Origin of the sequence: Sorangium sp. So ce693, assembly GCF_051521375.1 — a bacterium.
Taxonomy (GTDB): domain Bacteria; phylum Myxococcota_A; class Polyangia; order Polyangiales; family Polyangiaceae; genus Sorangium; species Sorangium atrum.
Genome location: NZ_CP150347.1, coordinates 2,130,866 through 2,592,238, shown reverse-complemented (window position 1 = coordinate 2,592,238; position 461,373 = coordinate 2,130,866). Strand labels below are relative to the sequence as shown.

Annotated in this window: 365 protein-coding genes and 3 pseudogenes (2 of these 368 only partly in view); 144 read left to right on the top strand and 224 right to left on the bottom strand. The window is 71.0% G+C overall.

Features of this window, described 5'->3' with window-relative positions; translation table 11 throughout:
* Both WMF14_RS09940 and WMF14_RS09935 read left to right on the top strand, forming a co-directional pair.
* Nucleotides 1–328, top strand: partial view of an AgmX/PglI C-terminal domain-containing protein gene (locus WMF14_RS09940; protein ID WP_437800357.1) — the final stretch only. It extends 344 nt beyond the left edge of the window; 328 of the gene's 672 nt are visible here — the last part of the coding sequence; the start codon falls outside the window, past its left edge; its stop codon occupies nucleotides 326–328.
* Nucleotides 329–356: 28 nt separating this feature from the next.
* Nucleotides 357–1,967, top strand: coding sequence for a hypothetical protein (locus WMF14_RS09935; RefSeq protein ID WP_272101388.1), 1,611 nt, complete (start codon nucleotides 357–359; stop codon nucleotides 1,965–1,967).
* A gap of 367 nt (nucleotides 1,968–2,334) precedes the next feature.
* On the opposite strand, the gene WMF14_RS09930 is transcribed toward WMF14_RS09935, so the two are convergent.
* Nucleotides 2,335–2,712: a hypothetical protein gene (locus tag WMF14_RS09930; RefSeq protein WP_012234342.1), complete on the bottom strand. Its 378-nt coding sequence runs from the start codon at nucleotides 2,710–2,712 to the stop codon at nucleotides 2,335–2,337.
* Between the two features lie 491 nt (nucleotides 2,713–3,203).
* Here WMF14_RS09930 and WMF14_RS09925 point away from each other — a divergent pair, with 491 nt between their 5' ends.
* From WMF14_RS09925 to WMF14_RS09915, 3 genes are all read left to right on the top strand, one after another.
* Nucleotides 3,204–4,028: an OmpA family protein gene (locus WMF14_RS09925; RefSeq protein WP_437800355.1), complete on the top strand. Its 825-nt coding sequence runs from the start codon at nucleotides 3,204–3,206 to the stop codon at nucleotides 4,026–4,028.
* A 10-nt stretch (nucleotides 4,029–4,038) separates the two neighbouring features.
* Nucleotides 4,039–4,974 carry a Ppx/GppA phosphatase family protein gene (locus WMF14_RS09920; RefSeq protein ID WP_437800353.1) on the top strand — a complete coding sequence of 312 codons (936 nt, stop codon included), beginning with the start codon at nucleotides 4,039–4,041 and terminating at the stop codon, nucleotides 4,972–4,974.
* A gap of 631 nt (nucleotides 4,975–5,605) precedes the next feature.
* On the top strand, nucleotides 5,606–6,112 hold the full coding sequence (locus WMF14_RS09915; protein WP_012234339.1) for a CarD family transcriptional regulator: 507 nt from the start codon (nucleotides 5,606–5,608) through the stop codon (nucleotides 6,110–6,112).
* Nucleotides 6,113–6,223: 111 nt separating this feature from the next.
* On the opposite strand, the gene WMF14_RS09910 is transcribed toward WMF14_RS09915, so the two are convergent.
* Complete coding sequence (locus WMF14_RS09910; protein ID WP_437800351.1) at nucleotides 6,224–6,739, bottom strand: hypothetical protein; 516 nt, start codon at nucleotides 6,737–6,739, stop codon at nucleotides 6,224–6,226.
* 107 nt (nucleotides 6,740–6,846) lie between these two features.
* The gene (locus tag WMF14_RS09905) at nucleotides 6,847–7,365 is read right to left on the bottom strand and encodes a tRNA (cytidine(34)-2'-O)-methyltransferase (protein WP_437800349.1); all 519 of its coding nucleotides are present in this window, start codon (nucleotides 7,363–7,365) and stop codon (nucleotides 6,847–6,849) included.
* 279 nt (nucleotides 7,366–7,644) lie between these two features.
* On the opposite strand from WMF14_RS09905, the gene WMF14_RS09900 reads away from it, so the two are divergent.
* Entirely contained in the window at nucleotides 7,645–8,706 is a 1,062-nt protein-coding gene (locus tag WMF14_RS09900; protein WP_437800348.1) for a hypothetical protein, read from the top strand.
* An 86-nt stretch (nucleotides 8,707–8,792) separates the two neighbouring features.
* Here WMF14_RS09900 and WMF14_RS09895 read toward each other — a convergent pair whose 3' ends face one another.
* The 3 genes from WMF14_RS09895 to WMF14_RS09885 are packed head-to-tail and all read right to left on the bottom strand — an operon-like array spanning nucleotide 8,793 to nucleotide 10,356.
* Complete coding sequence (locus WMF14_RS09895) at nucleotides 8,793–9,197, bottom strand: hypothetical protein (RefSeq protein ID WP_437800346.1); 405 nt, start codon at nucleotides 9,195–9,197, stop codon at nucleotides 8,793–8,795.
* Between the two features lie 11 nt (nucleotides 9,198–9,208).
* Nucleotides 9,209–10,036, bottom strand: coding sequence for a ribonuclease III (gene rnc / locus WMF14_RS09890; protein WP_272101381.1), 828 nt, complete (start codon nucleotides 10,034–10,036; stop codon nucleotides 9,209–9,211).
* A 26-nt stretch (nucleotides 10,037–10,062) separates the two neighbouring features.
* Nucleotides 10,063–10,356 (bottom strand): 4a-hydroxytetrahydrobiopterin dehydratase, encoded by a 294-nt coding sequence (locus tag WMF14_RS09885; protein ID WP_272101380.1) that lies wholly within the window; start codon nucleotides 10,354–10,356, stop codon nucleotides 10,063–10,065.
* A gap of 111 nt (nucleotides 10,357–10,467) precedes the next feature.
* Here WMF14_RS09885 and WMF14_RS09880 point away from each other — a divergent pair, with 111 nt between their 5' ends.
* Nucleotides 10,468–11,097: a hypothetical protein gene (locus tag WMF14_RS09880; RefSeq protein ID WP_437800343.1), complete on the top strand. Its 630-nt coding sequence runs from the start codon at nucleotides 10,468–10,470 to the stop codon at nucleotides 11,095–11,097.
* Nucleotides 11,098–11,192: 95 nt separating this feature from the next.
* Nucleotides 11,193–11,999, top strand: a complete 807-nt coding sequence (locus WMF14_RS09875; protein ID WP_272101378.1) for a hypothetical protein — start codon at nucleotides 11,193–11,195, stop codon at nucleotides 11,997–11,999.
* Between the two features lie 129 nt (nucleotides 12,000–12,128).
* On the opposite strand, the gene WMF14_RS09870 is transcribed toward WMF14_RS09875, so the two are convergent.
* From WMF14_RS09870 to WMF14_RS09855, 4 genes are read right to left on the bottom strand one after another with little or no spacing between them, the layout of a single operon-like run.
* The gene (locus tag WMF14_RS09870; protein ID WP_437800341.1) at nucleotides 12,129–13,157 is read right to left on the bottom strand and encodes a peptidyl-prolyl cis-trans isomerase; all 1,029 of its coding nucleotides are present in this window, start codon (nucleotides 13,155–13,157) and stop codon (nucleotides 12,129–12,131) included.
* Entirely contained in the window at nucleotides 13,069–13,845 is a 777-nt protein-coding gene (locus tag WMF14_RS09865) for a hypothetical protein (protein WP_437800339.1), read from the bottom strand. Before WMF14_RS09865 ends, WMF14_RS09870 begins: the two co-directional genes overlap by 89 nt.
* 24 nt (nucleotides 13,846–13,869) lie before the next feature.
* The gene (locus tag WMF14_RS09860) at nucleotides 13,870–15,264 is read right to left on the bottom strand and encodes a metallopeptidase family protein (protein ID WP_437800337.1); all 1,395 of its coding nucleotides are present in this window, start codon (nucleotides 15,262–15,264) and stop codon (nucleotides 13,870–13,872) included.
* Between the two features lie 30 nt (nucleotides 15,265–15,294).
* Complete coding sequence (locus WMF14_RS09855; protein ID WP_437800335.1) at nucleotides 15,295–16,434, bottom strand: hypothetical protein; 1,140 nt, start codon at nucleotides 16,432–16,434, stop codon at nucleotides 15,295–15,297.
* Nucleotides 16,435–16,743: 309 nt separating this feature from the next.
* On the opposite strand from WMF14_RS09855, the gene WMF14_RS09850 reads away from it, so the two are divergent.
* Nucleotides 16,744–18,126 (top strand): sigma-54-dependent transcriptional regulator, encoded by a 1,383-nt coding sequence (locus WMF14_RS09850; RefSeq protein WP_272101373.1) that lies wholly within the window; start codon nucleotides 16,744–16,746, stop codon nucleotides 18,124–18,126.
* A 461-nt stretch (nucleotides 18,127–18,587) separates the two neighbouring features.
* Here WMF14_RS09850 and WMF14_RS09845 read toward each other — a convergent pair whose 3' ends face one another.
* Nucleotides 18,588–21,401 (bottom strand): tetratricopeptide repeat protein, encoded by a 2,814-nt coding sequence (locus tag WMF14_RS09845; RefSeq protein ID WP_437800333.1) that lies wholly within the window; start codon nucleotides 21,399–21,401, stop codon nucleotides 18,588–18,590.
* 258 nt (nucleotides 21,402–21,659) lie between these two features.
* Between WMF14_RS09845 and WMF14_RS09840 the strand changes: the two genes are divergently transcribed.
* Nucleotides 21,660–22,475, top strand: a complete 816-nt coding sequence (locus WMF14_RS09840; RefSeq protein ID WP_437800331.1) for an SDR family oxidoreductase — start codon at nucleotides 21,660–21,662, stop codon at nucleotides 22,473–22,475.
* Between the two features lie 14 nt (nucleotides 22,476–22,489).
* Here the strand turns inward: WMF14_RS09840 and hemH are convergent, their stop codons facing one another.
* Together hemH and WMF14_RS09830 are read right to left on the bottom strand one after the other, a co-directional pair.
* Nucleotides 22,490–23,392 (bottom strand): ferrochelatase, encoded by a 903-nt coding sequence (gene hemH, locus WMF14_RS09835; RefSeq protein WP_437800329.1) that lies wholly within the window; start codon nucleotides 23,390–23,392, stop codon nucleotides 22,490–22,492.
* Nucleotides 23,393–23,524: 132 nt separating this feature from the next.
* Nucleotides 23,525–23,944 (bottom strand): hypothetical protein, encoded by a 420-nt coding sequence (locus WMF14_RS09830; RefSeq protein ID WP_272101367.1) that lies wholly within the window; start codon nucleotides 23,942–23,944, stop codon nucleotides 23,525–23,527.
* A 214-nt stretch (nucleotides 23,945–24,158) separates the two neighbouring features.
* Between WMF14_RS09830 and WMF14_RS09825 the strand changes: the two genes are divergently transcribed.
* On the top strand, nucleotides 24,159–25,331 hold the full coding sequence (locus WMF14_RS09825) for a hypothetical protein (RefSeq protein ID WP_437800327.1): 1,173 nt from the start codon (nucleotides 24,159–24,161) through the stop codon (nucleotides 25,329–25,331).
* Nucleotides 25,332–25,478: 147 nt separating this feature from the next.
* Here the strand turns inward: WMF14_RS09825 and recO are convergent, their stop codons facing one another.
* The 5 genes from recO to tsaB form a co-directional block, all read right to left on the bottom strand.
* Nucleotides 25,479–26,198, bottom strand: coding sequence for a DNA repair protein RecO (gene recO, locus WMF14_RS09820; RefSeq protein ID WP_272101365.1), 720 nt, complete (start codon nucleotides 26,196–26,198; stop codon nucleotides 25,479–25,481).
* A 60-nt stretch (nucleotides 26,199–26,258) separates the two neighbouring features.
* Entirely contained in the window at nucleotides 26,259–26,693 is a 435-nt protein-coding gene (locus WMF14_RS09815; RefSeq protein WP_437328456.1) for a helix-turn-helix domain-containing protein, read from the bottom strand.
* A 108-nt stretch (nucleotides 26,694–26,801) separates the two neighbouring features.
* Nucleotides 26,802–27,677, bottom strand: coding sequence for a tetratricopeptide repeat protein (locus WMF14_RS09810; RefSeq protein WP_437800324.1), 876 nt, complete (start codon nucleotides 27,675–27,677; stop codon nucleotides 26,802–26,804).
* Nucleotides 27,678–27,893: 216 nt separating this feature from the next.
* Complete coding sequence (locus tag WMF14_RS09805) at nucleotides 27,894–28,730, bottom strand: Crp/Fnr family transcriptional regulator (protein ID WP_437800322.1); 837 nt, start codon at nucleotides 28,728–28,730, stop codon at nucleotides 27,894–27,896.
* A complete protein-coding gene (tsaB, locus tag WMF14_RS09800; RefSeq protein ID WP_437800321.1) occupies nucleotides 28,727–29,539 on the bottom strand; it encodes a tRNA (adenosine(37)-N6)-threonylcarbamoyltransferase complex dimerization subunit type 1 TsaB in 813 nt (270 codons plus the stop codon). The genes WMF14_RS09805 and tsaB overlap by 4 nt, the downstream gene beginning before the upstream one ends.
* 125 nt (nucleotides 29,540–29,664) lie before the next feature.
* On the opposite strand from tsaB, the gene WMF14_RS09795 reads away from it, so the two are divergent.
* From WMF14_RS09795 to WMF14_RS09775, 5 genes are all read left to right on the top strand, one after another.
* On the top strand, nucleotides 29,665–30,663 hold the full coding sequence (locus WMF14_RS09795) for a hypothetical protein (protein WP_437800319.1): 999 nt from the start codon (nucleotides 29,665–29,667) through the stop codon (nucleotides 30,661–30,663).
* Nucleotides 30,664–30,789: 126 nt separating this feature from the next.
* Entirely contained in the window at nucleotides 30,790–32,214 is a 1,425-nt protein-coding gene (locus WMF14_RS09790) for a trypsin-like peptidase domain-containing protein (RefSeq protein ID WP_437800317.1), read from the top strand.
* Nucleotides 32,215–32,362: 148 nt separating this feature from the next.
* Entirely contained in the window at nucleotides 32,363–32,602 is a 240-nt protein-coding gene (locus WMF14_RS09785; RefSeq protein WP_272101358.1) for a DNA gyrase inhibitor YacG, read from the top strand.
* The gene (locus WMF14_RS09780; protein ID WP_437800315.1) at nucleotides 32,599–33,471 is read left to right on the top strand and encodes a hypothetical protein; all 873 of its coding nucleotides are present in this window, start codon (nucleotides 32,599–32,601) and stop codon (nucleotides 33,469–33,471) included. The genes WMF14_RS09785 and WMF14_RS09780 overlap by 4 nt, the downstream gene beginning before the upstream one ends.
* A gap of 40 nt (nucleotides 33,472–33,511) precedes the next feature.
* On the top strand, nucleotides 33,512–34,678 hold the full coding sequence (locus WMF14_RS09775) for a PrsW family intramembrane metalloprotease (protein WP_437800313.1): 1,167 nt from the start codon (nucleotides 33,512–33,514) through the stop codon (nucleotides 34,676–34,678).
* 144 nt (nucleotides 34,679–34,822) lie between these two features.
* On the opposite strand, the gene dnaJ is transcribed toward WMF14_RS09775, so the two are convergent.
* From dnaJ to bfr, 22 genes are all read right to left on the bottom strand, one after another.
* Entirely contained in the window at nucleotides 34,823–35,908 is a 1,086-nt protein-coding gene (gene dnaJ, locus WMF14_RS09770; RefSeq protein WP_437800311.1) for a molecular chaperone DnaJ, read from the bottom strand.
* 151 nt (nucleotides 35,909–36,059) lie between these two features.
* Complete coding sequence (gene ftsZ / locus WMF14_RS09765) at nucleotides 36,060–37,328, bottom strand: cell division protein FtsZ (RefSeq protein WP_437800309.1); 1,269 nt, start codon at nucleotides 37,326–37,328, stop codon at nucleotides 36,060–36,062.
* A 245-nt stretch (nucleotides 37,329–37,573) separates the two neighbouring features.
* Nucleotides 37,574–38,896 carry a cell division protein FtsA gene (ftsA, locus tag WMF14_RS09760; RefSeq protein ID WP_437800307.1) on the bottom strand — a complete coding sequence of 441 codons (1,323 nt, stop codon included), beginning with the start codon at nucleotides 38,894–38,896 and terminating at the stop codon, nucleotides 37,574–37,576.
* Between the two features lie 129 nt (nucleotides 38,897–39,025).
* Entirely contained in the window at nucleotides 39,026–40,045 is a 1,020-nt protein-coding gene (locus WMF14_RS09755; RefSeq protein ID WP_437800305.1) for an FtsQ-type POTRA domain-containing protein, read from the bottom strand.
* Nucleotides 40,042–41,451, bottom strand: a complete 1,410-nt coding sequence (gene murC / locus WMF14_RS09750) for a UDP-N-acetylmuramate--L-alanine ligase (RefSeq protein WP_272101351.1) — start codon at nucleotides 41,449–41,451, stop codon at nucleotides 40,042–40,044. The genes WMF14_RS09755 and murC overlap by 4 nt, the downstream gene beginning before the upstream one ends.
* Nucleotides 41,451–42,662 carry an undecaprenyldiphospho-muramoylpentapeptide beta-N-acetylglucosaminyltransferase gene (gene murG, locus WMF14_RS09745; protein ID WP_437800303.1) on the bottom strand — a complete coding sequence of 404 codons (1,212 nt, stop codon included), beginning with the start codon at nucleotides 42,660–42,662 and terminating at the stop codon, nucleotides 41,451–41,453. The genes murC and murG overlap by 1 nt, the downstream gene beginning before the upstream one ends.
* Nucleotides 42,656–43,978, bottom strand: a complete 1,323-nt coding sequence (gene ftsW / locus WMF14_RS09740; RefSeq protein ID WP_437804172.1) for a putative lipid II flippase FtsW — start codon at nucleotides 43,976–43,978, stop codon at nucleotides 42,656–42,658. The genes murG and ftsW overlap by 7 nt, the downstream gene beginning before the upstream one ends.
* Nucleotides 43,978–45,348, bottom strand: coding sequence for a UDP-N-acetylmuramoyl-L-alanine--D-glutamate ligase (gene murD, locus WMF14_RS09735; RefSeq protein WP_437800301.1), 1,371 nt, complete (start codon nucleotides 45,346–45,348; stop codon nucleotides 43,978–43,980). Before murD ends, ftsW begins: the two co-directional genes overlap by 1 nt.
* Nucleotides 45,349–45,352: 4 nt before the next feature.
* Entirely contained in the window at nucleotides 45,353–46,483 is a 1,131-nt protein-coding gene (gene mraY / locus WMF14_RS09730; protein ID WP_012234296.1) for a phospho-N-acetylmuramoyl-pentapeptide-transferase, read from the bottom strand.
* The gene (locus tag WMF14_RS09725; RefSeq protein WP_437800299.1) at nucleotides 46,480–48,084 is read right to left on the bottom strand and encodes a UDP-N-acetylmuramoyl-L-alanyl-D-glutamate--2,6-diaminopimelate ligase; all 1,605 of its coding nucleotides are present in this window, start codon (nucleotides 48,082–48,084) and stop codon (nucleotides 46,480–46,482) included. The genes mraY and WMF14_RS09725 overlap by 4 nt, the downstream gene beginning before the upstream one ends.
* Entirely contained in the window at nucleotides 48,081–50,168 is a 2,088-nt protein-coding gene (locus WMF14_RS09720) for a penicillin-binding protein (RefSeq protein ID WP_437800297.1), read from the bottom strand. The genes WMF14_RS09725 and WMF14_RS09720 overlap by 4 nt, the downstream gene beginning before the upstream one ends.
* The gene (locus WMF14_RS09715) at nucleotides 50,165–50,518 is read right to left on the bottom strand and encodes a hypothetical protein (protein ID WP_437800295.1); all 354 of its coding nucleotides are present in this window, start codon (nucleotides 50,516–50,518) and stop codon (nucleotides 50,165–50,167) included. The genes WMF14_RS09720 and WMF14_RS09715 overlap by 4 nt, the downstream gene beginning before the upstream one ends.
* Nucleotides 50,515–51,438, bottom strand: coding sequence for a 16S rRNA (cytosine(1402)-N(4))-methyltransferase RsmH (gene rsmH / locus WMF14_RS09710; RefSeq protein WP_437804170.1), 924 nt, complete (start codon nucleotides 51,436–51,438; stop codon nucleotides 50,515–50,517). The genes WMF14_RS09715 and rsmH overlap by 4 nt, the downstream gene beginning before the upstream one ends.
* Before the next feature lie 20 nt (nucleotides 51,439–51,458).
* Nucleotides 51,459–51,917 (bottom strand): division/cell wall cluster transcriptional repressor MraZ, encoded by a 459-nt coding sequence (gene mraZ / locus WMF14_RS09705; RefSeq protein ID WP_012234291.1) that lies wholly within the window; start codon nucleotides 51,915–51,917, stop codon nucleotides 51,459–51,461.
* Nucleotides 51,918–52,458: 541 nt separating this feature from the next.
* On the bottom strand, nucleotides 52,459–52,863 hold the full coding sequence (locus tag WMF14_RS09700; RefSeq protein ID WP_272101345.1) for a cobalamin B12-binding domain-containing protein: 405 nt from the start codon (nucleotides 52,861–52,863) through the stop codon (nucleotides 52,459–52,461).
* Between the two features lie 97 nt (nucleotides 52,864–52,960).
* Nucleotides 52,961–55,105, bottom strand: a complete 2,145-nt coding sequence (locus tag WMF14_RS09695; RefSeq protein WP_437800292.1) for a GYF domain-containing protein — start codon at nucleotides 55,103–55,105, stop codon at nucleotides 52,961–52,963.
* 71 nt (nucleotides 55,106–55,176) lie between these two features.
* Nucleotides 55,177–56,877, bottom strand: a complete 1,701-nt coding sequence (locus WMF14_RS09690; RefSeq protein WP_437800290.1) for a response regulator — start codon at nucleotides 56,875–56,877, stop codon at nucleotides 55,177–55,179.
* A gap of 325 nt (nucleotides 56,878–57,202) precedes the next feature.
* Nucleotides 57,203–58,369 carry a tRNA guanosine(34) transglycosylase Tgt gene (gene tgt, locus WMF14_RS09685; protein ID WP_272101342.1) on the bottom strand — a complete coding sequence of 389 codons (1,167 nt, stop codon included), beginning with the start codon at nucleotides 58,367–58,369 and terminating at the stop codon, nucleotides 57,203–57,205.
* A complete protein-coding gene (gene queA, locus WMF14_RS09680; RefSeq protein ID WP_437800288.1) occupies nucleotides 58,366–59,490 on the bottom strand; it encodes a tRNA preQ1(34) S-adenosylmethionine ribosyltransferase-isomerase QueA in 1,125 nt (374 codons plus the stop codon). The genes tgt and queA overlap by 4 nt, the downstream gene beginning before the upstream one ends.
* Nucleotides 59,491–59,499: 9 nt before the next feature.
* Complete coding sequence (locus tag WMF14_RS09675; RefSeq protein WP_272101340.1) at nucleotides 59,500–59,907, bottom strand: response regulator; 408 nt, start codon at nucleotides 59,905–59,907, stop codon at nucleotides 59,500–59,502.
* Nucleotides 59,908–60,303: 396 nt separating this feature from the next.
* Nucleotides 60,304–61,659 (bottom strand): sigma-54-dependent transcriptional regulator, encoded by a 1,356-nt coding sequence (locus WMF14_RS09670; RefSeq protein ID WP_272101339.1) that lies wholly within the window; start codon nucleotides 61,657–61,659, stop codon nucleotides 60,304–60,306.
* 211 nt (nucleotides 61,660–61,870) lie between these two features.
* The gene (bfr, locus tag WMF14_RS09665; RefSeq protein ID WP_272101338.1) at nucleotides 61,871–62,341 is read right to left on the bottom strand and encodes a bacterioferritin; all 471 of its coding nucleotides are present in this window, start codon (nucleotides 62,339–62,341) and stop codon (nucleotides 61,871–61,873) included.
* Nucleotides 62,342–62,481: 140 nt separating this feature from the next.
* Here bfr and WMF14_RS09660 point away from each other — a divergent pair, with 140 nt between their 5' ends.
* Nucleotides 62,482–62,859 carry a hypothetical protein gene (locus WMF14_RS09660; protein ID WP_437800286.1) on the top strand — a complete coding sequence of 126 codons (378 nt, stop codon included), beginning with the start codon at nucleotides 62,482–62,484 and terminating at the stop codon, nucleotides 62,857–62,859.
* Between the two features lie 252 nt (nucleotides 62,860–63,111).
* Here the strand turns inward: WMF14_RS09660 and WMF14_RS09655 are convergent, their stop codons facing one another.
* On the bottom strand, nucleotides 63,112–63,876 hold the full coding sequence (locus tag WMF14_RS09655) for an SDR family oxidoreductase (RefSeq protein ID WP_272101337.1): 765 nt from the start codon (nucleotides 63,874–63,876) through the stop codon (nucleotides 63,112–63,114).
* A gap of 199 nt (nucleotides 63,877–64,075) precedes the next feature.
* Between WMF14_RS09655 and WMF14_RS09650 the strand changes: the two genes are divergently transcribed.
* Nucleotides 64,076–64,495 (top strand): hypothetical protein, encoded by a 420-nt coding sequence (locus tag WMF14_RS09650; protein ID WP_272101336.1) that lies wholly within the window; start codon nucleotides 64,076–64,078, stop codon nucleotides 64,493–64,495.
* 28 nt (nucleotides 64,496–64,523) lie between these two features.
* Here WMF14_RS09650 and WMF14_RS09645 read toward each other — a convergent pair whose 3' ends face one another.
* The 3 genes from WMF14_RS09645 to WMF14_RS09635 form a co-directional block, all read right to left on the bottom strand.
* The gene (locus WMF14_RS09645) at nucleotides 64,524–65,192 is read right to left on the bottom strand and encodes a sigma-70 family RNA polymerase sigma factor (protein ID WP_437328427.1); all 669 of its coding nucleotides are present in this window, start codon (nucleotides 65,190–65,192) and stop codon (nucleotides 64,524–64,526) included.
* A 2-nt stretch (nucleotides 65,193–65,194) separates the two neighbouring features.
* A complete protein-coding gene (locus tag WMF14_RS09640) occupies nucleotides 65,195–65,437 on the bottom strand; it encodes a hypothetical protein (protein ID WP_272101334.1) in 243 nt (80 codons plus the stop codon).
* A 65-nt stretch (nucleotides 65,438–65,502) separates the two neighbouring features.
* Entirely contained in the window at nucleotides 65,503–66,021 is a 519-nt protein-coding gene (locus WMF14_RS09635; protein ID WP_437800283.1) for a hypothetical protein, read from the bottom strand.
* A 202-nt stretch (nucleotides 66,022–66,223) separates the two neighbouring features.
* Here WMF14_RS09635 and ftsH point away from each other — a divergent pair, with 202 nt between their 5' ends.
* Nucleotides 66,224–68,047, top strand: coding sequence for an ATP-dependent zinc metalloprotease FtsH (gene ftsH, locus WMF14_RS09630; protein ID WP_437800281.1), 1,824 nt, complete (start codon nucleotides 66,224–66,226; stop codon nucleotides 68,045–68,047).
* A gap of 9 nt (nucleotides 68,048–68,056) precedes the next feature.
* Here ftsH and lepB read toward each other — a convergent pair whose 3' ends face one another.
* The gene (lepB, locus tag WMF14_RS09625) at nucleotides 68,057–68,713 is read right to left on the bottom strand and encodes a signal peptidase I (protein ID WP_437800280.1); all 657 of its coding nucleotides are present in this window, start codon (nucleotides 68,711–68,713) and stop codon (nucleotides 68,057–68,059) included.
* Nucleotides 68,714–68,940: 227 nt separating this feature from the next.
* Here lepB and WMF14_RS09620 point away from each other — a divergent pair, with 227 nt between their 5' ends.
* From WMF14_RS09620 to WMF14_RS09610, 3 genes are all read left to right on the top strand, one after another.
* Nucleotides 68,941–69,684, top strand: coding sequence for a shikimate dehydrogenase (locus tag WMF14_RS09620; protein ID WP_437800278.1), 744 nt, complete (start codon nucleotides 68,941–68,943; stop codon nucleotides 69,682–69,684).
* Nucleotides 69,685–69,862: 178 nt separating this feature from the next.
* Nucleotides 69,863–70,906 carry an arginine N-succinyltransferase gene (locus WMF14_RS09615; RefSeq protein ID WP_272101328.1) on the top strand — a complete coding sequence of 348 codons (1,044 nt, stop codon included), beginning with the start codon at nucleotides 69,863–69,865 and terminating at the stop codon, nucleotides 70,904–70,906.
* Nucleotides 70,907–71,146: 240 nt separating this feature from the next.
* Entirely contained in the window at nucleotides 71,147–73,228 is a 2,082-nt protein-coding gene (locus WMF14_RS09610; RefSeq protein WP_437800275.1) for an FAD-dependent oxidoreductase, read from the top strand.
* Here WMF14_RS09610 and WMF14_RS09605 read toward each other — a convergent pair.
* The 7 genes from WMF14_RS09605 to WMF14_RS09575 all read right to left on the bottom strand — a co-directional run bounded on the left by WMF14_RS09605 (nucleotide 73,217) and on the right by WMF14_RS09575 (nucleotide 82,356).
* Nucleotides 73,217–73,951 carry an ABC transporter ATP-binding protein gene (locus WMF14_RS09605; RefSeq protein ID WP_272101325.1) on the bottom strand — a complete coding sequence of 245 codons (735 nt, stop codon included), beginning with the start codon at nucleotides 73,949–73,951 and terminating at the stop codon, nucleotides 73,217–73,219. The two genes, WMF14_RS09610 and WMF14_RS09605, sit on opposite strands and share 12 nt — an antisense overlap.
* Before the next feature lie 7 nt (nucleotides 73,952–73,958).
* The gene (locus WMF14_RS09600; RefSeq protein ID WP_437800273.1) at nucleotides 73,959–76,121 is read right to left on the bottom strand and encodes an FtsX-like permease family protein; all 2,163 of its coding nucleotides are present in this window, start codon (nucleotides 76,119–76,121) and stop codon (nucleotides 73,959–73,961) included.
* On the bottom strand, nucleotides 76,118–77,839 hold the full coding sequence (lysS, locus tag WMF14_RS09595; protein WP_437800272.1) for a lysine--tRNA ligase: 1,722 nt from the start codon (nucleotides 77,837–77,839) through the stop codon (nucleotides 76,118–76,120). Before lysS ends, WMF14_RS09600 begins: the two co-directional genes overlap by 4 nt.
* Nucleotides 77,836–78,979, bottom strand: a protein-coding gene (gene prfB, locus WMF14_RS09590) for a peptide chain release factor 2 (protein WP_272101322.1) whose coding sequence is annotated in 2 segments (ribosomal slippage) — nucleotides 77,836–78,909 and nucleotides 78,911–78,979 — 1,143 coding nt in all. Because the reading frame shifts where the segments join, the coding sequence is not laid out codon by codon here. The genes lysS and prfB overlap by 4 nt, the downstream gene beginning before the upstream one ends.
* Nucleotides 78,980–79,253: 274 nt before the next feature.
* Nucleotides 79,254–79,727 carry a hypothetical protein gene (locus WMF14_RS09585; protein ID WP_437800270.1) on the bottom strand — a complete coding sequence of 158 codons (474 nt, stop codon included), beginning with the start codon at nucleotides 79,725–79,727 and terminating at the stop codon, nucleotides 79,254–79,256.
* 269 nt (nucleotides 79,728–79,996) lie between these two features.
* A complete protein-coding gene (locus WMF14_RS09580; RefSeq protein ID WP_272101320.1) occupies nucleotides 79,997–80,524 on the bottom strand; it encodes a hypothetical protein in 528 nt (175 codons plus the stop codon).
* Between the two features lie 77 nt (nucleotides 80,525–80,601).
* Nucleotides 80,602–82,356 carry a DUF885 domain-containing protein gene (locus tag WMF14_RS09575; protein ID WP_437800268.1) on the bottom strand — a complete coding sequence of 585 codons (1,755 nt, stop codon included), beginning with the start codon at nucleotides 82,354–82,356 and terminating at the stop codon, nucleotides 80,602–80,604.
* A 94-nt stretch (nucleotides 82,357–82,450) separates the two neighbouring features.
* Here WMF14_RS09575 and WMF14_RS09570 point away from each other — a divergent pair, with 94 nt between their 5' ends.
* Nucleotides 82,451–83,605 carry a S1C family serine protease gene (locus WMF14_RS09570; protein ID WP_437800266.1) on the top strand — a complete coding sequence of 385 codons (1,155 nt, stop codon included), beginning with the start codon at nucleotides 82,451–82,453 and terminating at the stop codon, nucleotides 83,603–83,605.
* Between the two features lie 73 nt (nucleotides 83,606–83,678).
* Here the strand turns inward: WMF14_RS09570 and WMF14_RS09565 are convergent, their stop codons facing one another.
* The 13 genes from WMF14_RS09565 to WMF14_RS09505 form a co-directional block, all read right to left on the bottom strand.
* Nucleotides 83,679–86,903, bottom strand: a complete 3,225-nt coding sequence (locus tag WMF14_RS09565; protein WP_437800264.1) for an efflux RND transporter permease subunit — start codon at nucleotides 86,901–86,903, stop codon at nucleotides 83,679–83,681.
* A gap of 43 nt (nucleotides 86,904–86,946) precedes the next feature.
* Nucleotides 86,947–88,128 (bottom strand): efflux RND transporter periplasmic adaptor subunit, encoded by a 1,182-nt coding sequence (locus WMF14_RS09560; RefSeq protein WP_437800262.1) that lies wholly within the window; start codon nucleotides 88,126–88,128, stop codon nucleotides 86,947–86,949.
* A 556-nt stretch (nucleotides 88,129–88,684) separates the two neighbouring features.
* Nucleotides 88,685–90,286, bottom strand: a complete 1,602-nt coding sequence (locus WMF14_RS09555) for a glycoside hydrolase family 57 protein (RefSeq protein ID WP_437800260.1) — start codon at nucleotides 90,284–90,286, stop codon at nucleotides 88,685–88,687.
* 263 nt (nucleotides 90,287–90,549) lie between these two features.
* Entirely contained in the window at nucleotides 90,550–91,455 is a 906-nt protein-coding gene (gene hemC, locus WMF14_RS09550) for a hydroxymethylbilane synthase (RefSeq protein ID WP_437800258.1), read from the bottom strand.
* On the bottom strand, nucleotides 91,452–93,047 hold the full coding sequence (gene hemA, locus WMF14_RS09545; RefSeq protein WP_437800256.1) for a glutamyl-tRNA reductase: 1,596 nt from the start codon (nucleotides 93,045–93,047) through the stop codon (nucleotides 91,452–91,454). The genes hemC and hemA overlap by 4 nt, the downstream gene beginning before the upstream one ends.
* Before the next feature lie 5 nt (nucleotides 93,048–93,052).
* A complete protein-coding gene (locus tag WMF14_RS09540; RefSeq protein WP_437800254.1) occupies nucleotides 93,053–93,964 on the bottom strand; it encodes a cytochrome C assembly family protein in 912 nt (303 codons plus the stop codon).
* Between the two features lie 153 nt (nucleotides 93,965–94,117).
* Entirely contained in the window at nucleotides 94,118–94,519 is a 402-nt protein-coding gene (locus WMF14_RS09535) for a hypothetical protein (protein ID WP_272101311.1), read from the bottom strand.
* Between the two features lie 145 nt (nucleotides 94,520–94,664).
* Nucleotides 94,665–95,483 (bottom strand): CDP-diacylglycerol--serine O-phosphatidyltransferase, encoded by an 819-nt coding sequence (gene pssA, locus WMF14_RS09530; protein ID WP_437328406.1) that lies wholly within the window; start codon nucleotides 95,481–95,483, stop codon nucleotides 94,665–94,667.
* A gap of 160 nt (nucleotides 95,484–95,643) precedes the next feature.
* Complete coding sequence (locus tag WMF14_RS09525) at nucleotides 95,644–99,186, bottom strand: hypothetical protein (protein ID WP_437800252.1); 3,543 nt, start codon at nucleotides 99,184–99,186, stop codon at nucleotides 95,644–95,646.
* Nucleotides 99,183–100,355, bottom strand: a complete 1,173-nt coding sequence (locus WMF14_RS09520; protein ID WP_272101308.1) for a hypothetical protein — start codon at nucleotides 100,353–100,355, stop codon at nucleotides 99,183–99,185. The genes WMF14_RS09525 and WMF14_RS09520 overlap by 4 nt, the downstream gene beginning before the upstream one ends.
* A 223-nt stretch (nucleotides 100,356–100,578) precedes the next feature.
* A complete protein-coding gene (locus tag WMF14_RS09515) occupies nucleotides 100,579–101,346 on the bottom strand; it encodes a hypothetical protein (RefSeq protein ID WP_437800250.1) in 768 nt (255 codons plus the stop codon).
* Nucleotides 101,347–101,565: 219 nt separating this feature from the next.
* Nucleotides 101,566–105,561: a protein kinase domain-containing protein gene (locus WMF14_RS09510; protein ID WP_437800248.1), complete on the bottom strand. Its 3,996-nt coding sequence runs from the start codon at nucleotides 105,559–105,561 to the stop codon at nucleotides 101,566–101,568.
* 236 nt (nucleotides 105,562–105,797) lie between these two features.
* Entirely contained in the window at nucleotides 105,798–107,555 is a 1,758-nt protein-coding gene (locus WMF14_RS09505; protein WP_437800246.1) for an AAA family ATPase, read from the bottom strand.
* 239 nt (nucleotides 107,556–107,794) lie between these two features.
* Here WMF14_RS09505 and WMF14_RS09500 point away from each other — a divergent pair, with 239 nt between their 5' ends.
* The 9 genes from WMF14_RS09500 to WMF14_RS09460 all read left to right on the top strand — a co-directional run bounded on the left by WMF14_RS09500 (nucleotide 107,795) and on the right by WMF14_RS09460 (nucleotide 122,550).
* Nucleotides 107,795–112,075 carry a HEAT repeat domain-containing protein gene (locus tag WMF14_RS09500; RefSeq protein ID WP_437800244.1) on the top strand — a complete coding sequence of 1,427 codons (4,281 nt, stop codon included), beginning with the start codon at nucleotides 107,795–107,797 and terminating at the stop codon, nucleotides 112,073–112,075.
* On the top strand, nucleotides 112,072–112,662 hold the full coding sequence (locus tag WMF14_RS09495) for a hypothetical protein (RefSeq protein WP_437800242.1): 591 nt from the start codon (nucleotides 112,072–112,074) through the stop codon (nucleotides 112,660–112,662). The genes WMF14_RS09500 and WMF14_RS09495 overlap by 4 nt, the downstream gene beginning before the upstream one ends.
* Nucleotides 112,650–113,720, top strand: a complete 1,071-nt coding sequence (tsaD, locus tag WMF14_RS09490; RefSeq protein ID WP_437800240.1) for a tRNA (adenosine(37)-N6)-threonylcarbamoyltransferase complex transferase subunit TsaD — start codon at nucleotides 112,650–112,652, stop codon at nucleotides 113,718–113,720. Before WMF14_RS09495 ends, tsaD begins: the two co-directional genes overlap by 13 nt.
* A 286-nt stretch (nucleotides 113,721–114,006) precedes the next feature.
* Nucleotides 114,007–115,026 (top strand): hypothetical protein, encoded by a 1,020-nt coding sequence (locus WMF14_RS09485; RefSeq protein WP_437800238.1) that lies wholly within the window; start codon nucleotides 114,007–114,009, stop codon nucleotides 115,024–115,026.
* On the top strand, nucleotides 115,016–116,779 hold the full coding sequence (locus WMF14_RS09480; RefSeq protein ID WP_437800236.1) for a hypothetical protein: 1,764 nt from the start codon (nucleotides 115,016–115,018) through the stop codon (nucleotides 116,777–116,779). The genes WMF14_RS09485 and WMF14_RS09480 overlap by 11 nt, the downstream gene beginning before the upstream one ends.
* Before the next feature lie 44 nt (nucleotides 116,780–116,823).
* Nucleotides 116,824–117,831: a PEGA domain-containing protein gene (locus tag WMF14_RS09475; protein WP_437800234.1), complete on the top strand. Its 1,008-nt coding sequence runs from the start codon at nucleotides 116,824–116,826 to the stop codon at nucleotides 117,829–117,831.
* Nucleotides 117,832–117,913: 82 nt separating this feature from the next.
* Entirely contained in the window at nucleotides 117,914–119,482 is a 1,569-nt protein-coding gene (locus WMF14_RS09470) for a hypothetical protein (protein ID WP_437800232.1), read from the top strand.
* A 300-nt stretch (nucleotides 119,483–119,782) separates the two neighbouring features.
* A complete protein-coding gene (locus WMF14_RS09465; RefSeq protein ID WP_437800230.1) occupies nucleotides 119,783–120,841 on the top strand; it encodes a PEGA domain-containing protein in 1,059 nt (352 codons plus the stop codon).
* A gap of 413 nt (nucleotides 120,842–121,254) precedes the next feature.
* Nucleotides 121,255–122,550, top strand: coding sequence for a hypothetical protein (locus tag WMF14_RS09460; RefSeq protein WP_437800228.1), 1,296 nt, complete (start codon nucleotides 121,255–121,257; stop codon nucleotides 122,548–122,550).
* A gap of 57 nt (nucleotides 122,551–122,607) precedes the next feature.
* On the opposite strand, the gene WMF14_RS09455 is transcribed toward WMF14_RS09460, so the two are convergent.
* The 3 genes from WMF14_RS09455 to WMF14_RS09445 form a co-directional block, all read right to left on the bottom strand.
* A complete protein-coding gene (locus tag WMF14_RS09455) occupies nucleotides 122,608–124,581 on the bottom strand; it encodes a protein kinase domain-containing protein (RefSeq protein WP_437800226.1) in 1,974 nt (657 codons plus the stop codon).
* Nucleotides 124,582–124,586: 5 nt separating this feature from the next.
* Nucleotides 124,587–126,179, bottom strand: coding sequence for a protein kinase domain-containing protein (locus WMF14_RS09450; protein WP_437800224.1), 1,593 nt, complete (start codon nucleotides 126,177–126,179; stop codon nucleotides 124,587–124,589).
* A 251-nt stretch (nucleotides 126,180–126,430) separates the two neighbouring features.
* Nucleotides 126,431–128,941, bottom strand: coding sequence for a protein kinase domain-containing protein (locus WMF14_RS09445; protein ID WP_437800222.1), 2,511 nt, complete (start codon nucleotides 128,939–128,941; stop codon nucleotides 126,431–126,433).
* 361 nt (nucleotides 128,942–129,302) lie between these two features.
* On the opposite strand from WMF14_RS09445, the gene WMF14_RS09440 reads away from it, so the two are divergent.
* Nucleotides 129,303–129,668 (top strand): cupin domain-containing protein, encoded by a 366-nt coding sequence (locus WMF14_RS09440; protein ID WP_272101290.1) that lies wholly within the window; start codon nucleotides 129,303–129,305, stop codon nucleotides 129,666–129,668.
* Nucleotides 129,669–129,716: 48 nt separating this feature from the next.
* Here WMF14_RS09440 and WMF14_RS09435 read toward each other — a convergent pair whose 3' ends face one another.
* The 8 genes from WMF14_RS09435 to WMF14_RS09400 all read right to left on the bottom strand — a co-directional run bounded on the left by WMF14_RS09435 (nucleotide 129,717) and on the right by WMF14_RS09400 (nucleotide 140,723).
* A complete protein-coding gene (locus WMF14_RS09435) occupies nucleotides 129,717–132,353 on the bottom strand; it encodes a transglycosylase SLT domain-containing protein (protein ID WP_437800220.1) in 2,637 nt (878 codons plus the stop codon).
* A gap of 276 nt (nucleotides 132,354–132,629) precedes the next feature.
* Nucleotides 132,630–133,712 carry a chemotaxis-specific protein-glutamate methyltransferase CheB gene (gene cheB, locus WMF14_RS09430; protein WP_272101288.1) on the bottom strand — a complete coding sequence of 361 codons (1,083 nt, stop codon included), beginning with the start codon at nucleotides 133,710–133,712 and terminating at the stop codon, nucleotides 132,630–132,632.
* Nucleotides 133,713–133,805: 93 nt separating this feature from the next.
* Complete coding sequence (locus WMF14_RS09425; RefSeq protein ID WP_437800217.1) at nucleotides 133,806–134,732, bottom strand: CheR family methyltransferase; 927 nt, start codon at nucleotides 134,730–134,732, stop codon at nucleotides 133,806–133,808.
* Nucleotides 134,729–136,846: a HEAT repeat domain-containing protein gene (locus tag WMF14_RS09420; protein ID WP_437800215.1), complete on the bottom strand. Its 2,118-nt coding sequence runs from the start codon at nucleotides 136,844–136,846 to the stop codon at nucleotides 134,729–134,731. The genes WMF14_RS09425 and WMF14_RS09420 overlap by 4 nt, the downstream gene beginning before the upstream one ends.
* On the bottom strand, nucleotides 136,843–137,334 hold the full coding sequence (locus tag WMF14_RS09415) for a chemotaxis protein CheW (protein ID WP_012234231.1): 492 nt from the start codon (nucleotides 137,332–137,334) through the stop codon (nucleotides 136,843–136,845). Before WMF14_RS09415 ends, WMF14_RS09420 begins: the two co-directional genes overlap by 4 nt.
* A 56-nt stretch (nucleotides 137,335–137,390) precedes the next feature.
* Entirely contained in the window at nucleotides 137,391–137,927 is a 537-nt protein-coding gene (locus WMF14_RS09410; protein ID WP_012234230.1) for a chemotaxis protein CheW, read from the bottom strand.
* Nucleotides 137,920–140,184 carry a chemotaxis protein CheA gene (locus WMF14_RS09405; RefSeq protein ID WP_437800214.1) on the bottom strand — a complete coding sequence of 755 codons (2,265 nt, stop codon included), beginning with the start codon at nucleotides 140,182–140,184 and terminating at the stop codon, nucleotides 137,920–137,922. The genes WMF14_RS09410 and WMF14_RS09405 overlap by 8 nt, the downstream gene beginning before the upstream one ends.
* Complete coding sequence (locus tag WMF14_RS09400; RefSeq protein WP_272101284.1) at nucleotides 140,184–140,723, bottom strand: response regulator; 540 nt, start codon at nucleotides 140,721–140,723, stop codon at nucleotides 140,184–140,186. Before WMF14_RS09400 ends, WMF14_RS09405 begins: the two co-directional genes overlap by 1 nt.
* Nucleotides 140,724–141,083: 360 nt before the next feature.
* Between WMF14_RS09400 and WMF14_RS09395 the strand changes: the two genes are divergently transcribed.
* The gene (locus WMF14_RS09395) at nucleotides 141,084–142,193 is read left to right on the top strand and encodes a VWA domain-containing protein (RefSeq protein WP_437800210.1); all 1,110 of its coding nucleotides are present in this window, start codon (nucleotides 141,084–141,086) and stop codon (nucleotides 142,191–142,193) included.
* Between the two features lie 122 nt (nucleotides 142,194–142,315).
* On the opposite strand, the gene WMF14_RS09390 is transcribed toward WMF14_RS09395, so the two are convergent.
* Nucleotides 142,316–143,182, bottom strand: a complete 867-nt coding sequence (locus WMF14_RS09390) for a DMT family transporter (RefSeq protein WP_437800209.1) — start codon at nucleotides 143,180–143,182, stop codon at nucleotides 142,316–142,318.
* A gap of 70 nt (nucleotides 143,183–143,252) precedes the next feature.
* Between WMF14_RS09390 and WMF14_RS09385 the strand changes: the two genes are divergently transcribed.
* The 3 genes from WMF14_RS09385 (at nucleotide 143,253) to WMF14_RS09375 (ending at nucleotide 147,225) form a co-directional block, all read left to right on the top strand.
* Nucleotides 143,253–146,084: a CHAT domain-containing protein gene (locus WMF14_RS09385; protein ID WP_437800207.1), complete on the top strand. Its 2,832-nt coding sequence runs from the start codon at nucleotides 143,253–143,255 to the stop codon at nucleotides 146,082–146,084.
* A gap of 45 nt (nucleotides 146,085–146,129) precedes the next feature.
* Nucleotides 146,130–146,381 (top strand): hypothetical protein, encoded by a 252-nt coding sequence (locus WMF14_RS09380; RefSeq protein WP_272101280.1) that lies wholly within the window; start codon nucleotides 146,130–146,132, stop codon nucleotides 146,379–146,381.
* A 403-nt stretch (nucleotides 146,382–146,784) separates the two neighbouring features.
* Nucleotides 146,785–147,225, top strand: coding sequence for a hypothetical protein (locus WMF14_RS09375; protein ID WP_437800205.1), 441 nt, complete (start codon nucleotides 146,785–146,787; stop codon nucleotides 147,223–147,225).
* Nucleotides 147,226–147,413: 188 nt separating this feature from the next.
* Here the strand turns inward: WMF14_RS09375 and WMF14_RS09370 are convergent, their stop codons facing one another.
* The 3 genes from WMF14_RS09370 to WMF14_RS09360 all read right to left on the bottom strand — a co-directional run bounded on the left by WMF14_RS09370 (nucleotide 147,414) and on the right by WMF14_RS09360 (nucleotide 150,582).
* Entirely contained in the window at nucleotides 147,414–147,629 is a 216-nt protein-coding gene (locus WMF14_RS09370) for an addiction module protein (protein ID WP_437800203.1), read from the bottom strand.
* A 465-nt stretch (nucleotides 147,630–148,094) separates the two neighbouring features.
* Nucleotides 148,095–148,910 carry a hypothetical protein gene (locus WMF14_RS09365; protein ID WP_437800202.1) on the bottom strand — a complete coding sequence of 272 codons (816 nt, stop codon included), beginning with the start codon at nucleotides 148,908–148,910 and terminating at the stop codon, nucleotides 148,095–148,097.
* Nucleotides 148,903–150,582 carry a hypothetical protein gene (locus WMF14_RS09360; RefSeq protein WP_437800200.1) on the bottom strand — a complete coding sequence of 560 codons (1,680 nt, stop codon included), beginning with the start codon at nucleotides 150,580–150,582 and terminating at the stop codon, nucleotides 148,903–148,905. Before WMF14_RS09360 ends, WMF14_RS09365 begins: the two co-directional genes overlap by 8 nt.
* Nucleotides 150,583–150,957: 375 nt before the next feature.
* On the opposite strand from WMF14_RS09360, the pseudogene WMF14_RS09355 reads away from it, so the two are divergent.
* The 3 genes and pseudogenes from WMF14_RS09355 to WMF14_RS09345 all read left to right on the top strand — a co-directional run.
* A pseudogene (locus WMF14_RS09355) lies at nucleotides 150,958–151,290 on the top strand (site-specific integrase); the annotation flags it as partial.
* Nucleotides 151,250–151,849: a tyrosine-type recombinase/integrase gene (locus WMF14_RS09350; RefSeq protein WP_437804168.1), complete on the top strand. Its 600-nt coding sequence runs from the start codon at nucleotides 151,250–151,252 to the stop codon at nucleotides 151,847–151,849. The pseudogene WMF14_RS09355 and the gene WMF14_RS09350, both read left to right, overlap by 41 nt.
* Before the next feature lie 908 nt (nucleotides 151,850–152,757).
* Complete coding sequence (locus WMF14_RS09345; RefSeq protein WP_437800198.1) at nucleotides 152,758–153,696, top strand: hypothetical protein; 939 nt, start codon at nucleotides 152,758–152,760, stop codon at nucleotides 153,694–153,696.
* A 40-nt stretch (nucleotides 153,697–153,736) separates the two neighbouring features.
* On the opposite strand, the gene WMF14_RS09340 is transcribed toward WMF14_RS09345, so the two are convergent.
* The 8 genes from WMF14_RS09340 to WMF14_RS09305 all read right to left on the bottom strand — a co-directional run bounded on the left by WMF14_RS09340 (nucleotide 153,737) and on the right by WMF14_RS09305 (nucleotide 162,191).
* Complete coding sequence (locus WMF14_RS09340) at nucleotides 153,737–154,318, bottom strand: Uma2 family endonuclease (protein ID WP_437800196.1); 582 nt, start codon at nucleotides 154,316–154,318, stop codon at nucleotides 153,737–153,739.
* 57 nt (nucleotides 154,319–154,375) lie between these two features.
* Entirely contained in the window at nucleotides 154,376–154,618 is a 243-nt protein-coding gene (locus tag WMF14_RS09335) for an RNA polymerase sigma factor (RefSeq protein ID WP_437800195.1), read from the bottom strand.
* Between the two features lie 78 nt (nucleotides 154,619–154,696).
* Nucleotides 154,697–155,287 (bottom strand): Uma2 family endonuclease, encoded by a 591-nt coding sequence (locus WMF14_RS09330; RefSeq protein WP_437800193.1) that lies wholly within the window; start codon nucleotides 155,285–155,287, stop codon nucleotides 154,697–154,699.
* A gap of 58 nt (nucleotides 155,288–155,345) precedes the next feature.
* A complete protein-coding gene (locus WMF14_RS09325; protein ID WP_437800192.1) occupies nucleotides 155,346–155,966 on the bottom strand; it encodes an RNA polymerase sigma factor in 621 nt (206 codons plus the stop codon).
* Nucleotides 155,948–156,580: a hypothetical protein gene (locus tag WMF14_RS09320; protein WP_437800190.1), complete on the bottom strand. Its 633-nt coding sequence runs from the start codon at nucleotides 156,578–156,580 to the stop codon at nucleotides 155,948–155,950. The genes WMF14_RS09325 and WMF14_RS09320 overlap by 19 nt, the downstream gene beginning before the upstream one ends.
* 134 nt (nucleotides 156,581–156,714) lie before the next feature.
* Nucleotides 156,715–156,846: a hypothetical protein gene (locus WMF14_RS09315; RefSeq protein ID WP_437800188.1), complete on the bottom strand. Its 132-nt coding sequence runs from the start codon at nucleotides 156,844–156,846 to the stop codon at nucleotides 156,715–156,717.
* A 529-nt stretch (nucleotides 156,847–157,375) separates the two neighbouring features.
* Entirely contained in the window at nucleotides 157,376–161,077 is a 3,702-nt protein-coding gene (locus WMF14_RS09310) for a serine/threonine-protein kinase (RefSeq protein WP_437800186.1), read from the bottom strand.
* 97 nt (nucleotides 161,078–161,174) lie between these two features.
* Nucleotides 161,175–162,191, bottom strand: coding sequence for a hypothetical protein (locus WMF14_RS09305; RefSeq protein WP_437800184.1), 1,017 nt, complete (start codon nucleotides 162,189–162,191; stop codon nucleotides 161,175–161,177).
* 263 nt (nucleotides 162,192–162,454) lie between these two features.
* On the opposite strand from WMF14_RS09305, the gene WMF14_RS09300 reads away from it, so the two are divergent.
* Both WMF14_RS09300 and WMF14_RS09295 read left to right on the top strand, forming a co-directional pair.
* Nucleotides 162,455–163,372 carry a hypothetical protein gene (locus tag WMF14_RS09300; RefSeq protein ID WP_437800182.1) on the top strand — a complete coding sequence of 306 codons (918 nt, stop codon included), beginning with the start codon at nucleotides 162,455–162,457 and terminating at the stop codon, nucleotides 163,370–163,372.
* Between the two features lie 901 nt (nucleotides 163,373–164,273).
* A complete protein-coding gene (locus WMF14_RS09295; RefSeq protein WP_272101263.1) occupies nucleotides 164,274–164,549 on the top strand; it encodes a hypothetical protein in 276 nt (91 codons plus the stop codon).
* 45 nt (nucleotides 164,550–164,594) lie between these two features.
* Here the strand turns inward: WMF14_RS09295 and WMF14_RS09290 are convergent, their stop codons facing one another.
* Entirely contained in the window at nucleotides 164,595–165,011 is a 417-nt protein-coding gene (locus WMF14_RS09290) for a hypothetical protein (RefSeq protein ID WP_437800180.1), read from the bottom strand.
* 492 nt (nucleotides 165,012–165,503) lie between these two features.
* Nucleotides 165,504–168,968 (bottom strand): nitric oxide synthase oxygenase, encoded by a 3,465-nt coding sequence (locus WMF14_RS09285; protein WP_437800178.1) that lies wholly within the window; start codon nucleotides 168,966–168,968, stop codon nucleotides 165,504–165,506.
* Nucleotides 168,969–169,667: 699 nt separating this feature from the next.
* Here WMF14_RS09285 and WMF14_RS09280 point away from each other — a divergent pair.
* The gene (locus tag WMF14_RS09280) at nucleotides 169,668–170,456 is read left to right on the top strand and encodes a DUF5995 family protein (RefSeq protein ID WP_437800176.1); all 789 of its coding nucleotides are present in this window, start codon (nucleotides 169,668–169,670) and stop codon (nucleotides 170,454–170,456) included.
* On the opposite strand, the gene rlmN is transcribed toward WMF14_RS09280, so the two are convergent.
* Nucleotides 170,434–171,636: a 23S rRNA (adenine(2503)-C(2))-methyltransferase RlmN gene (gene rlmN / locus WMF14_RS09275; protein WP_437800174.1), complete on the bottom strand. Its 1,203-nt coding sequence runs from the start codon at nucleotides 171,634–171,636 to the stop codon at nucleotides 170,434–170,436. The two genes, WMF14_RS09280 and rlmN, sit on opposite strands and share 23 nt — an antisense overlap.
* A 568-nt stretch (nucleotides 171,637–172,204) precedes the next feature.
* On the opposite strand from rlmN, the gene WMF14_RS09270 reads away from it, so the two are divergent.
* Together WMF14_RS09270 and WMF14_RS09265 are read left to right on the top strand one after the other, a co-directional pair.
* Nucleotides 172,205–173,899 carry a hypothetical protein gene (locus WMF14_RS09270; protein WP_437800172.1) on the top strand — a complete coding sequence of 565 codons (1,695 nt, stop codon included), beginning with the start codon at nucleotides 172,205–172,207 and terminating at the stop codon, nucleotides 173,897–173,899.
* Entirely contained in the window at nucleotides 173,900–174,874 is a 975-nt protein-coding gene (locus WMF14_RS09265) for a hypothetical protein (RefSeq protein WP_437800170.1), read from the top strand.
* Between the two features lie 51 nt (nucleotides 174,875–174,925).
* On the opposite strand, the gene WMF14_RS09260 is transcribed toward WMF14_RS09265, so the two are convergent.
* Both WMF14_RS09260 and WMF14_RS09255 read right to left on the bottom strand, forming a co-directional pair.
* The gene (locus WMF14_RS09260) at nucleotides 174,926–175,756 is read right to left on the bottom strand and encodes an alpha/beta hydrolase (RefSeq protein WP_437800168.1); all 831 of its coding nucleotides are present in this window, start codon (nucleotides 175,754–175,756) and stop codon (nucleotides 174,926–174,928) included.
* A gap of 171 nt (nucleotides 175,757–175,927) precedes the next feature.
* The gene (locus WMF14_RS09255; protein WP_437800166.1) at nucleotides 175,928–177,094 is read right to left on the bottom strand and encodes a CAP domain-containing protein; all 1,167 of its coding nucleotides are present in this window, start codon (nucleotides 177,092–177,094) and stop codon (nucleotides 175,928–175,930) included.
* An 842-nt stretch (nucleotides 177,095–177,936) separates the two neighbouring features.
* On the opposite strand from WMF14_RS09255, the gene WMF14_RS09250 reads away from it, so the two are divergent.
* From WMF14_RS09250 to WMF14_RS09215, 8 genes are all read left to right on the top strand, one after another.
* Nucleotides 177,937–178,776: an SDR family oxidoreductase gene (locus WMF14_RS09250; RefSeq protein WP_437800165.1), complete on the top strand. Its 840-nt coding sequence runs from the start codon at nucleotides 177,937–177,939 to the stop codon at nucleotides 178,774–178,776.
* A gap of 10 nt (nucleotides 178,777–178,786) precedes the next feature.
* Nucleotides 178,787–179,119 (top strand): hypothetical protein, encoded by a 333-nt coding sequence (locus WMF14_RS09245; protein WP_272101253.1) that lies wholly within the window; start codon nucleotides 178,787–178,789, stop codon nucleotides 179,117–179,119.
* Nucleotides 179,120–180,265, top strand: a complete 1,146-nt coding sequence (gene mtnA / locus WMF14_RS09240) for an S-methyl-5-thioribose-1-phosphate isomerase (RefSeq protein ID WP_437800163.1) — start codon at nucleotides 179,120–179,122, stop codon at nucleotides 180,263–180,265.
* 81 nt (nucleotides 180,266–180,346) lie between these two features.
* A complete protein-coding gene (lipA, locus tag WMF14_RS09235; protein WP_437800161.1) occupies nucleotides 180,347–181,504 on the top strand; it encodes a lipoyl synthase in 1,158 nt (385 codons plus the stop codon).
* A 224-nt stretch (nucleotides 181,505–181,728) separates the two neighbouring features.
* A complete protein-coding gene (locus tag WMF14_RS09230; protein ID WP_437800159.1) occupies nucleotides 181,729–182,298 on the top strand; it encodes a tellurite resistance TerB family protein in 570 nt (189 codons plus the stop codon).
* Nucleotides 182,299–182,501: 203 nt separating this feature from the next.
* Nucleotides 182,502–183,692, top strand: a complete 1,191-nt coding sequence (locus WMF14_RS09225) for a thiamine pyrophosphate-dependent dehydrogenase E1 component subunit alpha (protein ID WP_437800158.1) — start codon at nucleotides 182,502–182,504, stop codon at nucleotides 183,690–183,692.
* A 156-nt stretch (nucleotides 183,693–183,848) separates the two neighbouring features.
* Nucleotides 183,849–184,823: an alpha-ketoacid dehydrogenase subunit beta gene (locus tag WMF14_RS09220; protein WP_437800156.1), complete on the top strand. Its 975-nt coding sequence runs from the start codon at nucleotides 183,849–183,851 to the stop codon at nucleotides 184,821–184,823.
* A gap of 3 nt (nucleotides 184,824–184,826) precedes the next feature.
* Nucleotides 184,827–186,305 (top strand): dihydrolipoamide acetyltransferase family protein, encoded by a 1,479-nt coding sequence (locus WMF14_RS09215; RefSeq protein ID WP_437800154.1) that lies wholly within the window; start codon nucleotides 184,827–184,829, stop codon nucleotides 186,303–186,305.
* Nucleotides 186,306–186,462: 157 nt separating this feature from the next.
* Here WMF14_RS09215 and WMF14_RS09210 read toward each other — a convergent pair whose 3' ends face one another.
* Entirely contained in the window at nucleotides 186,463–187,260 is a 798-nt protein-coding gene (locus tag WMF14_RS09210; RefSeq protein WP_437800152.1) for a class I SAM-dependent methyltransferase, read from the bottom strand.
* Between the two features lie 213 nt (nucleotides 187,261–187,473).
* Between WMF14_RS09210 and WMF14_RS09205 the strand changes: the two genes are divergently transcribed.
* On the top strand, nucleotides 187,474–189,174 hold the full coding sequence (locus tag WMF14_RS09205; protein ID WP_437800150.1) for an SIR2 family NAD-dependent protein deacylase: 1,701 nt from the start codon (nucleotides 187,474–187,476) through the stop codon (nucleotides 189,172–189,174).
* 283 nt (nucleotides 189,175–189,457) lie between these two features.
* Here WMF14_RS09205 and WMF14_RS09200 read toward each other — a convergent pair whose 3' ends face one another.
* Nucleotides 189,458–189,829, bottom strand: coding sequence for a VOC family protein (locus tag WMF14_RS09200; RefSeq protein WP_437716489.1), 372 nt, complete (start codon nucleotides 189,827–189,829; stop codon nucleotides 189,458–189,460).
* 351 nt (nucleotides 189,830–190,180) lie between these two features.
* Nucleotides 190,181–191,140: a hypothetical protein gene (locus WMF14_RS09195; protein ID WP_437800148.1), complete on the bottom strand. Its 960-nt coding sequence runs from the start codon at nucleotides 191,138–191,140 to the stop codon at nucleotides 190,181–190,183.
* Nucleotides 191,141–192,059: 919 nt separating this feature from the next.
* On the opposite strand from WMF14_RS09195, the gene WMF14_RS09190 reads away from it, so the two are divergent.
* The 4 genes from WMF14_RS09190 to WMF14_RS09175 all read left to right on the top strand — a co-directional run bounded on the left by WMF14_RS09190 (nucleotide 192,060) and on the right by WMF14_RS09175 (nucleotide 195,789).
* A complete protein-coding gene (locus tag WMF14_RS09190) occupies nucleotides 192,060–193,355 on the top strand; it encodes an RNA polymerase sigma factor (protein WP_437800146.1) in 1,296 nt (431 codons plus the stop codon).
* A gap of 104 nt (nucleotides 193,356–193,459) precedes the next feature.
* Nucleotides 193,460–193,957 carry a hypothetical protein gene (locus WMF14_RS09185; RefSeq protein ID WP_437800144.1) on the top strand — a complete coding sequence of 166 codons (498 nt, stop codon included), beginning with the start codon at nucleotides 193,460–193,462 and terminating at the stop codon, nucleotides 193,955–193,957.
* A gap of 11 nt (nucleotides 193,958–193,968) precedes the next feature.
* The gene (locus WMF14_RS09180; RefSeq protein WP_437800142.1) at nucleotides 193,969–194,487 is read left to right on the top strand and encodes a hypothetical protein; all 519 of its coding nucleotides are present in this window, start codon (nucleotides 193,969–193,971) and stop codon (nucleotides 194,485–194,487) included.
* Between the two features lie 147 nt (nucleotides 194,488–194,634).
* Nucleotides 194,635–195,789 carry a hypothetical protein gene (locus WMF14_RS09175; RefSeq protein ID WP_437800141.1) on the top strand — a complete coding sequence of 385 codons (1,155 nt, stop codon included), beginning with the start codon at nucleotides 194,635–194,637 and terminating at the stop codon, nucleotides 195,787–195,789.
* A gap of 87 nt (nucleotides 195,790–195,876) precedes the next feature.
* Here WMF14_RS09175 and WMF14_RS09170 read toward each other — a convergent pair whose 3' ends face one another.
* The 3 genes from WMF14_RS09170 to WMF14_RS09160 all read right to left on the bottom strand — a co-directional run bounded on the left by WMF14_RS09170 (nucleotide 195,877) and on the right by WMF14_RS09160 (nucleotide 199,465).
* Nucleotides 195,877–196,080, bottom strand: a complete 204-nt coding sequence (locus tag WMF14_RS09170; RefSeq protein WP_437800139.1) for a hypothetical protein — start codon at nucleotides 196,078–196,080, stop codon at nucleotides 195,877–195,879.
* A 133-nt stretch (nucleotides 196,081–196,213) separates the two neighbouring features.
* Nucleotides 196,214–198,010, bottom strand: coding sequence for a glycoside hydrolase family 15 protein (locus WMF14_RS09165; RefSeq protein WP_437800137.1), 1,797 nt, complete (start codon nucleotides 198,008–198,010; stop codon nucleotides 196,214–196,216).
* 372 nt (nucleotides 198,011–198,382) lie between these two features.
* Nucleotides 198,383–199,465 carry a TIGR03118 family protein gene (locus tag WMF14_RS09160; protein WP_437800135.1) on the bottom strand — a complete coding sequence of 361 codons (1,083 nt, stop codon included), beginning with the start codon at nucleotides 199,463–199,465 and terminating at the stop codon, nucleotides 198,383–198,385.
* A gap of 496 nt (nucleotides 199,466–199,961) precedes the next feature.
* On the opposite strand from WMF14_RS09160, the gene WMF14_RS09155 reads away from it, so the two are divergent.
* On the top strand, nucleotides 199,962–200,336 hold the full coding sequence (locus tag WMF14_RS09155) for a hypothetical protein (protein ID WP_437800133.1): 375 nt from the start codon (nucleotides 199,962–199,964) through the stop codon (nucleotides 200,334–200,336).
* A 245-nt stretch (nucleotides 200,337–200,581) separates the two neighbouring features.
* A complete protein-coding gene (locus WMF14_RS09150; protein ID WP_437800131.1) occupies nucleotides 200,582–201,994 on the top strand; it encodes a spondin domain-containing protein in 1,413 nt (470 codons plus the stop codon).
* 116 nt (nucleotides 201,995–202,110) lie between these two features.
* Here WMF14_RS09150 and WMF14_RS09145 read toward each other — a convergent pair whose 3' ends face one another.
* The 4 genes from WMF14_RS09145 to WMF14_RS09130 form a co-directional block, all read right to left on the bottom strand.
* Nucleotides 202,111–202,845, bottom strand: coding sequence for a tetratricopeptide repeat protein (locus WMF14_RS09145; RefSeq protein WP_437800129.1), 735 nt, complete (start codon nucleotides 202,843–202,845; stop codon nucleotides 202,111–202,113).
* Nucleotides 202,842–205,115, bottom strand: coding sequence for a 5'-nucleotidase C-terminal domain-containing protein (locus WMF14_RS09140; RefSeq protein ID WP_437800127.1), 2,274 nt, complete (start codon nucleotides 205,113–205,115; stop codon nucleotides 202,842–202,844). Before WMF14_RS09140 ends, WMF14_RS09145 begins: the two co-directional genes overlap by 4 nt.
* A gap of 492 nt (nucleotides 205,116–205,607) precedes the next feature.
* Nucleotides 205,608–206,642 carry a DUF2278 family protein gene (locus WMF14_RS09135; protein WP_437800126.1) on the bottom strand — a complete coding sequence of 345 codons (1,035 nt, stop codon included), beginning with the start codon at nucleotides 206,640–206,642 and terminating at the stop codon, nucleotides 205,608–205,610.
* Between the two features lie 512 nt (nucleotides 206,643–207,154).
* Complete coding sequence (locus WMF14_RS09130) at nucleotides 207,155–208,093, bottom strand: LysR family transcriptional regulator (RefSeq protein ID WP_437800124.1); 939 nt, start codon at nucleotides 208,091–208,093, stop codon at nucleotides 207,155–207,157.
* A gap of 173 nt (nucleotides 208,094–208,266) precedes the next feature.
* Here WMF14_RS09130 and WMF14_RS09125 point away from each other — a divergent pair, with 173 nt between their 5' ends.
* The 3 genes from WMF14_RS09125 (at nucleotide 208,267) to WMF14_RS09115 (ending at nucleotide 212,697) form a co-directional block, all read left to right on the top strand.
* Nucleotides 208,267–209,127, top strand: a complete 861-nt coding sequence (locus tag WMF14_RS09125) for an NAD(P)H-binding protein (RefSeq protein ID WP_437800123.1) — start codon at nucleotides 208,267–208,269, stop codon at nucleotides 209,125–209,127.
* Between the two features lie 298 nt (nucleotides 209,128–209,425).
* On the top strand, nucleotides 209,426–210,826 hold the full coding sequence (locus tag WMF14_RS09120; protein WP_437800121.1) for a hypothetical protein: 1,401 nt from the start codon (nucleotides 209,426–209,428) through the stop codon (nucleotides 210,824–210,826).
* On the top strand, nucleotides 210,823–212,697 hold the full coding sequence (locus WMF14_RS09115) for a prolipoprotein diacylglyceryl transferase (RefSeq protein ID WP_437800119.1): 1,875 nt from the start codon (nucleotides 210,823–210,825) through the stop codon (nucleotides 212,695–212,697). Before WMF14_RS09120 ends, WMF14_RS09115 begins: the two co-directional genes overlap by 4 nt.
* Nucleotides 212,698–212,874: 177 nt before the next feature.
* Here WMF14_RS09115 and WMF14_RS09110 read toward each other — a convergent pair whose 3' ends face one another.
* Together WMF14_RS09110 and WMF14_RS09105 are read right to left on the bottom strand one after the other, a co-directional pair.
* The gene (locus tag WMF14_RS09110; RefSeq protein WP_437800117.1) at nucleotides 212,875–213,459 is read right to left on the bottom strand and encodes an O-methyltransferase; all 585 of its coding nucleotides are present in this window, start codon (nucleotides 213,457–213,459) and stop codon (nucleotides 212,875–212,877) included.
* 281 nt (nucleotides 213,460–213,740) lie between these two features.
* Complete coding sequence (locus WMF14_RS09105) at nucleotides 213,741–215,300, bottom strand: hypothetical protein (RefSeq protein ID WP_437800116.1); 1,560 nt, start codon at nucleotides 215,298–215,300, stop codon at nucleotides 213,741–213,743.
* A 124-nt stretch (nucleotides 215,301–215,424) separates the two neighbouring features.
* On the opposite strand from WMF14_RS09105, the gene WMF14_RS09100 reads away from it, so the two are divergent.
* On the top strand, nucleotides 215,425–217,119 hold the full coding sequence (locus WMF14_RS09100; RefSeq protein WP_437800114.1) for a recombinase family protein: 1,695 nt from the start codon (nucleotides 215,425–215,427) through the stop codon (nucleotides 217,117–217,119).
* 474 nt (nucleotides 217,120–217,593) lie between these two features.
* On the opposite strand, the gene WMF14_RS09095 is transcribed toward WMF14_RS09100, so the two are convergent.
* The 7 genes from WMF14_RS09095 to WMF14_RS09065 form a co-directional block, all read right to left on the bottom strand.
* A complete protein-coding gene (locus tag WMF14_RS09095; protein WP_437800112.1) occupies nucleotides 217,594–219,108 on the bottom strand; it encodes an arylsulfatase in 1,515 nt (504 codons plus the stop codon).
* A gap of 521 nt (nucleotides 219,109–219,629) precedes the next feature.
* Entirely contained in the window at nucleotides 219,630–221,513 is a 1,884-nt protein-coding gene (locus WMF14_RS09090; protein ID WP_437800110.1) for a chloride channel protein, read from the bottom strand.
* A 425-nt stretch (nucleotides 221,514–221,938) separates the two neighbouring features.
* Nucleotides 221,939–224,020 carry a DUF2169 family type VI secretion system accessory protein gene (locus WMF14_RS09085; protein WP_437800108.1) on the bottom strand — a complete coding sequence of 694 codons (2,082 nt, stop codon included), beginning with the start codon at nucleotides 224,018–224,020 and terminating at the stop codon, nucleotides 221,939–221,941.
* 3 nt (nucleotides 224,021–224,023) lie between these two features.
* Complete coding sequence (locus WMF14_RS09080; protein WP_437800106.1) at nucleotides 224,024–224,431, bottom strand: PAAR-like domain-containing protein; 408 nt, start codon at nucleotides 224,429–224,431, stop codon at nucleotides 224,024–224,026.
* A 24-nt stretch (nucleotides 224,432–224,455) separates the two neighbouring features.
* Entirely contained in the window at nucleotides 224,456–225,154 is a 699-nt protein-coding gene (locus tag WMF14_RS09075) for a DUF3540 domain-containing protein (protein WP_437800104.1), read from the bottom strand.
* A gap of 40 nt (nucleotides 225,155–225,194) precedes the next feature.
* Nucleotides 225,195–226,271 carry a pentapeptide repeat-containing protein gene (locus WMF14_RS09070; protein ID WP_437800102.1) on the bottom strand — a complete coding sequence of 359 codons (1,077 nt, stop codon included), beginning with the start codon at nucleotides 226,269–226,271 and terminating at the stop codon, nucleotides 225,195–225,197.
* Nucleotides 226,272–226,355: 84 nt separating this feature from the next.
* Nucleotides 226,356–226,793: a hypothetical protein gene (locus WMF14_RS09065; protein WP_437800100.1), complete on the bottom strand. Its 438-nt coding sequence runs from the start codon at nucleotides 226,791–226,793 to the stop codon at nucleotides 226,356–226,358.
* A 72-nt stretch (nucleotides 226,794–226,865) separates the two neighbouring features.
* Between WMF14_RS09065 and WMF14_RS09060 the strand changes: the two genes are divergently transcribed.
* On the top strand, nucleotides 226,866–228,800 hold the full coding sequence (locus WMF14_RS09060) for a hypothetical protein (protein WP_437800098.1): 1,935 nt from the start codon (nucleotides 226,866–226,868) through the stop codon (nucleotides 228,798–228,800).
* A gap of 66 nt (nucleotides 228,801–228,866) precedes the next feature.
* Here the strand turns inward: WMF14_RS09060 and WMF14_RS09055 are convergent, their stop codons facing one another.
* The 4 genes from WMF14_RS09055 to WMF14_RS09040 form a co-directional block, all read right to left on the bottom strand.
* Nucleotides 228,867–230,312: a type VI secretion system Vgr family protein gene (locus WMF14_RS09055; protein WP_437800096.1), complete on the bottom strand. Its 1,446-nt coding sequence runs from the start codon at nucleotides 230,310–230,312 to the stop codon at nucleotides 228,867–228,869.
* 69 nt (nucleotides 230,313–230,381) lie between these two features.
* Nucleotides 230,382–232,046, bottom strand: a complete 1,665-nt coding sequence (locus WMF14_RS09050) for a DUF2169 domain-containing protein (RefSeq protein ID WP_437800094.1) — start codon at nucleotides 232,044–232,046, stop codon at nucleotides 230,382–230,384.
* Nucleotides 232,043–232,792: a DDE-type integrase/transposase/recombinase gene (locus WMF14_RS09045; protein ID WP_437800092.1), complete on the bottom strand. Its 750-nt coding sequence runs from the start codon at nucleotides 232,790–232,792 to the stop codon at nucleotides 232,043–232,045. Before WMF14_RS09045 ends, WMF14_RS09050 begins: the two co-directional genes overlap by 4 nt.
* Nucleotides 232,793–233,123: 331 nt before the next feature.
* Nucleotides 233,124–234,170, bottom strand: a complete 1,047-nt coding sequence (locus WMF14_RS09040; RefSeq protein ID WP_437800090.1) for a LysR family transcriptional regulator — start codon at nucleotides 234,168–234,170, stop codon at nucleotides 233,124–233,126.
* Nucleotides 234,171–234,183: 13 nt separating this feature from the next.
* On the opposite strand from WMF14_RS09040, the gene WMF14_RS09035 reads away from it, so the two are divergent.
* Nucleotides 234,184–234,381: a hypothetical protein gene (locus WMF14_RS09035; protein ID WP_437800088.1), complete on the top strand. Its 198-nt coding sequence runs from the start codon at nucleotides 234,184–234,186 to the stop codon at nucleotides 234,379–234,381.
* Complete coding sequence (locus tag WMF14_RS09030; RefSeq protein WP_437800086.1) at nucleotides 234,366–235,241, top strand: NAD(P)-dependent oxidoreductase; 876 nt, start codon at nucleotides 234,366–234,368, stop codon at nucleotides 235,239–235,241. The genes WMF14_RS09035 and WMF14_RS09030 overlap by 16 nt, the downstream gene beginning before the upstream one ends.
* Nucleotides 235,242–235,421: 180 nt before the next feature.
* On the opposite strand, the gene WMF14_RS09025 is transcribed toward WMF14_RS09030, so the two are convergent.
* Together WMF14_RS09025 and WMF14_RS09020 are read right to left on the bottom strand one after the other, a co-directional pair.
* Complete coding sequence (locus tag WMF14_RS09025) at nucleotides 235,422–235,655, bottom strand: hypothetical protein (RefSeq protein ID WP_437800084.1); 234 nt, start codon at nucleotides 235,653–235,655, stop codon at nucleotides 235,422–235,424.
* Between the two features lie 59 nt (nucleotides 235,656–235,714).
* Nucleotides 235,715–236,089: a hypothetical protein gene (locus WMF14_RS09020; protein WP_437800082.1), complete on the bottom strand. Its 375-nt coding sequence runs from the start codon at nucleotides 236,087–236,089 to the stop codon at nucleotides 235,715–235,717.
* 459 nt (nucleotides 236,090–236,548) lie between these two features.
* Here WMF14_RS09020 and WMF14_RS09015 point away from each other — a divergent pair, with 459 nt between their 5' ends.
* On the top strand, nucleotides 236,549–238,732 hold the full coding sequence (locus WMF14_RS09015) for a bifunctional alpha,alpha-trehalose-phosphate synthase (UDP-forming)/trehalose-phosphatase (protein ID WP_437800081.1): 2,184 nt from the start codon (nucleotides 236,549–236,551) through the stop codon (nucleotides 238,730–238,732).
* 101 nt (nucleotides 238,733–238,833) lie between these two features.
* Nucleotides 238,834–240,582, top strand: a complete 1,749-nt coding sequence (locus WMF14_RS09010) for a DUF389 domain-containing protein (RefSeq protein WP_437800079.1) — start codon at nucleotides 238,834–238,836, stop codon at nucleotides 240,580–240,582.
* 48 nt (nucleotides 240,583–240,630) lie between these two features.
* Here WMF14_RS09010 and nhaA (WMF14_RS09005) read toward each other — a convergent pair whose 3' ends face one another.
* The 5 genes from nhaA (WMF14_RS09005) to WMF14_RS08985 form a co-directional block, all read right to left on the bottom strand.
* Entirely contained in the window at nucleotides 240,631–242,037 is a 1,407-nt protein-coding gene (nhaA, locus tag WMF14_RS09005; protein ID WP_437800077.1) for a Na+/H+ antiporter NhaA, read from the bottom strand.
* Between the two features lie 505 nt (nucleotides 242,038–242,542).
* A complete protein-coding gene (locus WMF14_RS09000) occupies nucleotides 242,543–242,911 on the bottom strand; it encodes a hypothetical protein (RefSeq protein WP_437800075.1) in 369 nt (122 codons plus the stop codon).
* A 1,729-nt stretch (nucleotides 242,912–244,640) separates the two neighbouring features.
* Nucleotides 244,641–244,853 carry a hypothetical protein gene (locus tag WMF14_RS08995; protein WP_437323573.1) on the bottom strand — a complete coding sequence of 71 codons (213 nt, stop codon included), beginning with the start codon at nucleotides 244,851–244,853 and terminating at the stop codon, nucleotides 244,641–244,643.
* Nucleotides 244,854–244,916: 63 nt separating this feature from the next.
* Nucleotides 244,917–245,804, bottom strand: coding sequence for a helix-turn-helix transcriptional regulator (locus WMF14_RS08990; protein WP_437800073.1), 888 nt, complete (start codon nucleotides 245,802–245,804; stop codon nucleotides 244,917–244,919).
* Between the two features lie 119 nt (nucleotides 245,805–245,923).
* Nucleotides 245,924–247,003 carry an RNA polymerase sigma factor gene (locus WMF14_RS08985; RefSeq protein ID WP_437800072.1) on the bottom strand — a complete coding sequence of 360 codons (1,080 nt, stop codon included), beginning with the start codon at nucleotides 247,001–247,003 and terminating at the stop codon, nucleotides 245,924–245,926.
* Between the two features lie 349 nt (nucleotides 247,004–247,352).
* On the opposite strand from WMF14_RS08985, the gene WMF14_RS08980 reads away from it, so the two are divergent.
* Together WMF14_RS08980 and WMF14_RS08975 are read left to right on the top strand one after the other, a co-directional pair.
* Nucleotides 247,353–248,348 carry a hypothetical protein gene (locus WMF14_RS08980; protein WP_437800070.1) on the top strand — a complete coding sequence of 332 codons (996 nt, stop codon included), beginning with the start codon at nucleotides 247,353–247,355 and terminating at the stop codon, nucleotides 248,346–248,348.
* Nucleotides 248,349–248,368: 20 nt separating this feature from the next.
* Nucleotides 248,369–250,003: a hypothetical protein gene (locus WMF14_RS08975; RefSeq protein ID WP_437804167.1), complete on the top strand. Its 1,635-nt coding sequence runs from the start codon at nucleotides 248,369–248,371 to the stop codon at nucleotides 250,001–250,003.
* A gap of 41 nt (nucleotides 250,004–250,044) precedes the next feature.
* Here the strand turns inward: WMF14_RS08975 and WMF14_RS08970 are convergent, their stop codons facing one another.
* Nucleotides 250,045–250,308 (bottom strand): hypothetical protein, encoded by a 264-nt coding sequence (locus WMF14_RS08970; RefSeq protein ID WP_437800068.1) that lies wholly within the window; start codon nucleotides 250,306–250,308, stop codon nucleotides 250,045–250,047.
* Nucleotides 250,309–250,344: 36 nt separating this feature from the next.
* Between WMF14_RS08970 and WMF14_RS08965 the strand changes: the two genes are divergently transcribed.
* The gene (locus WMF14_RS08965) at nucleotides 250,345–251,586 is read left to right on the top strand and encodes a hypothetical protein (protein ID WP_437800066.1); all 1,242 of its coding nucleotides are present in this window, start codon (nucleotides 250,345–250,347) and stop codon (nucleotides 251,584–251,586) included.
* 176 nt (nucleotides 251,587–251,762) lie between these two features.
* On the opposite strand, the gene WMF14_RS08960 is transcribed toward WMF14_RS08965, so the two are convergent.
* The 8 genes from WMF14_RS08960 to nhaA (WMF14_RS08925) form a co-directional block, all read right to left on the bottom strand.
* Complete coding sequence (locus WMF14_RS08960) at nucleotides 251,763–251,909, bottom strand: hypothetical protein (RefSeq protein WP_437800064.1); 147 nt, start codon at nucleotides 251,907–251,909, stop codon at nucleotides 251,763–251,765.
* Nucleotides 251,910–252,127: 218 nt separating this feature from the next.
* Nucleotides 252,128–252,667 carry a hypothetical protein gene (locus tag WMF14_RS08955; protein ID WP_437800063.1) on the bottom strand — a complete coding sequence of 180 codons (540 nt, stop codon included), beginning with the start codon at nucleotides 252,665–252,667 and terminating at the stop codon, nucleotides 252,128–252,130.
* Entirely contained in the window at nucleotides 252,664–253,431 is a 768-nt protein-coding gene (locus WMF14_RS08950) for a hypothetical protein (protein ID WP_437800061.1), read from the bottom strand. Before WMF14_RS08950 ends, WMF14_RS08955 begins: the two co-directional genes overlap by 4 nt.
* Entirely contained in the window at nucleotides 253,428–253,967 is a 540-nt protein-coding gene (locus tag WMF14_RS08945; protein ID WP_437800059.1) for a hypothetical protein, read from the bottom strand. Before WMF14_RS08945 ends, WMF14_RS08950 begins: the two co-directional genes overlap by 4 nt.
* Before the next feature lie 1,127 nt (nucleotides 253,968–255,094).
* On the bottom strand, nucleotides 255,095–255,901 hold the full coding sequence (locus WMF14_RS08940; RefSeq protein ID WP_437800057.1) for a hypothetical protein: 807 nt from the start codon (nucleotides 255,899–255,901) through the stop codon (nucleotides 255,095–255,097).
* Nucleotides 255,898–256,665, bottom strand: a complete 768-nt coding sequence (locus WMF14_RS08935) for a hypothetical protein (protein WP_437800055.1) — start codon at nucleotides 256,663–256,665, stop codon at nucleotides 255,898–255,900. The genes WMF14_RS08940 and WMF14_RS08935 overlap by 4 nt, the downstream gene beginning before the upstream one ends.
* A complete protein-coding gene (locus WMF14_RS08930; protein WP_437800053.1) occupies nucleotides 256,662–257,399 on the bottom strand; it encodes an ABC transporter ATP-binding protein in 738 nt (245 codons plus the stop codon). Before WMF14_RS08930 ends, WMF14_RS08935 begins: the two co-directional genes overlap by 4 nt.
* A 111-nt stretch (nucleotides 257,400–257,510) precedes the next feature.
* Entirely contained in the window at nucleotides 257,511–258,917 is a 1,407-nt protein-coding gene (gene nhaA, locus WMF14_RS08925; RefSeq protein ID WP_437800051.1) for a Na+/H+ antiporter NhaA, read from the bottom strand.
* 265 nt (nucleotides 258,918–259,182) lie between these two features.
* Between nhaA (WMF14_RS08925) and WMF14_RS08920 the strand changes: the two genes are divergently transcribed.
* Entirely contained in the window at nucleotides 259,183–260,196 is a 1,014-nt protein-coding gene (locus WMF14_RS08920; RefSeq protein ID WP_437800049.1) for a phosphotransferase family protein, read from the top strand.
* Nucleotides 260,197–260,301: 105 nt separating this feature from the next.
* Here WMF14_RS08920 and WMF14_RS08915 read toward each other — a convergent pair whose 3' ends face one another.
* The 6 genes from WMF14_RS08915 to WMF14_RS08890 form a co-directional block, all read right to left on the bottom strand.
* The gene (locus WMF14_RS08915) at nucleotides 260,302–260,445 is read right to left on the bottom strand and encodes a hypothetical protein (protein WP_437800047.1); all 144 of its coding nucleotides are present in this window, start codon (nucleotides 260,443–260,445) and stop codon (nucleotides 260,302–260,304) included.
* Nucleotides 260,446–260,749: 304 nt separating this feature from the next.
* Nucleotides 260,750–263,176, bottom strand: a complete 2,427-nt coding sequence (locus WMF14_RS08910) for a protein kinase domain-containing protein (RefSeq protein ID WP_437800046.1) — start codon at nucleotides 263,174–263,176, stop codon at nucleotides 260,750–260,752.
* Nucleotides 263,177–263,231: 55 nt separating this feature from the next.
* Complete coding sequence (gene mtnC, locus WMF14_RS08905) at nucleotides 263,232–263,930, bottom strand: acireductone synthase (RefSeq protein ID WP_272101225.1); 699 nt, start codon at nucleotides 263,928–263,930, stop codon at nucleotides 263,232–263,234.
* Between the two features lie 2 nt (nucleotides 263,931–263,932).
* A complete protein-coding gene (locus WMF14_RS08900; protein ID WP_437800043.1) occupies nucleotides 263,933–264,475 on the bottom strand; it encodes a 1,2-dihydroxy-3-keto-5-methylthiopentene dioxygenase in 543 nt (180 codons plus the stop codon).
* Entirely contained in the window at nucleotides 264,472–265,110 is a 639-nt protein-coding gene (locus WMF14_RS08895) for a methylthioribulose 1-phosphate dehydratase (RefSeq protein WP_437800041.1), read from the bottom strand. Before WMF14_RS08895 ends, WMF14_RS08900 begins: the two co-directional genes overlap by 4 nt.
* An 88-nt stretch (nucleotides 265,111–265,198) precedes the next feature.
* Nucleotides 265,199–266,275: a glycosyltransferase family 2 protein gene (locus WMF14_RS08890; protein WP_437800039.1), complete on the bottom strand. Its 1,077-nt coding sequence runs from the start codon at nucleotides 266,273–266,275 to the stop codon at nucleotides 265,199–265,201.
* 414 nt (nucleotides 266,276–266,689) lie between these two features.
* Here WMF14_RS08890 and WMF14_RS08885 point away from each other — a divergent pair, with 414 nt between their 5' ends.
* The gene (locus WMF14_RS08885; protein WP_437800037.1) at nucleotides 266,690–268,318 is read left to right on the top strand and encodes an N-acyl-D-amino-acid deacylase family protein; all 1,629 of its coding nucleotides are present in this window, start codon (nucleotides 266,690–266,692) and stop codon (nucleotides 268,316–268,318) included.
* A gap of 318 nt (nucleotides 268,319–268,636) precedes the next feature.
* On the opposite strand, the gene WMF14_RS08880 is transcribed toward WMF14_RS08885, so the two are convergent.
* Nucleotides 268,637–269,926: an RCC1 domain-containing protein gene (locus tag WMF14_RS08880; protein WP_437800035.1), complete on the bottom strand. Its 1,290-nt coding sequence runs from the start codon at nucleotides 269,924–269,926 to the stop codon at nucleotides 268,637–268,639.
* A gap of 286 nt (nucleotides 269,927–270,212) precedes the next feature.
* Between WMF14_RS08880 and WMF14_RS08875 the strand changes: the two genes are divergently transcribed.
* Nucleotides 270,213–271,907 carry a recombinase family protein gene (locus WMF14_RS08875; protein ID WP_437800033.1) on the top strand — a complete coding sequence of 565 codons (1,695 nt, stop codon included), beginning with the start codon at nucleotides 270,213–270,215 and terminating at the stop codon, nucleotides 271,905–271,907.
* 163 nt (nucleotides 271,908–272,070) lie between these two features.
* On the opposite strand, the gene WMF14_RS08870 is transcribed toward WMF14_RS08875, so the two are convergent.
* From WMF14_RS08870 to WMF14_RS08835, 8 genes are all read right to left on the bottom strand, one after another.
* Entirely contained in the window at nucleotides 272,071–272,793 is a 723-nt protein-coding gene (locus WMF14_RS08870; protein WP_437800031.1) for a hypothetical protein, read from the bottom strand.
* Complete coding sequence (locus WMF14_RS08865; protein ID WP_437800029.1) at nucleotides 272,790–273,545, bottom strand: hypothetical protein; 756 nt, start codon at nucleotides 273,543–273,545, stop codon at nucleotides 272,790–272,792. The genes WMF14_RS08870 and WMF14_RS08865 overlap by 4 nt, the downstream gene beginning before the upstream one ends.
* A 69-nt stretch (nucleotides 273,546–273,614) precedes the next feature.
* Nucleotides 273,615–274,124 (bottom strand): hypothetical protein, encoded by a 510-nt coding sequence (locus tag WMF14_RS08860; RefSeq protein ID WP_437800028.1) that lies wholly within the window; start codon nucleotides 274,122–274,124, stop codon nucleotides 273,615–273,617.
* A gap of 1,167 nt (nucleotides 274,125–275,291) precedes the next feature.
* Entirely contained in the window at nucleotides 275,292–275,660 is a 369-nt protein-coding gene (locus WMF14_RS08855) for a hypothetical protein (protein WP_437800026.1), read from the bottom strand.
* 1,693 nt (nucleotides 275,661–277,353) lie between these two features.
* Complete coding sequence (locus tag WMF14_RS08850) at nucleotides 277,354–277,566, bottom strand: hypothetical protein (protein ID WP_437800025.1); 213 nt, start codon at nucleotides 277,564–277,566, stop codon at nucleotides 277,354–277,356.
* On the bottom strand, nucleotides 277,563–278,123 hold the full coding sequence (locus tag WMF14_RS08845) for a sigma-70 family RNA polymerase sigma factor (protein ID WP_437800023.1): 561 nt from the start codon (nucleotides 278,121–278,123) through the stop codon (nucleotides 277,563–277,565). Before WMF14_RS08845 ends, WMF14_RS08850 begins: the two co-directional genes overlap by 4 nt.
* Before the next feature lie 56 nt (nucleotides 278,124–278,179).
* Nucleotides 278,180–279,067 (bottom strand): helix-turn-helix transcriptional regulator, encoded by an 888-nt coding sequence (locus WMF14_RS08840; RefSeq protein WP_437800021.1) that lies wholly within the window; start codon nucleotides 279,065–279,067, stop codon nucleotides 278,180–278,182.
* 119 nt (nucleotides 279,068–279,186) lie between these two features.
* Nucleotides 279,187–280,266, bottom strand: a complete 1,080-nt coding sequence (locus tag WMF14_RS08835; protein WP_437800019.1) for an RNA polymerase sigma factor — start codon at nucleotides 280,264–280,266, stop codon at nucleotides 279,187–279,189.
* Nucleotides 280,267–280,611: 345 nt separating this feature from the next.
* Here WMF14_RS08835 and WMF14_RS08830 point away from each other — a divergent pair, with 345 nt between their 5' ends.
* From WMF14_RS08830 to WMF14_RS08820, 3 genes are read left to right on the top strand one after another with little or no spacing between them, the layout of a single operon-like run.
* Entirely contained in the window at nucleotides 280,612–281,604 is a 993-nt protein-coding gene (locus tag WMF14_RS08830) for a PEGA domain-containing protein (protein WP_437800018.1), read from the top strand.
* A gap of 51 nt (nucleotides 281,605–281,655) precedes the next feature.
* A complete protein-coding gene (locus WMF14_RS08825; protein ID WP_437800016.1) occupies nucleotides 281,656–283,275 on the top strand; it encodes a hypothetical protein in 1,620 nt (539 codons plus the stop codon).
* Between the two features lie 37 nt (nucleotides 283,276–283,312).
* On the top strand, nucleotides 283,313–284,842 hold the full coding sequence (locus tag WMF14_RS08820) for a hypothetical protein (protein ID WP_437800014.1): 1,530 nt from the start codon (nucleotides 283,313–283,315) through the stop codon (nucleotides 284,840–284,842).
* Nucleotides 284,843–285,796: 954 nt separating this feature from the next.
* Here the strand turns inward: WMF14_RS08820 and dnaK are convergent.
* Nucleotides 285,797–287,695 carry a molecular chaperone DnaK gene (gene dnaK / locus WMF14_RS08815; protein WP_437800012.1) on the bottom strand — a complete coding sequence of 633 codons (1,899 nt, stop codon included), beginning with the start codon at nucleotides 287,693–287,695 and terminating at the stop codon, nucleotides 285,797–285,799.
* Nucleotides 287,696–287,701: 6 nt separating this feature from the next.
* Nucleotides 287,702–288,205, bottom strand: coding sequence for an aminoacyl-tRNA deacylase (locus WMF14_RS08810; protein WP_437804474.1), 504 nt, complete (start codon nucleotides 288,203–288,205; stop codon nucleotides 287,702–287,704).
* Between WMF14_RS08810 and WMF14_RS08805 the strand changes: the two genes are divergently transcribed.
* On the top strand, nucleotides 288,139–288,792 hold the full coding sequence (locus WMF14_RS08805; protein ID WP_437800010.1) for an HAD family hydrolase: 654 nt from the start codon (nucleotides 288,139–288,141) through the stop codon (nucleotides 288,790–288,792). The two genes, WMF14_RS08810 and WMF14_RS08805, sit on opposite strands and share 67 nt — an antisense overlap.
* Nucleotides 288,789–289,478, top strand: a complete 690-nt coding sequence (locus WMF14_RS08800) for a TMEM175 family protein (protein WP_437800008.1) — start codon at nucleotides 288,789–288,791, stop codon at nucleotides 289,476–289,478. Before WMF14_RS08805 ends, WMF14_RS08800 begins: the two co-directional genes overlap by 4 nt.
* A gap of 82 nt (nucleotides 289,479–289,560) precedes the next feature.
* Here the strand turns inward: WMF14_RS08800 and WMF14_RS08795 are convergent, their stop codons facing one another.
* The 4 genes from WMF14_RS08795 to WMF14_RS08780 form a co-directional block, all read right to left on the bottom strand.
* On the bottom strand, nucleotides 289,561–289,674 hold the full coding sequence (locus WMF14_RS08795; RefSeq protein ID WP_437276791.1) for a BON domain-containing protein: 114 nt from the start codon (nucleotides 289,672–289,674) through the stop codon (nucleotides 289,561–289,563).
* 323 nt (nucleotides 289,675–289,997) lie between these two features.
* Nucleotides 289,998–290,414: a CBS domain-containing protein gene (locus WMF14_RS08790; RefSeq protein WP_437800005.1), complete on the bottom strand. Its 417-nt coding sequence runs from the start codon at nucleotides 290,412–290,414 to the stop codon at nucleotides 289,998–290,000.
* Nucleotides 290,415–290,535: 121 nt separating this feature from the next.
* Nucleotides 290,536–291,138 (bottom strand): HdeD family acid-resistance protein, encoded by a 603-nt coding sequence (locus tag WMF14_RS08785; protein ID WP_437800003.1) that lies wholly within the window; start codon nucleotides 291,136–291,138, stop codon nucleotides 290,536–290,538.
* A 141-nt stretch (nucleotides 291,139–291,279) separates the two neighbouring features.
* On the bottom strand, nucleotides 291,280–291,876 hold the full coding sequence (locus WMF14_RS08780; RefSeq protein ID WP_437800001.1) for an Hsp20/alpha crystallin family protein: 597 nt from the start codon (nucleotides 291,874–291,876) through the stop codon (nucleotides 291,280–291,282).
* A gap of 631 nt (nucleotides 291,877–292,507) precedes the next feature.
* Here WMF14_RS08780 and WMF14_RS08775 point away from each other — a divergent pair.
* Complete coding sequence (locus tag WMF14_RS08775) at nucleotides 292,508–293,659, top strand: zinc-dependent alcohol dehydrogenase (RefSeq protein ID WP_437799999.1); 1,152 nt, start codon at nucleotides 292,508–292,510, stop codon at nucleotides 293,657–293,659.
* Between the two features lie 26 nt (nucleotides 293,660–293,685).
* Nucleotides 293,686–294,096 carry a hypothetical protein gene (locus WMF14_RS08770; RefSeq protein ID WP_437799997.1) on the top strand — a complete coding sequence of 137 codons (411 nt, stop codon included), beginning with the start codon at nucleotides 293,686–293,688 and terminating at the stop codon, nucleotides 294,094–294,096.
* Nucleotides 294,097–294,571: 475 nt separating this feature from the next.
* Here WMF14_RS08770 and WMF14_RS08765 read toward each other — a convergent pair whose 3' ends face one another.
* Both WMF14_RS08765 and WMF14_RS08760 read right to left on the bottom strand, forming a co-directional pair.
* Nucleotides 294,572–295,234 (bottom strand): HAD family hydrolase, encoded by a 663-nt coding sequence (locus WMF14_RS08765; RefSeq protein ID WP_437799995.1) that lies wholly within the window; start codon nucleotides 295,232–295,234, stop codon nucleotides 294,572–294,574.
* 136 nt (nucleotides 295,235–295,370) lie between these two features.
* Nucleotides 295,371–296,333, bottom strand: coding sequence for a PfkB family carbohydrate kinase (locus tag WMF14_RS08760; protein WP_437799993.1), 963 nt, complete (start codon nucleotides 296,331–296,333; stop codon nucleotides 295,371–295,373).
* A gap of 20 nt (nucleotides 296,334–296,353) precedes the next feature.
* Between WMF14_RS08760 and WMF14_RS08755 the strand changes: the two genes are divergently transcribed.
* The 3 genes from WMF14_RS08755 (at nucleotide 296,354) to WMF14_RS08745 (ending at nucleotide 298,738) form a co-directional block, all read left to right on the top strand.
* Nucleotides 296,354–297,103, top strand: coding sequence for a transketolase-like TK C-terminal-containing protein (locus WMF14_RS08755; RefSeq protein WP_437804165.1), 750 nt, complete (start codon nucleotides 296,354–296,356; stop codon nucleotides 297,101–297,103).
* Nucleotides 297,104–297,473: 370 nt separating this feature from the next.
* Entirely contained in the window at nucleotides 297,474–297,671 is a 198-nt protein-coding gene (locus tag WMF14_RS08750; RefSeq protein ID WP_437799991.1) for a hypothetical protein, read from the top strand.
* An 83-nt stretch (nucleotides 297,672–297,754) separates the two neighbouring features.
* On the top strand, nucleotides 297,755–298,738 hold the full coding sequence (locus WMF14_RS08745) for a YfdX family protein (protein ID WP_437799989.1): 984 nt from the start codon (nucleotides 297,755–297,757) through the stop codon (nucleotides 298,736–298,738).
* A gap of 73 nt (nucleotides 298,739–298,811) precedes the next feature.
* On the opposite strand, the gene WMF14_RS08740 is transcribed toward WMF14_RS08745, so the two are convergent.
* From WMF14_RS08740 to WMF14_RS08725, 4 genes are all read right to left on the bottom strand, one after another.
* A complete protein-coding gene (locus WMF14_RS08740; protein ID WP_437799988.1) occupies nucleotides 298,812–300,698 on the bottom strand; it encodes a potassium transporter Kup in 1,887 nt (628 codons plus the stop codon).
* Nucleotides 300,695–301,231 carry an HdeD family acid-resistance protein gene (locus WMF14_RS08735; protein WP_437799986.1) on the bottom strand — a complete coding sequence of 179 codons (537 nt, stop codon included), beginning with the start codon at nucleotides 301,229–301,231 and terminating at the stop codon, nucleotides 300,695–300,697. Before WMF14_RS08735 ends, WMF14_RS08740 begins: the two co-directional genes overlap by 4 nt.
* Nucleotides 301,232–301,556: 325 nt before the next feature.
* On the bottom strand, nucleotides 301,557–302,204 hold the full coding sequence (locus tag WMF14_RS08730; RefSeq protein WP_437799984.1) for a BON domain-containing protein: 648 nt from the start codon (nucleotides 302,202–302,204) through the stop codon (nucleotides 301,557–301,559).
* A gap of 284 nt (nucleotides 302,205–302,488) precedes the next feature.
* Nucleotides 302,489–303,061 (bottom strand): Hsp20/alpha crystallin family protein, encoded by a 573-nt coding sequence (locus WMF14_RS08725; RefSeq protein ID WP_437799982.1) that lies wholly within the window; start codon nucleotides 303,059–303,061, stop codon nucleotides 302,489–302,491.
* A 530-nt stretch (nucleotides 303,062–303,591) separates the two neighbouring features.
* Here WMF14_RS08725 and WMF14_RS08720 point away from each other — a divergent pair.
* From WMF14_RS08720 to WMF14_RS08695, 6 genes are all read left to right on the top strand, one after another.
* Nucleotides 303,592–304,245 carry a BON domain-containing protein gene (locus WMF14_RS08720; RefSeq protein ID WP_437799980.1) on the top strand — a complete coding sequence of 218 codons (654 nt, stop codon included), beginning with the start codon at nucleotides 303,592–303,594 and terminating at the stop codon, nucleotides 304,243–304,245.
* Between the two features lie 100 nt (nucleotides 304,246–304,345).
* Nucleotides 304,346–304,825: a redoxin domain-containing protein gene (locus WMF14_RS08715; RefSeq protein WP_437799978.1), complete on the top strand. Its 480-nt coding sequence runs from the start codon at nucleotides 304,346–304,348 to the stop codon at nucleotides 304,823–304,825.
* Nucleotides 304,822–305,370, top strand: a complete 549-nt coding sequence (locus tag WMF14_RS08710) for a DsbA family protein (RefSeq protein ID WP_437799976.1) — start codon at nucleotides 304,822–304,824, stop codon at nucleotides 305,368–305,370. Before WMF14_RS08715 ends, WMF14_RS08710 begins: the two co-directional genes overlap by 4 nt.
* Before the next feature lie 7 nt (nucleotides 305,371–305,377).
* On the top strand, nucleotides 305,378–305,998 hold the full coding sequence (locus WMF14_RS08705) for a 2Fe-2S iron-sulfur cluster-binding protein (RefSeq protein ID WP_437799975.1): 621 nt from the start codon (nucleotides 305,378–305,380) through the stop codon (nucleotides 305,996–305,998).
* Nucleotides 305,995–306,984, top strand: coding sequence for an FAD binding domain-containing protein (locus tag WMF14_RS08700; RefSeq protein WP_437799973.1), 990 nt, complete (start codon nucleotides 305,995–305,997; stop codon nucleotides 306,982–306,984). The genes WMF14_RS08705 and WMF14_RS08700 overlap by 4 nt, the downstream gene beginning before the upstream one ends.
* A gap of 9 nt (nucleotides 306,985–306,993) precedes the next feature.
* Nucleotides 306,994–309,306 (top strand): xanthine dehydrogenase family protein molybdopterin-binding subunit, encoded by a 2,313-nt coding sequence (locus WMF14_RS08695; protein WP_437799971.1) that lies wholly within the window; start codon nucleotides 306,994–306,996, stop codon nucleotides 309,304–309,306.
* Nucleotides 309,307–309,947: 641 nt separating this feature from the next.
* On the opposite strand, the gene WMF14_RS08690 is transcribed toward WMF14_RS08695, so the two are convergent.
* Nucleotides 309,948–310,913: an NADP-dependent oxidoreductase gene (locus WMF14_RS08690; RefSeq protein WP_437799969.1), complete on the bottom strand. Its 966-nt coding sequence runs from the start codon at nucleotides 310,911–310,913 to the stop codon at nucleotides 309,948–309,950.
* 166 nt (nucleotides 310,914–311,079) lie between these two features.
* Here WMF14_RS08690 and WMF14_RS08685 point away from each other — a divergent pair, with 166 nt between their 5' ends.
* Nucleotides 311,080–311,523 carry a DUF2267 domain-containing protein gene (locus WMF14_RS08685; protein WP_437799967.1) on the top strand — a complete coding sequence of 148 codons (444 nt, stop codon included), beginning with the start codon at nucleotides 311,080–311,082 and terminating at the stop codon, nucleotides 311,521–311,523.
* A gap of 29 nt (nucleotides 311,524–311,552) precedes the next feature.
* Nucleotides 311,553–312,152, top strand: coding sequence for a hypothetical protein (locus tag WMF14_RS08680; protein ID WP_437799966.1), 600 nt, complete (start codon nucleotides 311,553–311,555; stop codon nucleotides 312,150–312,152).
* 47 nt (nucleotides 312,153–312,199) lie between these two features.
* Here WMF14_RS08680 and WMF14_RS08675 read toward each other — a convergent pair whose 3' ends face one another.
* Complete coding sequence (locus tag WMF14_RS08675) at nucleotides 312,200–312,550, bottom strand: hypothetical protein (protein ID WP_437799964.1); 351 nt, start codon at nucleotides 312,548–312,550, stop codon at nucleotides 312,200–312,202.
* Between the two features lie 206 nt (nucleotides 312,551–312,756).
* On the opposite strand from WMF14_RS08675, the gene WMF14_RS08670 reads away from it, so the two are divergent.
* Nucleotides 312,757–313,002 carry a BON domain-containing protein gene (locus WMF14_RS08670; RefSeq protein WP_437799962.1) on the top strand — a complete coding sequence of 82 codons (246 nt, stop codon included), beginning with the start codon at nucleotides 312,757–312,759 and terminating at the stop codon, nucleotides 313,000–313,002.
* Nucleotides 313,003–313,014: 12 nt separating this feature from the next.
* On the opposite strand, the gene WMF14_RS08665 is transcribed toward WMF14_RS08670, so the two are convergent.
* From WMF14_RS08665 to WMF14_RS08650, 4 genes are read right to left on the bottom strand one after another with little or no spacing between them, the layout of a single operon-like run.
* Entirely contained in the window at nucleotides 313,015–313,887 is an 873-nt protein-coding gene (locus WMF14_RS08665) for an HvfC/BufC N-terminal domain-containing protein (protein ID WP_437326411.1), read from the bottom strand.
* A complete protein-coding gene (gene bufB, locus WMF14_RS08660; RefSeq protein ID WP_437799959.1) occupies nucleotides 313,871–314,779 on the bottom strand; it encodes an MNIO family bufferin maturase in 909 nt (302 codons plus the stop codon). The genes WMF14_RS08665 and bufB overlap by 17 nt, the downstream gene beginning before the upstream one ends.
* Before the next feature lie 2 nt (nucleotides 314,780–314,781).
* Complete coding sequence (locus WMF14_RS08655; protein WP_437799957.1) at nucleotides 314,782–316,788, bottom strand: ferritin-like domain-containing protein; 2,007 nt, start codon at nucleotides 316,786–316,788, stop codon at nucleotides 314,782–314,784.
* A gap of 10 nt (nucleotides 316,789–316,798) precedes the next feature.
* Nucleotides 316,799–317,641 carry a DUF2267 domain-containing protein gene (locus WMF14_RS08650; RefSeq protein ID WP_437799955.1) on the bottom strand — a complete coding sequence of 281 codons (843 nt, stop codon included), beginning with the start codon at nucleotides 317,639–317,641 and terminating at the stop codon, nucleotides 316,799–316,801.
* Nucleotides 317,642–318,576: 935 nt separating this feature from the next.
* Here WMF14_RS08650 and WMF14_RS08645 point away from each other — a divergent pair.
* Complete coding sequence (locus tag WMF14_RS08645) at nucleotides 318,577–318,927, top strand: hypothetical protein (RefSeq protein ID WP_437799953.1); 351 nt, start codon at nucleotides 318,577–318,579, stop codon at nucleotides 318,925–318,927.
* A 12-nt stretch (nucleotides 318,928–318,939) separates the two neighbouring features.
* Nucleotides 318,940–319,788, top strand: a complete 849-nt coding sequence (locus WMF14_RS08640) for an aldo/keto reductase (RefSeq protein ID WP_437799951.1) — start codon at nucleotides 318,940–318,942, stop codon at nucleotides 319,786–319,788.
* Between the two features lie 250 nt (nucleotides 319,789–320,038).
* Here WMF14_RS08640 and WMF14_RS08635 read toward each other — a convergent pair whose 3' ends face one another.
* A complete protein-coding gene (locus WMF14_RS08635) occupies nucleotides 320,039–321,238 on the bottom strand; it encodes an alcohol dehydrogenase catalytic domain-containing protein (protein ID WP_437799949.1) in 1,200 nt (399 codons plus the stop codon).
* Between the two features lie 472 nt (nucleotides 321,239–321,710).
* Here WMF14_RS08635 and WMF14_RS08630 point away from each other — a divergent pair, with 472 nt between their 5' ends.
* Nucleotides 321,711–323,477 (top strand): bifunctional transaldolase/phosoglucose isomerase, encoded by a 1,767-nt coding sequence (locus WMF14_RS08630; RefSeq protein WP_437799947.1) that lies wholly within the window; start codon nucleotides 321,711–321,713, stop codon nucleotides 323,475–323,477.
* Nucleotides 323,478–323,637: 160 nt separating this feature from the next.
* Here WMF14_RS08630 and WMF14_RS08625 read toward each other — a convergent pair whose 3' ends face one another.
* Together WMF14_RS08625 and WMF14_RS08620 are read right to left on the bottom strand one after the other, a co-directional pair.
* On the bottom strand, nucleotides 323,638–329,295 hold the full coding sequence (locus tag WMF14_RS08625) for an AAA family ATPase (protein ID WP_437799945.1): 5,658 nt from the start codon (nucleotides 329,293–329,295) through the stop codon (nucleotides 323,638–323,640).
* Between the two features lie 430 nt (nucleotides 329,296–329,725).
* Nucleotides 329,726–330,328 (bottom strand): transposase, encoded by a 603-nt coding sequence (locus WMF14_RS08620; protein WP_437799944.1) that lies wholly within the window; start codon nucleotides 330,326–330,328, stop codon nucleotides 329,726–329,728.
* Between the two features lie 751 nt (nucleotides 330,329–331,079).
* On the opposite strand from WMF14_RS08620, the gene WMF14_RS08615 reads away from it, so the two are divergent.
* A complete protein-coding gene (locus WMF14_RS08615; protein WP_437789980.1) occupies nucleotides 331,080–332,468 on the top strand; it encodes an IS1380 family transposase in 1,389 nt (462 codons plus the stop codon).
* Between the two features lie 378 nt (nucleotides 332,469–332,846).
* A complete protein-coding gene (locus WMF14_RS08610) occupies nucleotides 332,847–334,436 on the top strand; it encodes an IS1182 family transposase (protein ID WP_437799942.1) in 1,590 nt (529 codons plus the stop codon).
* A 532-nt stretch (nucleotides 334,437–334,968) separates the two neighbouring features.
* Here WMF14_RS08610 and WMF14_RS08605 read toward each other — a convergent pair.
* The 3 genes from WMF14_RS08605 to WMF14_RS08595 form a co-directional block, all read right to left on the bottom strand.
* On the bottom strand, nucleotides 334,969–335,370 hold the full coding sequence (locus tag WMF14_RS08605; RefSeq protein ID WP_437799940.1) for a hypothetical protein: 402 nt from the start codon (nucleotides 335,368–335,370) through the stop codon (nucleotides 334,969–334,971).
* A gap of 63 nt (nucleotides 335,371–335,433) precedes the next feature.
* Complete coding sequence (locus WMF14_RS08600) at nucleotides 335,434–336,099, bottom strand: hypothetical protein (protein WP_437799938.1); 666 nt, start codon at nucleotides 336,097–336,099, stop codon at nucleotides 335,434–335,436.
* A 253-nt stretch (nucleotides 336,100–336,352) separates the two neighbouring features.
* A complete protein-coding gene (locus WMF14_RS08595; protein WP_437799936.1) occupies nucleotides 336,353–337,156 on the bottom strand; it encodes a helix-turn-helix transcriptional regulator in 804 nt (267 codons plus the stop codon).
* A gap of 54 nt (nucleotides 337,157–337,210) precedes the next feature.
* On the opposite strand from WMF14_RS08595, the gene WMF14_RS08590 reads away from it, so the two are divergent.
* Together WMF14_RS08590 and WMF14_RS08585 are read left to right on the top strand one after the other, a co-directional pair.
* Nucleotides 337,211–338,113 carry an SDR family oxidoreductase gene (locus WMF14_RS08590; RefSeq protein ID WP_437799934.1) on the top strand — a complete coding sequence of 301 codons (903 nt, stop codon included), beginning with the start codon at nucleotides 337,211–337,213 and terminating at the stop codon, nucleotides 338,111–338,113.
* Nucleotides 338,114–338,344: 231 nt separating this feature from the next.
* Nucleotides 338,345–339,229, top strand: coding sequence for a LysR family transcriptional regulator (locus tag WMF14_RS08585; protein WP_437799932.1), 885 nt, complete (start codon nucleotides 338,345–338,347; stop codon nucleotides 339,227–339,229).
* Nucleotides 339,230–339,237: 8 nt separating this feature from the next.
* Here WMF14_RS08585 and WMF14_RS08580 read toward each other — a convergent pair whose 3' ends face one another.
* On the bottom strand, nucleotides 339,238–340,083 hold the full coding sequence (locus WMF14_RS08580; protein WP_437799930.1) for a ketopantoate reductase family protein: 846 nt from the start codon (nucleotides 340,081–340,083) through the stop codon (nucleotides 339,238–339,240).
* A 464-nt stretch (nucleotides 340,084–340,547) separates the two neighbouring features.
* Here WMF14_RS08580 and WMF14_RS08575 point away from each other — a divergent pair, with 464 nt between their 5' ends.
* The 4 genes and pseudogenes from WMF14_RS08575 to WMF14_RS08560 form a co-directional block, all read left to right on the top strand.
* Nucleotides 340,548–342,329 carry a hypothetical protein gene (locus WMF14_RS08575; RefSeq protein WP_437799928.1) on the top strand — a complete coding sequence of 594 codons (1,782 nt, stop codon included), beginning with the start codon at nucleotides 340,548–340,550 and terminating at the stop codon, nucleotides 342,327–342,329.
* Between the two features lie 88 nt (nucleotides 342,330–342,417).
* The gene (locus WMF14_RS08570) at nucleotides 342,418–342,567 is read left to right on the top strand and encodes a hypothetical protein (protein ID WP_437799926.1); all 150 of its coding nucleotides are present in this window, start codon (nucleotides 342,418–342,420) and stop codon (nucleotides 342,565–342,567) included.
* 239 nt (nucleotides 342,568–342,806) lie between these two features.
* The gene (locus WMF14_RS08565) at nucleotides 342,807–343,391 is read left to right on the top strand and encodes a hypothetical protein (protein WP_437804472.1); all 585 of its coding nucleotides are present in this window, start codon (nucleotides 342,807–342,809) and stop codon (nucleotides 343,389–343,391) included.
* Nucleotides 343,390–343,628, top strand: a pseudogene (locus WMF14_RS08560) (dihydrofolate reductase family protein); the annotation flags it as partial. The gene WMF14_RS08565 and the pseudogene WMF14_RS08560, both read left to right, overlap by 2 nt.
* A 125-nt stretch (nucleotides 343,629–343,753) precedes the next feature.
* On the opposite strand, the gene WMF14_RS08555 reads toward WMF14_RS08560, so the two are convergent.
* From WMF14_RS08555 to WMF14_RS08540, 4 genes are all read right to left on the bottom strand, one after another.
* Nucleotides 343,754–344,200, bottom strand: coding sequence for a DUF2147 domain-containing protein (locus WMF14_RS08555; protein ID WP_272101211.1), 447 nt, complete (start codon nucleotides 344,198–344,200; stop codon nucleotides 343,754–343,756).
* A 494-nt stretch (nucleotides 344,201–344,694) separates the two neighbouring features.
* The gene (locus tag WMF14_RS08550) at nucleotides 344,695–345,237 is read right to left on the bottom strand and encodes a hypothetical protein (RefSeq protein WP_437799924.1); all 543 of its coding nucleotides are present in this window, start codon (nucleotides 345,235–345,237) and stop codon (nucleotides 344,695–344,697) included.
* A 125-nt stretch (nucleotides 345,238–345,362) separates the two neighbouring features.
* The gene (locus WMF14_RS08545; RefSeq protein WP_437799922.1) at nucleotides 345,363–346,817 is read right to left on the bottom strand and encodes a family 43 glycosylhydrolase; all 1,455 of its coding nucleotides are present in this window, start codon (nucleotides 346,815–346,817) and stop codon (nucleotides 345,363–345,365) included.
* Between the two features lie 143 nt (nucleotides 346,818–346,960).
* The gene (locus WMF14_RS08540; protein ID WP_437799920.1) at nucleotides 346,961–348,487 is read right to left on the bottom strand and encodes an L-fucose/L-arabinose isomerase family protein; all 1,527 of its coding nucleotides are present in this window, start codon (nucleotides 348,485–348,487) and stop codon (nucleotides 346,961–346,963) included.
* A gap of 282 nt (nucleotides 348,488–348,769) precedes the next feature.
* On the opposite strand from WMF14_RS08540, the gene WMF14_RS08535 reads away from it, so the two are divergent.
* From WMF14_RS08535 to WMF14_RS08520, 4 genes are all read left to right on the top strand, one after another.
* The gene (locus WMF14_RS08535; protein WP_437799918.1) at nucleotides 348,770–349,867 is read left to right on the top strand and encodes a LacI family DNA-binding transcriptional regulator; all 1,098 of its coding nucleotides are present in this window, start codon (nucleotides 348,770–348,772) and stop codon (nucleotides 349,865–349,867) included.
* A 199-nt stretch (nucleotides 349,868–350,066) separates the two neighbouring features.
* Complete coding sequence (locus WMF14_RS08530; RefSeq protein WP_437804163.1) at nucleotides 350,067–351,182, top strand: type III polyketide synthase; 1,116 nt, start codon at nucleotides 350,067–350,069, stop codon at nucleotides 351,180–351,182.
* Nucleotides 351,183–351,186: 4 nt separating this feature from the next.
* Nucleotides 351,187–351,912: a methyltransferase domain-containing protein gene (locus WMF14_RS08525; protein ID WP_437799916.1), complete on the top strand. Its 726-nt coding sequence runs from the start codon at nucleotides 351,187–351,189 to the stop codon at nucleotides 351,910–351,912.
* Nucleotides 351,909–353,045 carry an NAD(P)/FAD-dependent oxidoreductase gene (locus WMF14_RS08520; RefSeq protein ID WP_437799914.1) on the top strand — a complete coding sequence of 379 codons (1,137 nt, stop codon included), beginning with the start codon at nucleotides 351,909–351,911 and terminating at the stop codon, nucleotides 353,043–353,045. Before WMF14_RS08525 ends, WMF14_RS08520 begins: the two co-directional genes overlap by 4 nt.
* Before the next feature lie 35 nt (nucleotides 353,046–353,080).
* Here the strand turns inward: WMF14_RS08520 and WMF14_RS08515 are convergent, their stop codons facing one another.
* The gene (locus WMF14_RS08515; protein ID WP_437799913.1) at nucleotides 353,081–354,586 is read right to left on the bottom strand and encodes a trypsin-like peptidase domain-containing protein; all 1,506 of its coding nucleotides are present in this window, start codon (nucleotides 354,584–354,586) and stop codon (nucleotides 353,081–353,083) included.
* 284 nt (nucleotides 354,587–354,870) lie between these two features.
* On the opposite strand from WMF14_RS08515, the gene WMF14_RS08510 reads away from it, so the two are divergent.
* Both WMF14_RS08510 and WMF14_RS08505 read left to right on the top strand, forming a co-directional pair.
* Nucleotides 354,871–355,536: an NADPH-dependent FMN reductase gene (locus WMF14_RS08510; protein WP_437799911.1), complete on the top strand. Its 666-nt coding sequence runs from the start codon at nucleotides 354,871–354,873 to the stop codon at nucleotides 355,534–355,536.
* A gap of 782 nt (nucleotides 355,537–356,318) precedes the next feature.
* The gene (locus WMF14_RS08505; RefSeq protein ID WP_437799909.1) at nucleotides 356,319–357,101 is read left to right on the top strand and encodes a hypothetical protein; all 783 of its coding nucleotides are present in this window, start codon (nucleotides 356,319–356,321) and stop codon (nucleotides 357,099–357,101) included.
* A gap of 225 nt (nucleotides 357,102–357,326) precedes the next feature.
* Here WMF14_RS08505 and WMF14_RS08500 read toward each other — a convergent pair whose 3' ends face one another.
* The 3 genes from WMF14_RS08500 to WMF14_RS08490 all read right to left on the bottom strand — a co-directional run bounded on the left by WMF14_RS08500 (nucleotide 357,327) and on the right by WMF14_RS08490 (nucleotide 360,732).
* A complete protein-coding gene (locus tag WMF14_RS08500) occupies nucleotides 357,327–358,466 on the bottom strand; it encodes a hypothetical protein (protein WP_437799907.1) in 1,140 nt (379 codons plus the stop codon).
* A 12-nt stretch (nucleotides 358,467–358,478) separates the two neighbouring features.
* Nucleotides 358,479–359,057, bottom strand: coding sequence for a hypothetical protein (locus tag WMF14_RS08495; RefSeq protein WP_437799905.1), 579 nt, complete (start codon nucleotides 359,055–359,057; stop codon nucleotides 358,479–358,481).
* Nucleotides 359,058–359,802: 745 nt separating this feature from the next.
* Nucleotides 359,803–360,732 carry a LysR family transcriptional regulator gene (locus WMF14_RS08490; protein WP_437799903.1) on the bottom strand — a complete coding sequence of 310 codons (930 nt, stop codon included), beginning with the start codon at nucleotides 360,730–360,732 and terminating at the stop codon, nucleotides 359,803–359,805.
* A 119-nt stretch (nucleotides 360,733–360,851) separates the two neighbouring features.
* Here WMF14_RS08490 and WMF14_RS08485 point away from each other — a divergent pair, with 119 nt between their 5' ends.
* The gene (locus WMF14_RS08485) at nucleotides 360,852–361,760 is read left to right on the top strand and encodes an NmrA family NAD(P)-binding protein (protein WP_437799901.1); all 909 of its coding nucleotides are present in this window, start codon (nucleotides 360,852–360,854) and stop codon (nucleotides 361,758–361,760) included.
* A 229-nt stretch (nucleotides 361,761–361,989) separates the two neighbouring features.
* Here WMF14_RS08485 and WMF14_RS08480 read toward each other — a convergent pair whose 3' ends face one another.
* Both WMF14_RS08480 and WMF14_RS08475 read right to left on the bottom strand, forming a co-directional pair.
* Nucleotides 361,990–362,574 carry a malonic semialdehyde reductase gene (locus WMF14_RS08480; RefSeq protein ID WP_437328294.1) on the bottom strand — a complete coding sequence of 195 codons (585 nt, stop codon included), beginning with the start codon at nucleotides 362,572–362,574 and terminating at the stop codon, nucleotides 361,990–361,992.
* Between the two features lie 58 nt (nucleotides 362,575–362,632).
* The gene (locus WMF14_RS08475) at nucleotides 362,633–363,061 is read right to left on the bottom strand and encodes a DoxX family protein (RefSeq protein ID WP_437799899.1); all 429 of its coding nucleotides are present in this window, start codon (nucleotides 363,059–363,061) and stop codon (nucleotides 362,633–362,635) included.
* Between the two features lie 77 nt (nucleotides 363,062–363,138).
* Here WMF14_RS08475 and WMF14_RS08470 point away from each other — a divergent pair, with 77 nt between their 5' ends.
* Nucleotides 363,139–364,125 carry a LysR family transcriptional regulator gene (locus tag WMF14_RS08470; protein ID WP_437799897.1) on the top strand — a complete coding sequence of 329 codons (987 nt, stop codon included), beginning with the start codon at nucleotides 363,139–363,141 and terminating at the stop codon, nucleotides 364,123–364,125.
* 29 nt (nucleotides 364,126–364,154) lie between these two features.
* Here the strand turns inward: WMF14_RS08470 and WMF14_RS08465 are convergent.
* The 5 genes and pseudogenes from WMF14_RS08465 to WMF14_RS08445 form a co-directional block, all read right to left on the bottom strand.
* Nucleotides 364,155–364,283: pseudogene (locus tag WMF14_RS08465) on the bottom strand (SDR family NAD(P)-dependent oxidoreductase); the annotation flags it as partial.
* Nucleotides 364,284–364,306: 23 nt separating this feature from the next.
* On the bottom strand, nucleotides 364,307–365,209 hold the full coding sequence (locus WMF14_RS08460; RefSeq protein ID WP_437799895.1) for an SDR family NAD(P)-dependent oxidoreductase: 903 nt from the start codon (nucleotides 365,207–365,209) through the stop codon (nucleotides 364,307–364,309).
* 31 nt (nucleotides 365,210–365,240) lie between these two features.
* Nucleotides 365,241–366,230 (bottom strand): AraC family transcriptional regulator ligand-binding domain-containing protein, encoded by a 990-nt coding sequence (locus WMF14_RS08455; RefSeq protein ID WP_437799893.1) that lies wholly within the window; start codon nucleotides 366,228–366,230, stop codon nucleotides 365,241–365,243.
* A gap of 117 nt (nucleotides 366,231–366,347) precedes the next feature.
* Nucleotides 366,348–367,460, bottom strand: a complete 1,113-nt coding sequence (locus tag WMF14_RS08450) for an ABC transporter substrate-binding protein (protein WP_437799891.1) — start codon at nucleotides 367,458–367,460, stop codon at nucleotides 366,348–366,350.
* A 405-nt stretch (nucleotides 367,461–367,865) separates the two neighbouring features.
* A complete protein-coding gene (locus WMF14_RS08445; protein WP_437799890.1) occupies nucleotides 367,866–369,134 on the bottom strand; it encodes an FG-GAP repeat domain-containing protein in 1,269 nt (422 codons plus the stop codon).
* Between the two features lie 844 nt (nucleotides 369,135–369,978).
* On the opposite strand from WMF14_RS08445, the gene WMF14_RS08440 reads away from it, so the two are divergent.
* The gene (locus WMF14_RS08440; protein ID WP_272101194.1) at nucleotides 369,979–371,262 is read left to right on the top strand and encodes a glucuronyl esterase domain-containing protein; all 1,284 of its coding nucleotides are present in this window, start codon (nucleotides 369,979–369,981) and stop codon (nucleotides 371,260–371,262) included.
* Between the two features lie 19 nt (nucleotides 371,263–371,281).
* Nucleotides 371,282–372,361 (top strand): hypothetical protein, encoded by a 1,080-nt coding sequence (locus WMF14_RS08435; protein ID WP_437799887.1) that lies wholly within the window; start codon nucleotides 371,282–371,284, stop codon nucleotides 372,359–372,361.
* 88 nt (nucleotides 372,362–372,449) lie between these two features.
* Here WMF14_RS08435 and WMF14_RS08430 read toward each other — a convergent pair whose 3' ends face one another.
* Together WMF14_RS08430 and WMF14_RS08425 are read right to left on the bottom strand one after the other, a co-directional pair.
* Complete coding sequence (locus tag WMF14_RS08430) at nucleotides 372,450–373,961, bottom strand: serine/threonine-protein kinase (RefSeq protein WP_272101192.1); 1,512 nt, start codon at nucleotides 373,959–373,961, stop codon at nucleotides 372,450–372,452.
* Nucleotides 373,958–376,351, bottom strand: a complete 2,394-nt coding sequence (locus WMF14_RS08425; RefSeq protein WP_437799885.1) for a FecR domain-containing protein — start codon at nucleotides 376,349–376,351, stop codon at nucleotides 373,958–373,960. The genes WMF14_RS08430 and WMF14_RS08425 overlap by 4 nt, the downstream gene beginning before the upstream one ends.
* A gap of 155 nt (nucleotides 376,352–376,506) precedes the next feature.
* On the opposite strand from WMF14_RS08425, the gene WMF14_RS08420 reads away from it, so the two are divergent.
* The 5 genes from WMF14_RS08420 (at nucleotide 376,507) to WMF14_RS08400 (ending at nucleotide 385,651) form a co-directional block, all read left to right on the top strand.
* The gene (locus WMF14_RS08420; RefSeq protein WP_437799883.1) at nucleotides 376,507–378,312 is read left to right on the top strand and encodes an OmpA family protein; all 1,806 of its coding nucleotides are present in this window, start codon (nucleotides 376,507–376,509) and stop codon (nucleotides 378,310–378,312) included.
* Nucleotides 378,313–378,336: 24 nt separating this feature from the next.
* Complete coding sequence (locus WMF14_RS08415) at nucleotides 378,337–380,148, top strand: adenylate/guanylate cyclase domain-containing protein (RefSeq protein WP_437799882.1); 1,812 nt, start codon at nucleotides 378,337–378,339, stop codon at nucleotides 380,146–380,148.
* Between the two features lie 780 nt (nucleotides 380,149–380,928).
* On the top strand, nucleotides 380,929–382,419 hold the full coding sequence (locus tag WMF14_RS08410) for a DUF1592 domain-containing protein (RefSeq protein WP_437799880.1): 1,491 nt from the start codon (nucleotides 380,929–380,931) through the stop codon (nucleotides 382,417–382,419).
* 29 nt (nucleotides 382,420–382,448) lie between these two features.
* Nucleotides 382,449–383,810: a DUF1552 domain-containing protein gene (locus tag WMF14_RS08405; RefSeq protein ID WP_437799878.1), complete on the top strand. Its 1,362-nt coding sequence runs from the start codon at nucleotides 382,449–382,451 to the stop codon at nucleotides 383,808–383,810.
* A gap of 41 nt (nucleotides 383,811–383,851) precedes the next feature.
* A complete protein-coding gene (locus WMF14_RS08400; protein ID WP_437799876.1) occupies nucleotides 383,852–385,651 on the top strand; it encodes a glycoside hydrolase family 44 protein in 1,800 nt (599 codons plus the stop codon).
* 127 nt (nucleotides 385,652–385,778) lie between these two features.
* Here the strand turns inward: WMF14_RS08400 and WMF14_RS08395 are convergent, their stop codons facing one another.
* On the bottom strand, nucleotides 385,779–387,320 hold the full coding sequence (locus WMF14_RS08395; protein WP_437799874.1) for an amidase: 1,542 nt from the start codon (nucleotides 387,318–387,320) through the stop codon (nucleotides 385,779–385,781).
* Between the two features lie 547 nt (nucleotides 387,321–387,867).
* Between WMF14_RS08395 and WMF14_RS08390 the strand changes: the two genes are divergently transcribed.
* The gene (locus WMF14_RS08390) at nucleotides 387,868–391,341 is read left to right on the top strand and encodes a hypothetical protein (RefSeq protein ID WP_437799872.1); all 3,474 of its coding nucleotides are present in this window, start codon (nucleotides 387,868–387,870) and stop codon (nucleotides 391,339–391,341) included.
* 213 nt (nucleotides 391,342–391,554) lie between these two features.
* Nucleotides 391,555–392,496 (top strand): cation:proton antiporter, encoded by a 942-nt coding sequence (locus WMF14_RS08385; RefSeq protein ID WP_437799870.1) that lies wholly within the window; start codon nucleotides 391,555–391,557, stop codon nucleotides 392,494–392,496.
* A 36-nt stretch (nucleotides 392,497–392,532) separates the two neighbouring features.
* Here the strand turns inward: WMF14_RS08385 and WMF14_RS08380 are convergent, their stop codons facing one another.
* Entirely contained in the window at nucleotides 392,533–393,810 is a 1,278-nt protein-coding gene (locus tag WMF14_RS08380; protein ID WP_437799868.1) for a serine hydrolase domain-containing protein, read from the bottom strand.
* An 828-nt stretch (nucleotides 393,811–394,638) separates the two neighbouring features.
* Here WMF14_RS08380 and WMF14_RS08375 point away from each other — a divergent pair.
* From WMF14_RS08375 to WMF14_RS08350, 6 genes are all read left to right on the top strand, one after another.
* Entirely contained in the window at nucleotides 394,639–400,605 is a 5,967-nt protein-coding gene (locus WMF14_RS08375) for a PAS domain-containing protein (protein ID WP_437799866.1), read from the top strand.
* Between the two features lie 194 nt (nucleotides 400,606–400,799).
* Nucleotides 400,800–402,047 (top strand): hypothetical protein, encoded by a 1,248-nt coding sequence (locus WMF14_RS08370; protein ID WP_437799864.1) that lies wholly within the window; start codon nucleotides 400,800–400,802, stop codon nucleotides 402,045–402,047.
* A 361-nt stretch (nucleotides 402,048–402,408) separates the two neighbouring features.
* Nucleotides 402,409–402,999 carry a GTP-binding protein gene (locus tag WMF14_RS08365; RefSeq protein WP_437328236.1) on the top strand — a complete coding sequence of 197 codons (591 nt, stop codon included), beginning with the start codon at nucleotides 402,409–402,411 and terminating at the stop codon, nucleotides 402,997–402,999.
* A gap of 70 nt (nucleotides 403,000–403,069) precedes the next feature.
* Entirely contained in the window at nucleotides 403,070–403,294 is a 225-nt protein-coding gene (locus tag WMF14_RS08360) for a DUF2188 domain-containing protein (RefSeq protein WP_437328235.1), read from the top strand.
* Nucleotides 403,295–403,634: 340 nt separating this feature from the next.
* Nucleotides 403,635–404,354 (top strand): YciI family protein, encoded by a 720-nt coding sequence (locus tag WMF14_RS08355; protein ID WP_437799862.1) that lies wholly within the window; start codon nucleotides 403,635–403,637, stop codon nucleotides 404,352–404,354.
* 236 nt (nucleotides 404,355–404,590) lie between these two features.
* Nucleotides 404,591–407,065: a cellulose binding domain-containing protein gene (locus tag WMF14_RS08350; protein ID WP_437799860.1), complete on the top strand. Its 2,475-nt coding sequence runs from the start codon at nucleotides 404,591–404,593 to the stop codon at nucleotides 407,063–407,065.
* A gap of 182 nt (nucleotides 407,066–407,247) precedes the next feature.
* Here WMF14_RS08350 and WMF14_RS08345 read toward each other — a convergent pair whose 3' ends face one another.
* From WMF14_RS08345 to WMF14_RS08315, 7 genes are all read right to left on the bottom strand, one after another.
* Complete coding sequence (locus WMF14_RS08345) at nucleotides 407,248–408,243, bottom strand: rhamnogalacturonan acetylesterase (RefSeq protein WP_437799858.1); 996 nt, start codon at nucleotides 408,241–408,243, stop codon at nucleotides 407,248–407,250.
* A 257-nt stretch (nucleotides 408,244–408,500) separates the two neighbouring features.
* Entirely contained in the window at nucleotides 408,501–409,649 is a 1,149-nt protein-coding gene (locus WMF14_RS08340; RefSeq protein ID WP_437799857.1) for a hypothetical protein, read from the bottom strand.
* A complete protein-coding gene (locus tag WMF14_RS08335) occupies nucleotides 409,646–410,713 on the bottom strand; it encodes a tetratricopeptide repeat protein (RefSeq protein WP_437799855.1) in 1,068 nt (355 codons plus the stop codon). The genes WMF14_RS08340 and WMF14_RS08335 overlap by 4 nt, the downstream gene beginning before the upstream one ends.
* Nucleotides 410,710–411,336, bottom strand: coding sequence for an RNA polymerase sigma factor (locus WMF14_RS08330; protein WP_437799853.1), 627 nt, complete (start codon nucleotides 411,334–411,336; stop codon nucleotides 410,710–410,712). Before WMF14_RS08330 ends, WMF14_RS08335 begins: the two co-directional genes overlap by 4 nt.
* A gap of 87 nt (nucleotides 411,337–411,423) precedes the next feature.
* Nucleotides 411,424–412,728: an arabinan endo-1,5-alpha-L-arabinosidase gene (locus WMF14_RS08325; protein ID WP_437799851.1), complete on the bottom strand. Its 1,305-nt coding sequence runs from the start codon at nucleotides 412,726–412,728 to the stop codon at nucleotides 411,424–411,426.
* A 150-nt stretch (nucleotides 412,729–412,878) separates the two neighbouring features.
* Nucleotides 412,879–413,802: a TolB family protein gene (locus tag WMF14_RS08320; RefSeq protein WP_437799849.1), complete on the bottom strand. Its 924-nt coding sequence runs from the start codon at nucleotides 413,800–413,802 to the stop codon at nucleotides 412,879–412,881.
* Nucleotides 413,803–413,871: 69 nt separating this feature from the next.
* Nucleotides 413,872–415,362, bottom strand: a complete 1,491-nt coding sequence (locus WMF14_RS08315; RefSeq protein WP_437799847.1) for an MDR family MFS transporter — start codon at nucleotides 415,360–415,362, stop codon at nucleotides 413,872–413,874.
* A gap of 101 nt (nucleotides 415,363–415,463) precedes the next feature.
* Between WMF14_RS08315 and WMF14_RS08310 the strand changes: the two genes are divergently transcribed.
* From WMF14_RS08310 to WMF14_RS08295, 4 genes are all read left to right on the top strand, one after another.
* Nucleotides 415,464–415,901 (top strand): hypothetical protein, encoded by a 438-nt coding sequence (locus tag WMF14_RS08310; protein ID WP_437799845.1) that lies wholly within the window; start codon nucleotides 415,464–415,466, stop codon nucleotides 415,899–415,901.
* 203 nt (nucleotides 415,902–416,104) lie between these two features.
* Nucleotides 416,105–417,358, top strand: coding sequence for a GAF domain-containing sensor histidine kinase (locus WMF14_RS08305; protein WP_437799843.1), 1,254 nt, complete (start codon nucleotides 416,105–416,107; stop codon nucleotides 417,356–417,358).
* Between the two features lie 90 nt (nucleotides 417,359–417,448).
* The gene (locus WMF14_RS08300) at nucleotides 417,449–418,870 is read left to right on the top strand and encodes a sigma 54-interacting transcriptional regulator (protein WP_437328224.1); all 1,422 of its coding nucleotides are present in this window, start codon (nucleotides 417,449–417,451) and stop codon (nucleotides 418,868–418,870) included.
* A gap of 131 nt (nucleotides 418,871–419,001) precedes the next feature.
* Nucleotides 419,002–419,640 (top strand): hypothetical protein, encoded by a 639-nt coding sequence (locus tag WMF14_RS08295; protein WP_272101147.1) that lies wholly within the window; start codon nucleotides 419,002–419,004, stop codon nucleotides 419,638–419,640.
* An 87-nt stretch (nucleotides 419,641–419,727) separates the two neighbouring features.
* Here WMF14_RS08295 and WMF14_RS08290 read toward each other — a convergent pair whose 3' ends face one another.
* Complete coding sequence (locus WMF14_RS08290) at nucleotides 419,728–421,464, bottom strand: MATE family efflux transporter (RefSeq protein WP_437799841.1); 1,737 nt, start codon at nucleotides 421,462–421,464, stop codon at nucleotides 419,728–419,730.
* A 26-nt stretch (nucleotides 421,465–421,490) separates the two neighbouring features.
* Here WMF14_RS08290 and WMF14_RS08285 point away from each other — a divergent pair, with 26 nt between their 5' ends.
* Entirely contained in the window at nucleotides 421,491–422,981 is a 1,491-nt protein-coding gene (locus WMF14_RS08285; RefSeq protein WP_437799839.1) for a carboxypeptidase-like regulatory domain-containing protein, read from the top strand.
* A 543-nt stretch (nucleotides 422,982–423,524) separates the two neighbouring features.
* On the opposite strand, the gene WMF14_RS08280 is transcribed toward WMF14_RS08285, so the two are convergent.
* Complete coding sequence (locus WMF14_RS08280) at nucleotides 423,525–423,878, bottom strand: hypothetical protein (RefSeq protein ID WP_437799837.1); 354 nt, start codon at nucleotides 423,876–423,878, stop codon at nucleotides 423,525–423,527.
* Between the two features lie 7 nt (nucleotides 423,879–423,885).
* Here WMF14_RS08280 and WMF14_RS08275 point away from each other — a divergent pair, with 7 nt between their 5' ends.
* The gene (locus tag WMF14_RS08275; protein ID WP_437799835.1) at nucleotides 423,886–424,788 is read left to right on the top strand and encodes a glycoside hydrolase family 5 protein; all 903 of its coding nucleotides are present in this window, start codon (nucleotides 423,886–423,888) and stop codon (nucleotides 424,786–424,788) included.
* 60 nt (nucleotides 424,789–424,848) lie between these two features.
* Here the strand turns inward: WMF14_RS08275 and WMF14_RS08270 are convergent, their stop codons facing one another.
* From WMF14_RS08270 to WMF14_RS08220, 11 genes are all read right to left on the bottom strand, one after another.
* The gene (locus tag WMF14_RS08270) at nucleotides 424,849–425,034 is read right to left on the bottom strand and encodes a hypothetical protein (protein WP_437799833.1); all 186 of its coding nucleotides are present in this window, start codon (nucleotides 425,032–425,034) and stop codon (nucleotides 424,849–424,851) included.
* Nucleotides 425,035–425,268: 234 nt separating this feature from the next.
* The gene (locus tag WMF14_RS08265) at nucleotides 425,269–426,753 is read right to left on the bottom strand and encodes an IS4 family transposase (RefSeq protein WP_437792250.1); all 1,485 of its coding nucleotides are present in this window, start codon (nucleotides 426,751–426,753) and stop codon (nucleotides 425,269–425,271) included.
* Between the two features lie 72 nt (nucleotides 426,754–426,825).
* Nucleotides 426,826–426,951, bottom strand: coding sequence for a hypothetical protein (locus tag WMF14_RS08260; RefSeq protein WP_437799831.1), 126 nt, complete (start codon nucleotides 426,949–426,951; stop codon nucleotides 426,826–426,828).
* Between the two features lie 40 nt (nucleotides 426,952–426,991).
* Nucleotides 426,992–428,665, bottom strand: a complete 1,674-nt coding sequence (locus WMF14_RS08255; RefSeq protein ID WP_437799829.1) for an AMP-binding protein — start codon at nucleotides 428,663–428,665, stop codon at nucleotides 426,992–426,994.
* Complete coding sequence (locus WMF14_RS08250) at nucleotides 428,662–429,606, bottom strand: SAM-dependent methyltransferase (protein WP_437799827.1); 945 nt, start codon at nucleotides 429,604–429,606, stop codon at nucleotides 428,662–428,664. Before WMF14_RS08250 ends, WMF14_RS08255 begins: the two co-directional genes overlap by 4 nt.
* On the bottom strand, nucleotides 429,603–429,929 hold the full coding sequence (locus WMF14_RS08245; RefSeq protein WP_272101138.1) for an acyl carrier protein: 327 nt from the start codon (nucleotides 429,927–429,929) through the stop codon (nucleotides 429,603–429,605). Before WMF14_RS08245 ends, WMF14_RS08250 begins: the two co-directional genes overlap by 4 nt.
* 264 nt (nucleotides 429,930–430,193) lie before the next feature.
* Complete coding sequence (locus WMF14_RS08240; protein WP_437799825.1) at nucleotides 430,194–431,225, bottom strand: hypothetical protein; 1,032 nt, start codon at nucleotides 431,223–431,225, stop codon at nucleotides 430,194–430,196.
* Between the two features lie 157 nt (nucleotides 431,226–431,382).
* Complete coding sequence (locus WMF14_RS08235) at nucleotides 431,383–432,438, bottom strand: polysaccharide deacetylase family protein (protein WP_437799823.1); 1,056 nt, start codon at nucleotides 432,436–432,438, stop codon at nucleotides 431,383–431,385.
* Nucleotides 432,431–433,279, bottom strand: coding sequence for a class I SAM-dependent methyltransferase (locus tag WMF14_RS08230; RefSeq protein ID WP_272101135.1), 849 nt, complete (start codon nucleotides 433,277–433,279; stop codon nucleotides 432,431–432,433). The genes WMF14_RS08235 and WMF14_RS08230 overlap by 8 nt, the downstream gene beginning before the upstream one ends.
* 11 nt (nucleotides 433,280–433,290) lie before the next feature.
* The gene (locus WMF14_RS08225) at nucleotides 433,291–434,055 is read right to left on the bottom strand and encodes a class I SAM-dependent methyltransferase (RefSeq protein WP_272101134.1); all 765 of its coding nucleotides are present in this window, start codon (nucleotides 434,053–434,055) and stop codon (nucleotides 433,291–433,293) included.
* 354 nt (nucleotides 434,056–434,409) lie between these two features.
* Complete coding sequence (locus tag WMF14_RS08220; protein ID WP_437799821.1) at nucleotides 434,410–435,399, bottom strand: transaldolase; 990 nt, start codon at nucleotides 435,397–435,399, stop codon at nucleotides 434,410–434,412.
* A gap of 113 nt (nucleotides 435,400–435,512) precedes the next feature.
* Between WMF14_RS08220 and WMF14_RS08215 the strand changes: the two genes are divergently transcribed.
* Both WMF14_RS08215 and blaOXA read left to right on the top strand, forming a co-directional pair.
* Nucleotides 435,513–437,465: a MutS family DNA mismatch repair protein gene (locus tag WMF14_RS08215; RefSeq protein ID WP_437799819.1), complete on the top strand. Its 1,953-nt coding sequence runs from the start codon at nucleotides 435,513–435,515 to the stop codon at nucleotides 437,463–437,465.
* A gap of 29 nt (nucleotides 437,466–437,494) precedes the next feature.
* Nucleotides 437,495–438,472 carry a class D beta-lactamase gene (blaOXA, locus tag WMF14_RS08210; protein WP_437799817.1) on the top strand — a complete coding sequence of 326 codons (978 nt, stop codon included), beginning with the start codon at nucleotides 437,495–437,497 and terminating at the stop codon, nucleotides 438,470–438,472.
* 72 nt (nucleotides 438,473–438,544) lie between these two features.
* Here the strand turns inward: blaOXA and WMF14_RS08205 are convergent, their stop codons facing one another.
* The gene (locus WMF14_RS08205; RefSeq protein WP_437799816.1) at nucleotides 438,545–439,450 is read right to left on the bottom strand and encodes an alpha/beta fold hydrolase; all 906 of its coding nucleotides are present in this window, start codon (nucleotides 439,448–439,450) and stop codon (nucleotides 438,545–438,547) included.
* A 126-nt stretch (nucleotides 439,451–439,576) separates the two neighbouring features.
* Between WMF14_RS08205 and WMF14_RS08200 the strand changes: the two genes are divergently transcribed.
* Nucleotides 439,577–440,095 (top strand): LEA type 2 family protein, encoded by a 519-nt coding sequence (locus WMF14_RS08200; protein ID WP_437799814.1) that lies wholly within the window; start codon nucleotides 439,577–439,579, stop codon nucleotides 440,093–440,095.
* Nucleotides 440,096–440,176: 81 nt separating this feature from the next.
* Here WMF14_RS08200 and WMF14_RS08195 read toward each other — a convergent pair whose 3' ends face one another.
* Nucleotides 440,177–440,881 (bottom strand): Uma2 family endonuclease, encoded by a 705-nt coding sequence (locus tag WMF14_RS08195; RefSeq protein ID WP_437799812.1) that lies wholly within the window; start codon nucleotides 440,879–440,881, stop codon nucleotides 440,177–440,179.
* A gap of 341 nt (nucleotides 440,882–441,222) precedes the next feature.
* Between WMF14_RS08195 and WMF14_RS08190 the strand changes: the two genes are divergently transcribed.
* The 6 genes from WMF14_RS08190 (at nucleotide 441,223) to WMF14_RS08165 (ending at nucleotide 446,129) form a co-directional block, all read left to right on the top strand.
* A complete protein-coding gene (locus WMF14_RS08190; RefSeq protein ID WP_437799810.1) occupies nucleotides 441,223–441,513 on the top strand; it encodes a hypothetical protein in 291 nt (96 codons plus the stop codon).
* 16 nt (nucleotides 441,514–441,529) lie between these two features.
* On the top strand, nucleotides 441,530–442,411 hold the full coding sequence (locus WMF14_RS08185; protein WP_437799808.1) for a galactose mutarotase: 882 nt from the start codon (nucleotides 441,530–441,532) through the stop codon (nucleotides 442,409–442,411).
* Between the two features lie 131 nt (nucleotides 442,412–442,542).
* Nucleotides 442,543–443,700, top strand: coding sequence for a polysaccharide lyase (locus WMF14_RS08180; protein ID WP_437799805.1), 1,158 nt, complete (start codon nucleotides 442,543–442,545; stop codon nucleotides 443,698–443,700).
* 197 nt (nucleotides 443,701–443,897) lie between these two features.
* Nucleotides 443,898–444,263: a DUF2089 domain-containing protein gene (locus WMF14_RS08175; RefSeq protein WP_272101125.1), complete on the top strand. Its 366-nt coding sequence runs from the start codon at nucleotides 443,898–443,900 to the stop codon at nucleotides 444,261–444,263.
* On the top strand, nucleotides 444,260–444,913 hold the full coding sequence (locus tag WMF14_RS08170; RefSeq protein ID WP_437799803.1) for a YIP1 family protein: 654 nt from the start codon (nucleotides 444,260–444,262) through the stop codon (nucleotides 444,911–444,913). Before WMF14_RS08175 ends, WMF14_RS08170 begins: the two co-directional genes overlap by 4 nt.
* A 127-nt stretch (nucleotides 444,914–445,040) precedes the next feature.
* Entirely contained in the window at nucleotides 445,041–446,129 is a 1,089-nt protein-coding gene (locus tag WMF14_RS08165; RefSeq protein WP_437799801.1) for an alpha/beta hydrolase, read from the top strand.
* 19 nt (nucleotides 446,130–446,148) lie between these two features.
* Here WMF14_RS08165 and WMF14_RS08160 read toward each other — a convergent pair whose 3' ends face one another.
* Genes WMF14_RS08160 through WMF14_RS08150 form a run of 3 tightly spaced genes read right to left on the bottom strand, consistent with a single transcriptional unit; the run spans nucleotide 446,149 to nucleotide 448,154 of the window.
* Nucleotides 446,149–446,649: a hypothetical protein gene (locus WMF14_RS08160; RefSeq protein WP_437799799.1), complete on the bottom strand. Its 501-nt coding sequence runs from the start codon at nucleotides 446,647–446,649 to the stop codon at nucleotides 446,149–446,151.
* The gene (locus WMF14_RS08155) at nucleotides 446,624–447,424 is read right to left on the bottom strand and encodes a hypothetical protein (RefSeq protein ID WP_272101121.1); all 801 of its coding nucleotides are present in this window, start codon (nucleotides 447,422–447,424) and stop codon (nucleotides 446,624–446,626) included. The genes WMF14_RS08160 and WMF14_RS08155 overlap by 26 nt, the downstream gene beginning before the upstream one ends.
* A 10-nt stretch (nucleotides 447,425–447,434) precedes the next feature.
* A complete protein-coding gene (locus WMF14_RS08150; RefSeq protein WP_437799797.1) occupies nucleotides 447,435–448,154 on the bottom strand; it encodes a hypothetical protein in 720 nt (239 codons plus the stop codon).
* A gap of 545 nt (nucleotides 448,155–448,699) precedes the next feature.
* On the opposite strand from WMF14_RS08150, the gene WMF14_RS08145 reads away from it, so the two are divergent.
* Nucleotides 448,700–449,227 (top strand): hypothetical protein, encoded by a 528-nt coding sequence (locus tag WMF14_RS08145; RefSeq protein ID WP_272101119.1) that lies wholly within the window; start codon nucleotides 448,700–448,702, stop codon nucleotides 449,225–449,227.
* 3 nt (nucleotides 449,228–449,230) lie between these two features.
* On the opposite strand, the gene WMF14_RS08140 is transcribed toward WMF14_RS08145, so the two are convergent.
* The 8 genes from WMF14_RS08140 to WMF14_RS08105 form a co-directional block, all read right to left on the bottom strand.
* Nucleotides 449,231–450,463, bottom strand: coding sequence for a styrene monooxygenase/indole monooxygenase family protein (locus tag WMF14_RS08140; RefSeq protein ID WP_437799795.1), 1,233 nt, complete (start codon nucleotides 450,461–450,463; stop codon nucleotides 449,231–449,233).
* Nucleotides 450,464–451,033: 570 nt separating this feature from the next.
* Nucleotides 451,034–452,719: a mechanosensitive ion channel family protein gene (locus tag WMF14_RS08135; RefSeq protein WP_437799793.1), complete on the bottom strand. Its 1,686-nt coding sequence runs from the start codon at nucleotides 452,717–452,719 to the stop codon at nucleotides 451,034–451,036.
* Nucleotides 452,720–452,733: 14 nt separating this feature from the next.
* Nucleotides 452,734–454,134: a family 2B encapsulin nanocompartment shell protein gene (locus WMF14_RS08130; protein ID WP_437799791.1), complete on the bottom strand. Its 1,401-nt coding sequence runs from the start codon at nucleotides 454,132–454,134 to the stop codon at nucleotides 452,734–452,736.
* A gap of 96 nt (nucleotides 454,135–454,230) precedes the next feature.
* Nucleotides 454,231–455,637, bottom strand: a complete 1,407-nt coding sequence (locus WMF14_RS08125; RefSeq protein ID WP_437799789.1) for a family 2B encapsulin nanocompartment shell protein — start codon at nucleotides 455,635–455,637, stop codon at nucleotides 454,231–454,233.
* Nucleotides 455,638–455,658: 21 nt separating this feature from the next.
* Nucleotides 455,659–457,974 carry a family 2 encapsulin nanocompartment cargo protein terpene cyclase gene (locus tag WMF14_RS08120; protein WP_437799787.1) on the bottom strand — a complete coding sequence of 772 codons (2,316 nt, stop codon included), beginning with the start codon at nucleotides 457,972–457,974 and terminating at the stop codon, nucleotides 455,659–455,661.
* 534 nt (nucleotides 457,975–458,508) lie between these two features.
* Complete coding sequence (locus WMF14_RS08115; protein WP_437799786.1) at nucleotides 458,509–459,753, bottom strand: MFS transporter; 1,245 nt, start codon at nucleotides 459,751–459,753, stop codon at nucleotides 458,509–458,511.
* A 1-nt stretch (nucleotide 459,754) separates the two neighbouring features.
* The gene (locus tag WMF14_RS08110; RefSeq protein WP_437799784.1) at nucleotides 459,755–460,894 is read right to left on the bottom strand and encodes a hypothetical protein; all 1,140 of its coding nucleotides are present in this window, start codon (nucleotides 460,892–460,894) and stop codon (nucleotides 459,755–459,757) included.
* Nucleotides 460,895–460,902: 8 nt separating this feature from the next.
* Nucleotides 460,903–461,373, bottom strand: the 3' portion of a protein-coding gene (locus WMF14_RS08105) for a phytanoyl-CoA dioxygenase family protein (RefSeq protein ID WP_437799782.1). The gene runs 408 nt beyond the window's last position; only the last 471 of its 879 coding nucleotides appear in the window; its start codon lies off the right edge, out of view; it ends in the stop codon at nucleotides 460,903–460,905.

Sequence of the window (461,373 nt, the reverse complement as noted above, 5' to 3'; positions counted from 1 at the left end):
GACGACCTCCGCGGACGCGGGATCGAGCGATCGCCTGCAACCGCTCGTCGAGGCGATCAAGGCGAGGCGCGACGGCTTCCGCTGCTGCTTCGATCTGTACGCCCGCAAGCACCCGGGCGCGCAGGGCAGGATCACGTGGCAGCTCAAGCTGAAGCCCGACGGGACCTTCGAGGAGGCGAGCATCGTGCGCGACAAGAGCGACGTGACCGCGCCGCAGGTCGAGTCCTGCATGGAGGAGCTCGCGAAGTCGATCACCTGGGCGCGCTCGCCGAGCGGCAAGGAGACCGTGCTGACCTACCCCTTCGACTTCAAGCGGCGCAACTACTAGCAGCGCGCCGCCGGCGAGGAGCACGTCAGTGTCGAGCGACGCTTCGGGGATCCTGCGCGGCTCGGGCCACCCCGGCCGCAACGCCTACGCCGAGCTGCTCCGCGACACGCGCGGCCTGAGGCGCGAGCAGCAGCAAGCGCGCGAGGCGTGGTTCGCGCGCCTCGCGGCCGACAAGAAGGACGAGACGCTCTTCGAGCTCGAGATCCTCCTGAAGGGCGTCGCCTGCTTCGCGAACCCGCGGAACCACCCGGGCGCCGCGCGGCGCCAGACGATCGTCAGCCACGATTTCCGCGAGCACCTCCAGCACGCCCGCGACGGCATGGCGCGCGTGGTCCAGCTGACGCGCACCATGCTCGGCGATCGCGATCGCGCGTTCGTCTTCCAGCGCTACCTGGAGACGGTGCTCCCGGAGGACACGGCGCGCACGCGCCTGCTCCACGCGACGATGGCGCAGGAGTCGCCGGAGTCGAGCCTCTTCGTGCTCCGGCACGGCTTCACGAACCTCATCGAGGTCGCGGGCGGGCTGCTCCGGCTGCCGAGGGTCAACTTCAGGCTCTTCTACGCCCACCTCGCGACGGCGATGCGCGAGATCGCCCAGAGCACGTTCTTCAACCCGCTCCACGCGCTCGAGTTTCGCCCGGAGTTCGATCGCATCCCGTCGACGCAGGTGCTCGAGCTGATCCACCGCGTGCCCGGCGAGCAGGCGCACCGGCTCGTGGCGCTCACGTTCCTCGCGCTGTTCAGGATGCTCAGGTACCTCCGCCTGCTCGACGCCATCGCGCTCGACCACTCGGATCACCGCGTGGCGGGGCGCGGGTACCTCGTGCTCGCGGTCCTGCGCAGCGACGCCCGCGCGCTCTCGAACTACCTCCGGCGCCGGGCGGGCGCGCTGCTCGCGGACAGCTTCGAGCGCGATCTCCTGCGCGTGCCCGCGAGCGACATCGTCGCGCGCCACGACGAGCTCGCCGCCGAGGGGCACCGCCTGCTCTCCACGAAGGCCGCGCTGACCGGGCTCGCCGCGAACCTGCGGCTCGAGATGCGCCGCGCCTTCGAGCACGACCTCCCGCCCGCGGACGCGCTGGTGAGCGAGTCCGAGTACCGGGTCCGCCTCCGCGCCGTCTCGCACGGCCTCCGCCCCGCCCTGCAGAACGCGATCCTGTTCCTCGGCAGGTCGCTCGGCGCGAAGCTGGAGGAGGGCCGCGTCTTCGACGATCAGGCCGCGCGGCGCGCGACGAGCGATCGCCTCCGACGCGACGTGTGGATGTTCGCCCAGATCGCCCGTGCGTTCGCGAGCAAGGCGCGCAACACCGGCCCGGCGCCCGATCGGTGGACCGGCATCGCGAGCTTCGCGTTCGTGCGCGAGTTCCTGTCGTATTTCCGGGCGATGGGCTACCCGCTGCTCCGGGTGGGCGACTATCCCCACGTCGACGCGTTCGTCTCCGCGATGACGGCGCTCGAGGAGAGCGACCTCCTCGATCCGCAGCGGCTCGACGCCGCCATCCGCGAGTGCGAGGCGTTCTTCGAGTTCCTGATGAAGCTGTTCGAGCAGATCTCGAAGCGCGAGGACCTCGCCGGCGTCCCGTTCGATCGCAAGGGCGCCGCGCGCGCTCTCCGGCTCTACCTCGGCGAGCGCACCTGAGCGCCCCTCGCGGGCCGCGCCGCCGCATCCTCGGCGCACCGAGGGCACGAGCGCCGCTCGCAGCTCCTGGAAGCCCCCCGCAGTCCGCCGTCACCGAGCGGGACAACCGCGCATCACCCGCTGCTCCGGCACCCCGGCGAACAGGGGCGGCGCGCCGCACGTCGATGCCGGCCACCGCGGCCGCAGGCGGCGGCGCCGCCGCGAGGATGTCGTCCACCCGCGCGCGCCTCCAGCCTGGACCCGCGTGCCCGGATCTGCGGCGTCCTCACCCCCGAGCGTCTTTTTAGACGGATTATCTCGTCACAACCGGCGGGCCGGCACGCTGCGCCTCGTTCTGTTGGAAGACCCGAGGCGCTCCCGTGTCGCCTTATTCCGACTCGTCGGACGGGCCGGTGCTCGCCGGAGCCGGAGCCGGCGTGCTCTTGCGCGCGCCGCGGGTGCTCGCGCCCTTGGCCGGCGCGCGCTTGGCGGCGGCGCGTCCTCGAGGAGCGGCCGCCTTCTTCGGCGCAGCCGCCCGCTTGCCGGCGGCCTTCGCCTTGCGCTTCGGAGCGGCCTTCTTCGCGGCCGGCTTCTTGGCGGCGGCGCGCTTCGGGGTCTTCTTGGCGGCGGCGCGCTTCGGGGCGGCCTTCTTCGCTGCCTTCCGCGCCGGCTTCTTCGCGACCTTCCCGGCCTTCGCGGCGGCCGGCTTCTTGGCCGACTTCGTCACCTTCTTCGCAGGCTTCTTCGCGGTCTTCTTAGCAGCCATTGGAAATCCTCCTGCATTCGCCCCGGCACGGCACGGCGGACATCGCCGAACGTCCTCTCCGCTACAGTTTCCTTACCGAGGCAACAGATGTTGCACGACGTATATTGCCACGCATGGTGATGGTCAAGGAAAATCTTGCAGGCCCTAAACCGATGTATCCCGTGTGTTCCAGGCAAACTGGTCCGCAAGCGTTGCGAGGGTAAACGTCGGAGCAGGCCTGATGAAAGCAACCAGACCGAACCGTACGACTGATTTTTGTTGACAGTTGACGGGATGTCTGTCTTGGCGCTTTGCGCTCCTCCCCGGCGATCGTGCGCCTGCACGGCGCGGCAAACGGCGCCGGAGCGCTCATGGTCGCACGGAGCACCAGCGTTGCGCAGGCTCTAGAGAGCCTTGTGCGGCGCCATTCGCCTCGCTACGGTCGCGCCGCCTGCGCGGCGCCCCTCATGGCCGAGCGCCGCGCTGCTCTAGGCTGCTCTAGGAGGAAAGGTATGTTGGTTCGTCGCTCGACGTCGTGGTTGTTGCTTGGCGCAACGCTCCTTGCGGGCTCGGGGGCGCTCGGGTGCGGCTACTCGGAGGAGGAGATGCAGGCGAAGGTCCGCGAGATCGAGGGCCTGAAGACCCAGCTGAGCGCCGAGCAGGCGCAGAACAAGAAGGCCAAGAGCGAGCTCGACGAGGCGGCCGCCCGCATCGAGCAGCTCAAGTCCCAGCTCAAGACGGCAGGCGTGGACATCTCCAACCTGAACGCGAACCTCGAGCAGCAGGCGCGCGCGCTCGAGGACTTCCGCCGCCGTGCCCAGCAGCTCGAGGACATCAAAAAGCGCTTCGAGGTCCTGCGGGACAAGCTCCAAGCCCTCACGAAGCTGGGGCTCAGCGTGACCGTCCGCAACAACCGGATGGTCATCCAGTTGCCCGGCGATGTCCTCTTCGACTCGGGACGGGAGACGCTCAAGAAGGAGGGGCAGGAGATCCTGATCAAGGTGGCCGAGGTCATCCGCAACGACTCCGGCCTGTCGTCGCGCTCCTTCCAGGTCGCCGGGCACACGGACAACGCGCCGCTGGCCGGCGGCCGCTTCAAGGACAACTGGGGGCTCAGCGTGATGCGCGCCCGCGAGGTGCTGGCGTTCCTGCTCCAGCCTGAGGACAAGGGCGGCGGCGGCCTCAAGCCCGAGCGGTGGAGCGCCTCCGGCTACGGCGACACCGATCCGGTGAAGCCCAACGACACCCCGGAGAACAAGCAGGCCAACCGGCGCTGCGAGCTCGTGGTGCTGCCGAACGTCGAGGAGATGCTCGACCTGAAGACGCTCACCCAGTAAGGCTCGGGGCATGAGCGTCGCGGCCATCGACATCGGCACGAACTCGGTCCTCCTGCTCATCGCCGAGCGCCGCGGGGGTGAGCTCGTCGCGCTCGTCGAGCGCGCGACCATCACCCGGCTCGGCCAGGGGGTCGACGCGGCGCGCGCGCTCGCGCCCGAGGCCGTGGAGCGCACGCTCGCCTGCCTCGCCCGCTACGGGGAGGAGCTCCGGTCCCGGGGGGTCGAGCGCGTGGACGCCGTCGGGACCAGCGCGATGCGCGACGCCGCCGGCGGCGAGGCGTTCATCGCCCGCGCCCGCGAGCTCATCGGCGTCGCGCCGCGCGTGATCTCGGGGCCGGAGGAGGCGGAGCTCACCTACGCCGGCGCGCTGACGGGGCTCGACCTGCCGGCCCGCGGTCCGACGATCGTGTTTGACGTGGGCGGCGGCAGCACGGAGATCATCGTCGGCAGCGCCGGTGGCGCGGTGGAACAGGCGGTGAGCCTCGACGTGGGGAGCGTCCGCCTGACCGAGCGTCACGTCCGCACGGACCCGCCGGCCGCCGCGGATCTCGAGGCCGTCCGCGCCGACGCTCGTGCGGCGCTGGCGACGGTTCCAGCCGTGCCCCTGCTCGCCGCGCCCACCCTGGTCGGCGTCGCGGGCACGGTGACGACCCTCGCCGCGCTCGTGCGCGGCGTGGCCCCCTACGACGGCGCGCGCGTGCATGGCGCGCGGGTATCCGGGGCAGAGATCGTGGGCGCCACGTCCCGCCTCGCTGCCCTGCCGCTCGCCGCGCGCAGGCAGCTGCCCGCCCTGGATCCAGCGCGCGCGGACGTCATCGTGGCGGGCAGCGTGCTCATCGAGGAGATCCTCGCGTGGGCCTCGGGGCTCGCCGGAGCACCTGTCGATCTCGTCGTTTCGGATCGCGGCGTCCGCTGGGGGCTCGCCGAACGGCTCAGCCCCGTCTGAGTACGCCGGCTCGTTTGAAGGCCGGACGGACGAAATGCGTAAGGTCCGTCGCGTCCGTCACATTTTCGAGTCATCCCACCCAGGTCCGGTCCGCCACCTCTCCCGGAGAGGCCCGCTCTGCCCTAAACTAGGCGGGTGAGCCGGCGCGCACCCACGCCGATGCCTCCATCGGTACACACTGTAACCCCGCCCGACCCCGAGGAAAAACCAGAGTGATCACGCCACGATGGCTCAACCACGGGGAATTTCGTTGACGTATCTCGGCCGGCTCACTAGAGTGCGCGCGCCTGGCGCAAACCGGCCCTTTTCCAAGAGGGCCGTTCCCCCAACTTCAATCCCTTCCGCCCGCAACCGTCCGCTTCAACCGCCGCTTCTCAAGATTCCGCCGTGCACGCCAGAGCACCGAGCTCTCGCGGGTCATGGCGGGTGCTCGCGTTTCTGCTTCTCGCACAGCGGTCTCGAGCAGCGGCTCATGGTTCTTTTCTCGGAATTTTTCTCGGAATGCGTGACGGTGTGTGTCGGTTCTGCGGGTCCAGGTTCAACCGCATGTGCAACGTACGCCCCTCGAAGGGATTTCGGGAGGCAGACGAAAAACTAAAAGGACGGCGGGGTGGAAGGCAAAGGAGACGATATGCAGGCTCGTTCGGAGATCCAGTTCAAGGTGGGCGACAAAGCCGTCTACCCGGCCCAAGGCGTGGCCGAGGTGGTCAACATCGAGGAGAAGGACATCGCTGGCAACCGTCAGCGATTCTATGTTCTCCGCATCTTGGACACGGATCGAAAGATCATGGTTCCAGTCAGCAACGCGAGCGCGGTCGGCCTTCGCCAGGTCATCTCTGAACAGGAAATCCGGGAAATTTTCGACATCCTCCGCGAGCGTACCATCGCGTTCGACAACCAGACCTGGAACCGTCGGTACCGCGGCTTCATGGACAAGATCAAGACGGGTTCTATTTACGACGTCGCCGAGGTGCTCCGCGACCTCTATCGCTTGAAGACGGACAAGCAGCTCTCGTTCGGTGAGCGCCGCATGCTCGACACCGCCCGGACGCTGATCGTGAAGGAGATCGCGATCGCCCGAGGTCAGACGGAAGAGCAGGTGAAGACCGAGATCGAGGCGATCTTTCTCGCCAACTAAGGCGTTACCTGATGGTTAGCGGCCCTGCGGCCGCTGCCGATGGAGGCCGGCACTGCCGGCCTCCGGGCTTTTGTGGACCGGAAATTCCACGCACCATCGGCTCGAGCGCGTTCAGAGATCGCTGCCCGGTCGCTTCTGCACGGGAGGGAGCGGGGGCAGCGCCACATCGACGCGCCACCCCGCGTCCTCGTAGACGCAGGGCACCTGGACGCGCTCTCCCGGGAGCAGGCCGGCGACGTCCACGAGGGCGTGGGCGCCGGCGATCTGGGCGGTGTAGCGCTGCGGCTCGAAGCGCAAGAGGAAGCGGGACGGCGTGATCATCGCCTCGGGCGCGATCGCCTTGCCGGTCGCGGCGCTGTAGCGCTGCGCGCGCGACGCGAGGTTGTCCCGAGCGCGGCGCGACAGGAGCTCGAAGGCGGCCTTAGCGTCAGCCGGATCGCCGTGCAGCTGGCGCAGACGAGCGACCAGCTCCCGGACGGCGCCGTCGGGCGTGCCGCTCGGAGGCCGCCTGCTGCATCCCACGGAGGCGAGCGCCGCGACCGAGAGCGCGACCGCCATGCCGGCCCGGACGAGGCGCGCGGCCGGCCGTCGGGCGTCATGTCGCGCGGGTTGCCGGTGCATGACCATGCCGCCCTCTCCTTAGAACGACGCGTCGCCGACGTCCACGGCGCGTAGCCGCCGGGTCCAGGGTGACGGCGCAGCGGATGGCGCTGTTCCTCGCCGGTGCCGCGGCGTCACCCCGGCGCGGCACCGGCGAGCGCGCCCACCTGGCGGAGCGCTTCGTACAGGACGATGGACACCGCGTTGGCGAGGTTGAGGGAGCGCACGGGACCCAGCGTGGGAATGCCGAAGACATCGTCCGGCATCCGGGCGATGAGCTCGGGGTCGAGGCCGACGCTCTCCTTGCCAAAGACCAGCGCGTCGCCTGGCCGGAAGTCCGCGTCGAGGTAGCTCCGCGAAGCCACCGCGCTGAAGAGGCGCAGCCGAGCGTTCGGGTGATGGTGGCGAAAGTGGGCGATGTCGAGCTGCTGCTCGAGCGTGACCAGGTGCCAGTAGTCAAGCCCCGCGCGGCGGACGCTCCGCTCGTCGATGCGGAACCCCAACCTCCCGAGCAAATGCAAGGGGCTCTGCGTCGCAGCGGCGAGCCGCGCGATGTTGCCTGTGTTCTGGGGGATCTCCGGCTCCACCAGCACGATCCGGAAGGGCGGATCGAGCGGCGCCGCACGGAGCCGGGGGCGACCATCGTTGAGCACGCCCTCTCTTTCCGCGACACGACCGCGCGCCGCAACCCCCGAGCGGGAGCTCGCGCGCGTGGCCTGGCTCGCCAGCGCCGCCTCGACGGATAGCCGGCCCACGCGGTCGCGCGGAAAACGCGAACCGAACGGACGGAGGCCCCTCTGTTCGCTTGACGGCTGTACGAGCGGACACGTAGCCTCCCGCCTCGGAGACACGGAATGCGCGCATCGTGCTGGATCGCTTCGGCTATTGCCCTCGCAGGAGTGGCGTCGTCCTCGCTCGCAGCCGCCGACGCCATGGATCCGGCGCTCGCGCGGCTCGTGCGCGACCCGGAGCCGAGCGTCGGCGGAGCCGTGCCCTGCCGCATCACAGGGCCGAAGAATGGCCTCTACTACAACCCCGCCTCCCGTTATCAGCGCTGCCTGACCGACGACGCTGCGTTCGCCAAGCTCATCGCGCAGTACGGCTTCGCGGTGGCGCCGTCGGCGATGCACTCGGCGCGGACCACGGGCTACGGCGGGTTCGAGATCGGCATCGAGGCCAACTACACGAAGATTGACAGCGACGCCGACTACTGGAAGCAGGGCACGCAGGGACCGCAGGATCCGACGAGCAAGAACTTCTCCATCGAGAACCGGAGCCCGGACTCCTTCCTGCAGCACTACGGCCTCAAGGTCCGCAAGGGTTTTCCGTTCGGGTTCGAGCTCACCGGCGCCGTCGGGTTTCTCGCCAACACCAGCCTCGTCAGCGCGGGCGCCGACGTGCGCTGGTCGCTGTTCGAGGGGTTCCGCCGAGGGCTCCCCGCGATCCTCCCGGAGCTCGCCGTCGGCGGCAGCGTCCGGACCATCACCGGGACCGAGGAGTTCCAGCTGACCGTGGCCGGCGCCGACGCGGAGATCTCGAAGCCCCTGCCGATCGCCGGCACCGTCGTGATCACCCCCTACGTCGGCTACCAGTGGCTCCGGATCTTCGGAGACTCGGGGCTCATCGATCTCACCCCGAACACCGACGCCGTGAACTTCTGCAACTTCCGAGGGGTGAACTCGCCCGCCAACCCCGTGCAGGGGCAGGACGGCAAGCCGCTCCCCCACGACGGCCAGCCGGTGTGCGACGGCGGCTCCCAGGCCGACTTCAACAACACCGTGGTGTTCGACGCCGTGCGCATGAACCGCCACCGGCTGCATTTCGGCGCGCAGCTGCGGTTCCAGATGGTGAAGCTCGGCGCGCACTTCATCACCGACATCGTGAGCCCCGAGGACGCGAACCAGGGCGCGGCGAACGAGATCGACGGCGAGAACAAGTTCGCCGGGCTCGGGTCGCAGTGGACCCTCGGGATCGATCTCGGCGCGATGTTCTGAAGCGCGCTGCGCCGGGGACGCTCGCCACGGGGCCCCGGCGCAGACCTGCTTCGAGCGGACGCGGCCCGCTCGGGGCGCGCGCAGCCTCAGCGCTTCGAGCTCAGATCGGGCAGCGCGTAGCCGAGCTCGGCGAGGAGCGCACGGAATGCGCGGTCCTCGTTCCGCGCCACGGTGAGGTGCTCCATGAACTTCTTGAAGTTGCCCTGAGCCGCCGCGTCGGCGGCGCGCTCGCTGTTCTCGAGCACGAGCAGGAGGTGCGGGTGCGCCTTGGCGACGGAGCCAGGGCACTCCATCTTGCTCGCCACCCGCGCGCGCGCTTCCGCGAGCGCATGCACCACCATGACGAGCTCCTTGTCATGGGTCCGCGGCAGGAGCATGTCGCCCTCCCTGCGCGCCTCGTCGAGCAGCAGGCTCGCCCTGTCCAGGTAGCTCCCGGCCCAGGCCGGCAGCGCGACGAAGAGCGAGCAGAGCGCGAAGGTGAAAGCAAGCATCAGGTGACGGATCATCGGCTGGGTCCTCGGTCGTTCACGGTTTGCTCGGAGGACGCCCCGCCGGACGGCGGGCCCCCCCTTCCCTCGGGCGCACCTTGCAGGGCCTCGGCGGCTGCCCGTCCATCGGATGCGGCGGCCGCGAGCTCCGGCGCGGCGCACGAAAGGAGCGCGGCGCGCGCGGCCGCCTGCTCCGCAAGCTTCTTCGACCGGCCCCGGCCGGTGCCGATGACCTGGCCGTCGACCTCGACGGCGACGAGAAACGCGCGGTCGTGGTCGGGCCCCTCGGTGCCCATCAGGCGGTAGCGCGGCGACGCCGCGCCGCGCGCCTGCACGCGCTCCTGCAGCTCGCTCTTGGCGTCGCGCCCGAGCATGCTGCCGCTCGCGAGCTGCGCGAGCGGGCTCGCGGCGATCTTCCGGCTCAGCGCCCGCGCGCTCTCGAAGCCGCGATCGAGGTACAGGGCCGCGACGAGCGCCTCCGTGGCGTCGGCGAGCACGTTCGTCTGGTCGCGCTCCCCGGCGACCTCCGCGCCGCGGCCGACCCTGAGCGCGGCGCCGAGCTCGATCCCCCGCGCCCACGCCGCCAGCGCGTCCGTGTTGACCAGGGCCGAGCGCATCATCGAGAGCTCCCCCTCCCTGGCCCCCGGAAAGCGCTCCATGAGGAGCTCCGTCACGCACAGGCCAAGCACGGCGTCCCCCAGGAACTCGAGGCGCTGGTTGTCCACGCGCCGGCCGCCTCGCTGCTCGTTCGAGAAGCTCGGATGCGTCAACGCCTCCTCGAGGTGCGGCAGGTCCCCCTCCAACCCCAGATCCAGGCGTTGCAGCAGCTCGCTCGGGAGCATCCCCAGCACCTTGCCCACGCGCAGCGTCAGCCCGCGCTCAAGCGGTCGGTCAGCTCGGCCAGCTCCAGGTCGAGCGCGGTCAGACCGCCAGCGTCATGCGTGGACCACGCGACCCGCACCTTGCCCCACGACAGCGCGATGTCCGGGTGATGATCACGCCGCTCGGCCAGCAGAGCGATCTGCATCACGAAGCCCACGCCGGTCCCGTAGTCCGGAAACGAGTAGCTCCGTTCGATCCGCTCGCCCGCTCGCACCCAGCCCGGGTGAGCAGCGACGAACCCGGCGATCTCATCGTCCGAGAGCCGATCACGCTTGCCCATGGGACGCAACTATGGGCTAAGCCCTGCCCCGGTGGAACCCCGGAATGCGGCCCCCGCCCCGCGCGGCGTCCGCCGCGCGCGCCGCTCGCCGTGCGCTATCCTCCCGCCTCGATGACCGGGCTTCACGCCTGCCCCTTCTGCCGGGAGATGTTCGAGGCGAAAGAGGCGTCCACGTGCCCTGCCTGCGGCCTCCGGCTGGAGGCGCTCGCGAAGCTCCCCCCCTCGTACGACGCGCTCCAAGATGAGCCTGGCGAGCCGCTCCCGCCGCACATGGAACCGCTCCCGTGGACCTACGCCGGGCGCGGCCGGGGCGCCCTGCTCGCGCTCTCGCTCCTCGGGCTCGCGGCGTTCTTCGCGCCGTGGATCCACGAGACGGCCCCCGAGCTCCGCGACCTCAGCGGCTTCGGGCTCGCGCGAAGGCTCGGCTGGATGTGGGCCCCCGCGGTCGCGTTCTTCGTGATGATCCCGCTCGCGCTGACCCGGAGGTCGATCCACAAGATGCGCGGCGCCCGCGTGGCCGTCGCTTTCCTCGCCGCGGTCGCCCTCGTCACCGTCGCGATGCGCCTGCTGTTCACGCCGGGCAGCACGCTGCTCCGTCCCGTCCGCTTCACATGGGGCTACGGGCTCTACGCGACCGGTGCGATCGCGCTGCTCGCGCTGCTCACCGCGGCGTTCTTCGGAGGAAGGATCGACGACCTCCCCACGGGGCAGCGGCGACGGGGCGACGAGGTGCTGCACTGAGCGGCGTGTGGCCGGTGACATCTCGGGTCGACAGGCCCGCTCGTGCGACGTAACCTTGATGGGAGTGGCCTTTGTCCGCTGCTCGAAGGTGCGCAATGGCCAAGAGATCTGCCAGCGTACGCCGTGAGCTCGCGCGGGACGACGAGACGTTCGATGTCCCCGCGGCGGTGCTCTGCGCGTGCTGCGGACAGCCCGACTGCGCCGGGTGCTCCGCGGCGAGCGACGAGGGCTCGGGGGTCGTCGCGATCGTCCCGTGGGAGCGCCCGGTCGGCGGGGTCTGGTCGCGGCTCTGGGCCACCTCGAGGGCGACCACGCTGGGAGCCGAGACGTTCTTCGCGACGATACCCGACGGCGCGCTCCCCGCGGCGATGCGCTTCGCCCTGCTGGCGGAGTCGCTCGCGATCCTGTCGATGATCGCCGCGCTCCTGCCCCTCGTCGCGCTGGCGCTGCCGGGCCTGACGCTGGAGCTGGCTCGCAACCCGGCCGCACGCGCGAGCGCCCTCCAGTGGCTCGCTATCGGCGTTCCGGGGGTCACCGTGTGGATGGTGCTCGCGCACACCTTGCACGGCGCCGCGCTCGACCTCGGGGCACGGCGTCAAGGCGCGCGGCCAGAGCGCCGGCGCGCGCTCCGCTTCGGGCTCTACGCGTGCGGCTGGGATCTCATGGCTGGCCCGCTCGGCGCGCTGGCCATGCTCATCACGGGCGGCACCAAGGGAGCCGAGCAGGTCCTCTCGGCCTCGCTCCGGGTACCGGGCAAGGCCTCCATGGCGCTGCTCCTGGGCGTCTACGCGCTCCACCCCGACGCGGCGGAGCGCGCTCGACGCGCCGGAAGCATCGCCGCGCTCGCGCTCACCATTGCCTCCGGCTTTGCCGCCATCGCGCTCGCCATCGCCTTCAGCTGACACGCCGTTCAGCGCTCTCGGAGGCGGCGCCGCGGAGGGAGTCGCCCCGGAGGCGGCGCCGCGGAGGGAGTCGCCCCGGAGGCGGCGCCGCCGAGGATGTCGAGCGCACGTCCGTGCGCGTCGGCCGCCTCAGCGCATGTCCTGACGCGGCGCGGGCGAGGGCGGAGGCGCGCCCGGACGCCGGCCGCTCGCGAGGGTGCCCGGGCGCTTCTTCGGCTGCAGATCGCCCGTCGACGTGATGTCGATGAGGTCCACGAGCTCGGGGGCGTGACCGGATACGTCCTGCGCTCGCAGGCGATCGAGGAGCTGCTTCACCTGCGCCTCCGCCTTGCCGTGCGCGAGGATCTGACGGATCGACGGCGCCTCCTGCTCGAGCGAGCGGCTCACGGGCTTCTTGCTCTGGCGCCGCCACAGCACGGCAAAGCCATCGCCCTCGGGCACGGGCTCGGGCACGAGCTCCGCGTCCTTCACCCCGGCGGCGGCCGAGAGGAGCCCCGGGTCGACCTTCAGCCCCGGCTCGGCCGTGGTGCCATCGGACGCCACGAAGCCGAGATCGCCGCCGCGCATGTTCGTCGCCTTGTCGAGCGATTTCTCGCGCGCGATCTCCTTGAAACGCTGGGGTGACGGGTCCTTCTTCAGCTCGGCCAGGATCGCCTCGGCCTCCCCGCGCGTCGCGACGAGGATGCGCCAGAGCGCCACCATCGCCGGGGAGCTGAACCTGTCGCGGTTCGCCTCGTAATAGGCACGGACCTCCTCGTCCGTCACCGGAGAGCTCGTCGCCGCCTCCGCCTGGATCCGCTGCAGCAGCGCGGAGCGCAGGACGCCGCGCACGCGATCCTGCACGTCGGCGCGCTCGGTGAGCTTCTGCGCGGCGGCCCCCTGGGCGAGGAGCAGCTCGCGCACGAGGACCTGGCTGACGAAGTTCTTCCGGATCTCGTCCGGGGTACGCCCGAAGGTCTGGAGCTGGAACGGCGGGACCTGCGCGAGCCTGCGCTCGACCTCCGACGCCGTGATCGCCGCGTCGCCGACGCGCGCCACCGGGACGTCCGCCGGGGCCGCTGGCTGGGCCTCAGCGCGGAGCGACAGGCCGGTCGACGCCGCGAACACGACCGCCATGGCGGCCGCGCCGAGGGGGAGCTTCAGCGTTCTCGCGCGCATCGGAGCGGGTTATCCCCGCGCCGGCAGGCAAGGTCAAGCTGCCCCGCGGCGCTCCCTCGGCGGATACGCCGCGCTCGCCTCCGCGCTCCCCGCCCCGCAGAACCCCGGCCTTCCGCAGCGCGTGGGCGTCGAGCCCGACGAACCGGTACACGTCCGCAGAGAAACCGTAGGCGCGGTGGAGGTGCTTCAGGCCTTCGACGAGCTCGGCGGTCACCTCGACCGGGGGCGGTGGCGGGTACGCCTCGCGGATCGAGGCGAGCGGTTCGCCCAGCTCCAGGAGCTCCTCGACGCGCGACAGCACGTCGATCGGCTTGAGCGCACGCTTGCCTCGCCGCGCGACCCCCTCGGCCAGCTCGGCGAGCAGGCGTCGGCGCCGGCGCTCGGTACGGCCGTCTCCGGCGCGGCCGCCGCCGCCCAGGAGCAGCTCGTTGAACCGGCGCGCGGCCCGGCGCTTCTCGACCGCATCCGGACTTCCCCGGCGGTTCTGCGCACCGCCACCCCGCTTGGCTGGACGTGGCGCTTTGGTGGACCCGGCCGTGCCGGCCGGTGAGCTCTTCGTCTTCACGATCCTCGGCAAGAGCACAGCGGCGCTCGAGGAGCCGGTATTCCCCGGCACATCTTCTTGCTGTCCCAGCAGTATAGACAGCTCATCCTCCTGCTTCGAAGAAAGCGGCGGGCGCACGGTCACGCTCGCCCCGCGCGGCGCTGGACGTCAGCGCCCGCCTGCGCACCACGCGAGGGCCGTTCCGACGGCCGCGATCAGCCAGGCCGGCCACGTCGCGCGCACGAAGCCGGCGACGTCCGACAGGGCGCTGCGCCGCGCGCGCCGCACAGCCTCGGCGTGGCCCACCCGGCGCACCTGCTCGCGCGCGATCTGCTCGTGCTCCTCGTCGTCGAGCGGATCGTTGCCGGCCAGATGGTGCAGGTGATGTGTCACCTCATGGTCGATCGTCTCCTCGATCTCCGCGTCGATGTCGAAGCCGGGATCCTCGCGGGCTTCCGACCTGAACGTCCGATAGAAGATCCGGATCTCCGGAGGATGGGCGATCCCGAGCGCGTCCGCGGGTGTCCCGGGCGTGTAGCATCCGAGCAGCGGCTCGCCTCCGTCGTCGCAGGCCGGCACCCCCGCGTCGATGAAGAGATCGATGTTCCGCACGCCGCGGGCCTCGTAGATGCGTCCGGCCGCAGCGCGGACGCGCGCCTCGAAGCCGTCGAGATCCGGAAAGGCTCTCGAGGCGCTCGCCCGAGCCCTCGTCCCCGCCCGCGTCGAGCGGGGCTCCCCGAGCTCGTCCGCGTCCGCTCCGTCCACTCCAGCAGCGCGCAGCGGGGCGCGCGCGAGCTCCCGCTCGAGCGGCACGTCGAGATCGTTGCGGGCGCCGCAGCCCTGGCAGCGGTAGACGGCGACGAGCCGCGCGGGGTAGCGCGCCTCATGGTAGACGTCGACGATCGCCCCCCACGCCTCGTCGGGAGCGCTGGCGAGCGCGTCGGCGATCACCGGCGCGCGGCGCTCGCGGCCGAGCGCCGCGATCCCCATGGCCACCACCAGCGACGGCGTGATGCGGAGGACGCCGTCGGCGGGCAGGCGGAGGAGCGGCATCGCTTCCTCGACCGTGCGCTCCACGAGGCGTACGGCGCGGCAGACGGCGCGACCCACGCGCAGCGCCGGGATCGGGTGCGAGACGCCGAAGTCGAACGGGCGATCGAGCTCTGGATCGTCGAGCTCGCCGTCGGTGAACGGCCCGATCTCCAGCAGGCTCGACGGAGCGACCTCGAACGGGGCGCTGCAGTTCTCGCAGGTGTAGGCGCCTGGCTCCTCGGGCACGATGCCGGCCGCAGCGAGGAGCGCGCGCAGGACATGGGCATCGGTGAGCGGGAGGCCAAGAGGATCCAGCGGCACGCCGCGCGCGTCGGCCAGGACCGACGCGCCCGCGAGGACCTGCACGTCGAGCGCGCACCTGCCGATGGCCGCGCGCTCGACGCCGCGGCGTGCGGGAGCGCCGAAGACGGATGAAGCGTGAGCGCGCGCGGCGGCGTCCGACAGGCGCGCCACGGCGCCGGAGGGGAGGTGGACCTGAGCGGGGAGCAGGCGTCGCGCGGGCGCAGGCATCGCGGCGGCCTATATAGCGGGTGGCTCGCCTCAGGGGTCCTCGGGACGCGACGGACCACCGGCGGCGCCCTCGTCGGCCGGAGCGAGCGATCCCCACGGCTCGCGATCCCTGTCGGTCTCGGACGGCTCGCCCGCCGCGCGGCCGACGTCGAGGCCGGCGGCGCTGGCGAGCTCGGCGGCCACGGCCGCGGAGAGCGAGCCTCCGCTGAGCGGGGACGCGCCGGTGACGGTCGACACGGTCGACACGGGCGACGGCTCCGAGGAAGGACGATCTCGGCGGCGACCTCGAACGAGCACCGGCGCGCGCTCCCCGTCGCCGGCCGGATCCGGCGCGGCCGCGCCCACGCGATGGACGGTCGCGCGCAGCTGCACGCGCCCGAGCGACAGGCTCGCCGCGCTCGCGGGCGGCACGCTCGACGAGAGCTCCGCGCCCACGGGTCCGCCTGTCCCGAAATCGAGATAGCGGGTGATCGCCAGCGCGTAGATGAGCTTGCGCACGATCGGCTCCGGCGCGACCCCGGATCGGAGGAGCGCGGCGAGCGTGGGCGTGGAGCTCTCCAGCGCCTCGATCACCGCGAGCTCGCCCTCGCGGAAACCGAAGCGGCCGGGCTCGAGGGCGGGGTGCAGGCGGAGGGGCACGGCCCCGATCCGCTCCAGGGTCCGCTGGAGGCGCGTCGAGCGCTCGCCGTGCTCGCGCAGCCCCGCCCAGAGCAGCGCGAGGGGATCGACCTTCGCGGGATCTCCCCCCCACTCGGCCAGCGCGTCGAGGCCGTCGAAGTAGCGGTATTTCGTCTCCGGAGGCAGATCGAACAGGCGCATCATCCGCCGCACGAACTGGACCTGGGCTAGCCAGTCGATGGTCGCGGCATCGACGCACCCCGACAGCAGCAGCACGTCCCCCAGGAGGCCCCTTGTCGCGAGCGCCTCCGCCAGGATCTCGGCGGTGATCACTCCCTCCTCGAGCAGGATCTCCCCGAGCCGGGCGTACCCGTCGCTCGGACGGATCTTCACGGGGTTCCCCCGGACGATCCGCAGCGTGTGCGCGGCGCCCGTGGGCTCCACCAGGATGAGCGCGCCGGTCAGCCGATGCTCGACGGCATAGACGAAAAGATGAGCGAACGGCGTCCGCTCCAGATCTCCTTCCGCCGTCGCGAGACCGTCGGGAGACATCCTGGGCCAAGCTACCATAGCGCGCGCAAGCCGGATCCCCCTTTCTCCACGCGCAGCGGCGCGGAAGCGGGCCTTGCGTCGCTGGTCCCGGAGCGCGCGGTGTTCACGCCGCCTCACGCCGCCTCACGCGTCGGGTCGCGGCCATGGATTCTTGCCGCCGCCGACGCGCGCTCGACGCACTCTCCACGCCCGTTCCATGCACTGGTTCCGGCGGAGTGCGCCCGCGCTCCGGCAGGGTGCTCCGCGCTCCAGCGTCGGCGCGCAGCCGGCGGGCATCGGCCGCGGCGGTTCCGCGCTACGGTGGCAAACATGCCGCGCGGACATGTGCTGGTGCTCGACGACGAGCGGGCGATCTTGACGACCCTCCAGAAGGCCCTGTCGCTCGAGGGCTACACGGTCGACGTCGCCGGCGGCGTCGGGGTGGCCGAGGAGAAGCTCGCGAAGCGGAGCTACGACATCGCGCTCTTCGACGTCTCGCTGCCCGACGGCGACGGCGTGGAGCTGCTCCAGCGGATACGCGTCGCCGGCTCGGAGCTGCCCGTCGTGATGATGAGCGGCCACGCGACGGTCGACGCCGCCGTCCGCGCGACGCGGCTCGGGGCGATCGACTTCCTGGAGAAGCCGCTCTCGACCGATCGGCTGCTGCTCGTGCTCGAGAACACCCTGCGCCTCGTCCGCGCCGAGGCCGAGGCGAAGGCGCTGCGAACGCAGACCGGCCAGGTCGGCGAGCTCATCGGAGAGAGCCGCGCGATGCTCGACCTGCGCGAGCAGATCGCGCGCGCGGCGAAGGCGACCGCGACGGTCTTCGTGACGGGCGAGCGCGGCACCGGCAAGGAGCTCGTCGCGCGCGCGATCCACGGTGCGTCGAAGCGGGCGCGCGGGCCGCTCGAGAAGATGAACTGCGCCGCGGTCCCGAGCGAGCTCATCGAGAGCGAGATGTTCGGGCACGAGGCTGGCGCGTTCACGGGCGCCACGAAGCAGCGGCGAGGGAAGTTCGAGCGCGCGAGCGGCGGGACGCTGTTCCTCGACGAGGTCGGGGACATGCCGCTCGCGATGCAGGCGAAGCTGCTCAGGGTGCTCCAGGAGCGGGAGATCGAGCGCGTGGGCGGGCACGAGACGATCAAGGTCGACGTGCGCGTGGTGGCGGCGACGAACCGCGACATCGAGGCGGCGTGCCGGGAGGGGCAGTTCCGGCCGGATCTCTACGATCGGCTGAACGTGCTGCCGCTGTCGCTGCCGCCGCTCCGCGCGCGGCGCGAGGACGTGCCGCTGCTCGCGCGGCATTTCCTCGCGCTCGCGACGCAGGCGAACGATCGGCCCGGGATGGCGTTCACGGACGGCGGGATGAGCATGCTGGTCGCCTACAGCTTCCCGGGGAACGTGCGGGAGCTGCGCAACATCATCGAGCGGCTGGTGATCCTGACGCCGGACGAGACGATCGACGAGGGCGACGTGAAGGTCTGCCTCGGAGGGCAGCAGGCGGCGATGAAGGGCGGGCTCTTCCGGCCGGGGGTGCCGTTCCGGGTGCTCGCGGAGGAGGCGGAGCGGACCATCCTGGAGGAGGCGCTCGGCCATCATGGAGGGCAGATGGCCGCGACGGCCCGCGGGCTCGGGCTCGAGCGGAGCCACCTGTACAAGAAGTTCAAGGCGCTCGGGCTGCGGGGGGACAAGGGCGAGGCGGAGGACGAGTAGGTCGCGCCGCGAGAGGTCTGCGTGCTCGCGGCAGCAACCGTTTCCGGTTCGCCGAGGGCCCCAGCTGCCTTCCCATTTCCGTTTCCGTTTCACCGGCGGGCGGAACCCGCGCATCTTCACCCAGCGCGCGGCGATTTCACCTGGCACCCCGTGAGCGCCGGAGGGGGTCTCCGCGCGGCAGGGCGCGGGTGGGCGCGGCGAGCACCGACCGAGGTGCCATAAGGTCCCAGCGGGCTCCACGTCTCAGGCGCGCCTTGTGTGGCGCGCGACGAAACGTCCCAGATGGCATAGCCCGAAGGGAGACATGCCGGGCGGTGGTCTACGCGCAAGCTCCGCGCTCCCGCCTCGGCGGATGGCCGAGCGCCCACCCGCGCCCTGCCGCGCGGAGACCCCCTCCGGCGCGTGCAGCCGGGATCTCCGCCCTCCCCTCCCCGCTCACTCCTCGCCCCGAGCCCCGAGCCTCAATCCGGCATCGCCCGCGGCGCAGGCGGCGACGCGCCCTTCATCGCCTTCTGGTACTCGAGCGCCTGCTTCGCGTAGTCGTCCCGCTTCATCTTCGCGTACGCCTTGGCGAGCTCCCCGTAGATCTCCGCCGCATCCCCCGGCTTCGACCCGGACAGGAGCGCGCTGTTCAGCTCGTAGATCGCCGACACGTGCCGCCCCGTGCGCGCCAGCGCCCGCGCATAGAGCCGGTGGATCTCCGGGTTCGCCACGTCGACGAAGATCGCGCCCTCGCCGACCTTGCGCGCCTCCTCCCACGCGCCGCGCTCCACGAGCAGCCGGAGCAGCCGCCGCCAGACACGGCGATCGTGCTGATCGAGGAGCGCGAGCCGGCGCAGCGCCGAGAGCTCGCCCGCAGCGTCCTTCTGCCGATGCGCGAGGTCGTACAGCCCCTGGAGCGGCTCGGCCTGCGTGGGATCCTGGCGCGACGCCGCCTCGAGGTTCGCCTTCATCTTCGCCGCGTCCTTCTTCAGCTCGGCGAGATCGGCGAGCTTCATCCGCACGACGTAGCCGTCGTTCCCGTCGGCGATCATCTTGCTCAAGAGCCTCGCCGCCTCGTCGGGCTTCTTCTCGGCGAAGGCCGCCCGCACCTTGAGGTAGGTCGCGTCAGGCTGCTTCGGGTCGACCCGGAGCGCCTCGGCGAGCACCGCCTCGCCCTCCTGGCGCTGCCCGTCCTCGAACAGCGCGAGCGCGAGCTCGACGAGCCGCTTCGCGTCCTTCGGAGCGCGCGCCGCCGCCTTGCGCGCCTCGTCGAGCGGCGGCGCGTGCAGATCCGGGACGTACTGCTTCTCGTAGCGCTCGAGGCGGGGCTTCAGCCACGCGCGGAAGCGCCGATCGAGCTCCTCCGCGCTGATCCCGAGCGACTCCTTCACCACCTCCTGCGTCCGCTTGCCCGCGGCCCACCGGGGCAGCATCGAGACAACCTTCGGGAAGCCGAACTCGCCCGCCATGAAGACCACGATCTGGCTCGCCGCAAAGTAAGCCATCGTCACGTCCTCGATGTTGTCGACGTGCGTGAACGCCCGGTTGAACCCGTCGACCGCCGGGATCCTCCCGCCCTTCAGGGCGGCGAACAGCGCCGGATCTTCCTCGCGGTGCCACTCGGGCCGCCGCACGATCGTCTCGTACTCGCTGAGCCCCTCGGTGAACCAGCGCGGGACGTGGTTCTTCGAGAGCTGGATCGCGAAGACGTGCCCGAGCTCGTGCCACAGCACGTTCCCCCAGTTGAACTCCCCCGCCGCCGGGCTCAGCGCCGCGAGCGTCTGGCCGAAGCAGACGCCCTGGATGCCCACGTTGGGCAGGCCGCTCGTCCTGACGCTGAAGTTCTCCGTCGACGCGTAGAGCTCGATCGAGACCGGGACCTTCGGCGTGAAGCCGTACCGCTTCACCATCGAGCCCCACGCCTCCTCGAGCATGCGCGGCACGTACCGCTCGAGGATCGCCCGCTCCTGCTTGTGGTAGCGGACGCGGAACGTCTGCCCCTCGACGGTCACGTACTGCGTCGCGATGTCCTTCTCGTAGAGGTTCAGCGTGTTGAAGACCCGCACGTTGAAGCGGTCCTTGTCCCACGCCTTCTGCAGCGAGAGCACGCCGCTCTTCTCGTCGCCGGCGCGGATCAGGTTCAGGCCGAGCGTGGCGTGCGCCTTCGCGTCGTCCGGATCGACCTGCGTCGCCTCCCCCATCATCTTGACGATGTCGTCGTAGCGGTGCTCCCACTCCGCGAACTCGCCGACGATCTGGAAGAACCGCGAGAACCCCGGGTTCAGGCCGAGCACCTTCGCCTTGATGGCCTCGAAGCCGGCCGCGTCGTCGGCGAGGAAGCGGCCCGCCGCCTTGATCGAGAGCAGCTCGAGGTCGTTCGGGTTCACCTTGAGCCCGCGGTCGGCTGCAGCGTCCGCGGCGTCGATGTCCATGTCGCGGAGCGCGAGCCCGGCGCGGACGAAGTAGGCCTCGGCGAGGTTCGGATTCACGGAGAGCGCCTGCGCGACCTCGCTGTCGGCGCCGCCGAAGTCCATCGCGCTCTCGAGCTTGACGCGCGCCATGGCGACGCGGGAAAACGGATCCTTCGGGGCGAGCTTGAGCGCCTCCTTCACGACCTGCCCGGCGTGGCCGGGGTCGTATTTGTCGAGGAACAGCTCGGCCCGCCAGAGCAACGTCTCGACCCGCTGCTTGCCGCCCACCTTCTCGGCCGCGTTGAACGCGTCGTTCGCGTCGCGCGCGCTCCGGAGCAGGTGCGCCGCGCGCCCGACCAGCGACAGCCCCTCCGCGTCGCTCGCGGTGATCTTGTCGTCGTTGTAGTCGTCGATGATCGTCATCAGCGGCGCGCGCGCCTCGCCCCGCTTGCCCGACTCGATCAGGAGCTCGCCGAGCATGAGCCGCGCGCGGCGGGCGTCGTCCTCCCGCTCCACCTCGCGCACCGCCGCGATCGCCTCGGCCATCTTCCCGCGGCGCGCGAGCGCCTCGGCCCGGAGCGGCGCGGCGGCGATCCGCGCCTCCTTGCCGAACGCGGCGGCGGCCTTCGCCGTCTTCACCGCGTCGTCGTAGCGACCCGTGAGCAGCTCGATCCGCGCCTTCGCGAGCAGCGCCGCGGCGCGCTCCTTCCCGCCCTGGAGGCTGAGGACGACCTTCTCGGCCTCCGCATAGTCGCCCTGCGCGAGGAGCGCCTCCACGCGCGAAAGCGAGGGGGGCGGCTCGCCGGAGGCGGGAGCGGGGGCCGCGCAGGCGGCGGCGACGAGGAGAGCGGCAAGAGAGCGGCGGATCGAGTGGCTTCGCATGTCACCCCGTGCGCAACGATGCGCGACCGTTCGTCATCGTGCACAACCGCACGCAAACGAACGCAGACCTACGCAAACATTCGCAAACCTACGCAAAACGAACGCAAACCTACGCTGAGACGCGGCGCCCGGTCGAGCCGGGAGAGGCCATCGTAACCGACGCCGCCGGCGCGACCGAGCGGCGAGAGGCCGAGCATGCGCGACCGCGCGAGGGCGCGCCAGGGCGCGCGCTCCCGCGATCGTGGTATGCGGGCGTCCATGGCAAGCACGCTCGCCGGTCGGGTCGTTCTCATCACGGGCGCGTCGTCGGGCATCGGCGAGGCCCTCGCCAGGGAGGTCGCCCGGCGCGGCGGCCGGGTCGTCCTCGCGGCGCGGCGGACCGAGCGGATCGAGGCGCTCGAGACGGAGATCCGGCGGTCCGGCGGCGAGGCGCTCGCGACCCCGTGCGACGTCACGCGCGACGGCGACGTGGAGCGCGCCGTCGCGCAGGCGAGCGAGGCGTTCGGGGGGATCGACATCGCCATCGCGAACGCCGGGTTCAGCGTGGCGGGACGCATCGAGGATCTCGCGCTCGACGATTTCCGCCGGCAGCTCGAGACCAACGTCTTCGGCGCGCTGCGCACCGTGAAGGCCGCGCTGCCGGAGCTCAAGCGATCGCGCGGCGGCGTCGCGCTCGTCGGCAGCGTCCTCGGCTACCTCGCGGTCCCCGCGGTGGGCGCCTACACGATGAGCAAGTTCGCGGTGCGCGCCCTCGCCGAGACGCTGCGCGCGGAGCTCCGCGCCGAGGGCGTCGCGGTCACGCACGTCGCGCCGGGGTACGTGGCGAGCGAGATCCGCCAGATCGACAACGCGGGCAACCTGCACGAGGGCGCCCAGGATCCCGTGCCGCGCTGGCTCGTCATGCCGGCGCAGACGGCGGCGCGACAGATCATGGACGGCATCGTCGCGCGGCGCGCCGAGGTGATCGTCACCGCCCACGGCAAGCTCGGGGTGTCGCTCTCGAGGCACGCCCCGGGGCTCCTCCGCGCGACCGTGTCGAGGCTCCCGCGCAAGCGCCGCGTCAGCGGGCGCTGAGCCGGCGGCGCCGCCTACGGCGCGGCTTGCGCGAGCTCGCGCCGGACGAGCGCCTCCAGGGCGTCGATGAAGCGAGGCCGTGTGTTCACGGCCGGCGCCCGGGAGAGCCGCGCGAGGCCCGCCTCACGGGCGAATACCTGCGCCTCCACGTCGAGATCGTAGAGGGTCTCGACGTGATCCGCGACGAAGCCGATCGGCGCGATCAGCGCCTCCCGCACGCCGCGCGCGGCGAGGCCGGCGAACGTCGACCGCAGATCCGGACCGAGCCAGGCGTCGCCGGTCATGCCCTGGCTCTGGAAGGCGACGAGCACCGGGTTCCCGCGAGGGGCGATGCGGCGCTCCACCTCGGCGGCCATCGCGCGGAACTGGCGCTCGTAAGGATCTCCGGCGGCGATGATCCGCTGCGGGAGGCTGTGGGCCGAGAGGATCACCGCCACCTTCGCCCGGCTCTCCTCGGGGGCGCGCGCGAGCGCCTCGTCGATCACCTCGACGAAGGCGTCGATCAGCGCCGGCTCGAGCCCCCACGCGGGCACGCACCGGACCTCCATGCCGCCCTGCTCGGCTGCCGCGTCGCGGACGACGGCGTGGTAGACGTCGACGGACTGCGGCGCGAGCGGCAGCGAGACGACGCGCCTCACGCCGCTGCGGTGGAGCGCGCCGAGCACCTCGGCCGGATACGGGTGCCAGAGGCGCCCGGCAATGGCGACCGGGAGACCGAGCCTCGCGGCGAGCGCGTCCGCCTGGGCCTGCGTGATGCGCATGAGCGGCGAGCCGCCGATCGCCTGGAAGCGGCGGCGGACCTCGTCGATCACCTCTGGCGGGGCCGGCCTGCCGCGGCGGATGTTGGTGACGAATGCGGGCAGATCGTCGAGCCGCTCGACGGTGCCGTGGCAGCTGAGGAGGACGGCGGTGGTCACGGCGCCACTCTACATCGCCGCCGCGGGAGCAGCGCAGCCCTCGCCGCCGCGCGAGCAGCGCAGCCCCCGCCAGCGCGAGCAGCACGGCCCTCGGCGGCGCGTGGGACGGCACCGCCGCTCGCCGGCGCTGGCTCAGTCCGCGTCCCAGGCGACGACGACGCGATCGTGGCCGATGAGGCCGTTTTTCTTGCGGGCCAGGTGCTGCGCGACGACCCGATCGCCGGCCGCATAGACGCGCACCTCCATGTACGCCAGCCCCTCATCGGTCTCGATTCCATCCAGGATCTCCGTCGAATCGAGCTGGCGCTCCCAGTCCGAGACCGGATCGCGGAAGAGGTCGCTCTTGAGCCGCTCCATGATCGCTTGCCTCCCGCGGGTGACGCTGGGGTGGGCCGGCGGATCGCGGCTGCTCACCTCCTCGATCACGGCGTCTTCCGCGTAGATCCGGGAGAGGGCCTCGATGTCCTTGCCCCCCAGGGCACGGGTGATCTCTGCGAGCAGTCCACCGTTCACCCGCTGGGCCGAGGGTCGCGTCCGCGCCGAGCCTTCCATGCACGCTTGCATGGGACGCAGCGGCGCAGGCGTCGAGCCCGTGCCAGGGCTGCGCGGCGACGGTGACGGAGGGCTGCATCCCGGCAGCGGTGACGGATGCGACAGATGAGCGCTGAGCTCGGTGGGCAGCCCTCCTCCACGGGGCCACCAGCCGAGATCGCGCGGCTGGCGGCGAGTTGCAGCGCCCGGGCGGACGTGATGAATAAGGAAGGTTATGACGCAGCGCCGCACGGTCGTGCTCGCCGATCTCCATCTCGTGCGCCAGACGCCGCGCGACGTGACCGCCGATCTTGCCCGGTTCGTGGAGGCCCACCGGGGGGCACGCATCGTGGTCGCGGGCGATCTGTTCGATCTCTCCTCCGAGTCGCCCTGGATGCCCCGGCCGCGCGCGCTGCGCGAGGCGCTGCTCGCGCACCCGACCGCGCGGGCGGCGCTCGCCGAGCACCTCGACCGGGGCGGCGAGCTCTGGCTGGCGGGTGGCAATCACGACGCCGAGGTCGGGGCGCCCGACTTCCCCGTGGCGCTGGCGGAGGCGCTCGAGGTGACCGGCGAGGCCCGGTCGCGGATCCGGACGACGCCCTGGTTCTTCCGCGAGGGGGCGATCCACCTCGAGCACGGCCACCTGTACGATCCGGACAACGCCCCGGCTCACCCGCTCGTGGTCGGCGAGCGCAGCCTCGGCGTTCACTTCGTCGAGGAGTTCATCGCGCCGACCGGCGCGCACCGTTATCTGCAGGCGAACGATCAGACGCCGCTCAGCTTGTTCCTGTCGGCGTTCACCTGGTACGGCCCTCGCGCGCCCTACGTCATCTACCGCTACTTCCACGCGGCGATCGGCGCGATGTTGAAGAGCGGCCCGCTCTACCGCGCGGAAGGCGAGGCCGCGGTGGGGGCCGCGGCCATGGAGCGCTTCGCGCACGAGCTCGGGGTGCCGCGCGCGATGGCAGACGCGCTCGTCGGGCTCGGGGCCACGCCGACCCTGGAGAGCGCGGCGCGCACGTTCACGCGGCTGTACTTCGATCGCGTGATCGCGACGTTGTCGATGGGCGCCGGGATCGCGGCGCTCGGGCTCGGCGCGCGGGGGACCGGCGCCGCGGCGCTCGGGCTCGGCGCGCTGCTGATGGGCGCGAGCTGGGCGAGCGGGCACAACCGCTACGCCGGTACGGTCACCGAGCGCCTGGCCGAGAGCGCCAGCCGCGTCGCAAGGACGACAGGCGCGAAGCTGGTCGTCTTCGGCCACACGCACCGCGAGGCGCTCGGCGACGGTTACGCGAACACCGGCAGCTTCTCGTTCCCACGCGCCGCGCCCGGCCGGCCCTACGTGGAGATCGAGGGATCGCCCGAAGCCCCCCGCGCGGCGACCCGCTTCTGGCGAGCCGTAGCGTGACTCCGAACCACTAGAAGCGCCGCCGAGCGGCGGCCACCCGCACAGGAGACGGGCCCAGATCGGCGTTTTCGGCGCGCAGGCGTACTCCAGTACGCCGAGCACCGAAAACGTCGAGGTGGGCCCGTATCCGAAGCGGGTGGCCGTCGCTCAGCTGCCGCTCGCGTGGGCGGTGAGCGCGCCCTCGACCAGGTCGAGCGCGAGCGGGACGTCCTCTTCCGGGATCGGCGCGCCGCCGAGCATCGCTGCCAGCAGCCGCTCCCTCGGCTCCGGCCGCAACACGACAGGGCCGCCGCCACAGGCCCGGCAGACGAGGCCGCCGCGCGCCGGGTCGGCGCAGGCCGACTGCGTCGCGTCGCAGGCGCGCCCGCAACGGACACACTGCGTGAGCTCGAGGCCCCAGCCGAAAGCGACGAGCAGGCGCAGGCCGGTCTCCGCCAGCAGCGCCTGGGGAGGAGGCGTGGACACCTCGTCGAGGCGGTCGAGCAGCTGGTTCAGCTCGCGCCACGCCGCATGCTCGGCGGTGTGCGCCGGCGCGATCTCCCGCACCCAGCGCAGCGCGCGCCCGGCCACCTCGAGGCGCCCGAGATCCCCCGCGAGGCGCAGGCGCGGGCGCTCGATCGCCGCTTCCGTGAGCTGGGCGAGCTCCGCGCCAGGACGGATCTCCAGGGTCACGCGGAGCAGGTGCATCGGCTCGAGCGCCGGGAAGCGCTTGGCCGAGCGGCGCGCGCCGCGCGCCGTGGCAGAGATGAGCCCGCCCTGCTCGGTGAAGAGCCCGACCAGGAGATCGGCTTCACCGAAAGGTACACGCCGGACCAGAAGCGCCCCGGTCCGGAGGCGCTCCGTCCGCGGGCGAACCGATCGAGGCATGGCAGATACCGGCGGGTTACGACGTGAACCGCGCGCGAGCGCGCGGCGAAAATTTGGCCCTCAGACCGAGAGGGAGGTACTCGCCCTCGCGCGGGTACCCTCCGACAGCTCCGGCGGCATGTCGTGGCCGCGGGGCCTGAGCACGATGCTGAGCGCCAGCGTGAAGAGGATGAGCAACAACACGAACGCGATCGCGACCCCGAAGCGCCTGCTCTGGGTGCGGCGCGCGGGCGCCGCGATGGGCAGCGGTGTCACCAGCGCGATCCGGCGGCTCGCCGTGTATCGGGCCAACACCTCCTCCATCGGGAGCGAGACCGCGCGAGCGTACGCCTTCAAAAACCCGCGAACGAACACCTCGCCAGGCAGGTCGTCGAAATGATCTGCCTCGATTCGCTCGATGGAGATCACCGGGATGCGCGTGGCGCGGGCGACTTCCTCCACGCTCATGGCTCGAGCCTCACGCGTGCGTCTCAGGTAGCGTCCGATCGACTCCATCCCATTCCACCCATCGTCATTCGGTCGTCACTCTACTCACCCTGAGAACCGTTGCTCAACCCCCTAGCGCACCCCGCGGAACTTCTCGGAAAGCGGCGCGCCGAGGCCCTATTGCAACGTCTGTAACTGTGCAGCGCAGCGCTGCCCTACCGGCGTCGTCGCGTCGATCTCCCGGCACCGCTCGAGATCGGCGCGCGCGTCGTCCACGAGCCCCCTCTTCTCGGCGATGCGGGCGCGCGCGTCGAACGCGTCCTGCAGCCGCGTGCACTCCGGCTGGTCGGTCTCGACCGCCTTCGTCAGCGCCTCGCGCGCCAGATCGAGCTCGCCTCGCTTCTCGTAGGCCAGCCCGAGCCGGTACTGCCCGACGCAGAAGAGCGGCTGCGCGGCGACCGCGCGGCGTAGCGCGTCGATCGCCTCGTCGTTCCTGCCCTTGAGCAGGTACGCCCAGCCCAGGTTGCCCCACGACTTCTCCGGCGAGGCGTACAGGATGTCCTCGGTCAGCGGCTTGAGCACCGCGATCGCCTCGTCGTAGCGCCGCTGATGCACGAGGATGACGCCCAGCGCGTTCTTCGCGTCCCGCATCTCCGGGTTCGCCTCGAGGGCACGCCGCGCCATCTTCTCGGCGCTGTCGAAGCGACAGTCGCTGGAGTGAGCATCACCCGCGCAGAAGCCGAGCAGGATCAACGCGCCGAGGTAGGACGCCTCGGCGTTGTCCTCGTCGTGCGAGAGCGCCTCCTCGACGTGCGCCAGCGCCTCGCGCAGGCGACCGCGCTGGAACGAGTCGCGCGCGAGATCATACTCCGCGAGCGACCGCGCGTCGCTCGTCTGCGTCGAGGGCTGCGCGCCGCCGCACGACGCGAGCGCGAGCGGCGCAAACGACGTAAGCGACGCAAACGACAGCAGCGACCCCATCGACACGACAGCGGCCGCGCCGCGGATGCACCCCGCGCGGGTCGCTGCTGTCCTGTGTCGCTGCGAGGTCATGTGCGATCTTGAATCCGCTGCCGAACGATGCCGCGGCGCGGCACATTGTCAGGGCGGGACTTCGCCTGCCCTGCGGGGACCCCTGAGTAAACCAGGCCGCTTGTCACGTCAACCCGCGAATCTCCCCGGAAGACGCAGCGCGTCCTCACGATCCCGATTCGGCTTCCAGCAGTTGTCAGGTCGGCATAGGATGGTGGCGCAGGCGGTTCCCGCTCATCACTGTTCGCCACGGATCTCGTCCTTGAGACCCAGCAGGCCGAACAGCCGCCGCAGCGCTTCGATATCGGGGATCTCGAGGCGCTCGTCAGCGACGCGCAGGTACTGGCCCTCCCGGAGCTGCTGGACGGCGCGCTTCACCGTGTCGACGTCGAGGCCGACGCGGGTGGACAGCTCCATCGGCGAGATCGCGAACGAGGCGGCGCTGCCGGTGGCGCGCGACTGCTGCGCGAGCTTGAGGAGCGCGTTCACGACCTTCGACTGCGTGTCGTTGAGCATCATGATCTCGATCTGGTCCTCCGCGTCGCGGAGCCGACCGACGAGCTGCTTGATGATGCGCATCGCGACGGCCGGGTTGCGCTCGACGAGGTTCTGCAGCGTGCCCTGATCGAGCGCGAGCGCGACCCCGCGGGACAGCGCGATCGCCGTCGACGAGCGCGCCGCGCCGCCGAGGAGCGCGGATTCGCCGAACAGATCGCCGGGCTTCAGGACCATCAGGCTGCGCTCGGCGCCGCGGACCTTCTTGATGAGCCGGACCCGCCCTTCCTCGAGGAGGTACGACTCGGTCCCGGGCTCGCCCTCGCGGAAGATGACGTCGCCGGCCTCGAACGGGCGGCCGAACCGGGCGCGGAGCCGCTCGGGATCAGGCCCCGACTCGGCCGGCTCCACGCGGGCGGAGGACGCGGCGGGCTCGTCGCGCGACGCGGCGGGGACGGAGGGAGAACGAGCTGGCTCCGCTGCCGCGGCGGGCGGCGGAGCGCGCTCCGCGTCGCTGGAGCTCGAGGCCTCGCGCTCCGCGTCGGGTGCGACGCCGTCCCCTTCAGGCGAGCTGATCATCGGGGCGGAGTGTATCCCAGCTCGGCCGGCTTCGCGTCCGGCGCGCGCACATAGAGCGGCTCCAGGAGCGCCGGATCGTGCGGGGCCACCGCTGACCCGCGCTCGCCGCCCGCGGCGACCGCCCGGAGCCGGTCGATCGCGAGGCGTCCGATCCATGTTGCGTGGGGGAAATCCAGCGCGTCGCCCCGCACGGCGAGCGGCCGGAGCGCCTCGATCTCCTCGGCGACGGCGCCGACGACGACGATGCGGCGCCCCGCGGCGAGCTCGGCCACGACATCGAACGCCGCGTCGCGTGGCAGGTGGCGCGGCGGGATCGAAGGCGCCGCCGAGGGCGCGTCGAAGGCGGCCAGGAAGACCTCACCCTTCTTGGCGTCGATCAGCGGGACCAGCAGATCGCCGGGGCTCGCCGCGCCAGCGGCGAAGGCGGCGGCGGCCATCGCCTCGAGCGAGGTGACGCCGGCGATCGGGACGTCGAGCGCGAGGGCGACGCCCTTGGCCGCCGCGACCGCCACCCGGACCCCGGTGAACGAGCCAGGCCCCACGTCGCAGCCGAGCGCCTGCACCGCCGCGGCCGGTATGCCTGCCGCAGCGAGCACCTCGTCGACGGCTCCGAAGATGCGCTCCGCGTGCCCGTGCACGTCGGCGTAGCTCGTCGCCGCGAGCAGCCGCGCGCCGGCCGCCGGCGCCACGGCGACGGAGAGGGCGCCGCCGCGCAGGGCCGCCGCCTCGGCGTGCAGGTCCACGTCCGCTGCTTCGAAGAGGGCGGCGCTGCCGCGCGGGGTCGAGGTCGAGAGGGCGAGGAGCTTCAAGGCGCGCTCGGGAACGTTGCAGCCGCGATGCTGTCTGGCAGAACCTCGGGCCAAGGGCAACGAGCTTCAGCGAGGCGCTGGGGCCGCTGCCCGTCCGACGGGGTCGAAGGGCGGGGTGCGAGCCGATGCGCGATCAACGAGCGATGCTGCCGGCGCTCCTCGTTTCGACGCTCGTCCATCTGGGCGCGTGGAGCTCGGCTCGGCTGTCGCCGCAGGTGCCCGCCCGCGATCCCGCCGCGCCAGCGGCAGAGCGCGAGCCGATCGATCTCTGGACCGGGCTCACGGCCGCGCTGCCAGGCAGCGGCGGCGCCGCGCGCCCGAGCGACGCTCGCAGCGGGCGCGACGAGGCCGCCGGGCGCGACGGGCCGACGAGCATGCCAACGGCGCGCGCTCCGGCCGATGCCAGCCGGCCCACGGCGCCCGCAGAGCGCCATGCAGAGGCCGGCGGCGAGCCGGCGCCGCCCATGACGGCCGCGCCGCGCGGCCAGGCAGCGCCTCGGCCGACGGCGACGCCCCGGCCCAAGGCGACGCCTCGGCCCGCAGAGCGACGCCGGGAGCCCGCGACGAGCGGGGAAGCCGGCGCACCGGCGCGCTCCGCCGCCCCGCGGACGAGCGCCGGCGCCGGAGAGGACGGCGAGGGCGACTTCGGGGCGGCCGGCGTCAGCGCTGTACGCAACCTCGGGCGCGCCTTCACGAGGGCCATCCCGCCCGCGTGCCAGGCGGATCCGATCTGGGCGACGCTCCCGCCCGGAAGCGCGGGGAAGGCGCGCTTCGTGATCGACATCGACGACGCGGGGCACATCGCGACGTGGCGTCCGGAGCCGGGAGGGGAAGAGCCCGCGCGACACCTGAGCAACCTGGCGAAGCGGACGATCGCGCTGCTCGGCGCCGGGACCTTCGCCGTGGCCCGGGGCGCCGTGACGGCGGGAAAACAGACGCTGGAGGTGAGCGCCGTCGTCCGCGTCGGCGAAGGCGCAGGAGAGACGGGCGCTCCTGCCGATCTGGCGTGGCGCTTCGAAGGAGGGCGCGGCAAGGCGTCGTTCATCCAGCCCGGCGGTCGCCTGGTGGAGGTCGTCGTCCAGGTGGTGCGCACGGAGGTCGCGCGAGGCGCGCCTCCTGGCTGAGCGGCCGGCGCGCCGCGCGTGCCGCCTCGTCCGGCCCACGGGGCAGCTCGGCCGCGGCGCTGAGCGCTTTCCAGCGGGCGGTCCTTGCGCGCTTGCGGTCCCGCCTCGAGGCTCTACGTCGGGCGCGTGGGACGGCTCCGCGCTGCCGCATGGGCGTGTGTCGGGTTCCTCGGGACCGCACCGCTCGCTGCCTGCAACGACCGGGCAGCCGCGCTCTCGCCCCCTCCATCGCCCCGCGGCGCGGTGAGCGCGCCGTGCTCGGTCCTGCGCGCGGAATCGCCGCCCGAGCCGCCGGCGGCCCGCAGCACGATGACCCTGCCTGCGCTGGTCGAGCAGGTGCGGCCGGTGGTGGTGACCATCATCACCCTGCGCGCGCCTTCGTTTCCAGAGGGGCGCGCGAGCCCGGCGCTCCCTTTCGAGGGCCGTGGGCAGCGGGTGGAGCGGGCGATCGGATCCGGGTTCGTGATCGCCGAAGAAGGGCTCGTGCTGACGAGCGATCACGTGATCGGCGACGCGTTCGGCATCGAGGTGCAGCTCTCGGACGAGCGCGCCTTCGAGGCGACCGTGGTCGGTCGGGATCCGACGCTCGACGTGGCGCTGTTGAAGCTGCTCGGAGCAAGGTCGCTGAGGGTCGCCTCCCTCGGATCGAGCGCGCCGGTCCGGCCTGGCGACGGCGTCATCGTGATCGGGAGCCCGTTCGGGCTCGGACCGACGGTGACCCGGGGCATCATCAGCGCGACGTCGAGGCCCATGGGCACGGGGAGCCTCGACGGCTTCCTCCAGACCGACGCCGCCATCAACCCGGGAAACAGCGGCGGGCCGCTCTTCGACGCGACGGGGCAGGTGATCGGCATCGCGACGGCGATCCACGCCGATGGCCGCGGCATCAGCTTCGCCCTGCCGATCGACGAGGTCCTCGAGATCCTGCCCGAGCTGCGGGAGACGGGCCGCGTGGACCGGGGGCGCATCGGGATCAGCTTCCAGGAGGTGACCTCGCAGCTCGCGCGGGTGCTCCGGCTGCCAGGGCGGATGGGCGCGCTGATCACGGAGGTCGAGCCGGAGGGCCCCGGATCGCGGCTGGGCTTCAGGCCGGGCGACGTGATCACCTCGGTCGAGGGGCGCCGCGTCGAGCACGCGCGCGAGCTCGCGCGCATCCTCCGGCGAGCCAAGCCGGGAGACGAGGTGGAGCTCATCTACAAGCGCGACGGCGCGGATCGGCGCGCGACGATGAAGCTCGATCCGTCGGCCCGCCACGAGCCGTCGCCGAGCTGGCGCGCGCCGGACGATCGCGCGCCGAGGGACGCCGAACAGCCGCCGTTCGGCGTGCTGGCGAGCGACGCGCTGGAAGGAGCGCGCATCGAGTCGATCGCGCCTCGGAGCCCCGCGGCTGGCCGCCTCGAGGTGGGCGACGTGGTGCTCGACCTGAACGGCGCGCCGGTGCGGGGCGGCGCCGACCTGACCGCGCGCCTGGGCGCGGCGGCACACCAGGATCTCCTGGTGCGGGTACGGCGCCACGGCGCGCCCCGCTACCTCGCGGTCCCGGCGCGCTGAGCGGGCGTCACGGCTGCGAGCTCGATCGAGCGCGCTGAGCGCGGGCGACACACCCACCGAGCGCGGGCCAGCTGCTCACCGAGCGCGGGCCAGCTGCTCACCGAGCGCGGGCTACATGCCCGCAATGGACGCTGCTACGTTACGCCGGATGGGAGCTTTGGCAGGCGCGAGGTGCCCGATTTGCCGCAAGTCGGCGGGGCTCAGGCCCGAGAACCCGGTCTTTCCGTTCTGCTCGCCTCAGTGCAAGCTGGTGGACCTCGGCCGCTGGCTCGACGGTGGCTACCGGGTGCCTGGCCCGCCCGTCTCATCGACAGGAGATGCCGAGACCCTGGAATCGAAGGGACGAACCGACGGACTCGACGGGAACATCCAGGAAGAGGACGAATGATCGCTCGTCGCGCGCTTTGCTTGCTCACCGTTCTCACGTCGTCGTCCATGACCTCCGCGGCGCTGGCACAGCAGGGGCAGCCGCTCCCGGGGACCTCGACGAGCGTCGGCGCTGCCTCGCCCACCGGCGCCGCGGCCGCGCAGCCGAACCCGTACGATCCATCGATGCAGGCCGGAGGCCTGGCGCCGCCCCCTCCGATGACCACGCCCGAGCCAGAGCCCACCGCCCCCGATGGCACGGAGCACCGCCTCGACGAGGCCAAGGAGCGGGACTCGGGGCGCGGCCTCGAGATCGTCTGGCTGAACGTCGAGGGGGGCTACGAGAACGTCGGTCTCCAGACGTTCAACATCGACGAGGACGACTTCACGGCCGGGTTCGTTTCGAGCGCGGCGAACGGGGGCGTCGTCGGCGCCGGGGTCGGCGTCCGGCTCCTGTACTTCACGCTGGGCGCCCGCGGACGGGTCGGGTTCTTCAGCGACTGGCAGCTCTTCACCCTCGGCGGCGAGCTCGGCATGCACCTGCCGCTCGGCAGGCTCGACCCGCACGTCGATCTGGGCTTCGGCTACGCCGGCCTCGGCAGCGTCAAGAGCGCGGTGAGCGGCGCGGCCGACGCCATCGCGATCCGCGGCTTCTACGGAAGGGTCTCCGGCGGGCTCGACCTCTACCTGTCGCCGGTCTTTTCGATCGGCGCGAACGCGAGCTGGGAGCTCCTGGCGCTGACCAGGCCGGGGCTCTCCTCGGCCGCGATCGATCGGATCAAGGGCGGAGCCGCCGCGCCTCAGCAAGCCAAGGCCGATCTGCTCGCGGCCGAGGGCTCCAGCGTGGGCTCGGCGCTCGCCCTGACCGCGGTCGCCGGGCTCCACTTCTAGCCGCAGCGAAGCCAGCTCCGCCGCCCCGCCCCTCGCGCCCATGAACGCCGCCGCCGCGCTCCTCTGGCTCGCCACCGTCGCCGCGCCGCTCGGAGGGCTGGCCGCGCTCCTCGTCTGGTCGCAGCGCCTCTATGGCAGGCGCCGGTTCGCGGTGGGGACCGCGTTGCTCGGCGCGCTCGCGTTCGCGCCGGCGCTGCTCATCGAGACCTTCCTCCAGCGCTGGCAAGGCCTCGACAAGGCCGCCAGCGCGCTCGACGCCGTCACGCTCGTCTACATCTTCGTGGTCACGGCGCCGCTGGAGCAGGGGCTCAAGGTGGCGGCGGTCGCGCCGTTCGCGCGGCTGCGCGCGGTGGAGGAGCCGTTCGATGGGCTCGTCTACGCGGCCGCCGCGGCGCTCGGGTTCGTGTCGGCCCGCAACGCCGTGTACCTGTGGGGCCGGCCGCTGGACCCGCTCGACATCGCGCGGGCCCTCCTCGCCGTGCCGGCGCACCTCTTCTTCGCCTCGCTCTGGGGCTACGCGCTGGGCCGCGAGCGCACGCGGCCGCTGGGCGGCCGTCGCTTCAACGCCATGTGGCTCGGCGCGATGCTGCTTAACGGCGCCTACGACTACATCGTCTTTGCGTGCCGCCCGGTCGCGCTCTTGATCGCGGCGCCGGTGCTCCTCGGCACCGGCCTCGTGACCTTCCTCGCGGCCCGCGACCTGCTCCGCCGAGGCGCGTCGCCGCACAGCTCGCAGCGCAGGGAGCGCCGCTTCCTTCCGCGCATCGCTCCGCCGTCGCTCGGAACGTTGCGCGAGGCGCTCAGGCGCACCGAACGACCGGTGACGCTCACGTGGATCGCCTTCGGCGCGCTCGTCACGGTCGGGGTGATGACGACCGCGCTCGCGGCCGCTGTCGCGCTCGGCCACCGCTTCGGCGTCGACTTCGCGGCGGTGGACCGGGGCGACGCCTCGACCGCCGCGGCGGCGCCGCTCCTCTTGCTCGTCGCAGGGGCGATCGCAGCCTTTCCCGTGGCTGGCTATCTCGTCGCCCGGGCCTCGTCGACGGGCAGCATCCTGGAGCCGGCCGCCTCGGCGGCGCTCGCCATCCTGGGCTCTCTGGTGCTGCTCGGCCTCGCGGCGCCCGTCGCCGTCGTGTTCGCGGCCGCGCTCGCCCCCATCGCCTTCAGCCTCGCGTGCGCGGGCGCCTGGATCGGCACGACGCGCTGAACGCGGCGCAGGCTCACGCCTAGCGCCGGAAATCCTGCCGGCTCGCCGGTCGTCGGCGCCGCGCCCGCGCGTCCCCGACTTCGTCTCCGCGCAGCGCCGCCGCCCCACGCCGCAGCGCTGGCCGCAGCTCGTCGACCAGCAGCGCTACGCGGTCGCCGCCTTCGCCGCCGGCTGCTGCTTGGCTACCTCGTCCTGGAACCTGCGGAGCAGCTCCTGCGCCGCAGGCGACAGGTTCCGCGGCACCTCGACCTGGATGATCACCTGGAGCGCTCCGCGGCCGCGGCCGTCGATCCGGGGCGCGCCCTTGCCCTTGACCGAGATCACCTCGCCGGGCTGCACGCCCGCCGGAACCTCGACGTCGACCGCCGTGTCGTCGGGCAGGTCGATCTTGACCGTGCTGCCGAGCGCCGCGTCGGCGAAGGAGATGGGCGCGCGCGTGATGAGATCGAGCCCGTCGCGCTCGAAGCGCTCGTCCGCGGCGAGATCGACGTCGACGTACAGATCGCCGGGCGGCGCGCCCTGGGCGCCCGGCATGCCCTGCCCCGGCACCCTGAGCCGCTGGCCGCCGTCGATGCCGGCCGGGAAATTGACGACGACCTTCCGCGTCTTCTCGACCGCGCCGAACCCCTTGCAGGTGGCGCAAGGCGTCTTGATGACAGACCCCTCGCCCGAGCATTCAGGGCACGTCTGGGTGAACATCACGAACCCGCGCGAGGTCGAGACCTGCCCGGCGCCGCCGCACGTACCGCACGGCTTGCGCTTGGTCCCCGGCTTCGCCCCCGAGCCGGAGCAGTCGTCGCACGCCACAGGCGTCCGCAGGACGACCTCCCGCTTGCAGCCGAGCAACGCGTCCCGCAGCGAGAGCCGCTGCTGAACCCGGATGTCCTGGCCGCGCGCGGGCCCGCGCCGCCGGCGTTGCCCGCCGCCGAAGCCGCCGAAGAACTCCGAGAAGATGTCCTGGAAGTGAGAGAAGATGTCGCCGTCGGCCGCGCCGCCGATCCCCTCGAGACCGGCGTGCCCGAACTGGTCGTACCGCCTGCGCTTCTCCTCATCGGAGAGGACCTGGTACGCCTCCGTGGCCTCTTTGAAGCGGGCCTCCGCCGACGCATCGCCGGGGTTCCGGTCCGGATGGTTCTTCAACGCAGCCTGACGATAGGCCTTGCGAATGTCGTCAGGCGTCGCGTCACGCGCGAGGCCAAGAACTTCGTAGAAGTCGCGCTTTTCACTCATGAATCGTGGACCGCCGCGTCGATCCTGCCCGACAGCGGGCACAGGCGCCGGCTGACCATAAGTCGTCGTGCGCGCCTGTCAACGCGTAATACAGCGTGAACGCCCGCGGTGGCTGCGCACCGGGAGTTCTTCCGTGTGGGCTGCGGCGCTGCTACTGGCCCCGGCGCTGGAACGCGGGCGTGTCCCAGTCGGAGTCGAGCGGAGGGACGAAGCTCGCGCGGTCGCGCGGGCCACCGCTCGCCGCCTGGACCTGCGGCGCGGGCCGGCGGGTGGTCGGGTACGCGACCTCTTCGTGCCGGTGCGGCTGGCGCTGCGTCATGGGCATGGGAGGAGCGCTCGGGGCGGAGCGGCCCGACATCGGCCCGGCCGCCGCGGCCAGCGACGCTCCGATGGAGTGCGCGGTGGCGCGCGGCTGCGCGGCGCTCGCGAGCTGCTGCGGGACCTCGGCGACGAGGTGATCGAAGCCGGTCGCGATGACCGTGACCTTGATCATCTCGCCCATGTTCTCGTCGATCGTCGCGCCGAAGATGATGTTCGCGTCCTCGTGCGCCTGCTCCTGCACGAGCGTCGCGGCCTCCTCGATCTCGCGCATCCGCATGTCGGGGCCGCCGACGATGTTGATGAGCACGCCGGTCGCGCCCTCGACCGAGATGTCGTCGAGCAGCGGCGAGCTGACGGCCATCTCGGCGGCGAGGCGAGCGCGGCCCTGCCCCTTCGCGCAGCCGGTGCCCATGAGCGCGCGGCCCATGTTCGACATCACCGTCTTCACGTCCGCGAAGTCGACGTTCACGATCCCGTTCTGCGTGATGAGATCGCTGATGCCCTTGATCGCCTGATAGAGCACCTCGTCCGCCTTGCGGAACGCCTCGACGAACGAGAGGTCCTCGTCGCCCAGCGAGAGGAGCTTCTGGTTCGGGATCGTGATGAGCGTGTCGACGTGCTCCGCGAGCATCGCGAGGCCGAGCTCGGCGCGGCGCGAGCGCTGCTTGCCCTCGAAGAAGAACGGCTTCGTCACGACGCCGACGGTGAGGCAGCCCTCCTCGCGCGCGAGCTGCGCGATGACCGGCGCGGCGCCCGTGCCCGTGCCGCCGCCCATGCCCGCGGTGACGAACACCATGTCCGCGCCCTGGATGCACTCCTTGACGCGCGTCACGTCCTCGAGCGCCGCCTTGCGGCCCTTCTCGGGATCGGCGCCCGCGCCGAGACCACGCGTGACGCTCGCCCCGATGTGGAGCTTGGTCGGAGCGAGGCTCGCGCCGAGCGCCTGGGCGTCGGTGTTGACGACGATGAACTCCACGCCCTCGAGGCCGAAGTTGATCATCGTGTTGACTGCATTGCCGCCAGAACCGCCACAACCGATGACCTTGATCCGGGCGTCGTACCCGGTGTGCTCGTCGGCAAACTCGATGGAGAAACTCATGAACTCCTCCCGGGGAAGTACAGCTAGCCGCTCGGCCCGGCGCCGACCCCTGCGGAGGTCGAGCGGCGCGGAACCCTCAGTGCGCGAGGACGTCCTCGCTCCGGACGGCATTCGGAGGGGCGCCTCTTCCCCTTCGAACACCGCGCTTCAAACCCTCTTGACTTCGCGTTCAAGAGGGATCGCCCGTGCGCTATCGGACCCTCTCAAACCCAATTCTCTAACAACTTTCTCTTGCCACGTCATGCCTAGAATGCTGCTCGAAGCCAGTTCCAGAACCTCCCGCTCGACCTCTTTTCAATCGTCATTTCTTCGACGACATCTCGGCGCAGCTCGCGCTCGCGGAGCTTCTCGCGACGGATCTCCGCGCGTCCTGCGTGGCCGGCGTCGAGCGTCATCGGCGTGAGCGCGCGCGCCTGCGCGAGTGCGTTGGCGCCGTACTGAACGAGGCCCACGCCGGTCGCGTACTGCGGGCCGGCCACGAGCTGCGTGATGCCTCGCACGCCGACCGGCACGCCGAGGCGCACGGGCATCCCGAGGATCTCCTCGGCGAACTCCGTCATCCCTTCCATGAGGACGCCGCCGCCGGTGACCACCGCGCCGGCCGAGAGCTGCTCGAGCATCCCCGTGTCCTCGATCCGCTTGCGGATGACCGCGAAGATCTCCTCGACGCGCGGCTCGATGATGTCCGACAGGACGCGGCGCGCCGCCTTGCGCGGCATGTGCCCGCCGACGCCGGGGACCTCGATCTCCTCCTCGTCGCCCACCATTCGGCCCAGGGCGCAGCCGGCGTTGCGCTTCAGGCGCTCCGCCTCGCCCATCGGCGTGCGCAGCCCGGCGGCGATGTCAGCCGTCACGTTGTTGCCGCCCGCCGGGATGACGCTGGCGTGCGCGATTCCGCCGTCCACGTAGAGGAGCAGGTCGGTCGTACCGCCGCCGATGTCGATGATGGCGACGCCGATCTCCTTCTCGTCCTCGGAGAGGACCGCCTCGGCGCTGGCGAGCGGCTCCAGCACCACGTCGGCCACGGTGAGGCCGCAGCGCTCCGCGCAGCGGACGACGTTCTGCACGCACGAGGTCGCGGCGGTGATCAGGTTCACCTTCACCCCGAGCCGGACGCCGCTCATCCCGACCGGGTCGCGGATGCCGTCCTGGTTGTCGACCGTGAACTCGCGCGGCAGGACGTGCAGGATCTGACGATCGGCGTCGACCGGGATGGCCCGCGCGCCCTCGAGGACGCGCTCGACGTCCAGCCGCGTGACCTCGCCGCCGGAGACCGCGGCGACGCCGTCGGACTGCTGGCAGCGGATGTGGCTGCCCGCGACGCCGGCATACACGGTGCGGATCTCGACGCCCGCCATCGTCTGGGCGGCCTCGATCGCCTCGGCGATCGAGCGCACCGTCCAGTCGATGTTGCTCACCACGCCCTTCCGCAGGCCGCGGCACGGGACGTTGCCCACCCCGAGGATGGTGATCCCATCAGCGTCGATCTCGCCAACGACCGCCGAGACCTTGGTCGTCCCGATGTCGAGTCCGACGACGATCTCAGTAGTCTCCATCCGGCTCTTCATTGCGTGCACCACCTCATGCGGGGACGAGCCCCATGCGCGTGTAAGGCGGGCACGACGCTGCCATGTGCCAGCAGCACCGGCCAAGTTTTGCTCGGCGATCGCCGGCGCGGAGAGCGGGCACGACGGCGCTCATCTCATCCTCACCACGACGCGCTCGGGGTGCGCGTCGTTGTCGAGGAAGATCACCGACGCGCTCGCCTTTCGCTGGGCGAGCTCGGTGAGCACCCGCGACGCCTGGGCGACCTTGTCCCGGTAGGGCGGCTGCCCGAGGTGGAGCGAGATCGCCTCCTTCCCGATGGTGACGACGATCGACCCGTCCCGCTCGACGTGGAGCTCCTGGGTCGGATAGCGGCGCGCGACGCCGGCGCGCTCCAGGTCCTCGACCACGTCGAGCAGGCTCCGGACCGCGATGACGACGCCGGGGCGATCCCGCGCCACCTGTTCGCCGGTGATCCCCGTGACGATGGGGAGGTCGACAGGGTCGTCCTCGGCGAGCTCCTTGAAGAGCTCGCCGTCGCGCGTCGCGAGGTAGAGATCGCCGCCGATCGCGACCATGGCCTGCGCCTCCCGCTCGACGACGTCGACGTGGATCGTCGAGGGGAGCCTGCGCGTGACCGTCGCCTTCTCGATCCAGGGGTCGGTGGCGATCGAGGCGCCGGCGAGCTCGAGATCGAGCGTGAAGATGTTCTTGCCCACCTCGATGCCGCCGGAGCTGGCCACCTGCTCAGCGGTCCGGCGCTGGACGCCGTCGACGAGCACCGTGCGCACGGCGAAGCGAGGGCTCGACACGATGTAGCGGCGCGCGCCCCACGCGACGGCGGTCGAGGCGACGAGCACGACGGCGGCGCCCGCGAGCAGCTGCAGCGCACGGAGGTGGCGCGCGATCGGGCGCCGAGGGCGCGCCGCCGGGGGCGCGCCGTCCTTCGCCTGCGGGCGCGGCGGGCGCACGGAGACGCTCGTCGCGGGCGGGGCCGGCGACTCGTGAGACGACGGGCTCGACGCGCGCACGCGCTCGTTCTTCGGCGGCACCGCCGCGACGGGCTCGGGCTTCGAGGCGCGCGCGGAGGCCGCCCGGACCGGCGGCGCCGCGGGCACCGAGGGCAGCGAGCGGCGGCGGTTCGGCGGGGGCGCGCTGGGACGCTCGGTCATGAGCTTCCCTCCTGCGGCGGCGACTTCGCCTCGAGCCGCGCCTTGAGCCCTCGCACGCACGCGTTCACGTCGCCCGCGCCGAGCGCGATGACCACGTCGCCGGGCCGGACGATCTTCTCGAGGGCCTCCGGGAGGTCGGCCTTGTCGGCGATGAAGCGCGCGTCATGGTGGCCGTGCTCCCGGATCGACTGGACGAGGCGGTCCGCGGTGACGCCGGGGATCGGCGGCTCGCCCGCGGCGTAGATGTCCGTGACGAGCAGGACGTCGGCCTGGTTGAAGGCGCGCGTGAACTCGTCGAAGAGATCGCGCGTGCGGGTGTGCCGGTGCGGCTGGAAGGCCACGACGACGCGGTGATCCTCGCCGGGGAACGCCCGGCGGGCCGCGTCGATGGTGGCGCGGATCTCGGCCGGGTGGTGGCCGTAGTCGTCGATCATCGTGACGCCGCCGATCGATCCGACGACCGTGAAGCGGCGAGCGACGCCGCCGAACGTGGCCAGCGCCTGCTTGGTGACGTCGAGCGGCACCTCGAGCTCGTCCGCGACCGCGATGGTGGCGAGGCAGTTGAGGACGTTGTGCGCGCCCGGCATCTTCACCGTGAAGCCGCCGAGCGGCTCCCCCCGGCGGTACGCGTTGAAGCTCGTCTCGAGGCCGCGGAACTGGATGCCGCGCGCCGAGTAGTCCGACTGCGGCGAGACGCCGTACGTGACGTGGCGGCGCGGGATGCGCGGGAGCAGATCCTGGACGTGCGGGTGGTCGAGGCAAAGCACCGCGAGCCCGTAGAACGGGACGCGCGCGGCGAACTCGACAAAGGCGTCCTTGATGCGCTCGTGCGTGCCGTAGTGATCGAGGTGCTCGGGGTCGATGTTGGTGACCACCGCGATCGTCGGGGTGAGCCGCAGGAACGATCCGTCGCTCTCGTCGGCCTCGGCGACGAGCAGGTCACCGGCGCCGAGCCGCGCGTTCGTGCCGAGCGCCGCCATCTTGCCGCCGACGACGACGGTGGGATCGAGGCCGGCGGCGCGCAGGACGGTGGCGACCAGGGAGGTCGTCGTGGTCTTGCCGTGCGAGCCCGCGATCGCGACGCCGTACTTCACGCGCATCAGCTCGGCGAGCATCTCCGCGCGCCCGATCACCGGGGTGCCGAGCGCGCGCGCCTCGGTGAGCTCGGGGTTCTCGGGGCGGATGGCGCTCGAGTACACGACGACATCGACGCCGCGGACGTTCTCGGCGCGGTGGCCGATGTCGATCCGGACGCCGAGCGACGTGAGCCGCCGCGTCGTCGAGCTCTCCTTGAGATCCGAGCCGGAGACCTCGAACTCGAGCGAGCGCAGGATCTCGGCGAGGCCGCTCATCCCGACGCCCCCGATGCCGACGAAATGGACGTGGCGAACGCGACCGCGGAACATCAGCCTGCCTCCTCCCAGCCGAGGCCAGCGCCGAGCGGCGCGGCCTGGTTCGTCACGACGCCGCGCTGCGCCTCGTCGACGCGCTCGCCGCGAGCGCCGAGGGTGGGGAAGCGCAGCGCGCGGTGGCGCGGAGCCCGCGCGAGCTCGAGCAGATCGGCGGCGACGCGCGCCGCGGCGTCCGGCGTGCCGAAGGCCGCCGCGGCGTCCGCCATGCGGGCGCGGAGCGCCGGGGCGGCCGCGAGCCGGGCGATCTCGTCGGCGAGGCGCGTCTCGGTGGCGTCGCCCTGGGCGATCGCGACCGCGGCGGAGGCCCGCTCGAGGGATTGCGCGTTCCTCAGCTGGTGATTGTCGGCCGCGAACGGGTAGGGAATCAGGATTGAAGGGCGCCCGACGGCGCAGAGCTCGGCGAGCGTCGACGCGCCCGCGCGGGCGATCACGACGTCGGCCGCGGCGAGCGCCTCCGCCACGTCGTCGATGAACGGGACGACATGCGCGCCCCCTGCGAGGCCGAGCTCGGCGTAGAGCGACCGGACCGCGGCCTCGCGATCCCTCCCCGTCTGGTGCACCACCTCGAGCTCGACGCCGCGCTCGCGGCCTCGCGCGATCGCGCGAGGGACGACGTCGTTCAGCGCCAGCGCGCCCTGGCTGCCGCCGAGCACCAGCAGGCGGAGCGCGCCTTCGCGCGGCGCGTACGGGGCGCGGGCGAAGGCGCGCCGGAGGGGGACGCCGAAGAGGCGCACGGTGCTCGGGCGCAGCGCGCGCGCCGTCTCCGGGAAGGCGACGTACGCGCGGTCGACGATGGGCGAGAGCAGCCGGTTCGAGAGCCCGAGGACGCTGTTCGGCTCCAGGATCGCGACCGGCACGCCGAGCGAGCGGGCCGCGAGGGAGACCGGTCCGCCGGCGTACCCGCCGAGCGAGAGCGCCACGCGGGCGTCGAGCCGCTCGACGAGCCGCCTCGCCTCCGGGAGGACGCTGCCCGCGCGGGCAGCGCCGCGCACGAAGCCGGAGAGGCCGCCCCCGCGGAGCGGCAGGACGTGGAGCAGCTCGAGGCTGTCGCCGCGCTCGCCCATCACGCGCACCTCGATGCCGCGCGCGGTGCCGACGTAGACGACGCGCGCCTCGGGCGCCGCGGCGCGGACGGCGTCGCCCACGGCGATCATCGGGAAGACGTGGCCGCCGGTGCCGCCTCCGGCGATGAGCACGGTCACCATGTGCCGCCCTCCTCGGCCGACGCGGCGACCACGGCCGACGCGCTCGGCGCGTGCGGGATCGGCGCGGCGCCCGCCTCGCCGCTCTTCTCGGGGGCCACGACGGTCCGCGACCGGCTGATGCTGAGCAGGATGCCTGCGGCCACGGCGTTCACGAGCAACGAGGAGCCGCCATAGCTGAGGAACGGCAGCGTGAGCCCCTTCGTGGGGAGGATCGCCATCGCGACGGCGAGGTTCGTCATCGCCTGCACCCCGAAGAGCGTCGCGATGCCGAACGCCATGAAGCTGCCGTAATCGTCGGCCGCCTCGAGGGCGATCTTCACGCCCCGCGAGACGATGACGAGGTAGGCCGCGCACAGGCCGACGATGCCGACGAAGCCGAGCTCCTCGCCGACGATCGCGGACACGAAATCGGTGTGCGCCTCCGGCAGGTAGAGCACCTGCAGCCCTCGCCCGAGGCCGAGGCCGAACAGCCCGCCCGAGCCGAAGCTCATGACCGACTGGAACGGCTGGTAGGCGAGGTCCGCGCGGTTGTTGTCCATGTCGATCCACGCGAGGTAGCGCGCGTAGCGGTAGCCGCTGAAGCGAACGAGCGCGGCGCCGGCGAGCGCCAGCAGCATGGAGAACGCGGCGATGTACGGGACGCGCGCGCCCGCCACGAACAGCAGCGTGAAGGTCAGGAAGAGCAGCACGACCGCGCTGCCGAAGTCGGGCTGCTTGAGGCAGAGGAGCATCAAGAGCCCGACGACGAGGAGGTGCGGGAGGAAGCCGACGGAGAACGACTTGATGCGCTCGGCCTTCTTCGACAGCGAGTAGGCGAGCCAGAGCACGATGCCGAGCTTGGCCACCTCGGCCGGCTGCACGTGGACAGGGCCGAGCGAGATCCAGCGGTAGGCGTTGCCGGCCTTGTGGCCGAGCCCCGCCACGCAGGCGACGAGCATCGCCGTGACGGTGATGAGCACCGGGTACGTGAGGACCTTGAGCCGGCGGTGATCGATGCGGCTCGTGATCCACATCGCGGCGACCGAGAGGACCGCGTAGACCGCCTGACGCTTGAGGAAGAACTGGGCGTCCTTGTAGCGCACCGTTGCCTCGACGGCGCTCGCGCTGTAGACCATCACCACGCCGAAGCCGATGAGGGCCGTGACGACCGCCGCGAGCAGGGCGTCGACCGGCCCCGACGGGCTCGATCGCACCTTCCAGAAGGCCTCGGCGGCCGCCGCGATCCCGCCCGGCGCCGCCTTCTCCTGGTCCGGGGGACCGACGTGCCGGTTCTTGGGTGCATCGCCGCGCGCGCCGAACGCCCCGCTCCACGACATCACGACGCCACCTCCCCGGCGGCCCCGCCGGCAGCTCCCTGGAGCTCGCGGACCGCGCGGACGAAGGCGTCGCCGCGGTCCTTGTAGTCGCGGAACATATCGAAGCTGGAGCACGCGGGGCTGAGCAGCACCGCGTCGCCCGGCCGCGCGAGGGAGCGCGCCGCGAGGACCGCCTCCTCCATCGAGCCCGCCCGCGCGATCGGCAGGGCGCCGGCGGCCGCAGCGGCGATGCGGTCCGCGGCCTCGCCGAGGACGACGAGGGCGCGCCCCCGCTCGCGCAGCGCCGAGACGAGCGGGGCGTAGTCGCCGAGCTTGTCGCGCCCGCCCGCGATCAGGACGGCCTTCGCCTCGCGCAGGCCAGAGAGCGCGGCGACGGAGGCGCCGACGTTGGTCCCCTTCGAGTCGTCGTAATAGCGGACCCCGTCGACGTCCGCGACGAGCGCGGTCCGGTGCGCGAGCCCCTCGAAGCTCGAGAGCGCGTCGCCGATCGCCGCCGCGGGGGCGCCGAGCGCGGCGGCGAGCGCGACGGAGGCGCAGGCGTTCGCGAGGTTGTGCGCGCCCGTGAGCCGCACGCGATCCAGCGGGTAGCTCGCGCCGGCGACGCGATCGACGATCGCGTCACCCGCGGCGCTCACGTCCGCGCGGGCGTCGCGCGCGCTGAACGTCACGACGCGGGCGCGCCCGCGCGCCGCCTGGCGGGCGACGAGCTCGTCGCCGAGGGGGACGACCGCGACGTCCTCGGGCGTCATGCGCTCGAACGGGTTGCCCTTCGCGTCGGCGTACGCCGCGAAGCTCGGGTAGCGGTCGAGGTGATCGTCCGTGATGTTCAGCAGCGCGTGGGCGCGGGCGTGCAGCGTCGGGACGCGCTCCGCCTGGAAGCTCGAGATCTCGAGGACGAGGACGTCCCACGCCTGGTCGACGACCTCGGCGAGGGGAGTCCCGAAATTGCCGCCGACGAACGTGCGCAGGCCGGCCCGCTCGAGCATCGCGCCCGTGAGCGCCGTCGTCGTGCTCTTGCCGTTGGTCCCGCCGACGAGCACGATGGGCGCCGAAACGAAGCGCGACGCGAGCTCGAGCTCGCCGATGACCTCGCGCCCGGAGCGAGCGACGGCGTCGAGCGCGGGGAACGACGGCACGCCCGGCGAGACGATCACGAGGTCGGCGCCGTCGAACAGCGCCGGGTCGTGCCCTCCCGGCGCGAGGGCGACGCCCTCGCCCTCGAGGGCCGCGGCCGCGGCGGAGAGCCGCTCGCGCGGCGCGCCGTCGTTCGCGATCACGCGCGCGCCGCGCGCGTTCAGGAGGCGCGCGGCCGCGACGCCGCTCCGGCCGAGCCCCACGACGATCACTGTTCGCCCGCGGACGTCCATCATGCCCTCACCGCAGCTTCATCGACGCCAGGGAGACCAGCGCCAGGAGGATGGAGATGATCCAGAAGCGGACGATGATCTTGGGCTCCGCCCACCCCTTCTTCTCGTAGTGGTGGTGGATCGGCGCCATCAAGAAGACGCGCTTGCCTGTGAGCTTGAACGAGAGGACCTGCGTGATGACGCTGACCGTCTCGATGAAGAAGATCCCCCCGAGGATGATCGACAGGAGCTCGTTCTTGGTGAAGACGGCGAGCATCCCGAGCCCGCCTCCGAGGGCGAGCGACCCGACGTCCCCCATGAAGACCTGGGCGGGGTACGTGTTGTACCAAAGGAAGCCGATCCCCGCGCCGATGACCGAGCCGCAGTACACCGACAGCTCGCCGGCCGACGCGATCGCCGGGATGTCGAGGTAGGTCGCGAGCGAGAAGCTCGCGATGGAGGCGCCGACGATGTACGCGAGGATGAGGTAGGTCCCCGCGTTGATGATCACCGGGCCGATCGCGAGGCCGTCGAGGCCGTCGGTGAGGTTCACCGCGTTCGACGTGGCGACCACGACGAAGACGGCGAACGGGATGTACACGTAGAGCGGCAGCTCGATCGGGTACTTCGAGAACGCGACGAACGGGATCGCGAGCCGCGTCCTGATCTCCGCCCAGTCCGGCGGGAGCTTGGACGCGAGCAGGAACGTGTAGGCCACGGCCGCGCCGCCGATGAGCACCTGGCCGATGAGCTTGTAGCGCCCGGGCAGGCCGCCGCTGTTCCGCCGCTTGATCTTGAGGAAGTCGTCCAGGTAGCCGATGACGCCGTAGCCCGCGGTGACGGCCGTCGTCGCGAGGACGAAGGGGTTCCTGAGGTCGGCCCACAGCACGGTGGGGAGCAGCAGGGAGAGCAGGATGAGCGCGCCGCCCATCGTCGGCGTGCCCGCCTTGATCTTGTGCGTCTCCGGCCCCTCGGCGCGGACCACCTGCCCGATCTGCTTGCGCCGGAGCTCGCGGATGAACCACGGCGCGAGCACGAACGTCAGCACCATGGCGGTGATCGTCGCCATGATCGTGCGGAACGGGATGTAGCGGAGGACGTTGAGCCAGCTCAGCCAGCCGTAGTGGAACTTGAGCGGGTAGAAGAGCTCGTAGATCACCCCGCACCTCCGTGCGGCAGCTGGTCGCCGAGGGTCCGCGCGCGGCGCGCCGCGAGCGCGCGCCGCGCCTCGTCGCGATCGTCGAACGGCAGCGTGGCGCCGCCGATGATCTGGTACGGCTCGTGGCCCTTGCCGGCGATGAGGACCACGTCCCCCGGCTCGGCGTCGAGCACCGCGAGCTCGATCGCGCGCGCTCGATCGAGCTCGACGACGACGCGCGCGCGCCCCGCGGCGAGCCCCGGCAGGATGGCGTCGGCGATCGCGCGCGGGTCCTCGCTCCGCGGGTTGTCGTTGGTGACGACGGCGACGTCGGCGGCGCGGCCGACCGCCTCGCCCATCTGCGGCCGCTTCAGCGGATCGCGATCGCCGCCGCACCCGAAGACGCAGAGGGTGCGCCCGCCGCCGAGGGCGCGGACGCTCGCGAGCACGCGGGCCAGCGCGTCCGGCGTGTGCGCGTAGTCGACGAGCACGATCACATCGTCGGAGCCCGGGGTGTCGCAGCGCTCCAGGCGACCCGCGACCTGGATCGGAGACGAGAGCGCCGCGGCGGCGTCACCGACGTCGAACCCGAGCAGGTAGGCCACGGCGAGGGCGGCGAGCAGGTTCGACGCGTTGTGCGCGCCGAGCAGGTGGGAGCGGATGGTGACCTCGCCGGCGGGCGTGCGGGCGCGGATGAACGTGCCGCTCGCGCTGTGCGCGAGCTCGACGGGCGCGATCTCCGCCGCGTCCGGGCCCGCGCCCACCTCCGCCGAGTAGCGCGCGAGCGTCGCCGCGGTCGGGCGCGAGAGCCCGCCCGGGGCGAGCATCTCGACGAGCTGCCGCCCGAAGGGATCGTCGACGTTGATGACCGCGGCGCCGGGGCCGAGATCCACGAACAGGCGCGCCTTCGCCGCCGCGTACACATCCATCGTGCCGTGGTAGTCGAGATGATCCTGCGTGAGGTTCGTGAAGACGGCGATCCGGAACCGGACCGCGTCGACGCGCTTCGCCGCGAGCGCGATCGAGGACACCTCCATCACGAGGTGCGTCGCGCCGCGGGCGACCATCGCGGCGGCGACGCGGGCGAGCTCGTCCGCCTCGGGGCTCGTGTGCGAGGCGTGGACATCGAGATCGCCGAAGCGGTAGCCGAGCGTCCCGACGATCCCGGCCTGGCCACCGCACCGATCGATGCAGGCCTGGACGAGGTGGGCCGTCGTCGTCTTGCCGTTCGTGCCGGTGATGCCGACGACCTCGAGCGTGAAGGTCGGGTGTCCGTAGACCACGGCGGCAGCCTGGGCGAGCGCGAGCGGCACGTCGGGGACCTCGACGCGCGCGGCGCCGAGCGTGTCGGCCGCGCTCCCGCGGGCGAGGATCACCGCGCGCGCGCCGCGCGCCACGGCCTCGGGGATGAAGCGCTCGCCGTGAGCGCGCGCGCCCGCGCGCGCGACGAAGATGTCCCCCTGCCCCACCTTGCGCGAGTCGAGGTGCACGCCCGTCACGACCATGTCCGCGGCGCCCGCCGGAGAGAGCGCGGCGCCCGGGATCTCGCGCAGCACGTCGCCGAGGCGGAGCGCGAGCTCGACCTCGCCCAGGCTGGCTTCCTTGTGATCGCGCTCCGTCATGTGGGGGGCTCGAAGATGAGCTTCAGGGGCGATCCCTTCGGCAGCACGGTCCCGGCCGGAGGCTCCTGGCGCGCGAGCCGGCCCGTGCCCTCGACGCTCGGATCGAGCCCGAGCGCAGCGGCGCTCTTCACGGCCTCGCGCTGCGGCAGCCCCGTCAGATCCGGGACGCGCAGCTCCCCCGCCTTGAGCGGCGCGGACGGCGTGACCACCCCCGTCGAGATCGGCGCGGCCGCGGCGCGCGCCTCGCTCAGCACCTGGTAGGTGCTCGCCGCGAGGTCCTCCCCCGACTGCTCGCTGATCTCCGACAGCTTCATCGGCACGCTCCCGCGCGGGGTAACGCCCAGGTAGCGCAGCGCCATCTCACCGACCCGACGGAAGACGGGCGCCGCGACCGAGCCGCCGGCGTACGTGCCGCCCATCGGCTCATCGAGCACCACCGCGATGGTGAGCCGAGGCCGCTCGGCCGGGACGAACCCGACGAACGACGCCACGTAGTGGGTGTCGGTGTACTTGCCCGTCGCGGGATCGATCTTCTGCGCGGTGGCCGTCTTCCCCGCGACGCGGAACCCAGGGATCGCGGCCTCGACGCCGGTCCCGTCCCCCTCCGTCACCGCGACGAGCATCTCCGACATCATCCGCGCGATCGGCGCTGGCACCGCGTCGCGGCGCACGCGCGGCGACGCCTCCGACAGCGTGACGCCGGTGCCGTCGGTGACCCGCTTGATCAGGATCGGCTCGAGCAGCCGCCCGTGGTTGGCGACCGACGCCATGGCCATCGCGAGCTGGAGCGTGGTCACGCTGATCCCCTGCCCGAACGCGGCCGCCGCCGTCTCGACCTGGACCCAGGGGCGGCCGCGCGGCCGCAGCACGCCCACGGACTCGCCCGGCAGCGGCACGCCCGTCAGGTCTCCGAAGCCGAACCGACGGAAGCCCTCGTAGAGCCGCTGCTCGCCGAGCCCGAGCGCGATCTTCGCCGTGCCGATGTTGGACGACTGGGCGAGGATCTGCGGCAACGTCAGCCACTTGTGCACGTGCGTGTCGTGGATCACGACGTTGTCGATCGCCATGTTCCCCTCCTCGCAGTAGATGGTCGCGCTGGGGGAGACGCTCTTCGCCGCGATCGCGCTCGCGATGGCGAACACCTTCATCGTGGAGCCGGGCTCGAAGCGATCGACGACGCAGCGGTTGCGCCGGGACCCCGGATCGCTCTGCGAGTAGTCGTTCGGGTTGAAGCCCGGCGCGCTCGCCATGGCGAGGATCTCGCCGCTCTCCGGATCGACGACCACGATCGACCCGCCGAGCGCCTCGTAGGTCTTCATCGCCGCCTCGAGCTCGCGCTCGGCGGTGAACTGGATACCCTTGTCGATCGTCAGGTGGACGTTGTGCCCGGCGAGCGCCTGCTCGTCCTCGATCCCCTCCGAGAAGATGAGCCGGCCCGAGCGATCGCGGAGCCCGCGCACCTCCGACGCGTTGCCGCGGAGCTCGTGCTCCAGGCTGAGCTCGATCCCCTCCTTGCCCTCGCCGTCGGTCGCGACGAAGCCGAGCAGCGGGCCGGCGAGCTCGCGGTTCGGGTAGAAGCGGCGCCCCTCGCCCTCGATCACGAGCCCGCGCACCGGGTAGCGCTGCGTCCTGTCCCCGAGCGCGCGGACGCTCTCGACCTCCTGCTCGGAGATGCGGCGCTTGAGCCACGCGAAGCGGCGCCGCCGGCTGAGCTTCTCCAGGACCTCCTCGAGCGGCAGCGAGAGCGCCTGCGCGATGCGCTCGGCGTACTGCTGGATCCGCATCGGGACGTACTTCTCCTCGATGCCGCGGAGCATCTCGACCGCGTCCACGGAGACGCTGGGCACCTCGACGCTCTCCGCGAGCGGCGCGCCGTTCCTGTCGTAGATGGTGCCGCGCTTCGGCGTGATGTGGAGCCGCCGCTGGCGCTGCCGCTCGGCGAGGTCGTACCACGCGTCCCCGTCCTCGACCTCGATGCGGTAGGCGCCGGACACGACGCCGCCCAGGCCGAGCGCCATGAGGCCGCAGAGCAGCCCCATGCGGATGCGGATCCACCGCGCGCGCCGGGGATCGAGGTTCTTCACGGCTGCCCTCCGCTCGGCGGCGCGCTGCCGGACTCCTCGCCGTCGGGCTCGCGCTCGCCGGGCGGCGCCGAGTAGCCCCGCACCGGGATCACGCGCTCGGGCGGGGGCGGCGTCATGCCGAGCAGCGAGCGGGCGACCATCTCCACGCGCTGCGGCGTCTCGTAGCTGGCCGCCTCGAGCGAGAGCACCCGCTTGACCTCGCGCAGCCGCGCCTGCTCGGCGCGCGCTCGCCCGAGCTTGTAGCCCAGGTCGACCGTGCGCCCTCGCAGCGCGAGGTGTACGATGAACGCCGCCACCGTCGCGGCCACCGCGAGCGTCCACAAGATCAGGAACGGACGCTGCTGCGTCACGCGAGCGCCTCCGCCCCGCCCACGCGCCTCGCGGCGCGGAGCTTCGCGCTGCGGGCCCTCGGGTTGCCTTCGACCTCGTCGTCGCCCGCGGTCACCGGCTTCTTCGTCAGCGGCTCCCAGACCTCCGGCTCACGCAGCGCGCGCTTGACGATGCGGTCCTCCAGCGAGTGGAACGAGATCACGGCGAGCACGCCGCCCGGCGCGATGAACCTGGGCGCCGCCTCGAGCAGCGCCTCGAGCTGGTCGAGCTCACCGTTCACCGCGATGCGCAGCGCCTGGAACGTGCGCGTCGCCGGATCGACGCCGCCGATGCGCGCCGGCCCGACGGCGCGCACCACCGCGCGCCGCAGGTCGAGCGTCGTCGCGAGCTCGCCGCTGTCGGCCGCCTGCTTGATGCAACGCGCGACCCTCCGGCTGCGGCGCTCCTCGCCGTAGCGGTAGATGAGGTCCGCGAGCTCCTCGTCGCTGAGCCGCTCGATGAGCTCGAGCGCCGTCTCGCCGCGGCTCGGGTCCATCCGCATGTCGAGCGGCCCCTCCGCGCGGAAGCTCATGCCGCGGGCCGGGTCGTCGAGCTGCATGGAGCTCACGCCGATGTCGGCCACGAGGCCGTCCACCTGCGGGACGCCGAGGGCCGCGAGGTGCCGCTCGATCTCGGAGAACTCGCCGTGAACGTAGGTCACCCGCTCCCCCGCGCGGGCGAGCCGGGCGCGCGCGATGGCGAGGGCGCGCTCGTCGCGATCGATCCCGATGACCCTGGCGCCGGGCGTCTCGAGGATCGTCGCTGTGTGGCCGCCGGCGCCGAGGGTGGCGTCGACGTAGACGCCCTCGCTGACCGGCGAGAGCGCGGCGAGCACCTCGCGGCCGAGGACGGAGACGTGCTGCTCGCCGCGCGGGCGCGGCGGCGGAGGAGGCAGGTGCATGGGGACTACATTGACGACGTTCATAGGCGGAACTGCTCCGCGATTGCGTTCTTGAAGCTCTGAAGCTCGACCTCGCTCATCTGCTGAGCGGCCTTCCACCGTTCCTGCGACCAGAGCTCGATCGTCTGGCCCATGCCCGCCCACAGCACGTCCTTCGTGAGGTCCGCGTGCTCGCGGAGGGACGGCGGGATGAGGATCCGGCCCTGCTTGTCAAGGTCACACTCGACGGCCGCGGACAGGTAACGGCGCCGGAATGCGACAACGTTCGAATCAAATTGCGGAAGTGCTGCAATTTTCGCCTCCAGCTCTTCCCAGGCCTTCATCGGGTACGCGTGCAGGCAGGGGTCGAAGAGGGCCGGGGTGATGACCATCCGCAGGTCGTTCGCGGCCGCGAGCACATCGCGAAAGCGCGAAGGGAGGCTCGTGCGCCCCTTCGCGTCGATCGCGTGCTCGAAGTGACCGCGAAACATCGTGCTCATCGACCCCAGCTCCGGCTGGTCCGTCCCGCCGAGGGGTTGGCGACGCGTTGCTCCACCGGGCGCACGCCGCGTCGTGACATTCTCTGCCACTTCTTCCCACGAAGCTCCGCCACGCTACGGAGTGAGGTGCCGAGTGTCAACAGTTTGGGAGATTTCTGGACCTCATCCACCACCTATGTAGGACATGTGCCCTCAAGGTCGCACCCAACAAAACAGCGTGATTTATCGACAAATCGTCCCCGGGCAGGTCCGTGGGAGGAAGTGGGGAGCCGCTGGGAGGTGGGCTGGAACGCGTCCGGCGGACGCTGGCAAGACGGAAAGCAGGCAAGGCGGATCGCCGCCGTTGGGCACGTCGATTCGCAGCCGGACGAACGGGTGCGTATCCGGGTTACCGGACGGGCTCAGCGAGCTCTTTGCCGGGGGAAAGCCCGGTGGGGAGGAGCGCGGTGGCCTGGGGAGGAGGAGCGCGGTGGCCCGACCGTGGTGGCCCGGCGGGGAGGAGCGCGGTGGGGGAGAGTGGGGAGGAGCGACGCGGCGGCGGTCAGCCGTGGGGGGTCACGTTGGTCTGGACCCACTCCACGATGCTCTTGAGGGTGGTCCCGGGGGTGAAGACGCCCTTCACGCCGGCGTGCTGGAGCCGCGCGATGTCCTCATCCGGGATGATGCCCCCACCGAACACCACGATGTCCTCGGCCCCGTGGTTGCGGAGCGCTTCGATCACCGCGGGGAAGAGGGTGTTGTGCGCTCCGGACATGATCGACAGCCCCACGGCGTCGACGTCCTCCTGCACGGCGGCGGAGGCGATCATGTCGGGGGTCTGGTGCAGGCCCGTGTAGACCACCTCGAACCCCGCATCGCGGAGTGCCCTGGCGACCACCTTGGCGCCGCGGTCGTGGCCGTCCAGGCCGGGCTTCGCCACGAGGATTCGGACTTTGCGCTCTGCCATGAGCGCGTCGATTACCGTCTGCCTGGGCAGACGTAAAGCCAAGCGCCCGCTCGAGCGGCCTTCGCTCCGCGGGTGTGTCCCTGCCGAGCAGCGGACCCTACTGCGCGGCGAAGACGAACGGAATGGTCACGGGGGTGGAACCCGAGGAAGGAGGGAACCGCCAGGACTTGATCCGGGAGGCGATACAGCTCGACAGGCCGGGGTAATCCTTCTCCGACCCGCCGGCCGAGACGGACTGGACGGCGCCCGAGGCGGCGATGACCACCGAAGCGGAGACCCTCGCGGTGCTGGCCGCGTTGCTGGCGCGCGCGTCGAGGGCGGGCTGCCAGCAGTGGCGCCGGACGCTAGGGCGGTTCGACTCGACGACGCCGGAGATCTCCCCCTGGGAGAGCGGGCTCAAGCCGGCGCCGGCCCCCTGGCTCCCCGGTCCTGACGAGGGGCCTGGGACCCCAGCGCCGAACCCGGACCGATCGAACTGGGCAGAGGCCGGCGGAGCGGCTGGCTTGTCAGGAGGAGGGCGCTGGCTCGCGACGCCGCCCGCTTTGCCCGTCGAAGCGACCTCTGGACGGGCGGAGGCCGTCTCGGCTGGCGCAGGCGCGTCCGGCTCGACGCTCGGCGGTGGCGGCGGGGCCGCCGTTGGCAAATCGGCCGGCTGGCTCTGGGGCGTGGGGGCGGTCACGACCTGCACGGGCTGCGGCTTCGGGGAGAGCAGGACGAAAGCGGAGACGCCACCGAACGCCGCTGCCATGGCGATGAAGGCGTAAGCGAGCGGGCTCATGCCCGACCGCCGCCTTGGCGCGACCGTCTCCACGAGGCTACCAGGCGTGGCCACCAGAGGCGCGGGCTCCGCCGCGGCGAGGGCCCCTGCCGGCGCGGCGGACGAGGCCCCCGCGGTCAGCCTTCCTCCTGCGGGCGCCGTCGCAGAGCGCGTTACCCCAGCGGCCAGGCCGCCCGCGGGCGCCGCCGCGGCGAGCGACCCGCCGGCGGCCAGGCCGCCGGCCCCACGAGCGAGCTCGGTCGAGGCGGACGCGGGCAGCTCGGGTCCGGGCGCGAACGCGACGGGGGCCGTTCGATCGGCCGCGAAGGGATCGGCGAGCACCTCCACCGGCGCAGCGCCCGCGGCGTGGGTCCGCACGGCGCCTGTCGGCGCGCCTGGCCATGCGGCCGGCGCGCTCGCGGCTGGCACCCCCGGCGTGACGCGCGCGACGGACGCAACGGACGTAGCTGACGCGACAGGCGCGGGCAGCGGCGTCGATGCACCGGGCATCCCCGCCGCGGTGAAGGCGGCGACGGCCGGCGCCTGCTCGTTCAGGCCAGGAGGCTCCGGCTCGCGCGTCGCCGGGCGCGCGGGCGCGGCCCCTGCGAGCGCAGGGATCCTCGACGAGGAGGGCGCCTTCGCCGACGGAGACGCCTGCGGCTGACCGACAGAGGAGCCCGTGGTGCTGATGCGGCGCGCGGGCGGAGACAGACGGGTGGACTGAGCCTGCGTGACGATCTCGAGCAGCTCCGGGAAGTTCTTGAGGGGCAGCCACTCATCGAAGCCCTCGCGCCAGACGAGCGACTCGCCGTCCACCGCGCCGGCAAGCGCCTTGTCGCGAATGACCGAGAGGCGCACCGGGCCGAGCGGGACGCCGCCGACCCCGACGTACCAGTCCTCGCTCGCCGTGGCGCGCACGGCCGGCGCCTTCCCGAGCGGGCGGTCATTGGACATCGCGCGCGTGAACGCGCCGGCGGCCCCCGCCGGGGGCGCGGGCTCCGCCGCCCTGGCGGCAGGCGCAGGGGAACGCGCCGGCGCTGCGGGCGCCGGCTGCGCGGTCCGGGCCGCAGGGGCCGCCAGCGGCGCGGTCGCCGGACGCGGGCTCGACGCCGGTCCGGGGACGGCGCGCGGCGCGACCGGAGGTCGAGGAGCGCCCGCCGGGCGCGGCAGGGCCTGGGATGTCGGCCGGGGCGGCGCCGGCGCGGCGCCCTGGCCCAGCGACGAAGCCGGCGGCGGCTTCAACGGGCTCGCCGCCCCCGCGTCCGCCGCCGGCGCCTCGTCGCTCGGAGGGGCGACGTGCGCATCGTCGCCCGCCTCGCGCGGCGGCTCGACGGGGAGAGCACGTGCCACGGAGCTCTCGGTGACGCTCGCGCTGACCTGAATGAGGTGCCCGCATCGCCGGCACTGCATCCGCACCATCTTGCCGGCGACCTTCTCGTCGCCGATCTGGTACTTGGCCTTGCAGTTATCGCAGATGAATTTCATCCAGGGACGCGCCTGCCGGTGGAATGGCGCAGTCTACGACAGCTTGGCCCCAGACGACATGGGGTAGGCGGTCAGAGCAGCCCGAGCAAGTGCTCCTTGATCGATTGCCGCGTCGGGTCATCGGGGGCGACGCCCAGCGCGCGCTCCCAGGTCTCGATGGCTTTGTTGCGGAACCCGGCCTTCTGATAGAGCACGGCGAGGTTCTTCAGCGCGGGGAAGTGCTTGCCGTTGATGTGCAGCGCCGTCTCCAGCTCCTGGATGGCGTCGTAGAGCTGCCCCTGCTTGCCGTAGAGCAGGCCGAGGTGGAAGTGCAGCCGGTACGCGAGCGGGTCGATCGCCGTGCCCTCGCGCAGGTGCCGCACGGCCTTGTCGAAATCGCCCGCGCGATACGCCGCGATCCCCGCGGCGAGGAGGCGCTCCGCCTCCGCCGAGATCCGGTCCTGATCGCCGCGGATCGAGCGCGCCTGGAGCGCGTTCTCCACGGCGGCGACGACGTCGGCGACGCGGAAGGGCTTCTCGATGTAGGCCTCGACGCCGTAGCTCGACTTCAGGTCCTCCGCGAACCGCCACCCGCGGTAGACGGCCGAGATCATGATGATCGGGATGTGGCCGTAGCGCTGGGTGCCCTTCATGCGGCGGGCGATGTCGAAGCCGTGCACCTCCGGCAGCATGGCGTCGAGGATCATCACGTCGGGCGGATTCTCCTTGACCATGCGCAGCGCGAGGAGCCCGCGATCGGCCTCCTCCACGCGGTACCCGCGCTCCTCGAAGATGCGACGGAGCAGCTTCCGGATCTCCGGCTCGTCGTCGACGACCAGGATCGTCGTCTGATCGCCCTGCGGCGCCTTGCCTGCGCCCGGGAGCGACTCGACGACGGACAGATCGCGATCTGCGGTGCCGAAATCCGTGTCCGTGAGCTCGTCGGCCGCCGCCGCCCTCCGCATGGCGTCGTCGACGACGAGCGGCGGCCCCGCCGAGGAGAGGCGGGCCGGCGACGTGGCAGCAGGCGGGCTCGGCTCGTCGGTGAGATCGGCGAACGAGATCTCCGCGTCGTCACGCGGGCGCTCCGGCGCGGACCGCGGCGGCGGCGGGGCGGCGCTGGGAGCAGGCGCCGCAGGGGCCTGGGCCACCGGGGCCTGGGCCGCCGTCGCCGGGGGCACGGCGGACGCAGGTCGGCGCGGCGCAGGCTGTGCAGACTGTGCAGGCTGTGCAGGGGCGGGCGGGGGCGCGGGCGGCGCCTCGGAAGCGGACGACGTGGTGGAGCCGAGCCCGGCCCGCTTCAGCACCTCGGGCGGGCACTTGGCGCCCACGTAGAACGGCTCGCCCTGCTCCTTCATGTCGTAGGCGGCCGCGATGGTCCGCACGAGGGGGCCCGCGAGCGCGATGTACGGGAAGACGCGCTTGCCGGTCACGAACTCGAGCTCGTCGATCACCTTCTTGTCGGCGGGCGCGGCCATGGCCACGAGGATGCGATCCTCGCGCACGAGCACGGGAAGGAGCTTGTGCTTGGCGGCGATCTCGCGGGGGAGGATGGAGAGGTCGCTCAGCTTGATGCAGACCTGGTTGAGATCGATGCCAGGAACGCCGCTCTGCTCGGAGAGGGCCTTCAGCGCAGCGACCTCGGAGACGGTGCCGCTCTCGATGAGGTTCGTGGCGAGGGGCACCCCCTTCGCGCGCGCATCGAGGAGCGCCTGTTCGAGCTGGGGCTGGGTGACCGCCCTCTGCTGCAGGAGGATGCGTCCGAGCGGCTTCTTGTTGGCGTCTTGCGTCATTCCGCGGGCCGAGTTCGAAGGCTAATGGACGAGGAATGCGCGGGCAAGCACGCGACCCGCGCGCGAAGTCGGCCGTCCGACCGACACGACCGGCTCGGGCCCGTGCGCCGGCGGCTCGGGCATACGGCCGGGTCGAGCGCGGCCAGAACGCCGCCCGATGCGCGCGGATCCGAGCGCGCGTCCCGGCGCCAGAGGCGAGAGCTCACCATCCGCCCATGGTACTCCGGAACCCTCCCGGCAGCGCAGGCGATGCGCCCGCGGCGCGAAGGCGCCCTCTGCGCCCGCTCCGTGAACGCATCGAAGCGGCCATGGCGACGATGTAGGGTCACTCGGTCGACTCGGTCGTGTCCGCTGTATCGTTCGCGCCGTTTGCCTTGCCGGCGTCGCTCGCGCCGATCCACGCGCGAGCGAACGCCGCGTACCTCCCCTCGGCGATCGCCGCGCGCGCCTCTCGCATCAGGCGGCCATAGAGGTGGAGGTTGTGCTCCGTCAGCAGGCGCAGCACCAGGATCTCGCCAGCCATGTAGAGGTGCCTCAGGTACGCGCGGCTGTATCCACCGGCGCAGGTCGGGCAAGCGCAGGTCGGATCGAGCGGCGAACGATCTTCTTTGTAGCGGGCCTGCTTGATGACGATCTTGCCGTGCTGCGTGAGCGCCTGCCCGTTCCGCGCGTTCCGGGTGGGGAGCACGCAGTCGAACATGTCGACCCCGGCGCCGATGGCGTGCACGAGGTCGAGCGGCGTCCCCACGCCCATGAGGTAGCGGGGGCGCGTCGGGTCGAGGTGCGGCGCGATCTGCGCGACCACCTCGTGCATCATCGCGATCGGCTCGCCCACGGAGAAGCCGCCCAGGGCGAGCCCGTCGAACGGCAACGCGCCGAGCTCATCGGCGTGCGCCGTGCGCAGCGCGACCGAGGTGCCGCCCTGCACGATGCCGAAGAGCGCCTGGCTCGGGCGCTTCGCGGCGAGGCAGCGCTTCCCCCAGCGCGTCGTCAGGCGACACGCCTCCTCGACCTCTGCGCGCGGCGCGCCGCCCGGCGGGCACACGTCGAGCTGCATCGCGATGTCGGCCCCGAGCAGCCCCTGCACCTCCATCGCGACCTCGGGCGTGAGCGTCTTGCGGGCGCCGTCGAGGTGCGATCGGAACACGAAGCCGTCCTCGATGAGGGTGCGCCGCTCGGCGAGCGAGAAGGCCTGGAAGCCCCCGGAGTCCGTGAGCATCGCGTGCGGCCAGCGGGTGAACGCGTGCAGGCCGCCGAGCTGCGCGACGAGCTCGGGGCCAGGGCGGAGCCACAGGTGGTACGTGTTGCCGAGGACGATCCTCGCGCCGGTCGCGGCCACCTCGGAGGGCGTCAACGTCTTCACGCTGCCCTGGGTGCCGACCGGCATGAACGTCGGGGTCAGCACGTCGCCGTGCGGCGTGGAGAGCACGCCCGTCCGGGCATTCCCGTCCCTCGCGAGCTCGGAGAAGGAGAAACCAGGCGTCCGGCTCATGGCGCGTCCACCCCGCGGATCAGCATGGCGTCACCATACGAGTAGAAGCGGTAGCCGGCGTCGATCGCCGCGCGGTACGCGAGGAGCGTGCGCTCGCGGCCGGCGAAGGCGAACACCAGCGCGAGCAGCGTCGAGCGCGGCAGGTGGAAGTTGGTCAGCAGGGCGTCGACGACGCGGAACCGATAGCCCGGCTGGATGAGGAGGCGCGTCTCCCCGGACTGCGCCCGCACGAGGCCTGCGCGGGCCGGATCGGCGGCCGTCTCGAGCGCGCGCACCACGGTGGTGCCGATCGCGATCACCGGCGCGCCGCGATCGCGCGCCGCCGCGATCGCGCCCGCGGTCGCGTCCGGGATCGAGTAGACCTCCGCGTGCATCGGGTGCAGGTCGAGATCGTCGGCCGTGACCGGCTGGAACGTACCGAGGCCGACGTGCAGCGTGACGCTCGCGATCTCGACCCCGTTCGCGCGCAGCCGCTCGACGAGGCCGGGCGAGAGGTGGAGGCCCGCCGTGGGCGCGGCGACCGCCCCTGGGACCCGGGCGAAGATGGTCTGGTACCGCTCGCGATCGGACGCGTCGTCGCCGCGGCCGAGGTAGGGCGGGAGCGGGACGTGCCCGTACGCGTCGATCGCAGCGGCGACGGACAGCCCCGCGGTCGAGGAGAGCTGCACCGTGAGCACGCCGTCCTCGGCGCGCTCCAGCACCTCCGCGACAAGCGCGCCGTCGCGCTCGAGATCGAGCACCGATCCGGGACGTATCGGCTTGGAGGCGCGCCCCATCGCTCGCCAGCGCTCGGACCGCGGCGCGCTCTCCTGCGGCCCTCCGCCGAGGTCCTCCGCGCCGGCCGGGGCCCCGTCCAGCCGGTGCAGCAGGAAGAGCTCGACCTGCCCGCCTGTGCCGCGCTTCCTCCCGAACAGACGAGCGGGGACGACCTTCGTGTCGTTGACGATGACGAGCGCGCCGCGCTCGATGTGCCGGTCGAGATCGCGGATCGCCGCGTGCTCGACCTCGCCCGCTCCGCGGCCCCGATCGATGAGGAGGAGCCTCGCTCCGTCGCGCTCCTCGGGGGGCCGCGAAGCGATCAGCGCTTCAGGGAGTTCGTAGTCGAGCAGCTCGCAGCGCACGCCGCGCTACTAGCACGACGCGGGCGCGAGCACGCTCGTCTTGGCGCGGAGGAAGCGACAGATCTCGCCCACCTGATAAGGCTTGGGGACGAAGGCCACCGCGCCGCAGTCGGCGCGCTCGACCTGGCGCGCGGAGAGGTGATAGGCGCTGGAGAGCACGACCCGCACCCTCGGGAACGCATGCCGGATGTGCCGCGCCAGCTCGAGGCCGTTCAGGTCCGGCATCATCAGGTCGATCATCGCCACGTCGACCGGAGACGAGCCGAGGGTGAACATCGCATCCTGGAACGAGGCGGCGAACACGACCTCGAACCCCTCGACGCTTAGCCCTGCCGAAAGAGCGCGACGCTGGGAATTCTCACCGTCCACGATCAGCATGCGGGCCATTAAGCGTCCTCCTGCGGCGATCGCCGCCATTCAATACGCCTATCTGTCTAGCAATCGTCGGGCCAAGTTCCCGAATCGACGCGTTGCGGTTGCCGACGCTAAAGTGAAACAGAAGAGCACAGTCTACATCAGGCGCCTCATTGCACTAAGGCAAATCCCGACGCTGCATCATTGCAAAGATGCAATCTCACGTAGGCTAGCTCCCCCGATTCACTGCTGAGTCAGGTGGTTTGCTCCGTTCGAGAGGTCGCTTCCCTACGACCCGAACGGAGGAATGCAGGATGAGCTCGACGGGCAGCAGGGCGCGGTGCCGGGGGAGCACGGCCCGTCGAGCGCGGTCCGCCTGAGGTCGCTGTGTGCCGTGGGAGCGGGCTGCTGAGCCCGGCTGGGCAGGCAATGGAAGGCGCTCGGCTGTTCGGCGTCGTTTCAGCCCGGGGGATACGTGATCGCCAGGCGGGTCATCTTGCGCCACAGCGTGGTCGCGCTGATCCCGAGCACCTCGGCGGCGCGTTCCCGGCTGCCGTCGCACTCCCGCAGCGCGGCCTCGATCGCCTGGCGCTCGGCGCAGTCGACGACGTCGGCGAGCAGCCTGCCGCCGGCTTCTGGCGCGCGCTTCGGCTGCACCGCGGCGGGCAGCACGTCGTCGACGCTGATGACGCCGCCGCCCGAGAGGGCCACCGCTTGCTCGACCATGTTCTCGAGCTCGCGGATGTTGCCGGGGAAGTCGTACTGCGTCAGCGCCTCGACGACGCCGTCGGCGGCGCGGGCGCGGCAGCTCATCTTGCGGTTGTACTTCTCCAGGAAGAACTCCCAGAGGATCGGGATGTCCTCGCGACGCGAGCGGAGCGGCGGGAGCACGAAGCGCGCGACGTTCAGCCGGTAGTAGAGGTCCTGGCGGAACCGCTTCTCCGACACCGCGGTCAGGAGCTCCTGGTTCGTCGCGGCGATGATGCGCACGTCGACGTTGATGGGTTTGTTCTCGCCTACCCTCCGGATCTCGTTCTCCTGGATCGCGCGGAGCAGCTTCGCCTGGAAGGTGAGCGGGGTCTCGGCGATCTCGTCGAAGAAGAACGTGCCCCCATCGGCCTCCTCGAACAGCCCTTTCCTCGCCGAGATCGCGCCGGTGAACGAGCCCCGCGCGTGGCCGAACAGCTCGCTCTCGAGGAGCGTCTCGCTGATGGCGGCGCAGTTCACCGGCACGAACGGGCGGTCGGCGCGCTTGCTGTTGGCGTGGATGGCCTTGGCGACGAGCTCCTTGCCGGTGCCGCTCTCGCCGGTGATGAGCACCGTCGCGTCGGTCGGCGCGACCTTGACGATCCGGCCGAGCACCTCGCGGACCGCCTGCGAGCGGCCGACGATGTTCTCGAACCGGTAGCGCTCCTTGAACTCGCTGGCGAGCAGCTGCACCTCTCCGGTGAGCTTGCGGTTCTGGATCGCGCGCTCTGCCTTCACGAGGAGCTCCTGCTCCGAGAAGGGCTTCTGGATGTAGTCGAACGCGCCGAGCCGCATCGCCTCCACCGCGCTCTCGATGGTGCCGTACGCGGTCATCACGATGACCTCCGTGTTCGCGTTCGACTCCTTCACCGCGCGCAGGACGCCGATCCCGTCGAAGCCGCCCATCCGGAGGTCGGTGAGCACGACGTCGTACGCCCCCTTGGCGCCCAGATCGGCGCCCTGGCTGCCGTCCGCCGCTTCATCGACCTCGTACCCGGCGCCACGCAGCATCATCGCGAGCGTGGTCCGCATGTTCCGCTGGTCATCGACGACAAGAATCTTCGACATGGATTTCCCCCGCCGCGCTCATCCTTCTCCGGGGGACGAGCGCGGCGCGACGATCACGACCGACGTACCGCGCTGGCGCGTAAGCGCGCGAGCACGGTCGTCCGCGGCGCCTCGGACATGCGTCCATAGCATCGTACGTCAAGCACGACCTCCGCCGCCAGAAGGGTGCACGAGGGATGCCCTCTGCGCGAGGGGCGTCCCCCACCCTCCCCTACTCGCGGATCTGCTGGGCGAGGTAGGCTGTCTCGCCGAGCTTCTCGATCAGCCCGATCTGTGTCTCGAGCCAGTCGATGTGCTCCTCCTCGGACTCGAGGATCCTGGCCAGGAGCTCCTCGCTGGTGCGATCGCCCCTGTCGCGGCAGAGCGCGATCGAGGAGTTGAGCCGCTTGACCGCGTTGTACTCGAGATCGAGGTCGCTCTTGAGCTGCTCCGGCACGCTCTGCCCGATGTGCAGGGTGTCCAGGCGCTGCAGGTTGGGCAGCCCGTCCAGGAAGAGGATGCGCTCGATGATCGCATCGGCGTGCTTCATCTCGTCGATCGACTCGGCGCGCCCGCGCGCAGCGAGCGTGACGAAGCCCCAGTGCGAGCACATCTTCGCGTGCAGAAAATACTGGTTGATCGCGACGAGCTCTGCTGCAAGCACCTCGTTCAACGCATCAACGACGTCTTTTGCACCCTTCATCGAATCCCTCTCGCGCTCATGCCTGTCGTGCTGGCCCCGCCCCTGTTGGGCGGGGGGACGCTGACTGGAGCGCCAGCGCCCCGCACAAATGCGCAAGGTCCGTGGAGGTGCGCAAGAAGTTTCTAAGGAAATAGGCGGCGATGCCGTCGCTCCCGACGGAAACCAAGGCGTTCAGCGTGTTGCCGGCCAGTCCGGAGAATCAAGCTGCGCTGGAGACCGGCGCCATCACCAGGCGGCGCGGCGTCGAGGCCCCGTCGCGCTCACCGACAAGCTCGGCGATCGTCGACCGACAGGAGCCACAGCGCGTACCGGCGCCCGTGCACTCCATCACCTGCGAAACAGAGCAGGCGCCCTCACTCATCGCTTCGCGAATCTCTCGATCACAGACGCCCATGCAGAGGCAGACGTACATGCAGAACCCCGGCTACGGAACGGGTGGGATTGATATTGAACATAGCTTTCAATATCGAAGCGTCAAGGGGAATGTCGCCTGGGCGGATTGTCGAGTCGGCACGTGATCCGAAATCGCCTTGGATCGAGCCAGAAGCGCTCGATCCAGCGCGCCGAGCAGCGCTCGGCCGGTCGAGCGCGCGAGCGCGCCGAGCAGCGCTCGGTGAGTCGAGCGCCGCAGGAGCTCCGGGAAGAGGGATCGGGCAGGGATGGAGCCGGTCAGACCGGCGGAAGATGACGCCGCGCGAGCGCGGGCTGGCGGGCGAGGAGGCGAGGCGCGAACGCCCGCCCACCGCGGAGCGATCGGCCGCGCGAAGGCGTCACATCGTGAGGCCGCCGTCGACGTCGATGCAGCGGCCGTTGAAGTACTCGCACTCGATCACGAAGCGCACGGCCTGCCAGATGTCCTCGGGCACGCCGATGCGGCCCACAGGGATCATGGCGACCAAGGCGTCGCGCGCCTTCTGGTGCATGCCCTGCGTCATGGGCGTCTCGATCATGCCGGGCGCAACGGCGCCGACGCGGATGCCGAACGGCGCGAACTCGAGCGCCCAGGTCTTCGTGTTCGCCGCGAGCGCGCTCTTCGCGGCGGTGTAGCTTGACTGGCCGCGGTTGCCGTGGCGCGCGATGGAGCTGATGTTGACGATGACGCCCTTCTGCTCGGTCTCGATCATCTTCGCGACGACCTCGCGGACCATGAGCGTGGCCCCCGTCAGGTTGACATCGATGACGGCCTGCCACTGCGCCGCGCTCAGCTTGACGACCGCGCCGGTCTGCCGGTCCTTCTTGACCAGCAGGCCGTCCCGCAGGATGCCCGCGTTGTTCACGAGGCCGTTCAGGCCGCCCATCGCCTCGTGCGCGAAGCGGACGAACGCCTCCACCTCCGCCTCCACCGCCACGTTGACCGCCCGCGCGTGGATCTTGCCGGCGAGCCCCTTGCTCGCCTCGACGAGCGACGCGAGCCCCTCCTCGTTCATGTCGCCGGCGGCGACCTGGCCCCCGAGCTCCGCGAGCCGCAGCGCATAGTGGCGACCCAGCCCCTGGGCAGCACCTGTGACGACGAACTTCGTGTCCTCGAGTCGCATGATCGCACTCCTCCAGGGATCGCTCCCGATCACCGTGTCGAGCGCGCCGTCTACCACGACACAGCCGCGAGGCGGCGGACGACGTCGCAACGCGCAACCAACGCCCGCGACCCCCGCCCGGCGTGCAGGGCCCCGCGTAACGCGGGCGACCCGCGCGACCGCCGCTTGCGCCGGGTGGCATCGATGTTATTCAGCGCCCATGAGGTCGATCGCGCTCGCCGCCGTGTGCGCCGGCATCCTGACGCTCGCGCCTGCATGTGACCGCACCCCCCCGGTGCCCGAGACCTCCGATCCGACGGGCAAGGATCTGGTGATCGGCGCCGTGGTCGCAGCCGCCGAGCAGAGCGGAGGGCTCCGCATCTACAAGATCGTCGAGGTGGAAGAGCTGCCCGCGCCGTTCGGGTCAGATCTGCACATGATCGCCTACGATCCGAAGGCGCAGAGCTTCCAGGAGGCCGCGGAGCTCCGTCGCAGGGGGAAGCTGACCGTCGCGAAGGACCACATGACGGTCCGGCTCGTGTATTTCCTGCCGCGCGACCACCGGGTGATCAGCAACGAGCCGGTCAGCGACGAGGAGCGGGCCCCGTATCTCCGCTCGTTGCAGAGCCGGCAGCGCTGACCGGCATCCGCCAGCGAGCGCCCGCGCCTCAGCGCGCTGTGCGGAGCAGCTCGCCCAGGCGCTCGATGGCCTGGCTGTGCAACCGGCTCGCCCAGCTCTTGCTGATCCCGAGATCCTGCGCGATCTGATCGAAGCGCTCGTCGTCGAAGTAGTGGCGCTCCACGAGGGCGCGCTCGCGCTCCGGGAGCTCGCTCACGGCGTGACGCACGGCCTGCGCGAGCTCGGCGCGAGAGGCGCGCTCCTCCGGGTCGTCCGCGGCGTCGGGGACTGCGGCGACGTCCCCGTGGCTCGAGAGCAGGCCGAGCGCCATCGCGGCCGCGTGGCCTGCGAGCAGATCGCCGAGCCGCGCGGCGTAGGCCTCCTGCGTGGCAGGCGCTTCGGCGTCGTCCTCCGCCCCGCGCCCCTCGGCGAAGCGCGCCGACGCAGCGAGCGCGCTGGCCCGCGCGGCCGCGGAACGCCAGCGCGTCTCCCTCCGGACGCCGTCGAAGATGGCCCACCGGAGCTTCCGCTTGGCGTAGGCCTCGAAGGTGGATCGGCTCGGATCGTGGGTCCGCACGATCTCGAGCAGCGCCGGGTGCCCCAGCGCGACGAGGTCCTCCACCGGGATGCGGCGGCCCAGACGGCGCGCGATGCGCTTCGCGACCAGCTGAAGCAGGTCGAGCCCCTCGGCGAGCAGCCGGTCTTCCGGAGTGCGCACCGCTATCCCGCCTTGGCGCGCCCCGCTGCGCCGAGCACCCCGAACGCCCGCTCGCCGCTCTCGTCGACCTCGCGCGGATGCGCGCGCCGCAGGAGGCGGCTCGCCTCCTCGTCGTGCAGCAGCACCTCCGCGAGCTGCTCGCGCATCCACGCGATCTCGTGCGCGGGCAGGCGCCCCACGTAGGGCGCCACGGCGGCGTCGACCTGAGCGGCGATCCAGGGGTCATCGAGGAGCGAAGCGTCCATGGGTGACGGCCAGTATATCTCCACAGAGCGCGCCGTCATCCGCCGCTCGCCGCATCGCCGAGGCGTCATTGGGCCGGCGGCGAGGCGTTGAGGCAGGCCTCGAACGCCCTGACGGTCCGCGCGTCGAACGCGCACTTGAGCGACCTCGGATCCACGCTCTTGCCGACGTTCTGCTCGCACGACCGCGCGTACTGCTCCCCGAGCGTGGCCGCGACAGCGTCGATCTTCTTCTCGGTCTCGCCCCGCTGCTCCGCCGTGAGCTTGGCGCTGAGCGCCGCGACCTGATCCGAGCGCGTGAGCACCGTGAGCCGCTTGCCGAGCTCCACGCAGTCGCCATGCATCAGCGCATAGTCGTCGGGCACCGAGTCGTCGCGACGCGGCGGCGCCGGCGCGTCGGGCGGGGCGTCTGCCTCCCGCGCCGCGGCGCCCTGGGCGGCATCGTTCGTGGGCTCGGCCGTCGGCGACGGCTCTTCCGGCCGCGCGGGCTCGGGCTGCTCGATCGGAGGCGGCGAGGCCCCTCCGCAACCGAGCAGCGACGTCGACAGCAGACCCGTGACCGTGATCAAGAAAAGAGATCTCCCCATGCAGCGAGGGTTGATCGGCTCGCGCCGGGCGTCCATGCCGCGCCGGGCGCGCTCGTCGCTGCGCGGCGGATCGAGCGACCCCTCGGCCTGCCGCGCTTGCCGCGAAGGTGCACGGGCCGCCTTGGCAGGCTCCGTGCAGGGCGCACCGTGACGACAGGTCGGCCTCACCGACCATGTCGCCTGTCCGTGCGGAGGCGGGAGCATGCGGTCGCTCTGGATTGTTCTCGTCCTGGTGCTCGGCTCGGCGTTGCTGCTTCAGGTGATGGCGGCGTCCGACGGCCGGATCCCGTACGCGCGCTTCCGCTCGCTCGCGGAGAGCGGAGAGCTCGCCGAGATCGAGATCCGGGACGACGTGTACATCGGGCGCGCGGTGCCCGGCCTGAGCGCGCGCGCGCCGCAGAGCTACCGCACGGGGCGCATCGAGCAGACCGAGAAGGATCTGCTCGCCGATCTCGACCGGCGACGGATCCCGTACACGCGCGTCGCGGACGAGCTGGGGTTGCCGCCGTACCTCTGGCTGCTGCTGCCGCTCGCCGGTCTGGTCGCGATGGGCCACCTCGCGTCGCGCCGCGCGGCGACGGCAGGGACCATCTCGGGCGCCGCGACCGCCTTCGGCAAGCACAAGGCGCGGCTCTACGAGGAGCGGGGCGCGATCACGACGTTCCGCGATGTCGCCGGCAACGCCGAGGCGAAGACGGAGCTCGGCGAGATCGTCGACTTCCTCAAGGCGCCCGAGCGCTACGAGAAGCTCGGCGGGCGGATGCCCAGAGGGGTGCTCCTCGTGGGGCCGCCCGGCACGGGCAAGACGTTGCTCGCTCGGGCGATCGCGGGAGAGGCGAGCGTCCCCTTCTTCAGCGCGAGCGGGTCGGAGTTCGTCGAGATGTTCGTCGGCGTCGGCGCCGCGCGCGTGCGCGACCTCTTCTCCCAGGCGCGCGAGAAGGGGCACTGCCTCGTGTTCATCGACGAGCTCGATGCGGTCGGCAAGGTGCGCGGCCTCGGCGGCTCCGTCGGCGGACACGACGAGCGGGAGCAGACGCTCAACCAGCTCCTGACCGAGATGGATGGGTTCGACGCGCACACGGCCATGGTCGTGATCGCCGCGACGAACCGCGCCGAGATCCTCGATCCGGCGCTCCTCAGGCCAGGGCGGTTCGACCGCCGGGTGCACATCGATCGGCCCGACCTCGCCGAACGGAAGGAGATCCTCGCGGTGCACGCGAAGAAGGTGGCGCTCGATCCCTGCGCGGATCTCGACGCCGTGGCCGCGCAGACAGCGGGGCTCGTCGGCGCCGACCTCGCGAACATCGTCAATGAGGCGGCGCTGCTCGCGGCGCGGCGCGGCGCGGCGGCGGTGGGACACGGCGACCTGGAGGCGGCGATCGAGCGCGGGCTCGCGGGGCTCGAGCGCCGTGGCAGGCGGCTCGGAGCGCGCGAGAAGCTCGTCGTCGCCTACCACGAGGTGGGGCACGCGCTGACGGCCTCGCTGCTGCCGACGCAGGATCCTGTGCGCAAGGTGTCCATCGTGCCGCGGGGGCCGGGCGCGCTCGGGTACACGATCCAGCAGCCGCGCGAGGATCGTTACCTGTGGAGCCGGCAGGAGATCCTCGATCGGCTGGTCGTGCTGCTGGGCGGGCGCGTCGCCGAGGAGGAGGCCGTCGGAGACCTGTCGACCGGCGCGCAGGACGATCTGCTCAACGCGACCGAGCTCGCGCGTCGCATGGTCCGCGAGCTCGGGATGGGCCAGGGGGTCGGCCTCTCGGCGCTCGATCCGCGCCGGCCGCTGTCGTTCCTCGGCGAAGCGCAGGGCGCGATGCCGTCCGGCGCAGGGCCGCGCGAGTGCAGCGACGCGACCGCGCGCGCGATCGACGCGGAGGTCGCGCGCATCCTCGCGGACGCGGAGGCGCGGGCGCGCGCGTTGATCCAGGGGCACCGGCCGACGCTCGAGCGCGTCGCCGCCCGGCTCTACGAGGTCGAGACCCTGAGCGGCGATGAGCTCAGGGAGATGGTGGCGAGGAGGGAAACGTAGACGAGGCGCTCAGTCCACGCTCCGCAGAGCGCGTGACAGATCGAAGCCCGCGGCGTCGTAGTGATAGACGACGCTGAGCACACGGCCGCGCAGGAGCTCTCGCGGCACCGCGCCCATCGCTCGGCTGTCGAGCGACGCGGCGCGGTTGTCGCCCATCACGAAGAGGTGGTCCGGCGGGACGACGACCGGACCGAACGCATCGAAGTCGGTCTCGCCGGCCGCGTGCGTGACCTGGCCGAGGTGCTCCACCCTCGTGCCGTCCCCGCGCTGCTCGAGCGCTTGCGCCGCGCCGTCGACGTACAGCACGCCTCGCCGGAGCATCACCGTCTGACCGGGGAGCGCGATCACCCGCTTGACGAGGAGGGTGGGGCCGCCGCGCGGATCCGCGAAGAGCACCACGTCGCCGGCGCTCGGCCCGCTGCGCTCGAACAGGTAATGCTCCATGAGCGGGACGCGGAGCCCGTAGGCGACCTTGTCGACGAGGATGCGATCACCCGGGGCGATCGTCGGCCACATCGAGCCGGTGGGCACGTGGTACTGGTCCGCGAGCGTCGAGCGACCCAGCGTGAGGATCGCGAGCGCCGCGAGGATCTTGAGGAGGCTCCGCCCGAACGGCGCGACCCTCTGGTAGGCGCGCCGCGCGAACGCGCGATCGGATCGAAGCATGAAAAGTCCAGCCTTGTCGGGCTGGAGGCACACCGCCGCGGCCTCCACCGCCGGCTGGGGAACGCTCGGCTCGCTCATCTCTGGCGGGGCTAGCATCCGCGCTCGAGACAAGCCAGCTTCGCTGCATGCACGGCTGCACTTCATCGACTGCACCACTCTCCCAAGCTCTGGGCCGCCTCACACTCTGCGGATCAATGTCGCGTCATCCGGTAACGACAGGGGCCGCCATGCACCTCGCCGGCTACCGCGCGCTGGGACTCGATTTTACCTATATCCCTTTTGCGGTGACCGATGTTGAAGGCGCGACGCGCGGGATGCGCGCGCTCGGGATCCGCGGCCTCGGCGTGTCGATGCCCTACAAGCAGGCGGTAATTCCATTGCTCGACGAGCTCGATCCCGTCGCCGAGCGGATCGGGGCGGTCAACACGATCGTGAACGATGACGGGCGCCTCAGGGGCCACAATACCGACTGGATCGGCGCGGTGCGGGCGCTCGAGGAGGTGACGCAGCTCAGGGGCGCGCGGGTGCTGCTCCTCGGCGCCGGCGGCGCGGCGCGCGCGGTCGCGTTCGGGCTCGCGGAGCGCGGCGCCCGCGTCACGGTGGCGAACCGCGATCTCGAGAAGGCGCGGCAGCTCGCGGCGGCGGTCGGCGGGGCGGCCGCGCCGCTCGACGCAGCCGCGCTCGCGCGCGACCACAGCGTCCTCGTGAACGCCACGTCGCTCGGCATGGCCGAGGTCGATCCGCGAAGCCCTGTCCCGGAGGAGGCGTTGCGGGAAGGTCTCCTGGTGATGGACATCGTGTACAAGCCGATGATCACGGAGCTCGTGGCGGCGGCGCGGCGGCGCGGCGCGACCGCCGTTCACGGCGGGAGGATGCTCCTCCACCAGGCTGCAGAGCAGTTCCGGCTGTACACCGGGCGGGAGCCGCCGCTCGATGCCATGGACGAAGCGCTGCGCGCTCAGCTCGGCTGACGCGTGGAGCCGCCGTTCGGCGCCACGGACGAAGCGCTGCGCGCTCAGCTCGGCTGATGCGCGCGACGTCCCGCGTCAGGCTCGCGCTGTCCGGCCGCGCGACGACCGCCGCTCTGCGCCGTGCGCACAGCCTCCGGAGCAATGGCCAAGGACGGGCGCCACGCGTAGGCTTCCGGCGATGGTCTCGTTCGAGATACGCGCAGCCGTGACCGGCGACGAGGAACAGCTCCTCTATGTCGCGCGCCACCTGAACTCGGTCAACCTGCCGAACAACCGTGACGCAATCCACGAGATCGTCGCCGAGAGCCACAAGAGCTTCAACGGGACGATCCAGGATCCCCGCCTCCGCCAATACGTCTTCGTCCTCGTCGACCTGACGAAGGGCGAGAAGGGCATGATCGTCGGGACGTCGATGATCATCGCGCAGCTCGGCCGGCGCGGCGTCCCCTACATCTTCTTCGACGTGCTCGACGAGGAGAAGTACTCGGCCACGATCGACAAGCACTTCCATCATACGGTGCTGCGCATCGGCTACTCGTACAACGGCCCCACGGAGATCGGCGGGCTCGTGCTCATGCCGGAGTACCGGCAGGGGCCCGAGCGGCTCGGCACGATGATCTCCTATGTTCGCTTCCTCTACATGGCCGCGCGATCCGCGCTGTTCCAGGAGGAGATCCTCGCGGAGCTGATGCCCCCGCTCGAGCCGGATGGGACAAGCCACCTCTGGGAAGCGCTCGGGCGCAAGTTCACCGACATGAGCTATGCCGACGCGGATCTCCTCTCCAAGAAGAACAAGGAGTTCATCAAGGGGCTCTTCCCTGAGGGGACCATCTACGCCTCGCTGCTCCGCGAGGACGCGCAGCGCGTGATCGGCAAGGTCGGATCGCAGACCCGTGGGGTGGAGAAGCTGCTCCGCCGCGTCGGCTTCCGTTACGCCCACAGGGTCGATCCGTTCGACGGAGGGCCGCACTTCACCGCCCGCATGGACGAAATCTCGCTCGTGAGCGATACGCGCCGGGCGAAGGCGGGCCGCCCGTTCACCCCGAGCCCGTCGGATCCGAAGGGCATTCTCGCGATCGAGCGCCCGGACGCCCCTTATTTTCGCGCGGTCTCCGCGAGCCTCCGCGATGAGGGAGAGCTCGGCATGGCGATCGCCGAGGACGCCTGGAAGCACCTCGAGCTTCAGCCTCGCTCGCCGATCTGGGTCCTGCCCATGCCGTGACAGGGTGCCTGCGGCCACGTCCAGCACGCGCGAGATCAGCGGACCAGGCCGCCTGCGCGCCACGTCCAGCACGCGCGAGGCCAGCGGACCAGGCCGCCTGCGCGCCACGTCCAGCGCGCACGAGGCCAGCGGACCAGGCCGCCTGTGCGCCAGGTTCACCAACGGATCAGGCCGCCTTGCACTGCAACGATTCTGTTGCTACAGAATTAACAGAAGTTTTCACGAGCGGTTCGGAGGACCATGACCCTTGGATTGGACCTCGATTTCGGGCGCTTGCCCGCGCTGGAGCGGACGGAACGCTGGCCCGGGACACCGAGGGAGGATGCCGGCGCGGAGAGGGCCCCCGCGGCAAAGGGCGGCGCGGAGCCCAGGCTCTCCGGGCGGGAGATGCGTATCGCGGCCGCGCTCGCCGAGGCGGCGATGCCGCCCGGGCGCTTCCTCGACGGCGCAGGCGCAGCGACCGCCAGCCGGCTCGCGGCCTGGCTCGGCTCGATCCCGCCGCACCTGGCGCAGGGGGTGCGCGCGGCGCTGTGGGCGATAGAGCTCGCCCCCCTGCCCTTCCGGCTCAGGCCGCTGTCGGCGCTGCCGCTCGAGGAGCGGATGGAGGTGCTCCGCGGCTTCGAGCAGAGCCGGGCGCGGACGCTGCGCTCGCTGCTCCGCGCCGCGCTCACGCCGCTCAGGTTCGTCCACTACGACCGGCCCGAGATGTTCAAGCACGTCGGCTGCCGCTACGAGCTGCCCACGGTGCGCGACGAGGCGCCGCGCTGGCTCGCGCAGGTGACGGACGGGCGCGAGGTCGAGGAGGACCTGGAGCTCGAGTGCGAGGTCCTCGTGATCGGCACCGGCGCCGGCGGAGCGGCCGCGGCCTACGAGCTCGCGTCGCGCGGTCACGCGGTGCTCATGCTCGAGGAGGGCGACTTTCACCGCCGCTCGAGCTTCACCGGACGGCCCGCGCGCGCGTACCGGGAGATGTACCGCGACCACGGGCTCGATATGACGCTCGGCAACGTGAATATCCCCGTGTTCGCGGGGCGCGCCGTCGGAGGGAGCACCGTGATCAACTCCGGTACTTGCTACCGGGCTCCGGAGAGCACCTTTGCGTCGTGGCGAGGCGGCATGGGGCTCCCGGCGGAGTTCTCGTCCAGCGGGCTCGCTCCCTATTACGAGCGCGTCGAGCGCATGCTCCAGGTCGCCCCCGCGGACCCGCTCCACCTCGGGGCGATCGGGCCGATCGTCCGGCGCGGGGCGGAGCGGCTCGGCCTGCGGCACGGGCCGCTCCAGCGCAACGCGCCGGACTGCGATGGACAGGGGATCTGCTGCTTCGGCTGCCCCACGGGGGCCAAGCGCTCGACCGACGTGAGCTACGTGCCCGAGGCGCTGAAGCGGGGCGCTCAGCTCATCACGGCGGCGCGGGTCAGGACGATCGAGCTCGTGGCGGGCCGCGCGCGGGGGGCGACTGCAGTGCTCGGCGGAGATATGAGGGCCGAAGGCAACGGCGACCGCGCGGCGAGCGGCGCACGGCGGCGGCCGCGGCTCGTGGTGAGGGCGGAGGCCGTCGTCGTGGCCGGCGGCGCGCTGATGACGCCGCTGCTCCTGCGCCGGAGCGGAGCGTGCCTGTCGAGCGGCGCGCTGGGAAAGAACCTCTCGATCCACCCGGCCTCGAAGGTGATGGCGCTCTTCGATGAGCGGATCGACCAGTGGCAAGGCATCCCGCAGGGCTACCAGATCGACCACTTCGCCGATGAAGGGCTGATGTTCGAGGGAGGCTCGCTCCCGTTCGACGTCGCCGCGCTGGCCGTGCCCTGGACGGGGCACCGCTACACGGAGCTGATGGAGCGGTACCCGCACCTCGCGACGTTCGGGTTCATGATCAAGGACACGAGCCGCGGCGAGGTGAGGCCGGGGATCGGCGGCACGCCGCTCGTGCTCTACACGATGAACCGGGAGGACGTCGCCAAGATGCAGCGCGGGGTCGAGCTGCTCTGCGAGGTGTTCCTGGCCGCGGGGGCGCGGCGCGTGCTGCCGCTCGTCGCCGGCTGCGACGAGGTGAACGGCCCCGTGGACCTGGAGCGGCTCAAGGCGCGGCAGATCCAGGCGGGCGACCTCGACGTGGCCGCGTTCCACCCGCTCGGGACGTGCCGTATCGGGGTGGATCCGCGGTCGTCGTGCCTCGGCCCGGACCACCAGGCGCACGACGTCGCCGGGCTCTACGTGTGCGATGGAAGCGCGATCCCCTCGTCGCTCGGCGTGAACCCGCAGATGACCATCATGGCCATGTCGCTGCGCGCGGCCGAGCTCCTGAGCGAGCGGCTATCCGGCTGAGCCGTCGCGGTACCCGAGGGCCGCGGCGCGCTCGCTGCCGATGCGATCGCTCTCGATCGTCCCGTCGCGCATGGTCACCACGCGCGGCATCGACTCGGCGAAGCTGAGGTTGTGCGTCACCACCACGATCGTGGTGCCGTGCTTGCGGTTCATCTCGAAGAACAGCTGGTGGATCGAGTCGCTCGTCGCGGTGTCGAGGTTGCCGGTCGGCTCGTCGGCGAGGAGGAGCTTCGGCGACAGGACGAGCGCACGCGCCAGGGCGACGCGCTGCTGCTCGCCGCCCGACAGCTCCCCCGGCCGGTGCGTGGCGCGCGCCGCGAGCCCGACCTCGGCGAGCAGCGAGCGCGCGAGCGGCTCCATCTCGCGGCGGGTCTTCCCCTGGATGAGGCCCGGCATCATCACGTTCTCGACCGCGTTGAACTCCGGCAGCAGGTGGTGGAACTGGAAGACGAAGCCGATCGTCCGGTTCCGGATCGCCGCGAGCCGCGAGCCCGGGAGGCCGGTGAGCTCGTCGTTGCCGAGGCGGATGCGGCCGCTCGTCGGGAGGTCCAGCGTGCCGATGCAGTGGAGGAACGTGCTCTTGCCGGCGCCGGAGGGGCCCACGAACGCCACGACCTCGCCCTGATTGATGACGATGTCGATGCCGCAGAGCACGTGGAGCTCGCGGCCCATGTGAACGAACGTCTTGCGGAGGTCTTCGACGACGACGAGCGGAGTGGACATGGAGTGATTACTCGTAGCGGAGCCCGTCGACCGGAGAGAGCCTCGAGGCAGCGCGGGCCGGGTAGATGGTGGCGATGGTGCAGATGAGCATCGACGCGACCGCGACCATCGCGTAGTCGGAGAGGTTCACGTTCACGGGCAACCGGTCGATGTAATAGACGTCCGGATCGAGCCGGACACCGAACCAGTACAGGCCCGTGCAGACCGCGAGCGCGGTGCCGACACCGTAGATCGTGCCGATGGCGCCGATGATCACGCCCTCGAGCATGAACACGCGCATCACCGCGTTGTCCGAGGCGCCCAGCGCCTTCAGGACGGCGATCTCCTTGCCCTTCTCGGTCACCATGAGGAGCAGCGTGCACACGATGCAGAAGCTCGCGACCGCGATGGCGATGGACAGGATGATGAACGTCGCGATCTTCTCCAGCTTGAGCGCGCTGAAGAGGTTCTTGTTCATCTCCATCCAGTCGCGGACGCGGAGCTGCGGCGGCGGCTTGCCTCCCTCCGGCGCCTCGTCGAGCGCGGCGCTCGCGGCGACGGCCGCCTCCACGGCCGGGCGGACCTCCTGCACCCGCTCGGGATCCGGGACCCGGATATCGATGTGGGTGATCTTGTCGTCGAGGCTGAAGAACTTCTGCGCCTCTTCCATCAAGACGTACGCGTGCGTGACGTCGTACTCGTACATGCCGCTATAGAAGATCGCCGCGACACGGAACTTGCGGGAGCGCGGCATCACGCCGGTGGGGCCGAGCTCACCCATCGGCGACAGGAGGGTCACCTCGTCCCCGACGAGCACGTGGAGCGATTTCGCGAGCTCGCGGCCGATGATGACGCCCGGGTAGATGCGCGTCTGCTGCTTCAGGTAGTCGCGCACCGACGGGTCGACGTCCGTCGGCTGGCGGAAGTCCGGCCCCTTGAAGTACGGCTCCCCGCCCGGACCTCGGCCGATGACCTCCTCGGGAGGCAGGCTCGTCAGCTTCTCGGGATCGCGCAGGTAGTCGAAGCTGCCGACCTCGATGTTCTTGGGGAGGTCGATGACCTGCCCGATGGTGTCCGGATCGATGCCGCGGACGAGGGCGCCCGCGGTGTTCGAGGCGCTGGAGCCCATCGCCTCGCCAGCCGCGACCGGGGTCGCGGCGCCTCCGTAGGGCGCGAGCGCGACGCGCACCTGGGTGAGCTTGTCGTCCCAGTTGCCGAAGCCGCCGGGGCGGGAGGCGTCGACGACCATGTGCGCGTTGTTGCCGAGGATCTTGCGCTTCAGGTCGGCGCCGAAGCCGCCCATGATGCTCGTCACCGAGCACAGGGCGCACGAGCTGACGGCGACGCCGGCCATCGACAGGACCGAGATGACCGTGAGAAAGCCGCTCTTCGAGGCGCGCACGTGGCGCGCGGCCACGTGGGGCACGAAGCTCCGGCGCTCGAGCGCGTCGAGGGCGATCGGCAGGAGCGCCGACAGCACGAAGAACAGGAAGGCGACGCTCGAGACGAGCGCGGTGAAGCGGATGATCTGATCCGTGGCGTTGAACGACGCGCCCTTCCCGACGGGCATCCTGGCCGTGAGCGTCGCGGTGGCACCGAACGCCACGCCCACGAGCGCGCCCCACCACCAGCCGAGCGCGCGATAGAGCCCCTTGCGGACAGGGCGGCTCCCGGCGACCAGATAGCCCGTGCCCGCGCCGAACAGGACCCCTCCAAGGATCCACCGGAAGGTCGGCTGGATGGGCAGGACCGCGACCCAGAGGACGACGATCGCGAGCGCGGCGAGCAGGGACATCGCGCCGAGCACCCGGAGCCCCGCGCGGGCCTTGGAGCCCCACCTGCCGGAGAGCCACCGGGCCTTGTCCGCGGTCGTCCTGGCCCGGAACAGCCGAAGACCCCCGCCCACGATCAGCGCGGCGACGAGCTGGGCGATCAGCTCGGTATTGCTGGAGAAGAAGGCGCCGACGAGCGCGAGGCCCTTCGCGCGCCCGCTCGACGCGATGAGCGTGAGCGCGAGCAGGCCGGCGCCCGTGAGCGCGACCACGACCCCGCCGCGCACGACGCCGGGGCGCCGCGGCTCCAGCTCGCCCTTCTTGTCGAAGCGGGTGTAGCCCCGCCAGGCGAGCAGGACGATGCCCAGAGCGACGGCGGCGAGGAGCGCGGCCTGCAACGACCTGGAGAGCTCGATCACGCGTCGGTCTCGGGACGGAGGAGCGGGAACAGGATGACGTCGCGGATGGAGGTCGCGCCGGTGAGGAGCATCGTCAGGCGATCGACCCCCATGCCGAAGCCCGCCGTCGGCGGGAGGCCGTGCTCCAGGGCGCGGACGTAGTCGGCGTCGTAATCCATCGTCTCCTCCTCGCCCCGCGACTTCTTCTCGACCTGCGCGCGGAAGCGCGCGTCCTGGTCCTCGGGGTCGTTGAGCTCGCTGAAGGCGTTGCAGAGCTCGCGGCCGTCGATGAAGAGCTCGAAGCGGTCGACCAGCGAAGGATCGCTGTCCTTCTTGCGCGCGAGCGGCGAGACCTCGAAGGGATAGTCGATGATGAAGACAGGGACGCTCTTGTCGCCGGCCTCCGTGCGGTAGTCCCTCGTGAGGAACGGCTCGACCACGTACTCGTACGCGCAGAAGACGAGCTCACCGGGCGACTCGCACTTCTTCGCGCCCGCGCGGAAGTTCGTCCAGTCGATCTCGCGCCCGCTCGCCTTCGCCGCCTTCGCCCACTCCTTGATCGGGGCGTCGTCCGCGGCGACGCGCTGCGGGACGTCGGCCGGCAGGCCCGACTTCGCCAGGGCGCGGGCGATCCCCTCGGCCATGGGGACGCGCTCGAAGCGCTCGAGCGAGTACGTGCGCTGCGCGGACCAGGCCGCGTGCTCGGCCGGGAGCCGCTCGGCGAGGCGGGCGTCGACGTGGCGGAGCATCGCCTCGGTCGCGTCCATCAGCGTCTCGTACGTCGCGTACGCCTGGTAGTACTCGAGCATCGTGAACTCGGGGTTGTGCCGCGTCGACAGCCCCTCGTTCCGGTAGCAGCGGGCGATCTCGTAGACGCGCTCGAAGCCGCCGACGACGAGCCGCTTCAGGAAGAGCTCCGGCGCGATGCGCATGAAGAGCCCGAGGTCGAGCGCGTTGTGGTGGGTCTTGAACGGCTTCGCGGCCGCGCCGCCGACGAGCGTGTGCATCGTCGGCGTCTCGACCTCGAGGAAGCCGCGCGCATCGAGGAACCCGCGCAGCGCGGCGACGATCGCGGTGCGGGCGCGGAAGACCCCCGCGACGTGCGGGTTGGCCACGAGATCGACGTACCGCATGCGGTAGCGCGACTCGACGTCCTTGAAGCTCGTCTTGGTCGGCAGCGGTCGGTAGGCCTTCGTGAGCAGCCGGAGCCGCTCGGCGCGGATCGAGAGCTCGCCCTTCTGCGTCGCCATCGCGACGCCGCGGGCCTCGACGAAATCGCCGAGATCGATGTCCTCGAGCCGCTCGAAATCGGCGAGGCTCCCCTGCTCGCAGTAGAGCTGGAGCTCGCCGGTGCGGTCGCGCAGCCGGACGAAGGTGACGCCGCCGAACGAGCGCACGAAGAGGACCCGGCCCGCGACGCGGAACGGGACCGGCTCGACGCGCGCCGGATCGTAGCGATCCGCCGCGGCAGAGGCGGATCGCTCGGGCGCCGCGCCCTCGGGCCTGGGCTCGGCCGCGGCCCGCGCCCCGTCGAAGCGGGCGCGGACGGCCGCGAGCTCGACGAGCGGCTCGCCCTCCGTGACGTCGTTGGCGAACGGGTTGTCGCCGCGGGCGCGGAGGCGGGCCGCCTTCGCCTTGCGGGTGGCGATCAGCGTCTCCTCGGCGCGCGCGGCCTCGGCGGCCTCCTTCACGAGCCGCTCGGTCTTCTTGTCGTTCGGTCTGTCTTTTTGCTGGCTCACGGAGCGTCGTCCTCCGCGACGGAGCCGCCCTTCCTGAGCGAACCGCCGGCCGCGGCGAGCAAGTAGGCCTCGATGAAGCCCTCGAGATCGCCGTCGAGGACGGCGTCCACGTCGGTGGCCTCGGTGGAGGTGCGCACGTCCTTGACGAGCCGGTAGGGCGCGAGGACGTAGTTCCTGATCTGGCTGCCGAAGTTGATGGCGCTCTTCGCGGCGTTGTAGGCCTGGACCTCGGCGTCCCGCTTCTGGAGCTCCATCTCGTACAGCTTCGCCTTGAGGACCTTCATCGCCATCGCGCGGTTCTGGTGCTGGCTGCGCTCGGCGCGGCACACGATGTTGAGGCCGGTCGGGAGGTGCCGCAGGCGAACGGCGGTCTCGACCTTGTTCACGTTCTGCCCGCCCTTGCCGCCGGCGCGCATCGTCGTGATCTCGATGTCCTTCTCGTTGACCTGGATGTTGATCTCGTCGTCGCTGTCCGGGGTGACCTCGACGGCGGCGAACGCGGTCTGGCGCGTGTGATCGGCGTTGAACGGGCTCATCCGGACGAGGCGGTGGACCCCGGCCTCGGATCGCAGATAGCCGTACGCGGCGTCGCCGCTCACCGTGAGGGTGACGGCGTCGATGCCCGCCTCGTCGCCGTCCTGGTAGTCGATGATCTCCGTCTTGTACCCGCGGCGCTCGCAGAAGCGCAGGTACATGCGGAGGAGCATGGACGCCCAGTCCTTCGCGTCGGTGCCGCCGGCGCCCGGGTGGATGCTGACGATGGCGTTGCCGCGGTCGGCGGGGCCGGACAGCATGCGATCGAGCTCGACCTTGCGCAGGCGCCCGGCGATGGCGTCGGCCTGCACGTCGGCGTCGGCGATGACGCCCTCGTCGCCCTCGGCAGCGCCGAGCTCGAGGTACTCCGCGAGATCTTCGATCTCGCGGCCGAGCCGCTGCGCCACCTCGAGCTTCGACTCGACCTGGGCGCGCTTGCGGAGGACGGCTTGGGCCTTTTCCTGATCGTTCCAGAACCCCGACGACAGCGTCGTCTGGGTCAGGTCCTGGAGCATCCGTTCGAGCTTGGGGACGTCAAAGATGCCCCCTTAGCGCCTCAAAGCGCCTTTTGATGTCCAGGACTTTCTCGCGGGTCTCGGAGAGCATGGCGGGGGATCTATTCGATCTGGGCGGCGATCGCCAGGAGAGACGCCAGGCGAGACCGCCGCGCGCGGGCGGACCGAGGCGGCTCCACGTCGGGCCCACGTCGGGTCCACGTCGGGCGCGCCGGCGAGGCGCTCTTCAACGCGGCGCGCGGGCGGGAGAGGGTGCGGCGGATGACCCGGCGCCGCGGATTCCTTGGCGGTGGACCACGTCACGACCGCCGGACGCCCCGAGCCCGCGCGAGCTCCGCTCTTCCCATCCAGCGCGACAAGGCGCCTCAACCAGGAGTCGGCGCAGGGACGGATTCCTGGACGGCGCGGCGGATCCTGGACCAGAGCCGCTGAGCTCTCCGCGCTCGCCTTGGGTTCCGCAGGGCAGCCCGGATGGCCCTGAGGGAGACCGCGGGAGGCGGCGCCTTGCTGCTCAGCGCGGCGTCGAGGTAGCGGGCAAGGAACTCCGTCAAGGCGACGGCGGTGACCGCATTGGAGAAGAGACCGGCGACCGGGACGAGGCCGAGCGTGAAGTTGGCGAAGAGCCTCACGGCCGCTCCACCCCAGATGATCTTGCTCACCTGCAGCCACGGAGCCCTGCGGAGCGGCACGCCCCGGCGCCGGGTCAGCGACACGGAGAAGTAGTAATGAATGGGAACCACGATCAACTCATCTGCGCCGGGAATGGGCTGAGTGACGAAGCTGATCACTGCAGTGACGGCAGAATACTTGTTGGTCAGCCGGCGGATCGTCAGTTCCATGGGTCGTATATACGGCGTGGAGCCAGCCGCCGGGAGGCCGAGACAAGCATGTTGACGAGGGTGCCGCGCGCGCAGCCGAGGGCGGATCGCGCTCGGCCTGGACGAAGCATGGGAGTCTCCGCGTTCGTCGGTGTCCTGCGGGCCCTGGAGATCGCTGCGGGAGAGAGAGAGGGAGATCTCCAAAGCACGTTGGAGCGGCCCGCAGAGTGGAGCCCGGGCATGGGAAAGACCATTTCCCGCGCCTCCGCGGCCCTCGCGGGGCGCCGGCGCTACGGATCGAGCCCTTCCCTGCACGCGACCCGGAGCTCCCCGAGCGCGGCGACGAGCGACTCCCGCTCGCTCTGCCATGCGGGCGACGGGGCCTCGGCGTCACGCCGGCGGAGGTGCTCGCGGGCCTCGTCCCAGAGCGGGCGCGGCGGCACGAGCGGCGGCACCCGCGCGCGTACGGCGTCCGTCAGGCGCAGCACGCGCTCGACGCGGGACAGCGCCTCGCCGAGCGGCACCTCGCCCGACTTGCAGCGCCGGAGCAGGCCGCACTCGTAGCTGCTGCACACGGAGAAGCGCATCTCGTAGACGGTGCACTTCCGATCGAGATGGCAGGGGCACGGCAGGCTGAAGGCGTCGTGGTACCGATTGCAAGCGAGCGGCAGGCGCAGCTTCTCGGCCCGCGGGAGCTCGTGCTCCTCGAGCGGCGCGACGTCGAAGAGCAGCCCCGTGCAGCAGAGGCCGCACGCGGTGCAGAGGTCCGAGCCATCCGGCCGCGCCTCGGGGGCCTCGTTCGCTGGGGGAGAGCTCACCCGCGTCGATTGGCACGCGCGTGGCCGCGCGTCGAGGCGCGAAGCGGGCGGGCGACGGGCGCGTGTCGGACGAGCGCTCAGGGCGCGGCGTCGTCGAGCACGATCTCGCGCAGGTGGTCGAGCCCGACCGACCCGGAGCCGATCACCCTGGCGTGAAACGCCTTCAGATCGAACGCCTCGCCCTGGCGGCGCTTCAGCGTGTCGCGCAGCTCCAGGACGACCCGCTCGCCGACCTTGTAGGAGATCGCCTGCCCCGGCCAGCCCAGGTAGCGCGTCGCCTCGCTGTGCGCGTGATCCAGCGGGAGGAAGGCCCGGCGCTGGAGGTACTCGACGGCGATCTCGTAGCGCCAGGGCTCCCCGGCGTGGAGCGGCGCGTCCCGGGGGATCGGCAGCTCCAGGTGCATGCCGATGTCGAGGACGACGCGGTAGGCGCGCGTCAGCTTGCCCGAGAGCATCCCGAGCACGTAATCGGGGCGCTCGAAATAGCCGAGCTCGTACATGAGCTGCTCGGCGTAGAGGGCCCACCCCTCGGCGTGGCCGGAGTTCGTCACCAGGAAGCGATGGAGTCGGCTCAGCCGGTCATCGAGGTGCACCTGGAGCCCGCACTGCAGGTGGTGGCCGGGAAAGCCCTCGTGGTACGCCGTGGTGATCTCCTCGTAGAGCGGGAACGCCTGCTTCGTGCCGGGCGCATACCAGACGGTGCCGGGCCGCTTGAAGCCGTCGCTCGGGGGCACGTAGTAGGCGCCGAGCGCGCCGCCCGGCGGAGCGAGCTTCACCTCGATGTGGCGGATGGGCGCCGGGATGTCGAAATGGACGCCGTCGAGCTCGGCGAGCGCCTTTCGCTGGCGCTCGGACATGATGCGGAGGAACTCGTCGGCGCTCGGCGCGCACCGGGCGGGGTCGGTCATGAGCAGATCGATCACCTCGGGCAGCGACGCGCCGGGGAGGATCTCGCCGGCGAGGCGCGCCATCTGGGCCTCGATGGCGTGCACCTCGGACCACCCCCAGGCATAGGTCTCGATCGGGTCGATGCTCGCGCCGAGGAAGCGGCGCGAGAGGCGCAGGTAGCGCTCCTTTCCCACGGCGTCCGCGGCGCGCGCGCTCGGCAGGTACGTCTGCTCCAGGTAGCCGGCGAGCGCGCCGAACGCGGCGCGCGCCCGCTCGACGCCGTCGGCGACGCGTGCGCGGCCGGCGGCGACACGCGCGCGACCTGCGTCCGCGCCGCGACCCGACGCCTCGTAGGCGGCCGGCAGGGTGAGGAAGAACGACGCGTCGCCCGCCTGGTAACGCGCCTGCTCGATCACGGCGCACACCTGGCGACGCGCGACGACCTGGCCCGTCCGGCGCCCCTCCTCGAGCGACGCGCGGTAGCTGTCGCACGCGCGCGGCAGGCCCTCCAGGCGCGACGCGATGGCCTCCCAGCCGGCGGCGCTGTGGACATCCATCAGGTCGAAGACCATCCGGAGGTGCTGGAACGCCGACTCGATGTTGTTGAGATCGCGCAGGTGCTCGCCGTGACGGAAATCGTCGAGCCGCTCGTCCAGGTGATCCGCCATGACACGGCGTGCGAGGCGACACCACCGCGCCTCCGCCCCGGGGCGCGGCGGCGGCAGCGAGCGGAGCCGCTCCTGGAAGGACGCGACCGTGGAGGCCCACGACGCGGCGCCGCTCGGGCTCCAGTCGTTCCAGGCGCCTTCGTCGCAGAGGATGCCCGCGAGGGTGGCATGGGCAGGACAGCGGGCAGCGAAGGCTTCGACGAACTCGTCGCTGAGGGCGAAGATCGGATCGCGCGCGTCGTGGTCGTGGCTCACCGCGACAGCATATGCGGCCACGACCGGATTTTCTCCGGGCGCGCGAGACGATCCGTCGGGTCTTCGTTACGCTTGCTGGAGGGAGGTCGCTCACGCGGCGGCCTCGGGGAGCGACATGAACCACCGCAGCCTGCCAGGCGAGCTCCATGACGACGACCAGCGCTCCTGCGCGGCTCCTCCATCGCGCCTCCAGTCCCCGCGGCGGCCCGTCTGGCCGCGCGCCTCGGCGCTCCTCGCCGCGGCGGCGCTCGCGGCGCTCGGCTGCGCCGCGACCTCGGCCGACCAGCCGGCGCTCTCGGCGTCACAGCCCGCCGCGATGACGCCAGCGCAGATCGCCGCGCGCGCCATGCCGGCGGTCGTCACGATCCGCGGCGACGGCTCGCTCGGGGCGGGCTTCCTGGTCCGCGAGGACGGCTGGATCGCGACGAATTTCCACGTCGTCGCCGGGATGCCGGACCTCAAGGTGGTCCTCGCGGATCAGAGCGAGCACCCGGTGCTCGAGGTGCTCGCGTTCGACGAGGCCCGGGATCTCGCGATCGTCCGGATCCACGCGCCGCGGAGGCTCCCGCTGCTCTCCCTCGGCAACAGCGGCGCGGTCCGCCCCGGCGATCCGGTCGTCGCGATCGGCCATCCGCTCGGCCTCGCGGACACCGTGTCGAACGGCCTCGTGAGCGCGGTGCGCGTCGTGGATCCGGAGCTGACGCTGCTGCAGATCTCCGCGCCGATCGCGCCGGGCTCCTCGGGCGGCCCGCTGTTCAACGATCACGGCGAGGTGATCGGCGTCGCCGCGGCGGTCTCGACGCAGGGGCAGAACCTCAACTTCGGCGTGCCCGCCGACTACCTCAAGCTGCTGCTCGTGCGCCCCGATCCCGTCCCGCTCTCGACGTTCGCGGCCGAGACGGCCGACGAGGAGCGAGGGCTGCCGGCGGTCAAGCGATCGGTGCCTCACCACGCGCTCGCGATCCTCCGCGGATGCACCGAGGGGGATCTGCTCGTGCTGGCGCGGACGATGGACGGCGCGATCCAGGTCGGCTCACCCCTCTACAACCAGGGGGATTTCGCGTCTTGCTATCACGTCTACGCGGGCGCCTCGCTCGACATGGAGCGCCGGCTCGGCCCCGCGTGCAAGGGCCCCAGGAACGCGCTCGTCGAGGGCCGGCGCAAGGCGGCCGGGCTCGACGACGAGGCCGCCCAGGCCTGGGCGATGCGCGACGCGTTCGACGGGCTGCTCGAGGTGATCCTGCGAAAGGTCCACGGCGAGGCGCAGTGAGCGGCGCCTCGCCGCGGTAGCGAAGGGGGCCGGGCGCGGCGCGCCGCGGCCCCGGAGGGCGGCCGGGGTACCGCTAGTCGAGCTGCGCCGGCGCCGGCCGGCCCGCATCGTGCCCGACGGCGGCGCGCACCGCGGCGCCGCGATGCCCGGCCGCGACGACCCCATCCGCCGGAGCGGCGCCGTCCTCCCCCGTCCCGCGCGGCGCTCCCTGGTCGTCGCTGCCCCGCATGAAGGGCAGGATCCGCATGAGCCACGACGAGACGTCGTCGAACAGCGAGTAGGCGACAGGGGTCGCGAGCAGCGTCAGGAGGAGCGCCAGCGTCTGCCCGCCGATGATCACGAAGCCGGTCGCGCGGTTCGTGCCCGAGCCCGCGCCGCTCGAGACGACGAGCGGGATCATGCCGGCGACGAACGCGAGCGTGGTCATCAGGATCGGCCGGAGCCTGTCGCGGTTCGCCTCCAGGATGGCCTGCGCCCGCGGCAAGCCGTGCTCGCGCAGCTTGATCGTGTGATCGATCTGGAGGATCGAGTTCTTCTTCACGACGCCGAACAGCACGACGATGCCGAGCAGCGAGAAGATGTTGAGCGACTGCCGGAAGATGATGACCGCGATGAACGCGAACGGCACCGTCAGCGGCAGCGACAGGAGGATCGTGATCGGGTGCAGCCACGACTCGAACTGCGCCGCGAGCACGAGGTACATGAAGACCAGCGACAGGAGGAGGGCGACGAGGAAGCTCTTCATCATCTTGACGAGCTCCTTCGACGCGCCGACGGGGCCAGCGGAGTAGCCGGACGCGAGGTTCATCTGCGACACGGCCTTGTCGAGCTCCTGGATGACCGTCTGCTGCGAGTACCCCGCCTCGAGGTTGGCGGTCAGCATGACCTGCCGCTGACGGTTGTACCGCTCGATGCGCGACGGGCCCGTCCCCTCGGAGAACGACACCACGTTGTCGAGCGTCACGGCGCCGAGCTTGGTCGACGGCACCGTGATCTTCGCGAGGCCCTCCTTGTCGGAGCGGAAGCTCGGCAGCGCGCGCGCGCGCACCTCGTACTGCTCCCCGCCTTCGTTGTAGGTCGACACCTTGTACCCGCCGACCAGGAGCCGAAGGGTGCTGGCCACGTCGCCGACCTGAACGCCGAGATCGGCGGCCTTCTTGCGGTCGATGACCACGCGGATCTCCGGCTTGCCCACGAGCAGCGAGGTGTCCGGATCGACGACGCCCGGGATCGCCTTGAGCTTCTGCAGCAGCGCGTCGGAGTAGTGGCCGATCTTCTGGAGGTCGGGGCCCTGGACCTGGTAGGCGATCTGGGTGCTCTGGCCGCCGGAGAAGGCGGGCACGACGCCGATGTTCGCCCGCAGCTTCTCCGCGTCGAACTGCGGCTTGAGCTCTCGCCGGGCGCGATCGATGAGATCCTGCTGCGACAGCGCGCGCTGATCCGCCGGCTTGAGCTTCACGTAGATGGTGGCGAGGTTCGGCGTCTTCTGCGGGTCGTCGCCGATCGTCGTCAGCGTGTAGAGCACGCCGGGGAGCTTCTCGATGTCCGACGCGATCCGCGTGGCGATGACGCGGGTCCCGTCGAGGCTCACGCCCTCGGGCGCGCGCATGCTGACCTGGAACTGCGACTCGTCCTCGACCGGGAGGAAGTTGAACTTGGCCATCTTCCCCAGCACCGGGATCGAGACGAGCGCCAGGAGCGAGGCGAGCACGATCACCCAGCGGTGCGCCATCGACCAGCGGAGGATCGCCATGTAGCCGCGCTCGATCGGCCCGTAAAAGCGCGACTCCTTGGAGCTGCCGGCGTCGTGCTTCGCCGGCTTCTTCAACCATCGCGCCGACAGCATGGGCGTCAGCGTGAAGCTCACGATCAGCGAGACCAGGATCGAGAACGCCATGGTGAGGCCGAACGAGTTCAGGAAGCGGCCGACGATGCCGCTCATGAACGCGACCGGGAGGAACACGGCGACCAGCGAGAGCGTCGTCGCGAGCACCGCGGGCCCGATCTCCTTCGTGCCCTGGAGCGCCGCCTCCCACGGGCTCACGCCCTTCTCCTCGATCCAGCGGTAGCAGTTCTCGAGGACGACGATCGCGTCGTCGATCACGATGCCGACCGCCAGCGTCAGCGCGAGGAGCGTGATCCCGTTGAGCGTGAAGCCCGCCACCTTCATCAGGGCGAACGTGGAGATGATGCTCGTCGGGATGGCGATCGCCGAGATGAGCGTGCTCCGGGCGTTCGCGAGGAAGATCGCGACGATGATCGCGGCGAGCAGCGCGCCGAGCACGAGGTGCTCCTTGACGGCGTGGACCGAGTTCTTGATGAACTCCGACTGATCGCGGGCGACGGCGATGTGGTACCCCTCGGGGAGGCGCTTCTCCACCTCGCTGATCCGCGCCTTCAGCCCGTCGATGACCTCGACGGTGTTCGTCCCGCTCTGCTTGCGGATGCTGAGGAGCACGGCGGGATCGAGGCCGCGGAAGCCCGCGGACTCCGGCTCCGCCATGCCGTCCTGGACCTCCGCGACGTCGCCGAGCCGGACGGAGTAGCCGTCGCGGTTCGCGAGCACGATGTCCGCCATCTGCTGGACCGACTGCACGCGGCCGCGCGTCCGCAGGGTGAGCGCCCTGCCCCCTTGCTCGATCCGGCCGGCAGGGATCTCGACGTTCTGGCTCGCCAGCGCCTGGGCCACCACGCCGCCGGTCAGGGAGTACTTCTCGAGCTTCTCCGGGTTGATCCAGATGTTGATCTGCCGGCTCCGGCCGCCGATGAGCAGCACCTGTCCGACCCCGGCGAGCGACTCCAGCTCGCGCCGGAGCGTCTTGTCGGCGAACTCCGTCACCGCGCGGACGTCCGCCTTCGGAGACGAGACGGCGAGCGTGAGGATCGGCGCGGCGTCCGGATCCAGCTTGCCGACCACCGGCGGATCGATCCCCTCCGGCAGATCCGCGAGGATGCCTTCGACCTTGTCGCGCACCTCCTGCGCGGCGACGTCGACGTCCTTCTCGAGCTGGAAGGAGATCATGACCTGGCTGAGCCCCTCGACCGAGGCGGAGCGCAGCTCGTCGATGCCGCTGATCGTGTTGACCGCCGACTCGATCTTGTCGGAAATCTCGGTCTCCACCTCCTCGGGCGCGGCGCCGGGGAGGACGGTCGTCACGACGATGAACGGGAACTCCACCTTGGGGAACCGGTCCACGCCGAGGCCGAAGTAGGAGAACGCCCCGAGCACCGTCAGGAGCAGGACGATCACCGAGGCGAAAACCGGCCTACGGATGCAGATTGCCGCGAGCCATTGCATGGTCGCTACCTTTCTTCAGTAATGAGGCGCGCGTGCGCTCGGCTCACTGCGCCGCCGCGACCTCGATGCCATCCGCCAGCTCGTTCACCTTGTCGATCGCGACTTCCTCCCCCTCGGAGAGCGGACCGACGACCTCGACGAAGCCTTCGATCTTGCGGCCGGGCTTGACGAGCCGCTCCGTCACGCGATCGCCCGACTTCACGAACACGCGCGCGCTCGTCCCGGAGGTGCCGACCGCCGACTCGGGGACGAGGATCGCCGTTCTTGACTCGCCGGTCAGCGTCAGCTCCCCCTGCGCGAAGAGGCCAGGGCGGAGCTTGCCCTCGCTGTTGTCGAACTCGGCCTCCACGGGCAGGGTGCGCGACGAGGCCTTCAGGCTCGCGCCGATCCGCTTGACGACGCCCGGGAACAGGCGACCGGGGAAGGAGGCGACCGAGACGCTGACCGGCTTGCCCACCTCGATGTTCGCGATGTCCGCCTCGGGCACGTCGATCCGCAGCCGCAGCGGGTTGTCGCGGACCACGACCGCCACGACGCGGCCCGGGCTCGCGTACTCGCCGACGCTGATCCGCTTCTCGGCGACGGCGCCGTCGAAGGGCGCCCGCACCGTCGTGTCGGACACCGCCTTCGAGGCGAGCCCCGCCTGCGCCTGCGCGGACGTGAGCGACGCGACGGTCGCGCGGATGCCGTTGACAGCGGCCTCGTACTGCGCAGTCGCGTTCTGGGCCTGCGTGCGCGCCGCGTCCCAGGTCGACTGGGGGACGGCGCCCTGGTCGTAGAGCTGCTTCACGCGCTCGGCCTCGGACTTCGCGAGCTCCATGCTCTGCTTCGCGGCCCGGACCTCGGGGACCTGGTCGGGATCGATCCCCTTCGGCGACGCGCCGTCCTGCAGCGCGAGCTTGGCCCGCGCCTGCGCGACGGCCGCGGACGCGGCCTGCGACTGGAGGGCGACGTTGCGCGCGTCGAGCACGACGAGCGGATCGCCCTTCTTGACCCGGGAGCCCACGTCGATCGCGACGCTCACGACCAAGCCGCCGACCTGCGTCGCCGCCTCGCTCGTCTCGTCGGCGACCAGGGTGCCGCTGATGTCGAGCGTCTGCGCGAGCGGGCGCGCGGTCACCTTCCCGAAGTGCACCGCGGGCTTCTGGCGTGGCGCGGCGGTGTCGCGCGCCGGCGACGGCTGCGCGTCCGCCTCGGGGCGCTTACAGGCCGTCAACGTAGGCACCGCGAGCGCAGCGAGCAGCGCCGCGACGAGGGCGGCGCGGGAGTGATTCGATGCGGCGCTACGAGCGCCGAGAGCCCATCGAGCGATATGGCGCTCGGGTCCGCAAGGAGGATGTGTCATGGGGAGTCCGCCCGGTTCTTTGCCAGCGCCTGCCGGTGCGGTCCAGGAGCAAAGCTGGCGGGCAACACACTAGGGTGCTGACCGGCCGGTCATCAAGGGGGTGTTCCGGACAAGGTCTCCGTCCCTCTCGCACTTCATGCCGCCATGGCCGCGAAAAACGTGCTGGGAGATGTGCGCCGGGTCGCGCGGCCGGCGGCCGGCCATGAAACAGACGGGTGAATCGCGGGTCACGCTCCCGAAAAGAGGCGCCGGAGCACGGCCGCGGAGCGCACACGCCCTCCCATCGAGTCGACCGCCGCGGCGCGGAGGGTCGGCGTTCATGTGAAATACCGTCACAGAATATTTTAACGTAAGTAGATTCTCTATCAGCGGAAAGAAATCTTCTGCTCGTGGAGCGCGGGAGAGCCGGAGGCGAGCGGCGCGGAGAAACGCCGGCTCAGCGCCACGGGTCGAAGGCGCCTCGGAGCGCAGGGCCCGAGAGCTCTGCGAGGAAAGGGTCGAGCGCGCAAAGCGCATCGAGCCAGGCCACGTCGGAGGGCGAGGGCGTGGGCTGCTGGGCCAGGCACGCGAGCCGGCGGGCGCGGGTCGCGTGGGTGTGGACGCGCGCCTCGGCATAGGGAGCCATCTCCCCGGCCGACATCATGAAGGCCCAGTCGCTCGATTGAAGGAGGAGGAGCTCCCGGATCGCCTGGTCCAGCGCGCGGCCGGGCAGCCCGCCCGCGTGGCGGCAACGCGAGAGCGCGCCCAGCACGGCGCGCTCGGCGTGGTGCACGTGGCGCCACAGGGACGCCGCGCTCGGGCCCGTCCAGAAGGCGCCGAACCCGCCTTCGCCCCACGTCGAGGCGGCAGGCTCCACGACCTCGACGGGCGGATGGCGCTCCAGGTACGCACCGAGCGCGATCGGGACGGCGCAATCCGAGGCCGCGAGCAGGCGCAGGGCGTGCTCGAGGAACTCGGGCCCTTCGAGCCACCAGTGGCCGAAGAGCTCGGCGTCGTACGGGGCCACCAAGATGGGCGGCGGGGCGCTCACGCCGCGGCTCGACGCGAGCGCGGCCTCGCGGCGGGCCACGAAGTCCGCGGCGTGCGCGCGCGCCTGCGCGGAGGCGCGGGCCGGGTCGTACGGGGCCTTGTCGGGGCCGGGCCCGGTCACGCGATGGAGCTTGAGGCCGGTCATGAGCCGGGCGCCGTCGGGACCGAGCTCGCCTTCGAGCTCGCGCTCGGGCAGGTCGAGCCCGACGTCGCGGTAGAACTCGCGGTAGACGGGGTGGCCCGGATAGCCGGCGTCGCGCGACCAGACCTCGCGCGCGCTGTCGCGATCGCGCCCGAAGCACGCGAGGCCTGCAGGCGAGAGCACCGGGACGGAGGCGCCGGCGGACGCAGGCGGCGCGGCGAGCGTGAGCGCGTGGGCGTCGAGCACGGTGAAGCGGACGCCCGCCGCCGCGAGATCGGCGTCGAGGCGGGGGGCGTAAGCGCACTCGGGCAGCCAGAGGCCGCGAGGCTCGGGCGCGCCGGTGAAGGCCGCGAAGGCGCGGCGGCCGAGCCGTAGCTGCGCCCGGATCGACGCCGGCGTGGCGAGCAGCCCGGGCAGGTACGCGTGCGTCGCCGCCGTGGTGAGGAGCTCGACGCGGCCCGCCCCGGCGTGGCGCACCAGGGCGCCCGGGACATCGCCGCCCAGCGCCTCCCAGGAGCTCGCCGCGTCCGCGAGCCGCGCGCGGTAGAACGCGGCGGCCTCGGCGAAGCCGCTCCCGGCGAAGCGGGCCTCGACCCGGGCCGCAAGCGCGGTGAGCCGGCGGAGGTGGTCCTCGAACCGGCGAAGGAGCAGCTCGTCGCGCAGCATCGCGAGGAGCGACGGCGAGACGGAGAGGGTCAGCGGGGCGACGACGCGATCGGCGGCGAGGCGATCGAGGACCCCGAGCAGGGGGAGATAACACTCCCAGAGCGCCTCGAAGAACCAGCGCTCCTCCAGAGAGCGGACGTGCTCCGGGTGACGCACGTACGGCAGGTGAGCGTGGAGGACGAGGGCGACGTAGCCCGGCATGGAGCGCTGGGCGGCGGGAAACCGCCGGCGGGCAGTCGTCTCGCACGGTCACGCCCGCGCGGGAAGCGTGCAGCGAAGGCGCTCCCGTCATGGGCAGCGCGCAAGGCGCGGGCCGACGGGCTCCGCCTCGAGGCGCCGGCGCGCCGAGCGCTGGCGATCACATCGCCAGGTGACCGTTCAACCCGGCGTGGTACGGAGATCCCTTATCGATTCCATTCTAGAAATGTCCTGGACGCGGCAGCCTTCCAATCGAGTTACGCGCCTCAACCCTTCTTGAGCTCCGCCCCGAGGTCCGCGCCGAGGCGCTCGGCTTCGTGCGTGTTTCCGGGCCAAGACAGGCGCCTTTCTGCCCTTCGCAACCGGGAGCCGTCGGGCTCGGCAAGGAGCGCCCGCAGCCACAGCGCGTCGCCGTCCCGCACCGCATAGGCGGCCACCGGCGTCCGGCAACTGCCCTCCACCGCGGCCATCACGGCTCGCTCGGCGGAGACGCAGGTCGTTGTCTCGGCGTGCGCGAGCGTCGCCAGGACGTCGCGCACGCCGGCGTCCGCCGTGCGGCACTCGATGCCGAGCGCGCCCTGTCCGATCGCGGGCAACGACACCTCGGGCGACAGCACCTCCGTGGCGCGGCCTTCGAGGCCGAGCCGCTTCAGGCCGGCGAGCGCCAGCACCACCGCGTCGAACACGCCGTCGAACACCTTGCGGAGCCGGGTGTCGACGTTGCCACGGACCGGCTCGATCACGAGATCCGGGCGCGCCTCGCGCAGCGCGACCGCCCGGCGGAGGCTCGAGGTCCCGACCCGGGCGCCCGCCGGCAGCTCCGCGAGCAAGGCGCCGCTCCGGGTGACGAGCGCGTCGCGCGGGTCCTCCCGCACGGGGATGCAGGCGAGGCACAGCGCCGGGGCGATCTCGGCGGGGACATCCTTGATCGAGTGGACCGCGAAGTCGGCGCGCCGGTCGAGGAGCGCCTCTTCGAGCTCCTTGATGAACAGCCCCTTGCCGCCGATGTCCTGGAGCGAGCGATCCTGCGTCCTGTCGCCCGAGGTCACCACCTCGAGCTCGCGCAGGGAGAGATCGGGCACCGCCGCTTCGAGGGAACGAGCGAAGGCGCGGGACTGGGCGAGGGCGAGCGCCGAGCGGCGCGTCGCGAGGGTGAGCTCCGTGGGCATCACGCTCCCTTTAGCCCAGCTGCGCTCACGGCCGCGGCTGGATTCGCGACGGCCATGACGCCCGCCTCGGCGGGCTGGGGGCGCCCGCTGGGCTGCCGCGCGTAAACGCCGTTGTCCTCCGCAGCCTGGGGGCGCGGATCGGCGAGCCGGGGCGAGGCGCCGCCCCGAGCGCCGGAGGCGGGAGGCGCTGCCCCGCGCGCGGACCGAGGCGTGGGAGGCCCATCCACCACGCCGCGCAGCTCCCCCTCGGCGAGCGCCGAGGCGACGGCATTTTCGGCCGGCGCGCCGTCGATGTCGAACAGCTCCCGGAGCGAGTCGACGTGCTCGGCGACGCGGGGATCGCTGGCCATCGCGCGGAGCCGGGTGGTGGGCACGTGGAGCAGCTTGTTCGTGGCGGCGTCGATCATCATCGCGAGGGCCTGGCGCTCGGCCGCGCCGAGGTGCCGGAGCTTGCCAGAGAGGCTGCGCTCGACCTCGGCCGCGAGGATGGATCGCGTGCGGGCCCGCAAGCCCACGATCGTGGGCGTCAGGGCGCGCTCGAGCGTCCACGCCTCGAAGGCCTGCGCCTCGTCCGCGACGATCGCCTCGGCCCGCGCCGCCTCGGCGGCGCGCCCCTCGACGGACTGCGCCACGATCTGCGAGAGGTCGTCGACGTCGTAGAGGTACACGCTGTCGAGCTTGTTGACGGCGGGGTCGATGTCACGCGGGACGGCGATGTCGATGAGAAACAGGCTCCTGCCCTTCCTGGCCTTGCGGGCTCGGCGGACGAGGTCGGGCGTGACCACGTAATTGGGGCTCGAGGTCGACGAGATCACGATGTCGGCGTCGATGACGGAGCGCTCGAGGTCGGCCCAGGGGCGAGGCTCGCCGCCGACCTCGCGGGCGAGCGCGGCGGCGCGGTCCGGGCTGCGGTTGACCACGATGAGGCGGGCGCCGGCGCGGACGAGGAGCTTCGAGGCGGCCTCGGCCATGTCGCCGGCGCCGATGAGCAGCGCCGTGTGACCGGCGAGATCGGCGAAGATCTGGCGGGCGAGATCGATGGCGACGCTGGAGACCGAGACCTGCCCGGCGCCGATCGCCGTCTCCGTGCGCACGCGCTTGCCGACCTTGATGGCGCGGTGAGCCGCGCGGCCGAGCCGGACGCCGAGGGTCTTCGCCCCGCGGGCCGCCTCGATGGCCTCCTTCATCTGTCCGAGGATCTGCGGCTCGCCGACGACCATCGAGTCGAGCGACGCGGCGACGCGGAAGAGGTGGAGGACAGCGTCGCTCCCGACGCGGCCCGCGAGGTGGCCGCGGACGGCGTCTCCGCCGAGGCCGACGAGGGTCGCGACGGCGGCGCGCAGCGCCTCGTTGTCGCGCGAGAGCTCGTCGTCCGAAGGCGGCGGAACGCTCCCGGGGCGGGACGGCGCGAGCGCTTGCTGGCGGGGAGAGGCGTAGATCTCGACGCGGTTGCAGGTGGAGAGGACGAGCGCCTCGCCGATGGCGGGGTGAGCCGTGAGGCGCGCGAGCACCTCGGGAAGCCGATCCCGCCCGATCGCGAGCCGCTCGCGGACGTCGATGGGCGCGGTCTTGTGGGAGAGCCCGACGAAGATCACCTGCGCTAGCCTCCGAGCCCCGCGGCGGGACGGACGAGATAGATGACGAGCACCGCCCCGGCGCAGGCGAGCCCCGCGATGGTGCCGTACGCCGCGCGACGGCCGCGCCAGCCAGCGGCGGCGCGCAAGAGCAGCACGAGCGCGATGAGGAGCCACGTGGCGTAGCCGAAGATGGCGCGCATCACCTCCTCGGTGTTGCCCATCTCGAGCCGGTGCGCCCAGTACGTCCCCGTGACGATGCCGAGCGTCAGCAAGGGGAAGCCGGCGCTCAGGAAGAGGTGGACCGCGCGGTCGAGCGTGTCGAGCGGCGGGAGGTTGCCCATGCGCTCCACGTGCCGCTTCTGCTTGAGCCGCTTCTCCTGGACGAGGTAGAGCGCGGCAGAGGCGCCGGCGAGCAGAAAGAGGGCGATCCCGAGCAGGTTGGCCATGATGTGGGCCGCGATGAACAGCGGGCTGAACTTCGGCTCGGGGTGCGGCTTTCCGAGGAAGAACGTGCCGAGCAGGAAGGCGAGCCCAAGCGGCCCGATGAGGAGCCCGAGCGCGTCGACGCGGAAGCGACGGCGGGCGACGAGGTAAACGCCGATCGCGAGGAGGGACGCGACCGAGAGCATGAAATGAACCGAGTGGACCGGGCAGACCCGCGCGACGAAGCTGGCGAGCGTGACGTAGGTCGCGTGCCCGAGGGCGCCCAGGCCGAGCAGCAGGGGCGCGTGCCGCGAGGCGGGGGCGGCAAGGGCAGCGCTCGGCCGAGCGCCTGGTTCGTGGACGCGCGCCCCCGCGCCGAAGAGGCCCGCGAGGTCGCCCGCGGAGGGGAGCCGCGCGCGGCTGCGGGCGACGTCGAGGAAGAAGAGCGCGCTGGCAGCGCTGTAGAACAGCAGGGCGAGCGCGAAGCTGATCCCGGAGATGACCTCGGGCATGGCCCCCGTTATAGCCTGCCTCACCGGGGATGGCCCGCCGGCCGCAGCGGTGGGGGCGTACTCTCGTAGGCCCAGGCCCGACAGCACGGAAGCGCCGGGAGAGGCGGGCGCGGCGCGCCGGCGAAGGCGCCGAAGCAACCGGGCGGGGCGCCGCTACAGGTTGCTGGTGAGGAACGCGGCCAGGAGCTCTTCGTCGCTCGTCGGGCTGCTGCTGGTCGCGGTCCCCGCCGGCGCGGCCTTGCGGTGCTCGGCGAACGTGCCCACCGGGGCGCCGATGAACCCCGGGATCACGTCGTAGGCGTTGTCGCCGATGATCATGGACCCCTCGAGGATCTCCGCGCCGAGCTCCCGCAGGAACGCGCGCGTCTTGACCCTTCCGAGGACCTCGTGAATGTCCGCGGAGCCTGTCACCTCGCGGAGCACGCGGATCGCCTCGATGATCTTGTAGCGGCGGCCCTCGGTCTTGATCAGAAGCTCGTCGTTGTTCAGATCGACGCGGTCGCTCGCGATCCAGTCGTCGAGCGCGGCCTGCGGAAAGAACACGCGGTTCTTCATCTCCCGCAGTCTACTCAAAAATGAGCCGGAGCGGTTGGGCCGCGATGCCGGCGGCCAGGGGTGGGCCCGGGCCGACGCGCCTCAGGCCGCAGGCGTCTCAGGCCGCAGGCGCTTCAGGCCGCAGGCGCTTCAGGCCGCAGGCGCTTCAGGCCGCAGGGGGTACCCCGGGCGGAGGCACCGAGTCTCGCCGCAGACCGCGGAGCCGCGCAGGCAGGTGCCAGAGCGACTCGAAGATCCCGAGCAGCACGTAGAAGCCGAGCAACCACACGAGCACGAACGCAGGCTGCAGCTGCGTCGAGATCACCGCGCTCGACCCGACAGCGAACGCCACGAAGAGCACCGTCCGGACGTTGAGCCGGAGATCCTTGAAAGAGCGGAACCGGATGGTCGAGACCATCAGCAGCGACAGGATCGTCGTCGTGGCGAGGATCGCCGACGCGTAGCGCTCGCCGCCGATCTCGCCGGCGGCCGCGTGGTTCGCGACCACGATCGAGACCAGGATGCCCGCCGCGCCCGGGATCGGGAGGCCGACGATGTACTTCGAAGGCTTCGTGGGCTTGCCCGCCTCACCCATGGAGAGGACGTTGAAGCGCGCCAGCCGGACCGCGCCGCACGCGGTGAAGAAGAACGACACGAGCAGCCCCGCGAGATCGAAGCGGTGCAGCGTCCACTGATACACGAGCATCGACGGCGCCACGCCGAACGAGACGATATCCGCCAGCGAGTCGATCTGCAGGCCGAAGGCGCTCTGGGTCTTCGTCATCCGCGCGACACGCCCGTCGAGGGTGTCGAAGAACATCGCGAAGACGATCAGCAGCGCGGCGCGGTAGAAATCATCTTCCGACTGCGCGGTCGCGGAGCGCCGGATCGAGTCGAATCCACAGAAGATCGATGAGAGCGTGATCAGGTTCGGAAGCAGGAACAGCGTCTTCCTGAGCTCGAACCGCCGTCGCTTCCGGATCATGCCGCCTCCCGTTTAGGCAGGCCAGGCTATCGCCGCAGGGACCGCGAACGCAAGCGCCGAAGCGCACACGCGAGTCGCTAGAAGGTTACCGCGAGCCAGGATCCGGGATCGTTTCATCTCACCGTCGACTTCGTTTCATCGGTCGTTTTTCCGCCGTCGCTCAACGCGCGAGCCGCGCCATGCCCGGCTCACTCCATACCGCCTCCGGGACCTCCGCGCCGGGATCGAAGCGGCACACCATCGGGCGGAGCTCGACGGCCGGGCCGCTCGCTCCGCCCGCAGCAGCAGCCGAGCCCGCCGCCGCCCGGAACAACCACGACTGGGCGAGATCGCCTGGGATGATCGCGGACCGAGGAGCCCGCCCGATCGCTCGCGCGTCCCAGCCCGCGACGCACGGCGCCGCAGGCGTGCCGTGGAGCACCAGGGTGGAGGTCAGGAGCACAGTGACCTCGGGCGGGCCCGAGGGACCAGCGGCGTCGACGACGATCACCGGGTGGCGTGTGCCCGGGAACAAGGCCGTGCTGCCGAGGAAGAACGGCGCCTCCTGGCGCGCGCTCGCCGCGCGTTCGGCGGCGGAGCAGGGGCGCGGCGCGTCTCCGAGGTCGAACGGCGTCGGCAGCGGCTGCGCGGGGCCGAGCGTGCCATCCGCGCGGAACGCCTGGAAGATCGACCACGCGACCGCGTGCCCGGGATCGGCGACCAGCGTCGTCACGCCGATCGACCGTCCAGCGTAGGTCCAGTCGGTGTGCACGATCCGATCGCGATCCGCCGGCGGAGCGACCGAGACGGCGTCGACCGCCCACTCGGCGCCCGGGCCCGGCGCGGCGGGCGCGCCGGCGGGAGGCGCCGGGCGGTGGGCGAGCAGCATCCCGATCATCGGGCCGTTCGACGCCTGCCGGACCATCCCCACGCCGACGGGCTGGCCGTCCGCCAGGACCGCGTCGGCGCGCACGTCGAGGCTGCCGTGAAGGCCCGACGCGGGCCAGGACGGGAAGTCGAAGCGCTGAAGCTTCCCCGGCGGCTCGTAGAAGAACGTGAGCGCCGAGTGAGCGCTGGCGGAGTGCGGCCTCACGAAGAGCCCGCGCATCGAGACCGACAGGAGCGCGGGATCGAAGAAGTCGTCGGGGGGCGGCGCGCGGCGCGAGGCGGCGCCTGCCGGGCCCGCCTGCGGCCGGGCGCCCGCGCGCGGCTTTCGCGCGGCGTCGGGGATGACCTTCACGTCGCCGAGCTCGAACGGACCGGCGTCGGGGATCGTGCCGCGGCCCGAGGTGCCATCCAGGAAGTTCTCCCAGGCGACCTCGACGTTGCGCATCGGGGCCCCCGGCATCGCCGCGCCGCCCGGGATCCGCAGGCGCGCCACGGCGTAGCCCTCCATCTGGGAGGTGACGTTGGTCGCGACCCGCGCTCGCCCGAGCCCCGCCGGCACCGCGGGCAGCAGCGATCGCGTGACGACCCGCGCCTCCCCGGCGCCGGACTCGGGGAGCATCGCGGAGACGACGTCGACGGCGCCGCTCGGGGCGCGCGTGAGCAACGACCACACCGACCGGCCGCGCAAGAGCTCGTCGCCGTCGGGCAGGCCGAGGCCGCTCGAGTCGACATGGTCGACGCGCGTCCACTTCGAGGACGGCAGCGTCTCGCAGACGATGGGCGTGCGCGCGGAAGGCTGCGCGCGCGGGGCCGGATCCGGCGCGCGCGGCAGCGCGCCGTCGGCCTGGCCGCCCCAGCCGACGCGGGTCGCCGCGTCGCCGAAGAGGCAGCCGCTGGCGCCGCACGCGATGGCGAGCTGGGCCTGGGAGAGCTCGCGCGACAGGGCCGGCATCTCCGGGAGCTCCGCCCAGCTCACGCCGCCGTCGAGCGACTCCCAGAGCGCCGCGACGTCATCGCCGCCCTCTCTCACGCGCGGCGCGAGCGCCAGCACACGCCGCCCGAAGCCGGCGAGCGCCGCGCTCTCCGCCGGCGGGGTCGTCGCCGTGAGCACCCGGCCGTCCTCGTCGGCGGTCAGGTACGTGAGCGAGCCGCGCTCCGAGAGCAGCAGGCCGACGGCGCCGTCTTCCGCCGCGCGCAGCGCGCTCTCCTCGACGATCTCGAACCCCTCCGGCGATCGACCGTCGCCCGGCCCGCCCTCGGCGTCCTCGTCCTCGCCCTCGTCGCCGTCGCCCCGCGGCGCCGGCGGCGCGGCGGTCGCGTCGAGCGGCCGCGGCGCGAAGGTCTCGCCGCCGTCGTGCGAGACGAACAGCGCGAGGCGCTCGTCCTTGCCGCGGTAGCCGAGGAAATACGCGGAGCGCCCGTCCGCCGAGAACGCGGGCAGCGCGGCGGGGGCGCTGAGCGTGGGGGCCGCCGCGAGGACGAGCGCGGCGCGATCCTCCTCGTGGGCGCCGTCGTGGGTCAGGAGGAGCGGCGCGGTCGGCTTGCAGCTGTCCGCGCCGTCGCTCGTCTTGCAGACGCCGGTCAGGAGCGCCGCGCCCTCGGGCGCCACGGCGACGCCGACCTGGTCGATGTCGGGCGTCTCCAGCGTGGCGACCGGCGACCACGCGCCGCCGCCATCGTCGCTGCGGAGCACCCGCGCCGCGACGCGATCGCCGTCCGGCTCGGCGCACACGGCGACGACGCGCCGGCCGTTCGCGCCGAGCTTGATGCTCCCGCAGTCGCCGGTGCCCGGCAGGGCCGCTTCCTTGAGCGGCCCCTCGATGGGGCCGCTCGCGAAGAGCCACGGCGCGCCGGCGTCTTCCGGGCGCACCGCCTCGACGTAGCGATCGCCGCTCACCGCCGCCCGCCCGAGCGACACAGCGGACGCGGACGGGGCGCGCGGGATCGTCACGTCGAGCTCGACGTCCGTCCGCGGGAGCGTCGCCGCGCTGCGGGAGAACGCGGGCGTGCGCCGTGGGTCCCAGGTCGCCGACGCGAGGAGCCCCTCGGCGAGGAGCTCGCCCCCGAGGGTGCCGACCCGCGAGAGGCCCATCGTCGGGAGCGGCGCGCGCGCCCAGGTGCCCCCGCCGTCCTCGCTGGCGAACAGCGCCTCCGGCAGCGCGAGCACGAGCGCGCGGCCGCCGTCGGCCATGGCGACGCCGAAGGCGCGCGGCTGGGCCCCGCCCTGCCCCGCGGCGCCGTCGAGCAGGACCGGCTTCCAGCCGAGCTCCTCGCGCCACCGGAGCAGCCCGCCGCCCCGGGTCACCCCGATCAGCGAGCCGCCGGCGCCCGCGACCTGCAGGAGCGGCTCGGGCGGAGAGAGCGCCCGCGTGAGCTGGCCGAGCGGCGAGGAGGCCTCGTAGATCGCGCCGCTCGCGCCGACGAACATCCACGAGGCCGGCGAGCGCCGCACGATCGCGGTGAGCTCCTCGGGCGCGGGCGAGGCGCTCGTCCTGCCCTGACCGGCGCAGCGCTCGGCCTGCGCAGCGGGCCCGGCGGCGCTCGGCGGCGGCGAGGACGTCCGAGGATCGGGCGTCACCGTCCATCGCTGCCCTCCCTGGGCGACAACGACGCAGCCGGCACCGGCGAACGGCGCCCACGCGACCGCGGCGTCGGGCGCCGCCGGGTGGTAGCTCCAGCGCGCCGGCGAGGTGTAGGCCGCGCCCGCGGCGTCCGTCGAGGGGAGGGCGGCCGCGGCAGGGCGGGGCGGCTGCGCCGGAGCGCCCGAGCAGCCCGCGAGCGCGCACGCCGACGCGAGCGCGATCGGCGCGCGGGTCCGCGACGGCGGCGCGGTCATTCGACCCAGCGGGCGACGAACAGGTTGGTCTCGCCGGGCTTCGCGCCGTACCGGTTCGAGGCGAAGACGACGTGCTCGCCGGTCGGCGAGAACATCGGGAAGCTGTCGAAGCCCTCGTAGAAGGTCACGCGCTCGACGGGCGGCACGCCGTCCGCCGTCGGGGGCGCGTCGGAGTCGACGAGGTAGAGGTCGAAGTTGGGCATGCCCCGGGCGCCCACCGGGGTGCTGAAATCCGAGGCGAAGAGGATCCGCCGCGAGTCCGGGAGGAAGTAGGGCGCGAAGTTGGCGCGGCCGTTCCTCGTCACCGGGCGCGGGTTCTGCCCGTCGGCGCTCGCGACGAAGATCTCGAGCGCGCTGGGGCGCACGAGCCCCTTGGCGAGCAACGCGCGGTAGTCGTCGAGCGCCGCTCCGGTGGGGCGGCTCGCCCGCCAGACCAGCTTGGTCGCGTCGGGGGAGAAGAAGGCGCCGCCGTCGTAGCCGGGCGTGCTCGTGATGCGCTTGACGTCCGAGCCGTCGAGCTTCGCGGTGTAGAGGTCGATGTCCCCGTCGCGCGTGCTCGTGAACACGAGGCGCGAGCCGTCGAACGCGACGGTCGCCTCGGCGTCGTAGCCCTTGCCCTGGATGAGGGGGCGGAGATCCGAGCCGTCGGCGTTCGCTGTGTAGATGTCGAACTCGTCGAGCGGCCACACGTACCCCTGCGAGTGGTCGGGCTTCGGCGGGCACGCCTCGCCGGCGGCGTGCGTGGACGCGAAGAGGACGCGCGCCTGGGCAGGGGCCGCGGGCGCAGGGAAGAGGAAGTAGCCGCAGGTGGTCTTGCCCTGGCCGTTCGAGACCCGGCGCACCTCGCCGCTCTCCAGATCCATGATGTACTGCTGGTCGCAGCTGTTCCCGTCGCGGGTCGACTGGAACACGACCTTCCTGCCGTCGGGCGACCAGTAGGCCTCGGCGTTCTCGCCGCCGAAGGTGAGCTGGCGGAGCTCGGCGAAGTGCTTCTCGCGCGGATCGGCGGCGACGCTCTTGCCGGCGCGGACGCGGAAGGGAAGCCACTCTGGCTTCGCCGTGGTCGTCGCCTCCGGGATCTGACCGAGCGGCTCCTTCGGTCGGGGTTCCGAGGAGGCGCAGGCGGCGAGCAGCAGGCAGGCGAGCGGGGCAGGCAGCCTTCGTTTCATGGCGGCGCGACCATAGTACGAAAGCGGCGAGCCGTCGCGGGGAGGCGGCCGCAGCGCGTCAGCCCGTGGCAAGGCGCGGGCGGCGAACCGTGCGGTGGCGCGGTCGAGGGGCCGGCTCGGCTGCTGCTGCCGGAAAATCACGCGTTGACGAACGCACCCGAGAGGAGCCCGTGGCGGTCGCGCTGGCCACCGACGAGGCCCACGCGGCGGAAACCAGGACCCGCTACTCCCGGAAGACGGTCACCGTCGTCGGGGTCGTATGGCCACCGCCAACGCAGTTCGGGAAGCTGCCGTCCGACGTCGGAGCGCCGCAGATGTCGTCGCAGTCGCCGAGGACGTCGACGATGCAGCCCTGCGTGTCGACGCCCGTCCCGCCGCACACGCGGCCGATGAGCGTCGAGCCGGGCGACTTGCACGCGAACCGGCGCTGCTCCGGCGCGAAGAGGTCGCCGAAATAGGCCGCCTCTCGGTTCGGAAAGGCCTCTCGCTCCGCTTGATCCGAGTCGAGGGCCTTGTGCTTGCCACGCATCGAGATAGGCACGCTCTCGCCGAGGTGGTTGATCCTGGCCAGCATGCAGGCCGAGACCCAGCCTTGACAGTGAGCGTTGCACTTCCCGTGTTCTCGGCCCCACTCGAGCGCGAGGCCGATACTCCCTCCGAAGGTATACGTCTCGCCGTCCAGAGAGACCTGCACGGATTGCCCCTCCGGGAGCGCGCAGCCCGCCACGTACGTCAAGAACTCGCGAGCCAGAGGATCCCGCAGCGCGCTCATGACATCGCTGCTGCTCGCGAGCCCGTCGCTCGTCAGCGGGTTTCCCGTCAGCGCTTCCGTGGCGAGCGTGTCTGTCGCGAACGCACTCTCCACGAGCGCTGTCTTCGTGAACGCGTTCCGCGTCACCACCTCCTGCTCCGCCGTGCCCCCGTCTCCCTCCAGGGGGTCCGCCTCGCCGACACAGGCCAGCAGATGGTTGGCGCTCAGGCCCAGGAACAAGATTGCGAGTCTGAAACGGTACTGCATAGCCCCCTCCACACAAATGAAACACGCATCAGGAATTTCCTCAACGACTTTTCCGGAGGAACCCTAAAATTCCGCACCTGCGGCGACGTCGTGAGAACGGCGAGGAAACGGCCGTTCAGGCGCGCTCGTGGGCGGCGCGCGGCTCCTGGAAGAGCTGCGAGCAGGAGATCCCACGTGCGGCGAAGCGCGAGCTCATGGAGCGTCTCGGTCGCCGAGCCATTGCGCCGCGAGCGCGAGCGTCTCGCCGTTGTCGAGCGCAGACAGAAACTGATCCCGGTAGCGAGGATTCGAGATCTGCCCGGCACGGGACATCACGCTGTGGCGCGCCTGCGCGATCGCGGCGAGCGCCTCGGCCTGCCGGCCGCTCGCGAAGAGCGCCTCGGCCCGCACGAGCCGGATCAGCGATTCGCCCTCCTCGACCGCGCCGAGCGACTCCAGGAGGGAGAGCGCGTCGCCAGAGAGCGCGAGCGCCTCCTCGGGACAGCCCTTCCGGAGCAGGACGCGCGCGGAGAGGGCCCACGCCGCCGCGCGCAGCGGCGGCGCGTTCTGCAGGAGCTCCGCGGCCGCGCGGGCCTCGGCCTCGGCTGCGCCAAGGTCGCCGGCGAGCAGCGCCGCCTTCCCGAGGTACGCGCGGGCGATCCCCTCGGCCCTCGGATCGCCCAGCCGCTGGAACGTCGCGATCGCCTCCTCCTCGACCCGCCGGGCCTCGTCGAGGTTGCCGCGGGCGATCATCACGTTGCCCAGGTTGCTGCGGGCGAACGCGGCCAGATCCGTGAGCTCCATCTGCTCCGCCGCGCGGAGCGCTGCGCGCAGCGCGGCCTCGGCCCCCTCGTAGTCCCCGAGCTCCATGGTGATGGCGCCCAGGTTCACCCGCAGCGAGCACGCGTTGCGGCGATCGCCGCTCCGCTCGAACACCGCGAGCGCCGCCTCGATGCCGTCGAGGCAGGCGCCGAGATCGCCGGAGGTCATGGTGCGGATGGCGCGCGCCTCGTAGAGCCTGGCGAGCACCTCGACGTCGAGCGGCCGCTCCTCCTCCCCGCTGCGCTCGAGGGCCTCGATGATCCCGTCCGCCACAGCGTAGCGGCCGCCGAAGGCGAGCCAGTTGGCCCCCTCGACGAGGCAGACGTCCCTCCCGGTCAGCGCGCCCTCGCGGGGCGACGCGCCCCGCGCCGTCGCCACCCAGGACTCCACGCGATCGAAGGCCCCCTGCTTGCCAGCGGCCATGACCACCCAGGTCACGGCGGAGTACCAGGACGGCGAGCCCGGCTCGAACAGCGCGACGGCCTCGAGCGCGCGCTGCTCGGCCACGGCGAAATCGCCACGCCACACGCGGGCCTCCGCGTCGACGAGGAGCAGCCCGCCCGCCTCTGCCCCGGTCGCGCCGCACGCGAGGCCGCGCTCGGCGTGGCGAATCGCGGCGAGGAGATCGTTGCCGCGCAGCGCCTGCTCCGCCGCGCGCCGGTACCATGCCGCCGCGCGCCCCGGCTCGGCGCCGCGCTCGAAGTGCTCCGCGAGCTCCGCCGCGTCGCCCTTCCCCTCCCCTTCGAGCCACTCGGCCACCAGCCGGTGGCCGAGCCGCCGGTCGTACTCCGTGAGCGCCCCGTACGCCGCCTCCCGCACGAGGCCGTGCCGGAAGCTGTACTCGGGATCGTCCGCGCGCGCCTCGATCGGAGGGCCGGGATCGAGCGTCGCGGCCCGGCGCGCCGGCGAGGCGTCGCGCTCGGGCCCCCCGCGCGCGGACGGCGTGGAGGAGAAGCCCTCGCCGTGCGCGCCGCCCCGGCCAGGCTGCCGCCTCTGGACGATCACCTCGCGCTCGACGAGCTCGGCGAGCCAGTCTGCCACCTCGGCGTCGGCGCCGCCGAGCAGCGCGGCGACGCCGGCGGGCCGGAAGCTCTGGCCGAAGACGCTCGCCGCCCGGAGGACGCGCCGCGCCTCGGGAGCGAGCGCCTCGAGCCGCGCCTGCACCATCGCCAGCACCGTCTCCGGCAGCGCGGCCCCTCGCCCCTCGGCGGCAGCACGGATCTGCTCTTCCAGGAAGAAGGCGTTGCCGTCGGCCCGCTCGACCAGCGTGCCGATCATCTCGTCGGTGACGGCGCCGCCGAGCGCCTGGCGCGCGAGCCGCTCGCTGGCGCGGCGCGAGAGCCCCGCGAGCTCGATCTCCTGCAGGCCGCGGCCGGCCCACAGCTTCGGGAACATCTCGCGCACCTCGGGCCTGCCGAGCGCCAGCACCATGAACGGCGCGTCGCGCAGGTTGCGGAGGGCGCTGTTGATCATGCCCACCGTGGGCAGGTCGCCCCAGTGCATGTCCTCGAGGACGAGCAGCACCGGCTGCGCCGCGCACTCGGCGCGCAGGAACTCCTCCCACGCGAGGTGCAGCTGATCGCCCATCAGCACGGAGCTCCGCCGCGCCGCCCGGAGCGCCTCGCTGGCCTCGTCCGGGAAGGGCGTCCCCACGAGCTCGCCAAGGAAGGGCGCGACGTGGGCGACGCGCTCGCCGTGGCGACCGACGCGCTCGCGGATCTTGCGATGCACCGCCGCGGCCGGCGCGCCGTCGGCGACGCCGAGCGCGCGGCGGAGCACCTGCGCCAGGAGGCCGAAGGCGGAGCCGGCGCTCATGGGATCGCCGCGCGCGATCCAGACCGCCATCGGCTCGTCCCGCGCCCGGAGGCGCCGGAGCAGCTCGACGCGCAAGCGCGACTTGCCCATGCCGGCGGGGGCCGTCACCAGCACCGCGGACGGGGTCTGCTCCTCGATGCACTGGACGAAGGTCGCCTCCAGGAGCGACAGCTCGCGGTCGCGGCCCACGCACGGCGTCGGCTTGCCCAGGAGGCGCGGCACCGCCTCGAGGTCGTCGCACTCGCCGCGCAGGAGGTGGCCTGCGTGATCCGACCCGAGATCGAACCGCGCGCCGAGCAGGCTGGCCGTGACCTCGTCGATGCGGACGACGCCGAGCCGCGCCTCGTCGCCGGCGAGCAGCGCGGCGGCCTGGTCGATGAGCTTGCCGATCGGAGAGCGGGCGGTGATCTCGGCGCGCCCCGAGACGAGCGCGACGGGCGCGCCGCCGAGCAGCACCTGCATCGCGAGCGCGCACCGCGCCCCCCGGGCGGCGAGGTCGGTCGGCGCGACGAGGCCCGACAGCACGACGACAGGAGAGCGCGCCTCGATGATCTCGAGGCGGCCCTGGTGGCGCTCGGCCAGGGCGCTGAGCGCGCGCACCCGGAGCGCGTCCTCGCCCTCGGACCGGGTGGCGTCGCTGTCGAGCGCGCCGTCGCGGGCGACGAGGAGGCAGATCATCCGGCGCTCGCCGGTCGTCAGCTCGGGCGTGGGGCCGCCGATGGACAGGGGGACGCGCCGCGAGCCAGGCGCGAGATCGCCGAGCGCCCCGAGCTCGGCGGCCACGGCCGCGCCGTCGCGGGGGCGGTCGCGCGGGGCCTTGGCGAGCATGCGCGTCACGAGGTCGTCGAGCGCGGCCGGGACCTCGCCGCGGAGCTCCCGGAGCCGGGGTGGATCCTCGAGGAGGACCTTCACGAGCACCGAGAGGCCGTCGTTGCCGACGAACGGGGGCCGGCCGGTGAGGCAGCGGTAGAGGATGCAGCCGAGGGCGAAGACGTCGGCGCGGGCATCGATGGCGACCTCGCCGCGCGCCTGCTCGGGGGCCATGTAGCCGGGGGTGCCGAGCATCACGCCGGGCATGGTGAGCTCCTGGCCGGCGTCCGCGACGCGCACGACGCCGAAGTCGAGCAGGGTGACCTCGTCGACGGAGCCGCCGACGAGCAGGAGGTTGCTCGGCTTGAGGTCGCGGTGGACGACGCCGAGCCGGTGGAGGGCGCCGAGCGTGGAGGCGACGCGCACGCCGAGCGAGAGGCTCTCGGGGACGGTGAGCGGCTCGCGGAGCAAGCGCTCGGCGAGGGTCTCGCCCGAGAGCCACTGCATCGCGAGGTAGAGATCGCCGCCCTCGGTCGTGCCGTGGGCGACGTACCCGACGACCCCGGGGTGACGGAGCGCTGCGAGCGCGTGGGCCTCCCGGCGGAAGCGGTGCGACTCCTGCGGGCCCGTGCGCTGGAGGAGCTTCAGCGCGACCGGCTCGCCCGTGAGCCGATCGCGGGCGCGGAAGATCTGCGCCATGCCGCCGGAGGTCGCGTGACCTTCGATCTCGAAGCGGTCGGCGACGATGTCACCAGCGCGCATCAGCGGTACCCCCGAGACGACCCAGAGAGCCGCAGCGCTCGCCTGTGGGGTGCTTCGGACGAGCCCATCGCAGTGACCGAGGATATCCAGAACGGCGGCGCTCCCCGTCAGCAAATTGTGCTGTAAGCAAGGCAACCTCAGGGACCGCAGCGCGATGAGCGCGCGGCGAGGGCGGATCCAAAGTTGTGCGCCTCACCACAACGAACAACGATGTGCCCGACGTCTGCCCGAGTCGATCAGCCCTGCGAGGGTCCGTCCTTGGCGCGGGAGAGGACCTCGTCGACCTGCCGCACCCAGGCTTGCTTTCCGTCGAAGACCGCGACCAGCTCATGCACGGGGGCGGCGCCGGCGGCGACCAGCTCCACCGCGTAGCGTCGGTCGCGGACTTGCCGCGCCGCGGCCAGGAGCGCCTGCTCCGGGGTCTCGCCTCGCTGTGGCACATTGAGCTCCAGCACGACGCCTGGACGGCCCGGCGCGCGCGGCCGCACGAGCAGGTCCGCGCGGCCGAGGCCGGACTCGCGGTTCGAGCGAACGTCGTAATCCCCCTCGAGCTGCACCAGGAGGCCCAGAATGAAGCCGTGATAGAGCTTCTCCGGCTCCCGGCCGGCCGGGTCCTGATAGGACATCACCGTGACGAGCAGCCGCTCGATCAGCGCCTCCAGCGACGGGGCGTCGCCGTCGAGCAGCGCGCGGATCAGCGCCTCGGCGTGCCTCCGCTCCGGGAGCCCGCGCCGGAGCCAGGAGCGGAAGAGTTCGCGGTACGCGACGCGGACCTCGAGGTTGGGAATGGCGAGCGAGGCGGTGACCTCGCCGAGCTCCTCCCGCACCGCCGTGGCGGTGAGATAGCCGGAGAAGAGGAGGAAGCCCCACAGCGCCTCCGGCTGCTGGTCCAGATCGCGCAAGACGATGTTCTCGTCGATGCGCGCCTCGACGGGCTCGCCGCGCAGCAGCGCCTCGGTCTCGCTCGAGAGCCCGAGCCCCCGCCGGGCGATGAGATGCTGGAGGAGCTCTGTCGAGGCCGTGTTGACCCAGTACGGCCGGAGAGCGCCGCTGGCCACACAGTTGAGGATCGACCAGGGATTGTAGATGACCTCGCCGCCGAAGCGGTATCCGTTGTACCACGCGCGTACCTCCTCGAGGCGCGGCAGCGTGGGATCCGGGAGCGGCGCCGGCTGCGCTGCGGAGACGCCGTCGGGCCGCGCTTGCTCCAGGACGCTGGCGACCTCGGCCTCGGTGAAGCCGAAGGAGGTCGCGTAGCGGCGGTCGCTCAGGATCGACGACACGATGACGTTGTTCAGGCCGGAGAAGAGGTTCTCCGGGGCGACCCGCAGCACCCCCGTGAGCGCCCCCTTGAAGAGAGAGGGGTTGTCCTTGAGGGCGGCAGAGAAGAAGTTCCGGAAGAACAGCGTCACCTCGTCGAAGAAGCCGTTCAGGTAACCGGACTGGATGGGGGTGTCGTACTCGTCGATCAGGATGGCCACCTTCTGGCCGTGGTGGCGCGCGAGGTAATCGGAGAGCTCTCTCAGTGAGCCACGGCAGTCTTCCTCGGAGATCTCTCCGAGGAGCATGTGCTCGTAGTGTCGCCGCTCATCGGGGCGGAGCGCGTCGCTCTTCAGCAGGTGTTGATGCTGGCTGTAGAGGCGCTGCACCTCGGTACGGATCGCGTCCAGCGTGGTCTCGTAGGAGAGGGTCTTGATGTCCTTGAACGTCAGAAAGAGGACGGGGTACCGCTGGAAATGCTCGCGGGCCGCCGGGTCGTTCCAGACGGCGAGATCCTGGAACAGCGGGGAGAGGTCCTCGTCGCGCTTCCCGAGGAAATACGCGAGGGTAGAGAGGTTCAGTGTCTTTCCGAAGCGGCGCGGCCGCGGGAACAGGACGACCTGCGCAGGATCGGCGAGGAGCTGTCCCAGGAAGGGGGTCTTGTCGACATAACCCGCGCCCGCGCGGCGGAGCTCGCGAAAATCGGACTGGCCGAGGGCGGGGACGAAGGGCATGGCGACTCGCGGCGCGCAGGGGGCTGTCGCTCGACGTGATCGTGTCGGCGCTACCAGGGCGCGCGGGGACTGTCCCCGGCCGCCCCCGGCGCGTCAAGCGCGCGGCCGGAATTGGAAAGACGTCTGCTGAGCTCAGCGGCCTCGCATGTCCCGCATCCGCGCCGCCCCGATCCCGCCCGTTCCCGGCGCCGCCGCTGCTCCGCGTGGCCCGCCGCGCACGGTCGATCTACCCTACCCAGGTGCGATCCCACGTTCTGGCCGGCTGCCTCGCGGTCCTGATCCCCGCGGCCGCGACGCTCGCGATCCCGCACGCCGAGGCCGCGGATTTCGATCCGTCCGGCCGCGGCAAGCGGCCCAGGCCGACGGCCCCCAAGCCCGGCGGCGGCAAGCCCGGCGGCGGCAAGCCCGGCCCCGCCGCGCGGCCGCAGCCCGCGAAGCCGCCGCAGGCGAAGCCGGAGCCGGCCGAGGCCGGCGACGGGAAGCGGGGCGGCCCGTCGAGCGACGCGCTGATCGCGCGCTACACGGCCATCGTCATGAGCCAGCCGAGCGCGCCCTTCCCGCTCCAGCGCCTCGCCCAGCTCTACCGCGAGCGCGACGGGAACCTGAAGAAGCTCGTCGAGGAGTTCGAGCGCCGCGCCGCGCAGCCCGGGGCCGACGCCTGGGCCTCCAAGGTCGTGCTCGCCGGCGTCTACAAGCAGGATGGGCGCTACGACGACGCCATCAAGACGTACGAGGCCGCCATCGCGGACCGGCCCGGAGACCCGGCGGCCATGATGGCGCTCGCCCAGCTCGAGGCGGATCGCGGCGACAAGGCCCGCGCGCGCGCGCACTACGAGAAGGCGCTGCCGCTGCTCAAGGTCCCCGCGGACGTCGAGCAGACCCGGCGCACGCTGCTCGCGCTCTGCCTCGACCTCTCCGACTTCGACGCGGCCAAGGCGCAGCACGACGCGCTCGTGAAGAACGCGCAGGGCTCGCTCTTCGTGAAGGCCGAGCTCGGGCGCGAGCTCTCCGCGCGCGGGCACCACGCGCGCGCCGAGGCCGAGTTCCGCGAGCTCGTGAAGGCCGCTGCCGGCGACAACCGGGCGCTCGCGCCGGCGCTGCGCGATCTCGGGCAGTCGCTCGCCAGGCAGAAGAAGATGGACGAGGCGCTCACCGTGCTGAAGCGGGCGCTCGCCATCGCCGGCAGCGCCGCCGGGGTGCGGGCCGAGATCCTGCTCATCATGACCGACGCGTTCCGCGCCGAGGGCAAGCTCGCGGAGCTCATCGCGATCCTCGAGGCCGAGAAGGGGCAGGACTTCCAGCGGCTCGCGACCCTGGGCGCCCTGTACGAGGAGACCGGCGACGTCGACAAGGCGATCGGGATCTACAGGAAGGCCCTCGCGCTCGACGGCAAGCACATCGACACGCGGCTCCGGCTCGTCCACCTGCTCCAGACCGCCGGCGAGCTCGACGCCGCGATCCGCGAGTACGAGCTCCTGATCAAGGCGGCCCCGGGCAACGCGGACTTCGTCTTCGAGCTGTGCGAGACGCTCATCCAGCGGGGCGACCGGCCCAAGGCGCTCGCGCTGCTCACCCAGCTCGAGGGACGCGTCGCGGACGAGGCCGAGACGCTCGCGGCCGTCGCCGATTTCTACGAGCGGGTGGAGGAGAAGGACCGGGCCCTCAAGGTGCTCCAGCGGCTCGCCGGGGCCGCGGGCGGCGATCCGAGCCACCTCGTCGACCTGGGCGACCGGTACTTCCAGGCGGGCGACAAGAAGAAGGCGCTGGAGACGTGGGCGCGCATCAAGCAGGTCGTGCCGAGCCGTGCGCGCGCCGCGGCCACGCTCGGCGAGGTGTACCTCGACCACGACATGGTGGCGGAGGCGCTCGCCGCGCTCCGGGAGGCCGCGCAGCTCGAGCCCGCGAACAGCCGCTACAAGAAGGCGCTCGCGATCGCGCTGGAGCGCACCGCGAGCGCGCTCGGCAACGCGGGGCCGCGCTACACGGAGGCGCGCGAGCTCTGGGAGCAGCTGCTCGCCGGGGCGGGCACCGACAAGCTGCTCGCGCGCGAGGCGCGCACCCACATCGTCAGCCTCTGGTCGCTCACCCACGAGCTGCCGAGCCGCGTCGCGCCGCTCGGCGCGCGCTTCAACGCGACCCCGCCCGACCTGGAGGCGGGGCGGCTGCTCGCGGAGGTGCAGCGCAAGCTGCACCGGCTGCCCGACGCCGAGGCCACGCTCCGGAGGCTGGTCCAGGCGGCGCCGGGCGACGAGGACTCGCTCCTCGCGCTGGAGCGCGTGCTCGTGCTCCAGCAGAACCTCCTCGGCGCGATCGACGTGCTGGGCAAGCTCGTCGAGGTGAACCCGAAGCGGGCCCGCGAGTTCTACCAGCGCATGGCGCAGTACGCCGCGGAGCTGTACCGCGACGACGACGCGATCCGGTACGCCGCGCGGGCCGTCGAGCTGTCGCCCGAGGACGCGAGCGGCCACCAGAAGCTCGGCGACATGTACCGCCGGCGGCAGGATTTCCCGCGCGCGATCGCCGAGTACCGGCAGGCGCTCGCGAAGAACGACCGGCTGTTCCCCGTGTACTTCGACCTCGCCGAGCTGCTGCTCACGGCGGGGCAGGCCGAGGAGGCCGACCGGCTCTTCCGCCGGGTGGTGCGGGCGTCGAACGACGAGGAGCTCGTCGCGCGCGCGGCGCGGATGTCGATGCAGGTGAACCTCGGCCGGGGCTCGCTCGAGGTGCTCGAGCGCGAGCTCCTGCCGGTCGCGGTCGGCAACCCGCAGAAGCCGCTCTACCGGCGGCTGCTCGTGGAGCTCTACGGCGCGATGACCTTCCCGCTGATGCAGAAGGTCCGCGGCGAGGGTCGCGCGGGGGGCGCGGCGGCGCGCGCGGAGCTCGCGAAGATCGGCGCCCGCGCCGTGAAGCCGCTGCTCGACGCGCTCGCGGACGAGAAGGAGTCGCAGCAGAAGGTCGCGATCGAGGTGCTGGCCTACGTCGAGAACAAGGGCGCCGGGCCGGCGCTCTACAACTTCGCGATCGGCCAGGCGGACAAGGGCCTGCGCGCCCGCGCGATGATCGCGTGCGGCGCGCTGCGCGACCCGGCCATGCTGGAGCGCTACGAGCAGATGCTCGCGCCGCGCGACGCGGCCGCGAGCGTGCTGCCGAACGACGCGGTCGCGGTCGCCGCGACCTGGGGCGTGGCGCGGCTCGCGGCGGGCGGCGGGCGGCCGGCGGCGAAGGCGGAGGCGCTGCTCGCGCGGCTCCTGTCGTCGCCGGCGCCGGAGGTGCGGGCGCTCGCGGCGCTCGGCCTCGGGCTGACGCACGACCGGAAGCACGCGGCGGCGCTGTCCGCGGTCGCGAGGGCGCCCGAGGCCGGCTCCATGCCGCGCGCGGCCGCGGTCCGCGCGCTGGGCGAGCTCGGGGGCGGCGGCGAGGGGCCCGCGCTGTTCATGTCGCTCGCCGACTCGAGCGAGCCGGAGCTGCGCCGCGCAGCGCTGATCACGCTCGCGCGGCTCGGCGACGGCGGCGGCAGCGCGGGACACAGCGGCGGCGGCGCCGGCGAGGCCGAGGCGGTCGCCGCGAGCGGGGCCGCGCAGGCGATCGCGGCCGGCGCGTTCTCGTCCGACGAGGGGCTGCGCGCCGCCGCGGTGTCGGCGGCGGTCGCGCTCACGCGGCGCGCGTACCCGCGCACGCGCGAGCCGCTGCCGGTGCCGGACGGCGCGCTGACGGTGAAGGACGCGCTCGCGGGGCTCGACCCCGATCCGCCCGGCCCGGAGGATCGCGCGGCGGCGCTCGTGGCGCTCGGCCCGGCGCTGCAGAAGGCTGCGGTCGCCGCGGTCGCGACGTCGCCCGAGCGGGCCCTGGTCGTCGCGGACGCGATCCTGTCGCGCGGCGCGGCCGTGTCGGGCGGCGATCGCGGCGCCGGCGTGGGCGGCGCGGCGCTCGGGCTCGCGCCCTTCACGGACGGGCGCGCGGCGCTCGCCCCGGAGCCGAGGCGGCAGGTGGAGGCCGCCGTGGAGGGGATCGCCGCGGCGGTGGTGGGCGGGTTCGTGGCGCTCGTGCGGCACCCGGCGATCGAGGTGCGCACGCGCGCGGTCGAGCTGCTCGCGACCCGGCCCGAGCCGGAGGCGCAGGCCGCGGTGGTCGACGCGCTCGGCGACCCCGAGGAGAGCGTGCGGCGCGCGGCGCTCTCGGCGCTCGGCGCGGTCCGGCACGGGCCGACGATCGCGGCCGTCTCGGAGCTCCTGCGGTCCTCGTCGAGCTGGCCGCTGCGCGTGCGCGCGGCGGAGGCGCTGGGTCGGCTCGGCGCGCCGGGCGGGGGCGCGGGCGGCGGCAGGCCGAGCCAGGTCGCGGAGACGCTCGGCGAGGCGGCCCGCGCCGACGCGTATGCCCTGGTGCGCGAGGCGGCGGCCCGCGCCCTGGCCTCCGCGGACCGCGCGGCGGCGGCGCCGGTGCTCCGGCAGCTCGCGGCGAGCGATCCCGAGCCGCGCGTCCGCCAGACCGCGGCCGAGCTGATGCGGAGCGCCGCGCCTTGAGCCGCGCCGCTCCGCCCGGGCCGCGGCGCCTCGCGCTGCGGCTCGCGCTGCTCGCCCTCGCCGGCGCGATGAGCGCCGGCGGGGCGGCCGGCTGCGACGACCTGAGCCGGTTCTCGACGGCCGACGGGGAGGCGTACTGCGGCGCGATCACGCTGGGAGGCGCGTTCCGCGCCGGCCTGAGCCCGCGGGTGCAGATGCGGCTCACGCTCGACGCGGACGCGCTCGACGGGCCGGAGCCGCCGGGCGCGCTGTGGACCTACGAGGCGCCCGACGGGGCCACGGCCGAGCGGCGCCTCCTCGACGGCGCGCCGCTGCGGCCGATCGGCGCGCTCTCCCACGATCCGCTGTCGCGGCTGGAGTTCGGGGAGGGCCGGGAGCGCAACGCGATCTACGCGGTCGACGCGGCGGAGCCAGAGGCGGAGCCGCTGCTCGCGGTGCTATCGCTCCGCACGGACGAGTCGGTCGAGGTGCGCCTGCTCCGGCCGGGCCGGGCGCCGCTCGCGTCGAGCGAGGCAGAGGCGGCGGGGCAGCGGCAGGTGTTTGGCAATTTCAGGCTGACGCGGCGGGCAGGAACATGCGGGTTCTAGGGATCGAGACATCGTGTGATGAGACGGCGGCGGCGGTGGTCACCGAGGGAGGCGACGTCCTCTCCGACGTCGTGCGCAGCCAGGTGGCGCTGCACGCGCCTTACGGGGGCGTCGTGCCGGAGATCGCGGCGCGCGATCACGCGCGCGCGGTGGTCCCGGTGGTGCGCGAGGCGCTCTCGCGCGCGGGCGTCTCGGCGGCGGATCTCGACGGCGTGGCGGTGACGTCGCGGCCGGGGCTCGCCGGGGCGCTGCTCGTCGGCCTGCAGGCCGCGAAGGGGCTCGCGTGGGCCGCGGGCAAGCCGCTCGTGGGCGTCGATCACCTCGTGGGGCACCTGCTCGCGGTGTTCCTGCGGCGGGGCGGCGCGCCTCTCGGCGACGAGCATGAGCGGCCGTCGTTCCCCTACGTGGCGCTGCTCGCCTCGGGCGGGCACACGGCGATCTACCGGGTGGACGGCCCGGCGATCGGCGCGATCCGGGAGCTCGGCGCGACGCGCGACGACGCGGCGGGCGAGGCGTTCGACAAGGTGGCGAAGCTGCTCGGCCTCGGGTATCCGGGCGGGCCGGTGGTCGATCGGCTCGCGGCCGGGGGAGACGCGGCGGCCGCGGCGGACGCGGTGCCGGCGCTGATGGCGCGCAAGGAGTCGCTCGAGTTCAGCTTCTCGGGCATCAAGAGCGCGGTCGCGCGCCACGTGGCGAAGCGCGGGCGGCCGGAGGGGCAGGCGCTCCGCGACCTGTGCGCGGCGTTCCAGGGGGCGGTGGTCGACGCGCTCGTGCAGAAGACCGTGCGGGCCGCGCGGGCCGAGGGGATCGGGCGGGTGGTCCTCGCCGGTGGGGTCGCGGCGAACCAGGGGCTCCGCGCGAAGATGGCCGCGGCGTGCGAGCGTCGGGGCCTCGCGCTGTTCGTGCCGCCGTTCGCGAGCTGCACGGACAACGGGGCGATGATCGCGTATGCGGGCGCGCTGCGGCTCGCGGCCGGGGAGCGGGACACGCTGGATCTCGCGCCCGAGACGAGGACAGCGCTGCCGCGGGTGACCCGCAAGGGCGGTGGCGCGAGGTGATCGGGACAGGCCCGTAGCGGGAGCGGCGCGAGGGCGCGGAGGACGCGGGTCCTGTGTGCGTGGGGACATGACGTCCGGTGGCGGACGATGGCGGACGATGGCGGACGATGGCGGACGATGAAGTGATGGCTCGTGCTGGGGATTACCTCGGACTTGTACGCTGCGGCGAGCCGTGGTCTGATGCGTTCTCAGGATCCAGGCCGGCCCGCGCTCGTCGTTCTTCCGGCCGCGCGGGACAGGACAAGGGTGGGATAGCCCGCCCGGCGGGGCGCGAGGATTGTAAGCCATGCAGGTTGTTCTACCGATAGTGCTCGGGTTGATTGCGGTGGCGTGCGGCGCAGGCGCCGTGTTCCTGCTGATGCAGGCCACGCAGCTGAAGCGGCAGCTCCAGGACGCGAACCAGCACATCGAGGCGCTCCGGCAGGCCAAGGGCCAGCTCGATCAGATGAGGGCGCAGTACGGGCAGCTCCAGCAGGCGCTCGAGCTCGCGAGGAACGACGATCGCCAGAAGGTCGACTGGCTCGATGCCCAGCAGAAGGAGATCGACTGGTACAAGAGCGAGCTCGAGAGCCGGCCGAAGATCACGCAGAAGCGGTACAAGATCCTGACGCTCGGCATCAAGTGGACCGGCAAGACGTCGCTCACGCTCAAGTGGGCGAATCCCCTCGTGGATCTGGGCACACTGCAGGGGACGAAGATCGAGCGTTACGAGCGGACTGTCAGCCACGTCCTCACGAAAGAGGTGCTGACAGAGCACGTGTTCGAGATCGGCGACTGGGGCGGCGAGCACATCGTGGACGCGCAGCAGGAGCTCATCATGGAGGAGATCCATGGGCTCTTGATGGTCGTGGATCTGGCGGGCAAGGACGGTCAGAAGATCGAGCCGGCGAGGATCCAGGAGCAGCTCCGGGAGTTTCAGCCGCAGTCGCTGCAGTTCTTCTTCAGCCCGAAGACGCTGGCCTCGTGCAAGGCGGTCGTGCTCTTCATCAACAAGTCCGATGTTCTCTCCGGGACGCCGGCCGACGTGGAGCGGGAGGCGCGCGGCTATTACAAGTCGCTCATCGACAGCCTGGAGCGGTACAAGAACAACATCGACATTCGCGTGCTCGTCGGGTCGGCGAGCTACGGGCACAGCACACATCACCTGTTCTCGCACTTCGTGGAGAAGATCCTCCCGAAGAACGCGTATGATCCTCAGCTCCTGCAGCGGATGAAGCAGGACATCAGCGGGAGCTCGGCGTTGTCGCGGACCGCGGCGCTCCCTGCCCCGCCGGTGCCGCAGCAGGTCAGGCCCAATGTACGGTAGCGAGGGCGCTTCGGGGTATGTGATCCCGCGGTACCGCGCGCCGGCGGACGCGGCGTGGTACCACGTGCTGCACGGGAACATCCCGGGGCACCAGATCGACTTCATGTACTGCCCGGAGGTGCCGCAAGGGCCCCTCACGACGACGCAGTTCAGCCACCTCGCGCGGCTGATGAAGTACATCGAGCCTGCGACGGGGGCGACGCACGCGTTCGCGATCGGCAACCTGTCGAGGGATGACACGCAGCACGAGCCTGGCCACGGGGCGATGGGGCTCATCTTCGGGTTCCGGATCGGCGGGACAGTCGACCACGCCGGGCGGGGAAACCCGCCGTTCGCGCACGGGATCGTCGCGGTGGATCGGGACCTCGGGTATACGACGCTGCTCGAGGCAGCGGCGACGTTTTACCGGCACGTGATGAACGCGACGGAGGTCAACTCGTCGGCGGGCATGTTCTACCGCGAGTACGTGAGTGCGGTGCGGGAGGCGCCGGAGCGGGTGGCGCACGTGCTGGAGCGGTATGTCGAGGAGTTCGGCGATCTGCCGTATCTCCGGCGGAGCGGCGCGGCGTGGGACTGGGTGGCCGACGAGGGGGCGCAGCCGAAGCGGGTGGTGATCGTCCACAAGCCGGATGAGCCCTTCGGGTCGATCGCGCTCGCGGCGGCGAAGATCGCGACGGTGCTGTACCGGTCGAACATCAAGTGGACGTCGATCACGAGCGGGCGGGAGGCGGATATCCCGGGCGGGGTCTCGGTGCGGTTCGTGCGGGAGCGCGACGTCACGATGGAGGATCGGCACGGGGTGCTGATCCGGATCGAGGAGGTCGCGGAGGACGAGGCGGAGATCGCGCGGGGGATGTTCGGGGCGCGGCCGCAGGGCGAGGTGGAGGAGAAGCCGCAGTTCGGCGGCGGATGGCGCGAGCGGTTGGCGGCGCAGCAGGGCGGGACGGGGCCGCTTGGCGTGGCGGGCGCGATGCCGGGGGTGGCGCTGCAGGAGCGGCGGGCGCCGGGGTCGATGCCGCCGTCGCAGAAGGGCGTCGGGGCGGGGCCGGCGTCGCAGCAGGTCGGGCCGAAGGGGACGCTGGTCATCGATTCGGAGAAGCTGCTCGGGAGCGCGGCGCTGACGGCGGGGGGCGAGGCCGGGGGCACGGGGCCCGCGCGGATGGGACAGGCGGGCCCGGGGAACGCCGTTCCGGCGCGGGCGGCGGGCGGCGTTGCGGGGCGGGCGGCGAGCGGCGGGGCGTGGAGCGCGCCGGCGGCGGCGCCGCTGCCGAGCGTCGGCGGGGAGGAGCGCGACGAGATCCCGGTCATCGTGGAGAAGCCGGCGTCGTCGCGGACGTGGATCTGGGCCGTCGCGGGGCTCGGCTTCGTGGCCGTGGCGGGCATGGTCGCGGTGCTGGTATCGCAGGGAACGCCCGGGGGCGGGACGGCGGCGCCGGAAGCGACGGCGCCGGGCGTGGCGCTGCCTGCGGAGAGCGCGGCGGCGCCGGGGCCGAGCGCCGAGTCCGGCGCGGCGGCGACGACAGGCTCGCCCTCCACGACGGCGCGGCCGGAGGCGACGGCGAAGCCGCAGGCGGGGCAGGAGCAGCCGCAGCAGGATGAGCCCCAGCCGAAGACGCAGTCGTCGGGGCGGACAAGGAACACCAAGGTAGGTGGGGCCGCGGCGGGGCGCATTGACCCGAAGCCGAGAGCGGGTAAGGTGCCGCCGTCGCGCACCTCCGAGCCGCCTCTCCCCGAAGGGAAGCCAGAGTTCTGATGACTCCGACGATGAAGAAGCGTCCGCTGCTATGGAGTTGGAGCATGGCCGTGGCGTTGACGGCGCAGGTGGCCGGCGCGCAACAGCCGGCCACCCCGGCCGTCGCTGAGGAGACCGACGCGCTGACGGACAAGGCGCGGCAGCTCTATGAAGAGGGGAGACAGGCTGCAGCGGCAGGGAAATGGGCCGATGCGCGTGCGTCGTTCCTCGCGGCGTGGGCCATCAAGCCGCATTATCAGATCGCCTCGAACCTGGGGGTGGCCTGCGTGAAGCTGGGCAGGAACCGCGAAGCCGCGGAGTACCTGACGCGGTACCTCCGCGAGGCGCCTGCCACAAAGGTGAAGGAGCGACAGAGCGCGGAGGCGTCGCTGAAGGAGGCGCTCGCGAAGATCGCGTCCGTCACGGTGCGGGTGGCGCCGGCAGGGGCGGAGGTGACCGTCGACGGGGCGGTCGTGGGCAAGGCGCCGCTGGCGGATCCGGTGTTTCTCGATCCAGGGAAGCATGAGATCGGCGCGAAGCTCGATGGGCATGCGCCTGCCATGCGGCCGATTGCAACGGTGGCGGGGAGCACGGAGACAGTGGCCCTGCAGCTTGAGCGCACGCCGTCCGCCGAGATCGGAGGGAGCGTCGGCACGTCGATTCCTCCGAGGTCAGAGATGCCGCGCGACAAGGTGCGGACGGCGGTGCTCGTGGGCGGCGGGATCGCGGCCGGCGCGGGCGTAGCGGCGGGCGTGGTGCTCACGGTTCTGGCCAACGGGCGGGCGGGGGACGCCGAGAAGCTCAGGCAGGAATTGGTCGTGGAAGGCGACGGGTTCGCCTCGTGTCCTGACATCAGCTCGTCAAAATGCGCGAAGCTGAAGGACACCGTGTTCGCCAAGGTGGATCTCACGAACTCAGCGTTCTGGAGCTTTGTGGCGGGCGGAGCCATCGGGGTTGGAACGCTTGTTTATGGGCTCGTGACGGTGAGGCCGACCGAATCGCGTCCGGCCGTGCAAGTGGTGCCGCTCCTGGGAACGGGGGCTTCCGGGCTCCTGGTCAGCGGAACGTTCTGAGCTGGGGTACGTGGAACAGAGGAGATTCAGAATGCGTCATCGTGCCCGTCTCGCTGCTGCGCTCTTTCTGGGGATAGCAGCCATGGGCGCCGAGGCGGTCGGATGCGTGGTCCGCTATGATCCAGCCGAGGGCTGCGAAGGCCCCGCTTGCACCGCAGGCGGTGATGCAGGTGGCCAACCCGACCCGGCGAAGAACTGCGACCTCACCGACAAGAGCTTACCTCCGGACGGATCCTGTGGGGTCTTCGTGCGGTCGAGCGCGGCCGCCAGTGGGGACGGTAGCAAGGAACAGCCGTTCAAGAGCTTCACCCAGGCCGCCGCGAAGAACCCGAAGCGGGTCTATGCGTGCGGCGAGATGGGAGAGACGTATTCCGAGGCCACCGGCGTGACCTTCAACGGTGGAGTGAAGATCTACGGTGGCTTCACGGCCTGCGACGGAGCCTGGACCTGGTCACCCGACGCGCGGACGACGCTCCAGGGAGGGGCTGACGTCATTGCCCTCACGCTGAACGGCGGCAACAATCGGCTGGAAAACGTCGACGTCGTCGCCGCGGACGCCGACTCTCCGGGGAAGTCGTCGACCGCGCTGCTGACGAACGGCGGGACGATCGACATCGTCAACGTCAGGCTCGAGGCCGGCAATGCCAAGAATGGAGCGCAGGCGCGCGCCATCCCGCGCGATTCGACGCTTGACGGCATCAATGGCGATCCGGGCCTGGCGGTATGCAGCCCAGGAGCTACGCACGGTGGACCAGCGGGTCCAATCACACGGTGCGCGGGTGGGGAATCCGAAGGAGGGAACGGGGGCGATGGCGGTACCGTGACGGGTACCACCACGAGTCCCGAGCGCTCCGACGCCGGCGACGGCACGTCCGGCAAGCCGGCCACATCCGAGCCGGCCGAAGGAGCGGGCGGAATCAAGGAAACGGCTGACCAGTCGTGCACGGATGGTAAGAATGGCGCCGCGGGTGATCCCGGTAAGCCAGCCGGTCCTTCCGAAGGCCTGGGAACCGTCGATGCGAATGGCTACACCGGGGTGCTCGCACAGCAAGGTGGCACCGGCAAGCCTGGTCAAGGCGGGGGCGGCGGAGGCGGCGCCAGGGGGACCGCTGCGGCGTGTTCAGGTAGCGTCAAGGTCTTGCTGCCCGGCGCCAGCGGCGGCGCAGGGGGCAGCGGGGGCTGTGGGGGTCAAGGGGGCGACGGGGGGCATCCCGGAGGCTCCAGCATCGCATTTGTCGTTGTCGATGCGACGGTCTCTCTCGACAGAGTGAGCCTTGTTGCTGGTGATGCTGGGAATGGCGGGCCGGGAGGAGAAGGCCAGCTAGGTGGAAACGGGAGCTTAGGTGGCGCCTTTGGGGCCCGGGCGGGTGATGCCAAGGAGAGCTGCGAGGGCGGGCGCGGTGGGCCGGGCGGCAATGGCGGCCCGGGCGGCGGTGGCCATGGCGGTCACTCGCTCGGCATCGCCTTCCGCGGGAAAGGGTTGCGGGTGATCAGCCCGGGCTCATTCACCCCCGGCGATGCAGGTACGGGCGGCCCAGGGGCGGGCGCTGCTCCGAACAACGGTGCATCAGGCGCGAACGGCCTCGTCCAAGAGTGCTGGGATTTTGCTAAAAATACGCCTTGCTCGACCACCTCTCGATCAGACGATTAGAATCCACGGGCCACGTTGACCTTTGAACCAGGAGGACGAGCTCAAGACGGAAGCAGCCGCCTCCGGTGCTCCGGGCGTGCCTCTCCATGCATGAAGCCGCGCGTCAACACCCTTGCGACGCAGGAACGGCCGCGGGACGCTGCGGAGCTGCTGCACCATCACGCCCTGTATGAAACGGGAGCATCAAATGCTTCCCTGATCGCACAGAAGAGGTACGGTTCGAGCTCCAGGGTAGGCAAGGTGCTGCCGTACCCTTCCCTTGCGCCCGACGCAGCTGCCTAACGCAACGCCGGACTTACCATGATGAGGAACCGCCCGCTGCCGTGGACCCTGAGCGTAGTCATCGCCTTGCTGGCGCCCGCCGCCGAGGCGCAGCCGGCGCCCCCTCGGGCCGAGGCGCAGGAGAGCGACGCGCTGACGGACAGGGCGCGCCAGCTCTTCGCAGACGGGGTGAAGGCGGCCAACGCGGGGAAGTGGGCCGAGGCGCACGCGGCGTTCCTCGCGGCGTGGGGCCTCAAGCCGCACTACCAGATCGCCTCGAACCTGGGCGTGGCCTGCCTCCGGGTGGGCAAGCCGCGCGACGCGGCCGAGTACCTCACGCGCTACCTCCGCGAGGCCCCCGCGACGAAGGTCCAGGAGCGGCAGCGCGCGGAGGTGTCGCTGCAGGAGGCGCGGGCGCAGGTCGCGGCCGTCACCGTGGAGGTCGCGCCGGGCGGCGCCGAGGTGACGGTCGACGGGGCGATCGTCGGGCGAGCGCCGCTCGCGGATCCCGTGTTCCTCGATCCGGGACGGCATGAGGTGGGAGCGAAGCTCGACGGGTATGTGTCCCAGACCCGGCCGGTCGACGCGCCCGCGGGGGGCACGGAGACGGTGGTCATCGCGCTGGAGCGCCCTCCGGCGCCGGACGCGAGGGGCGCCGGTGCTGAACGGAGCGCCTCGCCGGCGCCCGGGGTGTCGCAGGGCGGCGGGAGGACGGCGGTGCTCGTCGGAGGCGGCATCGCGACCGGCGTCGGAACGGTCGCGGGCGTCGTGTTCACGCTCGTCGCCAACGGCAAAGCGAGCGACGCGGCGCGGCAGAACAGCGTGATCGACGCCATGGAGGCCGGATCCGTCAGCTGCGCGACCCCCGCTGGCAGCGACCAGAAGCAGCAGTGCAGCAAGCTGCGCTCGCTGGTCGACGACCAGTATCTTTTCAGCAACCTGGCGCTCTGGAGCTTCATCGGCGCAGGCGCGAGCGCGGTGGGGACGCTCGGCTACACATGGCTCGCTGGAGCGCCGAGCGAGCCCGAGCAGCGGGTGCATCTCTTTCCGCTCGTGATGCCAGGCGGCGGCGGGCTCGTCGCCGGCGGCGTGTTCTGAGCCGAGGAACCATGAACCGACGAACACAGAGGGCGATGCGGCTTGCCGCGTGTGGAGCCTCGACGCTGACCCTGGCCTCGATCGCAGCGGTGCTCCCAGCGGCGAGCTGCCTCGGCCCCGACTGTAGCGAGCTGCATGAATGCGGCGGCGGGCGCGGGGTGGGTGGAGAGGCTGAGGGCGCGGGGACCGGCGGCGCATCAGGGAGCGGAGGTGCCACGGGGACCGGCGGCGCCGGCGGGACCGGAGGCGCGGCCGGGAGCGGAGGTGCCACCGGGACCGGGGGTGCCGGGGGAGGGCCGACGCCCGTGGGGTGCGTGCCCAGCGACAGGCAGCGCTGGAGCGCGGACGCGACCTGCGGCGTGTTCGTGTCGGCCACGGCGGCCGACGGGGGTGACGGGAGCCCGGATGCGCCGGTGAAGACGCTCGCGGACGCCATCCAGCGCGCCGCGCAGATCGAGGACAAGGAGGCGCGGCGCGTGTACGCGTGCGCCCAGACGTTCAACGAATCGCTCACCGTGATGGCGGGGATCACCCTCTACGGTGGCCTCGATTGCGACGCTCATTGGCAATGGGGGGAGGCCAACAAGACCACCCTCACGGCGCCGCCCGGGGTTGTGCCCCTGGCCATGCGCGCCGAAGGCGAGACGGTGCACCTGGAGAATCTCCATGTCATCGCTCCGGCGATCGATCCGGACGACGCGGGGACCTCCGCCATCGCAGCGATCGCCGAGCGCTGCGCCATCGACCTGGCTCGGTGCACCTTCGAGGCGGGCGATGCGGCGCCCGGTGCCCCGGGGGCGGCCCCTCCTCCACAACCCGCGCGACTCCCCCAGGGCACCCGGGGGAACGCTGCATGCTCGGCAAACGACGTATCCACTGCCGCGCCGCAGCCCGATACGTGCGGTACTGCGGACACCTCCGACGACTCGATCGGCGGGAGGGGCGGGCGTGGCCTCGAGGACCGCGCGACCGATGGCGGCAGCGGTTCTCCCGGTGGGGAGGACAATCCCAACGCTGGCGCATACGTTGCCGAAAGCAGAGGGTGTACCCAGGGCCAGTCAGGCAGAGCGGGTGATGACGGCGCACCGGGCGCAGGGGCACACGGCATCGGCCAGCTCTCCAGCGCCGGCTACGCCGGGTTGTCCGGCGGCGACGGCCAACGCGGGAAGACTGCCCAGGGGGGCGGGGGTGGCGGCGGCACCCGCGGGAGCACCCAATGCCCTTTTGGCACCCGTGGCGGCGCCAGCGGCGGCAACGGCGGCACGGGTGGCTGCGGCGGTGCTGGCGGCAGGGGTGGCTCTCCCGGCGGGTCGAGCATCGCCCTGGTGAGCGTCAACGCAACACTCACGTTCCGTGACGGTGTCCGGCTGATCGCGCGTAAGGGTGGCAATGGCGGCGACGGCACCGGCGGCCAGGACGGCGGGCCTGGCGCGTATGGTGGGCCGGGCGGGATGGGTCGGGGCAATGATGTGATCGAAGGATGCCGCGGCGGGCAGGGAGGCCAGGGAGGCTCCGGCGGCCGGGGCGGCGGCGGTCAGGGCGGCCATTCCCTCGCCATCGCCTTCCTGGGCACGCCGGACACCGTCCCGTCCCTCGATGGCGTCATGGTCCAACTGGGCGTGCCCGGCGCAGGCGGCGCTGGCAGCGATGTCGACCATGAGGGCGGTGCGGGTCAGGCCAGCATGCTCCTGGATTTCTCGTCTCGGTGAGCACCGGCGCCATGACTCCCGCCGCCGTCTCGTCCTCGCCCCCGCGCGCAACACCGCTCAGGGAGCGTAGGGATCCTTCTTCTTCGCCTGGTCCCGCAGGCAGTTCGCCCGCATGAACCCTGTCTTGCCCGCGCACGGATCCGCGGGTTGCCGCCGGACCGCCGGTGGCTGTGCAGGCCGCGACGCTGCGGGCGCAGGCTGCGCCGGAGGCTGAATCCGGGGCTGCGCCGCGACGACCGACCGCGCCGGCGCAGGCGCCGCAGCAGGTGGCGACGCCGCGACCGCCGACACCGCCGCCGGCGGATTCGGCGCCGCCACCGCCGGCTGACTCCGCTCGACCGACGCCGGCTCCACGCCCTCCGGCCCCGCGTCCGGCGCGCTGTTCGCCCCACCGGCATCCACCGGCTCATCCACGCTGGGCGGCTCAGCCGCCGCCGAAGCCTGCGGCACAGCGGTCGCCGGCGGAGGCGGCGGGTCCGGCGGCCTTTCCGCGCTCGCAGCGCTCTCGAGCCCGGCCTCCGGCATCGTCTCGATCCCGGCCGCGTTCTCGGGCGGCGCTGGCGAGCGCAACACGAGGAAGAGCGCTGCGCCGACCAGACCAGCCGCGCCGGCGGCGAGCGCCGCGATGGCCGGGCCAGGAAGGCGCTTCCAGCCTCCGTGCCGCCGCGGCGGCGTCTGCGGCGCCTGCAGAGGCACCGGCGTGGCGCGCGCTGCCCAGGGCGACGGCTGCGCGCCTCGGCCTGCCTGAGGGCCGGACACGAGCGGCGCGGTCGTCGATTTCCCCGGCTCGCCGTGGCCCCACGCGGGCGACGCGCCCAGCGCTGCCTCGGCGCTCGCCATGGCCTCCGGCTCGAGCCTCTGGGTCAGCTCGGCGTTCCACTCCCGCTCCGGCGCCCCGCTCGCCATCGGCGATACCGGCGCCCCGCTCGCCATCGGCGACACCGGCGCCCCGCTCGCCATCGGCGAAACCGGCGCCCCGCTCGCCATCGGCGACACCGGCGCCCCTGCCGGCGCCCCGCTCGCCATCGGCGACACCGGCGCCCCCGCCGGCAGCGCCCCGCTCGCGCTCGGCGACACCGGCCCTCCTGACGCCGCCGCGCCAGGAAATGCGTGCGCCTCCATGGCCGCCATCTGCCCCCCACCCCCGCCCCCGACGGCAAATCCCGCCCTCGCGCCCGCAGCCGTGTACCCCTCGAGGAGGTCCGCCACCTCCGCCGCCGATCCGATCCGCTCGTCCCGGTGGCGCGCCATGCACCTCGCCACGAGCTCCACGAGCCCCGGGTCCACCCGCCGCACGTACCGGGAGACCTTGGGCATCTCGCCCGTCAGGATGCCGGTGAAGACCGCCCTCGCGTCCCCCTGGAACGGCCGCATGCCCGTCAGCATCTCGAACAGCACCACGCCGAGCGCCCAGATATCGGCCCGGTGGTCGACGTTCGGCTCGGCCCTCACCTGCTCCGGGCTCATGTAGAGCGGCGATCCCACCGCGCCGCCCGTCGCCGTGCGGATGCCGTCATTCACGGAGAGGTTCTTCGCGACCCCGAAATCGAGCACCTTCACCACCGGCTCGTCCGCGTCGGCCTCGCGGTGCAGGAAGATGTTCGCCGGCTTCAGATCGCGGTGGACGATGTGCAGCGCGTGCACCGCCGCGAGCCCCCTCGCCACGTCTCGCCCGATCGACGCCGCCACGTCCGCGTCGAGCCGCCGCCTGCGCACGAGCAGGTCCGCGAGCGTCTCTCCGGTGAGCAGCTGCATCACCAGGAAGGGCTCGCCGAACTCGGTCTCCCCCATGTCATACATGTCGATGACGTTGCGGTGCCGCAGCGCCCCGCCATTGCGCCCTTCGCGCTGCAGGCGCCTCCGGAGCTCGGGATCCGGGCGGTGAATCAGCTTCAACGCCACCTCACGCGAGGTGGACAGGTTGAGCGCCGCCCAGACGACGCCCATGGATCCCTCTCCCAGCCGCCGCACCAGCTTGTACTTCTCGGCGATCACCAGGCCAGCAGCGATCTGCGTGAAAGAGGTGGACATCGAGCTCAGCAGGGTGGGTCGAGGCGCATCGCCGCGATGGGCGAGGTCGCTTTACCTATCGCAAACGAGAGGGCGGCGCGGAAGGTAGCACGCTCTCCGCCGGGGTCCCTCGGGAGCTCCACCTCACCGCGCCGCAAGAGAGATCCCGCGGCCATGCCGATCCCCAGGAGGATCGCCGCCGCGACCACGGCCATCGCGATCCACACGACAGGCGAGCGGGCGGGCACAGGAGGCGGCCTCTTCAGCTCGCGGAGCGGATCGAGCGGCACCGTGCCGCCAAGCGACAGCGCCTGCTCGAGGGGAGCGCCCGGACGCGCCAGCGACGCGCTGGCCGGTGATCGATAGGCGGCCGCCTGCTCCGGTGACATCTTGAGCGTCCCGCAGTCCCCCAGCAGAGGATTGCTCGGCATCCGCTCCCGATGCCCCGGTGTCGCCATGCCCCCGCCCGCCGCCGGCTGCTCCGGCCACGCGCCCGCCGCCGGCCGCGCCGGCCACGGGACCACCGCCGGCTGCGCCGGCGCCGCGATCGCCCCTCGAGGCCCTGACACCGGCGTGTTCGGGTGTCCCGGCAGGGCCTGCAGATGCGCCATGGACGCCGGGAGCGGCGTCCCGGTCGCCGGCGTCGGCGATCGCCCAGGAGCCGCCCCACCCCACGACCCTCGCCCGAGCTGCTGCGGGATCTCGTGCCGCAGGTCCGGCGACGACCCCGGCCTCGAGGGCACGCGCTGCGGCGCCGGCGGCGTGACGAACGGCTCGAGCGCCGCCGCGACCTCGGCCGCCGAGCGCGGTCTCTTCTCGCGATCGCGCTGGAGACACTGTGTCACGAGGGCATCGAGGCCGGGATCGATCTGCCAGACGGACTGGGACACCGCCGGGATGTCGCCGTGCAGCACGTTTCTCAGGAGCTCATGCGCCTTGCCCTGGATCGGCCGCCTGCTCGTGAGCATCTCGAACATCACGACGCCGAGCGCCCAGAGGTCCGCGCGCGTGTCGATATCGCTCTGCGCCCGCACCTGCTCCGGGCTCATGTACGCCGGCGAGCCGATGAGGATGCCTGTCGCGGTCCTCGCCTGTTGAGGACCCGCGAGGAACTTGCTCACGCCGAAGTCGAGTATCTTGACGGTGGCATCGCTGTCGCCAGGCTCGGTGTGAAGAAAGATGTTGGACGGCTTCAGATCGCGGTGGATGATGCCCCGCTCGTGCGCGGCGGAGAGGCCGCGCGCGATGTCCCGAGCGATGCGTGAGGCATCGTGGATCTCCAGCTTGCGCTTGCGCTTGAGCAAGGACGAGAGCGTCTCTCCGGAGAGCAGGGGCATGACGAGGAACGGGTCGCCGTTCTCCGTCTCGGCAGCATCGTAGATATCGACGATGTTGCGGTGGCTCACGGCGCCGCAGGCGCGCGCCTCCCGCAGCAGCCGGACGCGGAGCTCCGGGTCGGGCCGCACCAGCAGCTTGAGCGCGACCTCGCGAGAGGTAGCCTCGTTGTGCGCTGCCCAGACGACGCCCATCGCCCCTTCGCCGATCCGCCGGAGAAGGCGGTACTTGCCGCAAATGAGCGCACCTGGCGGCGGCGCGGCAGGGGCCGAAGGGGACTGCATGGGGTGGTCTCGCTGGAGGACGGACGTGGCAGCAGGTCGACGGTGCCTGGGAAGAAGTGTCGCAGGTGAGGCAGCGCACCGTCAAGAAAAGCCGCTGGCCGGGCTCGCAGAGCGCCAAACCGCTCCGACGCCTCCGCTGTAGACGCGCGCTCAGCGCGCGTGATCGTCGCCGCCTCGCCGCTGCCCGGGAATCGCGGCGCGACCGTGGCGCCACCTCAGGAGGGGCGGCCCGCGCCGCGGAGAGGTCGAGTCTATTTCTTGAGCTTCGCCTCGCACTGCTTCTTCGCCAAGAACCTGAGATGGGCGCACGAGGCCGGGGACGGGGACGGCGCAGCCTTCGCGGGCTGCGACGTCGCAGGCTGCGATGTCGCGGGAGGCGCCCCGAGCGTCGAGCTGCCCGGCTTCGCGCCGCTCGCCGTCCCCGCCGCCGCGCCCGCCCCGCCGCCTGGCGCCACCGCGCCCGCCCCGCCTCCTGGCGCCGCCGCAGCGGCTGCGCTGCTCGCCGGAAGGGCGCTCGGCGCCGACGGCACGGGCGGCGCCAACGCCGAGGAGCCCGGCGGCGCCTCCGCGGATGGCACCGAGGGCTCCTGCGCCGAGGGCTCTTCGTTCCGCGGCGGCGCTTCCCCGCGCTCCGGCGCGGCGACCGTGTCTCCGGCGCGGTCCAACGACGGCATCGCGCTCCCGGACGCTTCCGGCGCGGCCGATGATGGCTCCGGCGACCTCAGCGAGATGAGCATCCCCACGACGATCAGCGACAGCGCGGCAGCCACGATCGCGAGCGTCGCGGCCGTACGCTTGCGCCTCGGTTCCTCACCGTGCGGGGCCCGCTCGTGAGCGTCCTGGGCCTGGTGCACCCCGACCTGGTGGACCGACGGGTGGTTCGAGACGAGCGGGGTCGTCGACGAGCTTCCCGCTTGCCGCGGCGCGCCCGTTGCCGTGGCCCCGCCCGGCCTGGAGTCCGAGGCGCTCGCGCCCGCTTCCGGGCCGGGCCTCGCGGCCGGCGCCGAGCTCCAGCTCGGCTGCGCGGCGATGCCTCCCGGCGGCAGCGCGCCGGCAGGGCCGAGGCCACCCGGCCCCACCCGGCCCTCGGGCATCGGCGGTGCGTTCATGCGCACCGTCATCGCCCAGGAGCCCTGCTGCGGCGCCGCCACGGGCGCAGGCTGCACCGGAGCGGCTTGCGCCGCGCTCGCCTGGGACGGCTCCGGCGCTGCAAACGCCGCCACCGACGACGACGTCCGCGGCGCAGCGGCGGCAGGCCCCGCCGCCGGATACGCCCCCGACCCAGGGCGCGGCCCCGCGGGCCCGGCCGCATCCGCGTTCTGCCGCGTGAGGGGCAAGGTCGCCACGTCCTCTTCCCGCGGGGCACGCACCACGGACGCCGCGGCCAGGTGCTGGCCCGAGCTGCCCGGACGCCGAGGAACCGCGCCCGCCGCATGGCCGGCCCCCGACGCTGGCCCCCCATCCGCCACGCGGCTCATGCCCGACGCTGGCCCCGCAGCCACCTGCCCCGGCCCCAGCGACGGCGACCTCTGCGCCTCAGGCGACTCCTGCATCGGGAGCGGGGCCCGCGGCCCCCCACCGAGCAGCGCCAGCGGCAGCGCTCCCGCGCCCACCTCGACGCTCCCCGGCCGGTTCACCACCGACCCGGGTTGCGCCACCGACGCAGGCTGCGCCGCGAGCGCCGACCCGGGTTGCGCCACCGACCCGGGTTGCGCCACCGACCCGGGTTGCGCCACCGACGCAGGCTGCGCCGCGAGCGCCGACCCGGGTTGCGCCGCAAGCGCCACCGTGCCGCCTTGCGATTCCTGCCAGCCGGCGTCCACGTCCTCGTCCGGGGGCGCCTCCCGCCCCTCCGGCGACGACTGCCGCAGCGCCGCGTCCCTGCCCGGGCCCACGCCGCGCTCCGTGTACCGATCGAGCAGCGCCGCGACCTCCGCCGCAGAGCCGATCCGCTCCGCGCGATCCCTGCGCATGCAGCGGGCGATCAGGTCGACGAGCCCCTGGTCCACCCGCCTCAGGTACTTGGACACGGTGGGGATCTCGCCGGTCAAGATCCCCATGAACACCGCCTGCGCGTCCCCCTGGAACGGGCGCATGCCCGTCAGCATCTCGAACAACACCACGCCGAGCGCCCAGATGTCGGCCCGGTGATCGACGTTCGGCTCGGCCCTCACCTGCTCCGGGCTCATGTAGAGCGGCGACCCCACCGCGCCGCCCTGCACCGTGTGCAGGCCGTCGTTGACCGAGAGGTTCTTGGCGACCCCGAAATCGAGCACCTTCACCACCGGCTCGTCCATGTCCGGCTCGCGGTGCAGGAAGATGTTCGCCGGCTTCAGATCGCGGTGGATGATGTGCATCGCGTGCGCCGCCGCGAGCCCCCTCGCCACGTCTCGCCCGATCGACGCCGCCACGGGCGGGTCGAGCCGACGCCGCCGCGCGAGCAGCTCGGCCACGGTCTCCCCCGTGAGCAGCTGCATCACCAGGAACGGCTCCCCGGCCTCGGTCTCCCCCATGTCGTAGATGTCGATGACGTTCCGGTGCCGCAGCGCCCCGCTGTTGCGCGCCTCGCGCTGCAGCCGCAGCCGGAACTCGGTCTCCGGCCGGTGGATCAGCTTCAGCGCCACCTCGCGGGCGGTCGCCACGTTCACCGCCGCCCAGACGACGCCCATCGCCCCCTCGCCGATCTGGCGCAGGAGCCGGTACTTCTTGTCGATCAGCACACCGGACGCGAGCAATGTCGAGCTCTTCGGCGAGGGCATCATCGGCTTTCCGGAAGCGCGGCACGCCCCCCCATCACGGAGACCGCACGGACGGCCGCGACCAGCAGCGCGAGGCGAGCACCGGCGCCCCCACGAGGCCCCCACCGCCCAGCGCTCGCGCCGCGCGATCCGCCATCCACCCGCGCCCGTGCGACGTGACATCCGGTCCCCAGGTCCACGGGACAGCCTCCTGTGCGGGGCATCCTACAGCAGTTCTCCCTGGCGCGATACGTTCCCTGCGAAGACGAACGCACGAAGAACACCGACGAGGAAAGAGGGAGAGGCCCGATTCGCTCCAGCCAGGCGCGGACCCACGCTCGCCGCCAAACCCGGCGAATCACTCGTGGAGGAAAGCGAGGCGCACATGAGCGACACAACCATCATGAAGGTCTCCTCCGGCCGCTCTCCGAAAGGCCAGATGGGACAAAAATACCTGGCCTCCGGGATCCAGGTCTCGATGCGACTCTGGGAACGCGAGCCGCCAGGCGACGCCAAACAGCCGACCGCGCGGGATTACGAGACCGTAGGGTTCGTCATCGCTGGACGGGCCGAGCTGCTCATCGAGGGGCAAATGGTGCGCCTCGAGCCGGGCGACTCCTGGACGGTCCCCAAAGGGGCGTCGCACTCCTACAAGATCATCGAACCGTTCACCGCCGTGGAGGCGACGAGCCCGCCCGCCGGCGTCCACGGGCGAGACGAGACCGGGGCGACGCCCTCCGGCAAGACCTGAGACCGCGACGCAGGGGTCTCACCCCCTGGAAGCCCGATCACCCGGACCTCACAGCGCGGTGCCAGCGCCGGACGCGGGCTTCTCCTTGTCCTGCGCTCCCCTGGCGCGCCCCGCCGGCTGCTCCGCGGCGTCGCGCCCCGCCGGCTTCTTGTCGTCCGCTCCGCCCGCCGCCGGCTTCTTCTCGCCCTCGGCGGCCTTCTTCTCCTCCGGCGTCGCTCCCGCCAGGTCGCCCGCGCCCGCCGTCCCGGCGCCGCCGGGCTTCCCGTCGCCCGCGCCCGCCTCGACGGGCGTCACGAGCACCGCCGGCTTCACCGGCTCGGCCGCCGCCTTGTCGCCGTCGTCCACCGCGCCCGCGGCCGGCGCCGACGCCACGCGGACCTCCTCCTCGCGCGGCTCGACCGGCGTCGGGTCGTCCGGATGCGAGGTCGGCACGTACACCACCAGCCGATCCCCGGGCATCAGCGGGCTCCGCCTCGAGCGCTGGTTGATCCGCTCCAGGCTGCCGACGCTGAGGCCGTACCGGCTCGCGAGCTTGCTGAACGAATCCCCCTCCCGCACCGCGATCTCGATGCGCTTCCGCCCCTTCAGCCCCTCGAAGTGCGCGAAGAACTCCTCCGAGCCGACCTCCATGACGCGCGCGTCGCCCTCGTCGAGCAAGAACACGCCGTCGTTGCGCTGCGACCTCGGGACGAACAGCTGGAGCGTCATCCCCTCATGGAGCGACGCCCCGGGCGCCAGCGTGTTCCAGCGGCAGATCTCATCGGGCGTCACCGAGAGCACCGCCGCCAGATCGCGCAGCGCGTCGCCCGCGACCACCCGGTAGAACACCCGCCGGCGCCCCTCGTAGGAGAAACGCTGCGCCGGGACCACCACGACCGGCTTCCCCTCCGACGACAGCGGCGCGCCGCTCGCGAGCAGGTGCTCGGCCGCCGCCGCCCCGACGCCCTCCGCCGCCGGGACGAACAGCAGCGCCCCGGGGCGCACCGGCTCGCCAGGCCGCAGGCCGTTCAGCGTCTGCAGCGTCCACCGCGTCGTCCGCCGGAACGTCGCGATGTCGTCGAGCGACTCGCCCCAGCGGACGAGGTAGCGCTCCAGCTTCGGCTCGCGCTCCAGGAGCTTCGGCATCGACTTCGCCGCGCGCGCCCCCGCCCCCGCAGGCACCCGGACCTCCCAGCGCGCCTGCTCCTTCGCGTCCACCGGCGACGGCGGCGTGCGCTTCGCCACGAGCTGCGGGTTGAGCGCCTCGATCTCCGGCGCCCCCGCGCCCGACGCCGCCGCCACCGCCTGCAGCGACACCCCGGAGCCGAGCGAGATCTTGTCGAACGTCACCGCCGGATCGAGCTCCACGTCGTCACAGCCGAACACCGACGGGTTCCGCGCCACGATCGCGATCGCGAGGATCTTCGGCACATAGAGCGCCGTCTCGAGCGGCATCCCCGCCTCGAGCCGCGACAGCTCCCAGAAGTCGTTCGTGTTGTACTTCCGGATCGACGCGAGCAGCCCGCCGTACCCCATGTTGTACGCCGCGAACGCGAGCTCCCAGCCGCCGAAACGCCGCCGGAGATCCGTGAGGTACCGCGCCGCCGCCAGGGTGGATCGTTCTGGATCCAGGCGCTCGTCGACCCAGCGGTCGACGGTGAGGCCATAGATGCGCGCCCCCTCCGGCATGAACTGCCAGAGGCCGGCCGCGCCGGCCGGGGACTGGATGGTCGGGTCGAAGCCGCTCTCGACGAGCGAGAGCCAGAGGAGATCCTCCGGGAGCCCCTGCTCGCGGAGGATGCGGCGGATGGCGGCGCCGTAGCGGCCGCTCTTCTTGATCCACGTGACCACGGCGGAGCGGCCGCGCGGGTCGTCCTTGTAGTACTCGAGGTAGCGCACCACCCGGCCGTCCCAGCGGACCGGGATCTCGGGCAGCTCGAGCTGACGCAGCCAGGAGATGTCGCGGGTCTCCGCCGCCTCCGGCGGCGGAGCGGGCAGGCCCGCAGGCGGCAGGCCGGAGACCTCGAGGCGCGGCTCGCCCGCGCCGAGAAGGAGCGTGCCGTCGACCGGCCACGCGGGCCCGGCGCTCGGGGCCGCGCCGGGGAACAGCGCCAGGTCGATCGCGCGCAGCGTGCGGAGCTCGGGCGACTCGCCGGTGCTCGCCCCCGCCGGCGTCGCGGTGCCCGCGATGACCCGCCGCGCCGCCTCGTCCGGCACGCCGGGCTCCCCCGGCTTGCGGGTGATCTTCGCCGCGCCCTTCTTCGTCGACGCCTTCGATCGCCCAGCGGCCTTCGCCGGCGTCTTGGCCGCGCTCTTCGCGCCGCCCTTCCCGCCCGACACGGCCGCCACCCTGACCGGCGCAGGCTTCTCCGCCTTGCCCTCGGCCGACCCATCCTTCTTCGCGTCGACCTTGGCCGGCTCCGCCTTGCCCTCGGCCGACCCATCCTTCTTCGCGTCGGCCTTCGCCGGCTCCGCCTTCGCGGGCTCCGCTTTCGCCGGCTCCGCCTTCGCGGGCTCAGCTTTCGCCGGCTCCGCCTTCGCGGGCTCAGCTTTCGCCGGCTCCGCCTTCGCGGGCTCCGTCTTCTTGGCGTCGGCCTTCGCCGCGTCGGTCTTCGCCGGCTCCGCCTTCGCACCGGCCGCAGGCGCCGCTACCTCCGAAGGAGGCGCCGCAAGGCCGTCGAAAGCGACGCCCGAGAGGGCGGCCAACCAGCCAAGACATACAAGCCTGCGTGCGGCGCGTCGGATCCGCATGTCAGCGACCGACCTGTCTCACGATGCGCCCGAGGGGTCAACTTTGGCAGCCCGCTGGAACCCAGCTCACCCTAGAGCGGTTCCCACCCGCCCTGGTACGAGCGTCGCAGAGCGGCGGTCACCCGCACAGGAGACGGGTCCAGATCGGCGTTTTCGGCGCGGAAGCGCACTCCAGTGCGCTGAGCACCGAAAACGTCGAGATGGGCCCGTATCCGAAGCGGGTGACCGCCGCTAGGAGAGCAGCGCGATGAAATCGCCGATCGCCGTGAAGGGCAGGCTCTCGTTCACGACCCCGGCCCGCACCGCAGCCCCGGGCATGCCGTAGACCACCGCCGAGTCCTCGCTCTCGGCCACCACCGTGCCCCCGGCCGCGCGGACCGCCCGCGCGCCGTTCACCCCGTCGTCGCCCATCCCCGTCAGGATGATGCCCACCGCGCGGCTGCCGCCCACCTGCGCCACGCTCCGGAACAGCCGGTCCGCGCTCGGAACGTACCGATCCCCGGGCGCCGGCGCCCCCACCCGGATCCGGATGTCGCCGCTCAACCCGACCCCGCTGCCCGGCGTCACCGCGATCTCCATGCACATCCTACCCGGGCACACATAGGCCTTGCGGGCCACCACCTGCTCGCCGTTCTGCGCCTCGACCACCCGGAGGCCGCCCTTCCGATCGAGCCGCTCCGCGAACGTGCGGGTGAACTTGTCCGGCATGTGCTGCGCGATGAAGATCGCGCCGGGGAAGCGATCCGGGATCCGGTTGAAGATCTCGAGGAGCGCCGTGGGCCCGCCCGTCGACGAGCCGACCGCCACGAGGTGGCGCAGCGAGACGCCGAGCCGCGACGACTCCTGCACCGCGCGCGGCGAGGCGGGCTGCGCCGCCCGCGCCGGGGCCGGCGCAGCCGGCATCGGCGACCGGGGGCGGAGGTAGCGCACCAGCAGGACCTTCTGGATGATCTCCCGCCGGATCTGCGCGTCCGCCGTGAACTGCCGGTCCGGCTTCGCCACGAAGTCGACGGCGCCCAGCTCGAGCGCCTTGAAGACGTTCTCCTTGTGGCTGTAGCTCGAGACGATGATGACGGGCGTCGGCTGCCTCGCCATCAGGATGCGGAGGAAGGTGAAGCCGTCCATGCGCGGCATCTCGAGATCCAGCGTGATCGCGTCCGGCCGGAGCTGCGCGGCCTGACGGAGCGCGTCGTCGCCGTCACCGGCCTTGCCCACGACCTCGATCTCGTCGCTTCCGCTCAAGATCTCGGCGATGTTGCGCCGGTTGTACGCGGAGTCGTCGACGACGAGCACGCGCAGGGGAGCGAATGTCATGAGCGCAAAACCTTCCGCCGGAGGTTCATTCTACCCCACCCGGAGCGCCATGGGACCAACCGTCGCCTGCGCAGCCTCGACTTCGTCGGCACCTCATCCGCCCTCCTCCCCGCCGCCCCGGTCCGGGCCGCCCCGCTCGGGCGAGATCTCCGGGATCCCCAGACGCAGCGTGGCCGCCGGCTTGCGATACACGAGATCCTCCCGAAGGTGCACGAGCTCGAACGCGGTCGTGACGTTGAGGAGCGACTCGGAGTGGCCCAGCAGGAGGAAGCCGCCGGACGAGAGGCGCTCGTAGAAGATGTCGATCACGCGGCGCCGCGAATCCTCGTCCAGATAGATGAGGACGTTGCGGCAAAAGATGACGTCCACGCGCCCGATCACCGCCGCGCGCGACGAGTCGAGCAGGTTCAGGTGGCCGAACTGGCAGAGCGCCCGCAGCTCGTCCGCCACGTGGAACCCGTCCGGGCGCTCCACGAAGTAGCGCCGCTTGAGCTCAGGCGGCGTCGCGCGGAACGACGAGGCGCCGTACACCCCCCTGCGCGCCGCGATCACGCAGCGGCGGGAGATGTCGCTGCCGAAGATGCGGACCTCGCGGCGCTCCGCGGCGCCCGACTCCCGCGCGGCGATCGCGATCGAGTAGACCTCCTCGCCCGTCGAGCAGCCCGCGCTCCAGATGGACAGCCGGCCCCTGGCGCCCCCCGCCTTGACGATCATGGGCACGAGCTCGGTCATGAGCGCGCGCAGCTGGTAGTCCTCCCGGAAGAAATACGTCTCGTTGACCGTGATGAGCTCGAGCGCCTCGTCGAGCTCGGCGCGCCCGCGGCTGTGGAAGCGCAGGTACTCGTGGTACTGCGCGAACGACGAGAGCCCGAGCTCGACGACCCGCTCTCGGAGCCGGCGCTCCATCGACGTGCGCGCCTCGGGCCCGAACTGGAGCCCGCAGTGCTTGTTGAACAGGTCGCGCAGCCTCTGGAACTCGTCAGGCAAGAGGCGGATCTCGTCGTCCCGCCGCCGGTTCACAGCACCTTCCCCGACGGCGGCCCGCCGGTCGTCCCCGAGGGGGACGCCGCGCCCTCACCGCCGTCGATGGCCACAGGCGCGCTCAGCCGCTCCGCGGCGTCGCCCCAGGGAGGATCCGAGCGGAACGGCGCGCCCCCCTGCGCCGCGGCCGCGACGAGATCGGGCTCCCCCGACGCGCGCACCAGCCCGAGCAGCTCGCGCGCGCGCGCCCGCTCGTCGCTCGCGCGGTCCGGGAGCGACGCGTACAGGCGGCCCAGCGCGCGCGCCGCGGCGAGCCGGACCTCCCGCTCCTCGTCTGCCAGGGAGACGCTCAGCACGTCGAGCGCGGAGACGCCCGCCGCCGCCGCGATCGCGGTCACGGCCGCCCGGCGCGCGCGCACGTCCCCCACCGACGCGACGCTCGTGAGGAACGCGATCTCCTCCGGCTCCGCGTCGCCGAGCGCCTCGATCACGATCGCCGCCGCGAGGTGGGTGTCCTCCGCCAGCGCGAGCCCGCGCGCGAGCTCGCGCGCCGTCTCGGGGTAGCGCTCCGTGAGCCCCGCGAGCGCGCTCTCCGCAGCGCGCGCCACCGGCAGCGAGATCGCGCGGGTCTGCGAGACGACGAGCGGGAAGTCGACGGCGGCCCCGATCTTCGCGAGCCCGTAGAGCGCGCTGGTCGCCACGAGCGTCGAGGGGCTCCGGACCGACCGCCGCACCGCGCCGAGCAGCTCGGCGAGCGTCGCCTCGACGGCGGGCTGCTCGCCCGAAAGCGCGCCCTCGCGCGCGCCCTGCTCCGCGATCGCCACGGCGCCGTCGAGGAGCGCGGCCGTCGCGTCGTCGACGCCCTCCCAGAGATCCGGGTCGGGATCGATGTGGCGCTCGAGGTAGGACAGCACCGAGGGCAGCGCCTCCGCGCCGAGCAGCCCCAGCGCGCGCTGCGCCGTCTCGACGAGCGCGGGCTCGATCATGGCCTGCACGGCGGCGTCGGCCGCGCCCGGGGCGCGCGCCATCGCCGCGAGCAAGAGCGCCTGGGCGCGCCCGCTCACCGGATCCGCGCCGAGGCCGCGCCACGACGGGGGCTCCGCGCCGCCCGAGCCCGGCGCGGCGCCGGCGGCCTGCACGAGGCGGGCGCCCACCTCGGGCGGCGCCGCCCGGAGCGCGTCCACCGCGTGCGACGCGAGCGGCCCCTCGGCGAGCCGCGCGAGCGCCCGGACGAGCTGCGCGAACGCGCCGCCCCGCGCCGTCGCGAGCGCCCCGCAGAGCGCCCGCGGCGCCTCCGGGCTCTCCGCGAGCGCCGCGGCGACCAGCGCCGCCGGCCGGAGGATCGGGTCGTCGATGAGCGACGAGAGCACCCGCCACGGCACGGGCGCCTCGAGCCCGTTCAGCCCGTTCAGCGCGGTCAGCCGCACGAAGCGATCCCGATCGGCGAGCCGCTCGTACAGGATGTCCGTCACCCGCTCGCGCGCGATGAGCCCCATCCCGGCGATCGCCTCGATCGCGCTCTGGCGCAGGTTGTCGTCCTGCTCGGCGAGCGCCGCGTAGAGCGGGTCGAGCGCCGCCGGGTCGCGCGTGCGGCCGAGCGCGTCGACGACGAGCTTGCGCTCGTCCCCAGCGAGCGCGCCGAGCGCGTCGACGAGCGCCGGCGTGGCGTCGCGCCCGCAGTAGCCGAGCACCTCGATGGCCGCGTTCCTGAGGCCGACGTCCTCGCTCTTCTGGAGCGCGTCGAGGAGCGCCGCGACGAGGAGCTGCGGGGCGGACGGCCGCTCCCCCTCGGCGCCGGCGCCGGGCGAGGCCGGCCGCTCCCCCTCGGCGGCCTGCGCCGGCGCGGAGGTCGGCGCCGCCTGGATCAGCCGGTGGCAGGCGTAGGTCGCCTCCTTGCGGACGCGCCAGTCGGGATCCCCGAGCGCGCGGAGCAGGAGCGGCAACGCCTCGACGACGTCGGCCCTGCCGAGCCGCGCGGCCGCCTGGCGGCGCTCCTCGGCGTCGTCCGCGGAGAGCGCCGCGGCGATGGCCGCGATCGGCATCGGCGTGCTCCGCGCGCTGGGCGAGATGGACTCGGGCTCGGCCGGCCAGGAGCCCGCGTCGCCCGCGCGCGGGCCCTCGAACGGACCGAGATCGTCGAACGCGCGGCTCACGGGGCCTCCAGGAGGGCGCCCGACGCGGCGAGCGCGAGCGCGAGCTCGATGAAGCGCCCGACGTCGAGCACGAAGATCATCCGCTCGTCGTGGGTCGTCACCCCCGTGATGCCGCGCAGATCGCTGCTGCCGCCGACCGGCGGCGTCGGCCGGTAATCGCCGCTCGTCCCGAAGACCTCGGTCACCGCGTCGACGACGAGCCCCACCGTGTGCGTCCCCACGTCGACGAGGATCCACTTGGTGCTGCGGGTCGGATCGACCGGGGGCAGCCCGAAGCGCACGCGGAGCTCGATGACCGGCACCACCTCGCCGCGGTGGTTCGCGACGCCGGCGACCTCGGGGGGCGTGTGCGGCAGCGTGGTCACCTCGAGCGGGTTCACGATTTCGCGGACCCGCGTGATGTCGATCGCGTAGTGGACGTCGCCGACCACAAAGCCGACGAGGCTCTTCTGTGGGTCGGGACGGCTGCGCTCTCCAGTCAACGGCATCTGAGCCTCCGAGCGCCCGGGCTCTACGAGCCGCCCGGGCGCGGACGAATCGTCCCTTAGGACGCGAGTATGGCCTGCAGGTCGAGCAGGATGATGACGCGCGGCTGCGCCTCGCCCTGGGTGCCATCCGACGCGCTCGCCCCGTGCATGGGCCGGGCGATGCCGGCGATGTAGCCCGCCACGTCTCCCCCGAGCGCCGTCGCGGCGTGCTCGATCTCGGCGTCGGCGAGCCGGTAGACCTGCTGGACCTCGTCGACGAAGAGGCCGAGCGTCTCGCCGTTCGCCGCGTCGACGAGCAGGATGCGCGCCCGCCGCTGCGCGGCGCTCTCGTGCAGCCGCATCCGCCGCCGCAGATCGATGACGGTGACGAGCTGCCCGCGCACGCTGACGATGCCCATCGTCGAGTCCGGCGCGCGCGGCACCGGGGTGAGCGGGGGCGGCTTCAGGATCTCGCGCACGAGCGAGACGGGCGCGGCGTAGGTGTCGCCCGCGAGCGTGAACGCGAGGTACTCGGTCCGCGGGCCGCTCGCCTGCGCGCGCGAGTTCCGCTTCGAGACCGGTATCCGGGCGGGCCTTCGGGTGAGGTTAGCCATGGGTGCTCCGCGGATCGTTGCGCTGCCGGTCCCCGCCGTGGAGGATCTCCTCGATGAGCGCCGGGGCGTCGAGGACGAGCGCGATGCGCTGGTCGCCGAGCTCGGTGGCGCCGGAGAAGCCGCGCACCGAGGAGAGCGACGGGCCGAGCGCCTTGATCACGACGTCCTGCTGCCCGATGAGCGTGCTCACGACGAGGCCCAGCCTGCGCGCGCCGACCGACGCCACGACGATGTACTTGCGCTTGTTGCCCCCCTGGAGCCCGAGCGTCGCGCGGCCGCCGTCGCCCCGGCGCCCGCCGCCCACCGCGGCCCGCGCCGCCGAGCCGCCGCGCGCGCCGCCGAGCAGGCCGGCGATGCGCGCGCTGAGCTCCTCCTCCTCGTTCAGGCCGAAGAGCCGCGCCAGGTAGCAGAGCTGGAGCGTGCTGTTGCGCAGCGTGATCATCTCGCGGCCGTCGATCTGGCGCACCGTGGCCTCGTCGAGCGCGACCGCCTCCTGCACGTTGGTCAGCGGGATCGCGAACAGCCTGTCGGCGACCCGGACGATGAGCGCGCTGATGATCGCGAGCGTGATCGGCAGCGTGACCGTCATCTTGGTGCCGATGCCGGGCTCGCTGTGCACGTCGATGACGCCGCCGAGCTTGCTGATGTTCGTCTTCACGACGTCCATCCCGACGCCGCGCCCCGAGATCTCGCTGACGTCGGTCTTGGTCGAGATGCCCGGCTGGAAGATGAGGTTCAGCACCTCGCGGTAGCTCGTCGTCCGCGCGTCCTCCGGCGTCATGACGCCGCGGCGCAGGGCGGCGTCGAGCAGCTTGTCGACGTCGATGCCCTTGCCGTCGTCCTCGATCTCGATGACGACGTGGTTGCCCTTCTGGAAGGCGTTCAGCGCGATCGTGCCGACCGCCGGCTTGCCCACCGCCTCGCGCATGCTCTTCGACTCGATGCCGTGGTCGATGGCGTTGCGCATCATGTGCATGAGCGGGTCGCTGAGCTCCTCGACGATGAGCTTGTCGACCTCGGTCTCGGCGCCCGTGATGACGAGGTTCACGAGCTTGTCGGCGTCGCGGCTGATCTGGCGGACGACGCGCGCGAGCTTGTCGAAGACCTGCCCGAGCGGCACCATCCGGACCTCGAGGATGCCCGCCTGCATCTGGGCGAGGTGCCGGTCGAACGTGCGCTGGAGCCTGTGGAGGTCGAGGGAGAGCTCGCGCTCGGTGGGCGCCGCGCGGAGCCGCTCGACGAGGCGGCCGAGCGCGGAGCGGACGAGGGCGAGCTCGCCGACGATGTTCATCAGCCGGTCGAGCTTGTGGATGTCGACCCGCACCGTCTGCGCGACGGAGCGGATGGAGCTGAGCTCCCCCTTGCGGTTGCCGCGCGCGCTCGACGGCGGGCTCGCCGCCGACATCGAGCCGGTCAGGTCGACGGCCCGCGACACGCCGGTCGGCGCGCCGCCTCGGAGCGCCGCGGACATCGACGGCATGCCCGGCGGGGCGACCCGGCCGTGGCCGTTGTTGTTGCGCCGCGGGATCTCCTCGACGGCGGCGCCGGCCTGGTGCAGCGCGCGCTGGAGCTCCTCGAGCGGCGCGCGCGAGGCCATCAGGATGTCGAGCTCGATCGAGTCCTGGTCCGCGCCCGCGCCGGTCGGCAGGTAGGTGATGATCTCGCCGTACGGCTTCGCGGTGATCTTCAGGTCGTCGAGGGCCTGATCGATCGTGGCGAGGTGGAACTGCACGCGGAGCCGGAACAGGGTCATCCCGCTCGCGATGTTCGTGCGCAGCCGGTGCTCCTCGTACTCGGTGAGCACCGAGAGCAGCCCCGGATCGAGGTCGTAGTTGTCGTCGGGGAGGCCGGCCGCGCTCGGGCCCGCGTCCTGGTGCAGCTGGCGCAGGAGGTCGTCGACCTCGGGCATCGGCGCGTCGCGCCCGTCCTTCTCGTTCTGGAGGATGCGCCCGTAGAGCTCGACGCTGCGGAACAGGAGGTCGAGGACCGACGCGTTGATCTCGATGCGCCCGAGGCGGAGGTTGTCGAGCAGCTCCTCGAGCTCGTGCGAGAGGGTGGCCATCCGGGTCGCGCCGAAGAGCCCGGCGAGCCCCTTCAGGGTGTGCACGGCGCGGAAGACGTCGTTGATGACGTCGGGGTCGACCTTGTTGGTCCGCACCGCCTCGTCGAGCGCGAGGAGGTCGCGCCCGAGCCCCTCGACGATCTCCTGCGCTTCCGAGAAGAACTCTTCGCGCGCCCGATCGCCGCTGTCGACCATCAGCCGCCGCCTCCCTCGCCGGAGCCGGGCTGCTTGGTGCGCGCCGCGGGCTCCTCCGCGTGGGGGGCCTCTGCGCGCGGAGAGGGCGCGGCCGCGCGCTCGTCGACGCCGGCGGCGCCGTCGGACGGCGAGGCGCCGGCCTGCGGCGCCTCGGTCCGCGCGTCGAGGCTCGCGACCACCGCGTCGCGCAGGGCCTCGGGCGTGAACGGCTTCGGGAGGAAGCGGTCGGCGCCGAGGCGGAGCCCGCGCTGGATGTCTCGCTCGGTCGCCTGCGTCGAGATGATGAGGATCGCGACGTGCCGGTAGCGGTCGCTCTGCCGGACGAAGCGGATCACCTCGAGCCCGTTGATGTCGGGCATGTTGATGTCGGTGATCACGAGGTCGAACGCGCCGCGCGGCAGGAGCCGGAGCGCGTCGAAGCCGTTCACGGCCTCCACGATGTCGACGTCGCCCGCGAGCCCCAGCACGCGGTCCTCCAGCGTCGAGCGGATGTACGCTCGCATTGCCGGCGAGTCCTCGACGATCAGGATGCGTGCCATGCGGCGACAGGGTAACGGAAATCGGCCCGGGGAGACCAACTCGCTGAGCGCCCGGAGGCGACGCGCGCGGTCTTCGAGGCGCGCGGGCCTATGTACGGCGGTCTCCCTCCCGGAGTAAACCAGCGCGAGCGCCTCCCTGCACGATCGGCGAGGCGACCGCGCGGGCGGCGCGTCTGGCGAGGCCGCGCGGGCGGCGCGGCGGGGCCGCCCAGCGCGGCGCGGCCAGCGCCTCGGGGTGTGGGGCCGCCTCCGCCGGCGCGGCCGTGCGGCCGTGCCCGCCCGGCGAGGCGGCCGCGGCGGGAGGGGCCACCTGCGGCAGCGAATTGACATCGCGGCGTCCGATGCGCGCTAATCGCGCGCGTGAAAATCCTCCTTTGTTCTCCAGCGTTCCGGATCCTGCTCGCCGCCCTGTTCGCTCTGTCGAGCGTGGCGTGCGGCGGCGGGCTGCGGGTGACCCGGATCAACTCCGCCCAGAAGAAGCCGAACAACGTCTGGGTGTTCTTCAGCGTCGACGCCGGCGAGGACGAGCCGGTGGGCGGCCTCACGGCCGAGGACTTCGAGATCTACGAGGACAACGAGCTCGTCTCGAAGTTCGAGAGCAAGCAGACCATCCAGAACCCCGAGGTCGCGGCGGTCATGTACACGATGCTGCTCGTCGACATGAGCGGCAGCATCACCGAGTCGGGTCAGGCCGACGCCCTCGTCGACGCCGCGCAGTCGTTCAGCGATCGGGTCGGCAAGAGCCAGAAGGTCGGCGTCTACGCGTTCGACGGCGAGGTAAAAATCCACTCGGTGGTGCCGTTCACCGAGGCGCAGGGCTCGGTCGAGGGCGGGCTCGAGGGGCTCCGGAGCTACAAGCCGAAGGACACGTCGACGAACCTCCACGGCGGCGTGGTCGAGGGCATCCGGGAGCTCAAGAAGCAGCTCGACAAGGACCGGCGCCCCCTCAAGTTCGGCACGCTCGTCGTCTTCTCGGACGGCACCGATCGCGCGAACCGCGTGAGCCGCGAGGACATGCTGAACGAGCTCAAGAAGGAAGAGTACGAGAACTACCAGATCTTCGTCGTCGGCGTCGGCGCCGAGATCGAGAAGGCGCGCCTCGACGAGATCGGGCGCGACGGGACAGAGCTCGCGGCGGACCAGGCGAAGGTCAAGGAGTCGTTCGACAAGATCGCGGCGAAGATCGAGGCGCACATGAAGCGCTTCTACCTCCTCTCGTACTGCACGCCGGCGCGCGCGGGGGAGCACGAGGTGGAGATCAAGGCGATCCGGAAGGATCCGTCGGCCTCGGGGTCGCTCGCGTGGAAGTTCAACGCCGACGGGTTCGGGCCGCCGCCGGAGTGCGATCCCAACACCCCGCCGTCGTTCGATCTGAAGGCGACCGCGCCCGCGGGCGACGACGGCGGCGGCGGAGCGGGCGCGAAGGCGAGCTTCAAGGCGAACGCCAACGTGAAGGTCGAAGCGAAGTGAGGCGCGCCGCGGCCGCGCGAGGCGGCCGCGACGCCGTTCCAGCGGCTCGCCGCGCCCCGCGGCGGGCCTGATCCTGCCAGGCTCGAGCCTCCTCCCTCCCGTCGACGTTCACGCGTCGACGTTCACGCGTCGACGTTCAACCCGTTGCTCGGCGCCGGCGCTTCTGGCGGCGTGGCGCGCGCTGCCAGCAGGATCCGCCAGGCGGTGGCGCCGAGAAGGACGGCGCCGCCCACGGTCGACCAGATCCCGGGGCGCTCCCCGACGAGGAGGAGCGCCCAGACGGGGTTGAGCACCGGCTCCAGGAGCACCAGCAGGGAGGCCTCGACCGCCGGCGTGTGGCGCATGCCGCGACTGAACAGGGCGGTCGCCACGCCGATCTGCACCGCGCCCAGGAACACCAGGAGCCCGAGATCGACGAGCCCCGGGCGGGCCGCGCCGCCCAGGGCCATCGGCAGCGCGCCGAGCCCCGCGAGGACGTTGCCCCAGACGAGCACCGCGGGGTTGTCGTCCGGAGCGGCGCGGAACCTCATGATGCACAGCGCGAACGCGAGCCCGGAGAGGAGCGCCAGGGCGTTGCCGAGGAGCTGCCCCGCCGAGAGCTGATCCAGAAAGAAGAGCGCGAGGCCCAGGATGAAGATGGGGGCCGCGACCATCTCGCCGCGCGAGGGCCGCTCGCCCAGGAGCCAGGGGCTGAGCAAGAGGACGTACACGGGCGAGGTGGACTGCAGGAAGATCGCGTTCGCCGCCGTCGTCCGCTTGGTGGCCTGCACGAAGAGCACCATGACGGCGGCGTAGATCGCCGCGACGCCGATCGTGCGCCACGAGGGGAGGCGGCGCGCGCCCGGCATGGCCAGGCCCAGCGCGAGCGCCGCGATGAGCGCGCGGGCCGACGCGACCTGCCACCCATCGAGGGAGATCAGCTTGATGGCCGCCCCTCCGGTGGACCAGAGGACCGCGGCGGCGAGGATCATCAGTCGAGAGCGGAGCATGGGCGACGAGGGCGGCGAGCCTAGCCGAACGGTCGACGAGGCGCGCAGGGGCAGATTACGCTGCTCCGCGATGCCACCCCGCCGCCCCGAGCGCGCCGACCGCGACATCGATCCTCGCTCCAGCCGCTCGGCAGAACGCACCCCGCTCGGGTCAACCTCGTCGCGCGGCGCCCGCCGCCGCGCGCGGCTCCTCTCGCTCGCGGTGGCGGCGCTCGTCTCGGCGGCCCGGCCCGCGCCGCTCGCGGCGCAGCCGAGCCCCGCCGAGCAGGCGAGCGAGGACCTCTCCGCGGCCCGCCAGCGCTGGAGAGCGGCCGTGGAGAGGGACGATCTCGCCGAGAGCGCCGCCCTCGCCGACAGGTACTTTGCGCTGCTGGAGGGCACCTCCGAGCTCGACAACGAGCTCGCGCATTTCTACCTCGGCTACGGCGACTACGCGCGCGCCGAGGCGCTGCTGGTACGCGGGCTGACGCGCGAGCAGCCCTCCTTCAACGACGAGGGGATGCTCTATGCCCGGCTCGGCAACGTGTACATCGACCTCGGGGACCTCCGGAGCGCCGAGGATCTCCTGAAGCGAGCCCAGCCGCTCCTCCAGGGCTGGAGCGAGTTCTATGCCGTCGACTCGCTCGCGCGGCTGTACCTGGAGCAACGCGCGCTGCGCGCCTTCGCGGAGGCGCTCGACAGGATGCGCGTGATCCTCAGAGAGGCCACCGGCGGCTCGGGGTGGGCCTACGCGATCCCGGATCTGCGCGCCGCGCAGCTCTGCTTGCGGCGCGGGCAGGTCGAGGAGGCCGAGCGGCGGCTCCTCGACCTGCGCCCGCGGCTCGAGCCCGCGCTCCCGGCGCAGAGCGCTGTGCGCGCCGATCTGCTGGAGGAGCTCGGCGTGCTCTTCACCCGCAAAGGCGATCCCGCGGCGGAGGCGCTGCTCCTCCAGGCGCTCGTGATCCGCGAGCGGGTCTTCGCGCCGGATCACCCGGCCATCGTCCGCGTGCTGGGGCACCTCGCGAACCTGTACGTCGCGCAGGGCCGGACCGCCGACGCCGTGCGGACGCGCGAGCGGGCCGCCGGCCTCCAGGACCGCAGCGCCCGGGCCAACCTGGCGAGGGGCTCCGAGCGGCAGAAGCGCCTCTACATGGGCCTCGTCCAGCGCGACACCGACGCGACGCTGTCGCTGCACCTCCAGCATGCCCCGCGCGACCAGGCCGCGGCGCGGCTCGCCCTGCGGTCGATCCTCCGGCGCAAGGGGCTCGCGCTGGACGCCATCGCCGAGAGCTTCGCGGCGCTGCGGCGCAACCTCGACGCCGAGGGCCGGGCGCTCCTCGGCGCCCTCACGCAGCTCGACGCGAAGCTGTCCACAGCGATCACGCGCGGCCCGATCGACATCCCCGCCGAGGAGCACCAGCGCGAGGTGCAGCAGCTCGAGGCCGAGCGCCAGAGGCTCGAGTTCCAGCTCGCCGCGCGGACGCGCGCCGCGCGCCCGGCGGACGCGAAGGAGCCGCCGATCACCGTCGAGGCGGTGCAGGCGGCGATCCCCGACGGGGCGGCGCTCGTCGAGATCGTCGAGTACCGGCCCTACGACCCGTTCGGGCCGCCGGTGAGGCCCACGTGGGGCAATCCTCGCTACGCGGCCTATGTCGTCGGGCGGCGCGGGGACGTCACGGGGGTCGATCTCGGCGACGCCGCCGCCATCGACGCGGCCGCCGCCGAGCTCTCGCGGGACCTCTCGGACCCGGGGCGAGACCCCCGGGAGCGCGCGCGTCGCCTCGATGCGCTCGTGATGCAGCCGATCCGGGGCGCCCTCGGCCCCGCGCGCTGGCTCCTCCTCAGCCCGGACGGCGCGCTGAACCTGGTTCCGTTCGCCGCGCTCGTCGACGAGGAGGGCGGCTATCTCATCGAGCGCGCCTCGTTCACCTACCTGACAAGCGGGCGAGATCTGCTGCGCACCGCGGGCGCCGCCGGGGCGCCGCGGGCCGGAGCGCCGCGTGGAGGCGTGCTGGTCATCGCCGATCCCGCGTTCGGCAGCCTCTCCGAGCGCGCGCCGGATGACGACGCCACGCGCGGCCTGCGCTCCGCCGAGCTGGCCGGGGCGCGCTTCCCGCCCCTGCCCGGCACGGAGCGCGAGGCGGAGGCGGTGCGGAGCGCGCTGGCCAGCGCGACGGTCCTGACCGGCCCGTCGGCCACCGAGGAGGCCCTCAAGCGGGCGCAGCGGCCGCGCGTGCTGCACATCGCGACGCACGGCTTCTTCCTCCCGGACCAGGGCTCCCCGGCCGATCCGGCGAGCACCCGCGGCGCCGAGATCGAGGGCCCCGCCTTTCGCGAGAACCCGCTCCTGCGCTCGGGCCTGGCGCTGGCCGGCGCCAACGCGCGGCGGAGCAGCTCGGACGAGGACGACGGCATCCTGACCGCGCTCGAGATCTCCTCGCTGGACCTCCACGGGACCCAGCTCGTCGTGCTCTCGGCCTGCGAGACCGGCCTCGGCGAGGTCCCGCGCGGCGACGGGGTCTACGGCCTCCGCCGCGCGCTGCTCCTCGCCGGGGCGGAGACGCAGGTGATGAGCCTGTGGAAGGTCGGCGACATGGCGACGCGGGATCTCATGACGTCGTACTACGCGGCGCTCGCGCGCGGCGGAGGGCGCAGCGAGGCGCTGCGGTCGGCGCAGCTCGAGATCCGGCGTGAGCGCCCGCACCCGCACGCGTGGGCCGGCTTCATCACCTCGGGCGAGGGCGCCGCGCTCGACGGCAGGCAGGTCGCGCCGGCCTTCCCGCGCGTGGCGGCGAGCCCGCGCGGGTGCGCCTGCGCGGCCGGCGAGGGCGGCCCGAGCGCTCCGCCCGCGCTCGCGGCGCTCGCCGCGGCGCTCGTCCTTGTCGCGCGGAAGCGCTGGCCCCGCAGGCCTCGGAATTGGTAGACGTCGACGCCGGAGCCCACCCATCGCGGGCTCGTGGAGGTCTGCATGCGTCGATCGGCGATCGTTCTGGTGCTCCCCGTCCTGGCCTGGATGCTCTCTGCCTGCGGAGGCGCGCAGGCGCCCGAGCAGCCCGCCGCGAAGGAGGGCGAGGCCGAGATCTGCCCCACGGGTGATCCCGGCGTGCAGCCCTGTCCGGAGGGCTGCGTGTGGGACGAGAAGGTCCAGAAGTGCAACAAGGACCGCGGCATCATCGTGCACTACACCCCGGGCGCGGCGGCCCCCAAGCCGGCGAAGTGATCATCCCTCGTCGAGCCACGCCGCCATCTCCGGCGGAAGGCCGCGCAACAGGCCGATGACGCGCGGGCTCGACGCGCGCGCCTCCCCGACGAGCCGCCGGCGCTCCGCCTCGATCCTGGCGAGGAGAGAGCTCGGGCTCGTCTTCCTATCGCACCACGAGCTTGGAGGATCGAGGCAGGCCGATCCTCGTCGGGTCAAGCCGCCTTGACGGAGGCTACCCTTTGATCTCTTCTTCTGCTGTGCCAGCGAGATCTTCCACGAGAGCGCATGTATGCAAGAACCGATGACCCGGGGCTCTCTGATTCTCAATGCAGCAGCCTACTCGGACGTGCTGTGTGACGAGGCTGGGGTCCGCCGGGTTCGTCACGGGCTCTCTCAGGAGCTCAGGAGGGCGCTGGCCACCATGTCCAGCACGGCGTGGTACCCTCGCGCCTACTACGTCGAGGTGCTGCGCGGCATCGTCCAGGTCCACAACGAGCCATCGCAGAGCTACCTGGACGTCGTGAGGTGCGGCCGGACGGTCTTCGAGAAGGAAGCGAACACCTTGATGAAGCTGCTTCTCAGGGTGATGAACGCTCGCCTCTTCCTCCGGAAGTTCCCCGACTTCTGGGCGCAGGATATGGTCGGCGGGACGCTGCGGGTGGACTCCTCGCAGATCGAGCGGAACGAGGTGACGCTGCTCGTGACCGAGGTCGCAGGGTTCGAGCACCTCGGACCGCTGTGCGTCGGTTTCGCCGGCCGTGCGCTGGAGCAAGTGACCGGCAAGCAGGTCGACGCGACCCAGACTGGCTGGTCGTTCGACGAGCCAGACGCGGATGAGGTCACGTTGCGGTTCTCGTGGTGAGCGCGCCGGCGCGCCGGTGTGAGCGAGCGGTGACTGCCAGGCTGAGGAGACGACAACCTCCCTGAAACATAGGGGGAGCGCCGCTCGCTTCGTGAGCGCCTCTCCGCCGCCGCGAAAACGCTATTTCATTGGATGGGTGGTTGCCATTCCGGAATTCGCTCACGCGCGGCGCTTCCACTCGCGAGGATTCACGGCTCGTCGGTGGTCATCTCGGCACGGACGTCCTCCCAGGGGACACCGATGGGGCCTTCGAGCTCGAGGCGATCAAGGCGGCGGTCAAGCTCAGCGCAGAGCTCGGAGCTCAGAGGCAGGTCGTCCGAAGAAAGGCTCCGCCAGAGGTCATCGATCAGATCCAGCTTCTCGTCTGCGGTGAGCTTGGAGAGGTCGAGCGCGGGCTTGCCCATGTGCGTATCCTGCACCCGAAGGGCCAGCAACGCCAGCGCACGCGAGCCTTGGCGGGCGTCGATGGCTCCGCCGTCAGCCTTCCGGCGCGTGGCGCCGGGCCCCTGAGGTCGGCGGGTGCCGGCCGCCGCTGCGGCCCACCGGTGCCCTGGCGAGCGACTTGCCTCGCGTGAGCGCGCGGGAGCGTGAGCGCGCGGGAGGGAGCCTCGAACCTGGCCGGCCCGTGCAGCACCGACGTCGACATCCGAGCGCAGCGTCGACCGTCGTCGACGGGCCCGCCGTGCAGGGGAAGGTGTCCCGGAACGACGCATCGTACTGAGAACGTACCGAATCTTCTGGTTTCCCAAGATCTATCCGGCTCTCTGCCCAACGAGTAGCGATGAACCGCGTGGTGGGCCGGCGAGCGAAGCGAGCCTACCCACCACGTCGGATCCAGCGTTGGGTTGGGCCGCTGTGTTCGGCGTCAATCATGGAAGCCGGAGCACGCGACAAAGTTCCGTATGCAACGATCGAGCATCTGCGGGTCCTACGCTATCACGCGTGGAATAGAAGAGCGCATGAAAGCCCTCCAGCAGCGCTCGGTCGTCAACCCACCTACCTTTGAGTCGCCGGGTAGAAATCCATGATGACAAAACACGGTTTGAAATAAATCGGTTGTACGCACGAACGGCGTTATGCGTCTTGGCTACACAAGACTGAAGCCCAAGAGCGCTGAGCTGGACGCATCGCAGTCCTCGCGATTCGATACCGAGTTCGCAGGCGTTTCGATACCAGAGCCGGCCCTGGGCGTGCACGATCGCATGGCGAAGATGGCAGACCTGTTCGAACTCCGCCAGCGCTACTCCGGTCGACGAGTTCGCGGCGATGTCAAAGCCGCTCAGCTGACGGGTGTAACGCGTCACCTCGCCTTTTCCGGAGAGGCTCGCGTGCTCGATTACGCCAAACGCTCGATCTGATTCTCGATAATAGCCTGCAGCGCCCAACATCATCATACTGCGCGTGACGAGATCCTGAGCGCTGCTGCACACCGCTGGGAGCGCGGCCAAGACGTTCCTAAAGTACATCTCCGCTGCAGCGACGACTTCCAAAAGAAGAAGACGCAAAAGCAGACTGTCGGCGGCTACCACTGGATCGGTGGTCCGCCTAATTAGCGCGTCGGTTGTAACATAATAATTATCGATCGGGCTCCCCGTCTCAGGCGTAGGATCGCCGCACAACGCGTGAAGGTCGAGGTTGACGAGCTCCTCGGCACGATTGAGCTGAACGAATTCCCTGTCAGACACTGACAAACTCCTCCGCGACAGTCCTGATCCGCGCTGCCCATACGGGACCTACATAAGGCACCTTACGAATCATCTGAACATCGTCGTCCAAGAGAACATCTTGGACCGTTCGCAATCCCGTATGATTCCGAATCCCTTCAATCTTGGCCGCCGGAAGGGGCAGCGCATCCACTGGATGCCGAAGAAGTTCTTCGTAGACGCTCGCATTGGTCAATTCGGCACCGCATTTCATACAAAAATGTTGATCCTCCGCGATCCTGGGTGCACTGCATGCTCTACAAGGCGGAAGATCAAGTTTGCATCGGTCCGTGAACTTGGGTCCAAGCAACTGCGACGCCCGCGTGCGTGCAAAAGCGTGAGCATCTCGCGTCGAAAGTGCCTTAATCGCTTGTGACAGTGGAAAGCTCTTGCCCAGGCTCAGACCACCGTCCGCAAGGACGAGCGCATGATGAACGGCGTAGCGAATGAATCGCCCTTTCTCGCCTCGTGAGACAGACCCGACCTTCCGCACGAGCCCAGCGTACTCAAGCATGTTCAGAATTCGTTCGAGTTGCGGCTCCATCGCATCCTCGAGTCCGACCACGACTGCCTTGCGACCCGAATCGTCCTGGAGCCGGTTGTACGTCCGGAGGCTTCGAATCAACGCTTCTTCTAGGTCAGTCCCGACCTGGATGAAGTGTCGGAACCTCGGAAGCTTTGCCGCCAGCGCGCGAAAAATCCCACGCACCGATTCGGCGTGTTCCGACACCGCAATCTCGGCTCTGTGGCGAGTCGGTTTCGGATCGTCCTCGTCCGCTCCGACCAACTGAGATAGCATATTGAGAAATCCACGCGGAAGGCCGAAAGAGGCGAGCGCGAGGTAATCGATCAACTCCTCGCGTCCAGCCAGTCGCGCCTGCAGATGTTCAGGCAAGCGTCTGGCAACCAGCCCACGCATGTTAACGAGGTATTCCTCCTCGTCAGGACGGTACCACGCCTCCAGCAATTCAGCTTCGTGCCCCACATGAAAGTGCGGCGAATAGCTCGTGATTCCAGGATACACCGCTGCTTTGCAGGAAACCCTCCGCGATCGAAGCTCCCGAAAGATCTCGAAGAACTCGCGTTGCTGCTCAGGCGAAAATGCGTGAGCCGCATCGTCCATCAACACGATCACGCGACGCGCCTGTACCGAGTCTGCCCACCGCTCCAACGAGGCGACAAGATCTTCTGGCGAAAGAAGAGTCTCAAGCGTTGGAATCACTCCAACGGAAAGATCATGAATGATGCTTCGCGCACGGCGCACTGCCGTCCGAAGTTCAGGTGGCACCTTTTGATCTCGTTCACCGAAACTGTCGGCCACTGCCACGATTACCTTAAGCAAAACCCACTGCCGAAAGAGTTGCAGTGCATTGGCCTGCTTATGAAACAGCGGCTCCAATGCAAGAGAACGAGCGTAGTTCACATACGCCGGAAGCGAATCCTGGTCTGACAGAAGTCGAAAATACGCCGTTCGTAGTAGCGTCGATTTACCCGAGCCTCGCGGCCCAGTGATCAGCTTCGCTCCGGGGCCGGTGAGTTTCCTCAGCGTCTTACGGTCTCCTGGCGTGTAGGCAGTCCATCGCAGGAGATCGTCTTGTCGCAGATTCTCAGCCCGCTCCTCGAAAATGCTTGAAAGTCCTTGATCGGTCGACATGTGGCAATTGCGTCCGCTCGGCTCAGTGGTCGTTGAGGTTCCCATGCTACACGAACTAGGACGACGACGCTAGGGTGTCGCGTCAAGAGCAGCGCGCACGCAGGTCGCCTGCTTCCACGGCTCGCGTCGACGTCGGTCGGCCCAACGTCGCAACCAGCTGTGATCCGCGACATATATACGCATTCCCCCATGTATGCCGCGAACCGTGGCGCCCTATCTCCAAATTCACCGAGGACAAGTCGCGGCCCGTCATGGCCTATCTACGTAATCCCGTAGATAGGCCGCGACCTTCCGCGGTCTATCTACGTAATTCCGTAGATAGGCCGCCGCTGCATAACTACGTATTCCCGTTGCTAGGTCTCGGACGGCGATGGCGTGTCGTCGCGCAAGATTCGCGCCGATGGCTGGGTACCCCGGTCGACGTATCCCCCGGTCGCCGCAACTCGCGCCCGCCTCGCGCCGATAGGGGCCAGTGCGAGTCCGACGAACCGGCCCTACGCACGCAGGACCATCCACAGGACCCTCATCGAAGCCGTACGCGCCACCATACGACGCCTGCATGACTTTCCGCGCACCGAAGAGGCAATCCACTGGATCCGGCAATTCATCCGCTTCCACAGCGGCAAGCACCCACGGCAGATGGGCGCGGAAGAGGTCACGGCCTTCCTTGACGAGCTTGCGGTCGAACGCCGCACCGCGGCATCCACGCAGAACCAAGCGCGGTGCACGCTCCTCTTCCTTTACAAGCGGGTTCTCGACCTGCAGATACCCCGGCTCGAAGCGCTCGAACGCGCACGCCGGCCGGAGCACCTCCCCTCGGTCCTCTCGCGGCAGGAGACGCTCACCTTGCTCGAACACCTCGTCCCGCCTTATCGGCGAGCTCCTCCACGGAAGCGGCCTCCGGCTCCTCGAAGCACCTTCGATTCGCGTCAACCACGTCGATCTCGATCGACGGCAAATCATGGTGCGCCGCGGGAAAGGGCAGCACGATCGACCGGCCTTGCTCCCCGCTCGAGCGCGCGACGAGCTGCACGCCCAGCTCGACTCCGTGGCGCGGCGGCACGAGAAGGAGCTCGCGGCTGGTCGCAGCGAGATCGACCTGCCCCACGCTCTCCGAGGGAAAATGCCAGGAGCAGCCACCAGCCTCACCAGGCAATACCTCTTCCCCGTCTCTCGCCCTTGCACCGATCCAGCGACTGACCGACAGGTCCTCTACCACCTGCACGAATCGGCAGCGCAAAGGGCCGTGCACGATGCCGGACGCTGACCGCCGCCTCCGCGTGGAGCGCCTTGAGCCCCGACCCCACCCCGTCGTGCCGCCCCCACGCATCGTGGAAAGGTAGCGTACCTGACGGTCGCCCCGCCTTGTCAAGGAGGCCAACGCGTGATCGTGCGGGCTCCACACCGGACGACGACGCTCGGGATCGCCGCAGCGCTTGCGCTCCCAAGGCCGACGGTGGCCACGCGGATCCCCCTCGCCGGCCGCCTCGTCGCCCGCTCACTCCCGGCCGGCGGAGGCGGCCGCGATCATCCGCGCCGAGCAGAGCGCCTCCGCGAAGGCGCTGGCGGAGCTCCCCGCGCCCCTCGCGGCGCCGCGGATCGCCCCTGCCAAGGAGGCTCCATGAGCGACGCCGCCGACAGCCCCGCCGCCGCCACGCTCATCGACGTGCCGACCGCCCCGGGGGGGCCCCACGCTGGTCGAGCAGGCGGAGCGGGCGCCGGCGGCGGGGGTGCCGGGAGCGCCGCGGTCGCGGTGCTCGCGCCTCGCGCTTCTCCCCGGAGCGGCCGGGGCGGCGGCGCGCGCCGCGAGACGACCCCCCGGGGCTCGCGTCGAACCTGGGGCACCGGCCCTCCGGCCCTCCGCGCGCTTCACCGAACGCGGCGAGCTCCTTCAGGGCGGCCGGATCGGCGCCGGACACGAAGGGCAACATCACGACGTCGAGCCGGAGGTCCGCGCAGTCCGCGTAGACCGCGACGGCGGCGAGCGCCGCAGGCGGGCCCCTGTCGCGCGGGCATGACACCCGGCGTCGCGCCGGCGTGACAGCGTCACGACGCCGTTCCACGTGGCTCGCTCCTGATGGGCTGAACTCCGGGCGATCCGCGCCGTGCGCGCACAGGTACGGCCAATGCACTGCTCGGAATGCGCAGGGGACCTCACCAGCAATGGAGGCGAGTATGTCGAACGATAGGCGCGTTCCGGGTGTTTTCGTCGCAGCTACGCTGCTCGCGGCAGGCTGCGCGGTCGAGGCGGCCGATACGGGGCAGGTCTCGGAGGAGGCGTCCGCGAGCCAGGCCTCGCACGGTTTCGGGCGGGAAACGCCCCAGGAGAGCGCCGGCAACCAGCCCGCTCGGGCCATCGAGAGGATCGAGAGCAAGGTGCTGAATCGATTCGTGGTGCCGCGTGTCGGGACGGTATCGTTGATCGACGAGGATCCGAGCAGCGCGGCGCCCCAGATCGGCGTCCTGGTCGTCTCTTCGCCCGAGGACGACAAGCTCATGCCGCTCGTCCACGAAGACGGGACCGATATCACGCCGCTCGAATATCTGCTGAGCGCCGACGCCTCGGCCGACGTCGCGCCGCGGCTCCTCGAACAGCACGCCTCGATCACCGGCGGGACACGGATGCTCTCCGTGGTCTACGACGCAGGGCCGGAGGTGACCGCCGGGAACTGCGCAGCGGCGTCGTGGCAGAGCTACTTCGACAATGAGGCGCTCTCGTTCGGCGGCGTGGACGATTCCGAGCACCTCACGAACATGACAACGTCGTTGCCGAGCTGGACGGCGAGCGGCTACCTGGGCAAATACTCGCGTATCGTCGCGGGGGCGTGCTTCGTCAGCCAGGGCGACGGCAACGACGACCTGACGGTGAAGATGGAAAGGCGCGTCGGCGGAAGCTGGCAGACCGTGAGTGGAACGCAGGTCACGCTCAATACGACGATCAACGGCGCCAAGGATCGCTACCTTTACCTGAGCGGCTCGTATTGTTATGACCATGAACGCCGCATCACCGTCGCGGGGCGCCCCCCGGGTGGCATCTACCCGCCGGACAAGTTCCACCTCTCGGGCGCGTGGGGAGGGCAGGCGAACGGCTGCTGGATCGAGTCGGGCGGCTGAAGACCCTGACCCGCGCCAGCGCGGCTGCAGGTCACCGCGCCTAGAGCACCGAGAGATTGAGCTCGACGGCGTCGAACGGCTCGACGCGGAGGCGGGTGGCGTCGCGGTGGACGACCGCAGCTCCCCAGCGGCGATCCGCGCCGAGCACGTACACCTCCAGCGTCCGCTGGATGGGGTCGACCAGCCACGCGTGCCGCACGCCCTCGCGCGCGTAGATCGGCATCTTCTCGTCGCGGTCGACGTCCTCGGTGGAGGCGCTCAGGACATCGCAGATCCAGTCCGGGGCGAGCGCGAAGTACGCCCTCTCGGGCAGCTCGGGCATGCGCTCGCGGCGCCAGCCGGCGATGTCCGGCACGAGCGCGTCGATCTCACCAGGCGCGTGCGGGTCGGGGAAGTGCAGCTCGGGCTCTACCAGGATGCGCCAGCCGCCAGGGCCCCCGCGCCCGCGCCCGAACGCGCCAACGAGCTCGGTAGCCAGCTCTGTCTCTGCCTGTGCATGCCGCGGCGCCGGCCGGGGGAACACGTGCAGGGTGCCGCGAACGAGCTCCGCCACCTTGTGCGGCGGGACGGCCTCGAGGTCGGCGTACGTGGCGCGGCGCTGTTTCTGGGCGGGCTGACCCATGCCGGAAGCCTGCCCGTGGGCGGACGGCGCGGCAAGGCGTTCAGGTCCGCCCGTCGCTCACCCTCGCCGCGGCCGCAGCGCCCTGATCAGTGCCTCGATCCCGCGGGAGCGCCACCTGTAAGCCGTGCTGACCGGCGCATCTTGCTGCTCGGCCACATCCTCGATCGACATCTCGAAGATGTCGTGGGCAATGATCACGTCGCCCTCGTGCACGGGTAGCTGGTGCAGCGCCTCGAGGAAGGCAAGGCGCCGCTCCTCGCGCTCAATGGCCTGATCAGGAGTCGGTGCCCCGTGGAGCATTCGGAGGGTCGCGGGGGGTCCTGGGGCAGGGCGCCAGCGGCGCTGCGGCCAAAGCACCCGCGTCAGCGCGGCTGCAGGTCACCTCGCCCAGAGCACCGAGAGATCGAGCTCGACGGCGTCGAATGGCTCGACGCGGACGCGGGCGGCGTCGCGGTGGACGACCGCAGGTCCCCAGCGGCGATCCGCGCCGAGCACGTACACCGCCAGCGTCCGCTGGATGGGGTCGACCAGCCACGCGTGCCGCACGCCCTCGCGCGCGTAGATCGGCATCTTCTCGTCGCGGTCGACGTCCTCGGTGGAGGCGCTCAGGACCTCACAGATCCAGTCCGGGGCGAGCGCGAAGTACGCCGTCTCGGGCAGCTCGGGCATGCGCTCGCGGCGCCAGCCGGCGATGTCCGGCACGAGCGCGTCGATCTCACCAGGCGCGTGCGGGTCGGGGAAGTGCAGCTCGGGCTCGTCCAGGATGATCCAACCACCCGGACCGCCGCGCCCACGCTGGAAGGGGCCGATGAGCTCGGCTCCCAAGCCCGACGATGTCCATGCATGCCGCGGCGCCGGCCGGGGGAACACGTGCAGGGTGCCGCGAACGAGCTCCGCCACCTTGTGCGGCGGGACGGCCTCGAGGTCGGCGTACGTGGCGCGGCGCGGCTTCTCGCCGGGCTGACCCATGGCGGAAGCCTGCCCGTATGCGGGCGGCGCGGCAAGGCGTTCAGGTCCACCCGTCCGCTCACCCTCGACGCGGTCGGAGCGCCCGCGTCAGCGCCGCGATGCCTCGGGACCGCCACCTGTAAGCCGTGCTGACCGGCGCGTCTTGCTGCTCGGCCACGTCCTCGATCGACAGCTCGAAGATGTCGTGGGCAATGATCACGTCGCCCTCGTGCACGGGTAGCTGGTGCAGCGCCTCGAGGAAGGCGAGGCGCCGCTCCTCGCGCTCGAGGGCCTGATCAGGAGTCGGTGCCTCGTGCTCGGCGCTCGGCGGGGTCGCGACGATCTCCTCGCGTTGCACCCGGGCACTTTCGAGGTGATGGCGGACGCGGTGATAGGCCAGCGCCCGTATCCAGACACGAAGCGCTTCTGCGGGCTGCACGTCCGGGTCGGGACGGTAGCGGTCCTCTTCGCTGGCCTCCCACGCGGCGAGGAGCACGTCTTGCGCGAGGTCTTTGACGTCCTCGCGTGTCGCCCGGCGACCTCGGAGGTAGCGCGCGACGAGGGCGCTGACGACGCCTGCTTGCGCGACGAGCTCGGCGGACGTGAGGCGCCTTGGTGCGAAGCGCCGGTTGCGGATGATGAAGATGGCAGCAAACGCGATGAGCTGCCCGAACGTCAGGACTACAAGGTCCGGCGCCATATGGCCACTCCCTCGACTGGCACGAGCGAAATGTAGAGCGCGATCAGGATCGACCGAGCGAGGTCCCAGGCGCTGAAGATGCCCATACGGAACGGGCCCACCAGCATGAGTGTCTCGGCAATGACGATGAACCCGGCGGCGAGGTGCTGTGTCTTGCCCCGCTCACGTCCCAGGAACCACAGGAGCAGGCAGCCGACGGACGTGCAGAGCGCGGCGAGCTCGAGGGCGAGGTAGGCCTTGCCGAGCAGCTCCCCGCGGAAGGTGGGGTATCCGGCGGCGAGGACCGCGACCACCACGACGTAGACCGCGAGCACGCCCCACGGTCGCCGCCGGCCGAAGATGAACACCGCGAGCGCCGCCACCCCGGCCATCCAGCCGACGAAGAGGGCGCTCTCGATGTGGAAGGCGAAGCGAACCCAGCCGGTGAACGGCGCGCCGGCGACCTCGGCGCGCGCGGGCGCGAGGACGCCCAGCCGGATCACCCGTCTCACGACGTCGGATGCGAACCCGTACCCGAGGAGCAGCGCGATCGGACGGTGCTCGGGGCGATGCCGCGCGACGACGCAGGCGAGCACGGTCGCGAGGGCCGACAGCGCGTAAAGCGCCGGAATCATGGCGCCCCTCTCGGCGCATCGTCAGGTGAGGTGAGCGGCACGCGCCGACGGTATGCAGCGCTCGTGGATCGGCCAAAAAAGCGAGGCTCCGAAGAGGGAGCCGCCGACGTGTGGGGTCGCCTCGGAGGCGCCTGCTACCCGCGCTTGCGGGGGGATGGCCATCGCCGCACCGCTGTCGGGAACAGGACGCCCCCGAGGCTGAACACGGCCAGGAAGTACTTCAGGAAGTGACTCACGAAACCGGGATCCGGAGGCTCGATCGGCATGGCCGAGAGGCTACCAGCGCCGGCTCGTGGACGTCGTCCGCTTTCTTGGCCCAGCGAGTCGACCTGTGGCACGCGCGTGCGCGCGCGAGGAGCCCGTGCAGGGTCAAGAGGAAAGCCGCGCCCGAGCGACGACCTTCGCTGCGCGAGCGCCTCGACGTCGCTGCAGGACGAGCAGCGTGCTGGAGGCTACCAGGGCTTCCGGCCGGTGGGTGTCGATTTCGTGAGAGAAGATCCGTGGCATCCGTAAGTAGCATCGGCGCGTCACGCGGCGAGCGCCGCCGCGACAGCGACAAGGAGCTGGCCCTCGACCCCTCCTCGCCTCGCTCTAGCGGGCCGCCCCCGGGCCGCTGGCCCGCTTGGTACCCGTCGCGCCACAAGGGTGAGCGTGTGGAGGAATGCATGCGCACGCGCGCTGTTGTCCATCGCACTCCGCCGGCCCTGGTGTGCTCGCGCTCCGGCGCTTTGTCGTCCGCCTTTGCGTCGTCACGCGCCTTCTAAGCCGGCCGTGGCGCTCAAGCCGACGATGCGATCACCCCTCGTCGAGCCACGCCGCCATCTCCGGCAGGAGTCCCCGCAGGAGGCCGATGACGCGCGGGCTCGACGCGCGCACCTCCCCGACGAGCCGCCGGCGCTCCGCCTCGATCTTGCCGAGCTGCGCGCGGCGCAGCGCCGCCCAGAGGCGCGCGCCGGCGGCGATGCTGTCGTCGCCGTGCTCCTCGGCCACGCGCCTGGCCTCCACCGCGTCCTCCAGGGCGTCCCCCACCCGCTCCAGCTCCCAGTGAATCTCGGCGCGCCGGAGCAGCGTCAGCGCGTGGTACCGGTCCCCCCGCGCCCGCTGGAGCTGCTCGGCCTGATCCGCGCTCTCCAGCGCGGCGGCGGGCCGGCCGGCCCGCGTGAGCGCCGCCGCCAGGAGCGAGAGCGCCGCCGCGCGGAGCGCGGGATCCCCGTCCTGCGCCGCGAGCTCCGCGGTCCGCTGCGCGACCTCCGCCGCCTCGGCGGCGCGCCCCTCGCGCATCAGGAAGGCCGAGAGGTTCTGCAGGAGCAGCCGGAGCTGGCCCCGCATCCCTTGTTGCTCGGCCTCGGCGACGAGCCTGCGCAGCCGATCGATCGCCACGCCGGTCCGCCCCAGCTCGGCCTCGAGCACCGCGAGATCGCCCCCGATGTGGACCCTGTGCCACGCCGAGGCCAGCGGCGCCGCGATGGCGAGCGCGCGCTGGAGGTCGCGCTCCAGCAGCCCGTGATCGCGGCGGTTCTGCGCGTAGTTCAGCTCGCACCGGAGCACGCGGGCCGCGAGCTCGGCCGCGGGGCCCGCGCCCGCCGCGAGCTCCACCGCCTCGCCCGCGAGCTCCATCGCGCGCTCCCCGGAGGCGACCCCCGCGAGCGCCATCCGCGCCTCGCAGCGGAGCGCGGCCTCGCCGAGCGCGTCCGCGTCGGCGAGCAGCCCCGGATCGTCGGCCCCCGCCTCGCTGAGCCCGCGCGCCACCTCGAGCCGGTGGATGCGCCGGCGCACGTCGAGCGGCCCGCCGCGCGCCACGACGGCGTGCTCCGAGAGGCGCACGAGCCGCCGGCTCGCCTCCTCGAGCTTCCGTCCCTGGATGAGCGCCCGGACCGCATCGATCTCGAGGCCGGCGCGCGCCTCGGGATCCGCCGCGAGCGCGGCCAGCCGATCCGCGAGCGCCGCCGCCTCCTCGAAGAGCCCTGCGGCGGCCGCCTCGGCCATCGCGCGGCCGAGCCAGCGGCGCGCCTCGGCCACGGCGCCGAGCCGCTCGTAGCCCGCGCCGAGGAGCCCCGCGTCCACGCGCCCCTGCGCGCCCTCCGCGAGCGCGTCGAGCAGCGCCCTGTGCAGCCGCTGGAACCACGGCCGCCGCTGCGTCAGGCGGAGCGCCGCCTGCCGCACCATCTCCTGCGGGAAGCTGTACTCCTGCGCGTCGCCGGAGGCCGTCAGCACGCCCGCGCCGACGAGCGCCTCGAGCGCCGCCTCGGCGCGCTCGTCGTCCCCCACGACGCGGAGGAGCACGTCGACGCCGAGCCCGCCGCCGCAGAGCGCCACCGCGGCGAGGGTCCGCAGGGCGCTGCGCTCGGCGGCGCTGTCGGCCGCGAACGAGGCCACCCGGGCCTCGAGCAGATCGGCCACGCCGGGGACCTCCCCCCGCAGGGCCCGGTCGTCGGCGGCGCAGAGGCTCCCGTCGCGGAGCGCCAGCGCGCCGCTCTCGTGCCACGCCATGAGCGCGTGCACGATGTAGAAGGGCACGCCCCCGGACGTCGCGACCACGGCCCGCTCCAGCGCGGGCGCGAGCGGGGCGGCGGGCGCCGCGGCCCCGCCCAGCGTGTCCTCCAGGTGCAGGCCTCGGCCCACCGCCTGCGCGAGCTCGGCGGCGGCCTCGAGATCGAGCGGCGCGAGGCCGAGGTAGGCCACCCCGGGGCACACCCGCGCGCGCACCTCGCCCAGCAGGGCGCGCAGGGGGGCCGGCCGGCTCGGCTCGCTGCGCGCGGCCGCCACAACGAGCAGCCGGCCCTGCCCTTCCGCGGCGGCGCGCCGCAGGAGCAGCTTGATCAGCTCCAGCGTCGCCGCGTCGGCCCATTGCAGATCGTCGACGAGGAGCAGCAGCGGCTCGCGGGCGCTCGCCCGCAGCAGCGCGTCCTCGATGGCCTCGACCGTGTGCGCGACCTCGTCCGCGGAGGGGAGCAGCGCCGGAGACAGCGCCCGCTCCAGCGCCGCGGGGAGCGCGCGGAGCTCGGGGACGTCGCTCTCGACGAGCTCCTCGGCGGCGCGGCGCAGCGGATAGAACGGGCTGCGTCGCTCCGGCAGGCACCGGAGCCGGACGACGTGGCGCAGGTCCCAGCCGGTGCGCTCGACCGCGGCGTCGAGCAGCCGGCTGCGCCCGATCCCCTGATGGCCACCCACCACGATCCCGCGCACGCGGCCCTCCTGCGCGGCCTGCGCAGCGCGCGCGATCGCGTCGAGCTCGGCCCGCCGCCCGAGGAGCGGCGGCCGCGCGGGACGATCCTCGGGCGGCGGCCGCGCGGGACGATCCTCGGGCGGCGGCCGCACGGGGCGGTCCTCGGGCGGCGGCCGCGCGGGGCGGTCCTCGGGCGGCGGCCGCGCGGGGCGGTCCTCGGGCGGCGGCCGCGCGGATCGCTCGGACCCGCGAACTGGCGGCTGCGACCCTTCCTTGCTCCCTGGCGGGGCGAGCTCGGGATCGAGCGCGGCGAGGATGCGATCGAGCTCGCGCGCGACCTGATCGGCGTGCCGGGGGCGGCTCTGAGGATCCAGGGCGATCAGCGTCGCGGTGAGTCGAGAGAGGAGGCCGGTCGCCGTCGTCGGGTCGGGCACGAGCGCCTCGAGCGGGGGAGCCGGTCGCCGCGGCACGAGGAGCCAGTGCGCTGCCTCCCCGTTGCGCCGCTCGATCTCGGCGGGGAGGCTGCCGGTCCTCAGGCGGAAGATCAGGACGCCGAGCGCGTAGAGATCGCTGGCGGGCGTGGCGGACTGGCCGACGGCGCACTCTGGGGCGATGTAGCCGGGCGTGCCCGCGAGCACGGAGCCCAGCTCCCGGACGCCGCCGGCGACCACAGGCACGCTCAAGGTCATGGTCGCGCCGGCCGGCTCCTCGGCCAGCACCGTGCCGGAGTAACCGTCGACCGCCACGGTCGGCGGCGGCCCGGTGGGGGCGGTGCGCCCTCCCTCGACCCAGCTCCGCGCGTTTCCCCCGGAGATCCCGAAGTCGATCAGCTTGTAGACGCCCGACCCTCGGACGACGTTGGCTGGTTTGACGTCCCGATGGACGAGCCCGGCGGTGTGCACAGCGGAGAGCGCCCAGGCGACGGCGGACGCCGCTTCGAGGACGACGCGCTCGGGGAGCCGGCCTGCCTCGCGAGAGAGCTCATCGAGGCTCGTGCCGGCCACATACTCCATCACGAGGCCGACCACGCCGAGGGCGTCGTCGCGCTGGAACGAATAGAACCGCACGACGTTCGGGTGCTCGACCCGGCAGAGCGCCTGCGCCTCGTCGAGAATCGTGTCTCGCCACGCCGCCGTCGCGTCGGGCGAGCCCGCGAGCTGCTCTGGTACGAAGAAGAGCTTGATGGCGACGTCGCGGAGCTTCCTGCCTTCGTAGACCTCCTCCGCCAGCCAGACCGGCGCGAACCCGCCGCTGCCGAGCTGCCGGACGAGCCGGAAGGGGCCCAGGCTGGCGCCCTGCCCGAGCGGGGCTCCGGAGGAATTCGGCGACAAGCTGGGCATCCGCCGCCGAGCATACCCTAGCCACCCCGGCGCTCCCGCAGGAACCGCTCGCTCGCGCGTTCCATCATGCGTTCGTGCGCGGGCGCCGTCAGGGCACGATCTCGCGGACGCTGCCCTTCTTGTAGAGGAGCCCGTCGGAGCCCACCCCGTCGCTCCGGAAATAGACGCTGATGTTGGGCTTACCGGTCTCCGAGCCCTCCCGTGTCGGCTCCCGCGTGAGCCTCATTGCGGGATCGACGCCCGGCCGACAGGGCTCGCCGCCCACGCCGAAGTCGGTCCCCTGGTCGACGTGCTCGTGGATCTTCACCCAGGTGCCTCCGCTCGCGCCGTCGGTCTCGTCGATCCAGAGCTCCTGCTTCACATCGCCGTTCGGCAGGTCATAGACGAGCTGCTTGTACCCGATCCATACCTGCTCCGGCATGCCGCCTTCCCAGTACGTCTTGCCGAGGATGGCCGTCGAGGCGGGGTGTTTCGTCTCCTTTTCGAAATCGATCTTGCCGTCATACCGCATGCGGGCGGCGATCCCGCGCGTGTCGCATTGGTTGACGTCCTCGTCCCCGATCGTGCCGTGGTTGGTGCGCGTCATGGCGACGAGGCCGCCGTAGGGTGTCCCGTCGTCGGCGGCCCGCAGGAAATACATCGTCACCTCGACGTCGCGCCATGAGTCGGCGAGCGCAGGGTCGTGCACGTACATCCGCGGGACGCGGCCGCTGATCTTGAGAATGCCCTGGCCGTCGGTGTCATAGGACGCATCGCCGTGGTCGGCGTCGAACCATGCATCGGCAGGGTCGATCCCCGAAAAGCTGCGCGCGGCGCCGTTGTCCCAGGTCGAGAACCACGCTTTGCCCGAGGGCAGCGTGGGCCGCAGCATCGCAATCCCGAACCTGTCGAGCTGTCCCTCCTCCCCTCCCCCGGCGCCGGCCGAGCTGGACGTCTCTGCGCTGCTCGATGCGGACGACGCCACCGCGCCGCCGCCGGGGCCGTTGCCGCCGAGGCCGTTGCCGCCGAGACCCCCGCCGCCGTCGGATTGGCTTCCTGAGGCGGGGACGTGATCGTCCGCGCAACCGGCGCTGCTCAAGCCGACGGCAGCCGACGTAACGGACATCGCGATCGTGAAGAAGACTCGCACGCCCTCGTGCATAACATGCTCTCAGCCGGTCCGCGAGGCCATTGACGGCGAGATACCGGCGGCAATGCACCTGCCAGCTGCTTTACGGAGACAGCTCGATTTTAGTTCGAGAATCGCACATTCCATCGCGCTCCGAGCGGCGACATCGCGAGATTTGTCCTCAGACGGCGATCCGTGAGATTGCCGCCTGCACGTGACGTTGGCTGCAGCGCTCCCAGTCTGCTACCTCCCGCAACACCATGGGTCAGCCGGACCTGTTCGCGAAGCGGACGTTTGCCGAAGAGACAGAGCGGGTCACGGCCGGTGCGGTATTGTGGCGGGATCCACCCGAGATCAGGCTGGAGAAGGTGCAGGCCGACGGGCTGCTCGTGATTCACCGCCCGGGCATCCTTGCGCATCTGCCGGCTCCGTGGCCGGCCGCTCAGATGTACGAAGAGATCGTGGTCGAGCTGAAGCTCGCGGGGGACCATCTGGACATGAGCGCGGTGGAGCGGGCCCTGCTTCGCCGGCAGGCCAGGCAGGTGCAGCGGGTCGAGGAGCGGGCTCCGTCCTGGCCGGGTGAAACGCCGCTCTGGCTGGCGGCGCCGCACGTTCCGGAGTGGCTGAGGCAGGCGCGCCATCCCGTTCGCTTCGCTCCTGGCTGCTACGCGGTGGAGCCGCTGGGGCGCTGCTTCGTGTGGGTGGCGGCGAACGAGCTCCCGCTGCGCGACGAGCTGGTGCCGTTCCTGGTCGCCCGTTCGGGGCAGCCGCTCGACGAGTTCGCCCGCTGCGTGGCGCCGCGCCGGCCGCTTGAATGGGTGCTGTCCATGCTACAGTACCTGCCCATGTCGATGATGGCCCGTGAGGAGCTCCTGTGGCGGTTCGCCAGGACCGGCGATCCCGAGATCGACGCGCGTCAGGACCGCATCCTGGAGGTCCTGCTCACGGCCAATCCCAAGATGAAGCAGCGTCTGGTCGACGAAGGTCGCCATGAAGGCCGCCTCGAGGGTCGCCTCGACGAGGCGCGCGCGGCCCTGCGCCGCGTGCTTGCACACCGGCAGCTCGGGCTCGCCCCGGAGGATGCGGCGCGCATCGAGACGTGCACCGACCTCGCGACGCTGGAGCGGTGGCACGCGCAGGCGCTCACCGCGTCCAGCGCACAGCAGGCCCTGCGCTGAGCGCCGCCGCCGGCGCACCTCGGCACCGGAACGGCCGCGGCAGCATGAGCGGCCCTCCCGGAAAGGGCCCTCGCACCATGAGCCGCACAGCGCCCGCGCCGCCGATGGCATCGTCGCCGTCCACGAAGACGTGCGGCTCCGCCGTCGCCGCCATGCCGAGCGCGTCCGGGCAGGCGAAGAGCTCGACGCGCCGCACGGGCCGCCGGTCGAGCCGCGGCGCGGCACCATCGACGACCTTGTGCTCGTCGACGGCCCGAGAGCCGACCGGCTCGTAGATCTCCGGCTGCGCCGTGCAGCGCAGCGCCGCTGGATACCGCTCGTCACAAAGCGCGAGCGCCGCCCGCGTGGCGGACGCGAAATGTCCCTGCCGGCGGTGCGCAGGCAGGGTGCGAGCAGACCGCGTGGATGCAGCCCACGTCCGTCGGCCTCCCGTCCAGCGCCAAGGGCCAGGAATGCGAGAAAGAGACAAACCGCAAGGGCGGAGGGGCGCAAGTGATCAGGGACGAGATAGTCTTCGTCTTCCCCTTGCGCCCCTTGCGGTTTGTCTTCCCTTCCGTTGATTTCTTCAGGACTTCAACGTGTTCGATGCTCTGGCCATCTCCACGTATCACATCCCGGCACGATGGACGCGCCGCCCACGTATCAGAGCACGAACAGGCCGACGCGCTCTGGAAGATGCAGAGGGCTCGATCCACGGAGTCACGGAGAATCACGGTTTCAGAGCGCAGAAGACCAGCGCTCCGGCCTCCACGCCTCTCCGCGCCTGCCGTGTCTCTGCGGCTCGATGGTCCACGCTCGGGACCAGGGCCCCGGTTCCAGCAGGATTGCGCATCCGGAGCGCCCGCCCCAGGAGATCGTCAACAGCACCGCTCCGCAGGGCGGTGCGCCAAAGGGGGGAACCATGAAGAAGTTGCTCGGCGCGCTGATCCTCGGCGCGCTCTCGCTGTCCGCCGTGCTGTCCAGCAGCGATGTGGCGCAAGCTCAGGAGCGCGATCGGCCACCACGCGGCTCCTATAGCAGGACGTGCAGGGACATCCGGACGGAGCGAGGCACGCTGTTCGCCAAGTGCGAGGACCGGCGGGGACGCTTCAACAGGACACGCCTGGACGACTTCAGGAGGTGCAGAGGAGATATCGCGAACGACAACGGCCGGCTCCGCTGCGCCCGCGGCCGCTGACGCGCGCCGCGGCCGCGCAGGGCGCCCTTCGCGAGGTGGGCTCCCTCAGCGACGAGGAAGCGGGTCCCCCGCCGGGATCCGCCCTTCCTCAACGACCACGACGTACGGCGGCAGGCGGCCCGCACGCACCGCGCGGACGTCGGCGCGCATCGTCGCCGCGTCGGGGTAACGCTCGACCTTGTGGAACGCGAGGGCGCGACCCACGACGTCGCGCACGTCGCACACCTCCGAGGGCACGTCCGGCGCCCACAGCGCGAGCGACGACGCCCGCTCCGTCGCCGCGGCGATGAGCAGGCGCGCATCGGCCGCATCGCCGTGGATCGCGCGACCGGAGAGCACCCGAAACATCGTGGCGCCCAGGCCGAAGACGTCGGTCCGGCCGTCGATCTCGCGAACCATCCCCGTCGCCTGCTCGGGCGCCATGTACTCGCTCGTACCGAGCGCCATGCTCTCGAGGCTCACTCGATCCGTTGCGCCCCCCCTCCGCCACCCCCTCGCGGCTCACTCGATCCGTTGCGCCCCCCCTCCGCCACCCCCTCGCGCATGTCCGCCCGTGTCGGCGGCCCGCATGAGCGCCTGAGTTCCTCCTGGTTCTGCGTCCGCGGTAGGCCCCCGGAGGGGGTGCTCGTCGCGCGGGCGCGGGGTGGGGATGGGCCGATGTCTGAGCCTGAGCCCTCTCTCCTCCGGCTCTGCCGGAGGAGAGAGGGCTCAGGCGAGTTCGGCGGGGCCCCACCCCGCGCCCGCGCGACGAGCACCCCCTCCGGGGGCCGGGCGTCTCGGCAACACCTCTCTCACATCCAGGGAGCGAGTTCGGCGGGGCCCCACCCCGCGCCCGCGCGACGAGCACCCCCTCCGGGGGCCAGGCGTCTCGGCAACACCTCTCTCACAGCCAGTGACGAACTCAGGCGACGCGTTACCAGCTTCCGGCGTCCGCTCGTGGATGCGCCTCCGCCGCTATCCCTTCCGCTCCTTCCACGGATCGTCCTGATACAGATAGTTCGGCTTCAGGATCTTGTTCTCCATGTTCGTGTGGAACACCGCCATGGTCGACGCCGACATCGGCGGAACGATCCACGTCCAGTCCGCATAGACCGGACGCTCGCACTGCCGCTCCTGCTGCTCGAACTTCTTGAAGTACTCCGACAGCGTGTGGTGGTCCATCATCCGCACCTTGGCCTGCCGGAACGAGTGCAGCACCGCGACGTTCAGCTCGACCAGCGCCGCGTCCTGCCACAGCGTGTCGCTGCGCGTCCGGTCCAGCCCGAGGCGAACCGCGATGAGCGGCAGCTGATCGTACCGCGTCACGTCGCTCAGGTTGCGCGCGCCGATCTCGGTGCCCATGTAAAAGCCGTTGAACGGCGCTGCCGTGTACTGGATCCCCCCGAGATCGAGGGCCAAGTTGGAGACCGCCGGCAGCGCGTGCCACTTCAGCCCGAGCTCGGCGAACCATCCATACCGGGGGTGCTCGATCGGCACCTCGAGCACCTTCTCCCGCGGCAGCTCGAACCACTTCGGCCGGCCATCGCCGATCTGGATGATCAGCGGCAGCAGATCGAAGCGCGTCCGCTCACCGCCCGGCCAGCCCAGCGCGAGCGCCTGGTCCGTCAGCTCCACGTTCCCAGGATCGCCGAGGATGCCGCCCTCCGGGAGCCGGTAGCCCGCATAGCGGACCAGCTGGCCGTTCCAGATGCGGATCCGCGGCTCACCCGGCCTGAACACCGTCATGGTCGCCCGGATGTCGCCCCCGTTGGTCGCCAGATCGAGGTGCTCCACCAGCGCCTGGAAGATCTCCTCCTCCGTCTTCAGGTGGCGCAGGTCGCGCACGTGGAGCGTCGACCAGAAGAAGCGCCCGATGCAGCGCGAGCTGTTGCGCCACGCGAGCCGGGCGCCATAGGCGAGCTCGTCGGGCAGGTGCGTGTACGTCCCGTGCTTCTCCAGGCTCGCCCGCACCTCCTGCCAGCGCTCTTCCACCGCCGAGGGCACCCCGAGCTCCGCGTAGCACTGGCGCAGGAACGCTTCGGCCTCGGTCGGCACCGCCTCGGGCGCGGTGGGGGTCACGTGGAACGACCCGTGCTCGACCGGACACACGCCGCCAGCCGCCCGCGCCGCGCCGGCGCGCCGGAGCGGCGTCGGGCGGACCTCGCCGGCGGTGTCGACGTTCGAGCTGAACAGCTCCTGCTCGATGGCGTCCGGCGGCCAGCCCACCGCGCGCAGGTGCTCCTGCGCGTCGCGCATGAAGGCATCGGGTCCGCACACGAGCGCCCGCGATCCCGGCCGGTAAGGATACAGCTCGGCCACCTGCTCCCTGGACAGCCGCCCCTCCGCCTTCGTCGCCCGCAAGCGGAACGCGACGCCGGGCGTCCGGCCGGCGATCGCGCGCAGATCCTCCTCGAAATAGGCGAAATCCGCGGCGCGCGACGCCGACCAGTCGAGGAGGAAGGCCCGCGCGTCGGGGCGGCCGGCCCTCCCGTCGAGCGCCCGCAGCATCGCCATCGCCGGCGTGACGCCGATCCCGCCCGCGAGGAACACCACCCGCTCCACGGGCGGCGCCGGAAGGACGAAGCTGCCCTTCGGCGCCGACGCGCGGAGCAGCGAGGCCGCGGCGCGCTCGCACAGCCACCGCGAGAACACCCCGAGCTCCTCGCGCTTCACCGTGATCTCGTAGTCGCCGCCGGCGCGCGCCGGCGCCGAGAGCGTGTACGCGCGCGCCACCCAGCGCCGATCGAGGTAGCCCTGCACGAGCACGTGCTGCCCGGGCACCGACGCCGCAGGCGCGCCGCCCACCGGCGCGAGCGTGATCTGGAAGATCCCGGGGGAGAGCTCCCGCGCGGCCTTCACCTCGGCCTGCTGGAGGCTCGATCCGCCGAACATCTCGGCGACCGCCGGGGCGCAGCCGCCGCAGATCTGGCCCGCCCGCGTCCGCTCCGACAGCTCGGCGGGCGTCGCGCACCCGGCCTCGATGAGGCTCGTGATCTGCCCGCGCTTGACCCCGGCGCAGTTGCACACGACCTCGTTCGGCTCGAACAGCGCCGCAGGCTGATCGATCTTCAGCTCGCCGAGCTCCCGGAACGTCGTGAGCTGCCAGCCGGGCAGCGGGCCGCGCGCCATGAGCAGCCGCATCGCCGAGGGGAGGTCCTGCCATTCGCCCTCGACGTGCAGCCCCGTGAGCTGCCCGCTCGACACGAGCAGCGCCCGGCGCTTGTCGCGATCCCCGCACGGCACCCACCGGAGGCTCTCCGCGGGGGCGTCGAGCCACCGCGCCGAGACGCCGCTCCCGTCGAGCGCGCGGGAGAGCGACAGGATGCGACCGCCGCCGTCCACGATCTTCGAGATCGCGGCCTCCTTGCCCGCCAGGGCGCCCATCGCGGCGCTGCTCTCGACGACCCCCTCGCGCCGCGAGAGCAGCCCCTGCCCGGGCAGGAGGTGGACGTTGACGAAATCGAGCGCGTGCCGCTCGGCCCAGGCGTCGACGCTCGCGGGCGGCAGCTCGAGCCAGGCCTCGTCGGACCCGCGGACGTCCGCGGGGATCCCCTCCCTGGCCAGGCTCGCCCAGCCCTCGATCAGCGCCTCGGCCGCCGCCTTCCGCAGGCCCGCCTGGACCAGCGCCGCCACGACTTGATCGGCAGGCGTGTCCACGTACCGGAGCTCGAACGAGTCCTCGCGCAGCAGCTGCTGGACGAGGTTGTCGAGCCGCCCCCGCAGCCCGGCGGTGAACTCCTCGAAGTCGACGGTCCCGTCCCCGGTCGTGTCCGCGGCCAGGAGCAGCGCCTTCGCCTCGTCGGCGTGCATCCCGAGGCCGGTGAGGTACGGTAGGAGCTCGTCCTCGCTGAGCTTGCGGTTGTGGTCGCGATCGATCTCCTCGAACCGGCGCCACGCGAAGCGCTCGCTCGTCAGGCCGGCGCGGAGGCCGCGGGAGAGCGCGGCCGCCACCTCGGTGCCCGAGCACGCGGCGGGGCCGCAGACGACGGGCGCCGGCGCGCCGGGCTGCTCGAGCGCACGGATCGCCCTGCGGGCCACGTCCGCAGGCGCCACCCAGGGCAACGCGCCGCCGCCGAGCGGCAGCGGCAGCGCGCGACGGAGCCGGATGTCCTCGCGCCAGAGGCTGAGCGCGCTCAGCAGCGGTCCGTGCCACACCGTCGTCACCGGCTGGCCGGAGGCGCGCACGGACGCCTCAGCGTCGCGGATCTGCTGCCCCACCCGGCTCGAGGGAGGGAAGTACGGAGCCACCCAGAGGAGGTGCGACGCGCCCACCTCCCTCGCCGACGCGAGGAAGGTCCGCGCGGCCACGAGCGGATAGGCGAGATCCGCGGTGCTCATCACGAGCGCGATGGCCCGCTCCGCGGGCTCGATCGGCAGCGACTGGAGGAAGGAGGCGAGGTCGTTTCTGGGCTCGGAACAGACGATCTTGAGGAAGCTCATGGTGCTCGGCAGGGGCAGCCGCGAAGGAGCGCAACCGCCCTCGCGGCCGCCGGGCGGCATCGACGATCGATGGCGGATGGCTGCGCGCAGGCGCGGAGCGCTCCGCCCCAGGATACGGCGCATCCCCCGGCCGGCCGAAACCCGAAAACGCCCGCGCGATCCGGCACACACCGCCGCACCCAGGCCGCCAGGGTGCGCGCGGCGTAAGGCGATCCCCTGTTTTGCGTCGAGGAGATCCGTCCGCGCGTCACAATCTGCCCCATGATGGGGCACTTTGGTGCGCCGGCCTGCGCTGTCACCGCGTCTGGGCGCGACGCCGACGCGTCACCGCTCGACGGTCCCGCCGCTGGCAGCCGCGGGGCGTCACCCAGACCTCGCCCGTTCGTCCGGGTCGACGGGCGAGCGTCCTCCGCCGCATTCGCGGGAAATCCGACATGAAGGGAGACCAGGCGAACGAGCGTGCAAGCGCCTGTCGCGCGCGCTCGAGCGCTGTTCTGCGTGCGCTCGTACATCCTGTGGCTGTGTACGACTGCGGACCGGACATACGGGCACGATCCTTGAATTCGCCCGCTCAGCGCAGCCATGAAGACCCTTACTTCGGATCAACCCCTGGCGATGAGGAGCAAGCAGACGCGGTCATTGGCTGCGTCCCATCCCGCGGCATCCGCCCCGCGTCATCCCGTCCTGCAGGGCGTGACGATGGCGCCGGCGAACGTCTCCGAGGCGCTGGTCGCGCTCGAGACGGTCGCCGCGCGGCTGCGCGAGAGGAACGATCCGCGGGCGGTGTTCCCCGACGTCTACGCCGTGATCACGCGCCGCGTGAAAGAGGCGGTCGGCGCCGGCTCGGACGGCCGGTTCCTCGAGCCGGCGTGGATCTCGCGCCTGGCGGGGATCTTCTGCGAGTACTACCTGACGGCCCTCGCGGCGTCGCTGGAAGGGCGGTCGACGGGCGTCGAGGCGTGGGACGTCGCGTTCCGGTGCGCCAGCGCGGGCGGGGCGGCGGCGGCGGTGCACGGGCTGCTCGGCATCAACGCGCACATCAACTACGACCTGGCCCTCGGGCTCTACCGGAACATCGTCCAGCACGGCGCGGCGCAGGACGCCCGGCTTCTCGGGCGCTACCGTCACGACCACGACCTTGTGAATGAAATTCTCGCGGCGGCGATGCCGGAGATCTTCGCGATCCTGCGCGTTCGTTATGGTTGCCCGCTCGCCCGGGTCGCGACCTTCAGCCGGGACGTGGAGCGCGCCGTCTCGAGCGTCGTGATGTACCTGCTCAAGTGCTGGCGGGACCGGGTCTGGACCGACCTGCTCTCCTTGCTCGCGACGCTCGGGCACACGGGCGAGACGGGCAAGCGCGCGGTGCTCGCCCGGATGAACCAGCGTTCGGGGAAGATCGCCCGTACGTTCGCGGCGGGCCATGGAGCGCTCCGCGTCGGGGCGCCGCTCGCCAGCGGCGCCGCCCTCACGCTGGCCCTGGCTGCCTGACGCGGGCCATCCCCGCGAGCTGACCGCAGGCGCCGCCCACGTCGCGCCCCCGCGGCCGCCGCACGAGCGTCGTCACGCCAAGGCCGGACAGCCGCGCCACGAAGGCGTCGAGCCGCGCGGCGGACGGCGGGCGTAGCGCCGGATCCGGGCCGGGGTTGCAGGGGATGACGTTCACCCTGCACCGGAGCCCGGCGACGTACGCCGCGAGCAGATCCGCGTCCTCCGGGGCGTCGTTGAAGCGATCGAAGAGCACGTACTCGAAGAGCACGCGCCGCCCCTGCGGCAGCGCTCGCGCGATCGCCTCCTTCAGCGCCGCCATCGAGAAGCGCGCGTTCACGGGCATGATCGCCTGCCTGCGGGCGTCGTCCGGGGCGTTGAGGCTGACGGCGAGCTCCGCCCGCGCCTCGCGGAAGAACGGCTCGATCTTGTCCGCCACCCCGACGGTGCTCACGGTGACGTGCGACGGCGCGAACCGGAAGGCCCGCGGATCGGTGAGCAGCCGGATGGCCTTCAGCACCTCGCCGAGGTTATCGAACGGCTCCCCCATCCCCATGAAGACGAGGTTCCTGAGGGGCGCGCCGCCGCGCTCGGCCGCGAGCGCCCGCGCGATCCGGACCTGATCGACGATCTCGCCGGCGGCGAGCTGGCGCTCGAGCCCGAGCCGCCCCGTCTCGCAGAACGAGCAGGCCCGGGCGCAGCCGACCTGGCTCGAGACGCAGAGCGTGGTGCGGGCAGGCCCCGGGATGAGCACCGACTCGATGAGCGCGCCGTCGCGCGTGCGGAGGACGAGCCGGAGCGTGTCGTCCTGCGCCGGCGCCCGCTCGGCGATCTCGAGCGACGGCGCCGGATCGAGCTCGAGCAACGCCTCGTGCGCCCAGGCCCCGACGCCCAGGGCGGCGAGCGCGCGGGCGTCCCAGGCCGGCGCAGGCACAGGCGCGCCCGGCTCGGCGCCGAAGGCGTGGCGCACCACCTTGCCGGCGACCGAGCGCGCCGCCGACGCCGTGCCGCCGGCCCGGCAGAGCAGCTCCGCGAGCGAGGCCGCGTCGTGGTCGGCGAGCTGCGCGCGCCGACGTGGGACGCGCGCGCTCCTCCGGATCAGCGGGCGCCCCGCGACCTGCGCCGGCGGGTCGCCGGCGCGCGGGGGCGACGCCATCTCTTCGGGGATCTCCGGAACGCGCATGCGCACCCGCTAGCACGCCGCGCGCGGCGCCGCGCGGCCCAGCGACGCCGAGCTTGTCAATCGCATGTCGATCGCCACCCGAAAGACAAGCGAGAACTCGCCCGGCGCCCCCTGTCCGACACGAAACCTGCGCGTCGTCTGGGGCCATCAGGTGGCCAATCTGTGGACAAGCATGTGGACTGTCAAACCGGGCTCGGGAACGTGATTTTTGGGTTGCAGATTGGTTCCGAAGGAGGGAGTTTAGCGCCCGGAAGTCGGGCGGCGCGCCGGGCAACGGAGCGCCAGAAATCGCAGAAAAATCAATTGCATCGGTGTGGGCGGCGCGTCCATGCCCGGGCTGGCTTCGGCTGGCGCCGGCGCTTGGAGGGGTTGCCGCCCCGCGATCGGCGCAGGATCCGGCAGCTCCGCGGAGGTGTCAGGGTCCCACGGGGTTTCCACAACCTGGGAACAACCTGTGGATTATTTGTCCCTCCTGCGCGTGGCGTGTTCCAGGATCGGGTGAGCGGGGCTCCAGCGCCCGAGCTTTTCTACCGCTCGCGGACGCACCGGTGGGCTACGTTGCGGGCCGATGTCCGCACGCAACGGCCCTGTTTCCCGCGCGCCGCGCGCGCTCCTCGCGATCGCGGGGGGCGTCGCCGGGTGGCTCGCCGCGGGCGCCGCGGCCGCGCAGGCTCCGCCGCGGAATGCGCAGGCGGAGGCGGCCCTGAAGGAGGCGATGGGGACCGACTACCTCGAGACGCGGTTCGCCCAGGCGGAGCGCAAGCTCCGGGCCGCGCTCGACGCCTGCGGCGAGTCAGGCTGCTCGCCTGCGGTCAAGGCGAGGCTGCTGGTCGCGCTGGGCACCGTGCTCGCTCAGGGCAGAAAGGGGCTGGAGGACGCGCGCGGCGCCTTCGCCGACGCCCTCCGCGTCGATCCGTCGGCGAAGCTGGACCCGGATCTGGCGAACCCGGAGGCCTCGTCCGCGTTCGAGCAGGCGCGCGCGGCCACCGGCGCCGGGGCAGCCGGGTCGCCCGCGGCGCCTGGAGCGGCCGGGTCGCCCGCGGCGCCTGGAGCGGCCGGGTCGCCCGCGGAGGGCGAGGCGGCGGAGGGGCAGATCCAGATCGCGCCCCTGCCCGAGCAGCGCGTCCGCACGCCCGTTCCGCTCTATGTCGAGGTCCCCGCCGAGCTGCTGCCCAGCGTGAAGCAGGTGACTGTCTGGTACCTGGCGCCCGGCGAGCGCGAGGTCCGCTCCCTCGTCATGAAGAAGCTGCGGGGCCAGGGGTTCGGCATCAACGTGCCCTGCGCCGCGGTGGGAAAGAAGGGGACGCTCCGCTACCACGTCGCGGCCATCGACGAGGACGGCGCGATCCTCGCGAGCGCGGGCGCGCGCGACGCCCCGCTGATCACGCAGATCCGGGAGAGCATCACCTCGGCGCCGCCCCGCTGGCCCGGTCACGCTCCGCCGGCGGAGTGCGCGGCTCCGGAGCAGGAGCGCCCGCGGCAATGCCTCGACGACCGGCAGTGCAGCCGCGGGCTCGCCTGTGCCGGCGGCGCGTGCGTCGCGCGACCCGCAGCGGAGGCTGCGCCGGATGTCCGGAGGAGCTGGGTCGCCCTCACCTTCTCCCCCGACGTTGCGCTGCTCTCCGGCCGGGACGTGTGCACCGTCGCGTCGCAGCGGAGCGACCATTTCGTGTGCCTCCGCGGCGACGGGACCCGGTACGACGGCACGCCGACGCCGGACGTCGCGAACGACGTGAACCTCGGCTTCGCGCTCGCGACGTCGCGGGTGACGATCGCCTACGATCGGCTGGTCCTCGACAACCTCACGGTCGGCGGCCGCGTCGGCTTCGCGGCCGGCGGCACGACGGGGGGCGGCGCCTCGTTCCTGCCGCTCCACCTCGAGGCGCGCGCGCAGTACTTCCTCGGCGCGCGGCCCTTCGAGCAGCTCGGCGCGCGCCCGTTCGTGCTCGCCGCGGCCGGGGTCGCGCAGGTCGACACCGAGGTCGACGTGGAGGTCCTCGAGGACGCGACCGCTTGCGGGGCCGACCCCTCCGACAGGACGAGCCCCTGCACGAGGCCGGGGGCGAGCGGGAGGGTCGAGGCCCGGCGACAGACGCTGCTCGCGACCCGGCAAGCGGGCCAGGGGTTCGCGTCGGTCGGCGCAGGCGTTGCCTATGCGCCGATCGAGGCCCTCTCACTGAACCTCGCGCTCCGCGCGAGCCTCACCTTTCCTGCCGTGACCACCGTCCTCTCCCCGGAGGTCGGTCTTTCCCTGGGGTTCTGAATGGCTGACACGTCGGATCTGCGCCGGGGGGCGACTCCCCCTGGCGCGCTGCGCAACCCGAAGATCGATGCGGCGATCGAGCGCGCCGTGCAGCTCGGCGATCCGGCCGAGCTGCTCGCGCTGCTCGACCGCAGCTCCGGGCTGCCCGCCCGGCGCGGCGGGGTGCGCGCGCCCGGCCCCGACCTCGGGCCGAACGCCCCCTTGCCACGCGTGAACCTGGACCTCGCGCGGGCGGTCGGCGCGGCGATCGCGGACCGCGGCGCGCCGGCCGAGCGGCTCGTGCGGGCGCTCTGCTCGACCGCCGAGGAGTACGCGCTCATCGTGGCGGCGCAGGCGCTCGCGTCGCTCGCGGCGCGGGCGGGCGGAGCGGGGCAGGCGCCGCGCGCGGGCGGGGCGCGCCGCGGGAAGGGCGGGCTGGATCCGCTCGAGGCGCTCGAGGAGCTGGCCGAGGACCCGCGGCGCGTCGTGCGCGACGGGGTGGTGGCGGCGCTCCGCGCCGTCATCGCGGCGCGCGGCGACGCGGTGGTCGCCGAGCTCTCGTCCTGGACCGACGGCTACCTGCAGGCGTACGTCGCGCTCGAGGCGCTCGCCGAGCGCACGCTGCTCGCCCGGCTCTCCGCGGGCGCGGAGGTCGTCGAGCGCCTCGAGGAGGCGTTCGTGCTCTCGGATCGCTCCCCGCGCGCGGACGAGCGGCTGCAGGGCCTGCGCCTGCTCCGGCAGGGGATGCCCGCGCAGATCGCGGCCCTCGCCGGCCGCTTCCCCGAGGTCGTGCGCTGGCTCGAGGAGAAGACGCGGGCGGAGCGCCCCGAGTCGCGCGACGTCGTGGCGGACGCGATCGCGGCGCTCCGGAAGACGTCCTTCTCGGATGCGGAGGTCGACCGCCTGTCGGCGGCGCTCGGCGCGACCGCCCCGACGCCGCGCTACGCGGCGCGCATCGTCCAGGGGACGCGCAAGCGGAGCAAGGGGCGGCGGTAGGAGACGACAGGGCCTGGGCCGCCGGTGCGAAGAGCGCCGAAACGCAACAGATCAGGCGGCCTCCTGCGACCCCTCCAGCGCTCCGACGCCGCCCTGCTGCTCCCGGGCGGCCTCGGTGAACAGGAACTGCAGCGCCCCCGGCGCGCGCCGGCGCCACGCGTCCTCGGAGTGGGTCCCATCCTCGTCCAGGCAGAACAGCAGGTTGTCCTCCCTGTAGCCCTGCTGGCGAAGTTGCTCGACCAGCCGCGCGGCGTCGCGCAGCACCGAGCCGCCGTCCTCCTGAGCGCCGGCGTCGACGTACAGCCGCGAGCTTGCCGGGACAGCCAACGACGCGAGGACGTCGAAGATCTTCCGCTCGGCGAACCAGAGCGATGGCGACATGCAGAGCGCGGCCCCGAACACGTCGGGGCAACGCCAATGGGCATAGAGCGCCGCGAGGCCCCCCATGGATGAGCCGCCAATGGCCGTGCTGGCCGGGTCGCGCCTCACCGCGAAGCGCTCCTGTACGGCCGGCACGATCTCGGAGGTGAGCCAGCCCAGAAAATCGTCGAGCTTCCCTTCGCTGCCGTCGCCCGGGAACGGCGACAGCTCCGTCAACCGCTCTGGCCCGCCGTGATCGATCCCCACCAGGACCGGCGCTTCGAGACCTCGATTTGCAAGATCATGGACGGCCTCGTGAAGGTGCCACCCTCCGCTGTAGGAGGGGTCGTCGTGAAAGACGTTCTGCCCATCGAACAGAAAGAGCACAGGCGATGGCCGCCCGTCACGCGCCCCCTCGTCGGGCATGTAGACACGCACGTTGCGCTCCCCGTGGAAGCCGGGAATCCGGTACGGACCGAGGAGATAGATGACATGTGTTTTCGCGGAGGTATGCTGTTCCACCGTCCCGGTGTGAAGCAATCACCAGGCCGCCACTCGGCGACTGCTCTCCGCTGCGGCGCGCGGCGCGGCCCAGGCCATCTCGGCTCCCAGACCGCGCCGCGCCGCCATGGCAGAACGCCTCACGCGTGACACGCTGCTGCGAGCAGGCGGCCGCCGCCGCGGATGCCCGGCCTAATTGCAGCTCGCCTCGGAGGCGCCGCCGAACACCGTGGTCCAGTAGGACCCGTAGGTCCCGCCCCCGGTCGCCCGCCCGATGCCGATGACCTTGTAAGCGGAGCCGAGCATGTTCTTGTTGTGGCCGTCCGAGTTCTTCCACTGAGTGAACGTCGCCTGCGCCGCCGAGTTGCCAGCGGCGATGTTCTCGGCCATGGCGGTGCCCCCGCAGCCGAGCTCGTAGCAGGCGTTGCACATGCGGGTCCAGGGCGTCCGGCCGTCGAGGCTCGTGTGCGAGAAATAGTTTTGATCGCGCATGTCCTCGCTGTGCCCCTGAGCAGCGCGGCTCATCGAGGTGCAGGCCGAGAGCGCGCCAAGGCCGTTCTGCGCGCGATACTCGTTGATGATCGTGAGGAACGCCTGCTCCTCGGTGTCGAGCGGAGTCGTGCTGGGCCCGGCGCCGCTGCACATCTGGCAGGCGCCGCAGTCGCTCGAGCAGCTCGAGCAGTCCTCGCCCGCGCCGCAAACCCCATTGCCGCAGACCTCACCGCTCGTCGAGCCGCCCGCGCCTCCCGTGCCGCTCGTCGAGCCGCCCGCGCCTCCCGTACCGCTCGTCGAGCCCCCCGTGCCGCCCGTACCGCTCGTCGAGCCGCCCGCGCCTCCCGCCCCGCCCGCGCCCCCCGTACCGGTCGTCGAGCCTCCCGTACCGCCGGTGCCGCCCGCGCCTCCCGTGCCGCTCGTCGAGCCGCCCGCGCCGCTGCCCGGCGTCGAGGGGCCGCACGCCGCCTGCACGTAAAGCCGCTTCGCGGTCCTCCTGCACGGATCGCCAGAGAAGGTCGCGTTGCTCGCCCGCACGGTACAGCTCGCCTTTCCGAGACACGCGCGCTCCACGACGGCCTTCGACGTCGGCGCGTTGCACGCGGTGGCCGCGTAGCCGCCGCAGACCCCGCGCGGCCTGCCGTAACTCGCGAACTGGATCGCCGTGATGACCTCGCCGGCTGGACAGGAGAGCTCGACGTCCGCGCCCTCCGACGCGGTATCGCAGACCGCCCCCGCGAGCGGCGAGGACTGGTCCTCCGACAGCTCCGCCGACGGCTCCTCGTCGACCTCGGACGAGGCGAGGCAGCCGACGGCAGAACAGCCAGCGAGGAAGGCGAGGACAAGCGTCCTGTGCAAAGCGCTCATGTGCATGCTCCTTGTTCTCTAAGCCCGTCTGAGCCCGACCCATCCCTGCGTCGCGGCGCGCGCCGGCACGTACGCCGGGGCACACGACACCTCGATGGGCCACCCCAGTACAGCGTTGTTCAGGGGGCGGAGTAGCGCACGGCGCGATCCCACGCAGCGCAGCGCCTCCCTTCGATTCGCTCACACCACGGTGTCACCTGGCCGCTGGCATGTCCAGAGACGAAACACTCCGGCGCGCATGATTTGCCGTCGAATCACTGGATCTTTTCAAGAACTGTGAAAACGATCTTCACGACGCTCGATAACACAGGATTTCTTCACGCAAAGGCGGTGTGAGACATGGCCCCAGCGGAACACACCATCTTCCTTGATCCGAAGGGTGGGTGTCCGTGCTCCGACGGCTGACCGCGATCAGCGGCGCGGCTGAGCGGCAGCATCATGCGAGCCTCGATCGGCCGGGCTCATGCATCGATGTGCTCCCCGGAAAGCGGCGGCCGCATGTCAGCAGCATGCCAATCGAACGCCCATGACATTCCGCGCGACTCCCCTGCTCCTCGCCACACCGCCACGCCGCGCAGCTCGCCTGAGGGCCCTCGCCCGCTCACGGCCGCGGCAGAGCTCGTCCCTGCGTCACGCGCGGGGTGGTGGATGTGGCCTCCCGCCGCACGCGCGCGCCGCCTCACCCGCGCGGCGAGGCGGCCGTCGCGCTCGTGGAAAGGCGCCCCGACGACCTGACGACCTGACGCCCTTGCAACGACGGCGCGGCGACCTCGCAGCACGGCCGCTCGGCAGCGAACCGCGAGGCAGCACCCGCGGCGGCTCCTGTGCTATGACCGCAAACCATGCGCCTCAAGGACCGCGTTGTCTTCATCACAGGAGCTTCCCGCGGGATCGGCCGGGCCGTCGCCCTCGCCTGCGCGCGAGAAGGCGCCGATATCGTCGTCGCCGCGAAGACGGAGGTCGCCGAGAACCCGCGCCTCCCGGGCACGATCCACGACGTCGCCCGCGAGGTCGAGCAGCTCGGCCGCCGCGCGCTGCCCATCAAGCTCGATGTCCGCGACGACGAGGCCTGCAGGAGCGCCGTCGCCACCGCCGTCGAGCGCCTCGGGCGCATCGACGCGCTCATCAACAACGCGGGTGCGCTCTGGTGGGCCGATGTCGTGGACACACCCATGAAGAAGTTCGACCTCATCATGGGCATCAACGTGCGCGCGTCGTTCGCCCTCTCGCAGGCCGTCCTCCCCCAGATGATCGCGCAAAAATACGGCCACATCATCATGATGTCGCCCCCCGTCGACGCCGAGGCCTGCGCCCACCACGGGGCCTATGCGGTCTCCAAATTCGGCATGACGATGATCGCCGACGCCATCGCCGGCGAGTACGCGGAGCACAACATCACGGCCCACGCCCTCTGGCCCGCGACCGCGATCGAGAGCTTCGCCACGATCAACTTCGGCCTCGGCGGCCCGGAGCTCTGGCGCAAGGCGGATATCCTCGCCGACGCGACGCTCGCGCTGCTCTCGCGCGAGCCGTCGGCCCGGCGCGGCAAGGCGTGGATCGACGAGGCGCTGCTCCGCGAGGAGGGCGTCACCGACTTCTCGAAGTACCAGTGCGTGCCAGGCGTGGAGCCGCCGCACTTCCCCTTCACCGCGATCCCCAAGGCGACGGCCACCAAATCATGAGGCGCGATCCGTGACCCGCGAGGACGACAAGAAGACGCGCCCCGCCGCCGGCGGCGGCATCGATCCCGGGCCAGAGCTCGCCGCGGTCTTCGACGACCTCGAGACGCTGCTCAAGAACGGCGACGTGATCGAGGCGCTCACGGCGCGCGGGATCAACGCGAGCCTCGCGCTGCTCGCCGCCGACGCGCTCCGCGCCTACCTTGCGGGCCGAAAGGCCGACGCGGCGGAGGACTTCTCGACCGTCGCGGAGGAGATCCGCGGCCGGCTCGCCGCGAGCGCCGAGGCGCAGGGGCCGGACGACGGATCGCCAGGGGAGCCGTCGCGCTCGAACGGGAGGGGCTGAATGGGCACGAGCTTCGAAGCAGAGCAGACACCGAGGCCAGGCGACGGCGCGCGGCCGGCGCCGCCCTGGGAGCCGGCCGCGGCGCTCTCCGGCGCCGACTACTCGGCCGTCGAGCTCGCGCAGGGCGACGATCGCGTGTTCCTCCTCGAGCAGCGCGAGCTGCCCGAGCGCGAGCGCTACCTCACCGTGACCGACTCCGCCGGCGTCGCCGAGGCGATCCGGACCATGGCGGTCCGCGGCGCCCCGGCCATCGGCATCGCCGCGGCGTACGGGATGGCGCTCGCCGCGCGCGCCGCCCGCGACGAGGGCGCCTCCAGCTACGTCGCCGCCATGCGGGCGGCCGGGGAGCACCTCGCCTCCGCCCGGCCCACCGCCGTGAACCTCGGGTGGGCGGTGCGGCGCGCGATCGCCGCGGCCCTGCAGAACGCCGGGCGCCGCGGCGAGGAGCGCGCGCGGGAGCTCGCCGAGCTCGCCCGCGAGATCCACCGGGAAGACGTCGCCGCCTGCCACCAGATGGGCCGCGCCGGCGCGGCGCGCCTGCCGGAGTCGGGCACGGTCCTCACCCACTGCAACGCGGGCGCGCTCGCGACCGGCGGCTACGGCACGGCGCTCGGCGTGATCCGCGCCGCCATCGAGGAGGGCAAGGCGCTCCGCGTGCTCGCGTGCGAGACCCGCCCGTACCTCCAGGGCGCCCGCCTCACCGCCTGGGAGCTCCAGCGGGACGGCATCCCGGTCGAGGTGATCTCCGACTCGATGGCCGCGTGGTTCATGCAGAAGGGCGAGGTCGGCGCCGTCGTCGTCGGGGCCGACCGCATCGCGCGGAACGGCGACGTCGCGAACAAGATCGGGACCTACGGCCTCGCCTGCCTCGCGCGCCACCACGGCATCCCGTTCTACGTGGCCGCCCCGTGGAGCACGATCGACCTCGCCACCGAGAGCGGCACGTCGATTCCCATCGAGGAGCGGAGCCGCGACGAGCTCGCCGTCGTCGGCGGTCGCCGCGTCGTCCCGCCCGGCGTGCCCGTCCGGCACCCGGCCTTCGACGTCACCCCCGCGGAGCTCGTCACAGCCGTCTTCACCGAGCGCGGCAAGCTGACGACGCGCGAGATCAGCCGCTCCGTGCCGCCGGCGCCGCCGGCCGGCTAGCGCCGCGCGCCAGAGGGCGGCGGAGCCGGCGCGCGCCCTCCCCCTCGCGCTCCCCCGCCGCATGGGCTAAGGACACCCCTGATGGCGCAGTTCTCGCCCAAACCTGAATGGCTCAAGGTCCGCGCTCCCGGGGGGGACACGTACCACCACCTCAAGGAGACGTTCCGCAAGCTCGATCTCCACACGGTCTGCGAGGAGGCGCGCTGCCCGAACGTCGGCGAGTGCTGGCGCGAGGGGACCGCGACGGTGATGCTCCTCGGCGACGTGTGCACGCGCGGCTGCCGCTTCTGCGCTGTCACGACGGGCGATCCGCGCGGCGCGGTCGACGTGCGGGAGCCGGAGCACGTGGCCCGCGCCATCGCCCGGCTCTCGCTCCAGTACGTCGTGATGACGATGGTCAACCGCGACGACCTGCTCGACGGCGGCGCCGAGCACGTCGCCCGCACGGTGAGCCGCCTGCACGCGCTCCGGCCCGACCTGCTCATCGAGACGCTGGTCGGCGACTTCCAGGGCCACATGAGCGCCGTCGACATGGTGGTCGACGCCGGGCCCGACGTCTTCGCCCACAACGTGGAGGTCGTCCGCCGCATCACGCGCGTCATCCGCGACGTCCGGTCGAGCTACGACCAGTCGCTCGCCGTGCTCCGGCGCGCGAAGGAGCGCCAGCGGCGCCTCGCCGCCGACGCGGCCGAGGCCGCGGGGGGCAGCGCCCCTGCGCCGCGGCGGCTCACCAAGAGCTCGGTCATGGTCGGCATCGGCGAGACCGACGACGAGGTGCTGGAGGCGCTCCGCGACCTGCGTGCGGCCGGGGTCGACATCGTGACGATCGGCCAGTACCTCCGCCCCTCCTCGAAGCACGCGCCCGTGCAGCGCTTCGTCGAGCCCGAGACCTTCGCCGCGTTCGAGCGCGCGGCGCTCGAGATGGGCTTCCTCTACGCCGCCAGCGCGCCGCTCGTTCGCTCGAGCTACAAGGCGGCCGAGGTCTTCGTCCGCAGCCTGATGGACCGAGGCGGCGCAGCGCTCCCCGCCGCCGCCTCGGGCGCCCCGGCCGGCGAGGCTCCCGCGGGCGCCGCGGCCGTCGAGGCGCTCCTCGAGGAGCGCCTCGCCGTGGCGCGCCGCGAGGCCGCCCGCCTCACCGCAGAGCTCGACCCCGACGAGCCCCGTCCGCCCGGCGGCCCAGCGACGGCGTCGGCGAGCCCCGCGCGCCTCGTCCCGGCAGCCTCCCTGGTCCGCCGCTAGAGCGGCGCTCACCCGAGCGACGCCCACCCGAGCGGCGGCCACCCGCACAGGAGACGGGCCCAGATCGGCGTTTTCGGCGCGCAAGCGCACTCCAGTGCGCTGAGCACCGAAAACGTCGAGATGGGCCCGTATCCGAAGCGGGTGGCCGCCGCTCGCGCCAAGCGCCTTGACGCTTCCGGTCGTTTGGCCGAGCGTATTGCTCGGCAGGAGGGTCCAACACCACGATGTCCGCTCCCATCAACAGGCGCCTCGGCGGCATCGCTCCCGGCGCCTCGCGCCTCGGCTCGGAGGCGCCCCGCGTGCGCGTGGCGTCGATCCTGGCCCAGGCAGCGAGGGCCTACAGCGCGCGCCCTCCGATCGAAGACATCACGATGCCCACCGGCTTCGATCCCGCCGCGGTGGCGCTCTTCGAGACGATCATCGAGGCCGCGTTCCTCGTCGCGAACGCCGACGGCCACTTCGACGACGACGAGCGCGGGCGCTTCCAGGCGATCGTCGCCGGCGCGTGCCAGAACCTCGTCCACGAGAAGCAGCTCGAGGCGCTCCTCGCCGATCTCGGCGAGATGCTGGCCGAGGACGGGCTGGAGAAGCGCATCAGCATGGTCGCCCGCACGATCGCGCGGACCGAGCACCAGCGCGAGGTGCTCCGCGTGGCGGCCTCCATGGCGCACGCCTCCGGCGGCGTGAGCGCGCAGGAGCACGGCGTGCTCGAGCAGCTCGCGCGCGGGTTCAAGCTCGATGCGGCTGCCGTCGATGAGGCCCTCGCGCAGGCAGCCGAGCCCGTGAACGTCTAGCGTGGACATCAGCGCCGCCGCGTACGGCGGGAGACGCGCATCAGGGCGCGCGCGGGTTCGAGCTCGCCGCGGCGAGTCAAACCCCGGGCGAGATCGCTGCGACGAGTCAACGTCACATCAACGTCACGCGTAAAGCGAATGAGCGTGCGCCGCTTCTGGGCACTGGTCTCGGGCAGCGCCTTTGATTAGTGTCCCGCGAACCGATGAGCACCGCGACGTACTCCACCGACCGCCCGCCGAACGTCTCAGGGGCAAGCCTCGAGCCGCAGGCTGCCGTCGCGCGGCACCCGCTCGATACGTGTGCCGACGACGTGATCAAGGTCCTGCGCGACGACGGCTCGCTCGACCCCGCGCACGATCCGAAGCTCGAGCCATCGGAGGTGATCGCCCTCTACAAGGCGATGCTGCGCGTGCGCCGGCTCGACGAGCGCCTCGTGGCGCTGCAGCGCCAGGGGCGGGTCGGGTTCCACGTCGGCTCGCTCGGCGAGGAGGCGGCGATCCTCGGCAGCGTCTCCGCGACGCGGCCTCAGGACTGGGTGTTCCCGTGCTACCGCGAGTTCGGCGCTGCGCTCTGGCGAGGGCTGCCGCTCCAGCGGTACATCGACAACATGTTCGGCAACGCCAACGACACGGTGAAGGGGCGGCAAATGCCGGACCACTACACCTACCGCGAGGGCCACTTCGGCTCGGTGAGCTCGCCCATCGGCACGCAGATCACCCAGGCTGTCGGCTTCGCGTGGGCCGCGAAGCTGAAGCGCGACGAGCTCGTCACGCTGTCCTACTTCGGCGACGGCGCGACGAGCTCGTCGGACTTCCACAGCGGCCTGAACTTCGCGGGCGTGTTCAAGGTGCCGACCATCTTCTTCTGCCGGAACAACGGCTGGGCGATCAGCGTGCCGACCGAGCGCCAGACGGCGAGCAACACGTTCGCGTCCAAGGGGGTCGCGTACGGCGTCCCCGCGGTGCGGGTCGACGGCAACGACCTGTTCGCCGTGGTGAAGGTGACCCGCGACGCGATCGCGCGCGCCGCGGCCGGCGAGGGCCCGACGCTCATCGAGGCCATGACGTACCGCCTCTCGGGCCACTCGACGAACGACGACCCGAAGGCGTACCGCCCCGACGCGTGGCTGGATCCGTGGCGACGGCTCGATCCGATCGCGCGGCTGCGGCAGCACCTCGAGCGCACCCAGGGCTGGACCGAGGCGCAGGATCGCGAGATCGAGGCGGCGCTCGACGCGGAGGTCAAGGCCTGCATCGCGGTCTCGGAGAAGGTTCCGCCGCCGTCGCTCGACTCGATGTTCGAGGACGTCTATGCGGAGCCGCCCTGGCACCTCGTGGAGCAGCGGGAACAGCTGAAGGCGGGCCCGAGGGCCAAGGGCCACGGCGACCACTAGGTCGCGGGGGCGGCGTGGACCGCGCGGCGGCTCGCCGCGCGGCGCCGGCGCGGCGGAGGTGGGGCCGCCGCCGGCGATCGACGGGGCCCCCAGGGGAGCCGGGGCACCGGCGAGGTTGTACCCCCACCTGTTGGCCGAGAGACGGAGACGAAGAGCATGCCTCAGATGAACATGGTCCAGGCGATCAACGACGCGCTACGCCACGAGATGCGGCGCGACTCGCGGGTCGTCGTGCTCGGCGAGGATGTCGGCAAGGTCGGCGGCGTGTTCCGCGTGACCCAGGGCCTGTTCGATGAGTTCGGGGACGACCGGGTGATCGACACGCCGCTCTCGGAGAACGGGATCGTGGGGACGGCCATCGGGATGGCGCTCTACGGGCTCGTGCCGATCCCGGAGATCCAGTTCGCCGATTTCATCTATCCCGCGTACGACCAGATCGTGTCCGAGCTGGCGAAGTACCGCTACCGCTCGGGGGGCGAGTATCCGTCCAAGCTGGTCATCCGGACGCCGTTCGGCGGCGGCATCCGCGGCGGGCACTACCACTCACAGTCGCCCGAGGCGCAGTTCATCCACGTGGCGGGCCTGAAGGTCGTGTGCCCGTCGAACCCGGCCGACGCGAAGGGGCTCTTGCTCTCGTCGATCCGGGATCCGGATCCGGTGCTGTTCTTCGAGCCGAAGCGCATCTACCGCGCCGCGAAGGGCGACGTCCCGGACGGCGAATACACGGTCCCGCTCGGCCAGGCGAACGTGGTCCGGCCGGGCTGGCACGTGACGCTCGTGGTCTGGGGCGCGATGCTCTACGAGGCGCTCGACGCGGCGAACCAGGCGGCCGCGCAGGGCGTCGAGTGCGAGGTGATCGACCTGCGCACGCTGTGGCCGCTCGACATCGACACGGTGATCGAGTCGGTGAAGCGGACGGGCCGGTTCATCGTGGTGCACGAGGCGCCGAAGAGCTGCGGCCTCGGGGCGGAGCTCGTCTCGCTGGTCAACGAGAAGGCGTTCCTCCACCTGGAGGCGCCGCCGCTCCGGGTCACGGGCTTCGACACGCCGTTCCCGTACACCCTCGAGAACGAGTATCTCCCTCTGTCCCATCGTATCCTTCCGGCGATCCTCGAGACGGCGAGGTACTGACGCATGGGCAAGTACGAGTTCAGGCTTCCGGACATCGGCGAGGGCGTCACCGAGGGCGAGATCGTGACCTGGCTGGTGTCGCCGGGCGACATGGTCGCCGAGGACCAGCCGATGGTCGAGGTGATGACCGACAAGGCGACGGTGACGATCACGTCGCCGCGCACGGGCCGGATCGTGGAGACGCGGGGCAAGGTGGGCGGGATCGTCCCCGTCCACTCGGTGCTCGTCGTGTTCGACCTCGACGACCGGCCCTCGGCGGCGCCGCCCGCGTCGGGGGCGGGGGTGCGAAAGGACGCCGCGAAGGCCGGCCCCGCGGAGCCCGCGGCGGCGGCCGCGAAGTCCGGGGCTCCGGAGCCCGCGGCGACGGCGGTCGGCGACATCCGGGAGGACCTCCCGGGGATGAACCTGGCGGCGCCGGCGCGGTCCGCGTGGGCGAACGGCAGCATCGGCGCGGGGGGGCGCGCGGCGGCCTACTTCAACGAGAAGCCGCTCGCGACGCCCGCGACGCGCAAGCTGGCGCGCGACCTCGGGGTCGACCTGCGGCGCGTGCCGCCGACCGGCCCTGCGGGCCGCGTGACGAAGGACGACGTGCGGGCGCTCGAGGCGCCCGAGGAGGCGGCCCCGGCGCTGCCCGAGGCGGCGCCCAGGCGGGCGGCCCCGGCGCTGGCCGAGGCGGCGCCGAGGCAAGCGGCGGCGAGGCCCGGCCAGCTGGACGAGGAGCCGGGGCACGGGGCGGCCCGGCCCGAGGCGGAGCGCGGCCGGGGGTTGCCCTCGGCGCCGGGCGACGAGCGCATCCCGCTGCGGGGCGTGCGCAAGCGGATCTTCGAGGCGATGTCGCGGTCGAAGCACACGGCGGCGCACTTCACCTTCGTCGAGGAGTGCGACGTCTCCGCGCTGAAGGAGCGCCGCGCGCGCCTGCGCCCGCTGGCCGAGAAGGCGGGCGTCAAGCTGACCTTCCTGCCCTTCTTCGTGAAGGCCGTGGTCGCGGCGCTGAAGAAGCACCCGACGTTGAACAGCGCGTTCGACGAGGCGACGCAGGAGATCGTCGTCAAGAAGAGCTATCATATCGGCATCGCGTCCGCGACCGAAGCCGGGCTCATCGTGCCGGTGGTGCGCGACGCGGATCGGCGGAGCGTGCTGGAGATCGCGCAGGAGATCTCGCGGCTCGGCGAGGACACGAAGTCGGGGCGGGTGAAGCCGGAGGATCTCGGCGGCTCGACGTTCACGATCACGTCGCTCGGCCAGCAAGGGGGGCTGTTCGCGACGCCGATACTGAACTTCCCCGAGGTCGCGATCCTGGGTATCCACCAGATGAAGCAGAAGCCGGTGGTGCGCGACGGGCAGATCGTGATCGGCGAGGTGATGCTGGTGTCGCTGTCGTTCGACCACCGGATCATCGATGGTCACGTGGGTGCGGCGTTCGCCTACGAGATCATCGGGTATCTGGAGGATCCCGATCGGCTGTTTTTGGAGATGAGCTGAGCAGAAGCCCGGCTGCCGGGCTGGTGCCGCTCAGGCTCGTCCCTGGTCGCGCGTGAGGTCGTGCCGAGCTGCCTGGCATCGCGCGCTGGCCTCTCTACCGTCCGGGTGCCCTACCGGGATCTCCCGGAGCACGCCGATAATACCGAGCGAGCTCGGCTCAAGACGAAGACGCGGTGACCACCAAGCTGCGCGCCGCCATCCAGACGCCCGTGCTGCTTGCAAAGGGGCGAAGGGCTTCGCTCAGCGCCCGCTCGAACGCGGGCTTGAGCGAGGGGTCCGTGTCCGCCATGAAACGGGCCGATGGCCCAATTTGCATCGAGTACTCCACGGCCTCGGCGATGTCTCGCGCCGCTCCCAGTTGAATCATCGTCTCGCGGGGTTCGATGTTCACGCGCTTGAAACCCGCAGCGCCGAGCACCTGCTGGACGAACGCGGGAGCGGAAAAGTAAAACGGCCCAGGCTGGCCGGGTTGCAGCAGCGCGGGCATCGGATGATCGGGCGAGACGCTGCGCGCCGCCATGAGCGGCACGTGAGCCCAGTCATTGCGCTCCAGCTCTTGCCAGCACACGAAAGCCAGGCGCCCGCTCGGTCGCAGGCTCTCACGCATCTCGCGGAAAGCCGCGACGGCATCTGGGAAGAACATCACGCCGAAGCGTGAGTAGATGGCATCGAACGGCACCTCGAAGGTCTGACGTGCAGCGTCTCCCAAGATGATCTCGACGTTGCCGAGGCCCGCTTGCGCGACGCGCCCGCGCGCAGCCGTCACCATCGGCTCCGATATGTCGACCCCGACGACCGTCCCCGTCGCTCCCACGCGGACCGCGAGTTCGATGCAGCTCTGGCCCGCGCCGCAACCCACGTCGAGCACCCGCTCACCCGCTTCGAGCTGCAAGCGATCCAGCGCCGGGCGCCCGAGGGGCTCCAGCTGCGCGTCAGTTTGCGCCTGCAACTTCACCCACGCTTGCCCGCTCGATTCTCGCCATGCGTCTTGAGCTTGCATCACGCCGTCCCTCTGCGGCAGAGGATATGCGCCTCGGCCGAGCGACCGCAAGCCGGCTCAGCGCGGCAGCCATGCGTTCGCATGGAGATGCCCTGTGGCACGTCGAAGACGTGGGCGGACGGAAGGATCCCTTGTCGCGCGGGGCCGGAACCGGCAACATCGCGCGCCGTGATCGCGATTCCCAAGACCCTCGAGGACGCGCTGCGCGACCGGTTCGTCGTGCCCTTCGTCGGCGCCGGCGTGTCCATGGCCGCGCTGGACCGGAACGGGAAGCGGATGTTCCCCAGCTGGGGAGACCTGCTCCTCGGGGCAGCCGCGCGCCTCCGCGAGGACGGCAAGCGGCCCGAGGCCAACGTCGTGGAAGGGCTGCTGGAGAAGCGGATGCCCGACTACTTCGAGGCGGCCCGGCACGCGCGCGAGGGCATGGGGCCGGGCTGGTACCGCTACCTCCGCCAGGTGCTGGATCCGCCGGGCAATCGCATCGACACCGGATCTCTGTCGCTCGCGCGCGCCGTCTGGCAGCTGCCGAGCAGGCTGGTGATCACGACCAACTACGATCAGATACTCCGCTACGCCCTCGATGATCCGAACGATCTGGTGCAGATCAGCGTCGATGCGACGGCCGAGCTGTCCGCCATGCTGCGCGACGAGATCGATCGCCCGACCGTCTGGCACCTGCACGGCTTCATCCAGCAGCCGCAGCGGCTGATCCTGACGCCGGACGGCTACCGCGAGCTGTACCCGAGCCAGGAGGACGAGGTGCGCTACCGCGCCGCGCTGCAGGCGCTGCGCCACCTGCTTGCGGCGCGCACGTTCCTGTTCGTCGGCTTCAGCCTCGATGACGCGATGTTCGGCAACCAGATCGCGTGGGTCCAGGAGGCCTTCGGCGGCGCCGCAGGGCCGCACTACATGCTCGTTCGGGCGCGCGAGCTGCGCGACACCCAGCGGCGCCTGAGGGACCTGAGCTGCATCGAGTTCCTGACGTTCGAGGAGTTCGGTGATCCCCTGGTGGCGCTCGTCCACGCCCTCGGTTCAGCCGGGAACCGGGAGCCCACCACGCCGCCGCCGCTCGCGGCGGGCGCCCCTCGGCCCACCGCGCGCCTCGAGGTGGCGGCCGCCCCGTCACCCGCCCCCGCCGGGCCCCTCGCGTTCCTCGCCGACGAGCTGATGCTCCCCCCCGTCACCCGGGTCGCGCACCGCGGGCTCCTCGCCGAGGCGGCGCCCGCCCCGCCCGCCGCCGCCGCGACGCCTCGAAGTTTCGAGACGACCGCGGGGGACGGCGGCATGGACATGGCGCTTGTGAGGCAGGGCTATCGGCTCGTCTACCAGTATCAGCGCAGCGTCTTCGATCGGCTGTCCGAGCTGTCCGACGCGCTCGCGGGCATCGGGCTCGCGTTCGAGCGCTGGGACCCGTCCCTGTTCTCGCGCCACCCGAAATCGACCTCGGAGTTCTTTCGCCGCAAGTACTGGGCCTGGGATTTCCTGCCTGCGTATCGCCTCCAGCTCGTCTGGCAGTCATCGGACAGCACCTCGCGGAGCGTGGTCCTCGAGGTGGTGTCAGACACGGGCTTCACGCGCAGCGGGAGTGATGAGCCGGATCCGACGCGCTTCGGCGGCGCGCGCGCGGCGGGCTCCGAGCTGCAGATCAACCTGATGCGCTCCTCCGTTCGGAACCTGCCGTGGAACCAGATCTGGTCGTCCTTGAGCGGACAGGAGGACACCATCTACGACGGAAACGATCACGAGATCGACGCCGGCGGGCGCCCGTGCACCTACCGCTACCTCCGCGTCGATCTGGGCGCTGCGCTGGACAAGGAGGCGTTCAGCGAGCGCGTCATCGCCCCTGTCAGCGCCTGGCTCGCTCGGTGATCGAGAGCCTCGGACGAGCGCGCCCCGCGCTGGCGTGCCGGCTGCGCCAGGCTGCATGGAGGAGAGACACCCCGCGGACCACGTGGCTCCCGGTGCAAGGACCGCTTCAATTCCGTTGAGGTCTTCGAACGTCGCGGGAGGGGTGAACCGTGGGCCGTCGCGATCATGAACGAATCGAGCAGCTCCCCTGGTACCTTGCCGGCGTCTTCGGTTCGAAGGCGATCGTCAAAAGCCTCGACGAAATCGATCGTTGCGATCGTCAACTGGCGCGGCGCCTCGGAGCTCAGCGCACCATGGTGAAGAAGTTGAGCTTGTTACCGTCCAGGTCGCGGAAATACCCTCCGTAGAAGCCCTGTCCGCGCGGCCCCGGCGCGCCCTCGTCCTTGCCGCCCAGCTCCACGGCCTTCTTGTGGAGCGCGTCCACCTTGGCTGGGCTATCGACGGCGAGCGCGACCATCACGCCGTTGCCGACCGTGGCCGGCTGGCCGTCAAAGGGCAGGGCGACGCCGAGCGCGGGCGCGTTCGGCTTCACCGCCCAGATGATCATCCGCTCGGATTGCATGAGCCGCGTCGCGCCCAGCTCGCCCAGCAGGGCGTCGTAGAAACGGGCGGCACGCTCCAGATGGTTCGTGCCCAGCGTGACATAGCCGATCATGGATCTCTCCGTTCGTTTGAATGGTTCGTCTTCGTTGGCCCCGGCGTGCTCATCCGCGCTCCAGCTTCTTGCCGCCCGCCGCGACGGCGGCCTCCTTCGCTGCTCCGGAGCTGTACATGAGGGCGGCGGTGCCGTGGGAGAAAATCCAAACGTTTCGGAACCGTCAAGCCCCGACTGCCGGACCTGGCGACCGCGCGGTGACGCGCGCGCTCGCCGCTGTGGCCTGCTATCACGCGGGCCACAGCGGCTTCGTTCACCTGCGGGCCATGGCTGCGGACCACAGCGTGCCTCCTGCGCCCGTGCGCATATCGGCGCGGGTTCGCGGCGCTCTGGCTGGGCTCGACCGCAGAGCTAGGCGAGGAGGGGCGGCACGCCGTTGGGTGCTGGGCCGGGCGCCGCCGCGCCGGGCGGCGCAGCGCCGGGCGCCGCCGGCGCAGCCGGGCTTCGCGGCACCACCGGAGGCGCGGCGCCCGGCGATGCCGGCGCCGTCGGACCAGCCGTGGCGGCGTCCTCCGGGGCTGCGGCGGTATCGCCCGAGGACGCGGAGCGACCGCCGCGGCCCTTGTACAGCGACGGCGCGATCGTGTCGGCGTCACCCTCGTTCCAGCGGAGATAGGCGACGGCCCTGCGTGTCTGATCGTAGGCGTGCACGAGCAGCGAAAACGCGCGCGCTCGCTTGTCCGCCGCCTCGGTGGGCCCAGGCCCCTTGCCGTGCTCCCTCACGCCGAGGGCGGCGAGGAGCTGCGGCCCGATCTCTCCGGCGCGGCGCACCTCCTCCTCGGTCGCCGCCGTCTTTCCGGCGATCTCCGGCCAGCTCCCGCTGAACAGCGCCGAGAGCGCCACGAGATCGTTGGCCGTATCGATGTGCCCCTGCCCTGCGCGGATCTCCGCGACCGCCTCCGCGTCGAGCAGGCCGCGGCGGGCCAGCGCCTCGGCGTCGCTCAGCAGGTTTTCGCGGAGCGGGACGGCCTCTTCGAGGAGCGGCTTCAGCGCGTTCTCCGCGCCTTCGCTGGACAGCCACAGGAGGTGCGCGTACCACGCGGCGAGCGCGTAGGTCTCGAGCCTGTCGAGCAGCGCGACATCATGCTTGTGGAGGTGCTCAGCGACGGCGGGTCGCAGCGCGAGGAGGCCGGGCAGCACGCCAAGCACCTGGGAGACGACGCGCGGGATATCGAGGTTGATGGTGATGAGCCGATCCGCGCTCAGCGCCTCGATCTCGCGGAGGGCGTTGTCGAACGCCTTCGCCGCCTGGAGCGGGGTCGCGGGCTTCTTGGGAGCTGCCTTTTTCTTGTTCGAGAACGGTCTGGCCATGAGGGGACTACCTCTCGTTGATCTCCGTCGCGGAGCGGCGAAAGAATGGATATGCCATGCCCCCTACCCCCCACGCTGGATGTGATGTGAACGCCCAGCGCACGCCGGACGTTCCGGCAGGGGTAATCATGCTCGCTTTCGTGTCAATTCATCAGCCGGATGATTTTCAGAGCGCGTGCCCCTCGACGTCGTAATCTTGCTCAAGGGCATCCATGCCTGCGAGTCGAAGGGGGGCTGCCCTATCGTCGTCTCGCGCGCCTGGCGTCCCGCGGGACGGGCGGTGTACGGGACCTGGATGATGGAAAGTTACATGCTCGGGCAGTCCGGTTGCGCGAGGGCTGCTCGGCTGCCTGCCTGTAACCGGATCCGGTTCCCCGAGGGCTGCTCAGCTGCCCGCCTGTAACCGGATCCGGTTCCCCGAGGGCTGCTCAGCTGCCCGCCTGTAACCGGATCCGGTTTCCCGAGGGCTGCTCAGCTGCCCGCCTGTAACCGGATCCGGTTTCCCGAGGGCTGCTCAGCTGCCTGCCCGTAACCGGATCCGGTTTCCCGGGGCTGCCCAGCTGCCTGCCCGTAACCGGATCCGGTTTCTCGAGGCTGCCCAGCTGCCTGCCCGTAACCGGATCCGGTTGCCGGAAGCCTGGTCGGCTTTCCGGCCGCAACCATCCCCGGTTGCCGGGGCATGCGCAGCTGCCCGGCCACGCTTCCCGTGTCCCGGAGGGCGCTCAGCGGGTCGCCTCCGGCCGCATTCGGCCGCAAGCGCGACGGCCGGGCGCGCCGGCGCCCCACGCCACGCACCGAGCCGTGCATTTTCTCAAACGGAACCGGAAATCCCGCCGCAATTCTGGATATGAGCACCCTCCTTTCGCCCGCCGACGACACCTCCCGCAACGCGACATGGAATTCCGTTCACGCTGCCGCATTGGACACCCTCCCCAGCGTGCTCCGGCTCCTGGGGGTCTCCGAGCCCGATATCGACGACCTGTTCCAGGAGATCTTGCTCGCGGCGTACGAGAGCCTGGATCGGTTCGATCCCGCCTTCCCCGCCTCCACCTCGGCGCCGCTGGAGGAGGCCGACCCCGCCGGCGATCCGCCGCCGCGGGATGGCAGGCGCCAGAAAGGCAGCGCGGAAGCCCGGTGGGTGTTCGGGATCGCCTGGCGGAAGGTCAGCCGCTACCTGGACCGCGCTTACCGCCGCCGCGAGGTGCCGACGGGCTTGCACCCGGCGCCGCACGAGCAGGCCGTCGATCCCGCGCCGAGCAGCGAGCAGCGCGTCGCGGACCGAGAGCGGCTGGAGCTCGCGATCGCGGTGCTCGGCACGATCGCGCCCGAGCGGCGGATCCTCCTCGTCCTGCACGAGGCGTTCGACGTGCCGGTCGTGGAGATCGCGCGCATGCTCGGCATCAACTACAACACCGCCTGCAACCGGCTGCGCCTCGCCCGCGAGGACTACCGCGCCGCCGTCGCGCGGTTGCGCCCGGAGCAGCGACAGGCGCTGCGCGCCTGCTGGCTCCTGTTCCCGCTGGCGTCCGACTCCCTGGTGCGCGACGACGGCACGAGCGCCTCGGTGCCGCCGGCCGCCCCGCCGGCGCCGTCTCCGCCTGCTCCGCCGACAGCGCCGGCACCTGCTCCGCCCGCACCGCCGCCTGCTCCGCCGGTGCCCCCTGCCTCTGCTCGACCCGTGCCTCCGGCGCCCTTGCCGCAGACGCCGGCGACATCGAGCCTCCGGCGGACGCTCGCTCGGGTCGGCCGTTACCTCGGAGCGGTCGCGGCAGGCATCGCCGGTACGATCGCCGTGCAGCTCGCCCTCGCGTCACCGCCGGCCCACTGGGCTCGCCGCTTCGAGGCGCAGCTGCCCGAGCCGCCGCCCGCGAGCAGCGCCTGCCTTGCACCGACGCCGCAGCAGCAGACACCGGAGCCAGCGCCCGTGGCTCCCGCAGCCGAGGCGCTCCCGCGCCCGTGCCCTGCCGCGCCGCGGGCGGCAGCACCGGCCGGCGAGCGGGAGGACACCTTCGCGGAGGAGCTCCGGCTGCTCTCCGCAGCGCGAGAACGCCTGTCGGCCGGTGATCCCGCCGGGGCGCTCCGGCTGCTCGCCGCACACGAGGCGCGATTCCCCGCAGGCCGGCTGACGGGCGTGCGGGAGCGGCTCCGCACCGTCGGCCGGGCACGCCTCGCTCCTCCCGAGCAGAGGGCGCCGGGAGGAGCGCCGTCGCGATGAGCTGCACCAGGCCCAGACACGGGCTCGGCGCGCGCCATGCCCGGTGCGCTGCCGGATCGACCCGGAGCGCCGGGCGCCCGGCGCACGCCGCCGTGGCGGTGGCCATGGCCACCACGGTCCTGCTCTGCGTCGCGGCAGCCCGCGCCGCGCCGGAGCTGCGACCGGCTGCGATGCGGCTCGAGGTCGTGCGGGGCCCCGGCGCCGAAGCCTGCGCCGACGAGGCGTTCCTTCGCGCGGAGGTGGCGCGCGGGCTCGGCGCCGACCCCTTCCAGGACGACGCGCCGCGGGTGCTCACGGTCACCATTGCGCAGGCAGGGCCGGAGCTCACGGCCTCGATGGCCCTGCGCGAGAGCGAGAGCGCGGGCGATACAACCTGGGCTGAGGGGTTCGGCACCCGGAACGGCTGCGAGGCGCTGCTCTCCGGCGCGGCCCTCGCGATCGTGGCGCAGATCCTGAACATGCCGGAGCGGGCGCCACCGCCCTCGAGGCCTCACTGCCGCCCGAGCCCTCAGCACCGCCCGAAGCCTCACCGCCGCAGGCGCGCCGGGCCGCGCCGGAGCCGTTGCGCCGGGCCGAGCAGCCGAAGGCGCCACCGCTGCTGAAAGCGACGTCAATGCCGGCAGAGCGCCTGCGGCTAGAGGCGGGGCTCGGGGCGACGCTTGGCCTGGGGATCACGCCGGGGGCCGCAGCTGGCACGACGCTGTCCTTCGGCGTTCGCCGGACCAACTGGTCGCTCACGGCGGAGGGGCGTGTGCTGGCGTCTCTCGCGCAGGAGGTGAAAGACATGACCATCAGCACGAGGGCCTTCACGGCAGCTGGTGTGGGCTGCCTTCACGGCCATCACCTGTTCGGCTGCGGGGTCGCGACTGCCGGCGTCGTCCGCTTCGCCGCTCGGAACCCGTGGGACCTGACCTTGCGCAACGGTGCGCTACTCGGTTGCGGGGCACGGATCGGCGGCGCCTGGCCCCTCTCGGACCGGTGGTCCGCGCACGGATACGTCGAGGCCACGGTGGTCGTGGTGGACGCGGTGCTCCGGCGCCAAAGCGATCCACGCAACGTCCCTGGAGCCATCACATGGTCGTCACCTCCGCTCGCAACGGCGCTCGGGTTCGGGATCAGTACAGCATTCTGAACTGGCGGAGCCACATCGTGTCCTTCTCGCCGAAAGTCAAAGAGACATGGGAATTATCAAAGGGAATCCACAATGCTCGACGTGATCGACTGTCTCGCGAGAGCTGCCCGTTGTCAGCGCAAGGCCTCTCTAAGTACTCTGCTCGACATGCGAATCGCCCTGTCCATTGTCGTCGGAATCCTCTTGCTGCCAGCCTGCTCCGGAGATCCGACCGTCATCGGTCCTTGTCAGCCCCAGGAATACGGCAACCCAGGCTGCCCCTGGCCCGAGGAAGGTGGCGGCGGGGCCGGAGGTGAAGACGGCGCCGGCGGTGAAGGCGGTGAAGGCGGGGCCGGCGGCAGCGGCGGCGGCGAGACCGCCTGCGCCGGCGACTGCATCCCACCCGCCCCGCTCGGCTGGTTCGGCCCGGCGCTCCTCTGGTACGGCCCGCGGGACCAGGCGCCGGACTGCCCCGCAGCCGCGCCCAATGTCGGCTACGAGGGGTTTGCCGACCTGGCGCCCGCGCCGCTCGCCTGCGCGGCCTGCCTGTGCGACCCGCCTGACGCGGCCGCAGCCTCGTGCCGGCTCCCGCTGGGCTGGTCGGCGCACACGGCGACGGGGACGACGTGTGCTGGCGCCCCCGACAGCGTCGCGATCCCCTTCGTGGCCCCTGACGGCTGGGACGGCGCCTGCACCGCCTCGACCGCGATCCCCGCGGGCCAGGACTGCGGCGGGCGGCCATGCGTGCAGTCGATCTCGATCGACGCGCCGGTCGTGCTGGTCACCGCCGCCGCCGCATGCACGCCCAGGGTGGACGAGCCGCCGCCGCCGGCTCGCCTCGATCCCTGGCAGACCCGGGCGCTCGCCTGCGTGCCCGGCGCCTACACCGAGTGCCCCGGCGACCGGAGCACCTGCATGCCCTCGCCGGAGCAGCCCGGGGTCCCGCCGCCCGGCGGCTTTTTGACGTGCATCTTCCACGAGGGCGACGTGACGTGCGAGGCGCCGTACCTGGACAGGCACGTCTTCTACGGCGGCGCCGACGACACGCGCGGTTGCTCCGAGTGCGGCTGTGGCGAGCCGGAGGGCGCGTCCTGCACCATCATGGCCTCCGTCTACAGCGACGGGGCGTGCGCCGAGCAGGTCGCGTCGACCCTCGTCAGCTCCAGGGCGCCGTTCTGCGGGGTCACGCCGCCCGGCATCGGCCTCGGCAGCAAGTCGGCGGAGGTCGTCGACGTCGATCCCGGCGGCTGCGCCCCGAGCGGCGGCGAGCCCACCGGCGAGCTGTTGCCGGCCGAGCCGTCGACGTTCTGCTGCCAGGCGTAGAGGCACGCACCGACACTGCCACCGCGGCAGCGACGCCATGACCGCCATCGGTACCGCGGAGATCTCCGGAACGACGTGCCCGCTTTTTCAGGAAGGCCGGCTCGCATAGAAGAATGTTCTGTCGCAAGCAGGAACCTGCCGGTGTTGAATGGCGTGCTCGGCCTCCATCGTGTACCGGCGGCTCTCGGCCTCGTCGGGTTCGAGCCCCAGCTCACCATAGCAATAGGCCATCGCCAGCGCCTGGAGCGCCGCGGGGTGCTCCCGCTCGCCAGCGCTCTCGTAGAGCTCCACGGCTCTTCTGCCATTGTCGCTGAGCTCGACCGCAGTGCCAGGCAACGAGAGGCGGCGCGCCGCCGAGCGCTGCGCCGGACACCGCCGCGACGGACCTTGATGGCGCGTATCCAGCTCTCCTTTCCTCGGAGCGTCAACGGGACCGCTGATCCGCGGGACCGGAGCGGCCCGGGCTCAGGTTGAACGCGGAGCCGACGAGCGCAAGGTGGCTGAACGCCTGGGGGAAGTTGCCGAGCAACCGCCCGCTCGCTGGGTCGTACTCCTCCGAGAGCAGGCCGACGTCGTTGCGCAGCGCGAGCAGCCGCTCGAACAGCGCCCGCGCCTCGCCGGCGCGGCCCATGAGGGCATAGCAGTCCGCGAGCCAGAAGCTGCACGCGAGGAACACCCCCTCGGCGCCGGGCAGGCCGTCAGGCGTCCTCCCAGGGGCGGTCGAGTAGCGGAGCACGAAGCCCCCGCGCACGAGCTCGCGCTCGACGGCGCGCACCGTGCCCGCGATGCGCGGGTCGCCGGGCGGCAAGAAGCCCACGAGCGGGATGAGCAGCGTGCTCGCGTCGAGCTCCTGGCTGCCGTACGACTGCGTGAACGTGCAGCGGCCCGGGTCGAACCCCTTCTCGCACACCTCCGCGTGCACCGCGTCGCGCAGCGCGCGCCAGCGATCGACCGGGCCGTCCAGCCCGAGCTGCTCCACGGTCTTCACGGCGCGATCGAACGCGACCCAGGCCATCACCCGCGAGTAGGTGAAGGGGCGCGGCCCGCCCCGCACCTCCCAGATGCCCTCGTCGGGCCGGCGCCAGCTCGATTCGAGGAAGTCCATCAGCTTGCGCTGGAGGCGCCAGGCCTCCGGCTCCGGGGCGAGGCCGGATCGGCGCGCCTGGTACATCGTGTCCATCACCTCGCCGTAGACATCGAGCTGGAGCTGCTCGACCGCGGCGTTGCCGGCGCGCACCGGCCGCGAGCCCTCGTAGCCCGGCAGCCAGGGGAGCTCGATCTCGCGGAGCCGCCGCTCGCCCGCGATGCCGTAGAGGATCTGGAGCTTCGATGGGTCGCCCGCGATGGCGCGCAGGAGCCAGTCGCGCCAGGCCGCGGCCTCCTCGCTGTAGCCGCCGAGCAGCAGCGCGTAGAGCGTCAGGGTCGCGTCGCGCAGCCAGCAGTAGCGGTAGTCCCAGTTGCGCACGCCGCCGATCCACTCGGGGAGCGAGGTCGTCGGCGCCGCGACGAGCCCGCCCGTGGGCGCGTGGGTGAGCGCCTTGAGCGCGACGAGCGACGTGACGACCGCCTCCTTCCAGGGTCCGGCGTGGGCGCAGCGGCTCGACCAGGCGCGCCACCACGCCTCGGTGTGCTCGACCGCGCGCTCGGCGTCGATCGCCTCGGGCGGCGGCTCGTTCGACGGGTGCCACGTGAGCACGAAGGGGATGCGCTGGCCCTCGTGGACGTCGAACTCGGCGACCGTGGTGAGCCCTGCGCCGTGGACCGGCACCCCCGCGCGCAGGATCAGCGCGTCGGGCCCGGCCACCGCGCGCAGCGCGCCGCCGCTCGACCGCACCCAGGGCACGATCGAGCCGTAGTCGAAGCGAATGATGAGCTCCAGGGAGACCGGGACCCGGCCGCGCACGCCCTCGACGACGCGCACGACGTCCGGCGCCCTGCCGCGCAGCGGCATGCAGTCCACGAGCCGCACCGCGCCCTCGGCCGTTGTGAACTCGGTCTCGAGCACGAGCGTTCCCTCGCGGTAGCGGCGCGCGACGCGGGGCGCCGGGTCCTTCGGCCCGATCCGGAAGCGGCCGTGCTCCGGCGTGCCGAGCAAGGCGGCGAAGCAGGCGGGCGAATCGAAGCGCGGCAGGCACAGCCAGTCGATGGAGCCATCGCGCCCGACCAGCGCCGCTGTCTGAGTGTCCCCTAGCAACGCATAGTCCTCGATCCGCAGCGGCATGCGAGCTCCTGACCGGCGCGGCGACGAGCGCCGGCGCCTCGGCGGCGGCGAGAGCACGGAGGGTGCCACGCGCCGCGCCGCGGGCTCAGGCCGTGGCCCAGGGGGGCGATGGCCACGCCGTGCACAGCGGGCGCCGCCGGGCACGACCGTGGGGCTCGGGCGTCAAGCGGTGGGCGTGCCGCTGGGCGCCGCGCCGGACGCCGTCGCGCCGAGCGGTGCAGCGCCGGACGCCGCCAGCGCCGCCGTGTCCCGCGGCGCCACGCGAGCTGCTGCCGGCCGAGCCGTCGACCTTCTGCTGCCAGGCATGAGCTCACCCGCGTGACCTCTGGCAACCGAGCTGTCCGATCGTCGCTGTCGCCTCGGCCCCGGCGCTCAGAATACCGGCCGGAGACTGCCAACGACGCCGTCTTCCTCCTCGTTCGGCCCCGAGGCGAAGAAGAGCTTGGGTGTGCGGCCGGGGACGGGCAGGAAGGTGAGCCCCCAGAGACCGTCGATGACGACAGGCTCGCCGCTGCCGTCGTCGCAGAACCGGAGCTGATCGATGAACTCGCCCGAGTCGAGGTCAAAGGCGCTGATGTGGCCGTCGCCGAAGTTCCCGACGAGGAGGCTCTCGCTGAAACGGCCCAGCCTGCGCGGCGCCCTCACCATCGCCCATGGAGCGTTGAGCGGCCCCTCCGAGGCGAAGCGCCGGATGAACCTTCCGGTCAGCGAGAACTCGTCGATGAAGCCGTTGTCGGGCTCGTTGTCGATGCCTCCTTCCTCCCGCAGCGCGAAGGCCACGAACACATGACCTTTGATGACCTCGACGTTGAACGGCGCGAACCGGCTGTTCTCCGTTGCCGGCACGCCGGGCGTGCAAGGCTCCGTCAGCGAGGCGATGCAATCGTCGGTGAACGTATCGAGAAATTTGTACCGCCCGCTGTACCGCTCGACCTTCCCGCTGACGAAGTTCGCCAGATAGAGGAAGTCGCGCCCTGTCTGGGCGCTGTGCCCGATGGTGATGCCCTTGTAGACGGCCGATTTGTTGGAGTTGTCGATCACGATCCGGGCCTCGTCCGGATCGACGAACGGGTTCCACGCGGCGCTGGCCCCGTCCTCGCTCGCCGTGAGAAAGAGCGCCGGCAAGTCGAAGTTGCCGGGTACCGGGAAGCTCGATGTCTTGTTCAGGACGAGGCCCGTCGGCGCCGAACCAGGGCTCGCGACCCCGGCCGGGATATCGATGATGACCTGCTCGCTGCCGAACAGGAGGGGCTGCCCGTTGCTCTGGTAAGCCGTGACCTTGCCTGTCCCGTTGTCTGCCACCCAGAGCACATCCCCCGCCGACGCCCGGATCCCCCAGGAGTTCTTGAGGTTGGGATCGACGAACTGCGCGTCGAAACCAGGCCGGTTCGCGACGAGGTTCCGCCGCACGAAACAGAGCTCGCTCCCCGTCGCGCCGGCGTATTCCGCGAACAAGGCCGATGCCGCAAGGGCGCATCCGCCCACCAAAGCGCTCGCTTTCATGTGTGTCCCCCCGCTCCGAGAGGCCAACGGCAGAGCGAACGGATAATCGCCCCACCGCACAAAAGCTCCAGGAGCGCTCTACTAAGGCCTGATGAGACTTCCCCGTCAAGCGGGAATCACCGATACTCCTGCGCGCGAATGTCGCTTACGACATCCGTATGCCAGGAGCGATAGCCGGTTCGACCACGCGATGCGCGACCGCGGGTGACCCACCGCGGAGCAGCGAGGCGGACGATCCGTTTCGACGGAGCGGTGAGCCTTCGCCGGGGGCGCTTCAGCACGGCGCGCTCTCCAGGCTCGGGCGTCGGCGGCTGGGCCCGGGTTGGATCCATGTTTTCCGAGGAGGTGCGATCCGTCGTCTCGTGACGCTCCTCCGAAATCCCGGCAACAATGCCAGATCTCGACGGCTCGGCACCGCTATCCCCCCTACCCCCGCGCTGGATAGGATGTGAACGCCCGGAACACACCGGACGTTCCGGCAGGGATCATCATGCTCGCTTTCGGCTGCCTGCCCATAACCGGTTCCGGTTGCCAGAACCATGGTCGGCTTCCCGGCCACAACCGTCCCCGGTTGCCAGCGCGTGCTTGCCAGCACGGCTACAGCGGGCGCTTCCTGCGCGGGCGGGAACGGTCGAGAGCGGACTCGAAGGGGCGATCTCTCGTCGAGGTCGGCGGCGAGCAAGACGCGCTTCGCGTTCACCTGTACGTGGGCGCCGGCCTCGATCTCGCGCTCTTCCCCGAGGCGGACGCGCCGCAGGCTGTCCAGCCACGCCTGACCTCCGGAATCCGAGGCGAGCGCGCCGGCGGCCGCCGGCAGCGCTGAAAAATTCCTCCATAGCAAGATCGAACGGGCGCGCGCGAAAGCCGCGAAACCGACCTGCCCTCCATCACGTAGCACCATCGAACGACGCGCCGCGAGCCATCGCGGGTGGAGGCGGGCGCCATGCGGGTGCCCGCGGCCGCTCCGGTCTCAGCGGTGTGTCGGAGAACCGATCGCCGCCACGCCGCTCGCCGCGGCGGAGGCGATCCAGGTCGCGTCATCGCAAGCATAGCTTCTGGAGGATGGTCATGAAGATTCGGAATCGCGCGCTGTCGGCTCTGCCCCTCGTCCTCACCCTCGCGGCCGCTTGCGGCGACGGCGAAGGCGGCGATACCACCGGCGCCGGTGGCATGGGCGGGGGAGGCGCGAGCGGGCCCGGCGGCGGGGACGCGGCCACGAGCTTCGACGTGACCCTCGAGAACGTGACGCCCGCGCGGGATTACCGGGTGGCCGGCGTGTTCAACACGCCCGTGGGCGAGAGCATGCCCGGGCCGCTCTTCCCCGAGAAGAGCTTCGAATTCCGCGTCGGCGCCCTGCCGGGCGACAGGCTCTCGTTCACGACGATGTTCGGGCAGTCGAACGATCTGTTCTATGCGCCCGATGGCGCCGGGATCGCGCTCTACGATGAGTCGGGCAAGCCGGTGAGCGGGGACGTGACCGACCAGGTCCTGCTGTGGGACGCGGGCAGCGAGGCCAACGAGGAGCCGGGCGCGGGGCCGAACCAGGCGCCCCGGCAGAGCGGCGCGAACACGGGCGCTCCGGACCCGGACAACACAGTGCGGCTGGTCCAGGATGGCTATACCTACCCGGCGGTCGAGGAGGTCATCCAGGTGACGGTGACGCCGGAGCCGGGCAACGAGTTCACGATCCGGATCACCAACATGTCGGAGATGGGGACGCTGATGCCCGAGGGCGGGGAGCCGGCCGCCGTGCCGCTGTCGCCGGGGCTCTTCGTGGTGCACACGATGGACAACCCGCTGTTCACGGTCGGGCAGGCGTACCCCGACAACGGGCTGGAGGCGCAGGCCGAGGACGGGAACCCGATGATGCTGCACGAGGGGGCCATTCCCCGCGCGGGGCTGACCTCGCCGGTGGCGCCGGGCGTCGCGGTGGTGCACGCGTCCGGAGCGCCCCTGTTCAGGACGGGCGAGGCGGACCGGGGCAAGGGCCTCGAAATGCTGGCCGAGGACGGGAATCCGACCGCGCTCGCGGCGTCGCTGGAGGCCGAGGTCGGGGGCGAGAGCGGGATCTCGTCGGTGCTTGTCTACAACACGCCCGTGGACGCCTCGACGCCGGGGCCGCTGCTGCCCGGCGCGAAGTTCAGCTTCACGGTGACCGCGCGGCCCGGCGAGCGGCTGAGCTTCGCGTCGATGCTGGGGCAATCGAACGATCTGTTCTTCGGGCCGCGCGACGCGGGGATCGCGCTGTTCGACGCGAGCGGCGAGCCGGTGAGCGGCGATGTCTCCGACCAGGTCACGATCTGGGACGCGGGCACCGAGGCCAACCAGTGGCCCGGCGTGGGCCCCGACCAGGCGCCGCGCCAGGCCGGGCCGCAGATGGGCGCCGACGATCCCACGGACCAGGTGCGCACCGTCGATGACGGCTATCTGTATCCTGCGTCGAACCAGATGCTGAAGGTGACCATCACCCCGGCGCGGTAGCGGGGGCACGAGCGGCACCCCCGGGCCGTTGGACCACGGCCCGAGGGTGCCTGGCGGCCGCGCGGGGCGTCTCCGCCCAGCACGGCAATGGTGACGCCCCCTCGGGGACCTGCCGCCTACGGAGGAGCCTGCCGGTGTTGGATGGCGTGCTCGGCCTCCATCGTGTACCGGCGGCTCTCGGCCTCGTCGGGTTCGAGCCCCAGCTCACCATAGCGATAGGCCATCGCCAGCGCCTGGAGCGCCGCGGGGTGCTCCCGCTCGCCGGCGCTCTCGTAGAGCTCCACGGCTCTTCTGTCATTCCTCGGTACGCCGGCGCCTGCTCGATACGCGTTGGCGAGCAGGAACATCGCGTCCGGCGACCCTCCGCGCGCCGCGATCTCGAACCAGCGCGCAGCCTCCGCAGGGTCCGCCGTCACGCCATCGCCGTTCTGGCTGATGACGCCGAGGAAATACGCGGCGCTCGGGTGCTGCGAGGCGGCGGCTCGCAGCAGCCAGGCGCGGGCGCGCGCCGCGTCCCTGGGGACCGACGGTAACCCCTTCAGGTAGATCCTTCCGAGCGAGACCTGCGACTCGACGTCTCCCTGCTCGGCCGCCCGCGCGAGTGAATCCATCCCGGCGAGGACCTCCCCGGGATCCGCGAGCGTGAGCAGGCGAAAGCCGAGCGCCCGCGCCTCCATGCCGCTCGGGGGCGGCGCCCCAGGGCGCGACGGCGGCGACGACGCCGCGGCGGTGGGGCGGTCCGCCTCGGGATGAGCGCCCTCGCGCAGCCCAAGGCAAAGGGCGGCGGCGCCGCCGAGCACGAGGGCGCCTCCGGCCAGCACAGCGAGCCGCACGCGAGGCGGGACGCTCACCGGCTCAGGTCGATGGAGTACACCGAGAGCATCTTGGCGCTGCCGTCGTCCTGCGCGACGAGCGAGAGGTTGGTCAGCCCGGCGGCCTCCGCCTTCGGCAGCGCGTTCTGCGCCGAGGTGAAGGTCACGGGGCCCATCGTCGTGACCCGGGCGAAGCGCCAGCTGCGGGCAGCGCCGTTCTGGGCCCGCGTGAGGTTCTCTACCTTCTTGATGTACGCGATGAGCACGTCGCGGTTCGTGTCCGGCGCGGCGTAGATCGTCTTCGAGCCGTCGAGGCCAGGGAAGCTGCCGCCGCCGCTCGCGCGGTAGTTGTTCGTGGCCACGATGAACTCCGCGGCCGGATCCATGGGCTCCCCGTTCCACTGGAGGTTCTTGATCCGGCCGCTGGCCTTCATCCCCGTGGGCGGGAGCGGCTGGGTCACGTCGATCTCGTACGTGATCCTGCTGTCCGTGAACATGTCGAAGTTGTATCCGGGCATCGCGGTGTTGATGAGCGGCTGCGGCTCCGTCTTGCTCGGATCGATCTGATTGAACCGCGTCGCGGCCCTCTCCAGCCAGTCGAGGATGTCCGCGCCGGTGACCTTCACCGCCTGGACCGTGTTCGCGTACAGGTAGAGATCGGCCGCGTTGTTGATCGCGATGCTCCCCGCCGGCACGTCGGTGTAGTCGTTGCCGCCCTGAAAGCCGGACTTGAACGGCGCGCTCACCGAGAGCACGGGGAGCGACGCGTACTGCGGCAGGTTCTCCTGGATGTAGCGAGCGACGTAGTCGGCCTGGGCCTGGTTGACGATCTGGATCGCGCTGGCGTCCCCCACGTCGGCGAACATCGACGACATCGCGAAATCGCTCGTGCCGATGGGCGTCTTGACGTAGGCGACCGTCGCCTGGTGCTCGGCGTCGAGGAGCGGCGCGATGGAAGCCTCGGCCGCGACGACGACCTTCGTCTTGTCCGGCTGCGCGTCGCAGAGCGCCGCGAACGCGCAGGGCGCCCCCGTGCGCCAGCGCTCCGTTGCATCACACGCCTCCGGGAGCCCACCTTTGCAGGTCGTGGCGATCGGCCGGGCCTCGACGACCGTCTTCGCCTTGTCGACCTTCCAGCCCTCGCCGTCGTGCGTGAGCCCCAGCTTGATGACACCGAGGTGCTGGCCCCAGAAATTCGCCATGACGGCGGGGACGCCGTCGACCGTGCCCGCGTCCTTGTCGACCTTCGGCAGGCTGAACTGCGCCACGGTGCTGCTCGGGTTGGGGAAGATCTGGTGCGAGTGGCCCATGAGCATCGCGTCGATGCCGGGCACCTGGGCGAGGTGCCACGCCTGGTTCTCGAGGGTGGGCGTATACGGCGAGTCGTCGAGGCCGCCGTGGATGATGGCGACGACCAGCTCGGCCCCCCTGGCGCGGAGATCGTCCACCAGCGGGGCCGCTGCCTCCTTCACCCCCTTCGTGAAGACCTTGCCGTCGAGCCATTTCTTGTCCCAGCTCAGGATCGTCGGCGGGGTGACGTCGACGAAGCCGACCTTGACCGTGCTCTCGATGGCGCCGCCGCCCGGCGCCGTCGCCTTGATGGTCTTCTCGACGATGACGGTGCTCGGGAAGAGCGTCTCGTTCGTCTTCAGGCTGAAGACGTTGGAGTTCACCAGCGGGAACCGAGGGCCCTCGCAGTCCGCCGAGCCCGCGAGATCGAGCCCCTCGACGTCGAACGGGGTGTGGGTCACCTGCGAGAGGAAGGCGAGGCCGAAGTTGAATTCGTGATTGCCGATCCCGCCGACGTCGAACCCCAGGTGGTTCATCGCCTTGTACATGGCCAGGGTCTCGCCGCACGCGATCGGCTCGACGAGCGCCTGATAGTCGGCGAGGACGGTACCCTGGATCGTGTCGCCGTTGTCGATCAGGATGTTGTTCGTGAACTCGGCCCGCGCCTGGTTGATGAGGGTCGCGGTGCGCTCGAGGCCAATCGATGGATCAGCGACCAGCTTGAAGTAATCGAAGCCGAGGATGTTGGTGTGGAGATCGGTGGTCTCGAGCAGCGCGAGGTCGGCCGTGGCTCCGCTCGGCGTCGCCGGGGCTCCTCCCGCGCCGCCACCGCCCTGCTCGCCGCCTGCCGCGCCGCCGCTGCCCTGCTCGCCGCCTGCCGCGCCGCCGCCCCCCTGCGCGCCCCCTCCCGCGCCGCCGCCCCCCGTACCGCCTCCTCCCGCTCCGCCTGAGCCTGCTGAGCTGGAGGTCGATGGGCCTGTGCCGCCCTGGTCATCGCCGCACGCGGTCAGCGCGATCATGGCCAGAATCACCGAGGAAACCGACGCTATCCGTCCGACTCGACCTGTCATCGTGAACACCTTTCCGAGCGCCGCCTCGGCGCGATGCGTCTTCGCGCGCGACCAGCCATGTTGAATCGGGGCCAGCGAGTTTTCGCATCCATGCACGCCCGGATCAAGGGCTTCTAGGAGCTGGTCGGAATGTCAATGGCACCGGAGAAGCGGGGCGGCGGAAGGACGCTTGAACGGCGCGCCCTCTGCGCGCCGCTGCGTCAATCCGATGAACGGTTGGCAACAGTCTCGTTAACGCTCGCCACGTGCGAAGGAGCGCGTGGAAGGGCGCCATCCAGCAGGCTGTAGAGTGAAGGGTCGGGGCGGCGGCGTGACGTCGATTGGGGCCCTGTGTCTCAGGCGCACCGGCGCGGAGGGGGCAGCGCCTCCTCCGTGCTCCGGGAGCTCCCGCGGGGGCCCACGCGGGCCATCATGGCAGCTGTCCCCCGCCCTGCACTGGCCTCAAAACACGATCGTCCAGCCTGGATTGCTCACTTGCTGCTTGGTGTAGGACACGCCGTCGACCTTCAGCCCTTCCGCGTTGAGCAGCGTGATGAGCCCGCCCTTGTTGGAGAGGACCATCGGAGCCTGCACGACGACCGTCGTCAGCCCACCGGGCTGAAGCTCTCCGGTGAGCGCCATCTTCGATTTGGCCTTGTCGGCCAGCGACCAGCCAGCGAGGTTGATCTTCTGGTTCGACGTGTTCAGCAATGTGACGGTCTCCCGTTCGGGTGTGCGCACGTCGTTCACGAGGGCGGCGACGATCCGCACGATCCCGTCGGGCTGCTCCACCGTGGGGAGTCCACCGCCTCCACCAGTCTCATCGGACGGCGGTCCGGATACAGGGACGTCGAGCGTATGCCCTGTCTGGTCATCGGTGTGCCACGCCTGCGTCTGAAATTTCATGAAGATCGCGACCCACTGGTCCCCACGCGGGAAGTGGATGAGGAGGCCGCCGTCCTGCCAGACACCATCGTCCTTCTTGAAGCGGGCGTCGTTGCCCTGGTTCATGTGGATATCGTGGATGCCGTTTCCGGGCAGGAAACCGAAGATCTTGTCCTTGGTCCCGCTCTCCGGACCCCAGCGCTCCCCGAAGGCGTACAGGAGCGCCGTCTCGTCGGCCATCGCCCGCTGCACGTAGTGATCGAGCTTCTCGTTGAGGTCGTTGTCAGGGCCTGGGGCGGAGAAGGGCAGCGGGACAAACTCCGTCCGATCCACGAGGTTGCCCCGGATGAAGTCGAGCCCGAGCCCACCCGGCTTGCTCTCCAGCCGATGGAAGCCCCGCGTCAGCTCGTGGATCTCCTGAAGCAGCGGGTGCGCGAAGTGTGACTTGACGACGTACTCGACCTGAGAGCCGTCCTGCGACTGCACGTTCACCGCGATGCGATAGTCGATCGTGTCGTCCACGACGTGGATCTGATAGTGCGGGTTCGCCCCCGACGCGAGGCGCCGATCGATGACTGTACCCTTCAATACGCCATAGCTCTTCAGCGGCATGTTGCCTCCGGCATTCATCGGCTGAGCACGGCCGGTGCCCGCCTGTGAGATAGTATCAAAACCCTACTTCACTGCTTCGAATGGTGATGGGTCATCCGGCGTGCGCTCCCCCTTGGGGCCGGTGACCGACGGGTGTTGAATGGAACGCGCGATAGCGCGTTCTACACCATGTGAAGCCGTCTCTTTTTTGAAGTCAAGGCTGAACTGCCCGTGGACTCTGAAAGTTCGCCCCCCTGTCACGCAACGGTCCATTTGCGGAATGCTAGCTGCGGAATGCTAGCTGCGGAAAGCTAGCTGCGGAAGCTAGCGGAAATCCAGGGAGCTGGCGCCGGAACCCCATCGTCTCTTGAGCGGCCAATGCCAAGCCGAGGCGCACGCTCCTTACAGGCACATCAAATTCATCATCGATTGGGTCGCGCTGCGCCAGGAGCGCTTCGAGCGATGCGCGATCACCGGGTCGATTTCGGCCGCGACGGATCTCGCCGGGGCCGCCACCTCCGGGCAAAGACCACCTACTCGCGGCGGCTACGGGCGGCGCGCGCGGGGTCGGTCGCCGGCAGCTCCCCGAGGAGATGGTCGATGCAGGTCCGGACGGCGGCCGTCAGGGCTCGATGGGCGCGATAGAGGAGACTGACGCCGCCGGCCTCGGCCTCGTAGCCCTTGAGGACGCGGACGAGACGCTTTGCGGCCACGTCCTCGGCGCAGAACACCTCCGGAAGCATCGCGATACCGACGCCCGCGAGCGTCGCGCGGTAGGCGGCGGAGGACTCGCTCACATAGAAGCGGGGCTCGAAGGCGACACGTCGCCTCCGGCGCCCCTGCCCGAGCGTCCACGTGGCCATTCCGTCCGTCGCGTGCACCGCGATGCAATCGTGACGCGCGAGGTCCTCGATCCGCTGGGGAACGCCCCGCGCCTCGAGGTAACCCGGGCTCGCATACAGCAGCTTCCGCGTCGCCCGCCAGAGCTCTCGCGCCACGAAGTCGGTGGTGTCGTCGACGTGGCCCGGGACGATCGCGATATCGAAGCCCCCGGCGAGGGGGTCGACCCGCCGCGAATCGATCTCCAGGTCGACCGACACGTGGGGGTGCTTCGCGAGATAGGTGCAGACGACGCTCGCCACCGCGGCGCCGAGGGCGATCGGCGCCACGATCCGCACGCGCCCGCGCGGCTCGCTCTGGAGCTCGCGCACGTGATGCGTGCCTCTCGTGAGATCGTCGATCGCCCGTTCGGCGTGGCCGAAGTACGCGCGCCCGGCCTCGGTCAGCTCCAGCCGCCGCGTGGTTCGCTCGAGGAGCCGGACACCGAGCGCGGACTCGAGCCGCGCGATGCGCCGGCTCACCGTGGAGACCGGCACGCCGCGCTCGCGGGCGGCGGCCGAGAAGCTGCGCGTCCGGACGACCCGCACGAGGAGCGCAGCGTCGTTCAGGTCCAGATCGATTCGTGCGTCCACGACAACAGTCCCTTCCCTCCAGGCACACTAATGCGCTCCGGTGGCCGGCGCTAGGCTCGACCACGTCAAGAAGCCCATCGTCACCGGGCCACGCGGAGCACGGAGCGCCGCGTCCGCGTGATCCCTGGGATGACCGCGCAGGGTCGCTGCGCCGAGCGCAACAGGAGGTTGTCATGATCATCGTCACCGGAGCCAACGGTCACCTCGGCCGAGCCATCATGGAGCGGCTCCTTCAGCGCGTGCCCGCCGCTCGGCTCGGCGTCAGCGTGCGCGACCCGGAGCAGGCCAGCGCGCTCGCCGAGCGCGGCGTCCGCGTGCGCCGGGGGGCCTTCGAGGACACCGCGAGCCTGCGCCACGCATTCGAGGGCGCCTCGCACGTCCTGATCGTCTCCGTCAACAGCGCAGGCGAGGCCGCTGTGCGCCGGCATGAAGCCGCGCTCGAAGCGGCGCGCGCGGCAGGCGCCCGCCGCGTCCTCTACACGAGCCACATGGGCTCGAGCCCGGCGTCGCTCTTTGATCCCATGCGCGACCACGCGGCCACCGAGGCCTTGCTGCAAAGGTCGGGGGTCGCTTTCACCTCGCTTCGCAACGGGTTCTATGCGGCGTCCGCGCTGATGCTCCTCGAGCGGGCGCTCGCGACGGGCAAGCTCGTCGCGCCGGAAGACGGCCCGGTCTCGTGGACAGAGCACGGCGACCTGGCCGACGCGGCGGCGATCGCGCTGACCGACGAGGCGCGCCTCGACGGGCTGACACCGCCGCTCACCGCCTCCGCGGCCCTCGATCTCGCGGACATCGCGGCGATCGCCTCGGAGCTCCTCGGGCGCTCGATCGCGCGGGTGACCGTCAGCGATCGAGCGTTCAGGGAAGACATGGTGTCTCACGGCGTCCCCGAGCAACGCGCGGACCTGCTCCTCGGCATGTTCGCGGCGAGCCGAGAGCGCGAGTTCGCCGTCGTGGATTCGACCCTGGAGCGCCTGCTCGGCCGGGCGCCGACGTCCTTGCGTCAGTACCTGACGGCGCGCCTGTCACGCTGAGACACGGGGCGCACCTCGCGCGTCAGCCCCGTGACGGCGGCGGCCGAGCGCGGCCGGTCGCGTCTGCGGGTCGAGCGCTGAGACCCCCCTTCCTGCGGGATGGACGCCATGGCGGCTACACCGAGCCCCGGCTCGCACACAGGGATCCATCGCTCCCCCCTGGATCACGGCGATCTTCGCGGGGAGATCTTTTGGTACTGTCGTCCCAGGCGCCTCGCCTGCCGGATGCGCGCTTGCTCGGTCGAGCAGCGCGCACCGTGTCGGGCTTCGCGCGCCTGATGGGGTTCGAGGGAGGGGCATGCGAACAAAGGCCTTCATCGAGAGAGCGATGCTCCGTGCTGTCGCGCTGCTGGCGCTCCCGGCGCTCGGCGCGTGCGGGGCGGAGACACCGCCGTACGACGACCTGCCGCTGCGCGACGCGCTGAGCGCCGCGCCGGAGGTCCTCGCCGCCTTGCCGGAAGAGGTCCTGCACGACGTGGCGGTGCGGCTGGAGGAGGCGCACGGCGAGCAGGGGGACGAGACGGCGATCGACGGCGCGGAGATCGCGAGCGTCCCCGCGCTTGTCCGCAGCGCGGACGCGGCGCGGGACGAGCTGGGGAAGGACGCGGTCGTCCTCGGCGCGCTCGAGCCGTCCGAGGACGGGTTCGTGCTCCGCTCGGTCACGGCCGTTGCGGCGGGGCGCGGGCCCGAGGGGCCGCTCGATCGACCCGCGCCGGCCCTCGCGGGGCAGGCCGCGTCGCCGGAGACCGCTCCGCTGGAGGAAGCGGCGCTCGGCGGCCGGGCAGGCGAGATCCTGGCGGAGCTCGCGCGGCGCGCGGACGCTCATGATGTCGTCCGTGTCACCGGCCTGCCCGCTGGCGTCATCGCCCAGGATCACACGGTGTACGTCAACGCCGCGTGGCTCGTCGCGCTGAGCGCCCTCTCGCCCAAGGACGCGCCCGCGCTCCCTGCCCCCGCGGGCGGCGCCGCGATGCCCGCGTGGCCCCGGAGCGAGCCGCGATCCGTGCGCATCAACCCCTATCACCTCCCCTCGTCCGTCGCGGAGTGCGCCGCCGAGGTGCGGGACGTGTGCACCTGCGCCGTGGCCGGGCAATGCGAGCACGACCGCACCGACCCGACGTTCGCGGACGCCCAGGCGGAGTGTTCCTGGGTCAACGCCGGGGCGCTGAACGCCGAGGCGCTCTGCGTCCTCGCGCTGCTGAGCATCGACGGGGTCAAGGAGTGCGTCCTCTCCGCGGGCAGCGGCGCGTGCGCCGCGCTGCCGATCGCGGGGCGCGACGGCGCGACGGCGTTCGCCGGGGACGAGGGCTGCATGGCCGTGCTCGACCGCTGCCTCCAGTACGGCAGCCCGACGGTCCCGGCCGTCACCCCGAGCGCGCCGAGCGGCACGTCGGGCGGCGACGGCTGCGGCAGCTGCGGCGGGGGCTGCGACGGCTGCAACGAGGACGTCTCGGGTTGCAACCAGAACTGCAGCGACTGCAACCAGAACTGCCACGACTGCAACCAGAACTGCCGCGACTGCAACCAGAACTGCAAGGATGGCGATCCATCCACCGGCAGCAACTCGAGCTGCAAGCTGAGCGCCGGCCGGCGCGATCCCGGAGGAGGCCACCCGGGCGCGCCCGTGCCGCTCGGCGCCGCGTTCTGGCTGCTCCTGCCCGCGGGTTACATGCTGCTGCACATCCGGAGGCGGCCGTGAGCCGGGCGGTGATGCTCTGGCTCGAGCGCCACGGCCTGCCGCCGTGGCTCGCGCCGACCTACGCGGTGATGGTCGCCGTCGCGGGGCTCCTCGGGGCGGCGGCGTTCTTCTGGCTCGTGCGCCGGGATCGGGGGGATGTGGCCGTGGAGGGCCGCGCGCTCCTCTCGGGCTACGTCGCGGCGCTCCTGGGCGGCTACGTCTTCGAGGCGCTGCGCGCCGCGCCCGAGGCGCTCGCGGGGGGCTCGTGGGGTCCGATGCTCCACGCCGGCCGCGCCGCCTACGGAGGCCTCATCGCCGGCGTCGCCGTGGCCGGCCTGGTCCTCTACCGCAGCGGCGCGGCCGTGCTCCCGTTCCTCGACCGGCTCGTGCCCGGGCTCGGGATCACCTACGCCTGCGTGCGCACCGGGTGCTTCCTCGCGGGGTGCGATTACGGCCGCGTCACCGGGGGCGCGCTGGGCGTCCGGTTCCCCGCCGGCAGCCCCGCGGCGACGGACCACGCGGCGGCCGGCTGGGTGCCCCTCGGCGCGCCGAGCCTGCCCGTGCACCCCACGCAGCTCTACGAGGCGGCGCTCGGGGCGATGGCGAGCGCGATCGCCGCCCTCTGGCTCGTCCGGGGGCACCGGGACGGGCGCGCGTTCGGGACATGGCTCGCGCTCTACGCGGCTGGCCGGTTCTTCATCGAGCTCCTCCGAGGTGACGCCGGGCGCGGCGTGTACGGGGGGCTCAGCACCGGCCAGCTCGTCTCGCTGGCGATCCTGCTGGGGCTCGCGGCGGCCGTCGTGCTGGCGCGCCGCGCGCTGCGAGCGCGGCGCGCCGCCGCCGTGGCGCCCGCGCTGGTGGCGCTCGCCTCCCTGAGCCTCGCCGCGGGCGAGGCCGAGGCCCAGCCGGCTCGCCCCGCGCCGTCCGCGCCAGCAAAGCCCGAGGCGGCGAAGCCCGCGGCCTCGAGCTCAGCGCCGGCTCCGGCGCCTGCTCAGAGGCCGTCGCCGGCTCCGACGCCCCATCCGTACGCGCCGCCCCCGGGCGGGTACCCCGCGCCCTACCCTTACCCGCCGCCCTCGGGCGGCTACCCCGCGCCCTACCCCTACCCGCCGCCCTCGGGCGGCTACCCCGCGCCCTACCCCTACCCACCGCCCGCGGGCGGGTACCCCGCGCCCTACCCCTACCCACCGCCCGCGGGCGGGTACCCCGCGCCCTACCCTTACCCGCCGCCCTCGGCGGGCGGATACCCCTACCCGCAGCCGCCCGCGGGAGGCCCTCCCGCGGCCTACCCCTACCCGCCGCCGGCGGGCGGATATCCCGCGTCCCCCCCTCCCTCGCCCGCGGCTGCCGCACAGCCGCAGCGGCGCACCCCGGATACGCCGCCGGGGCCCGCCGCGGAGCAGCCCGCGACGGGTCATCAGGCGGAGGCCAACGCGCGGAGGATGGCGCTCTCGCTCGGGATCTCCGGCTACTTCGTGCCGGGGCGCTTCGCGGTGAAGGACGGGATGTCCGTGGATCTCGACGTCCTCGCGCGCCTCCGCCTGAGCGAGACGCGCCGCTTCGAGGTCGGCGTCGAGCTCCGGACCGTCTCGACCACCGACGTCAACCAGCTCGCGGTGGGCGCGCCGCTCCGGCTCGTGATGGGGGTCGGGTCGCACGTAGAGATGTCGGTCGGGATCACGCCGGGCTACCACCGCATCTTCTTCGACTCCCCCTATTTCGAGAGCGTCGGCGCCTTCGGCGCTCGCTTCGGGTGGGGGATCCAGTTCCCGATCACCTCGCACCTGCTCCTCGGCTTCTCTCCGCTGAGCTTCCTCGTGCTCGCCTCGGACGACGTGGACGCGCTCGTGGCGTACGAGCCCGGGCTCTGGGCCGGCGCCGGATTGCTGTGACGGACACCGCTGGAGCTGCCGGCAGCTCCTCGCGGGGCCCCGTCGTTCAGCGGAGGGACCGCCCCCACGCTGAAGGCGAGAGGCCCTTCGGCCGCTTGAGCTTCTCGTTGAGCGCGGCGACGAGCCCGAGCTCGTCGTCGGCCCCATGGCACGTCGCCTTGCGGGCGCGGCCGTTCTCTAGGCGCGACCGATCCTGGTCGCAATGATGAGCCCTGACGACCAGCAGAGCTTGGTCAGCACGAGATCCTGGCGTCGCTCGAGAGCGGCGATCAGCTCTGCCACCTTGGGAGCGTGGTCATCAGGCCAGTTGGGCTGAGGGAGCATGTCGTCGACGACATAGAGCCCGCCGGGCTTGATCAGGCTCAGCGCCTCGTCGAGGGCGTAGTACTTGCCCGGCCATGTATCGGCAAAAACGAGCTCGAATTGCTGACCCTGAACCGAGCGCAAGAACGCTTCCCCATCCATGTTCTTGAGCGTGAGGCGGGGGTCGCCTCCGAGGTGCTGGCGCGCCACGGCCTGGAGCTTCTCGTCGTGCTCCACAGAGACGAGCGTAGAAATGGCATTCATGCCATCGAGGATCCAGCACGTCGAGATGCCCGTGCCGGTCCCGAGCTCGAGGAAAGCGCCCGACTTGGCGGCGGCGAGCGTACGGAGCATCGAGCCCGTCTGCCTGTCGCTGGCCATGGGAAACCCGATCTCCGCGGTGGCCCGCTCGATCTCCTCGAGCACCGCAGGCGGCCTCAAATTCTCCAGCTCCTTCATCAGCCATCCTTCTTCACGCGGCCAGTCGCGCGTCACTCTACAGCACCTCGACCTGCCAGCCCCCTTGGAAAGAGCCAGCGGTGGAGGGCGTGCTGCGCGGGGGGGCGGCGGGGCAGGCCCCCACAAACCCCGAGCGCCGGCCCGCAGCGCAGCCGGTCGCCCCCCGATCTCGCCTCCCGCGCCCAGGGCAATAGCCCCCCAAAAGGCGCGAGTTTGTGGGACAGCCCCGCCGCCCCCCCGCGCAGCACGCCCTCCACCGCTGGCTCCGCTGCAGCCGGCTATCACTCCCCGAGCAGCGCCCGCGCGAGCGCCAGAGTCCGTGCGTTCGCGGACACGTTCTCGAGAAAGCTCCTCCGGAACGCAGGATCCTCGATCCTGGCCGCCCGTGCGAGCAGCGCGGCCCGCTCCTCGCGGAGAACCGCGCGCGCGCCCTCCGCGTCGCCGTTCGCGTGCAGCGCCTCGGCGTACAGCGCAGGGATCACCTCCTGCCGCAGCAGGAAGACCGTGCCAGCCTGCCGCTGGAGCGCGAGCGCCTCGCCGGCCATCGCGCAGGCCTCCTCCGTCCGCCCTTGCCGCAGCCGGATCTCGGCGAACAACGAGAGATGCACGGCCCCGGAGAAGGGCGCCATCGCCGCCGGATCCCCCGCCGCGCAGAGCTCCTCCTCCGCCCGGGCCAGCTCGCCGAGGAGCATCCGCCCCTCGGCGAGGAGCTGCCGCGGGATCACGCTCCGGCTGCGATCCCCGCGCGCGAGCATGTGCTGCAGCAGGCTGCCGGCCATCTCCACCGCTTCGGTGAGCCTGCGCCGCTCGAGGAGCGAGAGGATCCGGCACGTCACCGAGGTCGTGAACACGTAGTCGAGCAGGCCCTCGGTCGCGAGCACGCGATCGAGGCACTCGTCCGCGGCGGTCATGTCGCCGAGCCTCGTGTAATCGATCGCCACCAGCATCCACGCCCAGGGGACGAACAGCCCGCTGCCGAGGGACTCGGCGCGCCGCGCGGCGGCGAGGTTCGCCTGGAGCGCTCCCCACAGGTCCCGCGCCGCATGGCAGCGCCAGAAGCCGCGGGTGAACTCGATCCAGAGCGCCGCATGGAGATCGCCCTCGACGGCCGGCGCGATGACGAGATCGATCCGGCGCACGATCCGCTCCGCCAGCGCCGTCCTCCCGTCCCAGAGCAGGCTGAAGACGATCCGGGTCGCGAGCTCCGGGCTCAGGACGTCGACGGGGAGCTCCTCGGCCAGGAGGCGCGGGACCAGCACCTCCACGGCCCGCCGGTCGTCGCAGAGCGCGACGCAGTACATCGCGCCGCTCAGGGCACGCCAGGAAAGGAGGCTCCCGGGCGCGGCGAGCTCGAGCGCCTGGAGCGCGCTCGCGTGGGCGTGCGCGGCGTCGTCGGTCCAGATGAAGGCGTTCATCCGGAGCAGGTGGAGCTCGGCCAGCGGCTCGCCCTCGGCCCCGCAGGCGATCCCCCTCTCCACCGCCGCGAGCGCCGCCTGCACGTCCGCCCCGTGGAGCGCCAGGGTGGCGGCGCGCAGGTAGAACCCCCCCGCGCGCGGCCCATCCCCGCCCCGCGCGAAGTGCTCGGCCAGCACCATCGGGTCCTGCTCGCCGGCCGAGAGCAGCCACTCCCCGGCGAGCCTGTGCCCGACCGCCCGGTCTCGCTCGGTGAGCATCGCGTAAGCCCCCTCCCGCAGGAGCGCGTGACGGAACGCGATCTCCTCCTGTCCCGCGAGGCGCGAGCTCGGGCGGCGCTCGAGGATCTCGCGATCGAAGAGCTCCGCCAAGGCGTCCGCGTCGCTCGCCCCCGACGCCAGGGTGCGCGCGCCGACGAGCGCGCTCACGCCGCCGATCCAGAGCTGCGGAACTTTTAGTACACGCAATGGAGGCCGAAATTCCGGCTAAAACCGGCGATTTGCTCAGCCGGGCGGGCTGGAGCATGATCAACCTTTCGGACAGGTGAAACAAATGAAAGACGCAACCCCCAACGCCGCGATCCGGCGGACGCTCGGCTACCCGCGCGTCTCGACGAGGGAGCAGGAGATCGCGGGCGTCTCCCTGGACGCCCAGGCCGAGAAGATCGGCAACTACTGCCGGCTCCATTCGCTGCCGGCGCCGATCCTGTTCCCGGAGGTAGAGAGCGGCGGCGAGGAGAACGAGGCGAACCGGAAGAAGGTCGCCGCGCTCCTGGCGGACGTCCGCCGAGGGGACATGGTCATCGTCACCGACATCGACCGCTTCGGGCGCGACGTGGTCTTCATTGTCAAGAACGTTCGTCAGATCATGCGCAAGGGCGCCGTGTTCGTCGCCATTGACAAGGGGTTCGATTCGCGCTCGCCGATGGCAGAGGACACGCTCGCCAACTGGGCGGTCGGGGCGGAGCAGGAGCGCCGTCGGATCAAGGAGCGGACCGAAGGCGGGCGGAAGCACCTGCGCGCCCAAGGACACTTCGTCGAAGGGCATCCTCCGTTCGGCTACGAACGCCAGCCGAAGCCCAAAGGGACGAAGACGCCGCTCCCCCTCCGCGTGGTTCCGGAGCACGCCGCGGTGGTGCGTCGCATGTTCGCGCTCTGCCTCGAAGGCCATAGCGTGTTCGCGACCGCCAAGCGGCTCCGCCAGGAGTACGGCAGCATCAAGGCGTTCGGGCGCGCCTGGGTTCTTACCGCGCTGCGCAACCGAACCTACACGGGCCGTGTCGCAAAGACCAGCGTGCGGCCGAGCGCCACGCGCGGCGTCGTGCAACTTCCGGCCGAGTGGATCTCTGCACATGAGGCGATCATCGACGATGAGACATTCAACAACGCTCAGCTTGCGCTGAGAGGCCGGCGCCGCGGGAGGAAACCCCAGGACGCGTCTGCGACAGCCAACCACCTGCTTCGCGGCTTCTGCCGTTGCGCGGAATGCGGAGGTAGCGTTGCTGCCCGTCCGGTGGACCGCAACGGCCGACACAAGGTGGGCTACTACGTCTGCCGTGGCCATGTGGAGCAGAAGGAGAAAGGCGTCCGGTGCAAGCTCAGCGCATGGCTTCGCCAGCCGGACGCGGACGCCGCCGCAAGCGAGCAATTCTTGACGTTTGCTCGCTCGCTCCTCACTTCGCTGACTCGACCGCCGCGCCAGATCGAGAAGCCAGACTTTGCCGCCCAGCGCCGCGAGATCAAGATGTCGCGACAGCGAGTCGTGGAATTTGTCGCAAAGGGTCTCTTCACCGTCGACGACGTGAAGATGGAACTGAATCGCCTCGACGACGCGCTTGCAGCGATCGAGGCGAAAGAAGCCGAGTTTAAGGAAACAGCAGGCAACGATACCGTCGAGACGCGAAAGCACGCACACGCCTACGTCCAACAGATAATCGACGAGTGGAATGTTTTGCCACTGGACATCCAGCGAGCACTGATCCACTCGTTCTCCTCGAAAATCGAGGCAACGAAGGACAAGCAGATCAAGACCACATGGCGCGATCCGTCGCAGATATCAGCGGCGCATGGAGCGCAGGAATTGCCAGCGCTCCGCCCTGCGCCGAACGTCGCTGCGCTGCCCGCCCCCTCGCCCATCGCCTCGCTGTCCCCGATCGTCGCAGCGCTCCCTGCGCCGTCGATGTCGGCGCGTGACTATCTCGGCTCGCCGGAACCTGCCGTCGCTCCGATCGAGCGTCGGCAGAACTGACGCGCCGCTCGGTGGGGGGCAAGGTGCAGGCGGGCTGGCCGCGCGACCGAGACGAGTTGCTGCCTGGCGCCTGAGCGAGATCCTGGAGCGATGTTCCGGCCGCCCCGCGGCGCCGACGCGACCTGAACAGACCGAGCCTCGGTCGAACGCGCAGGCGGAGGCCGTCTCGCGTGGCCCCCTTTCAGGATCGCGCGTGCCCGCGCCGAGTCGTGGGCCGACACCGCCCTGCGTTCCGCATCGTCGACCACGGCGAGAGCCGCAAGGCACCGTGCCCATGGCGATGGCCGGGTGGTTACTCCTGGCCTGCCGGCTCGAGATCCCGGGCGAGGCGCTGGGCGAGAAGCTCACAGGGAGCGCAAGGATGATCCGAAACGTGCTTGTCCTCAACAAGAGGGTTTCTACCAGATCGCTGCTCGCCCTGTTCTGCCCAGCTGACGCCCAGCCGCGGCGGGAAGGGGTCAGGTCGCTCCGCCTTCAGTCGCCGTGAATGCGGTTCTGGTTGAGCTTCTCCAGCACGCGGTCGAGGTTGAACGACGCCGGCTTCTGCCGGGGAGGGAACTGCTGGAGCGACTCGAGGAGCTTCGCGACGTACGCCTGGCAGGGCACGATCATGAACACATGATCGAGCATCCAGTCCCAGTACGTGTTCGACCCGTCGTCGGCCCGCTCGAACGGGTCGCGACGCAGGTTGAAGATCTTCGGAGTCCGCAGGTGGACGAACGGCTCGAGCCAGATCTGCAAGCGCGTGGCGCGCTGCTCCATGAACACGAGCTTCCAGTCGTCGTACCGGATCGCCAGGAGATCGCCGTCGTCGCCGACGTAGAAGAACTCCCTCCGCGGGCTCTCCTCCACCTGCCCGGTGAAGTAGGGGAGCATGTCGTAGCCGTCGAGGTGCACCTTGAACTTCTTGTCCCCGGCCTGGTGGCCGTGGAGGAGCTTGTCCTTGATATCGGGGACGCCCGCCGCCGAGAGCAGCGTCGGTAGCCAGTCCTGGTGGGAGACGATCCCGTTGAGCACCTTGCCGGCCGGGATCTTCCCGGGCCACCTCACGAACGTGGGCACCCGGAACGCGCCCTCCCAGTTCGTGTTCTTCTCGCTGCGGAAGCAGGTGATGGCGGCGTCCGGCCAGGTGTTGAAGTGAGGCCCATTGTCGGTGGTGTACAGGACGATGGTGTCGTCGGCGATCCCGAACTCGTCGAGCTTGGCGAGGACCTTGCCGATGTACTCGTCATGCTCGACCATCACATCGTTGTAGCGGCCCTGGCCGCTCTTCCCCCGGACCTTCTCCTTGGGGTGGGTGCGGAAGTGCATGTGGGTCGTGTTGTACCAGACGAAGAACGGAGCTCCGTCGCGGTGGGCGCGCTCGATGAAGTCGAGGCACCGGTCCGTGATCTCGTCGTCGATGGTCTCCATCCGCTCGCGCGTGAGCGGGCCGGTGTCCTCGATGCGCCCATCGGCGAAGCATTGGAGCACACCCCGCGGCCCGAACCGCTTGCGAAACGATGGATCCTTCGGATAGTCGGGGAGCTCCGGCTCCTCCTCCGCGTTCAGGTGGTAGAGGTTGCCGAAGAACTCGTCGAAGCCGTGGTTCGTGGGCAGGTGCTCGTCCCGGTCGCCGAGGTGGTTCTTGCCGAACTGCCCCGTCACGTAGCCGAGCGGCCTCAAGAGCTCGGCGATCGTCGGGTCCTCGGGCTGTAGGCCGACCGCGGCGCCGGGCATCCCCACCTTGGTGAGCCCGGTGCGGAGCGGGTTCTGGCCGGTGATGAGCGCGGCTCGGCCAGCGGTGCAGCTCTGCTGACCGTAGTAATCCGTGAAGGCGAGGCCCTCCTCCGCGATACGATCGATGTTCGGGGTGCGATACCCCATCATCCCGCGGTTATGGAAGCTGATGTTCCAGATGCCGATGTCGTCGCCATTGAGGATGAGCACGTTGGGCTTGCCACCGGGCTTCCTCGTCGTCGTCGGAGTCGCCGTACCAGGTGTAGACATGGCGATGGAATGGCACACGAAGGGTGCCTGACAAGTCGGGAGAACCCGCAACGGGCGCACCGAACATGGGCTCCGCCGTAGGTAGTTCCTTGATCCCATGATGGAAGCTGGCCTTCGCGCCGTCCTCACTGCAGCCAGTGGAACTACTTCCGCCGCCCTCGTCGGTGGAGCCGCCGTCCCATCGAGTCCGCCTCGACGCTCGAGCTGCAGTGGAGACAGAGCAGCGCGAGGGTGAACACGGGAGTCGGCTGCCATCGGGTCAATGTGCGAAGGAAAGATCTCGTGGGGAGCACCTAGAACACGCGTGGGCGCTGTGAAGCGGAAAAGGAGCGCTCCCTCCTTCAGGCGCAATGTCCCGGAGGGCCGCGGCGGGCTCGATGCAAGCGTCCGCCCTGGCAGGCTTGGCAGCAACCGTTCCATCGCCGCTCCGCGCAATCCGGGCGCTTTCGCCGCAAGCGCAATGGTCAGGCCGCGTCGACGTGCAGCGGCTAGACGAGCGCGGCGGCTCCAGCACTCGAAGTTCAGCCGAGCACGATCGGTGTTTCGTCTGCGCGCGCAGGCCTCGTGGTCGCCTCCAGATAGGCCTTTCCAATGTCGGCCTCGTCCACGAACCCGACGATCGCGCCCTCGCCGTCGACGACCGGGAGCTCGCGGACGCCGTGCGCCACCATCACCTCGGTCGCCGTCCGCAGATCGTCGGCGACCGTCACGTCCGCCGGCGGTTGCATCGCGTCGGCGGCCACGGTCATCCGCTCGAGGTCGTGCTCCACCGCGACGATGCGGAGCGATTCGCCGGTGATCATGCCGACCATCTTGCGCGACGTATCGAGCACCGGGAAGACCTCCTGCCAGCTAGCGTCCGCGGCTTGCAGGAGCATCTCGCGGGCCGGCGTCCCCGGCGCGAACGTCACCAGCGCGCGCGCCTCGATCATGATCTGCCGGACGCGGATGGTCTTGAGCACGTCGAGCGTCGGCACCGGGTGCGCAGGAGACTCGCGCTGGGTGGGGAGCTGCGCGTGGTAGAGCGAGTGCTTCCGCAGCGCGACGAAGGCGACGCCCTCCGCGAGCATCAGTGGGACCAGGAGGTCGTAGCTGCCGGCCAGCTCGCAGACCATCACGAGGGAGCTCACCGGCACGTGCGCGATGCCGCCGTAGAACGTGCCCATGCCCACGAGCGCGAAGGCGCCCGGATCGATGCGCGGATCGTTGAAAAGCAGCGCCGCCGCGCGCCCGAACGCGCCGCCGAAGAGCCCGCCGATGACGAGCGACGGAGCGAAATCGCCGGCGCACCCGCCGCTGCCGAGCGTGAGCGACGAGGCGACGATCTTGGCGGCGCAGAGCAGGAGCATGAGCTCCACGCCGCGCCAGCCCGGATGGAGCCACGACGCCCCGGTGATCGCGACCTGGACGGCGCCGTATCCGCCGCCGAGCAGCCCGAGCCCTTGCCCGGGGCTCTCGATCCTGCGGCCGACGAACCAGAGGACGGGCACGCAGAAGAGGCTCAGCGCGAGCCCGCCGAGCCCTGGGCGTGCCCAGGGGGGGACCGGCAAGCGCGCCGCGAGCGCCTTCACGCCGCCGAGGCACTTCAGGAAGCCGATCGCGACGAAGGCCAAGAGCAGCGCGAGCAGCGCATACAGCGGGAGGTGCGACGGGATGAACGCATACTTGGGCGCGTGCGCGAAGAGCGTCGATTCGCCGTAGAACGAGATGAAGACCGAGTAGGAGACGACGCTGGCGAGCAGCGCTGGGATCAGCGCCTCCGCCTCGAAGTCGTCGCGGTAGAGCACCTCGACGGCGAGCAGGGCGGCGCCGAGCGGCGTGCGGAAGATGGCGGACATCCCTGCCGCGACCCCCGTGAGCATCAGGATGCGATGCTCGCGCCGGCCGACCGCGAGCCCACGCCCCACCAGTGAGCCGAGCGCTCCTCCGATCTGCATGGTCGGCCCCTCGCGACCGCCGGCGCCACCCGAGCCGAGCGTGAGGATCGACGCGAGCGCCTTGACCCACGCGACCCGCTTGCGCATCCGGCCGCCGTGGTGGTGGAAGGCCTGGATCATCGCGTCTCCGCCACCGCCCGCGGCCTCGGGGGCGAGGCGCCAGGTGAGGATGCCCCCGGCCAACGCTCCGAGCGCCGGGATCGCCAACAGCAGCCAGAGTCGGACGCTCCGGTGCTCGGAGCCGCCGCTGCTGAAGATCGCCTCGCCGTGGGCTCGAAGCCGCGCGTAGCCGGCGAGATGGCCGAGGAGCAGCTCCTCGACGAGCTCGAGGGCGCCGAAGAAGAGCACCGCGACCAGGCCCGCGATGGCCCCGACGAGCACGGCATGCAGGATCGTGCGCCCAACGAGCCGGAGATCGAGGGGCGCGATTTCGGAGATGAGCGCGGAGAACGGGCGCAACCGTCGCATCACGCGGGTGCGATTTGCTGGGACTGGTTCCGGCATGGCGATGGTCATGGTCACGTCCGGGCGCGGGCGCAACGAAGCTGAGGAAGTCCGGTGCACGCTGTGCACACCGCCCTGACGGATGCGTCAGATCGCCCTATCCGCGCCCAGAAGGCGTGCGTCCCCGGTGGCCGTCCAGTACATCCGACAGCCTGACGGGCTCAGCGGTCCATACGGCGCCGAGAAGCGGGCGCATGGCGGATGAGGACGCCGGGGGCCCGGTTGAGTGGCCGTCTGATGGCGCCGGTCCGCCGCCCATCCAAGGCGCCGGGCGCGCGACCCCGGAACGACCAACGCCCTCCGCCGCGGCGTCGGCCGCTGTCGAGGCATCGGCGGCAATCTCCGGTCTCCGCCTCCAAGGCCGGGCTCCGAAGGCGCCCGCCTCCCGCCTAGCTCCTGGCAAGCTTCGAGCCTGCCACGAGCGCCTGATCCAGGCGCGTCTGATCCAACGTGGCCTTCAACGTCTCAGCCGAGTAGAGGTTCGCGCCACGAAGATCGGCATGGCTCAGATCGGCGCTCTCGAAATCGGCCTCCATGAAGTTCGCCTTGACCGCGTGCGCCCCGGAGATCCTGGCATGCCGGAAACGGGCGCCCTTGGCCGTCACCCGATGGAGCACGGCATGATCAAGCGCGCTGTGCGAGAAGATCCCGGCGCTCAGATCCGCTTCCATGAAGTTCGCCGACCGAAGCTCGGCGGCCTGAAACGAGCACCCGGACGCCCTGACGCGCTGAAATGAGCCCTTCGACAGCTTCGCGTCATCCGCCCTGAACCGCACCATCGACGCGTCATCGAACGTCGCCTGCTCGGCCGCACAATCATACATCTGCGCGTCGTCGAGGATCGCGCGCCGAAACGTCGCGAGGCGCAGCGTCGCGCCCGAGAACGTCGCGCCGGCGGCGCTGGCCCCGTCGAAGACGACGCCGATCAGCGTCGCGTCGGCCAGGTTGGCTCGCGCGAGCTCCGCACCATCGAACGCTGCCCCGGAAGCGCTGGCATCGGCGAGCGTCGCATCGGCGAGCCTCGCGCCCGAGAAGATCGCATTCGTCAGGTTCGCTCCGGAGAGGTTCGCTCCGGTGAGGTTTGCGCCCTTGAAGCTCGCGCGCGCCGCCGAGACGCGGTCGAGATCAGCACCCGCGAGATCCGCGCCGTCGAAGAGCGCCCCCTCGAGCCTGGCCCCGCTGAAACGCGCGCCCGTGAGGTCCTTGCCGCGAAAGTCCATGTCGGTGAGGTCGCAATGAAAAAAGCTCATGCCCGACAGGACGGCCCCGGAGGCCACGAGCGCCGCTGCCTCCTCCCTCGGCATCGCGGGCGGAGGCGCTACCGGCCCCGCCAAGAAACCATCCTCGGCGCTGCCGACAGGCGGCGGCGCCTCGGGGTCAGGCGCCTCCGAGACCCGAGGCGCCATCTCGCCCTCGATCCGGGCGAGGAGTCGCTGCTGTATCGTCTCGATGGCCGCCTTGGCATGAACATCCTCCATGCACGCATAGAGCAGCGCTATCTCAGGCGCGGCCTCACGCGTGACATGGAGGATGCCACGCCACGTCAGACAGACCTTCAGCGCGTCCGCGTCGAACCACACCGTGTCCAGGTTCAGAGGGATCTCCCTTAGCTCGCCGCCTGCCTCGCGGGACCGCTGCGCGAAGGCCCGAGGCGCGAGGCCAGGGAGCTTGCCGTTGATCACCGAGAGCCTGGGGTGCACGCCCGCCAGATAAAAATCCTCGTCGCCGCGCGGATAGGCGATCTGCTGCTCGGGCGGCGCGGCGTTGAAGTACCTCCAGTCGAAGTCTCGCGGGAAATACGGCCATCGCTCCTTGAGCCAGGTGCCGTCGTACGTGCCCAGCCGCGAAGCCCGGAGCGCCCAGGTGGCGGGGACCGGCGCGAAGCACACCGGCGCCGGGCGATCCTGCTCGCCGCGAAGCAGCTTGTCCCCTCGCTCCAGGTTCGGCAGCCAGGGGCCGGCGACCCCCTGGACGAGACCCCTGCCGACGGGGTTCTCGCAGTGCCCCGGGCCGCCAAAGGCCCGCTCGTAGCGGAGCGGGATGCGATCGAACGGGCTCGGCGCCGACGGCCCGCTCACCTGCCACTTTCGATCGCCGATCGCCGCCAGCGAGAGCCGCAAGACCTGGCCGAAGGCGAGCTGCACGTTCGTGACGCCGGAGCGCTGCGGCTGCGCGTACGCGTGCCCCACCATCAAGACATCAGCGCTCGGCTTGAAAGGCGCATGGTCGGACGCGTACCTGAGGGTCCCTCGTGGATCGTCGTCGAAATACACGTCCCCGGTCGGGGGCTCCTGATCGCTCTCGGGGAGCGGCTCGGCCCGCCCCTCCGGGACGATCGTCATCGCGCTCTTGATCACCACGACGAGCGCGTCCTGCGGCGGCAGGAGCTGCCACGGGCGGACGGCAGCGGCGATGGCGCCCTCGGTGACGATGGGCACGGTCTCCCCGCGGCGAACCGGAAGATCGACCATGGCTCAGAGCGCGACCAGGACCTTGGCCTGGCTCGGAGAGTCGTGGAGCCCCGCCGGCATGTTGGCGTTGGCGCCGTTGTGCGCCGTCTGGGCGGTGAGGTACACAGCGCCCTTCCCCTCGATCTTGACCTTCGAGCTGCCGCGCTTGAACACCACCTTCTGCGCCACCGTCCCGGAGACGAGACCTCCCGCGGTCCCCGCCTGATCGCCGGTGCTGGTCGGTATCTCGGACATCTCGACGACAGCGTACTTGTTCTCGATCATCACCTTCGTCGAGGTCGCCGTGGCGTTGCTCACCATGGCCATGTTGGGGAACGGTACCGGAATGGGCGGGGCCGGCGGCGCCGGAACCTTGCATACGTCGGGCATGCCCATGCACGTACCGCCACCCTTCGATCCCGCTGGCATCATCGCGCTCGCTCCTTTTTCCCGCCGCTAGCCGAGCAGCACGCGCTCGCCGTCGATGCGCGTATCTTTCTCTGACGTGATCGTCGTCCGGCGTCCGAGCAGCTCGAGGGTGCTCGACACCAGCGTGCGAAGGCGTCCGGCGCGCGTCTCGAGGAGCCCTTCGACGTCGTGAAACACATCCATGGCGCGCTCGATGACGCGGCCGGCGCGCAGCTCCCACTGGCCCACCGCCCAGTCCGCCTTGACGGCATCGACCGCGAGCGCCCCCGCGGAGACGCGCGCCTTCTCGCTCGCCAGCGCGATCGACTCCTGCGTCAGCTCGATCTTGCTCCCGTCCACGCCTGCCGACAGGATCACGCGGCCGGCCGGCGCCGAGAGCTTGAGATCGGCCGTCGCCGAGAGCCTCAGCTCGCCCGTGGCCCCGTCCAGGCTCGCGACCAGCGCGCCTCCGGGATCGAAGAGCGCGAGCACCTGCCCCTCGACGGTCGCCCTGGCCCCGGAAGGCGCCACGAGCTGGGAAGGATGCGCGGCATGGACGACGCCCGTCACGTAGGCGGTGCCCGAGTCCGCCTCCTGAACGAGCACGCGATCGCCCGTCGTGGGGTGATAGCCCGGCACCGCGACGCGGGCTGTCCACTCGGTCTCCGAACGCGAAACGCCGCGCACGCGGAGGCGCCCCTCCTCCACGCCGAGCACGAGCGCCTCGGCCACGGGCTGGACGGACACTCCTCCTCGCTGCGCTGCCCGATGTCCTGTCTTCATTGCGTCACCCATTGGTAGAGAAATCTTCCGCAGCCGCTCGGTCTGGGTCGGTCCCGCGAAGGCCCGTTCTGCTCGCGCCCGAGAGCCGCGCCTGGCTCATGTTCGCGCGATGCGTGTTCGCGAAATCGAGGATGGCATGGGCCAGCGTGGCGTCGCTCAGGTCCGCGTGGGACAGGTCGGCCCACTCCAGCGAGGCGCCCTCCAGCGAAGCGCCCCGCAGATCGGCCCTGCCGAGCCTGGCCTGGCCCAGCTTTGCGCCTCGAAGCTGCACCCCCGGTGCGATGACGCGGACCAGCTCGGCGTCCTCGAGGATCGCCAGAGAGAGATCCGCCCCATCGAGCCTCGCCTCGGTGAAGTCTGCGCGCTTGCCCTGGAGGCCCATCAGCTTGGCTCGGCGCAGATCGGCCCGCGCGAAGCAGCTCTGGCCCGCCTTGACCCCGCGCAGATCGGCGCCCGCGAGCCTGGCGTCGGACAGGTTGGCGTCCTCGAGGCTCGCGCCATGGAAGCGCATCCCCGAGCCCTCGACCCGTTCCAGCAGGCACTGGCGAAGCTCGGTGCGCTCGTCCAGCTTGCATGTCGTGAGATCCGCGCCGGAGAAGTCCGCCAGAAAGAAGCGCGCCCCCCGCAGATCGGCCGCGCCGAGCGCGGAGCTCCCCACACGGCATGTCGTGAGATCCAGCCCTGCGAGCGACGCGCCCGCGAGCGTGACGTCCGAGAGGGTCGTCCTGTGGAAGCGGGCCTCGTGGAGATCGGCGCCGGTCAGATCGGCGCCCTCCAGGTTGGCCTCCACGAGGAGCGCCCGCGTGAGGCTCGCGCCGACGAGCCGGGCGTCGGCCAGGTCGGCGCCGGTGAAGTCGGCCCCGGCGAGCTCGACCCCCGCGAACTGGGCGCCGGTGAAGTCGGCCCCCGCGAGCTTGGCCCCCGCGAGCGACACGCTCACCCATTGCGTTCGCTGGAGGTCCATCTCGCGCAGATCGACGCCGGCGAGATCCACGGCCTCGACGCGCACACCCCACGCCCTGCCCCGAGCGCAGAGCTCCATCAGATGAGCGCGGCTCGTGACGACGGTGGTTGCGGTCATCGTGGCTCCTCGGCGCCGGCCCGGCGCACGCGCCATGCTACCGGAGACGCCGGGCGCCCAGGAGGAAATAACCCCTCCTCCGCGTCACGCGCCCTCGTCTTCCTTGGGACGCTTGATCCCGTAGAGCTGCCCGTCGCCGGCGTCGAGCAGCTTGAAACGCGGCTGTCGCATCTGCGGCGGAATATGCGCCTCCACGAAGCGGTTCCAGTTCGACGCCATCACGCAGAGCGCCTGGAAATACGTCTCGGGGTCGAGCCGCAGCGAGGAGACCACGCGCGCGCGCTCCGCTCCGGCGCGCCCATCGGGCGCGTTGCGGCCCGGGAACGGCGCGTGGTCGGTGAATACGACGGCGAACTGGCGCGGCGAGTGCAGGACCTGCACGCCGTTCGCCGCAGCGGGCGTCGCCTCCGTGGACCAGTCGATCGGCATCGCGCCCGGCTCGGCAGGGTTCACGGCGCCGCTCGCCTTCATGGCCTCTTGCATCGCTTTGATCGCGCTCTCGGCGTCTTCGGGGCTGCCCATCCGGGCCGTATAGCAGAAGGCTGCGCTTGGGGGTATGGGCCGGGGCCGTCTTCCGGCATAGTGGTCGCCGCCATGACGTCGACCCAGCCGACCGCCGACCCCACCAGCAGCTCGGGCTCATTGACCTTCTCCGCCGCCGCGCTGCGCTTCGGGCCCGTGCCCGCAGGGGCGGCCGACGTGAGCGTGGTCGTGGTGCAGAACGGCACGGACGAGGCGGTAAGCCTCGCGCTCGATCCCGGCACCGCCGAGTTCAGCGTCCTGAGCGACACGACGACCGTCGACGCCGGGCAAGAGGCCGAGTTGTTCCTGCAATACCAGTCGGCGGCCGAAGGCACGCACAGGGCGACCCTGACGGCGACAGGCCAGTCGGGCGAGCTCGGGCGCTGCGCGCTCTCCGGCACGAGCATCCCGAGCCTGGCGATCGAGCCCGGCGCGATCGCCTTCGGCGACGTGCCGGTCGGGCAGCGCCGCGTGGAGGTGCTCTTCGTCACGAACGCGACCGGCAGCGACGTCGAGCTCGTGCTGAGCCCGGAGAGCGGGGGCACGTTCACGATCTCGCCCGCGAAGGTGCCGAGCACGTCGGTGCCGACGGTGATCGCGGTCACTTACGTGCCTGATGCGATCGGCCCCGCCCAGGCCACGCTCCGCCTCTCGGGCTCGCCGCTCTCCGCATCGCTCTCGGGAGCCGGCGTCGACCCTGGCGACATCGAGTTCGTGGACGCGAACGCGCAGCGCTTCAAGGTCGAGGTGCCGTTCGACCACGCGCGCCTCTTCCTCGGGGCCGGCGTCCCCAGCAGCCCGGCGGGCACCTTCTCGAACGTCGACGGCTGTGGCCTCGACGCCGACTCGAACATCTACCTCAGCGCGCGCAACGGGCGTATCTTGGCGCAAGCGGGCGGAGACGTCTTTCTCCAGGCCGACGGCGGCGAAGCTGGAGACGGCTTCGCGCAGCTGCACCAGCAAGGATCGAGCGGGAAAGCGATCCTCAGCTCGAACGGCACGGCGTACGTGGCGGGAAAGGGCGGCGTCACCATCAGCGCCGGCCTCAAGGTCAAGCGGGACGACGGTGCAACGTTCGACAGCACGCCGGACACCGGGGCGATTGACGCCCTTGCAATCACCTTCACCGTGTTCGACATGCTCGTCGCTAGCAAGCTCGCCTACGACGCGGTGCAGAGCTACCGGGAAGATCGCGCCGAGACGCCGCGCAGGAAGCAGTTCCTGGAGATCGCCGGCGCGGCCGTGGCCTGCTCCGCCCCCGTCTTCGGCGCGTTGGGCGTCGCGACCGTGGTCCCGGGCGTCACGCTCTTCGGGGCGGGCGGCATCTCGATCTTCAGCCCCGCGTATACCGTCGTCCACGGCGTGGCGGGGCTCGCCCTCGTTTCCATGTACCCGGCGATCTTCGGCCTGGTCGACGCGACGATCTGGGCGGGGGACGACGTCGGCATCACGGCCGCGACGGGCTCCGTGAAGGTGTTCGGTAGCAAGTCGGTGAACGTGCACTCCGCGGAAAAAGTCTCGATCGAGGCGTCGACCAACAAGCACCAGAAGGGTGGCACGATCGAGCTCATGGGGAATAAATTCTCGATCGTCGGAATCGAGAACACAGCGCCGCCGACACCGAGCCAGATCAAGATGGAGGCGCAGTCGCTCGAGATCCGGATCGGCGCTGGCTTCATCACGATGGACGCCCAGGGCAACATCGAGCTCGGCACGGGCGACAACAAGATCACCATTGGTCCCCAAGGCATCAAGCTCAATGCCAATCGCATCACTGCCAGCGGCGGCGCGTCCCGCCTGAGGCTCGCCGAGGAGCAGGCGATGCTCCGGTTCGAGGGGGGCGGCACGCTGGGCATCGACAAGGGCATTGTCTGTCTGTACAAGGACCGTAACAACGGGGTGTACTTCGCGGAAGAGAAGGCCGTGGTGAAATACAACACAACGAGCAGACTTGAATTGGAGGCGACGGGCTCGTACCTCCATGGAAAACGCATCTTTGGGGTTTGATCCCGAACCTCCAGCGGTGGTCGTCGCTCTTCCCGACGATCTGGACCGCTGGGCTCCGCGTCGCGATCAGACGTAGTCGTCGAGCTCGACGACGATGCCCGAGACGGTCCTGATCTGATTGACGTGCGCGTTCGAGGCCGTGACCGGGGATGGCGCCGACTCGTTGGGGATGGCCCCGACGATGATCGGCCTGTCGGGATCGCCGTCGATGAACCCGAGCAGCACCTCCGTGCCCGGCTTGACAGGGAAATGCATGCCGTAGCCCGGTCCTGCGTGCGGCTGCGCCATGCGCACCGGCCGCGACGCCTTGGCGCCGCCGCCCGCCGCGGTGTCGAAATGGAACTGGACGGTGTACCTGCCCTTCGTATCGAGCCGCGCGTGCTGCCGGACCGCGTTCGACTCCACGACCCCGCTGAGAAGTCCGTGGATCCGCGGCCTCGGCGTAATCCTGGGCGGCCTGTACGCGCGGCTCGCCGGGATCGCGCGGAATGAGTTCCTGTAGAAAGGCGCGCTCTCGACGCCGCCGTGCATCCCCACGACCTGGCTCGCCTCGTGCTCGACCTCGACGAGCAGGAGGCCGCTCTCCTGCACGTGGGGGTGTCCCTCCAGCGTGAACCGGAGCCCGGCGCCGAAGGTGGGGATATCGCTCTCCCCTGCATAGACGTCGCGCGTGGACTGCCGCTCTTCGGCGCGGACCCGGGCGAAGAATTTCCCCTCCTCCGGCGTCTTGAAGTGCGTGCCGTACTCCACGACGCCTCCAGCGTACGCCACAGGAAGCTCGTGATGCGCGGTCAAGTCGATGCGCGGATTTCGATAGTTGTAGTCCTGCACGACGTACCCGGCCGGGATGAGGCATGTCTTCACGTGCAGCGAGAAGACGTCGCGCCGCTCGCCCCTGGGCCGGAAAGGCACGTCGCCGCCGTCGCCCACGGTGCCGAACCCCTCCATGTGATCGGTGAGCACCAGCACGTCGCGCTCCTCGTCGTGCTCGAAGAAGAAGCTGATCCCGAGGTGCTCCGTGAGGCGCGAGAGGAAGGCGAGGTCGCTCTCCCTGTACTGCACGACGAACTCGCGCGGCGGATAGGCCTCGATGAGCCGCTGCTTGAAATCCGACGCGATGCCCACGAGCTCGACCTTCTGCTGCACGATCTGGGGGATGGTGAGATCCATCGAGATCTCCTGCGTCTCGACCAGCGTGAGGCGCCACGCGCGCGGGACGAGGAGCAGATCGTAGCTCCGGTGTTCCGCCTCGACCTCCAGGTGGTCCACGAGGTCGGCGATCATGCCGTGAACACGCCGGATCACGACGCCGTCCCGCTCCATGACGATCGTCGCCTCGGCGCCCACGACCTCGTCCCTCGGCAGCCCCTCGGGATCGAGGCACACGATCGAGAGCTGGAACGAGAAGAGCTGCGAGATGGCCTCACGGCCGCGGAGCGTGCGGACCCGCACGTGATCGCAGCGGAACGCCGCGGATTCCAGGCGGATGGTGAGCGGGTGCTTGGCCGACATGGATATCAAGAAACCGCGGAATGCCGACCACGTCAAGCGACACGGTGATTCTCGCCCGAGGAATGGCCGTCACCGGGTGAAGCGGCCGTAGAGCACGCGCTTCACGTCCACCGAACGCTCGGGAACCTCGGGCGCTCGCGGCGCTGGCTGCGGCGACTCCCCCCCGGAGAAGACCTGCGGCTCTCCCGCATAACCCCTCCAGGGCGCGGCCCCGGCGGCCCGCGGCTCCGCGGGGCTCGGGGGCACCACCGGACCCGCCGGCGACGCCTCGGGCCCCGGCGCCGCGGGAAGCGGGCTATCGGGCAGCGGAGGCTCCGCGGCCGGCGAAGCAGCGCCGTCGCGTTCCGCGGCAGGCGCACGGTACGCGGGCTCTTCGAGGTCGGCGGGAGATGCGCCGCGGGCAGGGTGCGGCGCGCTGTCCGACGGGCGATTCACCACGAACGGCAGGGCGTCACGCTCCCGCCCCTGCGACCTCCTTTCCGTGGAGGTCGGGACCGGTTGCGTGAGGAGGAGGTCTTCGCGTCCTCGGCGCGGAGGTCGAGGCGCCGGCGCCGGTGGAAGCGCTGGTGGCAGGTCCGGACGGAACGGCAGCGTGGCGGCCTTCGGGCGCGGCGCTCCCCAGGGCTCATCCGCCAGCGGCACGGTGCGGAGCAGGCGCGCCCTCGAAGGGTTGGCGCCGTGCCGCGCAGCGCCCGCGGTGATCCCGGCCTCCGGATCGCCGGAGACCGTCGGTATCGGCGCCGGGGGCACCTTGTCAGCCGGCGTCGAGCTCTCGGGCCATGACAGAGGCTCTCCCTCGACCTCCACGGACGCGACCACGCGCATGGACGCGAGCGCCGTGCGGCTGGGCAGCGCGAGGTGCCCGCGCCATACGAGCGTGCACCGCTCCTCGTCGGCGTCGATACGGAGCGTGTCCACGTCGAGCACGAGCGTCCCGTTCGCGATGCCGTGCTGGGTCAATCCGGAGATGCTCGCGAGGCCGCGCGCGCGTGGGACCCTCGTGGCGAGGCGCGGCACGAAGGGGCGTACCCCGTCGAGCACGATCCACTCACCGCCGCGCAGGCGGTCGAGCCGCTGATCGGGCGGCGCGGCCTGGAAGTATTCCCACGCGAAATCGTCGGGGATCTCCGCGAACGGAGCTTCGATGTTCGCCCTCTGGCACGCGCCGAGGAGCGTGCGCCGGGAGGGCCATGTCCCGCCGATCGGGCCGAGGCACGCGGGCCTGCGCGGGTCGGCAGGCGCGACGAGGTTGGGCTCCCCCTCACCGGGGAGCGCCCCCACGCCGACGGGGTTGTCGGCGTAGCCCGCCCCGCCGAACGCCCGCTCATACACGAGAGGGATCCGCTGGAATGGCGCGGTATGGCGGACCAGGAGCGACTTCTGCAAGAGCGTGCGGCCGCCGCCGGCCACGGTCAGGCCCACCTGCACCGACCGCGCAGGCGCTTTCGAGGGGGCATAGGCGTGTCCCGTCAGGACGACATCGACCTTGGTCAGGTGAGGTGCCAGATCGCGGGTGATCCGGGTGCTGCTGCTCGGGTCGTCGTGATGCGGGACGTCGTGCTCGACGATGCGCTCGGGCTCGACCCGTCGCATGGTGCCGTCGGGCACGAGGCAAAATGTCGCTTTGACCACGATCGTCGCGTGGAGCTGGCCCCGATGGCGCCAGGCGATGGCCGCGGCGGCGCAGCCCGGTGTGGTCGCGATCGCATCATTCGAAAACAGCCCGCCGCTCATTTCCTCTCCTCTCGTCGTCTCTCCAGGCGCCTGACCCGCGAGGCGTCAGGGTGCACCGGATATATCTTGACACCACGTTCCACAGAAGGAAATGGTGAACCTTCGCCCCTGTCAAGCTCAGCGGGGACCTGAGCGAGTCCCTCCGACCTCGTCGCGGAACCCCGGTCGACGTGCACCGTGAGCGGGCCGGGCCCGACGCCGTGACGAGCGACGATCTCTGCGAAGAGGTGCTCGGCGAGCTGCGCGTTCTCGCGCTCGACGACCAGCCAGCCAACGGTCATGGGACTGAACAGATCGAGGACGACGTACAGGCAGTTGAAGACACCGGGCAGCGGCCCACGCAGCTTGGTTATGTCCCACGTCCAGACCTGGTTGAGGGCCGTGGTGGTGAGCGTCGGCTTGGCATGCTTCATCGGCCCACGCCGCGTCCGTCGTTCGCCGCTCTCCCCGGACGCCGCGAGCAGTCGAGACATGGTGCGGATGGAGGCGAGATAGACGCCCCGCGACAGCAGCGTTGCGTAGACTTCCGGCGGGGGCTGGTCAGCGAACTCCTCGCTGTGCAGCACGTCGAGCACCGCTTGCCGCTCGGGATCACTGAGCCGGCGTGGGCTCGGAGCGGGCCTGGGCAGCGCGGGCGGCTTCGCGGGCCGGGTCTGCCGGTAGAGCGTGGCGCGGCTGACACCCAGTGCCGCACAGGCGTGCGCGACATGGGAGGTCGGGTCGTCGAGCTCTTCGATGACGTCCATCAGCGCTCTTCGTCGCTCGTGAGATTGATGCCCAGAATGGTCGAAATTTTTTCTGAAGATCGATGAGCTTCTCAGCGAGCCGCGCTGAGCGCTTCTCGAGCTCCGCGATGCGCCGGTCCTTCGCGTCCTGCTTCGGCTTGCCGCCGGGCTTGCTCCCCGCGAGAGGGTACTGGGAGCGCCTGTGACGGCTGAATGACGACTACCGGACGGACGCAGAGGAGACCGTGTTGATCCAGGTCGACGACACTTCCGGGAGTAGGGAGCCATGGGTGACCGCCGCCGCGCTTCGCAGCTATACGCCATCAGGCGCCTACTGGCGAGCATGCCGACGCTACCGGAACGGAGGATCGGCGGCTGACGTCTTCGTTCCTGATTCAACCCGTTTTCGCTCCAGTCGCGCGGCGAGCCCTGCGGCGAGATGCTCGGTCAGCGCGCGGACCGTTGTCGATGAGAACCGTCCAGGTGGGCTCAGCGCAAAGACCGGAGCCGGCGGCGTCACGAAGTCCTCGAGCAGCGGGACGAGTCGGCCGCGCTTGATATCGTCGCGCACGAGCCAGTCGGCGAGCAGCGCCACGCCGAGGCCCTGTCGCGCCATGAGTGCCACTGCCTCGCTGTTGTTGGCGGCGAAGCGACCACGGACAGGGACCGGGACGCCTTTGCCGGGATCCATCCCAAAACGCCAAACGGTCGACGCGTTCGCCTCGCCGTGAACGAGGCACTCGTGGGTCCGTAGGTCGCTCGGGGCGCTCGGGCGGCCGCGCGCTCTGAGGTACGACGGCGCGGCGACGAGCACGCGATCGCTGTCGGCGAGCTTCCGCCCGCGGGCGTTGGTGTCAGCGGGGACGCCGACGCGAATCGCCAGGTCGAACCCCTCGTCGACGAGGCTCACGTACCTGTCGGTCATCACGAGCTCTGCGCTCACCGCGGGGTGGCGTCTCAGGAAGTCGCCGACCGCAGGAACGATGAAGAGCCGACCAAAGACGACGGGGATGCTCATGCGGACACGGCCGCGCGGCTCCTGGTCTCTCTCGTTGAACTCGCCGCTCAGGTCGTCGAACGCCGCGAGCAGCTCCCGGGCGCGGGCCATCAGACGCTGACCGGCCTCTGTGACGCGAACCGATCGCGTCGTGCGCTCTACGAGGCTCGTGCCGAACTGCGCCTCGAGCTCGGCGACCCACTTGCTCGCGGTCGACTGCTTGATCTTGAGGTCCCGGGCGGCGGCCGCAAAGCTGCCTCGCTCGGCGAGTCGCGAGAACAACCGCAGCGCTTCAAGTCGATCCATCGTGCCCCTTTCGGAATAAGTCCTAGCACGAATGCGACATTTCGTCCCCTCCTGGAATGAGTTATTCCTGCCCCGTCGTCGATGACGACGACCCACCAGGAGGCAATCCGTGGCGACCACTGTTGACGAGCTCGACCCCACGCACACCTACGTCGACCTCGGCGTCCGGCATATGACGGTCACCGGCCTCGTGCGGAACACGACGCTCGAGACCGGTGGCGTGGCCGTCGGCGACGAGGGGAACATCACGACCTGCGGTTCCAGCGAAGCGTGCGAGCGACGGAGGACCCTGTGTGCAAGCGCATGAAGGTGGCGTTCCTCGGCCTCGGTGCGATGGGCGGGCGGATGGCCTCTCGCCTCGTGAACGACGACATTGAGCTCAAGGTCTGGAGTCGTTCGGGAGTACCGTCGTGGGCGTCGTCGCTGGGCGCGTTCGCCGCGCGAACGCCGGCCGATGCCTCCAGAGACGCCGATGCCGTCTTCGCGATGGTCACGGACGACGACGCGTCGCGCTCCGTGTGGCTCGACGACGATGTCGGCGCTCTGCGCGCGATGCGCAGCGGAGCGGTCATCGTCGAGTGCAGCACGCTGAGCCCAGGTTGGGTGTCGACGCTTGCCGGGCGCGCGAAGGACGCCGGACTCGAGTTCATTGATGCGCCCGTCGTCGGCTCTCGCCCACATGCCGAGAGGGGCAACCTGATCTTCCTCGTCGGCGGAGACGAGGCGGTGTTGGAGCCTCTCCGTCCGATTCTCGGTCGCATGGGCGGCGCGGTAAAGCACATCGGCGCCTCGCCCGCGGGAGCGTACGCGAAGCTCATCGTGAACACCTTGTTCGGCGTCCAGGTCGCGGCGCTCGCCGAGATCCTCGGGTTCGCGGCGCGAGCGCGGCTCGATACGGCGGCGCTGATGCACGCGCTGGAGGGGCTCCCGGTCCTGAGCCCCGCCGCCAGCAGCGCCGCGACGGGGATGCTGGCTCGTCGATTCGAGCCGATGTTCCCGGTGTCGCTCGCCGCCAAGGACCTGCGATACGCGCTTGAGGCAGCGGAGCGAGTCGGCGGCGACCTGCCGGTAGCCCGGGGCGCGAGCGAGGTGTTCGATCGCGGCCTCGCGGGCGGGCTCCGCGACGAGAACCTGACGGCCGTCGCCAGGCTCTACGACGAGGCGTGAGCCTCGGGCCGAGCTCTCCGTGTCCGACCAGGACCAACGGCAGATCCTGAAGGCCCCTCAGCCCTATCCGAGCGCGACCCCCCCCTCGAGCGCGAGGTCGTTGAGGAACACCGCGTCGGGCAAGTCGACGCGCTCGATTCGCCACACCCAGCCGGCAGAGGGCCGCCACGTCGCGCGTTGTCACCGCGCGCGGCGCGACGGGGGAGCGGCGCGCCCCGCCGCGTCGTCGAGTCCAAGGCGACGACGCATCGCCGCGGCCACCCGCTCGCGTGCCCAGCGGTGCGCAGGATCGGCCTGGAAGCGCTCGTGCCACAGCAGCGCGAAGGGGACCGGCGGCAGGGCGATCGGCGCCTCGCGGACGACCAGCCCCAGGACCCCGGCCACCTCGTGCACGAGGGGCATCGGCGCGTTCATCAGAAGATCTGAGCTGGCGACGATCGTCATGCCGGCGAGGAACGACGGCACCTCGACGCTTACTCGGCGGACCAGCCTACGCCGCGCGAGCTCGTCGCTGACGACGTTCGGGCGCTCGTTGCCGATCCGCACGACCACGTGGGGGCGTGCGCCAGCCAGCGCGCGAGCGTGAGCGGGCGGTCGAGCGCCGGGTGTCCGCGCCGGGCCGCCACGCCGAAGCGCAAATCGCCGAGCGGGCGGGCGATGGCGCTGTCGTTGACGAATCCCGCCAGCACGACGTGCTCGACGTGCGCGGTCAGGCGCTCGTCGCCATCAAGCGGGCGCTCACCGACGGCGGCGTGGACCTGCCCTACCCGACCACGCACGTGCTCTTCCACGATCAGACCGAGGAAGCCGATGGCGACCGCTCCCGCCAGAAGGGGGCCGGCCGGCAAGGGGCCGGTGCCGCGGCCCCGCGCGTGGCCAGAGCCCGAGAGGCACGAGAGGCGTGCCACGCCGTGCCCGGGAGAGCGGAGCGATCCCGACGGGGCATGATGTCGCGGCGACGTCGGCCGCGACGACGACGGCTCGACCGGGACCGAGCGCGTGTCGGTCCACAACCCCCCCATCGCCCTTTATCGGCGCTGCACCGCGATCGCCGCCGGTCACCGACGCGATGCGGGCCGACCGACGCGCGAGCGATCCTTTGGCGCGCCGGATTATCTTGCGCGGCGCCGCGCGATATGGTTTGAGTTCAAATCAATTTTGCCGCAACGCCGTCCCGTGGAATTCCGCGGGCGACGGCTCGCGGCGGTGCGCGGCTCTCCCCTGCGTCGAAGCGCGGAGCGGTCGGCGTAGGGTCGACCCGCACGTAGAGGGGCGGCGCCCGAGCCACCGCAGAGGAGGGGAGTTCCATGGCTCGACCGCTCATCGTCTCTAACCGTCTCCCGATCAGCGTGCGCGTCGAGCGCGGAGCGCTCTGCCTGACGCGCTCCTCGGGCGGCCTCGCCACGGCGATGCGCGGCCCTCACGAGCGCCTGAACGCGCTCTGGATCGGCTGGCCCGGCAGCGTCGCGAGCCTCTCCCCGGAGCAGCGAGACGACGCCGATGCGGCGCTCGCGGGGATCCGCGCCGTGCCCGTGCACCTCGGCGCCGCGGAGCAGCACCGCTTCTACGACGGCTTCTCGAACGGCGTCCTCTGGCCCCTGTTCCACTACCTGCTCGACAAGGTGAACCTGGACGCGGAGCTCGACTGGGAGGTCTACCAGCGCGTCAACGAGCGCTTCGCCGAGGTCGTCGCCGCGCAGTACGCGCCGGGTGACGCGATCTGGGTGCACGACTACCAGCTCATGCTCCTCCCGGCGCTCCTCCGGAGGCGCCTCCCAGAGGCGCGGATCGGCTTCTTCCTCCACGTCCCGTTCCCGTCGGCCGAGGTCTTCCGCATCCTGCCGTGGCGGAAGCAGATCGTGAAAGGCTTGCTTGGCGCCGACCTGGTCGGCTTTCATACCGCCGGCTACCGCAGGAATTTCGCGGCGTCGGCGGCGCACGTGCTCGAGCTCGATCCGGGCGAGGAGACGATCGAGCACGACGGGCGCAGGGTCGCGTTGGGGGTCCACCCCATCAGCATCGACGCCTTGGAGATCGGGCGGATCGCGGGCCACCCCGGCGTCCGGCAGGAGGTGGCGCGGATCCGCGCGGAGGCGCGCGGACGCAAGATCGTGCTCGGGATCGATCGCCTCGATTATACGAAGGGGATCCCGCGCCGCCTGCTCGCGATCGAGCAGTTTCTCGAGCGCGAGCCGGAGCTGCGGGACGAGGTCCGCTTCATCCAGCTCGCCGTGCCCACGCGGGAGATGGCCGGCGCGTACACGGACTTCCGGCGGCTCGTGCACGAGATGGTCGGCCGCATCAACGGGCAGTACGGCACGACGTACGCGGTGCCGATCCACTACATGCACCGATCCCTGCCCCTCGAGCAGGTGGTTGCCCTCTACCTCGCGGCCGACGTCATGCTGGTGACGCCGCTCCGCGACGGGATGAACCTCGTCGCGAAGGAGTACATCGCCGCGCGGGTCGACGGCGACGGCGCCCTGATCCTGAGCGAGTTCGCCGGGGCCGCGGTGGAGCTCGCGGAGGTGATCTCCGTCAACCCGTACGACATCGGCTCGGTCGCCGCAGCCGTGAAGCAGGCGATCACGATGCCGCCCGCCGAGCAGCAGGTCCGGATGGCGGCGCTGCGCCGCCGCGTGGCCACGCACGACGTCCACGTCTGGACGCGGTCGTTCCTGGACGACCTCGACCGCGCGGCGGCGCCGGAGCCCGCGGCGGCTGCCGCTCTGATCGCGCCCCGGGAGGTGCCCGAGAGCGTCGTCGATCGCGTCCGCCGCGCGCCCGAGCGCGTCTGGATCCTCGACTACGACGGCACGCTGGTCCCGTTCGCCGCGGTGCCCGACCTCGCGGCGCCCGACGAGAAGCTCGTCGCGCTGCTCCGCACGCTGTCCGAGCGCGATCGCGTCCACGTCGTGAGCGGTCGGCGGCGCGCCGACATCGAGCGCTGGTTCGGGGCGCTGCCGCTCCACCTCCACGCCGAGCACGGCTTCTGGTCGCGCCCGCGGGCGTCCGACGACTGGGTTGCGCTCGAGTCGGACGCCGCCGCGTGGAAGGGCGAGATCCGAAGCCTCCTGGAGGACTTCACCCGGCGCACCCCGGGCAGCTTCATTGAGGAGAAGACGGTGACGCTCGCGTGGCATTACCGCGCCGCGGAGCCCGAGCTCGCCGGCGAGCACGCGCGCGAGCTTCGCGCGCACCTCGCGGAGCGCATGGCCGCGGACGCCTTGGAGCTCCTCGGCGGCGCGAAGGTCCTGGAGGTCCGGCCGCGCGGTGTCCACAAGGGGAGAGTCGTGCCGCTCATCCTGGACGAGGTCCCCGAGCGGGCGGCGGTGATCGCGATCGGGGACGATCGCACGGACGAGGACATCTTCGCGGCGCTCCCGCCGTCAGCGTGCACGATCCATGTCGGGAACGAGAGCAGCCTCGCGGCCTACCGGCTTCCGGACTCGGGTGCGGTGCGGAGCCTGCTGCGCTCGATTCATGCCTGATCAGTGGTTCGGCGCCGCCGCCCATGGTGCGGCGGCATCGTCCGAAGGCGCCCGCGCTTTCCAAGGAGAGCGCGGCGGAGAGGCGCGTGATAAGCCCGGCCATGGATCAGCAGCCCAGCCGTGAGCCACCGGCCGAAGAGCCGCCCGTGAGGGCCATGCCGGTGGCCCTGCAGGACCGTATCGCGGCCGCGTTCGGAATCGAACCCGAGGCCCGCGAGGCCATCGTCCGGAGCATGCTGGAGCGGAGCGCCAGGGGGGCGGCGGGCTACTGGCTCCAGCTCTTCCTCGCCATGGGCATCGCCTCGCTCGGGCTCGTCCTTGGCAGCGGGGCGGTCGTCATCGGCGCGATGCTGATCTCGCCGCTCATGGGGCCCATCGTCGAGCTCGGCATGGGCCTCGCGATCGGTTCGCCGTTCCTGGCGCTGCGCTCCTTCACGCGCGTCGCCTTCAGCGTCGTCATGGTCGTGACGAGCGCCGCGGTCCTCACGCTGACGCTGCCGTTCTACGAGGTGACGTCGGAGATCGCCGCGCGCACCTCGCCGACGGCGCTCGACCTGCTCATCGCCATCTTCTGCGCGATCGCGGCTGCCTACACCACGGCGCGGCCCGGATCGGACACGACCTCGACGGCCGCGGGCACGGCCATCGGCATCGCGCTCGTGCCCCCGCTCTGCGTGGTCGGGTACGGCGTCGGCACGCGGGTGAAGAGCATCGCGAGCGGCGCCGCGCTGCTCTTCACGGCGAACCTCTGCGCGATCCTCCTGTTCGCGATCGTCTGCTTCCTGCTCCTCGGTTACAACGCCGTCAGCACGGCGGAGCTCGAGCACGCGGAGCTCGCGAAGCAGAGGCCGGGGGCGATCCGCCGCGTAGCGCGCGCGCTGCAGGTCTTCTTCGAGCTGCGCCACGGGTGGATCTTCCGCGTGCTGATGCCGCTCGCGCTCCTCGGGGCCGTGTTCTTCCCGCTCCGGGAGGCGCTCGCCCGGGTGTCGTGGCAGGTGCGTGTCCGCACGGCGATCGTGCGCATGCTGGACGCGTTGCCGCAGAGCACGGTGCGGTCGAGCGTCTCGGTCGACCACGGAAGCGTCGCCGTGCGCCTCGTGTTGCTCGGCCGAGCCGACGAGGCCGCGCAGCTCGAGCGCGATCTGCGCGACAAGATCGCCGCCGTCGCGGACATCACCCCGAAGGTCGACGTGATCGCCGTCCTCGACGCGAGCGCGCTGGAGGAGGTCGCGGCGTCGGTCAGGGCCAGCTCGACGCCCATCTCCGTGGTGCCCAAGGAGCCGGATCTCGTGCTCGTCCGCCAGGAACTCGCCGCGTCGCTCGCGGGCGCGTGGCCGCACGCGGCGGGGCCGCTCGTCGCGTGGCGGCTCCGGTTCCCGGACAACGAACCGGCCGTCGTGGAGGTCGTGCACGTCGGTCCCGCGCTCGGCGCCTCCGCGGCCGACCTGCTCGGGCGCGCGCTCTCGCGGGAGCTCGGCGCGGAGGTCGCGGTGCAGGACCGCGCCATCTCGCCCGAGCCGATCGTCGCCGAGCCGGCGGGCGGGTGGCCCTGGCTCCAGGAAGCCCGGTCCGCGCTCGCCTGGGTGGACGACGTGGAGGCGCTCCACGGGTGCGTGGAGGTGCCCCCGATCCCCGGGGAGAAACCGAGCGGGGAGCTCGCGGTGGTCCTCGCGGCGCTCCGAGCCCTGCCGGCCCTCCGTTCGGATCGGGTGCACGTCGGTGAGGGCGCGAAGTGGCGGGCGGTCGTCTCGACCTCGCCGTGCGCGCCGCCAGCGCCCGCGCCGGCCGCCACGGCGGACGCCGGCGCTCCGGCGGCCCCCGGTGCCGGCGCAGACGCCGGCGCTCACTGAGGCCCGCTGTGCGGGAGGCCGCCCGCGGCGGGAGGTGGCCCGCCGCCGCTATTGCTCCGTCGATGTCTCGGCCTCCTCGAGCGTCAGCGCCGCACCGGCTGCCGGGGCGCCTGATAGCGCGAGCCTGCCGACGAGGAGGCCCACCACGGCCGCCACGGCCGAGGCGAGCAGGACGCCAAGCTTGGCGGCGGCGAGCATCGCGGCCTCGTCGAACGCGAGGCCTGCGATGAAGATCGCCATCGTGAAGCCGACGCCTGCGACGCAGCCGACGACGGCGATCCCGCGCCAGCCGATGCCGCGCGGCAGGGCGCAGACGCCGAGCCGGACCATCGCGAAGCTCGCGAGGAAGACGCCGAGCGGCTTGCCGACGACCAGGCCGAGCGTGACCCCGAGCAGGATCGTCCCGGAAGCCGCGTGGTCCAGCGACGAGGCGTCGATGCGGACACCGGCGTTGGCGAAGGCGAACAGCGGCATGATGCCATAGGCGACCCACGGGTGGAGCGCCGCCTGGAGCCGGACGACGGGCGGCAGCGCCTCGCGCTGGGCTCGCTTGATCCGCCGGAGGGGGCTCAGCAGCTCGTCGGCCTTGTGGCCGTCGCGCTGTGCGAGCGCGCCGACCTCGTCGACCACGTCGCGGGCCGTCGTGAGGAACCCGTGGCTGCCGAACCAGGAGCGCGCCGGCGTCAGCAGCCCGATGGCGACGCCGGCGATCGTCGGGTGGATGCCGGCGCGGAGCATGCCCCACCAGAGCACGGCGCCGGGGAGCACGTAGGCGGCGGGACGGCGGACGCCGAAGCGCTGAAGCACCAGCACGGCCAGGGCCCCGCTGCCGGCGATGAGTAAGCCGCTCCATGCGACGCCCGACGAGTAGAACAGCGCGATGACGATGATGGCGCCAATGTCGTCGATGATCGCGAGAGCGAGTAGGAGGACGCGCAACGCAGGGGGCACGCGCTTGCCCAGCAAGGCCAGCACGCCCACCGCGAACGCGATGTCCGTCGCCGTGGGGACGCCCCAGCCATGCCGCGACACAAGCGATGGGTTGAGCGACAGGTACAGGAGCGCGGGCGCGATCATGCCGCCCAGCGCCGCCGCGACGGGCAGCGCCGCGCGCCTGAGATCCGAGAGCTCCCCCTCGTGGATCTCCCGCCGGATCTCCAGGCCGACGACGAAGAAGAAGATCGTCATCAGCCCCTCGTTGATCCAGAAGTGCAGGGGCTGCGTGAACACCAGCGAGCCGGCGCCGAACGTGATCGGGACGTGCCAGAGGTGCTCGTACACGTGGCCCCAGGGCGAGTTCGCCCACCCGAGGGCGACGACGGACGCGAGCAGCAGGACGATCCCGCTGGCCGCTTCGACGTGCAGGAAGCGCTCGAGCGGGCCGAGGACGCGCTCAGCGAGATGGCGCGCGGGGGCCCAGGTTCCGGGGGCAAGCTGAGACGGGGATCGGTTCAAAGGACCACCAAGGCGCGAGCAGTGTCGCGCGAGGGGGAAGGCGGCCCGACCGTCCCGTGAAGACCTGTCGCGGCGCTCCGCCGCCGCGACACCCGCACGGGAGCATACCCACCTAGGCAACCGAAGCCAACTCCAACGGGCTCGCCTGGCCAGGTGCCTGGATTCAAGGCGCAGTGTGGATTGTGAGCTGGCTGGGACGCATCGTCGGGTCTGAGAGGCGAGGAGTGACGCGAGACGCTTTCGACCGCGCTGCGGTAACGGCTTTTCTCGTCGCGCGGCACGGCCCTGCGTTCAGCGAGTCGGACGTCGAATACGTCCGCTCGAAGGTGGGCTCTGCGCTGCCGTCGCGGGCGGCTGCGGCATCGAGGTACTCGAGGCGGAGCGACTGCAGCGTCGAGGTAGACGCATGCGAGCTCGAGGCCGTCCAACAGCGAGCACGGCGCCGCCTCTACCCAGTGGCGCGAGCACGACTGCTCGACTGGCGCGCTTCCCGCCGGGCAGCGCTTCACCGCAAACGAGCATGCCGCTCGCCCGGACGTGGGCTCGGGACCGCGGGCGTCCCGCGCTCCGCCGCCTCCCACGCGGCTCGCAGGCTGCTTGCAAGTTTTCCTCCCCCCTCCATCGGCGGTCCCATTCGCTTCAGCGCCTCCAGGCGCACAGCCTCCAGCCTCGACCGGCGCGGAGCCGTCGCCCGGCGCTTCTCCACGAGCTCACCGAGCACCTGCTCCGCCCGCTCCCACTGCGCCGCCGCTCCCGGCGCGTGCGCGATTCTTCGCACAGCGTTCCAGGGCGCTTCAAGCTGATCACACAGGTTGCCGATCTCGGGGTGCAGCCGCGCGATCGCGCGCAGGTGGCACCGGGTCTGCTTGTTCATTTGGAAACACTCTTCCAGGACGTGGCTCGGCGCACGGGCAACTCCGCACGCGAGCTCGTACCAGCGCCGCGAGCTCATGCGCCTACAAAAGCACCGAACCACAAACCTGCCAGAGCGAAGCCTTCATTTCCCGTTCAACTTTAAAGAGCGTTAAAGCACAGTACTAGAGTCGGCTCCAGGCGAGGGCGACGGCATTAAAGTCTGATGTAGCGTGCGACCAAGAGGACGCCGGCTCTCACGTGGCGCCGTGACCTGACTGGCATTCGCTGGGACCCGATCACGTGACCTCGGTGTGCGGGGTGACCCCTCCCGGCGATCCCACGGCCCGGCCGTCGAGCAGGGCCAGGCTCGCCCGGCGCCGCGGCCGCGAGCCGCGCTGGCGTCCACCTGGGCGAGCTCCGCCTTGCACCAGCCTCTCGCCTGGACGAGCTCCGTGGCCCTGTGCACCGGGTTCGCGCCCCGCGGCGAGCTCGGCTCCAGGCCCAGGCCGGCCCGGCGTCCGCGGGGAAGAGCTCACGCCGCGCCCTTCGGGCCGCCCCGCGGTCGTGCCCGCCGCGCGCTGCCGTGTCGCTCCGCATGCGACAAAACGTAGGTCGGCGGCTCGCCGGAGACCCTCAGCCGACGCCGCGCGAAATTACCAAATCGACCCCCTTCGCGCCCCCCCAAATCGGCCCCTCGGGAGCTCTATCGAAGCGGTCTAACTGCGCGTCACCAGAGCGGTTTCCCCACCTGACCAGATCGCGGTAACTCGCGACGAGATACCGGATCGTCAGAATTACCATTTCGGGCCTCCTCACGGGCTCTCGTTCAGGCTCCGTCCCGAGCCTGAAACACCACAACAACGGAGGTTCGGATGTGGTAGGAGCAGCTACCTTCGCGCCATCGGCGGCTCCGGACGCGCGGTCGTCAGGCCGCGCTGGCGGGCGACGCTGCTGCACGGGCGGCGTCGTGCGCAGCCCCAGACGTTCGCCCGTCAGCGCGCGGTGACCGCGGCCTGCCCCACAGCGCGCTCCGACAAGCCACCCGCGCACGGGACGTGCCGCGCACGGGCGATGTCGCGCAGCTCCAACCCCGACGGGGAGAGTACCGACGGCATCCCGACGTCGGCCGCGCGCCCACATTCCCCGACACCCGCTCCATTCGTCCCGGGCGTGCATGACGCGCAGGGCGGCAGCGTGGGTGCGAGCTCGAGGTCACTGACGTGCGCCGCAAGCTGTGATGTCGCCGTACCAGCGGGCCCCTCCGGACGGCCGGCGCACGCCGACGTGACGACGCTCACGCAGCACTCGCTGCACGGGCGCGATCTTCTGGGCCGACCGGCGCACGCCACCGGAACACCGCCCACGATCCAGGACCCGCCACCGCAGCGGGTCTCGTCGCGTCGACCGGCGCACCCCGCCCTGACGGGCGCCGCAGCGCCCCCGCCGGCGCGGGCAGTGATGAAGCCCTCAGCGCGGTGTCGCACCGCCGCAGGGTTCTCGAGGCGGATGGTCAAAGGCGACGGTCGCCTGAGATCCGGCTGGCTTCGCTCACCGGTGAGAGCCGCGCGGGTGCGACCTCGAGCGCGGCCCGTCGCGGCGCCGTCGGCCGGCTCTTGACGGCGCGCTCAGCGGCGCACGCCTGGAGCGGCACGACGTCGTCCGTGCGCCAGCTTCGCCCTCGAGCGCATCCAATTGCGGCGCCGTGGGCCGGTTGCGTCGACGCCACGATGACGCGGGTTCGTCGGCAGCTAGATCGTGGCCTCGTCATCCCTCAGAAGCCCGTCAATCTTGCTTAGCAAATCTCGCTTGACCCGCTGCCGGTTCAGTTCGTCTTCGTAACCGGCCTTGACAGATGACACCTTGACAACGCCCTTGATCATCATCAGAGCGTCGATCGTTCGCTGCGCCTCATCGTCATCCAAGTCGCGCCGAAAGTGGACAACCAGGCCCTTGACACTCATTGCAATCCCACTCCCCGCACAGCGTTCTCGCTGGCTTCCCGAAGTACAATGATATTACGCAATTCACCCATGGCCCCCTACTCCCGGAAGTGTCGTGTTCAGCGGAGAGCGCTCTACGTCCTCCCAATCCTCAGCTGTTGGGCAACCCGGCCCGCCTTCGTCACGCTGTACCGGGAAACTCGTCAGCGTCGCAGCGCGCAGGGCGGGCTCAGTCCCCGTGGCGGCGCGGACAGGGAGCGGCGACCGAAGCCGCGGCTGTGGAGGCGGCGGGAGTTTCGCCCGCGGGCTCCTGGCCGCAAGCTCGGGAGACGGCACCACAGGCGGAGGAACGTCGGGCGCGCGGGGAGGTAGCGTCGGCGGTGTCGAACTCTGCGCCGGCGACGACGCGGGACGCGCTGAGCTCTCGCGCTTGGTGACGGGCTCGCCGATCTGGATCATCACGGTCTCCTCTGCGTCCGTCCGGTGGTCGTCGTGCAGCTGCCACAGGCGCTCCCAGTACCGAGCAGGCGTGCCGGTGAAGGCCTCCAGCTGCCGGGCAAGGCCGGGCGTCATCGGGAGGTCGCTCCTCAGCAACCGCTCCACCTCCCTCGGCGATAGCCCCGTGCTCTCGGCCAGCTTTCTCCTCCACGAAGGCATCGTCGCGCTGAACGACTCGAGGACCCTTCCTGGCCAGGGGACGGGGCGCGCGCGGGCGTCTGTCAGCTCTGCGAGCGCCGCGTCGACGTGACAGTCCAGAAGGCGCCGGTATCGATCTCGCTCGCCCGCTACCTGCTCCTTCGCATCGGTCAGGGCGGCCTCCTCGTCCTCGTGCGCGTGCTCGCGCGCCTCGCGAAGCCCCCGCTCCCGTCCCAGCGCTTCGCGCGCGGTGACCGCGAAGCCGATCGCGACGCACGCGATCATCGCGAGCCCGAGCGGCGAGACGAGCCACATCGCACCCAGCATGTCCTCCATAGCAATTGTCCTCCTGGATGTAAGCATTCCTACGCAAGACAGATCTCGGCCCTGTGCTGTCTGGTCTGAAGACACCATCAGCGTCGCCGTCAGCTCGCCGTCGATCGACGGCCGCCGATTCAGCGAATGTGCCTGAACAGCGCTTCGCGCTCCGATGCGAGCCGACCGCGCGGAAACTCCCGCGCATGGGCTTCGAGCAGCAGGCGCGCCTCGTGATCGCCCTCTCCGTCGTTGTCCTCAATGGCCCTTCGGGCCTGGCTGATCAGGCGCATTTCGCGTGCGGTGACCGCTGGCCACACGGGGCTCCCCGGGGACGAGATACGAGGTGCTGTCGTCACAGCGGGCGCGGGCGTGCTGCTCGCCACAGCCTCAGCGCGCGCGCTGCCTGTTGCCGCCGGCGACGAGCTCTCGGGCGCGGCGGGCGCGGCAGCGGAATGCGCGCTGTCACGTGAGCCTTGCGCCGTGACGTCGTCTGGTGCGGGCGCGCGCCCCGGTGCGCGGAATGCCGCCGGGTGCAACCACGATTCCGCGCTGGGCAGCGGCGGCACCGCCGAGAGGAGCGCGCCGGTCAACACGACGAACGCACCCTGCACGACGATCCTCACGCCCAGCCGGCGCAGCCAGGCCGTCCACGACGCACGGCGGTCCAGCCCGAGCACGAGCGGGACGCAGGCGCTCTCGTCCCTACCGTGCGCGGGTTGCCGGGCCGTCCACCGCTTGAAAGCCGCAACGAGTCGATCCCAAGCCCGGCGGTGCTGCGCCCTCACCGTATCCAACGGGACGTTCAGCTCGGCGGCGATCGTGGAGAGCGGTGTCCCCTCCAGCTCGTGCTTGACCAAGAGATCCCGGTCCTTGGGGCCGACCCGGTCGAGCAAGTCCCGGGCCAGCTCTTCCTGCTGCCGCAAACGCAGCAGTTCCTCCGGCGTGGGGCGTTCGTCTCGGGGATCGCGCTCCTCGAACGACGTCAGCACCTCTCCGCGGCGGCGCTCGTTCCGTCTGTGCTTCCGTGCCTCGTTGAGGGCGATCGTGACGAAGTACCGCGCCGGATCGCCGCTCAGCTCGACCCGCCTCGCCACTTCCAATCCCCGCAGCAGCGCGTTCTGCGCGACGTCCTCGGCGTCGCGCGCCGGCACGCCGTGAAGCCTGGCCAGGCGCCGGAAGCGGTTGAAGCTGAGGAGATGGGTCGCTGGCTTGCCCACGGTAGGTAGCATCCCTGCGCCGCTCGAAACGGTGCAGGAAAGTGCAAGGAGCGGCCACTTTGGTAGCACCAGGTAGCACTGATACATGCGTTCAGGTGCTCGAGTCTTCGCTACGCTGCCGCGAACAGGCGATCGCATTGCCGCACCCGAACGCAATTTGCCACTGCCAGGGTCACTTTGCATCGATTCGTTCCCGTTGACGCCGCGCGGTTGGCGCGAGTACCGTCCAACCATGCGATGTTCCGCACGCGCTCTGCTCTTCTCTGCGATCCTCGCCGCAACCGGCGCTGCGACCTCGGCCAGCGCAGAGGACGCCTATCCGGAGTCAGGATCACGTGACGGCGCAACGGTGAAGGACCATGTTCGCCGCGGTCGCAGGGCGCGCAACGCCGGGCAGTGGACCGAGGCATACGCCTCCTACAAGGCCGCCTTCGAGGCAGCAGACCCGGCGTCCAGCACGGAGCGAGAGCGCGCGGAGCTCGCCGGCGAGCTTGGCCTCTGCGAGCTCGCGCTGCGCAAGTACCGCGATGCCGCCGAGCACCTGGCCTTTAGCCTCGAGCAGCGCACGGCGCTGCCGCTCGCGCTTCAGCTGCGATTCGAGAAAGGAGAGCGCGAGGCAACATCGCACGTCGCGACACTCGTGCTCTCGGTCGATCCGCCGGATGCCGAGGTGCTCGTCGACGGCAAGTGGGTAGGCCGGGTCGCGCGGACGTACAAGCTGTTCTTGGAGCCCGGCCAGCGCATCGTGCGGGCCAGCGCCCCGGGCCGTCTGGATGGGTTCCATGAGTTCGGGGCTGTGGCCGCAACGGCGTACAACGTCAGAATGCCGCTGGCGCGTATGGCGGTGAGCCAAGCTCCGGAGGGCGCGCCGGGTTCACCGAAGGCAACGCAGGAGACCAGGAGCTCTTCGCCCGTCGTGCGGGCGCAGGCCCCCAGCCCGTGGGCTTCCTGGCCGGGGACGCTGCGTATCGCGGGAATCACCGCCACGACGGCCACCCTGTCGGCGGGCGCCGTCCTGATGATCAGGGCCGGCACGCTGGATGGTGACGCGAGCGAGCAACGCGACGGGCTCACGCGTGGTCGGACGTCCAGCTCGTCGATGTGCTGGCAAGCGTCCCAGCGCTCCTCGTGCGGCGCCCTGCGCCGCCTCCTCGACGAGCGCAACCTCTCCGACGGCTTGGGCACGGCCCTGCTCATCACGGGGGGTGTCCTCGGCGCAGCGACGGCCGCGTCCTTCTTCACCGACTTCTCCTTCCTGGGGCGCTCGCCGGCTCAGGAGCGGATCCACATCTCGCCCGTGGCGACCGGGCGTGAGACCGGCGTGAGGCTCGAGGGACGGTGGTGAGGTCAGGCGGGGCGGTGGAGATGCGTTCGCAGGGCGGCCGAAGCGCTCGAGCTTCTGTTTTCGCCGTGGTGCTGTGCGCGTGGAGCGCGAGCGCGTCGACCGCGTGCCGTTATTCCGATGCTTGCTGGGAAGGGCTGGACTGCGCCACCGATCCGGAGCCTCCGCCCGACCCCTGCGCAGGAGAGCCTGGTACCGCGCCGGCGCTGGACGAATGCGGGGTGTTCGTCAGCGCGTCGTCAGGCGACGACAGGCACCCCGGAACGAAGGACGCGCCGGTGAAGACCCTGCAACACGCGATCGGGCTCGCCGCGCACGGGCGAGGCCGCGACGAGGAGCCGACCCGGCGCGTGTACGCGTGCGGCGGGGAGTTCGAGGAGACGATCGAGCTGCCCTCAGGCGTCGACCTCTGGGGCGGACGCCGGTGCGACGGCGGCGACTGGTCGTACGAGGGGTCGTTCGACGGACCGGATCACCCGACGATCATCGCTCCGCCGGTGGGGATCCCGCTGCGGGTCCTCGGGGGGAACGACGCGGTCATCGCAGGGGACGACGCGACGTCCGTGATCTTCGGCGTGCGCGCCGTGGCGGCCGACGCCTCCGCGCGCGATGGAAAGTCGTCGATCGCGATGATCTTGAGCCAGGGCGCCAAGGCGAAGGTGGTGTCGAGCGATGTCATCGCGGGCGACGGCAAGGATGGGGAGCCGGGCAAGGACGCGCTCAGCATCCGCGCGAAGGACGGCGAGCAGGGGAACCACGGCGCGGACGCATGTACCGCGGACGCCGCCGTGGGCGCCCTGCCGGTTGTCAACTCCTGCGACGACGGCATCGAGTCGACGGGCGGATATGGCGGCGACGGCGGGCTTGACGGCGGCGGCGATGGCGCACCGGGAAAGCCGGAGCCCGCGGAAAATCCGCGAGGCTCCGGGGCTGCCGGGCTCGGCGCGGGCGGCGATCAGTGCACGAAGGGGGAAGACGGCGCGCCCGGTGCCAGCGGTGGCCGCGCTGACGGCGCGAAAGGTGAAGGCTACCTCGACATCCACGGATGGGTCGGGGTCCGGGGTGAGGATGGAAAGAAGGGCGGCGCCGGCCAAGGGGGGGGCGGCGGTGGCGGCAGCAAGTCGCGCGGGGAAATGGTTGCGTGCCCTGCAGGCCGGCCCCAGAGCGGTGCGGCCGGTGGCTCGGGGGGGAGCGGGGGTTGCGGGGGCGAGGGAGGCCGGGGCGGCGGCTATGGCGGCGCGAGCATCGCCATCGTCGCACTGGAGGACTCGGAGCTGGAACTCGACGCCACGAAGGTCGTCGCGGGCAACGGCGGCGATGGCGGGGTCGGCGGAACGGGCCAACTGGGCGGCGCTGGGTGGCAGGGTGGGCCGGGTGGGGTCGGCCGTGCCGATATGTGGCCCGCGTGTAGCGGCGGCCGTGGAGGCGACGGTGGCCACGGCGGTGATGCCGGCGGTGGGCTCGGCGGCGCTGCGATCGGCATCGCGTACGTGGTCCCCCATCTGGCCATCCTGCCCGGCACGATCATCGACGTTGGGCACGCAGGAGATGGCGGCTATGCAGGAAACGCCGCCTTAGACGACGAGGTGGGCCGAGGGGCGCGCGGCCCATGGGGTCCACTCTATCCTTTCGGTGCGGCAAACGAGCCGCCCCGTTGAGTCGCTCATCGCGGCGCAGCCGTCGAGGAATGCCGATGACGTCAAAACGCACGATTGTCCCGCTCCTGGCTCTTTCTCTCGCCGCGGTTGGCTGCGAGAGCGCGCCAGGCCCCGTCGATGCCGGTGGTCCGCCGTGCGCGCTCACCTCGTCGTGCCAAGACGAACCACCGCCGGAAGCCGTCTGCGTCGAGCACCTTGCCGCCGATCGGCTGGCCGACGGCTGTGGCGTGTTCGTCGCCGGACCCTTCTTTGGCGGCGACGATGCGAATCCAGGCACGAAGAACAAGCCGGTCCGCTCTCTCCATCGCGCGATTGCCCTGGCGCGCATCGGTCGAGGAAGGGTGTTCGCGTGCAACGACGTCTTCGAAGAGTCCCTCATCCTACCCTCCGGCGTGGACCTCTACGGGGGCGTTGATTGCCAAACATTCGAACGCTTCAAAGAGGGTGTTACAACCGGCGTCACCGTCCGTGAGAGACCATTCGCCATTGCTCTGACCGTCGAGCCGGCGGGCGCCGGCGACACCGGGGCGGCGGATGGAGTCTCGACGATCGACCACGTGACCATCCTGGGCGAAACCTATATCGGGATGCTCGTTCGGTCGGGTACCGCGGTGGAGCTCACCCGGAGCGAGATCACCGCATCCCCCGGAAACGGGGGCGGCCATGGCGAGGAGTGGCCCGGGCCGGGCGGCGCACCCGACGGGGCGCACGGCAAGTACGGCGGGGATGCGTGCTCGGCAGCCACCGTCGCCGGCGGGCCCGCGGTGGTGAACCCGTGCGAAGGCGGGATCCCGAGCGCCGGTGGCAAGGGAGGCGACGGGCGTGCCGACGGCGCCGGAGATGGGGAGGCCGGCGAGCCCGTACCCGCGCCGGACCCCGGCCACGAAGGGCAAGGAGGACTTGGCAACCGCGAAGACGTTGGCTGCTACAGCGGCTTCAACGGGAAAAACGGCAAGTGGGGTGCGATCGGCGCATCTGGCGAGGGCATCGGGCGGCTCACCGAGACCGGATGGGAGGGCGACAGGGCAGCCGATGGCATCCGCGGCATGCCGGGCCAAGGCGGCGGCGGAGGAGGCGGGCGTCGTGGCGGGCTCGCCGTGTGCGGCGTGGCCTCCAAGGGAGGCGCCGGCGGCGGCTCGGGCGGCGCGGGGGGCTGCGGTGGCCGAGGCGGCCGAGGGGGCGGGAACGGCCAGCCCAGCATCGGAATCGCCGTGCTTCACGCCAAGCTGACGGTGCGCGACAGCCTGCTCGCGACGCGCCTCGCCGGGTCGGGTGGGGACGGCGGGGCGCCGGAGCGAGGCGGCGATGGCGGCTGGGGCATGCCAGGCGGGGCCGTGGGGGACGGCACGTGGTCGTGTGGCGGCGGCGACGGAGGCCGAGGAGGCGACGGCGGCTACGGCGGACCCGGGCGCGGCGGCGACTCGATCGGCATCGCAACCCTCGACGAGGACCAGCTCACGCTCGAGCGAGTCACGTACGAGCTGGGACCGCCGGGCAAGGGCGGCGTGAGCTGGGATTGGTCCGGCGAAGAGATCCGAGGGGAGGACGGCACCCGGGTCGAGACGCTGCGTTTCCCTGAATAGGATCACGACACTTCAGGCGACCCCTGCAAACGGTGTGAAGCGCATACGCCTCGGGCGATCCGCCATGGCGTGATCGCGGGAACCATCGCCGCGCTCCAGCCGATTGCGGCGACGGCCACTGCCGACCGGAAGGACAAGGGAGCGGGCCCCCTCCGGGGTGCGGGCGGCCTACCGCTTCAGCGACGGCGCGTGAAGCCGAGGACGAGCGCCGCGCCCATGCCGACGAGCACGAGCAGGGCCACGGCGACCCACACCCAATCCCGGGGCTCCGAGCTGAAGTAGACAGCCACCGCGCCGCACCCGGGAGAACACGCTCTTTTCATCAGGCACCCGTCCTTTTCATCAACCACCGCCGCCGGTCCGCCGGAAGGTGCGGACCACGCCGCGATATTCCTTGACGCCGCGGCCCCGCTATCTACTCCGGCGCCATGGGCGACGCCGGCTTCATCGCGCGCCCGCGGGCGTCGAGCTCGACGCCCGCGGGCGCTCCGCAAACCGTGGCGCCGAATCCGGCCATGGGACGGCGGACGCCACGGAATGGCTACGGATCTACCGAAGTCCAGACACCTGAGAAGAGGCACACGTAGATCGTCGCCTTGCCCATCAACGACCAATACATGTCGACATCTGGCACCAGCTCGTTCCCGATCTCCGGCGGGATCGGCTGGTAACCGGGGTACGTGGCCTCGATCTCCCGGGCGACCTCGCGCGCCACCGGCTCCTCCTCGGGGATGCCGGGGAGGTGGATCCCGTAGTATGGGCCGAGCAAGGACACGTGGAAGCTGAGCGCCGTTTTTTCAGTGAGCCAGATGCGGGCCGAGTATGCCGGGTCGATCCCCCCCGCAAACAGGTTGAGCGACTCGTTGTGAAGGCCGTATCGTTCGTACATACGGTGGATCATCGCTTCCCACGTCGGGTACGCCGCTCGCCCGCGGTTTGCGGCTTCCACCAGGCGGCCGTGCTCCTCCGTGTCCTCGTAGACGGGCTCGCCCGGAGGCACATAGATGCGCATGATTTGTTGCACACCCCGCGGGTAGAATCGGTAGATGATGTCGAGCAGCTCGGAGCGAGTTGTCTTCATGGGCTCGTCACCGAGGCGCCGAGCCCCATATACTTGAACTTGAACGCAGCGTCCGCCGCGCCGGCAAACTGTTTGCAAAAGATCCCCGGCGGCAGCTTGGGGTCCATGACGCTTGCGACCTCCTCTGTAATCTCTTCGCTGAGCTCGGCTGCGCGCAGCGGATCGATTAGCCCCATCTTCTCAGTCCGGATCGGCATTTTGATGGTGACAGCGCAGGACCACTCCCTGGTGCCGGCTGAACTTACCTGCTTGAAATTCAGGTTTGTCTTGGCCTCTTGGTACCCGCCCGCATCCCCCCGGCCGTCATCCTTGACAGTGGTAACAAACGTAAAGAGCGACGAATCGAAATCTACCCAGACAAAGTGGGCCATTCCAGGCTTCGGACACTTCGAGCTGCATGCACCGCTACAGCTCAAGAAGGTCGCTCCGGCCCCCGCTACATCGCCGGCTCCGGGGCACGCGTCTGGCGGGCTCTCCGGGCGGTATGTCGTTGGGGTCTCCGAGCTGTCGCTCGGTCTCTCCTCTTTGTCTTCAAGCTCCCACTCGTTGCACGCGATCTTGCGCTCGCCGCCGCCTTGGGGGTCGGCCCCGAAGTCACCGGATGCGGAGGAGGTGAAGACGGGGCGTGGCTCGGAGCCCGGACCGGCACCTGCACCCGAAGTTCTTTCCCCCACAGGATAGCAGTCGCCGAACGTCATGTTGCACGCCGCCAGCGCCCAAACCGCGATGACCAAGATCAATAATAGAACTTTTCTCACGTTCATTTCTCACTCCATCGAAGCACAGGACCAGCAACGACGACGACGGACACATAGCCCGGGAGCACCAGGCTGCCCCGACCGACCCAATCCACGTTGACGCTCACCGACACCCCCAGCGGTCCGGCGACGTACGCGTTGGTCTGCGCGTGGCCGCCCACGGCCAAGCCACCGACGCGGCCGCACGAGGTGACGCCGCACGCCGGCATGAGGTAGAACGCGACAGACGGCCCCGCGCTGACGTTGCCGTCCTTCCACGCGTACCCGATGTCGACCGAGGTCTGGTTGTAGATCCCGAGCCCGTCCTCCTGGATCGGGGGCAGGATCGTGCACAGGTCGTGCACCGTGAACAGGATGTCTCGCTGGATGGGCCAAGATATGCCCGCGTGCGGCCCCACCGCGAGGCGCGGAACGGTACCGGCCTGGAGCCACCCGAGACTCACACCAGCGCTCAGCTCGGAGGCGTCTCCTTGCGTCGGTACGACGACGAGCAGCGGGATGATCAGGATCGCCCATGGGATCCGCCGCCTTCTTGTGCCCATCGTCCCCTTCCCGTCTTCCGCAACTCGTGAGCAACGTGCCGACGCGGGGCATTCTTCTGATCAGAGGATCGGCGTCAAACGGAATCTAGGCGAGCACACTACACTGGCCAGGGGTCGTACCGTCCCGAGCGTGCGCCAGCGAGCAGCTACCCGTGCGGCGCCAGCGCGTGTCGACGTGCTGGCGCCAGCTGCCTGGCCGCGCCGCCGCGGGTGCGGGCGAGCGGCCACGCGCCCCGGGCTGCGCGTGTCGGCTGCAAGCCCACCCCAGCGCGGCGCCGCGCGCAGGCAGCGGTGACCGCGCGCCGTGACGCCCACGCGCGTGGCACCATGCGACGTCGCTCGCGCGGCCGCGCTACCCGCGAGCGCGGCGCCTGGCGATGGCCTGCACGGTCAACGATGACGACGTGCTAGCGCTCACGCGCCTGGAGCCGCACGACGTTGCTCGCGCGTCTGCGCCGCCCGCGAGCGCCACGCATCGCGGCGGCATTGGCGGGGAGCCACGAGACCGGCTACGGATGGCCCGATGGGGCTCCGCAGGCACCGCAGCCCGGATGGTCCCGCAGCCCTCGCCACTGCTCGAGGGCGTCGCCGCTGTTGCCCCGGCCGGCGGGTCTCTCGGCGTCGTCGAGTTGCCGAGCCGCGACTACGCCGATCACCTCGCGCAGGCGATGCAGATCGCCCAGGAGCGCCATCACCTCCATCCTCCTGGAGCTCGACGCCGCGCCGCCGCCGAGAGCCTGCGCGTTGTTTCACTGGTTGCGTGGAGAGAGCTCGCCCGAGCTCGTCATCACCGATCCGGCCACGAGGCTGCACATGGCAGACCCGCTTGAGGCCGAGTGGGGACGGTTCCGGCTACAGAAGGCCATCAAGGCATTGCGCGCTCAGTAAACAGAGCGCTGTTGCTCTAGGTAAGGACGAGCTTGGCACGGTCAGCGTCGAGGTGGACATGGACGAGCTCGGGATCGCGTTGGCATCGATGTCAGCCAGAGGAGGGCGGGAAGGAGCAGGCGGGAAGCAGAGACGCGCGAGCTACAGCGCGAACGCGGCGGAAGCGCACCCCTGCTCCCCGCGGCGTATCGCCATGCGTGGGCCACGCCGCGGCAGAGCCAGCGGCGAGCTACTCGGGATCAGAGCATGTCGGTGCGCTCGAGGAGCACGCCCGCGGCGACGATGGCGATCACAGCAACCGGTATCGCGATCATCAGCGCGGCCGGGCCGAGCCATGCCGAGATGGCGTCGTTCCAGAGCAGCGACGCGAGCACGATCGCGTCCCTGAGCCCCTCGCGCGCCTCGAACGCGTCAGGCCGGTAAATGAGCGCTGCCGTGGGCATCAGCAGCGCGATCCACGCGCCCGACGCGACCAGGAGCGCGTGGAAGCCGTCTCGCATCCGCACGAAGAGCGGCAGGAGCGCCGAGAGCAGCGCGATGGCGAGCGCGACGAGGAAGAGGCCGCCGCCGAGCGCGCCCGTCACGCTGATCATGTCGCTCGCCTCGATGTACGGCGCGACGGCGAGCGCGGTGCCGACCGCGACCACCACGCCCGCCCCGGCCCCGGCGAGCAGCGAGGGCGCTGTACGCGCGGCGAGGAGAACGCGGGCGCGGATCGGCTTGACGAGCAGCAGCTCAAGTCGATGCTCCTCTCGCGCCGTGACGGTCGTGTCGACGAGGCCCGCCAGGGCGACGAAGTACGCGACGAAATAGGTGGCGAGGAGATCGTTGATGAGGAGCACGGCGGCCATCCCCTCGATGTGGAAGGCCTGCTCGAGGAAGCGGATGACCTGCGCCGGCACGCGGACGAGCAGCGCGTGGCTGCCGAGCACCACGAGCACGCCGGCGATCGCCGCGACGAGCGCGGTGCGGTGCGGGGCGTGGCGCGCTTCGAGCGCGAAGTAGCCGCGGAGCGAGCCCGCGGCGGGGGCGGTCGTCGAGGTCATGCTTCCATCCTCCGGACGCCCGCGGCGCCCACCGCGATGGTGAGGGCGGTGAGCGCGGTGAGCGCGAGCATCGGGGGGCCGAGCACGGCGGGGCCGAGGTCGTCGAGGCTCCCGAGGCCGAGCGCGCCGAGGGTGATCGGGTTCGCGAGGGTGAGGCCTCGCCAGGCGGGCTGATAGAAGCCGATGAGCGAGAGGCCCACGAGGCCCCCGAGCGTGGCGAACCCGATCAGCGCCGAGGCGCCGCGGTGCCTCACCCACGCGGCGATCGCGGCGCAGAGCGCGGTCGCGAAGAGCGCCGCGAAGGCGTGGAGCGACATCGCGCCGAGGAAGGGGCCGGGGCGGAAGCCGGGGATGCGCGCCGTGAAGTAGACGGCGCCGGCGAGCTGGGTCGCGACGTGCAGGGTCACCATCACCGCGCAGGCGCTCAGCGCGCGGAGCACGAAGTAACGAGGGATCGAGAGCGGCTTGCTGGCGAGGAGCGGCAGCACGCCGGTGTCGCGCTCGCGGAGCACGACGCCGCTGGCAAGCACCACGGGAAGGAACGCGATCACCTTGTTCATCGTCAGGTCGATCCACACGTACATGAAGAGCTGGAACGGCGCGGCGTCGCCGAACCAGGTGGCGATCGCGGCGCGCACGTGTTCGGGCGGCCGCGCGAGCACGACGGGGATCGCGATCAGGGCGTAGGCGAGCATCGCGACACACAGCCAGGTCTTCCGCTCGCGGAGCGTCGTGAGGTAGTCGAGCCAGAGGAGGCGGATCACGCGGCCTCTCGGCGCACGAGTGCGAGGTAGAGATCGTCCATGGTGCGCGCGCCGAGCGCCTCCTTGAGGCGCTCGATCTTGTCGCAGGCGACGAGGCGCGAGCGGTGTATCACCGCGACCCGCTCGCAGAGGGCCTCGACGTCGGACAGAATGTGCGACGAGAACACGATGGTGACGCCGCGCTCGCGCGCGAGTGCGCGGAGCGTCTCGAGGAGCTCGTGGCGGCCGAGGGGATCGAGGCCCGAGGTCGGCTCGTCGAGCAGGAGCACCGCGGGCTCATTAATCAGCGCCTGGGCGATGCCGACCTTCTGGGCCATGCCGGTGGAGAAGCCGCGCAGAGGGCGGTCGGCCTCGTGCTCGAGCCCGAACTGGCGCAGGAGGGCGTCGGCGCGCGCGGCCGCGACGCCGCGGGGCAGCGCGAACATCGCGGCAATGTAGTGGAGAAAGCCGCGCGCAGTCATGTCGGGGGGCAGCGTGTACGACGCGGGCAGGTAACCGGCGTGCCGTCGGACCTCGAGCGTCTCGTGAACGACGTCGCGCCCAAGCACGCGCGCGGAGCCTGCGGTCGGCCGGGTCAGGCCGAGGAGCATGCGCAACGTCGTGGTCTTGCCGGCGCCGTTATGCCCCATGAAGCCGAAGATCTCGCCGACCGCGACCGTGAAGCTCACGCCGTCGACGGCGGTGACCTCCCCGAAGCTCTTGCTGAGCGCATACACCTCGATCGCATGGTTCATTGTTTCTCCATTTCCGGTTTGAGGATCTGCTGCACCACGCAGCGGCCGCGCTGAGCTGAGCGCTGCGTGAAGGCGCTCGCTGAGATCAGCCGCGAGCGAACCCAGTCGCGGCTACTGCTCCGTCGACGTCTCGGCCTCTTCCAGCGTCAGCGCCGCGCCGGGCGCCGGGGCCCCCGACAGCACGAGCCTGCCGACGAGGAGGCCCACCACGGCCGCCACGGCCGAGGCGAGCAGGACACCAAACTTGGCCGCGGCGAGCATCGCGGCGTCGCCGAACGCGAGGCCCGCGATGAAGATCGCCATCGTGAAGCCGATGCCCGCGACGCATCCTACGACCGCGACACCGGGCCAGCCGACGCCGCGCGGCAGAGCGCAGACGCCGAGCCGGACCATCGCGAAGCTCGCGAGGAAGACGCCGAGCAGCTTGCCGACGACCAGCCCGACCGTAACCCCGAGCAGGATGGACCACGAGGCCTCGTGCGCGAGCGAGGAGCCGTCGATGCGGACGCCGGCGTTGGCGAAGGCGAACAGCGGCATGATGCCATAGGCGACCCAGGGATGGAGCGCCGCTTGGAGCCGGACCACAGGCGGCAGTGCCTCGCGCTGGGCTTGCTTGATCCGCTGCAGGGGTCCCAGCAACTCGTCGGCTCTGTGGTCCTCGCGCTGGGCGAGCGCGTCGACATGGGCCACCGCGCCGCGGGCTTCCGTGAGGAACCCGTGGCTGCCGAACCAGGAGCGCACCGGCGTAAGCAGCCCGACGGCGACACCGGCGATCGTCGGGTGGACGCCGGCGCGGAGCATGCCCCACCAGAGAACGGCGCCGGGCAGCACGTAGGCCGCGGGAGAGCGGATGCCGAAGCGCTGAAACACCAGCACGGCCAGCGCCCCGCCGCCGGCGATGAGCAGCCCGCTCCACGCGACGCCGGACGAGTAGAACACCGCGATGACGATGATCGCGCCGATGTCGTCGATGATCGCGAGCGCGAGCAGGAGCACGCGCAAGGCAGGGGGCACGCGCTTGCCCAGCAGGGCCAGCACGCCCACCGCGAACGCGATGTCGGTCGCCATCGGGACGCCCCAGCCATCCCGCAAGACAGGCTGTGGATTGAGCGATAGATACAGAAGCGCGGGCGCGATCATGCCGCCCAGCGCCGCCGCGACGGGCAGCGTTGCGCGCTTGAGATCCGAGAGCTCCCCCGCATGGATCTCTCGCCGGATCTCCAGACCGACGACGAAAAAGAAGATCGTCATCAGCCCCTCGTTGACCCAGAAGTGGACGGGCTGCGTGAACACCAGCGAGCCGGCGCCGAGCGTGATCGGGACGTGCCAGAGGTGCTCGTAGGCATGGCCCCACGGCGAGTTCGCCCACACGAGGGCGGCGACAGATGCGATCAGCAGGACGATCCCGCTGGCCGCCTCGACATGCATGAAGCGCTCGAGCGGGCCGAGGACGCGTTCGGCGAGCTGGCGCGCGGGGGCCCAGGTTCCAGGAGCGAGCGGAGAAGGCGATGGACTCAACGGACCCCCAAGCGGTGAACGACGTCACGCGTAGGGGGAAGGCGGCCCGACCATCCCTAGAAGACCTGCCGCAGCGTCCTGCTGCCGCGGCACCCACACGGAAGAATACGCATCCATGCTACCGAAGCCAGCCCTAACTGACTCGCCGAGCCCGGCGCCTGGATCCACCTGGCCCCCGTGCCTTCTCCGGCTTGGTGGCTCGACTTGAGGAGCAGTGTGGATTGTGAGCTGGCTGTGGCGCATCGTCGGGTCGGAGAGGTCATCAATGATGCTAGACGCCGTCGATCGCGCTGCGGTGACTGCTTTTCTCGTCGCACGGCACGGCCCTGCGCTCAGCGACTCGGACGTCGAAATACGTCCCCTCGAAGGCGGGCTCTGCGCTGCCGTCGCGCTAGTCACTGCATGGCTGCGCGGCGGCGTGACGCCGCGCAGCGTCACGTTCGTGGCCAAGTTCGTACATGGCGTGACGGCGCGCGAGGCGGCTGTTTACCGCCGGCTCTCGATGTCCGTCGCGCGGCGCTTCTCGCCAGAGTTGCTCGGCGCCGAGCGGCTCGGGAGCCAGCGCTGGCTGCTCTGCTTCGAGCGGATCGTGCCGGTGCGCCACTGGCCATGGAGCGACAGCGCGCACACAGCTCGGGTCCTTGAGCAGCTGGCGCAATTCCATGAAGAGAGGACACCGGACGATTCCTTGCCGGCGTGGGACTACGAGGCGGAGAGCGTGTCCACGGCGCTGGGTACGCTGGCACTGGCCGAGCGCCTGCCTCACGCCGAGGTCCCCTCGCTCACCCGGACGGTGCCCGCGCTGCGGCGGGTCGTCGCGGCGCTGCCCGCGATGCGCCTCCAACTTCTCGCGTTCCAGCCGCTCCGCGGCACCCTGATTCACGGGGATTTGCACCCGGGCAACGTCATGGTCCGCAGGCGCGGCGGCGTGGCAGAGCCGGTGCTGCTCGATTGGGCGCGCGCGCGGATCGGCTCGCCGCTCGAAGACGTGAGCTCCTGGCTCCAGGTCCTTGGTTACTGGGAGCCGGAGGCGAAGCGTCGCCACGACACGTTGCTCGCTGGATACCTCTCGGCGCGCGGCTTCGCTCCCGTGCTGACCCGGCCGTTGCGGGACGCCTATTGGCTCGCAGCTGCGTCCAACGCGCTCGCGGGCGCCTTAAGGCACCACCTCTCGGTATCGAGCCTGGCCACTGCTGCGCCCACGGCGCGTGTGGCAGCGGCTAGGAACGCGGCGGACTGGCTGCGCGTTATCCGCCGGGCCGATGCGTGCTGGAGCTGACGTGCTTGCGGCCTGTCCCGCACGCGCGGCCTCCTCCTGAAGCAGCTCGGCCGCAGCGCCGGCGTGGAGGACGACGCCGGCGAGCTCGGGGCCTTCGATGTCCACCTAGCCGGTGCGGAGCACCGCCGGATCGAGACGAACGCCGGTGCCCGGGGTCGTCGCCGGCGTCGAGGTCCACCAGGTCGAGCTCTGGATCTTGACCTCGTGCGAGCTTGGCGCGGCGCCCGTCGTCTGCGCGGTGGCGCACATGGCGCCCGAGCAGGCAGGGCGGCCGCGGCGTCTACGAGCGTGGAGCCCTCTCACCCGAGCGCGTGCTTGCGCTAGGTGTCCTACGACCGCAGCCGCTGAAAGGGGCCGCGCCGATCAGCTCCGGCGCCATGTATTCGACGGCGGCCGCGCCGAGTTCCTCGTCGTTGAGCTGCGGGATGGTGAACGACCGCAGCCCCGAGCACGTGCCCCAGGCGCAGCGATCCGAAGCCGCGCGCTTGACGACCCGCGACCGCCAGCAGCGGCACGGGTGCGCGCCCGCGGCCCCGTACAGCTCCCCCGGGCCTCACCGTGCGTGCCGCCGCAGCTGCCAGGCACAGCGGCCAACATCTCGGAACCATTCATTATTGTTTTTGCGTGTGGAAATTGTTTCCCCCTTGCACGAGACGTCCCCGAAGACGCTCGCCGCCCGGAGCAGCCGCCGCACCTCGGGTTCGAGCGCCGCGAGGCGCGCCTCGACCATGCCCAGCACCGTCTCCGGCAACGCACCGCCGCGCCCCTCCGCCACGGCCCGGACGAGCTCCTCCAGGTAGAAGGCGTTGCCCGCGGCCCGCTCCACGATCGCCGCCACCGTCCCCGGCTCGACCGACGCGCCCAGGGCGCCGCGCACGAGCTGCTCGGCGGCCCGCGCGGACAGCTCGCGCAGCCGCATCGCCGTGAGCCCTCGCTCGATCCAGAGCCGGGGGAAGAGCTCGTGGACCTCGGGCCTGGCGAACGCGAGCACCGCATAGGGGCGCTCGCAGAGCGCCCGCAGCGCGTGATCGAAAATTTTCACCGAAGGCGCATCTCCCCAGTGCAGATCCTCGAGGACGACGAGCATGGGCCGCGCGCTCGTCACGGCGCGCGCGTAGTCCAGGTAAGCCTCCTGGATCCGGTCGGCCATGTGCGCCGGGTCCTGCCGCGCGGCCCGCAGCATCGGCCCGTCGTCGGCGAGAGGAACGCCGAGCAGCTCGCCGAGGAAGCAGGCCACGCGCCGCTGCTGCTCCCCTGCGAACAGCTGCCCCACGGCCCGCGCGAGCTTCTCCCGCTGCGCCTCGGGGGCCTCGCCGGCCGCGATCCCGAGCGCGCCCCGGAGCGACCCGGCGAGCATCGCGAACGCGGAGCCCGCGCCGATGGAGTCCCCGCTGCCGACGCCCAGCACGAGCTCGGGGTGGCGCGGCCGCAGCGCCTGGACCAGCTCGTGACGCAGGCGCGATTTGCCCACCCCCGCGGCCGCGGTCACGAGCGCCACGGCGGCGCGCCGCTCGGTGAAGCTCTCCTCGACGAGATCGAGCAGGCTGCGCAGCTCCCGAGCGCGCCCTACATAGGGGCTCGGCTTGCCCAGCAGCCTGCGCGCGCCGTCGGCGACCTCGCGCTCCGCCTCCACCCAGGAGAGGCCGTCCTGCTCCGCGACCTCGAAGCGCGCGTCGAGCAGCGCCCGCGTCACGGCGTCGACCGCGACGCGGAGATGGCCCGGGCGGCCCCGGGCGGCCGCGTCGTCGAGCAGCGCGGCCGCCCTGTCCAGGACCTCGCCGAGCAGCGATCGTCCCGTCGCCTCGCCGCGCCCCGTCACCAGCACGACGTTGGCTCCGGGGACCGACGCGCGGATCCGCAGCGCACAGCGGGCCGCGATCGCCGCCTGGTCGGTCGCGCTGCCCGCGCCCGCCCCCGCCGCCAGGATCGCCACCACCGCCCCGCTGGCCAGCTCCTGTACGGCCGCGCCCAGGGGCGAGGCCTCGTGCCGGACGGCGGCGACCGCGCTCCGCTGCGATCGATCGGCAGGCACGATCGCCGTCGACGCCGGCGCGCTGACGTCCGTCGGCCCGACGGCCACGATCGAGCAGAGCCACACCTCCGCGGCGGTCACGAGCTCGACGGCGGCCAGGCTGGAGCGAGCGCCGCCCGCCGTCGAGGCGCCGAGCGCGTCGAGGCAGCGCACCACCGCCGCACCGTCGGCCGGGCGCTCCGCCGGACGCTTGGCCAGCATCTGCGCCACGAGCTCGTCGAGCGCCTGCGGCACCTCGGGCCGCAGCGCGCTCGCCCGCGGCGGCTCCTCCTGGAGGAGCTTGGTCAGGATCGTCATGAGGTGCCGCCCTTGAAACGCCGGACGACCCGTCAGGCACTCGAAGAGCACGCACCCGAGCGAGAAGACGTCCGCGCGCGCGTCGAGCTGCGCGCGCTCCCCGCTGGCCTGCTCCGGGGCCATGTAGCCGATGGTGCCCACGAGGGCCCCCGTCCGCGTCAGCCGCGCCGAGGCGCCCGAGAGCCGGGCGATGCCGAAGTCGAGCACCTTCACCCGGTCGGCGGCCCCGCCCGGAAGGAACAGGTTGCTCGGCTTGATGTCGCGGTGGACGATCCCGCGCGCGTGCGCCGCGCCGAGCGCGTCCGCCACCGCGCGCACGAGCGCGACGCTCTCCTCCACGTCCAGCGGTCCCCGCGACAGCCGGGCCGAGAGGCTCTCACCGGAGAGCCACTCCATCGCCAGGTAAGGCTCCCCTGTGGGCGCCACCCCGTGCGTCACGTAACGCACGACGTGCGGGTGATCGAGCGTGGCGAGCGCCCGCGCCTCGTGACCGAAGCGCGCCGCTGCCTGGGCGTCGACATCGCCCAGCAGCTTCACGGCGACGACATCGCCGCTCGCGCGATCCACGGTCCGGTAGACGGTGCCCATTCCTCCCGTTCCCGCGAGGTCGACCACCTCGAACCGGTCGGCGAGCAGTCTGCCGTGGAGCATGCGCGCCAAGGATGTCCCCGCGCTCACTCACGCGCCAAGCGGAACGAGCGGCGAGCTACGGCGCGATGTCGTCGAAGCGCTCCGCGACGGCGTGGCGGCTCTCCGCGTCCCGCGCCGTCCCCGGCCGGAGCAGCTGCGCCGTGCGCATCCCCGCCGCCGCCGCCGCGTCGAGCTCAGCCACGATGTCGGACAGGAACAGCACCTCTCCCGGCTGCAGCCCGAGCGCCTCCGCGATCCGCTGGTAAGCGCCCGCCTCTCGCTTCGGCCCGGTCGTCGTATCGAAGAACGCCGTGAACAGGCCGGTGAGATCGCCGGCCGTCGTGTGCCGGAAGAGGAGCTCCTGCGCCTCGACGGACCCGGAGCTGAACACGGCGAGCGTCACCCCGAGGTCTCGCCATCTCCGCAGCGCCGGCGCCACGTCTGCGTAGACGTGGCTCCGGAGCCCCCCCGACTCGTAGGCGCTGCGCCAGATCTTGCCCTGGAGCGCCTTCAGCGTCGTCTCCTTGCGATCCTGGTCGATCCACGCGAGCAGCGCCGCAGCGAGCTCGCCGTCGCTCACCGCCTGCTCGCTCTCGCCCCGCTCGCGCGCGACCGCGCGCCGGGCTGCCTCGACCTCCGGGCTCCCGGCGTGCGCCGAGACGTACGCGGCCATGTCCCGGCGCGCCACGGAGAACAGCGTGTCGTGCACGAAGCGCACGTCGGTCGTCGTCCCCTCGATGTCGACGAGCACCGCGCGCGCAGGGAGCGCCGCCACGCTCACGCCTCGAGCCGCGGGAAGCGCGACGCGATGTCCGACCCGGTGTGCTCGGCGACCCACCCCCTCGGGTCGGAGAACCACCGGATGCAGGTGAACGAGGGCTCCGGCCCCATGTCGAACCAGTGCCGCGTCCCGGCCGGTACGCTGATGAGATCGCCCTTCTCGACGAGGAACGCGAGCACGCGCTCGCCGTGATGGATGCAGAACAGCCCTCGTCCCTCGACGAAGAAGCGCGCCTCGTCCTCGGTGTGGATGTGCTCGTCCAGGAACTTGCGCCTGAGGTCGGCGTGGTTGGGGGTGCTCGGCGACACCGACACGACATCCGCCGTCACGAACCCGCACGCCTCGGAGAGCCGCTTCACCGGCCCCGCGTACGCCTCGAGCACCTGCTCCTGCGCCGTCCCCTGCGGCAGCGGGCGCTCGGCGGACCAGCGCTCGAAGCGGATCTGCGCCCCGGCGGCGACGCGGGCGATGTCCTCGAGCGTCGTGTATTCGTCGGCCCTCGTCGGGTCGCTCTCCCGGTAAACCCGCAATCGGCTCATGATAACCCTCCTTCCAGCAGCGCGCAGTCCAGCATGAACTCGATCGCCTCGATGTGGCGGATGGTGCCGGCGACGTCCGAGCCCCACGTGTACAGCCCGTGACCTGCGATGAGGTAGCCGTACACGGGCGGATGCGCCGACATGAACGCATCGACGTCCTCGGCCAGCTTCCGGATGTCCTGCGTGTTGACGAAGACGGGGAGGAGCACCGTGGCGGTGTGCGACGTCATCCCGGAGAGCGCCTTCGCCACCTCGTAGCCCGAGAGGGTCACGTACCCCTCTTGCGCGCACCGCCGCGACAGCACCGTCGCCGCCCGCGAATGGGTGTGCGCGACGGCGCCGATCTCGCTGTCGTGCCGGTAAAGCTGGCAGTGCAGCGCCGTCTCGGCCGACGGGCGGGCCGCCGAGGGCCCGGTCAGGCGGCCGTCCGCATTGACGACCACGATGTCCGACACGCCGAGCGTGCCCTTGGGCCGCCCGGACGCCGTGATCGCGAGGGTGCCGTCGCCGAGCCGCGCGGAGAAATTGCCACTCGTGGCCGGCGTCCAGCCGCGCTCATGGCAAAAGCGGGACAGCTCGATGAGCTCGGCCGCGACCGAGGAGAACGATGCAAACGACGTCCCGCGTACGCTCACGGCGCAAACATACCAAAGCGAACGCGGGTGATCAACGCGCCGCGCCGCCGTTCGAGCCGCTGAACCCGGGACGCTGCGCGGCTCGCGCTCACGGCGCCGGAAGGCGCTCGGCCTCGCGCCGGCCGGCGCCGCCCCTCGCGCCGCGGAGCAGGCCGGCCCAGAAGCCGAGCCCGTGCGCGGCGTGCACAGCGGGGAAGATGGCGCAGAGCAGGGGGAAATCGCGCGGCGAGGCGCGCCGCGCGAGCCGGAGCGACTCCGCGATCACGAGCGCGGCATAGGCGAGCGAGGCGAGCGCCAGCGCCGGGCGGACCGCCGGCAGGAGCGCTGACGCGATCGCGAGCAGCGCTCCGGCCGTCACCATGCAGAACGGCAGCGCCGGCCGGAGCGACAGGAACCTGCGGCGGCACAGCAGCGTGCGCGCGCGCCCCTTGCCATACGCGAAATACTGCCGGACGAGCGCGGCGAACGACGACCGCGGGTAGTAATAGGCGACGATCTCCCGGGACAGATAGACCGCGCCGCCGGCCTCGATGATGCGCTGGTTCAGCTCGGCGTCCTCGTTGGTGACGGCGGCCGGGTCGTAGAGGCCGGCGATCTCGAACGCCTCGCGCCGGAAAGCCCCGTTGAACACGGACTCGACGAACCCCTCGCGCGACGGGTCCCGGTACGCCGAGCCGCCCACGCCGAGAGGGCTCGAGAGCGCGACGCAGAGCGCCCGCTGAAAGCCGTTCCGGTGGCGCGGCCGCGCCGCGCCGCCCGCGTTGAGGGCGCCGGTCCTCCGGAGCGCCGCGACCGACGCAGCCACGTAGTCGCCCGCGTAGTCGGCGTGGGCGTCCATCCGGACGATCACCTCACCTCGCGCCCGGCGAATGCCGATGTTCATCGCCGCGGCCTGGATCCGGTCGGGGTTGTGGAGGAGCGTCACCCGTGGATCTTTGGCCGCGACGCGGCCAGCGAGCTCCCGTGTCCTGTCGGTCGAGCCGCCGTCGACCACGAAGACCTCGAGGAGCTCTGGAGGATAACGCTGCTGGAGGGCGCAGCGGAGGACGTCCTCGATGTAGCGCTCCTCGTTGTAACAGGGAATGACGATGCTGCACCGCGGCCGCTCGGCGAGCGGGCGCAGAGAGAGACGCCCGCCTCGAGGCGCGCTCGCTGTTCGATCCATGGACTCCCCCGGTCTCTCGCGGGTCGAGTCGACCCGACGCAGGACTGCGACAGCAGCAGATACAATCGCGGGGCCAGGCGATCTCGCGGGGTCGCCCGGAGCGAACTGCACTGCGCGACGCGGCCTGGACCCGGCCGGGGCAGGCCGCTGGGCTCGGGCTGCACACCGGCGGGCTCATGCGAGGGGCGCGCGACGCGAACGCGAACGCCAACGCGAACAGGCGAGCTCGGCCTCGTGCTGACAGGGCAGCGGCCGAAGGGCGCGTCCGCCGGGGCGCGAGGGCCAACGAGCCAGGAATCGGGGAGCGCACGGCCCGCGCGGAGCTCATGCTCCGCAGCACGGCCACGCCCCGATTCCGTGGGCTTCCCACGGTTCCGCGTGGTCCGCGACAGAGCTTCTCGAGGAGGCGTGCAGATGGACTTCGATCTCGTCATCTCGCGGGGAACGATCCTCGATGGCAGCGGCCAGCCTCGCTACATGGCGGACCTGGGGATCCAGAAGGGCAGGGTCGCCGCGATCGCCGGGCCAGGCGCGCTCGCGGGAGGGCGGACGCTCGACGCGAGCGGGCTCGCCGTCGCGCCCGGCTTCATCGACGTTCACTCGCACATCGACTGGCTCCTCGCGCTGCCCGACCACGAGGACGTCCTCGCGCCGATGGTCGCCCAGGGCATCACGACCGTGGTGGCCGGCAATTGCGGTCATTCCCCTGCCCCGGTCACCGAGGCGTCGATTCCGCTGGTGGAGCACTCCGCGGAGATCCTGAAGGACGGCGCGCTCGCCTACCGGTGGCGCTCGATGGGCGAGCTGCTGACCGCCCTCGAGGCCGGCGGGCTGCTCGTCAATGCGGCGCTCCTTGTCGGCCACGGCACGCTCCGCCAGGCGGTCATGGGCAACAGCGCCGCTCCCCCGAGCTCGGAGCAGATGGACGCGCTCTGCGCGCTCGCGCGCGCGTCGATCCGCGAGGGCGCGTTCGGGCTCTCGGCCGGGCTGGCCTACACGCCCGGGGTCTTCGCGCGAAGGCACGAGCTCCTGACGCTGCTACGGACGGTGGCCGACGAAGGGGGCGTGTTCACGGTCCACGGCCGGGCCTACACGTGGATATCGCCGTTCTACAGGCCGCTTCTCCTCGGCCCGCCGCACAACCTCCGCTCCGTCCGCGAGCTGCTCGGCCTGGCCGAGGAGAGCGGCGCGAAGATCCAGCTCTCGCACCAGATCTTCATCGGCCGGCGGACGTGGCCCACGGTGCCGTGGGTGCTCCGGGCGATCGAGCGGGCCGTGGACAGAGGGGTCGACGCCGCCTTCGACGCGTTCCCCTACACGGTCGGCAACACCACGGTGAACGCCCTCTTCCCCGCCTGGGTGCTCGACGACTTCCGCGCCCGCATCGACGACCCGGCCATCCTCCGCCGGCTCCGGCGGGAGTTCGCGATGTTCCGGCGGCTCCTCGGGCTCTCCTATGCCGACATCCGGCTGCTCTGGGGCGGAGCGCCGGAGCTCGCGGAGCTCGAGGGGCTCGATTTCGAGGCGATCGCGGGGCGCCTCGGCGCGAGCGAGTTCGACGCCTATGTGCACGTCGCCCGCGTGAGCGACGGCAGGGCGCGCGTCCTCCTGAACACGTACTCGGGGGTCGATGCGCACGACGAGCCGCTCCGGGCCGTGCTCTCGCACCCGCTCTGCGCGTTCGAGACCGACGCGATCCTCACCCGGCGCGGCCGGCACAACCCGGCGTCGTTCGGCACGTTCCCGCGGGTGTTAGGTCACTACAGCCGCGACCTCGGCCTGTTCCGGCTCGAGGAGGCCGTGCGCCGGATGACCTCGCTGCCCGCCGAGCGGATCGGGCTCCGCGACGTGGGGCGCATCTTGCCTGGGCACTGGGCGGATCTCGTCGTGTTCGATCCGGCCACGGTGGCGGACAACACGACACCGCGGCGGGCCGACGCGCCGCCGTCGGGGATCCGCGCCGTCCTGATCACCGGCGAGGTGGTGGCGCGGGACGGCGCGCTGACCAGCAAGACCCGGCAGGGGCGCCTCCTGCGCAGGTAGGCGGGCAGGCCATGCCCTTCGTTGACGCTCAGGGACGTTCGGTTCCGACCGCTTCAACAGGATCGCGCCGGAGCGCGAGATGAGCGATGGCTCCATCGTTCCGCATGTCAGAAATCCCGCCAGATCTACCAGGGACCTGCCGGTCGCGACGCTCCGCAGGGTGTACCCGCCGTCGCCGGAGGAGGCGACATCCCATCTGCCCTCGTCGCCCCACCCCTCGGCATCAAAGTGAGAGCGCGGTAATACGAGGCGAGGCGCGCGCGCTTGGGCTCCACTGCGGCGACGGTGTCCGGACGACCCCGTACAAGAGCGCCGAGGCTACAGCCCGAACACGTAGGCATCTCTGTTGCTCGTGGGCCAGCAGGCGATCTCGCCGCTCGTGAGGGCGGCGCAGGCTTCCTTGTAGCCGGCAGTGACGTGAACGGCCTCCGGGATGTCGATTGCCTCCAGTGTCATCCTCGCGGAGAACCGCCAGCAGACGACCCTGCCGCCCTGCCGGAGCGCGCAGTACCGGGAGTACCCGGCGCTCACCTGGATCGCATCGTCGAGCCCGGGCACCTCGACCGGCTCGGTGTGCGAGGAGGAGCCATCGCTGCCCCAGCAGACGACCTTGCCCGTCGCGAGGCGGGCGCAGTCGTTGGACCAGCCGGCCGCGATCTCGACGGCGCCCTCGACGCCCTCGACGCGCACGGCCGTGTCCGTCGTCTCACCGGTGGTGAGCCGTCCCCAGCACACCACCTCTCCGGTGCCCCGCAGCGCGCAAGTGTGCGTGTGGCTCGCCCCAACCTGCACCGCGTCGTCGACACCGGTGACCGTGACCGGGACCGGCGCCTCCATCCGCCCGGCGCCCTCGACGCCGAGCAACGGCGAGAAGGGGTCGCCCCAGCAGAGGACGTTGCCCGAGCCGAGGACGCCGCAGGCATACCCGTAACCCACGGAGAGCTGGACGACCCCCTCGAGCTCCGGAAGCACGACGGGCACCTCGCTGATCTCCTCTTCGGGAATGCTGCGCAGCAAGAGCGGCCCGTTGATGTCCGAACCATGGCAGGAGACGCGCCCGTCAGCGTGGAGGAAGCACATGTGCATGAGATGGTTAGACGCCGCGACGACGTCGCCGAGGCCCGGACGCTCAACCGGGCCGGCCAAGCGCTCCTGCCGGAAGACTCCGCGCCACCAGCAGAAGACCTTTCCGGAGGCGGTGATGGCGCAGTTCGGAGCGCCCTCCGCGATGCGCACGGCGCACTCTGCGGCAGCGCAGGAGGGAGCCGGCGCCGGGCCGGTCGATGTGCTGGTCGAGCCGGTCGAGGAAGCATCCTCGCCACCGGCACCGGCGCCGCCGGTCCCCGTGACGGCAGCACCGCCGCCGGTCCCCGTGACGGCAGCACCGCCGCCGGTCCCCGTGACGGCAGCACCGCCGCCGCTCCCCGCGACGGCAGCACCGCCGCCGCTCCCCGCGACGGCAGCACCGCCGCCGCTCCCCGCGACGGCAGCACCGCCGCCGCTGCCACCCGAGGTGCCGTACGGGGCGATCTCGACGTAGCCGCAGGCGGCAAGAACGGCGGGGAGAGCAACGGCATAGAGGAAAGGAGCGACAATGGAGCGGGGCATGAGGTCCTCCGTTCGGCGGGTGCTTTCGCCGTACGGAGGAACTATGGGAGCGGGCGGCGGGGGCGCTCCTTAAACAGATCTTAAAGCGATGCCGGTCAGCCAGCTTGGGCGACGCGGTGGTGGCGCAGGACGGCGCGCTGACGAGCAAGACCCGGCAGGGACGCCTCCTGCGCAGAGTAGCGGAACTTTTAGTACTCGCATGGGAGGCCGAAATTCCGGCCAAAACCGGCGATTTGCTCAGCCGGGCGGACTGAACTACGATCAACCTTTCAGACAGGCGAAACAAATGAAAGACGCAACCCCCAACGCCGCGATCCGGCGGACGCTCGGCTACCCGCGCGTCAGCACGAGGGAGCAGGAGATCGCGGGCGTCTCCCTGGACGCCCAGGCCGAGAAGATCGGCAACTACTGCCGGATCCATTCCCTGCCGGCGCCGATCCTGTTCCCGGAGGTAGAGAGCGGCGGCGAGGAGAACGAGGCGAACCGGAAGAAGGTCGCCGCGCTCTTGGCGGACGTCCGCCGGGGGGACATGGTCATCGTGACGGACATCGACCGCTTCGGCTGCGACGTGGTCTTCATTGTCAAGAACGTTCGGCAGATCATGCGCAAGGGCGCCGTGTTCGTCGCCATTGACAAGGGGTTCGATTCGCGCTCGCCGATGGCAGAGGACACGCTCGCCAACTGGGCGGTCGGGGCGGAGCAGGAGCGCCGTCGGATCAAGGAGCGAACCGAAGGGGGGCGGAAGCACCTGCGCGTCCAAGGGTACTTCGTCGAAGGGCATCCGCCGTTCGGCTACGAACGCCAGGCGAAGCCCAAAGGGACGAAGACGCCGCTCCCCCTCCGGGTGGTTCCGGATCACGCCGCGGTGGTGCGTCGCATGTTTGCGCTCTGCCTTGAAGGCTATAGCGTATTCGAGACCGCCAAGCGGCTCCGCCAGGAGTATGGCAGCATCAAGGCGTTCGGGCGCGCCTGGGTTCTTACCGCGCTGCGCAACCGAACCTACACGGGCCGTGTCGCAAAGACCAGCGTGCGGCCGAGCGCCACACGCGGCGTCGTGCAACTTCCGGCCGAGTGGATCCCTGCACATGAGGCGATCATCGACGATGAGACATTCAACAACGCTCAGCTTGCGTTGAGAGGCCGTCGTCGCGGGAGGAAGCCCCAGGCCACGTCTGCGACAGCGAACCACTTGCTGCGCGGCTTCTGCCGTTGCGCGGAATGCGGCGGCAGCGTCGCTGCTGTTCCGGTGAACCGCAAAGGCCGAAACAAGGTGGGCTACTACGTCTGCCGTGGCCATGTGGAGCAGAAAGAGAAAGGCGTCCGGTGCAAGCTCAGCGCGTGGGTTCGCCAGCCGGACGCGGACGCCGCCGCAAGCGAGCAATTCTTGACGTTTGCTCGCTCGCTCCTCACTTCGCTGACGAGACCGCCGCGCCAGATCGAGAAGCCAGATTTCACCGCCCAGCGCCGCGAGATCAAGACCTCGCGACAGCGAGTCGTGGAATTTGTTGCAAAGGGTCTCTTCACCGTCGACGACGTGAAGATGGAGCTGAATCGCCTCGACGACGCGCTTGCAGCGATCGAGGCGAAGGAAGCGGAGTTCAAGGAAACGGCAGGCAACGATACCGCCGAGACTCGGAAGCACGCGCACGCCTACGTCCAACAGATAGTCGACGAGTGGGACGTTTTGCCGCTAGACATCCAGCGAGCACTAATCCGGTCGTTCTCTTCGAAAGTCGAGGCAACGAAGGACAAGCAGATCAGGACCACATGGCGCGATCCATCGCAGATATCAGCGGCGCACGGGGCGCAGGAGTTGCCAGCGCTCCGCCCTGCGCCGAACGTCGCTGCGCTGCCCGCCCCCTCGCCCATCGCATCGCCGTCCCCGATCGTCGCCGCGCTCCCTGCGCCGACCATGTCTGCGCGTGACTACCTCGGCTCGCCGGAACCTGCCGTCGCCTCGGTCGAACGTTCGCAGGGCTGACCGCTCTGCGTCAACCGCTCAGTCGGCGAACAGCCCCCACGCTGCGCGCTGCGTCGATCCAGACTCGGACACCTTTCAAACTATCAACATGCCAACCATCAATGTGGAGAGTGAATCCACTTGAGATCTTGAGAGCGCCACGCCGACCGCTTCGACGGTGTTCCTACCAGCTGTCTGAGAACAGACAATCGTAGAGCGTGGCCTCTCCCAAGAGGCGGCTGTCGGTTGCTACGTCCGGTATGATGAGCTTTCCGACGAGTGGCGGCATGTGCTCGTATCCCCAGGTGCGTTCAATTTCCTGCGCGATCCAAGTCGCGTACGGCTGCTCATCCGGCGACAGATCGAAACTGAGATCCTGCCGTCTAGCTTCTAGCGGAAGCGGTGGCTCAACAAGGTTGGGCTTGACCAGCCTGACCAGCTTGCCCATCCAGGCAGGTAGGACGTAATGCGTGTCATGAGCGAAGACGCTTACGTGGCGAGACGGCATCGCATTAAGCACCTTGATCCTTTCGATTTCTTCGAGATCGTCAACGGTCCGCAGGCTGTAAACGACGTAACAGGAAACCAATAGACTCACCATGAACCCTATCACATGACTGTACTCCCCTGGAGCGCTTGCTTCGACAGAGAGGTGACCGGCGTAGCAGGCGTCGTAGTTTCCCGTGGGAAGATGAATAGAACGGTCAATCAAGGAACGGTCCGGAAACTTATCATGGATCCGATTTAGCATGCCTTGCCAACGGCCACATTCGGCTCCGGCTCGACGACGGGCGTCCGCCAGCCGTCCATATTCCTCTGTCCGCTTGTAGCGCGGGTCCTCGCGCGAGACCCCACGTGGGTAATATCGATATGCCACCTCGACCAACTCTTTGCTCGAGTGCTTCATGGCTTTGTGACCCTGGCACCCTTCACAGCCTCGGGCATTCTAACCTTCATCTCTTCAGTGAATCTGAAGCAAAAGATCCCCTGTGGCATGTGGATATCGGATTTCATTATTTTGCGAGAGGCCGTCGACGACACTTTGGCACTTATGGCAGCAGCCAACTCCGCCGAGATCTTCCCCTGAGCCTCATTTCGCAAGGGTACACCAATCGTCATCTTACATGACCAGAATTCAGGATAGACATCGACCCATCGCTTTATCTTGAAATCCACGGCGGCCTCCTGCCAACCTCCCGGAGTTTGGGTTCCGTCATCTTCGATTTTAGTTACAAAATTAAATATTGTTTGAGAAAAGCCGTTTACTCCGGATGTTGGGCATTTCGAGCCACACGCATCGCTACAGAATATAAATGTCTGTCCGTCCCCTGCGGTGTCGCCGGGCCCTGAGCATGTGCTGTCTGTCGAACTCTCCGAGCTGCCCCTCGGGCTCTCTTCTGAGCTCTCCTCTGAGCTCTCCGTCTTATTACACTGGGTCTCACGCTCTCCGGCACCTTGCGGTTCTCCTGGCGGCGCAACCCTGAAGTCACCCGCTGCGCTGGACGTGAAAATGGGTTCGGGTGGTCCGATTGGAGCGCTCGCGCCTGCACCCCTTTCCCACTCCTCGCGAGGATAGCAGTCTCCGACCGTCCAGTTGCATGCCGCCAACGCCCAACCGATGACGACTAGAAACATCCCAAGAATTTTCTTTGAGATCATCCGGTGCTCCTACTGCAAACTGCCAATTTCTTGGTGGTGGCAACAGCCGAACGTGGCTCTATCTGGGACTCACTTGGCACGCCATCGAAGTACGGGGCCGACAACAACGACTGCTGACACGTGATCTGGAAGTACAAGGCTGCTGCCGCCGACCCAGTCGACAGCAGCGATCGCCGACACGCCCAGCGGTCCAGCAATGTACGCGTTGGCTTGCGCATGTCCGCCTACTGCCGTCCCGGCAACGCGCCCACATAAGGTGTCGCCGCAGGCCGGCATGAAGTAGATCGCGAGCGATGGCCCCGCGCTAAAATCGCTATCCTTCCATGCGTATCCGACGGCGACGGAGGTGTGATTGTAAACGCCGGCCCCGCCTATCTGGATAGGTGGCACGACGCTGCACAGGTCGTGAACCTTGAACAAAATGTCTTTCTTGATATGCCACGAAATCCCCGCATGCGGGCCTATTGCGAGGCGCGGAGCGGTGCCAGCTTGGATCCATCCGAAGCTAACGCCGGCGCTCAATTCGGATGCCTCTGCCTGCGGCGGAACGACACCGAGCACGAGCACGAATATTGCCACTGATAGGATTCGCCGGTATGTCGTCCGCATCGTCTTCCTCCCCCCTTCCGCAACAAACGGACAACGTGGCAACGACAGGATTGGGCGTCAAACGGAATCCAGGCGAGAGCATCACAATGGACGTGGGTTGTACCGTCCAGAGCGTGCACCATTGCGCATCTGCCAGCGACGCGCGAGTCCTTGTCAACGCCCTTGCACCGACTGCCCCCCCACGGGCGCGCGACTGGTGCTGCACGACGTCGCCCGTGCGCCAGCATCGCCCGCGAGCGCGGCGCCTCATGGTGGCGCGGGTAGGCAGCGGCGACGCGCGCTGACGGCCGCGCGCCTGGGGCCGCACGAGATCGCCCGTGCGCCACCGTCGCCCGCGGACCCGGCCGACGGTTTCGCCGTGAGCAGGCCACCGTTGATGACGGCCGCAGCTGGAGTTGCACGACGTCGCCCGTGCGCCACCGTCGCCGCAGGCGCGATCCGCCTCCGCACCGTGGGCAGGTCGCCATTGACGGCGCGCTGACAGCCGCGCTCCTGGAGCTGCGCGACATCGTCCGTGCGCCACCGACGCCGCGAGCCCGGCCGGCGGTTTCGTCGTGGGCAGGCCGCCCTTGATGACGGCCGCACCTGGCGCTGCACGACATCGCCCGTGCGCCACCGACGGCGCGAACGCGATCCGGCTCGAGCTCGCCGTGGGCAGACCGCCCTTGGTGACGGCCGCACCTCGAGCTGCGCGACATCGCCCGTGCGCCACCGTCGCCGCAAGCCCGGCCGGCGGTTTCGTCGTGGGCAGGCCGCCGTTGATGGCGGCCGCACCTGGCGCTGCACGACATCGCCCGTGCGCCACCGACGCCGCGAGCGCGATCCCACTCGCCTCGCCGTGGACAGGTCGCCCTTAACGGCGCGCTGAGGCGTGCGCCTGGAGCGGAGCTGCACGACATCGCCCGTGCGCCACCGACGTCGCGAGCGTGATCCCGCTCGGCCTCGCCGTGGGCAGGCCGCCGTTGATGACGGCCTCGCCTGGAGCTGCACGACGTCGCCCGTGCGCCAGCGTCGCCCGCGCCGTGAATAGGATCGGCGAGCGGACGCGATAGGCACGCACGGGTGAGGTACGCGGCGGAAGTGCAACGCGACGCCGCTTTATGTGCTCGACTGGCGCACTTCCCGCCGGGCAGCGCTTCACCGCAGAGGAGCATGCCGATCACCCGGACGTGGGCTTGGCACCGCGCGCGTCCCGCGCTCCGCCGCCTCCCACGCGGCTCGCAGGCTGCTTTCAAGTTTTCCTCCCCCCTCCATCGGCGGTCCCATTCGTTTCAGCGCCTCCAGGCGCACAGCCTCCAGCCTCGACCGGCGCGGCGCCGTCGCCCGGCGCTTCTCCACGAGCTCACCGAGCACCTGCGCCGCGCGCTCCCACTGCTCCGCCGCCCCCGGCGCGTGCGCGATCCTTCGCACGGCGTTCCAGGGCGCTTCAAGCTGATCACACAGGTTGCCGATCTCGGGGTGCAGCCGTGCGATCGCGCGCAGGTGGCACCGGGTTTGCTTGTTCATCTGGAAACACTCTTCCAGGACGTGGCTCGGCGCGCGGACAACTCCGCACGCGAGCTCGTACCAGCGCCGCGAGCTCATGCGTCTACAAAAGCACCGAACCACAAACCTGCCAGAGCGAAGCCTTCATTTTCCGTTCAACTTTAAAGAGCGTTAAAGCACAGTACAAGAGTCGGCTACTGGCGAGGGCGACGGCATTAAAGTCTGATGTAGTGCGCGACCAAGAGGACGCCGGTTCTCACGTGGCACCGTGACCTGACTGGCATTCGCTGGGGCCCGGTCACGTGACCTCGGTGTGCTGGGTGACCCCCCCGGGCGGTCCCACGGCCCGGCCGTCGAGCGGGGCCAGCTCGCCCGACGCCGCGGTCGCGAGCCGCGATGGCATCCACCTGGGCGAGCTCCGCCTTGCGCCTGCGCCAAGCCTCCCGCCTGGACGAGCTCCGCGGCCCCGTGCGCCGAGTTCGCGCCCCGCGTCAGGCCGCCCCGCGGTCGTGCCCGTCGCGCGCCGCCCTGTGGCACGCGTACGCAACAAAACGGAGGTGGGCGGCTCGCCGGAGCCCCTCAGCCGACCCCGCGCAAAATTACCAAATCGACCCCTTCGCGACCCCCCCAAATTGGCCCCTCGGGCGCTCCTTCGAAGCGGTCTAACTGCGCGTCATCAGAGCGGTTTCCACACCTGACCAGATCCCGGTAACTCGCGACGAGATACCGGATCGTCAGAATTACCATTTCGGGCCTCCTCACGGGCTCTCGTTCAGGCTCCGTCCCGAACCCGAAACACACAACAACCGAGGTTTGTATATGGCAGGAGCAGCTACCCTCGCGCTCTGGCGGCCCCCGACGCGCGGTCGTCGGGCCGCGCTGGCGGGCGACGCTGCTGCACGGGCGGCATCGTGCGCAGCCCCAGGCGTTCGGCCGTCAGCGTGCGGTGACCGCGACCTGCCCCACGGCGCGCTCCGACGAGCCGCCCGCGCGCGGCACGGCCACGCATCGGCGACGTCGTGTAGCTCCAGCCGCGTGGTCGCCAACACTCCGCCAACGCAGTCGAGCGCCGTCCTGCCCACGGCGCCACGCCGGGCCGGGAGGCGGACAACGCTGGCGCACGGACGGCGACATCGCCACGCCAGCGGGCCGGCGTCGCGGCGGTCGGCTCGCCTCCGTGACGCCGCCCACGCTCCCCGCGCCCGTGACGGGCGCGAGGCCAAGCGCCAGCGGCGGCCCTTCACGTCAGACCGGGCAGACCGGACGATGGCGCGCGCGATCGGCCAGCTTGGCGCCTCCGACTGTCTCCCGAGAAAATGTCTCCCAGGGCGCCTCGCGCGCCGATCCGGGCCGCGCATGGCGACGCTGAACGCGGGCGCCATGTTGGGGCCCTGCACCCGTCGAGCGCGTGGGAGACCATGGGGCTGCCGGCCGACGTCGCAGGCTCGCCGAGATCCCTCGCGTCCGCCCGGCTTCAACTGCGCACGGTGAACACCATCTCTTGTGGGAATGGAATCCAGCGCGACCCCTTGCGTGTGCGTGCAGAACCTACACGATGTCGATTCGCCGCGCTCGACTCGCGCATCGTGATCAGAGTCGCACGCCTGGAGCGGCACGACGTCGTCCGTGCGCCAGCGTCGCCTGCGAGCGCGGCCCGATGGCGGCACCGCGGGCCTTTTGCGTCGACGCCACGATGACGCGGGTTCGTCGGCAGCTAGATCGGGGCCTCGTCATCCCTCAGAAGCCCATCAATCTTGCTTAGCAGTTCTCGCTTGACCCGCTGCCGGTTCAGTTCGTCTTCGTAACCGGCCTTGACAGATGCTACCTTGGCGACGCCCTTCAGCAGCATCAGAGCGTCGATCATTCGCTCCGCCTCGTCGTCATCCAGGTCGCGCCGGAAGTGAACAACCAGGCCCTTGACGCTCATTGCAGGCCCACTCCCCGCGGAGAGATCTCGCCGGCTTCCCGAAGCATAAGGATATTACGCAACTCACCGATGGCCCGTGCCCGTCGCCTGTAAAGCGTGGAGAGGGGCAGCCCTGCATCTTGGGCGATCTGGGCCATCGAAACTCCGCCTAAATCGTGTGCCACGAGAACGAGTCGCAGCACCGGATCGAGCTCATTCACGGCATCCATGGTGCTGGCCCTGACGTTGTCGGACTCCATCACAGCAGCAGCATCTGGCGCTGGATCAAGCACCTCGATCGAACTGACCAATTCCTCCCTGCGCTTTCGCGCACGCTCATGGTAGTGGGAGGCAACGTGTACGGTGATCGCGTTCAACCAGCGCTCCGGCCTGCCGCGTTTCGGATCGAACCTGGGCCAGCTCTCGCAAGCGTTGAGCCAGACCTGGCCCGCGACGTCGCCACGCTGGCACTGAGGGACCCCCATCCTCTCCAACCAGAGCAACACGGCACGAACCAGCATCGGGCAAAACAAGCGCGCGTACGCCGCAGCGCGCTTTCCTTCATCCGGACAATCCATGACTTTACCCCCCTTGCGAAATCGCACCCTATGATGAAGGCGAGGCACGGCTGCGCTCACCCATGGCTCCCTACTCCCGGAAGTGTCGTGTTCAGCGGAGAGCGCTCTACGTCCTCCCAATCGGCAATGTTCGCGGAACCCGGCCCGCCTTCGTCACGCTGTACCGGGAAGCTCGTCAGCGTGGCAGCGCGCCGGGCGGGCTCAGTCCCCGTGGTGGCGCGGACAGGGAGCGGCGACCTAAGGCGCGGCGGCGGCGGCGGCGGGAGCTTCGCGCGCGGGCTCATGGCCGCGAGCTCGGGCGACAGCACCACAGGCGGAGGAACGTCGAGCGCGCGGGGAGGTAGCGTCGGCGGCGTCGAGCTCTGCGCCGGCGACGACGCAGGACGCGCCGCGCTCTCGCGCTTGGTGACGGGCTCGCCGACCTGGATCACCACGGTCTCCTCGGCGTCCGTCCGGTGGTCGTGGTGCAGCTGCCAGAGGCGCTCCCAGTACCGCGCCGGCGTGCCGGTGAAGGCCTCCAGCTGCCGGGCAAGGCCGGGCGTCATCGGGAGGTCGCTCCTCAGCAACCGTTCCACCTCCCTCGGCTCCAACCCCGTGCTCTCGGCCAGCTTCCTCCTCCACGAAGGCGTCGTCGCGCAGAACGACTCGAGGACCCTTCCTGGCCAGGGGACGAGGCGCGCGCGGGCATCTGTCGGCTCCGCGAGCGCCGCATCCACGTGACAGTCCAGAAGGCGCCGGCATCGGTCCCGGTCCCCCACTGCCTTCTCCTTCGCATCGATGAGGGCTGCCTCCTCGTCGTCATGCGCGTGCTCGCGCGCCTCGCGAAGCCCGCGCTCGCGTCCCAGCGCTTCGCGCGCGGTGACCGCGAAGCCGATCGCGACACAGGCTATCATCGCGAGCCCGAGCGGCGAGGCGAGCCACATCGCACCCAGCATGTCCTCCATAGCAATTTTCCTCCTGGACGTAAGCATTCCTACGCAAGACAGATCTCGGCCCTGTGCTGTCTGGTCTGAAGACACCATCAGCGTCACCGTCAGCTCGCCGTCGATCGACGGCCGACGATTCAGCGAATGTGCCTGAACAGCGCTTCGCGCTCCGCTGCGAGCCGACCGCGCGGAAACTCCCGCGCATGGGCTTCGAGCAGCAGGCGCGCCTCGTGATCGCCCTCTCCGTCGCTGTCCTCAATGGCCCTTCGGGCCTGGCTGATCAGGCGCATCTCGCGTGCGGTGACCACTGGCCACACGGGGCGCCCCGGGGACGAGATACGAGGTGCTGTCGCCACAGAGGGCGCGGGCGTGCTGCTCGCCACAGCCTCAGCGCGCGCGCTGCCTGTCGCCGCCGGCGAAGCGCTTTCGGGCGCGGCGGGCGAGGCAGCGGAATGCGCGCTGTCACGTGAGCCTTGCGCCGTGACGTCGTCTGGTGCGGGCGCGCGCCCCGGTGCGCGGAATGCCGCCGGGTGCAGCCACGATTCCGCGCTGGGCAGCGGCGGCACCGCCGAGAGGAGCGCGCCGGTCAAGACGACGAACGCACCCTGCACGACGATCCTCACGCCCAGCCGGCGCAGCCAGGCCGTCCACGACGCACGGCGGTCCAGCCCGAGCACCAGCGGAACGCAGGCGCTCTCGTCCCTACCGTGCGCGGGTTGCCGGGCCCTCCACCGCTTTGAAGCTGCATCGAGTCGATCCCAAGCCCGGCGGTGCTGCGCCCTCACTGTATCCAACGGGACGTTCAGCTCGGCGGCGATCGTGGAGAGCGGTGTCCCCTCCAGCTCGTGCTTGACCAAGAGATCCCGGTACTTGGGGCCGATCCGGTCGAGCAAATCCCGGGTCAGCTCTTCCCGCTGCCGCAAGCGCAGCAGTTCCTCCGGCGTGGGGCATTCGTCTCGGGGATCGCGCTCCTCGAACGACGTCAGCACCTCTCCGCGGCGGCGCTCGTTCCGCCTGTGCTTCCGTGCCTCGTTGAGGGCGATCGTGACGAAGTACCGCGCCGGATCGCCGCTCAGCTCTACCCGCCTCGCCGCTTCCAATCCCCGCAGCAGCGCGTTCTGCGCGACGTCCTCGGCGTCGCGCGCCGGCACGCCGTGGAGCCTGGCCAGGCGCCGGAAGCGGTTGAAGCTGAGGAGATGGGTCGCTGGCTTGCCCACGGTTAGGTAGCATCCCTGCGCCGCTCGAAACGGTGCAGGAAAGTGCAAGGAGCGGCAACTTCGGTAGCACCAGGTGGCACCGATACATGCGTTCAGGCGATCGAGCCCTCGCTGCCGCGAGGAGGCGATCGCATTGCCGCACTCGAACGCAATTTGCCACTGCCAGGGCCACTTTGCATCGATTCGCTCTCGTTGACGCCGCGCGGCTGGCGCGAGTACCGTCCAACCATGCGATGTTCCGCATGCGCTCTGCTCTTCTCTGCGCTCCTCGCCGCATCCGGCGCTGCGAGCTCGGCCAGCGCGGAGGACGCCTATCCGGCGCCAGGACCACGTGACGGCGCAACGGTGAAGGACCATGTTCGCCGCGGTCGCAGCGCACGCAACGCCGGGCAGTGGACCGAGGCATACGCCGCCTACAAGGCCGCCTTGGAGGCGGCAGACCCAGCGTCCAGCACGGAGCGAGAGCGCGCCGAGCTCGCCGGCGAGCTTGGTCTCTGCGAGCTCGCGCTGCGCAAGTACCGCGATGCCGCCGAGCACCTGGCCTTTAGCCTCGAGCAGCGCACGGCGCTGCCGCTCGCGCTTCAGCTACGATTCGAGAAAGGAGAGCGCGAGGCAACATCGCACGTCGCGACACTCGTGCTCTCGGTCGATCCGCCGGACGCCGAGGTGCTCGTCGACGGCAAGTGGGTAGGCCGGGTCGCGCGGACGTACAAGCTGTTTTTGGAGCCCGGCCAACGCATGGTGCGGGCCCGCGCACCGGGCCGCCAGGATGGTTTCCATGAGTTCGGGGCTGTGGCCGCGACGGCGTACAACGTCAGAATGCCGTTGGCGCATATGGCGGTGAGCCAAGCTCCGGAGAGCGCGCCGGGTTCACCGAAGGAAACGCCGAAGACCAGGAGCTCGTCGCCTGCAGCGCGGGGCCGGCCGCCCAGCCCCTGGACATCCTGGCCAGGCGCCCTGCGCATCACCGGTATCGGGTTGACCTTGGCGACAGGCTCGCTCGGTGCGGTCTTCCTGGTTCGTGCGAGGACCGCCGACGGAGACCTGGACGAGCGGAACGCGAAGCTCGACGCCGTGGGCGTCTCTCAAGGGGTATGTCGGGGAACGCCGAAACCCTCCGCGTGCGGCGAGCTGACGAGTCTCCAACGAGAGCGCGATCTCTTCGCCGGGCTCGGCACGGCGATGATGGTGACGAGCGGTGTGGTGGGCGCTGCGACTCTGGCTTCGTTCTTCACGGACTTCTCTTTATTGCAGGCTGAACCCACCAAAGCTCGGGTCGCGCTGGTGCCGACGGTCGCGCCGACACAGGCCGGCCTCGTTGCGTACGGCGCGTGGTGACCAGGGGGCCAGGACATGCGTCTTCTCGAACCGCGACGAATGCGGCTGCTGTTGGCTGTAAGCACCGTCTCCACGGTCGGCGCGGCCGGCCTCTCCGGGTGCGCTTACGACGATAGCTGCTACGACCGACGCCTCTGCCTCACACCGCCGACGTCTCTCTGTGACGGCGACCCCACCACGGCGCCGGCGCTCGACGAATGCGGGGTGTTCGTCAGCACGTCGTCGGGTGACGACAGCAACCCCGGCACGAAGGGCGCGCCGGTGAAGTCCCTGCAGCATGCGATCGGGCTCGCCGCGAGCGGACGAGACCACGGCGAGGCGCCGACCCGGCGCGTGGTTGCGTGCGGCGGCTTGTTCGAGGAGGAGATCTCGCTGCCTTCTGGGGTCGACCTCTGGGGCAGCCGCCTCTGTAATGACGGCGGCGATTGGTCGTATGAATGGTCGGGCATCGGGCCGAATGCGTCGACCGTCATCGCTCCGCCCGTGGGGATCCCGGTGCGCGTCCTCGGCGGGGATGACGCGGTCAACGCAGGGGACGACGCGGTCAACGCAGGGGACGACGCGACGTCGGTGATCTTCGGCGTGCGCGCCGTGGCGGCCGACGCCTCCGCGAGCGACCACAAGTCGTCGTTCGCGATGCTCCTGAGCTATGGAGCCAGGGCAATCGTGCGGGGGAGCGAGATCCTCGCAGGCGACGGTAAGGATGGAGAGCCGGGCGAGGACGCGCCGAACTACCGGGCGGACGCCGGCGCTTTGGGGAACGACGGCGTGGATGCGTGTACGGCGAACATGGCGCCGGGCGCCCTTCCGGTCGTGACCGTGTGCGGCGAGGGGATCGAGTCGACGGGTGGCCAGGGGGGCGATGGAGGCCTCGAGACGGGCGATGATGGGACGTCAGGACTGCCGGAGCCGGTCGAGATTCCGGACAATCGCGGCTCGGCTGGCACCGGCGCGTCGAGCATGCCGTGCACGGTTGGGGGCCGCGGAGCAGACGGCTCCGACGCGGAGCGCGCTGCCGGAGCGGCAGGCGCCGGCCTCCTGGGCGTCGAGGGATGGGTCGGCCCCCGCGGGGAGAACGGGAAGCCGGGCGGCGTCGGTCAGGGCGGCGGCGGGGGTGGCGGTGGCAAAGGGCGCGACGCCATGAACGCGTGTCCGGCGGGTCGGCCCCAGGGCGGTGCGGCCGGCGGATCGGGGGGCAGCGGCGGCTGCGGCGGCAAGGGGGGCAAAGGGGGCGATTACGGCGGTGCGAGCATCGGGATCGTGGCCTTGCAGGGGAGCTCCCTCACGGTCGACGCCAGCACGGTCCTCGGGGCCAAGGGCGGCGACGGCGGGGTCGGCGGAACGGGCCAGTGGGGAGGCTTTGGTGCCGGCGGCGGCCTCGGCGGAAACAAGCTTCTGACCGACACGTCGCGAGGGTGCGCCGGCGGCGATGGCGGCAACGGCGGCCGCGGGGGCGATGCCGGCGGTGGTCTTGGCGGCCACTCGCTCGGCATCGGCTCCCTGGGCGCCTCGGTGGCCATCTTGGAGAACTCGACGGTCTCGCCCGGACAAGCCGGCACCGGGGGGATCGGCGGCAACGCAACCTTGGAAAGCGGGCTCGGCCAGGGGCGAGACGGGACTTCGCTGTTCTGGTACCGATTCGATGCGCCAGACCCGGAGCCGCCTCGATGAACCGCCCTGTGCTGGCGGCGCACGTCAGGAGACGCCCATGAGGAAGACCACCGCTGCTACCTTCGTCCTTCTCTTGTCGCCGTGGGCCACTGGCTGCGGAACTGCTCCCGGTGTGAACGACCCTGGCGTGACGCCGTGTGAAGGCACCTCGTGCGAGGACGAGCCGCCTCCCGAGTCGGTCTGCGTCGAGCACGTCGCCGCCGATATCCTCGACGACGGCTGCGGCGTGTTCCTCGCCGGAAACTACGGTTTCGGCGACGACAGGAACCCCGGAACGAAGGCGAAGCCGGTGTACACCGTCGCGCGCGCCATCGAGCTCGCGCGCGCTGGACGAGGGCGCGTGTTCCTCTGCAACGACGGATTCGTCGTGGAGGAGATCCGGGTGCCCTCCGGCGTGGATCTCCTCGGGGGCTTCCACTGCCGGAGATGGGATCGCGACCCTCTACGCCCACAGACCACGTTTACTCACGATCGGGTCTTCGGCCCCATGGTGATCGTCGAGCCTGCGGGCCCCGAGGACACGGGGGCCGCGGACGGGGTGTCGACGCTCGCCGATCTCTACGTCCGGTCGGCGGGCCTGGTCGGAGTGCTCGTTCAGTCGAACACGGCGGTGGAGATCCTCCGCAGCGAGATCTCCGCCCGCGGTGGACTGGGAGGGGAGGCTGGCGAGAAGTGGAAGACCTCGCAACCCACCGGACCGGATGGCATGTTCGGTGGGGACGCGTGCACTGCGGCCGTCGTCGCCGGCGGCCCTGCGGTCGTGAACCGGTGCGAGAGCGGGCTCACGAGCATCGGTGGCAAGGGAGGCGATGGGCTGCCCGAAAGCGCCGAGGACGGAGGCGACGGGGAGCCCGCCGACCTTTTGCCGCCCGCACGCGGTGGTATCGGGGAGCGGGACAACGTCAGTTGCAGCAGCGGATCCGAGGGGGGCCCGGGGGCTCCGGGGACGCAAGGCGCGCCCGGCAAGGGCATCGGGCGCCTCACCGAGGCAGGATGGGAGGGCGACACGGGGGCCGAGGGGACCTGGGGCACGCCGGGCCAGGGCGGCGGCGGCGGCGGCGGTCGCTGGGGCGGGCTCGCCGTGTGCGGTGTGGCCTCCAAGGGAGGCCCAGCAGGCGGCTCGGGAGGGGCCGGCGGCTGCGGAGGCAGAGGAGGCCGCGGGGGAGCGAACGCACCGCCATCCATCGGCGTCCTCGTGCTTCACGCCCGGGTGACCGTGCGCGACACCAAAATCACGGCGGACTTCGGCGGCAATGGCGGCGACGGCGGGGAACCTCAGCGCGGCGGCATAGGCGGCCGAGGCGCACCGGGCGGAACGCTCGAGGATGAACTCGCCGCCTGTTTCGGCGGCCGGGGCGGCCAAGGAGGGCCAGGCGGCTACGGCGGCCCCGGGCGCGGCGGCGACTCGATCGGCGTCGCCTACCTCGACGAGGACCAGCTCACGCTCGAGGGCGTCACCATCGAGACCGGACAGCCGGGCAAGGGCGGCACCAGCTGGAACCACGATGGCAGCACGACGGTGGGAGAGAGCGGCGAGGCCCACAAGACGCTTAGGTTTCCCGAATAGCCGAAGTCACGTCCCGGCGAGGACGGCGCAGAGCTCCACGACGGCTACGAGGGAGCTTCGGAATCCGAGTCCACGAGCCAGCTATCCAGGAAGCTGGAGGCCCAAGCGACCATGGAGGCTGGCGGCTCGCCTTCACCATCCCACCCACCGACCAGGCTTCGATCTCGCGGATGGCAGCTTCGAGTTCGCGCCTCTCCCGCCGGGAATTCCTGGCGGCACGTCCATCGCGGAGATGGGTGCGACCCATCTTTTGATGGAGGCACGAATTTGCGGTGCCGAACCGTCGCGATCCGTCGCTTCAGCCGGGATCTTGGGGGTACCAGACCACCGATCGCAACCCTTCGGAAGGCATCGACCCAATCCGGGCCCAACCGCCGACGCCTGAGTTTGGCGGGCTCGCACCGGCCGACCCGTCGCATCGGGCCGCCGTGGTCGCCTCGCTCGCGGGCACGCTGAGCCGTGCCGTCGCCCTCGGCGATGAGGATGCGGCCCGTGTCGTCCACGAGGCGATCGGTCGGCTTCTCGGACTTCCGACGGAACCGGAGGGCTTAACAGGCAGACGCCGATAGCAAGACTCACGGCCGCCGGAAGGTGGGTACGCGGTACGCGGGGAGCGGCTGCGGAGATCAAGGAAGGCGTCGCGGCTATCGCAGAGACCCGGAATGCGCTCAAGGCCGTCGCGGAGGACAAGCGCGACGACGCGGTGGCGGCGCTCGAGCGGGCTACCGGCAAAGTCAGCATCCTCCTGGCCCGCACCCAGAGCGAGCGGCGCTGACGCCGCAGGCATCCAGGACCACCGAGGACCGCCCACGCGCCAGCGCTTCCGCAAACCATGGACAACCGCCGGCCCTGGCCTCCGGGCGACGAGCGCGCGGCGCGCCGATGCCTACGCCAGTTGCACTCCTCAGGAGCACGGCGTAGCCGGGCGGCTCGCCGCCTCGATATCGGACCTGCCTACGTCCCGGTCTCCTCGAACTCCGCGTCGATCACGCCCTCTTTCCCTCCGGTATCGCGCGCCCCCGAGGGCGGCGCCGGAGCCTCGGGCGGCTGGTCGCCCGCCTTCTCGTACATCACCCGGGCGACGCGGTGCGCCTCCTTCTCCACCTTCTCGAGCGCGGCCGCGACCTGGGCGTCGTCCTGCTGCTCGATCGCGCGACGGCCCTCGGCGATGAGCGCATTCAGGGCCGCGACGTCGGCGTCGGCGAGCTTGTCCTTGTTCTCCGCGACGGTCTTCTCGAGCGTGTAGCAGAGGGTGTCGAGCTTGTTCCGGCGCTCGATCTCCTCGCGGCGCCTCGCGTCCTCGGCCTCGTTGCGCTGCGCCTCGGCGACCATCCGTTCGATCTCGTCCTCCTTGAGCCCGCCCGACGCGGTGATGGTGATGCGCTGATCCTTGCCGGTGGCCATGTCCTTGGCGTGCACCGAGAGGATGCCGTTCGCGTCGATGTCGAACGCCACCTCGATCTTCGGCACCCCGCGGGGCGCAGGCAGGATGCCGTCGAGGTGGAAGCGACCGAGCGTCCGGTTGTACCGCGCCTCGGCCCGCTCCCCTTGCAGGACGTGGACCTCCACCGAGGGCTGGCCGTCGGCCGCGGTGGAGAAGACCTCCTTCTTCTGCGCCGGGATCGTCGTGTTGCGCGGGATCATCGGCGTCATCACGCCTCCGAGCGTCTCCACGCCGAGCGACAGCGGCGTGACGTCGAGGAGCAGGAGATCCTTGACCTCTCCGGAGAGCACGCCGGCCTGCACGGCCGCGCCGACGGCCACGACCTCGTCGGGGTTGACACCCTTGTGCGCCTCCTTGCCGAAGAAGCTCCGGACCGTCTCCTGAACCAAGGGGATTCGGGTGGAGCCGCCGACGAGGACGACCTCGTCGATCTGCTGGGCCGTCTTCTGCGCGTCGCCGAGGGCCCGGCGCACGGGCTCCATCGTCCGGTCCACGAGCGGCTTCATCATCTGCTCGAGCCGCGAGCGGGTGAGCACCTTCGAGAGGTGCTTGGGGCCCGAAGCGTCCGCGGTGAGGAACGGGAGGTTGATGGTGGTCTCCTGCACGTTGGAGAGCTCGATCTTCGCCTGCTCCGCCGCGTCCTTGAGGCGCTGGACGACCATCTTGTCGGCCGATACGTCGATGCCCGTGTCCCGCTTGAACTCGGCGACCAGCCAGTCGATCACCAGGTGGTCGATGTCGTCGCCCCCGAGGTGGGTGTCGCCGTTCGTCGAGATCACCTGCACCACGCTGTCGCTCACCTCGAGGATGGAGATGTCGAACGTGCCGCCGCCGAAGTCGTAGACGGCGATGATCTCGTGCTTGTTCTTGTCGAGGCCGTACGCGAGCGCCGCGGCCGTCGGCTCGTTCACGATGCGCTTGACGTCGAGCCCCGCGATGCGCCCGGCGTCCTTGGTCGCCTGGCGCTGCGCGTCGTTGAAGTACGCGGGGACGGTGATGACGGCCGCCGAGACGCTCTCGCCGAGGTACTCCTCCGCCGCCTTCTTGAGCTTCTGAAGGACGTGCGCCGACACCTCCGGCGGCGAGATGACCTTGCCGCGCACCTCGAATGCGGCGTCGCCGTTCTTCGCCTTGACGACCTTGAAGGGCACGCGCTTGGCCTCCTCCGTGACCTCCTCGAAGCGCCGCCCGATGAAGCGCTTCGCCGAGGCGATGGTGCCGAAGGGGTTCACGACCGCCTGGCGCTTGGCGATCTGCCCGATGAGCACCTCGCCCCGCTCGTCCCAGGCGACGACGGACGGGGTGAGGCGCGAGCCCTCCTGGTTGGGGATGACCTTGGGCTCCTTCCCCTCCATCACGGCGACGACGCTGTTCGTCGTACCCAGGTCGATTCCGATGATCTTGGCCATGGTAACCTACGCGACCTTCTTGTTGGGTTCCTGCGGCTCGGCATGCTCCGGGAGCTCGCCGCCGATCGTGAACGAGGCGACGCGCGGGCGCTCGAGGCGCGCGAATTCGTCATACGAGAGCTCGATGCAGTCGTTCGGGGAGAAGGCCGTGAACACGATGGCGGACGCGCTCGTCAGCCGCTCGTCGATGAGGGTGAGGGCGCCCATCGCCCCACCGAGCGGCGGGATCTGCCCGCCGGCCTGCGAGTAGGGCGGCTTCAGATCCGCGGGGCTGCCCTCGATCACCTCCGCGCGGAGCTCGTGCCTGAGCTCCGGCAGGCTCAGCCTCTCCCCCCGGGGCAGGCAGGCGATGGCAGGTTGCCCGCCGACGACGAGCACCTGCGTCTCTACTGCGAGGCCGCCCGGGGGGACGCAGTGCGCGACCGCCGGGCGCGGCTCGGGCGATGGATGGCTGGAGAGACGGAACGGTACGCCGTGCGTCCTCAGGTAGGCGACGACTCGATCGAGCATGGAGTCAACTCAAGCGATCATCGGACCAGACCCGCCGCATGCGCAACCTGCACAGGGACGGCGCAGGGCCGCGCTCAGCGCTGCGGCAGCAAGGACCCCGGAGAGCTCCTCGCCGCGGCGTCGCGTGCATGCCGCGCCCGTCCTCGCGGCGAGCACGCCCGTGCACGAAGTGCCCTGTGCAGCGCGCGGCGCCCCGTGCCGCCGGCGACGCTCGTCACCGTCCTTTGCCCTCGAGCGCGCTCCAGGGTACGAGCCGGGAGGCTCCTGCGCTCGATTCACGCCACGTCGCCCCACGCCGCGTCGTCGCGTCGCCCGTCGGAACGAGCACGCTCGGGTGCTGGGCCGGCGTAGCACACCTCGGCATTTCCGGTGCGGCCATCGCCGCGATCGGCGAGCTGCCGGACCATGTGTTCATGTTCCGGGAGAGCGGGCTCAGCATCGCCATGGGGCACGCGCGCGCCGTCGTGCAGCGGCAAGCGCGCTTCATCACGCTGTCGAACGACGACGAGGGCTTCGCGCACGCCGTGGAGACGTGGCTGCTCACGGCGAGCGGCGGCCAGCGAGGGAGAGGGCGAACGAGCCCATGACGGCCCCTCTGGCGAGCGCTCCCGGCGAGCGCCTGAGACCGCACCGACGCCGGAGGCTCGCCCTCGTCCTCGCGACGCACGAGGGGACGAGCCGCATTGAGGCGCTCAGCGACGCGGTGTTCGCGATCGCGGCGACTTTGCCGGTGATCGAGCTCAAGATCCCTCGAGGGCTGACCGACTCAGCTCGGCTCCTGGATGCGCTGGCGACGCAGTGGCCCGTCTACGTGGGCTACGTGATGAGCTTCGTGTACCTCGGGATCTACTGGAGCCACCACGTCCACGTCTTCAGGCTGTTCCGGCGCACGGACCATGTCTTCCTCAAGCTCAACGTGCTCTTCCTGATGACGATCGCGCTCATCCCCTTTCCGACGGCGCTCCTCGGCGTTTACTGGCACGCGCACGACGACAGGACGCGCACGGCGCTCCTCGTCTACGCGAGCTCGCTGTTCGTCACGGCGAGCCTGTTCCTGGCCATATGGCTGCACGCGACCCACAATCGCCGGCTGGTCGATCCGGAGCTGGACGATGATGTCATCCGAGCGACCACCGAGCGCTACCTCATAGGGCCGATCGGTTACGGCGCCTCGTTCCTCGTCGCACGGTGGAGCCCCGTCGCCGGCGCGCTCATCATCCTCCTGATCGCGCTGTTCTATATCCTGCCGGTCCAGCTCGTCAGGCATGGCTGAGGATCGCCCGCGAGTTCGGGCGCCGGAGGCGCGCTGGAGATCGATCCGGAGCCCCCACCTCGCGAGCTGCGCCGGGGCGTTATCACGGCTCGACGGTGATGAGGTTCTCGACGCAGTGGACGCCCGGAGCCGACCATGCCGCCCGCTCGGCTTCTTCCTTCTCGGCCCACGAGCGCACGCGGCCGAGGAAGATCACCTCGCCCTCCCGCACTCGACACGGATGCGCCGGGCGTCCATCCGGGCGCTCCCGACGAGCCCGCCGGTCCGGCGCCTGCGAAAGGCGGTCCCGTCAAGGTGTGTCTCGGCGCCACGCCGGCGCGAGGCGTCGCGCTACTCGAGGACATAGGCATCGCAGCGCACCCTGAGGAGCTCCATGTCGGCTTCGCCGATCATGAGCATGGCCTCGCGGTTCAGCGATTCATAGCGCCGATCTGCAGCAGTCGTGACGGGGGCGATGGTCGATGTTGTAGATGGTGCATCAGGGGCGCACGACGCCCGTCTCTTCGAGACGTCTATGGCTCAGGTATGGCTCAGGAGGTCTCTGGCGAGGCGGACATAGTCGGACGTGGTGACGATTCCGACGACGTGGAATCGTTCGTCGATGACCGGAAGACACCCAACCTTCAGATCGAGCAGCTTGCCGGCGGCCTCGGCGGCGTCTGTGCCGGGACGCACCGTCTCGACCACCCCGCGCATGATCTTGCACACGTGGAGCTTGGCCTTGTACTCGATCTCGTCGTCCTCCGACGGAATGCTGATGCTCGGAGGCGACACGTCGAGCACGTCCTGCCGGCTGACGACCCCGACCAGCACGTCGCCGTCGGTGACCGGGAGGTGCCCGATCTTCTCGCGGTTCATCGTCTCCTCGGCGTGCGCGACCGAATCGGTTGGAGCGATCGTGATGGCCGGGAATGTCATGATCTCATTGATGCGCATCGGATTCGACCTCCTCCTCCGCCAGGGCCACACCAGGGCGAACGGGTCGCGCTGAGGGCAGGCATCCAGGCGCTTCGAGCGGCCGCGCCCGCCGGCGCTCCGAACATGTCAGAGACCGGCCTCATGGACAGCAGCCGTACGGCTGAGCGACGACGAGCGTGGCGCGCCGCTCCGGACGCGGCGGACCGGTCACACGCGCGCGCTGGCCACGGGCCGGGGTCGCGCTGACCCCGATCAGCAGCATCGACGATCCGCTGATGATGAGGTTGACGCCGACGAGCAGGCCGAGCGCCCACGCCGCGGTGCTCGGCCAGCGCCACCAGATCAGGACCCCGAGCGCCAGCGAGAGCAGCCCATCGAACAGGAGCCAGCCCCAGGCCGGCATCCCGCGGTGCTGGATGGCGCGGATGATCCTGAGGAAGCCGTCTGCGAAGAAGAACGCCGCGAGGATCAAGGTCAGCGTCATCGTGCCTGTCACCGGGAAGGCCACGATCAGGACGCCCGCGACGATCTGGAACAGGGCGCTCACGAGGGACCAGGAGGAGTTGGCCCATCGCGGGTTCCGGACGGCGTGGATGCCCTGGAGGAGGCCGCTCACCACCAGCACGCCCCCGATGACGACCGCCGAGACCAGCGAGGCGATCACGGGCATGACGATCGCGAGCACGCCAAGCACCAAGAGGGCGATGCCGAGCCCCACGAACGAACCGCGGTTCTCCTGCACGGCATGAGCATCGACCAACCCCAATCCGAAGCTCGTCGTGCGGATAGGATCCTCCAAGCGACCAGCCATGTGCATCCCCTCCTCTTCCTGCGCCGCGGCGTCGCGAGCGCGAGCAGGATAGACCTGGCCACTTCCCAGGGTCTACGCTGCCTTCTTTTCGCCCGTCGCAGCCCTCTCGGCTTCGGCCGTCGTCCCGGCCCTCTCGGCCGGCTGCCCGGATGCGAGCTCCTTGCCGCCCGCCTCCTTGCGGCCGCCGATCTGGACGCGGCGTGACTGCATCTCCGCCTTCTTGGGCACCGAGATGTGGAGCACGCCGTCCCTGAGCTCGGCCCTCAGCCTGTCGAGATCGGCGCCTTCGGGCATCACGAACGAGCGGCTGAACGCCCCGTAGGAGCGCTCGTAGGCGAAGAACCGCTCGTCCTCGCGCTGTTCCTCCTCCTCCCGCTTGCCACTCACCGTGAGCCGGTTGCCGGAGATCGAGACCTCGAGGTCCTCCTCGCGCACGCCGGGCAGGTCGATGTTGAAGACGTAGCTGTCCTTGGTCTCCTTGATCTCGATATCGGGCGCGAACGCCGTGCGCGCCGCCTGGACCATGCCGGCGAACGGGTCGGTGCCCACGAGGTCGCGGATGATGCGAAAAGGATCGAGCGCGCGGAACGGAGCCGTCATGCGCGTGGGATCCCCGGCGGTGGCGAGCGACTGCTGCGGCTCGCCTCGTCGAGTGCTTAGATTGGCCATCGTAGCCTCCTTCTTTCTCCCCCTCCACTGCAAGCATCAATTGTGCGCGCCGCACGGCGGCGCAAGTGCACGATGCGCGCCGAGGAGCCTCCCCTCGCGTTCGCCGGATCGACGCGCTCCGGAGCGGACGCATGCCGGACTGCCGTTCATCCGGTCACGCAGGCGGGAGAGGACGCGACGGCTCCGGAGCGACGGCTCATGCTGCTCGCGTGCCTCTCCTCGACCGCAGAACGGAAGAGCGCGGTCGGAGCATGGTCCGAAATGGCTCACGCGATGCAAGCTCGCGAGCTCAAGGCTGACGAGCTCGAGGTGAGGCTGCCGGGCAGTTGCCAGCGCACCGACGAGAACATCGCCCGATGTGTCGTGGCACCGACATGGCTGCGCGTTCGAGTTGAACACGGAGCTCCCGCTCTCCTCGAGGAAGGCGCACGACGAGACGAAGCGCCAGAACCAGGAGCTCGATGGATCAGCGGTAGATGTCCGGGTTTTCAAACGATGGACAACCGTCCTCCCTGGCCTCTGGGCGGCGAGATCGCGGAGCGCCGGTGCCTACGCCGGTTGCACCCATGAGCGTGCGCGCTGGGTTCGCTCCTTGCATCGCCCCCATCGAGCAAAAGGGGAGGTGGTGCGAATGCTGGCGCTCACATACCATGGGCCGAAATGCGTCCGTGTCGAGGAAAACCCGGAGCCTCGGATTCAACATCCGAATGACGTGGTCCTGCGTGTGAGTCGCGCCACGATCTGCGGCTCTGACCTGCATCTCTATCATGGCTACGTGCCCGACACGCGCGTCGGCACCATCTTCGGCCATGAGTTCACCGGCGTCGTGGAGGAGGTCGGGCCATCCGTGCGGACCCTCCAGTGCGGCGACCGCGTCGTGGTGCCGTTCAACATCGCCTGCGGTACGTGCTTCTTCTGCCAGCGAGACCGCACCTCCGCCTGCGAGAACACGAACCCGCTCACCACGATCACCGGCGGGATCTTCGGTTACTCGCACACCACCGGCGGCTACCAGGGCGGCCAGGCCGAGCGCGTCCGCGTCCCCTTCGCCGACGTCGGCCCCATGAAGATCCCCGACGACCTCTCGGACGAGGACGTGCTCTTTCTCTCGGATATCCTCCCCACGGGATACCAGGCGGCGGAGATGGGAGACATCGGCCCCGCGGACACGGTGGCTGTCTTCGGCTGCGGGCCCGTCGGCCTCGTGGCCCAGCGGTGCGCCTGGCTCCTCGGCGCGCGCCGGGTCATCGCCATCGATTCGGTCGGTTACCGCCTCGATTTCGCGCGCCGGTACAACCAAGCAGAGACGCTCGATTTCAGCAAGGTCCCTGATGTCGTCTCCGTCCTCCGGGAGATGACCGACGGCCGCGGGCCGGATGTCTGCATCGATGCGGTCGGTCTGGAGGCGAACGGCTCGACGCTGCACGACGTGCTGGGCAAGACGCTCATGCTCGAGGCCGGCTCGCCCGTCGCCCTCAACTGGTCGATCCAGTCGGTCCGCCGCGGCGGGAGGGTCTCGATCATCGGCGTCTACGGGCCGCCGTGGAACCTCGTCGACGTGGGCGCGGCCATGAACAAGGGACTGACGATCAAGACCGGGCAATGCGACGTAAAGCGGTACATGCCCCACCTGCTCGAGCACATCCGCAAGGGGATCATCGACCCGAGGGCGCTCATCACGCACCGCGTCCCGCTCGATGCGGCCGCGGAGATGTATCGCCTGTTCGCGGCGAGGTCCGACGGGATCCTCAAATGCGTGCTCATCCCGTCGGGCGCCAAGTGAGCTCTTTCATCGAGGAGGAAACGATCATGGAAGCCGAGATCGCGCGGCCGATGGAGCAGCCGTACTGGGGAGTTGATCTGTGCCCGGAGGACAGGCCCGGCGTCCCGAGAGAGGCGCCGCCACACCTCCTGGCGTGGGCGCACTGGACAGAGCCCGAGCGGCAGCCGATCGAGGGTCGCGTGCTCAGGCGCCCAGGGCTCGCCCGCCCGACGCCGGTGTTCAGCACGGCGTTGCCGCCGAGGGGGGCGAGTGGCGCGCTGCGCCGCGTGGCCTACGAGATCCCGGATCACCAGCTTCCCCACACGATCCTGCTGATGATCGCGGACCGGGTCGACGTGCTCGAGAGCCTCCCTCTCCTCTTCCAGAGGCGGGCCGTCAGGGCGGGCAAGCTCAGGACAGCTGCTCTGAGACGTCGCCGCGAGCAGAGAGGGCGCTGATCCTCTCTGCTCGGCTCCCGCTGCGCCGCCGTGGCGCGGGGTCGCCCCGGGCAGACGGCGCAGCCGGGCGGCTCGCCGTCGCGGCATCGGACCTGGCTACGCCCCCGTCTCCTCGAACCCCGCGTCGATCACGCCCTCTTTCCCTCCGGTATCGCGCGCCCCCGAGCGCGGCGCGGGAGCTCCGGGCGGCTGGGCGCCCGTCTTCTCGTACATCGTACATCACCCGGGCGATACGGTGCGCTTCCTTCTCCACCTTCTCGAGCGCGGCCGCGACCTGGGCGTCGTCCTGCTGCTCGATCGCGCGGCGGCCCTCGTCGATGAGCGCATTCAGGTTCGCATCCGGCTCGACCCTGCGCCGGAGCTCGGCATCGGTGTGCCACGGCGAGCGGCGGCGGCCAGTGAGGGAAAGGGCGCACGAGCCATGACCGTCGACTGCCGCGTTGCGCGCGGCGGAGGCCGACCCGCCGGGCGGTCCTCAGGGCAGGACGCCGAGTTCGTCGAGCGCGGCGCCGAGCTCCGCGGGGTCGCGGTACACCCGGTACGCCCCCGCCGCGAGCAGCTCGTCCTGCCCGTACCCACCGGAGAGCAATCCGACCCCGAACATGCGGGCCCGGCGCGCGGCGAGCAGGTCCCATACGGAGTCACCGACAACGTAGCAATCCTCGGCCGCCACACCCAAACGCTGCTGGCACGCGAAGAAGAGATCGGGCGCGGGCTTCGCGCGGCGCACGTCACCGCGAGCAACCACGACCATGCCCGGCGGGAGGTCGAGCGCCGCGAGCGAGGCGTCGATCTCCGGACGCCGTCCGGAGGTCGCGATCCCGTGCGGCACCCCCGCATCGCGCAGGTGACGGAGCAGCGCCACCGCTCCAGGGAGCGGGCGTCGCTCCGGCAGGATCTGCTGGAAGATCTCGCCGTGGCGCTCCTGGACGAAGCGCGCCTGCTCGGTCGCGAGCGGGTGGCCGACCTCGCGCGCCACCGCGCGAGCGAAGAGCCCGCCGCTCATCCCGATGCGCCGGTGGACCCGCCAGGCGTCGATCGGCATGCCCGCCTCGGCGAACGCGCGCTGCCACGACAAAACGTGGGCATAGACCGTGTCCACCAGGGTCCCATCGAGATCGAGAATGATCGCGTGCACAGCGCTTCCTCACTGATTCCTCTGGCGCCGGAAGGCTGCTTCAGCGTCAGCGCTCCCTCGAGCTTGAACCTCCGGCGCTTTTCCTCGTCCTCGTGGGCTCCCCATCGACCTTGGCGCCCGAGCGCCCACGGCCCCGTCAGGCGCCATCGTCGAGCTCCCACGACCGTCCCGTGGTGACCTCGAGCAATCGAAGCACGGCGCCCCGGCGCGGAAACGCCCGGACGTCGTGCTCCGGGCCCACGAGAGACTGCGCGGCGGTCGCCAGCGTGGTCGCGTCCTCCAGCGAGCGTCCCTCGGCGCGCGCCGCGGCGAGCGCGGCGACGAATACCTCGTCGGAGGCCTCGGTGTCGGCGTTGGGCGCGGCGAGGCGGGGGAACATCCGGGAGCCGCGCTCCGTGACGAGCAGGTGCCCGTCGGGCCCCGCGTCGATCAGCACCGCTCCGGGCCCGCGCGCGCGGAGCGCCTCGGCTGCGGCGATCGCGGTCGCCGGACTGCGGACCTCGACGCCCACGAGCGCCTTGGCCTCCCTTGCGGTCGCGTGGAGGATCTCGACCCCCTGCAGCTCGTCGCCCGAGAGGGCCTCCATCGCGCCGGCCGCGTCGAGAACGACGCGCGCATGCGCGATGCGCGCCAGCCCGATCGCCCGCTGCGCAGCCTCACGCGTGACCTCGAGCGAGACCAGCACGGCGCGCGCAGAGGCGATGACGTCCGCAGCGGCCTCGACGTCGAGGGGCGAGATCGCCCGGAACGGGTCCGGGAAGATCATCGCCTGCCGCATTCGCGACGGATCGAGGTGGACGAGCGCGGCGCCGGACGAGACGGCCTTGTCGCGCCGGAGCCACCGCGTCGCGACGCCCTCGCCGTCGAGCCGGCGGAGCAGGGAGTCCGCGCGCTCGTCCTGCCCGATGGCCGCGACGAGCGCCGCGGGCGACCCCAGGCGCGCCGCCGCGACGGCCTGCCGGGCGCCACGCCCGCCGAGCATCTCCTCGAAGGCCGTCGCTACGACCGTCTCTCCCACCTTCGGCAGCCATGGGCCGTGGGCGACGTACTCGACCCACAGCCTCCCGACGGCGATGAGCTCGGCGCTCGATTCCGCCATGAACAACCCCCTCTCCGACTCTGCATCACGCGCGCCATGCCGCCGGCGTCACATGCCGGCGGGGAAGGTCTCCAGGGGCTCCTTCTCGGCCCGCTGCGAGAGCGCGCCTCGGCTCGATCGGGGTGTACACGCACGACAGTATCGGCGTGGGCGAGGACGGGCCCACCCACCAGCCGGTCGAGCACCTCGCCGCCCTCCGCGCCATTCCTGATCTCGTGGTCATCCGGCCCTGCGACGCCAACGAGACCCGCTGGGCGTGGCAGATGGCCGTCGAGGAGCGCCGCCGGCCGACGCTGCTGGTGCTCACCCGCCAGGCGGTGCCCACGCTCGATCGCGACGTGTTCGCGCCGGCGAGCATGCTCCGTCGGGGCGCTTATGTGCTCGCCTGCGATGGATCCGCCAACGATCCGGAGATCGTGCTCATGGCCAGCGGATCGGAGGTGGCGCTGATCGTCGACGCCGCGGAGATCCTCAGGCGAACAGGCGTCAGGGTCCGGCTGGTCTCGATGCCGTCATGGCGCCTGTTCGAGGAGCAGACCGCCGCGTACCGCGAGGGCGTGCTCCCGCCCCACGTCGCGCGTCTGGCGGTGGAGGCCGCATCGCCGTTCGGCTGGGAGCGCTGGACCGGGGAGCGAGGGGACATCGTCGGCGTGCCTCGCTTCGGGGCCTCGGCGCCCGGCAGGAAGGTGCTCGAGGAGTATGGGATCACAGTCGACAACGTTGCCCGACGCGCGCTCGCGCTGGTCTCGGGTGCGCGGGCGAACGGTTGAGGGCCCGCCTCGCAGCCTCCTCCACCTCCATGTGGATTCCCGGCCACGGGGGCGCCTCGACCGGCAGCCCCGGGTAGACCTGGACGAGCACCTGTAGGCGTGGAGCACGACGACCTCGGCGCTGAAGCAGGGGGCGAGCTGCTTCACGAGGTCGAGCGCTCGGAGCGAGCGCTTGCCCGAAGTCGACCGGCACGAGGATGATGTCTTGGGCGTGCCCCTCCGGCGCGCCTGTTCGCACGTGATTCTCCATCAGTCCCTCCGCTTTTGCGTGGAGGGAACGCAAACGCGATACCGAGCATCATGTGGTATTGACGCGCCGAGGCCCGGCGGCATGCTCGCAGTGAAGGCAGCGGAGGAGGGAGGTTCTCCGATGATTGTGCAGTTCATGGAGCGCGCCACCGGAACGGCCGTGTACATCAACCCGGCCTACGTCATGACCGTGCGACCCGACCCGACGGACCCGGACCACCTCAGCGACGTCAAGCTCCGGGACGGAGAATCCGTCGAGGTGATGGGCGACCACCGGCAAGTCGCGGAGAAGCTCACCCGGGCAGAGGTGGCGAGCTAACGGACGCTGAGCGACGCACGCTCGGCGGCGTCCGGCCGGCTGGTGGGCAGGCAACCGGAGATCGAGACCCGAAAGGACAGCAGATGAAGGACACAAGAAGCACATCGAGTTCGGTGCTGGCGATGTCCTTGGCCTTGTGCATGGGACTGGCCTCGTGCGAACGCGCCCGGGAGCATGGCGGGACATCCGCGTCTCTCCTCGCGCCGAGCGAGGCACAGGCGCTACCTGACACCAAGAAGCAACCGAAGGAAGGCGAGCGACAAATGAAGCCCGAGATGCGGCCCGAGGTAGAGAAGCAGCGGAAGGAGGCCGAGCAGCAGGGCGAGAAGACGCTGGACAAGGAAGCCATCGCGGCCATCACTGAGACCCGGAATGCGCTCAAGGCCATCGCGGAGGACAAGCGCGATGAAGCGGCGGCGGCGCTCGAGCGGGCTACTGGCAAAGTCAGCATCCTCCTGGCCCGCAACCCGGCGGCGGCCCTCATCCCTGTCCAGCTGGAGGTCGACATCATCGACGTGGCGCCGGTGGACATTCAGGCCGTCAAGGAGATCGCCAAAGCCGCGGGGAGGGCCGTGGAGGACAAGAACTATCCGGTGGCGCGGGTGGTGCTCTTCGGTCTGACCAGCGAGATCCGCACCCGCGTCTACAACCTGCCACTCGCGACCTATCCGGCCGCTCTTGGCGAGGCCGCCCGTCTGCTCGAGCAGAAGAAGACCAAGGAGGCCGGCGTGGTGCTGCAGACGGCGCTCAACACCCTGGTGGTGATCGACCGTGTCAGGCCGCTGCCGATCGTCGCCGCGCAGGCCGCGATCAGCGAAGCCCAGGCCCTGCGCGAGAAGGACAGGGACGGAGCGCAGCGGCTTCTGGCCACGGCCAGGCACGAGCTCGAGCGCGCGAAGGAGCTCGGATACGCGGGCAATGACCCGGAATACGCGGCCCTGCACAAGGACATGTCGGACATCGAGGCACAGCTCAAGAACAAGGAAGACGCGACCTCGGCCTTCGCCAAGCTGAAGGATAGGATAGCGGCGTTCTTCAAGCGGCAGTCCGAGAGCGAGCGGCGCTGAGCGCAGGCATCCACGCGCTTCGAACCGCCGCGCCCGCCGGCAGCCTGATCCAGAGGGCGCTTGCGGAGGCGCGCTAGAGATCGATCTGGAGCCCTATCTCCACCACCTGGCTCGGCGGCAGCTCGAAATAGGCGGACCGCGGGACCGCGTTGCGCAACATGAACGCGAAGATGCTCTCGGCGACGTGGCCCATGCGGCCCCGGTCGGTCGCCAGGAGCGTCTCGCGGCCGACGTAGTAGGTGAGGTCGTCGACGTCGAACGGCTCGCCGCTCCGCTCCGCCGCGGCGACGAGGCAGGAGGGGACATGCGGGCTCTCCATGAAACCCATGCGGATCCGGAGCCGGTAGAAGCGGTTGCCGCCGAGCGACGTGAGCTCGATGCGCTCCCCCTCGGGCACGCGGGGCACGTGCTCTGTGAGCACGGTGAGGAGAATGGCCGTCTCGTGCAGGACCTTGTTGCGCGCGAGGTGGTGCGCGAGGCTCGGCGGCGTCTTGTCCGTGCTCGTGAGGAACACCGCTGTGCCGGGCACGCGCGCGGGGCGCTTCGCGTCGAGCTCCCGCAGAAACGCGCCGAGCGGCGGGGCGGTCTCGACGACAGCCTCGGCGAGCAGCGCGCGGCCCCTCTTCCAGATGGCCATCAGCCCGAAGAGGGCAGCGCCGACGAGGAGCGGGATGTACCCGCCGTCGCGCAGCTTGAGCAGGGTTGCGCCGAAGAAGGCGAGGTCGCCGGCGAGGAACACGACCAGCAGCGGCAGCGCCTTCACGCGAGGCCAGCGCCAGGTCCTCCGCGCGACGCCGTAGAAAAGGACGGACGTGATCGTCATCGTCCCGGTCACGGCGATGCCGTATGCGGCCGCGAGGCGGCTCGACGCCTTGAAGCCGAGGACCAGCGCGACGCACGCGACGGCCAGGGCCCAATTGACTACGGACACGTAGACCTGCCCCTCCACCTCGCTGGAGGTGTGCTTCACCGCGGTCCACGGGAAATATCCGAGCTGCACCGCCTGGTGCGTCAGCGAGAAGGCGCCGGAGATGATCGCCTGCGACGCGATCAGGGTGGCCATGGTCGAGAGCGCGACCAGGCCGTAGGTGGGGATCCCCCGCGGCACCATCTCGAAGAACGGATTGCCGGCGGCCTCGGGATGGCCAAGCAGGAGCGCCCCCTGGCCGAAATAGTTGAGCACGAGCGCGGGGAGCACGAGCCAATACCACGCCCTCCGGATCGGCCCGCGACCGAAATGCCCCATGTCGGCGTAGAGCGCCTCGGCGCCGGTGATGACGAGCACGACGGCGCCGAGGAGAGCAAAGCCGTGGACGCCGTGGTTCAGGAAGAAACGCACGGCGTGCGCCGGCCGTAGGGCGTCCAGCACCGACGGGTCGCTTGCGATGAACCGGAGCCCGAGCAGGGCGAGGACGATGAACCAGAGCAACATGATCGGGCCGAAGACCCGGCCGACGTTTGCCGTCCCCCAGCGCTGCGCGCCGAAGAGGAGCAGCAGGATCGCGCACGTGATCGGAACGACGGCGGGCTGGAGCCGCGTGGTCGCGACCCCGAGCCCCTCGACGGCGCTCAGCACGGAGATGGCCGGGGTGATGATCCCGTCGCCGTAGAGGAGCGCCGCGCCGAACACGGCGAGCGCCGGCATCCAGCCCATCCGCGGCGAGCGCTGCGCCCGCACCCGCTCGGGCAGGAGCGCGAGCAAGGCGAGGATCCCGCCCTCTCCCCGGTTGTCCGCGCGCATGATGAAGGTGAGGTATTTCAGGGTCACGACGAGGAGGAGCGACCAGAAGATGAGCGAGAGCACGCCGAGGATGTTCTCGGGCGTGGGCGCGACGCCGTACTCGCCGTGGACACACTCCTTGAAGGCATAGAGCGGGCTCGTCCCGATATCCCCGAAGACGACGCCGAGCGCCGCAACGACGAGCGTGGCGCGCCGCTCCGGGCGCGGCGCGCCGGTCACACGCGCGCGCTGGCCACGGGCCGGGGTCGCGCACTGACCCCGATCAGCAGCATCGACGATCCGCCGATGATGAGGTTGACGCCCACGAGCAGGCCGAGCGCCCACGCCGCGGTGCTCGGCCAGCGCCACCAGATCAGGACCCCGAGCGCCAGCGAGAGCAGCCCATCGAACAGGAGCCAACCCCAGGCGGGCATGTCGCGGTGCTGGATGGCGCGGATGATCCTGAGGAAGCCGTCTGCGAAGAAGAACGCCGCGAGGATCAAGGTCAGCGTGACCGTGCCTGTCACCGGGAACGCCACGGTCAGGACGCCCGCGACGATCTGGACCAGGGCGCTCACGAGGGACCAGGCGGAGTTGGCCCATCGCGGGTTCCGGACGGCGTGGATGCCCTGGAGGAGGCCGCTCACCACCAGCACGCCCCCGATGACGACGGCCGAGACCAGCGAGGCGATCACGGGCATGAGGATCGCGAGCACGCCAAGCACCAAGAGGGCGATGCCGAGCCCCACGAACGAACCGCGGTTCTCCTGCACTGCATGAGCATCGACCAACCCCAATCCGAAGCTCGTCGTGCGGATAGGATCCTCCAAGCGACCAGCCATGTGCGTGCCCTCCTCTTCTTCTTGGAGCTGAAGTTTCATCGCGAACCGAAGCCCAGCGTCTCACCGGCGTGCCTGCTCGCCGCAATGAGCGTCTAGCTCACTTAGCTCACTCCCCCGGGAGCGCATGATGCGGGGCGCGGCACGGGCCACGGCGAACAAGGTGCCGCCCGTGAACGGTGTCAAGTGACCGCCGCCCAGCGGCGATGAGGCCTGTCTCGCGCCGCGGAGCCTCTCCGGGCATCATCTCCGGGCATCATCACGCCTCGACCGTGATGAGGTTCTCCACGTCGTGGACCCCCGGAGCCGCCCAGGCTACCCGCTCGACCTCCTCTCTCTCGGCCCACGAGCGCACGCCCCCGTGCAGGGTCACCTCGCCGTCCACCACCTCGATGCGGATGCGCCGGGCATCCAGCAGGGCGCTGCGCCTCAAGGCCTCCTCGATCCGAGCTTTCACCTCCGTCGGTGTGACGCTCGGCCCGACCGTGATCAAATTGCTCACCCCCCTCACGCCCGGAAGTTTGCGGACGGCCCTCTCCGCTGCGTTCTTCTGGAACCGCCAGCTCACCTCGCCTTCCAGCTTCAGCCAGCCGTTGCTCACCGTGACCTTGATCTTGTCGGCTGGCACGAGGATGTTCCACTCGAGCGCCCTGACCGCCGCGGCGGCGACGTCCTCATCGGTGCGCCTGTCGGGCAGCTTGACGTCAAGCTCATTGACGACGGCCCTGACGCCGTAGACGCGCCTGGCAGCCTCCTCCGCGGCCTGTTTCTCGGCGTAGGTGGAAGCGTGGCCGCGGAGGGTGACGACACCGGCCTTGACCGAGACGGCGATGTGGGCCGCGTTCACGCTCGGCTCCCACGACAGCTCGCTCACGACGTCACGTTGCAGTTCGATGTCGGTCTTCATGTGTCACTCCGTTGGGCACGACCGCCGATGCGACCGGGCTCGACCTCCGGCCTCGCTGCGGCCTCCCCGGCTGTGTCTGCGTCGTAGACGCCACCTCGGCACCGTGGAGGTCCTGACGAGCTGATCGGCCACCTGCCGGTGGTCCCCCTGAGCCCGCATGGATTCGCGGTCCCGGATCGCCCCGGAGCCCGGAGCCGGCGCGGCGTCCCGGCTGGCGAGAAGGCCTGGCCGGACGTCGCGCCGTCGCGAGGACGATCAGGCGAGACCTGGCGACTTCCCAGGTCCTACGCCGCCTTCTTCTCGCCCTTCTCGGCCGCCGTCCCGCCCCTCTCGGCCGACTGTCCGGACGGGAGCTCCTTTCCGCCCGCCTCCTTGCCGCCGCCGATCTGGACGCGGCGCGATTGCATCTCCGCCTTCTTGGGCACCGTGATCCGGAGCACGCCGTCCCCGAACTCGGCCCTGAGCCTGCCGAGATCGGCACCTTCCGGCATCACGAACGAGCGGCTGAACGCCCCGTAGGAGCGCTCGTAGGCGAAGAACCGCTCGTCCTCGCGCCGCTCCTCCTCCTCCCGCCTGCCGCTCACCGTGAGCCGGTTGCCGGTGATCGAGACCTCGAGGTCCTGCTCGCGCACGCCGGGCAGGTCGAGGTTGAGCACGTAGCTGTCCTTGGTCTCCTTGATCTCGACATTGGGCTCGAACACGGTGCTCGCTGCCTGGACCATGCCAGCGAACGGGTCGGCGCCCATGAGGTCACGAATGATGCGGAAAGGATCGAGCGCGCGGAGCGGATCCGTCATGCGCGCAGGCTCCCAGGCGGTCGCGAGCGGCTCGCCTCGGCGAATGTTCAGATTGGCCATCGTACCCTCCTTCTTCCTCCACCAACCAATATAAGCATCAATCGTGCGCAATGAGGATAAATCGTGCGTGTGCAATGAGGATAAATCGTGCGCACCGCACCGGCGGCGCAAGTGCGCAACGCGCGCCGGCGAGCCTCCCCTCGCGTTCGCCGGATCGAAGCGCTCGGGAGCGGACGTGTGCCAGACTGCCATTCATCCGGTCACGCAGGCGAGACAGGAGGAGGGAGCGCGAGGGCTCCCGATCGACGGTTCATGCCGCTCGAGTGCCTCTCCTCTCGACCGCTGAAATTAATAATGAGAAGAAGGGAGCGGCCTGGCCATGGGCCGGAGTGGCTCGCGCGATGCAAGCTCGCAAGGCCAAGGCTGCGAGGCCGGCCCGGGGGAAGGTCACGCGTGCCAAGCGCCAAGGAGAACCCGGCCGAGGTTGTACAGCTGCGTTCGCTCTGACGCTGCCGGCCGGGTGAGCCAACCGCCTGGCGGTACAGGAAGAACAAGCCAGAACCGACGCAAGCAAAGGAGAGCGATCATCAATGGACGACAGACAACTGCAGCGGGATGTCCTCGATGAGCTGGCGTGGGAGCCGAGCGTCAATGGAGCCGAGATCGGCGTGGCGGTCAAGGACGGCATCGTCACCCTGACCGGCCGCGTGCAATCATTTGCGGAGAGGTACGCGGCCGAGCAGGCGGCCAAGCGCGTCTACGGCGTCAAGGCCGTCGCCAACGAGCTCGAGGTCAGGCTGCCGGGCAGCAGCCAGCGCACCGACGAGGACATTGCTGCGGCGGCCGTCAGCGCGCTCAGATCTAACGTGCTCGTGCCGGCCGACAAGATCAAGGTCACGGTCAGCAAGGGCTGGTTGAGGCTGGAGGGCGAGGTGGAGTGGCAGTTCCAGAAGGACGAGGCCGAGCAGGCCGTCCGCAATCTGGTAGGCGTGCTCGGGGTGAGCAACTTGATCACGGTCAAGCCGCACGTCTCCCCGGCGGAGATCAGGTCCAAGATCGAGGACGCCCTCAAGCGCAGCGCCGAGATGGACGCCCGGCGCATCAGCGTCGATGTGGTGAACGGCGGCAAGATCGTCCTGCGCGGGAGCGTGCGCTCGTGGGCCGAGAGGGAGGAGGCCGAGAGAGCAGCCTGGTCGGCGCCCGGGGTCTACAGCGTCGAGGACCTCATCACCGTCTCGCCCTGAGCCGACCGCCGCCGCTGGCCGCTCGACCGGGAGCCCAGATTGCTTCTTGCGGTACCCGGTGAGAGCACCATGCTGCCAGCAAGTAGGGGGAGGAACCATCATGGCCCAACCGATCGGCCCGGGCGCGGCCGCGCCCGATTTCACACTGGCGACCACGCCCGACCAGAAGGTATCGCTGAGCGATTTCCGCGGGCAGCCGGTCATCCTTGCCTTCTACCCGGCCGACTGGAGCCCCGTGTGCGGCGACCAGCTGGCGCTCTACAACGAGAGCGAGGTCCGCAGCGAATTCGAGCGACACCACGCCAAGCTCCTCGGAGTTTCCGTCGACGGGGTGTGGTGCCACCTCGCGTTCGCCCGCGACCGAAAGCTGCGTTTCCCGCTGCTCGCCGATTTCGAGCCGAAGGGCGCGGTGGCGCGGCAGTACGGCGTCTACCGCACGCATGACGGCATCGCCGAGCGGGCGCTGTTCGTCGTCGACGCGGAGGGCAAGGTGGCGTGGAGCTACGTCTCGCCCGTCGGCATCAACCCCGGCGCTGACGGCATCCTCGACGCGCTGGACAAGTTAGGAGGTTCGAAATGAGCAAGCTGACACCGCCGGTCGGCCCCGGCGACCACATCCTCGGTGACGCGGACGCGCCCGTCACGCTGGTCGAGTATGGCGACTTCGAGTGCCCATACTGTGGACGCGCCCACCTCGTGCTCCAGGACGTGCTGAGCCGGATGGGTCGCGACGTGCGCTTCGTCTTCCGCCACTTCCCGCTCGCCGAGCTGCACCCGCACGCGCTCGCGGCGTCAGAGGCCGCCGAGGCCGCGGGGGCGCAGGGGAAGTTCTGGGCCATGCACGACACACTCTTCGAGCAACAGGACGCGCTCGGGCTCGAGGACCTGGTCGGCTACGCCACCGACCTCGGGCTCGATACCGAGCGCTTTGCCGACGAGCTCGCGAGCCACGCGCACCTCGACAAGGTGAAGGCCGACGTCCGCTCCGGCGTGCGCAGCGGCGTCAACGGCACGCCGGCGTTCTTCATCGACGAGGTGCGCTTCGACGACAGCTGGGACGCGGATACGCTCACGGCCGCGTTGCGCGCCGCGATCCGCGCGAAGGCGCTGGCGGCGACGGGGTGATGGCGCGATGGTCGTCGCCGATCGACAGCGCCCGGCCGGAATGGATGCGGGCAGAATGGATGCGGGCATAGGAGCGTCGCAGTCCCCTGAGGGCTGCGTGCCCGTGCGTCTCCGAGTCAACGGTGAGCTTCGCGAGCTGCGCCTCGACCCGCGCACGACGCTGCTCGACGCGCTGCGCGACCATCTCGACCTGAACGGGAGCAAGAAGGGGTGCGACCTCGGGCAGTGCGGGGCCTGCACCGTGCTCGTGGACGGCCAGAGGGAGCTTGCCTGTCTCGCGCTCGCCGTCGCGCACCAGGAGGACGAGATCACGACGATCGAAGGGCTCGCGGACGGCGACCGGCTCGACCCCGTGCAGGCGGCCTTCATCGAATGCGACGCGCTCCAGTGCGGCTACTGCACGCCGGGTCAGATCATGTCGGCCGTGGCGCTCCTCGAGGAGGCGCGCCGCGGCGTCCCCAGCCATGTCACGCTGGACGTCTCCGCGCCGCCCTCGCTGGGTGCGCTCTCCGATGAGGAGATCCGCGAGCGTCTCAGCGGCAATCTCTGTCGCTGCGGCGCGTACCCGAACATCGTCGCCGCGGTGCGCCGGGCGCGGGATCTGAACGGGGGAGGAAGCGCGGCATGAAGCCGTTCCGCTACATGGAAGGCGAGAGCGCCGAGGCTGCGACCCGCGCGGTGACCAGCGCGCCGGGGGCCGTCTTCTTCGCCGGCGGCACCACGTTGATCGACCTCATGAAGATCGATGTGGTGTCGCCGGACACGCTGGTCGATATCCGTCGGCTGCCGCTCGCCTCCATCACGGAGGACGGGGAAGGCGTGCATATCGGGGCCAACGTGCGCAACAGCCAGCTCGCGTGGCACGCGACCATCCGCGAGCGCTACCCCGTCCTCTCCGAGGCGATCCTCTCCGGCGCCTCGACGCAGCTGCGCAACATGGCCACGACCGCCGGCAACATCCTGCAGCGCACCCGGTGCCCGTACTTCCGCGACGTGCACGCGGCGTGCAACAAACGGGAGCCCGGGTCCGGCTGCGATGCCATCGACGGATTCAATCGCAGTCACGCCGTCCTGGGCACGACCGAGCACTGCATCGCGACCTATCCATCCGACATGTCCGCAGCGCTCGTCCTCCTCGATGCCGTCGTGCGGACGCGGAAGCCGGACGGCACGACGCGCAGCATTCCCCTGGAGGACCTTCACCTGCTCCCGGGCGACACGCCCGAGCGCGAGACGGTGCTGGAGCATGGAGAGCTGATCACCCACGTCGATCTGCCGCACCTCTCCTTCGCCCGCCGCTCCCATTACCTCAAGGTGCGGGATCGGGCGAGCTACGAGTTTGCCCTCGCGTCGGCGGCCGTGGCGCTCGACATGGATGGCGAGACGATCCGCGCGGCCCGTGTGGCGCTGGGCGGCGTGGCCACGAAGCCGTGGCGCTGCCCCGAGGCCGAGCGGGTGCTCGCCGGGCGGCGTGCAACGGCGGACAGCTTTCATGCCGCCGCGGACGCCGCGCTCGCGGGCGCTGTCCCCCGGCGGCACAACGGCTTCAAGATCGAGCTCGCTCAGCGCGCGCTAGTGCGTGCGCTGAGCGAGCTCACGGCCCGGGCGGCCTAGGAGTCGACGATGGCGACTGGCAACTGCCTGATCGGCACACCCGTCAGCCGTGTGGACGGGCGAATGAAGGTGACCGGCGGCGCGCGGTACGCAGCCGAGACCAGGTTCCCCGCGACGGCGCACGCGGCGCTCGTGGGCAGCACGATCCCGAGCGGCCGGGTGGTGCGCCTCGACGTGGCGGCTGCCGAGCGTGCGCCGGGGGTGCTGCTCGTGCTCACCCATGAGAACCGTGGACCGCTCGGCGAGATGCCGACGAGCGCGGACTGGACGGGGATGGCGCCCGAGCGGCGCCCCCCGCTCGAGGACGCGCGCATCCATCGCTACGGCCAGTACGTGGCGATGGTGGTCGCCGACACGCCCGAGCAGGCGCGTTACGCCGCGTCGCTCGTCCAGGTCGCGTACGAGCGCGCGCCCTTCGCCGTGGCGATGGAGCAGGCCCTGGAGACCGCCGATGTGCCGCGGCAGGTGTTCGGCGAGGAGCTGCAGGTGCAGCGGGGCGCGTCGCTCGCGGGCGCGCTCGCCGCGGCCGAGGTGCGCCTGGACGTCACCTACGCGACGCCCAACGAGCATCCGTGCGCGCTGGAGCCGCACGCGTCGGTCGCCTCGTGGGACGGCGACACCCTCACGGTGTACAACGCGACGCAATGGGTGCGGGGCGACCGGGCCGTGCTCGCGGCGGCGCTCGGGTTGCCCCAGGAGAAGGTCCGGGTGCTCGCGCCGTTCGTCGGCGGCATGTTCGGCTCGAAGGTCGCAACGGGCTGGCATACGGTCCTCGCCGCGCTCGCCGCCCTGAGGCTGAAGCGGCCGGTCCGAGCGGTCCTCACCCGCGCGCAGGTGCTCACCAACGTGGGACATCGCACGGAGACCGTGCAGCGCTTCGAGCTGGGCGCGACGCGAGGCGGGACGCTCCTGGCCCTGCGCCACCACACGCGCGTGCACACGGCCGCGGACGAGCGCCTGGACGGAGAGGGGTTCCTGGAACCGACGAGCTGCACCTCCCGGCTGCTGTATGCCTGTCCGAGCTACGAAGCGACCTACGACTGCGTGCGCCTGAACGTGATGGCGCCTGGATGGATGCGGGCACCAGGCGAAGCCCCCTGTATGTGGGCGCTGGAGAGCGCGATGGATGAGCTCGCCCTCGTGCTCCGGATGGATCCGGTCGAGCTGCGGCGCCGCAATCACACGGACATCGATCCACACCGCGGAGCTCCGTTTTCGAGCAAGCACCTGCTCGCCTGTTACGAGCGGGGCGCCGAGCGGTTCGGGTGGGCGCAGCGCACGCCGGAGCCGGGTTCGATGCGCGATGGCGACGCGCTCGTCGGCTGGGGGATGGCGACGGCCACGCACCCCGCCTGGCTCATGGGCGCGACCGCGCGCGTGCGTCTCGAGCGCCGCGGGACCGGCGTCCGCGCCGTCGTCTCGACGGCGGGTGTGGACGTAGGGACCGGCATGTACACGATGATGGCGCTCGTCGCGGCGGAAGGGCTCGGCTTGCCGCTCGCTCAGGTCACGGCCGAGCTGGGCGACACCCGGCTCGCGCCCTGCCCCCCTGCGGGCGGCTCGAACCTGACGGCCAGCACGGCGCCGGCGATCCTGGATGCGTGCGCCGCGCTCCGCCGGGAGATCCTCGCGCTCGCCGCGGCCACGCCGAGCGGCCTTTCGGGTGCGGCGGACCAGACCGGCGAGCTCCCGTGCGCGGAGGGGAGCCGCCCCCGCCGTCCGCCGCTCGCCATCCACATCGATTATGCCGAGCTGCTGGCGCGCATCGGGCGCGACAGCCTGGAGGCCGAGGGCAAGACCGAGCCAAGGAGCCTGCATGACGACCGCTTCACGTTCCAGTCGTTCGGCGCGCACTTCGTGGAGGTGCGCGTTCATCCGGACATCGGCCACATCCGCGTCTCGCGCGTGGTGAGCGTCTTCGACGTCGGGCGGGTGCTGAACGCGAAGGCGACGCGCAGCCAGCTCATCGGCGGCATCGTCTTCGGCATCGGGCAGGCGCTGCTCGAGGAGCTGGCCTACGACGGAGCGCATGGGCAGCCGATCAACGCCGATCTTGCCGGCTATCTCGTGCCCGTCCATGCCGACGTTCCGGACATCGACGTGAGCTGGCTCGATGAGCCGGATCTGGTCTTCAACGCGATCGGCTGCCGCGGTGCCGGGGAGATCGGGATCACCGGCGTCGCGGCGGCGATCGCGAATGCGGTCCATCACGCCACCGGCGTCCGCGTGCGCGGCCTGCCCATCACGCCGGAGAAGCTGCTCTGGGCGCCCGCAGACAGGCAGCCCGCGCCAGGGGCGAGCCGACCCCAGGGTGCCGGATGAAAGAGCTCTGAGAGGTCGTGAATGCCTGTGTTCCGGCGTGCCGCGCTTCGGATCGAACCTGGGCCAGCTCTCCCAGGCGTTGAGCCAAACCTGACCTGCGACGTCGCCGCGATCGCGCTGTGGGACCCCCAGCCTCTCCAGCCAGCGCAGCACGGCGCGAACCAGCGTCGAGCAAAACAGGCGCGCGTGCGCGGCGGCCCGCTCGTCGTGATTCGGCGGACAACACATGGCTTTACTCCCTCCGGGCAATCTCCCGTCCTCTGATCACGCGTCAGCACCACGAGCAGGGACACCGAATCGGCGTCCACGACCTGTGGCTCGACACCTCGCCGAGCGGCTACCCCAAGTGCGGCCGCCCTGACCGCCCGGGCTTTCGTCAAGGGCCGCTCACGCTCTGCGCCTGGACCGCCGCGCTCGCCTGGGACGCGCTCCGTGCTCTCGGTGACGCCGTGCTCTCGGTGACGCCCTCCCGCGCGCTTTCACCTCGCCCACCCGCGCACGCTGCGGCGCTGGGTGCTGATGCGCGACGCCGACCTGGGCTTCGCCGCCCGGAGTCAACCGCTGTCAGACGCACGGCCTGTGCTGCCAAGTGAGGCGGAAGTGGATTCTGGCAGTACGAAAGGCTGTGGGGGCGTTTGGTGCTAGCGAATGTGGAGCACGATCTTGCCGAGCACGTGTCCCTGCGCCAGACGCTCGTGGGCTTTGGCCGCCTCGGCGAGTGGATGGGCTGCCGCGATCGGCATCGTGAGGTTCGCCACTTCCGCAGCGCGTGCCAGACGCTCGAGCTCGCGCCGGTTGGACACGGCGTCATAGGCGATGACCTCCATCCCGTGTCGCTTCTTCGGCGGAGACTCGACGCCGTTTGGGTACGCGACGCGACCGCCCGATCGGACCAGCTCCATGGCGTGCGTGAGCACCTGGCCGCCCGCCAGCGCGAGCACGGCGTCGATGCCATCCGGCGCGAAGTGCTTGCCCGCCTTGAGCATGTCGCCGTGCCGCGCGTCGACGGTCGCGTCGGCGCCGAGCTCACGCACCAGCTCCTGGCCATCCTTGCCCGAAGCGGTCGCGAGCACGCGCGCGCGGCGCAGCTTGGCGAACTGGACCGCCAGCGTCCCCACGCCGCCCGACGCGCCATGGATGACGACGGTCTGCCCTTCCTTGATGCGAAGGTGCTCGTCGATGCCCTGCAGCGCGGTGAGCCCGGTCGTCGGAATCGCGCCGGCGAGCGCGAGCGCGAGGCCGCGGGGAGCATGCCCGACTCTCTCGTCGAGCACGGCGACGTACTCCGCGTAGAAGCCGCCCTTCGGGTTCCTCCAGCTGTAGGAAAACACGCTATCGCCCACCGCGAGGCCAGCGACGTTCGGGCCGACGGCGGCGACCGTGCCGGCCCCGTCGGTGCCGAGCACGAGCGGAAAATCGGCGCGTCCTTCCGGCAACCAGCCTTGTCGGATCGCCGTGTCCCACGGCCCGACGCCGGCCGAGTCGAGCGCAATCAACACCTCGCTCGCTCCGATGGTGGGTACCGGCAGCTCGTGGATCGTGAGCACCTCCGGTCCCCCGAAGCGATCGATCGCAGCGGCGCGCATGGTCTTCGGTATTTCTCTCATCTCGCTCACACTTCCCGCGCGCGGATGCTGCAGGAAGCGGACCACCCACGCCGCGCTCAGCGAGGCGCGAGGGACACCTGCGATCGCCGTCGAACGTTCGCGTGCACGCGCATTCCCGGCTTCTCATGCGACCTCGGCGTCCTAAGTTGTGGTGGAGGGGGGCATCATGGCGGACGCGAAGCCAGAGGCGAAGCCGCTCGAGCGCGACGAGATCCTGCGTGCGATCGAGCGCGTCGTCCCTCCGGGCTTGGACCCGAAGGATGCCTTCGCCGCGGTGATGTGCTCGCTGGAACGGCGGCTCACGCGCGGGGAGGCCATCCACGTCCTCGCCGAGCTGCCCGCCTCGGTGCGTCGGTTCATCAGGACCTGCGCGATGCACCGCGAGGAGCACGCCCCGAAGGGGGACACGAGGGCCTTCCTCGAGCAGGTGGCGGCGCACCTGCACCGATCCGCCGAGGAGGTCGAGCCGATTGCGCGTGAGGTGCTCGCGGTCGTGCAGAGCCGGCTGTCGGCCAGGGCGATCTCACACATCAGCAGGCAGCTCCCCGCGGATCTGCAGGATTTCCTGGCCGAGGCGAGGGATCAGGGGACGCCGCCGGAACGTCGCTGAGCCCAGAGAGACGGAACAGAGGGGAAGTCATGCCGAGTCCGCCCATCGGGTGCCGCGAGTTGGAGTTGCTCGTCCACGAGGCGCTCCACGTCCACAACGAGCACGCCCGCGCGACTTCGGAGAGCGTCCGGCGCAAGCTCCACGCCCGCTTGCTCGAGCTGGAAGAGCGCTTCGAGCGGGTGCTCACGGAGTCGGTGTCCGACGAGGCGGTCCGCCGCGCCTGGCGCGAGCACCTCCACGCGCGGGGTCCGGCTCCGGCGGAGCCGCCCCCACCGCCCATCATCGTCTTCAGGGGACGCTCCGAGGCCGGATCCGAGGTCGTCGTGCGCGCCGCGAGCAACGGCGAGCTCCGCGTCGAAGTGGACGGCGCGCTCTTGAATCGCACGGTCGCGCTGGCTCTCCGTCAGGATGGAGAGCGGTCGTTCTTCCCGATCAAGGGCGTCGGCGACTTCGGCGAGACGTTCGTCGCCTCCGCGGAGGCCATCGAGGCGTTGCGCGCCTGGGTCGACAAGCCCCGCGGGGAGCCGCCGTGGGAGCACCTGCGAGAGCTTGCCGACGACGGGCTGGTCGGCAAGGACTTCGCGCTCACGCCGCGCGGGCGGCGCGCGCTCGGCCGTACCGCAACCTGACCGAGATCGCCGTCCCGCGCCCGAGCGCGCGCGGCCCGCGCGGCCTGTCACATCAGCGCATTCAAGGCGCCGTGCAGGTGGGCGGCAGCCACCTCGATCTCGCGGTCCTCGTACTGGGCTGCTCGCACCTCCGCCGCGATCACGCCGCAGCGGTGGAGCTTCTCGAAGTCGCCGTAGGGGAACTTGTACCTTCGCCTGTCGCTCTCCTCCTCGTCCTCGTCGATGCCCAGGAACCACTTCTGGTACTCGTCGATCCCGTGCTCCGCGAGGAACTCGTTCTCCTTCTCCGCCGAGGGCTTGTGCTCGCTCCAGTCGTCCCTCTTGTCGAGAACGAACATCTTCTGCCCGATGAGGATCTTCGCGTGCTGGAACGCTCGCTGATTCAGCTTCACGCTCATGATGGCCACTGTCCTGATTCGAGGTCCGCGCCTCCGCCGAGCTCGACTTCGCTCGCCCGCGCGGGCGTGATGCGGTCCGGCCGGCGCCGCGAGGGAGATTCAAGCCGCGTACCAGATCCCGGCGTCAGCTCGCCGCCCGTGAGCGTCGGCGCGAGCTCCGGGATATCTGGCGCTCGGGGCCCGTGGGGCCGCTCCGGCCTTACACCATGCAGATGGGCCCCTACTACGAACCGGTGCGGCACAGCGACACCGAGATCCTGCGCGACGTCGAGGAGAGCCTCGCCCTCGACTCGTGGGTCAAGGAAGGGGCGATCAAGGTCGACGTGACCGGAGGCGTCGTCACCCTCACAGGGACGGTGGCCTCGCTCGTCGAGAAGCGGTGTGCGGGCGACGACGTCTTCGACGTGGCGGGGATCGTCGACGTACTCAACGAGCTCGGCATCGCGCGCTGATCCCGGAGGGATCTACCTGCCTCGTGTCAGCGAGACCATCCCGAGCCCCTCTGCCGTGGGCAGCCAGAGCAGGAGATCCACCAGCGCCGCGCTCCTGTCCTCGCCCGTCGCGGCGGCGACCTCCCCGGCCAGCGCGACCAGCGGGCGCGGGCTGCCGCAGCTCGCCAGCGCGCGTCGCTGCCAGGGCGCGACATCGGCCAGCACGGGCCGATACGCGACGCGGCTGACGGCGAGCAGCGAGGGCCGCGCCTCGGGGAGGGCGGGGGCCTCGCCGCGATCGACGGCCGACAGGAAGCCACGCACGTCGTGCCCCAGCGCGGCCACCCGCAGACACGGCGCGGCCACGACGTAGAGCTCGTCCCGGAGGAGCGGCGAGAAGCCGGTGACGTCGAGACGCGCGCCATCCTCGTCCGGGAGCCCCGGCGCCCGGAGCGCCTCGATCCGGGCGCGCTCGGCGCGGGCGAGATCGATCGGTAGCCGGAGGAGCGAGCGCCGATCCTCGGGCATGACCTCGTCGGGAGGGCGCGTCCGCTCGAGGTGGTCGGCGAAGCCTTCGCCGAGCATGAAGAGGCTATGGTGCCGCGGCGGCCGTGACGCGAGGTAGCCGGTCGCGAAGCGCTCGAACAGCGCGTCGCCGAGCAGCGCGCGGACGGCCGGGTAGTCGGCCCGGATGCAGGCGAGCAGGCGATCGAGGTAGCCGCGCGCGTAGATCGAGAGCCGCTCGACCGCGTCGGCGCCCTCCGGGACGCGGATCGTCCGCGCCTCGCCGTAGCGCTCGCGCGCGCGGCAGAGGCCGGCGGGGACGCCGCCCGGCGTGGTCACGGCGAGCCGCAGCCAGTCCTGGAGCGCGGAGAGCGACGGCGCGCCCTCAGGGGGCGAGGTCATGAATCACTCCGGGGAGCCAGGGGGCGTCGTCGCGCACGGGGCCCGAGAGCGGCACGTCCGGCAGCTCGCCAGCGAGCACGGCGCGTGCCTTGTCGAGCTCCGCGACGAGATCCGGATACGCGGGGATCGCCGCGTCCCACTCGAGCAGCGTCGGGACGCCGCCCGTCCGCTCCTCTGCCAGGCGATAGAGGCGCCAGACCGGCGTGGGCACGGGGTGATCGTGGGTGTCCACGAGGTAGCGGCCGAAGGACGTCGGGCCGGCGATGTGGATCTGCACGATCCGATCGTGCGGCAGGCCCTCGATGTACCGCTCCGGGTCGAAGCCGTGATTGAACGACGACACGAAGACGTTGTTCACGTCGAGGAGCAGGCCGCAGCCGGTCCGCTCGGAGAGCGCGCCGAGGAACTCCCACTCCGGGACGGTGGAGGCGGCGTACTCGACATAGGTGCTCGGGTTCTCGAGCACGAGCGGCCGGCCGAGGAAGTCCTCCACGCGGAGCACGCGCTCGGCCACGTGATCCAGGGCCTCCTCGGTCAGCGGCAGGGGCATCAGATCGTGGGTGTTGTGACCGGCCACGCCGGTCCAAGAGAGGTGATCCGAGATCCAGGCGGGCTCGACCCACGCGGCGAGCGCGCGGAGCCCTTCGAGGTAGTCCATGTCGAGCGGATCGGAGGAGCCGATCGAGAGCGAGACGCCGTGCATGACGATCGGGTGGGAGCGCGCCAGCGCCCCGAGCACGTGACGCGCGAAGCCGTGATCATCCATGAAGTTCTCGCTGATGATCTCGAGCCAGTCGACACGCGCCGGGTGCCGGAGCAGGTGGTGGAAATGGCATGACCGGAGCCCGAGTCCGAAGCCGAGCTGGGGCATGCCGAGGCGGGCGGGGCGCATGGTCAGGTCGAGGGCGGGAAGGCCACGCGCAGATCGTCGGCGGGGGGTGGCGCGCTCGGCGGGGTCTCGCCGCGCGCGCGGAGGACCTCGCAATAGGCCCTCCAGGCGACGTCGTAGACGGGGTCGCCGTAGGCGAAGGGCATCGTGCCGATCGACCTGGGCTCCGCGTCCGGCCCGATGTCGAACAGCGCCATCTCGCCGCTCGACGGGTAGAGCTGCGAGGCCGAGATGGGGACGGCGCAGCCGCCCAGGGCGCCGCACTTGTTGTCGGTCGGCGCGCTGTAGAGCATCCCGCGATGGCCGCAGCTCGCCTGGGACTTGATCGTCGTGCCGCAGCTCGTCGCGCCCCCGCCGCCGCCCCCGCGGCAGCTCCCGCCGCCCGCCACCGATTGCACGAAGCCGCAGCCGCCCTGGGCCTTGCAGGCGTTCGAGCCCTTGCAGGTGTGGTAGGTCGTGATCGCGGGCATCTCGCCGGAGCCGGGGTGGGCGAGGTCGAGGCCCTGGCATGCATGATAGAGGACGCCTTGCCTGGGCTGCTCGGTGCCCAGCGCGAGGTCCGGGGCCTCGCCGAGCACGGCCCAGCAGATCGACACCCGATCTCCCGAGCCGACCATCGAGGGGTAAGGGAAGCCGACGTTCGGGTCCTTCCAGTAGCCGTCGAGCGCGCGGGTGACCCCGGCGATGGCGCCGGCGGCCACCTGGCTGAGTTGCCGCCGCACGCTGCCGTCGGCATTCCTGGCCTTGAGCCGGTTGAGCGCCGCGGCGACGTCGGCCGCCCGGGGGACCTTGTCAGAGGCCTCGTCGGTGTCGCCGATCGTGAGGTCCCTGGCCGTCCACGGGGTCGCGCCGTGCGAAGCGTGCCACGCGTCCCAGGTCACGAGATGGGGGAGGAGCTCTTCCCTGATCTCGAGGAAGCGCGCGTAGTGATCCTTGCGGTCGTTGTCGAAGCGGGCCTTCGCGTCCGCGGAGGGCAAGAGCTTGCCGTCGTCGTCGTAGCTCGGGTAATCGAGGGTGAGGCCCTTCTCGGACGAGCGGTAGTCGGTCGCGACCTCGTTCGCGAGGGAAGCGAGCGCCTCCCCGTGGCCGAGCAGCACCGCGCGCAGGGGCGGGGTGATCGTCCTGCCCTCGCCTTGGTCCGTGATGGCGCTGATGATGTCGACGGCGGCGCCGAGCGCCTCCTCCGCGCCGATGGTCGGGAGCACCGCCGAGATGCCGGGGTACTCGGGCATGGGGTGCCCGCCGGTCGGCGTGTTGAACAGCTCGCGCTGCACGGAGCTCGGCGCATAGACGTGCTGCCAGAGCGTCGTCCCGTCGCGATAGCGCATGGTCATGTAGTGAACCATGCACTCGTACATGTATCCGATGGTCCCGAACATCGGGAGATCGGCCTCGGTCTGGTCAGGGGTCCAGCCGGCGAAGGGCACGGCGGGGAAGTACTTGTCGAGCTTCTGGGGATCGATGCGCTGCCTGGCCTGGTTCTCCGGCGCCTCGACCGCGAGGAAGAGCTCGATCTGGGCGGCGGAGAGCGGCCCGAGCACGACCTTGGCGGAGGCGTGGGTCGTCGTGTCGCGGAGATCGATGATGTGGGGAATGACGGTGTTGTCGGGGCTGAAGCACTTCCAGCCGTCGTCCTCGGTCTGGAGGATCGAGCTCGTGAAGGTCGGCGTGACGCCCATGCTCGTGGCGAGGTTGGCGGCGAGCTGGAGGTGCAGCATCTCCTGGACGAAGATGCTGAAGATGATGTTGAAGGCGCGCTCGTTGGCGCTCTCCGGCGCGTGCGTCGGCGCGGAGCCGGGCCACCTTCGTCCCTTGTAGAACGTCTGCTCGGAGGCGTTGATCGGGTGCATGCCCTGGATCGAGTACATGGGCACCATGTAGAGGGGGATCGTGAACAGCTCGACGGTGACGGCGGCCTGCGCGAGGGCGCGCAAGGCAGAGGCGTCGATGGAGAGGTTCTTGGGATCGCGAGCGTGGACGGGATCGATGTGGATCGACTCGACGGTTCTCATGGTGACCCTCTCATGCGGCCAGGCGGCGGCGACTCCAGAGCTCCTTCAGATCCGAAGGGAGCTGCGACTCGACGGCGATGACCTCCTCCGGCAACTCGGCCTGGATCGCGGAGAACACCGCGCGGGCGACCGCCTCCGCCTGGGTCGGCGTCGTATCGAGGTGCTCTGCCACCATCTGCAGGAACTTGTCGCGGCCGAAGCGCTCCGGCCGCTCGCCCCGGTGCGTGACGCAAGGGAGGACCAGCCTGCGCAGCGGCCGAGGCAGGGCCTCCGCCAGATCCTTCGCCTCGCCGCCGCTGAGCCGGCGCGACAGCACGCACAGCACGGCGCCGGCCGCGTCGGGCGCCTCGACGCCGACGGGGAGCGTATCGTCCCGCTCGAGCCGCTCGAGGATGCGCGCGGACTTCGCGTCGAGTGCGAGCCCGCCCGCTGGCGGCGCCTCTCGAGACGTCACGGCCCGCAGCGTCTCGGCGGCCCTCTCGGCGACGTCGTTCTGGGCGATGTCGGAGAGGCTGATCACCCCGCGGAGGTGCCCCTCTTCGTCCGCGCACACGATGCGCGCCTTGCGCGCCAGGCTCATCCGCGCCTCCGCCACCTGGACGTCGTCCTCCGGCCGGCAGGCGACCACCTCGCGGGTCATCACGTCGTCGATCGAAGCCGACGGGGGATTGCCGTCGGCCACGTTGCGGATCGCGATGTCCCGATCCGTCACCGTGCCGAGCACTTTGCCCGAGGCGTCGCAGACCGGGAGAAACCCGATGTCCTCTGCGCGCATCAGCAGCGCCGCCTTCTGCACGGTGGTGTTCGGCAGCACGGAAACGGGGTTGCTGTTCATCAGCTCGCTACAGAGCATGGCTCCCTCCCGAGCGCCCGGTCGTCGGGATTGCGCCCGCGAGCGAGAGATCGAGGCCCTGGGGAGCAGGCCCGACCCTCTCCTCGATCACGGAGACGTACTCGCACGGAGACGTACTCGGCGTAGCAGCCGCCATGCGGGTTGGTGAAGCTGTAGGAGAACACGCGATCTCCCACCGCGAGCCCGGTGACGCTCGATCCGACGGCGGCGGACGTCGACCGGAGGTCTCGCGCCGCGGTACAGGCGCTCGCGGCGCCCGAGCTCCGGTAGCTCCCGCGCTTCGGCGGCGGCAATCCCGTCCTCCGGGACCCCGAGCCCGTGGACGGCCTCGTCGTTGAGCACGCGGACCCCGCCGGAAGCGATCGCCCCCATCGCGAGCTCCTCGTGCCCGGGGACACCCAGCTTGCGAACGACGAAGACATCCAGCGGCGCCCCCAGCCGGCGGGCCACCTCGTAGCCGACGGGGACGCCTCCGCGCGGCAGCGCCAGCACCACGACGTCCGGCCGCCGTGCATAGGGCTCGAGCGCCGCTGCGAGCCTGCGGCCGGCGTCGAAACGACCTCGGAACAACATGGTCCCCTCGCCGCGCGAGATCGTAGTCTCGTGAAGGTGAATCGAAAGCCCCGACGGGGCCCTCTCCCGCGAGGCGCCGCCGCGCGACGAGCAGGCTCGGCGCGCGGGTCGGGACACCCCTTGCCAGTCCATGACGAGAGCGCCACGAGCGGCCGGAGGGCACTTCCATGGCTCGCATGAGAACCATCACCGAGGCTGCCGGGCCCGCGAGCCCGGAGCTCGGTCGCATCCTGAAGATGGTGGATGAGACCGTCGCGCACCGTCGCGCGCGGAGCGCGCGCCCTCCTCCGCGGCGCGCCGCAGGGGCTGGTCCTTCCCCCCATCTTCCATCTAGAGGGTAGAGGCTGAGGCTGAGCGCAACCATGGCAGTGAAGCTGAACCAGCGAGCGTACGATCACGCGAAGGCGCTGGTCGAGGATCGAGAGGTCGTCCTTGACCAGCGGGACGCGTGGAGCGAGCACCAACCCTCGGCGGAGGACGAGAACCGGTACATTCGAGAGCACGGGATGGGCGAGTACGGGAAGTGGTTTTTGGCCATCGACACGGAGGAGGGCGAGGACACGAAGGGCCGGTACAAGTTCCCTTACGGCGACTTCGAGGCCGTCCACCGGTGCGGGGTGCTCACGGCGGAGTCGCGGGCCGGACAGTACAAGTACCAGGACATCGAGCTCGCGGCGGCCCACCTGCACGGGATGCTGGACGCGCTCGGCTGAAGGAGGTCCGCCATGGCAGTCGATGCCGTCCGCACGATCGCGCTCCCGTCCGGCAAGGAGATCCCGGCGCTGGGGCAGGGCACCTGGCACATGGGCGAGGACGCGCGGCGTCACGCCGAGGAGGTCGCGGCGCTGCGGCTCGGCCTCGATCTCGGCATGACGCTGATCGACACCGCCGAGATGTACGGGGACGGCGCCGCCGAGCAGCTCGTCGGCGAGGCCATCATCGGCCGCCGCGACGAGGTCTTCCTGGTCAGCAAGGTGCTCCCGTCCAACGCATCGAGGAGGGACACGGCCCTCGCCTGCGAGGGCAGCCTGCGGCGCCTCGGCACGGACCGGCTCGACCTCTATCTCGTGCACTGGCGCGGTCCCACGCCCCTCTCGGAGACGATCGAGGCGTTCGAGGCGCTCGTCCGCGCGGGTTTGATCCGCTTCTGGGGTGTCAGCAATTTCGATGTCTCGGACATGGAGGAGCTCGCCGGCATCCCCGGCGGCCCGGCGGTGCAGACCGATCAGGTGCTCTACAACCTCCAGCGCCGCGGCATCGAGTGGGATCTGCTGCCCTTTTGCCGCGCGCGCCGGATCCCCATCATGGCCTACTCGCCCATCGAACAGGGCCGCCTGCTCGAACATCCCACGATCCGGCGCGTGGCGGTCCGGCACGGCGCGTCGCCGGCCCAGGTGGCCCTCGCCTGGGTGCTCTCCCACGACGGTGTCAGCGCCATCCCCAAGGCGGGCACGCCGGCGCACGTGCGCGAGAACCGCGCCGCCCTCGACATCCGCCTCACGGAGCAGGATCTCACCGCGCTCGATCATGCGTTCCCGCCGCCGGATGGGCCGCGTACGCTCGAGATGATCTGAGGCGTCGCCGCGGAGCTGGCCGCAGCGTCGGGGACGCGTCCAGGCCGTAGCCCGCGCGAGCTGCGGCAGGCGGTGCCGGCCCGCGCGCGCGGACCGGGGCTGCTGCGAGGCCCGCAGATCGCCGAAGCGCAGGAGCAGCCCTGCTCTTCAGCGGCACGTCGCTGCTGCTGATCGGCCTCAGCGCAGGGTCCGCCGTCCCGGCGCGCCCGTGACGATCGCGCCGCCGCGGCGCGGCCCTCGGGCGTCCGTTCTACGCCGCCTTCCCCAGGCTGCCGTGGGGGTCGATGATGTACTTCTTCGGCTCCCCCCGGTCGAACAACTGATAGGCCTCGACCGCCTGGTCGAGCTTGATGACCTCGGGGTTGATGACCTCGCTCAGGTACTCCATCCGGCCCCACAGAATGGCCATCATCAGGTCCCGGTTGTATCGCATGATGGGCGCCTGGCCCGCGGTCATCGAGGGCGACTTGATCCACGCCTTGCCGAAATCGAGGCTCAGCTTCCCCCTCTTGTGCTCCTCGTCCTTGGCGTAGGGATCGCCCTCCGCGTAGATGCCGGGGACGCCCATCGCGCCGCCGGCGCGGACGACCCCGAAGAGCGCGTTGATCACCGCCTCGGGCTCCTCCTCGCCGGCCATCTTGCCGTAGCCGTGCGCCTCGAAGCCCACGCAGTCCACGCCGCAGTCGACCTCTCGCTCGCCGAGGATCGCCTCGACCTGATCGGGCAGCGGCGTGTGCGAGGTCGTGTCCACGACCTCGTACCCTGCCCTCTTCACGAGCGCCCGCCGGGCGGGGTTCGGGTCGCCGACAATGATGCAGGACGCGCCCAGGAGGCGCGCGGCGGCGGCGGCGGCGCGGCCGACCGGGCCGGCTCCGCCGATGTACACCGTGGATCCCGTCTTCACCCCCGCCTCCATGCACCCGTGGTATCCGGTCGGGAGGATGTCCGAGAGGAGGGCAAGCTCCTTGATCTTCGCCATCGCCCGGTCCTTGCTGGGGAACTTCAGGAGCTGGAAGTCGGCGTAGGGCACCATGTGGTACTCGGCCTGCCCGCCCTGCCAGCCGCCGAGGTTGAAGCCGTACGCCCCGCACGCGACCGCAGGGTTCGTGTTCATGCACACGTCGGTGTGCCGCTCCCGGCAGTTGCGGCAGCGTCCGCACGCGACGTTGAAGGGCACCGAGACGAGATCGCCCTTCTTGATGTACTCCACGTCGCTCCCCAGCTCGATCACCTCGCCGGTGATCTCGTGGCCGAGCTGGTCCCCCTTCGGGAACGGGAACCGGCCCCGGTAGATGTGCATGTCGCTGCCGCAGATGTTGGTCGCCAGGACCTTGAGGATGACCGCGTGCTCCAGCTTCCGGCCGCGCGGATCGGCCATCTTGGGATAGTCCCTGCTTTGAACCTCGACCTTCCGAGGCCCCTGATACACAACCGCACGATTGGCTGCCATGACCCCATTCCCCTTTCCCGTCGAGCGCCCGGGCGGCGCCCTCGACCCGCGACTCCCAGCGAAACGTAGGATGTCGGGCGAAGACGGCCCTCCGCCTTCCATCCTTCCTCCGTGCCCGGTCGCCGCATCCGGCGTTCGGGACAGCGGTCCTCGTGGGATCGCGAGGCGAGCCATCGACGCAACGCCGGTGCCACCAGGATGATGCTCCGAGCGCACCAAGGCCCTGCATGAGCCCGGTGAGGCGCGATCACGCGCGCCCGTCACCGTCATGCGCGCGCCGCGACGGTGGTCACGGGCCCGGGGCCGTGTGCGCGAACCACTCATGCATCACGGGCACCACGGGCCGACCGAGCAGGCGAGCGTCGCGCTCGAACGCCTCCGGGAGGGGGTCGGGCGCGCCGCGCAGCAAGGAGGCGGCCAGGTTCGCCAGAGGCGACAGCGGGCATCGGGTTTGCTGCCGCGTGGCCCCAGCATGAAACGCCGATCACGCGCTGCTCGCACGGCCGCGGCTATCCCCCGGCCGGCGCGGCTCCACCTCCCCCGCGAGCTCGAGCTCGCCACGTCGAAGGCCCTCGCCGAGTGGCAGGCGGCGGATGGCCTCCGGCGGATCCACGAGCGCGACGCGGCGCTCTGGACGGGGAGCGACGAGTCGAGCTGGCTCGGCTGGCTCGAAGCGCCCTTCCACGAAAAGGCGAACCTGCCGCGTCTGCGCGCGCTGGAAGACGAGGTGCGCGATCGCGGCCTCACCCGCGCCGTCCTGCTCGGTATGGGCGGAGCGAGCTTGTGGCCGGACGTGCTGTCGCGGAGCTTCCCGGTGGCCACCGGGCACGCCGCCCTGACCGTGCTCGACTCCACGGATCCCGCCGAGATCGCCGCGGTGGTCGATCGGCTCGTGCCCGAAAAAACGCTCTTCATCGTCTCCAGCAAGTCTGGCACGACGCTGGAGACCGATCTCCTGGAGGCGTTCTTCCACGAGCTCATGGAAGAACGCCTGGGATCCCTCCCGGCGGCCTCGCGCTTCGTCGCGCTCACGGACGCGGGCTCTCCGTTCGCGCGGCGCGCGCGCCTGCGCGGCTACGCGCACACGTTCCATACGGTCCCCGGCATCGACGGGCGCTATGCGGCGCTCACGAGCCCCGGGACGGTGCCGGCCGCGGTGATGGGGGTCGATGTCGAGCTGCTGCTCGAGCGCGCCGCCGTGATGGTCGGGGCCTCGACCAAGAGCACGCCGCCCGGCGACTGCCCGGGCGTGGTGCTCGGCACGGCGCTCGGCGCGGCCGCGAAGGCGGGGCGCGACAAGGTGACGATCGTCGCGTCGCCGCCGATGGCGGCGTTGGGCGCCTGGCTCGAGCAGCTCCTCGCCGAGTCCACGGGCAAGCGTGCGACCGGCCTCTTGCCCGTGGATCGCGAGCCGCTCGGGCGCGCAGAGGTCTACGGGAGCGATCGGATCTTCGTCTACCTGCGCCTCGACCGCGGCTTCGATCGCGGGCAGGACGCCGCCGTGGCGGAGCTCGAGGCGGCCGGGCAGCCCACCGTGCGTATCGCGCTCACCGACGCGTACGATCTCGGCCAGGAGGTCTATCGCTGGGAGCTCGCCACCGCCGTCGCCGCCTCGATCCTGGGCGTCAATCCCTTCGATCAGCCCGACGTCGAGGCGAGCAAGACCGCAGCCCGGCAGCGGATGGAAGCCTACGACCAGGCCGGCGAGCTGCCCGACGACGCGCCGTTCTTCGCCGACGCGGGGCTCGCGCTCCACGCGGACCCGGCGAACCGCGAGGCGCTGGAGCGCGGCGCCGCCGGCGATCGGACGCTGCGCGGCTATCTACGCGCCCACTTCGCGCGCCTGTCGCCCGGGGACTACGCGGCCCTGCTGGCGTGGGTCGATCGGAGCGAGGCGCACGAGCGCCTGCTCGAGGAGATGCGGCGCGCCGTGCGCGACCATCGGCACGTGGCGACCTGCGTGGAGTTCGGGCCGCGCTACCTGCACTCGACGGGGCAGATGTACAAGGGAGGGCCGGGCACCGGCGAGTATCTTCAGATCACCGCCGACGAGCCCGAGGATCTGCCCATCCCCGGCTACACGTTCACCTTCGGCGTCGTCGAGCAGGCGCAGGCGCTCGGCGATTTCGCGGCCCTCACGTCGCGCGGCCGGCGCGCGCTCCGCGTCCACCTTGGCAGAGAGGTGGATCGAGGGCTGAACACCCTCGCCCGCGCGGTCCACGAAGCGCTCGCCGCCTGACGGCCACCGATCACGGCAGGACGCCGAGCTCGTCGAGCGAGGTGTCGAGCTCGGCAGCGTCGCGGTACACGCGGAACGCGTGGGAGGCGGCGGAGCGCGGGACGCCCGCGGTCTCAAGCCCACGCCCCCCGCGCGCAGCGCGCTCCCCAGGCCGGCGGCGTCACGCCATCCGTCGATGAGCGGACGCGGCCGCCCGCGCGGACGACGCCACCACCTCAATGGGGATGGGCTTGACGAGGTGGTCGTCAAAACCCGCCATCTCCGCGCGCCGGCGGTCGGATGGCTGACCATAGCCGGTCACCGCCACCAGCCAGATATGCCGGCCCTCCGGCAACACGCGCAGCCTCTGCGCCACCTCGTAACCGTCCACGACCGGCAGACCGATGTCGACGAGCGCGAGGTCGGGGGCGAGCCGACTTGCCACCTCGATGGCCGTCGCCCCATCGTACACGACCTGAACCTCGTGGCCGAGCGCGCGCAGCGCCTCCGCCGTGCTATCGGCAGCGTCATGGTTGTCGTCGACGACCAGAGCGCGAAGCGAGGCCACCGGCCGCGGAACCTCACCGGCAGCCACGTCCGCGACTGGCGCCCGTCCGGACTCCGGCCCTGCTCCCGACTCCGGCCCTGCCTCGGACTCCGGCCCTGCCTCACCCACCGCCGCCGCGTCGGCCAACGGGAGCCGGACCGTGAACTCCGCGCCGCGGCCCACGCCCTCGCTGTGCACGCTCACCGTCCCGCCGTGCCTCTCGACGAGGGAGCGAACGATGGTCAGGCCCAGGCCGAGGCCGCCCTGGGTGCGGTCGAGGCGGCGGTCGCCCTGGACAAAGACATCGAAGACCTCGGGCAGCAGCTCGCGATCGACGCCGATGCCGGTATCGCGCACCTTGAGCCAGACCTGCCCGCCCTGGCGCCCTGCCGTGACGTCGATCGCGCCGCCCGGTTCGGTGTACTTGGCGGCGTTCACGACGAGGTTCGACACGACCTGCGAAAGCCGCACCGCGTCGCCGCGCACCCACAGCCCACGCGGCACCTCCACGCTCAGCCGGTGACCGCGCTCCTGTACGATCCCGGCCGCCACCTCGCAGCCATTCGTCACGACGTCGGCGAGCTCCAGCCGCATTCGCTGGAGCTGGACCCGCCCGCGGGTGATGCGCGCGACGTCCAGCAGATCATCCACCAAGCGCACGAGGTGGCGCACCTGGCGCTCGATCACCGCGCGCTCGTTCGCGTGGTCGCGCCCGGGCCGCACCCGCATCAACCCGACCGCCATGAGGATGGGCGAGAGCGGGTTGCGCAGCTCGTGCCCCAGCATCGCCAGGAACTCGTCCTTCCGCCGGTCGGCCCGGGCGAGCTCGTCGACGCGCCTGCGCAGCTCCTGCTCGAGCTGACGGAGATCCGAGTACAGCCGCGCGTTCTCCAGGGAGATCGCCGCCTGGCCGGCGAGCAGATCGAGCACCCGGCTGCGCATCGGACCGAACGCGCCGGGGATCAGCTCGTTCTCGAGGTACAGCGCGCCCACCACCGCGTCCTGGTGGCGGATCGGGGTGCACAGCACCGACCGCGCCCGCGAGCGGCTCACATGGGGATCGGCCCTGAACGCGCCCTCGCGCAGCGCATCGTGGAGCACCACGCTGCCGCCGCTGGCCAGCGCGGCCTTCACGATCGCCGCCGAGACGTCGTCCGAGGACTCCAGCGGCTCGCTCGCCCGGCGCTCCACCCGGCTGTCCTCCACCCGCACCACGGCGACGACCTCCGGCCGGCCGGCCGCGAGCAGGATGAGCGCCCCCCGCCGCGCGCCCGCGTTCTCCAGGCATAGCTGGAGCAGCCGCGCGATCAGGCGGTCCACGTCCATCTCCCGGGAGATCGCCTGCGAGGCCTTGGCCACCGAGAGGAGGTCGAGGGCCGCCTCCGACGCGGGGAGCTGCTGCGGCGGGACATCGGCCGCCCTGCCCTCGGTCCGATCGCGGCACAGCAGACCGAGCTCCTCGACCTTCGCGTCCGCGCCCCAGCGGCGGTAGCCCTCCCGGGCGTCGTCCAGGTAGGCGCGCGCGGGCCGCCGCAGCCCGCGCTCCATCAAGAAGCGACCGGCCCGCTCCGCGGCGAGCGCCGCGTCCTGCACGAAGCCGGCCGCCTCCGCCGAGGCCGCCGCCTCCTCGTAGAGCGCGAGCGCGCGCTCGAGGTGCCCGTCCACGCGCGCGAGCTCCGCCTCGACCAGCAGGTGCTTGTGGCGGAAGCTCGCCGGCTCGTTCCGCGCGAGCTCCTCCAGCCGCCGCGAGAGACCAGCGGCCCGCGCCCGCCGCGGCCCGCGGCCCGGCGCCGAGGCCTCGCCGGCCAGCGCGATCAGGGCGGCGTAAAACCAGGTCTCCGGCACCTTGAAGGTGCCGGGGATGTCGCGCGGAACGAGCTCGAGCGCCCGATCTGCGTACGCCTCCGCCGCCGGGTCGTCGAACAGGTAAGCCGCCTGCAGCTTGCCGAAATAGTACGAGGCGACGAGCAGCGGAAAGCGCCGGAACCGCTCCATGAAAGCGACCTCATCGAGCGGGGGCAGCCCGGCCAGGGCCCGCATCGATTGCATCGCGCTCTCCGTGTAGGCCTCTACCACGGGGCTTATGCGCCGCTGGAAGGCGAGGTGGCGCTCGTAGAGCGCCATGACCTCGCAGAGCGGCCGGCCCTGCAGATACGTATCGCTCACGATGTAATGGCTGGCGTAGCTCGCGTAGGCCAGGTTGCCCGAGCTCAGCCCGAGTTCGTACGCCAGGGCGACGTACCGGTCGCTGGTGTGCAGCGGCCGCCGCCAGAGGTTGGTGCCGACGCCGAACAGGAAGTAGCAGCGCGACCGCACCGCGCGGTCCGGGTACCGCTCGCTCAGCGCGATGCCGGCGCGCCCGAACTCGTAGGCTGATGCGTAGTCGCCGGTCAGGAACCCGGCCACGAACGAGTAGCAAGCGTAGGCGGCGGAGGTGAGCTCGCTGTTGCCGTGCTGCAGCGAGAAATTCGACATCTTCACGGAGACCAGCGCGAGCAGCGTTTGCAGCCCGGCCACGTAGCACGGGCTCCACATGTTCATCAGGAGCTGGAGGGTGACCCGCCGGACCGGGTCGGTCATCGCCGGCGCGTCGGGCAGATCGGCGATGCGGCGGCCGGCCAGGTGGACAGGCACGAGCGACATCTCCCGCTCGAGCTCGCGCCGCTGCTCCTCCTCGTCGTCCGGGACATGCACTCCCACGAGCGCGAGGCCACGGCGGAGCAAGGCCAGCGCGTCCAGGTAGCGGCCCTGCAGCTCCGCCTGGTTCATCTCGAGCGCGTACACGCGGATCCGGTCCAGGTCCGAGCGGGCCGCGGCCTCCATCTCGGGGTACAGCCGCTCGGCGGTGGCGAAGTCGCCGGAGAGCGCGGCGCACTCGGCCCAGAGCGCGCACAGCTCGAAGCTCAGCGCGTACCCGCTCGACCAGCGGTCGCGCGGGAGCAGCTCCACGCCGACGGCCCCGTGGGCGGCCGCCGCGGCATAGGCGGCGGAGGCGTACAGCCTGCGCGCCGCCTCCAGGTTCAGCGACGCGACCCGCTGCCGCTCGGGCCCGGGCTGGAGCAGCCGGCGCCCGGCGTTGAGGTGGCGCACGATCTCCACCGCCCGCCGGGGCAGCTGCTCGAGCGGGCAGTGGGCCAGCAGGCGGCGGCCGATGATCAGGTGCGTCGACGCCTGCTCCTCCGGGCGCATCAGCGCGTAGGCGGCCTCCTGCACCCGATCGTGAAGGAAGCGGAGGGTGGAGCCGGTGCGCACCACCAGCCCGACCATCAGGGCCGGCTCCAGCAGGCAGAGGACGCTGTCGACGGGCTCGTCGACCGCCGCGACCAGGGTCGCGAGCTCGAACACGGTGCCGAGGCACGCGGCCACGCAGAGGACGGCGCGGGTAGCGTCCGCGAGCCGCACGAGGCGCGCGGCCACCAGATCGAGCACGCTCGCGGACTGCGCTGCCTGCTCGGCCCGTATGACCTCGAGGTCCCACGCCCAGCGGCGGTCCGGATGTAACCAGAGCAGCCGCAGGTCGCAGAGGCGCTGAAGGAAGGCCCTGACGAAGAACGGGTTGCCCTTCGTGCGCTCGTGCACGAGCGCGGCCAGCGGGGCGCACCTCGCCTCAGGCTCGCCGAGCGCATCGGCCAGGAGCGCCGCGATCTCCGGCTCGCGGAGCGGCGAGAGCTCGATCTGCTCGACGTGCGTGCCCGCGGCCCGGACGCGCTCCGCCGCGAGCCGCGCGGGGTGGGAGGCGTCGACCTCGTTGCTCCGGTAGGCGCCAATCACGAGCAGGCCGCGGAGGTCGGGCGAGGTCGTGATGGCCTCGACGAGCTGGAGGCTGGCGGCGTCGGCCCACTGCAGGTCGTCGAGGAACAGGACGAGCGGGCGGCCTTCCCCCGCGAATACGCCCACGAAGGCCTGGAACACGCGGACCAGACGGTTCTGGGTCTGCACCGGATCCAGCGGCTCGACCGGGGGCGAGGGCCCGAGCAGGCCCTCGAGCTCCGGGATCACGGCGGCCAGCACGGCCGCGTCGCCGCCGACCGCGTCGAGCAGTCGCTGCCGCGAGCGCGAAACGGTGAGCTCGCCCTGCTCGTGGATCTGGGAGAGCAGGGCGCCGCAGGCCTGGCAGACCGCGCTGTACGCCGCGTTCCGGCCGAGCGGGTCGAACTTGCCTTGCGCGAAGAGGCCGCCCCTCTCCGCCGCCGGCCGGTGCACCTCGGCGACGAGCGAGCTCTTGCCGATGCCCGCGTGGCCGCTCACGAGGAGCAGCTCGGTGGCTCCCCGAGCCGCCCGCGCGACCGCCGCGTCGAGCACGCGGAGGTCGCCCTCGCGGTCGTAGAGGCGGTCCGGGAACCGGAGCGGCTGCGGCAGATCCAGGCTGCCCAGGGTCAGCCTGAACTGGCGGTCTCCGCGCGCCACGGCCTGCCGGCAGGCCTCCAGGTCCGCGGCGAGCCCGGCGCTGGTCTGGTAACGCGACCAGGGATCCTTCGCCAGCAGCTTGGCCACGGCGCCGGACAGCGCGGGCGACACCTCCGGCCGGAGCTCGCTGACCGGAGGCGCCAGCCTGGCGAGGTGGGCGTGAATGAGCTCCAGCGGGTCGTCCGCCCCGAAGGGCCGCCGACCCGAGAGCAGCTCGAAGAGCACCACGCCGAGCGCGTACAGGTCGGACCGGTGGTCGACCGCGTGGTCGGTGCGGCCGGTCTGCTCTGGCGAGATGTACTCGAGCTCGGCGGCCACCGGGGGCCGCGGCGGGCGCTCGCCCGACGGCTCGCCGATGCGCGCGCAGGTGGACAGGTCCACGTAGCGCGTGCGCCGCGCGTCGCGGTTCACGAACACCCGGCGCGGCTCGAGGCCGCCGTGAACGAGCCCCGCCTCGTGCAGCGCGCAGAGGCCGCAGGCGAGCGCGAGCGCGATGTCCAGCGCCTCGTCCAGGGGGAGGCCGCCCGGCGGGATCTGCTCGTCCAGCGGGCGGCCGCCGAAGTCCTCCTGGAGGAGCGCGACGCGGCCTTCCGCGCTCTCAACCGCGAGGGTCGGGTTGATGTAGGGGCTGGACACGAGCCGCGCGATCTCGAGCTCCCTCTGGTATCGCTCCTCGACGGCAGGATTCATCGAGAGGGCGAGCGGCGTGCGCACGAGCACGGCGAGCCCGTCGCGTTCGCGCCGGCCTCGATAGAGCGCTTCGCCTCCATGTTCAGCGAGCCGCTCGTCCAGGATATAGCCCAGGAGGTGGCCGGCGGCCGGCCCAGGAGTGGCGCCGCCCCCGGCCGACCGGGGCGGAGCGTTCGTTGACTCGGGCGATCTCATCTTTGGCCCCCCGCGACCCGAGCGGCCGCAACGCGGCACCGTAGCACCGAATACCGGTGCAACGGCCCGCGCGGCGCGGTCTGCTGTTCGCGTCGAGCAGCCTGATGAGGCGAAAGCCAAGAGGTCGGCCGTGCCGTCGCTGCGCGGTCTCAGCGACGCTCTCGGGCGCTTCGTGCGCTTTCCTTTCTCACCAGATCTTCCGGCCGGCGTCGCGATGGCCGCCTGGGATCGTCCACGAGTCCACAGCGTTTCAATCCCATGTCACGGCGGCTGCGGAGCCGCCTGGATTGAAGTCGAGCGCGCGAGGCCGGAGCGCTCCGCTCGGGTGTTCCGAGGTGGCGACCGAGCCCGAAGGGCCGAGAGGACGGGGATGGCTTCGGGTATTCCGATGCCCTGGAGCGGATAGGAAACGATAGAGCTTTCGCCCGTGTCAAGCCCCGCGGGAACGGCGCCGGGCGAGCCGTCTATCGCGTATCAAACACCCGCTCGCCCCGTCGCAGGGCCCGCGCGCCGTGCATTGGGTGCAGCTCTGGCTCGACGACCGCGACGTGCGTTCGCCATGACGGGCTCTGGCCGGGTGCCCACCTACGCCGCGTCGAACCCGAACGCCATCGGTTCCCACGTTGGATCGCGCGCGGGTGCTGCCGTTCGGGGCTGCGAGGGCAAGTTCAGATAATCGAGGATGCGGCGCACCACCGCTGAGTCGCCGAGGTGTCCTCAGCAAGTACGCTATACGCCCATGGGGCAGGAGCTCGATTCGATCGAGTGCGAAGGCCGGGCGGGAGCAGTACCGCACGAGCCTCTCGCGCCTCTGATCGTCATCCGCTGCGATGCGCACCGCGCAATGCACGTCGAACCCGTCGCACGCCGCGGAGAAGCGTCGCTCTCGGCGCTCGAAAGCCGCGTCGGGACTGTCCTTGTGCTCGAAAGGCCGCGCAAGATACGCTCCACCTGCGAGTGCGAGCTGGGTACACGCATCTTCTCGCCCGCGACGTGCACCTGGCGCATCACCAGGCCGCGCCGCGCGAGCCACGCCCGGTACCGGTTGCAGAAGGCGGTGTACCGCAGACCGTTGGGATGCTACCGCAGGGTGCCGTTGCTCGTCGCCGTCTGCCGGTGCGTGCGGCTCAGGAGCCACTTCTGCCGAAGAATCTCTCGCGTTTTGTGCATGGACAGTCGCTCCGTCGCCACCTGGGACCCTCCTCCGAGGCCCGGGTGGGTGGACCCGACGTCCAGCGCCGCTACGCCTCAGCCTCGTGAGCCGCGCAGGATGCACCAGCGCGATCACGAGCAGCGATCCGCGCGATCACGACCGTGATCCCGCTGATCACGATGGTGATCCGGGTGATCACGATGCGCTGATCCGAGCGATCACGATGCGGTGATCTCGGTGATCTCGACGGCGTGAAATCCGCACCAACGATGCAATGGGCTCATCAAGGAAGTCTGATCCCGCAGAGTCGGGTCCCTGCGACCATTGGTGCGAACTGTGAACGCAACGTCGGACTTGCCGTTGTTATGGCTGATCTGCTCGGACGCTGGAGCCGCAAGTTACAGCTCCGACACGTGCCTGAATTGACAGATTCATATACCACTTTCGGAAGTCAGGTGGTGGTATTGGATCCAATATTGTGTCCATCGGTGAGCAATTCACTTCAACGGCGCAGTTGCCGATTTAGCGTGGATTTCGCGCCCAGAAATCCGATCCGGGGCGTGAGAAATCCGGCGCTGTAAAAGGAACGCCTTGAAAGAAAGGCTCGGCGTGGCGACCCGTCCGGGTTGCTATGACCAAACGAAGGCACACGCCGAGCACCTCCAAGGTGCGCCGGCGCGAACTCGGGTTCAAGAGGAAAGGCGACGGGCGGCACCAGGAGCGAATCCGGCGGCCAAACCCTGCCATGATTCACATCGCGCCCACGGAGAAGAATCTGACGGGCATCGCAGGGCTTGCCCCATTCGGCGCCTTCATCCGGGAGCTTGGCGTCGACGCGGCCTTGAGCCGCAGGTTCTTCCGGCTGAAGTCGGGTCGCTCGGTTATCTACCCGATGGCCGCGCAGATGCGCCTGCTGATGGACGGCGCGCTCGCCGGCGAGGAGCGCGTCTTCGGCATCGAGGCGCTCGCCGTCGATCCGCTCTTCGTACGCCTCGCCGGCGGGGTCGTCCCGAGCATCGACACCGTCTACCGGGACCTGTGCCGCTTCGACGACGATGCGCTCGAGGCGCTGCACAGCATGGTCGTCGATCACGGGCTTGCCCTGGTTGCTCGCCGAAAGCACCGATTCGTGCATATCGACGTCGACACCACCGTGGAGCCGCTCTTCGGAATGCAGGAGGGGGCGCGGCCGGGCCCGAACCCGCGCTACCACGGCCGGCCGAGCTATCATCCGATCCTGGCGCGGATCGCCGAGGTTGACGCCATCGTCGGGGCCAAGCTGCGACCGGGCGACACGAGCTTCGGCGAAGCCGATGTGCCCTTCGTCGAGAAGTGCATTGATCGCGCGCGCGCCGCAGCTCCGAGTGCAGCCATCTACGTACGGATCGATGGCGCTGGGGATTGCAGCGCCTTGATGCACGCCGTTGCTGCGAAGGGATGCTTTTTCCTGACCAAGGCGCGGATGAGCCCCGATCTGGTGGGCAGGATCGCGTACGCCACCGGATGGCGGACCATCGACCGAGATGCCGACGGTCGTCCTCGACGGCAGGTGACCGAGGTGCTCTTCCGGCGCCGCGATTGGCCCGATGGGGTCCGCGTCATCGCCGTACGCACACGCGACCGGGAGAATGGCAAGCAGATCAACCTTTGGGAGGGGCTCGACTACACGGTGCAGGTCTTTTTGACCAACGAGCCGGTCGAAGCGCCGGAAGACGTCGCGGCGCGGTATGACCTGCGCGCGGGCATCGAGCCGCTCATTGGCGAGCTCAAGCACGGGTGGGGATGCGGTCGCGTGCCGAGCCACTGCTTCAACGCCAATCATGCCGCGCTGCTGCTGAAGCTGCTGACGGCCAACCTGATGCGCCGCTATGTGCTGGAGCACGTTCCGCACCTGGCGAGCTGGCGAACGCCGTGGCTGCGCCGCGCGCTGATCCTCGTTCCGGGAAGGTTGGCCCGGTCGGGTCGGGGCACGACCCTGCACGTGCCGACGTGCTCGCAGCTCGCCCGCTGGCTCAATTGAAAATGAAACCAGCCGAAATGATCGTGGGGGGTAAGGGGGGCGTGCGCCTTCGTGACGCTCTGGGCGTCAGCCAATTGTAGTTTAAACCGCACGCGCTTGGCCGAGCGCCGCTCGCACGGCGCCTTCGGCTCGCTCGTGCCCCCCTGGGCGCGAAATCCACGTTTAGAGCAGGCGCGAGCTACCTCCATCTTTTTTTGGCGGGATTTCTGACACGCGGAACTAGCCGAGTTGACCGACGTCCGCTTCGACATCTGCAAACTCTCCCCGAGCATGCCTAGAGGACCGATCAGGTTGATTTTGTGATAATTCTGGTCGCTTCGATGGAAGGCTCGACGGTCTCGTCGGGCCATGATCTCGTCCGCGTCCGGAGGTGCACGGATGGAACGATGGTCGCCGCCCGTGGAGCTGTCGCGGCAAGAGCAGGCGCTGATGAAGCGGCTGACGCGCGTGAGAGCACTGTTCGGCTTTCTCAGGCAGCACCGGCACGAGCTGTTCGATGAGACGTTCCAGGAGCAGCTGGAGGGCATGTACCGGACGACGGGGGCAGGCGAGCCGCCGCATCCACCGGCGCTGATGTGCATGGTCACGCTGCTCCAAGGCTACGTCGGCGCATCGGATGCCGAGGCGGTGGAGTTGTCCGTCGTCGACCTGCGCTGGCAGATGGTGCTCGGGTGCCTGGGTGCGGCGACGCCCCCGTTCTCGCAGGGCGCCCTGCAGGCGTTCCGAGAGAGGATGGTCGCGCACGAGATGGACCGGATGCTGCTGGAGAGGACCGTGGCGCTTGTTCGGTCCGGCGCGATGACGGAGGGCGAGAGGCGTGCGGTGTCCAAGGCGCTGCGCGTGGCGATCGATAGCCGCCCTTTAGCGGGGGCCGGGCGGGTTGAGGACACGATCAACCTGCTCGGCCATGCTGCACGCAACATAGTCCGCGTCGTGTCGAAGATCACGGAGCGTCCGCCCGAGGAGATCTGCCGCAAGGCGGGTATCCCGCTGCTTCTGGCTCCCAGCATCAAGGCCGGGCTCGACCTGGACTGGAGCGACCCGAAACAGAAGGCGGCAGCGATTCAGATCCTGGAGCGGCAGGTCTCGTCGCTGCAGCAGTGGGTCGACCGCCACCTGGACGACGTCGTCGAGCAGCCGCTTCGCACCTATCTGGAGGCGGTCACACAGGTTCGAGACCAGGACCTGGAAACAGCCGAGGATGGGACCGTTCGCATCCGGCAAGGCGTTGCACCTGACCGCCGTGTCTCCATTGAAGACGCCGAGATGCGCCACGGTCGCAAGAGCCGCTCGAAGCGCTTCGACGGCTACAAGGAGCACATCGCACGCGACCTTGACCTTCCCGTTATTGTCGCCTGCGCGGTCACGCCAGCGAATCGGCCCGAAGAAGAGGGTGCCGCGCCGATCGCCGAGGACGTCCAGCATCAGCGGCTGCGCCTCGTCGAGCTGCACATCGATCGCGCCTACGTCCACAGTCCCGTCGTTGACGACGTGATCCGCGCTGGCGGCCAGGTGTTCTCGAAGCCTTGGGGCCAGCGGGCTCGCAGCCCCGATCTATTCAGCAAGCGCGACTTCAAGATCAACCTGCGCGCCAAGACAATCACGTGTCCAGCGGGACAGATCGAGGTGTTCGAACCGGGCGATACTGTCGAGTTTGACCCTGAGGAGTGTGGCGCGTGCCCCCTCCGAGCCAAGTGCACGCAAGCTGCCTCGGGGCGAGGGCGGACCGTGTCCATCGCCGAGGATGAAGCTCTGCGGGGCAAGTTCCGGAAGTTGCAGCAGACCGGGCCAGGACGCGCCGTGCTCCGGCAGCGGACAGCTGTGGAGCATGCGCTCGCCCATATCGCGGCGCGGAAAGGACACTGCGCGCGCTACATCGGCGCCAGGAGAAATCTGTTCGACCTCCGGCGCACCGCAGCCATCCAGAATCTTGAGGCGGCCCAGCGGCTGATCCGGGAGGCTGCATAACATGTCGAAATTAGACGATTTTCAACATGTTCGGCGTTCTAGGTGGACGATGGCGGCCCCGAGTTCGTGCCCGGGGAGCTCGACGTCGGCTAGGCGTGGAGCGGCCCCCCGGCCCGACGCCCGCGCTGCGGCGAGGGGCCGCGCCGATCGGCTCCGGCGCCATGTGCTCGACGGCGGCCGCGCCGAGTTCCTCCATGTCGAGCTGCTGGATGGTGAACGACCACAGCCCCGAGCGCGTGCCCCAAGCGCAGCGATCCGAAGCCGCGCCCTTGACGACCCGCGACAGTCAGCACCGGCACGGGCGCGCGCGCCCATGGTCCCGTACAGCTCCGCCCGGCCTCCCCGCGCTTGCCGCCCAGCTACCGGGCACAGAAGACAACATTTCGAAACCATTCATGATTATTTCTGCGTGTAGAAATTGTTTCCCCCTTGCAGGTAGGCGGGGCGGCGGTGTCCTTCGCTGACCAGGCGCGTTGAGCGAGCGCCCGAACAGCTGCGCAGCCGCGCGCGCTACGGCGCGCTACGCCCCGGGTCAGGGGCACGTCGCCGAGTCGTCGTTGTTGATCACGGACGCTTGTGGAACGCCGGTCCGCTCACGGAGCTCTTCCGCTTCACAGGTGGGGAGCTTCGGGTTCGTCGTGATCTCGAGACCGTAGTGGATCCGCTCGAGCGAAGAAAGTCCATCGAGGCTGGTGAGCTCCGGGTTGTTCGAGATAATGAGATTTTGATCGATCGCCCGGAGCGCAGAGAGTCCATCGATGGAAGTGAGCACGGCGTTGCTCCCGATGGTGAGATCTTGGTAGACCGTCTCGAGCGCCGAGAGCCCCTCGAGGCTCTCGAGCTTCGCGTTGCCGATGACGAGGAGGTTGGCGAGCTGACTCACGCCTTCGAGGCCCTGCAAGTTCCTGAGGGCCGGGTTGGACTTGAGCGCCACCGCGCCCGTGCCTGTCAGGTTGCGGAGCCCGGCGAGGCTCGCCAGGACGGGGTTGTTCTCGATCTAGATGCCAGAGCGCGCCGCCGTCAGATTCTCGAGTCCGCCCAGGTCAGCGAGGCGGAGGTTCGAACGGATGCTCAATGGGCCATCCACGACCTTCAGGCCATGAAGCCCCGTCATGCTCGCGAGCGTATCGTTGTTCTGGATCGTCAAAGCCGCCGCGATGGACTCGAGCCGCTCGAGCCCCTCGAGCGTGGGGAGGTTACGCGTGTACCGGATGGTGACCGTGCCCGTGACGTGCCGTAGACAGCCAAGGCGGTGCAGCCGATTCACCCCTTCGCTGAGCACGAGGTCCCCGTGGATTTCCGAGATGAGCGGCAAGTCGTCGACATCGACCTGGTACTTCAAATCGAGCGAGCTCGAGCTCGGCCGCGCCGTGGCGCAGTCCAGCTCCGCGGGCGCCCCCGCGCTCCCGCCGGTTCCATCCGGAGCCCCGCCGCTCGTGCTGCCCGCGTCCATGCCGCCCGCGTTCGTTCCCGCGCCGCCGTCGCTCGCCCCGGTCGACCCGAACAGGCCACCCGTGCCGGAGCCGTTGCCCGTGGTCCCGCCCGCGCCAGCTCCCCCAACTCCACCTCCTGTCGCCTCGTTCCCGGCCCCCACGGAACCGTCGACCTCGGAGGAGGTTCCCCCTTCCCTGTCGCCCGCGATGCCAGGATCGGCAACAAGCACCCTCCCGCAAGCCAATGGGCCTCCTGCTGCGACGAGCCCTGCCGCCGTTATGGGCGCCCAGTACCAAACCCGCCTGCTACGCACCGGCATGACCGAACCTCCGCCACCCAGTATATGCCCGGGCGATGCCCTGGGGTGAGGGCTGGCGAAGCCGCACGGCTCGAGTTCACATCGTCACGGGCGCCGACGTTTGCACCGCCATTGACGAATTATGCCACGAGCGCTTGAGCGATCTGCTCGCGCGGCTCCTCGATCAGGCTCCGGACCGTTGAACCAGCTGCGCGATGGCGCGCGCGCTTGCCTCATTCGCGGGTGAGAACACGAACATCGAGAGGCCGTCGCTGCCTTCGACGTGGAACACCGACGACTCGAGCACGATCTCGCCGACATCGGGACGGACGAGCCGCTTCTGGAACCCGCCGTGCGACCGGATCTCACCTTCGTCCCACAGGCGGCGAAAGTCGGGGCTCGTCGCCATCAATTCGTCGATCAGCGCCGTCGCCTCGTCGGATTGGCCGGCGCGCGCGATGTCGACGCGAAACGACGCGAGACAGGTACGGCGAACGTCGTCGACGTCGTGCACCTTGTCTTCTGACCCCGGCTGGAAGACCCGGCGCAGCAAGTTGCGGTCGCGCTCCGGTACCGCCGCGTAATCGCCGATCACCGCGACCGCCGCGCGATTCCACGCGACGATCTGGAACGTCGGCGTCTTCACGAAGGCGGGGACGGAGAGGTTGTCGAGCACGAGCTGGAGCGACGGCGTGACCGCCACGGGCGGCGCGCGCTTGCGCGGCGGCGGACGGTCGTGCGCGAGCAGGAACAGCATCTCGCGGTTCGTGTCGTCGAGCTCGAGGGCGCGGGCGAGGCGCTCGAGCACGTCGTCCGACGGCACGCCGCCGCGACCTTGTTCGAGCCACGTGTACCAGGTGACGCTCACGCCGGCGCGGGCGGCGACCTCCTCGCGGCGCAACCCGGGGGTGCGTCGGCGCGCGGTCGTTCCGGGATGGACGCGCTCGCGGCGGTCGCGCAGGAACGTGGGGAGGGTGGTAGTCGCCATACCAGTATGGGGACCCGTCTTTTCGGACGAGCAATCCGAGCGTACGGTCCTCACATGACCAAGTCAATGCGAGTGTTCGTCACCGGCGCGACGGGCTGGATCGGTACGGCGGTGCTGAAGGAGCTCCGTGGGGCCGGCCACAGCGTCCTCGGCATGGCGCACAGCGATGCGGGCGCCGACAAGTTGAAGGCGCAGGGCGTGGAGGTTTACCGCGGCGACATCAGGGACCCGAGAGGCCTCGTCGAGGGCGTCCGCGCGACCGATGCGACGATCCACCTGGCGTTCCACATGGACTTCTCGGACTTCCCGAGGATGAACCAGATCGATCGCGACGCGATCCGCGCGATGCTCGACGCGATGGCGGGCACGAACAAGGCGTTTGTCGGCACGAACGGCACGCTGGTGGTTTCGAAGCCCGGCAAGGTCGCGTTCGAGGCGGACGAGTCGCCGGCGAGCTCGCCGCTCTCGGTCCGGTTGCAGGCCGAACGTCTCGTGGTCGATGCTGCGAAGCGTGGAGTGCGCGGCAGTGTCATCCGGCTGGCTCCGACGGTGCACGGCGCCGGCGACAAGGGCTTCATCGCAATGCTGATCGACATCGCGCGCGAGAAGAAAGCCGCTGGTTACGTCGACGATGGCATCCATCACTGGCCCGCGGTGCATCGCGACGACGCGGCGCGGTTGTACCGGCTTGCCGTCGAGAGCGCACCGCCGGGATCCGTGTTGCACGGCACCGCCGAGGAAGGCATCACGATGCGCGCGATCGCGGAGGCGATCAGCAAAGGCACCGGTGCGCCGACAAAGAGCGTGCCGGCCGCGGAGGCAGGCGCTCACTTCGGATGGATGTCGATGGTCGTCGGGCTCGATAACCGGACATCGAGCGAGGCGACCCGTGAGCTACTCGGCTGGAAGCCGGAGCAGCCGGGCCTGCTCGACGATATGCGCGCTCACTACTTCTGATCTGCCATGCAGCCGTCAACGGCTTGTTGGTGCCCGCTGACGACGCGCCCCGCGCCGGGTCAAGATCGCCATCCTGAAGATGGCCTGCTCGTGGGCGCACCGGCGCCCCCTCCGCGTTCGTGTGCGCGAGCGGGAGGCGACGGTCGCGGTGAATGTCTCCTCCCGCCGCTGACCTGAGGTGCAGCCGACGATGACGGCCGCCGCGACTCGTGCGAGGGTCGTTTTGCGAAGATGAAGACCAGGACCCCCTCGTGGGACGACCTCCGCATCTTGCTCGCGGTCCACCGGGACAAGAGCTTCCTCGCCGCCGGCAAGGCGCTCGGCGTCGCGCCTTCGACCGTCGCTCGCCGCGTCGAGGCGCTCGAGCGCACGCTCGGACGCCCCATCGTACATCGCGCCAACGATGGTACGCGGCTCGACGCTCACGCGCTCCGGCTGGTGGCGCTCGCCGAGGAGCTCGAGCTCGGGCTCGCATCGCTCGTCCGCGACGGGGGCGACGCAGCGGTCTCGGGCACGGTGCGCGTGTCGCTGCCCGAAGGCTTCATCCGTCCCATCGTGCCGGCGCTCGCGCGGCTGCGCGCCAAGCACGCCGCGCTGGCCGTCGAGCTCATCTCGGAGTCGCGCGTCGCCGATCTCGCGCGCGGAGAGGCCGACGTGGGCATCCGGATCGTCCGCTCCACGTCGCCGTCGATCGTCTCCAAGTTCCTCGGGCGAGCGAGCACCGGGCTGTTCGCGTCGCGCGCCTACGTCGACCGGAGGCTCCCGGGCGCGAAGCTCCCGCGCGACCTGGCCGGGCTGCATGAATGGGTCGGCTTCGACAACTCGCTCGATCGCCTGCCCCATCAGGTGTGGCTCCGCGAGTACGGCGCGAGCCGCTTCGTGTTCCGCTCGAACTCCGCGATCGCCATCGAACAAGCGGTGCTGGAAGGGATGGGCATCGGCCTGCTCAGCGAGATGCAGGGCAGGACGTTTCCCGGCCTCGTGCAGCTCGATCTGGAGGCGTCGCCTCCGCACGTGGACGTCTTCCTCGCCTTTCATCGCGACGCGAGGAGGACGCCGCGAGTCCGGGTGGTGGTGAAGGAGATCGAAGCGGAGACGCGCCGGCAGCTCGGCTGAGCTGGACGCTACGGCCGGATGGCCAGGAGCGGGGCCGCGAGCTGGGGAGCGGCCGTGTTCATCATGTCGATGAGCATCCGGGGCTCCGCGGCCCCGAGCCTGCCGAGATCGCTCGACATCTTCGTGCGGCTCATCATCCAGAGCAGCGCCGTCACGACGACGCGGGGGAGCCTCGCCGACACGCCGATGGCCGTCGGGAGGATGGCGTTGCCGTGGGCGCGCACGATCTCGAATCCGGCCGCGAAGGCACGCGCGTGGGTCGCGGCTTCCTCCCACGTCACGCCCGCGCCGCGGGCATGGACGATCACGCCGATGGACATCAGCGGCGCGACCATCGCCGCGTGGCTGCGAAGCCAGCTCTGCATGTCGCGCTCGACGACCGTGGGGACGCCGGCCGCGTTGAACAGCTCCGCCACGTCGGCGTCGTCGACCGTGGTGCCCGCCCGCACCTGCGGGTGAATCCGACCGTCGATGAGGAGCGTGAACACGCCGCCCGGGAACCCGAAGCGGAATCGCTCGGCCCCGACGGCGTCGCGCAGCGGCTCCAGCCGCTCGAAGGTGTTGAACATGAACATCACGCGCCGCGCCGCGCTCGCGCGCAGGGCCGGCAGCACGGCCGCGACCTGCGGTGAGAGCACCGTGACGAGCACGAGGTCCCACGGCGTGGCGGCGTCGAGCGAGGAGGCGACCGTCACGCCTGCGCGTTCGCCGTCGCCTCGCACGATGGCCCGCTCCTCCTCGAGCCAGCGGAGGCGCGCGCCGCGAGCCACGACCGTGACGTCGTGCCCAGCCCGCGACAGATGCCACGCAAACGTGCTCCCGATGGCGCCAGGCCCCAGAATCGCGATCTTCATGGCAGAGAAGATACCCATGGGCGCTGGCGTCAGGAACGCATACCCATGCCGATCGGATCTGCGAATTTGCAACATGACACTCACGGCGCACGGCGCGGTGGCGCTCCGCCCGCGACCCGGCGGCGAGGCTCCGCCATGAGCTGCGGCAAGAGGCGTTCCTGCCATCGAAGGTGCACCAGCCGGCGCCGCGGCGGCCCGGCGCGCCGCTCCCGGGAGCGGCGGCGCCGGAGCCGCCAGCCCCGGCGCGCTCCAGCCTCCCTCCCGTGGCTCGTCGCCGACGCAGCGCCCGCGCCGACGAGACTGCACAAGTGCCAGAGGAGCAGAAGTCGATGCATTGCTGCACACTCCTGCTGCAAGGAGTGGCCATCTCCGGTCTCGGAGCTCGGCGCGAAATGCATTAGGGTCGATCGGCAGGTCGAGGCGTGGAAGGGCGCCAGGCTCCGGCGCCGGGTGGGAGCAGCGCGATGAACGAGATCAATTTCTACAAGCTTCCGCGTGCCATTCAGGACGGCGTGATCGAGGCGTTCCGCGGGCGGTTCGCGCCGGCGCCGATCGTCAGCCGGTTCGGGACTCGGCACACCATCGTGGCTTGGCTCGCGGTCAGCGCGGCGGCGGGCCTCCTCCTGGCGGCGCTCTGTGCGGCCGGCTTCGGCGACGTCAACAGCGCTCTCGCGCTCCACCCGACGGCGGCGGCCGCCGCGTACGTGCTGCTCGCCGCGACCACCGTCATCGGCGTGCTCCGGGCGCTCGCCTACAACGCCGACCTCATCACGCTGCCGTTCACGCCCGGCCTCTTCGTCTTCCCCGCGAACCTGGTCGACGCGCGCGACCACAGGCTCCGGGTCTTCTCGCTCGCGGAGCTCTCGCGCGTCGCGGCGACACCTCGCGGCGCCGTGGTCCTCACGTTCGGCGGCACGCAGCACGCCTTTCCCCTCGAGGACCCGTCGCGCTCGGGCGACGTGATCCGGGAGGTCGAGGCGGCGTGCAGCCGCATGAAAGCGAAGCCCGACCCCGCGGAGCTGCGCCGGCTCGATCCGTTCGAGCCGCCTGCCATCGAGAGCCCGTTCGCGTCGCCCATCCCGCTCTCGCGCGAGGTCCCTGGGTGGCACAGCTATGCATGGCTCCTCGCGGCCGCGGTCGGCGTGGCCCTCGGCCTGGGGCTCTTCGTCCTCCGCAACCGGATGAGCGACGCTCGGATGTACGCCGCGGCGCGGGAGCGCGACGACGTGGCCGCGTACCAGAGCTACCTCACGCGCGGCCGCGGCCACGGGGACGCCGTCTCGCAGGTGCTGCTGCCGCGGGCCGAGCTGCGCCTCGCGGCGGCGAGAGGCTCGGTGGAGGCCATCGACGACTTCATCCGCGCCTACCCGACGACGGGCATCCAGGCCGAGGTCGCCGCGGCCCGCCGCGCCGCGCTCGCCGCGGAGCTCGAGCGGGCGCGGGAGGTGGGGACGCTCGCGGCGCTGCTGGCGTTCGCGGAGCGCTATCCGAAGCACGGCCTGGACAAGGCCTTCAATGACGCCAGGCACACGCTCTATGTGCGCGCGCTCGATCGGTACAAGAGCGAGATGCCCGAAGGGAGCGAGCAGAACGCGGATTTCGCGCGGCGGCTCCTCGCCTACGCGGAGCGCGTGGGGCCCAGGAGCACGCCGCAGGGCCTCCGCGGCCCTGCCGTCCAGGTCCGCTTCCGGCGGCTTCCGTCGCAGGACCTGGAGCGCGCCGACGATATCGTCCGGAAGATCCCGATGTTCAGCGGCGGTGCGTCCCTGCCCTCGCGCTACGTGGACGCGACCCGCCTCGATCCCCAGGAGAAGCGGACCGCGACGGCCCTGGCGGAGGGGCTCGCGCGGGGGTTCCAGCCGGAGCTCGTCACCTTCGAGCCGGGCCCGCCCTTCGAGGGCTCCGCAGAGGAGCAGCTCTCGGTGACCTCCCCCTCCCTCGTGGTGAGCTATCGCGTCGAGCCGTCCGGGATCGCCCATGCCAGCAAGAAGCCGCAGATCATCATCATGGGGCTCAAGTTCTTCTTCAAAGCAGAGTTCATCCTGCCCGGAGACGCGGAGCCGCTGCTCATGAGCCACAAGAGCGCGCGGCGGGTCCCGGCCGGGCTCATCCAGCAGCAGACCCCCTCCCCGCGCCCTGGGATCCTCGAAGCCATCGTCTACGAGGCCATGATGCGCGAAGCCTTCATCGACGTCGGAGAGCGCTACCTCGCCAAGTGGTTCCGGAAGCGCGACGAGCCCAAGTGAGGTTCGACGAGCGTAGCTGTCCGGTTGACGCTCCACACGAAGCCTGCGAGGCTGGTATCCTCATGACGGATCGAAGATCACCCGCGCCGTGGCGCTGCTCGGCGCCGAGAGCCGGATATGCGGCATCCAGCCCGCGGTGGCCAGGGCCATGACGGCTGTGGACGCGGCGCCGGCCGACGCGAAGACCTACAGCACGATGCGGAGCGCGCTCATGTCGGTGATCCGCCCCTCGCGCTGAGCGCCGCCGCGTCAGGGGGCGATCTGCGACAGCGCCGCTCTCGGGCGTGCGGACCAACGAGCGAACGCCCCGGACAGCCGATGGCCGGACGCGGCCGAACGTCGAGCTCACGAACATCGCTTGGCTCGCCGGCGGGGCTGCCGGGGCTCCGGCGCCCGGGAGCAGGGCACCTTGCGGTGTCGCGCGATGTTCGATATCGTCGATCGTCGGCAGAAGCAGCGCCTCAACCACCAGCAAATATGGCTAACTACGTCTCTCCTCATCCCGGGCTCGAGGGCTCCGGGACCGCCTTCGCGTCGGTCGCCGCGGCTCTCGGGGCGCACGGAGACATCGGGAAGAAGGTGCTCTCGACGCTGGGCGTACCTGAGCTGGTCGCGGGCGAGTGGTACCCGCTCCAGATGCTCCTCGACCTGCTGAAGGGCGTGGCCCGGGCGAGCGGCGACCATACGCTGCTCGCCATCGGGAAGGCGCTCGTGGATCACGCCGTGTGGCCGGCCATGCCGCCGACCATGGTGGACGCCCTCCAGATGATCGACGTGGCATACCACATGAATCACAGGCTTGACGGAGAGGTGATGTTCGATCCGGCGACCGGCGTCATGCGGGAGGGGATCGGCCACTATCGCTGTCATCCGGAGAAGCACCAGATCATCATGGTCTGCGATACGCCTTATCCCTCGGAGCTCGATCGTGGGATCCTGCTCGGCACGGCGCGGCGAGCGGCGTCGCGCGGGGTCAGGCCGCGCGTCGACGTCGTGCTCGACGAGTCCCGCCCGTCGCGGAAGCACGGCGCCGACTCCTGTACCTACCGCGTCACATGGTGAGCTCCCAGGCGAGGATCTGGGGAAGGCCGTTCAGGAGCTCAAGCGGGGATCGGGTAAGGGACTGTTCGTGGGAGGCGTGAAGCTCCCGCTGGCGGAGCTGGGATTGATCGACGAATACGAGCTCGTGGTGCACCCCAGGCTAGCGGGCCATGGCCCGGCGTTGTTCGCGGGGCTATCGAAGCATGTCGACTGAAGCTCGTGAGTCGGCTGGAGCTCGGCTCGGGGGCGGTGGCGATGACCCTCGGTGCGCCTCTCGCGTACCACGTCGCCGCCGTGCGGACACATCCCCAGCAGCAACCCCACGGTCGTGAGAGTCGCACCGCACATCCCACGCGCCTCACCTCACTCGTTATCTAAGGATTTTACTTCTTCAGCCAGGTCTGCGTCCTGCCGAGGAGGGAGATGCCCAAAAAGCCGCGCACCTTCAGCTTCTTCCCGCCCTCGATCGCCTCGAGCTTGCAGCTATAGGTCTCGCCGTTGTTCGGATCGAGGATCGTACCGTCATCGTACTCGTCGTCATCGCGGACCATGTTCCTGATGATGACGAGCCCCACGATGGGCTTGTTCTTGTCGGCCCCCTCACAGGCGGTGCAGATCTTCGGCTTCCCCTTCTCGTCGAGCGGCTGCTTCAGGCTCACGATCTTGCCGAAGATCTTCCCGCCCTTCTCGTAGATCTCTACCACCGACTGCTCGACCCCCTGCTCATCGATCGTCCGCCACTGGCCGGTCACAGGGAGAGGGTCCGCGAGCACGAGCGACGTGGTGAGGGAACAACCCAAGGCGGCCCAAAGAGCCAGGAACCTTTTCATGTCGTCAGAACTCCTTTCATCGGTCTACGAAGCCACGGCGTTCGGCCCTGGCGTGGTGCTTGATCCGCATGTCGGTGTGCGCCGCTGAGCGCAACATGCCTTGGAGGGGGACGGGGCGCCGCGCCGTTTGTTCATCGGGCCGGGGAGAGCGGCGGCGGGAGGCAGGGCTCTGGTCAGAGGGGGAGCCGGACGGTGGACATGGCCCCTCTCGCAGCAGCCCTGCGGCGCGGTGGACGTCATTTTTCCCCCGAGGGTACCGAGCGGGCTCGTGGAGCGCAACGGCGCCGTGCGGCGGCGCGCCGGGACGTTTGGTGGCCAGCAAACGGTTGATTCTACGGGGCCGGATCCCGTCGTGGCCAAGCTGAACATGGCCCGCGCCTCGGCCGCGCGCGTCCGTCCGTTGTGCGCCGGTGCGCTCCCGCCGACCGAGGTGGTCATGTAATGTTCTCTATGTCAACCAGCGCATGCAGCGTGGCTGTACGGTGGGACGGTCACTACGAGGAGATTCGCCTTCGGATCGCATTTGGATTTCCTAGCCCCTCAGCCTGCCACGTACCGTCGTTCGATGGATCGCGCACGGCGTAGCCCAGGCGGCCGGCCATCACGACGATCGGGTCGCTCTCGTCCCAGCCGTAGCAGGCCTTCACCGCCGCGACCGCTATCGCGATCGATGGCGCAGCTGGCCCAGGGACTACCTCGGCCCATCCAGTCCGGTTGCTCAAGAAGAAGGTGATGGATGCGTTCCGAGCGATCTCGGCGAGCAAGGGGATGAGGGAGACCAGGCGTTGTTCGCTGGAATAGGGATTGATGGTGTCGTGCGCGGAGAGGATGAGGTGCTCGGCGGCTCTGCCGTGCGGCACGGGGCGGACGAGCATACGAAAGAAATTCAATGGGCTTTCGAGGCCGGGCACCCGGACGAGGGACTCGTCGTGTTGGACCAGCAGCCGACCCTCTTCGTCGGCCTCCATCCCCCAACGGAGACTCGGAGGAAGGAGAATCCCGAATCTCAGATGCTCGACGCGCGCCTTGAAGGTCATACCCCGTCTCCTGCAGGTCGGCCGCCCCACGCACCGGCTTCGCTCCGCCCGTCCGTGATCGCCACGCGCACTCGCCCCGCCGCATCAGCCGAACGTACATGCTCTTCGCGCGCGTGTGTCGCGTTTCACGCCGGCCGCTCGCGGCCGAGGCAGGTCCGCCGGAGCCAGGATCCGTCCAGCGAGACGACGCCGCCCTCGAAGCGGATCGGGGCGGCGAGCAACGCGCGAAAGGCCTTGTATCCCACCACCCCCCGGCGGAAGGCGTGAAGGAAGATGTGGTGAAGCCCGTCGGGGCCGATCGCCACGGACGGGTGCCCTGGCCCCCACCATTCCGCGCTGGAGCTCAGGAGGACCTCCGACGACTTGCGGTAGGGCCCCGTGGGCGCGTCCGCCACGGCCGCGCCGATGCCGTAGTGCGCGGTCGAGAAGTCGTTGCCGGCGTAGAGCAGGTGATAACGCCCGCCCTCCTGGGTGATCCAGACGCCCTCGATGAGGTGCGCCTCCCAGGGCTGATCGTTCTCGAGGATGACGGCGGGCTCCCCTTCCAGCGAGCGGCCGTCCGTCGACAGGCGCTGGGCGTGGATGCGGGTCCTGAGCGCCCGCGCGATCACGGCGATCTCGGCCGCCTCCGCGCCGCGCGCGCGCGCCCCGAGCTTCTCGAGCCGCTCCGCGAATCCCGTGAACTCCGCCGTCGCCGCCTCGATCAGGGGCTGCAAGACGAAGAACTGCTCCATGGGCTCGAGGGTCTCCGCCCACGGCCACAGCGTCAGCGCCAGGACCGCGGTGCGCTGGTCCTCCGGGGCGGCGAAGAGCTCGTTCACCCTGGCGGGCTCCCGGTGGAGCAAGGCGGCCAGCTTGCGCGGCCACACGCCGTTGTCGTCCTTCTTCCAGACCAGCCAGGGCGCGCCGCGGGCGTCCACGAGGATGTGGGCGTCGATCACGTCCCCGGTGACGATCGGCGCTTCATCCGCGTTGAACGGGCCATCCGGGCCCTCGGATCTGGCGAGGCCGATCGCCAGCGAGCGGTCCTGCATGCGGGCCGTGAAGCAGAGCCAGTACGCGTCCGCGACCCGGTGCATCTCCGGAGCCCAGAAGTCTGCCTGGTTGGGGCCGGTCAGCGCCCAGGCGGGCGCGCGTCCCTCCGGGAAGACGAACCCGGTCAGCTGCCAGGTGACCAGATCGCGAGAGGCCAGGATGGGAAAGGCGTTCGGCGCGTCGTTCGAGGTCACAAGCAAGCGCCATTCGCCCTCGCCCACCCGCACCACGCAGGGGTCGCCATAGCCGTAGAGGATCTCCGGCGCGACCGGCTCGGTCAGCAGGGGTCGCAGCGTCGGCCCGCCGTTCCGCGGCGGCGGCGGGGTGCGGGCCAGCGGCATGCGGGCGCCGAAGTCCCGCGCCAGCGCCTCGAAGAGGTCGAGGTAGTCCGGCTGCTCCGCCCGGGCGAGCGCATAGCTCCGCGCGCCCTGCCCGGGCTCGATCACCCGGAAGCCGCGGGGCCCCTGGACGTCGACAGCGATCTCGAAGGCGAACGGCGCGCCGGGCGGCGTCCGCAGGCGCAACGGCGTGGCTTCGGCGTTCATGCGGCGGGCTCCTCCGTGACGTCGGCGATCGGGACCAGCGACGCGCGCCCGCCCATGCCGGACGCGCTCGGTCCCGGCGTCACCATGTCCTGCCACGCGCCGCGCGGGTGCGCTCGGCGAAGGACGAGCTGCGCGGCGCGACCTCAGAGCTCGCCCACCTGGCTGTGCTCGTGGAAATCAACAAGCGCCTGGCCGCCGCGGCCGAGGCCCGCCTGGGCATTGATGTAGGGCACCGCGTCTCGAATCGCCTTCATCGTCAGCCCGATGTTCTTGTGCGTCCCGACCACGAGGGCGGTGTGGTGCTCCACCGCCCGCTCGGGCTGCGTCAGATAGCGAAAGAGCTCCTGAATGCGCGGGATGTGGATGCGGCCGCGCGTGCCGAACGTGTCGATGCCTTCCTCGCTGACCCGGCCCACCCCGCCGTAGAGGAACACGCTGCCTTCGCGCGCGTTGGTGCAAGGTCTCAGGAAAGCGCAGGTGCCCGCCTTGAGCTCGCCGTCGACCGCGCCCCAGGTGTTCTCCGCGCCGATGTCGGCCTGGGTGGCCAGGATCTCCTGGCGGGTGATGCGGGCGCCGGGGCGCATCACGCTCTTGGCCCAGACGCCGCAGTGGAAGAGATCCACCTCCTCGCGCTCGTCATCGTACATGTTGTTCCAGTCGCCGAGCAGCGGCACGAGCCCGGAAGCGCACTGGAGCATGTACATCCCCATCCAGCCCGCGATGTCGGTCTCGCAGGCGGCGGGGATGAGCTTGTCGGAGAGCATGCTCATGCAGGTGCAGGGCATCACGCCCACCTCTCCGCCAATCTGGTACTTCTGCATCTCCGTCCAACAGCGCACCGCGATGCCGTCGAGGTCATTCTCTTTCACGAAGCGATCGAAGACGACGCCCATCCGGGCGATCGCCTCCAGCGAGGCGCGCGGAACGTCAGCCGCCGCCATGTAGCCGGAGACCGCTTCCAGCTGAGTGGATAGCTCGCGCGGCGAGACCTTGCGCATCTGTCGATCGAGCGCGATGAGCTCCAGGCCGACCGTGCTCAGGCCGATGTGCCCCAGCAGCTCGGTGGAGACGTTGGTGACCGTCTGGAACGCGTCGGGCCCCGACCCCACGAGCCCGAGGCGCACGCCGCGGCCCCGGCGACGGAACTTCGATGCCACTACGCAGCTCGCGTAGAAGGCGTGGAGATCGTCCGCGAAGGCCGCCGAGCTCACGGCCTCGCAATGCTTGGACGTGAGGGTGTACGGGTAGCCGATGTGGCGGAGCGCGTTGGCGGCCGAAAAGCGCCCGCACGCCCCGTCCCGCCGGCCCTTCTGTCCCATGCGTCCCAGACCGCGCACGTCAGGCTCTGTGTGCAGCAGCACCGGCACATCGAGGTCGGCCAGCCGCAGGAAGTCCCGGATCCCGTTTTCATCGGAGAAATTGTACATCGAGCAGATGACGCCAATGGCCCCGCCGCCGTCGGGATCGCGGCGGTACTGCTGGGCGACGCCCGCGGCCGCGCGCGCGTCGGCGTAGGTCTCGACGTTGCCGAGATCGACGTAGCGCACGCGCTCGCCGAGCACACGGCCCACCGCCGACTGGGTGGCTTTCGCTCCCTCCTCGGCGAACTCCGTCGGAAAGAAGCCCCGGTTGCCCATGAAGCCCAAAATCACCGGTTCACTCTGTGCCATTGCTGTCTCCTGGAGCAGGCGGGCCCGAGCCAGAATGACCCTGGACCTCCGCCAGCGCTTCGACACCGCCGAACGACCCTTCGATCGGGTGGATCCGTGGGATCGCGGCCATGGCTCCCTCGCGCGCGGGGGACCGCCAACACCGACCGCGTATTCCGCTTCAATACTATGCATGTCCGTGCTAGCGTCAACAGCTAATCCGAATTAGCTAAAGGGAGCGCGCGCTTGAACGATCCCCCCGACCCCGACCCCCCGCACGTGCCCGGTCTGCGTCCGATCCGTATGAAGGACATCGCCGAACAGCTGGGGTTGTCCCAGACCACGGTGTCTCACGTCCTGACGGGCAAGCATGCGAAATTTCGCATCAGCGCCGCCACGGTGGAGCGGGTCTGGGCGCTGGCCCAGAAGCTGGGCTACCGGACCAACGCCATGGCCCAGGCGTTCCGGGAGCAAAAATCGTACGCCATCTCCCTCGCCGTCGAGGACCTGTCGAACCCGTTCTGGGCCGGGATAGCCGTCGGCGCCGAGCGCGAGGCCGAGCTCCACGGCTACACCCTCGTGGTGAGCCACCTGGCCGGCAACGCGGGGCGCCTGCGTCGCGCGTTGCAGCTCGTGCACGAGTCCCGGGTGGATGGGCTCATCGTGTCCCCGATTTCCGGAGGGGACTGTGATCTCATCGCGGCGCACGAGCAGGGACTTCCCTTCGTGCAGATCGACCGGGCGGTCCCGGACCTCGACGTGGCGTGCGTGCGCACCGATCACGCGGCCGGTTCGGTGCTGGCGCTCCGCCACCTCCTCAGGCACGAGGATCGGTCGCTCGTCTACATCGGCGGCCCGCTCGACATCGCCACCTACCGACATCGTCTCGACGGGTTCCAGGCGGAGTTGACGCGGAGCGGCGTCGCGGCGGCGGCCATCGAGGAGTTGAAGGAGGCCACCCCGGAAGCGGCCGAGGCGCGCATGGTCGAGCTCCTCCAGCGGCTGCGTGGACCTCTGGCGGTCTACGCAGCCAATTTCTGCACCACGGTCGGGACCCTGCGGGGCATCCGCGCCGCCGGCCTCTCCGTACCCGACGAGATCGATGTCGTCGGATTCGATGACATCCTGATGGCCGATCTCTTGCGCTATCCCGTCGCGACAGTCGATCAGGACGTCGGCGGGATAGGGCGCGAAGCGGTCCGGCTGCTCCTTCAAAGGCTGGCGGGCGCCGAGGTCGCGCGAGAGGTCCTGCTCCCCCCTCGCCTCACCGCGCGAACATCGGACGTACCGCGCAGCGAGGGGCGAGCTCGCGCGCGGAGCGCGCGGAGAGGCGACGGCTCACCGGAGCCATCTCGGCGATCCAGGAGCGGCGGTCCCGGAAAGAACAAGAAGTCCAACTAGAACGCGAGTTGGCGTGCGCTCGGAATCGGCCGTCACGTCCGCCCGGAATACGCAGTCGGCAGCTGCGGAACCAGCAGGGTCGACGTTGCGGACGCCACGCTCCCCCGTCCGTCGGTCGGCAGCGCGACTCCGCAGATGGCATGCTCCGTGCCTGCTTCGTGCGAGCGTGATCAATATTAACGACTCACGAAGAGGCCTGGTGCACGGCGACGATGCCTGCCGAGGCTCGGACGCGAAGGGACGGCCGCCGGTAACCGCCTACATCAACCGCATTGCCACGGCCGTGCCGCCGAACGACGTGCACTCCTCCTTTGTCCGCTTCGCGAGGACGCTGTTCAGCGACGAGCGCAGCCGCGTGCTGTTCGGGCGGATGGCGGACAAGGCGCAGATTTCACACCGGTTCTCCGTGCTGGCCCCGAGCGACGAGGTGGGCGGCGCCTCGATCGACGCGGGGCGGTTCTACCTGCGCGGCAGCTTCCCGACGACCGCGGACCGCATGCGTTTGTACGAGAAGCACGCGCCGGAGCTCGCCGCGCAGGCCGTCTCGGGCCTCGATCTCGGGACCACGGCGCGCCGGATCACCCATGTCATCGTGACGTCGTGCACAGGCTTTTCCGCGCCGGGCATCGACCTCGATCTCGTCGAGCGCTTCGGCCTCGATCCATCGGTCGAGCGCACGACGATCGGCTTCATGGGGTGTTATGCGGCGATCAACGCGCTGAAGCTCGCGCGGCATATCGTGCGGTCGGCGCCCGAGGCGCGCGTGCTCGTTGTGAACGTCGAGCTGTGCACGCTGCACCTGCAGGAGGCGATCGCCATGGATCAGATGCTGTCGTTCCTCCTGTTCGGCGACGGCTGCGCCGCGGCCGTGGTCAGCGCCGAGCCGACCGGGCTCGCGCTCGACCGGCTGCACGCCGTCGTGGTGCCCGGGACGCGCGAGCTCATCACGTGGAACATCCGCGACCTCGGCTTCGAGATGTTCCTGTCCGGCCGCGTGCCGGGCGCGATCGACCGGGGGCTCAAGGCCGCCGCGGGCGCGATCCTCGACGGCGCCGCGCCAGGCGAGATCGACCTCTGGGCGGTGCACCCCGGCGGGCGGTCGGTGCTCGACGCGGTCGAGCACGCGCTCGAGCTCGGGCCGGACGCGCTCGCGGCGTCGCGCGACGTGCTCGCGCGCTTCGGCAACATGTCCTCGGCGACCCTCATGTTCGTGCTGCAGTCGATCATCGCTGACGCGCGGCCGGGCATGCGCGGATGCGCCATGTCGTTCGGTCCAGGTTTGACCGCCGAGACGATGCTGTTCCATACGGACTAGACCGATGAGCGCCCTGGACTTCTCGCGTCGATCCACGCTCGACGAGCTGATGGATACCCAGCCCGTGGGCTTCGAGGAATTCCGCGCTTGCCTGGTCGATCTGGCGCGGGTCAACCGGCTGACGCTCGCTTACCGGCCGACGCTCGCGTTCCTCGATCGCCTCGTCGAGCGCGGCCTGCCCGAGGACCGGCCGCTGGAGGTGATCGACGTCGGCAGCGGCTGCGGCGACATGCTGCGTCGGATCGACGCGTGGGCCAGAGACCGCGGCATCGCCGTCTCGCTCACCGGCGTCGATCTCAACCCGTGGTCGCGCCGGTCGGCCGCCGAGGCGACCCCGCCGGGCCGGCCGATCACCTGGGTCACCGCCGACGCCTTCGCCTACGAGCCGCCCGGCGGCATCGACGTCGTGTTGAGCTCGCTCTTCACGCATCATCTCGCCGATCCGGCGGTCGTCCGCTTCCTCGCCTGGATGGAGGCGAAGGCGCGGCTCGGCTGGTTCATCAACGATCTGCACCGCCACCCGCTGCCATATCACTTCTTCCGCCACCTCTCGCGCCTCGCGGGCTGGCACCGCTTCGTGCAGCACGATGGGCCGGTGTCGATCGCCCGCGCCTTCTCGGCCAGCGACTGGCGATCTCTCATCGCCGAGGCCGGGCTCGATCCGCGCGCCGTCGAGGTTCGATGGTGGATGCCGTTCCGGCTCACCGTCGGGAGGCTCAAGGTCCCGTGAACGACGCTGTCGTCGTCGGAGGAGGCCTGGCCGGGGCGGCGGTCGCGCTGCTCCTCTCGCAGGCGGGGCGCGAGGTCGCGCTGATCGAGCGCGAGGCCGGCCCGGCGGACAAGGTCTGCGGCGAGTTCCTGTCGCGCGAGGCCGCGCTCTACCTTGCGTCGTTCGGGCTCGATCTGCGGGCGCTCGGCGCGGTGCCGATCGAGGCCGTGCGCCTGGTCGAGCGCGATCGGGTCGCGGCCACGGCGCTGCCGTTCTCCGCGCTCAGCCTGTCGCGCCGCGTGCTCGACGAGGCGCTGCTCGCGCGCGCCGCGGCGGCGGGCGCGTCGATCCGGCGGGGCGTCCGGGTCCAGACGCTCACGCGGGCGGGCGCGGGCTGGGGGGCGCGGCTCGAGGACGGCAGCGCGATCGAGGCGCGCGCCGCGTTCCTCGCGACCGGCAAGCACGACGTCCGGGGCCTGAGGCGACCTTCTGGGCTGCAGGCCGATCTCGTCGCCTTCAAGCTGCACTGGCGGCTGTCGCCGCGGCAGGCGGCGGAGCTCGACAGGCACGTTGAGCTCGTTCTGTTCGAGGGCGGGTATGCCGGCCTGCAGCCGGTCGAGGGCGGTCGGGCGAACCTCTGCCTCCTCGTCCGCAAGAGCCGCTTCGCCGCGCTCGGGCAGCGCTGGGACCGCCTCCTCTGCGCGATGCGCGAGGGGTCGCCGCACCTCGACGCGCGGCTCGCAGGCGCGGAGCCGTGCCGGGCGCGGCCGCTCGCGCTCTCGACGATCCCGTACGGCCATGTCCAGCGCCGCGCGGACGGGATATGGCGCCTCGGCGATCAGGCGGCGGTCATCCCCTCCTTCTCCGGAGACGGCATGTCGATCGCGCTGCACAGCGCGCGGCTCGCAGCCACCGCGTACCTCGAAGGGGCGAGCGCGGAGGCGTTCCAGCGTCGGCTCTCGCGCGACGTGCTCGGACAGGTGCTGCTCGCGACGGGCCTCTCTCACGGCCTCGTGCGGCGGCCCGGCCAGGCGGCGCTCGGCGCGGCTGCGCGCCTTTGGCCGGGCCTCATGGCGGCCGTCGCCGGGCGCACGCGCGTGCCCGAGGCGGCGCTCGTGCGCGGAGGGCTGCCGGTACCTGCGAGCGGCCGCTAGCTCAGGGCAGGCCGCTTCACGACGAGGAGCCTCGGTCAGTCGGCGGGCGGGATGAAGAGGCCCGGGCAGGGCTCGTCGCCGAAGACCCTGGTGCCGAGCCGGTACATCGTGATCTTCGGGTTCGGCGCCCAGTTCCAGCTGCCCCCCGCATGGGAGTAATCGTTCGACTGGTTGAACGCCTGCCAGCTCGACGCGTGGAACGCGATGTTGAACCGGTCGGTGGAGGACGAGGGATCGACCGAGAGGAACGGGAAGCGCACGTCGAGGTAATGCGTCGCGCCCGCGCAGCCGCCGCCGGGCACCTCGTGGAAGCTCATCTCGAGCTCGCTCGAGCAACCCCAGCACGTCGCCTCGAGCGAGCCGGGCGGCTCCTGGCTGAAGTAGTACCGCACGGTCGAGCCCGCGAGGTACACGCTCTCGCTGCCCGTGTTGCGCACCTGGATCCCGGGCGTCACCCAGCTCGACTGCGGCGCGTGGGAGTCGTACAGCACCTCCAGCTGGCAGTCCGCAGGGCACGACGTGGTGCTCTCGCCGCTGCTGCAGACGCCGTCGCCGCAGGAGCAGTCGCTCGCGCACGAGGCCGGGCTCTCGAGCGGGCCGCAGGCGCCGTCACCGCAGGAGCACACGTCGGAGACCGTACGCTCGCACATGGCCTGGATGGCCCGGAAGGCATAGGTCACGTCCTCGCCGCGGCACGCGTCGTCGGCGCAGGTGAACGGACGCACGCAGTCGCCGTCCTGCACGAAGTCGCGCTCGCCGCGCACCAGGATGCCCACGAGCTCCTTCGTGTTCGTGTCGAACACCCCGGACCCGGAGTTGCCCACGAACGTGTCCAGGTTGCCGACGAAGAAGTCGAGGCTCGGCGCGTTGCTCCGGACCGCGGCCCCGTCGGCCAGCTTGAGCGGCAACCCGCGGGGGAACCCGTGCACGACGAGCGGCGTGCCGATGGCCAACGGAGCGCTCGACACACGCACCGCGGCGGGCGTCCGCCCCACCACCGGCCGATCGAGGCGCACCACCGTATAGTCCGCGCCCCGCCGGTCCTGGTAATAGGTGATGAAATCCACGCAGCCGTAGACGTCATCGCTGGTGATCTGGCCGAGCTGGCCGGACGGCGTCATCGCATAATCGAAGACGAAGCGGCTGTCGCGGCAGTTGTTGATGCAGTGCGCGGCCGTGAGCACCAGGTCGTCGTCGATCAGCGTTCCGCTGCAGTCGGCGAGCGCCGGCTGGGAAGCGAAGCGCTCGTCGGGGCACACGTCGTCGCGCTGCGCCCATGTGGGCCCGGCGATCTGGATGTTGTTCGGGTCCGAGTCGTCGACGGCCGACGCGGGGATGAGCGCCACGGTGAAGTCCAGCGCCCGCGCGGCCCAGGCGGGATCCGCGTACGTGAAGGGCTCCTCGCGGTCATCCTGGCCATAGATGACCTCGGAGCGGGCCTCGCCGGCGGCCTCCTCCCCGGCAGGCGCCGGCGCCGCGCACCCCGCGGCAGCCCACACGGACGACAAGCCAGCAGCAATGATGAAGCGGTTCGCTCTCATGACAAGCTCCCAAGTGTTCGAGGCAGAGCGAAGATCACCCGGCGGGCCCGATGACGACGTGTCAACGCCTGGCCGGCGTCGAGCAAGGATCTGGCGCCCGACAAGCAAGGACCCCCGAGTGGCACGCTCGTTCCGTTCGCAGCGAGGGGGATCTACTTCTTCGTGCGGCGCGCACCAATTCGTATGCGCCATGGACCTCATGCACACGCTGCATCGCGCCGGGGCGGCCCGGGGCGCGAGCGCGCGCGGGGGCGTGCCCCTGACGACGGATTGACCATTGTCCAATGGATTGGCGCCGCCTCCAGCAGGCGGACATCCCGGGTTTACCCTCGTCGCATCGGGAGATCGTCCTCCTGGGGAGCACCACCATGAAGGTAGCCATCTTGACCGGCAGCGTGAGGAGCGGGAGACAGTCGCACAAGATCGCCCATCACCTGGAGCGGAAGCTCCGGGAACGGGGCGCCGAGGCCGACCTGATCGATCTGGCGGAGACGCCGTTGCCGATCCTGGAGGATCGGTCGGCTCGCCCCCCGCAGCTCCAGGCGACGGTTCAGGGGCTGAGCGCGCGCCTCCGCAGGGCGGACGCGCTCGTGTTCGTGACGCCGGAGTACCACGGGAGCTTCTCGGGCGTGCTGAAGAACGCCCTCGACTATTTCTGGGAGGAGTTCAACAAGAAGCCGATCGGCGTGGTCGCGGTCTCCGCGGGGAGGCTCGGAGGCATCAACGCCTCGACGCAGCTCCAGCACGTGATCCTGAGCCTGGGAGCATTCCCGCTGCCGCTCAAGCTGCTCGTCCCGGAGGTCCAGAACGTCTTTGACGAGTCGCTCCAGCTCAGGAGCGAGCAGGTCGCGAAGACGGCCGACAGGTTCCTCGACGAGTACCTGTGGTTCGCTCAGGCCATCGTCCAGGCGAAGCAGGCCGGCGAGGTCTCCCGGCCTCTGGTCGCATGAGGTCCGTCCGTGAGCTCCTCGACCATCGACTGGCCCCGGTGCCGGGGCTCGTTTCCGCAGAGGCGCGTGCGGGTGGTGGCCGGTACACGCTGAAGACGGGAAGTCCTGACGCCGAGGCGCTGCGGCCTGCGCTTCGCAGCGTGCGCGCTCCCGGGAGCCCGCTAGAGACGCCACCAGCGCAGCTCATTGGCCGCCTCTCGACCGCGGCCCACCCGCCGCGGTCGACCGTAGCGCGGCTCCGCGGCCGCTCCCTCGTATCGAGCGAACCGAGGGCTGAGAGGATACCCGCCGAGCAACTCCGGAAACGACGAGGCGGCGGGCGAGGTCGAGCAGCATTGGACCCAGCACTCGGCTGCGCGTGCAGAACGACGGCAACGTCGTGATCTACGCCACGAACAATATACCGATATGGGCCACCAATACCGGAGGCTTGCGAGCCTCCGCGCCTGTCCACAAGGGACACGGCCGTCGTCGCCGACGCGATCTGCGATCGCTTGGTCCACAACGTGCATATGCTGTCGCCGAAGAGGCCGTCGATCAGGAAGAAGAAAGGGCGCGGGGTGAAGAACACGGTAGAGTTGGGGTGACCATTCCAGCATCCCTCTCGCTTCGAGATGTGGCCAGGTAGGACCCAGATCCCGTCGCTGCGCTCCGAGGGCGGCCGGGCGCTCCTGAACGGGTGGCCGGGCGCTGGCGGAATGGGCGGCCGAGTCGACCCGAATACGCATTCGGCAGCAAATGAGCGTGGCTTGCGCGCGGTGTTTACTGTAAAGGAGGTGAGTATGAATCAGCTTGTGAAATCAGGGGGGACAAGGGGAGCTGCCCGTCAATCAGTCCGAGGGGCTCTCGTCGCGGGCAGTGGGCCTGCTCCGCGCGCAACGAGCAGCGCCATACCGCGCATCCTCGGGGGCATCGCGATCGTCGGTGCGCTCCCTCTAGCGTATTGGCTCGGCACCCGCACGGCGACGGCCGATCGTCCGGCGCTCGCGGCGCGGGAGTCCGGCACGCCGGATCGCAGCGTCGCCGCACCTATCAAGAAACCGCCCGTGATCCCAGCTGCGCCCGATGTCGTGCGCGAGGGATCCCCCGCCGATCCCGAGTTGGCTGTCAGCGCGCCGCCCTCCGAGCCTCTGGAACCACCGCAACAGGAGCCGTCGGCGCTTGAGCACCGCGATCGGGTTGTGGCTGAGTTGCGCGCCTCCGGCGTGGACCGTCGCCTGGGCGCGCCGGCATCGACGGTTGTCAAAGGGTGGTCGAGCAAGCTCGCGCAGTTCGCGGTCGGCGGGTCGTTCGACCGGGAGGAGTGCTACGCGAAGGGCTGCTTCGTGACCATCGTCCATCCATCGCTGCAGGACGCGGAGAAGGCCACCGACATCATCACCCGCACCGGCGAATTCAATGGCTGGCAAGCGGGCAAGATGCGCAGCGGTCCGATCGCTCACGACGATGGTCGCGTAGAACTCACGTGGGTGATGTATCCACCACCGCCCGACGGCCATGTGCTCCTCGAGACGCTACCCCCGGACAACTTCGAGGAGTTGATGCGGCGCGGCTCCCCCCAGTGAGGAGCGCTCCCCTCTGCGTGGCCGTGAGCGTCGGGCGCCTGTCTGGAGGCCCTTGGCGGGGGTGCGACGCCGCGGCGCACCTGGTCGCTCAGGTGCTTCCCGGCGTCCCGGTGGGGCGAGGGGGTGCTGACGGCGCCGCACGAAGTCTGTCGCGTGCTCGGGCTCCGACCGGACGCGCTGGCCGCGTCTGCTTGTCTCAGCCCTGCTTGTCCAACCCTCCCGCGGCTAGATGCCGTTGTCGTCTACTGGAGACACGCTCACGGTGGAGGTGATCCCTTCGAGCGTCACGTTCGACGGCAGCCTGCACATGACACCGACCTGCACCTCGGGACCGATCAGCGTCTTGTAGACGTCAAGACGCACTCGACGGGTGAGGCCGGCTACCTTTGTAAATGATGCGGATTCGGACGTGCTCCCATCCCGGGTGACCCAGGTGAGCTTGCAGTCTGGGCAGGTGCCGCCGGCGACGCAGCCCGACAGGGCGGTGCCTCCCGAGTATTGAACGTTGGTGAACGAGATGAACCGGTTGTGCTCGGCGGAGTCGTCCGCGGGCGGAGTGATGGGACAGAACACGTCCAGCTCCGAAGACGACGAATTGGTGATCCCGGACTCGCTGCGGGTGATCCCCGAGACCCCGCTCGCGGTGGTGGCCGCCGAACACTCGATGCCGCTGACCTGGACGTTGTTCCAAATCGGCGTGAGATCCCAGGGATCGGGGAACGTCGACGGCAGCGCATCGGGATTGTGAAGGGAGTCGCAGTTGTCAGCGAGCTGACACAGCATGACCTTGTAGCCGAGTATCGCCGTGAGGGTCGGCAAGACGCAGTTATAATCCAGGCTAGCCGCGGTCAAGCCCTCGTTGGCTTCCAGCGTGTGCGTCGCGTCGCTCCCCCAGAAGCTGCCAAAGGAATTGGGGTTGGAGTAGTTTGACGCGTCCGCGAGCTTGATCTCGCCGCTCCCGATACCACCGGTGTTGCTCACCGTTGTGCTGTAGTACTTGGATCCATTATGGGCTTGCATCCCGGCGTAGCAGCTGACGGTGCGGGACGGGGCAAAGGACTGCCGCTGGAAATTCACGACCGCCAGCATGGCCTCCGCCCATTCATTGGCATCGAAGGTGTAGGTGCCAGGACCATTGGACCCCCAGCGACTGGCCAGGGAAATCGGACAGATGACCGTCCGATTCGACGCGGTGGTGTTGAGGAGGGCGCCGCTGCTGTAGACTACGCGATCGTCCGAGAGCGGTGTCGCGAAGTGACATGCCGCCCCACCGTCCTTCAGCAGCCAGTTCTTGTGCGTGGCCGACGCTACCCCGGCGAACAGGAAGCAAACACCAAACAACGCTAGCATCGCGGGCTTTTTCATGGTGTTCACCTGTCAGTTCGGGATGACCGCGCTCATGTAATAGTTGATGGTGGTCAAATTGGGAGCATTGCAGGTCAGGCCCCAGTTCATCGTGGATTGGGAGCCGAATTCATTGAAGAAATACATGCTTCCGCTCCCTGTCCACGAGTTCGGCCCCGGGGTGGTGCAGCCCTGAGCCGGGTCCGCCGAGCACGCGTAACGCGTGACTCCATAAGAGATGGATCCGTTGGTTGCCTTCTCGAACTGGCGGCAGCTCACCGACGCAGTGTTGGCAGCATCATACACCTTCACCACGGTTGCCACAGGGTCGACGTAGGTTGGATCATCGCTGGCTACTCCGTAGTAAGCCGTTGACCGCCGCGTGATGGGGCAGAACACCGTGACCCCTCCAGGGGCCGAGGTAAGGATTCCCCCTGCGCTGCGTTGAAGATACACCTCGTCACTCGATGTTCCAGCGACGCATCGACTGCCGCTCATGTTCACGTTGTTGTCCCCCCGGGTGTAGATGAAGTTGACCGGTGCCGCGTCCACCCCAACCGCCAGGGTGCTGACCACGCCGAGCGTCAGCGCCTGCATTTGTAATTTCATCATGTCCTCCTTCGGATTCCCTTCCCACGTGCGAACCCCGAAAAACGACCGGGCCCCGCCTTCGTAGCCGCACGGTTTCGCATCTGGCGCACAGGTTCTTCGTGAGACCTCGGAGAGGCGCTTCCGACGTTGCGTGTTGCCCGTTGCTGCACCTGATGCGCTTGCCAGCTGGTGTCCATTGAAGAATGGCGAGCGACACGCGCCAGAGGGCGTGGTCGCGGGGAGCTCCAGCATCCCGCGTGCCAGACGCCGAGGAGAGCTGAGCCCGAGGGGCGCTCGCCTCCGCCGCCGGGGCGTCAGCGGCGCGTGAGGGGCTGGCAGTGCAGCCGTCGCCTGGGAACAGCTCCAGCCAAGCAACAGGCGGTAGTGCTGTCATTTGAACATGAAGGCGGTAAGGCGGGAAGAAAATCTCAATGATCTTCCCGCCTTACCGCCTTCATGTGAACCCTCTCTGGGCAAATGACAGCACCACCCAACAGGCGTAGAGAATGTTGCCGTCGCTGATCACGGAGCATGTCACGGTGCGGGTGTGACATGTCACGGTGCGGGCGTGACATGTCACGGTGCGGGCGTGACATGTCACGGGACAGGCGTGACATGTCACGGTGCAGGTCGTGAGCGGAAGGGACTGGCTCGTCGGGAGCACGGTTTCAAATCACGATCGCCAAGAGGCTCGGGAGACTGAAGTCACTGACGAGCGCCCTCGCTCATTTCGGCGCCTCTCGCCTGAAGCCGCTCTCCCCCGGACCTACAGCGGCCGGAGCCCGGATGCGCGCGCGGCGTCCTGCAGGAGCCCTCGAAGCCAGACGTGCCTCGGATCTCGCTCGTGTCCGGGGTACCAGACCATCTGCATCTCGATGGCCGGCAGCTCGAGCGGCGCCGCGCGCACGACGAGCTCGAGCTCCTTGGCGCGCGCGAGCGCGAAGCTCCGGGGGAGGATCGCGATCCGGTCGGACGCGACGAGGAGCGGGACCGCGAGCGCAAACGTGGTCACGACGCGGGTCACGCGCCGGGTGAGGCCCCGCGCGGCGAGCCGATCGTCCACCACGCCCCGGCGGGAGGCGGCGAGCGGCGCGACCATGACGTGCTCGGCCCCCGCGAAGCGACGCGCCGTCCAGGGGCCCTTCGCGAGCGGGTGCCCCTTCCGGAGCACACAGACGAAGTCGTCGGCGAAGAGCTCCTCGGCGCACAAGCCCCGCGCGCGCGACGTGTCCGGGATGACGGCGATCCCGCCGTGATCTCGCAAGAACACCTCGACCTCGACCGTGACCGTCCGCACGGACAGGCTCGCCCTCGGCGCGCGCTCGGCGAGGAGCCGGTCGAGCGTCGGCAGGAGGACCTCGGCCACCCTGTCCGATGTGGTGACCGTGAACTCTCCGTCGTACGTGCCAGGATCGAACGGAGCGCTCACGTCGAAGAGGCGCTCCGCCGCGGCCAGGACCTCGCGCGCCGGGCCCCTCAATGCCTCGGCCAGCGGCGTCCTCACGAGCGCTCGTCCCGCCCGGACCAGCAGGGGATCGTCGAAGTCGTCACGAAGCCGACGTAACGCGTTGCTCGCCGCTGCCGGCGTGATCCCCAGCTTCCGCGCGGCGCGAGCGACGTGGGCCTCCTCGAGCAGGAAATGGAGGGCGCGCGCGTGGTTGAGATCGAACGCGGAGACATTCACGTCGTGAAGCATACGCCTGTCGAGCATCAACTTCCACGAAGGTCTGCGGCGCCGTACGGTCTTCCCATGACAGCGGCGCTCGTTGCTCGCGGAGAGCACGAGCTGCCGTGATGCCTATCGAGGAGACGACCATGGCAAGGAAGGTAATCGGCGTGATCGGCGGCACGGGCGCTCAGGGCGGCGGCGTGGTGAACGCGCTGCTCGCCCGGGGCGATTTCACGGTGCGGGTGGCGAGCCGCAACCCCGCGAGCGACGCGGCGCGAGCGCTCGCCGCGCGCGGCGTCGAGCTCGTCAAGGCGGACTTGCTCGATCCCGAGAGCCTCGTCCCTGCGCTCGCGGGCGCGCACGGCGCCTTCGTGGTCACCAACTTCTGGGACCCGAGCCAGGGGGCGCGCGAGACCGAGATCGGCGCCAAAGCCGTGAGGGCGGCGCGGGCGGCCGGAGTCGAGCACCTCATCTGGTCCACGTTGCCGGACGTCGCCAGGGTGAGCGGCGGGCGCTACAACGTGGCTCATTTCACGGGCAAGGCCCGGGTCGACGACGTGGTCCGGAGCGCCGGCTTCTCGCGCCACACGTTCGTGCAGGCGCCCTTCTATTTCCAGAACTTCCTCTCGTCAATGGCGCCGCAACCGCTCCCGAGCGGCCGGCGCGGCTGGGCGGTGCCGATGAATCCCGCGCTGCGCGTCATCCATGCCGGCGATCCCGCCGACGTGGGGCGGGCCGCCGCCGCCGCGTTCGGCGCGGGAGACAGGTTGCCGGATGGGAGCGTGCTCGCCGTGAGCGGCGGCGCCTGTTCGTGGGACGATTTCGCCGGCACCCTCAATGCGCTCGGGCACCGCGTGGAGGCGGCGCAGGTGCCGGCGGAGGTCTACGACGGCTTCTATCCCGGCGCGCGCGAGATACGCGAGATGTTCGAGTACTTCGCGGAGCACACCTACTTCGGCCCGCAGCACGAGGCGCACATCGCCGCCGCGAACGCGCTCGTGCCCGGCGGCTTCACGACGTTCGCCGACTGGGCGCGCGTGCAGTTGAGGCCCTGACACGTCCATCAGGTCGGCTGCCCGGGAATCTGAAGCGCCGCAACATTCGCGTGAACGCCATCGGCCCCGGCGTGGTCATCACACCGGCGTACAAGGGGACGGGGATGACCGATGAGCAGAGTCGGCCCACTCCGCTCTCGTCGCCACGGAAGGTACATCGCGCAGATGGAGGCGAGACAGACGCCGCGCGGCAGCAGCATCGCGCAGACCCCCGGCGGGGGCCGGTCGACTACGCGATACGGCAGGCCTCTTCGAAATCGAGGCGCGGGTTGCGCGGGTAGAGCTTCGCCGGATCGCCGTGGCCCAGGTTGATGAGGAGGATCGATTTCCAGGGCACGTCGGCGAGGAACGCGGCGTCGACTTTCTCCCGGTCGAAGCCGCCCATCGGCCCGCAGTCGAGCCCGAGCGCGCGGGCCGCGAGGATCAGGTAGCCGGCCTGGAGCGAGGCGTTCTGGAGGAGAAAGAAGTCGCGCTGCTCCTGCGGCATCGCGGCGAGGGCCTCGCCCATCGTCGGGCGCGCCGGGAAGAGCTTCGGCATCTTCTCGTGAAAGCGCGTGTCGTGGGCGATGATCGCGGTGACGGGCGCGCTCATGGTCTTCTCGACGTTGCCCTCCGCGAGGCAGGGGCGCAGGCGCTCCTTGGCCTCGGGGCTCTTCACGAAGACGATCCGCGCCGGCACGCTGTTGGCCGCGGTCGGGCCGAGGCGCAGGGCCTCGTAGAGGCGGTGCAGGGTCGCGTCGTCGATGGGCTCGGCGAGCCAGCCGTTGTGGGTGCGGGCTTCGAGGAGGACTTGCTGGAGGAGTTGGTCGCTCATGATGCTTGCTCGGTGGTACGTGGGTGAGGTGGGGCGAGTCGTTCTGTGAGATCCCGCCTCAGGTCGCGAGCGCGTGCTCGCCGACGCGGGCCTCGGTCTCGGGCTTCGGGGCGCTCGCGAGCCTGCGGCTCCCGGGGCGCAGCGCCCAGGAGGCGGCGGCGATGGCGACGAGGAAGAGGGGCGTGATCACCTTGCCGGCGCCGTCGCCCATCGCGGCGTGGGAGGCAGCGGCGCCCGTGAGATCGAAGAAGATGCCGGCGTACGCCCACTCCTTGAGGCGCGGGAAGCGCGGGGCGACAAGGGCGACGGCGCCGAGCACCTTCCATACGCCGAGGAGGGTGGCGAAGTAGGCCGGGTAGCCGAGGTGCGCCATGCCCTCGAGGACCTGGGGGGAACCAGAGAGATCGGCGAGCCCGCCTGCGGCGAAGGCGAAGCCGAGGAGGCCCGTCGCGATCCAGTAGCCGATGGTGCGTGCCTTGTCGTTCATGAGCGGGCATTCTGAGGCCTGGACACGCCTGCAACAATGCATCAACAGTTGGAAGCATCTGCCAGGATTTGATCCAGATGGACGACCCCCTCGAGACCTCCGAGCTCCTCGCCTTCTCGAAGACCGTGGAGGCCCGATCCCTGTCCCGCGCCGCCGCCGAGCTCGGCGTCCCTCGCGCCACCATCAGCCGCCGCCTCGCGCGGCTGGAGGAGCGGCTCGGCGTGCGCTTGCTCCGCCGGACGACGCGCAGCCTCGCCCTCACCGACGCGGGCGAGGCGCTCTACCGCCACGCCCGCATCGTGCTCGACGCCGTCCACCACGCCGAGGCGAGCGTGCGCAAGGCCGACGGCGCCGTGCGCGGCGAGCTGCGCGTCTCGGTGCCGCCGATGATGGACACGAGCTTCAACGCGATGATCTGCGATTTTGGGCGGCGCTACCCCGAGGTCCGCCTCCACGTCCACAGCGCGACCCAGTACGTCGACCTCCAGCGCGGCGGCTACGACGTCGCGCTCCGCGCGAGCAGCGCGCTCGAGCCCGGCCTCGTCGCCCGGACGCTGGCGCGCATGCCGCTCCTCGCGGTCGCCTCGCCCGCGTACCTCGAGGCCCGCGGCACGCCGCGCACGCGCCGCGATCTGCGGAGCCACCGCTGCATGATGGGCTTCGCCCGCGGGGAGCTGCCGCAGACGCACTGGCCGTCCTCCGGCGGTAAGTTCCAGGTCGAGGGCGCGCTCTTCACGAACGACCTCCTCCTGCTCTGCGACGCCGCGCTCCAGGGCCTCGGCATCGCGCTCTTGCCGCAGCAGGTCGTGCGCCCTCACCTCGAGAGCGGCGCCCTCCGGCACGTGCTGCCAGGCGCGATCCAGGCGGACTCGCACATCGCGGTGGTCTACGCGGAGCGGGAGTTCATGCCGCCGCAGCTCCGCGCCTTCATCGACGCGGTGATGGCGTGGGGAGGGGAGAATCTCCTCCCGCGGGCGGACGCGCCGAAGCCGAAGCGGGCGGCGAAGAGCGGCCTGCGCCCGCGCTCGAGATCGCCCGGCGGCGCCCGGCGCGCCTCCGGATAGCCTCGCCCCGCAGGCTGTACGACCCGTGCGCGCTCGGCGTTGCGGCCGTGCACGACGACCTCGACGCCCTCGCGCGCCAGGAGCCGCGCCGTCTCCGCGCCGATGCCCGAGCTCGACCCGGTGACGAGCGCGCGCTTGTCTTTCAGATGAAGTTCCATGGTGTCCTCGCTTTGCGCCCTCGTCAGTCGTGGTGCAGCTTCAGCATCGCTCGCCCCACGTCGGTGTCGGCAAAGTCGGGTATGCCGTCGGCGTCGGTGCTCGCGCTGAGGGCCCGGTGGGCATCATCGCTGGCGCCGAGCTCCTGCAGCGTCAGCTTGGCGAGCACGTACGCGTCGCTCCCCAGCAGCAGGCGCCGCGGCTGCCTGTCCATCGACGCGAGCTCGAGCAGCGCCTTCGCGGCCTTCTCGGGCACGCCGCGCGCCGCGCCGGGGTTGCCCCGGAGCCGCTTGTTGGTCGCGCCCACGGTGGCTTCGTAGTCGAGCTGCGACGGGTAGATCGTCATCGAGCTGCCAGCCCAGTCGGTGCCAAAGCCGCCCGGCTCGACGATGGTGACCTGGATGCCGAGCGGCGCGACCTCGTTGAGGACGACCTCGCTGAAGCCCGCGACGGCGAACTTCGCCGCCTGGTACGCGCTCAGCCCCGGCGTGCCGCCGCGCCGTCCGCCGATGGAGCTGATCTGCAGGATACGCCCGCTGCGCTGCGCGCGCATCACGGGCAGCACCGCGCGCGTGACATGTACGACGCCGTAGAAATTGGCGTCGATCTGCGCGCGGAAATCGTCGAGCGGGATATCTTCAGCCGAGTCGACGTTCGCGTAACCCGCATTGTTGACGAGCACGTCGATGCGACCGAAGGCGTCGACCGCTTCCTTGACCGCGCGCACGGCCTGCTCGGGCTGCGTGACGTCGAGCGCCACCGTCTTCACGCGGTCGCCGTGCTGTTTCACGAGGTCATCGAGATCGGCGGGCTTGCGCGCCGAGGCGACGACGCGGTGCCCGGCGGCGAGCACGGCCAGGGCGAGGGCGCGGCCGAGCCCCCGCGAGCTTCCGGTGATGAACCATACTTGCGAGTTGTTCTCCGTCATGCACGAAACATCGTGCGCGAGGCGCCAGCGATCAAATCCGATCGCGCCACAAATGAATCGAATCGCGCCAGCGGTTCGGGGTCGTCCCCTCCCAGGCTCGGAACGCCCGCGTGAAGGAGTTGACCTCGTCGAAGCCGAGCAGGAAGGCGATCTCGTTGATGTCGACGTCGTCGGTGCGCAGGAGGCGCAGCGCGGCGTGGTGCCGGACCTCGTCGAGCACGCGCTGATAGCTGACCCCCAGCTCGCCCAGGCGCCGCTGTAACGTGCGCGTGCTGAGCGACAGCTCGCGCGCCACCTTCGCGATGCTCGGCCGCTCGCCTGCCATGCGGCGAGCGACCACCGCGCGGACCTGCTCGACGAACGAACCATGCTCGAGGGGCGCGAGCCTCTGGTCGAGGCTGGGGACGAGCACCTGCAACAGGTCGGCGTTGTGCGTGATGAACGGCGTCGTCAGGAGGCGCGCCTCGAGGACGAGCGCGTCGCGCTTCGCGCGGAACCGCAGCGGACAGCCGAAGAAACGCAGCAGCATCGGCTCGTCGCTGCGCGCGCGAGAGAGCTCGACGCGCTTCGGCGCGAGGGCGAGGCCGCTGCCTCGCTGCAAGAGCACGAGGAGCGAGGCGAGCGATGCGTCGACCAGGCGCGGGGGCATGGGGCCTGGCGCGTGCTGGTAGGTCGTGTGGATCGCCACCTCTTTCCCCGTCGTGTCGATGGCCATGTCCTTCGGCCCGCAAAGCCGCTTGTAGCGGGCGAGCTTGGTCAAGGCGGTGCCGAGGTCGGGAGAGTGCAGCGCCGCGAGCGACGAGACGTCGTACTCGTGCACCTGCGTCTCCATCGCCAGACGAAGCCCGACGTCGTGCGGCGACGACGCGCCGAGCGCTTCCCAGAAGGTGAAAAACTGCGCGGTGCTCAGCTCGCCGCTGGACGGCGCCCGCGCGGCGGCGGTCGCATGAGGCACGTTCGCGCCGAGGCGCGCGAGCCGAGCGCGCACCGCTGACGAGAGGCGGACGACGTCACCGTTCACCGCGAAAAACCTACCGAGATCGAGCCGTCACGACCAGTCCGATCGCGCCACCCCGCTGGGTTGCGGGGCCATGTCGGCTTCGAGCGGCGCCTCCGGCCGTCGGAGCTCCGTGCCCTCTCAGCCGGCGTGAAGGATCCGAAAGCGATCGGGCTCCGCCGGATCTCGATCAACGACTTGGACCGGCGGCCAAGCCCACTGCCAAACGCTGATCCCTGGCGTGCGGGAGAGCTGGATCTGCCCGCGGGTGCCTTCGACCGCGACGCGCGCCCAGGATTCGGCGGCGCGTGCCCGGTCCGCGCCTTGAGAACGCAGCACATCGGCGAGGACGGCGACCGTGTCGTAGCCCTCGAAGGCGACGAAGGAGGGCGCTTCGGCCAGCCGCTCGCGCAGGGCCGTCTCGACTCGGGCACCGAGCGGGCTGAGGCGCTCGGGCCGGTAGCGCAAGAACGGGATCGCGGCGCCGTCGCCGCCCAGCAACGTCGCCCATTCGGCGAACTCCGGTTGCCCGGCCGGAGCACCCATCATGATCTCGGCGAGGCGCCGGTCGCGGCGGACAGACTTGACGATCGACACCGCCGGCTCCGGGTAGCCGACCAGAAGAAGGAGGGCTGTCGCGCGACTGTCGACGAGCTCGTCGCACATGGCCGCGGGGGCGAGCGCGCGCATGTCGAGCTCGATGACGGTGCCGCCGCGTGGAGCGAGGTAGTCCCGCAGGATGCGGGCGCCAGACGCCCAGTAGACGCTCGAATCAGCTGCTACGGCGATGCGCCTGTGGCCCGCGCCGAGGAGGAATTTCGCGTAGATCCGCCAGCCGTGGGACTGCGCCGGGGCGAGGCGCGCGACCCATTCCGTTGGCTGTTCGGTGAGCGCGTCGAGCACCGCTGACGAGCAGAGGAACGGCAGGCCGAGGGCGTCGGCCCTGGCGGCAGCGGCGCGAGCGACGACGCTGTGATACTCCCCCGCCAAGGCAGCCACGCCCAGGCGAGCCAGCTCATCGACGGCCGCCGCGGCCCTCTGTGGATCAGCCGCGGTGTCTCGGACCACCAGCTCGAGGGGTCTTCCGACGATCCCGCCGGCGTCATTGACTTCGCGAACGGCCAGCTCGAGTCCAGCGAGCAAGTGCCGGCCCGCCTCGATCCAGCCGGGCCGAGTTAGCGGAACGAGAGCGCCGATCTGGACGGATGATCCGTCGGTCTGCTCCGCTCCAGGTGGCGACAGCGGCGTATTCATGTGGTGTCATCTCCCCTATGGCGCGGGTGAGGCATCATGTGCGGCGGGCGGTCGGGACCTCGTAGCCGAACGAGCCGTGCTCATCGAGGTGGTAGGCGGAGACGTCACGGTCGATCTTCCGCCGGGCAGCCGCCGGAGGCCGGTCTCGTCGAGCTGCCCGAGGGAGCCCTCGATCAGCGTGCGCGCGCGTGCGAGCGCGTCCTCCCGGCGGGCGATGCGCTCCGGGTGCAGCCGGGCCCGCGTCTGGCGCAACACCTGTTGGCGATCGAGCATAGGCGGCGACTATACCCCGGCGCGGCTCCCGTCGGCCGCCTCGCGCGAACCGCTCGGCCTCGGCGGGGCCGGGCTTCGATGGGCGCTGTGAATGCCGCGCTGCAAAGGCGAGCTTCTCGCGAGGAGCCTGCCCTAGCGTTGTAGGAAGACGAAAGCGCCCTTCTTGTTCGAGATGACGATGTCCGGCCGGCCGTCTCCGTTGCCGTCCGCGACCGTGAGCTGGGTGCCTACCCCCGAATCGTCATCGACGAGAACGGGCTGGAAGTCGACGCGTTCCGCCGCTCGCGCCTGCTCGAACCAGTAAAGCCGGGCCGGCGCGTCGAAGTCCGGCATGCCGTCAGGCAGATGACCCCAGAAGCGCTCGCCGCTCACGAGGTCCTGGAGCCGGTCACCGTCGATGTCGGCGTGAGCGAGCGCGTGCGGCTCGTGCATGAGCACGCTCGACGCGGCATCGGGTGTGGTCCCCGGAACGACGACGTGCTCCACGAACGCAGCGCCGGCCGCGTTCGGAACCTGCTCGAACCAGGAGAGCCCGTAGCCGTGAGCGGCGAGCGTGGCCGCTATGTCCGCGTCCCCGTCGCCGTCCACGTCGACCACCGGCATCTGCGCTCCCCCGGCACCGAACGGCTGCTCGACGCGCGTGAACGGCAAGCCGTCGGGCGACTCTGGGCTCCGCGTGAAGTAGCCGCTCGCCTCGACCAAGTCGCTTGCGCCGTCCCCGTTGACGTCGCCTGCACCGAGGCCGTGCGTGAACGCGCCGTACCCCCGATTCTCGGTGAGCGCCCGGAAGACCCATGGCTCGGTCGGGTCCACGCCGGGCGACGACGTTCCGAGCACGCCCCCCGACATGTGCACGAGCTCGGGCGCGCCATCGCCGGTGATGTCGGCGAACAGCGGCGATTCGTTGTCGATCGGCCACGGCAGCGTGTCGTGACGAGCCCAGAGCGCGTCGCCGCCGCGCGGGTTCTGGTACCAAGCCGCGGGCGCACCCGGAAAGCCGACGACGAGGACGTCGGTGAACCCGTCGTGGTCGAAGTCGTAGGGGAACTCGAAAAAGCAATCCGAGTAGCCGTGCGGATCGAAGGCTTCCCTCGGCCACACGGGATGGCTCGTGCCATACCCCGGACCCTCGTACCAATCCGGGCCCGCGATGACATCCGTCACCCCGTCGTGATTGAAGTCCGCAAAGCTCGCCCCCTCGCAGGTGAACTCGCGGTGCAGCGTGATCTTCACGAAGCGTGCGTCGAGGGCGGCCTCACGCGGGAGCGGTGGAGGCGCGGTGGCGGTGCCCGCGGGCGGCGCGTCGGAGCCCGCGTCGACGGGCGCGCGCGAGGATTCGCCCGCGCAGGCGATGACCAAGGCGAGCGGTGTGCAGCGCAATAACCTTATTCCCGAAGCCATCTCCGAGCGCTTAGCACATCGTGGTAGAATCGGCTCTTGGCCGCGTTCACCTTGAGCCGCAGCCGGCCCTCGATGAAGAGATCGCTGCGCCCTATGCCGGCGGGCCACTCACCACGGTGTGGGCAGACGAATACATCTTTCATCGGCGACTCGCCGAACGTCTGCGAGAACTCGCTCGTGCATCTGACTACCTTCGCGTAGAAGGCAAAGTATTCTTTCATCGTGCCATCAAGGGTCCAATAGGGAATCGGCTTCGGCTTGCTCCTGGCCCCGGGCGTGGGCGAAGGGGACGATGACCAGCAGAGGCCCGAGGGATCGAGGCCATCGAAAAGGACGCAGAGAGCTCGTTCGGTGGCAGGCCGTCGAAGCAGCGCACCAGCTGCACGCCCGGCGCATCCCACAAGAATCGACATTTCGCAAGAGCCGAGAACAGTCCACCTGAGCGGCACGTGCAGCGCACGCTTGTTACGAAAAGTAGCACAAAATCAGCTTGAAGACGACCGGCAAAGTGGGGAATAACTTCGGCGGCACTCGCGGGTCGGGCCCTCGTCCGCCATCCCATCGCCCGACCCCGGCGTGAGCCTGCTTCACGACCCCCTCACGAGGAGCGCTCAACATGCGTCTACGCACTGCACGTCCCACGATCTCTTTGGCCTTGTTCGCAGCGCTGCCTTGGATGCTTGCCGCCTGCGCCACCGGAGGCGAATCGGATCCTGTCGGTTCAGGAGGAAGCTCTGCAGTCGGCACGGGGGGCGGCACCGACACCGGCACCGGAGGGACGCCGACGGGCACTGGTGGACCGTCCTCTTCTTCGGGCGGTACCCCGACCGGGACGGGCGGCGACGTGACGACGGGCGAAGCCAGCACCGGTGGCGGGGGCCCGGCCGGAACGGGCGGAGCGCCGGGAACCGGTGGTGCCGGGGGCAGCGGCGACGGCGGCAACGCCGTGAGCGCCGAGTGGGGCGAGGTGGAAAACCCTGGAGCCGGGTGCACCGTCGGACCGATGCCGAGCGTCGCTTCGCTCACGGCGAACTCGAAGCTGCCGGACCCCTTCAAGAAGATGGACGGCAACCGCATCGCCAGCAAGAGCGAGTGGGCCTGCCGGCGCGAAGAGATCCTCCAGCAAGCCTACAAGTTCATCTACGGCGACAAGCCCGTCCCGGCAAAGGGATCCGTGTCCGGTACCGTGAGCAACAGCAGGATCACGGTCGAGGTCAAGGATGGCAGCGGCAGCGCCTCGTTCAACCTCACCGTGAACATGAACGGGGCGACTGCGCCCGCCCCGGCGATCATCGGCTACGGCGGCCTGAGCGGCATGCCAGTTCCGAGCGGCGTCGCGACGATCACCTTCACCGCGGTCGAGTCGCAAGGCACCAGCGGCGCGAAGAACGGGCCGTTCTACAGCGTGTACGGTTCGGACCATCCCGCGGGTTACCTCACGGCGCAGGCCTGGCAGATCAGTCGCGTCCTCGACGTCCTGGAGCAGAACCCCGGCGTCATCGATCCACGCCGGGTGGGTGTGACGGGTTGCTCACGCTGGGGCAAGGGTGCCTTCGTCGCCGGCGTGCTCGACAACCGCATCGCCTTGACCATCCCGGTGGAGTCGGGTCTCGGGGGCACGATAGGCCTGCGCCTCGTCGAGGTGCTCGATAGCTACAGCGGCTCCGAATGGCCCTATCATGGCATCAGCTACGTCCGCTGGCTTTCGGAGGTGGCGCTCGGTCAGTTCACCACGGGCAACAACGCTGGGGCCGACAACACGAACAAGCTGCCCGTCGACATGCACGAGATGATGGGCCTCATCGCTCCACGCGGCCTCTACATCGTGGACAATCCGAGCACCATGTACAACGGGCTCGATCGGAACTCGGCGTGGGTCACCGCCAACGTCGGCAAGATGATCTTCGAGGCGCTCGGCGTCGGAGACCACATCGCCTACACGGGCGCAGGTGGGAGCCACTGCAGCTGGCGCTCGCAGTACACTGCATCCCTCAACGCCATGGTCGACAGGTTCCTGAAGGGCAACGACGGTACGGCGACGGGCAATTTCGCCACGGACCTGCCCAACAAACCCAACCACCTGGACCACATCGACTGGACACCGCCGACGCTCAGCGGCGAGCTTTGATCCAGCAGAGAGGTAGCGTATGAACCCTAGCTCGTTCCTCTCTCTCGGGGTCGCCCTGGCCCTGACGCTGGGCGCTTGCGGCCCTGGTGAAAACGGTGATGCCACGGGCGGCACCGGAGGTGGTGGAGCCTCAGGCGGCACGGTGGGCTCGGGCAGCCAGAGCTCCGCGGGAGGCGCCGGCGGCACGCCGCAAGAGGCCAGCAGCGCCTCATCCGGCGGCGCCAGCGGCGGCGCGACGTCGACCGGCGGAGCGGGGCCGAGCGGCAGCACCTCCAGCGGCGGTGGATCCGGAGCGGCCACCGGCGGAACGTCGGGGTCGGGCGGCGCTCCGGGTGGCGACTGCACGCGCGAGCTCTTGGATGGCCTCCTGGACAACTACTTCGCCGCCCTCGCTGCCGGGGATCCTTCCAGCCTACCCCTGGCAGAAGGCGTGAAGTTCACCGAGAACGGCATGCAGGCCGAGATCGGCACGACGGACTTCTGGAGGGACGCTGGCGAGGTGAAGCATTCGCAGCGTGCCCTGGATACCGAGGCGTGCAGCGCCGGCGCTCAGGCGGTGATCCCGGAAGGCGGGAGGGATCTTCCCGTCGCCCTCCGCATCAAGGTGGAAGGCTCGGAGCTGACGGAGATCGAGACGATCGTCGTCCGCCCGGGCGACTACACGGCATCGTTCGCGGTCGCCTCGAATCCCGCCGCGATCATCGCCATCTCGGACGAGATCGGTTGGCACGACGAGGTCCCGGAGGCCGAGCGGGCCACCCGGGAAGAGCTGACGAGCTGGATCGACAAGTACTTCCGCGCGTTCCCCTCCGGCGTCTGCGACGTCACGGGAGCCTGCAAGCGCTTGGAGAACGGGGGCGGCAACTTCTCTTGCCGCACCGGAGCATCCTGCAGCGCCGGCGATCCTGGGTCCGGCGGCACCTTCATCCCGCGCGTCATCCTGGCCGACGAGGTGCGCGGCATCGCCATCGGTCTCACCATCTTCGACTTCATGACGGACGGGCATCTGGACATGCATATGATCAAGATGTCCGGCGGTCAGGTGCACGCCGTCCACGCCATCCTGCGCGACACGAACGGCGTGTCCGGCTGGGAGTGATGGCGACCTCCCTCGCGGCTCGCGTCGAACCGCCGCGCGGTCAACGCTCAGCAGGGTACAGCGATACGGGGATTTTCCGACCCGCGGATCAGCGCCCCCGGCGCACCACCCGCGCGATCTTTCGAGACAGCGCGTCCGGCGCGACCGGATAACGCGCCACGTCCGCGGCGCCCGCCGCGACGAGCGCGTTCATCCGGTCCGAGGAGAGCCCGGCAGCGCACACGACGGCGCGCACGCCCGGCGCCGCGCGGCCGAGCGCCTCGAGCAGCGCGCACGCGCCCTCCACGTCGGCGCCGGCGTCGATCACCGCCACGCCCAGCCCCGCCTCGATCAGCGCTGCGGCGTCCGGCACCTCGGCGAGGTGGATCCCCTGCGCGTCGAGCCCGATCTCGCACGCCTCGCTGAGCCCCTGCCCCGCCGGCGCGAGCCGGAGCAGCGCCACAGCGCGCTCCGGCACGGGCGCGAGCTCCGCCGTCTCGCCCTCCGGCCAGGCCTGCGCCCGCTCCGCCCGGTCGCCGAGCGGCGCGCCCGCCTTGCGCGCGGGCAGCCGCCGCGCCTCGGCCTCCCGCGACATCGCCTCGTCGAGCCGCGACCGCGCCGCCGCGGCGCTCTCCGGGCGCTTCTCCGGCAGCTTCGCCAGCAGATCCAGCCGGAGCCGCTCCAGCAGCGGCGGGACCGGCGGAGCCCCGGGCGGCCGCCGCAGCGGCGGCGGGATCGAGAACATGTGCATCGCCATGAGCTCCACCGCCGGGAGGCCGACGAACGGCGCCGCTCCCTGCAACAGCGCCGTCAGGATGCAGCCGCACGCGTACAGATCGGTGCTCGGGCCCACCGCGAGCGAGCGGCACTGCTCCGGGCTCATGTACTCCGGCGTGCCCGCGACCATGTCCTTCGAGGTGAGCGTCGGCCCGGCGTCGAGCGGGTCGTCGAGGTGCGCAAGGCCGAAGTCGACGACCTTGGCGACGCGCTCCCCGTCCTGCTCGGCGAGCAGCACGTTCTCCGGCTTGAGGTCGCGGTGGACGATGCCGCTCGCGTGCGCGGCGCCCACGCCGTCGAGGATGTCCGCGAACAGGGCCGCGACCTCCGCGAGCGGCAGCAGCTCGCGCGACGCCCGGAGCAGCGCGCCGAGCGACTGCCCCTTGAGCAGCTCCATCACGAGGTAGATCGAGCCGTCGCCGCCGTCCTCGTCGCCCCCGAGGTCGAGCACCTTGACCACGTTCCGGTGCACGAGCCGCGACGCGGCGCGCGCCTCGCGGAAGAACCTCCGCCGGCTCTCGGGGAGGATCGCGACGTGCGGGTGCATCGTCTTCACCGCGACCGGAACGCCGAGGAGCACGTGCTCCGCCTCGTAGACCTCCCCCATCCCGCCGGCGCCGAGGAGCCGCACGAGGTTGTACTTCCCGCCAAGGACCCGCCCGGCGCGCGTCCGCTGCCGCGCGTCCGCCCCAGGATCATCCGAGGCGAGCGTCTCCGCGGCTGCAAAGGGGTCGGCGCCCGGTCGAGGCGCGGGCGCCCGCCCGTCCGGCGCCCGCTGGCCCTTCAGCACGGTGCGGTCCGGGTCCCCGGCCGGCGGCGGGCGCTCGCCGTCGCCCGCGCTCACGGCGGCGCCTCGCGGAAGCCCACCGCGATCTGCCCCGTCACCAGGCCCTCACCCTCGTCGCGCCACGGGCTCACCCGCACCGACAGCGCCCCGAAGAGCGCGCCGCCCGCCTCCACGCCCGCCGACAGCCCGCCGAGCACGTCGTCCGCCCTGACCTCCCGGTGGACGAGGTGCAGATCCAGCGCGCCGTGCAGCCGGAGCCACGGCGCCGGATCCGCCGTCGCCCCCGCCAGCAGGAAGCCCTGCACGTCCGGCGTGGCCGGCTCGCCGCCCGCCGCGCCGTCGCCCGCCGCCGCGCCGTCGCCCGCGCCCACCGCCGCGCCGTCGCCCGAGGCGCGGATGCGGGCCCCGGCATCGGCCACCCACGTGAACCGGCCCGCGGCGCCGCCGAGCGCGATCCCGGGCTCGATGCGGACAGGCGGGCTCCCGTCGGCCATGGGCACGCCGAGGCGGAGCGTGGGGCCGAGCTCGAGCTCCGAGCGCCCGAGGCGCAGGACGCGCAGGCGCGCGCCGAACCAGCCGGTGCTGCCCACGCCCGCGCCGTCGCCCTCACCGGCCGGGTTCGAGCGGAGCGCGACGTCGAGGCCCAGCGGGCCGATCGCGCCGCTCGCGCGCACCTGCCCCGCGGCGACCCAGCCGCCCCCGGAGCGCGCCGCGGCCGCGCCGACCGCGGCGACCGAGGGCGGCGTCGGCGCGAGCCAGAGCCCGTCGGCCACCCCGGACATCGGGAGGAGCGGGAGGTACGCGCCCAGCACCGGCGCGGCCGGGGGCGCAGGCGGAGGCGCGGCTCGCGGCGCCTCCGGCGCGGCGGGCAGCTCGGCGTCGCTCGTCGCGATCACGCCGCCGCGGCCGTCGGCGACGTCGAGCCGGACGCGCAGCGGCTCGCCGGGGCGCAGCGCCTCCCGGGGCAGCGGGATCCGCGCCGTCAGGGCGCCGCCGCGATCGCCGCCGGCGAGCGCGACGGAGCGCACCCCCCCCGGCAGGTGGGCGACGAGCCGCGGCGCCACCCGCCGTCCTACGTCGACCCCGGCGAGCCCCTCGAGCTCGACCCGGGCCTCGAGCGCCGGCCCGCCCGGCGTCGTCGTCGATGTCGTCGACGTCGACCCCGCGCGCGAGGCCGAGACCACCGCGCCCACCTTCGTGTACCGGACCGGGAGCGACGTGGCCGCGTCATTCCCACGCTCCGCCGCGGCGCTGCCCCGCTCGCGCAGCCGGAGCGCGCGCGGGGCGCGCTGGAGCAGATCGATGCGCTCGGGGACGGGGCCGAACGGGCCGTCGTCGAGCGAGAGCTCGAGCGCGGGAGACGGCGTGAGCTCGATGATCCCGTACGGGTTCGCGGTGATCTCCTGCGCCGCCGGCACGACGCCCCCGGCGGCCCGCGCGGCGACGAGGTGGAACCTGCGCACCGCGCCCACGCCGAGGTACTCCTCGCGATCGACGACCCGGACCCGGAGGAAATAGGCGCCGGCCGGCATCTTCTCCGCGCGGAACGACAGGACGTCCGGCTTCACCTCCTCGCGGGCGAGGAGATCGTTGAACTCCGCGTCGCGCGCGATCTCGACGCGATAGCCGGCCGCGGCCGGCGCCGGCTTCCACGACGCCGACAGGACGCCGAGCCCCTCCGGGGCGAGCGCGATCTGCGCGGCGTCCGCGGTCGTCCACTCGACAGGCGCCGGCAGCGGGCGCGGGCGCGCGGGCGGCGCCTTGCCAACGAACCGGGTGCCGTGGTCCTTCGGGACCACGACGGAGAGGCCGCCCGACGTGACGCCCGCCTTGCCGTCGAACACCGCGACGGTCGTCCGCTCCCCGCGCCGCTGCACCACCGTGTCCCGCGACGACGCGCTCACGCGGCCGCCCCCGCTCGCGGCGACCTCGACCGACTGTCCCCGCAGCGCGGCGAGCGCGGCCTTCACCTCGCCGTCCGCGAGCTCGACGGCCGCGGGCGGCGTCTTCGATACCCGCGCTCGGCTCGCCGTGCCGTAGATGACGACGAGCGTATTCGGCGCGAGGAGCACCCGAGTCCGGTCCACAAACTCGATATCTGCCCTCCCCTCATCCAGCGTGTTGACGCTCGAGTTCGTGAGCAGCGGCATCCCCTGAGCCGCGGGCGACCAGGCGCCGCCGGCCGGGCGCGCGCGCACGTCCGGGTGCATCGACCGGAGCTTCGCGTCGGGGATCGACGTCACCTCGGCCGGGAGGACCAGCGTGAGCCCCTCGGCGAGCGTCGTGCCCGGGCCGCACGCGACGCGGTTGTACCGCTGGATCAGCGCTGCATGCTTGGACGAGCCGTAGAGGACCGCCGCGATGTCGTCGCACGTCTCTCCCGCCTGCACGCCCCATTGAATGACCGCCTCCGGATATCCGGGCGTCGGCTCTCTGGCGCTCGCCACGCCGACGTATCCAACGTGGATCGCAGCGTGGCCGGCGCAGCCGAGGAGCACCGCGATAGCGACAGACTGGCCATTTGACGGTGCCACGCCGGTGGCACGCTACCGGATCGAGATCGGCGTTGCAAGGGACCAGGCAATAGGATACGAGCAGACCGATGGCGTATTGGTCGGCGCGCGTCATCGCGCCCCTCCTGGCCTCCCCGCTGCTCGTCGCCGCGGCCACGGCTTCCATGCCGGCCGCAGCGCAGGAGGCCACAGCGCTCGACAGGCTCGCTCCCGCGCCCGCGGGCGACGGGCTATCCACTGTCCCTTCTGCCGGCGTATCGGGGGAGCTCCGGCCCGCGGTCGGACTTCTGTTCTCCTATTCTCATCAACCGCTCAGCCTGCGCGGGACCGCGCCTGCCGGCTCGGTAACGTGGGTGGGCCGGCAGGCGATCCTCCACGCGCTCGCGAGCGTCGAGCTCCTGCGGCGGATCAAGCTCGATCTCGACGCGCCGTTCGTGCTCGAGCAGGGCGGCGCGTCCGGCGCGCTCGGGGGCATCCGCGTCACGGCGCCCGCCGGCGGCGCCACCCTCGCCGATCTCCAGGCGGGAGGAAGGGTGACGCTGCTGCCCCAGGAGGGGCTCCGGCCGGCGGCGGCGCTCGGGCTCTCCGTCTGGCTGCCGACGGGAGACGAGGCGGCGTTCGCCGGCGCGGGCGCCGTGCGTTATGCGCCGCGGGTGATCGTGGGGGCCGAGCACCCGGGCTTCCGCTGGTCGGCCTCGGCGGGGGGCCGGTTCCAGAAGGCCTCGTCGGACAGCCTGACGGGCAGCGAGGTCCTCTTCGCCGCGGGCGCGGGCGTCCGCAAAGGCCCGCTGCAGCTCGGGTCGGAGCTCTCCGTCTGGGCCGCCGCCGGCGAGGGTTCGGCGCTCGCGGTCCCGGGGCGCGCGGGGGCCGAGCTCCTGCTCACCGCGCGCTGGTCGCTCGGCCCCCTCACGCTCGACGCGGGCGCGGGCCCCGGCTTCGGGCGGCTGCCCGGCATACCGAAGGCGCGCTTCTTCGCGGCGCTCGGCATCGCGGCGGACGTCGTTCCGTCGGCGCCCCCTGCCGCCGCCCCCGTGGCCTTCGCCGGCGCGCCCGCCGCGGCGAAGGGCGCTCGCGGCGCGGCGCGGGCTGCGCCTCCGGCCGCCGACTTCGACGGGGACTCGGTCCCCGACGCGGAGGACGCCTGCCCCCGGGTCATCGGCGAGGCGCGCCCGCCGGCCGCGGCGGCGGGCGCCCGATCGGCGTTCCGCCGCGGCTGCCCGCCGGACCGGGACGACGACGGGATCTACGATGTCGACGATCGCTGCCCGGACGTGCCGGGGGTCAGCAGCGCGGCCGTCGAAGCGGGACCGGGCGGCGCGGGGTCCGGACCCACGTCCGCGGCCCCCGCGAACGCGGGGTCCCAACCGGCGTCGAAGCACGGGTGCCCTGCGGATACGGACGGCGACGGCATCCCCAACGCCGCGGACGCCTGCCCCTACGAGCGCGGCAAGCCGAGCGAGGATCCCGCGACGCACGGCTGCCCGTTCGCGGTGCGCATCGAGGGCTCGCAGATCGTGATCCTGCAGCAGGTCCAGTTCCGGACGGGCAGGGCCGAGATCGAGCCGGAGAGCTTCGAGCTGCTCTCCGAGGTCGCGGCCGTCCTCGAGGAGCACCCCGAGATCGCCCGGGTCGCGGTCGACGGCCACACGGACAACCAGGGCTCCGCGCAGGCGAACCTGAGCCTCTCGCAGCGCCGCGCGCTCGCCGTCGTCGCGTGGCTGACCGCGCACGGCATCGACGCCCGCCGCCTCGAAGCGCGCGGCTTCGGCGCGCGCCGCCCCCTCGCCGACAACCGCACCCGCGACGGCCGGGCCAAAAACCGCAGGGTGGAGTTCCAGATCCGCAAGCGCACCGACGAGGGCGCGGCAGGCTGGAGGGACGGCCCTCTTGAGTGACGCATCGCCCGCGGAGGCCTCCGCGTGAGGGCGTTCTCGCTCAAGACGAAGGCGATCGCGCTCTTCACGGCGATCGCGCTCGTCCCCGTGGCCGTCGCCGTGACGCTCCTCACGGACGTGAACCAGCGCGCCGTGCGGACCTCCGAGGAGAGCTTGCAGGCGTCGATCCTCTCCGAGGTGGCCTCGGCCTCGATCCAGCTCGTCCGGGATGTCGAGAGCGATGCCGTCGCCGCGGCGGCCATCTTCGGCCACGCCGCGAGCGGCGCCATCCGGGACGAGGACGCTGTCGCCTCGGTGCGCGCCCTCGTCGCGACGCGCGCGCTCATCGACGCGGTGCGGCTCGAGGTGCCCGACGCGGGGATCAGCACCATGATCCGCAAGGCGTCGTCCGACGCGGACGTGCCCGCGGCGCCGGCTGCGCTGCGCCGGCTCGCCGACGAGCGCGGCGTCGGCTTCGGCGTGATCGGGCCGGCCCGCGGCCTCCTCGTGGCCCGCGTGCGGCCCGCCGGCGACGCGGGTGCCGGCGCCGCGCCGGGCGCAGGCGCAGGCGCCGCGGCGCCGCCTCCCCCGGGCGGCCCGGCCGGCTACGTGGTCGCCGAGGTGGCGCTCGACATGCTCGGACGCGACCTGGAGGTGATCGCCGGGCGCCGCTTCGGGGGCCGCGCCGTGCGCCTGCTCATCGCGGGCCACGACCGCCAGGTGATCGCGGCGTTCGGGGTGCCCGGTGTCGCGCCGGGCAGCGACGCCTCATCCTTGCCGATCTGGCGCAACCTCCCCCCCGGCGCGGGGTTGAACGACAGGATCACCGTGCTCGCCCCGCACGACGAGGGCGGCCGGCAGATGATCGGCGCCATCGAGACGGTGCCCGACCTCGGCTGGGCGGTCGCGATCTGGCGTCCGGAGCCCGAAGCCTTCGCCGCGCTCGACGAGATGCGGCGCCGCGGCCTCGCCGTCGCCGCGGGCGCGCTCGTCCTCGCGCTCGCCCTCGCGCTCGTCACCGCCCGCCACGTGACGCGCCCGATCCTGCACCTCGTCGCGCAGGCGCGGCTCATCGGCGCCCGGCGCTGGCGCGAGATCGCGCTCGGCGAGGCGCTGCGGGGGCGGCGCGACGAGATCGGCGAGCTCACGACCTCCCTCGGCCGCATGGCCCAGGACCTGGAGCAGGGCGAGGCCGACATCGCCCGGGAGGCGAAGCTCCGCGGCGATCTCGGCCGGTTCATGGACAGGGCCGTCGTCGACGCGATCGTGCGGGGCGAGCACCCGCTCGCCCTCGGCGGCAAGCGGGCGGCCGTGTCGGTGCTCTTCGCCGACGTCGTCGGCTTCACGCCGCTCGCCGAGTCGCGCGACGCCGAGCGAATGGTCGCCCTCCTCAACGAGCTCTTCTCGATGCTCACCGAGATCGTGTTCCGGCACGGGGGCACGGTCGACAAGTTCATCGGCGACTGCGTCATGGCCGTCTGGGGCGCCCCGATCGCGCAGGAGGATCATGCGCGCCGCGCGCTCGCGGCCGCGGAGGACATGATGCGCTTCCTCGAGACGGCGAACGAGGAGTGGCGCGAGCGGTACGACGTCGAGGTCCGCCTCGGCGTGGGCGTGAACTCCGGCGAGGCCATCGTCGGCAACATCGGATCCGACAAGCGGATGGAGTACACCGTGATAGGCGACGTGGTGAACGTGGCCTCGCGGCTCGAGGCGATCGCGGCGCCGAACCAGGTGCTCGTCTCCGCGGCGACGAGGGACCTCGCCGGCGACGCCTTCCCGCTGCGCGCGCTGGGCGAGCGCAACCTCACGGGGCGAAAGACGACCACGGCCGTGTACGCGCTCGATCCGGACTGAAGGGGGCCCAGCGCGCCCGCGCCCGTCGACGCGTGGTGGTGAACTCCCCCGCCCCGTCGGAAGGATGGCACCGCTTCCGCCACATTGTGAACGTTCACAAATAACGTCACTTCCGAGCGACGACACCGACGCCGCGCAGCAGGCGCACCTCGCGCGATCGCGGCGACCGGCGCCCGCCTTCTTGACGCAGTGATCCGGAGGAGCTCGCCGGCCCTGCCCTCCCTCGGCCTCGCGGAGCGGCACGGGCCGGTCGATTGGCATTGACCTCGGCCATGTGATCGTTCACATTTGGTTCAAGGGGTATCCTTTTACTTCGCGCATGAGCGGGTCGCCCTGCGCGCCGCGCCCTTCGTCATCCAATCGAGTTCTTGTCGATTCCAGAGCTCCGTTCGCCCGCCCGCCGCGAAAGCGATGGTCGAGCGATGGTGCTTGGTGTTCTTACCGAGGGTGAGCCACCGGAGGACACCACAGACCTCGTCGCTTCGACGGGGGTCGAGAAATCCTCGGTACGGTCCGTCGGGTCACCCCGTCGCATCATCGGAGAGCAAGATGAAGAAGCCGTCCTGGCATGAGCTCCGTTTCTCAAGAGAAGGCGCCGCCATTTGCGCGCTCGCATTCGCGGCCGCGTGCACGGGCGCGCTGGGTGACACGACGAAGGGCGGTGGGGCATCCTCTGCCGGAGGCGACGGATCACCGACGGACTCGGGTGTCGGCGGCGGCGGATCACCGACGGACGCGGATCCCCCGCCGTTCCAGCCCGCGGCCGGGATGTTGCGCCGTTTGACGAGAACGCAATTTCGCAACGCCGTGCGCGACGTCTTCGGCGTGGAAGTCAATATCAATGACCTCGACGCCGACAGCTGGAACGGGAATTTTGCGGTCATCGGCGCATCGACCGTCGTGACCTCGGAGCGAGGCGTCGAGCAGTACCACGCGGCCATCGAGAGCGCCGTCGACGCGGTGTTCGCGGATCGCGCGAAGCGGGACCAGTTCATCGGCTGCGCGCCCAGCGGCGCGGAGAACGACGCTTGCGTGCGTGGCTTCCTCCAGACGCTCGGGCTTCGAGCGTGGCGCCGCCCGCTCGAGGCCGCCGAGCTCGACCGGCTCGCGGCCGTCGCCGCGAAGGCCGCGACCGAGCTCGAGAGCCCCGTCGAGGGGGCTCGCTGGGCGACCGTGGCCCTCTTCACCTCTCCGAACTTCCTGTATCGCCCGGAGCTCGGGGCGCCGAGCGCCGACGGGTCGCTTCGCTTGACGGGCTACGAGATGGCGTCCCGGCTCGCGTTCCTTTTGTGGAACAGCCTGCCGGACCAGGAGCTGCTCGACGAGGCCGCGAGCGGGGCGCTCGGAACGGTGGAGGGGATCCGCGCGGCGGCGACGCGGCTGCTCGAGACGCCTGCCGGGCGCGAGGCGGTCGGCGCCTTCGCCGAGGAGTACATGCGGCTCGATCGGATCGGCACCCAGGCAAAGGACTCGGGGCTCTTTCCGGAGTACAACCCCGCGCTGCAAGCGGCGATGGTCCGCGACATGCGAGGCACCTGGGAGGTGCTCGCGTTCGACGATCAAGCGAGCGCGCTCGACCTGTTCTCGACCACGAAGGTCGTCGTCAACAGCGACCTCGCCCAGCTCTACGGTCTCGACACCGCCGGCCTCGGCTCGGGCGCCTTCGAGGTCCGCTCGTTGCCCGCGGACGGCCCGCGCATCGGGATCCTCAGCAAAGCGGGCTTCCTCTCGCAGTTCGCGAACCAGAAGGAGGGCTCTCCCACCTTGCGCGGCAAGTTCATGCGCGACGCCCTCATGTGCACGCCCATCCCGCCGCCGCCCGGCGACGTCGCTCTCGAGCTCCCGGAGCCGCCTGCAGACAAGCCCCTCACGAAGCGTCAGCGGCTCGAGATCCACCGGACCGAGCCCACTTGCGCCGGCTGCCACTCGTACATGGACCCGCTGGGCCTGCCGCTCGAGACCTTCGACGCGATCGGCCGCTTCCGCACGACCGACCACGGCCTGCCGATCGACCCGAGCGGCGAGTTCGACGGGCAGCCGGTCGCCGACGCGCGCGCGCTCGGCGTGACCCTCAGCGCGGACGCCTCCGTCGCGGAATGCCTCGTCCGCAAGTACTACACGTATGCAGCCGGTCACGAGGAGAGGAAGGTGGACGCGAGCGTGCTGAACGCGCTGACCGCCTCGTTCGAAGGGTCGGGGTACAAGCTGCGCGAGCTGGTCCTCGACGTCGTGACCAACGACGCTTTCTCGTCCGTCGCCCCGCAACCCTGATCGCAGGTACCCCAATGACGAACAAAGCCTTGAACCGACGAACTGTTCTCCGGGGGATTCTGGCGACGGGCGCCGCCGTCACGATCCCGCTCCCCCTGCTCGAGATCATGCTGAACGAGAGCGGCACGGCGCTCGCGCAGACGAAGACCCCGGTCTCGCCGCTCTACGTCACGTGGTTCTTCGGGAACGGCACGCTTCCCGGTCGCTGGAAGCCGACGCGCACGGGCTCCGGTCAGGCCTGGGACCTCAGCCCCCAACTCCAGCCCCTCGCGGACCTCAAGTCGTACCTCACGGTGATCAGCGGCCTCGAAAACAAGCTCGTGGTATCCGGCGTCGAGCACCCCTCGGGGTCGGCGGGGGTCACGACCGGCGCGCCGCTCAGCGGGAACGCCGTGCGGGCCGCGTCCATCGACCAGGTCGTCGCGGACGCCATCTCGGCGGGGGCGCCGTACCGCTCGCTCGAGGTGGGGGTGACGCCGGCGACGCCGAACGGCCCTCAGGACTCGCTTCACACGGTCTCGCACAAGGGGCCGAACGCGCGCAACAACCCGGAGTTCGATCCGAAGGCCGTGTTCAATCGATTGTTCATGAGCGGCTTGCCCGAGCCCAGCGACGACGGCGCGGCTCAGGCCACGAAGATCGCGAACGTCCGGAAGAGCGTGCTCGACTCCATCCTGCAGGACGGCGCGAGCCTGAAGGAACGGCTCGGGGCGGCCGACAAGCATCGTATCGAGGAGCACCTCGAGTCGATCCGCGCCATCGAGCAGCGCCTCGAGACCATGTCGTCCGGAGGCGGTTCGACGTCAGCGTGCAAGAGCCCGACGGCCCCCACCGCCGGAAAGGATGCGCGGAGCGAGGCGCCCCCCGACGTGAACGCCGCCATGGTCGAGCTCTCGGCGCTCGCGCTCGCGTGCGAGAGGACCCGCGTGCTCTCGTTCATGTTCTCGCTGCCCGCCGCGCACGTCTACTACCGGCACCTCGCGCAGGACATGAACGACGACTTTCACGACACCATCTGCCACGGAGACGCCGGGGATCAATCGAGTCAACCTCGCGTCGACAAGGGCGTGATCTACACGATGCGCTGCCTGAACGAGTTCTTGACGAAGCTCAAGAACACGCCGCACGGCAGCTCGAACCTGCTCGACAGCGCGCTCGTGTACGTCACGTCCGACACCGCGTGGGGCAAGGTGCACACGAGGACGGAATGGCCGGTGCTCTTCGCGGGGAAAGCCGGAGGGAGGCTGCGCGGCGACGAGCACCACAACTTCCCCGGCGACAACCTGAGCAAGGCGCTCCTGACGGTCGCCCAGATCATGGGTTTGCCGATCAAGGAGATCGGCATCGACGCGGGGCGGGTCACGTCGCCGCTCGCGGGCATCCAGGTCTGACCGCGCCAGCGCGCGCCGCGATCCCGCGGACGATGGAGTACATGCACCGCATGCTTTCTCGACACGCTCCCTTCTTGCACGTCACGCTGGTCCTCCTCGCATCTGCCGCCTTCCTCGGCTGCGGCGACGACGCCGACACCTCCTCTGCTGGCAGCGGCGGCGCCGGCGCTTCTGGCGGCGGCGCCGGTACGACCAGCAGCGGCGCCGGCACGACCAGCAGCGGCGCCGGCGCTTCTGGCGGCGGCACCGGCACGGCCAGCAGCGGTCAGGGCGGGTCCGGCGGCCATCCTCCCGCGGACCTCGTCGAGCCCGGCGATCCCGGCCCGGGTGATGTCACGTTCACCGTGCGCGCCGATCGGGACGTGCGCCCCATCAGCCGGCTCATCTACGGCGCCAACTGGGCCGAAGACCTGGACGGCGAGCAGCGCGGCACCACCGTCGTGCGCATGGGCGGCAACCGCATGACCGCGTACAACTGGGAGAACAACGCCTCCAACGCCGGCTCGGACTACATGCACCAGAACGACGCGTACCTCGTCGACAACAGCCCGAAAGGCGATGTCCCCGGGGAGGCGGTGCGCATGCACGCCGAGGGCGCGCTGGCGCACGGCGCCGCCTTCATCGCGACCATCCCCATCTGCGGCTATGTCGCGGCGGACAAGAACGGCGGCGGCGACGTCAACCAGACCCGGAATTACCTCGAGACCCGCTTCCGCCCGACGATCGCGCGCAAGGGCGCTCCCTTCTCCTCGTCGCCCAATCTCAACGACAACGCCGTGTACCAGGACGAGTTCGTCGCCTGGATGAAGCAGGCCTTCCCCGGCGCCTTCGAGGGCGACGTCGCGAGCGTGCTGTTCTCGCTCGATAACGAGCCCGACCTCTGGAATCACAGCCACGAGCGCATCCACCCGGAGCCGGTGCGCTACGCCGAGCTCGTCGACAAGAACATCGAGTTCGCGTCCGCGATCAAGGACGTCGCGCCCAATTCGCTCGTCACCGGCTTCGTCTCCTACGGGTATTCGGGCTATGTCAGCCTCCAGGACGCTCCCGACGCGGACGGCAACTTCATCGAGTACTGGCTCGACGCCATGAAGGCCGCCGAGACGAGCGAGGGGCGCCGCCTGGTCGACGTGCTCGACCTGCACTGGTACACGGAGATCTACGCGAACGGCGAGCGCCTCACGGGCTCCGACGCCTCCCCCGCGTCGGTCGAGGCCCGCGTGCAGGCGCCGCGCTCGCTCTGGGACCCGACCTTCGTCGAGGACAGCTGGATCGCGAAGGACGTCGTGCGCGGCCCGATCAAGCTCATCCCCTGGCTCCAGGGCCTCATCGACGCCCATTACCCGGGCACCGCCCTCGGCATCACCGAGTACAATTACGGGGGCGGCAACCACATCTCCGGGGCGATCGCGCAGGCCGACGCCCTCGGCGTCTTCGGCCGCGAAGGCGTGTTCCTCGCGACGATCTGGGATCCCGGCGAAGAGGTCTCGATGCTCCGGGCCGGCGTGCGCGCCTTCACGAGCTACGACGGGCAGGGCGCGCGCTTCGGCGATACGTCCGTCCGCGCCGACACGAGCGACGTCGCCAAGGCCACCGTGTACGCGAGTATCGACGAGGCCGATCCGAGCCGGATGGTCCTCGTCGCCATCAACAAGACCGCGGCCCCGCTCACGGCCGCGGTGACCCTCGCCGCCTACGAGAGCTACACGGCCATCGACACGTGGCAACTCACATCCACCAAGGCCGATCTCGTGCGTGCGGATCCGATTGCGCCGCGCGCCACGAACGCCTTCACCTACGCGATGCCGGCCCACAGCGTGTCGGTGCTGGTCCCCCGATAGTCGCGTCCCCCTCGTCCGGAGCGTCGTCCAGACAAGCCCCGTCGAGAAATGCGGAGACCCGACGCGGGTTGGGCTGGGACCCGCGGACCCCCCCCGGACCGACACGGCATAACGGACCGAGTTCCCGTCAGATCACCGGCGCTCGGTAGCCGCCGAGCTCCCGCTCGATGTGGCCGGCCAGGGCGAGGACGGCATCCTCGCGGAAGGGGCGGCCGATGATCTGGACGCCGACCGGCGTTCCTCGCGACGAGGTGCCCGCGCGCACGACGACCGCCGGCCACCCTGTCATGTTGTAAGCGAACGAGTAGCTGAATCCTGCGTAGACTCCGTGCTCGACCCACGCATCGTGGGGCAGCGCCTCGAGGACACACGGCGGGCAGACGATGGCGTCGACATCCTTCATGAAGCCGAGCATCCGCCCCCGCCACGCGTCCAGCCGCTCGACTGCCGCGGTCAGCTCCCCGCTCGACAGCGGCTCGCTCGCGAGCGCGGCCTCCACCTCGGCGCCGGGGTCCGTGGTTCCGGCCAGATCCAGGAGCCGCCTCAACCAGGCGCCGCCGTCCGCCCGGAAGATATCTGCGTCTATCGTGAGCACGTCGCTCAGCGCGTCGGGCTTCTTCGACTCCACCCGCGCGCCGCCCGCCTCCAGCGCCGCCGCCGCGTCCACCACCGCCTGGCGCACCGCCGCGTCCGGCGCCGCGATCCCGTTGTCGGTGTGCATCGCGATCCGCAGCTCCCTGAACTGCACGTGCTTCGGGTCGCCGAGCGGCGCCGGGATCAGCGCCGCGTCGCGCCAGTCGGGCCCCGCCAGGATGCCAAAGAGCAGCCAGAGATCGTCGACCGAGCGGGCCATCGGCCCGAGCACGGTGAACGATTGGAGCAGCCCCTCCGCCGGGACGATATGGCCCGTCCGCGGGATGCGGCCGGAGGTCGGCTTGAGCCCGGCGATCCCGCAAAAATGCGACGGCACGCGGATGCTCCCGCCGGTGTCGCTGCCCACGTCGAACGGCGAGCCGCCCGCGGCCACGATGGCGCCCGCCCCCCCGCTGGAGCCGCCCGGCGACAGGTCGAGGCCATACGGATTGTTGGTGCGCCCGTAAACCGCGTTGTTCGTCTCGTACGACCACGTCATCTCGGGCGTATTGCTCTTGCCCAGCAGGATCGCGCCCGCTTCCTTGAGGCGCCGGACCACGGTGGCGTCCTCTTTCGGAACGAAATTCGTTCGCCCGGCCGTCCCGCCGGTCGTCACCACGCCGGCGGTATCGATGGAATCCTTGATCGTCATCGGCACGCCGTGCAGCGGGCCGAGCGGCTTGCCTCTCGCCAGGGCCTTGTCCGCCGCCCGCGCCTCCGCTCTCGCCTCGTCGGCGCGGAGCTTCACCACGGCGTTCAGCCGCGGATTGATCTGCGCGATGCGCGCCAGGTGCGCCTCCACGACCTCGAGCGACGACACCCGCTTCCGGCGGATGAGATCCGCCAGCTGCCCCCCGGTCGCCCGCGTGAGCTCCGACAGCGCCTCCGCCGCAGGCTCCTCGACAGGCGTCATCCCATCGCACGCGCCCGACAGGGCCGCTACGCTCCCGGCGAACGCCCGCAGGAAGAAGCGGCGCGAGATCTCCCCTGTGTGCCCGGCAGCGCCCGGGTCATCGACGTTTGCAGATTGGGTCATATTCTCCTCCCCACGGGAGCGTCGTGAGCCAGTGTCGCACGGCTCGCGAAACGCACGCCGCCATTCGTCACGTCCAGCCTATGCCTTTACGGGAAGCGAGCTATTGCACAGCAGGATACCGGCAATTGGTGGCGCGTCGGCAACAGCCGTCCCGCGTGGAACGAGGAAACGATGCGATCCCGGGGTCTCATGCGGCGATCGCCACGCCCACCTCGGACGACCGTACCTTGATGCGATCCGCCCGCCCCTCGTGCGACGGCTACACGATCTCGATCGTCGATCCACGCATCGAAGGGGCCGACTTCGCCCCGCAGCTCCTGGTCCATCTACGGCGCTCAGCGCGCGCGGTTTCGGCGCCGACCGTGTCTTCGACGATCCGTGACGGAACCCCGCGTCATGTTGCCCCCGGGTACCCACCCGGCCATGCTCTCCATCGAACCGCCGGATCCTCACATCGTCTTCCGTCGAGCTCGCAGCTTTGTGCGCGTCGCTCGGCTGTCTCCTGGTCTGGTTTCGGTCGCCTGAGCAGCTGTCGCTCAAGGCACTTGTGACCGGCATCATCGTCTCTGTCGAGCTCGCGATGGTCACCGGTGGCCCCTGCCGCAGCAACATCTTCCTGACCTCGCAGCGAGGCCAGCAGATCCTCATCGTGATGTTCACGGCCGCCGTCTGCCGCGTCGGAGGACCTTGCCTCTCGTCGGGCTCGTGGCGGAGCGTGAATGTCCTGGTCATGCCGGGCACCGAAGGCGGCATGATCAGAGACCCTGAGCAGCTTGTTTCAGTATTATCCAGGTCAGGCGGCGGTGTCTCGGCAGCGTTGACCATCGCGGTGGTCCTCGCCTCCACGGCGTGCGATCTCGTGGTGCGCGGGGGCGGCGGCGCCGAAGCGGGCGGCGGCTCCACGACCGGTGATCAAGGCGGCGCCGGTGCTGTCGGCGGTGGTGGTCGCGAGAGCGGCAGCGGCGGCGAGGGCGGCGGCATCGGACCCAGCGGCAGCGGCGGCAGCGGCGGCAGCGGCGGCGAGGGCGGCGGCATCGGACCCAGCGGCAGCGGCGGCAGCGGCGGCAGCGTCGAGCCCGGCGGCAATGGTGGCGCGAGCGGCAGTGGCAGTGGCGGCGCGGGCGGCAGCGCGCCAGGCACGTGCGTGCCAGGCACGGTCCTCACCTGCTATACCGGCCCCGTCGGGGTCGCCCACATTGGACAGTGCGTCACCGGGACGCAGACGTGCCGCTCCGACGGGCTGGGCTACGGCCCCTGTACGGGGGCGGTGACGCCCGCCGAGGAGATCTGCGCCACACCGGTGGACGAGAACTGCGACGGCGAGCCCCATTGCCCGGGGCTCCCGCCGTGGGCGCGAGGGTACGGCGGCCCCGGCGACGACGAGGGTCTATCCATCGTGAGCGACGCCTCGGGCAACTACTACGTCGCGGGCGATTTTGAAGGGACGGTCGACTTCGGCGCCGGCCCCCTCACCAGCGCAGGGGGCTCCGACATCTTCTTCCTCAAGCTCGATCCCTCCGGCTCGGTGATCTGGAGCAAGCGCTTCGGAACCGAGTACGACGATGAGAACGCCACCATGACCGTCGACGGGAGCGGGAACATCGTCCTCGCCGCAGTCTACAACGGCGGTCCCGGACACGCTTCGGCGCCAGGTCCGGATTTCGGCGACGGGCCCCTGCCGTCGAGCGAACAGCCTTCGGTCATCGGGGCCACGTTCGACCACGAAGGCAACCGCATCGAGAACACGGGCTTCGAGGTCGAAGCGGGCAACTGGGAGCTCAAACAAGTCGCTGTCAACGGCGACGGCGACGCGTACATCCTCTATGACAGCGGCGGCATCATCGGTTTCATGAGCTTCACGGCCGGCTTCTTTCGCGGGTGGGGCGAAGTGTATCCCTATGATTATCCTGACACCAGGGCAGCAGGCTTTGCGGTCGATGGCGCAGGCAACGTGATCGTGGCGGCGGAGGTGCATTATGGCCGTACGGACTTGCCTCCATTCGAGCTGATCGTCGCCAAGTTCAGCTACTACGGTGCGCTGTCGTGGCAACAATCATTCGCGTCGAGCTCGACCGACAGATCCGCCGTGCCCTTGGCCGCGTCGGTGGTGGTCAACGCGGCGGACGAGATCCTCGTGACGACCTTCACGGACGGAACCATCGATTTCGGCGGCGGCGTGCTCGCCCGTGGGGCCGCGCTCGTGAAGCTGGACGCCGGAGGCCAGCCTCTCATGAGCCGTTCTGTTCGCTTCGGCGACGAGATCACCCTCGATCCCTCAGGCGGCATGTTCGTCGCCGGGCACGGCCTTGCCAGGCTCGACGCGAGCGGGACGGAGACCTGGTCGGTCGACTTCGATCCTCTCGCGAAGGACATCGCTGTCTCTCCGAACGGCAGCGTGGCCGTCACCGGGAGCGCGCTCGCGCCGGCGGACTTCGGGGCCGGCCCGATCCCCTACGCAGCGGGTCGCGACATCTTCGTCGCCATGTTCAGCCCGCCCTGCGACGGCGGCGAGTGGGACTGCGAGACCGCCGGCAGCGGCGGCGGCGCGGGCGGCGGTGGCAGCGGCGGCGAGGGCGGCAGCGGCGAGGGCGGCGGCGGCGCGGGCGGCGGTGGCAGCACGGAAGGCACGTGCGTGCCGGGCTCGATCCTCACCTGCTACACTGGCCCCGTAGGGACCGTCGGCGTCGGGCCGTGCGTGACAGGTGCGCAAACGTGCCGCTCCGACGGGCTGGGTTACGGCCCTTGCACAGGTGCGGTGGCGCCCACCGAAGAGCTCTGCGCCACCCCGGTGGACGAGAGCTGCGACGGCGTGCCCGATTGCCCCCGGCTCCCGCCCTGGGCGCGGGGATACGGGGGGTCCGGCGACGACCTGGGGCTGTCCATCGTGAGCGACGCCGCTGGCAACTTCTACGTCTCGGGTAGCTTCCGGGGAACGGTCGACTTCGGCGCCGGCCCCGTCACCAGCGCAGGGGGGTCGGACGTCTTCTTCCTCAAGCTCGATCCCGCAGGCTCGGTGATCTGGAGCAAGCGCTTCGGGACCGAATACAACGACGCGAACGCCACCATGGCCGTCGACGGAAGCGGCAATATCGTGCTCGTCGGGGTCTATGACGGTGAAACTCTCACGCCAGGTCCGGATCTCGGTGGGGGTCCCCTCCCGCCCGTTCTCGATGAGGGCACGCTGTTCGTGGCCGCATTCGACGCCGATGGCAATCACATCTGGAGCAACGGCTTCCCAGGCAGACTCGGCACCTCGGGCTGGCCCTGGATGGTACAGCAGGCTGCCGTCGACGGCGCCGGCGATGTGTACGTGCTCCATGTCGTCGATGAAGGTTATCGACTGGCGAAGGTGGGCGCCGGAGGTACCGCCGTCCTCTGGACAGCCCACCTGCAAGGGATGTACAACTATACACTGGTCAATGGAGCGGGACGCATCGCGCTCGACAGCGCTGGCAACGTGCTCGCGGTGACCCCGAGCTTCGATACGGGCCTGCCCCCGTGGCCGACATTCAACGTCACCAAGCTCGCCCCGGCGGGGGCCGTGCTGTGGGAAAAGCTGTTTCCGTCGATGGCGACGTACCCCCTGGCGGCGGCCTATTCGGTGGCGGTCAACGCGGCGGACGAGGTCCTCGTGACGGGCCTCACGGACGGCACCGTCGACTTCGGCGGCGGCGCGGTGGGGGGATCCGTACTGGTCAAGCTCGACGCAGCAGGAGAAGTGCTCTCCAGCCACACCATCAGCGCTCCCTTCCACAGGATCTCCCTCGATCCTGCCGGCGGAATGTTCGTCGCCGGGCCCTCGGGGCTCGCCAAGCTCGACGAGGACGGGACCAAGCTCTGGTCGGTCGCCTTCGACCCGCCCAGCAGCGATTCACACGACCGTCTCGTGGAGGACATCGCCGTGTCTCCGAATGGCACGGTTGCAATCACCGGCAGCACGCGCGCGCCGGTCGACTTCGGGACCGGCCCGATCCCCTACGCAGCGGCGACCGACATCTTCGTCGCCACGTTCAATCCCTGACGGCCTCGCCTCTCCGCCTGCAAGCCAGCCTCGCGGAGCGGGAGCTTGAACTCCCTCGCTCCCCCCGCTCCGCGAGGTCAGTCGCCGGTCGTAGCTCAGGGCTCGCTCGCGCTCGAATCCCACGGCGCGCTTTCCGTGCTCGTGTGTCTCCATCCTACCTTCTACTTGGGCGACGGTCGCTCGGTCCGCCTGCAGCGGGGAGTAGCGTCGTTCGTGCCGTCTCGACAGGGCACATTCCAAGTCTCGGCAGCGCTGCTCTCGCTCGCTGCGATCTTCAGCTTCTTCAACCATCGGCTCCTCAAGCTGCCGACGACGATCGGGTTGATGCTGATCGCGATGACGACGATGAAGATAGCCGGAGAGTCGCTCTTCAACGACGGCGTGGCGGTGGTGGCGTTCATCGGGCTCCTGGAGATCGCGTCGGGGACGTCGGGCCTCGATCTGCAGCGGCTCTCGCTGCTGTTCGTCCAGGAGGCGATCGGCGGCGTGCTGTACGGCCTCGCGCTCGGCTTCGTGACGCTCGTCATGCTCCGGCAGGTCGACGACTACAAGGTCGAGGTCTTGCTCTCGCTGGCGACCGCGGCGGGCGGCTATGCCCTGGCGTACGCGATCCATGTCTCCGGCCCCATCGCCATGGTGGTGGCCGGGCTCTTCATCGGGAACGAGGCGCGCGCCGGCGCCATGAGCGAGAAGACCCGCGAGCACCTGGACGACTTCTGGGAGCTGATGGACGAGATCCTGAACGCCGTGCTGTTCGTCTTGATCGGCCTCGAGCTCTTGATCGTCGCCTTCGACGCCCAGTCGCTGCTCGCAGGGCTCCTCGCGTTTCCGGTCGTGCTGCTCGCGCGGTTCATCGCGGTCGCGCTGCCGGTGAGCCTCATGAAGAGGCGCAGGGTCTTCACCCCGGGGGCGATCCGCATCCTCACGTGGGGCGGCCTGCGCGGCGGCGTCTCGGTGGCCCTCGCGCTCTCCATCCCCGGAAAGCTCGCGGACGGCACGCTCGTTCCGGAGCGCGAGATGGTGCTGACCATCACCTATGTCGTGGTGGTCGTCTCCATCGTGGTGCAGGGCCTGACCATCGGCCCATTGCTGCGCCGGACGCTCGCCGCCGCCGCCGTCGAGCCGGAGGAGCCGCTCCCCGTGGAAGCCGCCTGAACGACCTGGAGAAGCGGCGTTCGCCCGCGACGGCGCTCAGCGGTACACGGCGTTGATGATGCCGTCGAAGAACTCGGTGCAACCGATGTTGTCGAGCATGCGGTTCCAGCCGAGCTCGTCGAACGGCTGCGGCAGGCCGTGGTTGGTCAGGAGGACGCCGATGATCTCGAGATCGGGATCGACCCACATGAACGTGCCGGCGCCGCCCGCCTTTCCGTAGGAGCGCGGCGACAGGCGCATGCCGCCGTTCGAGAAGCGCCGCGTCCGCAGCTCCCACCCGAGGCCCTTCGGGGCGAGGAGCAGGTTGTTGATGGGCGACGTGTCGGTCGCCGCCTCCGTCACGTAGGGCGTGTTGTTCTTCTTCATCTGCCGGACCAGATCGGGCCGCAAGACCTCGGCGTTGCCGTAGGCGCCGCCGTTCAAGATCATCTGGCAGAAGACGGCCACGTCGAGCGCCGTGGTGAACACGCCGTCGCAGCCGGCGACGCCGCCCAGCGCGAAGTCCTGCTCGTCCTGCACCTGGCCCCGCACGAGGCAGCCCCGGCGGGCGGAGTACCCCGTGGCCGCGACGCGCTCGACGAGCTCCGGAGGCGGGTTGTACATCGTGTCGCTCATGCCGAGAGGACGCCAGATGCACTCTCTCGCGATGGCGTCGAGATCGTCCCCCGCGGCGGCCTCGATCATGCGGCCGAGGAGGCGGTACGTGAGATCGCTGTACAGCGTCGATCTGCCCGTCGCGTATTCGAGCGGCGTCTCGGCCATGATGCACCAGGCCGTCTCGACGTCCTCATCCAAGCACTGGTTGTCCAGCGGCAGACCGGACGAATAACGGAGCATGTCGTAGACGGTGACAGCCCCCTTTCCGTTGGCGGCGAACTCCGGCAGGTACCTGGCGACCGGCGCGTCCAGCCGTATCACGCGCTCTTCCACGAGCGCGAGGGCCGTCGCCGCGGTCGAGAGCACCTTGCTCATCGATTGGACGTCGAAGATCGTATCGAGCGTCACCGGCTCGTCGGCGCCGGCGACCTTGCTGCCGAAGGCCCTGTGACCCACGATGACCCCGTGCCGGGCGACCAGCGCCGTGGCGCCGGGAAACAGGGCGTCGTTCACGCGGCGCTGGATCCGCGCGAAGACGTCCTCCAGCCGCTCCGAGCTCATGTTCACGTCCTCGGGCCGCCCCGTGGTGAGCGTGGTCGAGCAGGCGCCTCTCCATGGGTCCGAACCGAGCGCGGGCGCCGCGGCGGCCACCGAGGCGATCTGGGTCATCCCTTGCAAGAACGTCCTGCGGTTGACCCCTCGTCGTTGATCGATCATGGCTCTTCCCAACCTTGCTTTCATGCAGAACGAATCCTTCCACGGCGTTTGCCCCCCGGAGGGCCGGAGGCGCATTCAGCGTGGGCGTCTGGCGTGAAGGCTCGCAATATGTACGCCAGCGTGACCTGCCGTCTCCCCTTCGAGCTGCACCGCCAAAAAGAGCTTCCACCTGGCCGCTGGTTTCAGCTGAGAGGTCCGGCGCGTCCCCTCCAATGGAGTTGGCACGACTGGAATGGAAGCGCAATCGATTGCGGGATGACGCAAGCAGATGACATCCTGGACGACCGTGGACGACCGCGGACGAATGAACGCGCTGTTCCCGTTGCGCCCCGTTCCGCTCCGTTCCGCTCCGTTCCGCCCCGTTCCGCCCCGTTGCGAGCTCGTTTGGAGGCCAGCTCACCGATCACGGGCGTCCTTCGCCGGCCGACCCCGACATGCTGTCATGTCCTATCGACTTCAGACCAGCGGCGCCCGACGCGCCCGCGAGGCGGGGTTGCGGGCGCTCGTGGCCTGACGTCTCCCCCGCTGCCTCTCTCGTCGTCTCGCCTCCCCGTCACTCGCTCACTTGCGCGCCAGCGGACGATACGGTGGGCGTTCCGCTCAATGCTGAGCTCGGCAGGCAGCGTCCGACGACCCCGCGATCGACGCGGCTCGCCCTGACCGGCCGTCACGCTGCAGCCGGCGCGTCGAGTCGCCCGGATGCCTGGATCCGCCGCGGAGCCGACCGCTCACCTCTGGTACCGATCCTGCCTGCCGGTCGGTAGCGCAGGCGCTTTCGAGCGCAGCTGCGCCCCGGAGACGTGTTGTCACGCCCAGCACGCCAGAGCCATGCAGACAGCGACCGAATACCTCGCGGAGGCCGTGCTGGACGAAGGTCCGGATTTCGCGCTCTACCGGGCGCGCGGGCCGGCGGGGCGGAGCGTCCTCGTCAAGGCCCTGAAGGCCGCTCACCCCTCGACGGCCGAGTACGAGGTGCTGCGGCGCGAGCTGGAGGCGACCCGGCTGGTCGGCTGCGACGTGGCCATGGAGGCGGTGCGGATCTGCACGTTCCATGGCCAGCCCGCGCTCGTGATCCAGGACGACGGCGCGACGCCGCTCGCCCGCCTCATGGGCACGCCCATGGATCTCGGCCGGTTCCTGAGGCTCTCCATCGCCATCGCCGACGCGCTGGCGACGATCCACGGGCGGCAGATCGTCCACCTCGGCCTCACCCCGCACCGCGTGATGCTCATGCCCGGCGACGACATCAAGCTGACCGGGTTCAGCCCCTGGTCGCTCTCTCCGGGCCGGTGTAGCCCCCGATCCGCCCGTCCAGCCCCCTGCACCTGGCCGTACCTGTCGCTCGAGCAGGGCGGGCGCCTCGGCGTGGCGATCGATCATCGGTCGGACCTCTACTCGCTCGGCGTGATCCTGTTCGAGCTCCTCACCGGACGGCTGCCGTTCGCCGCGAACGATCTGCTGGGATGGCTCTACTGCCACGCCGCGGTGGTCCCCCCGTCGCCGCTCGTGTCCGTGCCCGGGCTGCCCTCGACCGTCGCCGAGCTCGTCCTGAAGCTGCTCGCGAAGCTCCCCGAGGACAGGTACCAGAGCGCCGCCGGCCTCCAGCACGATCTCGTCCGGTGCCGGGAGGCGCTCCGGACGGAGGGGCGGATCGCGCCGTTCCAGCCGGGTCTCGCCGACGTGCCGCCGCCTCTGCGGCTGACCCCCGGGCTCTACGGCCGCGCCGGCGAGGTCGCGCGGCTGGAGGGCGCGGTGGCGCGGGTCGGGAGCGATGGCCGGACGGAGCTGGTCCTGATCTCCGGCCTCCCGGGCGTGGGCAAGACGCGCCTGGTCCATCGCCTGGGCGAGTCCGTCCGCGCGCCCGCGGCGCGCTTCACGGGCGGCAGGTGCGAGGCGGCCCCGCGCCATGCCCCGTGTGAGGCGCTCCTCGCGGCGCTGGACGGCGCGCTCGTCCAGGCCCTCGAAGAGGGCGAGGCGTCGCGCGCGGAGCTGCAGCGCGGCCTCGCGGGGGCGCTGGGCGCGAACGCGTCGCTGCTGGCCGGCATGCTCCCGGCGCTCGCCCGGATCCTCGGCCAGCAGAGCCCGCCGCCCGAGATTTCGCCCCCCGAGGCCGAGGCCCGGTTCCTGCTGGCGCTCGGCCAGCTCCTCGGCGCGCTCGCGCGGCCGGGGAAGCCGCTCATCGTCTTCCTCGACGATCTCCAGTGGACAGACGCCGATACGCTGAAGGTCGTCGAGCGCTGGGCGACCGACCCCGGCGTCCGCGACACGCTGATCCTCGGCGCGTACCGGAGCAACGAGGTCTCCGATTCCCACGCGGTGCGCCGGATGATCCGCCGGCTCCGCGAGCAGGACGTCGCCGTGACCGAGATCGCGATCGCCCCGCTGTCCGCCGACGCCGTGACTTCGTGGGTGGCCGACTCGCTGCGCGCCCCCCGGGAGGAGGTCGCCCCGCTCGCGGTGAGCCTCCACGAGAAGACAGGGGGAAATCCGCTGTTCGTCGCGCAGCTCGCGGGCACGCTCTACCAGGAAGGGCTGATCCGCTTCTCGACCACCGCCCGAGCGTTCCGGTGGGATCTCGAGAAGATCCGGGCAAAGAGGTGCTCGGACGACGTCGCCGAGATCATCGCCGCGAACCTCCGCAGCCTCGATGCGGGCACGCAGGACGCGCTGCGGCGGTTCGCCGTGTTCGGCGACGCCGCGGATCTGGCGACCCTGGCGCTCCTCCTCGGCTGCCCGGAAGACGCCGTCATCGAGCGCCTGCAAGCGGCCTTCGCGCTGCGGCTCATCGTGCGGATCGACCGCGAGATCCGCTTCCTGCACGACCGCATCCATCAGGTCGCCTACGAGCTCACCCCCGCCGAGCAGCGGCCCGAGGCGCACCTCGCCGCCGCGCGCGCCCTGCTCGACGGCCTCCCGCCCGACCGCATCGAGGCCCAGCTGTTCGAGATCGTCCGCCAGATCACCCGCGGCGCGTCTCGGATCACGTCGCCGGAGGAGCGGGCGCGGGCCGCCGAGCTCGACCTGCGCGCGGGCCGGAAGGCCCAGGCCGCGACCCACCACGCCGCGGCCATCGGGTTCTTCCTGCAGGGCGCCGAGCTGCTCGGGGGGGCGCGCGCCGAGCTCGCGTTCGAGCTCGACTTCGCGCTGGCCCAGTGCCGGTTCGCGACCGGCGAGCTCGCGGCCGCGGAGCGCATCTGCGCGTCGCTGTGCGAGCGCGCCTCCGGGCGGTGCGCGGCCGCGACCGTGTACGCCCTGCTCGCCGAGATCCAGGTCGCGCAAGGCGCGATGGACGCCGCCGTCGAGAGCTGCGTCGCAGGCTTCGGCCACTGCGGGCTCCCCCTGCCGCGCCACCCGGAGGCCGCCGCGGTGGACGCCGCCGTCGCAGCGGCCCTGGGTCGCCTCGAGGGCCGCGCCCTCGCCATCTCCGCCCTCCCGGACCTGCCGCCCATGACCGACCCGCGCACCCGGGCCGTCTGCGATCTCGCCGCCACGCTCTACCAGCCTGCTTACCACGCGAGCTGGGACGTCATGGCGGCCGCCGCCAGCGTCGCCGTGGAGCTCTCGCTGACGCACGGGAACACGAGCAGCTCCGCGGCCGCCTACGCGACCTTCGGGCTCGTCCTCGCCGAGCGGCGCGGGCGCCCCGCGGACGCGTTCGCCTTCGGCGAGGCGGGCTATCGGCTCGCCCAGCGCGAGGAGCACTCGCCGTACAGGCCCAGGGCGAGCTTCACGTTCATCGTCTTGCTCGGCTACCTGAAGATGCCGGTCCGACGCTGTCTGGAGCTCATGCAGCGCGAGCTGGACGCGGCGATCTCCGCCGGCAACTACCCTTTCGCGTGCTACTTCGGCCATCAGCTCGTCGCGCTCCGGCTGTTCGTCGGCGACTCCCTCGACGACGTCGCCGACGAGGCGACCCGGCGCCTCGCGTTCGCCGAGCGGACGAGCGGCTGGCTCGACCAGGAGGTCTTCCGCGCCCAGCTGCGCCTGATCGCGCGGCTGCGCGACCCCTCCGCGCCCGATCGCCCTGCGGACTGCGCCGTCGAGGAGCTCGCGCAGAGGTCGCCGGTCAGGGGCTTCCATGGCCACCTCCTCGAGCTGCAGGCGCGCCTGCACCTCGGCGATCCGGGCGGGGCCGTCGAGGCGGCGGAGCGCGCGGGCGCATTGCTGCAGGCCGCGCGCGGCTTCCTCGGGGCCGCCCAGCTTCACTTCTACGCGGCGGTCGCGCGCTCTGCCGGCCACGCTCGCGCGCCCCCGCCCGCCTGCCTCGAGGCCGTGCGCGCGCACCTCGCCCACCTGACGGCGCTGGCGGAGGTCTCCCCGGCGAACTTCGCACACCAGGCAGCCCTGGTCTCGGCCGAACTCGCGCGCCTCTCGGGCGATGAGCTCGCCGCGGAGCGCGCGTATGAGCAGGCCCTCAAGGACGCCCGCGTCGGCGGGTTCCTCGAGGTCGAGGGGCTCGCCAGCGAGCTCTGCGCGCGCTTCTACGAGCAGCGGGGGCTCGACACGGCGGCGAGCGCCTACCTCGCGCGCGCCCGCGACAGCTACGAGGCCTGGGGCGCGCGGGCGAAGGTCTGCGCCCTGCTCCAGCGGCACCCCGAGCTCGCGAGGCGGCCCGCGTCCGGGTGTGGCGACGTCAAGTACCTGGATATGCTCGGCATTCTGAAGGCCTCCCAGGAGATCTCGAGCGCGCTGGTCCTGCCCCAGCTGCACGCGCGGCTCCTGCGCGTGGCCATGGAGCACGTGGGCGCGCAGCGCGGCTGCCTGCTCCTCTCGTCGCCGGAGGGCCTCGTCCTGGCGGAGGCGAGCGGCGACGGCGAGCGCGCCTTCGGCCCCGCCGGCCGCGTCGCGACGCCGTCGCAGGTGCCCCTGTCGCTCTGCAGGGCCGTCGTCCGCGCCCGCAAGCCCATCGCGATCGACGACGCGGCTGCGCCGCACCGCTTCGCGATGGATCCCTATTTCGGCGATGCGCTGCGCCGTCGGCGCTCGGCCCTCGGCGTGCCCATCGTGCGCCAGGACGAGGCGGTGGGCCTGCTCTACCTGGAGAACGACCTGGTCCCGGGCGCCTTCTCCACGGCGGAGCTGGGCGTCCTCGATGTCCTCGCGTCGCAGGCGGCCATCTCGCTCGAGAACGCGCGGCTCTACGGCGAGCTCCAGCTGGAGAACGCGCAGCGCCGGCGCGCGGAGGCGTCCTTGCACGACAGCAGCTCGCTCCTGCAGACCATCCTCGACAACACGCCCGCCGTCGTGTTCGTCAAGGCCCCGGACGGGCGGTACCTGCTCATCAACCGCCGTTACGAGGACGTCGTGCACGTGAGCCGCGAGGACATCCTCGGCAAGACCGACCACGAGCTGTTCCCGACCGAGATCGCCGACGCGGTGCGCGCCAACGATCTCGCCGCGCTGCGGGAGGACAACCCCATCGAGAGGGACGAGTTCGTCTCGGCGCCCGACGGCATGCACGTGTTCCTCTCCCTCAAGTTCCCGCTGCGCCATCCGGACGGGACGTCGTATGCGGTGTGCGGGATCTCGACGGACGTCACCGAGCGCAAGCGCGCCGAGGAGATGCTGCGCCACTCGCACGCGCTGCTCGAGGCCACGCTCGACTCGACGGCGGACGGCATCCTCGTCGTCGACGACGCGGGCCGCCCCGTGCGGCACAACCGAAGGTTCAGGGAGATGTGGGGGATCCCCGAGCATGTGCTCCTCTCGCAGGACGACCGCCTGGCGCTCTGCGTCGATCAGCTCGCGGACTCGGAGCAGCTCCTGCAAGAAACAAAGACAGCAAGGACAGCGAAGACGGCGAAGACAGCGAAGACGGCGAAGATGACGAGGACGACGAGGAGCGTCGACGATCCTCGCGAGGCGAGCGGCGTCGACACCCTGACGTTCGACGACGGCAGGGTCTTCGAGCGCTGCTCCCAGCCTCAGCGCGTGAGCGGGCGCATCGTCGGACGGGTCTGGAGCTTCCGCGACGTCACCACGCGCGTGCAGGCCGAGCAGCAGCGGGACCGCCTGCTCGCGGACGAGCAGCGGGCGCGCGCCCGCGCGGAGGAGGCCGTCCGCGCGCGGGACGAGTTCCTCTCCGTCGCCTCGCACGAGCTCCGGACGCCGCTGACCAGCCTGCAGCTCGCCGTCCATTCGATGGAGAAGAAGCTCTCGCGAGGCGCGGAGGGCATCGAGCGGGCGCGCGCGTCGGTCGATCTCTCGCAGCGGCAGATCAAGCGCCTCGTCGCCCTCGTCGACATGCTCCTCGACGTCTCCCGCATCCAGGCGGGGCGCCTGGAGCTCGACCCGATCGAGATCGATCTCCGCGCGATCGTGGGAGAGGTCGCCACGTACCTGGACGACCAGCTCGCGCGGGCAGGCTGCGCGCTCGACGTGCGCGCCGCCGGGCCGGTCGTCGGCCGCTGGGACGCGCAGCGCATCGAGCAGGTCGTGACCAACCTGCTGAGCAACGCGATCAAGTTCGGCGGGGGCAAGCCGCTCGAGCTCACCATCGCGTCGGACGGAGAGATCGCCCGTCTCTCGGTGACCGATCATGGCATCGGCATCGCCGCCGACGTGCGAGAGCAGGTCTTCGAGCGGTATCGCCGGGGCGTCTCGTCGCGTCATTACGGCGGGCTCGGGCTGGGCCTCTACATCACGCGCACCATCGTCGAGGCGCACGGAGGGCGGGTGAGCGTGGCGAGCGAGATCGGCGAGGGCTCGACCTTCTCCGTCGAGCTGCCGCTCTCGCGCGACGTCAAGCCACCCTCGAACGGCCGGGAGCCGCGGCGGCGGCGGCGGCGGCGCTAGAGCAGTTGAGTAGTTGAGTAGCGACGAGGGCGTTGACAGCGGGCGCGCTGGCGCTACCCTGGGCACACCGGTCAGGAACAGGATCCGTCATTCCACCGACCGACGAGTCATGACGGGCCGCGCTAGCGCCTGGCGACGATGGACCTGAGAGCGTCCCTGACCCCACATGGGGTCTCGGGTGATGAGGTCGCGCCATGCGAAAGGCGGAGATCGAGGCCCTGGTGCGCGCGCACCGGGGCCGTGCCCGTCCCGTCGCGTTCTTTCATGTGCTCCGTCAGCCGTCGCTGGAGCCAGACGATCATGCCTTCCTGTCCGAGCACATCGACGAGCTCGGGACATCCGATCTCCTGCGCTGGAGAGCGCGCTGCGAGAGCGGGTTCAGCGGGCCGGTGATCCGGCAGCTCGCGCGGCTCGCGATCCAGGATCCCGCGCACTTCCAGCATGAGGTGCTGGGCGTGCCGCGCCTCGTGCTCGACGAGGAGGAGTGGATCGAGCTCTCGGATCTCGTGCGCGGCAAGGTCCCGGCGGGGATCTACGAGCGCGTGCTCGAGCGTTGCCGGCGCGAGCCTGTCCAGTGGCCCTCGGAGTTCATCCTCGCGCCCAAGGTCCACAAGGAGCTGCCGCCGCTGCTCGACGGGGACGAGCTCGACGGCCTGAACGGGGAGCGCCCCGCGCTGCGCGATCTGCCGGTCCCGAAGATCCTCGCTGCGAGGCGGGCCGGGGCGCTCTCGCTCGACGACGACGCGCTGGCCGCGCTGGCGATGGAGCGCGCGCGCGGCTCGAACGAGGACTGGAGCGTCGATATCCTCCATTTTCCCCCGGTGCTCCGGGACGCGATCCTCGAGAAGGCGCGCCGGACGCCGCGGGGCGCGGAGCGGGCGAACCTGCTCGGCTGGCTCGAGGCGCACGGCGTGGGGCGGGCCGCGCTGATGGACATCGCGCTCGGCGCGATCCGGGCGGGGGACGACGCGTATGCCGCGCTCTCCTGGCTCGCGCGCCAGCTGACGACGCGGGCGGCGTGGGACAAACACGGCCTGGAGACGCTCTCCACGCTGATGTCGAGGCGCGCCTTCTCGGAGATAGGCGAGCTCGTGACGCTCGCGTGGAGCGAGGCCAGCCAGGGCGGCAAGGAGGTCTCCCGCGGCTTCCTGGAGGCGATCCAGGTCGCCTTCGCGCTGGTGCTGCTCGGGATGGCGCGGGAGGCGCTCGCGGCGGGCCGCGAGGCGGGCGCGACGGCGGCGCTGTCGGCGCTCGCGTGCCTCGACCCGCCGTCGCGGGTGAGCCGCGCTGTGCACGAGCTCCGGCGGGTCCCGGGCGCGAGCCCGGACGTGGTGGAGCTCATCGCCGTGAACGAGCGGCTGGTGAAGCACAGCGACGCGCGCGACGCCTCCCTGGAGGGCTTCGTGGCCGCCCTCCACGCGATCGCCGACGCGTCTTCGTGATCGCCGCCGGCGCGGCGCCGCTCGCGGCGGCAGCAGCGGCGCGCCCGCTCGCCGCCGGCCGCGCGTGACGTAGCGCGGGGAGCAGCGAGCGGGGCGCGCCGCGCGGCGCGCCGTGGGCGAGCCGGGGCGCCCCCGGCGCGGCGCATGGAATCGTGGGGAGAGCGGCCGCCGCCTCCCCTCCCAGCGCAGGAGTCGACGACGGCCGCCGCCTCGAGCGCGGCGGCCGTTGATCGCCTTCGTTTCCAATGCGCTTCACGACAGTCGCCATCGCTTCCAATGCGATGAACGACGGTCGCCTTCTTTTTCAATGCGGGGGCCGGCCTTGCCTCCCCTCGAACGTCGACTCTGGAGGAGCACGCCGATGGCGTTCATCAACTATGCGAGCCGGGAGATCTACTGCAAGATCGTCTATTACGGGCCCGGTCTCTGCGGCAAGACGACGAACCTTCAGTACGTGTACGACCGGACGGTGCCGGCCGCCAAGGGGCGGCTCATCTCGCTCAAGACCGAGAGCGATCGCACGCTGTTCTTCGATTTCCTGCCGCTCGATCTCGGGGGCCTGTCGGGCTTCCGGACGCGCCTTCAGCTCTACACGGTGCCGGGCCAGATCTTCTACAGGGCGAGCCGGAAGCTCATCCTGAAGGGGCTGGATGGCGTCGTGTTCGTGGCGGACTCGCAGCGCGCCCGGCTCGACGCGAACATCGAGTCGATGGCGGACCTCTGGGACAACCTCGCCGAGGAGGGCCGCTCGCCCGGCCGGCTGCCGTTCGTCGTCCAGTACAACAAGCGGGATCTCGACGGGATCGCCGATGTCGCGGAGCTCCGGGAGCTCCTCAACCCGGACGGGGCGCCCGAGTTCGAGGCCGCGGCGGCGAGCGGCCGCGGCGTGTTCGACACCCTGAGGGCGATCTCGAAGCTCGCCCTCAAGGAGGTGCAGCGCCGCCAGCGGTAGGGCCTTCGCGAGCGCCGATCTCTTGCTGCTCGCGCGCGCCGAGCTCACCCTCCCGGAGGGAGGACACACCATGACACAGAGGCTCACATACCACGTCATGCCGGACCCCGACGGCTGGGGCTGGGTGGTCGCGGCCGAGGGCTACGTCACCCGCTCGCTCCCGTACGGCACGGTGCAGGAAGCGATCGAGTCCACGGAGGAGCTCGTCCGCCGGCACCCGGGCAGCGCGGTCGTCATCGACGAGCTGCCACCGCCGCTCACGCCGATCGAGATCGAGCATCGACTGGCGGCGTGACCGCGGCCAGCGCCGCCGCGGAGGCGCGCGGCCCGTGAGGGTACGGCCGGCGCGCCCGGGCGCGTCCCGCGGCGGCGCGAAAAAAAAAGCTCCCCCGTGTCGATCCGGCGCGCTTCCGTTCGTCGCCCTGCTGAGCGCCGGGCTTCCCCGGTAACGACCCCGTGGAGAGAGTGTACAAGCAGACAGCGTCATGACCGGAGCGAGGGCACGAACGAGCAGGGCTGCAGCGAGCACGCCGGCGCGTGAGGGCCACCGCTCCGGGAGACATCGAGAAGAGCGTCGAGCTGGACGACGGCAGCTCGTAAGCTCCCTGTCGGCCTATACCAAGGAGAATGTGGACATGCGTTTCATGATCATGCACAGGACCGACGCACAAACCGAGGCCGGCGCGATGCCGAGCCCCGAGTTCATCGAGCGTGTGGGGCAGATGATGGGGGACCTGGTGAAGACGGGGGTGCTGCGCGACGGCGAAGGGCTCCGCCCCAGCTCCGAGGGCGTTCGCCTCCAGTTCACCGGCGGCCGGCGCACCATCACCCGAGGGCCCTTCGGCGGCGCGAAGGCGGTCCCCGCCGGCTTCGCGACCCTGCGCGTGACGTCGCTCGACGAGGCGATCGACTGGGTGTCGCGGTTCGCAGCCCTGATCGGCGACGTCGACATCGACATCCGGCCTGTGACGGAGATGTGGGATCTCGGCGTGGCGCCGAAGCCCGAGGGGCTCACGACGACGCGGTACATGGCGGTCCACTGTCACGACGAGGCGGGAGGCGACGCGCCGCCCGCGCCGGAGCTGATGGCGGCGATGGGTCGCCTCATCGAGGAGATGACCCGGGCCGGCGTGCTGCTCGCGACCGAGGGAATGCAGCCGAGCGCGAAGGGCGCTCGTATCGTGTCGACCGGCGGCAAGCACAAGGTGACCGACGGGCCGTTCGCCGAAGCCAAGGAGCTGATCGGCGGGTACGTCATCGTCGATGTGCCGTCTCTTGACGACGCCAAGGACATCGCGCTCCGCTACGCGGACGTCATGGGCGACATCACGATGGATATCCGCGCGCTGTCCTGACGTAGGTCGGATGCTGAGAGCGGCGTCGTTCTGATGCGGCTCAAAAACTCCGATCCACCGCGAAATACACGGCGCTCGTCGCTTTCGTGATTGGGTCCGAGCTGCTCGGGCAACCATGGAGGTCATTCATTGATCCTCGGTCTCCGAGCGCCACTGGCCGCAGGGCCGCCGGCGCCGGAGGCCGAGGACCTTTCGCGGATCGCCTCGCGCTCCGCGTGCTCTGAAAGGAACTTTCCATGCGAACTTGCTTGTCGGCGGCGACCGCCGCCGCCCTCGTGCTCCTCGGAGCGTGCGTCGTGGAGGACGCCTACGGGCCGGAAGGGGAGATCGAGCAACAGGAAGGCTGGGATCAGCCGCTGACCGGCGACGGGCTGACCGCCACGCTGACGGTCGCGTCGGACTGGGGGACCGGGTACTGCGCCGACGTCGCCATCCGGAACACCGGAACCGCGACGACGACGACCTGGCGGATCACCACGAACATGAACGGCTCCACGCTCGTGAACGCGTGGAGCGCCACCACGAGCGTGAGCGGGTCGCAGCTGGTCGCCACGCCCGCGGCGCACAACGCGACCCTGGCGCCGGGCGCATCGACGAGCTTCGGGTTCTGCGCCAACGCGAGCGGCCCTGCCCAGCGCCCAGCGCTCGCCAGCGTGACGGCGGGCGGGTCCGGCAGCAGCAGCAGCGCCAGCAGCAGCAGCAGCAGCAGCAGCGCCAGCAGCAGCAGCGCCAGCAGCAGCAGCGCCAGCAGCAGCAGCGCCAGCAGCAGCAGCGCCAGCAGCAGCAGCGCTAGCACCGGCAGCGGCGGCTCCGGCGGCGCAGGCGGTTCCGGCGGCGCAGGCGGCTCCGGCGGCGCAGGCGGCTCCGGCGGCGCAGGCGGCTCCGGCGGCGCCGCGCCGACCGGGCATTACCAGATGGAGGACCTCGATCGCGGCGTGGTCGCCGTCAAGGTCTCGAACGGCGTCTACGTCGGATGGAGGATGTTCGGTTACGAGTACGACGCGGCGAACCCGAGCGCGATCTCGTACGATGTGTACCGGAACGGGACGCGCATCGCGAACGTCACGAACAGCACCAACTACCTCGATGCCGCCGGCGCCAGCGCGTCGACCTACACGATCCGGGCAGTGGTCGGCGGCGTCGCACAGGCCGCCTCCCCCGCCGCCGCCACGTGGGGCCAGAACTACCTCCGGATCCCTCTCACGGCGCCCGCGGGCGGAACGACGCCATCGAAGTGCGATAACGCCGGCGAGAGCTACTCGTACTCCGCGAACGACGCGAGCGTCGGAGACGTCGACGGCGATGGGCAGTACGAGATCATCCTCAAGTGGGATCCGTCGAACGCCAAGGACAACTCCCAGGCTGGCTGCACGGGGCCTGTTCACCTCGACGCCTACAAGCTCGACGGGCGGCGCCTCTTCCGCATCGACCTCGGGAGGAACATCCGGGCGGGCGCGCACTACACGCAGTTCGTCGTGTACGACTTCGACGGAGACGGCAACGCGGAGATCGCGGTGAAGACCGCCCCCGGCACGCGCGACGGCGCGGGCGCCTACCTCAGCCGAGGTCCCGCGGCCTCCGACGACGACGCGGCGGACTACAGGAACGCCGCGGGCTACGTGCTCACCGGCCCCGAGTACCTGACGGTGTTCAGCGGCGCGAGCGGCGCGGAGCTCGCGACCGTCGCGTTCGACGTGGCCCGCGGGACGGTCTCCTCGTGGGGGGACTCGTACGGCAACCGCGTCGATCGCTTCCTCGCGAGCGCGGCGTTCGTGAGCGATCTCGGGACAGGCCAGGACGCGAGCGGCAGGCCGGCGATCCTGATGGCCCGCGGCTACTACACGCGAGCCACCGTGACCGCCTGGAGCTTCCGCGGCGGCAAGCTCACCCAGATCTGGAAGGCCGACAGCAACGCGAACACCGCCTACACGGGCCAGGGCGCCCACTCCATGGTCGTGGCCGACGTCGACGCCGACGGGGCGCAGGAGGTGATCTACGGGGCCTCCACGATCGACAGCAACGGCACCCGGAAGTGCTCGACGGCGCTCGGGCACGGCGACGCGCTGCACGTCAGCGACTTCGTCCTCTCACGGCCTGGGCTCGAGGTGTTCATGCCGCACGAGGACGGCACCAAGCCGACCTACGACCTCCACGACGCGAACACCTGCGCGATCCTCAAGCAGGGCCCCGTCACGGGGGCCGACACCGGGCGCGGGGTGGCGGGCGACGTGCTCGCGAGCAACGCCGGCGCGGAGATGTGGACCAACTCCACGGGAGGGCTCCTGTCCGCGACCAGCGGGTCGAACGTCGGGAGCCAGCCGGCGTCGGTCAACTTCCTGATCTGGTGGGACGCGGACGAGCTGCGCGAGCTGCAGAACAACACGTCGATCACCAAGTACGGCGGCGGCTCGCTGCTCAGCTGCAGCCAGTGCGCATCGAACAACGGCACGAAGTCGACGCCGGCCCTCACGGCCGACCTGCTCGGCGACTGGCGGGAGGAGATCGTGTGGCGCGAGTCCGACAACTCGGCGCTGCGGCTGTATACAACGACGAACGTGACGACCCGCCGGCTCTACACGTTGATGCACGATCCCCAGTACCGCATGCAGGTCAGCTCGGAGCAGACCGCCTACAACCAGCCGCCCCACCCGAGCTTCCACATCGGCGGCGGAATGGCGGCGCCCCCCAGGCCGGACATCCACGTGAGGTGACGTCGACGCCCTGACCAATCCCCTCGTCCTATTGGCATTTGTAGCAAAAAAAGGTTTGAACAGGGAGACGGGGAGATTGGTGGGAATTTACTCCCCGTCTCCCGCCTCCCTGTGAATTTTTCCGAAAATTCGAGGGGATGCTCCAGGTCGACGCGGCGCGCTCGACAGGCGCGTCGGTCCTGTTACTTCCGGTACTGCGCGAGCGTCAGGCCGGCGTCCTCGGTGCCGTCGGCCACCAGGCCCGCCATGACCCGGGCGCCGGTCTCGTTGAAATGGGTGCCGTCGACCGAGCCGTCCGCCCGGACGAGGAAGAAGTCCTCGCCCGCCGCCACACACCCGATCGAGTTCAAGTGGGCGAGCGTCTTCGCGTTGAGATCGATGACGGCCACGTCCAGCTCGTCTCCGAGCTCCCGCATCGCCTTCGCATAGGCGCTCAGGCCGTTGCCGAATTCGTGGCTGTCCCCGGAGCACGATCGCCGCGGGGGCGGGGTGACCAGCACCGGCGTCGCGGCGCGCGCCTGCGCGCCCGTGATGTACTGCTCGAGGTACGATTTGAAGTCCGTCGCGGGATCCAGGTAATAGGGAATGGTCTCGCCGTCGCGCTCGTACGTCGCGGTCTTGTTGCTGTCGTTCGTGCCGAACTGCACAAGGAAGTAGTCTCCGCGCTGGATGTCCTCGAGGACGTCGTCGAGGCGGCCCTCCTCGATGTACCGGCGCGCCGTGCGGCCGCCGATGGCCCGGTTGTCGACGCGCACCCGCTCGTCGAAGAACTCTCCCAGCATCTGGCCCCAGCCCGCCTGGTGAAGGGCGCTGTTCACGTAGGTCTGAACGGTCGAGTCGCCGGCGATGTACACAGTGACGTCGGGCAGCTCGGCGCTCCCGCCGCCGCCTTCCGAGCCGCCTGAAGCGCTCGTCGCCCCGCCGGCCGCGCCGCCGGCGCCCCCCTCTCCCGCGCCGCCCACCCCCGCGGCGCTGGTGCCGGAAGCGCTGCTCGCTCCGCCCACACCGCTGCTGGCGCTCGTGCTTGCGCTGGTGCTGGCGCCGCCACCGCCGCTGCCCGTGGTCTGCGCGGCGGGGTGTTCGTCGGGGCCTCCCGAGCTGCAACCGCCCGACGCGAGGCCGATGGCGGCGGCGAAAGAATGAAGCACGACGGTCATGAAGATGGGCCGAATTCGCATGACGAGCTCCTGGAGGAAGACAGTGCACGGCGAGCACGCGTCATTGCGTGCCCGGAAGGACGTACGTGGCCAACGTGGGTGGAGAGAGCGCGAAGCGACCACCGAGCACCGCTCGATCCTCCCCACGTGCGCCGAGGCGGCTGCGATCAATCACGCGTCGTTCGATTTTCTCGCGGGGGCCTGGACCGTCGCGCCAAAGCGCAAATTTTCACGAGAATGACCATTCGACGGCTCGACGCAGTCCGGCGCGACGCCGGTCAGAGCTCGACGCCGAGCAGCGCGCCAGGCCGGAAACGGTACCGCGCAAGGACGGTCTCGGTGCCCTGCTCGAGCGCGAGATCGTAGCGGACGCGCGCGGGATCGAGCTCGACGAAGAGCTCGGTGAACAGCCGGACATCGCGGCTCAGCGGCAGCTTGGCGACGGCGCCGGCCACGAGCACGAGCGCGTTCGAGGCGCTCGCCCGGGCGGGGACGAACGACGGCGCGCCGGCGCTGCCTGGCCGCGGCGCCGCCTCGACATGATCGAGGCCCGCGCCGAGCCGCGCGCCGAGCTCGAGCGGCGCCGCGCCGGGCGTGAGGGCGTAGAGCCAGGAGGCGTCCGCGCGGAGCGCTATCGTGCGGAGATCGAGGCCGATGCGCGGCTCCTCGTAGCGGCGCTCGAACTGGTACTGGAAGCGCGCGTCGAGGGCGAGCCGCTGCTGCCCCGAGCTCCCGCCGAGCGCGACGCGAACACCGGGGCCGTGCGTCCAGCCGATCTCCGCCGAGTGCACCGTGACGCCGTAGAAGGCCCCGAGCTCCAGCGCGCCGCGCAGCGCCGGCGCCGCGTGGTCCGGCGCGCCGCCCGATGGCGCCGCAGGGTCCAGCGCGCCGACCGATGGCGCCGCCTGGCCCGCCGGCGCCGCCTGGCGGAGCACGAGCGCGCGCGCCTGGTCCCGATCGAGCGACGCGCGCGCGCCCCCGCGCAGCGACCGCAGCGAGAGCTCCACGACCTGGGCCACGGACTCGCGATCGAGCTCGTCGAAGCGGCCCGAGAGCTCGATCGAGCGCACGAGGAAGCGATCGGCCACGGGGTCGGTGAAGTAGAGCGCGGCGCGGCGCGGGTCGCTCACGTCGATCCAGCAGGAGAGCGCCACGCCGGAGGAGGCCCGCGCCGCGAAGAGCGCCGCCGCGTCGAACGTCGGCGCGACCCGGAACCGGAGCGTGAACGCGGAGAGCGCCTGAGATTCGAGCGCCGCCCGGATCACGCCCAGGTTCGGCGCGGGGCCCGTCAGCACGATCTCCACCAGCGGCGCGCCGGGCGACGCGGACGCCGGCGGAGGCCCCTCCTCCATGGCCAGGGCGCGCGCCGCGGAGAGCGCGATCGCCGCGGTGAACCCGAGCCAGATCGGCGCTCGCCCCGTGATCACCCTCCGAGCTCGGCGAGGCGGCGGCGGGCGTGCTCGACGTACGGCGAGCCCGGGTGCTCCCGGAGCAGGCGCCGCCAGGTCTGCGCCTCGTCGCCGGTGCGCCCGAGCGCCCGCAGGGCGCGCCCGCGGCCGTAGAGCGCCTCGACCGCGAGCGGGCGCGGGCCGGCGACGCCGAGGTACCGATCGAACTGCGCGAGCGCCGCGGCAGCAGAGCCGCTGCTCAGGAGCAGGCCGCCCAGCGATACGAGGGAGAGCGTGGCCTCGGGCGACGACGCGAACCCCTTCTGGAGCGCGCGGTAGAGCTCGATGGCGCGCCGGGAGCGGCCGGCGCGCCGCGCGTCGTTGGCCTCCCGGAAGAGCTGCTCCGCCGTCGAGGCGGTCGGAGAAGCGCTCGGAGAGGACGCCGCCGCGCTCGACCCGCGGGCGGCCTCGCGCGGCTTCGGAGCGGCCGGCGCGAGCTCCGGCGGCGCCGCTCCGGTGGGCGCCGGCGCGGCCTCGCCCTCGGACGGAGCGGCCGCGGAGGGTGCGGCCGCGCGCGGACGGGCCACCGCCGCGCGCAGCGAGGGCTCGAGCAGGCGAGCGGACGCCCCTACCTGCGCCGCCGGGCGCGGCTGGACGAGCGCCGAGGTCGCGAGCGACACCCCGGCGACGAGGACGGCCGCCGCGGCGTAGAGCCAGGCGCTCCGGGTCCTTCCGGCCCAGCGCCGCCCCGCGAGGACGGTCCCCGGCCGAGCGTCGTCGTCTCCGCGCCGGACGTCGTTGTCGGGCCGCACGGGCGCGCTCGCGAGCCGCACGGGCGCTCCTCCGCGCCGCCGCCGCGCCGGCGCTCCCTCGCACGGCAGGTCGATCACGGCCCCGCCGATCGCGGCGTTCGCGATGCGCGCGAGGAGCTCTGCGTCCCCGGGCTCCGCAGCGCCCGCGGCGTCGAAGTCCAGCGCGAGCACCCAGCTGATCCGGCACGACGCGCAGGTGCCGAGGTGGGCGTCGAGGGCGAGCCGGTCCGGCTCGGTCGCGACGCCGCGGCGCACCCGCGTGAGGAGCTCGCTCCGACAGTCGGCGGTCATGGCTCCCTCCCCCGGAAGAGCTCGGCCAGCTTCGCGTTGTTGGCGAGCGCGCGCCGCAGCGCCTCCTTGCCGAGGCGGAGCCGGCTCCAGACCGTGTTCGGAGAGACGCGGGCGAGCGCCGCGATCTCGTCGACCGTGTAGCCGAGCACGAAATGGAGGGCCAGCGCCTCCGCGGTCGCCTCGGGCATCCTGTCGAGCACCTCGAGCACCATCTTACGCCGCCGGCTCGAGACCGCCTCGGCAAACGGCGACGCGCCGCTCTCGTCCGGCGCCACGTCGATCGGCGCGTCCGGCTCGTCGAAGCGCGCGCGCACGCTGAGGCGCCGGCGCGCGCCGAGCGCGGTCATCACGGCGATCCGGTTGGCGAAGTGGAGCACGGTGCACTCCGCGCGAAAGGACGGCAGCGCCTGGAGCAGCGCGAGCACGGCTTCCTGGGTCACGTCCTCGACGTCGGGGTGATGAGGGCCGAGCACCTTCCGCACGCTGCGCAGCATGGCGCCGCCGAGCTCGGTGATGAGCGTGCGGATCGCCGCCGGATCGCGCGCCGCCGCGGCGCGCGCGAGCCCGAGCAGCTCGTCCGCCCGCGGAGGCGCTCCCTCCGGCGGCGCGTGGAGGTCAGTCACGGGGTTTCGCATTCTGGCGACGAGGGTTGATGCCATGAGTCCCGATCATCAGGGCGCGCAGCGCGGAGCCCAGCGGCGGAGGCGCGACTAGGGCCCTCCGGACCGCGGCCAGCCGTCGGTGTCCCACGCCAGCTCGGAGATCCGCAGCGTGGGGGCGCCGTTCGATTGCGCGTCGTAGGCGTGATAGACGTTGTAGGAGCGATCGCCGGAGAACAGCACGGCGTTGTGCCCGGGCCCTCGCCAGCGGGAGCCTCCTTCCACGACGATGCTGCCGCCGCCGGACATCATCGGTGTCCCCTTCTTGTCGACGTACGGGCCGGTGATGCTCGTCGAACGACCGACGGCGATCTTGTACGTGCTGTCCGCCCCACGGCAGCAGGCGTCGAACGAGGCGAACAGGTAATAGAAGCCGCAGCGCCGGACGATGAAGGGCGCCTCGAGCGCCCCGCGGGCGTCGGGGCGGGAGGCGAGGGCGTGGAGCTCCTCGTCGGCCCGCTCCCCCGACGGGGCGAGCTTCACCATCTTGATACCGCTCCAGAAGCTCCCGAACACGAGCCACGGCGTCCCCTCCTCGTCCATCGCGACGTTGGGATCGATCGCGTTCCAGTCGTCCCGCGCCGCGCCGTCGTTGGAGCAGATGGCGGCGCCGCGGTCCGTCCAGGGACCTGCCGAGTCGAGCGAGGCCTTCGTCGCGTGCCCGATGCACGAGCGGTTGCTGCCGAACGTGGAGGCGGAGTAGTAGAGATGGTAGGTGTCCCCGAAGCGTGAGATATCGGGCGCCCACAGGTCGCTCACGCCCGGGACCTTCTCTTCGAGCCAGGCGGGCTTCTTGTCGAACACCCGACCGGCGGCCTGCCACGCGGTGAGGTTCGACGAGCTCTTCATCGGGAGCCTGTCCCCCGTATGGAACAGGTAGTAGCGGTCGCCGGCCTGGATGATGGCCGGGTCGTGGGTCCCCAGGTTCCCGGACAGGGGCAGCGCCTCGGGCGGGCTCGCCGGGTCGTAGAGGGCATCGGCGCACCTGTCCGCGGCCCCTCCCGCGCCGCCGCTCCCGCCAGCGCCGCCGCTCCCGCCAGCGCCGCCGCTCCCGCCAGCGCCCTCGGCGCCACCCATCCCGGCCGTCGCGCTCGGATGGCCTCCCGCGCCGCTGCTCGCCGTGGTGGCGGAAGCGGTGGTCGTGGCGCCGGCGCCGCTGGCGCCGCTGTCCTGGCCGCCTGAACCGGAGCCCTGCACCGAGGTCTCCGTGCTGCAGCCCGCGAGCGTCGCGACGACGCCGATCAGGAGGCTCCACGCGAGCGCGCACACCCGTCGTCGCCGTGACCTGCAAAGCGTGAGACGCATCTTGAACTCCTGAGGCTCCATGGGCGGATCGTCCGTCGAGGTGCTGGCCATGGGGTCGGCTCGATGTCCTCCGCACCGAGTCGTCCCGCTCTCCCACGTGGGCCGGAGCGCCCACGATCAATCACGGGTTGCTCGAGCTTCTCGTGGAGCGCCAAAAACCGTCTTCGAAGAAATTTTACACCGAGACGGCGTTGCCTCGAATCATCGTGCGACGCGTTGAGCTTCGTAGATGTCAGCCACCCCGCTCCGCGTCGACGCGAAGAACAGGACGGCCCCGTCGGGCGAGAGGTGTGGATCGGTGTCGCGCTCCGCGGGAAGGTTGAGCGGCTCACCGAGCGACTCCGCCTCTTCGAAGGCCGCGTCGGTCGACGGCCGTCGCGCCCAGAACAGGTCTCCTCCGCCCTCGCGGCTCGATCGGAACAGGATCTGGCGGCCCTCGTCGAACAGGAACGGAGCGTGCTCGTCGCCCGCGCCGTCCAGCCCGGGGAGCGGGGCGAGCGCGCCCCAGGGGTCCTCCGGGCGTTCGCGCGACGCGATGGCGATGTACGTCTCGGCGGCCGGAGGCTCGACGCCGACCACGACGCGGAGCTCGGAGGGATCGACGTGGGGCGACATCACCTCGCCGTCGTCGGCGACGAGCGAGTCCACGTGGGCCGGCGCGCCCCACGGGTCGTCCCGGCTGGCGCGCTCGGCGCGCCAGATGCCCTTGGGGGCGCGCTCGCTGAAGAACCAGATCCTCAGCCCGTCCTCGGAGACGCAGGGAGTGTCCTCGACGCTACCGGCGCCGTTGAGCGCCTCCACGGCGCGCGGCGCCTCCCACGCCGAGCCCGGCGCCGCCCGCCGCGACGCCCAGATATCGCGGCTGCCGGCGCGATCCGACATGAAGTAGATCTCGAGGAGATCGCCTGTCAGCGTGGGGTCCTCTTCCCTGGAATCGCTGTTCAGCTCCGTCACCGCCGCCGGCGCGTCGAACCTCGGCCGCTCCGGCGCGCCCGCCGCCCCCCCTCCCCCGCCCTGCCCGGGCGCGAGCACGCCGATGACGAAGCGCTGGTCCTCGCACCCGGCCCCGCCGAGCGCGAGCCAGAGCCCGCACGCCACCGTGATCCCCCGGGATCGGCACCTCATCCACCCCCGTTCATACGCGCCCAAGTGCGCTGGATCGAGCCCCGTCCCTGCCGGCGCGGGCGGGTCGCCTCACCCGATGCCGGCCTCGCTGGGCGGCCCGACGGCCGCGTCTCCCCCGGCGGCCTCGATCGGCACGCGGGGGAACCACAGCGCCGCGATGAAGCCGGTGATGCCCATGGCCGCGATGATCCAGAACACCGTCGCGAGGCCGGACGTGAGCGCCTCCCCGAGGTGCTGGACGATCGACGGATCGAGGCCGCGCGCCCCCTCCGCCGTCAGGAGCCGGCTCGCCGCGTCCGCCGGGATCGACGGGTCCTTCGCGAGCTGGGCCGTCAGGACGCCGCCCATGATGCCCACCGCCACGACGCCGCCGAGCAGCCGGGAGAACATCGTGCTCGCGGTGGCGATCCCGCGCTGCTCCCACGCCACGCTGCTCTGCACCGCGATGAGCAGCGCGACGTTGGACAGCCCCATGCCCACGCCGAAGACCAGCGTCGTCGCGCGGAGCATCAGCGGCGTGTCGTGCGTCCCGCCGAGCGCGAGCGCGAGCCCCGCCGCCGCCGTGACGCCGAGGCCGATCCAGATGAGCGGGCGGAACCCGACCCGGGGGATGAGCCGCCCGCCGATCGCGCTCGCGATCGGCCAGCCGATGAGCATCGGCGCGATGGCGCTGCCGGCGTCGGTGGGGCTGCCGCGGAGCACGCCCTGCACGAAGAGCGGCACGAACGTGATCGTGCCCATCATCGCGCCGCCGAGGATCGCGCCGGCCACGTTGGAGATGAACATCACCGGGCGCCGGAAGAGCGGCAGCGGGATCATCGGCTCGGGGGCCCGGCGCTCGACCGCGAAGAACACGGCGAACAGCGCCGCCGACGCGACCGCCGCGAGCAGCGTCGTCTCCCCGCCCAGCCTCCCGGTGGCGAGCAGCAGCGCGACCACGCCGGCGGTCAGGAGCGCCGCGCCGAGGAAATCGAGCTCGTGAGGCCGCCTGTCGATGCGCTCGTGGAACGAGGTCGCCACGAGCGCGACGGACGCGGCGCCGAACGGGATGTTGACGTAGAAGACCCAGCGCCACGAGAAGTAGTGCACGATGAGCCCGCCCACCATCGGGCCGATGATGCCGAACAGCCCCCAGGCGGCCCCGAAGACGCCCTGGATCCGCGCGCGCTCCTTGAGATCGAAGATGTCGCCCGAGATGGTCATCGCCATCGGCTGCATCGCCCCGGCGCCGGCCCCCTGGAGGGCGCGGAAGGCGATGAGCTGCGGCATCGATCGCGCCGCGCCGCTCGCGATCGAGCCGAGCAGGAAGACGGCGATGCCGAAGAGCATGATCGGCTTGCGGCCGTAGATGTCCGACAGCTTGCCGCAGATGGGCACCAGCACCGACGAGGTGAGCAGGTAGGCGGTGGTGACCCAGGCGTACTGGTGAATCCCGCCGAGATCGCCGATCACGGTGGGCATCGCGGTGGCGACGACGGTCGATTCGAGGGCGGCCATGGCGAGGGCCAGGATCAGCCCGGCGACGGTGAGGGCGCGGTGGGTCGTGCGTTCTGAGGCCATGCGGGTCGTGGGGATGTGGTGTGGATGAGCCGGCGCGGCAAGCGGGACGGAGCGCTTGCGCCGCGCGCGCCGCTCGCCGCCGGAGCCCCCCCCACGAGGTGGTGCGGCGGCGTTGCGACCCGGACCTCGTCACGGGGGTGCAGCGCTTCTGGGACGACGAGATGTTCGGCTGCGCCGGCAGCGTGACTTCCCCTGACCACGCGGACCTTTGCAAGACCGGCTATCACGTGTGCAGCGCCGACGAGTTCGTCGAGAAGAACGGCTACGGCTCCACGAACGCCGAGGCGCCGAAGCATCACGACTGGACCGACGACAACCTCAAGTACACCGGCGTGGGCTCGGGGAGCCGCTCCGCGGCGCCGACCGGCATCAGCTGCGGCGAGAGCACCCCCATGCGCGAGTGCTCCCCCGATGGCGTCGACCCCGAGGGGAACCAATGCAACTGGGTCAACTGCGGCCACGTCGACAGCACCCAGAAACGCTACTTCGGCGGTTGCGCGGGAAACACCACGGCCGGCACGCTCTGCTGCAAGAACTGACCGACAACGCGCGCGCGTCGGCCCGAGCTCCTCCGTGTCGCCGGTCGCTCGCCCGCACCCGCGCCTGAGCGGCGGCCAGCGCCGCGCACATCTACCGATCGGGCGACAGCGTCGTCATAACGACCCAATCCACCATCCATCGCCGCTCGCGCTTCCGTCGCCAAACGCACGGCGTCGAGCTGTTCACCGAGAGAGAAAGCCGCATGTCCGGAAAAGAAGCCTCCTCCAAGGAAGGCAGGCTGATATCGACACTAGAGCGCTTGCTCGAGCTGCCGGCGGCCAACCTGAGGCAGTCGCTCAACCAGGCGAGCGACCTCCTCGCCAGCGCTCTCGGCGCCGACAAGATCGACATCTTCCTCTTCGACCCCAGCAGGAACACGCTGCGTGCCCTGGGGACGAGCAAGACGCCCATGGGCCGGCTCCAGCGATCGCTCGGGCTCGACATCCACCCGGTCGCCAACGGCGGCTCGATTGCCCGCGTCTTCACGACCGGCGATCCTTACATCACCGGGCATTCGGAGCAGGAGCCCAGCGAGCTGCCCGGCCTTGTCCACGAGCTCGGCGTCCGGTCGCACATCGCGGTCCGGCTCGTCGTCGAGGGCGAGCGGCGCGGGGTCGTCTCTGCTCACTCCGCCGCGCCGGAGTTCTTCTCCGACGAGGATCTCCGCTTCCTCGGCGCGGCCACGCACTGGATCGGCGCCCTGACGCACCGGGCGGAGCTCGTCGAGCAGGTCACCTCCGCCGCGCTCGCGCAAGGCCGGCGCCAGGCCGCGGAGGAGCTCATCACCGTGCTGGCGCACGATCTGCGGAACTACCTGAGCCCGCTCATGGGCCGCCTTGGTATGCTCCACCATCGCGCGGAGCTCGACGGCCGGGTCGACGACGTGCGCGACGCCGACCGGGCGACCAGCTCGGTCGCCCGGCTCGGCCAGCTCATCTCGGATCTGCTGGACGTGGGGCGCATCGAGCAGGGGCTCTTCGAGATCGCCCCTGCGCCCATGAACCTCCCCTCGCTGGCGCGGGAGATCGCCGCTGCGCTCGGTACACCCAGCGTCGAGATCCGCGTCGAGGGACCGCCGGAGCTCGTCGTCGCGGCGGACAGGGATCGCCTCCGCCAGGCCCTGGAGAACCTCGTCAGCAACGCGATCAAGCACTCGCCCCCGGGGACGTGGGTCCTCATCAAGCTCACAAGCGAGCTGATAAAGGGGATGGAGTATGCCCACGTCGACATCGTCGACCGCGGATCCGGCGTGCCGCCGGAGATCCTTCCCCGCATCTTCGACCGCTTCGTCACGAACGGCCATGCGTCGGGGATCGGCCTCGGGCTGTACCTGGCGAGCAGGATCGCCGCCGCCCACGGGGGCACGCTGGCCGTGAGCTCCCCTCCTGGAAACGGCGCGACGTTCCGACTGAGCTTGCCCGCGAGCGGACCGCCCGTTCGTCGGGACGAGCCGTGATCGCGCTGCGGCAGCGGCGCAAACGCCCTCCGCGCCTGCAAGCGCGGCGCTCCTCTGGACGACCCCAGGCTCACGCGTAAGATGGCGCGCATGCCGCGCCCCCCCGCCACGCCCGACGACCCCGGCCCGCCGAGCCTCGCGGCCTCCACGGAGCCCCGCATGACGAAGGGCGAGGTGCTGGCGGTGCCCCGGATCGAGCTGTGCGTCGAGCGCGAGGGGGGCAAGCCCGCGAGCCGGGTCATGGTGCTCGACGGCGATTTCATCCGCATCGGCTCCCACCAGAGCAACGACCTCGTGCTCGCCGACCGCGCCGTCTCCCGCTTCCACTGCATCCTCGAGCGCGTGAAGTCCACGTTCCGGCTGACGGACGTCGGCTCGCTCAACGGGACGACCATCGCCGGCGTCCGCGTGCGGGACGCCGACGCCATCCTGCCGGAGTGCCGCATCGAGCTCGGCGAGTCGGTCGTGCGCATCCGCGATGCCGACGCCGTCGCCGAGACCGAGCTCGCGCGCGCGGTCAGCTTCGGGGCGCTCCAGGGCGTGTCGGTCCCCATGCGGCGCCTCTTCCCCGTCCTCGATCGCGTGGCGAAGAGCGCGCCCGACGTGCTGATCGAGGGCGAGAACGGCACGGGCAAGGAGGTCATCGCCACCGAGCTCGTCCAGCGCGGCGCCCGCGCCGACAAGCCGCTCGTCATCGTCGACTGCGGCGCCATCTCGCCGAGCCTCATCGAGAGCGAGCTGTTCGGCCACGTGCGCGGCTCCTTCACGGGCGCCACGCGCGACCGCGCCGGCGCCTTCGAGGAGGCCGACGGCGGCACCGTCTTCCTCGACGAGATCGGCGAGCTGCCGCTGGAGATGCAGCCGAAGCTCCTCCGCGCCCTCGCCTCGCGCGAGGTGCGCAGGCTCGGCGAGAGCCGGGTGCGCAAGGTCGATATCCGGGTGATCGCCGCCACGAACCGGCGCCTGGAGCGCGAGGTGAACAGCGGCCGGTTCCGCGAAGACCTCTATTACCGCCTCTCGGTGCTCACCGTGCGCGTCCCGCCGCTCCGGGAGCGCAAGGAGGATATCGGCCTCCTCGTCCACTGCTTCCTGAACGAGCTCGGCGCCATCGACAAGGTGCACCTCTTCCCCCCCGAGGTCATCGAGGACATGAAGCGCTACGACTGGCCCGGCAACGTGCGAGAGCTGAGGAACTACGTCGAGCGCCGCGTCGTGCTCGGCGAGGGCGCCGCCATGGGAGCGACGGCGCCGTCCGAGCGCAGCTCCGCGCCGCCCCCGGGCGCCGCGCCGCAGGGCGCCGCGCCCGGCGAGCCCGCCGCCAACATCGAGATGCCCTTCAAGGAGGCGAAGGACGCGATCATCGACCAGTTCGAGCGGCGCTACCTCGCGGCCCTGCTCGAGTGGTCGAACGGCAACGTGAGCCGCGCCGCCCGCAAGGCAGGGCTCGACCGGATGTACCTCCACCGCCTCCTCCAGCGCCACGGGCTGCGCCGAGCCGCCGCCCTCGACTGAACCGCGCGCGGGCGGCCACCACCCGCGCCAGCTGTAGCGGGGCCAACCGGAGGCCGCCGCTCTTGCGATAGAACAGGGCGCAGCGGTGCTGCACATGTCACAGTCGCGTCGCAATGGCGCGATCCGTCCGTGTGCGCAACCTCGCAAAATCTCTGAATATTTCAGAAACCGATCTGCTCCTCTGGCTCGCGGAGCATGCGCCAACGACGGAGCTCCGCCACCCCGCGGACTTCCTCCCGGCGGAGCTCGCGGGGCAGGCTCAGCAGGCGCTCGGCCGCGCCCCGCCGTCGGCGCCGGCGGAGGAGCCGATCGAGCGCCGCTGCGCCGAGTGCGTGAAGCTCCCGGCGAAGGCCGGGCTCCGCGTGGTCGAGGTCGGCGCCGACGCCGTCTGCGACCTGTGCGGCAGCTCGGCGAACAAGCGGGCGGCGCTCGCGATGATCGGGGCGTTCCGCGCGCGCGGGCTGCGGAGGCTGCTCGTGGTCGGCGGCGGGCCAGGCACGTCCGAGGACCTGCGGCAGCTGCTCGCGGGCGAGGTCGACATCCGCATCGTGGACGGAGAGGGCCACCGCAATGCGGCGAAGGCCGACGCCGATCTCCGCTGGGCCGACGTGGTCGCGGTCTGGAGCTCGACGATCCTCTCGCACAAGGTGTCGAAGCTCTACACCGATCAGCGCGCCAGCTTCCGCGAGAAGCTCGTGACCGTCCCGAGGCGCGGCGTGGCCGCGCTGTGCATGGCCGTCACCGAGAAGGTGGGCGCGCCCGCGGGATGACCGGCGCCCGGCCTCCCCGCCTGCCCTCCGCGGGGCGGCGCTTCACCCTCGCTCGGGCGGTTGTTCGGCAAGCGCAAGCGCGAGCGCTCACGCAGGGCGGCTGTTCAGCCGCACCCGGCGGAAGGTGCGCCGCGCGTGGGGCACCCAGCCGTGGAAGTGCCAGCGCGCGGCCATGACCAGCCCGCGGACCCACTCGTCGGCGGCGTAGGCGACCCAGACGCCGGCGAGCCCCCAGCCGAGGTGGACCCCGAGCAGCCAGGACAGCCCGACGGCCACGGCGAACATCGAGAAGACGCCGAACCCGACCGGGAAGCGGGCGTCGCCGGTGGCGCGGAGCCCGTTGATGACGACCAGGTTGAGCGTGCGGCCCGGCTCGACGAGGAGGGTCAGCCAGAGCAGCCGGGAGCCTGTGGCGATCACCTCGGGATCGCGCGAGAAGAGGCCGAGCAGGTGGGGGCCGAGGAGCGCTGTGGCGATCACCAGGCTCACGCACACGCAGAACCCGATCGCCAGGCCGCCGCGCACCAGGCGATCGGCGCCCTGCAGATCGCCGGCGCCGATGCGGTGCCCGACCACGATCTCGGTCCCGAAGCCGATCGCCATGCCGAACAGGAGCAGGAAGTGCACGATCTGCATCGTGTACGTATGCGTGGTGAGCGCCGTTTGCCCCATGTTGGCGACCATCGCCAGGATGATCATGAAGCTGATGCGATAGACCACGTTCTCGCCCGCCCCCGGCAGGCCGATGTGCAGCATCTCGCGGAGGCGATCGGGGCGAATGCGCCAGAAATCCTCGAAGGTCGGGCGGATTCCGAGGCGCGAGATCCACAGCTGCCGGTGCATCCAGAACGAGAGCGCGCGTCCGACCACCGCGGCGAGCGCGAGCCCCATCATGCCGAGCCCAGGAGCCCCGCCGACACCGAACATGAGCGGCAGGCTGAGCGCGAGCTGCACGATGTACATGACGACGATGAGGCGCAGCGTGTCGCGGGTGTAGGTGTGCGCGCGCAGCACCGAGCCCATCGAGAAATTCACCGCGTCGAACGCCAGCATCACGCCGACCGCGATCAGGTAAGGCTCCGCGATCGGGAACAGGGACGGCGGCAGGCGCATCAGCTCGAGCAGCGGCCTCGCGCCGATGGCGATGACGGCGAAGCTGAAGATGCCGAGCCAGAGGTTGGCCGCGAGCGACGCGCGCGCGACCTGCTCCGCGCCGGCCCGGTCCCGCGCGCCGAGATACTGGGTGACCACAACGCTCGCGCCGACGCTGACGAAGCGAAAGGTGATCATGAAGGTCAACATGATCTGGTTGGACAGCCCGTACGCGGCGGCGGCCTCGTCCGACAGGCGGCTGACCAGCCATACGCCGAACACGCCGACGAGCATGTGCAGCAGGTTCTCGCTGAAGATGGGCCAGGTGATCTCCAGCAAACGCGGGCGAGGAAGAACGGGGGCAGGTAGGACCGATTGCAAAGCGCCGCATCCTACTCTGCCGAGGGGCATCTCGCCACGACGGAGCATGACCACGCGAGCGGCGTCGCGCGTAGCGCGGCCGTGGTCGTACGCGTCGTACGCGGAACGAAGGTTGGTGCCGCTGTCGCCTATCTCCTCACGGCCCGCGCGATCGCACGGCAACCTAGCGAGACCGCGCGAGACCGCGAGAATGACACCCGACTGCCCCGCGCCGCCCTCAGCGGCGCAGACGGAGAGGAGGGCCTCCGGCAACACACGCAAGAGCGTGTTCTCGCTCGCACCGTTGCATGCTTGTCCCTTCCCGCATCCTTGCGTATCGATTACTCTGGGAATGGGCGGAACAGGGCACACTCGTCCTTCTGCGCCTGGAGGATCAAATGGGGATATTGCACGGCAGCGCCCGATGGCTCCTGGCCGCGGCGGCCACGGCGCCGGCTGTCGCTGGCGGATGCTCCTGCGGCGATGCCAGCGGGACGATCGGCGCCACGTCCGGCGGCGGAGCCGACCTGGGCGCAGGGGGTCAGAGCGCGGGGGGCGGCGGCTCCGGGGGAATCCCCTTCCTGGCGGGGAGCGGCAGGTCAGGGGTCGGGGGCGGCGGGTGTGAGGGGCTCGAGTGCCAGCAGATCGCCTGTCCCGGCGGCGGCAAGACCACCGTGAGCGGCACCGTGTACGAGCCCGGGGGCAAACTCCCGCTGTACAACGTCACGGTGTACGTCCCGAACAGGGCGCTCGAGCCCATCACCGACGGCGCGACCTGCGATCGGTGCGACGTCACGCTCTCCGGCGATCCGATCGCGACCGCGCTGACCGACACGAACGGGCGTTTCGTGCTGGAGAACGTGCCGGTCGGGGAGGACGTCCCGCTGGTCGTCCAGCTCGGCAAATGGCGGCGCCAGATCACCCTGCCGAAGGTCGAGGGGTGCGTCGACAACCCGACCGTGGACAGGACGGTCCGCCTGCCGCGCAGCAAGGCCGAGGGCCACCTCCCGAAGATCGCCTTGACGACCGGCGGCTCGGACGTGCTGGAGTGCCTTCTGTACAAGATGGGAATCGACGCGTCGGAGTTCACGCCGGAGGCGGGCGACGGGCGGGTGAACCTGTTCGTCGGGCGCGCCATCGAGGGCGACAGCGCGACGAGCAGGTACCGAGACGGCCTGAACGACGGCGCGCCCTTCTCGCCGGCGCGAGGGTTCTGGAGCTCGCTCGACAACCTGAGGCAATACGACATGGTGATCCTGTCGTGTGAAGGCTCCGAGTTCGGGGACGACAAGCCGGAGGCCGCGCGGCGCGCGATGTTCGACTACGCCTCGGCGGGAGGCCGCGTGTTCGCGTCGCACTGGCACAACACCTGGCTCCGGCTCGGCCCGGAGCGGTTCCCGGAGACGGCGACATGGGACGAGGAGAGCGATCCCGACGACGGGCTCCCCGTGCTTGTCGACACCACGTTCCCGAAGGGCCTGGCGCTCCGGGACTGGCTCGCCAACGTGGGAGCGTCGACCGTGCCAGGGCAGATCGAGATCAACGATCCGCAGCACTGGGTCGACTCGGTGAACGAGGAGATCGCGACGCGGTGGCTCTACAACGACGCCAACGCGGATTTCGACGCGCCCGCGGGGGTCAAGTACTTCACGTTCAACACGCCCATCGGCGCGCCGGAAGCGGAGCAGTGCGGAAGGTTCGTGTACACGGACATCCACGTGGCGGCGAGCGACGTCGCCGGGGCGCCGTTCCCGAGCGGCTGTCAGGACCGCGGCGGGGCGACGCATGAGCTGACCGCCCAGGAGAAGGCGCTGCTCTTCATGCTGTTCGACCTGTCGGCCTGCATCGCGCCGGACGACGAGCCGCCGCCGGTGCCCGTGCCGAGGTGACGAGCGCCTCGACGGCGCGGCGAGATCCCTCTCCGGGCCCTGCGGTGGTCATGGTGGCTGTCGACGAAGAGGCGCCGGACGCCAGGCGAGCCGGACCACGGCGGCGGGCGCGGAGTCGAGCCGGGCGCGGCGCTCGAGGCTCGACATTCCGGGGCACTCGCTCGCGATTTCCTGAGCGATATTGACGCCCTGCGCATGGATACGCGGCTGCCCAGGGTGGTCACCCGACCACCAAGGGGAGCACTGTAGCCTGCGTGGACCCGCGCGGGACAGCCCCCCACACAGGCCAGAGACGCAGCGCAGCAGCGCCCGCTCCACGAGCTCCGCCAACTGGCATATTTTTTGCGAAATTTTCGCTGCCAGCACACCACAGCTCACTCGAGTCGGCGCCCGTGAAGGCTTCGCCTCACGCTCCCGCCGGAGATCACCGGCCGCAGTTGGGCCCTGCACGCACTGACACTGTATTCCATCACACAAACAGCATGGAGTTTGTCTCTTATTCAGGGGCACGCAGAGGGCTTGCCAGGGCGCGGAACTGCCCTTTTAATGCCGCGCCATCCGGATACTTTCCTTGGAGGACATGATGAAAAGTGTTTTGCTTCGCGGTGTGCCTGGCAGGTCGAGGTGGTCATTCGGCCTTGCGGTGGTTGCGTTGCAAGCCACCGTGCTGATCGGCTGCGGTGACACGGCGACGGACGACGGCGTGGGCGGCGCGGGCGGCGCAGGCGGCGCGGGCGGCGGCGGGGCGACCTCCGCCAGCTCGACGACGTCGAGCGCCTCGACGACCTCCGCCAGCTCGACGACGTCGAGCGCCTCGACGACCTCCGCCAGCTCGACGACATCGGCCTCGACGACCTCGGCGACGACATCGGCCTCGTCCACGACGAGCGCGAGCACCGGGGGGGTGCCCACGGACGGCACGCCGGTCGAGCGTCATGGCCGGCTCCGGGTCATGAACGGCAACATCGTCGGCGAGCACGGGTCCCCGGTCCAGCTCAAGGGCATGAGCCTGTTCTGGAGCCAGTGGAGCAACTACTACAACGGCAATGTCGTCAACTCGATCGCGGACAACTGGGACGCGACCGTCGTCCGCGCTGCCATGGGCATCGAGGGCGAGGACGGGTACCTCCAGGACGCGGGCGCCCAGAAGGCCAAGGCGAAGACCATCGCCGACGCGGCGATCGCGAAGGGCATCTACGTCATCCTCGACTGGCACGACCACAACGCGCACCAGCACCTGGACCAGTCGAGGAACTACTTCCGCGAGGTGGCGCAGGCCTACAAGAACGTGCCCAATGTCATCTTCGAGGTCTTCAACGAGCCCCTCAACACCAACACCTGGCCCGCGGTGAAGTCCTACGCCGAGGCGGTGATCTCCGAGATCCGCGGCCAGGGCGCGAACAACCTGATCATCGTCGGCTCGCCGAACTGGTCGCAGGACGTCGACATCGCCGCGGACAATCCGCTCAGCGATCAGAACGTGGCGTACACCCTCCACTTCTACGCCAACACGCACAAGGCGTCGCTCCGCGAGAAGGCCCAGAAAGCCATCAACAAGAAGCTGGCGCTCTTCGTGACCGAGTGGGGGACCTGCTCCGCCGACGGCAACGGCCAGCTCAACCTCGGCGAGTCGCAGACCTGGCTCGACTTCCTGGACGCACACAACATCAGCTGGGCCAACTGGTCGCTGGGCGACAAGGCCGAGGCGTGCTCCGCGCTCAGGCCCAACGCGAACCCGATGGGCAACTGGAGCGACAACGACCTCACCGAGTCGGGCAAGTGGGTGAAGGGGAAGATCGCAGAGTGATCCGCGCGCGGGTCGCCGGCCGCTCGCGCCGGTGACCCGCCCCCCGACCGAGGGCGCCGCTCACCCGTGCGCTCGTTTGCCCTCCACGGACAGGGGCCGCCCGGCACAGAAGGGGCATTGATCGTCCGGGCTCCAGTCGTCGTCTTCGAGGCCGAGCGCCCGTAGCTGCTCCAGCTCCCACGCGCGCGCCTCGGGCGAGAGCGGGGCGGGACAGATGGACTTATGGTCTCTCAGGCTGCTCAACATGGACGGTCCCGTTCGGTTGTGCTCCGGAGAGCGATTCCGGGATCTATCGCGCACAGCCCTGTAGCGCCCGCGAAATCGGCCGTGCCGCGCCGCGTCTGTCCATGGTTGAGACGAAAGGAAACCACCTTTAAAGGACGGTCCCCCGGAAGCTCGTTAACCAAGCTTCGCGCCGCGTCCTCCTACATCCGAACGTTTACGTGGTCGTGGTCGTGGTCGTGGTCGTCTGAGGATTGATCACATTTCCCCCTTAGTTTTCGCTGCGTTGGCAAGGGCGGCGTTCCAGCCCGTCTCCAGCATGAGCAAGGTCTGCATTCCGCGCGCGAGCGTCAGCCAGCCGGGGGGACCGTTGCGCTTCAGATGTCCACCAAGACCGGCAACGGCGTAGAGCGCATCGACTACCGTCGCCCCCTGAGCCGGCAACTTCTTGGGCTGGTGCTGGTGCAGCAGCTTCAGCTGCGTGGGGTTCAGGGCTCGTTCCGCAGGCGCGTTGGGCTCAAGGCGTGACAGCGAGCGCAGCAGCAGCATCTGCCACGCGATCGGGGCGAACAGCGCCAGCGCGTTCGTCAGGCTCTGGAAGCTCTCGAGCTGGCGCGTCTCGAGGGCGCAGCCGGTCTTGAGCGCCTTGAAGAACTCCTCGATGAGCCACCGTGCCCGATAATGGTCGACGATCGCTCCGATCTGGTCGGGCGTGTCGACGGGCTCGTTGGTGGCCAGCACCCACGCCACCGGCTCTTCGCCCGCTGGCGGGTCGATCTCCTGCACAACCACGACGTTGACCGCGAGCTCTTCGGCCAGCTCGGGCAGGTAGTAGGGACGGCGCAGCGCCACGCGCCGCGCGCCGACGCCCAGCGTGGCCATCCGCTCCGAGCGCTCGGGGTGCGCGCGTTTGCTCGCCGGTACAGGGCCGGCGCGGCGTTGGGTGAGCACGACCTCGCGACTGAGCCGGATCGGCAGCTCGACCAGCGCCTCGCTCAGCCGCAGCCGTGCGCTGTCGTCGAGCGATTCTTCCTCGTCCTCGGCCAGTTCCGACACGTTTCGATCCCGCGCCATGCGCACGACGAAGCGGTGGCCCTGCTCGACCATGGCGCACAGAAGCGGGTAGGCGTCGGCCTCGCGGTCCATGATGTGCAGCAGCGACGTGCGGTCGCCCACGGCCTGCTCGGCCGCCTCCACCTGCCGCAGCCAGCGCGTCGACTCCTTGTCGGCCACGCGCGCATAGTCGCTGCCCGTCCTGTTTTTCTTGCGTGGGCTCTTGGAGAGGGCGGAGGCTTTGCGGGCCCAGCAGGCAAGGCCCAGCAGTCCAAGCGGCTGGTTGATCGCGTCGGTGGCCACGGCGAGCGTCGCGTGCGCCAAAAAGCCCTGGGTGTCCTTGCCGTTGAGCGGACCGAGCCCTTTGCGTGCTCCGTCGCCGTCGAAGGCGACCGCGGTGGTGTCATGCACCGCACGAACCGTGTCGTGACCGGCCATCCGCCCGAGGGTCTGCTCGCTGTGGGCTTGCACCAGCGCACCATACGACACGCGCTTGTTGCCAAGGAGCCGGTAGAAGCCCTCCAGCTCGGCTTCTGTCTTCAGCGAGTCCGGGAAACTCTCGCCCGGCGCCACGCTCAGCCGCGCCACCACAGCCCGGACCCGCTGATGCAGGCGCGCGTCGCCCAGCTGCACCGTCTCGAACTCGCGCACGATCGACGGCATCGCTTCCGGTACATCGGGATTTCCCATGATATTTCAGACGCTTGGCGCGTCCGAAACGGATCAAAAATGTGCGGGATCCTCAGTCGTGGTCGTGGTCGTTTACGTGGTCGTGGTCGTGGTCGTCAACGATAGGTCGTGAACGACCACGACCACGACCACGACCACGACCACGTAAACGTTCACGTTCACGTTCACGTTCACGTAAACGTGAACGTAAACGTTCACGTTGGTGACGGGTGGTGGGGTAGCGGGGACGGCGCGCTCTTCAGCGAAGCCCCCCCGCCCGCAGCCGCTCAGCGACCTCCCGCCGTCGCAGCTTGCCGCTCGTCGTCTTGGGCAGCTCGCCCGGCTGAACCAAAACGACCTGGTCGACCGTAACGCCGTTCGCCCGCAGCGCCTCCCGCACGCGCTCCGCGAGGCCGGCGTGCTCGGACGCCCCGGCGCGCGTCTCGGCCACGACATAGACCGACTCGGTCTGGCGCTCCTCGACGAACAGCCCGACCGCGACCACACACCCGGCCCGGATCCCGTCGACCCGGGAGGCGATCTCCTCGATCACGGCGGGGATCATCGTGTGACCGCCCTTGATGATCACCTCCTTCTTCCGGCCGGTGACGAACAGCGTCCCTCGATCGATGAACCCGAGATCGCCCGTCCGCAGCCACCCGCCCACGAGCGCCTCGGCCGTCGCCTCGGGCTCGTTGAAATAGCCCTCCATCACCGTCTCCGAGCGCACCTCGATCTCCCCCACCGTGCGCTCCGGAACCGGGCTGCGCTGGGCGTCCACGATCCGGATCTCCGTGTGCGGGATCGGCCTGCCGACGCCGGTGAGCTCCAGCGAGAGGGGGCCAGGCGCCGCCTCCTCGACGCGCCCCTCGCGCTCCAGCAGGCCGCGATCCACCGTAAGGGCGCGCGGCTCGGCGTAGAGGTCCGGGAAGGTCACGGCGACCGTCGCCTCGGCCAGCCCGTAGACGGGGAAGAACGCCTCGATGCGGAAGCCGCAGGGCGCGAACGCCTCGGCGAAGCGGCGGAGCAAGGCGGGGGAAATCGGCTCGGCGCCGATCATCGCGCACCGCCACGCGCCGAGATCGAGGCCCGCCTCGACGGCGCGGCGGGCGAGGCCGATGCAGATCGCATAAGCGCTCGGCGGCCCGAGCGAGATGGCGCCCCGGATGCTCGACATGTCCGCGAGCCACGAGAACGGCCGCGTCCGGAACTCGAGCGGCGAGAGCATGTGAACGGGGAAGTCGTTGAAGAGCGGGAAGAGCAGCCCGCCGACGAGGCCCATGTCGTGGTGGAGCGGCAGCCACGAGACGCCCCCCGCGCCCTCGCCGCGCACCGGGAGCCGCTGGCTCATCGCGTCGAGGTGCAGCATCAGCCGCTCGTGCGGGATCACCACGCCGCGCGGGTGCCCGGTGCTGCCGCTCGTGAGCTGGATGAGCGCGGGCCCTGGCGCGCGCTCCGGATCGGGCAGCGAGCCCGCGAGCGGCGCGTCGAGCAGCGGCTCGGCGGCGAGCTGGAGGAGGCCGTCCGTCCCCTCCTCGCCCTGCGCGAAGCCGAGCAGCGCGGACGAGACAACGAGCGCGCGCGCGCCGACGCGGGCGGCCGTCCGCCGGAGCTCGCCGAGGAACGCCGGCACGTCCGTGAGCCGGTAGGGCACCCCGACCTGGATCGGCACCGCGCCGAGCACCCAGACGCCGAAGAGGCACGGCACCGCCACCTCCACGTCCGTTACAAGCAGGAGCACGCGATCGCCGGGGCGCACCCCCGCCGCGAGCAGGCCCGACGCCGCCGCGCACGCGCGGCGCCAGTACTCCGCCCACGACCAGCCGACGAACTCGCCCTGCTGCTTGTGATAGAACCCGAATCGATCCGGCGTCGCCTCGGCGCGCGCCCTGAGCAGGCCCGCGACCGTCCGCGCAGCGAGCCCGCGGCTCACGGCGCCTGCCTCGGCTCGGGCGAGGGCGCGACGCCGAGGCGCTCGCGGCCGCCGCCCTTCGTCGCCACGATCATGTACTCGAGCGCGGTGCGGCGCGCGAAGGAGAGCCGGCCCACGGTCATGTACGTCTGGAGCAGCCGCGAGAAGCCGGGCGCGCGGGCGTCGATCCGGGCGCGGTTCGCGCGCACGTTGTCGATCCACCGGGCGACCGTGTGCACGTACGAGCTCGTGAGATCCTCGACGCGCCGGACATCGAGGCCGGCCTGCTCGATCAGCCCGAGCTCCTCGGCCAGCGAGATCAGACGGCAATAGCCAAGCGCCTCGACGAAGATGTACTGCGTCGCGGCGCTCTCCCGGTCCCCGCGGGCGCGCGCCGGAAAATAGCAGTCGGAGATGAGCAGCCTGCCGCCCGGGCGCAGCGCGGCGGCGATCTTCTGGTGGATCCGCTCGCGGTTGTGCATGTGCACGATGCTGCCCACGAAGAGCACGGCGTCGAGCGACTCGGGCGCGAGGTCGATGTCCTCGATATGCGCGAGATCGATGCGGACCCGCGAGGCGACCCCCGCCCGATCGGCGCGGCGGAGCGCCTCCTGCCGCTGCTTGTCGCTCAGCGTGACGCCCTGGAAGCTCCCGCCTGTGCGCTCGGCGAGATAGACGAGGTTCGAGCCCCAGCCGCACCCCACGTCGAGCACGCGCTCTCCGGGGTGGATGTCGAGCTCGCGGCGGACCCAGTCGTACTTCCGCTCTTGCGCCGCCTCGAGGCTCTCGGCGGGATCGAGGAAGATGCCCGTCGCGTAGGCCAGCCGGCTGTCGAGGACCATGGAGAATATCTCCGGGTCGTTCTGGTAATGCGCGGCGACCTCGCGCCGCTCGTGCTCCCGCTGCTCCTCGGGCGTCCGGACGGCGGCCTCGCGCTCGGCGCGCGTGCGCGGGGCGATCAAGGCGCCCCTCCCCGGCCGCCCCGCGCCGCGATCTGCGCCTCGACGAAGGCGATGACGTCACCGACCGTGCTGATCTGCGCCTGATCGGGCGCCGCGAAATCGGGCGCCACGATCTGGAATCGCTCCTCGAGCGCGACGTTGACCTCGATGAGCGCCAGTGAATCCACGCCGAGGCCGCTCTCGAGCGACAGGTCGGGAGTCACGGCATCGACGCTCATCCCACATCGCTCTGCAATGATGGTGCGGACCTCTCTGGCGATCTCCGGATCTCCCCCGCCCGCCGCCTGCGGCTGCTTCCGAAGCGCCGCCTCACTCTTGTTCATCGCGCTCTCCAGTCCAGGGTTCGGCGCGCGCGACCTTCAGCACGCCAGCGCGATAAATGCTCATGCCAGCGCCGGTCACGGCCGTAGCGCGACGTACCATGATCGCCAGTCGTCGTCCATGGCCGGACGAGCCCGCTCGACCGCGAGGTCAGCGCGTCGCGGGCGCGCTGGCGCGCTGCGCGCGCCGGAACCTACGCGCAACAGACGCGCGACGGACGCGCGAGGCCCAGCCGCGGCGCCTCGCCGCGGCCCGGCGCGAGCGGCTCAATCGCCGAAATCGCCGTCGAACCCGCCGCCGTCATCGAACCCGCCGCCGTCATCGACCCCGTCGCCGTCATCGCCCCACGGCTCGCCGTCATCCGCCCCATCCCCCTCGTCGCCCGCCGAGAGGTCGTCGCCGCCGCGATCCGCGTCGTTCAAGAGGTCAGGATTCTCGGCGGCCTCCTGCGCTGTGCCGAGCATCGTGCCCGCCGGGTTCACGAGGAGGACGTTTGGAGGCGTGAGCATGTGCATGAACGAGGTGATGAGCATCACGTCCAGCATCATCCCGAGCGGGCTGGGTGGGTAATAGACGACGAACGGGTCATAGCCCGGGTGCGTGGGGCTCACGGGAGGCCGCTCGGCGCCCGCGGCGTCGCCCGCGCCGTCGGCCGCCGGCGCGTGCACGACGCGCGCGTCGGCGTGGTGATGCTCCACGCGCGCCTCGGGCATCGTGGCCTTGAGGGCGCCCTCGACCCGACCGACGAAGGACTCGAACTGCAGCCGCGCCGCCTCGAACAGCGCCGGATCCTTCGCCAGGGGCTCGACGCGGCGGCGGTAGTCCTCCCCGGACTCGCCGGCTCTCGGCTCGAGGTCCCGCAGGCGCCCGCCGATGGAGACGAGCCCCGACGGCTCGTCGTCGGCGTGCTCGGTGCGCGCCCGCGTCTCGATGACGAGGTGCAGCCCTGCTTCCTCGTGCTCGGCGGCGAACCTGAGCTCGCTGAAGCCGCGCCCGAACACGGCGGAATGCTCGGACAGCGCGAGCACGAGATCGGGAAGATCGTCCGGCTTCCCGTCGGTGTCCTGGAAGATGACGGTGTCATCGATGACGAGCGAGAGGGCGTTCGTGACCCCGAGCTGGACGAGCGCCCGCCGCACCTGATCGACCACGGCGGTGGCCTCGAGCTCGACGCGCACACGATCGGTGTCGAGATCCACCGTGGCGCCGAAGCTGCGCTTCAGCTTCTCCCAGACGGTGGGGTTGCGCTGGATGATGCTGCCCTTGAGCGAAACGTGGATCTGTCCGATGAGCCGCATAGGCGCTACTTAGCACCGCGGCGGCGCGCGATCGCCGACGGCGCTCGCGAGCGTGGAGGGCAGCAGGGGCACGAGCGCCGGCTGAGCGTTCGACGACGCACCGCGCGCCGCGCGGCGGCGCAGGAGCCCGGCCGCCCCTGGCCCCTGGCCGACGGAGCTAGCCGAACGTGAACCGCTGCGCCACGCGCTTGTACGCCTGCTCGACGACGCGGCGGGCGTGGTGGATCGGGTTGGAGTGGGGGAACTGCAGCGAGGGCGGCGCGACCTCGTCGACGCCGTGCGTGGAAGACGCCGCGTCCGAGAGCCGGCGCGCGAGGGCGCCCACGGTGTCGACCTCGAAGTCCTTCGAGTTCTCGTCGAGGAAGCGGCAGAGCCCGCGGAGCCGCTCGACGTTCAGCCGGTTCGGGAAGCCGCGGCGCGCCTCCGCCGAGTCGAGGAAATAGAACTCGAACGAGTGCGTAACCAGCGTGACCTCCTTCACCCCGAGGGCGCGGTAGCGGAGGAGGCAGTGCTTGATCTCGTCGAGCGTCACCGCCGTGATCTGAAGGTGCCTGAAGCGCTTCGTGGGCTCGATGAAGTTCGTGACCGGCAGCTCGTACACCCCGGGCTCGGGCGTCTCGAAGAGGCCGAGCCGCGCGCCCGGATACTGCATCTTGCAGTTCTTGCTGAAGTAGCAGGGGTTGTAGTTGCTGCTGAGCACGAGCCCCGCCCGCTTCATCGCCTGCCAGGTGTCGTTGTTCGCGCCGAAATTGCCGGCGCGGTAGCCGAGCAGCTCGCTCGCCGGGACGCCCGCGCGCACGAGCAGGTCGCGCCCCTCCAGGAGGAGCCGCGTCTGCTCCTCGACCGGGTAGTCGGCGATGTCGTCGGAGATCCGGGGCTCGCCCCGGGTGTGCCAGTCCGCGCGCCGCTGCACGGGGTGCACGTGCAGCTGCACATCGTGGCCGCGGCTGTGGAGCGCCTGGCACACGCTCGTCAGCCCCTCCATCCCGAAGCTGTACGAGCCGATGGCCTCGACGAAGAACGTCCCGCGCTGGCCGTACGCCTCGAGCTCGCGCATGATGAGCTCGATCCCGAGGGGGTCGCGCTGGTTGACGAAGCGGCCCCAGATCCGGAGATCGTAGCCCATCGCGGGAGACTTGGTATCGCCCAGGATGCGCTCCTCGGCGCACTCCACGTCCACGGTGATGTATACCCGCGTCCTCCCGTCAGCCATCGCCAGCTCCTCCCTCGCCACGCTTCTGAAGAACCATCGTGATCGTCGGGGACACGAAGCCCACGTGCATCCCGAGCGGGCCGAGCAGCCGATTCGCTGCCGAGAAGGCCATGCGCCGCGGCCCCGACAGCCCCATCTTGGCCTTCAGGTCGACGATCAGCCGGCCCCGATCCTGCTGCGAGATGTCGACATAATCGCCGAACCCGCGCCGGAGCTGCCAGGGAAATACGCTGTAGACCGACCTGCCCGGGAACAGCGGGCGCAGCAGCCGAGGCACATAATTGATCAGGGCGCGGCCGCTGTGGCACTCGACCGGCCACAGGCGGTTGCTCGTGCCCAGGATGACGATGAACCCCCACGGCCCGAGCACCCGATCGATCTCGCGCTGGACGATCGGCAGGCGCTCAGGCGGGACGTACTCGAGCACGCTGTTGCAGGAGACGAGCTCGAACTCGCCGTCGGCGAACGGCATCGCGGTCGTGTCGGGGACGTGATGAACGCGGATCTTGTCCGACAACCCGTGGCGCTCGGCGTTCAGCTGCGCCAGCTCGACGTACATGGGATCGATATCGAGCGCGGTCACGTCGGCGCCCAGGGTCGCGAGCACGATCGCCGTCCCACCGAAGTGGCAGCCGAACTCGAGCACCTTCTTGCCGCGGACCGACGTGAAGAGGTCGTCGTAGGCGTGGCGGCTGCGCCGCCACTCCCACGTGGCATACCCCCCGACCCACGGGTCGTCGGGATCCCAGCCGTGGCGCCGCGCGCACTCGCGGAAGCGGCGATCGGCGTCTGCGTCTCGGACAGCCGGCGGGGTGGCGACGCTCTGGCTCGGCTCGCTCATCGGGGAAAGGATCAAGCGTCGGCTGTCCCTGCGGGCAGCAGGGGCGCCCGGTAGATGGCGAACAGGAAGGGCGAGAACCAGGGGTTCGTCTCGCCGGGGACCACCCGGCGCGCGATCGCCTTGAGGGGCCCGACGAGCTTCCAGACGGCGCGCCGCGCCAGGAGCGGCGCCTCATCGTCCAGCCAGAAATCGAAGTGGCCGCCGGTGTATCGGGCCTGGACGATCTCGGCGCCATTGCGGCGGGCGGCGGCCTCCAGGAACGGCAGATTCATGATGCGGGTGTTGTGGCCTTTCAGGTTCTTGCGATCGAGCAGCCAGTGGAGCGCCCTCTGCCCGCCGGCGAAGTTCGGCATGCCCACGACCACGGTGCCTCCCGGCTTCACCAGCTCGAAGTGCCGATCCATCACCGCCGCCGCGTCATCGAAGTGCTCGATGAACCCGAAGGAAGCAACGATATCGAACTTCTGCTGGGGCTTCCAGCTGAAGAAGTCCCCCTTCTCGATCTTGCCGACCTTGATGCCCCGCTTCCGGATCTCCTGCTCGACGACCTCCGGGTCGCAGGCGTAATCCAGGCCGTACGCCGTGAACCCCAGGCGCCCACAGAAGTCGACCAGGATACGGCCTGGCGCGCAGCCGATCTCGAAGAACGACAACCCCTCCCCGCGCGGCAGGAAGGGAGCGACGTCGTCGTAGATCTCGCAGCCGCCACCCAGATCGTCGGTGCCGATGTAGCCCTTCCAGTGGTTCTCCCAGTACTCCTGTGACGTGAGCTTCAACGTCGCCTCCTCGATGCCATCGCGAAAAGGGCGGCTCCACGAGGAGCCTCCCGGAGAACCGCAGTCGACCACGCGCGGCGCGGGCGATCGAATGCTGCCCGAGATTCTTCCAGTTTGACGAATCCTAGAGGACCGGGCGGCTCACATGCAAGCCGGCCCTCCGCCTTCTTCCCGCGCCTCCGCTCTTCAACGTTCCTCGACGTTCCTCGACGTTCCTCGACGTTCCTCGACGTTCCTCAGCGCAGGCGCACGCAGGCGCACCCACGCGGCGCGGGGTCGCCGCGCCTGCGCGGGGCCGCCCGGGCCCGCTCCCCGGAGCTCCACCCCGCGCGCAGCGGTCGCGCGTCGCCAGCGCTAGGAGGCGGCCCCCTTCTGGAGGCGCTCGCGGAGCAGGACCTCGAGCGAGGCGAGCGCCTTCGCGAAGCCGTCGATGCCCTCGCTCAGCTTGTCGCTCGCCATCCGGTCGGCGGTGTGCATGGCGCGGAACGCCGCCTCATCCATCGGGATCTTCGCGATCTGCAGGGCGCGCGCCGCGTCGGGGTCGAGCTTCCTCGGCAGGTCGCCGCGCGCGGAGGAGAGCTCCGAGAGCAGCTTCGGCGAGATCGTCAGGAGGTCGCAGCCGGCGAGCTCCTTGATCTCGTCGAGGTTGCGGAAGCTCGCGCCCATCACCTCGGTCTTGTAGCCGTGCTTCTTGTAGTAGTTGTAGATCTTCGTGACCGAGACGACGCCGGGGTCCTCGGCCGGCGCGTAGCTCGTGCGGCCGGTGTCCTTCAGGTACCAGTCGAGGATGCGCCCGACGAACGGCGAGATGAGCGTCACGCCGGCCTCGGCGCACGCGATCGCCTGGTGCAGCCCGAAGAGCAGCGTGAGGTTGCAGTGGATGCCCTCCTTCTCGAGGACCTCCGCCGCGCGGATGCCCTCCCACGTCGAGGCGATCTTGATGAGGACGCGCTCGCGCGAGACGCCGGCCTCCTCGTAGAGGCGCACGATGCTCCGGCCCTTCTCGATGGTCGCCTGGGTGTCGAAGGAGAGGCGCGCGTCGACCTCGGTCGAGACGCGGCCGGGGATGATCTTCAGGATGCGCAGGCCGAAGTCGACGGCGAGCCGGTCGAACGCGAGGCTCACGACGTCGCCCGGCTCCTTGCCCCGGCCGGCCTCCTTCTGGCCCCAGGCGAGCGCGCCGCTCACGATGTCGGCGTACTCGGGCATCTGGGCCGCCGCGGTGATGAGCGACGGGTTCGTCGTCGCGTCCTGGGGGCGGAATTTCTCGATCGAGTTGATGTCGCCGGTGTCCGCGACGACGACGGTGTACGCCTTGAGGCGCTCCAGCAGGTTCTGGTCCATGGGCGCCATTGTACGAGCAGCCAGCCAGGACGCTTCAAAGCTTTCGTGGCCTTCGTGTGAGGACCCCCCTCCGGCTGGATGCACGGCCGGCGGTGGCCTATGGAGAGGGCCCCGTGGAGCCGCCCCCCAACGCCGTCGCGCAGCGCGTCCTGTCCGCCTACGATGACCGCCTCTCGGTCCTGCGCGCCGAGGCCAGCGCGCTCGATCGCCGATCGAAGACGTTCTCGCTGCTGCGCGGGATCTCGTTCGTGGCGGCGGCCGTGGCCGGGGGGTACGCGCTCTTCGGCGATGTGCCGCGGTGGGTCGCGTACGCCGCCGGGGCGGTGACCGCGGTGTTCCTCGGGCTGCTCGTGGCGCACGCGCGCCTCGTCACCCGGATGACGGAGCTCGAGCAGCGCATCGGCCTCTACGTGCGCGGGAAGCGGCGGGTCGCCGGCGATTTCGCCGATTTCCCGGAGCGCGGCGATCGCTTCGCCGCGCCGGACCACGATTATGCGGGCGATCTCGACGTGTTCGGGCAGGCGTCGCTGTTCCAGCTGCTCGACGTGGCCCAGACGGGCGAGGGCGAGGCCACGCTCGCGGCCTTCCTCGCGGAGCCCGCCCCGGCGCCCGCCGTGGCGGCGCGGCAGGAGGCGGTGCGCGAGCTCGCCGGCCTCGGGGCGTTCCGGGAGGATCTCGCGGTGGTGGGCATGCAGGCGGGGGCGCGCGGGCGCGAGGCCGGCCCGCTCATCGCGTGGGCCGAGGCGCCCCCGACGCTGCTCGGCCCGGAGGCGCGCTCCGGCGGCCTGCCGGTGAGCGCGCTCCTGACCGCGGCGAAGGTGCTCGTGCCGCTGACGCTGGCGCTGCTCGCGGCGCCGCGGTTCATCCCCGCGGAGCAGCTCGGGCTGCTCCGCCACGCGTTCCTCCTGCCGCTGGCCGCGCAGGTCCTCGTGCTGGTCCTGCTGCGGCCGGCGTTCGAGCCCATCCTCGCCGCGGCCTCGTCGCGCGAGGCGCCGTTCGCGCGGTACCGGCCGCTGCTCGCCCGCATCGAGGAGCAGGCGTTCTCGTCGGCGCTGCTCCGCGAGCTCAAGGCCGAGCTCGCCGGGCCCTCGGGCGTGCTCGCCTCGCGGGAGATGACGGCGCTCGAGACCCGGGTCGGCTACTCGGACCTGCGCCACAGCGGGCTCATCCACATCCTCGCCGACCTCTTCCTGCTCTGGGACGTGTGGTGCGCGCTCGCGCTGGAGCGGTGGAAGCTGCGCGCAGGCCGGCACGTGAAGGCGTGGATGCGGGCGCTCGGGCACATGGAGGCGCTCGCGAGCCTCGCGACGTTCGCGCACGAGAACCCCGACTACGCGTACCCCGACGTGAAGGACGGCGAGCCGCGCTTCACGGCGGCGGGGCTCGGCCACCCGCTCCTCCCGCGCGACCGGCGGGTGACGAACGACGTCTCGCTGGAGGGCGCGGGCGCCGCGCTGCTCGTGACGGGGTCCAACATGTCGGGCAAGAGCACGCTGCTGCGCGCCGTCGGGGTGAACGCCGCCCTCGCCCTCGCGGGCGCGCCGGTCTGCGCGTCGTCGCTGTCGCTGTCGCCGGTCCGCGTGCGGACGAGCATGCGGATCAAGGACTCGCTCGAGCACGGCGTCTCGCACTTCTACGCCGAGCTGACCCGCCTGAAGCGCGTCGTCGACGGCGCGAACGGCGGCGAGCGGGTGCTGTTCCTGCTCGACGAGATCCTCCACGGCACGAACGCGCGGGAGCGCCAGATCGGGGCGAGGGCGGTCGTGCGGCACCTCGTCGCGCAGGGCGCCATCGGCGCGGTGTCGTCCCACGACATGGGGCTCGCCGTGCTGGAGCAGGAGACCGCGGGGCGGGTGCGCAACATGCACTTCGAGGAGCTCGTGGTCGAGGACAGGATGACCTTCGATTACAAGCTGAAGCCCGGCGTGGTGACGAGCGCGAACGCGCTGCGGCTCATGAAGATCGTCGGGATCGACGTCGACTTCTCGGAGGGGGAGCGGACGGCGGCGGCGGCGACCGCGGCGCCGGGAGCGAGCGCTCCGGCCGCGGCAGCGGCGCGGGAATGAGCGCGGCCCCCGCCCGCGTTGAGGACGCCATGCTTTCTCTGCTCCCTGGATGCCTCTCGCGCCGCGCCCTCGTCTCGGCGCGTCCCTTGCTCTCCTGCGCGCTCCTCGCGCTCGTCGCGACAGCGAGCGCCTGCGCCACGGCGCCGCCACCGCCGCCACCTCCCCCGCCGGCGAGCGGCGGGGCGGCCCCGCCGGCAGCGGCGCCGGGAGCGAGCGCGCCGGGAGCGAGCGCGCCGGGAGCGAGCGCGCCGGCCGCGACGCGGACCGAGATCGACGAGGGCGGGGCGGCGCTCCTCCGCGCGGAGGGCGTGGACGGCGCGTTCGTCCTGTTCGACGCCGCGCGGGGCGTCACCCGCGTCGTGAACCCCGACCGCGCGGCGGCGCGGTACGTGCCCGCCTCGACCTTCAAGATCCCGAACACGATCATCGGCCTGGAGACCGGGGTCATCCCGGACGAGCGCTTCACGCTGCGGTGGGACGGGGTGCAGCGCCGCGTGCCCGACTGGAACCGCGATCACGATCTCGCGTCGGCGATGAAGCACTCGGTCGTCTGGTTCTACCAGGAGGTCGCGCGCCGGATCGGGGCCGAGCGCATGCAGGCGCACCTGGACGCGCTCGGCTACGGCAACCGCGACATCTCGGGGGGCATCGACCAGTTCTGGCTGACCGGGGGGCTCCGCATCTCCCCGCACGAGCAGATCGATTTCCTGCGGCGGCTCCACGCCGGCGCGCTGCCTTGCTCCGCGCGGAGCCTGGACATCGTGAAGCGGATCCTCGTGCTGGAGCAGACGCCGGCCTACACGCTGCGCGGCAAGACGGGGATGGAGATGGACGAGCGATCGAGCACCGGCTGGCTGGTCGGCTACGTCGAGCGCGGGGCAGACACCTACTTCTTCGCGACCGTGCTCCTCGGCACAGGCAGCGACGGCGAGCGCATCATGCCGCTGCGCCGCAGCCTGACCCGCGCCCTGCTCAAGCGGCACGGCGCGCTCCCCGAAGACGCCTGACGCCGGCGCCTCTCCCGGCGCCGGCGCCGCCTCCTACGCGGCCGGCGCCTCTCCCGGCGCCGGCGCCGTCCCCTATGCCGCCGGCGCTGCGCTCGGGGGCAGCGGCGCGACGCCAGGTGACGCCGTGGAGCGCGCCGCCCACGCGAACGCCGCGATCCGCTCGGCGAAGCGGCGCGGGTCGTCGACCTGCGGGCAGTGCCCGATGCCTTCGGGCTCCTCGATCTCCGCGTGCGGAGGGAGGTGCCGCCGGTAGTATTCGAGGTTGGCGCTCGGCATCAGGCGGTCCGAGCGGCCCCAGATCAGCAGGATCGGCATCGAGAGCGCGCCCAGCTGCTCCGGCGTGAACGCGTGGTCGCACCGCGCCGAGCGCCTGAAGGAGAGGATGGTCTCGCACGAGAACGTCCGCACGACGTCGCCTGCGATGAGGGGGGTGAACCACGGGACGCGGTGGTAGAGGCGCGCGAAGAACGCGTGGGCGTCGGCCCGCGATCGCAGGTTGAACACCGCGAGGAGCTCGGCCAGCTCAGCCTGCTCCATGCCGGCGCCGGCGGGCGACGCGAGCACCAGCGCGCGCACGCGGCCGGGCGAGCTCAGCGCGTAGCTCACCGCGACCGCGCCGCCGAGGGAGTTGCCGACGACGATCGCGGGCTCGTCGAGCTCGCGGTCGAGCAGCTCGTGCATCGCGGTGGCGAGGCACTCCGGCGTGAACGCCGACGCCGGCGCCGCGCTCCATCCGTGCCCCGGCGACTCCGCGGCGATGACGCGGCGGGCGCGCCGCCGGAGTCGCTGCAGCACCGGCGCGTACGGGAGCGCCGAGGAGCCGATGCCGTGGAGCAGGACCACCGTCGGGAGCGGGCCCGTGCCCGGAGCATCGTAGAGGTGCAGCCGGCAGACCGACGTGTCGACCCAGCGGCTCTGCACCCCGGACCTGTTCAGCGCCTTCTTGGCGAGGCGTTCGGCGAGCGGGAGGATGCCCATGCGCCGGGCATAGCAGATCGAAAGGGTTCCCGCGGGGGCGGAAGCACGGGCGCGCGCGCGGCCTGTCGAGCGCTCGGCGGGCCGCGGACGAGGGCCGGGGGGCGCGCCCGATTTCCGTTGAGCTCCATGGAGATCCGCGCCACATCTCCCGCCGTGCGATCGCCCCTCCTCGCCGCCGCCGTGACCCTGATCGCGTGCTCGCGCCCCGAGCCGCCGACGCTCAAGCCCGAGCTCGCGGCGGTGACCGCCGTCACCGCCCAGGGCATCGAGCTGCGGGTCCAGATCCAGGCGTACAACCCGAACAGCATCGATCTCTCGACGCGCTCGATGAAGGCGAACGTGCTGCTCGACGGCAAGTACGACGTCGGCACCGTCACAGCGCTCACGCCGCTCGATCTGCCCGCGAAGAAATGGACCCGCATCGAGGCGCCGCTCTCGGTGAAGTGGAAGGACCTCACGAGCATCGCCGCGCTGGGGGCGCAGAGCCGGGGTATCCCGTACCAGGTGAGCGGCACCGTCGCGATCGGCGGGGAGACGCTCAACGTGGATGTGCCGTTCCGCCTCGCGGGGACGATCACGCACGAGCAGCTCGTCACGGCGATCGGCAACTCGCTCCCGGGCCTGCCCCTCCCCGGCCTGCGCTGAGGGCGGCCGCGGGCTGCCCTGAGCGAGGCCCCGCATGATCGCCGAAGCCTCTCGATCGGGCCGACCTCGCGTGAGTGGACCTCACGTGAGCGGTCCGAAGCGCTTCTCGTAAGCTGCAAGCTTCTCCGCGAGCGCCTGGGACCGCTCCTCCGCCGCTCGGGCCTGCTCCTCCGCCGTCGGAAGCACGCGTCCCGCGGCGTCGAGCCACCGGAGCCATCTCCCTTTGCTGCCCAGGTACAAGCCATCCCGCACACCGAGGCGCAGACCGAGCTGCTGGCTTGCCAGCTCGCCCTCCGCGTTCAAGGCCATCGGCTCGTAGGCGCGAGAGGCGATGTCGAGCAGATATCCTTCCAGGGTGTTCTTCATCGGATCGAACAGAAAGTACTCCGGCACGCGCAGCACCTTCGCATAGATGCGCATCTTCTCGCCGCGGTCGATCGACTCCGTGCTCTCCGAGAGGAGCTCGATCACCACATCGGGCGTCCTGCCGTTCTCTTGCCACACGACCCAGGACTTCCTGTCTCGGCGTACCGTGTCGAGCACCACGAAGACGTCCGGCCCACGGAGGTCGTTCTTGATGGTCTGGAGCTCGCTGAAATAAATCGCCATGTTGCCGCTGACGTAAACGTCGTCGCGATCCTTCCAGAAGAGGTCCAGCGACTCGATCAGCAGCAGCATCTGTTTGCGGTGGCGATCGCTCTCCAGGGGCTCACCGTCGTCGTGGGGGAGTTCGTCCTCTCCGGGCGGCGGGATCGGGACGAGCGAGGTCTCGCTGGCGTACGGCATGGGCTTCCTCGGCGCGATCTTACCGGGTTCCCGGGAGGCCGCAGCCGTGAAGGCGGACAGCGCGCTCGCGCGCGGCGGGCCGCGGCAGAGGGGCGCCCTCGGCTTCCGCGGCTCGCTCGGTTTGCGCGGCTCGCTCGACTTGCGCGGGACGACGCGCCGCCGTGCCGGGATCGTGATGAGGGCCCGGCCCGCCCTGCGGTCTCTCCAGCGTTGTCTCGAGCCCCCAAAGCTTGCAGAATCGCGGCGGAGTAGACGTCCGTGCCCGTCCACGAGGAGCCCCCCGTTCGCGCGCGCCCGCGGTCATCGACGCGCTCGTCTCCGCCGCCGAAGGGCGCAGCCCCATGTCCGGCGGCCTGATCTTCCACGACGGCGGCGGCGGGGCCGTCGCGCGCTGCACGCGCTGCGGCGCCGAGGCGGCGGGGCCGTGCGCGCGCTGCGGCGCACCCGTGTGCGGCGACTGCTGCGTGCTCACGGAGGGCGGCGCGCGCGTCTGGGCGATCTGCCTCGCGTGCGAGGATCGCGGCGGCCGCTCCCTCCGCCGCGGCTGGGCGACGGTCCTCGGGTGGATCGCGCTGCCCATCGCGGCGCTCGCGCTGATCGTCGGGCTGCTCGAGTGGCTGCAAAGCAACTGAAGAGACCGGAGGTGTCATGTTCAGCGTGAAGCAAATCGAAGGCGCGATCCCCACGGTGGAGCTCGTCGACGGCGGCTCGGCGAGCCGGGCCGTGCTGGCGCCGGCGCGCGGCGGCATCCTGACGGAGCTGGCCCTCGGCGGGCGCGAGCTGCTCTACCTCGATCGCGCCACCTTCGAGGATCGCAGCGCCAACGTGCGCGGCGGCAACCCCGTGCTCTTCCCCTCCCCGGGCAAGCTCGCCGGCGACGCCTGGTCCGCCGCCGGAGCAGCGGGCCAGATGCGCCAGCACGGCTTCGCCCGCACCCTGCCGTGGTCGCTCGACGACCATGGCACCCTCGAGTCGGGCGGCGCGTACGCGCGCCTCGTCCTCCGGTCGAGCGAGGCGACGCGCGCCCAGTACCCCTGGGATTTCCGCGCCGAGTTCACTTACACGCTGCTCGGCAGGGCGCTCCGCATCGATCTGCGCATCACCAACGAGACCGGTGCAGGCGCCCCGCCGATGCCCTTCGGCGCCGGGTTTCACCCCTACTTCGCCGTCTCCCAGGCGGACAAGGCCCGGACCTCGATCGAGACGCGGGCGACGCGCGCGTTCGACAACACCACGAAGCGGGAAGCGCCGTTCTCCGGCTTCGACCTGACCCGGCCCGAGGTCGACCTCCACCTGCTCGACCACGGCTCCACGGAGAGCTCGCTGTCGATCGAGGGCACCCCCGGGGCGCGCATCGCCGTCCGCGGCTCGCCAGAGTTCACCCACTGGGTCGTGTGGACCTTGCAAGGCAAGGACTTCGTCTGCCTCGAGCCGTGGACCTGCCCCGGCGACGCCCTCAACACCGGAGAGCGCCTCATCCACCTCCGGCCGAACGAGACTCGGGCGCTCTGGATCGAGCTCTCCGCCTGAACCGATGACGGCCGCGCTCCCCTCGCAACGCGCTGGAGGACGCGCTGGAGAGACCGAGGAGCCGCGCTGCGTCGGCGGCGAGGCGCGGCTTCTCGGTTGACTGCCGGCCGGAAAACGCGTCGAATCCCGCCATGACTTCTACCGATCTCCTTACCGCACATCGATCCCTGCTTGCCCGCTCCCGAGCGCTCCTCGGGCGGCGACCTCGCCGCTCGCTCTCCACCCTGGCCGCAGCCGCGCTGGCGACGACGCTCACCGCGGGCGCCTCCGCGGCGCCGGTCTGGACCGGAGACTTCGAGACGGGCAATCTGAACCAGTGGAACACGACCCTGAACGGCGAGCACATCTCCGTGGTGACGTCGCCTGTCCTTCAGGGCACGAGGGCCGGGAAGGTCCAGCTCACCAACGACGCGAGGTGGTCGAACGGCATCAAGCGCGTCGAGCTGAACCACAAGCCGGCCGGCGGGCGCACGGCCGAGGGCGCCCAGACCTACTTCGCCTGGAGCTTCTATCTCCCCGAGGCGCTCGCGGCCGACCCGCCGACGCAGATCGGATACTGGGAGTCCGAAAATAGCTACAACCAGATGATGTCGTTCGAGGTCGTCGGACAGCACATCAGCTTCGCCACCCGCAAGCCCGACAACAAGGTGCACTGGGAGGCGGACGGCGCGGTGACGCCCGGCGTGTGGCACCGCATCGCGCTGCACATCCGGTGGTCGACGAACCCGAGCCAGGGCTCCGTCGACGTGTGGTTCGACGGCAAGCAGGTCGTCACCGGAGGGAAGGCGCAGACGCTCGCCGACAACAACGCGCACTTCACGCAGATCGGCCTGCTGCGCAACCCGTCCGAGTTCACGGACAGCCCCGTCATCGTCCTCGATGACGCGGTGGAGGGGGACACCCTCGACGACGTCCGCCCCGCGCTGCCCTCCTCCGGGGAAGGCGGCGCGGGCGGCGCGGACGCCTCCGGCGGCGCCGGCGGCGAAGGCGGCTCCGGCGGCGCCGGGAGCACCGTGGGCGCGGGCGGCGACGCCACGGGCGGCAGCGACGGCGCGGGCGGCGACGTGGCCCCCGGCCCCAGCGCTTCGAGCTCCTCCTCCGCCGCTTCCGGCGCCGGCTCCACCAGCGCGGCGAGCGGCGGCACGGACGAGGTGGAGGCCGACGAGGGCGACGACGGCGGCTGCAGCTGCCGCGCCGCCGGCTCGCCCGCGGCCCCCGCGCCCATGGCCCTCGCCGGCCTCGGCCTCATCGCGGCGCTCGCGTTCGCGCGGCGGCGCGAGCGGCGCTGAGCCGTCGCGAGCGGCGCTGAGCCGTCGCGAGCGGCGCTGAGCCGTCGCGAGCGGCGCGAGCCGCAGCGCCCCGGGCGGGCCAAAGCCGCGCCGAACACATGACAGGGGCGGCTCTTAAACAAAATTGATTTTCGGATCAATTTTCATCAACTCAACATTGACAATATTGACCTCGGTGAGGATATTAAGCTCATCCCGTGGCAAGATTTGTCGTCAGATGCCCTAGCTGTGATGGGGAGCTGCGCGCGACGCGGCTCGGCTGCCAGAGCTGTGGAACCAACCTGGACGGCCAGTTCGAGATCCCCGCGCTGCTCCAGCTGTCGCCGGACGATCTCGCCTTCGTGACCGCGTTCGTGCGCTCGTCAGGCAGCCTGAAGGCGATGGCTCAGGTCCTTCAGATCAGCTATCCGACCGTGCGAAATCGGCTCGACGAGATCATCGGCCGGCTCGATGCGCTGGAGCAGGGCGTCGCGCGGCGCCGGCACGAGATCCTGGATGCGCTCGAGAAGGGGCGGCTCTCCGCGAAGGAGGCCGAGGAGGCTCTGCGCAAGGTGGGATTATGATGATGACCACGCCCGACGAGAGAGTGCGCGCGCTCGTGCGCGACAACGTCATCAACCCCGCGGAAGGCGAGCGGCTGCTGGCCACGATGTCGCCGCGGCCTCCCCAGCGCGGATGGCGGCTCGCGCTGAACCCGTTCGAGCGCTTCGGCGGGGGAGCCGCCGCCGCGGCGGGGCTCGCCGTCGCCGCGCTGAACGTCGCCCTCACGAGGCTCGGAGTTCGCTTCGACGGCTTCCTCGACCTGCACGCGGCGCCTGCCGTCATCCCGTACCGGACGGCGCTCCTCGAGCAGGTCGTCGCGTGGCCGTTGCCCGCCCTGCTCTTCTGGACGTATGCGCGGCTCCTGCGGCGCCGCGTGCGGCTCATCGATTTTCTCGGCGTGATCGGGCTGTCGCGCGCGCCGATCGCGCTCGCCGCCGTCGCGCTCGGCCTGCTCGCCCCGCGGCTGCCGGCGGGCGCGCCCGCGCTCACGCCCGAGCTGGTCGTCATCGCCGCTGTCGGAACAGTGTGCCTCGTGTGGTCCTTGACGCTCCTGGTTCTAGGCTTCAGGAACGCCTCCGGCCTGCGCGGCGCGCCTCTGATCGCAGGGCTCATCGGCCTCGTGCTCCTGTCGGAGATCCTCTCGAAGGTCGCGCTCGCGCACCTCGGCTGAGCCATCGATCTCCCCGGCGCGCCGCCCGGCTCGCGCGGCGCGCTCTGCGGTGCTCGCGCGATCGCGAGGGCGCACCGGTGCGCCCCGGGCGGCGCTGCACCTCTCTCTCATCCTCGGAGGGCTCGTCATGTCATTTCGATCGTATCTCGTGGTCCCGGCGCGCCGCGCCGCGCTCGCCGTCTCGTGTGTCGCCGCGCTCGCGTGGTCGCCCCTCGGCGCGGGCTGCGGCGCCGGAGAGCGCACGTCGTCCGCCGGCGGGAGCGACGCGCACCCTGATGACACGGAGGTGCCGACGACGCCGGACGCGCCGGGGTGTCCGGAGGCGGCCAGCGCCAAGATCACTGTCGAGAACGCGCGCGGCACGCTGTCTGGCACGCTCGTGGTGCCAGCCGGGTGCGGGCCGTTCCCTGCCGTCGTGATCATCCCCGGGTCGGGGCCGACCGACCGGGACGGCAATCAGCTCGCCGTGGACATCGAGCCGGATACGTACAGGCTCCTTGCGGATGGACTCCGGGACAGGGGCATCGCGTCGATTCGCTACGACAAGGCCGGCATCGGCGCGAGCGTCTCCGCGGCCCCCCGGACGGAGCAGGAGCTGCTCTTCGAGATGGGCGCCGACGACGCCGGCCTGTGGGTGAAGAAGCTCCGCGAGGACGGGCGCTTCGCGACGATCACGGTGGTGGGGCACAGCGAGGGCTCGCTGCTCGGGATGCTGCTCGCCCGGGAGACCGAGATCGACGGCTTTGTCTCGATCGCCGGCGCTGGCAGGCCCATCGGCGATGTCCTGCGCGAGCAGCTCGAGGGCCTTCCGGACGAGGATCGCGAGAAGGCAGACGCGATCCTCGACCAGCTCGAGGACGGAGAGCCCGTCGCCGACATCCCGCAAACCCGGCTGTTCATGAGCCTGTTTCGGCCGAGCGTGCAGCCGTTCATCATCTCCTGGATGAAGCACGATCCCGCTGTGGAGCTCGCGGCCGTGACGGCGCCGATCCTCCTCCTGCAAGGGACGACCGATCTCCAGACCAAGGTCGAGGACGCGGAGCGGCTCGCCGAGGCGCGCCCGGACGCGACGCTCGTCATCGTCGAGGGAATGAGCCACACGCTCAAGGAGGCGACGCTGTCGAACGAGTCGCAGGCCGCGGCGTACACCGATCCGAACCTGCCCGTCGTGCCGCGCGTCTTCGAGGCGATCGAGGCGCTGATCCGGGAGGAGTGACGCAGACCCGGAGGCAGCGCTAGGGAGCCGGCGTCGCCGCGGCGATGATCGCCTTGACCTCCCGCAGCATCTCGGTCGTCTCGGCGCGCTGCGCCCCCTCGGCGAAATACGCCGAGAGCTTCTCCGAGCCCGCCCGGATCGCGTCGCTCTCCTCGCGCACCACGACGCGGAAGATCGGCCGCTCGGCGGTGCCCGCGAGGTCGACGCTGCCGTCGGTCGGCAGCGCGTCGCTCCGGTAGATCGCGAGCAGCTCGTCCCGGAACAGCCCTCGAAGACCCGAGATCTGCTCGGCGCTGAGCTGTCCGCGGAGCGCCGCCTTCCCCTGGTGCCCCTCGAACGTGCCGCTCAGCTCGATCCAGACGACGGTCTCCTCGCCTGCGCCGCTGTTCACCTCGAGCTGCGCCCAGGGCGCCGGCGGGATGTCCGAGCCGGGGTGCCCGGCGCACCCCGCGAGGCACAGCGCGCCCCACAGGAAGGCGCCGAGCGCCGCCCTCCTAACACGTGATGATCTTGCTGCCATTGCTCGTGATGTTGAAGCAGGGATTGACGTCGAACATCGTGTTCAGGATCCGGTTCGCCTCGTCCCTCGCGAAGGCCTTCATCGTCGACGAGCTGTGCTGCGCGTCGGCCTCGAAAGCGTACCACCACAGCCACAGGACCTGGTAGCCGTCCGCGCCCCGCCCGCTGGGCGATCCGATCCCGGAGCACCCATCCAGGTACTTCTCGTCGCAGGACTCGCTCTTGGCAGGGCATTTGTTGCTGCCGTCGTTGCCGCTGTGTCCGCACCAGTCCGCGTGCCGCGACTCGTGGATCAACGTCCCGGCGCGCTCCACGACGTTCTCGTTGTAGAAGAACGGGATGTAGAGCTCCGTATAGTCATCGAACCCGCCCCAGGTCGTGTACGCCCGCTTCGACCCGTCCCCGCACCGCGCGTCCAGCTCGTCGAACTCACGAATCGTGTAGTTGCCGCCCCAGCGCAGGATGTTGCCGTTGAAGTCGTTCGTCTTGAGCGGCTCGTTCGGCGACGCATAGTTGAGGAGCTCGATCGCCTGGAACGTGCGCGCCAGCGGCCGCCTCCGGTCGCACGCGGCCTCCCAGCCGAAGCCGTCGTCCCAGTCCCCCTTGTCGAAGTCGTACGCATCCCAGTAGAAGTCGATCCACGGCTGCGTGCACCAGAAGCTCGTCATCACCCCGGGATCGGTCCCACGCACGGTGTCGCAGGTGTCGGCGCGGGCCTCGGAGGCGACGCCGAGGAGCAAACAAGACGCAAGAATGGCGCTGATCGTGCTTTTCATGATCGATCCCTCAACGAGTGATGGCAGGCGTGTCGGTCCGGGGAGCCACCTTGAACGCCCGTGATCCGGGCTTCTCCGGCTGCGCCGGCCGACCGTTGTTCGGGTTGTAATCCTTGGCGTCGGCGACGTCCTCCGCGAGCGCCTTGCGCGCGTCGATCAGCTGGATCCCGCCGACGTCGATCCCGAGGGCGTAGAGGCTCGCCGCCGCCGGGTTGCGCAGGAGGTCGCCGGCGGAGTAGATGGCCTTCAGCTCCTCCGCGGCGCCGAGCGCCTCGAGCCCGGCGATCGCGCGCAGGCGAACGCGGTATTCATCCGCGAAGAGCTGCTCGTCGACCTCGGGGTCGGGGAGCTTCGTCGTGGCGATCTCGTTCAGCGGCTTGATGCCGTCGCGCGAGCCGAGCAGGCCAAGGAGGTGAGCCGCCCGCCAGCGCATCTCGCCGGGCCTCGCCGACTCGGCCTTGTCCGGCGGGATCGACACCGACCACGCCTTGTAGACCTCGGCGACCACGGGGACGACCGCCGGCCCGATGGCCACGAGCTCCCGGAGCGCCCGCGTGAACTCCTCCTCGCTCCCGAACTCTCCCATCAGCGAGAGCTGCCTGTTCACCATCGCCAGGATGCACTCGTTGCTGCACTCGACCGCCTGCGACTCGACCGCCGTTTCCTCCGGCGCGTCCTTCTCGGCAGGGGCGGCGCAGCCCGCGGCCGCGCCGATGAGAATGAAGATCATCGTTGTTCTGATGGAGACCGACGACATGGTTCACCTCGGGTTCGGTTCGTGCTCGGGCGCTCTCGCCCTCTCGACGGCGCGCGCGGCCGCAGCGCCTCCGCGTCGGCAGGCCTGCGCGCTGGTCTCACGCGAGCGCGATATGGATGCTGGGCAGGCGCTCTTCCCACCCCTCGACGTCATGGTGGGAATCGCCTGACCGACCGTGCGAGCTACGGATCAACGTAATAGCAATCGTCAGGCCATGGGCTGACGGCACGCCTGGGCGGCCCGGCGCGGCGCCGCCGAAGGCCGTGCGCTGGGCGGCAACTCCCCGAGTTTGCAGCGCTTGGTCGTGGAGCGAGCGCCGGCTTCGCGTGATGCCGGGCGCCTGTTGGAATGGTCCGGGCCCCGCTCGGAGGCCATGCCCTGGAGGCCGGGGCCTCCATCTGTGGAGGCTGGCCCCTCCAGAGCGACGCCAGCGCCCGCAATGGCCGGCGCTGGCGTGGCAGGCGCGGCCCGGGCATTTCGGTCCTCCCGCCGCCGAGGCGTGCTAGAAGGCGACGATCATGAGCAGGCTCTCCGAACGCGCGTTTGCCGAGATGGTCGAGGCGGGGTGTCCCGCGTGCGGGGGACGACAGCTCAACCTACGCTCGTATGTCGACGGGCTCGTGCCGCTCATGGAGGGCGAGCCCGTCGGACCGGTCAAGTGGGTCTACAAAGGCGAGATGTTCGTCGACGGGCTGTACGAGATCACGTGCGGCGCGTGCCAGCACCTCCTGTTCACGGACGACCGCTGCCCCCGGTGCCACGCCGAAGGCGGCCTCGCGCGCGGGCTCACGACGACCAACACGTACGCCGTGCCGGAGCGGTGCTCGCGGTGCGAGCACATCGAGGTGCGCTATATCGCGTTCGTGCCGATGCGCGTGAAGTACGAAGGAAAGCGCGCGGACAGGGCGCAGACGAGCGTCGAGCTGCACGACCCCGGCTTCCACGGCTATCGCGTCGACTGCAAGGACTGCGGCAAGATCGCCGAGCGCGCGGACGCGTGCCCGATCTGCGAGAGCCCGGCGCCGATCCGGGCGCGCTTCAGCTGATCGTCAGGCGTGGCTCGCGATGAAGCTGGCCGTCGCCTCGGGCGACGAGAGGATCGCCCACTGGCGCTCCGGGTACGAGAAGTTCGTGGCGAACGCGTCGGCCACCGGCTGGCTGCGCGCGGCCGCGGCGAGGAGGGCCAGCGCGTGGTCCGGCGGCGGCAAGAGGAAGGCGTTCGTCCACTCGGTGGCCGGCCGGAGCGCGTTCCAGAGGCGATCCTCCAGGTCCGCGCAGAACGCCTCGTCGAACGCGGCGCCGGCGGCCGCCTGCCCGACGATCTGCTCGGCGGCGAGCGACGCCGCGAGCGTGGCCATATTCGCGCCCTGGCCCGTGATCGGATCGTAAGTGATGTGGAGATCGCCCAGCGCGAGCGCGAACCTCTCGCCGCCGAGGGGCGCGTACGCGCGCCGCACCACCGGGGTCACGGCGCCCGTCAGGTAGTCGCGCGGGCCGGCCAGGCCGAAGCTCGCCCGATCGACGCGCTCGGCCGTGAGCGGCGCGTGCGCGAGCACCGCGTCGAGCAGCGCCGCGTCGAAGCGCGCCGGATCGTCCTCGTAGCGCATCCGCGTGATCGGCTCGAGCGCGCCGCCGGGGATCGCCTCGATGAGCAGCGAGGGCGCGATCCCCCCGAGCGTGATGTACTGGTTCTCGAAGATCTCACCGTGCCCCGGGGAGAGCTGGAACATGAACTCCATCGGCCCGGGTGGCATGCGGAGCCCTCGGACGATGCCCGCGAAGAGCCGCCGCATGGGCGCGGCGTGCGGGCTTCGCTCGGGGACCTTCGAGAAGAGCTCCGTGAGGCCCGCCCGGCCCGTGGCGACGACCACGAGGTCGTGTCCGGCGGCGAGGCCGCGGACGCCGGCCGCGTCGAGCGAGGCCCTCACCACGCGGCCGCCACGCGCGACGAAGTCCTCGAGCAGCTGGGGCAGATAGACGCGCATGTCGATGAAGAGCGCTTGATCCGCGAGGCGACCGACGAAGTCGAGCGCCGGCGCGGCCGCCACGCGGATCCGGATGGTCCTGGTGGCATGTTCGGGCCCCTCCCAGTGCGCGACGCCGAGCGCCCGCTGGCGCGCCCGCGTCGGCGGGGAGAGCCCGACGGTGCTGGGCAGGCGCCCCGTCCGGATCTCGTCCGGCGTGCGCTCCTCGTAGAGGCTCACGTCGAGGCCCTCCTTCTGGAGGTGCAGCGCGAGGTGCAGGCCGGCCACGCCGGCGCCGACGATTGCAATGGTGGGCATCCTTGTCCTCCTCGTTCCTTCTCCGCTGTGCGTGCGAGCTTCACGGCATGTGAGGTCCGCCGGGCTCTCGGCGCCCTCGATTGCGGCGACATCGCGAGAGCGGATCGCGGCGGCGGGGCCCCTCGCGCGGCGGCTCCGTCCGGCGGATCCATTGTCGCAACCGTCACCCCTCCGTGGCTCTGACCAAGGTAGTCGAAATACGAGAACGAGTCGCGGCTTCGAACGCAGGCCCGTAGCCAGCATCACCGCGACATCGACCGACTTCATCCCAGGTCCCCCGCCGCCGGCCGCCGGCAGGTGCGCAGCGCCGACCGTCACGCACTGCGCCGCGCGGATGGCGCGCACCACGGCCAGCGTGCAGACCTCGGCCGCCATGACGCGTAGAGTCATCATGCCGAGCGTCGTGCCGGACGCGCCCGTGCCCAGCGCGAAGAGGGCATCGCCGTCGAAGAAGGCGCGGAGCGCGGGGAAGTCTTCCGGCCGAGCTCGATCGATGGGGTGCTCGCCTCGCCACCGTCTTGGGGAAACACCGCGCTCGGGGCTGAGCACGGCCGCGGGACGAACCGCTCGTCAGTCGTCGCTCGTGGGCGAGAAAGGCATGACGGGCGCGGATTCCTCGATCTCTCGCCTGGGCGGGTTCTTGACGGAAAGCGTGCTGTCGATGAGGACGGCTCGACGCGGGCGCGGCGCGCTGACCTGAGCTTTGCAAAGCTCCTCGACGACGCGGCCGCGCAGCGCATCGTTCACTTCCTTGTTCTTGCCGGGCGGCACGCGCGCGCTGATCCGCAGGACGATCGATCCCTCGTTGAGCTCCTCCACGCCGACTTCCACCTGCCCCGGAGCGCCCGTCTGCAGCTCGACCTCCTTTTCGGCGACCCTCGCGAGGAGCTCGCGCACCCGCTGCACGTCCTCCTCGTAAGGCACGTGCACGTCGACCACCGCATTCACGTAGGATCGAGAATGGTTCGCGACCTTGCGCACCTCGCCGTTCGGGATCGAATGGAGCACGCCGATCTCGTCGCGGATCTTCGTGATACGAACGCCGATCTCCTCCACGCGGCCCTGGATGCCGCCGATCTCCACGAGATCCCCGACGAGGAGCAGGTTCTCGAAGAGGATGAAGAAGCCGGCCACGATGTCCCCCACGAACGTCTGCGCGCCGAAGCCGATGGCCACGCCGATGACGCCGGCGCCGGCGAGCAGCGGCGTGGGGTCGATGGACGCCTCGCGCAGCCCCAGCACGAGAGCCGAGAAGTAAATCGCGTACCGCACGAAGCCCATGGCCACAGGGACCAGGGTCTTTCGTTGCTGGAGCGTCTGGGGGTTCTCCTCCGCCACCTTCCCGAGGAAGAGGTCGTTGATGAGGAGCACGCAGATCTCGACGAGGACCCGGCTCGCATAGACGATCGCGATGATCCGGAGCCCGACCCGCCCCGCCTGCGAGAGCCACGTGTCGGGCGTGAGCGCGTCCGCGACCCACGTCGCCGCCGTGATGTACACGCAATAATCGACGACGCGCTTCGTGATCCCGAGCAGGTGCGACAGGTTCCCGAGGTACCTGAGCGGGCTCTCGAGGCGGGCGAGCCTCGTGGAGTTGTCGAAGATGACGTCGAGGAGGAGGTACCCGATCCCCGTCGCGAGGCGGCTCATGTAAAATGCGCCCAGCGTGTAGCTGGCGAGCAATACGGCGCGCTGGGTCCCCGGCGCGAGCGCGAGCTTCTCGGCGAGGAGGACCGCTGCGGCGCCGAGGACGACCACGCGGAGCGCCTTGCGCAGGCGTATCGTGACCTCTGCGACCGGCTCGCGCCGCTTCGCCAGCCAGTCCGAGCGCGCGACCGCCTTCCCCAGCGCGTCGGCGAGCCCCCGGGCGAGGGCGTCGACGAAGAGCGCGCCGACGGCGATGCCGAGCGCGGTGAGCCACCGCATCTTGGCGAGCGCGGGATCGTCTCCGGCGAGCCCGACGAGCGCGCTCTTCACCACGTCGAGGGCGCGAATCCCGCGGACCACGGCGAACGCCGCGCCGCCCACGAGCACGGCCCCGACGAGCGCGACCCAGACGAGCGCGCGGCGACGGACGCGACGCCGGAACGACTTGCGCTCGTCGGCCGTGACGTGCTCCAGCGTCGGCGAGCGCAAGACGAAGGCGTAGCCCCGATGGATCAGCCTGACCACGAGCTCCGAGAGGAGCAGGAGGGCCACGATCGCGATGCACAGCGCGACGAGGTTATGGAGGAGCAGGTCGAGATGCAGAGTCATCGATGCAGTCGAGACTACCGCCCGATCTGGACGTTCTCAAGGACGCCGAGGGCGTCGGGCACCAGCACCGCGGCGGAGTAATAGGTGCTCACAAGGTACGAGGTAATGGCCTTTCCGTCGGTCTCCATCCTGCGGGCCGAGACACCGGGCTCGATCTCCTCGGGGAGGCCCGTGCGGTGGAGGCCGATGACGCCCTGATGCTCCTGCCCCGTGCGCATGACGAGGATGGAGCTCGTCTTGTCCTCGTTGATGGGGATCTTGTCGCAAGGCAGGATCGGGACGCCGCGCCACGCCGCGACCTGCATGCCGGAGAGCTCGACGGTGGTCGGGTAGACGCCGCGGCGACTGCACTCCCGGTGGAAGGCGGCGATCGTGCGCGGGTGCGCCAGGAAAAACTGCGATTTGCGGCGCCGGCAGAGGATCTCGTCCATGTCGTCGGGCGTCGGGCGGCCGCTCCGGGGATGGAGGCGCTGCTTCAGGTCGGCGTTGTGCAGGAGGCCGAAATCACGGTTGTTGATGAGCTCGTGCTCCTGCCGCTCGCGCAGGGCCTGGACGGTCAGGCGGAGCTGCTCCTGGAGCTGATCCATCGGATCATTGAAGAGATCCGAGACGCGCGTGTGGAGCCGGAGGATCGACTGCGCGACGCTGAGCTCGTATTCACGCGGCGCGGTCTCATAATCGACGAACGTCCCCGGGAGCGCGTGCTCGCCCTTGTGACCGGCGGTGAGCGCGATCGCCGCCTGTCCGAGCTTGTCCTGCGGCTTCTTCAGCCGCTCCTTGAGCGACTCGACGTGCGCGTGGAGCGCCGGGGATCGCGAGATCAGCTCCTCGAAGACGCGCTGCGGGAGCTCGAGCACGATGCACGGCGTGACGGCCCTGACCGAATAGGCCCATACGTCGTTCGACTCGATGACGGACTGATCCCCGAAATGGTCCCCATCCGCGAGGACGTCGAGGATCGTGTCGGCGCCGTACTTGCCCACGCCGAGCTTCTGGGCCTTCCCGTGCGCGAGCAGGAAGATCGTCTCCGCCGGTCTTCCGCGCTCGGCGATCAGCGCGCCGGGCCTGTACTCCCGCTGGGTGAACCGGCTCGCCAGGGTGTCGAGCACGGCGTCGTCCGAGAAGCCTTGCAAGAGCGGCAATTCGCCGAGCTCCTGCGGGACCACCTGCACCTTCGCCCCGACGTTGCTGAAGCTCAACCGCCCGTCGCCGACGGCATAGCTCAGGCGGCGGTTCACGCGATACGTGCCGCCCGTGACCTCGACCCAGGGCAATACATGCAAGAGCCACCTGGGCGTGATCCCCTGCATTTGCGGGTGCGATTTGGTCGTCGTCGCGAGCCCTCGCGCCCCCAGCGTCCCGAGGCTCGAACGCTCACCCTCGTCCCCGTTCCCAAGCATTTCCGCGTTTGCCATGACGTACCTTTCCTTCTGCGCGCTTCGGAGAGCAGAGCGCTCCGCGTGTGCCCCACGTCTGCGCGGGGCACGCGCGGAGCGGCTACCGCTCGAGGCTCACTCGTGGGCGCGTCCGATCTCGACGCTCTCCAGGACGCCGAGCGCGTCGGGGACCAGCACGGCCGCCGAGTAATAGAGGCTGACGAGGTACGACATGATGGCCTTCTCGTTGATCCCCATGAAGCGCACGTTGAGGCTCGGCTCGACCTCGTCCGGAATGCCGGCGTGGTGCAGGCCGATGACGCCCTGGTTCTTCTCGCCCGCGCGCACGAGCAGGATCGAGGTCGTCCGCGTCTCCGAGACCGGGATCTTGTTGCACGGGAAGATCGGCACGCCGCGCCACGCCGGGACGCGATGGCCGTTCACCTCGATGCTCTGCGGATAGACGCCGACGCGGCTGCACTCCTGGCCGAACGCCGCAATGGCCCGCGGGGGCGCGAGGAAGAACGACGGCTCCCTCCAGACCGTGGCGAGGAGCTCGTCCATGTCGTCCGGCGTCGGGGGGCCGCTGTGCGTGTGGATGCGCTGCTTCAGGTCGGCGTTGTGCAGGAGACCGAACTCGGGGTTGTTGATGAGCTCGTGCTCCTGGGTCTCCTTCAGGGCCTCGATGGTCAGGCGGAGCTGCTGCTCCGTCTGGTTCATCGGCTCGTTGAACAGATCCGCGACGCGCGTGTGGATGTGGAGCACGGTCTGCGCCACGCTGAGCTCGTACTCGCGGGGCGAGGTCTCGTAATCGACGAACGTGCCGGGGAGGACGGGCTCGCCGGAGTGGCCCGCCGCGATCTCGATCGCGGCCTCGCCCGTGTTGTCCTGCTTCTTCGTGGCGAGCGCCTTGAAGTTGTCGAGGTGCTTCTTCAGCGACGGGTGCTGGGCGACGAGCTCCTCGAAGACGTTCTGCTGGAGCGTCAGCACCGTGACCGCCGTGACGGCCTTGGCCGTGAACGTCCAGTAATCCTGCGTCTCCAGGAGCGCCTGGTAGCTGTAATGGTCGCCGTCGGCGAGGACCGCGAGCACCGTCTCATCGCCGTACTTGCCCGCGCCGATCTTGTTGACCTTGCCGTGCGCGATGAGGCTGATGTGATCGGCCTCCTTGCCGCGCTCGGTGATGACGTCGCCGGGCTTGTATTCACGCTGCACGAAGCGGTTCGCCAGCGCGGTGAGGACCTCGACGTCATCGTAACCGCGGAGGAGCGGCAGCTCGCCGAGCTCCTGCGGGATGACCTGGATCTTCGCGCCGGTGTTCGTGAACGTCACCCGCCCGTCGCCCACCGCATAGCTCAGGCGGCGGTTCACGCGGTACACGCCGTTGACGTGCACCCACGGCAGGAGCTTGACCAGCCACCGCGACGAGATGCCCTGCATCTGCGGCGCCGACTTGGTCGTCGTCGCGAGCTGCCGCGCGGCCGCCGTCGCGAGGCTGGTCTGGTGCTGATCGATCGAACCCAGATTACCTGTGATGGACATGAGTATCTCTTTCCCGGACGGCTAGGGCCGCCCGTGCTTCGCCGGCACGGACCGCGCCGTACCCATTGAAAGATCCGCCTTCGCAGCAGGAGCCGCGGCGCCGGCTTTTCCGGCGCCGAAGAGACTGCTGATACGCGCCGCAGAGGCGCCAAACCCACGCGCGCCCTCGATCGCCCGTTCGATCGGGTGGCGCTCGAGCTCCGCGTCCACGTACCGGCTCGTCACGACGTGCCAGTTGAGGACGCCAGCCATGTACGCTCGCTGCTTCTCGACGTATCCGAGCACGGCCTCGCGCGCCGCCTTGTCGAGGTCGAATTCGTCGAGGATTCGGGGCAGCTCGGTCGCGACGATGTGCTCGAACTCCAGCACGCGCGCCGTGATCAGGTCATTGACGACCTCCTTGGCCCGCTGCGCGTCGCATTCGAGGAACCGCTCGGCGACCAGCACGAGGTTGTTGAGCTCGCCCTCGAACTCGATCTCCTTGCGGTACGAATAGAGATCGTTGATCCACCCGCCCACGTCGGCCGTGGTGTTGTCGAGCCCTCGCATCGTCCGCGTGCGGAAGAGCTCGGCCGGGACCACATCGCCCAGCGTGAGCTTGGGCAGGCTCATCGTGAGATCGGCGCCGAACGTCTTGCGGCGCATCTCGACGTAATCGACCGGATCCGGGATCCGGTTCTGGGTCTGGTTCAGGAGCTCCCAGAGCCAGCTCCCGGTCATGGTCTCGACGCTGCGGCGGAGCGATTGCCGCGAATTCGTCGACATGGCGGAAGCCGTACGGATCCAGAGATCCAGCAGGCTGCTCTCCACCGGGTTCTCGGGCACCGGGGCGCCCGCGCAGTCGAGGGGCATGAACATCGAGAGCCGGGCGATGAACCGTTTCGCGCCCGCCATGTCCCGCGTCGCGCCGAACACGCGCGGGAAATAATCGTCGGCGTACGTCCCCCACGTCAGCCAGGCGGAGCTCAGGTCGAGCTCGTGCGGGGACGCGTCCGGGTGAATGCCCGCAGCGCAGATGGGGAAATCGAAGCCGATGAAGCTGCGCTCGTCCCAGATCCCGGACCCGAAGACGCCCGGCACCACGTCGAGCATCGCGAACTTGCGGGCCCACTCGAGGGTGTTCCGGCGCGCCGCGGGCAGATGCGGGCTCAAGCGGAGCTTGAACGGCATGGTGATCTTCGGGAGCGGCGTCCTGCCCACAGGCTGAAACGGGGCGTGGGTGAGGGTCTTGATCCGCTGCAAACCCAGGGCGGCGGGCGTGAGCCTGATCCGGAACGCCGAGGTGCCGAGCCCCGTCGGCGCCCCGACGAGCTCGGGGACGCTCGCGGATTTGTCCGCGTTTTCGTTCATGTAGCGGCTCGACCGCATGTGCCATTCGTGGCCGCCGGACTGCCAATCCTGCAGCCCCTTCACGTACTTGGCGACGTCGAGGGCTTGCGTCGGCGTCAGCCCGTACTCCATGCAGAGCGCCGGCACCTCGACGAGCGCCGTGTTCTCGAATTGCTGGAGCCGCGACGTCAGGATCTCGTTCGTCAGATCGGCCGCCCTTTGCGTGGGGACGCCGAGGAAACGCTCGAGGACGAGCACGCAGTTGGCGTTCTCCCCTTCGTCCTCGACCTCCCGCTGGTACGAGAACACGTCATTGCGCAGGTGGACGCCGTCCGAGAACGTGTCGCGCAGGACCTCGAGGGGGCGCGTCGCGGCGACGGCGGCCGGGACCTCGGCGCCCACGGCGATCTCGACGAGGCCAGCGGACCAGGGCGCGCCGCCGACCTTTCGTCGCATCTCGATGTATTCGACCGGGTTCGCGACGCGGTTCTCCTGGATATTGGCGAGCTCCCACATGCATTCGAGCATCAGGTTCTTCGTCGCCACGAGGAAGCGCTCGCGCCAGTGGACCGAGGTGAGCGGGACGGTCCGCGCCCAGAGGTCCGCGAGCGCGCGCTCGACCACGTTCGTCGGCTCCGGCGGCGTGCCCGTGGGCACGACGGGCATGAAGAGCGGCAGGCGGTCGAGGTACGCCTTGGCGCCGCGCATGTCCTTGGTGCGCTTGTAGATCTCGAGGAAATGGTCGTCGAAGAAGAACACCCAGACATACCAATCCGTGATCAGATTGAGCTCGGGCGCGGGCGCGTCGGGGTGGGTGTACGCGCAGAGCAGCGCGTAGTCGTGCGCGTCGAGGTCGCGCTCGGTCCAGATGGGTTTTCCCTGCGGGTTCTCCTCCAGGATACCCATCTCGTAGGACCAGGCCTTGGTATGCGCGCGCGCACCTTCGAGGTGAGGATTGAGGCGCGCCGGATGCGGCATGTAGAAGTCGGGCAGCGTGAAAGGTTGCATGTTCGCTGACTTCTCGCGCGCGACGTCGAGTTGAGCGACGCGGGCGACCTGAATGTCTTGGCGGTCCGTATTCCGGACGCACCTCGGCCGCTCGCACGCAGACGTGCGACGACGCGTTGGTAAGGATCGTCCCCACAGACCGATCGGGATCGTTCGGACGGGGCGGATCTAGTTCAGTCCAGCGCTGCCACCAAATTAATTGATGGCGAGCTCCAGACCGCAGGAACTCCAAAACGGTTGCTTGGTGCGAAATCGCTCGGGCGCCGCGGCGACCGCTCGAGGCTCGCGGGCGGGCGCAGTCATGTCACGCTCACCCGCCGGGTCGGCTCGGCAGCCTGTGAGCCGCCGACAGCAACCACGTTTCAGCCCGCTCGTTTGCGCTCACCGCGCGGCGGTGGAGTGTGGTGCTTACCCCAGCCTGCCAGGATGCTGGAGACACCAAGACGCCACGAGACGCCAAAATTTTTGTGTTCTTCTCGACGCCTTGTAGCGTGTCGGCGATCCTTGGCCGGATTTCTGACACACGAAGCTGGGCTATACCCGCGCCGTCTCCTCGAGCTCCTTGCCGCGCGTCTCCGGGAGGAGCCACAGGATGAGCGCGAGCGCGACCAGCGGAAAGAGCGCCGTCGCGGACACCGCCGGTCCCCAGCCGATCTCCTCCGCGGCGAAGCCGACGGCGATCGGAGAGAGCATGTAGCCGATCCGGCCGAGCAGGTTGTTCGACCAGGCGATCGCGTCGCTCCTGAGGTGCGTGGGGAAGAGCTCGGTCATGTAGGCGTTCAGCACGGGGAGCACCCCGCTCGCGCCGAAGATGGCGAAGACCAGCGCGGCCGTGAGCCCGCCCCGCGAGCCCAGCGAGTAAGCGCCGAGCACGCCGGCCGCCGCCAGCACATAGATGATCACCGCGCCCTTGCGGCGGCCCACCACGTCGAGCAGCTTGCCCGAGGCGAAGATGAGCGGCATCGAGACGAGCGCGGCGAACGTGATGCTGCCGCCCACCTCGCCGTCGCTGAGCCCGCGCTCCCGGAGCGCGAACGTCTTCCAGAACGTCACCGCGTTCTGGGTGCAAACGTACGTGAGGCCCCAGATCAAGGCGAGCTGCAGCATCCGCCGGCGGTACGGCGTGCGCAGGATGCGCGTGAACGACGGCGTCCCCTCCCCCTTTCGCTCGGCCGCCGCCTGCTCGAACCGCGCCGTCTCGCGCAGGCCGCGCCGCGCGACCGCGATGAGCAAGAGCGGGACGCCGCCGACGAGATACACGCTGCGCCACCCGTAGGGCGTCGCGAGGAGCAGCGGCACGACGCCCGCGCACACGATGGATCCCAGGCTCGAGAACGCCTGGATGACGCCGATCACCATCCCGCGCCGATCGCTCGGGTACTCCTCGGCCGCCATCACCATGCTGACCGCCCACTCGCCGAGGAGGAAGATGCGCGCGAGGAGCTGCAGGACGGCGAAGACATAGACGTTCGGAGAGAACGCCGTCAGCACGGAGAAGATCGTGTACCCCGCGATGGTGACCGATAGCACCCGTCGCCGTCCCCACTGGTCGGCCTTGCGCACGAGGAGATACGCGATCATCGTCCCCGAGTTGATGACCCCGACGAGGAGCCCCTCGTGGCGGGGCGCGAGGCCCATCTGCGCGCCGAAGTTGGGCAATATCTGCGTGAGCGCCAGGAAGTCGTAGCCCTCGAAGAACGAGGCCACGCTAAGGAACCAGAACAGCCGCCGCTGGTACGGCGTGAACGGCGTCTTCTGGTGCGGAGCAGCTGTCGTCATATCACCTGTTCCCTCCGAGCGGGCGCTCGTAGACGCGATAACGCCGGTAAGGCACGCACCCGGCCGACTCCACGATATGGCGCATCGCCGCGTTGTCCTCGTGGATCAAGGAGGCCTCGAGCCGCTCGTACCCCGCCGCGAAGAGGCCGTCGACGACGTGCCGCACGAGGAGCGCGTGGAGGCCCGTCGACCGGAACGCCGGCACGACGCCGATCAGCTTGAAGCTCGCCGTCCGGACGCGGCGGAGCGCCCCGAGGACGCGCGCCCAGCCGAGCGGCAGGAGCCGCCCGCGCGCCGCGGCGAACGCCTCGTTCAGCTCGGGGAAACACGCCGCGAACGCGGCGGGCTCGCCGCGCACCGTCGCGATCTGCAAGAGGCGCGGGCTCGCCAGGGCGACGAACGCGCGCCCCAGGTTCACGAACTCCGCGCGCGACATCGGGACGACCTCCGGCACGCCGCGGTATGCCTCGGTGAAGACGGCGTGGGCGATCTCCATGTCGCCCGAGAGGCGGTGAACCGCGACGCGACGCACCTCGAGGCCGGGGAGGCTCACCGCGGCGGCCTTCCGGCGCAGGGCCTCGGGGAGCTCGCGGCGGCGCCCCGCCGCGTCGACGAGCGGGGTGTCGTAAGCGAGCATGTCGTAACGCTTCGAGAACCCCTCGGCCTCGACGAGCTCGCGGTAATACGGAGGGTGATGGCCCGCGAGCATCGGCGGCCGGGAGCCATACCCCTCGACCAGGAGCCCGATGTCCTCCACCCGCGTCACGTTGCGCGGGCCGCGCAGCGACGTGGCGCCGAGCGCCAACGCCCGCTCGCTCACCGCCCCGAAGAGCGCCCGCGCCGCCTCCGGATCGCGCTCGCACTCGAAGAAGCCGAAGAACGCCGCGCGCTCGCCGCTGTGGCGATCGTGGCGCCCGTCGAGGAGGAGCGAGATCGTCCCGACCGTCTCGCGCCCGCGCCGCGCCCGGAACAGGCGGAGCTGCGCGTCGCGGAAGAAGGGGTTTCGCGGGTCGAGCCGCCGCAGCACGAGCGGGCGGAGGGGCGCGACATAGCCAGGATCGGCCGCGTGGAGGCGCAGCGGCAGGTCGAGGATCTCGGTGAGATCCGCGCCGCTCTTCGCCTCCTCGATGGTGATCGACATCGAGGCGCTCAGTACCCCGCGAGCCGCTTCAGCCGGAAATAGAGCGGCGTGGGGCTGCCCTCATGCTTCTCCTTGAGCGGTCCGCTCATGAGCGGCAGGTACATCACGCGCCGCTGGCTGGCGTCGCCCGTGGCCGTGGCCTGCGCGACGCGGTGCCAGATGCGGCCGTCGTGGATCGTGAGGTCCCCCGCCGCGGCCTCGAGCGCGTACTCGTCCGGGTCGGGCCGGTGGTCGAGGAAATAGGTTTTGCGGGTCATCATCTCGAAGAGGCCTTGTCGGTGAGAGGACGGGATCAGCCGCACGCCGCCCTTCGAGAGGGGCGAGTCGTCGAGATAGAAGCCGACGTTCAGGTACCGGCGCGGCTTCTCGAGATAGAAGAGGTCGCGCAGGCTGTCGGTGTGCCAGCCGAGGCGCTGGTACGTCGACCCCTCCTCGTGGCGGTAATGGTTGATGACGAGCCCGTCGCGCTCCCGCTCGCC

Excerpts from the sequence above, each read along its gene's own strand:
- WMF14_RS09930 (WP_012234342.1), bottom strand. The coding sequence starts at position 2,712 with ATGGCTGCTAAGAAGACCGCGAAGAAGCCTGCGAAGAAGGTGACGAAG.
- WMF14_RS09405 (WP_437800214.1), bottom strand. The coding sequence starts at position 140,184 with ATGGTCGACAGCGGCGATCGGGCGCGCGAAGAGTTCTTCTCGGAAGCG.
- WMF14_RS09200 (WP_437716489.1), bottom strand. The coding sequence starts at position 189,829 with ATGATCGGCTATGTCACGCTGGGCACGAACCATCTGGAGCGTGCCGCC.
- WMF14_RS09845 (WP_437800333.1), bottom strand. The coding sequence starts at position 21,401 with ATGCGAAGCCACTCGATCCGCCGCTCTCTTGCCGCTCTCCTCGTCGCC.
- WMF14_RS09230 (WP_437800159.1), top strand. The coding sequence starts at position 181,729 with ATGTCCGCTCCCATCAACAGGCGCCTCGGCGGCATCGCTCCCGGCGCC.
- WMF14_RS09215 (WP_437800154.1), top strand. The coding sequence starts at position 184,827 with ATGGGCAAGTACGAGTTCAGGCTTCCGGACATCGGCGAGGGCGTCACC.
- WMF14_RS09855 (WP_437800335.1), bottom strand. The coding sequence starts at position 16,434 with ATGTCTCCCGACGGTCTCGCGACGGCGGAAGGAGATCTGGAGCGGACG.
- WMF14_RS09920 (WP_437800353.1), top strand. The coding sequence starts at position 4,039 with ATGAGCGTCGCGGCCATCGACATCGGCACGAACTCGGTCCTCCTGCTC.
- WMF14_RS08245 (WP_272101138.1), bottom strand. The coding sequence starts at position 429,929 with ATGAACAAGAGTGAGGCGGCGCTTCGGAAGCAGCCGCAGGCGGCGGGC.
- WMF14_RS09195 (WP_437800148.1), bottom strand. The coding sequence starts at position 191,140 with ATGGCCAGACCGTTCTCGAACAAGAAAAAGGCAGCTCCCAAGAAGCCC.
- WMF14_RS08635 (WP_437799949.1), bottom strand. The coding sequence starts at position 321,238 with ATGGCAGCCAATCGTGCGGTTGTGTATCAGGGGCCTCGGAAGGTCGAG.
- WMF14_RS09295 (WP_272101263.1), top strand. The coding sequence starts at position 164,274 with ATGAAGAAGTTGCTCGGCGCGCTGATCCTCGGCGCGCTCTCGCTGTCC.
- WMF14_RS09510 (WP_437800248.1), bottom strand. The coding sequence starts at position 105,561 with ATGCGCGCTGGTGACATCGTCGCCGACCGCTTCGAGATCGAAGGTCAC.
- WMF14_RS08950 (WP_437800061.1), bottom strand. The coding sequence starts at position 253,431 with ATGAACGTGAGAAAAGTTCTATTATTGATCTTGGTCATCGCGGTTTGG.
- WMF14_RS08910 (WP_437800046.1), bottom strand. The coding sequence starts at position 263,176 with ATGCTCCACGGCAGACTGCTCGCCGACCGGTTCGAGGTGGTCGACCTC.
- mtnA (WP_437800163.1), top strand. The coding sequence starts at position 179,120 with ATGGGCACGAGCTTCGAAGCAGAGCAGACACCGAGGCCAGGCGACGGC.
- WMF14_RS09025 (WP_437800084.1), bottom strand. The coding sequence starts at position 235,655 with ATGAACGCGCCGATGCCCCTCGTGCACGAGGTGGCCGGGGTCCTGGGG.
- WMF14_RS08585 (WP_437799932.1), top strand. The coding sequence starts at position 338,345 with ATGAAGACCAGGACCCCCTCGTGGGACGACCTCCGCATCTTGCTCGCG.
- WMF14_RS09475 (WP_437800234.1), top strand. The coding sequence starts at position 116,824 with ATGGCCGTGGCGTTGACGGCGCAGGTGGCCGGCGCGCAACAGCCGGCC.
- WMF14_RS08230 (WP_272101135.1), bottom strand. The coding sequence starts at position 433,279 with ATGAGCGAGCCGAGCCAGAGCGTCGCCACCCCGCCGGCTGTCCGAGAC.
- WMF14_RS08480 (WP_437328294.1), bottom strand. The coding sequence starts at position 362,574 with ATGAGCGACCAACTCCTCCAGCAAGTCCTCCTCGAAGCCCGCACCCAC.
- WMF14_RS09480 (WP_437800236.1), top strand. The coding sequence starts at position 115,016 with ATGTACGGTAGCGAGGGCGCTTCGGGGTATGTGATCCCGCGGTACCGC.
- WMF14_RS09465 (WP_437800230.1), top strand. The coding sequence starts at position 119,783 with ATGATGAGGAACCGCCCGCTGCCGTGGACCCTGAGCGTAGTCATCGCC.
- WMF14_RS09335 (WP_437800195.1), bottom strand. The coding sequence starts at position 154,618 with ATGCTCCACGGGGCACCGACTCCTGATCAGGCCATTGAGCGCGAGGAG.
- cheB (WP_272101288.1), bottom strand. The coding sequence starts at position 133,712 with ATGACATTCGCTCCCCTGCGCGTGCTCGTCGTCGACGACTCCGCGTAC.
- WMF14_RS09280 (WP_437800176.1), top strand. The coding sequence starts at position 169,668 with ATGGCGCCGGCGAACGTCTCCGAGGCGCTGGTCGCGCTCGAGACGGTC.
- WMF14_RS08990 (WP_437800073.1), bottom strand. The coding sequence starts at position 245,804 with ATGGAGGACATGCTGGGTGCGATGTGGCTCGTCTCGCCGCTCGGGCTC.
- WMF14_RS08855 (WP_437800026.1), bottom strand. The coding sequence starts at position 275,660 with ATGAACAAGCAAACCCGGTGCCACCTGCGCGCGATCGCACGGCTGCAC.
- WMF14_RS09695 (WP_437800292.1), bottom strand. The coding sequence starts at position 55,105 with ATGAAATTCATCTGCGATAACTGCAAGGCCAAGTACCAGATCGGCGAC.
- WMF14_RS09340 (WP_437800196.1), bottom strand. The coding sequence starts at position 154,318 with ATGGGTCAGCCCGCCCAGAAACAGCGCCGCGCCACGTACGCCGACCTC.
- WMF14_RS08190 (WP_437799810.1), top strand. The coding sequence starts at position 441,223 with ATGTCCGGCGGCCTGATCTTCCACGACGGCGGCGGCGGGGCCGTCGCG.
- WMF14_RS08630 (WP_437799947.1), top strand. The coding sequence starts at position 321,711 with ATGAAACGCCGATCACGCGCTGCTCGCACGGCCGCGGCTATCCCCCGG.
- WMF14_RS08320 (WP_437799849.1), bottom strand. The coding sequence starts at position 413,802 with ATGAGGTGCCGATCCCGGGGGATCACGGTGGCGTGCGGGCTCTGGCTC.
- WMF14_RS09385 (WP_437800207.1), top strand. The coding sequence starts at position 143,253 with ATGCCACCCCGCCGCCCCGAGCGCGCCGACCGCGACATCGATCCTCGC.
- WMF14_RS09270 (WP_437800172.1), top strand. The coding sequence starts at position 172,205 with ATGTCCGCACGCAACGGCCCTGTTTCCCGCGCGCCGCGCGCGCTCCTC.
- dnaK (WP_437800012.1), bottom strand. The coding sequence starts at position 287,695 with ATGGCCAAGATCATCGGAATCGACCTGGGTACGACGAACAGCGTCGTC.
- WMF14_RS08150 (WP_437799797.1), bottom strand. The coding sequence starts at position 448,154 with ATGATCTTCATTCTCATCGGCGCGGCCGCGGGCTGCGCCGCCCCTGCC.
- WMF14_RS08490 (WP_437799903.1), bottom strand. The coding sequence starts at position 360,732 with ATGCTTCACGACGTGAATGTCTCCGCGTTCGATCTCAACCACGCGCGC.
- WMF14_RS08115 (WP_437799786.1), bottom strand. The coding sequence starts at position 459,753 with ATGACGACAGCTGCTCCGCACCAGAAGACGCCGTTCACGCCGTACCAG.
- WMF14_RS09670 (WP_272101339.1), bottom strand. The coding sequence starts at position 61,659 with ATGTCGAAGATTCTTGTCGTCGATGACCAGCGGAACATGCGGACCACG.
- WMF14_RS08180 (WP_437799805.1), top strand. The coding sequence starts at position 442,543 with ATGACTTCTACCGATCTCCTTACCGCACATCGATCCCTGCTTGCCCGC.
- murC (WP_272101351.1), bottom strand. The coding sequence starts at position 41,451 with ATGTTCCGCGGTCGCGTTCGCCACGTCCATTTCGTCGGCATCGGGGGC.
- WMF14_RS08125 (WP_437799789.1), bottom strand. The coding sequence starts at position 455,637 with ATGTCCATCACAGGTAATCTGGGTTCGATCGATCAGCACCAGACCAGC.
- WMF14_RS08730 (WP_437799984.1), bottom strand. The coding sequence starts at position 302,204 with ATGAAGACCGACATCGAACTGCAACGTGACGTCGTGAGCGAGCTGTCG.
- WMF14_RS09675 (WP_272101340.1), bottom strand. The coding sequence starts at position 59,907 with ATGGCGGCGATCGCCGCAGGAGGACGCTTAATGGCCCGCATGCTGATC.
- WMF14_RS08475 (WP_437799899.1), bottom strand. The coding sequence starts at position 363,061 with ATGAACGACAAGGCACGCACCATCGGCTACTGGATCGCGACGGGCCTC.
- WMF14_RS08270 (WP_437799833.1), bottom strand. The coding sequence starts at position 425,034 with ATGTTGAGCAGCCTGAGAGACCATAAGTCCATCTGTCCCGCCCCGCTC.
- WMF14_RS09615 (WP_272101328.1), top strand. The coding sequence starts at position 69,863 with ATGGTCTCGTTCGAGATACGCGCAGCCGTGACCGGCGACGAGGAACAG.
- WMF14_RS09505 (WP_437800246.1), bottom strand. The coding sequence starts at position 107,555 with ATGCCCTTCGTCCCCGCCCTCGGCCAGTCCGATTTTCGCGAGCTCCGC.
- WMF14_RS08460 (WP_437799895.1), bottom strand. The coding sequence starts at position 365,209 with ATGACGGAGAACAACTCGCAAGTATGGTTCATCACCGGAAGCTCGCGG.
- WMF14_RS08675 (WP_437799964.1), bottom strand. The coding sequence starts at position 312,550 with ATGAGCGTGAAGCTGAATCAGCGAGCGTTCCAGCACGCGAAGATCCTC.
- WMF14_RS08350 (WP_437799860.1), top strand. The coding sequence starts at position 404,591 with ATGCGAACTTGCTTGTCGGCGGCGACCGCCGCCGCCCTCGTGCTCCTC.
- WMF14_RS08165 (WP_437799801.1), top strand. The coding sequence starts at position 445,041 with ATGTCATTTCGATCGTATCTCGTGGTCCCGGCGCGCCGCGCCGCGCTC.
- WMF14_RS08880 (WP_437800035.1), bottom strand. The coding sequence starts at position 269,926 with ATGCCCCGCTCCATTGTCGCTCCTTTCCTCTATGCCGTTGCTCTCCCC.
- tsaD (WP_437800240.1), top strand. The coding sequence starts at position 112,650 with ATGCGGGTTCTAGGGATCGAGACATCGTGTGATGAGACGGCGGCGGCG.
- WMF14_RS08745 (WP_437799989.1), top strand. The coding sequence starts at position 297,755 with ATGAAGGACACAAGAAGCACATCGAGTTCGGTGCTGGCGATGTCCTTG.
- WMF14_RS09520 (WP_272101308.1), bottom strand. The coding sequence starts at position 100,355 with ATGAAACGAAGGCTGCCTGCCCCGCTCGCCTGCCTGCTGCTCGCCGCC.
- WMF14_RS08445 (WP_437799890.1), bottom strand. The coding sequence starts at position 369,134 with ATGGCTTCGGGAATAAGGTTATTGCGCTGCACACCGCTCGCCTTGGTC.
- WMF14_RS08550 (WP_437799924.1), bottom strand. The coding sequence starts at position 345,237 with ATGACCTTCAAGGCGCGCGTCGAGCATCTGAGATTCGGGATTCTCCTT.
- WMF14_RS08185 (WP_437799808.1), top strand. The coding sequence starts at position 441,530 with ATGTTCAGCGTGAAGCAAATCGAAGGCGCGATCCCCACGGTGGAGCTC.
- WMF14_RS09380 (WP_272101280.1), top strand. The coding sequence starts at position 146,130 with ATGCGTCGATCGGCGATCGTTCTGGTGCTCCCCGTCCTGGCCTGGATG.
- ftsH (WP_437800281.1), top strand. The coding sequence starts at position 66,224 with ATGCGGTCGCTCTGGATTGTTCTCGTCCTGGTGCTCGGCTCGGCGTTG.
- WMF14_RS09305 (WP_437800184.1), bottom strand. The coding sequence starts at position 162,191 with ATGTCCGTTACGTCGGCTGCCGTCGGCTTGAGCAGCGCCGGTTGCGCG.
- WMF14_RS08845 (WP_437800023.1), bottom strand. The coding sequence starts at position 278,123 with ATGGATTGTCCGGATGAAGGAAAGCGCGCTGCGGCGTACGCGCGCTTG.
- WMF14_RS08850 (WP_437800025.1), bottom strand. The coding sequence starts at position 277,566 with ATGAGCGTCAAGGGCCTGGTTGTTCACTTCCGGCGCGACCTGGATGAC.
- WMF14_RS08420 (WP_437799883.1), top strand. The coding sequence starts at position 376,507 with ATGGCGTATTGGTCGGCGCGCGTCATCGCGCCCCTCCTGGCCTCCCCG.
- rsmH (WP_437804170.1), bottom strand. The coding sequence starts at position 51,438 with ATGCACCTGCCTCCTCCGCCGCCGCGCCCGCGCGGCGAGCAGCACGTC.
- WMF14_RS08170 (WP_437799803.1), top strand. The coding sequence starts at position 444,260 with ATGATGATGACCACGCCCGACGAGAGAGTGCGCGCGCTCGTGCGCGAC.
- WMF14_RS09635 (WP_437800283.1), bottom strand. The coding sequence starts at position 66,021 with ATGGGGAGATCTCTTTTCTTGATCACGGTCACGGGTCTGCTGTCGACG.
- WMF14_RS09220 (WP_437800156.1), top strand. The coding sequence starts at position 183,849 with ATGCCTCAGATGAACATGGTCCAGGCGATCAACGACGCGCTACGCCAC.
- WMF14_RS08610 (WP_437799942.1), top strand. The coding sequence starts at position 332,847 with ATGGAACGATGGTCGCCGCCCGTGGAGCTGTCGCGGCAAGAGCAGGCG.
- WMF14_RS08335 (WP_437799855.1), bottom strand. The coding sequence starts at position 410,713 with ATGACCGCCGACTGTCGGAGCGAGCTCCTCACGCGGGTGCGCCGCGGC.
- WMF14_RS09690 (WP_437800290.1), bottom strand. The coding sequence starts at position 56,877 with ATGACGCAAGACGCCAACAAGAAGCCGCTCGGACGCATCCTCCTGCAG.
- WMF14_RS08365 (WP_437328236.1), top strand. The coding sequence starts at position 402,409 with ATGGCGTTCATCAACTATGCGAGCCGGGAGATCTACTGCAAGATCGTC.
- WMF14_RS08720 (WP_437799980.1), top strand. The coding sequence starts at position 303,592 with ATGGACGACAGACAACTGCAGCGGGATGTCCTCGATGAGCTGGCGTGG.
- WMF14_RS08875 (WP_437800033.1), top strand. The coding sequence starts at position 270,213 with ATGAAAGACGCAACCCCCAACGCCGCGATCCGGCGGACGCTCGGCTAC.
- WMF14_RS09565 (WP_437800264.1), bottom strand. The coding sequence starts at position 86,903 with ATGCAATGGCTCGCGGCAATCTGCATCCGTAGGCCGGTTTTCGCCTCG.
- WMF14_RS08900 (WP_437800043.1), bottom strand. The coding sequence starts at position 264,475 with ATGAGCCGATTGCGGGTTTACCGGGAGAGCGACCCGACGAGGGCCGAC.
- WMF14_RS08960 (WP_437800064.1), bottom strand. The coding sequence starts at position 251,909 with ATGAAAAGAGCGTGTTCTCCCGGGTGCGGCGCGGTGGCTGTCTACTTC.
- WMF14_RS08655 (WP_437799957.1), bottom strand. The coding sequence starts at position 316,788 with ATGAGAACCGTCGAGTCGATCCACATCGATCCCGTCCACGCTCGCGAT.
- WMF14_RS08680 (WP_437799966.1), top strand. The coding sequence starts at position 311,553 with ATGCCGAGTCCGCCCATCGGGTGCCGCGAGTTGGAGTTGCTCGTCCAC.
- WMF14_RS08525 (WP_437799916.1), top strand. The coding sequence starts at position 351,187 with ATGAGCGCCCTGGACTTCTCGCGTCGATCCACGCTCGACGAGCTGATG.
- WMF14_RS09810 (WP_437800324.1), bottom strand. The coding sequence starts at position 27,677 with ATGACCTCGCAGCGACACAGGACAGCAGCGACCCGCGCGGGGTGCATC.
- WMF14_RS09785 (WP_272101358.1), top strand. The coding sequence starts at position 32,363 with ATGGGAGCTTTGGCAGGCGCGAGGTGCCCGATTTGCCGCAAGTCGGCG.
- WMF14_RS08665 (WP_437326411.1), bottom strand. The coding sequence starts at position 313,887 with ATGACCTCGCCCCCTGAGGGCGCGCCGTCGCTCTCCGCGCTCCAGGAC.
- WMF14_RS09285 (WP_437800178.1), bottom strand. The coding sequence starts at position 168,968 with ATGAGCTTCCTCAAGATCGTCTGTTCCGAGCCCAGAAACGACCTCGCC.
- WMF14_RS08645 (WP_437799953.1), top strand. The coding sequence starts at position 318,577 with ATGGCAGTGAAGCTGAACCAGCGAGCGTACGATCACGCGAAGGCGCTG.
- WMF14_RS08305 (WP_437799843.1), top strand. The coding sequence starts at position 416,105 with ATGTCCGGAAAAGAAGCCTCCTCCAAGGAAGGCAGGCTGATATCGACA.
- WMF14_RS09390 (WP_437800209.1), bottom strand. The coding sequence starts at position 143,182 with ATGCTCCGCTCTCGACTGATGATCCTCGCCGCCGCGGTCCTCTGGTCC.
- WMF14_RS09165 (WP_437800137.1), bottom strand. The coding sequence starts at position 198,010 with ATGCCGCTGCGGATCGAGGACTATGCGTTGCTAGGGGACACTCAGACA.
- WMF14_RS09045 (WP_437800092.1), bottom strand. The coding sequence starts at position 232,792 with ATGGACGTCATCGAAGAGCTCGACGACCCGACCTCCCATGTCGCGCAC.
- mraZ (WP_012234291.1), bottom strand. The coding sequence starts at position 51,917 with ATGAGCACGATGTTTCGCGGTCACTTCGAGCACGCGATCGACGCGAAG.
- WMF14_RS08890 (WP_437800039.1), bottom strand. The coding sequence starts at position 266,275 with ATGGATCGAACAGCGAGCGCGCCTCGAGGCGGGCGTCTCTCTCTGCGC.
- WMF14_RS08400 (WP_437799876.1), top strand. The coding sequence starts at position 383,852 with ATGCACCGCATGCTTTCTCGACACGCTCCCTTCTTGCACGTCACGCTG.
- WMF14_RS08505 (WP_437799909.1), top strand. The coding sequence starts at position 356,319 with ATGAATCAGCTTGTGAAATCAGGGGGGACAAGGGGAGCTGCCCGTCAA.
- WMF14_RS08805 (WP_437800010.1), top strand. The coding sequence starts at position 288,139 with ATGGATGGCTGGAGAGACGGAACGGTACGCCGTGCGTCCTCAGGTAGG.
- WMF14_RS09605 (WP_272101325.1), bottom strand. The coding sequence starts at position 73,951 with ATGTCCACTCCGCTCGTCGTCGTCGAAGACCTCCGCAAGACGTTCGTT.
- WMF14_RS09100 (WP_437800114.1), top strand. The coding sequence starts at position 215,425 with ATGAAAGACGCAACCCCCAACGCCGCGATCCGGCGGACGCTCGGCTAC.
- WMF14_RS08160 (WP_437799799.1), bottom strand. The coding sequence starts at position 446,649 with ATGGCAGCAAGATCATCACGTGTTAGGAGGGCGGCGCTCGGCGCCTTC.
- WMF14_RS09095 (WP_437800112.1), bottom strand. The coding sequence starts at position 219,108 with ATGTCTACACCTGGTACGGCGACTCCGACGACGACGAGGAAGCCCGGT.
- WMF14_RS09410 (WP_012234230.1), bottom strand. The coding sequence starts at position 137,927 with ATGGCTAACCTCACCCGAAGGCCCGCCCGGATACCGGTCTCGAAGCGG.
- WMF14_RS09370 (WP_437800203.1), bottom strand. The coding sequence starts at position 147,629 with ATGGGCAAGCCCGCGCTCGACCTCTCCAAGCTCACCGCAGACGAGAAG.
- rnc (WP_272101381.1), bottom strand. The coding sequence starts at position 10,036 with ATGCTCCCGAGCGAGCTGCTGCAACGCCTGGATCTGGGGTTGGAGGGG.
- WMF14_RS08235 (WP_437799823.1), bottom strand. The coding sequence starts at position 432,438 with ATGGCTGACGGGAGGACGCGGGTATACATCACCGTGGACGTGGAGTGC.
- WMF14_RS08300 (WP_437328224.1), top strand. The coding sequence starts at position 417,449 with ATGCCGCGCCCCCCCGCCACGCCCGACGACCCCGGCCCGCCGAGCCTC.
- WMF14_RS08710 (WP_437799976.1), top strand. The coding sequence starts at position 304,822 with ATGAGCAAGCTGACACCGCCGGTCGGCCCCGGCGACCACATCCTCGGT.
- WMF14_RS09120 (WP_437800121.1), top strand. The coding sequence starts at position 209,426 with ATGCGAACAAAGGCCTTCATCGAGAGAGCGATGCTCCGTGCTGTCGCG.
- WMF14_RS09060 (WP_437800098.1), top strand. The coding sequence starts at position 226,866 with ATGACGTCGACCCAGCCGACCGCCGACCCCACCAGCAGCTCGGGCTCA.
- ftsZ (WP_437800309.1), bottom strand. The coding sequence starts at position 37,328 with ATGAGTTTCTCCATCGAGTTTGCCGACGAGCACACCGGGTACGACGCC.
- WMF14_RS08915 (WP_437800047.1), bottom strand. The coding sequence starts at position 260,445 with ATGTGCGCCACCGCGCAGACGACGGGCGCCGCGCCAAGCTCGCACGAG.
- WMF14_RS09755 (WP_437800305.1), bottom strand. The coding sequence starts at position 40,045 with ATGACCGAGCGTCCCAGCGCGCCCCCGCCGAACCGCCGCCGCTCGCTG.
- WMF14_RS08945 (WP_437800059.1), bottom strand. The coding sequence starts at position 253,967 with ATGGGCACAAGAAGGCGGCGGATCCCATGGGCGATCCTGATCATCCCG.
- WMF14_RS09315 (WP_437800188.1), bottom strand. The coding sequence starts at position 156,846 with ATGCCGATCGAGCCTCCGGATCCCGGTTTCGTGAGTCACTTCCTGAAG.
- WMF14_RS08325 (WP_437799851.1), bottom strand. The coding sequence starts at position 412,728 with ATGGCCAGCACCTCGACGGACGATCCGCCCATGGAGCCTCAGGAGTTC.
- WMF14_RS09065 (WP_437800100.1), bottom strand. The coding sequence starts at position 226,793 with ATGGGCAGCCCCGAAGACGCCGAGAGCGCGATCAAAGCGATGCAAGAG.
- WMF14_RS08120 (WP_437799787.1), bottom strand. The coding sequence starts at position 457,974 with ATGCAACCTTTCACGCTGCCCGACTTCTACATGCCGCATCCGGCGCGC.
- WMF14_RS09125 (WP_437800123.1), top strand. The coding sequence starts at position 208,267 with ATGATCATCGTCACCGGAGCCAACGGTCACCTCGGCCGAGCCATCATG.
- WMF14_RS08810 (WP_437804474.1), bottom strand. The coding sequence starts at position 288,205 with ATGCTCGATCGAGTCGTCGCCTACCTGAGGACGCACGGCGTACCGTTC.
- WMF14_RS08540 (WP_437799920.1), bottom strand. The coding sequence starts at position 348,487 with ATGGCACAGAGTGAACCGGTGATTTTGGGCTTCATGGGCAACCGGGGC.
- WMF14_RS08615 (WP_437789980.1), top strand. The coding sequence starts at position 331,080 with ATGACCAAACGAAGGCACACGCCGAGCACCTCCAAGGTGCGCCGGCGC.
- WMF14_RS09255 (WP_437800166.1), bottom strand. The coding sequence starts at position 177,094 with ATGAGCGCTTTGCACAGGACGCTTGTCCTCGCCTTCCTCGCTGGCTGT.
- WMF14_RS08395 (WP_437799874.1), bottom strand. The coding sequence starts at position 387,320 with ATGACCCAATCTGCAAACGTCGATGACCCGGGCGCTGCCGGGCACACA.
- WMF14_RS08370 (WP_437799864.1), top strand. The coding sequence starts at position 400,800 with ATGCGAAAGGCGGAGATCGAGGCCCTGGTGCGCGCGCACCGGGGCCGT.
- WMF14_RS08375 (WP_437799866.1), top strand. The coding sequence starts at position 394,639 with ATGCAGACAGCGACCGAATACCTCGCGGAGGCCGTGCTGGACGAAGGT.
- WMF14_RS08690 (WP_437799969.1), bottom strand. The coding sequence starts at position 310,913 with ATGAGAGAAATACCGAAGACCATGCGCGCCGCTGCGATCGATCGCTTC.
- WMF14_RS08700 (WP_437799973.1), top strand. The coding sequence starts at position 305,995 with ATGAAGCCGTTCCGCTACATGGAAGGCGAGAGCGCCGAGGCTGCGACC.
- WMF14_RS09900 (WP_437800348.1), top strand. The coding sequence starts at position 7,645 with ATGGATCCGGCGCTCGCGCGGCTCGTGCGCGACCCGGAGCCGAGCGTC.
- WMF14_RS08770 (WP_437799997.1), top strand. The coding sequence starts at position 293,686 with ATGGAAGCCGAGATCGCGCGGCCGATGGAGCAGCCGTACTGGGGAGTT.
- WMF14_RS09910 (WP_437800351.1), bottom strand. The coding sequence starts at position 6,739 with ATGGTCATGCACCGGCAACCCGCGCGACATGACGCCCGACGGCCGGCC.
- WMF14_RS09925 (WP_437800355.1), top strand. The coding sequence starts at position 3,204 with ATGTTGGTTCGTCGCTCGACGTCGTGGTTGTTGCTTGGCGCAACGCTC.
- murD (WP_437800301.1), bottom strand. The coding sequence starts at position 45,348 with ATGATGGACGTCCGCGGGCGAACAGTGATCGTCGTGGGGCTCGGCCGG.
- WMF14_RS09300 (WP_437800182.1), top strand. The coding sequence starts at position 162,455 with ATGGGTCAGCCGGACCTGTTCGCGAAGCGGACGTTTGCCGAAGAGACA.
- WMF14_RS08380 (WP_437799868.1), bottom strand. The coding sequence starts at position 393,810 with ATGATCGATCAACGACGAGGGGTCAACCGCAGGACGTTCTTGCAAGGG.
- WMF14_RS08955 (WP_437800063.1), bottom strand. The coding sequence starts at position 252,667 with ATGAAGACAACTCGCTCCGAGCTGCTCGACATCATCTACCGATTCTAC.
- WMF14_RS09080 (WP_437800106.1), bottom strand. The coding sequence starts at position 224,431 with ATGATGCCAGCGGGATCGAAGGGTGGCGGTACGTGCATGGGCATGCCC.
- WMF14_RS08145 (WP_272101119.1), top strand. The coding sequence starts at position 448,700 with ATGAGCAGGCTCTCCGAACGCGCGTTTGCCGAGATGGTCGAGGCGGGG.
- WMF14_RS08535 (WP_437799918.1), top strand. The coding sequence starts at position 348,770 with ATGAAGGACATCGCCGAACAGCTGGGGTTGTCCCAGACCACGGTGTCT.
- WMF14_RS08345 (WP_437799858.1), bottom strand. The coding sequence starts at position 408,243 with ATGCGAATTCGGCCCATCTTCATGACCGTCGTGCTTCATTCTTTCGCC.
- WMF14_RS09325 (WP_437800192.1), bottom strand. The coding sequence starts at position 155,966 with ATGGCGCCGGACCTTGTAGTCCTGACGTTCGGGCAGCTCATCGCGTTT.
- WMF14_RS08725 (WP_437799982.1), bottom strand. The coding sequence starts at position 303,061 with ATGGCCAATCTGAACATTCGCCGAGGCGAGCCGCTCGCGACCGCCTGG.
- dnaJ (WP_437800311.1), bottom strand. The coding sequence starts at position 35,908 with ATGAGTGAAAAGCGCGACTTCTACGAAGTTCTTGGCCTCGCGCGTGAC.
- WMF14_RS09055 (WP_437800096.1), bottom strand. The coding sequence starts at position 230,312 with ATGTCGGCCAAGCACCCGCTCACCATCCGCCTGGAATCCGCGGCGTTC.
- WMF14_RS09070 (WP_437800102.1), bottom strand. The coding sequence starts at position 226,271 with ATGACCGCAACCACCGTCGTCACGAGCCGCGCTCATCTGATGGAGCTC.
- WMF14_RS08625 (WP_437799945.1), bottom strand. The coding sequence starts at position 329,295 with ATGAGATCGCCCGAGTCAACGAACGCTCCGCCCCGGTCGGCCGGGGGC.
- WMF14_RS08195 (WP_437799812.1), bottom strand. The coding sequence starts at position 440,881 with ATGCCGTACGCCAGCGAGACCTCGCTCGTCCCGATCCCGCCGCCCGGA.
- WMF14_RS09110 (WP_437800117.1), bottom strand. The coding sequence starts at position 213,459 with ATGAAGGAGCTGGAGAATTTGAGGCCGCCTGCGGTGCTCGAGGAGATC.
- WMF14_RS08930 (WP_437800053.1), bottom strand. The coding sequence starts at position 257,399 with ATGAACCATGCGATCGAGGTGTATGCGCTCAGCAAGAGCTTCGGGGAG.
- WMF14_RS09000 (WP_437800075.1), bottom strand. The coding sequence starts at position 242,911 with ATGAACAAGCAGACCCGGTGCCACCTGCGCGCGATCGCGCGGCTGCAC.
- WMF14_RS08205 (WP_437799816.1), bottom strand. The coding sequence starts at position 439,450 with ATGGGCATCCTCCCGCTCGCCGAACGCCTCGCCAAGAAGGCGCTGAAC.
- WMF14_RS08495 (WP_437799905.1), bottom strand. The coding sequence starts at position 359,057 with ATGATGAAATTACAAATGCAGGCGCTGACGCTCGGCGTGGTCAGCACC.
- WMF14_RS09445 (WP_437800222.1), bottom strand. The coding sequence starts at position 128,941 with ATGATGCCCTCGCCGAAGAGCTCGACATTGCTCGCGTCCGGTGTGCTG.
- WMF14_RS09655 (WP_272101337.1), bottom strand. The coding sequence starts at position 63,876 with ATGCGACTCGAGGACACGAAGTTCGTCGTCACAGGTGCTGCCCAGGGG.
- WMF14_RS08760 (WP_437799993.1), bottom strand. The coding sequence starts at position 296,333 with ATGGCGGAATCGAGCGCCGAGCTCATCGCCGTCGGGAGGCTGTGGGTC.
- WMF14_RS09265 (WP_437800170.1), top strand. The coding sequence starts at position 173,900 with ATGGCTGACACGTCGGATCTGCGCCGGGGGGCGACTCCCCCTGGCGCG.
- WMF14_RS08580 (WP_437799930.1), bottom strand. The coding sequence starts at position 340,083 with ATGAAGATCGCGATTCTGGGGCCTGGCGCCATCGGGAGCACGTTTGCG.
- WMF14_RS08515 (WP_437799913.1), bottom strand. The coding sequence starts at position 354,586 with ATGAGAGCGAACCGCTTCATCATTGCTGCTGGCTTGTCGTCCGTGTGG.
- WMF14_RS09330 (WP_437800193.1), bottom strand. The coding sequence starts at position 155,287 with ATGGGTCAGCCCGGCGAGAAGCCGCGCCGCGCCACGTACGCCGACCTC.
- WMF14_RS09875 (WP_272101378.1), top strand. The coding sequence starts at position 11,193 with ATGGCCAAGAGATCTGCCAGCGTACGCCGTGAGCTCGCGCGGGACGAC.
- blaOXA (WP_437799817.1), top strand. The coding sequence starts at position 437,495 with ATGCTTTCTCTGCTCCCTGGATGCCTCTCGCGCCGCGCCCTCGTCTCG.
- WMF14_RS09860 (WP_437800337.1), bottom strand. The coding sequence starts at position 15,264 with ATGCCTGCGCCCGCGCGACGCCTGCTCCCCGCTCAGGTCCACCTCCCC.
- WMF14_RS08285 (WP_437799839.1), top strand. The coding sequence starts at position 421,491 with ATGGGGATATTGCACGGCAGCGCCCGATGGCTCCTGGCCGCGGCGGCC.
- WMF14_RS09870 (WP_437800341.1), bottom strand. The coding sequence starts at position 13,157 with ATGCGCGCGAGAACGCTGAAGCTCCCCCTCGGCGCGGCCGCCATGGCG.
- lepB (WP_437800280.1), bottom strand. The coding sequence starts at position 68,713 with ATGCTTCGATCCGATCGCGCGTTCGCGCGGCGCGCCTACCAGAGGGTC.
- WMF14_RS09360 (WP_437800200.1), bottom strand. The coding sequence starts at position 150,582 with ATGTCGACCGATCAAGGACTTTCAAGCATTTTCGAGGAGCGGGCTGAG.
- WMF14_RS08705 (WP_437799975.1), top strand. The coding sequence starts at position 305,378 with ATGGTCGTCGCCGATCGACAGCGCCCGGCCGGAATGGATGCGGGCAGA.
- WMF14_RS09880 (WP_437800343.1), top strand. The coding sequence starts at position 10,468 with ATGACCGGGCTTCACGCCTGCCCCTTCTGCCGGGAGATGTTCGAGGCG.
- WMF14_RS08500 (WP_437799907.1), bottom strand. The coding sequence starts at position 358,466 with ATGAAAAAGCCCGCGATGCTAGCGTTGTTTGGTGTTTGCTTCCTGTTC.
- WMF14_RS09375 (WP_437800205.1), top strand. The coding sequence starts at position 146,785 with ATGTCCAGCACGGCGTGGTACCCTCGCGCCTACTACGTCGAGGTGCTG.
- WMF14_RS08485 (WP_437799901.1), top strand. The coding sequence starts at position 360,852 with ATGGCAAGGAAGGTAATCGGCGTGATCGGCGGCACGGGCGCTCAGGGC.
- lipA (WP_437800161.1), top strand. The coding sequence starts at position 180,347 with ATGGCGCAGTTCTCGCCCAAACCTGAATGGCTCAAGGTCCGCGCTCCC.
- WMF14_RS08995 (WP_437323573.1), bottom strand. The coding sequence starts at position 244,853 with ATGAGTGTCAAGGGCCTGGTTGTCCACTTTCGGCGCGACTTGGATGAC.
- WMF14_RS09090 (WP_437800110.1), bottom strand. The coding sequence starts at position 221,513 with ATGCGACGGTTGCGCCCGTTCTCCGCGCTCATCTCCGAAATCGCGCCC.
- WMF14_RS09525 (WP_437800252.1), bottom strand. The coding sequence starts at position 99,186 with ATGACCGCGCCGCCGTCGCGGACCCGCGCGCCGATCGCGCTCGCGTCG.
- WMF14_RS08555 (WP_272101211.1), bottom strand. The coding sequence starts at position 344,200 with ATGAAAAGGTTCCTGGCTCTTTGGGCCGCCTTGGGTTGTTCCCTCACC.
- WMF14_RS09015 (WP_437800081.1), top strand. The coding sequence starts at position 236,549 with ATGGCTCGACCGCTCATCGTCTCTAACCGTCTCCCGATCAGCGTGCGC.
- WMF14_RS08865 (WP_437800029.1), bottom strand. The coding sequence starts at position 273,545 with ATGATCTCAAAGAAAATTCTTGGGATGTTTCTAGTCGTCATCGGTTGG.
- WMF14_RS08265 (WP_437792250.1), bottom strand. The coding sequence starts at position 426,753 with ATGGGAAATCCCGATGTACCGGAAGCGATGCCGTCGATCGTGCGCGAG.
- WMF14_RS08790 (WP_437800005.1), bottom strand. The coding sequence starts at position 290,414 with ATGCGCATCAATGAGATCATGACATTCCCGGCCATCACGATCGCTCCA.
- WMF14_RS09455 (WP_437800226.1), bottom strand. The coding sequence starts at position 124,581 with ATGTCCACCTCTTTCACGCAGATCGCTGCTGGCCTGGTGATCGCCGAG.
- WMF14_RS08135 (WP_437799793.1), bottom strand. The coding sequence starts at position 452,719 with ATGACTCTGCATCTCGACCTGCTCCTCCATAACCTCGTCGCGCTGTGC.
- WMF14_RS08695 (WP_437799971.1), top strand. The coding sequence starts at position 306,994 with ATGGCGACTGGCAACTGCCTGATCGGCACACCCGTCAGCCGTGTGGAC.
- WMF14_RS08450 (WP_437799891.1), bottom strand. The coding sequence starts at position 367,460 with ATGAATACGCCGCTGTCGCCACCTGGAGCGGAGCAGACCGACGGATCA.
- WMF14_RS08685 (WP_437799967.1), top strand. The coding sequence starts at position 311,080 with ATGGCGGACGCGAAGCCAGAGGCGAAGCCGCTCGAGCGCGACGAGATC.
- WMF14_RS08715 (WP_437799978.1), top strand. The coding sequence starts at position 304,346 with ATGGCCCAACCGATCGGCCCGGGCGCGGCCGCGCCCGATTTCACACTG.
- pssA (WP_437328406.1), bottom strand. The coding sequence starts at position 95,483 with ATGATCCGGAAGCGACGGCGGTTCGAGCTCAGGAAGACGCTGTTCCTG.
- WMF14_RS09135 (WP_437800126.1), bottom strand. The coding sequence starts at position 206,642 with ATGCCGCTGAAGAGCTATGGCGTATTGAAGGGTACAGTCATCGATCGG.
- WMF14_RS09150 (WP_437800131.1), top strand. The coding sequence starts at position 200,582 with ATGAAGATTCGGAATCGCGCGCTGTCGGCTCTGCCCCTCGTCCTCACC.
- tgt (WP_272101342.1), bottom strand. The coding sequence starts at position 58,369 with ATGAGCCGGACGCCTGGTTTCTCCTTCTCCGAGCTCGCGAGGGACGGG.
- WMF14_RS09610 (WP_437800275.1), top strand. The coding sequence starts at position 71,147 with ATGACCCTTGGATTGGACCTCGATTTCGGGCGCTTGCCCGCGCTGGAG.
- WMF14_RS08640 (WP_437799951.1), top strand. The coding sequence starts at position 318,940 with ATGGCAGTCGATGCCGTCCGCACGATCGCGCTCCCGTCCGGCAAGGAG.
- WMF14_RS08750 (WP_437799991.1), top strand. The coding sequence starts at position 297,474 with ATGATTGTGCAGTTCATGGAGCGCGCCACCGGAACGGCCGTGTACATC.
- WMF14_RS08110 (WP_437799784.1), bottom strand. The coding sequence starts at position 460,894 with ATGTCGATCACCATCGAGGAGGCGAAGAGCGGCGCGGATCTCACCGAG.
- WMF14_RS09010 (WP_437800079.1), top strand. The coding sequence starts at position 238,834 with ATGGATCAGCAGCCCAGCCGTGAGCCACCGGCCGAAGAGCCGCCCGTG.
- WMF14_RS09840 (WP_437800331.1), top strand. The coding sequence starts at position 21,660 with ATGGCAAGCACGCTCGCCGGTCGGGTCGTTCTCATCACGGGCGCGTCG.
- WMF14_RS09805 (WP_437800322.1), bottom strand. The coding sequence starts at position 28,730 with ATGATCAGCTCGCCTGAAGGGGACGGCGTCGCACCCGACGCGGAGCGC.
- WMF14_RS09320 (WP_437800190.1), bottom strand. The coding sequence starts at position 156,580 with ATGATTCCGGCGCTTTACGCGCTGTCGGCCCTCGCGACCGTGCTCGCC.
- WMF14_RS09085 (WP_437800108.1), bottom strand. The coding sequence starts at position 224,020 with ATGGTCGATCTTCCGGTTCGCCGCGGGGAGACCGTGCCCATCGTCACC.
- WMF14_RS09180 (WP_437800142.1), top strand. The coding sequence starts at position 193,969 with ATGCCGGCAGAGCGCCTGCGGCTAGAGGCGGGGCTCGGGGCGACGCTT.
- WMF14_RS08565 (WP_437804472.1), top strand. The coding sequence starts at position 342,807 with ATGGCTAACTACGTCTCTCCTCATCCCGGGCTCGAGGGCTCCGGGACC.
- WMF14_RS08840 (WP_437800021.1), bottom strand. The coding sequence starts at position 279,067 with ATGGAGGACATGCTGGGTGCGATGTGGCTCGCCTCGCCGCTCGGGCTC.
- WMF14_RS09585 (WP_437800270.1), bottom strand. The coding sequence starts at position 79,727 with ATGGAACTGACGATCCGCCGGCTGACCAACAAGTATTCTGCCGTCACT.
- WMF14_RS09795 (WP_437800319.1), top strand. The coding sequence starts at position 29,665 with ATGCGCGATCAACGAGCGATGCTGCCGGCGCTCCTCGTTTCGACGCTC.
- WMF14_RS08575 (WP_437799928.1), top strand. The coding sequence starts at position 340,548 with ATGAACGAGATCAATTTCTACAAGCTTCCGCGTGCCATTCAGGACGGC.
- WMF14_RS09825 (WP_437800327.1), top strand. The coding sequence starts at position 24,159 with ATGACGCAGCGCCGCACGGTCGTGCTCGCCGATCTCCATCTCGTGCGC.
- WMF14_RS08315 (WP_437799847.1), bottom strand. The coding sequence starts at position 415,362 with ATGGCCTCAGAACGCACGACCCACCGCGCCCTCACCGTCGCCGGGCTG.
- WMF14_RS09775 (WP_437800313.1), top strand. The coding sequence starts at position 33,512 with ATGAACGCCGCCGCCGCGCTCCTCTGGCTCGCCACCGTCGCCGCGCCG.
- WMF14_RS08360 (WP_437328235.1), top strand. The coding sequence starts at position 403,070 with ATGACACAGAGGCTCACATACCACGTCATGCCGGACCCCGACGGCTGG.
- WMF14_RS09830 (WP_272101367.1), bottom strand. The coding sequence starts at position 23,944 with ATGGAAGGCTCGGCGCGGACGCGACCCTCGGCCCAGCGGGTGAACGGT.
- WMF14_RS09895 (WP_437800346.1), bottom strand. The coding sequence starts at position 9,197 with ATGCTTGCTTTCACCTTCGCGCTCTGCTCGCTCTTCGTCGCGCTGCCG.
- WMF14_RS08240 (WP_437799825.1), bottom strand. The coding sequence starts at position 431,225 with ATGCGGCTCATCGGACAGATCCACGTTTCGCTCAAGGGCAGCATCATC.
- WMF14_RS09650 (WP_272101336.1), top strand. The coding sequence starts at position 64,076 with ATGAGGTCGATCGCGCTCGCCGCCGTGTGCGCCGGCATCCTGACGCTC.
- WMF14_RS08975 (WP_437804167.1), top strand. The coding sequence starts at position 248,369 with ATGCGTTCGCAGGGCGGCCGAAGCGCTCGAGCTTCTGTTTTCGCCGTG.
- WMF14_RS08200 (WP_437799814.1), top strand. The coding sequence starts at position 439,577 with ATGGAGATCCGCGCCACATCTCCCGCCGTGCGATCGCCCCTCCTCGCC.
- WMF14_RS08885 (WP_437800037.1), top strand. The coding sequence starts at position 266,690 with ATGGACTTCGATCTCGTCATCTCGCGGGGAACGATCCTCGATGGCAGC.
- WMF14_RS09535 (WP_272101311.1), bottom strand. The coding sequence starts at position 94,519 with ATGAAGAACCGCGTGTTCTTTCCGCAGGCCGCGCTCGACGACTGGATC.
- WMF14_RS08130 (WP_437799791.1), bottom strand. The coding sequence starts at position 454,134 with ATGGCAAACGCGGAAATGCTTGGGAACGGGGACGAGGGTGAGCGTTCG.
- WMF14_RS08435 (WP_437799887.1), top strand. The coding sequence starts at position 371,282 with ATGAACCCTAGCTCGTTCCTCTCTCTCGGGGTCGCCCTGGCCCTGACG.
- WMF14_RS08920 (WP_437800049.1), top strand. The coding sequence starts at position 259,183 with ATGATGCTAGACGCCGTCGATCGCGCTGCGGTGACTGCTTTTCTCGTC.
- WMF14_RS09885 (WP_272101380.1), bottom strand. The coding sequence starts at position 10,356 with ATGGGCAAGCGTGATCGGCTCTCGGACGATGAGATCGCCGGGTTCGTC.
- WMF14_RS09780 (WP_437800315.1), top strand. The coding sequence starts at position 32,599 with ATGATCGCTCGTCGCGCGCTTTGCTTGCTCACCGTTCTCACGTCGTCG.
- WMF14_RS09470 (WP_437800232.1), top strand. The coding sequence starts at position 117,914 with ATGGGCGCCGAGGCGGTCGGATGCGTGGTCCGCTATGATCCAGCCGAG.
- WMF14_RS08940 (WP_437800057.1), bottom strand. The coding sequence starts at position 255,901 with ATGACCTCGACGACCGCCCCCGCCGCGGGCTCGCTCCGCGGCTACTTC.
- WMF14_RS09555 (WP_437800260.1), bottom strand. The coding sequence starts at position 90,286 with ATGCCGGGCTACGTCGCCCTCGTCCTCCACGCTCACCTGCCGTACGTG.
- WMF14_RS08670 (WP_437799962.1), top strand. The coding sequence starts at position 312,757 with ATGCAGATGGGCCCCTACTACGAACCGGTGCGGCACAGCGACACCGAG.
- rlmN (WP_437800174.1), bottom strand. The coding sequence starts at position 171,636 with ATGCGCGTTCCGGAGATCCCCGAAGAGATGGCGTCGCCCCCGCGCGCC.
- WMF14_RS08220 (WP_437799821.1), bottom strand. The coding sequence starts at position 435,399 with ATGGACCAGAACCTGCTGGAGCGCCTCAAGGCGTACACCGTCGTCGTC.
- WMF14_RS09815 (WP_437328456.1), bottom strand. The coding sequence starts at position 26,693 with ATGGAGTCGATCGGACGCTACCTGAGACGCACGCGTGAGGCTCGAGCC.
- WMF14_RS08650 (WP_437799955.1), bottom strand. The coding sequence starts at position 317,641 with ATGCTCTGTAGCGAGCTGATGAACAGCAACCCCGTTTCCGTGCTGCCG.
- WMF14_RS08970 (WP_437800068.1), bottom strand. The coding sequence starts at position 250,308 with ATGGAGAGAGCGGACCGGCTTGTTCTTCGTGCCTGGATTCGCATCGTC.
- WMF14_RS08870 (WP_437800031.1), bottom strand. The coding sequence starts at position 272,793 with ATGAAGCACTCGAGCAAAGAGTTGGTCGAGGTGGCATATCGATATTAC.
- WMF14_RS08545 (WP_437799922.1), bottom strand. The coding sequence starts at position 346,817 with ATGAACGCCGAAGCCACGCCGTTGCGCCTGCGGACGCCGCCCGGCGCG.
- WMF14_RS09440 (WP_272101290.1), top strand. The coding sequence starts at position 129,303 with ATGAGCGACACAACCATCATGAAGGTCTCCTCCGGCCGCTCTCCGAAA.
- WMF14_RS09225 (WP_437800158.1), top strand. The coding sequence starts at position 182,502 with ATGAGCACCGCGACGTACTCCACCGACCGCCCGCCGAACGTCTCAGGG.
- WMF14_RS08590 (WP_437799934.1), top strand. The coding sequence starts at position 337,211 with ATGACCAAGTCAATGCGAGTGTTCGTCACCGGCGCGACGGGCTGGATC.
- WMF14_RS08820 (WP_437800014.1), top strand. The coding sequence starts at position 283,313 with ATGAGGAAGACCACCGCTGCTACCTTCGTCCTTCTCTTGTCGCCGTGG.
- WMF14_RS09915 (WP_012234339.1), top strand. The coding sequence starts at position 5,606 with ATGCAGGCTCGTTCGGAGATCCAGTTCAAGGTGGGCGACAAAGCCGTC.
- bufB (WP_437799959.1), bottom strand. The coding sequence starts at position 314,779 with ATGCGCCCCGCCCGCCTCGGCATGCCCCAGCTCGGCTTCGGACTCGGG.
- WMF14_RS09850 (WP_272101373.1), top strand. The coding sequence starts at position 16,744 with ATGCCGCGCGGACATGTGCTGGTGCTCGACGACGAGCGGGCGATCTTG.
- WMF14_RS08775 (WP_437799999.1), top strand. The coding sequence starts at position 292,508 with ATGCTGGCGCTCACATACCATGGGCCGAAATGCGTCCGTGTCGAGGAA.
- WMF14_RS08355 (WP_437799862.1), top strand. The coding sequence starts at position 403,635 with ATGCGTTTCATGATCATGCACAGGACCGACGCACAAACCGAGGCCGGC.
- WMF14_RS08140 (WP_437799795.1), bottom strand. The coding sequence starts at position 450,463 with ATGCCCACCATTGCAATCGTCGGCGCCGGCGTGGCCGGCCTGCACCTC.
- WMF14_RS09250 (WP_437800165.1), top strand. The coding sequence starts at position 177,937 with ATGCGCCTCAAGGACCGCGTTGTCTTCATCACAGGAGCTTCCCGCGGG.
- WMF14_RS09620 (WP_437800278.1), top strand. The coding sequence starts at position 68,941 with ATGCACCTCGCCGGCTACCGCGCGCTGGGACTCGATTTTACCTATATC.
- WMF14_RS08780 (WP_437800001.1), bottom strand. The coding sequence starts at position 291,876 with ATGGCCAATCTAAGCACTCGACGAGGCGAGCCGCAGCAGTCGCTCGCC.
- murG (WP_437800303.1), bottom strand. The coding sequence starts at position 42,662 with ATGGTGACCGTGCTCATCGCCGGAGGCGGCACCGGCGGCCACGTCTTC.
- WMF14_RS08155 (WP_272101121.1), bottom strand. The coding sequence starts at position 447,424 with ATGAAAAGCACGATCAGCGCCATTCTTGCGTCTTGTTTGCTCCTCGGC.
- WMF14_RS08800 (WP_437800008.1), top strand. The coding sequence starts at position 288,789 with ATGACGGCCCCTCTGGCGAGCGCTCCCGGCGAGCGCCTGAGACCGCAC.
- WMF14_RS08595 (WP_437799936.1), bottom strand. The coding sequence starts at position 337,156 with ATGGCGACTACCACCCTCCCCACGTTCCTGCGCGACCGCCGCGAGCGC.
- WMF14_RS09700 (WP_272101345.1), bottom strand. The coding sequence starts at position 52,863 with ATGGCAGAGCGCAAAGTCCGAATCCTCGTGGCGAAGCCCGGCCTGGAC.
- WMF14_RS08510 (WP_437799911.1), top strand. The coding sequence starts at position 354,871 with ATGGATTGGCGCCGCCTCCAGCAGGCGGACATCCCGGGTTTACCCTCG.
- WMF14_RS09345 (WP_437800198.1), top strand. The coding sequence starts at position 152,758 with ATGTCGAACGATAGGCGCGTTCCGGGTGTTTTCGTCGCAGCTACGCTG.
- WMF14_RS08470 (WP_437799897.1), top strand. The coding sequence starts at position 363,139 with ATGGACGACCCCCTCGAGACCTCCGAGCTCCTCGCCTTCTCGAAGACC.
- bfr (WP_272101338.1), bottom strand. The coding sequence starts at position 62,341 with ATGAAGGGTGCAAAAGACGTCGTTGATGCGTTGAACGAGGTGCTTGCA.
- recO (WP_272101365.1), bottom strand. The coding sequence starts at position 26,198 with ATGCCTCGATCGGTTCGCCCGCGGACGGAGCGCCTCCGGACCGGGGCG.
- WMF14_RS09540 (WP_437800254.1), bottom strand. The coding sequence starts at position 93,964 with ATGCCCGAGGTCATCTCCGGGATCAGCTTCGCGCTCGCCCTGCTGTTC.
- WMF14_RS09400 (WP_272101284.1), bottom strand. The coding sequence starts at position 140,723 with ATGGCACGCATCCTGATCGTCGAGGACTCGCCGGCAATGCGAGCGTAC.
- WMF14_RS09640 (WP_272101334.1), bottom strand. The coding sequence starts at position 65,437 with ATGGACGCTTCGCTCCTCGATGACCCCTGGATCGCCGCTCAGGTCGAC.
- WMF14_RS09660 (WP_437800286.1), top strand. The coding sequence starts at position 62,482 with ATGCCGTCGCTCCCGACGGAAACCAAGGCGTTCAGCGTGTTGCCGGCC.
- WMF14_RS09050 (WP_437800094.1), bottom strand. The coding sequence starts at position 232,046 with ATGAGCGGCGGGCTGTTTTCGAATGATGCGATCGCGACCACACCGGGC.
- WMF14_RS09185 (WP_437800144.1), top strand. The coding sequence starts at position 193,460 with ATGGCCACCACGGTCCTGCTCTGCGTCGCGGCAGCCCGCGCCGCGCCG.
- WMF14_RS09570 (WP_437800266.1), top strand. The coding sequence starts at position 82,451 with ATGAACCACCGCAGCCTGCCAGGCGAGCTCCATGACGACGACCAGCGC.
- WMF14_RS09415 (WP_012234231.1), bottom strand. The coding sequence starts at position 137,334 with ATGCCGTTGACTGGAGAGCGCAGCCGTCCCGACCCACAGAAGAGCCTC.
- ftsA (WP_437800307.1), bottom strand. The coding sequence starts at position 38,896 with ATGAAGAGCCGGATGGAGACTACTGAGATCGTCGTCGGACTCGACATC.
- WMF14_RS09175 (WP_437800141.1), top strand. The coding sequence starts at position 194,635 with ATGCGAATCGCCCTGTCCATTGTCGTCGGAATCCTCTTGCTGCCAGCC.
- ftsW (WP_437804172.1), bottom strand. The coding sequence starts at position 43,978 with ATGTCGTGGAGCGGGGCGTTCGGCGCGCGCGGCGATGCACCCAAGAAC.
- WMF14_RS09725 (WP_437800299.1), bottom strand. The coding sequence starts at position 48,084 with ATGACGGAGCGCGATCACAAGGAAGCCAGCCTGGGCGAGGTCGAGCTC.
- WMF14_RS09485 (WP_437800238.1), top strand. The coding sequence starts at position 114,007 with ATGCAGGTTGTTCTACCGATAGTGCTCGGGTTGATTGCGGTGGCGTGC.
- WMF14_RS09140 (WP_437800127.1), bottom strand. The coding sequence starts at position 205,115 with ATGATCGCGCTGACCGCGTGCGGCGATGACCAGGGCGGCACAGGCCCA.
- WMF14_RS09450 (WP_437800224.1), bottom strand. The coding sequence starts at position 126,179 with ATGCAGTCCCCTTCGGCCCCTGCCGCGCCGCCGCCAGGTGCGCTCATT.